We start from the raw sequence: 461,373 nt of genomic DNA on the forward strand, positions 1-461,373 counted from the left end.
TGTGTGGATTCGTACTGGTGTCATGCTGGGACGGATCGGGATGAGCATCGAAGGTCAGCAACGTGCTAACGGTGTTTATCTGGCGACTTACAGTGATGATGAGGGCAGTAAACAAGGTTTCTTCAGTAACCTGTTTAAGTCTGACAAGGCGGCGTTGAAAGAAGGTAGCAAGTATCAGGTGCAAATTTCTGATGCAGGCAATCGCAGCTTGATTACCGTTGGCGATGCGGAAGGTAACCCACTTAAGCCTGCTGCCGCTACAGCATTGTTGGGGCGTCTCAAGTCCGAATTTGAGCGCTAATGTTGCGGTTTGCTTCCCTCGGTAGTGGTAGCAAAGGCAACGGTGCGTTGATTGAGTCTGGCAAAACGCGTGTTTTGCTGGACTGCGGTTTCTCTCTCAGTGAAACCGAGCGGCGTTTGCAACGCTTAGGGTGTGCGCCGCAATCCCTCACTGCTATTCTGATTACCCACGAACACGGTGATCATGCCGCTGGGGTGGGGCGACTGTCACGTCGTTATAACCTTCCTGTGTGGTTGACGGTGGGCACGTATCACGCCATGCGTGATGTTAATTTCGCACAAACCCACTACATCAATGTCCATCAGGCATTGGATATTCAAGATTTACAGATCACGCCATTCCCTGTGCCGCACGATGCGCGTGAGCCATGTCAGTTTGTGTTTGGTAATGGCAATCACCAATTGGGTATCTTGACGGATGTGGGTAGTCATACGCCGCTGATCCTGCAAATGCTGCATCGTTTGGATGCGCTTATGTTGGAATGTAATTACGATGCAACGCTGTTGGCTAACGGTGTGTATCCACCTTCGTTGAAAGCACGCGTGGCGGGGCGTTACGGGCATTTAGACAATAAACAGTCGACACATTTACTGACGCAACTGGATGTAAGCAAATTACAGCATTTGATCGGGATGCATTTGAGTGAGAATAACAACCTGCCTGATTATGCGTATCAGGCATTGTGTGCCGGTCTTGGTTGCGAGAAAAATTGGATTCAATTGGCAAATCAAGAGGATGGGATTGAATGGCGTGAGGTGCGCTAAAAACATTCCCCAAAGTTGTAAAAAACAGGTTGACGGGCTTAACCCAGCCTGTATAATGCGCCGCTCACTCAGGGCAAAAACGCTCTGAAACAAAAGCAGAATCAAGGACTTAGGGAATTGAATTTTGCTTTTAGAGTCCGAAAGAATTTTGAGAAAGTGTTTGACACGAACCTCGAAAGCCTTTAAGATTCGCCCCTCGCTGCTTAGAGAGCAGTGCGTAGATTAACAAAAGAAGCCAGAAAACTTGTGTGGGGGCTTGTGATTGTGTTGAGAAGCACAAGAAGCAAGCAACCATTGAGTTCACGTTAATGTAATTAAAACGTAATTTCGATGGATTTGCTCTTCAATTTCAAAAGATAAAGATTGAACTGAAGAGTTTGATCCTGGCTCAGATTGAACGCTGGCGGTATGCTTAAGACATGCAAGTCGAACGGAATCTTCGGATTCAGTGGCGGACGGGTGAGTAACACGTGGGAATCTACTGAGTAGTGGGGGACAGCCCGGCGAAAGCCGGATTAATACCGCATACGCCCTACGGGGGAAAGGCGCAAGCCGCTATTTAATGAGCCCGCGTAAGATTAGCTAGTTGGTAAGGTAAAGGCTTACCAAGGCGACGATCTTTAGCTGGTCTGAGAGGATGGCCAGCCACATCGGGACTGAGACACGGCCCGGACTCCTACGGGAGGCAGCAGTCGGGAATATTGGACAATGGGCGGAAGCCTGATCCAGCAATACCGCGTGTGTGAAGAAGGCCTGCGGGTTGTAAAGCACTTTCAGTTGGGAAGATAATGACGTTACCAACAGAAGAAGCACCGGCTAACTCCGTGCCAGCAGCCGCGGTAATACGGAGGGTGCAAGCGTTAATCGGAATTACTGGGCGTAAAGCGTGCGTAGGCGGTTTATTAAGTCAGATGTGAAATCCCCGGGCTCAACCTGGGAACTGCATCTGATACTGGTAGACTAGAGTGTGGGAGAGGAGAGTGGAATTTCCGGTGTAGCGGTGAAATGCATAGAGATCGGAAGGAACATCAGTGGCGAAGGCGACTCTCTGGACCAACACTGACGCTGAGGCACGAAAGCGTGGGTAGCAAACAGGATTAGATACCCTGGTAGTCCACGCCGTAAACGATGTCAACTAGCCGTCAGGCTCGCTTTAGAGTTTGGTGGTGGAGCTAACGTATTAAGTTGACCGCCTGGGGAGTACGCTCGCAAGAGTAAAACTCAAAGGAATTGACGGGGGCCCGCACAAGCGGTGGAGCATGTGGTTTAATTCGATGCAACGCGAAGAACCTTACCTGGTCTTGACATGTAGTGAACTTAGCAGAAATGTTTTGGTGCCTTCGGGAACACTAACACAGGTGCTGCACGGCTGTCGTCAGCTCGTGTCGTGAGATGTTGGGTTAAGTCCCGCAACGAGCGCAACCCCTATCCCTAGTTGCCAGCACGTAATGGTGGGAACTCTAAGGAGACTGCCGGTGACAAACCGGAGGAAGGTGGGGATGACGTCAAGTCATCATGGCCCTTATGACCAGGGCTACACACGTGCTACAATGGGTGGTACAGAGGGAAGCGATACCGCGAGGTGGAGCAAATCCCAGAAAGCCATCCGTAGTCCGGATCGGAGTCTGCAACTCGACTCCGTGAAGTCGGAATCGCTAGTAATCGCGAATCAGCATGTCGCGGTGAATACGTTCCCGGGCCTTGTACACACCGCCCGTCACACCATGGGAGTTTGTTGCACCAGAAGCAGGTAGTCTAACCGCAAGGAGGGCGCTTGCCACGGTGTGGCCGATGACTGGGGTGAAGTCGTAACAAGGTAGCCGTAGGGGAACCTGCGGCTGGATCACCTCCTTTACGAGAAACGCCGATCAAGCGATCACAAGTTCCCACACAAGTAGTCTGGCAGACCACATTTATTGCAAGTGCTCTAGTACCGAACACGGGTCTATAGCTCAGTTGGTTAGAGCGCACCCCTGATAAGGGTGAGGCCGGTGGTTCGAGTCCACCTAGACCCACCACTCTTGCATTGCAAAGGTTCAAAGGGGCCATAGCTCAGCTGGGAGAGCGCCTGCCTTGCACGCAGGAGGTCGTCGGTTCGATCCCGTCTGGCTCCACCACTTTCTGGTCAACGTAGCAGTAACATTAGTTATAATGATACTAAGCACTTAACACCAAAAAGGCATTGCAATAAATGCACACAACCACGGTAACTTCAGAAGTCACCGCAAAGCAGCCCTGTGGGCTGCTTTGCACTGGCTTTTGTCGGTTCAACCTAAGTAGATAGGTCGTTCTTTAACAAAATGGAAAAATATCAAGGCGAAATATATAACTGAGAAGATTATATATCTCAAGATTGATCGTTACGAGATTATAGACACTCTGTAGCCCGAGTTTACCGCACAAAAGGTAGTAGACTGTTTCGGGTTATAGGATCAAGTGACTAAGCGTACACGGTGGATGCCTTGGCAGTCAGAGGCGATGAAGGACGTTATAGCATGCGATAAGCTACGGTTAGCCTGCAAATTGGCATTGACCCGTAGATTTCCGAATGGGGAAACCCACCACTTTTGTGGTATCCCGCAAGGGAAGCGAACGCAGGGAACTGAAACATCTAAGTACCTGTAGGAAAAGAAATCAACCGAGATTCCCCCAGTAGCGGCGAGCGAACGGGGAGCAGCCGAATCTTTTAGTGTTAGTGGAATGGTATGGAAAGGCCAGCGATACCGGGTGATAGCCCCGTACACGAAAATGCTTTAAGGACATATTAAGTAGGGCGGGACACGTGAAATCCTGTCTGAAGATGGGGGGACCATCCTCCAAGGCTAAATACTACTGACTGACCGATAGTGAACCAGTACCGTGAGGGAAAGGCGAAAAGAACCCTGGTGAAGGGAGTGAAATAGAACCTGAAACCGTGTACGTACAAGCAGTGGGAGCCCTATGGGGTGACTGCGTACCTTTTGTATAATGGGTCAGCGACTTACTTTCAGTGGCAAGCTTAACCGATAGGGGAGGCGTAGCGAAAGCGAGTCTGAACAGGGCGTTCAGTCGCTGGGAGTAGACCCGAAACCGAGCGATCTATCCATGGCCAGGTTGAAGGTGTAGTAACATACACTGGAGGACCGAACCCACTACCGTTGAAAAGTTAGGGGATGAGCTGTGGATAGGAGTGAAAGGCTAATCAAGCTCGGAGATAGCTGGTTCTCCTCGAAAGCTATTTAGGTAGCGCCTCGTGTATCACTCCTAGGGGTAGAGCACTGTTATGGCTAGGGGGCCCTGACCGGCTTACCAACCCATTGCAAACTCCGAATACTAGGAAGTGCGAGCACGGGAGACAGACAGCGGGTGCTAACGTCCGTTGTCAAAAGGGAAACAACCCAGACCGCCAGCTAAGGTCCCCAAGTTGTGGCTCAGTGGGAAACGATGTGGGAAGGCACAGACAGCCAGGAGGTTGGCTTAGAAGCAGCCATCCTTTAAAGAAAGCGTAATAGCTCACTGGTCGAGTCGGCCTGCGCGGAAGATTCAACGGGGCTTAAGCCACACACCGAAGCTGCGGACTTGAATTTATTCAAGTGGTAGAGGAGCGTTCTGTACGCCTGTGAAGGTGAACTGGAAAGTTTGCTGGAGGTATCAGAAGTGCGAATGCTGACATAAGTAACGACAAGACGGGTGAAAAACCCGTCCGCCGAAAGCCCAAGGTTTCCTGCGCAACGTTAATCGGCGCAGGGTTAGTCGGCCCCTAAGGCGAGGCAGAAATGCGTAGTCGATGGGAAACAGGTCAATATTCCTGTACCGGCACTAACTGCGATGGGAGGACGGAGAAGGCTAGGACAGCAACCTATTGGATGGTTGTTTAAGCGTTTAGGTGGGATTCTTAGGCAAATCCGGGAATCTATTAACACTGAGGCGTGATGACGAGGTACTACGGTACTGAAGTGTTTGATGCCCTGCTTCCAAGAAAAGTCCCTAAGCTTCAGGTTAGTGCTGACCGTACCCCAAACCGACACAGGTGGGCTGGATGAGAATTCCAAGGCGCTTGAGAGAACTCGGATGAAGGAACTAGGCAAAATGGTACCGTAACTTCGGGAGAAGGTACGCCCGCGAAAGCGGGCCGCAGAGACCAGGCCGCTGCGACTGTTTATCAAAAACACAGCACTCTGCAAACTCGAAAGAGGACGTATAGGGTGTGACGCCTGCCCGGTGCCGGAAGGTTAATTGATGGGGTTAGCGCAAGCGAAGCTCTTGATCGAAGCCCCGGTAAACGGCGGCCGTAACTATAACGGTCCTAAGGTAGCGAAATTCCTTGTCGGGTAAGTTCCGACCTGCACGAATGGCGTAACGATGGCGGCACTGTCTCCATCCGAGACTCAGTGAAATTGAAATCGCTGTGAAGATGCAGTGTACCCGCGGCTAGACGGAAAGACCCCGTGAACCTTTACTATAGCTTTGTATTGAACTTTGAACCTACTTGTGTAGGATAGGTGGGAGACTATGAAACTGGAACGCCAGTTCTGGTGGAGTCGTCCTTGAAATACCACCCTGGTATGTTCGGAGTTCTAACCCAGGCATCACAATGCCGGGGACAATACATGGTGGGTAGTTTGACTGGGGCGGTCTCCTCCTAAAGAGTAACGGAGGAGCGCGAAGGTGTGCTAATCACGGTCGGAAATCGTGAGGTTTGTGTAAAGGCATAAGCACGCTTGACTGCGAGACAGACAAGTCGAGCAGGTACGAAAGTAGGTCTTAGTGATCCGGTGGCTCTGAATGGAAGGGCCATCGCTCAACGGATAAAAGGTACTCCGGGGATAACAGGCTGATTCCTCCCAAGAGTCCATATCGACGGGGGAGTTTGGCACCTCGATGTCGGCTCATCACATCCTGGGGCTGAAGCAGGTCCCAAGGGTATGGCTGTTCGCCATTTAAAGTGGTACGCGAGCTGGGTTCAGAACGTCGTGAGACAGTTCGGTCCCTATCTGCCGTGGGCGTTGGAGATTTGAGGGAAGCTGACCTTAGTACGAGAGGACCGGGTTGGACGAACCTCTGGTGTTCCTGTTGTCACGCCAGTGGCATTGCAGGGTAGCTATGTTCGGACGGGATAACCGCTGAAAGCATCTAAGCGGGAAGCCCCTCCCAAGATGAGATCTCCCTGACCCCTTGAGGGTCCTAAAGGGCCGTTGGAGACTACGACGTTGATAGGCTGGGTGTGGAAGTGCAGTAATGTATGTAGCTAACCAGTACTAATTGCCCGTGAGGCTTGATCCTATAACCCAAAATGGTCTACTAGAGATGTATACATCGAAGACAGGCAACTGTCAGACCTCAGCATTACGTATCACTTGATATTTTTCCAGATTAGGTCGGGGAGACTAATAAACCTTCCCAACCTTGCCAGTTTGCTTGGTGTCCATAGAGCTGTGGAACCACCTGATCCCATCCCGAACTCAGAAGTGAAACGCAGCATCGCCGATGGTAGTGTGGGGTCTCCCCATGTGAGAGTAGGTCAACGCCAAGCACTATTCCTAAAAGCCCCGTTAACGGTTTCTGTTGCGGGGCTTTTTTTATGCCTATGATTTGTGAACTACAACGTCATAAAAATGCCTGCATCAGCGGGTAAAGTTCGTTAACCGTTTATCAACGTATTCCTCTTAGCATCCACAACCCACCTACTAGGAAGATCAATAAAGGCAACGTTGCTGAAAGTAGCGGTGGAACACCATACACAATCCCGATACTTCCCAAGGTACGATTGAATAAGAAGAAACCGATACCAATCAGGATGCCAATAAAGATACGTTGTCCCGCTCCACTATTGCGTTGAAAGCCAAACACAAAGGGAGCAGCCAATACTAGCATTACCAATGTTGACAGCGGTGTCGTGAAATGCTGCCAAAAAGCTTGTTCAAAGTGCGCACTGCTTAAAGCATTATCGTGCTGATGTTGAATGTAATCGGCTAACTGGCTAGCTGCCAGTTGATTCGGTTTCACCGCCGCAATACTCATTACTTGTTCGGGAATGAGGTCAGTTTGGTGAACTTGTTCCAGCACTTCTTGCGTCACCCCATCCGCACGAATCGTTTGACGCTTAAGGTCGTATAACATCCACCCGTCTGCATCGCGTTCCGCTCTCGCCGCATGAGTAATGCTTTCAATACGCCCTTCTTCTGGATTGATTGCGTAAATCGAAACACCCTCCATCTTGTTTGCTGACCAAAGTGTTGCAATATTGAGAATACGATTACCATCTTTGACCCAAACACCTTGATTACCGATGGCTAATTGCTTTTGCTGCATTCGTAATTTGAAGCTACTCGCGGCGAGTTCGGTGCGTGGTGCTATCCATTCACCCAACACAAATACCACTATTGCCAGCGCAAGCCCTAGTTTCAGCGTCATGACCACTATTTGACGAATCGACACACCTGCCGCCCGCATGGCGGTTAATTCGCTATTGGCTGCTAAATTGCCCAAGCCAAGTAAGCTGCCAATTAAGGTGACGGTTGGAAAATAGTCGTAGAGGATTTTCGGCGTACCCATCAGGGTGTAATACAGGGCTTGCAAGTTGCCGTATTGTGTTTCTGGGCTGACATCCCCCATTTCACTAAGGAAGGCAAAGAAGCGGTCGAGTAGAGCGAGAGATAACCAAGTGATTAGGATGCTAGTCAGGACGCTTTTCCAGAGGTAGCGTTCTAAAAAATTCATGAGGGTTTTCCATAATATTTGCGTAAGAGCCAGAAGGCTAAGCCAAGGATTAATAAATGCACCGACCATAAGCCCGGCAGAGCGGGGAAGTCACCGCGTTCGATCATGCCGCGCACGGTTGCCAAAATACTGGCGTAAACAGCATAAATGAGAATGGCAATGCCCACTTTTCCATAACGCCCTTGCCGTGGCGCGGTATAGCTGAGGGGAAAGGCTAAGAATGCCAATAGCGGAGCGGAAACAATGACCGCAATGCGCCATTGCATTTCGGCACGCGCGGCATTATCGGTTTTTTGCCACAATTCAAGGAAGGACATCGCCGCCAGGCTGTGGCTAGCGGTGTAATCTTTCAGCGGAATACGGATGCTGTGTTCGCCAAAACGAATCACCGTCATACCACCGTGGGCAGGGTCAGCTTCGTAACGATAGCCCTCGCTAATCTGCAAGACGCGCTCACCGCTGCCGGAGTCAATAAACAAGACCGCCGCTTTTGCCCAAATTAACACTTCATTGTCGCCGTCTTTCACGCGGATAAAGAAACGTTCCATGACCGTGCGGCTAGGGTCGATACTTTCGGCGAGTGCCGTGTAATTGCGTTCTGCTGTGCCAGAACTGACAAACTCACCGGGTGGAATACCAGCGGCTTCAGGGCGTTCATTGATTTCGCGGCGTAATTCAGCATTATTGGTTTCCAGCCACGGCGACACCACAATCACCAGCACCGCCAGCAACAGCGTCAGCGGCAACACAAAGCTGAAAATAGCGCGGTAAAAATGACGCGGTGCAAACCCCGCTGCCCGCAATGCCGCCATTTCTGAATCACGATACAATCGACTAAAGGCCAGCATCATGCCAATCAGCAGTGCGACTGGAATCAGGCGGATCAATTGTTTCAACGAGCTGAACCACAATAAGTTACCCACTAAATCGGCGGGCAAGTTGCCGGTACTCGCATCCGCCAACAAACGTACAAAAGTATTGCCCACAATGATCAGCGTTAAGACCAGCAGTGTCGCAGCAAAGCTGAGGGCAATTTCTTTAAACAGATAGCGGTTAATAATCATAAGGGTTTAGCGTCGGTTGCGGCGGATTTGCCAAAGCCTGATCACGCTGGTAATGGTAGCTAGGCTGGCGATCAGTTGTTGTAACCGGATGGCTTGTGGATAACCTGTATTGAGCCAAAACAGTAACAATGCGAGTCCCAGAAAGAGCAGGGCAAAGGTGCGTTGCCCGTTCGGTGAATGCGGCCATTGCCAGTGTTGCGCCACAGTCCAGCCCACCCACGCAGAAAACCAACCGATTGCAGCGCCTGCGAACACATCCATCGGCCAGTGTGCACCTACGCCGATACGACTGAAACCCGCCAACAGTGCCAGCGCAAAGAATGCGGCGGTCAGACGATTACGTTGCAATACCAGCGCATAGACACCCGCGACAACAAACGCAGCAGTGGTATGCCCTGATGGAAAGCTAAAGTTAAATAAGTCAGTGCCAATAAGATGAACTTGATCACCCAATACCGTCAAGGGGCGCTCTACGGCAAGTAACGGCTTCAAACTGCGCGTAAACAAGGTCGCGACTAATCCCGCTAACAATCCAACGGGCAACAAACTTGGGTAACGAAATGCGAACAAGCTCAACAATACCAGTGATACCAGTGCATCGCCTAAAATAGTCAGATTTGCCCAGACGGTATCGGGAAAGAATGCCGTGAATTGCTGCATTGCCAGAAACAAAGGCGTGTTTAAGTCACTTGCTCCCACGACACCTGCCAGCAGCAACATCAATAAAACCGGCACACCGCTAGTTTCTGCTTCATCCCTCATGGTGCTGTTACCTTTTTTGCTAGCACTAAACCGCCTTGTTTGAATACGACCACGTAAGCATCCGCTGGTTGCAAATGATCGGCTTTAGAAAATACGTATTCGCCTACTTCAGGGGCACGACGCGGCGTAATGGCTTCGCGGTAGGTGGTAAAACTGGGCATATTCACGCCATCCATCACGATGGTAGCACCGATCCGATCCGGGGTTGCGGTCAAATGTTGTTGTGCGAAATGTGCAGCGTTTTTCACAGCAGCTTGCTGGGTGAAAGCCACGACAGGAATCAATATGCTGCCCAAAAACAAGGTCTGGAGCACTGCTACCCCGATTAAGCGCAAGTAATTTTGCACATTAGCCCACAACAACAACGCCAGTAGTGCCAGCAAATAAATCCCCGTAGCAGCTCGGTAGAAAATCCCCATGCCTTGCTGTGCTTGTTCCAACAGCCCTTGGAAGTATGGTGTTGGGTTCTGTACCACTGCCTGCGCCAGTAATTCCGGTAAAAATAACAGCACTACTGCTACCAACACCGCAGGCACAACCGCCAGCCAGCGATTGGGATTCTCGCCACAATGCTTTGCCAGCAATAACAGCAAAGGCGTAATGCCATACAACAAATAATGCGGTAATTGCGTATTAGAGAACGAAAAAAACACAAACACAAACGCAAACCAAAACCACAAAAACCGATCAATACCTTCACCACCTGCCTTCCGCACCAATTGCACCAGCAAACCACCGAACGGCATGATGATAAACGGCAGCGCCACAAGGTAATACCAGACTTGCCCACCGTGTCCTTCCATCGTGTCGGAGAAGCGATCCACGTTGTGCTTGAAGAAGAAGCCCTCAATGAAGGCTTGCCCTTGCGCCTGATATTCAAGGATGTACCACGGTGCAGCCACCGCCAGAAACACCATCAAACCGTAGGGGTTGAACACGGTTTTCAACCACGTTTGCCATTGTTGATGGCTCAGGTACAGAAATGCACTGACCACAAATGGAATCGCAACGGCGACCGGGCCTTTACACAAAAAGCCCAAACCTAGCCACAAAAATACCCGAAATAACACCATGCGCGTGGGTTGTTCCCAATACCGCCACACATCAAATAGCGTTAATGCAATCAGCAGATTGAGCACTGCATCTGCCGTTGCTGCCCGCCCAATGACGATAATCATCGCAGACGTTGCCAGCATCACGGCGACGAGAATAGCGTTTTGCCGAGGCATTCGCGGTTTGGCGAAGTAATACGTCGCCATGACCCACGCACTCGCCGTTAATGCCGACGGCAAACGCAAGCTCCATTCACTGATTCCGAATGCTGACACACTCAGTGCTTGCAACCAGTAAATCAGAATGGGTTTATCAAAACGCGGCTCGCCGTTGAGGAAGGTGGTAATGAAATCGCCCCGATGGAGCATTTCCCACGTTGCCGCGCTGAATGCACCTTCATCGAGGTCAAACAGCGCAGGCGTACCCAACTGCCAGAAGAATGCCAGTATAACCAGCGGTAGCAGGAAACCATCCCCGCTGTGCAGCAGCCAGTGCCGCAAACCTGATGCTACTCTCATGTGCTAGGGGTGTGCCAAGTGTGTTCAGGTTCTACTTCGTCACGCAGCGGGCGAATCACGTAAGCATTGCGGCTGGATGATTCAAAGTAAATCCGCGATAACATTTCCGCGATAATGCCGGTGGTTAAAAATTGTATGGAGGTTATCACCAGCATTACCCCCGCCAACAACAAGGGGCGACCACCAATGTCATTTCCCAGAATGAATTTGTCGATGCCCAACCACGACAAAATCAGTGAACCGATCAAGCCAAACGCCAAGCCAATTGTGCCAAACAAATGCCCAGGACGCGCCCGATACCGCATAAAGAACCACATAAACAGTAAGTCGATAATCACCCGGAAGGTGCGTGAAATGCCGTATTTGGATTCACCGCTCAAGCGCTCATTGTGATTCACCACGGTTTCGCCAATGCGTGAAGGCGGTACAGCGGTGGCGACCCACGCCGGAATAAAGCGGTGCATTTCACCGTAAAGCCGCACCCGTTTCATCACCGATGCGCGGTAGACTTTGAGGCTGCAACCGTAGTCGTGCAAGTTCACGCCGGTGACTTTGCGGATCAGGCGATTGGCAATGCGCGAAGGAATCTTGCGCATAATCAGCGTGTCTTTGCGGTTTTTACGCCAGCCGACCAGCAAATCGAGGTCACGTTCCTGCAATTCTTTAATCATGGCGGGGATGTCGGCGGGGTCGTTTTGCAAATCGCCATCCAGTGTGACTAGCAGGCTGCCGCGTGATTGGTCGATGCCCGCTTGCATCGCGGCGGTTTGCCCGAAATTGCGTTGCAGCTCGACAACGTGGATATGATGACCAAATTGTGTGGAGGCTTCATGCAGGCGTTTTAGTGTCTGGTCGGAACTGCCATCGTCCACCAGCACCAGTTCCCACTGGCATTCAAAGTGCGCAAGCGCTTCACCAACGCGCTTAACCAGTGGCAGTACATTCCCTTCTTCGTTATAGAAGGGTACGATGATACTGACGGTATCAGGAGAATTTTTCATGTGTCAACGTCCGGTTCGGCTACAATACTGCACTGGATTATACGTTAAAGCGGGTGAATGATGACAGAACAGCACAATACATCGACCTCACGCTGGAAATTAGCACTTTCTTGGCTAATACTGATCTTGTTTGTGGCCGGTGTCGAGTACTGGGTGGGGTGGAAAACGGTGTTAGCACCGTGGGCAACCTTTGGCTGGGCGCAAGGTTTCATTGCCTTGGCGTTGCTGGTATTGAGCTATGCACTGCGGGCATGGCGCATGTATGATTATTTCCCGCAACAGTTGAACGGGCAATGGTTGCAAACGTGGCGGCTCATGCTGATTCACAATGCGTTGAATAATGTACTGCCTGCGCGGACGGGTGAAATCAGTTTTCCGGTGATGATGAAGCGTTATTTTGGGGTGACGTATGCACATTCAGTATCGGCACTAGTGTGGTTTCGCTTCTTGGATTTACACAGCATTTTGGCGTTTGCATTGTACCCGCTTTTGGTGGTGACACCGCTGAAACGTATTGCTATTCCGCTGATTGTGCTGTGGATGTTGTTGCCAATTGTAGTGTATATATTGCGCAATCGTATTGAAGTCGCCTTTGCAGGCAAAGACGGTAAGCTGAGTGAATTGGCGCAGCAAGCCATGTACGGTTTGCCGGACAACTGGGGTGAATTCTGGCGGAGCTGGGTGATGACATGGGCAAACTGGGTGGTGAAATTGGTGACACTGGCGTGGTTGCTGGGGCAATTCGTCCCGAGTGCTAGCTGGAATATGTTGCTAGCTGGTGTCGTCGGCGGTGAGTTGACCAGCGTATTGCCTATTCATGCGCCCGGTGGTTTTGGTACGTATGAGGCTGGGGTGATGGCAGCATTGTCACCCGCACCGAGTGTGAGTGTGCAAGCCGCCACGGTTGGCGCGGTGAATGTGCATTTATTTGTGCTGGGGTCTTCGTTAATCGGGGCGCTGGTGGGTTGGTTGATTCCGTTGAAAAAAGCTAAGATAGAATGATTGAACGTCGAGCGGGGCTAATACTGCTGTTATTGGTATTGGGAATAACAGCGTATCGCATATGGGTGGTGGCAACCAATGGTTTAACGCTTTATGTGGATGAGGCGCAATATTGGTATTGGGCGCAGCATCTGGATTGGGGCTATTATTCGAAACCGCCCGTGATTGCGGCGCTTATTGCAGGCACAACCAGCGTGTGCGGTGACAGCGAGCTGTGCGTGCGTTCGGGCAGTTTGTTGCTGTATCCATTGAGTACCGGGCTGCTATTTTTGGTGACGCGGAAACTGTTTGATACCAAGATTGCCTTGTTGGCAGCGGTTTTATTCTTGACACTGCCTGCGGTAAGCCTGTCATCTACGCTGATTTCCACCGATGTCGCCCTATTTTTCTGTTGGACGCTGGCGTTGTATGCGTTCGTGTTTGCGTTGGATAGCGATGCGTGGGATGACTGGATTTTGCTGGGTATCGCGCTCGGTTTGGGCATGTTGAGCAAATATACGATGGGCATTTTTCTGGTATCCGCCCTGATGTACGTGTTTGTGGCACGACGTTTTGATCTGCTGCGTAATCCCAAAGCGTGGGGCGCTGTGCTGGTCATGTTGCTGATCATTGCGCCGAATTTGTGGTGGAACTGGCAGCATGATTTCCCCACGTTCAAACATACCGCCGACATTGCTGCCGGTAGCGCCCAAGGCACGTTGCATTGGGATGAGTTTGGCGAATTCATTGGTGGGCAATTTGGTGTATTTGGATTGGTGTTATTCCCGTTGCTGGTGTGGGTAATCATCAAAGGACAGGTCGCACATAAGCCGCTCTTACTGAGCTTTGCCCTGCCGTTTTTGCTGATCATTACCGCGCAAGCGCTGTTGGGGCGTGCCAATGCCAATTGGGCTGCTCCTACCTATGTTGCTGCCACCTTGCTAGTCGCCGCATGGTTGTGGGGAAAGTGGAAAATGCTGGGTATTGCCCTGTTGTTAAATCTCCTCCTCGGTCTAGCGGTCTATCATCCTGCTCCCTTAAACCATCTGATGCACACCGATTTGCAGAAACGCCTGAAAGGCTGGGATGTGATTGGCGAGCAATACCTCGCGTTGCAACGGCAATACCCGGATGCGTTACTGCTCTCCGATGCTCGCGACGTATTAAGTGAATTGGTGTATTACGCTCGTCCGCAAGGCTTGCACGGGGTCAGTTGGAATCCGCAGCACTACTTGCGCCACCATTACGATCTGGTGACGACGCTACAGGATAAAGTGGGGCAGGATTTTTTGCTGGTTACGGTACAACCCTTGTCTGCTGACGTGTCGGGTTATTTTGCTGCCAGTTCTGCGCTCACGCCGCTGCATGTGGCGATTACGTCGAACTACAAGCTGGATTACAATGTTTTCTTGCTGCAAGGTTTTAAGGGGCTGGTGTCGCAATGAAGTTCTGGGAGAAATACCCACAACCATGGTTGTGGTTTAACCTCGTAGTCGTGTCTACGTTGGTGTTTTGGTTTTCCAATTTAGATTTAACCGTGGCAGGGTTATTTCATCAAGCTGACCATTGGTTATTGGATGAGTTTCCACTGTGGAAAGCGCTGTTTTATGACGGTGTGCCTTATTTGGCAGGCGCAGTATTGGGGCTGAGTACCCTGTTGATTGTGGGGAGCACCGTATTGCGGCGTTGGTATCGTGTACGGTTGTACGCTGCTTACGTCTTGTTGGTGTTTCTGGTGGGGCCGGGCTTGCTGGTGAATAGTCTGTTTAAAGATAACTGGGGTAGACCACGCCCCGTGCAAGTCGCACAACTTGGCGGGCAGGAGGCGTATGTGCCGCCGGGGTATTTTGTGCCGGATGGGCGTGGGCGTTCGTTCCCCAGTGGACACAGTTCGATTGGTTTTGCGTTTGTGGCTTTTTGGTTTTTATGGCGTAAGCGTAAACCACAATGGGCATGGTTCGCGTTATCTATGACCGTATTGCTGGGCTGTGCGATTGGTCTGACCCGCATGGCTGCGGGTGGACACTTTCTGTCAGATGTGCTGTGGTCGGGTTGGGTAGTGTTGTTTGCAGCGTGGGTGTTGTATTACCCCCTCATGCACATTCCAGAACGTGAGATAATTGTTGAGAATTAGGCTGACTAGATCAAGTAATCCATCATTTTACTCTTACATTTCATAAAAATATATTATAGTCTCTCCCCTAAGAACTTGTCGGTTTTATCGACATCTGTTTGATTAGGGGGAGTCATGATAAAGTGGAGTGTTGCTGTTATTGGCTGGCTGTTATGGTTGGTTAGTGCATCGGTGTTTGCGGGCAAACCATTAATCACTGGAAACCCTCCCAGTACGTTGAATGTGGGCGCAAGTTATGTGTTTACGCCTACAGCGAGCGATCCAGAGAGCGACAAACTAACCTTTAGCATCAAAAAGAAACCGGTTTGGGCGACGTTTGATACAACTACGGGTACATTGAGTGGTGTGCCGACCAGCAAGCAGGCGATTGCCTATAAGGGTATTAGCATCCAAGTCTCTGATGGTAAAGAAACAGCTTCGCTACCGGCATTTACTATCACGGTTATCAATCCCCCACCTATTATTAATGGTACACCGACGACGAGCCTCATCGTGGGTACGGCGTACCGTTTCAGTCCAGTAGCTTCTGATCCCAATCATGATGCACTAATTTTCTCCATTAAGGGTAAACCCGCGTGGGCAGCCTTTGATACTAAAACTGGGGTATTAAGTGGGACGCCTACGGCTAAACAGGCGACCGTCTACAAGAATATCAGTATTCAAGTGTCCGATGGCAAAACCAAAGTAATGCTCCCTACATTTAGCATTGCAGTGATTAATCCTCCTCCCGTCATCAGTGGGACGCCTGCAACCAGTATTATGGTGGGCAAGACCTACCGTTTTGCGCCTATTGCGTCTGACCCCAATAATGATCTACTGACTTTTTCTATTAAGGGAAAACCAACTTGGGCAGCGTTTGATGCCAAAACCGGGGTATTGAGCGGTACGCCTACCGTTAAGCAGATTAAAGTTTATAAAGGTATCAGCATTCAAGTATCGGATGGTAAGACCAAGGTGTTATTACCAACGTTTGATATTGCCGTCGTTAACAGTAGTAACTTGCCCCCGACGTTGACGGGTACGCCTAACACGCAAGTGATGGTGGGGAGTACTTACCGTTTTGTACCGAATGCTTCTGACCCTGAGAATGATCCCTTAACCTTCAGTGTGACAAACAAGCCTGCTTGGGCAAACTTTGATACCAAAACAGGCGAACTTAGCGGCACGCCCAGCGCTGCCAACGTTGGCACAACCGCCAATATCGTGATTCAAGTATCAGACGGTAAGCAACAGGTCAATCTTGCTGCGTTTTCTCTTCAGGTGCTTGCGCTTGCACCGACTACCGCGTGCCACGTCAGTTATCAAATTATCAAGCAGTGGAGCAACGGTTTTACGGCTGATGTTACCTTAACCAATCTTGGCACGGCATGGACAGGCTGGACAGCGACATGGGATATGCCTAATGCTCAAACTTTATCCGGTTTATGGGATGGTAATGCTAGTCAGTCGGGTAGTCTCGTTACGGTGACTAATATGAATTGGAACGGTGCTATCGCTAAAGAAGGTAAGGTCACATTTGGTTTCAATGGTGTGCATAGCGGCACAAATAATATACCCACCAATGTATCGGTCAATGGCGTGTTGTGTTCCGGTAATGCTGAACCACCCCTACCGCCCGTGGTTGCTTGCGATGTGACCTACACGCTGGTGTCAGAATGGGATGCTGGCTATACGGCTGATATTTACATCAAAAATACCGGTGATGAGGTTAGCGATTGGACGGTCGCGTGGGATATGCCAGATGGTCAGAAAATTACGGGTATGTGGAATGGCACGCCCAAACAAACGGCCAGCCATGTCGATGTTACCAATGCTGGTTGGAATCGTATTGTTGCTAAAGGTGGTAATCTGCAATTTGGTTTTAACGGTATTCATCAAGGTTTGAATCGTACTCCCGGTAATATTGCTCTCAATGGCGTGAAATGTGGCGGGCAAATCGATCCGCCGCCGCCGCCACCACCAGCGTGTGAGGTCAAATACCAGATCCAGAAAGATTGGGGACAAGGTTTTACGGGGACGGTTGACATTAAAAATACGGGCGCACCGTGGAATGGGTGGAAAACCACTTGGACGATGCCAACCGGACAAATCGTGACAGGCGGCTGGAATGCTCAAATCACTCAGGCGGCTGATAAAGTGACAGCAACGCACGTTGACAGCAATAAAATAGTACGACAGAACAATAGCCTGTCGTTTGGTTTCAATGCGTCGCTGTCTGGATTAAATGTTGCCCCGATTGATGTGGCGGTGAATGGCACGCGTTGTACGGGGCAATCTGATGTGTTGGTGTTGCCCCCCAAAGCGCCGACGGCATTAAAAGCACTGCTGGTGGATAATAATTACGTTACTCTGACATGGCAGGATAATAGTACCAACGAGAGCAATATGTTACTGGAACGTCGCGCCGACAGCGGTAGCTGGAGCGTATTCGCCACATTGGCGGCTGATACCGTGACTTATCAGGACAAAACCCTTGGCGTTGGTGTGACCTATGAGTATCGCTTGAAAGCCGTCAATGCTTCGGGGGCATCGGCCTACACCAGTACGGTGAGTACCAAGCGTCAAGATCGCACGGACATCCGCGCCGCGATGCTGGTGAACAACTGTGCGGCTTGCCATGGTACAGATGGTTATAGCGTCGGTCCCGGCACACCGTCTATTGCGGGTCTAAGCAAGAATTATCTGGTGCGTACCATGAAGGCATATCGTACAGGGGAACGTGCTTCCAGTGTCATGAATCGGATTGCCAAAGGTTACACTGATACGCAAATTGAACGTGTGGCGGATTACCTCGCTAAACTGCCTTACAAAGCTGCCAAACAAACCACAAATGCTACCTTGGTAGCACGCGGTAAAGTTGTTCATGAAAGTAATTGCCAGTTCTGCCATGCGGGATCAGGTAACGATATGGGCTTTACCGGTACATTGTTAGATGGGCAATGGTCAACCTACTTACACGCTACCCTGCAGGATTACTATGCTGGTCGTAACAGCAATGTACCCACAGAAATGGCGCACCAACTCAAAAATCTCAAAACCCAGTTTGGTGATGATGTGTTGCTCGCACTGGCGCAATATTACGCTTCAGATAAGACGATTGATGATAATGATCCGGGTGATGATGGTGATCCTACGGTATTGCCTCTTGTGCCGACAGGTCTAAACGCCACGGCGATTGATAGCAGCAAGGTTAATCTGAGTTGGAAAGACAACAGTGATAACGAAACAGGTTTCCGTGTACAACGTCGTGCTGCGGGGGCAGGTGATGCTGGCTGGGTAGTCGTCGCAGAATTGGGCAGCAATACCGTTACTTACACGGATACCAGCGCTGTGCTGGGGATAACCCATGATTATCGTGTGGTAGCTTTTAATACGGTAGGCAGTGTCTTCAGTACAGTGGTGAGTGTCACCTTACCCACCGCCTTACAGTATGGGAAAATGCAGTACCAGCGACAGGGATGTGCAAGCTGTCATGGTGTAGAGGGTACCGGTGGTTTCACTAAAGTGGTATTGACCACCTATACCGCCAGCCAGTTGAGCAACTTGACTACGATTATCCAAGATACCATGCCACCGGGGAATCCCGGTGCGTGTACAGGAAACTGTGCCTCTGCAATTGCAACTTATATTACGGATGTGTTGACACCGGCTGCGACGGATGGCGGTGATGATGATACCCAGGCTTGTTTAGGTGCTGCTCCTTCAGGAGTACGCAGTTTGCGCTTATTGACGCGGCTGGAATACCAGAACACCGTTAATGACCTGCTGGGTTTGAATTTGAATCTGGTTAATAGTTTACCGGATGAAAATCAGGTGGGAGGTTTCGACAATAACATTGAGCAGAATCAGATCTCCAGCTTGCGTATGGATGCGTACTTGAGCCAAGCGGAAAAAATTGCTGCGCAAGGTGTTCTGGAAAGCTGGAATAAAATCGTGTCTTGTACCCAGCAGGACACTGTTTGCGCACGGCAATTTATTCAGAGCTTTGGTAAACGTGCTTTCCGCCGCCCATTGACTACGACAGAAGTGAATACCTTCGCCGCCAACTTCAGCGCTGTTGCTTTCAAGGATGCGGTGGAAAAAACCGTGATGAGTATGTTGGTGTCGCCCAATTTCCTGTATCGCACTGAATTGGGCGAATTGCAGGCAAATGGTACGTACAAGCTCACCCCGTATGAAGTTGCCAGTAGCTTGTCGTATTTGTTCTGGGGGTCGATGCCAGATGATACGTTGTTTTTAGCGGCTGATCAGAATGCTTTAGAGACGCCAGCACAACGCATTAGTCAAGCGTCCCGTCTTTTAGCAGCTTCTCGTAGCCGTCAGCAAGTGGGTAATTTCGTTGGGCAATGGTTGCTGAAAGCCAGCCCGTTCAGTCTGCCATCCAAGGATGCCACGGTTTACCCTGCGTATACCGATGCGGTGAAAGCAGCACTGTCACAAGAATTGATCAACTTCTTCAACTACGTGACGTTCGATTCCACCCAGACCTTCCGCGAGTTGTATACCGCCGATTATGTAATTGCCAATAAGACGTTGGCTGACTTCTACCACCTGAATGGGCCGACGGGCAGCGCGTTTGAGAAAACGCCCGTTGCTGATGGTTCCCGCACGGGCTTGCTGACGCTGGGTTCCGTGCTGGCTCGCTATGCCAACAGTAACGAATCGCATCCGTTCAAGCGTGGGCGGTTCTTCTTTGAGCGCATTTTGTGCCACGATTTGCCAGAGCCTGCCAACTTTGGGTTGGTACAGCCGCCAGACCCTGATCCGAATATGACTACGCGGCAACGCTTTGACTTTCACAGCAAGTCGTTTCCAGCGTGCTACAGTTGCCACCAATACATGGATGGTCCCGGCTTTGGCTTTGAAAATTATGATGGGGCAGGGCAATACCGCAAGTTTGAAAACGGCAATCTAATCACTGCCAACGCTATCTTGCGGGGTATGGAAACCTATACGCCGACGGAGGAGTTGACCTTTAACGACCTCAATCACCTGAGTCAGTTTGTCGCGGATAGTCCGAGTGCTGCGCAATGCGTGGCACGGCAATATTACCGTTACACCACCGGGCATCAGGAAACCACGGCGGACAAGTGTGCGCTGGACAGTTACCTGCAAACTTATAAGGACAATGGCTACAACCTGCAAACCATGTTGCTCAGCATTGTTAATGCACCCAACTTCACTTTGCGTCGGGCGCAATAAGGGGATCGCCACATGAGTATCAGTCAAGACCGCCGTCAGTTTATGAAATGGATCGCTGCTGCCGGACTCGGCGCAGCCACACTGCCATTTGCGAGCATGGCGTATGCCGGTGAAGCGCCGCGTCGCGCCATTTTCGTGTTTTTCCCCGATGGGATGCGCCCGGAAAATTGGCACGCACAAGGCACGGGGACTAACTTTATTCTGCCAGCCATGACGGCTCCACTGGAGCGGGTTCGTCAGCACTGCGTCTTCCTCAGTGGGGTGGACATGAAAGGCCCCGGTTCCACCCATGAGGGCGGCACACTCAAACTGTTGACGGGCGCGGATGGTATGTCATCCGACAAGGCGGTTTCGCTGGATTATCATCTGGCGCAAGCGTTCAAAAGTCAGACCATACGCCCGCACCTTAACCTTGTTATCGTACCGACATGGGGCGTTACCGCTATTACCTATGATTACAATGGGGTGCAGGTGTTGCCAGAACCCAATCCACTGGCTGCGTTTGAATCCTTGTTTGGCACGAATGCGCAAAGTAACTTTATAGCTCAACGCCGCATCAGCGTGTTGGATCAATCCTTAGCAGAACTCAATGCTTTACGTACCAAACTAGGTGCTATTGAAAAAGCCAAGTTAGATATGCACGTTGAGTCTGTGCGCGAAATTGAGAAGAAATTGACAGCGAATGTCGGTGCGTGTGCGGCATGGAATTTCAATCCTACGGGGTTCAAGGTCGATCCCAACAAAGGCTATTGGCAAGGTGCGGAGTATCGTGATCCTTACAAAATGGGTGTCATCAGTGATTTGCACCGCGATATTGCCGTTCATGCATTAGCCTGCGATTTAACCCGCGTTGTTACCCTGAAATGGTCGCAAGGGGTCAATGAAAACCTTGTTCCTGAATCGGGCAGCAGTATGACGTGTCACGGTGCTTCTCATTCGGGCGGGGAAGAGTTCATCAAGATCAAAGCGTGGTATACCGAACATTTGGCGCGGTTGATTGAACAGTTAGCCAGCGTGCCGGAAGGCAGCGGTACGTTGCTGGATAATACCGTTATTTTCGTTGGTAGTGATCTGTCCAATGGTGGCTGGCACAACCATACTGATATGCCATTCATTATTGCAGGTGGCAAGAATGCCGGTATCACGGGGGGGCGCAGCCTGAAATTCAGTGGTACGCCGCACAATAAGATTCTGGTGTCTGTCGCCCAGTTCATGGGGTTAAACATCAACAGTTTCGGTAATCAAGACAGCAATCCAGGGCCACTGCCCGGTTTGATCGGTTAAGGAGGGGCAGATCATGATGGAAACGCATAATAGCCGTCGCAGAACATTCCTGAAAACGTTGGCAGCGAGTGCCGCTGTTAGTGCTTTGGGGTTTCCTGCCATTACGAGAGCAGCGGGGCAACGTGTAGTGGTGATCGGCGGGGGCACTGGTGGGGCAACGGTCGCCAAATACCTGCGCCGCTTGGATAACACGTTAGACGTAACCCTGATCGAAAAGAATGCGATTTACACCACCTGTTACATGAGTAACGAAGTCTTGAGCGGTGATCGTACCTTGGAATCGCTGCAATTTAACTACGATGGTCTGAAAGCCCACGGTGTCAAAATCGTCACGGATGAAGTGACGGGTATTAATTATGACGGCAAGCTAGTGCTGACTAAGGGCGGTATCAGCTACCCGTATGACCGTTGCGTGGTGTCGCCGGGGATTGATTTCCGTTACGACCAGATTGCGGGGTACAGCGAAGCGGCGATTGAAACCATTCCTCATGCATGGAAAGCGGGGGCGCAAACCGTGGTATTGCGTAACCAACTCCTCGCGATGCCTAACGGTGGAACGGTGGTGATTGCCGCGCCACCCAACCCTTACCGTTGCCCACCTGCGCCGTATGAACGTGCCAGCCAGATTGCCTATTACTTGAAGCAACACAAACCCAATTCCAAGGTCATTATTCTTGATCCGAAGACCAGCTTTACCAAACAGGCATTGTTTGAACAGGCATGGACAGAGCTGTACGGCTACAAAACCAGCAATGCCATGATCGAATGGTGGTCGGGTGATACCAAAGCGGCGGGTGTGGTGGGTGTCGATGTGGCTTCCAAAACGGCGATTACCCAGTTTGGTGATCGGGTACAAGGCGCAGTACTGAATGTGATTCCGCCGCAAAAAGCGGGCAAATTGGCGTTTGATGCGGATTTGGTGGATAGCACGGGTTGGTGTCCGGTTAATAAGCTGACGTTTGAATCGACTCGCCATGCCAATGTGCATGTGATTGGTGATGCCTGTATGGCGGATGCCTTACCTAAATCTGGTTTTGCGGCGAATTCGGAAGGGAAAGTCTGCGCTGCTGCCATTTACGCGCTGCTTAATGGGCAAGAAGTGGAAAGCCCGTCATTTTCCAACGGCTGTTATAGTCTGGTCGGCAAGGATTACGCGATTTCGGTGGTGGGGGTGTATCGGCTGTCGGATGATGGCAAATTGGTGGAAAGTATTCCGGGCAGTGGTGGCGTATCTTCCGCCACGGCAACTGCCCAAGATCGTTTGTTTGATGCTAGTTATGCGTATAGCTGGTACAACAACTTCACACAGGACGTGTTCAAGTAAGAATTTAACTGTTTCCTGGTTCTACGTCGATGCGGGTAATTTCGCCATCCGCATCAATTTCAATGCACAGTTGAATCGGGTTGCAACACACTTGGCAATCTTCGTAATAAGCTTGGCTGCCTGCTGTAATGTCAATTTCCGTTGCAAAATTGGAATAGCAATACGGGCAGGTGATATTGGTGTGTGTTAGCGCCTGAGACATGATTAATCCTCCAAAAACAGTTGCATAACCTCGTTCAGGAATTGCCAGCCGAGGGCGGTGGGGTGAATGTGTTCACCATCAACGTCGAGTAAACCACGTCGCAATGCCTGATCCAGCCCCGCCTTGAGGTGATCGGTTGCCAGACCAGTACGTTCCGTAAACAAGTGACTGGGGAAACCGTCCCGCAAGCGCAATGCATTCAGCATGAATTCAAAGCTCAGATCGGCAGCGCTGAGGATTTGCTCGCCGCTGCGTGCTGTGCCGTGCATAGCGTGTTGCATGTAATCAGCGGGTTGGCGGTGATTGTGGTAGCGAGTAATGCTGGCGTTGGCAGGATTGGTTATCTTCCCGTGTGCGCCTGCACCGATGGCGACGTAATCACCGAATTCCCAGTAGTTTCGGTTGTGCCTGCATTCAGCGTTTGGTCTGGCATAAGCGGAAACTTCGTATTGAGTGTAACACGAGTTACTGAGTAATTGTTGTCCAGCGAATTGCATTTCAGCCACCAGATCATCATCGGGCAGTGGTGGCGGTTGTTTGTAGAATAGCGTGTTGGGTTCGAGGGTGAGCTGATACCACGACAAGTGTGTGGGTTGCAGGTCGATGGCTTGTTGCAAGTCTTGCAGGGCTTGTGCTTGGGTTTGCTGGGGCAAGCCGAACATTAGATCCAGATTAAAGTTATCGAATCCGGCAGTGCGGGCAATATCGGCGGCGCGGAGCGCTTCGTCACGGTTGTGGACGCGTCCTAGTGCTTGCAAATGCTGGGTGTTGAAGCTTTGGATGCCGACCGATAAGCGGTTGATGCCAGCCTCCCGAAATCCACGGAATTTGTCTTGTTCAAACGTGCCGGGGTTGGCTTCCAGCGTGACTTCAATATTGGGGCGGAACGGTAATAGGGCGCGGATGCCGCACAGCAATTCGTCGATACTTTCCGCTGAAAACAAGCTGGGCGTGCCGCCGCCGATGAAGATGGATTCAAGCTTGCGTCCCCAAATGTGCGGGAGTTCGTTGCTTAGGTTGGTTAGTAGGGCTTGTACGTATTCTTTTTCCGGCAAACCGCTGGGGGCGGCGTGCGAGTTGAAGTCACAGTACGGGCATTTGCGGATGCACCACGGAATGTGGATGTAGAGGGAAAGGGGGATGTGGGTCATGGGTTATCTTGCTTGGGGCGTTGCATTATCACCTTGAACTGGTTGCCTGCGCGGTCGTCAATGAATTGGATAAAGGCGTAATGCTCTAATGCACGTGGGATGCCGCTGCCTAAACCACGATAAGGCATTTGCCGGGTAGCGTGCGAGGCAATGATCGGATTACGCATATTCGATAAGCCAAAACGGATTTGCTCGATAGTTAAATGGTTGGGCAAATGACCAGGGCTGATGATTTCCACGCGATCGGTAAACATCAGGATGCGGATGGGCGCGGAAATGAAGTAATCACGGTGAATCAGCGCATTGACCAGCACTTCTTGTAAGGCGATTTCGGGAATTTCGAGTTTACCGAGGCTATTTACACCTTGCCCTGCTTGCAAGCGGTGCAAGTTACGGGTGATGAAAGAAAGGGCGCGTTCGTATTGGTTGATGAGAGGGCCTTCGATGTCTTCGCTATCACGATAATGTTGCGAGGCGATGTTTGTGCCGTCGATGTAGACGGCTTTAACCATGAATACGGGGCGAAATTGCTGGGGATTTTGACCAAATAGCAGCAAGCCCGCCAGATTCAGTGCGCCATCTTTGCCCAGTTTTAGGCTACGGATGACTTGCTCCAGCGGCAAACTGAGTTCATCCAGTGTTTTGCCGTAGCGGTGCTGGATGTAGTTGCCCAATAACAGGCTGTGTAAATCTTTGCTGCTGCTGTCTAGTATCAACGTTTCTTCGGCATATACCAGACCACCTGCTTGAAACATACGCTGGATTTCTTCACGGGCAGTGACGTGGCGTTTGTCTGCGCCTGCTTTTACCCAGATGCGGGCTTGGTTATCCATGTAAGGTTTGTTCAAGCCTTCTGGTACGCTGACTACCATGATCATGCCTTGTTCGAGCGTCATGTTTTGCGTGGTGGGATGCAGCGGTGGGCGCACATGTTGTGATGCGGCGTTGGAGAGCAATTGGTTTAAGCGAGCAATGTCTTCACGGCTTAATCCGGTGACGTTGCCGCTGTCTTCTACGCCAATGATGAGGTGTCCACCGCCGGTATTGGCGAATGCCACGAGTTCAGCAGCGAAGGCATCGACGTTAGTGATGTTGCGCTTGAACTGGTGCTGGCTGTCTTCGCCTTGGGCTAGGATGGTTTCAATTTGTTGGATATTCATAGTCTAGCTATTGCTGTCTCTTGGGTATGTTTCGATTGTAGCGGATAGCCTGCACTTTTGACACGTCAACCCGAACCCCGCAGAATCTACCGCCAAGATTCATCACGAAAAGGTCGCCGTATGTGGAAAACCTTCCTTGCCATCGCCATTGGCGCAGCACTTGGCGCATGGTTGCGCTGGTTGCTGGGCTTGAAACTCAACACGTTGTTGCCGCATCTGGCGGTGGGTACGCTGACTGCCAATCTGTTGGGGGCGTACATCATTGGCTTGGCGATTGCGTTTTTCTCCAGCGCTAACCTGTCGCCCGAATGGAAGCTGCTGATCATCACCGGCTTTTGCGGCAGCTTGACCACGTTCTCGACGTTTTCGGCGGAAGTGATGCTGTTGTTCCAGAATGGGCGCATGGCTTGGGCAGCGGGGGTGATCAGTGTGCATGTGGTCGGTTCATTGCTCATGACGCTGGCAGGTATGGCAACATGGCAGTGGTTACGAACCCCTTAAGGTGAAACAATAGCGCTATGCAACGTGCCTACCACATTCTCAACAATACCTACGGCTACGCCGATTTTCGCCTGAATCAGCGCGATATTATCGGCTCATTGCTGCAAGATCATGATGTCCTCGCGCTGATGCCCACGGGCGGCGGCAAATCGCTGTGCTACCAGATTCCGGCGTTGGTGCGCGATGGTGTGGGCATTATCGTGTCGCCGCTGATTGCCTTGATGCAGGATCAGGTCGATGCCTTGCTGCAACTGGGGATTCGCGCTGCTTACCTCAATTCCACGCTGAACTTCGGTGCGGTGCAGCGGGTAGAACGCGAATTACTGGCGGGCGAAATCGACCTGCTCTACGTCGCGCCCGAACGTTTGCTCAGCGACAAAATGCTGCCCTTGTTGGAACGTTTACATTCCACCGTTGGTATCAGCTTGTTCGCTATCGACGAAGCGCATTGTGTGTCGCAATGGGGGCATGATTTCCGCCCGGAATACCAGCAATTGTCGATGCTGGCGGAACGTTTCCCCGGTGTGCCGCGCATTGCGCTGACGGCTACTGCTGACCAGCGTACCCGGCAAGAAATCATTGAGCAGTTGCGCCTGCAACACGCCGATATTTACGTCAACAGTTTTGACCGCCCTAATATCCACTACACCATCCAGCAGGGGCAAAACGCACGGCAACAATTGTGGCAGTTCATCGACGCGCATCATTCGCAGGATGCCGGGATTGTGTACTGCCTGTCGCGCAAAAAGGTCGAAGATACCGCTGCTTGGCTGGCGCAACAGGGGCGCACCGCGTTGCCGTATCACGCGGGGATGGATGCGGATACGCGCCGTAACCACCAGCAACGTTTCCTGCGCGAAGAGGGCGTGATCATCGTTGCCACCATCGCGTTCGGCATGGGCATCGACAAGCCGGATGTGCGTTTCGTGGCGCATTTGAGCTTGCCGAAAAGCATCGAAGCCTACTATCAGGAAACCGGGCGAGCAGGGCGTGACGGTTTGCCCGCGAATGCGTGGATGGCGTATGGCTTGCAAGATGTCATCACTTTGCGCCAAATGATGCTGGAATCCACCGCCAGCGAGCAGCAAAAGCGCATCGAACACCACAAGCTGCAAGCCATGTTGGGCTTGTGCGAAATGACCACCTGCCGCCGCCAAGCCTTGCTGAGCTACTTTGGTGAACCCACACCGCAACCGTGTGGCAATTGCGATAATTGCCGGAATCCGCCGGAGGTGTGGGAAGCAGCGGTGGCGGCGCAAAAAGCCTTATCGTGCGTGTACCGCACCGGGCAGCGTTTCGGGGTGAATTACATTATCGAGGTGTTGCTGGGCAAGGATGATGAGCGCATCCGCCAGTTTCGCCACGAACAGCTTTCCACCTTTGGGATTGGTAAGGAACATTCGGATGCGGAATGGCGCAATATTTTCCGCCAATTGATTGCGTTGGGGTATTTGACGGTGGATGTGGACGGGCATGGCGGCTTGCGTTTGACCGATAACGCCCGCCCGTTATTGCGTGGGGAAATCGAGCTGCATTTGCGCAAGGAACAGAAGCGCGAACGGGTACGGCGTGATCGTGTGCGGGGTGATCCTGTCGCCAAACCCCGGTTTAACCGCGATACCATGCCCATTGAGGTGGAAGCCTTGTGGGAAGCCTTGCGTGCGCTGCGACTACGCTTGGCACAGGAACAGGGTGTGCCGCCGTATGTCATTTTCCACGATTCCACCTTGCTGCAAATGGCGGATGAACGCCCGCAAACGCTGGATGCGATGCGGGGTATCGCGGGGATTGGGGAGCGTAAGTTGGCGCAGTATGGGCAGGCGTTTTTGGATGTGGTGTTGGGGGCGTGACTAACTATCTCACTCCGAACTTACCCCCCATCCCCAGCCCTTCCCCCGCAGGGGGTGAAGGGGGCAAGAGGAGAGAAGATTGTTGGTGTAGGGCTTGGCGGATTTTTTGGATGACGGTTTGCTGATGGTGCTGGATTTCGTGATTCCAGAAGCGGAGTACGCAGAAGTTTTGTTGCTGCATCCAGTTATCGCGTTCGCGGTCGTAGTCTTGCTGGTCGTGATGGTGATTGCCATCCAGCTCAATCACCAAGCGTGCTTCCAGACAAACAAAATCAGCGATGTAACGCCCCAGCGGGGTTTGGCGGCGAAAGCGGTAGCCGTCGAGTTGGCGTTTTCTCAGGGCTTCCCATAACTGCTGTTCTGGTGTGGTCATGTTCTTGCGCAGATTGCGGGCAAGATCACGATGAATCTTGTTGTTCTGTCTTTCCATCCCGCCAGTGTCAGCAACCTCGCCCTGCCACGCAACATTCACCGACAGACAGCACCTCTTGCTCCCTTTCTTCCCCCCATCCCCAGCCCTTCCCCCGCAAGGGGTGAAGGGAGCAAGCTGCACTATTTTCAAAGTTTGGCACTTGCCTGTCAGCCCTGTTCTTGGCCCCTGCCCCCCTTGCGGGGGAAGGGGTTGGGGATGGGGGGTTCTTACTCCAACCCCTCCAACAACAAAACCAACTCCGCAGCATACTGATAGTGCAACCCCTCATCCTCCGCCAAAGCCAAATCACGCTCCCCGGCGATAATCGCTTGCAACTTGTGCAGGAGGTTTTCAGAATAGCTGCCATCTTGCAGTAATTCTCTGATTACCTGCTCAACCTCGACGGTATTTTTCTGCTGAATGGCTTGCCCAATTGCTAAAGCCAAACGTCCCGCCCAATGATGATTCTCCCCACCATCCCGCCGATACGCCAGATACGCCGCCAGTGCCTGTTGCCGTGCCTCGCGGGCGGCTAGTGGATTGCCGCTGGCTCGTTCCAGATCGTGCAGGATGTCCCATGTTGTCCACGGTTCAGCCGCATGACCAAATGCCTGCTTGCACTCAATCGCCCGTAGCAGTTCCGGGCGGGCTTCGTCATAGCGTTGGAATTTGATTAGGGTAAACGTGAGATTACTACGCCAAATTCCTTCCTGAGCTTTATCGCCAATTGCAACAGCAATATCCGCTGCTTGCCGATAAAAACTCACTGCCTGTTCCGGGCGATTCCATTCAACATACAGTGTGCCTAGTTCACCCAAGCTACTCGCTTCACCCGCCTCATCACCTTGCTGGATGTTAATCGACAGGGACTGCCGATACGCCTGCTCAGCCTGTGCAAAGTCACCTGTGTCCCTGTGCGTCATCCCGATCTGATGCCAAGCCGTTGCCACTGCACCCGGTTCATCCAGTTGCTGGAACAGTGCCAGTGCTTGCTGATAGCCTTGCAGGGCATCGGCATAGCGTTTTTGATATAGGCGTGTGGTAGCAAGCTGGCCTTTGTTTACCACAACACTGCGTGTATCTTCCCGTTTTTCGTCTCGTGCAATCGCATCCTCATAAGCCGCTGCCGCCGCCTCCAGTTGCCCCAAGGCTCGCAGGCAATCGCCCTGTTCCGTCAAGGCTGCTGAAGCCATGCTTGCCCCGCTTTCCCCCAAGGATTCAAAACGCCGTTGTGCTTCTTGCAAATAAGGCAAGGCTTGCGCGGCTGCGCCGCCTCTGTTCAATACCCGCCCCAACAGGCTGTGCGCCATCGCCAGATCGTAATCTGCCCAGGCATACGCTTGTTCCCCTGCCTGCTGGCACTGCTGCAACAAGGCTTGTGCTGCCTGATAAGTGGTTTGAATATCACCCTGCTGCAACAGGCGTTCAATGTTCATGCGTTCATTTTTAAAGTGGGTATGACTCCACTCGCCCAATGCCTGTGCTGCCTGCTTGCGCCATGCCACCACCTGCGCCAGTGCCTGCGGTTGATGCAGGTTTGCCAGTAATTGTTCGACAGTGCCTGCTTTGCCAGCCACCACTTCCGCTGCCACGCTTCCGGCTTGCAAATCCGCCACCAGCGTTTGCAGATAAGCCATCAGGTTGGGCAGTTCCAGTTGGGTGAGTTGTGATTGCAGTTTGGTATCTTTGAAATGCTGCTGATAGAGAAAATCCACCAGTTGCCCCATCACTTCCCGCCAGCGTTGCTGATAGCCCTCGCGCTGTTGCGCTGTCAGCCCCAAATCCAGCGTCGCAGGCAAGGCGGGATCAAGGCGGATGTAGCCGTAGTCGCCGATGGGCTGTGCCAGACCAACTTCGATTAAATTCCAATAAACATGCCCCATTTTTTCATCATCCAAGCCCAATACTTTGCCCATGTTCTGCCAATACCCACCATCCTGAAACACCGCCAGCCCCGCAATCTGCTCGCGCACTTCCGGCGACAGCCGCCGCAGGGAGAGTTCCACGCTGGCGAACAGCGACAGTTCGCGCTGCCCCGGATGGCGTTGTTCCAGCTCCTGCATGATCGCCCGGACATTCGCGGTGGTCGCCTTCACCCCGCGCTGTGCCAGTTCCCGCGCCAGCAGCACCAACGCCCGCGCATGGCAACCGACCGAACGCACCAGATCGTCCACTTCCTGCGGCGTATTGCCCTGATCATCATGGCGCAGGTGCAAGCCTTCGTTGTTCATCACCTGCATCACCAACGCCTTGGCATCCGTCACGCTCAACGCCCCCAACACAATCTCGCGGGCTTTGTGATTGAACGGCGCAGGCAACGCTTCGCGGGTAGTAAACAGCACTCTTGCCCCCTGCCCCCCTTGCGGGGGAAGGGTCGGGGAAGGGGGGGTTAACAGCTTCGCCAGAAGCTGCGAAACTGCCCCCACATTCCCCTCATCCGCCAACAACGCCTCCACATTATCCACCACAATCAACACGCGCTCGTTTTCCAGCACCCGCCGGATTGCCTGCAAGGCTTTATCGGTATCGCTGGCGTATTCCGCAGCAAAATTGTGATTCGGGTTCACCAGTTGCTGGAGCAGTTGTTCCAGCACGTAGTCGGGGTGGGTGTACTGCTCGACGCTAACGAAAGCGCACCGCTCGAAGCGGCGGCTTTGCACCAGCCACCGCGCCAGTTCCACCGCCAGCGTGGTTTTGCCCACACCACCCTGACCGCGCAATACCGCATAGGGTTGCTGTTCCAACAACCGCTCGACTTGCAGCAATTCGCGGCTACGCCCAATGAAACGGTGCGGCGGCGGTTCGGGCAACCTGCCCAGCCGCGTCTGGCGTTGTTGCGCCGTCATCAATTGCGCGGTGGCGGAAGGCAGCCGTGCGAACAACTGCGGATCGTGCTGTTCCTGATACAGAATCGGCACAAACCAGTCCTGCAAGTGCAAATCGCCCGCGCCCGCAATCGGCAGGCGGAAGGTGTCGCGCATCAGTGCCGTTTGCCCCGCCAGCATCGCCTTGCCAATGCGTTGCCCCTCCGCCAATGTGCGGTAAAACTGCGTGACGAAACGCCGCGCCGTTACCACCAACACGCTGTGGGTCATGGCAACCACCGAGGCAATGCCTTCTTCCAGCAATTTGGCGGCAACCGATGCGCTGGGGTCGGTATCGGTCTGCGCGGTTTGGCAGGCTTCGAGGAACACCAGCGGAATGCGGTAATCGCGCAACAGTGCCGCCAGCTTGTCGGCATGTACCAATTGCATCCGCCGGTTTTTCAACTCATGGCTGTCCTGCGGGTCTTCAAAACACAACGCACCCAGCCCATGTTGCTGGTCGTAAATCCCGTGACCATCGAAGTGGACGACGTGATAGGGTTCGTCAGCCTCACTGGCGCGGCGCAATTCCTTTTCCAATGCGCCCAAGGTCGGCGGCGTCAACACGCTCACTTGCACCAACTCGCCAAGGGTTGCCACCCCCTCCACCAGCGGCAAGGCACTGGCACGGTGGTCGATATAACCCACGCCAGCCTGTTCCGGGCGCGGACTCAGCAGCAAAATGCGGATTGGTAACTGGGTAATGCTGGGCGGTTTCTGATCGTAATTGGGCAAACGGCGGCGGATGCGCACCGGGTATTTGCCGTCACTGACGTACCCTTTGCCATCGTGCAGCAATTCCCACGGCAGGCTTTGCAAGCGGCTGGCAGCGGTATTGGCATTGGCTTTTTCCGCATCGCTGGCATCTTCCAGCAAAGCCGTTTCCACCAGCACTGAAAACAGGCGTTCGGACTCGGTGCGGGTGTTATGCCAAGCCGCTTTCACTGCTTGACATTCGGGTTTGTCCAGCACAGCGGCGGATAGCTTCGCGCCCCATTGGGGTAATTGCGCTTCGGTGCGTTGCGCCCGGTCGCGGAATAAACCGACAGGCCAGTGGAGGTAATCTTCCAGATACCAGCGCAATTCGTCCTGCTCGATTTGTCCGATGGGGGCGGTGAAGCGGAACGGGCGGCTGGTGACTTCGCGTTCTTTGCTGAGATCAGCGGGGGTGTAGGTCAGGGTTGCCCGCGCACTCAATTGTTCGCTGCCATCGGCGTTGCGCGTCAAGGTGGGTTCGGTCAGTTCCAGTAGCAATTCGGCAAGGGGTTTGTTTTCGACTTGCTGCTCTGTTGGCAAATCGTCGGGCAGGCGTTCGCCGAGGGCGGCGAGGATGCGGGGCATCGCTTCCTGCAATTTGCCAACGTCCAGCTCAATCTTTTCGCCAGCGGGTTCTTCATCAAACCACATGCCTAACGCAGCAGGCAGAATGCCGGGTAACAATAATGGGATGACCGTTACGCCTGCTTGCTCGGCTAAACGAACTTCCTTGCGTACCCACGATGAATTGACGGTATGGGTGCTAATCACCATTAAGACATGGCGGGCGGTACGGATGGCTTCGGCAACTTCAGGCCAAAGTTTGTCGCCACCGCGCAGATTAAGCGAATCGACCCACACGTTAAGATGATGAAGTTCCAGCTTTTCACGCAATTGTTTGACGAAGGCATCGTCAGCGGTCGCGTGCGAAATGAAGATGTGTTTGCCCGAAGTAGAAGACGACATGGTAAGCCCCTGTTTGCCGTAGTTTACAGCAGTATAGCAAACAGGGGGCTTATGTCATGCAGTTAGCAAATTCGCCAAATTAACAAAATCCTCGACCGATAGCGTTTCCGCCCGACGCACCGGATCTATCCCCACACTTTCAATCTGCTCCACCGTCAGCAAGCCTTTCAGCGTATTGCGCAAGGTTTTGCGGCGTTGCGAAAACGCTTGCAGCACCAACTTGCCGAATTGCTCGGTGTCATTGGCAATATACGGGGGCGTTGCCCACGGTTTCAAATACACCACCGCCGAATCAACTTTGGGCGGCGGAGTAAATGCACCGGGGCCAATCTTCAGCAAATAATGCGGTTCGCAATAGTATTGCACCATCACCGAGAGCCGCCCGTAATCGGAACTATCCGGCTCGGCGGTGAGGCGATCCACGACTTCCTTTTGCAGCATGAACAGCATGTCGCGGATGTGCGCTCGATGTTCTAGAAAGTGGAAAATCAGCGGCGTGGAAATGTTGTAGGGCAAGTTACCGATAATCCGTAGTGTGTCACCGTCGCCACGCAACGCTGGAATGTCCAGCTTGAGCGCGTCTTGGGCGTGGATGTGCAATTTACCGATGCCTTGCGGTTGTTCTTGCCACCACGCAATCACGTCACGGTCGATTTCGACCACATCGAGACGCGGCAGTAATTCCAGCAGCGGGAAGGTGAGTGCGCCGGGGCCGGGGCCGATTTCGACCACATGATCCGTGGGTTGCAGGTTAACAGCACGGAGCATGTTGTCGATGACGTTGCGGTCATGCAAAAAATGCTGACCGAAACGTTTTTTGGCGTGTTGTTGGTATTGGCTCACTATTGTCCTAATATTTTCAGTTCGACGCGGCGATTTTGCGCTTTGCCGTCGGGCGTGGCGTTGTCAGCCAGCGGTACGTTGGGGCCGTAACCTTTGGCACTGAGCAACCCGGCTTTTGCGCCTTTTTCCACGAGGTATTTCATGACCGTTTCGGCACGGGCTTGGGAGAGCTTTTCATTGGCGATTTTGTTGCCGCTGCTATCGGTATGACCGCCTACCTCAATAGTGAGGTCGGGGTGTTTTTTCAGGGTATCGGCAGCTTCATCCAGAATGGGCGAGGATGCCGCCGTGAGGATAGCAGAACCCGTTTCAAACATGACGCCTTTGAGGTTGATGTTTTCGGTTTTGGAACAGCCGACCGGGTTTACGTCAGCAGCAGCGGCAGTATCGGGGCAAAGATCGGCATCGTCAGCAATACCGTCTTGGTCGGCGTCGGCGTCGGCGATGGCGTCACAGCCTTTGTCGTCAACTTTCACGCCTTCTTTGGTGTCAAGGCACTTGTCAGACTCGTCGATTACGCCGTCTTTATCGCCATCGGGAGGTGGTAAGTCGCAACCTTTGTCGTCAACTTTCACGCCTTCTTTGGTGTCAAGGCACTTGTCAGACTCGTCGATTACGCCGTCTTTGTCACCATCCGGTGGCGGTAAGTCGCAGCCTTTATCGTCCACTTTCGTGCCTTCTTTGGTGTCAAGGCACTTGTCGGTAGCGTCGATGATGCCGTCTTTATCATCATCAGGCGGTGGTAAGTCGCAACCTTTGTCGCCAACTTTCACGCCTTCCTTCGTATCGGGGCACTTATCGGCAGCGTCGATCACACCATCTTTGTCGCCGTCAGGTGGCGGCAAATCGCAACCCTTGTCGTCGACTTTGGTGTCATCCTTGGTGGTGGGGCATTGGTCAGCAGCGTCGACAATGCCGTCTTTATCGCCATCGGGAGGTGGCAAGTCGCAGCCATTTTCGTCAACTTTTACGCCCGCAGCCGTGGTTGGGCAGCGGTCTTTATCATCGGTAAGGCCGTCGCTGTCAGCGTCTTTCGGGAGTTCGCAACCTGCTGGATCAACGGTTATGCCCGCCGCCGTCGTAGGGCATTTGTCCAGTTTGTCGGGAATGCCGTCCGCATCGCTGTCCTTGGTCTCGTTTTCCAAGGTGCTGATCAATTGTTGCTTTTCGTTGGCTAATTGTTCTTTTTCAGCCGTTAATTGCTGCTGTACGCTGGTTAATTGTTCTTTTTCAGTCGTTAATTGCTGCTGTACGCTGGTTAATTGTTCCTTCTCAGCCGTTAATTGCTGTTTTTCGGTTTCGAGTGAGGCGAAATTTTGGCGCAATTGGGCAAATTGTTGGGAGACTTCGGCAACGGCGGAAACTTGTTGTCCCATATTGTTGACTTTGCTTTCTAGCTCGCCTTTTTCTGCTTTGCAGCTTTCCAGATCAGCTTTTTTGACGCTATCGGCTAATTCACCTTTTAGGGTGTTCAGTTGGTTTTCTAGCTCACCTTTGCCTTTGTCCGCGTCGTCTAATTGTTTGCGCAGGTCAGCAATGGTTTTTTCTTGTAATGACAGGGTTTCTTTGGTTTTACCTTCCAGCGTGGTTTGTTGTTCGCGCAGGCTTTTAAGCCCTTGATTCAGCGCATCCATTTGCTGGGTATTGGCGGTATTTTGGTTGGCTGTTTGTGCTGCTGTGGTTTGCTGGGTGGCGCTGGGGCTAGCCATAGCATAGTTACCAGTGCGATAGCCCAGATTCGGCCAGTTAAAATTGGGGATGGTGGGCATCATCATCGGGGGTGGCGCGGGCGGTGCCATCATCTGCCCGGGTAAGAAGTATTGTGCGGGGTTGTAATAATATTGTTGTATACCGCTGCCATAGGGTTGGGTGTAATAGGTCGTTTGCGGCTGGGCATAGCGGTAGGTGGTGGCTGCCGTTGGGTTAATGGCGGTGGTGGCGATGTTCGTGGTGGCAGTGGCGGTATCAGCTTGCGGATAAACGTAAATGCCTGCTGCACTATTGCCGGTGGTAGTGCTGGTGCTGGTTTGCGGGTAAACGTAAGTACCCGTACTGCTACCCGTGGTATGCGTCGTGGTCGTTTGTTGAGCCGTTGGGTTGATGGCATTGCTAGTTGTATTGCTGGTTTGGTTGTCGGGCGGTAGCATCATGGGGTCAGGAAATTGGGGTGTTTCCGCGTGAGCAGTCGCTGACAGTGCAGACAGCACGGTTAGGCTAGCAATCAATTTGTGCATGGAATGAGCCTCTCTCATGTTTATTTTCCACCAATGGATAGGTCACGGCGTGCTGCCGAAATAGTAATGGTGAAACCTGCAATGACATCCAGAAACGCCATGCCAGTTAAAATCAGGAACACAGAATTACCTGCCCAGCCATAAATTAGCCACGCAGTTAAGTAGAAAATTAGCACAAAAGTCGACAGCAAGTGGTCAATAATCGTGGTTTCGGAGGTGCGTGTGGATTTAAACAGCTCAACATACAAACAAGCAACGCCGAGTAAGACCATGAAATCCCCCCATGTGGGTTTCCATAGCGCTCCAGAAGGGAGAGACAGGTGGAATAAAACGTGGTTTAAGCCGCTGGGAAATAAGTTAACTTTGACCGCTAACCAGTAAATGACCAAGATGATGCCGAAGAACGGAACGATTTGTACGACTTTGAACATGATGGGGTTTACGCTCCATTTTATTAACCTTTATAGACACTGCTTATCCTTGCCTTGCTGGCCGCAGGGCTGAAACATTAGTACAGGATGCGGCATGGTATCAAGTATAAACGAAGGGCTTGATTGCGTCAGGCGTAAAACACAAAATCGCACTGTTTCAGCCTGTTGGCTAGGGATGTAGCACCGCGCTGCGTTCGTCGGAATAGTTTGTGGTGCATCTGCGACACAGAATATAGTGACTCTGATCATGTGACCCAATATCCAATAATAAAGGCACGCTGACAGCGAGACATAATGATGAATAACAAAAAAATATTTCCCCCCCAATGGGCTATCCTTCCTCTACTGTTTTGTTCAGCCGCTGTTCTCGCAGGAGACGGTGGTTTGGATGCGCCGTATGGTCAACTGCCTCCACCGCCTGCACACTCTTTGACCTTAGAAGACGAGGCGGCGATTAATGCTGTGCCTGCGCCCATGCCGATGGCAGCTACGCCGGATACAATGCGCCAAGCGCAAGATCTGGGGCAACAAGCAGATGGTTTTCTGGAGGATTCCAGCGAAACGTCCAGCGTGAATACTGGCTATGTGGGCGGCAATACCCGCATCGGCATCGGCGTTGATACCGAACTCAAGGGCAAAGCGGATGTAAGCCACGTTATCCGTGACACTGGCAGCAGTGCCACCATCGGGCAAGGCTATGTCGGCTTTAACCCCAGTGCGGACAAAGCCTTGGGCGAAGAAAGTCTGACGGGTGCAGGCGCTAAATTAAGCCATCACTGGGTATCGGGCGATCCGAATACTGCCACAAGCGTTAACAAAGTATTCGGCGCGTATGACCAAAATGAGTTGAAAGATAAAAAAGCCACGCTGGGGTATGGGCAAGAATCCGAAGCGATGTTCTGGTCAGGTCATATCAGCAAAGGGCTGTCGGAAGCACGCATAGTTGCGCCGGGCATCAACGCAAAAGCCTATGACTTAGGCGTGGGCGGGCGCGTCGGGACGTATTTACCAGACCAGCAAATGCGCGTGCAAGGCGGTTTGGATTATGAATGGGGCACTGATTTTGCGGATAGTGAAACACGCCCCGCGCAAACCACAGTGACGGGCGGCGTGGAAAAGTTTTTCCCTGATACCCCGCACAGTGTCGGTGCTGAAGTGGAAGTGTACAAAAAAGCAGGCGGTGCGGTGGTCGCGGGTAGCTCGGAAGATGCCGAAGCGCGTGGTGGGGTTTCCTACCGTTATGACATTGGCAGCGAAGCCGGTGTGTGGCAGCCAGAACAGCGTTACCGCCGGATTCGTACCGAAATTCCGGGCGAACAAATTAAACAGCCGCCGAAAATCGAGCGCAAGCTGGTTAAGAATACCATGGAGTTGGAATCCGATACCTTCTTCAAACTGGATCGTGCAGAGCTGACGCCTGAAGCCAAAGAGCGTATGAAAGCGGTGATTGGGCAAATTCGTGCGTCGGGTCATGATGGCAATATCCGCATTACGGGGAACACCTGTGACAAGGGTTCTGATGCGCATAATTTGAAATTGTCGGAACGTCGTGCCAATGCGGTGCGTGATTTCATGGTGAAAAATGGTTTTAACGGCAATGAATTGCTAGCACAAGGGTTGGGCGAATCGCAGCCTAAGTACCCGAATACCGATGCGGAAGGTCACAAAAACCGTCGCGTTGATATTGAATACGTCACCTATCAGAACGAATACAAGGATGAGGTGATTGAACAGGGTGGCACGAGCACCACTGACCCGAAAGTGGTGTGGCGTAAAGAATTGATCCCTGAACCACCTCTCTGGGTGCGTCAAGCCTTGCGCAATGTGGCTGACCACAAGCAAAGCGTGGATACCTACACCACCAGTGCAGGTACGGGCGGTAGTGTTTCTCCGAATGCACCAGTGGCAGTGAATGATACGGCAACCACCACCAGCGGTACGCCAGTGAGTATTGCCGTATTGGCAAATGATACTGACCCGAACGGCGATGTATTGAGCATTGTGAGCTTTAACCAAGGCGCAAACGGCTCAGTGACACAGGTCGGCAATGCACTGGTGTATACGTCTGTGGCTGGCTTTACGGGCACGGATACGTTTACCTATGTGATTAAAGATCCTGCTGGTAACCAAAGCACTGCAACGGTAACGGTGAACGTTGGTGCGACTGATCCGAATGCACCGCTTGCTCGCAATGATACGGCAACCACGACCAGCGGTACGCCTGTCAATATTGCGGTGTTGACCAATGATATTGACCCGAATGGCGATGTATTGAGCATTGTGAGTTTTAACCAAGGTTCAGATGGCGCAGTAACACAAGTCGCTAACAATCTGGTGTACACATCGGTGGCGGGTTTTACAGGGACGGATACTTTTACCTACGTGATTAAAGATCCTGCGGGGAATCGCAGTACGGCAACCGTCACGGTTACGGTGGCAAGTACGGGGACTAGCGCGAATCCCCCCATCGCAGCACCGGATCAGGTGGAAACGTTGCAAGATACGGCTGTTACCATCAAGGTACTGGATAATGACAGTGATCTGGATGGCAATACGTTGACGCTGACAGGGGTGGGTGCAGATGCCGCCCACGGCACGGCGATCCGTAGCGGTAATAACGTGATCTATACACCGAATGCTGGATTTGCGGGCGAAGATCAGTTTACCTACACCGTTGCTGACGGCACAGGTAATAGTACTGTTGGGCATGTTTTTGTGAAAATCAACACCCCCGGCGGCAATTTGAAGGCAACCAACGACCTGTACACGGTTAACATGAACAGTAGCGCGAATAGCTTTGATGTCATGTCTAACGATGAATTCCCCACAACGGGTGCAACCGTCACCATCGTGAGCAACGCCAGCAATGGTTCGGCGAGCGTGTCGGGCGGTAAGGTGCTGTATACGCCGAAAACGGGTTATTCCGGTACGGATAAATTGACTTACCGTTTGACGGATAGCCGTGGGTATACGGCGGATGCAGTGATTGACATCACTATCAGCAATACCACCACGCCGAGCAATCTTGCGCCGAAAGACGATTACCTGTTGATTGACTTAAACGATACCGTGACCCGCAAATTATCGGTATTAAGCAATGATACCGGTGATGGCATGGAAATCATTGCCGTCAGTACGCCGCGTTATGGCACGGCTGCGATCAGTGCCGATGGTCAATCCATCAACTTCACCTTGCGTAGCGGCTACTGTGCTGACCATTCCTTCACCTACATCGTGAAAGATAAGTACGGCAATCAGAAGCAAGCAACGGTGGTGATTGACGTGGTGCCTGCGAACCTGACAGACCCGAACGCACCGCCTGCGTAAGATCAAAAGCTCGCACGTTGAGAAAGCCGCTCTGGTAACAGGGCGGCTTTTTTGCGTGAACGTTAACGGTAAGCGTTGAAGACTTGCACCGCAACAAAGACCAGTATGGCGGTGATAATCAAGGTTTGATTAATGCGTTGCGAACGGCGCATTTCTTGGCGCAAGGCTTCGAGTTGCTGCGATTCCCACTGCATTTTGAGCTTTTGCTGGGTGGTTTGCTGCATGATGTCGTGCAACATCGTCGGCATGTACGGCAAGTTTTCGAGGAGTTTGGGCAGGTTGACTTTCACGCCGTTGAACAAGGCGCGGACACCCACTTGCTCATCCATCCAACGTTCAATGAACGGTTTGGCAGTCGACCACAAATCCAGATCAGGGTAAAGCTGCCGCCCTAAACCTTCGATATTCAGCAAGGTTTTTTGCAGCAATACCAATTGCGGCTGTACTTCCATATTAAAGCGCCGTGCTGTTTGGAACAGGCGTAGCAAGAATTGCCCGAAGGAAATGTCTTTAATCGGCAAGTTGAAAATCGGTTCACACACCGAACGAATCGCCGACTCAAATTCATCTACCCGCGTGGTGGGCGGAACCCAGCCGGATTCCACATGCAATTCTGCTACCCGCTTGTAATCGCGCTGGAAAAAGGCGTAGAAATTTTCCGCGAGGTAACGTTTGTCAGCAGGGGAGAGCGTGCCAACGATGCCGAAATCCACCGCGATGTATTGCGGCTCATTAGGATTGGCGGCGTTGACGAAAATATTGCCGGGGTGCATGTCCGCGTGGAAAAAGTTGTGGCGGAACACTTGGGTGAAAAACACTTCCACGCCCAATTCGCCCAGCCGCTTGAAATTGATATTGTGTGTTTTGAGTTGTTCGATGTCGCCGACGGGGATGCCGTAAATCCGCTCCATCACCATCACGTTGGGGTGGGTGTAGTCCCAATAGATTTCCGGTACGTACAGGGTGGTGCTGCCCTCGAAATTGCGGCGGATTTGGCTGGCGTTGGCGGCTTCGCGCATCAAATCGAGTTCGTCGAAAATGGTCTTTTCGTATTCAGCGACGACTTCGACGGGGCGCAAGCGGCGGGCTTCTTTCCAATAGCGTTGCAGCAAACCCGCCATCATGTACATCAGTTCCACGTCTTGGCTGATGGTTTTTTCAATGCCGGGGCGCAACACTTTGACCACCACTTCTTTGCCATCCCACAATTGTGCGGCGTGGACTTGGGCGATGGAGGCGGAGGCCATCGGGTCAGTTTCAAAGCGTTGGAACACTTCGGTGACGGATTTGCCGTAAGCCTTTTCGATCATTTTCCGTGCTTCGATGCTGGAAAACGGCGGCACGCGGTCTTGCAATCGGGTCAATTCGGCGGCGATGTCGTCTGGCAATAAGTCACGGCGTGTGGAGAGCATTTGCCCGAATTTGATGAAAATCGGCCCCAAATCTTCCAGTGCTCGGCGGATGCGCTCCCCGCGTGGGCGGGTTTCTTGCTTGCCCCAATTCCACGGCGATAAGTGGTAGATGAACGCAATCGGGCGCATGAAGGGGAGATTGAGGACGAGTTCATCCAGCCCGTGGCGGATAAAGACACGGTTGATTGTCCACAGGCGAAGGATGCGGGTGAAGGGTTTCATGCAATCAAGCCAAACAGGTGAAAGCGGGGCAGTTTACCACATCAAATCATCGGGGATTTTGTAGTCTGCGTATGGATCGTCTTCTGCCACTGCGGCTTGCTCGGTGCTACCGGTGTTTTGCACCAGAATGCAGGCGGCATCACGTTGGGCAATCTTTTCAGCTACTTGTTTGGGGACGAGTTCGTAGCCGTCGCCCAATTTGACCAGCACGATAATGCCGTAGGCGAGTTGGTCTTGCAGGGTTTTGGTCAGGTAAATCTTTTTGATCTTGCTGCCGTCGGCAAATTGGTAGGCAAGGTCGCCGCGTTTGTGGTCAATGCTGTTGAGGGTAATCAGTTGCTTGATTTGCGCCCTGATCGCTTTGTGTTCGGCTTGTTCGCGCTGGATGCGGTTGAGTTCCTTGGAGCGCTCTGCCTTTTCTTGCAAGACTTTTTCCGCCAGTAATTTGGCTTCATCAACCACGACTTCGCCGCTTTTCTTGGCTTGCTTTTGAGCTTTAGCAGTTTTTTGGTGGGCTTGCTTGCGCTGTTCTTGTTCGATTTTCGCGGCTTTTGCTTTGTCGATCAAGCCAGCATTGAGCAGTTGGTCTTTGAGTGATGCCATGTGGGGATCCATCGGGTAAACAATTATGGCGGAAGTATATCAGATGCGTCCCGTGGTTTCAGAATAGGCAACGGTTCCCACGTAATGAATGGTGTTATGCGCCGTTTGAACCTGCCCAAAGCGTCGTAGTGCATGACATCGAATACGTCCTGAGCTTTGCCGAAATGTTGGTTGGCACGGTGCAAAGAAGTGTAAGCCGGAACGATACCAATATTGTCTTGCGCCAGTAGCCGTTTGCGGATGCCTTCTGGATCGGCGATGGAGATAGGCAGGTTGGCAGCGTGAATCGCTAGCAACATGCGCATTGTTTCCACCATGCGGCTGATGGATTCGCCGCGCAATTCAATCTTGAAACCTTCGCGCTGGTACGGTGGACGTGTAACCGATAGGTTGATGTGGGTGGTATTGCCGCCGCGTTTGATCTCCCAAGGATGCCCGCCGACTTTTTTTAGCAGGTGTTTGCTGTCGATCCAGTCGGCAAATTCTTGTGCGGAATCTGGGTCTATGTCCAGCAGCCCTTCGTGGCGACCATCGGCGTAGCGGGCGTACATTTCCCGCCCAGATAATGATTCATCGACGCTTTCATCCTGACGTTTTCCGGCGATATAGGCGATTTTGCAATAATGGAAATAATCGGTGGCGGTCATGCTGGCAATTGGGGTGTTTGCCTGCCTGTGGAAAAAGCCGGTTTCGACCAGTTGTACCAGCTTTGCGGTGTTAATTTCACCCAGTTCTTGGTCGAGTCGGTAGACATCGGGGAGGGAGGCGCGGATGAGGGCATTGGGGGCGATGCCGTAGCGATAACGTAATGGGTATTCAAGCTGGATTTTTTTGTTGGCTTTTATCCAGTCTTTACGGATGACTTTTAGCCATTGGCGGGCGGCGGTGAGCAGGAATTCCCATGTTGTGTTTCCCGTGGGGCGCGTTGTCTGTTTTACATCCTTGCCCAGTTCGATTTCCAACCCGCCACTGTCGCCGCTGATATGGGTGATGTAGTAGGTTTGCTGATACTGGTTGATGTGCAGGTGATGCCATTTTTCTTGCGGGTCGGGAAACAGGATATTCCATACCCGATCTGTGCTGGAGAGGGTGTAGGCAAAGCTATCCAATTCCGTTACGAAGGTGGAGGTTAGGGTTGTTAGTTCCATCGTGTTGCATTCCTCTCACGTTCCCAGCATGGCAATGTCGGCAAGAAATGGGTTGATAATGGTCATGTTGCCGATTTGTTGTTCGTGCTGCATGTCTTCGCTCAAGACGATGGTGCAATCCTGAATTTGTGCAGCGGAGAGAATTAGCGAGTCCCACCATGAAAAGCGGTGGTGTTCTTGTATTAGCCAAGCGTTTTCCATCACTGTACTGTCCACTGGAATGGGATTCCACAGCAATAGGTTGCGGATGTCTGCTTGTGCTTCGGAGCGGGATAAACCCGGTTTTAGCCGTTGTGTTACCGTGACATAGAACTCATTTAAGGTTTGAAAGCTGATTCTGCCGGAGCGTTGTTGCCAAAGCACAGCGAGCCATTGCAAGGCGATAGCTTGTTTGGCTTCTTCGGATTTATCCCGTGAATAGACCAGAATATTGGTGTCAACGAATACTCTAGCGTTCATAGAGTGATTCCCTGCTAGGGTAACGTTCACCCTTGGGTTTCAATGCTTTAGGGGTACGGGCAAGGAATTGTTGCATGGCTGCTTGATAGCCATTTTCTTCGTGCATACGCCTACGCAGCAGATTGCCTAGCAGTTGCGAAATACTGGTGTTTTGTTTGGCAGCCCATACACGAACCCAGTGGGCGACTTCATCATCGAGGACAACAGTGACATTTTTCATTACACAAACTCCGTGTTACACGAACTCTGTGTTAATGATAACGTATGTACTTCAAGCAGTATAGTGGTTAATGCCTAGCTCGGTATGAGACTATAGTCAACTCAATCCATTGAAAAAAGGGGGGCATATGTCGTCTGGAGCATTACAGTGAATGTATTATTTGAACAAACTTCGATTGGCAATATCAGGGATTATGCTTATCTTTGCTGTTGTTCATACTGTTTGGCCTGATTTGGCAATAGATGCCATTACTTTGGCATTGTTGGGCATTGCAGTCACCCCTTGGCTGGCACCATTGTTCAAGACGATAGAGTTGCCGGGCGGGGTAAAGATTGAGTTTCAAGATACAGAAAAAGTGGCGGAGGCGACCGCTGCCTTAGCTGCCGCTAGTACTGCAAGGTTTGATGGTGCTGTTACACCAGAAATTCAGGCGAGGGAAGCTACCTCTGCCGCTGGGACAGTCATGAAAGCTGTCACAGCCACTAATTTACAACAGGCAAGTCAGTCTGTACTGCTGTGGGTTGACGACAAGCCCAGTAATAATGTGCTTGAACGGCGGGCATTAGAGGCTTTAGGGATAACGTTTGTGTTGGCGACTTCTACGCAAGAAGCATTAGAAAAACTCAAAAATAGCACATTTGGTGCTGTTATATCCGATATGGGGCGAGAAGGTGATGTCGATGCAGGTTACACCTTGCTTGATAGTATGCGGCAGAGAGGAATCAACACGTCCTACATTATTTATGCAGCTTCTCGCTCTCCTGAGCACGTAGTCGAAGCCAGAAAGCATGGTGCGTTAGGTTACACCAATAGACCCGATGAACTCTTTCAACTGGTTATGCAGACTTTGTAGTTTACACAAAGGTTGGTATTTTATGTCCACACTCGAACGCGCTATTGAAATCGCTGCTCGCGCCCACGCAGGTCAACTGGATAAAGCCGGACAGCCGTACATCCTGCATCCGCTACGCTTGATGTTTGGTGTCCAGTCGCCAGCCGAACGCATAACAGCGGTGCTGCATGATGTGGTGGAGGATACATCACTGACGTTCGATGACCTTGCGCGGGAAGGTTTTTCGCCAGACATTATCGAAGCGGTCAGAGCGCTGACAAAACTCGCGGGCGAATCCCGGATTGAAGCAGCCAAGCGTGCGGTTCAGAATCCGATTGCGCGGGCGGTAAAACTCGTGGATGTGGCTGATAATATGGCGCTCAACCGTATAGCAGAACCAACAGCGCGGGATTTGGCACGCTTGCAAGAATACGCGCAAGTGCGTGAAATACTGTTGGCTGGAAATGAGGAATAAGTGGCGGTGGCAGGTGTATACTTGCCAAACCACGCTGGTGTAGATGATCGCTTAGCGCCGTCCGCGACCTTTGGTCTTCGGTTTGTCGTCGGTTACTTTCAATAAATTATCCATGAAGGATTTGCCGCTCAAACCTGCCAGAACTGCCCGCGCTTCGTGACCTTCCATGTCGATTAGAGCGAAACCTTTGCATTTGCCGGTGAAAATATCGCGGGGCATTTCCAGTTTTCGGATAGTGCCGAAGGGTTCGACGAGGGCGCGTAGTTCTTTTTCCGTTGCTTGAGGCGCAATATTGCCGATGAAGACTGTTTTCATGGTGCTGTTCCCGTGAAGTGAGGAGGCGAATGGGCAGGAAGAGGCGTAGTAGCCGCCCAATGAGAAACGGGCTGGCATCCTGATGCCGCGATTAACGGCGGGAGGCCAGCCCGATTACTGAATAAGCGATAGGCTGAAAAGCTTATTGGGGAACGACGTTAGTAGCTTGTGGGCCTTTGTTGCCTTTTTCTACATTGAAGCTGACTGGCTGACCTTCTGCCAAAGTCTTGAAACCTTGGCTTTGGATAGCGCTGACGTGGACGAATACGTCTGGGCCGCCGTCATCTTGAGAAATAAAGCCGAAGCCTTTGGTGTCGTTAAACCATTTTACTTTGCCTGTAGCCATGATAAATTTTCCTTTAAAAACAGGTATATAGATGTTGTATGCTTACAGGTAACGGGGAAGGTGTTCTTGAAGTAACCGGAGGGAACTGTTGAAACTGCCAGGGTAATCTCTGTAGCTTGTGCGAGGGTAGGCTAATCGCAGGCTGAATGCCACTATTATTTTTGAATTCCTGCTAGACTAGTCGTCCATTACTGACTGGCAAGCGAGGCTATTATGCAGCAGGAAAAGATACGGTACGTCTTAATATGGTCGGGTTGGGTGCGCCTGATTCATGGGTTGATTACTGCTGGGGTGTTATTTTTGTTCGTGAGTGCTTGGGCACTTCAGCTTGGTGCAGTGGATTACGATTTCTGGCGCGATTGGCATACGATTGTGGGGCAATTGTTGATTATTACGGTAGTGGCACGGGTGATTCTGATGTTCCTATTGCCGGGGAGTGCGAGTTGGCGAGCGTTTTTGCCGGATAAGGCACAGTGGGAGGGTATGAAGCAAATGGCGTTGTTCTACCTGAGTTTTGCGCGGTTTCCCTTGCCGAATTGGTTTGCGCATAACCCGTTTTGGCGCTTGCTGTATCCGCTATTGTTGGTGGTGTTGGTCGCGTGTGGTATCACGGGATTGGTATATAACTCAGCGAATACCTTCCTCGGTATGTCGATGTTTGGGCTGCATGGCGGCTTGGCGCAAGTGATTTTGATTTTCACCGTGGCGCATCTGGTGGCGGTTGTCTTGCACGACTTGAAAGGCAAGGGGGCGGCAATTTCGGGCATGATCAATGGTTACCGCTATTTCCACATCGAAAAGTCGGAAGGTGAGCAGCAGGCAAATCCTACTGCGGCAGTTGGCAAGGCTTCTATCGTGCATGTGTCTATCGACAGTATCAAGCGACCACCCAAGCCTTAATCAGGCTTCCAGCCGTTTCAAGCGGGCTTCCAGCCGATCCACATCCATGCGCAGTGTATCGACTTCATCCAAATAGCGGTGGATTTCGGCATCGGCGGGGAGTAAGCGTGCTTCTTCTTGCAAATATTCGCGGGTATTCAAACGCATCGCATGGGCGGAACTGTCCAGCCAGCCTTTGGTGTCGCGTGCCAATTGCCCCATTTGATGTGCCAAGGTATCGCCGACAGCGCGTGAGGCTAATTCTTCCCAATCCACGTCGATTTCGCGCAAAATCTGGCTGAAACGGTTGCCCAAGCCCATATCACCGTCGATTTTAATGCCTTGTTCCAGCATAGCTCTGCCGGTGTCCTCGGCAGCGGATAAGCGCATCAATGCGAGTGCAGAACCTTGAATCGTGACATCCGGCGCAGCATCATAGGCGGTGGTCACGCGCACAGTATCAGCAGTCGGCAAGAAATACAGTTTCAGATCAGGGTTACTGATGTGCAAGCAAATGAGTTTACCCTGCATGGCTTGCAGGCGTTCCAGTGCATTGCCGTAGCTGGCTTTATCCAGCGTCAACCACGTATTGAAAGCGGTTTCGAGGGTGGCGGTTAGGGCGGCAAATAGCATGAGGTTAATTCCTTACGAGCGGTATTGCATGGTGGGTGATGATACTACAGGGCGGGTGATTTTTCGTGCGGATTGGTGTTTAATCTATGCCTATTTTTTCACCTACTTGCAGGGCTTGATACGCATGAAATACACACTGATCAAAGGTTCATTCCACGTTGTGGGGTGAAAAAAGCCGAATGGAAGTCATGGGGCAAAAATACGTGGATTGAGCGTGCCTGTTTTGAATGTGATGCGAAAGAAGTCTGGGTAAAAGACAAGTTGCAAGACGTGCTGCCCGGTTACATTGTCACCAGTGAAGTGGAAAAAAACGGTCGCCCCTTGTCATGGGTTTTCTCTGGCGATACAGATATTGCTGACGGTACGGATTTAACCAAAAGCCCATTAGCAGCGATTCTGAAACAAAGCGTCAACTATCAGTTGCTGAAAGAAGGCTTGGTTTATCCCTACTTTTTCATGACCTTAGCGGGTTGTTTGCGCGATATTCTGATGGCAGGCACAAAACTGGCGCAAACCAGTGCTGCTCGTAAACGCGCTGCTGTTGAGAAAAAGCCACTGAAAACGCCCGAAAAAGTTCCTAACCTCTGGTTTTATGACCGCACGGATGCAGGGGTGAAAATCAATGACCTGAAACAGGTCACGGATGAGATGGAAATCTATCCTTACTTATTCCGCAAACTCGCCAAAACGTGGTATCGCCAACAGATGCAGCAGTATTGGGAGGCGGTGCGTGCGGGTAAACCGTTTACCTTCGATCCGCTGGATAAGCGCGTCTCGGTAGAGCGTTTGCTGGAGGATGGTAATCCGTATGTATTTGTGATCAGCGAGCAGGATTTTGTTAAATTTAATGAAATCATTGAGTTGAAGGGTGATACTTTGAGGTTGCGCCATTCGCCGTTGGATTTGGTGTTTCTGTCCTGAGCGGCTAACGGGTTATTTGCATCCAAACCGCCTCCTGTTGCGTAATAGACAGCATACAGGAGGTATTTATGTTAATTAAACGCTCAGACGACCTTACCGACAATGACGTAACCGATTACGCGCTGTACCAGCGTCGCCGCGATTTCCTCAAAACCTTGGGAGGTATCGCTTTGCTGGGGGCAAGCGGTTTGCCACTGATGGCGCAAGCTAAATCGGCTTTTTCAACCGATGAAGAACAAACCCCCTTTGAAGACATTACCACGTACAACAATTTCTACGAATTCGGCACGGATAAAGGCGACCCCGCCCGCTACGCAAGCTCGCTAAAAACCACGCCGTGGAGTGTGACGGTGGATGGTGAATGCGAAAAACCCGGTAAGCTCAATTTGGAAGATTTGCTTAAGCCGCACAGCACCGAAGAGCGCATTTACCGCTTACGCTGCGTAGAAGGCTGGTCGATGGTGATTCCGTGGCAAGGTTTCCCGCTGGCAGATTTGCTGAAGCGCTTTAACCCTACCGCTAACGCCAAATACGTGCGCTTTGAAACCTTGGTTGACCCCGATCAACTGCCGGGGCAAAAACGCAGCGTATTGGATTGGCCTTACACCGAAGGTTTGCGCATGGATGAGGCGATGCACCCGTTAAGTTTCATGGCAACGGGCTTATACGGCAAGGATTTGCTGAACCAGAACGGCGCACCGTTACGGCTGGTGGTGCCGTGGAAGTATGGCTTCAAGAGCATTAAATCCATTGTCAGGATCAGTTTTGTGGCAGAACAACCCGATACCAGTTGGGGGCGTTCCGCGCCGGAAGAATACGGTTTTTATTCCAACGTGAACCCGGATGTCGATCATCCGCGTTGGAGTCAACGCAAGGAGCGCCGTATCGGTGAGTTCCGCAAGCGTGAAACCTTGCCCTTCAATGGTTATGCTGAGCAGGTCGCGAGCCTGTATAGCGGCATGGATTTACGGAAGAACTTTTAATGAACCTGCGAGTGAACATCCGCGAACCCTATTTCACCAAGGTATTCAAACCCGCTGTGTTTGTACTGGCATTGCTGCCGTTGGCGTTGCTGGGGTGGGGCGTGTGGCAAGACACGCTGGGGGCGAATCCGATTGAAACGATTACGCGCAGCTTGGGGGAATGGGGTTTACGCTTTTTACTGTTAACGCTGCTGATCTCCACACTGCGGCGAGCGACAGGCTGGGGGCAAGGGGTAAGGATGCGCCGTATGCTGGGCCTGTTCGCTTTTTTTTATGGCACGCTGCATTTGTTGAGTTATCTGTGGCTTGACCAGTTTTTTGATTGGGCGGAAATCTGGCACGATATTGTGAAACGTCCGTTTATTACCATGGGCATGTTGGCATTTGTGTTGATGATGCCGCTGGCATTGACTTCCTTCAAAGCGGCGATACGCAAGCTGGGGCGACAGTGGCAACGCCTACATACTTTGATTTACCCGCTGACCATGCTGGTCGTGCTGCATTTTTGGTGGTTGGCAGATAGCAAAGCGCGGACGGTTATGCCGCTGGTTTACATCGTATTGCTGGCACTGTTGTTAGGGGAACGGCTGTTTCACTGGCTGCGTAGTCTTAATAAGACACCAGCAAGTCGCCGATCTCGTTCACTTCCTGCCGGATACGCCGCATCACGGGTAATAGCCCAGAGAAGACCTTGAATAAGTCTGGATCAAGGTGCGAACCAGTCATGCTTGCCATTAAATCCAGCGCTTCTTGCTCGCACATGGCTTTTTTGTAGACGCGTTCGTGTACCAGCGCATCGTAAATATCCACAATTGCAGTGATACGGGCGGATTCGGGAATGTCTTCGCCGATTAGCCCGCGTGGATAGCCAGAGCCGTCCCATTTTTCGTGGTGGCAGAAGGCAATTTGTGCCGCCATATCGAGCACGGGAATATTGGAGTCATGCAACATCTTTGCGCCGATTTCGGTGTGACGTTTCATGATGTCGAATTCTACCTCGGTGAGTTTGCCCTTTTTCAGTAAAATACGGTCGGGAATGCCAATTTTGCCAATGTCATGCATAGGGGCAGCGATACGAATGTCGTCAATCTGTTGCGTGTTCCAACCCAAGGCTTTGCCCATTGCCGCCGCATATAAGCCGATACGCTTGACGTGTGCGCCTGTTTCTTCGTCGCGGTAACTGGTGAGACTGACCAGTTTAATGGCAATTTCTTCTTCACGCTGTTTGATTTTAAGGGTGCGTTTGTGAACTTCGTTTTCGAGCTTTTCTTGGGTGAGTAAGCCTTCGCGCAGTTGTTGCAAGTGGCTGACTTCTTGGCGGTATTTTTCACCGAGATTTTGCAGCAAAAGGATGGCTTTACCATTAGCACAAAACGCACTGGCTTCGAGGGCTAGTTCGTTGCCGAGTTCGTCGATTTCCACCCACACGCCAGAGGTTAGTGGAGTGGTTTGTTGGGTTTGCCAGTGGTGTTCGGCATCTTCCATGAAACAGGTGAGGTAGGGAAATGTATGTGTTAATACACTATCGTTAGCGACACTTTGCCCCAAAAAAAACACTAACCAGTCGGGTGTATTGGACAATAGGCGGAATTGTTCGGTGGTTTGGCGGGAAAATATCGCGAGATTTAATGAACTGCAGATGCTGGTGAGGAGTTTATCCATGTTGTTTACTCCATTGTTGAATCAATTGTAGGAACATGTTTTCAACACCTAAGTCTTGTTTGGCACTGGTTTCTACAATGGGGTGACCGAATTGATGCAAGTGTTGGTATTGCAGTGTATCAAGCTGCCATGAGGTTTTAATATCGGATTTATTGAGTGCAAACACGGCGGGTAGATGTCCGACCGTGGTTTTGACCATTTCGTGGATAGCGATGGCAGCGTCATAGGAGTGCGGACGGGTAGGGTCGATAACAATAATATAGCCGCCCATGCCGCGCAGGTACGCTGGGCGAATGCTGGTGAAATCATCTTCTCCGGCAATGTCCCACAGCATGAGTGAATAGTCTTGGTCGGCGACGCGCAGTTGTTTTTTGTCAATTTTAACACCTACCGTAGTGAGGTATTTGTCACCGAACAGGCTATCAACGTAGCGACGTATTAGGCTTGTTTTGCCTACGGAAAATGACCCTAGCAGGCATATTTTTTGTTGAATCATGTTTGTTCTCTAGTAAAGACTGACCTGATACTGAGTGCTGCGTTCATTTTTGTGCATGGTAGCCGGAATATCGGCTTGTTTTACGCCGTAAGCAACCAGCGTGAAGGCGGGTATTCCCGCTTTGATTAAGGTTGTACGCATCTTGTCTGCGCGTTGTTGGGCGAGGAGTTGATTGCTTGCTGCTGAACCGCTGTCATCGACATTACCAAAAATCATAATTTGCACAGTTTGATCGGTTTGTTGGGTTATTTGCAACAATTCACGGATGTGTTGCGTCAGCGTTTTAATGCTAGGGTGATGGGGATCAATGTCGGTCTTGGCTTTTTCAAAGGTGTAGCTGGCGGCTTCTATCTGGGTGCGAAGCGTGGTAATGCGAGCCGCGTTGCGTGCTTGTTGTTGGGTTTGTTGTAATTTTTCAGCGTCTTGAGCATCCAACAGTGTTTGTAAGGAAGCTTGTAGCGCTATTTGCTGGGTGTGTTGTTGTTGCAATTGTCGGGTTAGGTTTTGCAGTGCGTCTTGTTGATTTTTTTCAGTAATGGCTAGCTGCATTTGTTGTTGTACTTGAGATTGTTGGTATTGGTATATCCACCATACACCCGCGCCGACGCTGGTGAGAAGTAAGGTATACGCCAGCCACGGTGGGCGTTTTTCTTTGATTTTGTGCTTTTTAACGAGGCAATCGTGCAGTAGCGGTTCGAGGCTGGCAAAAGCACCCGCATCGCCTTGGTAATCTTGCAGTGCAAGGCGGTGTTGGTGGTGAATGGTTTCAGACGTTTCCACCAGTAAGGTGCGCAATTCGCTGGGAGGATTACCGCGTACCACGATGGCTAAGACCGCATGGGGGCCGTGTTCAATCAACACGGTCAGTTCGCCCAAGCGCAACGTTTCCAGATTGCTATTGCCTTCGCCTGCGAACGAGTCTTGGATGAAGTCTTGAATCGCGGTCAACATCGCCGAGACAATTTCGGGGTCTTTGCCTGCCACGTTTTCGGAGACAACGTGTTGCAACAGCAAGCCCGTGTTGTGGTGGATCAGGAAGGCTTGCTCAACTTGGTAAATCAGTGTGCGGAGTAGCACAATTTCGGCGTAACTTTTGCCCGTGCGCCAAGCGTCAAAACGCCACTTCCACGAGCGCACCGACAGGCTTTGTTCCAACAACTGATTGAAATTGGCAAGGGCTTCGTTAAGGGCTTGCTGGATGGATTTGCGGATGGCAGGGCCCATGACGGGGTAGAGCACATCTGCAAAACGTTGCGGGTCGCTACTGATGGAGTAGCTAATCGCTTGCTCCACCGTGGGAGCTAAGACGGCGGATACTGCTCCATCTTTGGCTTCGCGGTGCTGAAGCGCTTCGGCAATCACGCTGGCAACCCGCTCACTGTATTGCTCGGAATCTTCCCATTGCGCTTTTAAGGCTAAAAGCGCGTCGTAATCTTTGCCAAACAGTAAGTGGCGTAATTGTGAAATATCCGGCGTACCCTGCATGGCTTACGCCTTGTCACCCGCCAGTTGATGGCTAATGGTATCCAGCAATCCGGCGAGCATTTTGCGATCTACTTTGTCTTGGCGCAGTTGTTCCGCCGCTTGCTTGATTTGGTTGAGTAATTCGAGGCGCTGTTCTTCCATGACCTGACTGAGCAGTTTGGATTCTTGCTCAATGCGCTGGTTTAGAGTGGTTTCGCTGGTTTGTAACTGACGTTGCAGGCTTTCAATGCTTTTGCTGTTTTGTTCAAGGTGTTTGCGGGCAGCCGTGGTATCACCCATGCGGGCTTTGGCTTCTTGATCCAGCAAGTCTTGCAGCATGTGAATTTCGTGGTTGAGGCTGTCCATGTTTTTGCGCATTTCATCACGCACGGAATTCGTCCATACTTTGACGAAACGTTCCAGATTCGCTAGGCGTTTTTCGTTTTCACGCGTCGTATCACCGAATAGGATGTTACGCACCATGTCGAGATTTTTGTCTTGTGCGGGAGGTGCGAATTCGAGATCTGCTTCTGTTGTTATGGTCATGGGTATAGCCGCCACTGTTGTTATTATTTGGGAATGGGCGAGACGTTAGCATTGTGCTTGGTTGGCTGCCAGTTTTCCTGATGTGTGGTTATCGGCAATACCCGTACAATGCTTGTACCTGTTATGCTCAGATACATCTGATGTCACCAACCACAGGAGTCTGTCGAGTGGAGAATGCCGCTAATTCAACCCATACCGCCCTCATTCACGATCCGTCCACATATGTCATTGAAAAAGAACCTTACTACGTGCCAGTCGGCAATGAAATCACCTTGTTTGAGGCGGCTTACGCCAACCATTTGCCGTTATTGTTGAAAGGTCCTACGGGCTGCGGCAAAACGCGTTTCATGGAATACATGGCGTGGCGCTTACAACGCCCAATGATTACCGTGTCTTGCCATGATGATTTAACTACTTCCGATTTGGTGGGGCGTTATCTGGTTAAACAGGGTGAAACGGTGTGGGTGGATGGTCCGTTGACGCGTGCCGTGCGTGCGGGCGGCATTTGTTACCTTGATGAAATCGTTGAGGCGCGTAAGGATACGATGGTGGTGATTCATCCGCTTGCGGATGATCGGCGCATTATGCCCATCGACAAATTGGGGCAGTTGCTGGAAGCACCGGATAGTTTCTGTCTCGCTATTTCGTACAACCCCGGCTACCAAAGCGTATTGAAAGAACTCAAGCAATCCACTCGCCAGCGTTTTGTTGCCATCGAATTTGACTACCCGAAACCGTCGCTGGAACGCGAAATCATTATTCACGAAACGGGTTTGGATGCGGCGGTCACCGATAAGTTACTGAAACTGGCGGAGATGACTCGTAACCTCAAAGGCAATGGCTTGGAAGAAGGTGCATCCACGCGCTTGTTGGTGCACGCGGGCAAGCTCATTTCCAAAGGGATTGAGCCGCGTGTAGCGTGTCAGGGGGCGATTGCCTTGGCGTTGACTGATGATGGCGACATGATTGCTGCCATTAACGAGTTGATCGGCGCACTGTTCTAGGAGACGGCTTTGAAAGCATCGTTACAACCTTACTCCCACGAAACCTTGCTGGAAAGGCTCGAAGAGCTGTACGAGGTTGAATTCACTTGGTTGAAAGTCGAGCCTTTGGTGGCGGTGTTGGTCAACCTCGATCGGGATACACAAGACTTCATCCTCGGCTGGGCAATGCGCTTGCTGACCACCAATGTCTACATCAGCCACGAATTCATTATTCGCGTGGTGGAGGCGTTGGATCGGTTGGAGCGGCGCGTGATTGAGGCGTGGGCGGTACACGCGGCGGATATTTTCGACCAGCAAGGTTTGCGTCCGGCGTTGATGGTGATCCAGCAAGTCGATAGCTTTCTGGAGAATGCCCACGCCCACGCGGAAGGCATCACCTTTGCGGAAGTCGAGTCGATCTTATCCACCTTCGTGTGCGGTTTGTCGGGGCGGAGGCTAAAATTGGCGCAAGGCGATAGCGTGTACACCGATAGCGAAACGCTGTATTTGCCGAATATTACCGCGCAATTGATCAAGTCTAAGGATAATTTCCTGTTGTGTAAGGCACAGGTGGCGTTTATGTGGGCGCAAACGCGTTTTGGCAGTTTTCGGGTGGATTTTGCCCGCGCGTTTGCGGCTTATCCTGATCCGGCGCAGGCGTTGGCGGCGTTTCATGCGCTGGATACGCTGCGGTTGGAAGCGTACATGGAGCGCGAATTGCCGGGGTTGTGGCGTGATATGCAGCGCTTAGAAGCATTGGATGAAGCGGAAAAGCGTGAGGACTTTTGTGCCTTCCCGCGCCTGCAATCCCCCGATGCCACGGTCAACGATGTGTTGGAGTTAATCCCGCAAGTGCTGGGTTTGCCTTTACCCCAGCGTATTTATCAGCCGCGTCTTGACCCGCAAGCCGTTACTGCCTGCATGTTGGCGCGGATGGAGCGCGAGAAGATTTTGCTGCGGGTGAAGTTGGCGGAGTTGGTGAAGGAACACCAAGAAGAAACCCCTCCCGACCTCCCCTTGTCAGGGGAGGAGGAAGAGAAGAAGGCGGTTGAGCCGCCGGAGTTTGAGTTGTGGGAAATGCAGGAAGGTCAGGGCATGGAGTTGGTGCTGGATGATAAGCCGATTGCGCCGCCGGAAGATGTGAAGCAGTTGCTGACGTCGATTATGTTGGATTGGGGCGATGTGCCGCCGGAGTTTCTTGTGCCTGCGGGGGAGGGTGAATACGACCCGTCTTTGTACCAAAAAGAAGAAAAAGACATTGAGGATGTGTGGAAGGGCATCTACCACGAAGAAGGTGCATTTTTGTACCGTGAGTGGGATTTTGCCCGCCAGCATTACCGCAAGAATTGGTGTGTGGTGCGTGAGTTGGAACTTAGCCCCGGTGATCCGGTGTTTGTGGATAAGGTGCTGGATAAGTATCAGGGCATGATTAAACATTTGCGGCGTACTTTCGAGGCGATGCGCGATGAAAATCGTTTGCTGAAACGCCAATCGCAAGGCGATGACGTGGATATTGATGCGCTGGTGGAAGCGCTTGCCGATAGCCGTGATGGGCGCGAAATGAGCGATAAGCTGTTTCAGCACATGCACCGTGCGGATCGCAGCATGGCGGTGATGTTCATGGTGGACATGAGTGGCAGCACCAAAGGCTGGATCAATGAAGCCGAGCGCGAAGCACTGGTGATGTTGTGCGAAGTGTTGGAAAAGCTGGGTGATCAATACGCGATTTATGGTTTTTCGGGGATTGGGCGTAAGCGTTGCGAGATTTACCGCATTAAGCGCTTTGACGACCCGTATAACGCCGCAACTAAGGCGCGGATTGCGGGGATTATTCCGAAAGATTACACCCGTTTGGGCGTGGCAATTCGCCATTTAACCGAGAAGCTGAATGCGGTGGAGGCGAAAACGCGCTTGCTGATCACGCTCTCGGATGGCAAGCCGGAGGATTATTTCGACATCTACAATACGCAGTATGGGATTGAGGATACGCGCCAAGCCTTGTTTGAAGCGCGGCGCACCGGGATTCACCCGTTTTGCATCACCATCGACCAGCGCGGTAAGGATTATTTGCCGCACATGTACGGTCACGCCAATTGGGTGGAGATTGATGATGTGAAAAAGTTGCCGTTGAAGGTGGCGGATATTTACCGCAGGTTAACGACATAAAGCCATTTAACCAGACAAATCCAAGGGCGGCGTTAGGATTTGTCTGGTGTAAAGCCATCGCTCCCTTACAATTTCGACATCCAATGCTCGTGGAATTGCGTTTCTGGCAGTTGCCAGACTTGCGTATGCAATTGGGTGAGCATCTCGGCATCTTCCATAATGACCAAGCGTTCGCTGTTGGAAATCGAGCTGGGGCCTTTTTCCAGCAAACGTTTGACCAGTTCTTCGCGTTGCTGGCGCGTGCCTTCCGGGACGTTGGTACGTTGCGGGATGTAGGTCATATGCTGCTTGAACGCCAGCGGATCAACCAGTACGCGGATAAACAGGTCGCGAGTGGACATACACGGGTTCGCCAACATGGCTGCGTAATTCTGTTCAAACGCTTGTAGGATGTAGTCGGGTGCAACTTCGTCAGGGGTGCGGAACAAGTTGGTTTTCAAACTGGTTTGTACGCTGGTCAGCATTCCCAACGGCACAGAGAATACCAAGCCTGCAATCACGGGCGACATCCACAAAAACGTCATCGGGTTGGCAATCAACAGCAATACGCCCCACGCCAATCCTGTCCAGCTTATCCAGCCGTATTCACGCATGGCATCAGCCCACACCAAGCCGCCGCCCGTGCGTTGTTGCGTACCCCACACGGCGCGTTTGCCTTGCAAGATTTGCACGACGAATTTGCTGTAAAACATCATCCGCACAGGCGCGGTCAGCATGGACAGGAAGGTTTCCATGAGAATGCTACTGCTCAAGCCGAGGATGCCACCGAAGTGTTCTACGGTGCGTTTGCGAATCGCTTGCGCAATCCCGAAGGTCTTGTAGAAAAACAGCAGAAATAGGGTCATGACCAATAGCGCCGTATTCTCAGGTGTGAGTGGAATCAGCGTGAGCTTGGGGTAAAACACCGCAATCGCGGTGAGCACGACCAGCCAGCCTAACCAGATCAGTGAGCTGATGTAGGACATGATCCCACCTAACAGCAAGAAACGGTGCAGGTTGGGAATGCCATGCGCCCAGATAATCAACCAGTGTTGCAAGTTACCCTGACACCAGCGGCGATCCCGTTTGAGGGAATCCATTAGCGTTGGCGGAGGGCGCTCGAAACTGCCTTCCATGTCGTAGGCTAGCCAAGTTTCCCAGCCTGCACGGCTCAAGAGTGCCGCTTCGACGAAATCGTGGCTGAGGATTTCCCCACCCAATGCACCACCTTCGGGCAGCTTGGGTAAGTGGCAATGCCCCATAAAAGCTTGGGTGCGGATAATAACGTTATGCCCCCAATATTGGCTTTCGCCTAACCACCACCAATGCAGCCCCGCAAAGAAAATCGGGCCGTAGATGCGGTTCACGAATTGTTGCCCACGCGCATACAGCGTATCCAGCCCGATGGTGTAGAGCGGGGTTTGGATTAAGCCGACGCGCTCGTTGCGATCCATCGCATCTACCAAGCGTACCAGTGCGTCGCCAGTCATGAGGCTATCGGCATCCAACACCACCATGTAAGGGTGACGTTTACCCCAACGACGGCAGAAATCCATGACATTGCCGCTTTTCTTCTTGGTGCGGTGTTTGCGGCGGCGGTAGTGAATGCGATCAACTGAACCAACGGTGCGGCACAGTGCCGACCATGCTGCTTCTTCACGCAACCAATTGCTGGCATCGTCGGAATCCGAGAGGATGTAGAACTCGAAGTGTTGCAATTGCCCGGTCTTTTCGAGCGACTGGTAAATGCTTTGCAGCCCGGCGTACACGTAGGCAATGTCTTCGTTATAGATCGGCAGCAAGATGGCGGTGGTATCGCGGGTTTGCAGTTGCGGCAAGGGCGAGGTGGGCGCACTGGCAATGCGGTTTTGCCCACCGAAATTCAATACCCAGATGCCTGCCACCGCTGTCATGAACCCCAGTGCTAGCCATAAGAACAGCACAGCAAAGGGTACGACGACTAAGAGTTTCCATAGAAAACCCAGTTCGCTCGGCAGGTTAGCGCCTAGCCAAAAGGTCGCTAACCCGGTTAAGACGGCAATGGCTGAGAAAAATACCACCCGCCGCCGCAAGGCGGTCGCTTGCCAGGGTATTTGCCCGCTGTGTTCGCTCATTTCGTGATTAAGCGTTGGCGTGGGCGAGAAGATGGCAGCAGGGTAATGGCTTGCAAGGGTGCAACGCGGATACTGCTGCGTTCAAAGCGTGGCCCCGTTTGGGTGCGATTGTCCGCTTTGCCGTCTTGCTCGTCAGTGACGCTATGGGTTGGCTGTGCAGCTTTTTGGGGGGAGCTATCCGCCTTGGCTTGCGCTTGCAGCAAGGCAACTTCTGCTTGTGCTGTGCTAATGAACAGTTGGATGAGTTCTTGCTCACCAAATAATCCGGCACGCGCCAGTTTGCTGGTAATGCGGGTGAGCAATTGTTCGCGTTCTGTTTCCGGCAAACGGTGCAGTTTCAGGTAGGCATTGGCACGCTTTTTTGCCAGTTCCCACGTATTCATTGAAGTGCTCGAATCCAGTGTTGGGTGGCTGGATGCAGTTTGGGCTAGTTGTTCAGTCATGTGTATCAATCCATGCTAGGGTTGTTAAGGTCAATACGTTTGGTGTTGTTGTTATCGGACTGTTCTGCTCATGGTGCATTGCACAATGATTCAGGAATAGCATAAGACCACGTTTCGCTCAAGGAGTTTCCACCGTTGGTCAGGCGAATGGTCGCAGTCATGGGTTTGTCACAGGTTTCAGGGAAGACGGCAGCAATTACGCGCCAGCCTTTCACATAAGGGTTTTCCTGAACCACGACGGGTTTGGTTTGACCTACGCCATTAAAGATTAATTCGGCGGTAGGCGGTTTAGCCAGTTTTGGCAAATCGTTGAAATCGACAATAAAGCGGATACGCCCTTTGTGACCGGGTAAACCATCTACTGCTTTATTGGTTACACGGGTAGCGACGACTTTACCTAATGTGTGTGCGGGTGGCTCATCGGAAAGCCACGATAAACGGTAATGTAAGTGGCGGAAAGCTTGCCCTGCATCGCTTTTCCAGTAGGCTACAATGTTATCCACGATGTCAGATTCAGTATGTAGGCGTAGCAATTGCACGCTGCCTTTACCCCAATCTTCCAGCGGTTCGACCCATACGCTAGGACGAGCGTGATACCACGCCTCCAAGTCTTGATAGTGATCGAAATCGCGGTCACGCTGCATTAAACCAAAGCCTGACAATTGCTGGACGGGCGTTGATTGGAAATTGAAGTAAGGGACTTCCCATAATGGTTGCCATGTCCAATCCTTGCCTGTTTGGAGCATAAGACCATCGGAATCATGTACTTCAGGGCGGTAATCGCCGTAGTGCTGTTGGGAGTTTTCGCCATGAAAAAACATGCTGGTGAGTGGTGCAATGCCGATCTCGGTGATGTCTTTGCGTGGGTAAAGCTGTGTTTCGATTTCTATTTCGGTGGTTTTTCCGGGGGTTAGTATGAAACGGGTTGCACCTGTCGTTGAGGGAGAGTCTAGTAACGCACAAAACACTAATTTTTCTGCGTCTTTTGTCGGTTTTTCCAGCCAAAACTTGGTGTAGTCGGGAAATTCTTCTTGACCTTCCAGCGACGTATTGATGGCTAGACCCCGTGCGGATAATCCATATTTTTGATCCAATCCTAGTGCGCGGAAGTAGCTTGCACCTTGAAAGACCACGGCTTCCGTATAACTGGAGTTTTTACCCCCTAGTTTCGCTAGGATGCGAAAGCCAGTGAATCCCATATTGGCTTCATCTTGTTCAAGATTTAGCCCTTTCACTTCGGTATAATCGTAGTATTTCTTGGAAAACTTGATGGGGTTAGCCGCGCCGTTTTCCCACGCAAACAATTCGATCGGGTGAATGTAATGCATCCCAGGGTGCATGAACTCCAGTTGGAACGGCAGCAGTTCGTCACGCCAAAATGTCTGATTTCCTTTGAACTTGATGTGTTGATAATGGTCGTAAGTAATCCGCCCAGTATCAACCTTCATCATGGGGGTTTTGCTATAGGTCTGGCTAGACAGTTGTTCAGCGACTTGTTTGACGTGTGGGAAGCAACCTTCCTCAGCGTGAGTTGACAAGCTGAACAGGATCAGCCAGACAAATGATAGAAGCTGGATAGGCAAGTTGAATTTCATGATAGGGAAGATACCGAAGAACGCTTTGCTCAGTGGATTGCCAAGATTGACCAAGGGACATGAGTGCGAAATTCTAGAGCAGAATCTAAGGCGCGTCCAGCGGTATATTGTTGGCATATTTATCACTTGGTCGTATAGTTTGCGCCGCACCGCTTACCAACGCTTAGTTAAGCCGCAAGGCAAGGATATTGCATTACATGAACCGTGACATTTCGCTGGACATCCTCAGAGGCTTGATGCTGATTATCATGGCATCCGACCATTTTGGCGAGCCAATTTTCCAGCATCTCTATGAATTTGCTGGGTATGTTAGCGCGGCGGAAGGCTTTGTCTTTTTGTCGGGAATGCTGGTGGCGTTGGTTTACAGCCGCTACCACGTTGCGGGTGGAATGGTCTTGGAACAGCGTGTCTGGAAGCGTGCTGCCGTGATTTATCAGTATCATCTGATGGTGGTGTTAGGAGTCTTTGTGTTCACGGTGGCAACGCAATGGTCGGGGGCGTATTGGACGAGTTTTGCCAATGAGATGCAGGCAGAACCGGCACGCGGTTTGTTATCGGCTATGTTACTGGTGTATCAACCGCCGATGTTGGATGTATTGCCGCTGTATGTTGTGTTGATGTTACTCGCACCGTTTGGGTTGCGTTTGATGTTGCAGTATCAAGCTATTGGGGTAACGATGGTTTTGCTGGGCAGCGCCAGTTTTTGGCTGGCAGCACAGTATGGCTGGGGGCAGGATGTTTTGGCATTGTTGCCGCACGGTTTGTTATTGCGGGGTGGGGCATTTAATTTCATGGCGTGGCAATTGATTTTCGTGCTGGGTATGGTGTTGGGTTTCCTGCGTTTTAACAGCAAGGGTACATTGCCGCGTGTGAATGGCTGGCTATGGTCGGTCAGTGTGGTGGTGATTGTGGCGTTGTACTTGCAGCGGCACGGCTATATACATCGTGATTGGTCGCCGATTGCCGCTTGGTTTCAGGAATACCGCCACATTGGGCGGGATAACCTGTCATGGTTGCGTTTGACGAATTTCTTGGCGTTTGTGTATGTGATTGCAGGGGTGATTGTGTTGCATCGGCGCTATAACATGTTGAAGCTATTGGCTTTACCCGCGCGTTGGTTAGGTTTTCTGGGGCAGCATTCTTTGCAGGTCTTCGCTTACCATCTGGTGGTGTTGTATTGCTACATTCCGTTCCGTTGGGGGGATTGGGCACTGACGGATAATCAGAAGTGGGTGGCGTTGGTATTTTTCCTTGCCAGCTTGAGCTTACCTGCGCTGTGGCATCAAGCCTATTTACAGCGCAAGAAGCAAGCTGCGCAACCAGTTCAGAATTTGAAGCCTTTGTGTAACGCTACAATGCCACCCGTCATATTGGTGTAAGTGGTGCGCTCAAACCCGGCAGCGTCCATCATGCCTTTGAGGGTGGCTTGATCGGGGTGCATACGGATAGATTCCGCCAGATAACGGTAGCTTTCCGCATCATTCGCAATCAATTTGCCCATCATCGGTAGGAATTTGAACGAATATTGGTCGTAGATTGGCGCTAAACCGGGTACGGATGGTTTGGAAAATTCCAGCACCAACAAGCGTCCGCCCGGTTTCAACACGCGGTACATGGAGCGCAGCGCTTTATCCTTATCCGTCACATTCCGCAGCCCAAATGCGATGGTGATAATGTCAAAATGGTTGTCAGCAAACGGCAAGCATTCGGCATTTGCCTGCACATAGCGCACATTGCCACCAATCCCCCTATCCGTTAAGCGTTCCCGCCCGTTTTCCAGCATCGACGCATTAATGTCGGAAAGGATCACTTCGCCATCATCCCCCACGATCCGCGCAAACTTTGAGGCTAAGTCACCTGTGCCGCCTGCTAAGTCCAATACACGGTTGCCGCGTTTCGCGCCTGCTGCATCAATCGTGTAACGTTTCCACAAGCGATGCACGCCAAATGACATTACGTCGTTCATTACGTCGTATTTGTCGGCTACTGAATGAAATACGCTAGCAACCCGACTAGCTTTCTCAGTAACGGGTACTTGTTGAAAACCAAAGTGGGTTGTTTGTTCCTGTTCTGCCATGCGACATGCTTCCGTGTGGTTCAAGTTTCCGGGCATTGTAACAGGCAAACGCTATTTCTACATGGAGTCAGATCATGAAAAAGTTAATAGCAGGCGTTGGGCTAACGGTATTAGCCGTTCCCGCCGCACAAGCGTGGACAGGTAGCATGGATGAGATGCGTACCATGCAGGCGAATGAAAGCAGGCCGATTGTACGGATACAACGCTATCAGGTGGATACTGTGTCGTGTGGGCAATGCCACATTCGTCAGCATCGTACCCACGCCCCCCAGCACCGCCGTGCGCATCAAGCAACGGGTTGGCAGCGTTCGGCGCGTGTCATACCTTACGGCATGTCACAACGTCAGCACGCTACGCGCCAACCTATGCGGCAAGCGCACCCCGTCGTCCGCCCCGTGATGATGCACGCGTATTACGCGCCGTATCGCCAACCAGCGGCACAACATCCGCCGCGCATCCACCGGATTGTGGGGCAAGCACCGCCGATGTGCCGTTATATTCGCTAAGGCATGAAAATACTGGTCATCCATGCTTGGATGTCAGTACGCCAGACCACCGCGACAAAGCCTGCCATTGCCAGCCACGGACCAAACGGCATGGGCAGGCTTTCGCGATTGCGTTTTATCACCATCCACAGGATGCCAAAGAGTGCGCCAAAGGCTGATGAAGCGAAAATCACAAACGGTAGAATTTGCCAACCACCCCATGCACCGAGTGCCGCTAACAGTTTGAAATCACCGTAGCCCATGCCTTCCTTGCCGGTAATCAAGCGGAACAGGTGGAACACTGACCACAGTGCCAAATAACCAAACACTGCTCCGAGCACTGCATCGGGTAACACCACAAACATGCCATTGAGATTGAGCAGCAAGCCGATCCATAGCAAGGGCAAGGTCAGGTTATCGGGTAACAGCATGGTTTTCGCGTCGATCATAAACAACGCTACCAATACCCAAGTGAAGCCCAGTAACGCCAGTAATGTGCCGCTGTAACCGACTTGCCACGCCACCAACATTGACAGCAATGCGGTTGCGGCTTCCACCAGTGGGTATTGCATGGAAATTGGGGTTTTGCAACCCGCACACTTGCCGCGCAAAAACAGGTAACTGATGACCGGAATATTTTCCAACGCAGTAATCTTGTGACCACAAGTCGGGCATTGCGAACGCGGCACGACCAGATTGAAGTCACCCGTATCCAGTTCAGTCATCGGGGTGTCTAACCATTCGTGGCAGTCACGTTTCCATTCACGTTCCATAATAATCGGCAGGCGATAAATGACCACGTTCAAGAAACTGCCGACCAGCAGTGAAAATAAGCCCACGACGCTGACTAACCAGCCAGTGCTGGTGCTCAGTAAATAAATAAGTTCCATGGTGTTATTGGTTTCCTAAACAACAGCCCCAAGTTTAAAGATTGGCAGGTACATCGCAATCACTAAGCTACCCACAATGCCCCCCAGCACCGCCATAATGAGCGGTTCGATTTGTTTTGCCAGTGTGTCGACCAGTGCATCGACTTGTGCTTCGTAGTAGTCCGCCACTTTCGCCAACATTTCTTCGAGTCGCCCGGATTCTTCGCCGATACGCGTCATTTGCACCATCATATTGGGGAATAATTGGGTCGTTTGCATGGCAGTATTCAATTGTACCCCGCGAGCCGTGTCATCTTGAATCCGTCGCGAGGCTTCTTCGTAAAGTGCATTACCCGTAGCACCGGATACCGAATCCATTGCTTCTACCAGCGGTACACCTGCGGCAAACATAGTCGCGAGTGTACGCGCAAACCGCGCTACGGCTGATAAATTTAAGATATTTCCCATGATCGGTATTTTTAGTGAGACTTTATCCACGAAACGGTCAAACGCCGGAGAGCGTTGGCGTGCTTCGGTGAAGCTGACACCGACAGCCACAAAAATAATGATGGGCATCCACCAGTTGGCGACTAGCCAATCTGAGAAGGAAATTACCAGCAAAGTGAATGCCGGTAATTCCGCTCCAAAACTACTGAATACTTCCTTGAACTGTGGAATAACCCAGATCAGCAAAATAGCCGATACCACTACCGCAGCAACCACGACAATAATGGGATACATCATCGCACTTTTCACTTTAGCTTTCAGGGCTTCGCTTTTTTCTTTGTAAGTCGCCACCTTTTCCAGCATGGTTTCGAGCGTACCTGCTTGCTCACCTGCCTTGACCAGGTTGACGAACAGTTTGTCGAAATACTTGGGGTGACGTGATAACGCCGTACCAAGACTTGCACCGCCTTCGATGTCTGCACGTAACTTTTGCACCAATTCACGCACGGAGGCGTTGTCGCCACCGGAAGCCATCAGTTCGAGTGATTGCACCATCGGTACGCCGGAACGCATCATGGTGGTGAGCTGGCGAGCAAATTGGGCAATATCCCCCGGTTTAATCGCCGGTTTAAATAGTGGTTTGGGTTTTTTGTAAATGCGCCCCGGATTGATCCCTTTGCGGCGCAGTTCGGCGCGTAGCCAATTGGGGTTAACTGCTTGGGTTTCGCCGCGCATTTTTACGCCATTGCGATTCACACCTTCCCATTTGTAGGTGGCTTGCTGAGCACTTTTGGATGCTTTGGCGGGCATTGACTTATTGACGGTTTTACTCTGCATGTCGAGGACTCTGCGTTATTTTTATAATCTCCGGTCAGTGTAGCATAGCAGCACATCAGAAGGGTTGTGCTATGGACAATCGGTCATCAGCCGCTTAATCGGAGGTGACGCGCTCGAGTTCGGCGAGTGACGTAACGCCTTGGCGGACTTTATTCAAGGCGGAAAGGCGTAAGTCGAGAATGCCTTCTTTGAGGGCTTGTTCGGCAATTTCGAGGGAGTTGCTGCCATTCATGATCATGCGCCCCATGTCGCTGGAAATGGGCATGACTTGGTAGATACCAACGCGCCCTTTGTAGCCCCGCGAACATTCCGAACAGCCGACTGGCTCATACAATTTTAGGGAAGGAATTTCGTCTGGATGAAACCCCATTTTAAGCAAGACATCACGCGGCACATCCGCTGGTTGTTTGCACTTTTCGCACAAGCGCCGTGCCAGTCGTTGCGCAATAATCAGGTGCACGGATGAGGCAATATTAAACGGTGGCACACCCATGTTCATCAAACGTGTCAGGGTTTCGGGGGCGCTGTTAGTGTGCAGAGTGGATAAGACTAAGTGCCCTGTTTGGGCGGCTTTTATCGAAATTTCAGCCGTTTCCAAGTCACGAATTTCTCCGACCATGATGATGTCTGGGTCTTGGCGCAGGAAGGAGCGCAAGGCTTCGGCAAAGGTCAGCCCGACTTTGGCATTGACGTTGACCTGATTGACACCCGGCATATTGATTTCGGCGGGGTCTTCGGCGGTGGAAATGTTTTTTTCGGGGGTATTCAGAATACCTAACCCTGTGTACAGCGTGACCGTTTTACCGCTACCGGTAGGCCCTGTGACGAGAATCATGCCGTCAGGTTTTTCCAGCGCTTTCATGAAATCGCGTTGTTGCTTGGGTTCAAAACCGAGCTTTTCAACGCCGAGGGTGGCGTTGGAAGAGTCGAGTATCCGCATAACGACCTTTTCACCGAAGAGGGTGGGCAAGGTGTTTACCCGGAAGTCGATCTTTTTTTGGTCGCTGACCGTAAAGCGGATACGCCCGTCTTGCGGGACACGCCGTTCGGAAATGTTCATCCGCGCGAGGACTTTGATGCGTGAAATCAATTGTTGCGCGGAATCGTTCGGGGGGGTTGCCACGACTTGCAGGATGCCGTCGATCCGATAGCGGATGCGCATGTTTTTTTCAAACACTTCGATATGAATATCTGAGGCTTTGGATTTGATACCGTGCGCCAGCAGTTTGTCGACGAATTCGATAACAGCGGGGTCTTCGTCGTCTTTGCTTTTGAGGTCGCGCACATCTAGCAAAATTTCTTTGGCAGCGGCGGGCGCGGCTGCTGTGGGTGAGGAGGCACGACCAGAGGATGTCGGCGTGGCTGCTTGCCCAATAAAGCCATCGTCAGCGTGTAAAAAGCGTTGCAGTTTGTCGAATTCGACAAACACCGGTTCGGGAATGAGTCCGGTGGCAAATTTTACGTCATCAAGATTGGTCAGGTAGGTGGGGTCTGCTAACCCGATGACGAGGTTTTTGCCGCGCTGAAATAAGGGGATCAGGTTGAGTTTGCGCATCTGCTCTTGGTTGAGCAGGGTGGTAATCAGCGGCGGAATGGTAATCTGGTCAAGATCGACCATGCTTAAACCGTACTCTAGGCTGGCGGCGTAGGCGACATCTTTGGTGGATACGACCCGTGACCGAATCAGCCATTCCACCAGCGACACTTTTTCAGAGCGTGCTTTCTGTACCGCTTGGGTAGCCGTCTCCTTGTCGAGCAAATCTTGCACGACTAATTGTCTGGCTAGCCCCGGTAAGGGGATGGATGAGGTCAGAGGAATCATGTATCAGCTTTATTGTGTCGTTATTAAACCTGTATCCGTCATGATAGCGCGTCGAAAGCGACTATAAAATGAATTTATTTTTTAATCGCGGTTTTCCTACTATCTATCATCTTGCTTTTACTGCTGAAGTTGATGCCGAGTAAAATTTACTGGCATGTGTCGGTGTGGTCTTGTTGGACTCTTTATGTGTTAATTCTATCAGTAGGTTTCTCCCAATCCCGTTGATTTTCAATCCACAAACCTTTGAACAGGTCGCGTTTTCCGCTGAAAATGGCGTTGAGGAAAGTAGTCCTTGCCGATGATTGCTTCAAAGGTTTGGATGCCGACGGGGAGTTTTTGCAACATGGGAAGTCCACCGTGGAAAGTGCATGGGGGGAGCATAGCACAGTTCTTGCGGTGCGGTTTTGGGTGGTCTGCTACACTTGTTTTGTCGTCATCATTTAGGGTTGTTGCTATGCAGGACAGGTACGTTAATCCTTTTACCGATTTTGGCTTTAAGAAGCTGTTCGGGGAAGAACCACACAAGGAGCTGTTGATCAGTTTTCTTAATACTTTGTTGCCTGAAAAACACCAAATTCAGGATTTGCAGTACACCCGTAATGAACAGCAAGGGGCGAGCATTCTCGACCGTAAAGCTATTTTCGATTTGAGCTGTGTTAGCTTGACGGGTGAGCGCTTCATTGTCGAATTACAGAAAGCCAAACAGAATTATTTTAAAGACCGTAGCTTGTATTACGCCACGTTCCCGATTCAGGAGCAGGCGCAACGGGGGGATTGGGATTACAAGCTGGCGGCGGTGTATACGGTTGGTATTCTGGACTTTACGTTTGAGGAAGATCGGGAGGCAGCAGAAAAGCCAGTGATGCATTTTATTCAGCTAAAAAATCAGAATGGACATGTTTTTTACGATAAATTGACCTTCATTTATCTGACATTGCCGTATTTTCAGAAGACGCTGGCGGAGTTGCAAACGGATCAGGATAAGTGGTTTTACATTTTTAAGCATTTACACGAGTTGCAGGAAATTCCACCTGTATTGCAGGGTACGGTTTTTCTCAAATTGTTTGAAGCGGCGCAGATTGCTTGTTTCAATCCGGCGGAGCGCCAAGCCTACGAAGACAGCCTTAAATATTACCGTGATCTCAAAAATGTGACGGATACCGCTCGTGAAGAAGGCTGGGAGGAAGGACGAGGGGAGGGACGAGAGGAAGGTATCAGTATCGGGGTTGAGCGCGGTAAGCAAGAGGAACAACGCAAGGTTATTCTTGCTTTGTCCGCTAAGGGTTTGGATGTGGCCTTCATCGCTGATACTTTGAATCTATCGGTCGATTTTGTGCAACAAGTGATGGCGGTGTAGTGATTAGGGGACTATGGGCATCCGTACCAAGGTGATTCCGCAGATGCGAGCGTTTAATGGTACGGAGCCGGTATTTGAAGCGACGGAGGATTACTTGAAAATCACTTTACTGAGGCAACCGTTGCCTGTTGCCACGGGTTAATATCCAACGTCCCTACGGGTTTGCCTGTGGTGCGATCCCATGCCCATAGCACATCGTACTCTTTGCCCACCAGCGGTAGATAAGCGTAGTCAGCGGCTGTTTTGCCGTGTTCTGCTAAAAATTTAGCTAACTTTTGTTGGTGTTCTGGTTTAGCAGCTAAGGCTTCTGGCTTTATACCGTTGGCAAAAACTGTTTGGGTGAATTTGCTGAACGGCTCGTAATATTCGGGGCGGGCATCAATATCAGGTTTACCGGACAAAACTTCCATTGTAACCCGTGACATTTCTGCTGGGTCAGTGGGTTTTTGCACATAAACAATCGTTGGGCCGGTCAGCTTGGATTTTTTTAATTCAGCATATTTAGCAGCATTTGGCGATACTTCGTTGGTGTTAATCGGGGTGAAACGATCACCAGCATAAGCGACGTAAAGCGGGTGGGCTTCATAAATGGTGTGCATCCCATAAGCCAGTGCCGCTACTTGCACCATTGCAATGACTGCCAAGTCAAATTTAAGGGTGGATTTTAACGGCTTGAATACCACCAGCGTTAGCAAAGGGCCGAGAATAACATCGACTGTCACTAGAATCAGTAGAATGCTGGTTAGCCCAGAAATACTGAAAAAAGGTTCTGGATACCAGACGGTCAAAGCAAAAGCGAGAAAACACCCAACCACTAATGCGCTAATACTCAGGTGGATGAGTGCGGCTTTGAGTTTGTGCTTAATCATGTTTGTTCTCCGTTATTGTTGATCAAGGTTTTCAGTGGTGTTAACTATTGCTACGGCAGGAAGGGGGGCGGTACATATCAGGTAATGTTCCCCCTTTGCAATCCAGCGTAATCAGTTCTGAATTGGTTTGGAATAGGTAAATCATGGTCATACCATCAATAACTCCCATGTTTTGGAAGGTTACTTGTATGCGGGCGTTAGCCGTATCGAGTTTGCTATAGACGGCATCACTAATGACATCGGATGACATCATCATATTTTCAACGGCAGTAGCCGCGTTAGAGGTTGCATCGGGCATAGCGGCTTGCGTGAAGTATTCTTCCCAGATTTGAATTTTAGCAGCAGCAGAGAAGCGTGTGACTTCAACCATTTTGGCGCGGATGATATATAACTGATAAGCGGGCAGGGCAAGGGCTGCAAGAATGCCAATAATAGCAACGACGATCATCAGTTCAATGAGTGTAAAACCTTGTTGTTTTTGTTTATTGGTTTTCATACTTTACCCCCACGAAGAAAGAGCGCCTTGGCGCTCTTTCTTGTTGTTACCCTAAGCGAACCAACTTAACGGCAAGCAGCAGGAACGTACTTAGCTTGAACGTTGGTAGCAACGGTTGCTTGTGCTGGAGCCATTTTCGCAGCAAAAGAAGATTCATTTGTTGCAGACTCGCAAGACCAGTCAATAGAACCGCTCACGCCAGCAATTTGAGCATCTTTCAATTGTTTTGCGGCAGCAGTATTTACACCATCACGGATATACGGGGTCAGTGTAATGGCTGTACCGCCAGCGCCTAAACCTACAGAGTCTTTGTTATATTGAATGGTGATAACGCCTGTATCAACTGCCATCAAAACACTGTCTACAAATTTACTGGTTGCACCTTTATCAGATGCTTGTTTGTTCCAAGTAGCAACCACACGATTCAAGTCATCTTTGGCGGCGGAACCTTCAGTGGCAACAGCCATTTTTGCTGGTTCTGCCAGACCTAAACCTTCTGTTACTTTTGCGCGGATGGTGTAATCTTGATAAGCAGGCAGTGCAATCGCCGCCAAAATACCGATAATCGCCACCACGATCATTAATTCGATTAAAGTGAAACCCGCTTGTGCTTTAGATTTCATTGTTTTCATACTCATTTTCGTCATTTCCTTATTGTTAGGATTTGTTGGGATTTTATTGTCTTGAGACACCGTTAGTAATGCAGAAGCCGTGCCAACGTTGATATGAATACAATCGGTCATTTTATCGGGATAAGCGGTGATTTTTGTTGGTATTGTCGGCGAAAGTGACAGCTTGCCGACTGTCCGAAAGTGACAAAAACGGCAAGGTTGTCAAAACCGCACGTTACCCCTCATCCAACCCATACTTCTGAATCCGATAGCGCAACTGCCGGAACGACATCCCCAACACTTCAGCCGCCTTGGTACGATTCCAGCGCGTTTGCTCCAACGCCCGCAAAATCAGATCACGCTCCGCCTCTTCATCCACCGGATTCCAAGCAGGCAAAACCTCCACCTCTACTTTCCCTTTTTGCCCCTCACCCCTTGTGGGGGAGGGGTTGGGGAGGGGGGTAACAACGGCGTTAGCCGTTGCACTCTCCAGCATGGTCGGTAACTGCAAATCATCCGGCTGAATCGTATTGTTATCACACAATGTACTCGCCCGTTCCAGCACGTTTTCCAACTCGCGCACATTCCCCGGAAATTCATAGGCCGCCAGCTCATCCCGCGCCGCTGGCGACAATCGGATTGGCGGCATTTGCCAGCGTTCCGCAATCTTTTTCAGGAAAAAGTCCGCTAACAGCAAAATATCTTCCTGCCGTTCGCGCAATGGCGGTACTTTCAGCTTGATCACATTCAAACGGTAATACAAATCCTGCCGAAAATGCCCAGCCGCCACTTCATGTTCCAAACTCTTGTGGGTTGCACTGAGGATGCGCACATCCACCGCCATTTCTTCCAAGCCCCCCACAGGTTTGACCGCGCCTTCCTGAATCGCCCGCAGCAATTTAACCTGCATGGTCAGTGGCAAATCCGCGACTTCATCCAGAAACAGCGTTCCCTTGTGCGCGGCTTGGAACAGCCCTTGTTTGTCCACTACTGCGCCAGTAAAGCTGCCTTTTTTGTGCCCAAAGAATTCGCTTTCCATCAAGTTTTCAGGAATCGCGCCGCAGTTGACGGGTACAAACGGCGCTTTGGCGCGTGAACCTTGTAGGTGAATTTGATGCGCTACCAACTCTTTACCACTACCCGATTCGCCGTGGATATAGACGGGGGCTTGGCTGCGAGCTAGCTTGTGAATCGTGCCCTTGAGTAACTGCATCGCGGGGGAATTGCCCAAAATGCTGCTGCCGTGGGTAGCACTATTCTCGTCGTCGTTGCTGGTTTGTTGCCCCCGACCCTTGCCTGCCGACAGTTTCAGCGCGGTTTGGATCAGTTCGCGTAATTTCGGCAAATCCACGGGTTTGGATACAAAGTCATACGCGCCTGCTTTGAGGGCTTCGACGGCGGTATCCATGCTGCCAAACGCGGTAATCACTGCGACTGGTGTGTGCGGGTGATGCTTTTGCAAATAGCGCACGATGTCGATGCCATTGCCATCGGGCAATTTCATGTCAGTCAGGCACAGGTTGGGTTGGTATTGTTCGATTTTGTCGAGCGCAGTTTGCACATCGCCTGCCGTGACCGTATTCAGCCCCATGCGCAACAGGGTGATTTCCAGCAATTCACGGATGTCAGGTTCATCGTCGATGATGAGCACGGTTTGTTCAGTCATAATGATTATCTTATTGTTAATTATTGTCGATTAACGGTGATGCGCAAACACGAGGCGGAAACAGCTTCCACCCGTTGCAAGGGCAACATAGTCCAAGGTTGCGCCATTGGTCAAGCACAGTTCGCGTGACATAAATAAGCCCAACCCGGTGCCTTGGGTACTGGTGGTGAAAAATGGCTCAAACAGGCGTTGGCGTTGCGCTTCGGTCATGCCGCGCCCGTTGTCGATAATATTGAGCATAATGTCGCGGGTATGCGTCGGGTTGCCGCCGTGAATATCCAATTGCAAACGGGTGGGATCTTCATGCGCGTATTTGTAGGCGTTGCGGCACAAATTCCAAATAATCTGATGCAAATGTGCTGGGTCGAATTCGATCACCGTGTCAGCGGGTTCGATGTAGAGGTTAACTTGGTCGTCCCGCAATTTGTTTTGCTGAATAAAGTCTTTGCGGAATTCGTGCAGCCACAGCTTGAGGGCAAGGCGTTCGCGGTTCGGGGTCTTTTTGCGCGACAGATTGAGGACACTTTCAATGGTTAAATTCATGCGCCGCGCATTGGATTGGATGATTTGCAGCAAGCGCATATCGGCCGTGTCTAGGTTGGGTGATTCGCCCATGAGTTGCGCGGCGTGGCTGATTGCGCCGAGTGGATTGCGAATTTCATGCGCAATGCTGGCGGTTAACTGACCGAGTGAAGCCAGTTTGGCACTTTGTAATTTTTCACGCTGTTCGGTGGTGTCTTCCAAATTGATCATGGTGGCACGGCGTGATTGATTACCCAATTGTGAAAAACGCGCCCGCATTTCGGTGGTATTCTGGTGGCGCACGTCGAAACTGGCAATACGTGGGCAAATGGTGTGTAACCAGCGTTGCAGGTGATGATCCAATTCCGGCGCGAATTCTTGCAAGGGCTTGCTGCGCCAATTGCCGGGTTGACCGAGCATGTCCCACGCCGATTCATTCATGTGACGAATTGCACCAGAACCTTCCACCACTACAATGCCGGATTCGAGTTTGTCGAGGATGGATTGGTTAAGTTGTGACAAGTTAGCAATATCCACCCCGCGCCGTTGCGCAAGGTAGGCGACCGCGCTAGCTTTGCGAATCCAACGGTTACTCGCCAAGCTAATCAACAAAATGAACAACGCAATCAAGCCACTGTGCATGACATTGCCTTGATCCGAAATGCCTTGGTATTGAAGCCAAATTTCCATTGCCACTAACGCCATACCGGTGAGGGTGGCTAGCATGAGCGAGACATGACCAGGGTTGCCCAGATGTGGAATTAACACGGGAATGAGCAGTAAAACCCCAAAACCTGCCGTGATGCCGCTACTGGAATACAATAATCCTAAGATGAGAATAATATCTAATACCACAAACAACACGGTTTGCACGGCAAGATCCGGCCATTGGAAATAGGAGGCAAGGTTGCTGATCACCGCGAGAATCAAATACGCGCCTGTCAACCAGCGAAACAGCAATAAATCATGCTGCCCCAATTTCATTTCGCCGCCGTCAACACCATCGGACATGACTAATGCAATCAGCAATGCGCCCGCTAAGGTAAAGCGGTAGACGTGATAGAGGCGTAACAGATTCCACGGGTCTTCATGCAGGAAGACCGGTGTTAGCTTTTCGTCAAGTGTTGTGTCGCGTGTTCCAGACTGCAAAAGTGTTTCCCCCCTTGGGAAATCGCTTCGTGTTCCGGGACATGCAGGTTGCAGTGTAGGCAGCGAACCATGCGCGTATTGTTAGGTATTTTCCCGGACGTATTTTTATGTTGTTGGGTCAGGTCATGCCTGCGCTGCCATGATTTTAACAGAAGATAACCGACTACGAGCAAAACAAGGATAAAAATAATACGGGACATGATGTGTTACCGCCTTTTCAGGTATAGTCGTTAGCTGGTAACAATAACGTTTTATGACACCGTGCAAAAGAAAAATCAGACATTACGCATCGCGCTAGCGCAATTAAATGTATGCGTGGGGGATGTGCAAAACAACCTTCACCAAGTGGAAAATGCCCTCCGTCAAGCGCAAGCCCAACACGCTGATGTGCTCGTTTTCCCCGAATTAGTCTTAGCAGGCTACCCGCCGGAAGATCTGCTGTTCCGTCCCGATTTCCTTGCGCAAATGCAGGCGGGAGTGGATGCACTGGCGGCGCAAACCACCGCCATGACCGTGATTGTGGGTGTGCCGCTGCTGCGTGAGGGCATATTGCGCAATATGGCGTGCGTGCTGCGCGATGGCAAAATCGTGGCGGAATATGCTAAGCAATGCCTACCTAATTACCGTGTGTTCGATGAAAAGCGTTACTTCACCCCCGGCAATGCGTCGCTGGTGATTGAGGTGGCGGGCATCAAGCTCGGTATCTTGATTTGCGAGGATATTTGGGAGGATGCACCCGCACAAGCTGCCTTGCTGGCTGGGGCAGAAGCCTTGTGCGTGTTGAATGCGTCGCCGTTTAGTGCGGACAAGCAGGCACAACGCAGCGCATTATTGCAACGCCAAGCCGCTCACAACCAATGTCCGCTAGCGTATGTGAATCTGGTGGGCGGGCAGGATGAGTTGGTCTTCGATGGTGATTCCATGCTGGTGGATGCGGCGGGGCAGATTGCGTTTCGTGCAGAGGCGTTTTCCGAAGGCGTGTTTGTCGAAGAGTGGAATATCACCCCTTCCCTCGTAGGGGTGACCGGTCGGTCGCCTTTACTCTCATCACCTGACACCACGCCGATTATTTACCAAGCCATCACCACCGGCATTCGCGATTACGTCCGCAAAAACGGTTTTTCCCGTGTACTCCTCGGCTTGTCGGGCGGGATTGATTCGGCATTAGTACTGACCTTGGCGGTGGATGCGCTGGGCGCTGAAAATGTCGAGGCGGTGATGATGCCATTTCACTACACTTCCGAGATGAGTGTCGAAGACGCGTATCAGCAAGCGGCATGGTTAGGGGTGCGCTACCGCAACTTACCGATTGCGGGCATTTACGACGATTTCATGCAGGTACTAACGCCTGAATTTGGCGAGCGTGGCGTGGATGTGACCGAGCAGAATTTGCAAGCACGGATTCGTGGTGTGTTGCTGATGTCGCTCTCCAATAAGCTGGGCAGTTTACTGCTCTCAACCAGCAATAAGAGCGAAAGTGCCGTCGGTTATGCCACGCTATACGGCGATATGGCGGGTGGTTTTTCCCCACTGAAAGACGTGTACAAGATGCAGGTGTATCGCCTCGCCGAGTACCGCAACACATTGGGACAAGCGATTCCGCAACGCGTCATCGAGCGCCCACCTTCTGCTGAACTAGCACCGGGGCAGGTGGACCAGGATTCCTTGCCGCCGTATGAGGTGCTGGATGCGATTTTGCAGCGCTTCATCGAAGGCGACTGCGTGCTGGAAGACATTATTGCGGATGGATTTGATGCCGCAACGGTGCGCCGCGTGGTGAATCTGGTACTATTGAGCGAGTATAAACGTCGCCAAGCTGCCCCAGGAGTGCGTATCAGTGGGCGCGGCTTTGGCAAAGACTGGCGTTACCCGATTACGTCGGCGTGGCGTAAAAATTTACCCTTTAAAACCCCCTAGGAGTGTGTATGAAGCTGATTCAGGCCATTATTAAACCCTTCAAACTGGACGATGTGCGCGAAGCCTTGACCGAAATCGGCGTAACAGGGATGACCGCGAGTGAGGTAAAAGGCTTTGGGCGGCAAAAAGGTCACACTGAGTTGTACCGTGGTGCAGAATACGTGGTGGATTTTCTACCGAAAGTGAAGCTGGAAATCGTGGTCAAGGAAGAGGATGTGGATACTGCGATTGAGGCGATCCAAAAAGCCGCGCATACCGGCAAGATCGGCGATGGGAAGATTTTTGTGTTGCCTGTCGAGCAAGCGATTCGTATCCGTACCGGCGAAATGGGGCGGGATGCCGTATAAATACGTTACCCCGTCGGCTAGCGGTCATTGCGGGGGCGCAGGCGACGTGTTTGCAACAAGTGCAAGCCTTGCTCCCTGTTGGTAAACGCGTGGTGTGGATAACCTCGGCGGATGTGGCGGGGGCGTTACCTGCTAACAAAGCGCATACGTTGTTGGGGCAGGAATGTGATGTGCTGGTGTTTGATGCGCACAGCGGCTTTAACGTGAATGCGTTTGCGGCGGTGAGTGGTACGTTGTGTGGGGGGGGGATGCTGTATTTGCTGACACCGCCGCTGGATGAATGGGCGACATTTGCTGACCCTGATTATCGACGATTTATCCCGCATCCTTACCAACCGGCAGATGTGCAGGGGCGGTTTTTGCAGCGTTTTGTACGGATGTTGCGGGATGGCTGTAGGTCGGACTTTAGTCCGACTGTCGGGCTAAAGCCCGACCTACAATCTGTTGCTGTAACGACTATTGTGCAGGCGGTTGTGCCGCTGGTGTTGACTGCGGATCGAGGACGCGGCAAGTCGGCGGCGCTGGGGCTGGCGGCAAGCCAATTGCGGGCAAGCGGCAAGCGGGTGTTATTGACAGCGCCGTCCCGTGCCACGGTTGCGACGGTATTTAAACACGCGGAATTGCCCCCGCATTTTTTCGCGCCCGATGAGCTGCTGCAAACCTTGCCGGAAGGCGAGGTGTTGCTGGTGGATGAAGCGGCGGCAATCCCGATTCCCTTGCTGTTGAAGATGTTGGCGCATTATCCGCGTTGCGTGTTTTCGACGACGTTGCACGGTTATGAGGGCAGTGGACGTGGTTTTGCGTTGCGTTTCCAAAAGGCATTGGATGCGCGTGCTTCTGCTTGGCAAGCGGTACGTTTGCATCAGCCGATGCGCTGGGCAGAACATGACCCGCTTGAACATTTCATTAACCAATCATTGTTGTTAAATGCGGATCTTGCTCCCTTCACCCCTTGCGGGGGAAGGGTTGGGGATGGGGGGAATGGTACGAAGGATCGTCAATTAGATCGGGATGAGCTTGCCGAAAATGAACCACTTCTCCGCCAACTTTTCGGGCTGCTTATCACCGCTCATTACCAAACGCGTCCCTCTGACCTACGGCAAATGCTTGATGCACCGGATATTTCCATTCATGTTCTCGAACAGCACGGCGTCATCGTGGCGGTCGCCTTGCTCTCGCGTGAAGGGGGGCTGGATGAGGAACTGACGGCTGCGATTCATGCAGGCACGCGTCGCCCCCACGGGCATCCCGTTCCGCAAACCCTAACCTTTCACGCACAAATTCCCCGTGCGGCAGAGTTGGTGTGCGAACGTGTGATGCGAATTGCCGTAGATCCCACCGTGCAGAATCAGGGATTAGGTGCGCAATTGTTGCAACATCTGCTAGGCTTTGCTGCCCAGCAACAGGCGGATTATGTGGGCGTGAGTTACGCGCTGACCCCTGAATTGCAGCGCTTTTGGGAACGTGCCGGATTTGTGCTGGCACGCGTCGGGCATCGGCAAGATACCGCTAGCGGCAGCCGTTCGGTGGTGCAGGTCAAAGCATTGAGTGCAGCAGCACAGCAATTGTTCAAGGGATTGTGAGCGTGGAAAAGGTTTCAACTAGCGGGCAACGGTTTTTGGCGCTGGATGCGTTGCGTGGGCTAGCGGCGTTGTGGGTTGTGTACTTTCATCTCTATGGCGGTTTGGGCTATTTGGCGGTGGATTTCTTTTTGGTGTTGAGTGGGTTTATCCTGACGCACCGTTATTGGTATAGCAATAAACCGACCTCGGCAGCCGTGTTTGTGGCGCACCGCATTGCCCGTTTGTACCCGCTGCACTTGTATACCTTGTTGATGTTCGTGCTAGTGCATTGGCTGATGTATTGGTCGATGCCGACGTTTCCCGATGGCGCATTGTTTACTTTCATGCAGCATTTGACACTGACGCATAATATTGGGTTGAGTCCACATGGCTTGACGTGGAATTACCCCAGTTGGTCGGTGTCGGTGGAATTCTTCGTCAATATCCTGTTTATTTTTCTGCTGACCCGTGAGGTGCGCAGTGGGGTGTTGTTTTTGCTGGGTACATTCGGGATTCTGGTGCTGTTTATGCAGCATGGGCAGTTGAATACGCAGTCGGATAATTATTTCGGTATCCTCAATTCTGGGTTGTTGCGGGGGATGTCGTCGTTTTTGTTGGGGATTTTGTCGTATCGTGTCTACTTGTTTTACCGAGATGATGGGCGCGTTGCTCGTTATGCGGTGTGGTTGGAAATACTTTGCGTATTGGCGGTGCTGGGGATGATTGGGAGTCGCACAGGTGCATCAATGGGGATGGATGTGTTTGTGCCGTATCTGGCATTGCTGCTGGTGGCGATTTTTGCGTGGGAACAGGGTTGGCTATCGCGTGGTTTGCGGCGATTGGCGTATTTGGGGGAAATTTCCTATTCGGTTTACCTCAACCATTTGGTGGTAATTATGGTATTACGCCACCTTGCCAAGCCATACGGCTGGGATAAGCCGCTGATTTTGTGGCTAACCTTCGCTGTGGTATTGGTGTATTCGCATTTTACCCACCGTTATTTGGAAATTCCGTTGGGTAAATCCATGCGGCTGGGGCTGGAAGCGTTAGCTTCCAAATCCCCGCCACCGTCTGTTTAGTGGACTGTCCACTCCACCAGCCCCGTATAGGCGGTGATAATGACGACGATACCGAAGGCAATCCGATACCACGCAAACACGGTGAAATCGTTATTGCTGACGTAACGGATCAATGCGCGTACCGCAATCATTGCGCTGATAAACGCAAACACGAAACCGACTGCCCACGCGCCCATGTCATCCATGCTCAACAAAGCGCGTTCTTTGTACATGGAATAGACAGAGGCTATTCCCAAGGTTGGCACGGCAAGGAAAAACGAAAATTCCGCTGCTGCTTTGCGGGATAGCCCAAAGAATAGACCGCCGATAATGGTTGAGCCTGAGCGAGACATGCCCGGAATCAAGGCAACTGCTTGTGCCAGCCCCAGTTTCAACGCATCTTTGGGGTTAATATCATCGACGGTCGCAATGGTGACGGTGTGCTGGCGTTTTTCCGCCCAAAGAATAATAAAACCACCGACAATAAACGCAATCGCGACCGGCACAGGCTTAAACAAAAACGCTTTGATCATGTCACCAAACACCAAGCCCAATACCGCCAACGGCAGGAACGCAATCGCTAAGTTAATCAGTAAACGGTTGGCAATCGGGTCACGCCCAATCCCTGCGAAGGTGCTAATGAAACGCGTGCGGTATTCCCAAATGACTGCGAGAATCGCCCCCAATTGGATGGCAATTTCAAACACACCGCGTTTGGCGTGATCCATAAAATTCAGCAAGTCGCCCGCGAGAATCAAGTGTCCCGTGCTGGAGATAGGCAAAAACTCGGTTGCGCCTTCCACCAGACCCATGATGGCGGCTTTGAGTAGTAACAAAAAATCCATGAAAATCCTTTGGTGTATCGTTGGTGGATAAATAAATTCATTAAAGGCGATGCCGTTGGTCGCCGAGTGTAAAGCCCTGTAATTCTGACGTAAACCCCTTGCACAGGGCGATGACCTTGAAACGTTCGCCCATTTCCGATGGCAGGCTCAAGGTACGGACTTGTTGCGCGAGTTTATACTGATTTTCCGGTCGGGCTTGCAACGCGGCGATGAAAAGCGCTTCTAAGCCGCTATTCGCCAGAAATGCGGCTTGGGTGGTGTAGCCTGCTAGCATTAAACCTGCATCCAAACCCGCATTCGCGACGGCAGTGAAATCAACGCTGGCGGTAATGTCTTGCAAGCCCACGTAAATCAGTGGGTTGTCGTGGACGCGGTGCTGGTAATGGCAAATCAGTGTGCCGCTGCTGCGTTCAGGGCGGTAATAATCGTTTTCCTCGTAGCCGTAGTCGATCAGCAGTAATGCGCCTGCTGCTAGTGAATCCGCCATGCTTTGCAGCCATGCGGGCAGGGCGGGGTTGAATTCGGAGGTGTAAAAACCATCCACATTCACCCACGCAAAGTTATCATCTGCTGTCGCGACGTGGCGGATAACGCGTTCGTTGTTGACCAACGTAAAGACATCGACCGGCATGGCATCCAGCACTTCATTGCCGACAATCGCGCCGCGAATCGGCGTATCGGGCAAACGATCTAACCATGCCACCCGTTCCAGCAAATGCGGTACGTGTTTTTGTAGGGTTTGGTGTTGGCGTTCCCGTAATTCGGGGCTGAGGTCTAAAATCCAATAATGCGTGGGCAGGCAGCCGATATTTTCTAGATGCGCTAATATATCTGCTGCCATTAAGCCACTGCCAGCGCCCAATTCCAAGATGTCGCCACCACCGAGTGTGGTGAGTACTTGCGCACATTGGTTGGCGAGGCATTGTGAAAACAGTGGGGAAATTTCGGGTGCAGTGATGAAATCGCCTTCCTTGCCGATCTTGTGCGAACCGGCGACGTAATAGCCTAAACCCGGTTCGTACAGAGCCATTTGCATGAAGTCGCGGAAGGGAATGCTGCCTGCATTCGCAGTAATTGCTGTGCGGATACGACGAGCAAGCTGTTCACTGTGTGCTAATGCCTCGGCAGAGGGTGTGGGTAATGTGTCGGTAAAACGCATGGGTACGATTGTTTGAAGGAAAGCAGCCATTCAAGCGTGAATGGCTGCTACGGGTCAAGTGTTTAGCTGGAAGGGTTGGGCGTGGTGGTGATATTAATCCCAATATATCCCTCATTGGAAACAGCACCGTGAATGTCTTTCACTGTATAAGTGAAGGAGTCTGTACCTAATGCGCCGCGATTGGGTGTGTAAATAAATTTCCCACCGCTAATTTTCACTATCCCTTTAGTCGGTTTGCGCACCACACTGTTAGCCAGTATGGCATCACCATCCGTATCACTGGTGTGCTGATTCATCTTGTCCAGTGTTCTAGCTTTACCAAACGCGACATCGTAGCCGCGATATTTGGCAACGGGGGCAGTATTAGTCGCAACGTTAACAGTGACATTGGCTGTGGCGCTTAATCCAGCAGCATTCGTGACGGTGTATGTAAAAGTATCAGCACCGCTAGTGCCTTTTTTCGGTGTGTAAGTAACGTCACCTGTGGTTTTGTTAACCTTGACAGTACCCTTAGCAGGGATCGTGTTCTTAGTGATGGTTGGCTTAGGCGTGCCATCATTAGTTAACACGTTAAAGGTGACCGGTGTGCCGTATTTGGTGCTGGCGGTGTCGTCTACTGGTGTTGGTGCAACCCCCGGTTTGACAGTAATGTTCACGGTAGCGGTGTCGGTCGAGCCTTGGCTATGACGTAGCGTGTACGTGAAACTGGTAGTGCCACTGTAACCTTTTTTAGGGGTGAACTTGGCTTCACCGACAGTTGGTCCTGTTTTGCTTAAGGTAAGTGTGCCAGCCGTGCTGGGTGGGTTGGTGTAGGCGCTGATACTCAATGTACCGCTTGTTGGCTTGAGGTCATTGGTGACAACATTGAACGTCTTTACAGTATTAAATTCAGTGGTAACGCTATCATCAATAGCATCCACGGGGTTGGGAGCGGCGCCGACAGTAACGTTCACGGTGGCTGTGGCACTGCCACCTTTGCCATCGCTAATCGTGTAAGTGAAGCTGTCTGTACCACTGAAACCCGTTTTTGGCGTGTAGATGAACGTATTGCCTGAGCGAGTTACTGTGCCATTTGCTGGGGTGGTGTTCGCTGTGACAGAGAGAGTATCGCCGTTGGCATCAGTGTCATTAGCCAATACATTACTAATAGTCACTGCTGTTCCAGATGTGGTCGTGGCAGTGTCGTTATTCGCCACGGGGGCTGTGTTAGTAGTATTGGTAGAGGGTAGATCTTCGGTACGCAGAGTGACGTTGTAACCGCAGGCGGCTGCACTTGCATCGCTCACTGGGTCAAAGATATTCATAACTACCGCAACACCATAGCTATAAGGGTAAGGCGGAGTACCAAAAGGTGTATAGCCAGTTGAGCCTATTCGATGAAAGCCCAAAAAGCCTTCATGAGGTGCTGCGCCGTTGTTATTTTTAAATCCCCATGTACTTGTTGGATTGGAGAGCGGCGTGTCTTGCAACAATACTGCTTCACGATGCCCCCAACTTGAACTGGCATCATCGTAAATCCAAGCATAAATTGCTCGTTCTATTGGTAGAGGAACGCTCGTTGCGCCAATGGCAACGGTGCTGTAAGCCGCAAAATAGGCTAAGTTTTCCGAACGCGTGGTGAATTCTTTGCAACTCGCACCAACGGTTGCATCAATGCGTTTGGTTGGGTTATCAGTGGTTGAGTTACCTGATGGCTGGTAATGTCCTGTTGTATCACTGTTATGAAGCAATGTAGCGTAGTTTTGAGCGGTAGTATCTACGTGGTTTTCTATGCCCGCCAGAGGTAAACCGATAACGCCGAGCATCATGCCTGCCCGTGCTGTCCGCTCTGCATTCAGTAGGAAAAGTGCTTTTGCATCATCGCTCATACCATCCCATACGGATTGGCTTGGCAATACTAAATTACCCAAAGCATTGACGGTTAAGCCGAGTTGAACTTCTTCTTGCCGCCTCGCGTAATTGAATGCAGCCATTATATCTGCAACGCCTGTGTAACCAATGCCGTTTTCTCCGGCTTTAGTTCCCCATGATATGTCGTTATTGATATTAGGTGGTGATAGTGCAGATGCAGGATTAATCCCGAATAAGCCTCCTGTTGCAATAGCAGAAATGAGTACGGCAAGCAGTTTCTTGCTGTTATTGGATCTAAATGATTTCATCGCAAAGCCCTCGGATGATAGATAGAAATGATAAGCACTGCTAAGGGGGTGATTTTTATCAGCGCTATAAATAGTATCGTTTATTTTTTTAAATAGTTCAATAAGTAGGCAAGAAAAATTAATGTAGTATTAATTAAATGATTTAAATGAGATATTTTTGATCTATTCAAGTAATTCATGCACGGCTTTGCTGTACTGCACAGTGGCTAACGTCAAGGTATCTGTCTCATTAAAGGTTTGCGTTGAGCGTTGTTGATCTCCGTAATTTTCTGTGGAAACACTGACTTGTTTTTTATTGAGGTTAATGAAAATGTATTCGCGTTGTGTTCCGCAGGTAATAGTAAGATCGGGAGCGTGTTCGGTTGCACCTAGATGTAATTGGCATTGCCGCTGATGTAGTAAGGGGTAAAGATCAACGGACAGTTTTACTGCGGCTAATGTATGGCTCTTGCTTGCCCCACCCATCTCATAGGTTTTCGCATACTGGGAAGCGAAGGTGAGGCTGCCATCAGTCCAAAAACGTGTATGGGGGTTGAGTGTAAAGGGTGCATCCACAACACGCGGTAGTTGGTATACCGTGAAGCCTGCCAATGCAAGGCTTGGCATGAGTAAAATTAGGTTCGCCCAGACGGGTAAACGAATCCGATAAGTATCGGGTGTCCAAGTACGTTGCAAGCTAACCGCGATACCGAGCATGATTGTCATGTATGCCAAGCTGATGGGCATGACGATCAAACCATCCAGTAGCCCAGCCGTCGCGGCTGCCCCAATGCTAGCAACGGCGGGTAAAGCTAATAGCTGCCGTTCGGTTGCGTGGGTTTGCATGACCTGACACCAGCGCCACAGTTGATACCCCAAAAACAGACTGAGCAGTAAGGTGAACGGGATTCCCCATTCGCTTAACCATTGAATCAAATAATTGTGCGGGTGTGCTTCGGTTTTAAAGAAGCCCGTTTCTGCGGTCATCATCGGCCCTAGACCGAACCAAGGATGTTCCCCTGTTTGTTGGAGTGCATGTAACCAAATATCAAGGCGCCCGTTACTGTTAGTGAGTTCACGGTGTACGGAATAGCTTGCAAGCGTTTCTGGCTCAGGTGTATTGAGTATCTCAGGTAGCCATAATACGAGGAATGCGTAATACGCCATGCCTAAGAACGCCGTTATTAGTAGCCATTGCACGTAACGTTTCCATGCGGTCGGTGTCAGCCACCACGTCATAACAATACTGGCTAACATGGCAATGAAAAAACTGCGTGTACCGCTCAAATACGCCATGCTCCAACTTAGCGCCAAACTATTCATGGCTAGAAAGCGCCAACGTGTAGATTTGTAAGTGGTTAATACGGCTATACAGAAAGGGATTGTCCAAACTAGAAACTGACCGTAGAAGCGCAGATTGGAGAAGCCATCAATAATAGCCAGCGCATTTAATGGGTAACCATTCAAGGTGATTTCAGCATAATTCCATAAATGCCGTAGTACATAGCCTCCTTGAATCAAGAACATGGTGATAGCGATGTGTTGGATGAAAGCCGCATTCACGCTACGCAAGAGCACTTGTGTTAAGACAAATACCGTGAATAACAACGCAAATTCTACCCCTGACCATAAGGGCGCAGGCGAAAGACTGCTGGCGATTAAGCCGAGTGTCGCTAGTATGGCTAAAATAGTGAGCGTAAGCGGTGTCCATGTAGCCTCCCAAAGCTGTTTACCCAACAAGACAGTGGCAAGCAGGATGGTGAGAATACGTTGGGCATCATGAAATTCTAATGGCAGGAAAAACGGTAATAACGCTAAACCGGCTAAACAACCGAGTGCAATACGGTCAGTTACTGACCAAATACGATGACAGGTGTACATGCAGGTATTTCTCGATGTGTAGCGTCAGTAACTTTGCGGCTGTGATGTTAAAGTGATCGTACCCACGTCGGTGATGAGATGCTGGTTATCCGTTTCGACAAAAGCAAGGGTTTCGGGTGTACCTTCTTGGCTTAGGTAACATAAGGTCGTTGCACCAAAGCGAACCAATTGCCCGTATTGGGGGGGTGTCCACGTATAAAAACGCTGGGGTAGCAGCGTTGCGCATAAAATAGGGCGTCCTTCACTGATTTCAGGGGCAAATTCACTCGGTGCTGCCTGTGTATGAGGAACTAAGCAGAAGTAACCCAACATCAGTAGAAAACAATGGGAGCGGGGTAAATTGGGAGGCTGATGGAGCATGTGTTATAAACCGTGTAATGCAAAATTAAATTTTGGAATGATTAACTAACGATGTCTATGCTTAAAAATAAAGTAGCACTCCTCACTGGCGCAGCACGGCGCATTGGCGCAGCAACCGCACGCACCCTCCACACCGCAGGCGCAACCGTCGTCATTCACTACCGCCACTCCGCAGCGGAGGCCGAAATCTTACAAGCGGAACTCAATGCCGCTCGCCCTGCGTCGTGTTTTCTGGTGCAAGGTGACTTGCTGGATATTTCAGTCATGCCCACCCTAATCGCGCAAACGCTTGAGCAAGCAGGCAGGCTGGATATTCTGGTAAACAACGCCTCATCTTTCTACCCAACGCCATTGGCGACGGTGACGGAACAGCAATTCGATGACCTGATCGGCACCAATCTGAAAGCCCCGCTATTCATGGCGCAAGCTGCCGCGCCACACTTACAAGCCAGTAACGGCTGCATGATCAATATCGTCGATATTCACGGAATGCGCCCTTTGCAAGGCTACGCCGCCTATTGCATTGCCAAAGCCGGTTTGCTGATGCTGACGCAAGTATTAGCACGGGAATTGGGCCCTAATGTGCGCGTCAATGGCGTTGCGCCGGGGGCAATCCTCTGGCCAGAAATGACAGAAAATCACGCCATGCACACCGAGATTCTGGCAAAAACCGCCTTGAAACGCGAAGGCAATCCCGATGATATTGCCCGCACGGTGCTGTTTCTCGTGCGTGATGCCGACTACATCACGGGGCAAGTAATCCCCGTGGATGGTGGGCGTTTGCTAAACCACTAAGCCAATTTACGCAGCGTAGAGTTGCCCCGGTGTGAGCGCTAATTTGGTTTGTTTGTGGAGAATTTCCAGCAACACAATGACGCGCTCCTCACCATCGTATTTCTGGAAGATCGCTTCCAGACCTCGGAAAGGGCCGTCGGTAATCACCACTTTGTCGCCGTTATGGAAACGGTCAAGGTCAATGGCGCGTTCGCCGAGGTAAACTTCTTGTTGTTTCAACGTCGCGATTAATGCATCAGGAACGCGTGCGGCTTCTGTGCCAAAGCACACAAAACTGCTGATGCCCGTGGTGGAACGAATCGGTGCCCAGTTGTCGTTCACACCGTCATCCAAATGGATGAACATATAACGGGGAAACAACGATTCGACTTTGGTGACAACTTTACCGCGTTGCGTGCGTAAGCGTTTGGCGAGGGGACGGTATACGTCGTAGCCTTGATTACGCAGTTGGAATTCTGCAACTTCATCCTTGTGTGGTTTGCTGGTCAGCAGAAACCAGTTTCTATCCGTTTCGACACTCATGACGCTCATGATAAATACTCTTTAAGTAAGCCCAACCAAATACCTGCGAACGCTCAACTTACCAAGTCCCCAAACCTGAGAAGTATCGTAGCGTTACACAGCGTTACATTTTACTGAGTCTATTCGATATACTCGGAGGTTCAAGGCTTTTTATATAGAATATTTTTATGATTAATTCAATAATTATTAATGAATGCTGAATCGACAAGGGCAAGTTACATGATAAATCATCAGGATAGGCTGATTAATGCAATCGGATTATCACGTTACTACAGTGAGCATTGCGCCGTAAATAATGTCGACGTGGTGCTGCATAAAGGTGAAGTCTTGGGTCTGCTGGGGCCAAATGGCGCTGGGAAATCAACCACGATGCAAATGCTGACCGGCAACTTATCCCCCAGCGTTGGCGAAATCCAGATAAATGGCATTGACCTGCTGGATGAACCACGCAATGCCAAGCAACAAATGGGTTATTTACCCGAACAACCGCCGGTTTACCGTGACCTTACCGTGAGCGAATACCTGCATTACTGTGCGCGTTTGCGTAATGTGCCAGCAGTTCAGCGCAAGGGTGCAGTCGCTACCGCGAGCGAACGTTGCGGCTTGCAAGACGTGAGCAAACGCTTAATTGGTAATCTATCCAAGGGCTTTCGCCAGCGTGTGGGGATCGCGCAAGCCATCCTGCACAACCCTGCTGTGGTGATTTTGGATGAACCCACCGTGGGGCTTGACCCCATTCAAATCCGTGAAATTCGTAGCTTAATTCGTGAATTGGGCAAGGAGCACGGCATTATTCTCTCCACGCATATTTTACCGGAAGTGCAGGCGGTGTGTGATCGAGTGCAAATCCTCAATCACGGCAAAACCGTTTTCAACGACACCTTGGAGGGTGTGGAATCGCTGGAAAAAGTGTTCTTCGATCTAATTTTCCGCGAAGCGGATAGTACACACGCGGAGGTAGTCGTATGAATGCGATTTGGGCAATAGCCAGCACCGAATTCCGTCGGATGTTTTTATCACCGTTGGCGTGGAGCATTTTAGCGGTGGTGCAATTCATTTTGGCATGGATGTTTTTGTTGGGCTTGAATGAATACGCCACGCAAACCCAAGCCACGGCGGTGGGGGCGGAAAATATCGCGGGCATTAGTGAAGCGATGATTCCGTTCCTGTTTTCAACGGCAGCGTCGATTATGTTGGTGGTCATGCCTTTGATTACCATGCGTTTGTTTGCGGAAGAGCGTATGAACCAGACGTTAATCTTGCTGACTTCTTCGCCGTTATCAAGTACGCAAATTGTGTTGGGGAAATACTTCAGCGTGTTGGGGTTTGTGTTGCTGTTTGTGGGCTTGTTGGCGGCGATGCCGCTATCGTTGGCGTTGGCAACGCAACTGGATTGGGGGCAATTGGCGGCGGCGGTGTTGGGGCTAACGTTATTGTTGGCAGCTTTTGCGGCGGCAGGCTTGTTTCTATCATCGTTGGCGCGGCAGCCGGTGATTGCGGCGGTAACGACGTTTGGGTTCTTGCTGTTGCTGGATGTGTTATATCAGTCAGGGCATTCGCAAGGCGCATCGAGTGAATTGTTTGTGTACTTGTCGGCGTTTGGGCATTTCTTGTCGTTTGCAGGCGGCATGTTTGATAGCAGCGATGTGGCGTACTACGTATTGTTCATTGGCGGATTTTTGATTCTGACCATCCGTAAACTTGATAACGACCGCTTGCAAGGGTAATCAGCGATGAAAATGAGTAAAAATGCCCACCGTTTAGTTGGGCTACAAAATGCGATTTTCTATGCCTTATTCGTGGTAGTGATCGTGTTGCTGGGGTTCTTTTCCCGTACTTTCAAATTTGAGGCGGACTGGACGTATGCTAGCCGCAATAGCCTCAGCGCCCCCACGCAAACTTTGCTGGCAACGTTGGATAAACCGTTGGCGTTTATTGCCTACATCCCCGACAACCCTAGTTTGCAAGAGCAGATTAAGCAGTTGGTGGCGAAGTACCAGCGCATTAAGCCCGATACGACGTTGGAATTCGTGAACCCTGATCTTGATCCGGCGCGTGCTAAGCAAGATGCGATTGATCACGCGGGGCAATTGGTGATTCGTTACGCGGGACGCAGCGAGGTGATGGATTCCGCCAGTGAAGAAACCCTTGGCAATGCCATCCAACGCCTAAGCCGGGGCAGCGAACGGTTGGTGGCGTTTCTGGAAGGACATGGCGAACGCCAGCCCTTGGCGACACAATCCAACGGGATGTCGCAATTGGTGGTTAATTTGAAGCGCAGCGGGTTTCTGGTGCAACCGCATAATCTGGTGCGCACGCAGTCGATTCCACAGAATGCCAGCTTTGCGGTGATTGCAGCACCGCAGCAAGATTTCTTGCCCGGTGAAGTGGCGGTGCTGAAGCAATACGTGGAGCAGGGTGGCAATTTGCTGTGGTTGCAAGATCCCGGCGGTTTGCATGGCTTGCAGCCGTTGGAGGAATTGCTCGGTGTGCACATTTTCGATGGCACGGCGATTGATGCGAATGAACAATTGCAAGCGCTGTTGGGGATTAATCACCCTGCCGTTGTGCCCGTGGTCGATTACGGCAACAGCGAGATTGTGCAAAAACTGGCAGGAACGCAAACCGTGTTTCCGTTTGCAACCATGATTGCGCGTGCGCCGGATGCGGGCAAACAAGAGGGTGCATTGGTTTGGGAGGCAGAGGAGTTCCTCAATACCTTGCCAACCAGTTGGTTGGAAAGCAGCGGTGTTTTAGAGGGCGCGGTCAAATTTGATGAGGGCAGTAATGATCAGGAAGGGCCTATTCCCATCGGTGTCAGTTTGACGCGGACGTTGGCCGCAGCTACCGATAAACCGGACGCGAAACCGCGTGAGCAGCGCGTGGTGGTTATCGGCGACAGCGATTTCATGCTGAATAGCTTTATTGGTTTGGGGGCAAACCTTGATCTTGCTAGCAATACCTTCAACTGGTTGAGTGCAGATGACAGTTTGCTGCAAGTACCAGTGATTCGTTCCCCCGATACCAAGCTGGAATTGAGTGAAACGGCGGGGTATTTGCTGGGCACATTTTTCTTGTTCTTGTTGCCGATTGGTATGTTGCTAGCCGGTGGTTGGATCTGGTGGCTACGACGGAGACGTTAAGATGAGCAATTCCACACAGACACGGCGTTTAGGGTTGAATTTGGCACTTTTACTGCTCGTGGGTGGTTTGGGAGCAGTGGCATGGTGGCAAACCAACCAGCCGGAAACGTTGCCAGAAACCTTGCTGACCTTGACGCGTGCTGACATTACTCGCGTGACGATCACGCGTGAGCCGAGCAGTGCCAAACCTGACGTGATTCGTTTGGAACGGGAAGGCGAACGCTGGCGGATGCTTGAACCCAAGTCAGTTGCCGCCAATGCAACCCGCATCAGCCAGTTGTTCACTTTGCTGGATGAAACCGTGGCAGCCAGTTATGACGCTACGGGCAAAGATTTGGCGCAATACGGGCTTGCGCCTGCGAGCGTGAGTGTTGCCTTCAACGATGCTACGTTATGGTTTGGTGATGATAATCCCATTTCTCGCCAGCGTTATCTACTGCACGATGGCAAGGTGAAGCTGGTCTCAGAAACGGTATTTGGTTTGTTGACCGGTGACGTCATGGCATTGGTGGATAATAAACTCGTGCCGGAAGGGCGCACCGTGAAAGCAGTCGCGTTGCCGGAAGGCTTCAATGCGCAGGCGGCAGGCTTGCTGCAAAACTGGCAATCAGCGAGTGCCTTGCGGGTCGAAGCGTCCAGCACTGCGGTCAGCAAAGGTAAGGTAAACTTAACGTTTGATGATGGCAGTACGCTTGCGCTGGATGTATTGTCAAATGAAGGGGAACTTGTATTGGCGAATATTGTCTCAGGCTTACATTACGTGCTAGCCGAAATACAGCGCAAAGCATTACTACCCCGAAAATAGTTTGTGGTGAGAGTGCCCGAAATATGCCTGTGTAAAATTGCCAATAAGGATGTATAATGATGTCGGGATTAAAATTGATCAAAAATGCTCATGGCGCATTTGAGCAAACTCACGGGCAAGCAGTATGAAATACACAACCTCACTTTTTAGCGTTCTGGCGTTGGTCGGCACACTGACGCTAACATCGCCTAGCATTTTCGCAGATGAAGTTAAAACAGTTACTTCGAGTACTTCCGCTGCTGAAAACGCCGCGACACCGCGTGTTATCGGCAAAGTATCGTACTTGCTCGGTCAAGCCGACATGATTTTGTCGGATGGCGCTGTGATAGCTATCACAAAACAGACTGAAATTCTGGAAGGCAGTAAAATATCCGTAAAAGACCGCAGTAAATTGAATTTGCTGATGGTCGATGGTGCAACCGAAAAGCTGCCTGCGAATAGCACGTTGGCATTTACTCAGTATCGTTACGATCCGGCTGACCCTAAAGGGAGCGAAATTCGCAAAGAGTTAATCGAAGGTGAAGTGACCAGCAAAACCGGTGTGGGCGGCAAGGCAGCGAAAGAACGTTACCGTTTGAATTCACCCCTAGCGGCGATTGCGGTCTTGGGTACGGAATACACCGCTAGCGTGAGCGGCGGCGAAACGCGGGTGGTGGTGCTGGATGGCATTATCTCGATGGCTAAGTTGGGTGGCAGTTGCCAGCGTTCCGGCTTGGGGGCGTGTGCCGACGGCGAACAGCTCGCGGCTAGCCAGCGTGGCTTGGCGTTGGTGGTGCGTAAAGATCAGCCGCGTCCGGTGTTGATTCCTGCTTCGACACCGCCGCCCACCAAGAACACCACGCCCGTAGCCTCCGCTAAGGAACAAGCTGCCGAAGAAGAGGCGAACAAAAAGGCGGCTGAAGAAGCAGCGGCTGATAAAAAAGCGGAAGCGGATAAGCAGGCAAGTGCACAAGCTACTACCAGCAAGCCGGAGGAAAAATCCACGGAGTCTGCACCTGCCAAAGCCAGCGACAAAACCACGGACAAGGTAGCCGATAAAACCACTGACAAAGCCACGGTAAAAGAAGTCGTTGCGCCCGTGGCAGAAAAACCCACTGACAAAGTGACGCTTGAAGCCGCGAAAAAGGTCGATGAACGTGATCCTCTCGCGGAAGTCAAAGTAGAGACGAATCCCGCACCGATTACCGTTGCAGTGCAGCCTAAAACGCCAGCGGTGGTTGAACCGGTAGTGCCTGTTGCCAAGACACCAGAAGTGGTAGCGGTAGCACCCACAGTAGCGAGCAATCTAGAAAGCACACAACCCAGTGGTTTGAACGTCGCTGTGAACGAAACGACACCGCCCGTTACTGCATCTCCCACTACGTCTGTATTAACACCCATTGCCTCGTCATCCTCCACATCCAACCCGATGATTTTGGTGTCCGCAGGTTCTAGCGGTGGCACTACAGGGTTGTCAACAGAGACAGGTTTTGGGGGCGCAATACTGGAATCGTCCGGTACGGGGGGCAGTGTTTTGCTGGAATCGGCTACCGGTAGTGCCTTGACGGGCGGCGGATTAATCACCACGCCGTTAGGCTCGCCCTTGGTTGCGACGACTGATTTGGTGGAATCCTCCAGCAAAACGGAAAGCACCGTGACAACCGATGCGGGGCAAGTCATTGCTGCGGTGACTCCGCCTGTCGTGGTAACGCCAGTCGTCACACCTTCGCCAGCATTAGCACCGGTACGCTGGGGTAAGTTCGATCCCGCTGCGGTTGTGGATGGCGTGACGCTGGGTGATCAAGTTAGCAGCCAATACGCGCAAGTGATTGCTGCCACTGCTGCAAATGCCTACACGGTAGAGCGTCTGAAAACCGCGAGTGCCACGTTGCCAGAGCAACGCGATGTCGGCTTTGTGCTGGGCAGTTACGAAGCGAATGTGCGTAATGCCACCACCGGCACAGCCACTGCTGCCACGGTAACGGATGCAACGTTGAATGTCAGTTCCGTGCGTAATACGTTTGATACCGGCTTTACTTTGAATTCACCTGTTTATACAGGTGCAGTCAAAGCGACAGGGACTTATTCGGCAACGGATGGTATCTTAAAAGACGATGGCACGAACCCGCAAACAACCCTTAACGGTGCAGTGGGTGTGCTCGGTGATGCGATTGGTGCAGCTTATAGCTTTACCCATCAAATCGACACGGTGTTAAGTGCTGACGGTGTATTAGGTTGGACGGGCACTGCGGTCGCCGCGACGACACCGTTGCCTTCCGTAGGAACAACGCTTGGGAATTAATATTGGGAACTAAATTCGGTGGACGGCTGCTGGTACTGCTAGGCATCGCAGCCGTGTTATTGATGGCGCAACACTATGACCCGTTGCAGGTATACAGCAGTTGGCAAACCCGTGTGTGGAATGCTTACCAGCACTGGGGGGTGAAGGTTAAAGACCCTAAGCCCTTGGTGTTTGTGGTTAAGATTGATGGCGAAAGTATCAATTATGTGCGCAAACATTACGGTGAAGATTGGCCGTGGCCTCGGAAGCGTTACGCCGAATTGTTGAAAATTCTGTTTGAAAAGTATCAGGTCGATTTGGTCGGCGTGGATATGTTTATGCCTTATGCGCGTGATGCCGATGGCAACGATGAGCTGAATGCCTTGGCACAGCAACACCGCATTGCGTTTGCGCAAGTATTTGATTTAGGCGCAGCGGAAACAACCTTTACCACGGGGCGGCTGGTCGGGGGCATCACTCCGCCTGAGGCGCAAGCGGCTACATTTTCCCAGCTATTTCCGCAGGCGAATGGTTATGTCGGGTTGACCGCACAATTGACCGATGTGCCGTGTGTGGGGCATGTCACGCCCATTAAGGAAACGGCGAATGGTTTGATTACCAAAGTACCGCCGCTGATTGTTCACGCAGGCAAATTGTACCCGATGTTGGCGATTGAAATGCTGCGCTGTCAGTCAGGGCGTTTGTATGACTTTGCCGTGTCACCGCATCCGAATGGTTGGGAATTGTCGATAAAAGATTTAGTGAGCGAAGGTGAAACCGCGCACTTGATCTTGGATGAGACAGGTTTACTGCGCATACCCTACCAAATTCCGAGTGCGAATATTGATGCGATTCCGGCGATGGATGTGTTCCAGCAACGCGTGGATGAGGCACAAACCGCTAGTTTGCAGGGCGGCATGGTGTTGCTGGCAGGCACAGCCCCCGGTCTGGGAGATCAGCAGGCAACGCCGATAGATTCTAATGTGGCGGGTGTGTCAGTGCATTTGCAATTGCTGGAATGGTTGCTAGGTGGTGCGGATAATGCGCCCGCGTTTTCGTTGGATGTGTGGTCGTGGGTTATTGGTTTTTGTGGGTTGGCGGGGTTGTATTTTTTGCTGGTGTATGGTGTCGGCGTGGGTACGGTGGTGCTAGCGCCGCTCGTGTTGATGTTGGCATGGTTAGGGCTGGGTTTCTGGGCGTGGCTGGAAAAGCAGTGGTTTATCCCGATGCACCCTGCGATGTTGTTCCTTGCGTTTCTGGCGATTCAAGTGCCGTTGGAATGGTGGTTTTCGCAACGTACCACGGGGCGCTTACGCAAGCTGTTTCAGGATTATTTGCCTGAGCAATTGTGGGGCATATTGTCAACGATAACCGTCAGGATTTATTGCTGCCGAGTAAGCGTTGCTTAACCTTGTTGTTTGCGGATATTGCTAACTTTACCCAACGTGCTGAACGCGTTACACCGGAAGTGTTATCAGAGTTGACCCAACAAATTTTGGAAAGGCTCACTGCTGTTGCGCACCAGCACGGTGGCACAGTGGATAAATACATGGGGGATGCGGTCATGGTGTTTTGGAATGCACCGTTCGCACAAGTCGATCATGCCGACCGAGGTGTGGCAGCCGCGATGGATATGATGGCAGCGATTGAGCAATTCAACGCTGAAGGCAGCGCGTTGTTGGAAGGCGAACCGATTGCGGTGCGTATTGGCGTGCATACCGGCGAAGTGGTGGTCGGCGACTTGGGGACACGTTTCCGCCATGCGTACACCGCCATCGGCGATGCGGTCAACGTCACGGCGCGTTTGCAAACCCTTGCGCGGGAACTGCACGAATATTTGGTGGTCAGTAAACAGACAGTCGCATTATTAACGCGAACGTGGCCGTTGGTGAGTCGCGGCAATATTGCGCTGAAAGGACGACAGGAAACCGTCGGGGTATATACCCTGATCCACAAGCAGGATGATGATAGGAATGACGATGGTGCGCAACAGTAAACAAGGTGGTAGCGGTGCATGGGGTTTAGCGGTTTGCCTGACCTTAGGCGCAGGCAGTGTGGTGGCGGCACAACTACCCACGGAAATTAATCTCGAAGCTTTGCTGCAACAAGCGGAAACGGCTTGTTTGGAGGGGAATACGTTACGCCTTGCTGCCTTAAGCCAAGACATTCGACAAGTGGCAAAACAACCAGCATTGCAGGGGCAAGCGGTCTTCCTGAATCAATTGCTGGGCTTATTTGAGGTGGGCGTTTGTCAGCCGAATCAACCGCCAGCAGCGTTGACCAAGCGTTCTAAACCACCGGCAGCGGGTACGCTTGTGCCGACCACTACACGCACCTCGCACGTACAAATGGCGACGGGCTATCTGGATAATGTGAATCAAGGCAGTCGTCACGAACGCATTACCATCATTAATCCCTTTAACGGTTTGCTGGTGGAAGGACGTTTGGATGAGCGTAATTTGCCATTATCGTCGGGTTTTGTGAGCGTGCAAGGCACTTATCGGGTGGCAGATACGGCAGTTGGCAGCATTACCGCCGCCACCGTGGCACGCCAAGAATATACCGATGAGCCGGATTTCAGCACGACAGGTTTTGCAGTGAGTCGTCAGCAAACCTTGGTGGCGGGTAAGGAAGTTAGCGCTTACCTTAATATGATTCGTGACGATTCCGGCAATGTGGAACGGCGGTTCGGCGGGGTTTATTACCACCCTTTGGTCGCGACGGATCAGGAGAAAACCGGTGTGGTGGCAGGGGTTGAATACGTCACGTATCCCGAACAGAAGCTGTATAAAGCTATCGTCACCAATGTGGCGTTGGAACGGCGCAAAGCCTTGGCGAAAGGCGGCGAAGTGGCGCTACGCGGACGTGTGGAAGTAGATCATGCGTTAGAAGAGCGCCCCGGCGGTGATCGGCAAGAGGTGGAAGTGTCCGGTACGTGGAAGGGCAAGCCATTATTAGCCAGTTGGCAACCCAGCGCAGGCGCAAAAGTATCCTATAAGCGCGACAGCAAACCTTTTGACCCGAAGCTGTACGCTGATAGCACCCGTACTCAATTACACACGGGTGTTGATGTGGGTGTCAGTAAAAAAATCGGTAACAACAAGAAGCTGCAAGTCAGTTACCAATACGGGCAAACCGAAGATCGTGAAGTGCCGTTATTCGACCAACCCGCAGGCAGCGCGGTGGGGATGAGCTTTGAGATGAGTTTTTAATTACCCTCAGCTTTCCTTATGAAAAAATAGCCAATAAATAAATACGATTTTCGCTGTGCGCAAATATAACTAATACTCCATGCCGGAGTGTTCATTATTTAGAGGCATGGATGAAAATCAGTATAAGGAATTTGTGGTTGCTGGTATGTGCCTTCGCACTACTGGGAGCACAACTCTTACCTACCTATGCGTGGGCAGATGCCATTAGTTCGGCAGGTGCGCCACCAGCGCTGATGCAAGGCGTGATTGGCAAGGTGACTTATCTGTTGGGTCAAGCCGATATTACACAAGCAGACGGCAGTGTGTTGCCACTGACTGTGCAGATGACTATTCCTGAAGGTAGCCGTATCCAAGTCAAAGAACGCGGTTTGGTGCGCTTATTGATGATCGACGGGGGCATCGAAAAGCTAGGGGCGGGTACGGTTTTTACCTTTGATAAATACACGTATGACCCTAATGACATACAAGCCACCGAGATACGTAAAACCTTGCTAGAAGGTGAGGTGACGAGTATCACTGGGCAAGGTGGTCAAGGTATGAAAGAACGTTACCGCCTCAATTCACCGTTGGCAGCTATTGGCGTGTTGGGTACGGAATATACCGTCAATGTTAGCAAAGACGAAACGTGGGTAACGGTACATTCTGGTGAAATTTCCATTGCGAAACTCGGCGGTAGTTGCCAGCGTTTTGGTTTAGGGGCTTGTGTGGGCGGGGAGCGTCTGTCGGAAGGGCAGCGTGGTCTGGCACTCGTGGTACGGGCTAATGAACCCAAACCGATTTTGATGCCAGCCACGGCTATTCCGGCTACTGAAACGAAAGCAGAAACACCGCCTACCCCCGTAAAAGAAGCCGCAAAAGAAAAAGACGTGGAAAAGGCATCAACAAAAGAGTCAGAAACTGCGGAGAAAACCGCAACGACCGAAAAGCCTGCTGAGCCTGAAACACAAAAAAGCCCACAAGCGCCTACTGCTGCCACTGCATCGACTAGCCAGCCAGACAATACTAAGCAGCAAGATCATACCAGCAGCACGGCGATGCCCTCTGCTCCCGCGTTGTCAGCCAGCACTGCAACCGCCCCCCCCGCGTTGCCAGTCGCTGACACAGCTCCTAGTTTGCCTGAACCTAAAGCCGTTGAAAAAACTAGCGCTCCGCTTGCCAGCAGCCCAGCACCCATGACTGAAAAGTCTGCTGCGATGGTTGTCGCTAAGGATGAACGTAACCCGATAGATACCATTTTTACCGCGCCAGCGGTCAGCACGGTTGAATCTGCCGCTGTCAGTGCGTCGGAGTACATGCAAGCACCGCCAAGCGTTACCCTTGAAGCGGCGACTCCCTCTTTCGTCGCAAGTAAAGAAACGGTGAGTTCTACACCACAACAAGAAATACCAGTGGTCAGCAACTCCAGAGCCAAGCAAAGTTTAGTGCAGTCCAGCAATAGCACAACCGTCTCGTCAGTCCCCGATAAGGTGGCGGTAGCGCCAGTGGTGGCAACCCCAGTGGTGGCAACCACGCCAGCAGTTGAAACCATCCCTGTAAAACTACCTGTGGTGACAACGGTGGCAGTGACACCTAGTGTCGTGCCGCTCGTGACAGAAAAATTAACAGTGGAAACCGTTCCCAAAAAACCTAAGGAGACAACGGTTACGGCAGTCGTTGCACCTGTAATGCCTGTCGTAGAACCCGTTCCCGAAAAACCTAAGGAGACAACGGTTACGGCAGTCGTTGCACCTGTAATGCCTGTCGTAGAACCCGTTCCCGAAAAACCCTCAGTGAAGGTTGTGACACCAGCACCCACCGTTGTGTCGGAATTACCTAGCCCAACCGTTAACTGGGGTAAGTATGATCCAGCCGCTTCCGTCGATGGTAAAACCTCTTTCAGTGATCAAGTGAACAGCAGTTACACGCAACTGCTTCAGCCAGTGAGTGCAAGTACTACTCCCATCTTGCAACAGAATCCAAGCGTATCCCCTCCCGAATCCGATAAACGTGATGTTGGTGTTGCCGCCGCCGTAGATAGCGCTGTCGCTCCTGTTAGCGTTGCTACACCTGTTGCCGCAACAGTTAGCAATGCTGATACAGGCAAAACGACTCCATTACCATCCAGTAGTTCTAGTAGCACGACATTATTAAGTAATGATAGCGTCGTTGTTACGCCTCAAACACCGTCGGTTACGGCTGTGGCATCAGTGTCTGTTGTTCCGGTGTCTGTTGTTCCGGTGTCTGTTGTTCCGGTGTCTGTTGTTCCGGTGTCTGTTGCTACGCCTGTCACGGTTGTTCCGCTGCCTGTTGTTGCGCCCATAACGGCTGCTCCGCTGACACCCCTGACATTAACGCCTCCGTTAGCGAGTCCTTAAGAATACCTGCACAAAGCGCTCAGCGGATGCTGCATCCATATTGAAATACAGCGACGGTTCGATCAGCTCTAATTCCATCAGCGCAAAGCCGTTGTCGGTGCGTACCCAATCAACACGGGCGTAAAGCGTCGGTTCGGGAATGGCGGCAAGTGCAGCGCGGCTTAGTTCCAGCAGCAGTGCTTCCGGTTCAACGCTTTGCAATTGCCCACCGTGTTCTTCTTGCACCCGAAAATCGCCGAACTTGGGGGTTTTCAGAATCGTGTGGCTGTACTCATCCCCAAAAAAGAACAGCGAATACTCGCCTTCGGTGACGATAGCGGGGATGAACGGTTGAGCCATGCAATCACGTTCCTGAAACAGTATTGCCAGCGTTGCGGCTTGCTGGGTGAGAGTGGTAGGTGTGAGGCGAAAGGTATCATCGGCACAGGCACTGATGACAGGTTTGATAATGATTTCCGGCGTTTGCCAGTGAGCGAAGAGGAGGGATAATTTTGCTACGTCCAAGCCATAAGACCATTCAGTTGGCACAATCGGAATGCCCTTGGTTTTTAGGTCGCGTAGGTAGATTTTGCTGAGATTCCATCGTACCACTTCGAGCGAATTGGCTAGCTTAGCGCTAGACCGTTCAATAGTGGCGAGGACAGAGAGGAATTGTGCGGGATCATTCTGGTAATCCCAGCAGGAACGGATGATAACAGCATCGAACTGATTCCAGTCGATGCTGTTGTCGCGCCAGTCTACCGTTTCCGCGTGCCAGTCGTAGCGTTGCAGCGGAGCATAAAGAAGCTCGTCGTAGCAGACGAACTTCTCCAAACTTGCCATGCTCAGGAAGGCGCAGCGTTTCACGACAATGGCTTAAGCGGCAGGTGGTGGACGTTTGGGTTTACCCTTGTCTTTGTCTGGCGCGGCTTTTTTGACAGCAGGCTTGCGTGCGGGTGGTTTGTCCCCGCCAAACTTAGGCTTGTCGTCGGCAAAGCGCGGCTTGTCCGCACTGAACTTGGGTTTTTCGTCGGCAAAGCGCGGCTTGTCACCGCCTGCAAATGGGGCGCGTTCCTTTTCAGTGCGCGGACGGCGATCAGGGCGATCACCGCCACGACCTGCACCACCGTCACGGCGTGGTGGTGGGCCATCACGACGTTGCGGCGGGCGACGATCATCACCACCACGGTCGCGGCGTTGCCCGCCACCACTGGGTTTGTTGGGGGAATAATCGGCTGCCGCTTCACCGGCTGGCTCGATATTCAGCAATTGCCCAGCCACGCGTGCGGTACGCAATTCGTGCAGAATGTCTTTTGGCATTCCGGCGGGCAAATCCACCAAGCTGCAATCGTCTTGGATTTCGATGTAACCAATGTAACGGCTGTCTAAGCCTGCTTCATTGGCAATCGCGCCGACGATGTTGCCTGGTTTGACCCCGTGCGAGCGCCCAACCGCAATGCGGAAACGTTCCATGGGGATAGTGTCGTCATCGCTGCTGAAGGCGGAGTTGGCGGCGTTGGATTTGCGCTTGCCGGGGCGTTGTTCTTGCTCACGTTCACGCGCCGCATTCGGGTTGAAAGCCGGGTGATTTTTGCGTTCTTCCAGCAACAACGGCGAATCGCCTTGCAGCATTTTGGCAAGGGCGGCAGCAATTTCGAGTGCTGGAACATTGTGCTCGCGCTCGTAACCTTCCAGCAATTGCGAGAAGAAATCCAAGCCTTCTTCTGCCAGCGTGTCGGTGATGCGTTGGCTGAACTGGGCGATCCGCATAGTGTTGATGACATCAGTGGAGGGTAATTCCATCAGGTCAATCGGTTTGCGGGTAGCGCGTTCGATGTTACGCAGCAAGTGACGTTCACGCGGCGATACGAACAAAATGGCTTCGCCGCTACGACCCGCCCGCCCGGTGCGTCCGATGCGGTGGACGTAGGATTCGGTGTCGGTGGGGATGTCGTAGTTGATAACGTGGCTGATGCGTTCCACATCCAAGCCACGTGCGGCAACGTCGGTGGCGACAAGGATGTCGATTTTGCCTTTCTTCAACTGGTCGATGGTGCGTTCGCGCACGTTTTGCGCAATGTCACCGTTGAGGGCGACGGCGTTGTAACCGCGTGCTTGCAGTTTGTCTGCCAGTTCCACGGTTTCATTTTTGGTACGCACAAACAGAATGACAGCATCAAACGGTTCGGCTTCGAGGATGCGGGTGAGCGCGTCGAGCTTGTGCAAGCCGCTGACCAACCAGTAACGCTGCCGGATGGTGTCGGCGGTGGTGGTTTTGACCTTGATTTTGACTTCGGCAGGGTCAGTCAAATAGCTTTGTGCAATGCGGTGAATCGCGGGGGGCATGGTCGCGGAGAACAGCGCGATTTGGCGTTGTGGCGGGGTTTGCTCCATGATCCATTCGATGTCATCGACGAAGCCCATGCGTAACATTTCGTCCGCTTCATCCAGCACCAGTGCTTGTAAGCCGTCGAGCTTGAGTGAACCACGGCGCAGGTGATCCATGACACGCCCCGGTGTGCCGACCACGACTTGTACGCCGCGTTCCAGTTGACGGAATTGCGTGCGGTAATCCTGCCCACCGTAAATCGGCATAACATGAAAACCGGGGAGTTTGCCCGCGTATTTCTGAAACGCTTCGGCAACTTGAATCGCCAGCTCGCGGGTCGGCGCGAGGACGAGAATTTGTGGCCCGGTCTTGCTCATGTCCAATCGTGAGAGCAGGGGTAGGGCGAATGCAGCAGTTTTACCTGTGCCGGTTTGCGCTTGTCCGAGGACATCGCGGCCTGCCAGCAGGTAAGGGATGGTTTCAGCTTGAATGGCTGACGGGGTTTCATAGCCGAGATCTAGGACGGCTTGTAGCACGGGGGCGGCAAGACCGAATTCGGCAAACGTGGGAGGTGTGTTTGTTTCTGGGGACATGGGGCTTCAGAGTGAGGAGGAAACCGGGCATTATGCGCTAGTTATGAGGAAAGAGAAAGGTGTTGGGCATAAATTTTAATGCAATTGATCTGGTATATTATCTATCTGGACTTGACAATTATCTATATCCAGTATGGTGAACACACCATGTTGATACATCCATTGCATTAAATTGAACGCATTTCATGGCTTCTTTGTGAGTGATATATACATAATCTGCTTCGTTAATTAGCTCGCTACTATAGTAATTAAATTTATCTTTTCCATACAACCAATATTGTCCACTCCCTTCTGGGAAGTTTAATGGCTTAAAATCACAGAGCGACGATTCTTTGGGTATATAATAATCGTCTGGTCTCACACTAATTTTTGTGGATGCGAAATTGCTCAAGCATTGACCATAAAAATACAATAGTGCGATGAATCCAGAAAATAAGCAAAAATTAAAAATTTTATTTTTAGTGAAAAGTATTCCATAAATAAGAAACAACAAAACTATGCCAACAAAAACAAGATTGGAACTGGTCATCGAAATCATTGACACCGACTATCGTGCCAACTGTGTTAATAGTTAAGCCATTGAGCATGTGTTTCTGAAGTTGTTGAGGCGTGTTTATTTTGATCGTTGCTGCATTGAATGGTATCGGTGCTTGTTTATCGACCATCGTGGATGTTCTGGAATTGCCAGATGAGAAACTGGAATTAATACTTTTTGTCATCCTAAATTTATTCCCTGAACAATGATGCTTGAATAATTCTTTAGTAAAGTTTAGCCAGATGCAGGAAAAACCTGATAATAAAAGGGATGGGCGTGTGATTTGTCGGTATAAGCGGTAGAGTGAGTAATGATATAAGGAAAAAGTAAGCGATTATTAACACCAACAGGCTGTCATATTCGGCCGCCTGTTGGTTCGTTATTTGCTACAAGTCCCGCGCAAAGCCAGCAAAGTATTGCAACATGGTTTGTGCGTAAGGCTTGATGCAGTTGGTATGATCAGACGGGGCTGCGACACATTCCGCCAGATCAAGGTCGGGCGTACCTTTTGTCCGCATTCCTTCCAGAGCGCGGATGGCATTGCCAAACGGTACGGTGACATCATCGCGTCCGTGGGTAAAGCGGGTCGGTGTTTTGGCTTGCCATTCGTATAGGCTATTGTATTTCATGGTGGCATAGTCGTTTGCCATCCAATCCATTAGGAAGGTTTTGCTGAATTTGATGTCGCTTTCTTTGGGGATAAGGATGTACATCATCAGGTCTACGGTGGCTTCGTCGATTTTGCCGGGGTATTTAGCAGCAGGGGCAGGACGGCTTAAACCCAATGCACCGCCAGCGGCCGCTAGCAAGGCTTTGGTGTTCAGCAACTCATCGAGGGTATATTGCAAATCATACGGCCCAGCACCCGCGACGCTCGCGGTAATCGGCACGCCTGCGGCTTCAAGTGCTTGTTGCGCGGCGAGAGTGACGTAGCCGCCTTCGGAATAGCCAGTCAAAAACAGTTGGTCGTTGAGCAACAAGCGTTGTTCAGCAAGCCATTGTTTGGCAGCAACCAAAAAATCGGTGACGGATGCAGCAGACGGGTCTTTTTGCAAATAGGGGTGATCTTGACCGCGTGATGCGCCATAGCCAACATAATCCGCCGCAATCACGACAAAGCCGAGCGAGGCAATAATATTGACAGGGGAAGTCGCTACGGTGTCATTGCTGGGAGCTTCTTTGTCGAGGAAAACTGTACCGTGTTGGAAGCTCAGAAGTGGGCTTTTTGCGCCTGCTGGTTTTTGGGGGATGGCAATAATACCGGAAGCGGTGGTGAGCTTGCCGCCGCCATCCACCGTTTGATAGGTGACACGGTATTGCTTTACATCGTATACAGGAATGACGGCAGGTGCTTTGGCGGTAGGGTCACTGATCGCAGAAGTGCTGTCAGGTACAGTGTTGGTTTTGACTAATTGCCCGTCGAGCAATGCACCGCGTTGATTGACGATGCGGGTGGGAATCGCTGGTAATACAGCGACACTACTTGTATTTGTGCTATCCGTGAGGTTGGTTGTATTGGCGGACGTTGTGGTATCACTGCCCCCGCACGCGCTGAGTAATAAGCTGCTGGCAAGTAAAACATTGCGATAAAACGAAACGGGCATGGGGGAAATACTCCAAAACATTGGCGATCACTAAAAAATATAACGAATTGGTCGAATAAGCCAACACTCTGGTTCACGTATTCCCCCGCTGTGATTATTCCTCGCCTAAACCGGACATACCGAGGATATTCCAACCGCCATCCACGTAGGTAATTTCGCCGGTAATCCCTGATGCTAAATCAGAACACAGGAAAGCGGCGGCATTGCCTACTTCTTCAATGGTCACATTGCGGCGCAGTGGCGCGTATTTCTCAAAATGATCCAGCATTTTGCGGAAACCAGCAATACCAGATGCGGCTAATGTGCGGATAGGCCCTGCGGAAATCGCATTCACGCGAATACCTTGTGGTCCTAAATCAGCCGCCATAAAGCGGACTCCCGCTTCCAAACTGGCTTTCGCCATACCCATTACGTTGTAGTTAGGAATCGCAGCGACTGCCCCTAAATAACTCAACGCCAACATCGAGCCATTGCGCCCCGCCATCATGGGTTTGGCATAACGTGCCAGTGCTAAAAAGCTATATGCGCTGATGTCATGCGCAATTTGCGAACCTTCCCGCGTGGTGTTATCAACGATACTGCCAGACAGTTGTTCTTTCGGCGCGAAAGCAATGGAGTGCACCACAATATCCAGCCCATCCCAGTGTTCGCCGAGTTGTTGGAAGGCGGCAGCAATGCTCGCATCTTCCGCCACTTCGCAGGGGATCACGATATTTGAACCGAATTGCGCGGCGAATTTTTCCACACGCCCTTTCAGTTTGTCGTTCTGGTAGGTGAAAGCCAGTTCAGCCCCTTCGCGGTGCATGGCTGCGGCGATGCCGTAAGCGATGGAACGGTCGCTGGCGACCCCAGTAATGAGTGCGCGTTTGCCTGTCAGAAAACCCATGTGAACTCCTGTTGCGTTGATGTTATGCTGTAATCCCCTGAATTATGCAGTAAACAAACATACGTATGCAAAAACGATCGAGTGCCCCGGGCTGGTTTCTGACTCTATTGATCAGCTTGGTCATTGTGCTGATCGTTCTGACCATGTACCAGATTGACCGGCAGTGGAACAAATTGTCCGACGTACAAGCGGCAATGGCAGAACAAGCCAAAGACATCCGCGAGTTACGCACCGCTTTAGCCAGTGGCACTGTACGTCAGCAAGCCAGCGCAACAACCGAGGCAAGTCCTGCTGTTGCCACAGCCTTCAAACGCGCTCAAACCATGACGCAGCAAGCGAATTACGCACAAGGCGATTGGAGCGTGGATGCGTTCGGCACGAGTTTGAAAACGCTGACCCCGTTGGTTTCCACCGATGCGTATGCGTCCGAAGTGCAAAGCTATGTGCAGGAAAGCCTGATTACCCGCAACCCCGATACCTTGGAATGGGAAGGGCTGATTGCGAAAGGCTGGCAAGTTAGCCCCGATGGTTTAACGATTACCTTCCAGATGCGCGATGACGTAACGTTTTCAGACGGTGTGCCGCTGACCGCCGAGGATATTGTTTTCAGCTTTAATTTCATTATGACCGAGGCGATTCAAGCCCCGCGCCAACGTGCCTATCTGGAAAAGATCAAAGAAGTGAAAGCGAACGGCAAATACGAGGTGGTATTTGTTTACAAAGAGCCGTATTTCGAGGCATTCGATTTGGCGGGCACGTTGAGCATTATGCCCAAGCATTTTTATGAGCCGTATTTACAAACGCCGCAAGCCTTCAACGAATCCAAAGGGTTATTGTTGGGCAGTGGCCCTTACCGCTTGGCTGACCCGAAAAGCTGGCGACCGGATGCGGGCAGCGTGGAGTTGGTGCGGAATGAGCGTTATTGGGGCGATGTGCAGCCGTCGTTCAACCGCGTTCTATGGAAAATCATTCAAAATGACAGTGCGCGTTTGACCACGTATCGCAATGGTGAAATTGATGCTTATGGAGCACGTCCCAAAGAATACGCGGATTTAAAGAATGACCCGCAAATCATGGGCAAAAGCAGCAACTTTGAATACATGCCGCCCGTGGCAGGTTATAGTTATATTGGCTGGAATCAGGAACGTGGCGGTAAGCCCACCCGTTTTGCCGATAAGCGCGTGCGTCAAGCGATGTCGTATTTGACCGATGTGCAACGCATTATTAAGGATATTCAATTGGGTTACGCCGAGCCTGCACTCAGCCCGTTTAATAATGCCAGCAAGCAGCATGACCCTAGTTTGCAGTCCTACTTATTTAATCTGGAAAAAGCGCAAACCTTGCTGAAAGAAGCGGGTTATGAAGATCGCAATAAAGATGGTGTGTTGGAAGACAAAGAGGGTAAGGCCTTTGAATTCAAGCTGACTTATTTCGAGGCGAACGAAGATACTAAGCGTATGGTGCTGTTGCTGAAGGATTTGTATGCGCGAGCTGGGGTGAAACTAGAGCCGTTCCCGCAAGAGTGGCCGGTGATGCTGGAATACTTGAACAAAAAGGATTTCGATGCGATTACCTTGGGCTGGACGAGTGGGATTGAAACCGATATTTTCCAAATGTTCCACAGCTCGCAAGCGAAAACCGATGGCGATAACACCATCAGCTACAAAAATCCTGAACTGGATAAGCTGATTGATCAGGCGCGTGCCACAGTTGAGGAAGCGAAGCGGATGCCGTTATGGCAGCAGGCGGAGCGCATTATGGTCGAGGATCAGCCGTATACGTTCTTGTTCCGTAAGCAAGTGTTATCGTTTGTGGATAAGCGTATACAGAACTTGCAAATGACTAAGTTGGGGTTGAATCGCGGCAGTTTGCCGGTGGAAAATTACGTGCCTGCGGCAATGCAGAAATATAACCAATAAATAAGTGTTGGATGACACTTCAATGATAATCAAGGATGCTGATATAAATTATGCGTATTGCGATTGATGGTTTTAATCTGGGCTTGTTACAAGGCACAGGGTTGGCGACTTATGCTCGCGAGTTGTCGCACGTTTTAGCGGGTGCTGGACATGATGTGTTACCTATTTATGGGTTGAATCATGTCCAAAAACAAGAGGATTTGGTTTGGTCGAGCTTTGTCCAGTCGTTAAGCAATAATGGTGAAGGTGCTAAAACAGCTTACCGACGTTGGTTATGGACAGCGGTGAGGGGTTTGCCCCATTATTTGTTACCTACATCTGGTTTGACACTTAACCGCATTGATGTGAACGAGCAGATTCATGCGACTGCTATCAGCGCTCGGTTGCCTGCATTCACAACATTGTATAATAGTCCTGGCTTATTTCGAGCCTCTCAGTTTTATACATTTCTGGCGGAACGCACGTTCAATATTAAAATGCCCGAAGTGGGGGTCGATGCATTACATCTCACTTGTCCTTTACCTATTCATATGCCTGGGGCAAAAACTTTAGTGACGGCACATGATATTATTCCCTTAGTATTGCCACATAGTACGAAAATGAACTTGCGGCATTACCAGAAATTACTAAGGGCTTCGTTTGCACAAGCAGATATGATTTTTTGTATTTCAGAAACGACTAAGCGTGATATTTCCCGTTGGTTTGGTATCCCTGACTCGCGGTTACATTTAAGTTATCAAGCGGTCAATATTCCTGAACGTTACCGTAATTTAGCTGCTGATGATGTTGAATTGTTTCTGAAAAATAACTACGGACTTAATCGTGGCGAGTATTTCTTATATTTTGGGGCAATCGAACCTAAGAAAAATGTGGCTCGAATCATTGATGCTATGCGTATGGCAAAGACTGATTTGCCCTTAGTCATTGTGGGCAAGGATGGTTGGTTGTTTGATGATGTGACGAGTCGTTTAGAGTCTTCAAAATCACGGCAAGGGTCAGCAGCTAGTGAAAAAATTCTGCGGATTCAGTATGCACCATTTGAGCAGCTAATGTACTTGGTAAAGGGGGCAAAAGCATTAGTATTCCCGTCGTTGTATGAGGGTTTTGGTTTGCCTGTATTAGAGGCGATGCAAATGGGGTGTCCGGTGATTACGGCAAATACGACATCGTTGGTTGAAGTGGCTGGAGATGCTGCATTGACCGTGAATCCGCTGGATACACAAGCCATTAAGACGGCGATTGAACGCATGGATCAAGACGATGTGCTACGTCGTGAATTGATCGAGAAGGGCTACGCTCAAGCATTGAAGTTTTCACCAGAAAAACATGCAGAACGGCTGGCAGTTGGCTATGAAAAAGCTGGTTTAGTATGGGGATGATGGTGTGACTTTACGTCGTAGAGTGTTGATTACTGGAGCACAGGGGTTTACAGGGCGTTATCTATCGGCTTTGTTTCAGCGATTAGGCGATGATGTATTTGCGTTGCAAGCTGATATTCGTGATTTGACCGTGTTGATGGCTGAAGTGAAGGCTATTAACCCTACGCATATTGTTCATCTGGCAGGTATTAGCTTTACTTTGGATGGTAAGGATATCAATATTTACCATGTACATTTGATGGGTAGTGAGAATCTTCTAAAAGCGTGCTTGGTGATCAAACATAATTTGCAGAAAATTATTTTGGTGAGTACCTGTCATGTGTATGGGCTGGAGCATGGTGATCTGCCATTAGTGGAACAAGCTACACCTGCTCCGCGCACGCATTATGCCATCAGTAAGTTTGCAATGGAGTGTATTGCTGAGAGCTATCGGAATGATTTACCCTTGCTAATTACACGTCCCTTTAATTATTCAGGGCAGGCACAGGAAGGACGATTCTTGATTCCAAAATTAGTCAGGCATTTTCAGCAACGTTTACCAGAAATTGAGTTGGGTAATTTGGATATTGCCCGAGACTTTTCTGATGTGCGTTGGGTCGCGCAAATTTATCACGCCTTGTTAGATAGTGAGTATGAAGGGGTAGTAAATCTGTGTTCTGGGCGTGCTATCAGTATTCGTTATATTTTGGATTATTTACGAAAACGAAGTGGGCATCATCTTCAAGTGCGGCAAACGAATAATTTGATTCGTAAAGAATGCTTGTTACAGGTAGGAGATCGTAAGCGTTTGGATGATTGGGTAGGTATTACACCGTATCCATTTGAGTCTACGTTAGATTGGATGCTATTTGGGGCTAAAGTATGAAAGGTATGTTGATGGCAGTGTGGCGTTTTCGCCACTTTATTCTTTCCTCTATCCTGAATGATTTCAAATTGCGATTTATTCGGAGTGGTTTAGGTGCGCTATGGGGTGTTATTCATCCTTTAATGCAGGTGCTTATTTTTGCTTTTATTTTGTCCCATGTGATGGCTAATAAGTTACCAGGTATTGATAATCCTTACTCCTATGCGATTTACTTGATGGCAGGTACGTTGTGTTGGAGTTTGTTTGCGGAGGTAATGCAACGTTCTTTAACGTTATTTATTGATAATGGAAACTTGTTGAAGAAGATTGCTTTTCCACGCATTAGTTTGCCAGTGATTACAGCAGGTGGGGTGTTGTTAAATAATCTATTATTATTAGTTTCGGTACTGTTTATTTTTGTGGTCTTGGGGCATTTTCCAAGTATTCATTTGTTGTGGTTGCCGTTGCTGATTGCACTGACGTTGGCATTGGGGTTAGGGGCTGGATTGGTATTGGGGGTGCTGAATGTGTTTTTGCGTGATATTGGGCAATTCGTACCGATTTTGTTGCAGTTTGTGTATTGGTTTACGCCTGTGGTGTATATGGCAACGATTATCCCTGAGCATTATCGGCAGTGGTTGGCGTTAAACCCGATGTACACTATGGTAGAGGCTTACCATGATGTGCTGGTATTTGGACGAATGCCTGATTGGTGGGGATTGTTACCAGTAGCGTTGCTAGCGATGGTCTTGCTGGGATTGGCAATGATTTTATTTCGTAAGGCCAGCCCTGAAATGGTGGATATGTTATGAGTATTTTGGATGTCCGACAGCTTGGTAAAGCATACCGTCAATACCCGTCAGAACTGCATCGAATATTGGGTTGGTTTGGTTTAGGGCGTGCCCCAGTCAGTGAGCATTGGGTATTGCAGGATGTGAGTTTCAGTATTGCGCCTGGGGAGGCAGTGGGTATTGTTGGGCAAAACGGTGCGGGAAAAAGCACATTATTGAAACTGATTACTGGCACGCAGTTCCCTAGCACTGGCAGTGTGGCAATACATGGGCGTGTATCCGCTATTCTGGAATTGGGTATGGGCTTCAATCAGGATTTAACGGGGCGTGAAAATGCTTTTCACACCGCTGGTTTGATGGGATTTTCTCGTGACGTGGTACAGGAACATATGCCGGATATGGAGGCATTTGCAGAAATTGGGGAGTATTTCGATCAGCCTGTCCGCACGTATTCTAGTGGGATGCAGATGCGGGTGGCATTTGCGGTGGCGACCGCTTTTCGCCCTGAGATTCTGATTATTGATGAGGCGTTGTCCGTGGGTGATGCTTATTTTCAGCATAAGAGTTTCAACCGTATCCGTGAATTTCAAGAACAAGGTACGACGTTATTGTTGGTTTCTCATGATCATCAAGCGGTACGTTCCGTGTGTAATCGTGCGATTTTGCTGGAAAAAGGACGTTTGTTAAAAGAGGGAAATCCCAACGAAATCGTGGATTTCTATAATGCGCTAATTGCGGAAAAGGAAGGAGATGACAGTACGATTCGGCTAGAAACCTTGGGGGATGGCACGGTTCGTACAATCTCAGGAACGGGAGAGGCAACCGTTATCAGTATTCAGTTGTTGGATACTAAAGGGCGTTTGCTAGAGATAGTCGGTGTTGGCGATACGGTGACTTTGTACATTAAGGTCAAGGTTAATGCCTTTATTTCACGTTTGGTTTTGGGGTATATGCTACGAGACCGTTTAGGTAAGTCGATATTTGGAACAAATACCCATTTGTTAGGGCGTGAATTAGAGAATGTACAGGCAGGTAAGTTAATTGATTTTCGATTTACCTTCGTTGCTAATATGGGGCCGGGCAGTTATTCCCTGTCTACTGCCTTACACAGTACTCGGACACATTTGGAAAATAATTATGAATGGCGTGAGTTAGCACATGTGTTTGAAGTCGCTAATTTGCGACATGCTGAATTTGAGGGATGTAATTGGATGGAACCTAGTATTGAAATCCGTTAATACCGACTTTTCTTATACCTCTCAAGATAAAGAGGCTGGCTTATGGTCGTTTTTGAGAGACATACCGCATGGATTTTTTCTAACGGTTGAAACAGGGTATCCGCAGCAAGGTGCGGTCACACAGGATTTGTATGAACAGGGCTGGAGCGGCATTAATATCACCGCTGATGCTAACGGATACGAAATGGCGCAGGCTTTACGCCCAGATGACCGTAATATTTACGCGCATGTTGCCGAAAGTGAGACGATTTCTCCACAGAATGGCGTGGCTGTACTCAGTTTGGAGGCAATTTGCCGCTACTATGCTCCCGCTGTGTTTGAATTGCTGTATCTGGGTGAAACGGTGGATAAAGCAGCAGTGATCCGCAGCTTACAGTGGCAATTACACCGCCCGCGTGTGGTGTTAGTGCAGTTAGAGGCCGCCGATTCGTTGGCATGGGAGGCGCTGTTAACCCAGCATCATTACTGCTTTATGCAGCGTTTTGGGCATCAGCGTGTCTATTTAGCTGCCGAGCAGCTTAATGTATTAATGGCTGATTTAGCCCAATGCCGCTGTGATGCTGCTACCCTAGCGCAGCAGCATGAGATTTTGAAGGGCGAACAGGCGCGGATACTGAACGAATTACAGGATGTGTACGGCAGTAAAGCATGGCGCATTACCCTGCCGTTACGGTTGGCGAGTCACTATGGAAAAGCATTATGGCGACAATTTCGCAACAGACTAGCAACGTGAATACCCTGCATTATCGCTTTGAAGGCCCGTTTGAGAGCAGTTATAGCTTGGCGGTGGTGAATCGGGAAATGGCGCGAGCGCTAGAACGTTTACGCCCCGGTTCGGTGGCTTTATACGCGACCGAAGGTCCCGGTGATTACGAACCTGACTTAAGTGGTTTGCAGCATGACCCTGAGATTATCCAGTTGTGGGAACGTCATGTGACCGCAACATCCGCCACGCCAGAGGTTACATTGCGCAACCTCTATCCGCCACGCGTTAGCGATATGGCTGGTAAGCTGCATGTGATGAATAACTATGCGTGGGAGGAGAGTGTTTTCCCCCGTGCCTATGTCGACGCGTTTAATCAGCATTTGCAGATGCTGGCGGTAACTTCGCAGTTCGTGCGTAAAGTGATGGTGGATAGTGGCGTGACTGTGCCTATTGTGGTGACGGGTAATGGTGTTGACCATATTTTGCGTTACCCTGTTGAGTCTGTGCCGTTACCGACGGATAAAGCGTTTCGCTTTCTGCATGTTTCTTCCTGTTTTCCTCGCAAGGGTGTTGATGTCTTACTGGATGCGTATACACGCATGTTTAGTTGCCACGATGATGTGGTACTGATTATTAAAACTTTTCCGAATCCCCATAACACCATTGCAGAACAGATCCGTGTTTACCAAGCACGAAACCCTGATTGTCCGGCTATTCATGTGATCAGTGCTGAATTAAGCATGGGGCAACTGAATAGTTTGTACGCACAATCTCATGCCTTGGTTGCACCTTCGCGTGGGGAAGGTTTTGGAATGCCCATGGCTGAAGCGATGTTATGGGATGTGCCTGTGATCGTGACGGGTTATGGTGGGCATACGGATTTTTGTACACCGGATACCGCTTGGCTAATTGATTACACGTTTGCCAAAGCACAAACGCATATGCAGCAGTTTGATTCTTTGTGGGTTGAGCCGAGCGCGGTGCATTTAGCAACGTTGATGCGGGGCTTGTATGAACAATTCCAAACGCCCGCCGGTCAGGTGATGATTAAGGCGCGTACCCGCAAAGCGCGTCAAACCATCGAAGCTAATTGGGGTTGGCAGCCAGTTGCCGAACGTTTGTTGGGCGCATTGGATGACGTGCAAGCAGCTCCGCCTCTTGCGCCCGTTAAACCTAAGGTTGCCTGGTTGACGACTTGGAATACCCGCTGTGGGATTGCGAGTTACTCCGCCTTTTTGTTGCCGCATCTGAGTGGTGAGATTGAGGTGTTGGCGAATACCCATGCTACGTTGCTTGATGTGGAGGGGGATTCAGTGACACGTTGCTGGACAGCACTCGGCGTAAACCCGCAAGCGGATACCTTGGATACGCTGCAAGCGGTCTTGTTAGCGGGAAACTACCGCAGCGTGGTGATTCAGTTTAACTATGCTTTTTTTGATTTGGCAGCTTTGGGGGCAAAGTTGAGTGCGTGGCAGGCGGATGGTATAGCCGTTTACCTGTTTTTCCACGCGACGCGTGACTTGATTCAGCATGGGGTATTGCGTAAGTCGTTACGCGCATTGGGAAGTGCTTTGCAAGGATGTCGCCGTCTTTTTGTGCACGGTGCTGAAGACGTGAATCGCTTAAAACGTTTCGGGTGCGTGGATAATGTCACGTTGATTCCGCATGGTGTTATGTACGAACCGGATGTGTTGGCACGCCCCCGACGGGGTGATGGGGTATTTAAGATTGCCGCTTACGGGTTTTTATTGCCGGGGAAGGGGATTCCAGAACTGATTCGGGCGTTTGGGTTGTTATTGGAGAGGTTTCAAAGCGCCCGAGCGCATTATCCTTGCCAAACTATCCGGCTTGAGTTGTTCAATGCACTTTATCCGGGTGGGGTGTCAGAACAGGAGGCACAGCAATGTGCTGCTTTGATTGAAGCTATCGGAGGTCAATCCATAACCTTGCATACGACTTACCAAACCGATCAGCAAACGTTGGAAGCGTTAAGTGCTTGTGATGTGGTGGTGTTTCCGTATCAACAAACGGGGGAATCTTCTAGCGCAGCGGTGCGTATGGGATTGGCTTCTGGGCGTCCGGTGGTGTGTACGCCCTTGGCGATTTTTGATGACGTTGCCGAGGTTGTGCATTTCTTGCCTGATACTGGTCCAGAGGCTATTGCCACGGGGCTTGAGGTCTTGTTACGTGAGCCAGCGCAGTTACAGCGTTTACATGAGTCGCAACACGCTTGGTTACAGGCTCATGCGTGGTCAAGCGTTGCTAAGCGTTTAGATGCTATTTTGTCAACAGCATGAGATTTTTTATTGGAAATAAAAACGTGTTTTCTGATGATTGATGCTTTTAAATATCGAAGATTTATGAGATCTTTTTTTACCATTTTTGCCGTAATTGATCACATCCCCACCCCTTGCGGTAAAGCGGGCAGGGCAAAGCCAGCGCGGGCAGCGGTAATAACACTGGCAAGATAAGCCAAGGCAGACTGTCCACGTTTGCGGCAAGTACCGATGATGCTGGCCAGCATGGCAAACGCACGGCTCCCCGTAGCACTCTTTGTGCCATGGTTGGTTTTGCGCAGGATCACCCAATGGCGCAACGCCCGCTCAGCCTCATTATTGGTCAAGGGAAGCCACGGGTGGTCAAGGATTCGGAAAATGGCATCCCAATCATTGATGAACTCTTTCGCCAGTGCCGCCGTCTTGTCATGGGCAGATACGGCATGGATCAAGCATAATGCCCTGAATTCCAGGAGTTTTGCCTGATGGCGTTGACGGATCACGTCGGTTTGCGTCCCCACCGTGCCGCCTGCTGCCCGCCAAGCGTAAATGTCGTCCTGTAATACCCTCAGCCAAGCGAGGGTGAAGTTGCCAAACGTCCGCCCGTCTTTGTCCAGTGATTCTGCCAGCCCACGGGCTTTGCGGATCAGGTGCGCCCAGCAACGCAAGCGTTTGGGGTGGTGGCGGTAAGCGGCATAGCCATCACTCATCAGCCAGCCCCCAAAGTGGGGGCTAATCACGTTGTCGAGCATTTCAATGGTGCGCTGCCCTACGTAGAAACAAACGCTGAGGGTGGTGACGAATGTCCATAGCCACAGGGCTTCGCCACGCTCTTTCCAAGAGGTTTCATCAATATACAGCACCCCGCCGTCAGCGGTGGCTTCTGCCAACAGCCCTTCCACCAAGGCATCTTCCAATGGAGAAGCACTCGCGGCTGCTTCCTCAAAACATTGCTGCAACACCCCGACACTTAGGGGAATGCCCAACACCTCCCGCAACAGTTCTTGTGTGCCACGCAGTGACAAGCGTGAGCGCAGCCGTAGGTGGACAATAAGTGCCGCCAGATTGCCCCCAATCAGCCGCCACTCGCCCACATCAACCTCCGGGTATAACGGGTCGGGAGCTTGGCGATGCGGGATATGGCGGCTCACATGACCGCAGGTGCATACGCTATCGTGAAGGTGGTGGCGGGTGGTGATGACGGTCAGTCCGGGGTTCCCATCCGTGCCAAACTGGATGTCCACACTGTCATAGGCGGTATAAATACGGGAGACAGCCGCATCCAGGGACCTGCCACAGGCTTCACATCGGCTGGGGTAATGGTGTTCGTCTGCATTGATGGGCGGATGCCATACCCGACCATAACCCGGTGCGCCGGGTTGTTTACCCGCTTTGCGTTTGGCTGGTTGGGCTGGCTTTGTGCCCGCCACAGCTTCTGGTTCCGGGGTTGGCTTTCCTCTGGCTGCACCCACCCCTTCTGTTTCGGGCAAAGCCACCGTTTTGGGTGACGTTTCCCACGGGAAACCGCTGCTGGGTGGTTTGGAGGAGTTGTTGGAGTTTTGGTTGATCTGTTCCCGCGCTTCTTTCAGGTCATGCAACAACTTGGTCGACAGGTGCAGCAGTTCCTCCGGCGTGAGCTTGGCAAGGTACTGGCTGTTAAGCTGTTTGAGGCTGTGGTCTTTCAGTTGTTGGGTCATCGGGGGAGTGTCGCAAATTTAGTGCGTTTGGGTAAGGGGGGACTGTTCAGTTACTTTTTGCCAGTAAAGGAATCTTGCCCATGACAAATGCAACCGCGATTAATGTGAGCCTTGGCTGTTTAAAGAATGATGGTGATCTGAGTTTGTTACCAGGGTTTATACCGTTTAGAACGGAAACCTGTAGCAGCCATCATTACTTATACGGTTGTTATGCGTATTGGTGTGATGCCATCAGAGAACCACCGCGTTATCATCGTAAACAGTGGGAGTTTGTTTATATTGCGCAAGCATTATGGGAACGTGGTTTTCTTAAAGAGGGCATGAAAGGGTTGGGTTTTGGCGTGGGGCGTGAACCTTTGGTTGCCGTATTTGCATCATTGGGTTGTGCGATTACTGCCACTGATTTGCAAGCAGAACAGGCACATCAAGCTGGTTGGACACTCACTAATCAATATTCAAAAAGCTTATTGGATTTAAATGATCGAAATATTTGTGATAATGATGTTTTTGAAAAATTAGTATCTTTTGAGCCTGTGGATATGAATCATATTCCCGTGCATTTGGTTGGTTATGATTTTTGTTGGTCAGCCTGTTGTTTTGAACATCTGGGTGATATTAAAAAAGGCTTGGATTTCGTTAAAAATTCTTTAGGCACACTTAAGAGTGGTGGTATTGCGGTTCATACCACAGAATTTAATTTATCATCCAATACAGATACCGTCGAAAAGGGTAGTACGGTATTGTTTAGAGAGTGTGATATAAATGCCTTAATGAAGGAATTAACCGACCTTGGGCATTATGTTGAGCCATTCGTGATTCATAAAGGTTCTCAGCCTGTTGATGATTTTGTGGATATTCCACCTTATGGTGGGGATTTGCATTTGAAATGTCGTATTGAACAATATGCCGTTACATCGATTGGTTTGATTATTAGAAAAGACGGTGGTGTTGCTGCTCATGCTTTGGGGGATAGACCTGACCGCTTAGATGTCTTTGAAGCAGGGAAATTGCCACTCAAAATGAGTGAAAATAATTATGTGGTCAGCTCTGAGCATGTTGTATCAGCGGTGAGAGGCACGTCTCTGGCGGGGCATATGACGTTTGGCCCTTATAAAAAATACAGCCAAGGTATCCATGAAGTCACCTTTTTGGTTAGAGCGCCGTCTCCCATTGGAAGGGTGGCAACACTTGATGTGTATGATGCCAAAGGTAATCGAATTTTAGCTTCTAAAGATATAGTGGCAGCAGATATGGCATCGAATAATGCTTGGACTAATATCACCTTAACGATCCATGTGGTGAATGATGATAATAGTCTGGAGTTTCGGACATATTGGCATGGTGCAACGAATTTTGATATTGCGGCTATTCATGTTCGCTAGCACACATTAAAAATACCAAATTTTACAGCAATCAGTAAAAGGCGCATAGCGCCTTTTACATATCTCAAGTTGGCACTTGCTTTATTGTGTTATGTGCTTAGGTTGATAAAGCTGAATAGACATGGCATTTACTTGTATATTAGCTGTGCCATCCCAGTAAATTCTAAACTCGTATTTGTCTCGTGTTGCGCTGGATACCTTAAATAGATCATTCGTGGTTACGCTAGTGCCTGCTGTGCCTAGCAATGCGCCTGTTTTAATGACTTGCTGCCGGTCAATATTGTAAATATCCCAGTTGCCCCCTTGAATCGTGTTGGGAAGATTCAGTTGGTAGGTGATATTGAGCTGATACTGTCCTTCCGGTAAGCCGATACGGGGGGATGGACCAAAAATAAGATGGCTAGGCTGATCTTTATTGGCTTGTGCTACCCATGTGTTCTTTTCAAAATGCCCCGTTTTAGAGTTGAATTTACTAAGATTAAACTGCAATGCTGCCTTTTCTACAAAAGGTGTTGAGAACCCCCCTATCATTAATGCAAAAAACGCACTAGCGATAAATATCCTGTTTACTTTACGCGTATCGTGTGCTGGTTTAAAGGCGCTAAGGCAGCCAGCAGTGAAAACGACCAGTAGAATCCATATCCAACTGAGATTAGTAGGGTGTTGATACGCCCATGCGGGTTTAAATAAAATTGGCAACCATTGATACACGGGGGCATAGAACTCTGGGTAATCCAGAATAAAAGCAGGGCCGCGATTATATAATTGAATAAATCCACTGGTATAACCCCAATAAAAATACCCTTGTAATAGTAGGCTGCCAACCATCACTAACCAAAAAAGGCTGGGCTTCTGCTTGCCGAGCTGCACTAGCCCAAGGAGTGTTGGAATAATAAAAACGATGGTGGCAGACCATTGGAAACGCCCCATAAAAGAATACCCGCCGTACCACGCATTATGCAGACCATTCGGTACAATCAGCCCCAGAAAAACCAGCGTCCATACCCATGCTAATAGGCGATATTGTTTGAACAATAGCCCTAGCGCAAATACGCCAACCCACATGACCGGATGTTGTAATAAAAAGCCGTGATTTTGATCAATAAATAAGCCCGTTAGTACCACTAAAGCGTTGGCACTGAATTCCAAGCTTGCTCCTTGATAAGGGTAAGGGCCGGATAATTTCCCAAAGGCATAATAATAGTAAGCAAATAGGGCTAACAGACTAGCCAACATCAATAAGCTGAAGTAAAGGCTTTGCCGATAACGTTGCGTCTGGCGGTAAGTGGTGTACATCATTGTCCCACCCAGAATCAGCATAATCGGAATAAACTTTATTTGTAGCCATGGCAGGTATGCCACAGACAGCATCCACCCCCCTGTCAAGGGTAAGGTTTTGCCTTGTTGATGAGCGAATAGCCAATATAGCCCACCTAAGGCAATGCTACCCGCGAGTAAATCGGGGAAAACTTGCCCCGCAGCAGGCAATAAGGGAGCAGCCAAGCTGACTAATAACGTGGCAGCAAAGCGTATTTTGGGATCGGTTGTCAGTAAACCTGCGAACTGCCACGCTAGCATGACCACTACTGCATTTAGCATAACGAGGAAAATTTTTGCTCCCATCACCCCGCCGAGTAGCAGAGGAATGCCGAGTAATAGTGGTAAACCAAGGTTATGCACGTTGTACATGCCGCGTGGCCCGTTCACGCCATGCGTGTTGTCGGGAGTGGGTATGGCATCGGCAGCCGCTAATTCACCGGGGTAAATTGCGCGTTGTTGGAATTCTTCCTGATAGGCTAAGGTTTGTTCTAATTGTCCGTGCTGGAAGATGCTTTTTGCCATGATCAAGTAATGCGGTTCATCCCCCGTCACGGTGTTTTTATCTTGTATGTGCCAATACATTAACGTGACCAAGGATAGTATGAAATACAAACTGAGCAATAGTAGTAAAGGTTTGTACTGCAATAGAGTGCGTAAATTCATAATGATAGCCGCTTAAAGAGACGTTCTGGGATAGCGCGAATGATCAGTAAAATATAGCGCCACCAAAACGGTAAATACACGACATCACGCTGTTTTTCTATCGCCATGACAATACCGGCGGCAATCGTATCGGGTTCTGCCCACAAGATTCCTTTTTTGAAAGCGGCAGTCATGGGGGTATTCACAAACCCCGGTTTGATGGTTAATACGTGTACCCCGTGTTTATGCAAGCGATTGCGCAAGCCTTGCAGGAAAATGCTGACCGCCCCTTTGGCTGTCCCATAAATATAATTGGATTGACGCCCGCGATCGCCCGCAACGGAACTGATCACGGCGAGTGTGCCGTGTTGCTGTTGTTCGCAATAATTGGCTAAATGGGTTAATAGCGCGATGACACTCAGTGCATTGGTCGTGAATTCTTGCAAGGTGAGGTTAATATCTTGTTCACACGCGTTTTGATTGCTTAGTGTGCCGTGTGCGATCAGCACAATGTCGATGCCGCCTAATGTTTGAATAGCCGTGTTTAATACGCTCGGATATTCTGCAATGGCATTGGCATCAAGCGTGGCAACGTGGGCAGATGCCGCACCACGTACCGTCAAATCAGCGGCTAGGTCAGCCAGACGTGCCGCATCTCGCGCTAATAAGTAAATGTGTGCGCCTTGGCTTGCAAAGCGGCGTGCCGTTGCTTTCGCAATGGCAGACGTGGCACCGATAATTAACAATTTTTGCATTTAGTCTAGCCCTAAGCGACGTGATTGTAGGGAGGCAAATCGACCAAGACTGCCGTATTGCGCCCGTATAGCTTGAAACATTTCCCAGCGCGGGTAACTGCGTTTGAATACGCTTGCCTTCATACGAGCATCTTTAGCAAGGTAAATACGCCCGTGAAAATCCAAGACTCTGGCATCCAATTCATCTAAAAAAGGCAATAAATCAGGTGTAAGTTTGAAATCCAATGCCAAGGTATATCCCTTCAGCGGAAAAGAGAGCAGGTTATTATTTTCTGCACCCAAGGCTTTGAGGACAGCGAGAAATGACCCACGCCCTGAGGCAGCGATATGCCGCAAGATCGTGTGCAAACCTTCCTTACCCGCGTCTTGAGGGAGAACCAATTGGTATTGCACGAAACCATTGCGCCCATACAGGCGATTCCAATGCTGAATGCGATCCAAGGGGTAAAAAAATGGCTGATAATGCACCCGCTGTTGTACGGATTGTCCACGAATGCGGGCGTAGTACAGGGTGTTGAAGGCGCGTATTGAATAGCGATTCAATAATAGGTGCGGCATATCAAAGGGAACGCTAACGTTGGAGGACTTAACGGTATGCAATGTGCCGCCGGATTCATGCTCACCCAGCATGAGTAAGGAGCGTCCCAATGATTTACCTTGTGCTAAACAGTCGATCCATGCCACCGAATAAGTGGCTTGATCTTGGCTGGCGAATAAGTCTAGCGCTTCGGTTAGATGACGTGCTTTCAGCGTGGTTTGCATGATAGCCGTGCTCTGGATCGGCTTTAGGTGCAAGGTGGCAGTAAGAATGATGCCCGTTAGCCCCATACCACCACAGGTACTGTGAAACAGTTCTGCATGTTGTGAACGTGAACACGTCAGGGTGTCACCATCGGCGAGTAACACCTCAAGGGATGCTACGCATTCACTGAAACAACCGTCGTGATGATGATTTTTACCGTGTACGTCACTGGCAATCGCGCCGCCGACCGTGACAAATTGAGTGCCGGGGGTGATGGGTAAAAACCAGCCTTTGGGGACAAAGACCGAGAGCAGTTCAGCGAGTGTTACGCCAGCATTGCATCTCAGTTGACCTGTTGCTGGGTTAAATGCCAGCAGTGCATCCAGTTGCTGGGTATTGATGACATGTTCTGCTAAAGCGCTGTCGCCATAACTACGCCCCATCCCTTGGGTAATACAGGGCATGGTTAGGTTGGGCAGATGGTCTTGGCATTCGCGGGTGGATAATGGTGTGTAAATATACCCTTGCTGTTGAGGGTAACGTCCAAAGCCTTGTAGCGTGGTGAGGGGTGATAGATAGCTTTTCATCTAAATACATGGCGCTTATCTAATTGGTATTTAATCACATACCCAATGCTCAAACCCATAATGCCACCAAGGTAACGCATTGAGTTTGTTTGAAAAATGGCTTGAAATCCAAATTCAAACCCCCAGAAAATCAGGGTAGTGATAATACCTGTCGCCGTGTACAACAGAAAGGTTTTGCTGCTATGCACGGCATCACGTGTGGGGAAACGAAAAATGTAGTGTTTATCCAACGTATATTTGACTAACAAACCTGCGGCTGTACCGCTTAACACTGATAGTTCGAGAGCAAGCCCGCCCTCATAAATACGCATGACGGCTGCCTGTACCCCAATATTTGCTATGATAGCGATCAATGCAAACAGTGCGTAAGTAAAGACTAACGTCATATACACTTGCCCAAAAGGTAAATCTAGCCGTGAATAATATAGTATCAATGCTCTCCTTGCCACCAAAACTCCGGGCATTGCTCCGACTGATGCGCCCACGGCAGTGGATAAAAAATGCTTTCGTATTAGCCCCCTTGCTATTTGCGGGTGAATTTTTGCATATTGGGAGCGTGGTCAATGCATTAGGCGCAGTGGTATTGTTTTGCATGGCTTCTTCCGCTGTGTACATTGTGAATGACTGGCGAGATGTTGAACGTGATCGGCAGCACCCGCTCAAGTCCAAAACGCGTCCGTTAGCGTCAGGGGATGTTAGCCAACGTGCTGCGTTACGCTTATTGATCGTGTTAGGTGTATTGGTGTCCTTGGGGGGGCTAGTTATGCCCAAGGTGGGCTTGGTGATATTAACCTATGTTGTTATCAACCTTACGTATACGTTTTGGCTCAAACATGAGCCAGTGTTGGATATTTTCACCATTGCCAGTGGTTTTGTCTTGCGCGTTTATGCGGGTGGGATGGCTTTGGATGTTCCTGTTTCGGGGTGGATGTTTGTGACAACTTTATGTTTGGCATTGTATTTGGCATCCGTTAAACGCCGTCAAGAGTTGTTACAAAGTGGCATCGACGGGCGGAAGGTTTTAGAAAAGTATTCTGTTGTATTGGTGGAACGCTACGCCGAAATGTCTGCTACAGGTGCGTTGATCTTTTACAGTTTATTCATTATGTCGGAAAAACCAAGCATGATTATGACGATTCCAGTAGTGTTATTTGGTTTGTTTCGTTACTGGTATGTTGTTGATATGTTAGAGGGTGGGGAATCCCCTACCGATGCATTATTCAGTGATCGACAACTGCAACTGGTTGTTATTATTTGGGTGAGTATGTGTACTTGGTTGCTAATGGTGAACTGAGGGGAGGTTGAGATGGATATATCTTACATGGTGACTCCCTTCTTGGCTTGGTTGGTGGCAGGGGGGCTAAAGTTTTTGGTGAATAGTGTCCGTGCTGGACAGTGGGCCTTTCAGTTAGTTGGATACGGTGGGATGCCGAGCAACCACAGTGCGATCGTCAGTAGTATGACTACTTTGATTGCGTGGCGTGAGGGGATTGAGCATCCCGCTTTTGGCGTAGCATTAACGCTCGCGTTTATTGTCATGCTGGATGCGAACAGTTTACGGGGTGAAATGGGTAAGCACGCGATGATGTTAAATCGCTTAACGGCTGATGCAGCACACGGGGTGCTGAGAGAGCGGATGGGGCATAGCAAGACTGAAATAGCAGCAGGTGTGGCAGTGGGGGGAGTAGTCGCTACAATTGCCTATTATTTGCTAGTAAAGCAATGATTTGAACTGTTTTTGTTCAATGTGTTGCAGATTCAAAATGTGATGGCTATCACACTGTTGTGTGGGTAAGCAGCGTACTATAAGAAAAGCAATACTCTCATAAAAATAGGAGGTATCCAATGAAAGTGGTGCAATTGATATTATTGGTTGTCCTGTTCATGTTTGAGCCACAGGTTATGGCACAACCTAGTCAGACAGGGGCAGTCGGGGAAGTGGTCTTTTCCATAGGTCGCACCCAAGCGCGTATGGGAACAGCAGAAACCGTGGGGATCAAGCAGGGCGATCAGGTTTTCGTGAATCAAACATTATCGACTAGTCGGGGTGGGCATCTACATCTTCGGATGAGTGATGGCGCTTTTTTGAGTCTGCGTCCTGATTCCGTGGTGACTATTGCACAATACTTGGTGGATGTTGCTGTACCTAGTAATAACCAGATACGTCTGGATGTGCATAAGGGCAGTGTCCGCTCAGTAACGGGCGCGGCTGGGCAGGCGAATAAAGCTGGATTCCGCTTGAATACACCTGTCGCTGCTATTGGCATTCGGGGTACGGATTTTACAGTGTTTACCGATAACCAACTATCCAGCGTCAGTGTGCGTGAAGGTGGTGTGGTGGTTTCACCCTTTACCTCTGCGTGTAGTCGGACGGCTTTGGGCGCGTGTGCTGGCGTGCAGTCGGTGATGTTATCCGCCTACAACCAACAAATGGTTGCTGAAGTTGTGCAACAGCACGCGAGTATCATTGCCAAAGATGAAGCGCAAGTTGTGCCTGATACCATCAATCCTGCTCATCCAGCAGAAGACAAAAGTTTGAGTAATGTGCAGGAATCCTCTCAAAATACGGGTGGTGATGCCGCCGTTAAGCCATCTGATACAGCAGGCAAAAGTAATGGTTCGACTGTTGCTTCAGCCACTACTACCAAGGGAACTGGTACGATGGAAAGTGCATCCGGCGGTGTTCCTACTAGCACATCTACAAGCAAAGATGCTGCTGCGGCAAACACGGGAAGTGTGGCTAAAACAGTGACGACCACGAATGGTTCTACCTTCACGTTGGTGTCATCTGCCTCTACAAACAGCAATAGTGATGCTGCTGTTTCGGTGGCACCCTTGACACCGATTACGGCAAACGTAGGACCTAAAGCATCCGTAACATCGGAGCTTGCCAGCCGTATCATTGCTGAAAATGAAACTGGCTATACGCTGAAACAAATTGATACGATTGCAAATGCCACGGTCAATCCGCCAACTAACACACCCCCTGCGGTAGTGGATGTAAAACCGACAGTGCCTGTTGCTACGCCAGAGGCTCAAGTGTTCTATTGGGGACGCTGGAATGCTTATGCAGAAAATGCTGACCAAGCTATTTTGCGTGATCAGGTGAAAAATAAGCAAATTTTCACCAATAATAGTGTTCATGTTTTAGCAACGACGCAAAAAACGCAGGGCGTTATGCCTTCTCCTGTACTGCCTGCTACTGGCAATATGGAGTTTGTGATGGATAAAGGCGAAGCGGTGGTGATGGTAGCCGAGAAAGTGCGTGCTGCTGAAATCAGTAATCCTAAATTAGCGATTAATTTCGATACTAGCCGCTTTAATACCAGTCTGGATGTTAATTCCACCGCTTTGACCAATGGTACGGCGCATTTGAATGCAGAGGGTACATTGAGCCGTTCCAGTGGTTTGTTAGCAAGTTCTGTCGTAGGTTCTAACATGAATGTTTCTGGGGCACTCAGTAGCACTGGTTCTCAAGCTGGGTATGTATTTGAACAACCCGCCACTGGGATTTCGGGGGCAACCAGTTGGCAGGTCCAGCCGTAAGGAGTCTTTCTGGTTACGCGTAGTGTTGTCTTATTACTAATCATGTTGGTGCTGGGGGCATACGTTGTTGTGCCGCCAGCCTTGCGCCCCACTATGCTGACTCACCTTGAATACCTAGCGTATGATTGGCGAATGCAGCTTGCCTCCCCTTCTCTTACCACCAATCCGTTAATTGCTGTTATTGATATTGATAACGAAAGCCTTGAAAAAGTGGGGCGTTGGCCGTGGTCGCGAGAAAAATTTGCTGAATTAGTGACGAATTTAAAACAACACCATGAAGTGATCGGCATGGGGTTAGACGTACTGTTTGTGGACGAGGCATGTCAGGGGACTCAAGCAGATCAAACGTTGAGTGACGCGTTAAGTGAAAATTTACCTGTCATGGCGGTTTCTTTTCAGGTAGGCGATGATGAAGCATTATTGCGTAGTGGTGAGTTGGGCAAAGGTGTCACTTTAAGTTGGGCGAATGGTATTCCACCTCGATCGCCTTGGTGGGGTCAAGCTTATGGTTATGTTGGAAATTTAGGGGGATTTCTCTCGCCAAATGTAACCACCGGACATATTTCGCCGCAACGGGATCTTGATGGTAAAGTGCGTCGTCTCAAACCCATTTATCAATGGGGTCAGGCTTATTACGATACGTTAGCTTTGGCGGTGATGCGTCAGGCACAAGGCGTGAATGATGTTGAGTGGGATGGGCAGCTTGCACATTGGTTGGATTCACCGCATCTGCGTATTAAGGGAGCAGAAGGACAAGCGTTGCTCTCCATCCCAATTAGCAAGGATGGCGACGTGTTGATTCCTTATTCTAATGATAAAACCAATAGCGCCTATGAGCGTATTTCAGCGTACCGCATTTTGGAAAAAGATCCATCCGTAGACTTATGGGGCAAATTTGTCTTGATTGGTTCTTCAGCAACGGGTCAGGCAGATGTCGTTGCTAGCCCGTTGCGTTCTGGCTTGCCGGGTGTGGAAGTTCATGCAGCGATGTTGGCTGCTATGTTGGATCAACAGAATATAGCTTTCAAAGTTCAACCCGCTAATGAGCCATGGTTACAGCTTGCCTTGCTCTTCATTATCTTGGTTATCTTGTGGTTAGCACGTTGGTCGGGAGTTTGGTTAGTTCTCGTGGTCGGCCCTGTATTATTGGTTACGTGGGGGGTTAGTAATTACCTCTTGTGGACTCAGTTCCAGTTGGCTGTTGAAGTGTTGCCACCTGTGTTACTGATTATTATGGTGATGGCTTATTTGGTCATTGGTGATTTACTGGATATTAATGCGCGTCATCAGCATGTGCGTAAAATGTTTGGCTATTATTTGCCTGCCCCTGTCGTACAGCGTTTAGCGAATGATCGCAGTGGTGTGGATTGGTTGAAAGCTGAGCGTAAAGATATGACGGTATTATTTGCCGATATTCAAGGCTTTACGACCATGGCCGATACCATGAGCCCTGAGGCGGTTGCCTCGATTACGTGGGAGCTTTTTTCAGGTCTGACGGAAGTGATTCATCAACACGGCGGAACAGTGGACAAATACATGGGCGATGCAGTCATGGCATTTTGGGGAGCGCCTTTGCATGACAACGATCATGCCTTGCACGCTGTGGAGGCTGCTAAAATGATGCAGCTTGCCGTGCAGCGTATGAATCAGGCAATATTTGCCGAGAAAAATATCCAGATACGTTTAGGGATTGGTATCAACACGGGGTCGATGTTGGTGGGTAACTTGGGTTCTGCGCAGCGTCATGCTTATACCGTTATGGGGGCTGTGGTGAATACTGCGTCTGCCGTCCAACAGCTCACCCGTGCTTATGATTGTGATATATTAGTCGGCGAGGAAACTGCGCAGCGATTATTGCCAGAAATGGTGGTTGATTTAGGTGCAGCCGATAGTAAAAAACTTCTCCATAAAATCAATATTTATGCTGTGAGATAGCGTGTATCCCTCTAGACTCACGCTTGTTTTAGAGCCTGTAAAGGAAACCCCGAATGCCATGTCAGCGACCCCTTTTGCCTGTTGTTGGATGCTTGGCTTTGTTTTATCTCACGCCTACGTTTGCTTGCGATCCTGCTGTGGGTGAATATGGGCAAGCTGTGCAATTGTTTGATCAGGGGGATTTTCGCGCGGCATTGAGTATTTTTCAAGCTGTTTATCAGGCTAATCCCCAATGCCTTGGGGCAAAGCTGGATATGGCTGAAAGTTATTTTATGTTGCGTGAGTTTGACGAAGCGCATCGGTTGTTTACAGAGATAAATACGCTCCCCGATCTCCCCATCGGTATCCGGCAACGCTGCGAAGGCTTTTTGCGCATCATGGAGGAAGAGTCAGCTATTCAAGCAGAATCCGTAAACCTTAATGTGCCTGCTCGCCCATTGCCCCGCTTACAAGTATCAGTGGGTGCGGGGGCTAGTGATAATGTTAACAATGGTGTTGGGTTTGATGCGTTGACCTTTGATCAAGGTGTTTTAAAAGGGCAAACGCTTAAATTATCGGAAAACCGTCAAGCGCGGTCGGGGTCTTGGCATGATGTCGAAGTGGCGGCTCAACACGTTCTACCGGTTGTTTATGGTGCAGAAACGCGTGCTTATACGACCGCCACTTGGCGCGGTAATCACCAAGAAGATGACCCCAATCTAATCACCATGAAGGGAATGCTTGAGGTGAAGCCCGGTGAGTGGGCGAATCAGGTCGAACCGCGTGCCGTGTTGTCAGGCGGGGCGGTGTTATTGGGGGGGGATTACTATCGCGAAGATATTGCGGTAGGTGTGCAAGTTCAACCTAAATGGCTGGGTCGAAAGGTTGCGCTAGGCTATCAATTTACCGATAGTGATTACCAAACATCTACGGTTGAAGAAACTGATGCCCGCCATCATCGGGTTAGCTTGAGTGTGCCGTTGGCAGTCATCGGTGAACATGCCAAGGTGGGGATGGATGCCAGTTATCAATGGCCTGAATCAGCCGAGCGCTTAGCCGATTACCATGAAGTCTCGACGCGCTTACGTTTAAACATAGCTCCACCGGCTAAGCGTTATTCCGTCGCACTGAGTTATGGCGCAAGTCAGCAAGTGGATGCGGCTGCTTATAACTTGTTAGTTTTTGGTGAACAGCATCGCAATTTGCAGCAGCAAGTGGTGAATCTGGGGGTTGCTTGGCAAGCGGATAAGCGCATGACATATGAAGGTAAAGTGCAGGTGCGAGAGCAAGTGTCCGACATTCCCATATTCAATAGTACGGCTGTTGACGCGATGCTGGGTATCCGTTGGCAATTGGACTAGTCATCTTCGAGTAGCCCACGCAAACCGTCTATATTTTCAAGATACAGGCTTTTACCTTCTTTCTTGATAAACCCTTCTTCTGATAATTGCGAAAAGGCACGGGAGATGCTCTCGCGGGTTGTGCCAAGCAGTATCCCCAAGTCATATTGTGTAGGCATATTCTTGATGCAAACTTTCTGTGTTGGTGTCATGCCGACAGGCAATTGTCCCAATAGATACGATGCCAGACGGTTAGCAATATTCTGTTGTTGCAGAACTAGCCGGTGCAGATTGTTCTTGCGAATGACGGCGGCCATGTTTTGCATGACCCGTTTTGAGACTAAGGGTACTGAATAGATGAGTGTTTCCGCATCCTTAGGGGATATAGAGGCAATCTCACAGCGGGTGGTGGCTTGTACGGCCGCCGAACGTGGATAGCCATCAACAACCGCCAATTCGCCAAAGTGAGTGGGCGCATCAATAATGGCGAGCGCAATTTCTTGCCCTTGGCGGTTCATATCCAGCATCCGTACTTGACCGCTTAATAAAAAAAATAAGCGTCTAGAGGTATCATGCCGTTCAATAATGTAGTCGCCTCTGCTCACTTGTTCAACACGACAGGACTTACTGAGCGAGTCTATGAGTGCTTCTGGCAAATCAGTGAGCAGAGGGATTTGAGCTAATGACTTGAAACTTAACGCTTTCATGATTTTATTAGACCCGTGTGCCAATCAATTAATATGGTGTTAAGCCTAGCATAGCTTTGTTAGGCAATGAGTGCCTTTATTAGATAAATTTTACTCATGAGCATTAAATAATAAACCATTGTGATGATTGTCACATAAATTCGGTCTTTATCTTGTTAACTTATGCTCCATGGTGATCATACAAACAACTGATGACCAAAAAATGTTCTCAACCAAGTCAATACAAATGTTTTTTTAAGGAGTTTATCTCATGGCAACAACAGCACAACAAGCACAACTCGCTAAACTGTACGTCGGCTACTTCGGTCGTCTGATGGAAAATGAAGGTCTGAAATACTGGTCTGGCGAATTGGACAAGCGTGGTATTGATGCAGTCGCTAACGGTATCTACGCTGGTGCAAAAGGTGATGACGCTGCGATCAAGAGTTTGTCTAATCAAGCATACGTTGAAAATGTCTATAACAACGTCCTGAACCGCGCTGGTGATGCAGCCGGTGTTACTTACTGGACTAACGAACTGGCGAAAGGCGTAGGCCGTGACATTATCGTTCTGCGTATTTTGGACGCGGTTAACAACCCTGGCAACGAAGCTGACAAAGCGATTTTGGAAAACACTGCAACAGTTGCACTGGAATTTGCTAACAACTGGAAATTAGGCGTTTCTGCTGATCCAAAAGCTATCATGGACGCGATCACTTCTGATCCAAAATCCATTGAAACAGCACATACCTTGATCGTTGGTTCAACTAAGCCTGTTGACCCAGTTATCACTAACCAAACGTTCAATCTGAACGATAGCAAAGTAGATTACGCTGCTAACGTACAAGGTGGCGCTGGTAACGACACTTACAATGTGACTGACTTCAAAACGGCTGCTATCAACGGTGGCGAAGGCTCTGACACACTGAACATGGTTGACTACGCTGATGGCGTTACTGTTGACCTGCGTGCTGGTACTGGCCCAGATGGCATGACCATCACTTGGGTAGAAAACGTAATCGGTACTGAAGGCGATGACGTGATCACTGGTAGCCGTGACGCGAACGTTATCACCATGATGGGTGGTGCTGACACTATCGATGCTTACTTGGGTGATGACATTATCGTTGCTGCTGACATGGACAACGTTATTGATTCCACTATCAACGGTGCATCTGGTAACGATACCCTGAAAATTCTGGCTGCTGACATTGATTTGGATGCTGTTGCGCTGGCAACTTCAAGCGTTGAAATCTTGAAAGTCGGTTATGATGGTGTTGAAGAAGTTGCTGCTGCTGCTACTGTCTCCGTCGATGGTGATGCTTTCGATCCAACAGCAGAAGGTATCAAGGAAATTCACGCTAACACTACTAAAGTCTATGACCGTAAAGGTGTTGAGATTTTTGATGAAGTCGTTTCTTCCACTACAAATCTGGATTTGACTGGTGTTGCTCTGCATAACTTTGAACGCGTTGAAGTAACGGGCAATGGTGGTACTATCACCGTTGGTTCCAATACGTTGACTATGTTGAAAGAAGTAGTTGGCGGTCTTGATGCTGGTGAAACAGCGGATGATGCGGCTACTGTTTTAGAGCTGATTGGTAAAGACGGTGACGTATTTGATCTGAGCGCTCCTAAGCTGATCAATATCGCTACGTTGAATGCACCTGTTACAACAAAAGGTGATGCTGGTTTAGATTCAAATGTTAAAGCAACTCTGATCATGAGTCAGGCACAGCTTGATACTTTGGCTTTGGTTGGTGACTTTTCTAAAGATACCCTGCAACTGAAAGGTCAAAGTGTTGACATGACCGGTGTTGACTTAACTGGTCTGGCTGATGGTGCTGATACAGATACTTCTGGTACATTTAAAGAAATCGTTTTCGGTGCTAACAGCACTAAGTCTTTGTTGTTGAGCGACGAAGGGGTCACAATTTTGGCTGCTGGTGGTACTACCATCGTTGGTTCTGAATTTGAAGAAGACTCCTTGAGTATCCGTGCACCTGCTGACACGGCTAATGTTGATATGACTGGTTTAATCACCAAGAGCATCGAGTCTATGGACTTTGAAGGTGCTGAGTCTGTTACTTTGGATAACATTGTTCTGCACGGTGCAGAAGGTGTGAATACACCGAAAGAAGATGTACACAACATTGCAGGCGACTCAGGTGAAGCTACTGCTATCATCAACGGCAATGCTCTTGTCGATGCTGATGCTGACGGTGTTGAAGACGGCACAGTTGATACTGTTGTTGCATTGGACTTGGGTGGTGTTAAGTTGCGTGACATCGCTGCGTTGGGTGATGCTGCTGGTTCTGATCAAAACGTATTCAGTATCGACACTGGTACTATCCTGAGCACAGTGGGCGCCGCTTACGGTGAAATCCAATTGGCAGAAGCCGGTACTTATGACCTGTCTAGCATCAAAACGACCGAAGATGCTAATGGTGATTTCCTGACTGTCACTGGTTCTACAGGTGATGATGTTGTGAAAGGCACTACAGGTGGTGCAAATTACAATATGGATACTGGTAACGATACCGTGAACGGTGGTGATGGCATTGACAACATCAACGGCGGTGCAGGCAACGATACGCTGAACGGTGGCAAAGGTGATGACATCCTCGAAGGCGGTGCAGATAACGACACCATGGATGGTGGTGCAGGCGATGATACTCTGCACGGTAACTCCGGTGTTGATAGCCTGACTGGCGGTGCTGGTGATGACCTCTTTGACTTCACAACGGGTGATTCTGGTAAAACTCCAGAAACCGTTGATTGTGTCAATGACTTCACTTTCACTGCTACTGGCGATCAAGATAGCATTAACTTCACGTTCCAATCCGGTGACCAAGCGGCTGTTGATGCGATGACCGCTAGTCAAGATGCAGTGCATTTTGACAACGTAGGTGCGGATTACGCTGATGAAGCGTCATTGTTGGATGCTGCTGAAGCTGCCTTGACTGACTTCTTTGCAACTCTGCTTGATGATGATGCTGGTGTTGATACTCTGGGTTCAGATGCAATGGCAGTAGAGTTCACTTATGCGGGTAACAAGTACTTGGCAGTGGATGCTTACTTGGCACCGCTTGATGTTGCTACTGATGAACAAGTAATTAATCCAGATTACGTTCCAGCGGCTGACTTCATCGTTAAATTGGCAGGTGTTACTGATAGCCAATTGGCTGCGGCATTTGACAATGGTAACGTTGGTGTTGGTGGTGAGTACGTTGCAGCAGCGTAATATCCACTAAGTTGCTGTCATTGGCACTAAGAGGCCGGGTCTTTGACCCGGCCTTTTTTGTTTGTGCGTTTTGATAAAATTTTTCTATTGACTTGAGTGGTCAGGCGTGACTCCAGTCACATAAGCAGCATTGACGGCATGGTAATGTATGACTTTATAACAAACATTGTTAAACAGGGTCTTTCTCATGCAGCCAAAGCAAAAAGCCGATTCCAACCCGCATTCCGAACTCAAGGAATTGCTGTTGCTGTCGCGCCGTTCGTTCATATACGTCGGGGTGTTCAGTTTCTTCATCAATTTGCTGTTTTTGACACCTTCTATCTACATGTTACAGGTCTATGATCGTGTGGTGGGCGGGCGTAGTGAGAGCACCTTGTTGATGTTGACACTGATTGTAGCGGTTATCTTTGCGGTGATGGCATTCTTGGAATTCGCCCGCAGCCGCATCTTGGCGCGTATCAGTACACGGATGGATGTCGAGATGCAGGGGCGCATCGTCGATGTCATGTTCCGCAACGCCTTACAAAATCCGCGTCAGGCTTCCATTGAGCCATTGAATGACCTGAATACCATTCGTAATTTTGTTTCCAGCAATGGCGCGTTTGCCTTCTTCGATGCCCCGTGGTTTCCCGTTTACATCGGTGTGATGTTTATGTTCCATTCTTGGTATGGCTGGTTCGGTGTGGCAAGCGGCATATTGATCACTGGATTGGCGATTTGGATGGATCAGGCAACCTCACCTTTGATCAAAGCCTCGCACGGTAAAGGCGTGCAATCGCGTTTGTTATTGGAACGTAGCTTACGCAATGCCGAAGTCGCGGCAGCCTTGGGTGTTCAAAAAGGTATCTTTCAACGTTGGCAGGGGATGCACGCTGAGTCATTGCAATGGCAAGCCGAAGCCAGTGACCGTGCCGGTGCATTGTCCAATATGTCTAAAAGCGTGCGTATGTTTACCCAGTCCTTGATTTTAGGGGTGGGCGCTTATTTGGTGATTAATATGGAAATGTCCGGCGGGATGATGATTGCCGGTTCTATCCTGTTAGGTCGTGCGTTAGCACCTTTGGATTTATTGGTGAACGGTTGGAAAGGCTTTACGTCTGCCAAACAATCATGGGATAGACTGAATAAATTATTGGAAACGTTCCCAAAACAAGCACCGCGTATGGCACTGCCCGCGCCGAAGGGTAAGTTGGATGTGAGTCATTTAACCGTATTACCCCCCGGTTCACAAACACCTGTGTTGCGTGGTATTACCTTTGCCCTGAAACCGGGTGAATCATTGGCGATTATTGGGCCGAGTGGGTCGGGTAAATCGTCATTGGTGCGTTCGTTGTTGGGCTTATGGCCGCAAGTTAACGGTGAAGTACGCCTAGACGGTGCAGATATTCGCCATTGGGATTTATCACAATTGTCTAAGCACATCGGTTATTTGCCACAAGATGTTGAATTATTTGATGGCACGATTGCTGACAATATTGCACGGTTCAATGAAGTGGATGCGGGCAAGGTATTAGAAGCGGCACAAATAGCTGGCGTGCATGAGATGATTCTGCAAATGCCGAATGCTTACGACACGGTGATTGGTCCCTCCGGTGGTGCTTTATCCGGTGGTCAGCGCCAACGGATTGGTTTGGCGCGGGCTGTTTATGAAAATCCCCAATTGATTATCTTGGATGAGCCAAATTCCAATTTGGATGAGGTGGGTGAAGCGGCATTATTCCGTGCCTTAGAACAGGCAAAAGAGCGTGGCACAACGGTACTGACCATTTCGCATCGCCCCAGCATTTTAAGCAAAGTGGATAAAATCTTGGTGCTGGTCAATGGTACGGTCGCTATGTTTGGTGATCGTCAACAGGTCTTAGCAAAAATGGCCAGTAAAACCACACAATTACCTACTCGTGAGGCGACAGGAAAATGATGCACAAACTCGCAACCATACCAACTGCTCAAATACCTGCTGCAATGGTATCAGAAGCTAAGGTGGCTCCACTGAATAATGTGATTAATTTGGATACCGATGACCGTCGCTATCAGGTCTTAGGGACAACAATTATTATCGGTGTGTTTGGTGTTTTCGCCGCGTGGTCGGCACTTGCTCCATTAGGCAGTGCGGCAGTTGCACCGGGGCGTGTTGTTGTCGATATGAAAAAGCAAGTGGTACAGCACCGTGAAGGTGGGGTGATCCAAGATATTCTGGTCGAAGATGGCGATTATGTGCAAAAAGGGCAGAAATTGTTGGTGATTAATCCCACGGATGCGCAATCTGATCAAAGTAGTCTGTCAGACCAATTATTCGGTTACTTGGGGTTGGAAGCCCGTTTGAATGCCGAGCTAGAAGGGCAGAGTAAACCGATATTCCCACCTGAATTGCTCAAAGATGCCGAAACACAGGCGCGGGCGCGGGAAATCATGGCAGATGAATTGCAACAGTTTAAGGTGCGTCGTTCAGCGGCTGATTCTGAAAATCGCATCTTGCGGCAGAAGGTGACCCAACTCCGTGAACAAATTCAGGGTGTTGAGAGCCAAATTCAATCCGAACGTTCGTTAGAAGCGTCTTATGCGAAAGAGGCTCAACAATTACAGGATTTATTTAATCGTAAATTGATCAGTAATATGCAATTGAATGAGGCGGATCGTAACCGTTTGGCGACAGCCGCTAAGGTTGCGGGCTTAGAATCGTCTAAAGTTGATTTGAAAGTACAAAGTAGTCAAGCGGAAGAGCAATTACTACTCCAACAAAATCAGCGTAATAAAGAAATTGCGGCACAATTAGGTGACGTGCGTTTAAAAATTACGGATTTGCGGAATCGTTTAGGGGCGGTTGATGGTCGTTTAGAAAGAACCGTGGTGGTTGCGCCTGAAGCGGGTACAGTTGTCGATTTGGTTTACCATACGAAGGGTGGGGTGGTTGATCCCGGTGCGCGTATTTTGGATATTGTGCCAAAAATTGATAGCTTCCAGATTGAAGCCAGTGTAAGCATTAGTGATATTGATAAAGTTCATGCTGGTCAAGAAGCTGATATTCGTTTTCCTGCGTTTGCGTCTGCTTCGTTCTTAAAAGTAACACCAGGTGAGGTCAAATTGTAAGCGTTCACGCCGTCTGTAGCGGGTTAGAAGCTAACGGTTGAGCCAAAGGGAAGCGCACCGAGACAGACTTATGAGCCAAGCCTTGTGAGCAAATGTCCCGCATCAATATCGCCATATTCATCCCCAATTGACGTGCCGTCCCCAGCACGGTCATCACCGTTGGACGGAATCTGTCACCTTGTGCCGACTGGCTGGCAAAGCTGGTTTTCCGCCATTGCACATACGGCCTGATCACCCGCTCGGCACGGTTATTGGTGAGGGGAATGCGACTATCCTTGAGGAAAGTCCAACACATCGCCTCATCCTTGAGCAAATGCTTGCATTGGTTGGTGGTGCGTTTGCAATTCTCCAATGCCAAGCCTTTGTTGAGCGTGGCTTGGAAGCTGCGGCGCAAGCGGAGTATCCGCCGTTGGTAGCGAGCGGCTTCATCGGGTTGTTGTTGCCAGCGGTGATGGGTGCGGACGGTGGTATAGGCGAGTAACAACAGGCGTTTGCCCACGCTTCCCCCTTCGCCGCAACGCCCCGCCATTTTGCGGAAGTGGCGGATCAAATGCGCCCAACACAGTTGCCGCCGTTCGGGTGGGACGTTGCCGTAACCACTGAAGTGGTCGGTGACCAGATAGCCAGTAAAGCTGCCCAACAAGGCATCGGCGGCGGCCTTGCCGCGTGAGTAATGGGTCATGAAGTAACTCACGCTATGGTCAGCCAATGCCCATAACCAGTAAGTGTTCGTACCGCGATAATGGCGGGTTTCATCGGCGTGGCATACCGCTTGTCCGCGTACATACTGACCTACTTGACGGTATAGCGGCCCCATCCACGGAATGGCTTTGCCTTGCGCCTTGCTGATAGCCCCAGTGCTAAAACGCACGTGGCACATTTCCCACAACAGAACCTGGATCTGGCGCATGGATAGGCGGAACTGACCACTCAAAATCACCACCCAGGCGATCACGCCTGCACCCATTTGACCGCTCGGCACCCAATCCGGCCACTGGCTGTGGTGCTTGATGCCGCAGGATTGGCAAACACCCTGATAAAACTGGTGTTCCGTCACGTCCGGTGGCGGCGGTGGAGCAATATCCGTGACCTGATGGCGGTAAGGGTTTCCCCAATCAATCGCCACTGCCCCACCACAGGAACAGGTGCTTTCAGGGAAATACTGTTCGGTACGGGTCACTTGTTCGGGAGGATATAACGCCCGTTCGTGACGCGGATGCCCCGGTTGCCCACCGTGTGGGCGGCTACTCCCCTTGCGTTTGGGACGCAACGCCCGTTGTTCCGGGCTGTCGGAGGACGGCGCTTTGGAACTGTTACGCGAACTGCTGCCGAATTTGGCAACCAGTTCTTCCAGTTGTTTTTGCAGCATTTCGACTTGTTGCTCCAGCACCGCCACCCGTGCCACTTGCTTCTCCAACTCAGTTATCCGTTCCTGTTGGCGCACGATCACCTGATGCGCTTCATCCAGTGTCGTGGGTAAGGTAGGAACGGCGGCTAACAAGGGGTAAATGACTCGCTGTTGGGATGGGGTGAATTTACTACAAGTTCGCTGGAATGCCTAATAGAGGGCGTGAACGCTTACGGTCAAATTGGTGTCAGCAGATACGTTGACTGATCCCACCACGAAACAGGCTTATTATCAGGCACGCGTTGAAATTAAACCAGAAGGCGTGAAGGAATTGAGTAAGCATGATTTGGAGTTAGTGCAAGGTATGCCTGCTGAGGTGTCGATTAAAACGGGTGAACGCACTTTCCTACAATATCTATTACAGCCGATCACGAACATGTTTAACCATGCATTTAATGAAGATTAACTGAATCGATCAATAATTATTATTGATTAATATATATGCATAATCTATAATAGCCCGTGGTGTAATTAAGTTTACATTACGGGTTTTTTTTATAGGTATGCAAACAGGGAATATTAATTTATGTCTATTTCATTGGTAAAAGATAGTGGTAAGACTGGTGATAATCTTACCAATGACGCCCACATTAATCTGGGGTTTGATCTGGCTAACGGCGCTGTGACTTATACACTGAAGTCTATCGTGAAAGGTAAAGAGAAGGTCATTGGTAAAGCGGGTACCAGTTTCGATGCTAAATTATTAGATGACGCTGGTAATTTCTTATTACCGGCAACCAGCAAAGCAGGACAGTATGTTTTAGAAGTGAAACAAGGTGAGGTGGCTTCATCATTGAGTTTTACGGTGGATAATAAATTACCTAGTGCACTCAAAATTGCTATTGCTAATGATACAGGTAAGAAAAGCGATAAGATTACCAATGACGCGACCTTGAAACTGACAGGCTTGGAAACAGGTGCTACGGTTGAATGGTATAACAGCACGGCTAAACAATGGCAAACGGTTGCTACAGATTTATTAACCGTTGATGGTAAAACCACGTTACTTAAGACGGGTGATTTGCTCACAGGTGATTTCAAAGGGACATTAGAACTTCGTCAAGTGGATGCCGCCGGTAATGCCCAAAAAGCGGCGACAAAAGTTGTGTTGACTTATGATACGACAGCACCAGAAGTCTTGAATAGCTCTGTTCCGTCAGAGGCTGATAGTATTGCGAATGGCAAATCCAGCGTGGTACGCATCATCAGCAATGAAAAGTTGATTGGTTTGGATAAGAGTGACTTTGTGGTGAGCAATACTGCATTGGCATCTGTTGGTGCAATTAAAGAGGTTGTGCAAAAGGATGGAACAGTCGCTTATGATGTGACGCTGACGGCGAGTAAAACAGGCGGTGGGGATGTGTCCTTGAGTTTTGCGAAAAATGCAGCAGTGACGGATGTCGCGGGTAATGCTTTGAATGTTGCGGCGTTGGCTGAAGAAGCACTGGCAGGTTTTTGGATAGGCAATGGTAATCTGCAAGTTAGCCTTGTAGAAGATACTGGTAAAGCAGGTGATTATATTACAAATAATGGTGATATTAATATTTCAGCCATTCGATCTGATTCTGCGATTGAATTCCGCATCAAAGCCAATTCAGAAAGTTTACCAGAAGGGTCGATTGATTGGATCGATATTGAGGGCTTAGTTATTGATGGAACATCAGAAACTATTAGCATTGAGAGCTTATATGAGTTGGCTAATTTATCATTAGAAAATTCACCTGTCGATGGTTGGAAGGACACGATTGAATTCCGTCAAGTCAATGAGTTGACAGGGAAAACCTCCGGTTCGACTGCACTAACGTTTACCTATGACAATTATGCTGATATGTTTTTTGGAGAATCCCCAGAATCTGATGAAGTAGCTAATGGTCAATCCGTTGTATTGCAATTTACCAGTGATGAAAAACTGGCGGGTTTTGATAAAAGTGATTTGATGGTAACTAATGCTGCATTAGCTTCTATTACGGGTGTTAAAGAGCAGATGGTTACAGAAGATGATTGGGTTTATTGGAACTATAATGTCACTGTCAAGGCAGGGGCGACTGATGGGGAAGTAGGGGTACAGTTTGCTGATTCCGCATCCATTACGGATTTGGCTGGTAATGAAATTGATTTAGCGGCTATAGAACCTTATTTATTGTTTATTGTTTAATACATAAAAAGAAACCCTCCACTAGGGAGGGTTTCTTCACTCATGATAATAATTATCTGAACTTACAACTGAATGTTAAGCAGCACCCGATACTGGTGCTGGTTTCAGGTGGATAGTAACGCGTGCTGATTTTTTACGGGTTTTGCCTCTTGCATCTTTGTATGTGACAGTGTAAGTAAAGCTGTCGGTTTTCTTACCTTTGGCTTTGCTTGGGTTTGGCGTATAAGTGCAAGTACCACCATCACAAACAACAGAACCATACCGTGCTTTACCACCAGTGTAGCCATCTATAACGGCACTAGGGTCTTTGTCATTTGCTGCAACATCAATATCCACTGCTGTATCAGTAGTGGTTGTGCCAGTATCAGCACGTAATGTAGGCGCTTTAACCGCAGCAGCAAATGCTGCACTGCTCATGACAATGCCAGACAATAGCAAAGCAGTAGTGGATAATTTGAGAAATTTGTTCATGGGTTTTCTCCCTATGGATTAAAAATTGGAACGAATGACGTAATATCGCCACTCTCATTATAAATAATTTTGATTCATGTGCAAGCAAAATTATTTATTAGTTGATGCCTTTTCTGGTGGTTTTCCCAGAAATTATGTTAATAAGGCACGACATTATTTTATCCTAAGCATTAGGACTTTTCTGTAACAGCCATCACATCTACTATGATTGCGCTATTATTTTTTATGTGTTGTTAACGTTTTCAAGAAGATGCCAGCCAAACAGGCAAATATCAAAGGATGTGGAATGGTGTGGAAATTAAAATCAAAAAAAGCATGTATTAAGGAAAGTAATAACCCCATGCCTGCCCCCACCTGTAACATAAACAAGGGATGCCGTGCATGTTGCCAAAGTCTGTACCAGCCGTATAAGAATATACCTAGAAAAAATACCAATAGGCTGATGCCAATCGCGCCTGTTTCCAACAATAACTCAAGATAGTCATTATGGGCATGGGCAACAAAACCTGCCCCCACTTGTTCCATGGGTTGAAATGCCGTATAGACATTACCAAACGTACCGGGACCACTTCCTAACGGAAAAAATTGTTGGATGGCTTCGATTTGTTGGGTGAACATCACCCAGCGAGCATCGGCGAGTGGGTCTGCCGCAATAAAGCGATTAATGACCGGAACTAACCCTGTCAAATAGGCTAACGTCATAACCAATGCCAAAAATAACACAATAAATAAAGCAGCATGAGTTTTGCGTACCTTACGAGATAGCAGCAATGGTGTGAGCACGATGGCTAGAAACAAGTTGGGAATACCTGCCCGTGACATGGCAAACATACCACCTAGAAAAATGAGGGTGGCGGCTGCCAGATAAAAAGCCAGTAGGGTTTTATGCCGCCCTTCATCGTGTTCGCGGCGGTGCGCCATGTGATGTGCCGTTAGCGCAATCACCAACGGTAGCGTAAATTCCATTAAGGTGGAGTAATGGTCACGGTTGTAATAAGACCCGTGCGCTGAGCCACCTGCCCCGGAATATTGGATTAACCCCCAAGTAGCTTGTAATGCCGCGACCGTGATGAGCAGGCGCACGAGCACATACAGTCTATCCGTATCTAATGAGATAGTAGCGAGAAATAATACTAATGCAGGCAAGATGCTTAATAGTGTTTGCGCGGTAGCATAAGGGTCAACGGAGAGGCTGTGCCACCCCATTGGATTGCCTGTTTGTGCCAGCAATGTCGCGACATCCTGATAAAAGTCCCTGCCGGGTAGTGCTAGCCAGACATCGGGGGGAACGGGTATCAAATACAAAGCAAACGTTACACTCACATAGGCAATGAAGGCGACCACAATCCCCGGAATGGGCAGTGCTTCACGCCGATGCACGACTAACAGCATGATGCCCAGTAACAAGCCGATGACTTCTAATAGAAACCAATGCCAGTTAGTTTCTAGCCAAGGGGATGGCAGCAGCAAAATACCCGCACTGGCTAACAATAGCCCTTGCGCGAGTGTTAGCGGTGTATGTTCGGCATTGCTCATGGTGGCGTTGATCCTTTCACAATGCTGAGGTCATCAAACCAGATTTCCCCTTCAAAAACGTTGTGGTGGGCATAAGGGCTATCGGTTTCTAAGCGAAGCAATTGTGCTTGGCAACCGGTGGGTACACGTAGGTTGGCCGTAAATTTTTCCCAAACGCCGTTACCCTTGAAGGCAGCAGATTCGCCCAATACCGGTAGGTCAGGCTTATCCGCACAATGCATCCGCCAGCGCAGTCCTTTACTGGTACGGAGTTGTGCCAACCGATAACGTCCTTGTAACGTGTAATCGCCCGCTGGTAATAGCCGGGTTTGCGAGACATGCTGAAACACAACGCTTTTAGTACCTTTTTTGAAAGTGATGTGCAAGCCCAGTTTGCCGGTCACACCCATGCCACTGGTCTGTTGTACTTTGACCGTTGGGGCGGGTTGGCTGATTTTCCACGTAAAGGCTTGATTGATGTTTTTAGTATCTTCAAAGCCACCGTCATACAGTTGGGTTTCCGAACCAGCGGGTATGCTTAAGTTATCCGCCCAGACTTGGTAGGCTTTTGACCAATATTTGCTTTTAATGAGGTGATTAACATAGCTATCTCGCTCAGCCGGAATGGGGGGATGCGCGGAATTAGCGCGAGCCATGTAGTAGCGATGGATCTTATCCGCATCAGGTTCGTTTGCCAGCAAATAATTGAAGAAAGCAGGCCACCAGACCGGCGGCGAGGCTAAATGCTGAGCAAAGAATTCGGTGAAACGTGGGTCATCCAATGCTGTGTGAAACAGTGGAAACGTGACTTCGGCAGATTCTGGATTATTGACCAATAACGCTGATCTAGCACGGAAGGATTTGGCATCTTCTTTAGATGCCGACCAATAGTCAGCCACGGTTGCTAATGTCGTTAAATAAGTAGGTCGTAAACGGTAACTAATATCCGCTACTGTATCTGCGACGGCTTTATCGGCTGGGCTGATAGTGGGAAAAGCTTCAGTTGCATCGGTTTCATCTGTGGCTTGATCAGGTTCTGTCGTGCCAGTGTCTTCCGCATCGTATTCCGTCTCATCCAATACCACACGATACAGGGCTGGGCGGGCATACAGCTCTAACAACATAAGGGCTGCTTCGCCATTGGCGGGATTATGACGTACTGCATCAAACGCATGGCGGCGGGCATCATCAACTTTGCCATCCACGGCTGCTTGTTCTGCCAATGCTAAGTAAGCATTAGGTGGAAAGAGCAACGGAAAATGGGTGGGTGCATGGTAGTTGCCAGGGTCAAATAATGGGTTATAACCATCACTGTTGCCACCATCGACTGCGTTATACGTGCGTCCGTACCCATCGGCAATGCCTGTGACGGTTAATAAACCGCCATAGGCTAGGATTAGGCTACCGATGATCCATTTGGTGATCATGCTGCTATTTCCTATCAAGCTGCCGCTTTGCTGATGCGTTTCTTTTCACCCTTATCGCTCTTGCTGTCTCCACCATAGGTGTAGTGGTATTCATAGCTATAACCGTAACCAGCACCACCCGACTTAACTTTGGTTAAAATTGATCCAATGACATGTGAGCGTGCATGACGTAGGCGCTGGTAAGCATCCAGCAACGGTTTTTTGCGTGACTGCGCAAAAGTAGCCACTAACAGGGTAGCATTTGCCCAGTTAGACAAAATCAAGGCATCCGCCAAGCCCATAATCGGTGGGGAGTCGATGATGATCATGTCATAGTCAACGGGTACGAGCTTCAATAGTTCGCTCATGCGGTCACTGAGCAGCAATTCGGCTGGATTGGGGGATAGCGGCCCCGCCGTGATAATATCCACATTCGGAATATCGGTGTGACGGATGACTTGCTTGGCTTCTGATTGATAAGTCAAGAAGTTACTCATGCCCTCGTAGTTATCCAGCTTCAACTTTTGATGCAAAGATGGTTTGCGCAGGTCGCAATCAATCAATAAAACCCGTTTCCCGGATTGCGCAAAAGCAGTGGCGGTATTCACGCAAATACTGGATTTGCCTTCACCGGGCATAGAGCTAGTGACATGTAATACTTTCGGTGCCCCTTCACGGGTAGCAAACAACATACTGGTACGCAGTGAGCGGAACGCTTCACCAATTGCAGAGCGTGGGTCGAGATGTCCCATGAGTGCAGCTTGTTTCTCGTCTTTGGATTTGGCGCGGGGAATCATACCCAGTACTGGCATTGACAGCAGTTTTTCGAGTGCTTCCTTCGTTTTAATGCGGTCATCAAGGAATTCCAGCATAAAGGCAATCACCATGCCGATGAATAAGCCGCCGACCAAACCTAAAGCAAGATTTAGTGTAACGTTAGGTGAGAACTGATTATAGGGTAGAACGGCTTCATCAATCACGGTGATGTTGTTTTTGTCGATATTGCCTGCTACACCGACTTCCTTAATCCGCTGCAACAAACTTTCGTACATATTGCGGTTAGTTTCAACTTCACGTTCCAGCGTGTTGTAACCGATGCTTTTATCACGTACATCCAGTAAATCGCCTTTTTGCGTTTCTAACTTTTTGCGCAAAGAATCTTCTTGTTGTTTGGCCGCTAAGTATTTGGCCTTGAGTGTATCGCGTGCAGAGCCAATTTCTTTGTTGATTTGTTGATTGATAATGCCCATTTGTTGGCTGATTTCAACCATCAGCGGGTAATCTGCCTTGTAAACTTGCAGCTTTTCTTGGTAATCAGATTCCAGTTTGGAGTAACGTTCCTTCAAGCTTTGGATATTGGTGCTTTCTGCTATCGCAGCGGCGGTATCACCTAATTTAGCTTGTTCATAGACGCCTTCTGCAAGGATACGATCTTTCTCTGCCTCGGTGACTGCTTTATCCAAGGCTTCCATGCGCTGTGAAGATAGGCTGCGTTTATCATCAGTGTTAATGATTTGTTCACGCTTGGCGTAACCGACTAACTTGGATTCTGATTCTTCCAGCTTGCTTTTGGCTTGTGCTAATTGGTCGTCCAAGAAGGTTTTGGCGTAAGAGGTCGAGTCTACTCGACGTTCTAAATTCAAGCTGATGTATTGCGCAGCAATTTCGTTGGTAATGCGCTGAGCCAGTTCAGGATCTTTACTGCTGTAACTAACTTTGACTAAGCTGGAGTTTTTGACAGGTTCAACTGCCATGCCTTTCAAAAACTTTTCCTCAACGGGGTATGCGCCCAAACGTTCCCGTGATGCACCATCCTCTTCCCCACGCATCACCGTTTCGAGCTGTTCTAAAGCGTCGGCAAAGAACGGTTTGGCGAGTTGTGTTTCTGCTTCCGCATCATTCGGGTACAAATTAAGTTGATCAATGACGCGCCGCGCTAACGAGCGACTTTTGAGTAATTCGTATTGGGTTTGATAGAAATCTTTGTCATTAACCGGTCGAGTACTTTGGGCTTCAACGTCATAGTTCAGGACTTTGGCGCTGTTTTCCAAATCAATTTTCAAGGTCACGGTGGAGCGATATTGCGGCGGCATCATCAATGTCACAATGGTGACAATGATGAAGATCAGCAGGGCAATTCCCACAATCGTCCATTTATGACGGCGTACAGTGTCCCAGAGCTGCCGTAGGTCGATTTCATCATCGCCATCATCATCGCCCTTTGGGGGCAAAGTGAGGGCGTTAAATTCATCTTCGCGCAATGCCAGCTTATGGGGCTTTTGCGCCAGCGCAATCGGATAGGGTGGTTTCATGTTTGACATAGCAGTATTTCGTTAAAAAGGGCTTAAAATATTGGCGATGTTGCTCATGCTGGAAGAGACTTCCTTCAGCCAGTAACGGCTATCTGAGCGATGTGCCACAATAATATCGTTATTGCGCAGGTAAGGGTTTTTGGATTGTCCTTTCCTGATCGTATCAATATTGAGCTGATAGGCTTTTACTTGGTTGCCTACTTTGCGAAACAGCACGATTTTACTGGGGTCAGCCATGTCATCCAAACCGTTGCCCAATGCCAATGCTTGAATTAAGTTAACTTGCCCCGCTGTAATTGGGTAAACACCGGGGGTTTTAAATGAACCATCTAACGTAATGTGCTGGCTACTGTATTCTTTAACAAACACCGTGACTTGTGGATTTTGTAAGTATTTCTGGCGTAACCGTTCGGCAATGACTTGTTCTGTTTGTACGGGTGTTAAGCCTTCGACTTTAATATTCCCCAACAGTGGTAACGAGATGTTGCCATCACTGTCTACCCTTGCTTGACGGGAAAATTCTTCAGCACGGAATACGCTCGTTTCCAGTAAGTCAGCCACGCCAATGCGGTATTCTTCTGCTTTAGCGGTGTAGTCTAGTTCTGCCGTACTGGCAAACAGCGTTTGCGCATTCGGCATTGTGCCATCACTGCTGCCCATCGGTGAGGTGCTACAAGCCGGTAGTAATACTGCACATGTAACACTGAGTAATAGGGTAGGAAGGATCGTTGTTTTCATCATCATTTCAATCCGGTTAGCCAAATAAGCGCCGTAGCCACGGCTTTTTCGTTGTGGAGGTGGCAGCAAGCCTTCTCAAGTGAAAGGCAGGTGGCGCGTAAACGTCTTCAGGAGCCAGATCATCTAAAATAGCTTGTGGGCGGTCACGTACCATACGCCACGCTTCAGCTTCATCGCCGAGAATACGTGCCGTTTCTGCTACCGCATCGGTCAGCACAGGAATGCGTGACTTTGCCTCATGAGCATCTGAGGCAAGAATATGCACATACCCATCCATCAGGAAGCGTTCGCACCAGTTTTTGGCAGAACGACCAAAATGCCCGGTAACAGATCCTGCGGTCAGTTGGATCCACGCGCCTAACTTTGCTGCTTCCAGAAATGTTTCGTAATGCCCGTGCAACCAGTGCAACCGCTCTGGATGGGTAATGACTGGGACATAACCCGCATTAATAAAGTTCTCGATGTGTTCAAGAAAATTCGGCACGGGGACATGATGCGACGGTTCTAGCAGGAAATAGCGTGAGCCATGCAGCGTGGGGATTGTACCGTGACGCAGGCCAGAGAGCAGCGTCGGTGTGAATTGCACATCCGCCCCAATGACTAAGGTTAGTGGAATACCCGCCTCATTCAGTACCGTTTGTAAGGCTTCCATCGCCGGACGGATGGTGGCAGTGGTGTTTTCATATACGTTAGGGTATATGTGGGGTGTGCACGCTAAATGCGTTGTGCCGTCCGCAACTGCAATACGCGCCATCGCGAGCGATGTTTCCATATCTTGCGAGCCGTCACACAGAGCGGGGAGTATATGGCTATGTAAATCAATCATATGTCAGTCTGCCCGTTAACGCATGAGTAAAATAATGAATTGGCAACAAATGTTTATTGTTTATTCGCTAGTATAGTATACAGATTGTTTTCTGTACCCATCTCCCCTTTTCTAACAAATATTATCAACGTGCCTTAAGTATGCAGAATAACGTGGCACGCGGGACAGGGATGTGATGCCAATCACATCCCTGTCGCTTGATTGATAATTATGCACAGGCGGCGTAGTTGTTGGTTTGTTCCGTTGGGGTGGGAATGAAGTTATCCGGCATCATGCCACTGTGTTTGAAGCCTTGAACTTGCTGTTTCAATAAGCGGTGAATGCTGGCTAAGTCGTAGTGTTGGCAAGCCGTATCCAGCTTGTTTAATACGCGCTCAAACTCAGGCCAAGCGGCCGCTTGTTCATGGGCTTTGAAGATACGGCTGTGTTGCGTGGCTTTTGATACGCTGCCAATTAGCAATTCTTCATAGAGCTTTTCACCGGGGCGCAGACCGCTGAATTCAATACTGATGTCACCGTAAGGGGAGTGCTCATCGCGCACTTCTAACCCTGAGAGGCGGATCATGCGTTTTGCCATATCCAAGATACGTACCGGTTCACCCATATCCAACAGGAAGACATCCCCACCCGTTGCCATAGCCCCCGCTTGAATAACGAGTTGCGCCGCTTCCGGTATGGTCATGAAGTAACGAATAATATCAGGGTGCGTGACGGTGACTGGTCCACCTGCCTGAATTTGTTTGCGGAAGAGGGGGACGACCGAGCCAGAAGAGCCGAGTACATTGCCAAAGCGTACCATGCCAAACGTGGTTTTGCTGGGTAATTGAGCTAGCCCTTGCAATACCAGTTCTGCCATGCGCTTGCTAGCCCCCATGATATTGGTGGGGCGAACGGCTTTATCGGTTGAGATGAGGGTGAAGTGTTCAACGCCTGCCGCAATGGCTGCTTCAGCGGTGCGCCAAGTGCCAAACACATTGTTGCGGATGCCTTCCACTGGGTTGTGCTCGACCATCGGTACGTGCTTATACGCGGCTGCATGGTACAAGGTTTGGATATGGTATTGCTTGAGAATACTTTCAACGCGTTGCCGGTCTTGTACCGAGCCTAATACGGGTATCAACGGTATAGAGCACGGTTCATGACTGGCGAGTTGAATTAACTCTTGTTCAATTTGGTAGAGAGCAAATTCGGATAATTCAAACAGTACCAAACAGGTTGGTTGCAGGCGAATAATTTGGCGGCACAGTTCAGAGCCAATTGAGCCACCCGCACCTGTGACCATGACGGCTTTATGGGTGATACAAGCACTCAACAGCGTGGTATTAGGTAGTACGGGGGGGCGACCGAGTAGGTCATCAATTTCAATATCGCGTAATTCACTGATGGTCTGATTGCCGGAGACCAGATCCACGAGGCCGGGGATTGTGCGGACATGGACATCCAGCGGTTCTAAATAATGCAGGATTTCGTTACGTTGCGCCGCACTGGCAGATGGCATAGCCAGCAAGACTTGTTGAATGTCGTAGGTGTCGATCAGCTCTGGGAGTGCTTCCCGTGCGTGTACGTGGATGCCGTTGATAATGGCTTTTTGCAAGCGTGGGTTATCATCCACATAAGCGATGACGTGGTATTCGGGTAGGTTTTCCAGTGTGACTGCCAGTTGTGTGCCTGATTGCCCTGCACCGTAAATGGCGACTTTGATCTGTGAAGTGTTTTTCTGAAGGGCATAATAGTAGCGTCGCGCCACGTAGCGGCTGCCACCAATCAAGAGGAAGGCTACACCCCAATAAATGGGATAGACGGAACGGGGGATGTTGTCCCAATCGAATATAACGCCACAGATGCTGAGCATAATAGTCGATAGCGTCACGCCATAGAACACAGCCATCAGGGCGTGCCCGCTAATGAAACGGATGACGGCGCGGTATAAGCCGAGTGCCACGAATACGGGCAGTGTGACCAACGGGGCAGCGAGCAACATCCACACACCATCATGCAGGGTGGGTTGCCAGTCGCCTAAGCGTAGACAAAAACTGAGCCAAACCGCCAAAGGCAGTAACAGTATATCGGTGCTCAACATGAATAAACGTTTTTGCCAGCGAGGTAGCGAAAACGGCAAAGAAGCATAACGTTTGGTTGCGCCCATCATCTTTCTTCCTGAAAATTTTGTGCTATTGGATAGGATTTCAGACAAAGCGTAGACCGTGGCTCACGCTACCGCCCTACATCGTCGTGGATGTTATGGAGGGGGAACGAGCAAAGCTTATAATCTGACCCCTTAGATCGCTTCGTCTTCGAATCATAAGCCTAGTTTTGTCAGCGGCTCTCCAACAGTTGCTGGAGATAGGGTTATCTTATGGAAAACGCGGTGGATAGGATGTGATTAGGCTCACAGTATGGGTGTTAAAGTTGACGTGCCTAACTCTGCGGTAGATGTGGCGTACGGCTATTTCTAAATCAACGGATTCCAGTATCAAGGTATTGTCGGCGTAATAGGATTCTAATTGCCAGTTGGTACGGCGGCGGTAAACCCGCAAATAGGGCGTTTCCTGCGAAACCATGACGTATTCCAACAGTGAGGGAATTTGTATGTAATTATCGAATTTTTCTTTCAAGTCAATCCGCTTGGTTGAGCCAGACAGCACTTCGATAATGAGGATGGGAGTTGCTCTCATCCTCCCGTTTGCGGTGCTGGGTGGCATAATCCCGCAAATAGAGGTTAATGAGTGTCTGGTAGGGGATGCCCGTTTCTTCAGTCAGTATTCCACGGCATCGTTATCCAAGCGGATGGTGACAGGCTGTTTTAAGTGCTTGATGGATGGATTCCTTCACCTTTTTTCCCGCAGTTGTGCAACTTGTTCTAAGCTTAATCCCGTTTTTTGAGCGATGGTATGATCATCAAGGAGGTCGAGCAAGTTGGCTGCAATGCCAAGCGCCTTTTGGTGTTCGCCTTTTTCCATTCCTTTTTCCATTCCTTCCTGAAGTGCTTTTTCCCGCTCTTCTTTGCGTAATTCTTCTTCGCTGTATTCGTCTTTCATGCGGGCGTGGTCGCGGGGGGTGAGGGTGTCTTTGCGGATGGTTTGCAGCACTTTTTGTACATTGCCATTGTGGTAAGCCGATTCATCCACTTCCTCGTCGAGGCTATCGTTGATGGCTAACAGCCATTCGCGCCAAGTTTCAGGGGTTTCGTCGTTGAGGTATTTGGGGCAAATGTAGACGATTTTATGGGGTATTTCCCCTAAGCCTACGCCGTGGCGGTCTTTGGGGTCGAAGTCAATCATCACCATATCACGGGCGTATTTATCGCCTGAGGTGAGTACCACGATGGTATAAACCGCCAACGCAGGGCGGTAGTCCTTAGCGTGGACAGCTTGTTCCAGCAAGGCGGCGCAATGGTAGTGCAAAAAGCGCTGGTAATGGTCAGGGTAACGGCGGTGTTGGATGTCCACGATGATGCGGTTGACTTTATCTTCGGCGAACAGGTCAAAATAGTTATTGACTGAACCGATGGGGTTGCTAAACGACTTTTCAGTTTCTACGTGATCAATGACCAGTTCAATGCCCAGAATATCTTTGACAAATGCGGTGAATATATCAGGTTGAGAAAAGGCTTTTTTGAAGATCACGCCATAACGAAGGGAAGCAACGGCTTGCATGGTGAGTACCTTGATAATAACTGCATCGGCTTGGAGTATAGCACGCTTTAGCGATGATTTCGCAGGTAGGCTTGCTTGATGCTGTAATGCTCATCCATCATCAGTTTGGCGATTTCCAACTTGAAGGCGGGACTAAAGAGCTTGCGTTTGGTCATGTTGCCATCTGCATCACTTCAATTAGGGCGGTGCAGGTTTGATGGATGTGTTCAGCAGTGAGTGTAGGGTGAACGAGGAACATTAGGCTGGTTTCGCCGAGTTCTTGGGCGGTGGGGAGACGTTGGGCGGGTCGCCAGTCGGTGTTGTCGAAGGCTTTTTCTAGGTAAACCTCTGAACACGAGCCGGAGAAGCAGGGGATGCCGCGTTGGTTGATTTCCGCCATGATGCGGTCACGATTCCAGTCGGGTTTGAGGTGGGTGGGTTCGACGAAAACGTAGCATTTATAGGCGGCGTGACCGATGTGGTCAGGGATGGTGGGGACGCGCAAGCCGGGGAGTTGGCTGGCAGTGTTCCCGATGGCTTGGGCGTTGTGGCGGCGCTGGGCTGTCCAGTCGGTCATGCGTTGGAGTTGGATGCGTCCGATGACGGCTTGTATTTCGAGCATTCGCCAATTGGTGCCGAAGCTGTCGTGTAGCCAGCGGAAACCGGGTGGATGTTGGCGTTCGTAGACGGCTTCCCAGCTTTTGCCGTGGTCTTTGTAGCTCCACATGCTTGTCCAGAGTGCGCGGTCGTTGGTGGTGACGATGCCGCCTTCGCCGCCGGTGGTCATGATTTTGTCTTGGCAGAATGACCATGCGCCGATGTGACCGATGCTGCCGATCATGCGCCCGTTGTAGGTTGCGCCGTGGGCCTGGGCGCAGTCCTCGATGACGTAGAGTTGGTGTTGGGTGGCGAGTTGCATGATGGCATCCATTTCACACGGCCAGCCTGCGAGGTGGACACAGATGATGGCGCGGGTACGCTGGGTGATCATGGGGGCGATGGTGGCGGCGGTGATGTTTTGGCTGTCGCGGTCGATGTCGGCGAAGACAGGGGTTGCGCCAGCGGTGACGATGCAGGAGACGGAGGCTAGGAAGGTGCGCGAGGTGACGATGACTTCATCGCCTGTACCGATGTTGAGGGCTTTGAGGGCAAGGTCTAGTGCGACTGTGCCATTGGCGACCGCTATGGCGTGTTCTGTGCCACACCATGCGGCGAATTCTTTTTCAAATTCGCGGCATTCGTTGCCTGTCCAATAGTTGACTTTGTTGGAGAGGAGGGTGTGGGAGACGGCATCGGCTTCTTCTTGAGTGAAAGAAGGCCATGAGGGGAAGGGTGTGTTTAGCATGATTTTATTTCAAAGGTAGAGGACGTGCCGGACAGCCGACGACGGTGACATTATCAGGCAGGTTATGGGTAACAACCGCGCCTGCACCGACGGTGACATTATTACCCAGCGTGAGGTATGGCAGAATGGTTGCGCCCGCGCCGATCAGACATTGTGAGCCAATGGTAACGCCACCGCCGAGGGTTGCTGCGGGGGCGATGTGGCAGAATTCGCCAATATTGCAATCATGATCAACTGTGGCATGGTGGTTGATGATGCTACCTGTGCCGATGTGAGTGTCTGGGCCGATGATGCTGCCTGCGGTAATCAGGCTACCTGTGCCGATGGTTGCACCGGGGTAAATGAGTGCTTGTGGGTGAATGGCGGTTTCAGCTATGACACCAAGACGTAGCCATTCGGTTTGTAAGCGTTGGCGGATACGGTTGTTGCCAATGGCAAAGTGGATGGCGTATGGGTATAGGTCTTGAATTTCCGGCGGGGAAAGTATCGGCAGACCGCACAAACGCCCACGCGCATTGTCGTCGATGAAGGCTTCAACCCGTTTTTGCTGTTGGATCAGGGTGTGAAGGACGACTTTGCCGTGTCCGCCTGCGCCATAGAGGTAGATCACTTGCTTATCGCTTCCCTTGACGCAGTTCTACGATCTCTGCCACGGTTAAGCCTGTTTTTTTAGCAATGGTGGCATCGTCCAAAATATCCAACAAGTTGCGGGCGATTTCCAATCTGCCTTCCAGCTTCCCTTCCTCTCGTCCTTCTTCGCGTCCTTTCGCTATGCCTTTTTCCCATTCTTCACGGCGTAACAGGTCTTCACTGTATTCGTCTTTCATGCGGGCACGGTCTTCGGGGGTAAGGGTATTTTTTTGGATGGAAGCAAAAACTTTCTGGACACAAGCCTTGTGATAGTGCGTTTCATCCACTTGTTCGTCAAGGCTGTCGTTAATGGCAAGCAGCCATTCACGCCACGCCTCAGGGGTTTCATCGTTGAGGTACTTGGGGCAGATGTAGATGATTTTATGGGGAATTTCGCCCAAACCTTGCCCATGGCGGTCTTTGGGGTCGAAGTCAATCAGGCTCATGTCGCGCCCGTGTTTATCACCAGAGGTCAATACGACGATGGTGTAAACGGCGAGTGCGGGGCGGTAGTCTTGGGAACTGACGGCTTGTTCGAGGAGTGCGGCACAGTGGTAGTGCAAAAAGCGGTGATAATGGTCGGGGTAACGGCGGTGCTGGATGTCGACGATAATCCGGTTGATTTTATCCTCTGCGAACAGGTCAAAGTGGTTGTTGACATTACCCACTGGGCTGGGAAAAGACTTTTCCGTTTCGACGTGATCAATGATGATGTCGATGCCGAGGATGTCTTTGACAAAAGCGGTAAACACATCGGGTTGGGAAAAGGCTTTTTTGAAAATGACCCCATAGCGGAGCGAGGCGACGGCTTGCATGGTGGGTTTCCTTGTCATCGTTGAGTTCTGCCGAGTATAGCAGGAACTCAGCTCCCGGTGAATTTGGGCATGGTGGCTTCGCCTTCGGCGCTGATGCCTTCACGCACGAAGACTTTTTTCACGGTCAGTAATAGGATTTTCAGATCTAACCAGAAGGATTGGTTATCCACGTACCAAACATCGAGTTTGAATTTTTGATTCCAGCTAATGGCGTTGCGCCCGTTGACTTGTGCCCAGCCAGTAATGCCGGGTCGTACTGCGTGGCGACGCGCTTGCTGTGGAGTGTAACGTGGTAGATATTCCATTAATAAGGGGCGAGGGCCGACTAGACTCATATCGCCTTTGAGGACATTCCATAATCCGGGAAGTTCGTCGAGGCTGCTGGAGCGCAGGAATTTACCGAATGCAGTGAGGCGTATGGAGTCTGGTAGTAGCTCGCCGTTGGCATCGCGGGCATCAGTCATAGTGCGGAATTTGATCATACGAAAAGGTTTGCCGTATAAGCCGGGGCGCACTTGTGAAAACAAAACGGGTGAGCCAAGTTTGCGGCTGACTAAAAGAGCCACCACCAGCAAGATTGGGCTAAATAAGATGAGCAGGCATAACGCTGCTATGAAGTCAGTTGTACGTTTCATGTTGAGTGCCCCTTTCTATAACAATAAGCTAATTTTATGGTTTTTTGTTATAAATTGGTGTGATGGGTGTCACGTTTTATCTAACCCCATGATTTTTAGTATGTCAGCATTGACTTTGTGTACGTCGTATTTTTCTTCAGCTAACTGGCGGCTACGTTGTCCCATGCGTTGCCATTGGTTGCGGTGTTCGATGAACCAGATCATGCGTTCGGCGAGTGCTTGGGCGTTGGCTTTGGGGACTAGGTAGCCATTGTCACCATTGATTACTGTTTCACGGCAGCCGGGAACATCAGTTGTCAGGATCGGACGACCTGTTGCCATGGCTTCTAGTACTGTGCGTGGCATCCCTTCGTGGTAGGAGGGTAAGACGTAGATATGGCAGTTTTGTAAATAGGGGCGCACGTCATGGGTTGAGCCTAGGTATTCGAGCCAGCCTTGTTGATGCCAGTGTTGTACTTGGCTGAGGGGGATGCCATCGGGTGAGGGGTCTTCTGGTCCTAGTAGTTGGAAGGTGGCTTCTGGGTAGCAGACTTTGACAATTTGGGCAGCTTGGGCATATTCGCGGAAGCCTTTTTCGCCTAATAAACGCCCGATGGTGAGAAAAACAGGCGGGTTATTGGGCAAGGGTGTGTGTGTGTGGCGGCTAATGTCTACGCCCGAACCGTTAACTAACGCACATTTGGCGGCTGGTACAATGCTACGTTGAACAAATTCGTTGAGGTTGTCAGGGTTTTGAAAGATCACCCGTTCGGCTCGTTTTAAGGCCGTGCGGTAGAGGAATGTGACTAGCTTCACTAGCAGTTTGCGCTTGAACGTTTCCCCTTGGAAGGCAAAGCCAAGCCCGGTGATCAGGGCGTAAAAGCGTGTATTCGGGAGAATACGGCTTGCCAGCCCACCCCAAATTACCGGTTTAATGGTGTAGGCGAGAATGACATCGGGTTGCAGTTCTTGGAATGTTTGGCGTAGGGATTGCCATGTTTTGAAGTCTGCTAGTGGGTTTAGGCTATTGCGTTGTACAGGGTAAGCGCGGAAATTTGCGCCCCATGTGGCTAGTTGTTCAATGACTTTGGTTTGTGTTTCTGAAGCCATGCCAGTTACTTGGTAATTGGCTTTGCGTAGGGACTGGATGAGTGAGCCACGGAAGTTTATTAAAGACTCAGAAAGAGCACCAATCAGTAATACATGACTGGAATTGGAATATGATATTTTACTTGAAGAGTTCATTTTTAAAACTGAGTGTATAGTGACGATAGTCAAAGTTCTCTATGGCTGTTTTTCTTGCATTAAATCTCATGTTTTCATATTCATGTGCCTGAAGTGATAAGGCACGTTCTATAGCATTCGTAATATTTTCTTTGCTCGGTGATTGACATACAAAAGAATTAATGCCGTCTAACAAATAAATGCCAATATCTCCTGTAATGTTTGCAATTAATGGTGTGCCTACGGATAGGCTTTCTACTAGTTTCGTTGGAAAGCCAGCAGATGAAACTTTATTTTTCTCTCTAAATAAAATACTAAAGTCACTTGATCCAACTAATTTTATTGCTGCATCGTGGTTTATTTTCCCATAAGCTTTTATGTAACTTGGCGAGTCGGTTCTTTTTGTTTTTTTGAAAAAGTCATATGCAATTAGTTCTGGTTCAGTAATGCCAGCTAAGCACAAAGTAACAAATATGTCGTTTTCATTAATATAACAAATCGCTTCAAGTAATTCATTTAATAAATCTTTAGAGCCAGGTGTTCCAGTGTAAGCAATAGTTAGAGGTTTTTTTGAAACTTTAGTATAGGTTGGTATGATTGTTTTTGTATCTATGGTCGGTGGGATTTTAATTGTCTTTATGGATTTTTTCTCATAAATTTTTTGCAAGTATTCGCTGATTACAATTAATCCATTGAGTTTTGGTAGCAAAAATCTCATGGAGAACTCTATATTCCACTGATAGGGTGATAATATATTCTTAATTACGCTATTTTGGTCATACCATTCAACAGCATCGAAGAATAAGGGAATTTTATTTTTTTTGCAGTAATATTTCATCCATAAAATATACGGCGTGTAGCCGCTATATAATATTATGTAGTTCGGTTTGTTATTTTGAGACTTAAACCAGTTGTAGGTTTTTCGTCCCATAGTAAGGTAGATGATTCTCTTAAGAAACTGCGGTAGTTTTTCGGCAGTTCTTTCTTCTGTTGATATAACCTCAAGGAAATCAGGAATCTCTGTTTTTATTTCTTCTTTTGTTTGACCGGAAATAATTTTTACGTCATAACCAGCTTCATAAATACTTAGGGCATTGCCTAAGATTCTTCTGGCCGCTGCTCCGCCATCAGGAAATCTGAATGGTCCGACATAAGCAACCCACGGTTTATTAGGCTGATCTGTATTATTCATTGTTACGCTTTTTTCCATATAACATGATTCACATAATCCGTATAGCTATGAATAATCCGCACAACTTTCTCGGCAACGTTCGGCATACTGTAATCACCCACAGGGCGTAGTGTGCGTTCAGTATTGCCTCGTGCCTGCGATTCTAGTACGAACAAAGCTTGCATCACCCGTTCTGTCTCTAAACCCACCATCATAACCGAGGCTTCTTCCATCCCTTCAGGGCGTTCGTGGGCTTCGCGGATATTGAGGGCAGGGAAGTTTAAGATCGAGGATTCTTCCGTAATCGTGCCGCTGTCAGATAATACCGCTTTGGCGGTCATTTGCAGTTTGTTGTAATCCTTAAAGCCTAAAGGTTTCAGGAGGCGTACTAACGGGTGGAAGCTGATATTCATCGCATCAACACGCTTTTGGGTGCGTGGGTGAGTCGAGACAATCACCGGATAACCGTAATGTTCTGCCACGGTATTGAGGACGTTGACCAGTTTCAGGAAGTTTTTGTCAGAGTCGATGTTTTCTTCACGGTGCGCACTGACTACGAAAAACTGACCTTCGCTAAGTTCTAGGCGACTGAGTACTTCAGAGGCTTCAATGCCTGCTCGGTAGTGGTTCAGCACTTCAAACATCGGGCTGCCGGTTTTAATCACCATATCGGGTGGTAAGCCTTCGCGTAACAGGTATTCACGCGCAATGCTGCTGTAGGTGAGGTTGATGTCGGCGGTGTGATCGACGATACGGCGGTTGATTTCTTCGGGGACGCGTTGGTCAAAACAGCGGTTGCCTGCTTCCATGTGAAATACGGGGATTTTGCGGCGTTTAGCTGGAATCACTGCCATGCAGCTATTGGTGTCACCTAGTACCAGCATCGCGTCCGGTTTGACTTCAGCAAGTGCTTGATCTACGCCTATAATGACTTTACCGATGGTTTCCGCACCGGATGCGCCTGCGGCTTGCAGGAAATAATCCGGCTTGCGTACTTCCAGATCGTCAAAGAATATCTGGTTGAGTTCGTAATCGTAGTTCTGCCCGGTATGCACCAGCACGTGATCACAATATTGGTCGAGTTTTGCCATGACCCGTGACAGGCGGATGATTTCCGGGCGGGTGCCGACCACGGTCATTATTTTGAGCTTTTTCATATCAAACCTGATGTGCGTAAGTATCGGGGTGTTCGCGGTCAAACTGTTCGTTTGCCCAGAGCATGACGACCATTTCGTCCGTACCGATATTGGTAATATCGTGCGCCCAGCCGGGGATGGTTTCGACAATTTGTGGGTTGTCACCGTCGGTTTCTAGCGTGAAGGTTTCATCGGTGAGGATGTGCCGAAAACCAAACTGGGCTTTACCTTTAATCACTAGAAATTTTTCGGTTTTGGTGTGGTGATAGTGACCGCCACGGGTAATACCGGGGTGGGCGGTGAAAAAGGAGAATTGCCCTGAATCAGGGGTTTTGAGCATTTCCACGAAAACACCGCGTTGATCACCGTATTTCGGGACGTTGTAAGCAAAGTCTGTTGTCGGTAAATAGCTGACATAGGTGGAATATAACGCCCGAAGTAACCCTGTGCCGACTTTGGGGGTGATCAAGGTGTTGCGGCTGTTGCGGAAGCCTTCGATTTGTTGAGCTAGTTCGCCTACCGTGGTTTGGTATTCGGGGGTAACGGCGCGGAAGGTTTGCTGTGCTATGACTGGTTTATGTTGCAGCACTTGAAGGAAGTCGTGGATCACATCATCCACATGCACCAGTGTGATGGGTGCGTTGGGGTCATTAATGGTGATCGGCAAACCATTGGCGATGTTATGGCAGAAGGTCGCTACCGCTGAGTTGTAGTTGGGTTTGCACCATTTGCCGAATACATTGGGCAAGCGGTAGATGTAAACGTTTGCACCCGTTTGCTCGGCATAATGCCGTAAAGCATCTTCGGCTGCGCGTTTGCTGCTGCCATAGGGGTTGTCTAGGGCTGCTTGGGTGGATGATGCAAATAATACGGGAATCGTGTGCTGGGTGTCGGTGAGAATCCGACTTAGAGTGGTGGTTAACCCGGTGTTGCCTGTTACAAATTCTTCCGGTGACAGTGGGCGGTTGATACCAGCCAAATGGATAATGGCATCGACGGCGGCAATCAGCTCAGGAAGTTCCTGTTCGGTGTTTTGCCGTGAGAAACGCAGGGCTTCTATATCTGCCATTTCTGCGAAGCGGGCTAACAGGTTTTTGCCGATAAACCCGTCTGCGCCAGTGACTAGGACTTTCACGGTATTTATTCCTCTGGCTGGACGTATTCGCCGCGTTCTAAGGCTTTAACAAAGGTCAGTTTGCGTAGCAGGGTTTTCATGCCTTCCACATCGAGACGGGTGGTGTTGTGGGAGTTGTAGTCTTCGATGGTGGCAATGCGGGATTCGCCTTCTTCCACAAATTTGCTGTAGTTGAGGTCACGCAAGTCGGGGGGGATGCGGTAGTAGTCGCCCCTATCTTCGGCGGCGAGCATTTCTTCACGGCTGAGCAGGGCTTCGTACAGTTTTTCACCGTGACGTGTGCCGATCATGCGGACTTCATGGTTGGGTTTATCCATAATACCGAGTAGCGCTTGAGCGAGGACTTCAATGGTGGCTGCGGGGGCTTTTTGCACGAAAATATCGCCGTTTTGTCCGTGTTCAAAGGCATACAGCACCAAATCTACCGCATCTTCCAAGGTCATCATGAAGCGGGTCATGTTGGGATCGGTGATGGTGATGGGCTTGCCAGCGAGGATTTGATCGACGAACAGCGGGATGACTGAGCCACGGGAAGCCATGACGTTGCCGTAGCGGGTGCTACAGATTGTGGTTTGTGTGCCTTTCAGGTTACGTGATTTCGCCACGATGACTTTTTCCATCATGGCTTTGGAGATACCCATTGCGTTGATGGGGTAAACCGCTTTATCGGTGCTGAGACAGACTACCCGTTGTAAGCGTTCACGCCGTCTGTAGCGGGTTAGAAGCTAACGGTTGAGCCAAAGGGAAGCGCACCGAGACAGACTTATGAGCCAAGCCTTGTGAGCAAATGTCCCGCATCAATATCGCCATATTCATCCCCAATTGACGTGCCGTCCCCAGCACGGTCATCACCGTTGGACGGAATCTGTCACCTTGTGCCGACTGGCTGGCAAAGCTGGTTTTCCGCCATTGCACATACGGCCTGATCACCCGCTCGGCACGGTTATTGGTGAGGGGAATGCGACTATCCTTGAGGAAAGTCCAACACATCGCCTCATCCTTGAGCAAATGCTTGCATTGGTTGGTGGTGCGTTTGCAATTCTCCAATGCCAAGCCTTTGTTGAGCGTGGCTTGGAAGCTGCGGCGCAAGCGGAGTATCCGCCGTTGGTAGCGAGCGGCTTCATCGGGTTGTTGTTGCCAGCGGTGATGGGTGCGGACGGTGGTATAGGCGAGTAACAACAGGCGTTTGCCCACGCTTCCCCCTTCGCCGCAACGCCCCGCCATTTTGCGGAAGTGGCGGATCAAATGCGCCCAACACAGTTGCCGCCGTTCGGGTGGGACGTTGCCGTAACCACTGAAGTGGTCGGTGACCAGATAGCCAGTAAAGCTGCCCAACAAGGCATCGGCGGCGGCCTTGCCGCGTGAGTAATGGGTCATGAAGTAACTCACGCTATGGTCAGCCAATGCCCATAACCAGTAAGTGTTCGTACCGCGATAATGGCGGGTTTCATCGGCGTGGCATACCGCTTGTCCGCGTACATACTGACCTACTTGACGGTATAGCGGCCCCATCCACGGAATGGCTTTGCCTTGCGCCTTGCTGATAGCCCCAGTGCTAAAACGCACGTGGCACATTTCCCACAACAGAACCTGGATCTGGCGCATGGATAGGCGGAACTGACCACTCAAAATCACCACCCAGGCGATCACGCCTGCACCCATTTGACCGCTCGGCACCCAATCCGGCCACTGGCTGTGGTGCTTGATGCCGCAGGATTGGCAAACACCCTGATAAAACTGGTGTTCCGTCACGTCCGGTGGCGGCGGTGGAGCAATATCCGTGACCTGATGGCGGTAAGGGTTTCCCCAATCAATCGCCACTGCCCCACCACAGGAACAGGTGCTTTCAGGGAAATACTGTTCGGTACGGGTCACTTGTTCGGGAGGATATAACGCCCGTTCGTGACGCGGATGCCCCGGTTGCCCACCGTGTGGGCGGCTACTCCCCTTGCGTTTGGGACGCAACGCCCGTTGTTCCGGGCTGTCGGAGGACGGCGCTTTGGAACTGTTACGCGAACTGCTGCCGAATTTGGCAACCAGTTCTTCCAGTTGTTTTTGCAGCATTTCGACTTGTTGCTCCAGCACCGCCACCCGTGCCACTTGCTTCTCCAACTCAGTTATCCGTTCCTGTTGGCGCACGATCACCTGATGCGCTTCATCCAGTGTCGTGGGTAAGGTAGGAACGGCGGCTAACAAGGGGTAAATGACTCGCTGTTGGGATGGGGTGAATTTACTACAAGTTCGCTGGAATGCCTAATAGAGGGCGTGAACGCTTACCTACCCGTTTTACCTGATTTTGAATGGCGGCTTCCAAGACATTTTCAGTTCCCATTACGTTGGTTTTGACGGCTTCTATGGGGTGAAATTCACATGAGGGGACTTGTTTTAGTGCAGCGGCGTGGAAGATGTAGTCGACCCCACGACTGGCATTCAGGATGCTTTGGTAGTCGCGTACATCACCGATGTAGAATTTCAGTTTGGGATTAGAATACTTCTTCCGCATGTCATCCTGCTTTTTCTCGTCACGGCTGAAAATGCGGATTTCGGCGATGTCGGTTTGGAGGAAGCGGCGGAGGACGGCGTTGCCGAAAGAGCCTGTGCCCCCGCTAATTAGGAGTGTTTTTCCGTTAAACATTATTTAGCTTCCGTTAAAAAAGTAGTCAAATACATGATTGTTCTCAAATATAGAATAAAAAACTTCTTCACTGTAGTTGTAATAAACGTGCCATATAAATAATAGACTCACTAACGTAACTAGCATAGAGATGTAATAGGGTTTTAGCTTTATACTAAGTGTACTAAATGTCAGGGAAAATAAAATATAGTCTAGGATTAAACTTATTCTAAATGCCCGCTCAAAAGTCCCATTAATTACATAAAATGGGAACAAAATAAGTAAATAAATATTGATTATTAATATAAGCTCTACAAACTTGCTGCTTTTGTTTTTTTTTCTTAAAATATTTACAGAGTAAAACACTATGGCTAATGTGCATAGTTGAATAAAAAACTGAACAAAGAAACCAAAATTAGCCCTGTTTTCAAAATAGCTTTCAGTTCTGGTACTACCTGTTATTTTTATGGCTAAAGACTGCATGATATTAAGTTTGTCTAAAAATAATACCCCTAATGATGAGATGATTATAAAAATAATAAGAATTTTAATATTTATCTTTTTTATAAATGCTAAGGGTAGAAAAAACAGTGCTATGAAATGAATTGATGATGCAATTAATATCCCTGCAATATATTTGTATGTTGATGTTGTTCTATTTTCGATTAGAAATCTGACTGAGAATACAATGATCGACATTGCTAGAAAATGTTTGACTTGAATAATATCAAGAAAGAAAGGATGTATGAAGTAAAGAGCAAAAACAAAGTTTGGTTTTTCAGTATATTTGCTAATAGTTGAATATATTAGCAATATTCCCATGAATGATACAATTGTTAAGAAACCATTATAACTTAGTCCTAAAGTGCTAGATAAACTCATTAAATTAATGAATCCTATCTGACTGGTATCGAAAACTACTTCTTGCTCCTGTAATTCGTATGTGGCTAAATAATTGGCATAATCTGCGTTAGAGTAGTTAGCTCCAAACATAGCCCACATAACAGGAATTAATAAAAGTACGAATAGCCCTGAATTACGGAAAAAAGACGAAATTAATGTAAAAAAGAAGGCATTAAATACGATTATATATGACATGGTGATCTATAGATATTTCTTGTATATTTTATAAGATGCTTTGTTTATATCATATCTTTTTTTTGACTCAATGTTAACAACACTAGCACTTTCATGATGAGTGATCTTTATCGTTGGATCATATAATGTAATACCTGAGACGCTCTCTACTTGGTTTGAAAGTAATGCTTCTTCACCCCATAGAAATACACGATCATCCAACTTCTCGAAAAAGTCAAAGAAATGTGGAGTTAAAATATAACAAGCCCCAATTCCTCTCTTGATCGGCATTTGTCCGAAATCATTGGTTAGTATTTTTTCATTCTTATTAAGTGGATTTCTGAATAATCTGTTTATAAATCTGAGTGATTGACCTATATAGTAGTTAGAGTAGTAAATCTCACATTTTATTTTCTCTATTCTGGGTACTTCATTTATAACATGAGGATTTTGCTGTCTGCCTTCTAGGGTAATGATATTGGGTGCAATAACTAAAGTGTTTTTGTTATATGCTATTTTCTTGAGATTTTTTAAAAAATCCTTATCAAAAGTCAAATCGTTGTTGCCAGCTATGATCAGTGTATTACTATCTTTCTTTGCTATGGTTATACCTATGTTAAGACCCTTAAAGTATCCTAGATTGGTGTCATTTCTAATTAGCTCTACAGAATCAAATGTGCGGCAAAAGATTTCAAGATTTCGGTAGTCTTCATTGTTTGATTTGTTATCAACTATTATTACATTTACATGATCACCTTCATCTAGTGGTATTGAGTTTATGCTATATATATACTCTTTAGTAAAATTGCAGTTGTTATAATTAACAGTTATAAAGTGAAAAAACATGGTTTACCTAGATATTGATTGGTTGTGAAAATAAGTCGCTTTTTAAGTTTGTATCTGCCTCGTAGCAGGTATGAACACCACTAGTGTTCTCAGGCTATTTAGTTAAAAATTTTCTAAATTATTTAATGATGCTATGAATAATTTGGTATTATCAATATTTGTTTCTTCATTTTTTTTTAGTTTTTCTAAAACTAGGCTCTGTGTTTCTATTGCCCATTTTATATTTTCAGTACCATAAGATATTCCATATCTATCTTCGATAGAAGGATACCAATCTAATATAGAGACATTTTTATCTGGAACAACAATTGACACGCAACCACTTATTGCCGCTAATGAGGAATATGCAGTGTATAAGTCATAAGAGTAGAAGTATTGAACTTTACCTAGTATGGTTGCTATTTCATGATGAGATAATCCATCTATACAAATTGAATTAGGTGGGTGGATAAAATCTTTACCAACTCCTTTCCTAATCAAATGCGCTGAACCTAATCGATCTTTACTGATCTTTGACAAATAAAGATCGATTGGGTATTTTACTATTTTTAGTAGTTGATCTAGGAAAATAATACCGCTTAAATTTTGTTTTGGAATGTTGTCATTAAAACGAATAATAATTTCACCTTGACTCCAACATACTTGCTTATGGAAAAACATTGGGTAGTGAAGTAACCATCTCACTATTTTTTTTGCTTGATATGGATTCCCCAAAACTGTATCTGTATAGATAAAAATAGCCCCTTTTTGGGCTAACGACTTGGCATCTAAAACACTTATTATTTTAGCTTTATTCGCTGGAAATGATGTAACTTTTTTGAGTTTGTACAAATGAAGGTAAAAAGTATGCATTACAGCACTTTTAAATTTTTTTAATGAAAGAATATTAATCTCGGTTAGCAATGGAGCAATATATGTCGTATATCCTAAACTGGCTAATATATCTGCTAGGTGATGTACACATATAGAGCCACCCGAATTTTCTGAATAATCAGGGGCACATACAACAAAAACTTTATTATTAATCATGTGGTTTATCTAATTATGGATGGAAATTTATTTTTAAGTGTTGATGCGAATATTTCGTAATTATGAAAAATTTATTAGTCAGTTTTCAACGGTTAATACCATCGATTTTAGTCGTTCAGCTTTTATCTCCACTATTCTTAACTCAGTTATTTGATAATGGATCATTTTGGTCGATAAATTTTTAGAAAGAGCAGGGAGTATATCGAGTGGACTTTTGACTACCACTAAACCCAACTATACCATCGGTAAATGAAAATTCGGTTTTTTTAAAATTCATAACTCATTGATAAAAGAGTGATTGTGAAAAATATCGAAACCGAGAACTCAATTGCCGATGGTATACTTCAGTGAGTGATTGTTTGGTTTAGAAGTGGCATGTATTTTAATGATGAGTTTTTTACGTCTCTTTGGTTTAATTATCTGCTTGTGAATCTTTTTATTGTGCTAATGAGCAGTGACCTTGTATGTGAGCCAGATAATATAGAGGTTAAAAAAATAATAATAACAAAGAGAATTAGTGTTGGTAGTGAGTGAAAAAATACGCTATGTTCTTTAAAATTAATGGTTAAAAAAATTGTAAATAATAGTGGAAGTATTATTGGGGTTGTAACATCTTTCAAAAGCCATGACAAATGTAAACCTTTTAAATATTTTCTGTGTATAAATCCAATCCAAAATAGAAAATATATAAAATTTGTTATCATCCAAGCATAACCAGTACCTGCTATTCCAAATTTATAAGTTAATAAGAATAATAATGGTAATAAAAGTCCTAAGTAAAATAGACTCCCATAAATGTGTAGATCAAGTTTACCCTTTGCATACTGTAGATAATACGGAAGACTTGATATTGCTAGAAAGCCATAACCGATTGCATAGGATGTTAAAACTGTAGAACCAATATTTGCAATGTGTCTGTCATGAGTCCAAAGGTATAAAATAAAATTTGAGAAAGTGGCTAAGACGATTGCTGTTGATACACTAACTACAGTGATAATTTGCGTTGATTTCCGGTATAAATATATTAGTTCTTTTTGTTTGTTTTCAGTTTCTAGTCTTACTAAGTTAGGTAATAGAGCAGTACTAATTGGACTGTAAGTCATTACAATAGCGCTAGCTACTAAAACAGATAAAGTAAAATATCCATATTCTTCTAAAGATAGTAGTCTTGATACGATTAATTTATCTGTCTGTGTGACAACTGTCCAAATGCTACTAGTAAATGCAATACTAAGAGAAAATTTTAATGTATTTTTAATGGGTGCAATAGATAAACCTATTTTTTCTATTTGAGATTTTTCTAAAATAGGAAGAATTTTACTGGATTTTAACCATAAAATACAAAACTCTACTACGGCGATGAGTAGTTGATATTGAAAAAATATTTCAGGTTCTGTGCCATAATGCCAGAAAATTGGAAAAATCCCTAAAAATCGTAGAGTTGCGATAAATACATTAAATGATGATAGCCATATTATTTTTTCTGAGCCAGATATAGTGCCACGATACAAACCAGATATCCAACGTAAAGCGACAATTATAGCTACAATTTTTAAACAAAAAGCAACTTCATCAGTCGATAGTTTTGTTATATTAAGCCAGTTTTTGGCAAGATAATCAGATATTAAAAATAATCCGCTTCCTCCAATAATAGCTATAAATAAGAATATTAAGCTTAAAGCCCGAAATAGTTGACGATACTTAAGAGGGGAATGACCTCCTGCTTTGAAGCTTGCTGTTTCTCTAGCAATAGTTGGTGTTAAACCTAAATCTAAAAGATTAAACCATGCTTGTAACATAACAAAGAAACCGACTAAACCATAAGCTTCTGCTCCCATGTATTTTATGTACAGAGGAAGTATTAGGATGCCAATCGCAGTAATATAGATTTGGCTGGCATAGCTAGCAACTATGTTTCTTTTAAGACTCATTGTTTTTGTGGTTTTAATAATTGTTGTTCTAATGTTAATAAGTCTTTTTTTCTTTCTTTGATAAATTTAGCTGGATTTCCCGCATAAATCCCAAAAGCCTTACAGCTTTTCGTGACTAAAGATAAAGCCCCAATAGCCACTCCATCCTCTAATCTAACCCCCGGCAATATCACACTTCCACTACCCACAATGACATGCTTACCTAAATAAACATCAGCATGTTCGACATTAGTGAACTGTTTAGGGACAGCAGGATTAGTCATGAAAGCCCCAGAGTAATCATCACTGCTTGAGTAAATGGCAACTCTTGATGATAAGTTACAATAATCATCTAATGCTATCTTTCCCGCACCAATTAGAGACGTGTAAACTGCAATGTGAATATAATTGCCTAGCGTAATTCCACCTTCTCCAGCAGAAAGTACACAAAAATCATCTATACGACAGTTATTACCTATCTTGATCTTCGCACAATTGTGGAAAGAAGCCTTTTCTGAAATCGTGACATTGTTGCCAATTTCAGCAAAGCCCATTTGTTCGATAGCATCACGATTAAGTGCAGCCATCATTTTTCTCCGGCAATAACATTAATAATTCGCTGTTGCTCATGATGCGAAAGATTTGGATAGATAGGCAAACAAATCACTTGTTGTGCTGCTTTTGAGGCAATGGGTAAATTGTCTGATGTGGCAGAACGTAAGCCACGATACATTGGGAACTCTGAAATTAATGGATAAAAGTAACGACGTGCAAAAATATTATGTTCCCGCAATTTTAAATATAGCTCATCACGGTTTAAGGGGTAAGTATCTTCGACCATGATGGGGAAATAGGCATAATTAGCCGCTTGTTCGCCAGCATCATTAACGCAACGGATTCCCTTAACATTAGCTAAAGCTTCACGATAATGTGCATCAATTTCTTGGCGGTGTTTCAAAGCTTCATCAATATGTTGTAACTGTAATAAACCTATAGCCGCATTGAGTTCACTCATTTTGCCATTAATACCAGGGGCAACAACGGTGACTTCATCAACAAAGCCGAAGTTTTTTAAATGGTCAATACGTTGTTTTGTCTTTGCATCAGGACAAATAATTGCACCACCTTCAAAGGTGTTAAAAACCTTAGTGGCATGGAAGCTTAAAACCGATAAATCACCGTGATTCAGTACGCTACCACAATGACATTTCACCCCAAACGCATGGGCGGCATCATAGATCACGCGCAAATTATAGTTATCTGCAATTTTCTGAATGGCATCAACATCACAAGGATGTCCATAGACATGCACTGGCATAATCGCGGTAGTTTGTGGTGTGATAGCCGCTTCAATCTTGCTAGGGTCAAGATTCAGCGTATTAGGGTCAATATCAGCAAATACAGGCTTAATACCGTTCCACAGCAGTGAATGCGCTGTTGCCACAAACGAATACGGCGTAGTAATTACTTCACCCGTAATACGCAGGGCTTGCAAGGCAGTGACCAATGCAAGCGTACCGTTGGCAAATAAAGCAATGTGTTCAACACCTAAATACTCGCATAATGCCTTCTCTAATTGTTGATGAAAAGGACCACCATTAGTAAGTATTTTGTTATCCCAAATCTTTTCAAAATAGGGGATTAGTTCTTCTAGGGGCGGTAAATAGGGCTGCGTAACATAGATGGGTTTATCATTATTCATAATTGAATTCCGTTTATTGTTTAGTGAGATCCAAACAGTTCGACACCGCCACGCCAAAAAGCTGCACCATTCAGATACCAGTCTAAGGTTTTGTTTAAGCCGGATGTGAAGGTTTCTTGTGGCTGATACCCAAGATCATGACAAATCTTGCTGTTATCAATCGCATAACGCCGATCATGCCCCGGTCTATCCGTCACATAAGTAATATGCTGCTGATGCGGCACATTCGACGATTCAGGGAAACGTTCATCCAACAACTCACACAGGGCATGAATCAGGTTGATATTCGTCTGTTCATTATTTCCGCCAATATTATAGGTTTCACCAATCCGCCCTTTACGAATAATCAGATCAATTCCACGATTATGGTCATCCACATACAACCAGTCACGCACCTGCAAACCATCGCCATAAATCGGCACAGCCTGACCCTGCAATAAACGTGAAATCGCCAGTGGAATCAACTTTTCGGGGTATTGATAAGGCCCGTAATTATTAGAGCAGTTGCTAGTGGTCGTTTGTAACCCATAAGTATGCTGATACGCCCGCACAATATGATCCGAAGCCGCTTTACTTGCTGCATACGGCGAATTCGGTGCATACGGCGTGGTTTCCGTAAACGCAGGGTCAGTAGGGGAGAGCGTCCCATACACCTCATCCGTTGATACATGATGAAAACGGTGTGCAAACCCCGGCTTTTCATCCAACCACACCGTTTTAGCCGCTTTCAGCAAACTGTGTGTACCATCAATATTGGTTTTCAAGAAAGCATCCGGCCCGTAAATCGAACGGTCAACGTGTGACTCCGCCGCAAAATGCACGATGGTATCAATGATTTCCTCGCGCAACAGTGTTGTCACCAATGCCTGATCCAGAATATCACCCTGCACAAAACGGAAATTACTTTTCCCTTCATGCGCTTGCAGGTTTTCACGCCGCCCCGCATACGTCAGCATATCCAACACCACGATATGCGCATCAGGGTATTGTTCAAGCCAATAATGCACAAAGTTAGTGCCAATGAAGCCAGCCCCACCTGTGACGAGTAAGCGTTGAGGATTGTGTGTTGTTGTCATGCGTGAAGTAATCCTGTCAGATAATCGCCATAACCGCTTTTCTTCAGCGGCTCAGCCAATCTAAGTAACTGTTCTTGGTCAATAAAGCCCATCCGCCACGCGATTTCCTCCGGGCAAGCAATCTTCAACCCTTGCCGCTCTTCAATCACCCGAATGTAGTTAGAAGCATCCAGCAATGACGCATGTGTACCCGTATCCAGCCACGCAGTGCCACGTTTGAGCATTTCGACCTGCAATTGACCCGCTTCCAAATACATCTGATTCAGGGTGGTGATCTCTAACTCGCCACGCGGGGAAGGACGTACTTCACGCGCCATATCCACCACTTGGTTATCATAGAAATACAGCCCAGTCACCGCATAGTTTGAACGTGGTTTAACCGGCTTTTCTTCAATACTGAGGGCTTTGCCGTGCGCATCGAAATCGACGACACCGTAGCGTTCCGGGTCTTTAACATAATAGGCAAACACGGTTGCACCGTTTTGTTGCTGTGCAACGCTTTGCAGACGCTGTGACAGCCCTTCGCCGTAATAAATATTATCACCCAAAATCAAAGTGGCAGGTGAGTTACCTACAAAGTCAGCTCCGATCAAGAAAGCCTGCGCCAATCCTTCTGGCTTTGGCTGTACCGCATATTCAATATTCAAACCCCACTGCGAACCATCGGCTAACAATTGCTGGAACTGAGTGGAGTCTTCTGGCGTGGTGATGATCAAAATATCCCGAATGCCTGATAACATTAGTACCGTTAACGGATAGTAGATCATCGGTTTATCATAGATCGGCATCAACTGCTTGCTGACTGCTTTGGTAAGCGGATATAAACGCGAACCGCTGCCACCAGCGAGAATAATGCCCTTACGATGCTTGGGTTTCATCAGTGTTTCTGACCTAAATACCATTGCATAGCTACTGCTAAACCTTCACCAATACGATGACTGGGGGAGTAGCCCAACAGCCGTGCAGACTTACCGACATCTGCCAGTGAGTGTCTTACATCCCCCGCCCGAAAATCCCGATAGGTCGGCTCAAACTCCTGTAAATGTGCAAACCGTGGCAACAAATTCTCATGCAAATGCCAGAACAATTCATTCAGCGTGGTGCGATCACCCACTGCCACGTTATACACCTGATTCGTTGCATCAGTGTTTTCCGTAGTTGCCGCCAGTAAATTCGCCTGTACCGCATTGTCGATATAACAAAAATCGCGGCTGGTTTCGCCATCCCCATTAATATACACTGGCTCATCTTTGATTATGCTGGCAATCCACTTCGGAATCACCGCCGCATACGCCCCATTCGGGTCTTGGCGCTTGCCAAAGATATTGAAGTACCGCAACCCAATCGTATTAAATCCATACGCCCGCGCAAATACATCCGCATACAACTCATTCACATATTTGGTGACCGCATACGGCGATAACGGCTTACCAATGTTTTCCTCAATCTTAGGCAGGGCAGGGTGATCCCCATACGTAGAGCTAGAAGCCGCATACACAAACCGTTTCACCTGTGCATCCCGTGCCGCCACCAACATATTTAAAAAGCCATCAATATTAGTGCCATTCGTGGTAATCGGGTCTTCCAATGAACGCGGCACACTACCTAACGCCGCTTGGTGCAATACATAGTCCACACCCTCACACGCCGTTTGGCAATCATTCAATTGGCGAATATCCCCGCGTATAAACCGGAAGTTTGCCCACTGCTCACCACTGACAAGGCTTTGCACTTCATCCAAATTATGCTGATGCCCAGTCGCAAAGTTATCTAAGCCCACCACCCGCTGATTAAGCTTCAGCAAAGTCTCCAGCAAGTTAGAGCCAATAAACCCCGCAACACCCGTAACCAACCAAGTCTTAGGCTGTGAGGGCAGGGTAGCAAGTAAAGTTTCGTAAGCAGTCATAAGTTATAATCTCAAATCTGAAGCATCGGCAGGGAACACATATTTCAGGTCATATAGCACATGCATGTTTTTCCCTAAACCACGAATACCATCTATACCCATTTCCTTAAACTGCTGATGCCCAACTGCTAAAATAATCGCATCATAAGCTCCTTGTCGTGGCTCAAGTACTGGCGTGATCTGGTATTCATGTTGTGCCTCTTCCACCGATACCCATGGGTCATACACATCGGCTTCAATGCCGTACTCACACAATTCTTTCAGGATGTCGACCACACGGGTATTGCGTAAATCCGGGCAGTTCTCCTTAAAGGTCAAACCCATCACCAGCACTTTCGCGCCTTCCACCTGAATACGCTGCTTCAACATCGCCTTGATCAATTGCGACACCACATAAGCACCCATGCCGTCATTAATACGCCGCCCAGCCAGAATCACTTCCGGGTGATAACCCAATGATTGCGCCTTGTGGGTCAGGTAATACGGGTCAACCCCAATGCAATGCCCACCGACCAAACCGGGGCGGAAGGGCAAAAAGTTCCATTTTGTACCCGCCGCTAACAATACCGATTCCGTATCAATACCCATGCGGTTAAAAATCACTGCCAACTCATTGATCAAGGCAATATTCAAATCGCGCTGAGTGTTTTCAATGACTTTGGCAGCTTCTGCAACTTTGATGCTGGTGGCTTTATGCGTGCCTGCGGTGATAATGCGTTGATACAGCGCATCCACAAAATCAGCCACGTCAGGGGTAGAACCAGAAGTCACCTTCTTAATGGTAGGAAGGCGATGTTCTTTGTCACCGGGGTTAATCCGCTCCGGTGAATAGCCAGCAAAGAAATCCACGTTAAACGTCAGCCCAGAAACACGCTCAATCACTGGAATGCAATCTTCTTCGGTCGCACCGGGGTAAACCGTGGACTCATAGACCACGACATCACCACGCTTGATAATTTTACCAATACTCTCACTCGCTTTAATTAATGGGGTGAGATCAGGACGCTTATGGTCATCTATCGGGGTTGGCACAGTAACAATAAAAACATTTGCATCGCGCAGGTCTTCTAAATGGTCGGTGTAACTTAGGTGTTGTGCATCCTGCAATTCTTCCGATGTCGTTTCTAGTGTATGGTCATTACCACTTTTCAGTTCTTCAATGCGTGCTTTGTTAATATCAAAGCCGATGGTGGGAAGGTGTTTGCCAAATTCGACTGCTAATGGCAAACCGACATAGCCCAAGCCGATGATGGCTAGCGTTGATTGTTCAAGTGTTTTCATGAATGCCCCAGAGAAAGAGGTAATGGTTTATATATGATTTTAACTATGCATTTAAGTCAAAAAAGCTAGGTACGCTACCGCCCTACCTTGTATTGCCCGGTATGGCTTCGATGTGGTGTCCCCATTGATGAGCGCGAGCTTAACGGCAAAACCGATCAACGGTTGTGATGCCTATCACACTTTACAAAAAAACCTGATAAAACTTGGTTAAGATGTATGCGTTTTGGATACGCTACCGCCCTGCCTTGTATCTAATCAGCATCAGTTATCGTTAGTGTGTTATGACTTAAATCTAGTCTGTTAAGTGCAGTATATCGGAAAAACTATACCATTTGTCTGTTAACTGCCTAATGCAAAGCATGAATATTTTTATCCACGCTCAACTATCATTCGACTTATCCGCCCGACAGCCCAAAATTACTACAAAACTAGTCGCCTGTATGTGACGTATCTCACACCAAAAAATACATTTATGCCATAAAATAAATGAATAGTTTGTTTTGAGGCATCATGTCATGAAAATCAGGGGTTTGGGGATCATTATCCTAACGGGTGTTTGCGTTTTATGTTCGTCAGTGGTGCAAGCGGCTAACACCAAACCAACCGCCCTGCCGCAATCCGTCACCGTGACAGAAGATACGGCAACGTCCATTACCCTCGAAGGGTTAGACCCTGATGTCGGCAGCGTGCTGACCTACAAAATCAGCAGCAAACCCACCAAAGGCACAGTGGTGTTACCTGCGGGCAGTAACATAGCCACCTACACCCCCAAAGCCAACCTCAGCGGCAGCGATAAATTCACCTTCGCAGTGAACGACGGCAGCTTAACCTCAACCACGGCCACCGTGAGCATCATGATCAATGCGATCAATGACGCACCCGTAGCCGTCGGGCAAGCCATCAAGCTCACCGAAGACACCAGCAAAAGCATTACCCTGAAAGCCACTGATGTAGACAGTAAAACCTTGACCTATCAGGTTGTGACGCCACCCGCGAATGGCAGTGTCATCATCAGTGGTGCTAAAGCGACCTATAAACCCAATACCAATTACGCCGGTGCGGATAGTTTTACCTTTGCTGCGAGCGATGGCAGTTCAGTATCAGCCCCTGCCACTGTGAGCCTCGCGATTGCTGCTGTTAATGATAAACCTGTTGCCGATTCCAAAACTGTGGTGGTGTCAACACGCGGGACAAGCACTATTACGCTCAGCGGTTCAGATCCCGATGGCAATAGCTTAACCTACGCACTGATGAGCAGCCCCAAACCGAAAGGCACTGTCAGTGCTATCAAGAATGGCAATCAAGTCACCTACACCCCGAAGGCGGGTGTCACCAGCGATGCATTCAAGTTCACGGTAAAAGACGGCAAACTCACTTCAACCGCTGCCACGCTTACCATCGCTGTTAAAGATATTATCTCGATTACTGACCCTGCTTTGTTGCAATGCTTTGGCGATGTTGTGCCGAGCGCGACCACGGATACGTTGAGTTGTGTCGATATTGATTTATCTCAGGCTGATTTATCGCAATTATCACAATTACCTAGCTTACAAACCTTGGATTTGTCATACACCAACTTGACCAATATCAGCGCCCTGAGCACCTTGACCAGCTTGCAAGTCTTAGGGCTGGACGGTAACAACCTCACCCGCGTGACAGACATTGATGACTTACCCAATTTGCAAGAACTCTACCTGCGTGGCAATGCCTTAACCGACGTGAGCACCTTGTCGCGTCTGACCAAGCTACAAGCGCTAGAGTTAGGTTTCAACGCGATTACCACTATTCCATCCCTCACTAGCATGACCGCTTTAGAACGTTTAGGGTTGGAATACAATGCCATTACCGATGTTGCCCCACTGTCGGGGCGCACCAGTCTGAAAAGTTTGGATCTGGAATACAACGCCATTACCAGCTCAACGACGAATATCGCCAGTTTAAACTCCTTAACAGGGTTAAATGCGCATCTGCGCTTAGAAGGCAATCGGTTGCTAAGCGTGGATGATTTGAAATACATGGGGGGTAGCAAGAACTTGACGCTCACCCTCGAAGATAATTGCTTACCAGCGGTGATCGCCTTACCAAGCCGTATCAAAGTGGTAGGTAAGTCATGGCAGTTTGCGCCGAGTCGCTGTGGCAGCACCGCGCCAATAGCGTTAGCCAAAAATGTCGAAATTTTCCAAAACACGCCAACCACCATTAACTTGGATGTGGCGGATGCTAATGGCAATGCGCTAAACCCTAGCAATCCGAATATCACTTATCAGCTAGAAAGCACTAGTGTGGTGGGTGGCGTGTTAACCGTTTCTGCCAAAGGACAGGTATTATTGACACCAACGCATGGTTATTTAGGGACGGCGGGTACGTTCGCCTTCTCTGCGACGTATAGCGGACAAAAGTCACGGGTGGCAACCGTCAATTTACGGGTTATTCACCCCATGCTCTCGACGTGTTTTGGTTCAAGTTCGAGCATTCCCACGGAAGAGGCATTATTAGCCAGTACGCAGTTTGCGTGTCCTAACCAAAATTTGACCGATATTAGCGTGCTTGCACATTATTTTCCCAAAATTCAAGCACTAGACTTGAGCAACAATCAGATTACCGACATCAGCAGTTTGACTGCACAGCATTTTCCTGATCTGCGTGATTTGTATTTGAGTGGTAATGCCTTGGATGCCAGTGATCTGAGCGCGTTGGGTGTGAACTTGCCTAGCTTAAACACCTTATTCATTGATAATGCCCAATTGGACAATAACAATTTGGTGGATTTGTTTGGTACGCCTGATGTGCCCAAATTACGCTTGGTAAATTATTTAGTACTGCGTAACAATCAGATTACTGATCTACAACCGCTACTGCATCTGCGTAATATGGCAATCTTGAACCTAGACGGCAATTTATTGACCGATGTTGCCGCGTTGTCACCAGCGGATACGGCATCCCCACTGCCTATGCCGAGCTTGTCGCAACTGTCATTGGATCAGAATAGGCTGAAAGCCATTGCCTTGCCGCGTTTGACCAAGCTGAATTATTTACAGCCGTCCCATAACTGCATCACCGTGATGCCGACTGTGCCTGCATCGGTTGCTGATTTTGCGACCAATTGGAATACCTATTGGAAAGGCAATCAACGGGCGGTGGATAATACGGGTCAATGCCCAGTGTATCAGCCGTGACTGGACGGGGTAGGGCGGCTTGTGTAATCTGACTCTTTCGCCATCCAGTCAGGACATAACCATTTGCTAACCTACCTCCTGCGCCGTTTACTCTTGATGATCCCCACCCTGTTGGGGATCACTATTGTCGTATTTGCCGTCATGGCACTCGCCCCTGGTGGGATTACCGCACAATCCCTAGTCGGTGGCGCGAACATGAAACCCGCTGAAAAACAAGCATTAACCGCCTATTACAACAAACGCTACGGTCTTGACCAACCCGCGCCGCTGCAATACCTACGCTGGCTTAACAATGTTTCCCCCGTCGGCTTCACCCAAGATCAAGCAGGCAAATTCACCGGCTTTTCACTCACCAAAGGCATGGATTTGGGCGATAGCCTTATGTACGGGCGACCGGTCAGTGACATTCTCGCCGAACGCATTCCCATCACCGTTTTGCTGAATGTGGTCACGCTGCCGCTGATTTACGTGATTGCGATTGTGGTGGGGGTGAAAGCGGCGACTAAGCGCGGCGGGCGTTTCGATGTCGTGTCTGGCATGTCGATGCTGGCGTTGTGGTCGATTCCCACCATGCTCGCTGGTGTGCTATTGATCGGATTTCTGGCGAACAGCCAATATTTACAGTGGTTTCCGACGGCAGGTATTTCCAGTCGTGAAGCGCAAGACATGCCGTTCTTGCCGCATATACTCGGTGGACAGTTTGTCATGGGCTATTTGCTGGATCGTATCTGGCATTTGGTTTTGCCCGTGATTTGTTTATCGTATGCCGGTTTTGCGGGTCTAGCCAAACTTACCCGCACCTCAGTATTGGAGAACCTGCAAGCTGATTATGCGCGGACGGCGCGTGCCAAAGGGCTGTCAGAACACGATGTGCTGTGGAAACACGTTTTTCGCAATAGCCTATTACCGCTGATTACGGTGTCGGCAGGATTGCTTCCCAGCCTGTTAGCGGGTTCGCTGATCGTGGAAAACATCTTCAGTATCAATGGCATGGGGCAATTAGCGATTGAGGCGGTAAAAGGGCGTGACCGTGAATTGGTATTGTCGATTACGTGGATCAGCGGTTTCCTGACCCTAATTGGTTATCTGATTGCCGATGTTTGTTACACGCTGGTTGACCCAAGGGTGACGTATGACTGAGAGTATCTGGCGTAAAACATGGCAGGGTACGGGCGTAAAACTCGGCTTTGTGTGGATTGGCTTACTGGTGTTCATGGGCGTATTTGCGCCGTTTTTAGCCAATTCCATGCCGCTGCTAATGAGCAAAAACGGTGAAATTTCCGCACCCGTGCTGACGTATTTGACGGCTGAAGATGTCTTGGTGTTGGTCTTATTCGCGTTGGCATCGGTGTTAGCGTGGTTGCCGTTGGGTACTGGCAAACGCGTGCTGCTGTTTTTGGCGGGAACGTTGCTAACCGTTTTCGTCACGCAGGCATGGGTGAAACCGCCCGCCGTCAATCTGTACGATGATTTTCGTTCTACCGCGTATACGGCAGTCGATTGGCGCATGATGCCGCCTGTGCCGTATGCGCCGACCGATTACTTGCGTGATTACGCCGAACATGGCTTGGAAGCACCGTTGGAAGCCAGCGAGCGTTTCCACCTGATGGGTACGGAAGAAAATGGCGCGGATGTGTTCAGTCGCATGATTCACGCTTCGCGGATTGCTTTGAGCATTGGCTTGATTGCGACCAGCATTTCAATGGTGATCGGGGTGATGTTAGGCGGGTTAATGGGCTATTTTTCCGGCGTGGTCGATATGATTGGGATGCGGCTGGTGGAAATTTTCGAGGCGATTCCCACGCTGTTTTTGTTGCTGACCTTCGTGGCTTTTTTCGGGCGCAGTTTGTACATGATGATGATCATTATCGGCGTAACCAGTTGGTCGGGGTATGCGCGGTATATCCGTGCCGAATTCCTGAAATTGCGCAAGCAAGAATACGTGCAAGCGGCGGTCGCCAGCGGTTTGCCCTTGTCGTCGATTTTATTCCGCCACATGTTGCCGAATGGGGTTGCACCGTTATTGGTGGCGGCGAGTTTTGGGGTGGCATCCGCGATTTTGGCAGAGGCGACGTTGAGCTTTCTCGGTTTAGGTTTGATTGACGCGCCGTCGTGGGGGCAAATGTTGGATCAGGCGGTGAAATCGTCCACTTTTAACTGGTGGATGGCGGCATTCCCTGGTGGCGCAATTTTCTTCACGGTGTTTGCCTATAACTTGATTGGCGAAGCCTTCCGCGACGCGATTGACCCCAAATTATCGCGTAATGCGGGGGTAGGCTCATGAGTCAACCGTTGCTTGCAGTGAACAATTTGCGCACGTATTTGAACAGCAGTGGGCGTGTGGTGAAGGCGGTGGAGGATGTGAGTTTCAGCATCGCCAAGGGTGAAACCTTCTGTCTGGTCGGCGAATCGGGCAGCGGCAAGTCGATTACCGGGCTGTCAGTGATGCAGTTATTGCCACAGGACATCGCCTCGCATCCTGCTGGTGAAATTCTGTTTAATGGGCAGAACATGCTGACCTTGCCGGAAGCGGCGTTGCGGGGTATTCGTGGTTCGCAAATCGCGATGATTTTCCAAGAACCGATGACTTCGCTGAATCCCGTCTTCTCGATTGGTGAGCAGATTACGGAAGCCTTGCAGTTGCACAATCCCACCATGAGCGATGCGGAAGCGGTCGAACGCGCCATGTTAGCGTTAGAGCAGGTGCAAATGCCCAACGCCCGCGCTCGTTTCAGCGATTTCCCGCATCAATTATCCGGCGGGCAACGTCAGCGCGTGATGATCGCGATGGCATTGGCGTGTGAACCGGAATTGCTGATTGCCGACGAACCGACTACCGCTCTGGATGTGACGGTGCAGGCAGAGATTTTGCGGCTGCTGCGCCAACTGCAAGACGCTACCGGCATGAGCACCTTGTTCATTACCCACGATTTCGGCGTGGTGGCACAAATGGCGCAGCACGTCGGCGTGATGCAGCAAGGGCGGTTGGTGGAAGTGGGCAGTACAGCGCAAGTATTGCGTGCGCCACGTCACGCTTACACGCAGCAATTGCTCGCGGCAGTGCCGGAGAATTTAGCGCGTCATCGAACGGGTAGGTCGGACTTTAGTCCGACAATTTCCTCAATAAATCATGTAGAAGATGTCGGACTAAAGTCCGACCTACTGCTCTCCATTCGCCATCTCAACGTCTGGTTTCCGATCAAAAAAGGCTTGTTCCGCCAAACGGTGGATCATGTCCGCGCTGTCGATGATGTTTCGTTGGATATTCCGAAAGGGCAAATCGTGGCGCTGGTGGGCGAATCCGGTTGCGGCAAGACCACGTTAGGGCGGGCAGTATTGCAATTGGAAAAGCCCACTTCCGGCAGCATTCAATTACACGGACAAGAATTGACGGGGTTATCGGCACGCGCCTTACGCCCGTTACGCCCGAAAATGCAGATTGCGTTCCAAGACCCGCAGTCGTCGCTTAATCCGCGTTTGCTGATCGAAACGACGCTCACCGAGCCGCTCAAAGCCCACGGTATCGGCGCAAATGACGAGGAACGTTTGGAGCGTGCCGCCAACATTCTGGCGGATATGCAGCTTCCGCGAGAGGCGTTGTGGCGTTACCCGCACGAATTTTCTGGCGGACAACGCCAGCGCATCGGTTTGGCGCGGGCGCTGGTGTTGAATCCCGACTTCATTGTGTGCGATGAAATTACCAGTGCGTTAGACGTATCGGTGCAAGCAGAAATTCTGCAATTGCTGCTGAAAATCCGCGCCGAACACGATCTAACCTTACTGTTTATTACCCACAATATTGGGGTGGTGGAATACCTAAGCGATCAGACGGTGGTGATGTACAAAGGTAAAATCGTCGAACGCGGTGCTACGTCTGATGTGTGTGGTCATCCGCAAGATGCCTATACCCAGAAACTACTGTCAGCTGTGCCGCGCTTGCTTAAGATTTAGGGGGAAGCTCTGGCAGCCAAAGATTAGCACCACAGTCATGGCAGTGAAAATGTAACAAATGTCTACGCGTTAACATCTTTTCATACCATGAGCGTTTTGCGCGTAAGAGGAAGGTGCTTTGACATTCGGGGCAGGTACGAGAATAGTCATGGTCGTTGACACCATAGCTGAACGCTGGATGAGTTTTCTCTGGCATTACTTGCATCGTGGATAGCCTTATTTGTCATGAAATTTAAAATTTACTGAAACAGTCTAGGCTTAATTTTACACAGAGTCTCATTTTTATATTTTATTGTGAGTAAGGCCGCATAGAAACCGGAGGCATGTCAGTCATACCATTGTTTGCTGATCCCGGCGGTATGGCAATGCCTTTAGTCTTTCTTCCAGAATTTCTCACCGCAATCCTGACACCAGAATTTGTGTTGGCGGGTGAGGAGTTTTTCGTACCAAGTGCGGCGGACGGGCATGATATAAGCGCTGCGGCAGCATGGGCAGCCGATGCGACTCTTTTTCAGCCAATCAAATTGATGGACTTGTGAGAATGGACGGGGTGGAGAAAGCGACACCAACGCTTTGGATGTACTTAACATGGCAGCAACAGCCCTTGACACTCGAAAGACCCACAATCTAATACAGGTTCGGGTAAAAATCAATCTACTTTAGGCATTGCTATCTAATTGATTCGTATTCATTAATCAGTTGTTTCATTTTATAGCATCATCACTTTGCCAGAGGTAACGTCCCACGGCGAGCCATGAGCCGATGACGCCTAAAACGCTACTGGCGAGCAGAATTTGCAATGTCATCAAGACATCAATGCCGCTGAGGGTAAAGGTGCTGCCGTATAATTTGGCTAGTTGTGTTACTGGTTCAACCAAAAACAATAGGGCAACGTGCACAATAACCAAGCTAAGCACCCCACCAAATAGCCCCAACCAAATGCCGTTATAGATGAAGGGGCGGCGGATATAGGCATTGGTTGCGCCAATTAATTGGGTGACGCGGATTTCTTCCTTGCGGTTTTCGATGTCGAGCCGGATGGTATTGCCGACGACCAAGAGCACCGTCATGCCCAGCAAAATCGACACCACCAGCACAATCCGTTCAGCAATCCGCAAAATACCGCGCAAGCGTTGTACCCATTCCACGTCGATTTGCAAATCGTCGACTTCCGAATAGGCTTTGAGTTTTTTGGATAAGTCCTCCACATCCATGTCTTCTCCCCCCAATAAACTCAGGCGCGGGGTAAGAATCAGGACGTGGGGCAGGGGATTAGCATCCAGTGTTTCCAGCGTTTGCGCAAAGCCAGTGATTTTGCGGAAGTCCGCCAAGGCTTCCTCACGCGTCACTACGCGTACATTATCAATTTCGGGCAATTCCGAGAGTAATTCAGCGCGGTCTTTGGCTTGTTGCTCAGAAACCGACTGTTTCAGGAACAAGGTAATGGTGGGGACTTCGCGCTTATCTGCTGTCAATGTCTGCATGTTTTTCAGCAATAAGTGCAAACTGGTCGGCAAGGAAAGCGCAATCGCAATCGCGGCTAAGGTAATCCATGTCGATGCGGGGTTAAACCACAAGCGTTCCATGCTGAATTTAATGGCACTGGCTTGCTGATTCCACCACGCGCTGAAGGGATTGGCAGTAGTCGATGTATTGCGTTTCGGGGCAACTTTCTTATTGGTTGGCGTCGTCATTAGTCCACCTTTTGTAACACGATGGTACGTTTTTTCATGCGTTCGACCAGTGCGTGGTCGTGGCTAGCAATCATCACCGTTGCGCCGAGTTCGTTGAATTGCGCGAAGGTAAACATAATGTCTTGCGCGAGTTCGGGGTCGAGGTTGCCAGTGGGTTCGTCTGCCAGAATGATGGTGGGTTTGTTGACCATCGCACGGGCGATACCAACGCGCTGTTTTTCGCCAGCGGATAGCATGAGTGGGAAGGTGTTTTCGCGTCCGGTTAGCCCGACTTTATCCAATGCTGCTTGCACACGGCGGCGGGTTTCGCTTTGCCCCATGCCTGCAATGCGCAAGGGCAGGGCGATATTGTCGAACACGGTACGGTCGTACAGCAGGTGTGGGTCTTGGAAAATGAAACCGATGCGGCGGCGGTAGTTGGGAATCTGGCTGCGCCCCAGCTTGCTCAAGGAGCGCCCACCGATCAGCACCTCTCCTTTAGTGGGGCGTTCCAACATTGCCACTAATTTGAGCAAGGTGCTTTTGCCTGCGCCGGAATGCCCGGTAATGAACACCATTTCCCCAGCTTCCAGCGTGAGGTTAATATTGTAAAGGGCAAGTTGCCCTGTGGGGTACTTCTTACTAACTTGTTTGAATTCAATCATGTAGCTTAGCTGTCCCCAGCAAGCAAGGCGCTGGTGAATTCATAAGCATCGAATTCTTGGAGGTCGTCGATGCTTTCACCTACGCCAATAAAGCGCACGGGGATTTTAAGTTGTTGGGCAATCGCGAACAGGATACCGCCTTTAGCCGTCCCGTCCAGTTTAGTGACGGTGATTCCCGTCAGCCCTAATGCTTCGTTGAATTGTTTGGCTTGTACCAAAGCATTTTGACCAATACTGGCATCCACAATCAGCATGATTTCATGCGGTGCAGAGCCATCAAACTTTTGTATCACACGTTTAACTTTTTTCAGCTCATCCATTAGGTTGGTCTGCGTGTGCAGCCGACCAGCGGTATCCGCGAGCAATACGTCGATTTTACGCGCTTTGGCGGCTTGTACTGCATCAAAAATGACTGAAGCAGAATCCGCGCCACTGCCCTGGGCAATCACCGGAATATTATTGCGTTCACCCCAAATGGTGAGCTGTTCCACCGCCGCAGCACGGAACGTATCGCCTGCGGCAAGCATGACGGATTTGCCGTCTTGCTGGAATTTCTTGGCGAGTTTGCCAATCGTGGTGGTTTTACCCGCGCCATTAATACCGACCATGAGCAATACAAACGGTTGGTGCGCGGTGTCGATCACCAAGGGTTGTGCGGCAGGGCGCAAAATGCGGTGCATTTTATTGTAAAGTGCTTGCATTAACGCATCCATATCCGCCAATTCTGCGCGTTTAACGCGACTGGTGAGGTCGGCGATAATTTCGCGGGTGGCATCAACACCCACATCGGCGGTTAATAAGCGTGTTTCTAATTCTTCCAGCACATCATCGTCGATTTTCTTTTTGCCGACGACTAGCGTGCTCATCCCCTCAGTGATGGCATGACTGGTTTTAGAGAGACCCCGTTTTAACCGCGCAAATAAACCTTCCGCTGGGGCTTCCGGTGCGGTGGGGGCGATTGGTGTAGCAGCAGAAGTGTTTTCTGGTATTTCCTGCTTTTTTTTCTTTCCGAATCCAAACATCGTACAATGACCGTCCAGCTTTACTATCGTCAGGTGAAAGAATGCGAAGAATACTACCATTTGCCGGACAAAACCGTAATATCAAAACAATTCTAGCGGTTTCTGTCGTGTTTGCAGGTTTTTTTACAACACCATTGCACGCTATTGAGCGTGTGAAAGTGGCTGTACCCGTTTACGAATACAAGCTGGATAACGGTTTGAAGGTGTTGGTGAAACAAGATAAACGTGCGCCGATTGCAGTGGTGCAGTTGTGGTACAAAGTCGGTTCGAGCTACGAACACAACGGTTCTACGGGTCTGTCACACGTGGTTGAACACATGATGTTCAAGGGAACGACCAAGCACCCGACTGGCGAATTCAACCGTATTATTGCCGAAAATGGCGCGGAAGATAACGCGTTCACGGGGCAAGATTACACGGCATATTACCAAGTCATCGCGGCTGATCGGCTGGAAGTGGCGTTTGAATTGGAATCGGATCGGGTGCGCAACCTGACGTTACCGCCCGAAGAATTCAAGAAAGAAGTGGAAGTGGTCAAGGAAGAACGGCGTTGGCGTACCGAAGACAAACCGACGGCGTTGACCCGTGAGCAGTTTGAAGCGGTTGCTTTTATGAACAGTCCTTACCATAACCCCGTGATCGGCTGGATGGCGGATTTGGATGCGATGCAAGTCGAAGATTTGCGGGCATGGTACGAACGTTGGTACGCGCCTAACAATGCAACCTTGGTCGTGGTCGGCGATGTTGACCCTGATAAGGTGCACGAGCTGGCGAAAAAGTATTACGGCCCTCTCAAGCCCACGGCAGCTATTCCCCCGCCCAAACCGCAAACTGAAGTCGAGCAAAAAGGTTTGCGCACTATCAAAGTGAAAGCGCCCGCCGAATTGCCGTACATCATGATGGGTTACAAAGTCCCCGGTATGATTAATGCTAAGGAAAAATGGGAGCCGTATGCGCTGGAAGTACTTGCGGGGATTTTGGATGGCGGTAACAGTTCGCGCTTATCCAAGGAGCTGATTCGCGGTAAAGAAATCGCCTCCAGTGCCAGTGCGTGGTACAGCGGGTCGGGGCGTTTGCCGGATTTGTTCAGCTTAAGCGGGATGCCGACCAAAGGCGAAAAGCTCGAAACGGTCAAAGCCGCATTACTGGAACAGGTCGAAAAGCTGCGCAATGAACCCGTGACGGCTGATGAATTGGCGCGAGTCAAAGCGCAAGTGATTGCAGGCGAGATCTACGAACGCGATTCCCAACAAAATCAAGCAAATGTGCTGGGTTCGTTGGAAACTGTCGGTTTGGGGTACAAGCTGGCGGACGAGTACGTGGATAATATCTTGGCGATTACGCCCGAACAAATTCAAGCCGTTGCGAAGAAGTACCTGATTGAAGACACGTTGACGATTGCCGAGCTTGACCCGCAGCCGCTTGACCCGAATAAGCCCAAAAATGCCCCCAGTTTTGTGAGATAAACCGTATGTTAAAAAAAATCTTGTTAGCACCACTGCTGCTGTGGGTGGTGTTTGCACCTTGCGTACACGCTGCCCCGAAAATCGAAAACTGGACGACCAGCAATGGGTTGCGGGTGTATTACGTTCATGCACCGGATTTGCCAATGCTCGATTTGCGTCTCGCGTTTGATGCGGGCAGTGCGCGGGATGGCAATAAGCCCGGTCTTGCTGCTCTCACTAATAGTATGTTGGATAAAGGCGCGGCAGGCTTGAGTGAAGACCAATTGGCTGAGCAATTTGAGTCGATTGGGGCGGGTTTTGGTGCAGGTACGTCAATGGATTTGGCATCGGTCAGCTTGCGTACCATCACGTTGCCAAAGGAACAACAAGCGGCGTTGGAAACGTGGTTGAAAGTGCTATCCAAACCGGATTTTCCGCAGAAAGATTTTGAACGGGTGCAAAAATTAACGCTGGTCGGGCTGCAAGCTGAAAAGCAAGACCCCGCGAGTTTGGGCAGTAAGGCGTTTTACAAAGCCTTGTACGGTGATCATCCTTACGGACAACCGGAAAACGGCACAGAAGAGAGTATTCCAGCATTGACGGTTGCTGACCTGAAAGCGTTTTATCAGCAGTATTACGTGGCGAAAAATGGCTTGCTGGCGATTGTGGGTGCGGCAGATCGGCAACAAGCGGAAGCCTTGGCAGAGCAGGTGGCGGGTGTATTGCCGCCCGGTGGGGCGGCTGCCCCAATTCCTGAAGTGAAGCCGTTGACTGAGGCTAAAACGGTGAAGATTCCGTACCCTTCTAGCCAATCACACATTACGGTGGGGCAGATTGGGAATAAACGCGGCGATGCGGATTATTTTACGTTGTACATGGGCAACCAAGTGCTGGGCGGGAGTGGTTTTACGTCGCGATTGATGAAGGAGGTGCGTGATGCACGCGGTTTGAGTTATAGCGTGAGCAGTTATTTTTCACCGTTCGCACAATTAGGGGCGTTCACGGTCAGCTTGCAAACCAAGAAGGAACAAACCGATGCAGCCCTGACAGTGGTGCGTGATGTGTTGGGCAAGTTCCAGAAAGAAGGCCCGACAGCAGAGGAATTGGACGCTGCTAAAAAGGACATTACTGGCGGTTTCCCGTTGCGCACGGCGAGTAACAGCCAGATGGTGGAATACGTTGGCATTATTGGCTTCTACCAACTACCGTTGGATTACTTGGATACGTTTACCAGCACGATTAATGTGTTAACCCGTGAGCAGATTGCGGATGCGTTCACGCGGCGGGTGCAGCCGGATAAAATGGTGACAGTGATTGTGGGTGGCGATGAAAAATAATTTGTTACGCATTATTGGTGGGGAATGGCGTAGCCGTAAGCTACGCTTTGCCGATGTCGCGGGTTTGCGCCCCACGCCGGATCGGGTACGCGAAACCTTGTTTAATTGGCTGCAAACGCAAGTGCCGGGGGCGCGTTGCCTCGATTTGTTTGCAGGCAGTGGCGCGTTGGGGTTGGAAGCTTTGTCGCGAGGGGCGGGCGAGGTGGTGATGGTGGAAAAACATCCCGCCGCCGCGCGTTTGTTGCGTGAAAATATTACGTTGTTGGGGGCGCAAAATGCGCTATTGTTACACGATGATGCGTTCCGTTACCTGCAACGCGAAACGGTGGGATTTGATCTGATTTTTCTCGATCCACCGTTTCGGCAGAATTTGTTAGTGCCTGTGTTGGAAGCGATTGTTGACAAAGGCCTGCTGAAAACGGGTGGCATGATTTATCTGGAGCAGGAGGCGGATACCACCATAGACTTTGAGCGGTTCAATCTGACCATCCACCGTGCAACCAAAGCGGGGCAGGTGCAAAGTTTATTGCTAATTTGAGTATTTTTGTTCAGCAAAGATTCAGGTTGTGTTCTAGGCTTTATGGGTGAGTGTTTTGTTGACAATTATGCGGAGGATAACCCGATGTTCGGTGTCGTAGTGCGAGGATTAGTAGCGCTGTTGGCTTGTTCCTTGATCGGTTGCAGTGCAGTGTCAGAAGCCCCGAAATCCATCAGTGTGGCGCAAATTCCTGTGCAGGAAGTGCCAGCGTCGGTGACGTTGCTGGATAAGGTGGTGTGGAATGCGCAAAAGCAGCAGGGCAAGATGTACCGCTGGGGTGGCACTAGCCCCGTGACGGGATTTGATTGCAGCGGCTTGACGCAATACGCGTTCAAAAACGGCGCACAAGTGGCGATTCCGCGCACCGCCGCACAACAATACGACGCTGCCGTGAAAGTCTCACGCGAGCAAAGCCAGAAGGGCGATCTAGTGTTTTTCAATACCAGTGGCAAGCGCGTCAGCCATGTTGGGATTTATTTGGGAAATAATAAGTTTGTCCATGCGCCGCGCACGGGACGAGCGATTGCTACTGATCAACTGAAGGGCTATTGGGCGAATCGTTTGATTGGGTTTGGGCGAATTCCGGGGGCTTGCCGTCCTAGTTATTCGTGAGAAGTGCGGCGTTGCTTACTTCCAGAGAACGGCAACGTCGTAGATTCTAGGCTTTTAGGTGTTTCGTATTCCAGAAAGTCACCCAATGGTTCATCAGCGTTGGGCGTAATGCTTTTTACCAAACCTCGCAGTGAACCAAGTTTCCGTTTTGGTTTGTTGATGGAGTCTTGCGTACTTCTTTGCATGGCAAATAATCCGTTACTGATAGGCACATGATAATTGTAGCATTCACATCCTGCTATGAATCTGCTACTAATGCAGCATCTTTTTATCAGTCGATTCTTACCTCATGCCGAAAGCCTTTATCAGTTATGCCTGCGATGGTAGCCACGGTGAAAACCTTGCCGCCGAGATTCAGCAGCAGTTGTTGGCGGCTGGCTTTGCCGTGTTCCGCGATGTGATCGGTTTGAAACCGGGCGATGTGTGGTATCACAAACTGGAATTTGAACTCGAAACCAGCGATGTGATGGTGTTGGTGGTTTCTGAGAAAGTGCGCACGTCGAAGTGGGTGCATAACGAAGTGAGTATGGCGGAGGAAATCGGTATTCCGGTGATTCCAGTGCTCGCGGAAAAAGTGCGGTATCCGTTGTGGTTGCGGCATTTGCAGGTGCTGGATTTTTGTGGGGCGGTGGATTGGACGTTGTTGTTGGGGGCGCTTGGGCATCATGTGGGAAAAACCCTCACCCCCCAGCCCCCTCTCCCAGAGGTAGAGGGGGAGCAAGAAAAAGAGCCAGCGGCTGAACTTGTTGCAGACCGCTATATCATCCACAACAATGGAACGGTAACGGATACCGTAACTAATCTGATGTGGAAGCGGTGTAGTGAAGGGCAATATGGCGTAGATTGTAAAGTGGAAGTGCAACGTCATAACTGGAATGACACCATGTCGAAATTCGGCAAAGGGGTAAGTTTTGCAGGTTACAACGATTGGCGCGTGCCGACCATCGAAGAGTTGCGAACCCTCGTGGATAATAGTCAGCATCCGACCATTAACTTACAGGCATTTCCGAATACTTTAGCTGATCATTTTTGGTCTTCGTCTTTTAATGCCGAGAATAGTGCTAACGCATTGAATGTCGATTTCGCTAACGGCTACATCAGAGAGCTTTTTAAGGATTATTATTCCTTTCCGGTACGGTTAGTGCGTAGCGGACAATGATTCCGCTGTGACAGCAAATAGCAAAGTCTGTTACCACATTAGGCATTAGTTCCCGCTTCGTTGTACCATTCCCACATCAAGGCAAACTCAGCAAGAGGCAATAATTATGTATGCAGTTGAATTTGAAGCCAGTATCAACGATGGAATGTTCAAAATTCCCGAAACATTCCTCAAACTACAGTCTGTAGCAAAAGCCAAAATCATTATTATGGTGGAAGACGAGGTGACGATGCCCCAAGCGGTGAAGAAGATCGGATTTATCGAACGGCTTGCCAACAATCCTGTGCATGTAGACAAGTCGCTACAGTTCTTATCCCGTGAGGAAGCGAATGAGCGCTAAGGTATTCATTGATTCCAATGTGTTTTTGTACACATTCTCTGATAAAGAGCCACTTAAGCACACCATCGCAAAGGCATTGGTATTGGGCGGTAGGCATACGATTTCTGTGCAAGTTATCAATGAAGTCAGCAGTAATTTATTGAAGAAACTGCGGCAGAGTAATGCTGATGTCCAAGATTTTATCGATGATTGCTACAGCCGTTATCTGATTGAAAATCTCTCTCAAGCCGTTTTTAGTAAGGGTGTATCGCTCAGGGAGCGCTACAAGTTCTCTTATTACGATTCCATTATTGTGTCATCTGCGCTGCTAAGTGGCTGTCAGGTGCTTTACAGCGAAGACATGCAGCACAGTCTGCTTGTCGAAAACCAACTCACCATTATTGATCCATTTGTCCAATGCTAGTCTTCTCCGACCTAACCCTGCGGCGCGGCTCAAAAGCCCTGCTCGAATCCGCTTCCTTCAGCATCCATCCCGGTCAGAACGTCGGGGTTACGGGTGCGAACGGAGTCGGCAAATCCACCCTGTTCTCGCTGATTCGTGGGGAATTGCACCAAGACACGGGCAATTTTTCGATACCGCCCGCGTGGGTGATCGCGCACGTCCAGCAAGAAACGCCCGCTACTGACCAAACCGCACTGCATTACGCACTCGAAGGTGACACCGAATACGTCAGCCTACGCCAGCAACTTGAACACGCCGACGGCGCACACCTCGGCGAACTGCACGCCCGCCTCGATGCCATCGACGGTTACACCGCTGAAAGCCGCGCTGCCACCTTGCTGCACGGTCTCGGTTTCAAACCCGACCAAATTCACAACCCGGTCAGCAGTTTTTCCGGCGGCTGGCGGATGCGCCTCAATCTCGCGCAAGCCCTGATGTGCCGTTCAGACCTGCTCCTGCTCGACGAACCCACCAACCACCTTGATCTTGATGCGGTCATTTGGGTGCAAGAGTGGCTGAAAAATTATCGTGGCACGCTGCTGCTGATTTCGCATGACCGCGAATTCCTCGACGCGATTTGCACCAATATTGCGCACATCGAACACAGCCGTCTGACGCTCTACACCGGCAACTATTCGACCTTTGAAATCACCCGTGCGGAAAAACTTGCCCAACAGCAATCGGCTTACGAGAAGCAAAAGCGCGAACGCGAACACATGCAAAAGTATGTTGACCGTTTCCGCGCCCAAGCCACCAAAGCCCGCCAAGCACAAAGCCGCCTGAAAGCCTTGGAGCGGATGCAAGTCATCTCCGCCGCCCACGTCGATTCGCAATTCCACTTCAGCTTCCGCGACCCCGAAAAGTTGCCGGATCGCTTGCTGCATGTGCGCGAAGCGCGCCTTGGTTACGCTGACAAAACCATCATTGAAAAGGTGGAGTTGCAAATTTTCCCCAGCGACCGCATCGGGTTGATTGGCCCCAACGGTGCGGGTAAATCCACCCTGATCAAATTCCTTGCCGGACAACTGCCTGCACAAGCGGGTGAAAGCTGGCAAGCGCCCGACCTCAAAATCGGCTATTTCGCCCAGCACCAGCTCGAACAACTCAAGGTCGATCAATCGCCGCTGCAACATTTGCGCGACATGGATAAACAAGCCCGCGAACAAGATTTGCGCAACTTCCTCGGCGGTTTCGCTTTCCAAGGTACACGGGTGGAAGAGGCGATTGCACCCTTCTCCGGCGGCGAAAAAGCCCGCCTAGCGCTGGCTTTGCTGATCTACCAACGCCCTAATTTGCTGTTGCTGGATGAACCGACCAACCACCTTGACCTCGATATGCGCCTTGCCCTCAGCATGGCGTTACAGGAATTCAAGGGCGCAATGGTCATCGTCTCGCACGACCGCCACATGCTCAAAACCGTCACCGACAAGCTATTACTGGTCGATAGCGGCAAAGCGCTGGAATTCGATGGCGACCTTGACGATTACGCGGCGTGGCTGCAAAACCGTTTCCGTGCCGAGGAAGCCGCCAGCAAGCCAACCGATCAAGCCGCCGCCGCGCACACCTCCGCCGGACGCAAAGACCAGCGCCGCGAAGCCGCCGAAAAGCGCAAACAGTTACAGCCCTTAAAGAAAAAGATCGACAAGTTGGAGCAGGAAATGAACAAACTCCAACAACAACAAGCCGCGTTAGAAGCACAGCTTGCCGACCCCGACATTTACAGCGATGCCAACCGCCACAAGCTCAAGCAACTGGTGCTCGACAAAAGCAACCTCGATGCCAAATTGGAGGAGGTGGAAATGGAATGGATGGAGCGTAGCGAAGAATACGACACCGCGATGGCAGAGAATTAAATGGCAGACCATAGTAGGAATTGTTGTTCGCTCAATCCCAACCGTTCGCACAATGCCTGCAACTGCACCAAATCCTTAGCCTTACGCCGTAAATCCAGCGGTACATCGGGCACGTCGCAATAAATCTCGGTTAATTGCCGTGCCAGCCGCACCGTTGCCTGATGTTCCTCGACCAGTTCTTGCAGGCGTTTTGCCCCACGGGTTTTCATTAGCCCGATGTCGGGAATGCGCGATAGCAACACTTCCACGTTGCTGAATTTCTGTAACAGTTTGGCGGCGGTGGACATGCCTACGCCCGGAATGCCGGGGATGTTATCGGCTACATCGCCTGCTAGGGCTAGTTGATCGGGGATTTGCGCAGGCCAGACGCCGAATTCTTTTTTCACGCCACCAGGGGGTAATGGCGTGCGTTTGCCGTAATCCCACCAAATATCGCCTGCGCCGACTAATTGCGCTAAGTCTTTGTCGCCACTGATAATCATGCAGGCTTGTCCGTTATCACGCTGCTGTTTTGCCCATGTGCCGATTACGTCATCCGCTTCAAAGTGGGGGCTTGCGGCTTGCACAATGCCAAGTGCATCCAAAAAATCCCGGCACAGTTGAAACTGCATTTTGAGATCGGCTGGGGCAGGTGTGCGGTTGGCTTTGTAGGCGGGGTAAATAGCTTTGCGGGTAGAGGTTTGCAGGCTGATGTCGAAGGCAAATGCAATGCAGTTCGGTTGTTCGGTTTGCAGGAGGTTGTAGACAAAACGCAGGAAACCGAGTACCGCATTCGCGGGTTGTCCGTGGCTATCGAACGTGGTGGGCTGGCGAATGAACCACGGGCGGAACACGTAAATACTGGCATCGACGAGCCAGACGGGATTTTCAGGCATGGTATTTTTTCGGTAGGGGATAAGTTTTTGGACTATAACATGACGGTGATGCTATGGATAAAGGAGTGGACATGCGTAATCTGCGGGTAATGAGTGGGGTGGTGCTGGTAACTGCCGTGCTATTGAGTGGGTGCGATGAGCAGCCTAGTTCTGCCGCGTTGCCAGCGGTGAAGCCGTTGGAGATGTTGTCTGCCGATGGGGTGGGGCCGCTTAATGGTGCAACACCGTTTAACCTGCATGATATTACGATGGCGTTTCAGGGGTTGAATGTGGCGCAACGCACCAACTTTTCTGAGGGTGCAGAATATCCTGTCATTACGGTCAGCAAGGACTTGAAACCACTTTTGAGCATTAACCCCGATGCCAAGCAAGAAAAAGTCTTCTCGATCATGGTGCACGATAATTTGATCGGGAATCGTATCGGGCATCCGCTTGGCTCGAAATTTACCGATGTCTATAGCGCCAATTCGACGGAAGAATGTGGCGCAGGTTCGGAAGAACTCTCTGGTAAAGTGCTGTGTTACGCGCCGAAAACCGGCAATGTGCTGTATTTGTTTGGCGGAACGTGGACGGGGCCGGATGGCTCAGTGCCGCCGAAAGATGTACTGGCGAATTGGCGGATGGAAGCGATGATTTGGAAGCCACCGGTTCAGTGACGTTGGTTAGGGGCGGTTCACGAACCGCCCCTACGAGTTTCAAACGGGTTTGAAGTTATCAATTGCGCTCGCACCTTCGCCAAAGAAGAATTTTTCCATTTCTTCTTGCAGGAATTTGCGGTCTTTGGGGTTGATGGTGCTGAGGCGGTATTCGTTGATGAACATGGTTTGTTGCTTTAGCCACTTGCCCCATGCTTCTTTGGAAACGTGTTCGTAAATGCGTACACCCAGTACGCCGGGGTAGGTTGGGCGTTCCAGTCCTTCTGCTTCGCGTCCTAAATGGACGCAGTTCACCATACGTGTCATGTGATCTCCTCAGTCGTTGAGTCAATGTTTTGGAAAAATTGCCGGACAGCAGCCGATAGCCCGCCCGTAAAATGTGTGCCTGCTTTATACCAGAGCCAGCCGTTGCCTTCCATTATCCGTGCGGGTTGCACGTCTAAATCGACCTGTAAGGGTTGCAAATGCAGGCGGTAATGCGAAAAGGTGTGGGTTAAAATGGGTAAACGTGCGGATACCGTGCCGTTTTGCCCGATATGTTGCGCCAGCCAGTCGTGCATAGCCGTTTCATTGGCAAATTCGGGGAAACTCCATAAGCCGCCCCAAATGCCGGTGGGGGGGCGGTGTTGCAGGAGTAATTCGCCGTCATGATTGCGCAATAGCAAGGCGATGGCGCTTTTTTCGGGCAAGTTTTTTTTCGGGCGTTTGCCGGGGTAATCGTGCGGTCTGCCTTGTTGGAAGGCTTGGCAGCCGTCTTGTAACGGGCAGAGCAAGCACAGCGGCTTGCTGCGGGTACACAGGGTCGCGCCCATGTCCATCATGGCTTGGGTGTAGTCGGCATTGCGACTGGCGGGTAGGTGCTGTTCGGCATGTTCCCAGAGTTGTTTGAGGGTGCGCGGTTCACCGCTCCAACCTGCAATGGCGTGGTAACGTGCCAATACCCGTTTGACGTTGCCATCGAGGATGGCTTCGCGTTGCCCATGGCTAAGGGAGAGGATCGCGGCGGCAGTGGAACGCCCAATACCGGCTAAGGCTTCCATGCTGGGCAGGGTGGTGGGGAATGCGCCCGCGTATTCGTCACGCACTTGTTGCGCGGTTTTGTGTAGGTTACGGGCGCGGCTGTAATAGCCTAAGCCTTCCCAGTGTTTCAGTACATCGTCTTGCGGTGCATCGGCGAGGGTTTGCACATCGGGAAAGCGTTGCATAAAACGTTCATAGTACGGAATGACGGTGGCAACTTGAGTTTGTTGCAGCATGATTTCCGACACCCAGACGCGGTAAGGGGTAGGATTTTGCTGCCAAGGCAAGTCTTTGCGCCCGTGCTGATCGAACCATACCAGTACTTTATCTGCAAATGTCATCATCATCGTTGTTGTCTCGGCGAAAACGCACTACAATAGCGACCTGCTGACACTATCTCAATAAGCGGGTGTAGTTCAATGGTAGAACGGTAGCTTCCCAAGCTGCACACGTGGGTTCGATTCCCATCACCCGCTCCAAATCCCCTACTTTTCCCTTCACTCGTCCATATAATCGCCCATTTTTGGCGCGAATGGATCCATTACCACAATCTTGCCATCTGTCATGCGGTGCATTAAGTTATCGCCATGCAAATCCCAGTTCAAATATTTTTTATTTTCACGGTAATACAAGCACAGTTTGCGCATGTCTTCCGCCAGCGCTGCGCCGTAGCGTTCTGCCACGTAAGCCCACACTTTGAGGCGGTCGGCTTGTTCCATCCAATCAATGTCGTGGACGTGTTCGGTAAAGAAAGCGGCATCCGCTTCATCCAGATGTTCCAAGCGTTCCATCACGTAGATAATGCGGTAATCGGGTTCTTCAAACGTGAACAAGTGAATACAAGCGGGGTCGAGCGGTTGCCCTTCCTCATCCAGCACCCCGACACGGCGGGCAAACGGTACGTTGGTGAGCTTATGTTTTTGGATGGCATCCAGAAAATACTCCAGCCCTAGCGACTGCTTTTCTAGCACGACGTAGTTTTTCCACGCGGCATGGTCGGTATCGGCAGTGAATAGGCGTTTGCACTCGGCGCATTTCACGCTGAGTTTCTTGCCACTGTCAAAGCATTTCATTTCGTAAACTTTGGTGAGGAAGGTGTTTTCACACTGTGGGCAATCCATGCGTTTGAATTTGCCACTGAGGAAGCAATCCAGTATCTCTTTGCTAGAGTCGAGCGGGTTATTGTTTTCCATAATCAATACTCTATTCCGTTTCTGAGGAGGATGGGGGTCCCAAATTGGGTAATGCCGGGAAAGTAGTCATCTATCCACATACCTACGCTAATGCCCTCATGTAGCATGAAAGCGCGTTTTTTCTTGCCGTCTGTTGTGTAGACACGGATGCCAGCATCTTGCAACTTGTCATGAATTTCCACGAGGTTTTCATCATCATTATCCCGCAGCGTGCAGACAATGGGCTCCCAGTTATGGCAGCGGTAAGCGTCGATAAGGTCGAGATAAAAATCCACGTCAGCCGTAATGGTGTTGTCGAAGTCGATGGCGACAATCCTTGAGGTGGGAGAATCTGCTAAGACGTAAGCATCAATCGCAAATTCGTTGAATTCAGAGATGACACGGTGTTCACCATTCAGTTTGATAGCAGCGTCCAGAATCCTAAACGCAGCACACGGCAGGCGATTGTTGTAATAAAAAACGAGTCCAGACATGCAATATTCTCTCTAGCAGGTTGCGTATTTTTACTGGTAGGCATCTAGGATAGAAGCAGGGCATCCGCTAGGCAATGACATAAAGCAAAAAATCGTTGACAGCGTGTTTTTTCTAAATTGCAGTGCAGCATTTATTGTATTCTATGTCTTTTTCATTCGAGGTATTGAGCATATGGAGTCTTCTCATTCAATTGAGTTAGCCAAACACATCTTGTTGTCGTTTGGCTTAATTTTAGGGGTTGGGACATTTTTCAGTATTGTCGCCAATAAGTTGAAAGTGCCTGATGTAGTTATGTTTTTGTTGGTGGGGCTGTGTATGGGGCCTGCTGCATTAGGATTAATTGATATTCGCGCAGATTCAACGTTAAACCAACTGATTTTGATTTTTGGTTCGTGTTACATCTTGTTTGACGGTGGTGCGTCGATCAAGTTGAAAGTCTTGAAAGAAGTTTGGGTTTCATTGGTGGTGATGGCGACGATTGGGGTGTTGATCTCCACGGCGATTACCGGTGTTGCGGCTTACTACATTCTGGGGCTTGCGCCGATCGTGGCTTTGCTGTTGGGTGCAACGATTGCTTCGACTGACCCTGCTACGCTCGTGCCAGTGTTCCGTCAAGTGAAAATCAAAGAGCGCGTGGCACAAACCGTGATGAGTGAATCCGCATTCAATGATGCGATGGGCGCGATTGTGACGTTTGCGGTGTTGGGCGTTGCGATGGGGCAGGGGGAATTCTCGCTTAGCCACGCGGTGGGTGATCTGTTGTGGCAGTCTGCCTTAGGTGTTTTGGTCGGCGGTATCTTTGGCTATCTGGCGGCGATGTTCATCGCACATGAAAAAATGAGCTTCTTGGCAGAATACGCGCCTATTGTCAGTGTGATGGCGGTGATTGGGGCTTATATGGGCGCTGATGGTGCTCATGCGTCGGGTTTTATGGCGGTGTTTGTCTTCGGCATTATGCTGGGTAATAAAGAAATGTTTGGTTTCAAAATGGAACATGGCGAAGAGGCAAAACTGGAGGATTATGTGCTGACGACTGGTTTAATGATGCGCATGTTCATTTTTATCTTGCTAGGCGCACAGGTTGATTTTGCGTTAATTAACCAGTATCTCGTCGGTGGTGTTATCGTGGTGGTTTTATTTATGTTTGTCGCTCGCCCAGCCACCGTTTTCTTGTGTGCTGGTTTTGATCGTCGCGCTAAGTGGAGCTTTAAGGAATTGCTGTTTATGTGCTGGACACGGGAAACCGGCGTGATTCCGGGAGCATTGGCAGGTATGTTAGTGGGTATGAAAGCACCGGGAGCAGAGATTATTGCTTCTGTAACCTTCATTGCGATTCTGATGACTATCATTATTCAGGCAACGACAACGAAGTGGTTAGCTAGCAAATTAGGCTTATTAGAAGAAGCGTAAATAAAAAAAGGCTTCCCAATGGGAAGCCTTTTTCAATCAGTAGCGAGCTATTGATTAGTGTGCTTGCGCACCTTCAGCATTGATACCGGTGTTCTGACGAACATACAGCTCATCCCACATCTCATCTGAGCGGCGGTCACGCGTGAACAGTGAAATCAGAATCGTCACCAAGAAGCCTAATGGAATGGAGACCAAGCCTGGGTTTTTCAACATAAACCATGGCTTTTCCAGACCCATCATGCTGGTAGTTTGACCTTCAAACTTCTTCAGATCGCCTTCCGCAGCGGTGATGGATTTTTCCAGACCTTTGATTTCCTTTTCCTTAGCCGCTTTAGCAGCGTCATCCGTCAAGGTTGCCAGATCAGCTTGTGCTTTCGCCAACTTCTCTTTAGCGCCTGGAACGGCTGGCTTTTCAGGAGCAGCTTTCACTTCTTTCTTACAGGCTGGGTCAGCAAACAGTTCGCAAGAGAAGCCCCATTGTGCAGGTGCTGCTTCTTTCGCTACGACCGCTGGTGTACCTTCTAGAACTTTCTTCGCATCAGCGATTTTTGCCAGTGGGTAAGTCATGTTCGGCGACAGCATTACCAACAGGATGGCAGAACCTGCACCCGCCAACATACCCGCAACGATACCGTAGGTATTCGCCTTCTTCCAATACAAGGTCAGGAAGACCGCTGGCAAGTTAGAAGATGCCGCTACGGCAAACGCTAACGCTACCAAGTGGGCAACGTTTTGACCTTTTGCAGCAATACCTACGTAAATAGCCAATGCACCTACGATAACGGTTGCAACGCGTGCAGCGGTGATTTGCTCTTTCGCTGTGGCATGTTCGCCACGGATAACGCCAACGTACAAGTCATGTGACATTGCAGAAGCAGAAGCCAATACCAGACCTGCTACTACCGCTACGATAGTAGCGAAAGCAACGGCTGAAACGAATGCTAAGAACAAGTTACCCAGCATAGACTCAGGACCACCACCCACAAATTGTGCCAACAAAGGTGCAGCCATGTTGCCGCCTTTATCCAACGCCATAATGGAAGCAGGTGTTACGTTCATCGCAGCGCCCAGACCCAAGAACAGGGTCAGAACATAGAAGCCGCCGATAATCGCCATTGCCCAGATAACGGATGTACGTGCATCTTGTGCCGTTGGTACAGTGAAGAAGCGCATCAGGATGTGTGGCATACCTGCTGTACCCAGAACCAACGCCATACCCAGAGAGATTTGGTCAATAGGGCTTTTCAGGTACAAACCCGGTTCAAGGAAACGTTGACCCAATTCTTCAGGCGTCATGTTAGTGGCTGCATCGCCAATCAGCTTAGCGACTTGCTTTTGGATGTCAGGGTTATCAACCGCTGCTTGCAAGAAGCCCGGCAAAGAGAAGCCATATTGACCCCAAGTGAACAACACCAGCAGGATAGATGCTGTTACCAGCAATATCGCCTTGATGATCTGTACCCAAGTGGTGGCTTTCATGCCGCCGAATACCACGTAAGTCAGCATCAGGATGCCTACCGCGATAACGGATACTTCGTATTCGATACCAATCAGCGTTTTAACCAGAACACCACCGCCTACCATTTGAGCTGTCAGGTAGAAGGTGGAAACGGTTACGGTAGAAACCGCTGCGACTACTTTTGCGGCTTTCGGGTTGTTACGGAAGGCAAGGATGTCGCCTAACGTGTACTTACCGATGTTCCGGCAGGGTTCAGCAATCACTAACAATACGGTGATATACGCGACCAACCAGCCTACGGAGTACATGAAACCGTCATAACCGTACAAAGAGATCAGACCCGCGATACCCAAGAAGGAAGCGGCTGACAGGTAGTCACCTGCAATCGCCCAACCATTCTGCACACCAGTAACAGAACGACCTGCTGCATAAAAGTCAGCAGCAGATGCAGTTTGTTTCGCGGCACGGTATGTCACATACATGGTCATACCGATAATCAGACCAAAGACCAAGAAAGTTAGCCATTTGAATTTGTCAGCAACTGCACCACCTTCAGCGGCGAACGCAGTCTGGCTTGCTAACAAGCCTAGCAATAGGGCGATTGAGCCTGCCCAAAACGTTTTCTTCATGTGTGTCTCCCTTACTTGATCAGGCTAGAATCGCGGACAATTTCCGCAGCCATCGCATCGAAATCGCGGTTAGCACGACGCGCATAAATAGCCGCGATCGTCCAAGCGACAACGAACTCGGATAACGCAAACAGAATGCCCACGTTCATTGGCCCCCAAACCTTAATTTTAAACAGGTCGGGATAGTAAGCCGCCCCAATGGGCAGCAGGAAGTAGTAGATGGTTGAAATAGCCATCAGACTCCACAAAAAGGTCGTTTTCTTTTTGTGTAAAGCCTGAAAGCGCGGGTCGTTATCAATAGCGGCCCAGTTGATGTTTGATGACATATAAGACTCCTCCGTTTGTTCTGCAAACGCAACGAGTTTAGCTTGAATGTAAACAGAATGTAAATTGCCATCGGAGTGAATTTTATGGATTGCACGACATTTTGTAGATTCTTGAACGGCATTTCAGGGGGATAGCGCCTGATTTGGGGGAGGTTACGTTTTAAATTGTCGACAATTTAAGTTTTTAGCGTTTTCATCTTTCGTGCCAAGTTTGTTGTATTTATGCCAAAAAGCATATTAATTGATCAATATCCCGCGAATGAAGATTTGCACTATCATGGTGCATGATACGTGGGCACTGAGGTAAAATCACCAGATGCTTTAATTAGGTTGTTGATATGAATGAAAAAAAATCTATGGCACTAAATTTGCATTGTTCTTGCCATGAATAATGCAAGTTTCAATAAAAGTGATTTACTGGATACCCTGACCTGCTCCATTGTGGTGCTGGACACTGGTTTGCGGGTGGTTTACATGAATCCATCCGCAGAAATGTTGTTCGGGCAAAGCCAGCAACGGGCTGCGGGTGCACCTGTTGCACTACTTTTGCGCAGTCATGAAGTTCTGGAACATCTAGCGTTGGCGTTGAGTTTGAGCGACCCGCAATCCATCCGCGAATGTGTCATTGAAGTTGCACATGCTGAACAAATTACCATTGATTGCGTGATTACACCGATTTCATTACGCGATTGGGAAAACCATTTATTACTGGAAGTGCATCGAATTGACCGTAAATTGCGCATCGTGCGGGAAGAGCAAGTCATTTATCAGCAACAAGCGGTACATGAATTGGTACGTGGTATTGCGCACGAAATTAAAAATCCCTTGGGTGGCTTGCGCGGTGCAGCACAATTATTGGAAAGTGAGCTGGAAAATCCTGAGCTGAAAGAATACACCCAGATCATTATTTCTGAAGCGGATCGCCTCAAATATTTGGTGGATGGAATGCTCGGCCCTAGCCGCTTGCCGCATACTGAAAGCGTCAATATTCACGAAGTGTTGGAACATGTGCGGCATTTAGTCAGTGCCGAAATGCCTGCCAGCATTCAATTTATCCGTGATTACGATCCTAGCCTGCCAGAGTTCCAAGGCGATCGGAATCAATTGGTGCAGGTGGTGCTGAATATCGTGAATAACGCTACGCGTGCCTTGGGTGGTGCTGGTGTTATTGAATTGCGCACGCGCATTTTGCGGCAATTTACCATTCAACAAGTGCGTTATCGCCATGTATTGAAGGTTGATATTTGTGATGACGGCCCAGGTGTGCCGGGGCATTTGCAGGATAAATTGTTCCTGCCAATGGTCAGTGGGCATCCCGAAGGCAGCGGGCTAGGGCTGGCGATTGCACAGACCTTGATGCGTCGTCATCACGGTTTGATTCATTGTGAGTCCGTTCCGGGGCACACCTGTTTTTCTATTTTGATTCCGCTGGAGGAAGACCATGCCGCACACTGAACAGGTTTGGGTTGCTGATGATGACCGCTCGATCCGCTGGGTTTTGGAGCGCACCTTGCAAAAAGCAGGCATCGCTACCCGCAGTTTTGAGACAGCGGATCAGGTTATTATTGCCTTACGCAACGAACAACCGGACGCGCTAATCACCGATATTCGGATGCCCGGTACGGATGGGCTGATTTTGTTGGAACGGATGCAGCGCGAACACCCGATGATTCCCGTGATCATTATGACCGCGCATTCCGATCTTGAAAGCGCGGTCTCGGCGTATCAAGGCGGGGCATTTGAATATTTGCCCAAGCCGTTCGACGTGAATGATGCGCTAGAATTGGTGCGGCGTGCTTGCAAAATGCGCCGTGAGCGTGAAGGCGAAAAGGCGGCTGACCCCGTGCTGGAATTGCTGGGTGGGCGCGACATTATTGGTCATGCGCCCGCGATGCAGGAAGTGTTTCGAGCCATTGGGCGTTTGTCCAAATCCAGCATTACCGCATTGATTACGGGCGAATCCGGTACGGGTAAGGAATTGGTTGCCAAAGCCTTGCACACGCACAGCCCACGTTCCACCAAACCGTTTATTGCACTGAATACCGCCGCGATTCCACGCGAACTGTTAGAGTCCGAATTGTTCGGGCACGAAAAAGGTGCATTCACGGGTGCGTATGCACAACGCAAGGGACGTTTTGAGCAAGCCGACGGTGGCGCACTGTTTTTGGACGAGATCGGCGATATGCCCGCCGAATTGCAAACCCGTTTGCTGCGCGTGTTGGCAGAAGGCACGTTTTACCGCGTCGGTGGGCACACCCCTGTGAAAGTCGATGTGCGCATTATTGCAGCCACGCACCAGCATTTGGAAGAATTGGTGCATAAGGGGCAATTCCGCGAAGACTTGTTCCACCGTTTGAACGTGATCCGTATTCACAACCCACCCCTGCGCGAACGTCGTGAAGACATTCCCTTGCTGCTGAATCATTTCTTGCACCGTGCGGCAGAAGAGTTGCAGGTCGAAATGAAAGCGCTCTCAGGGCGCGTGACGGAACATCTGCAAACCTTGCCGTGGCCGGGGAATGTGCGCCAATTGGAAAATACTTGCCGTTGGTTGACGGTGATGGCATCCGGTCGCGAAATCGTTATGGATGATTTGCCTGCGGAGTTGCTGGAGGTTGACCCCGGCAAGACGGAAGTGCCGGATAATTGGGAAAAAGCGCTGGCACAATTCGCCGATTACAGGCTCAACAAGGGTTCGGTGAATTTGCTAACCGAACTTAACCCGATTTTCGAGCGCATTTTGCTGCAAGCGGCGTTAAAGAAAACCGGCGGGCGTAAGATCGAAGCGGCGGATTTGCTGGGGTGGGGGCGCAATACCCTCACGCGCAAACTCAAGGAGTTGGAGGTTGAAGACGTTTAAGCATTGCCTGATTCTTGGGTAACGCGTCTTCAAAACCACAGAATGCCCCCGAACAAGCTTGTAAATGTACCAGCTTGTCGGTGAGGTAACGGCTTTCAAAGCCCGCATAGCGCAGGGTAAGCGCATCCAACATCGCCACGTCAATGGTTTCATATTCCATCCCATCCAGCAGCTTGTGGGTGACGTAGCCTTGCGCCGAATCCCACACATTGAAATAGGTGCGGAAGCGGTCTTGCTTGTAAAAATCCGCTTCTTTGAAATGTGCCGCCACATCGCCGGGGATGTGATCGCCAAAGGTCACAACAATGGTGCGTTCCGGGAGCTTTTTGAGTTGCTTGAGCAGGCTTTCGTAGGCTTTGACCGATAATTTCAGGCGTTCGTTGTAATCCAACATAATCGAACATTGTTTGTCGGAAAGCACCGGTGCGCAGCGTTGTGCATCCGGTTTCATACCTTTTTCATGGGGTGAATGCTGGCGCATGGTCGCGACGAAAGTAAACAACGGCTGGTCGTTGAGTTTGACTTGCTTGACGGCTTCATCGAAAAAGATTTCATCGGGCAGTTTGTTCCAGCGGCGATTGTCGCATTCCGGCAAGGCTTTGCAGTCGATGAAGTCTTGAATCCCCAATTGTTCGTGAAACCGTTTGCCGCCGTAAAACCGCCCTGCAATCGGGTAAATAGTTTTGGTTTTGTAGCCTTGTTGCGCTAGTTGGTGCGCAATGCGTCCATCCAGCCGTCCGGGGGCGAACAGGTTAATGGATTTCCAGCCATTGCCATACAACGGCGGGGCTACCCCGTGTAGGAACGCGATTTCCTGTACCCACGTCGAGCCGCCAGCGGTGTAGACCTTGAGCGGGTACGCATCCTTGAAGAATTCACCTTGTGGCTTGAAACCGAGCACTTGTTCGGGGCGGAAAGTCGATTCTTCCAAAATCACGATGATATTGGGTTTTTTCTCTGGTGCGGTAGTGAAGGCTTCGGCTTGCTGATCCGCTTTGAAACAGCAATAGCTGGTGTCGTGCGGTTGGGTCGGTTCGGTCAGTTGGGTGCGCCAGATGCTTTGTACAAAAATCGGCAAGGTTTGTTTGTATTGTGTTGTCCATTGCAGATCGATGTAAAACGGCGGCAAATTCAGGGCAATTAACAACGCGGCACTGCTGGCAAAGCCGACGGCAAATGTTTTACGTTCCCAGCGCACCGTGGGCTGCTCTAGTGCGAAGCTTGCGATTAACAATACGGCATAGCCAAGGATAAGCAGGGTGGGGAGCAAGCCCATTTCAAAGAGCGTTTCGGCACTTAAAGCGGCAACGATCAAATCCGGCGCGACCAATTGCGAGCCAAGGAATTGGTATTTAATCGCTGCGCCAACCCACAAGCCGCCAATGACGACGGAAGCAACCCCAGCGGCTGACCACAGGCGGCGTGATAGCCACAGCGCCCCACTGAACAATATGACCCACGTGCTGAGGATGTATAAACGGTTATACGCAAAACCCCATGCGCCGTCGCTACCTTGGTCGGCAAACAGTACATACGCCATGCCCAGCGTCGCGGGTACAGCAATGATTGCAGGAATAAGGTTGTGCCTGAATGCCAAGGTGGTAATTCCAATCCATGAAACGGTGATACAGAATAACCAGTTTGTCATTAATTTGTAACATTAGTTGCATTCCACCTGTCTTATTTTTGCAACGCCTCTGCTACGGCTTGGCGAAGCGGGCGGCGTTGCCCAACAGGTTGTGAATCGCGCTGATCTAAGCCTAGTTCCCACACAATCACCCCGCCTAAGCCTTGATAGCGTGCAAAGTCTATTTTGGCAGCAATGGCGCGGGCATCGTTGAAGTTACAAAACATGTCTTGCGCGGGGTCGGCAGCATCGACACTGAACCATGCCATTTGCGCCAACTCATCCCATTGATAGTGATCGGGAATCAGGTGTTGCTGGTGCATATCGGCAAAGCTGCGTTTGAAATACTGGGGCGGTTTAATCCATGATTGGCGTGGCAGGGTGACACCTTGTCCGTTGCTGGTTTCACCGCCTTGCCAGCATGACACGTCAAAGCTGATGCCTATGCCTAATTTACGGCGTGGCACGCCCGCTTGCAGGAATTCATCGACCCAGTTGGCAATGGAGGGAACTTCGTGGCTAAAACCGGGAAAGCGCAACCCGCCATTGTGCAAGGCACTGTCAAACCACGGAATCCAACCGTCATAGGGTTGTGCCATGTCGTAACTCATGAGGTTGATCTGGTCAAACTTATCGGCAAGCTGAGCCATGATGTGCCGATCACGGAAACCGATGGCGGTGGTAAGCAGTGGAGCGCGTCCCAACAGAGCGCTGGTGCGGGTTTGCAAGGCTTTATGCAGTTCGGTAATAAAGGCGTTGAAGTTGGGATTCGCCTGCTTGTCATCCAACGTGACGGGTTCCATGTCGATGTCTACACCGTCGTAGCCGTCCGTATCCAGCAGGTACAAAATGTTTTTGAGGAAGGTTTGCTGGTTGCTTGGGCTAATCGCGGTATTGAAAGGTTCGTGTTGTCCGGTAATAACTAACAGAATGGGACGCTGGTGGGCGTGCGCCAGTTGCACCGCGCGTTGGCGGCTGGCGGGGTTATAGCTGTTGGTATCGGTATCCAGCGAACCATCCGCATTGGGCATGGCAGACGCGTGCGCAATATGGGTGAGCAAGCCATAGTCTGCCGCTTCCATGAAGGCAATGTCTTGCCCATTGTGGTGATAGGCAGGCAAATAACCCGTCACCCACGGCTGGGCGTTGTATTGTGGCATATCGGGCGGGCGGCGGTTGTTGGCATACCAGAGGCTTAAGATCAGTAATAAACCCAACAATACAGCCAGCACAATAAGTAGCTTGCGCTGCGGCAGGCGACCATGAAGACGATAGTTCAAAGGAGGTGTTTCCTTCCAAGTGCGATGTGATGATTATAAAGCACGCTGAAGAAACGCGTACTTTCTAGCAAGCGTTTTAGCCGGAATAAACGCGGTTCGGTCAGAAAACGCCACAGACCTTCCAAGCCGCTCTTTTGCACAAGACGTGGAGCACGTTTGGTTTGCCCTGAAACAAAATCAAATGTGCCGCCACACCCTACGACTAAACGCACTTGTTGCTGGCGCAGGAAATCGAGGTGGTCATTGATCCAATATTCCTGCTTGATTGCGCCGAAGCCGACGAAGAGGAAGTCCGGTTTGAACTGGTGAATTTTGTCGAGGATCACTTGATCGTGTGACACGGCAAACGGGTAGGTTTCATGCGGTGGCGAGTAGCCCCCGACCCGGATACCGTATTGTTGCTGGATTTTGTTAACCGCTAAGGCATTGCTACGGCTACTGCCACCCAGTAAAAACAGGCTCTTATTATGCTGCTGGGCATAGTCACAGGCATCGTAGATAAGGTCTGAGCCGCTGATTTTACTAAAGTGCTGCCGCAAGTTGAACAGTCGGGCAAACAAATAGGGTATTTGCCCATCAAAGGTGGCGCAGTTCGCGTTGATAATATTGAGAAACTTGAGGTTGTGGCTGGCTTTGACGATAAATTCGGCGTTAACCGTGACGACAAAGCGCGTGTCAGCCACTTCCTCAAAGAGCTGGGATTGTTCCAGACCGCAAAAATGAATCCCACAAAAATTAATGGATACCACATAGCCTCCCTCAAGTGAATCAATGAGTTAAATGGTGGTAATTTGTTGTCTTCATGAGTATAAGCAAGTAATTTACGGAACTAATGAACGTTATTTGCTCTTCTTCCCAGAATGTATTTATGGGGTATAGGTGTATTACACGACTTTCTGGATGTAAAACGACCCAGGGTCATTGGTATCGCTCAGGAAGGGGCATTTCTCCTTGAGTTTGCTGAAATGGTTGTGGTGCAGGTAGTTGACGGCTGCCAGCACTTTCCAGCTTTGATTGCAGGATAGGAACGCTTCCAGCAAGTATTGTTCGTTCCACAGACGTACTTCATCTGTCACCCACTGGCTGGGGTAGTCACGCGGTGAAAAAATATCATGGATATGCACCATGACACCTTTGTTTAAGGACGGTAACAAATCTAAGTATTCAAACAAGACATCCCCTTGTGGGCGGATGATGTGGGATGAGTCGATGAACAACAGATCGCCATCACCGAGTTGTGCGAACAGAGTTTTGTCGAGTTCCTCGACGCGTTGCCGGACGACGCTTACGCCGGTTTTTTCCAGCCACGGCATTTCGTAAGGCTCGACGCACAAGTGCTGGCACTGGTACGTGGGGTCTTCTGCCTGATTCTTTTTTATCGCTTGAATTGCCATGAGCGTGGAATTACCACTGCCGATTTCAAAAATGTTAGCCGGTTTTTTCAAACGGATTAAATTGTATAAAAATTCAGCGTCACCCGCTTTGAAATTAGCGTTGCCTAAGTAATAAGTCAGGTCATCGGTTTTGAGGGTTGGCGTATCCTCCAGCTCGTTGCCGTAATGGAAACTGTCCAGCAACGTGAGTTGTTCGGGGATGTTCCAATTGATGCCGGGCAGGCTGCGCGTATCTTCCAGCGAATGGTGCAAAGCGCGGCTATCGAACATGGGTTCGTAGTAATGTTTCATGATCGGAAACACACCCACCTGCATCAGGGCGCGGCGACATAACGGCATTCTGCCAACCCCTGCTTTTCTGATGGTTTTGAGAAAATAAGCTGCTGGGTAAACAGCAGAGAATACGGCAAAATCAATCCACGGCAATATGCTTTCTATCATCTTTCTCATTATTAATACTCCACGCCGAATTTGATTTTTAAATCAGGTCGTTAAATTCGCTGATTCAAGTATAAGCGGAAATCTTATTTTAAAATGTATATTATTTGATCTTGCAGTGAGGATTTTTGATATAAATCATATATTATATTTTCTTATAATTAATTTATTAATGGTCATACAAAAAATCATCAATCCTCATTTAAAATTTTGTGTTTAAAAAAGCACAATTGTTGCTTGAATATTACAGGATATGGCTTATGCTTATTTGGTCCCCTGCAAGGGGGCTAGTGTAGATGAGTGAAATATTAGGAGTATTAAAGTATGAAAAGGATTGCAGCACTTTCTGCCGCGTTGGTGTTTTCGAGTGCCTCCGCATTTGCGACTGAAGTTGATATTGAAATGTTAGTTCATGATGTTGAAATCTATCAGGCGCAAGATGGTACTGATTTATCACAGCGTGCGATCATTTCGCATGTGAATGATAGTTTTGATGGGCGGGCAAAGATTTATGTCCACAATTCAAAAATTTATCAAAAACAACAAGGGCAAAAAGGCTCTCAGTCGGCCACCATTGCGACTATTTATGAAGACACTACCCAGTCTAAATAAATGAAAATGTCCCCGCTCTTAAATTAAAGAGTGGGGGCTATTTGTTAGGGAGGTAATTGATGAAATACTTATTAATACATTATGTATTGTTCGCTGCTTTGGCTTTGAGTGCCACCTCGGTTTCCGCTTTGCCTGATGGCAGTGCGCCACCTTCCATGATGGATATGTCTGCTACGTTTGCGAAGACTCGCGCTCAGTTGCGGGCTTACGATATGGATGTTCGGAATACGGGTACTGATGTTGACCCCTTTGAAGTGGGTGCATTGGATACAGCAGGTTCGGCAGGTTGCGATATTAATGTCGGCAATGTGGTATTGGATGATACGGCGGGAATGCCTAATGATATTATCATATTTGTGCAAGGCGATATTATGCAAGCCAATAATTGCCGTTAATAAATCGGTGCTTTCTTGTTATTTCATCAATTAATACAAAAATAATAATTTTGGAGTGTAAGAGCCTGTTTATGAAAAATATAAAAAATCCATTAATAATGGCGTGTGTTGCAATAATGTGTGGTTGTGCTAGTGTCGACTCAAAGTTGGAAGATAAATTGGAGAGCGAATTCGCGGAAATAAAAAATGGGCCAAATGGTGCGCCTTATAAAAACGTTACCAGTTTTTCAGATTCGTTAGGTTGTATGGATCGTTTGATGCTGGCAAGAAATGTTCGCGATATTCCCGTGATGGTGGAGGACATTGATGATAAAACCGAAGCGGTTAAAACCGGCGTTCGGGATATGCTGGTTTCTGCTATTTCCGAAATGACCTATAAAAGCCACGGCATTAAACTCATTTTATATGGCAAGGATTCGGGTAATCTCATCTCTTTTTTAAAAGCAGCCAATAATAATAAAGTTTATGAGGCGATGCCATTATACGATATTCAAGGTTCTATCAGTCAGTTTGATAAAGGCGTGACCAGTGTTGACGCGAGTATTGGTTTATTTGCGCGGCGTGATGGTGGTTTAGGTGCGGCACGCGGATCTTCCTTGAGTGTGGTGGCGTTGGATTTGAATATGATTAGCACCAAAGACATGAGTATTGTTCCCGGCGTTTCCTCTAAGAATTCCGTGGCGATTTTCCAGCGCGGTGATTCCTTGGATGCGGATGCGAGTATCAATAAATTCGGTGTCTATTTCGATATAAACCTGAATCGCAATGAAGGGCAAGCGCAAGCGGTGCGTTCGCTGGTAGAGCTGGCTGCGGTGGAAATTGTAGGTAAGTTGACGCAAGTGCCGTATGAGCAATGCCTGAAAAACTGATGTGGCAGACAGAGAAACGCCCCATTCAAGGGGCGTTTCTTATGGCTTAAGCGCGTAACACGGCTTAGAGCGAGTAGTACATGTCAAACTCAACTGGATGAGTGGTCATGCGGAAGCGCGTGACTTCTTCCATCTTCAGGTCGATGTAAGCGTCGATCATGTCATTGCTGAATACGCCGCCTGCGGTCAAGAACTCACGGTCTTTGTCGAGTGCTTCCAGCGCCATATCCAAGGAATGGCAAACCCGTGGGATGAGTTTGTCTTCTTCTGGCGGCAGGTCGTACAGGTCTTTGTCCATCGCTTCGCCGGGGTGAATCTTGTTCTTGATACCATCCAAGCCTGCCATCATCAGCGCTGCGAATGCCAAGTAGGGGTTCGCGGATGGGTCAGGGAAGCGCACTTCGATACGGCGACCCTTCGGGCTTGCTACGAATGGGATGCGGATAGACGCGGAACGGTTACGCGCGGAATAAGCCAGCATAACGGGTGCTTCAAAACCGGGAACTAAACGCTTGTAAGAGTTTGTGCCGGGGTTGGTGATCGCGTTCAGGGCTTTGGCGTGCTTGATCACACCGCCGATGTAGTACAGCGCGGTTTCAGACAACCCCGCGTAGCCGTCGCCTGCAAAGGTGTTTACGCCGTCTTTTGCCAAAGACATGTGGACGTGCATCCCAGAACCGTTATCGCCTACGATAGGTTTAGGCATGAACGTAACGGTTTTACCGTACTGATGCGCCACGTTGTGGATGACGTATTTTTGACGTTGTACCCAATCTGCACGGGTCGTCAGGGTAGCAAAACGTGTGCCGATTTCGCACTGCCCGGCGGTCGCGACTTCATGGTGATGCACTTCAACTGGAACGCCCACTTCTTCCAAAATGTTACACATGGTAGAACGGATGTCTTGGAAAGAATCGACGGGCGGCACGGGGAAATAACCGCCTTTTGTGCCGGGACGATGACCCATATTGCCGTCTGGGTAAGCTTTTTCAGAGTTCCAGCCCGCTTCTTGGGAGTCGATTTTGACGAAAGAGCCGCTCATGTCCGAACCCCAACGTACATCATCAAAGATGAAGAATTCAGGTTCTGGGCCAAAGAAAGCGGTATCGGCAATACCAGTGGATTTCAGGTAAGCCTCAGCGCGTTGCGCGATGGAACGTGGGTCACGCTCGTAACCTTCCATCGTGGTTGGGTCAACGATGCCGCACGAAATATTCACGGTTACGTCTTGGAAGAACGGGTCAACGAAGGCAGTCGCGGGGTCTGGCATCAAAATCATGTCAGATTCATTGATACCTTTCCAGCCAGCAATGGATGAGCCATCAAACATTTTGCCTTCGGTGAAGGTGTCTTCTTCCACGGTGTAAGCAGGGACAGTGACGTGATGTTCTTTGCCACGGGTGTCAGTGAAACGGAAATCGACGTATTTCGCGTCGTTGTCTTTGATCATGTTAAGAACGTCTTGTGCAGACATGATGTGTCTCCTGATAAATGTAGAAGTTAAGGCTTTTTCAGATGATCAGTGATGTTACGCAGACTAAGGGGTGCTGTAAATAACAGGCAAAAAAAAGGGCGTGATAAATCACGCCCCTTTCAGCAGGTCTTAGACCTTATTTGATGAACAGCATTTCGCTGTATTTAGGCAGCGGCCACATCTCGTCAGCAATCAATGTTTCGAGCGTGTCAGCGTGAGCACGGACTTCGGTCATCAAGCCGCGCACGGTGTCAGCCAAGAAACGCATGTGGTCTTGCACGTTAGCAAAGTCGTGTTTCGCCCGCGCCGCACTCAGTTTGCCAACGGCTACCATCAGCGCATTAGCTTCGGTAGCAACGCTTTGGGCAACGCTGTTATCCAGCGTGATGCCCAGCTCTTGCAAGTTGCCCGATGTCGCGGACAGTTCTGACAGGTAAGTCACCGCCGCAGGGTAGATCATGGTGGTTGCCATATTGACCATCAGCTTGGCTTCGACGTCGATACTGTTGACGTATTGTTCAGCGTAAACTTCAAAGCGGCTGTGCAGTTCTGCTGGAGTCAATACGCCAGTGCGCTCGAACAAACCCGCTACTTCAGGGCTTAACAGCTCTGGCAGGGCATCTGCTGTGGTTGGCAGGTTTTTTAAACCGCGCTCGGCAACCGCTGCTTTGTGCCAGTCTGTGGAATAACCGTTGCCGCCAAAGACTGCGTTACCGTGTTGTTCCATCAGGACTTTCAGTACTGCCAAGGTGGCTGTAGCAACGTCTTTGCCTGCCTTGAGTTCAACTTCCAGTTTGTCAGCAATCCAGTTCAGGGAATCTGCCAACATGGTGTTCATGGCAACCAATGGACCGGATACTGACTGGGAAGAACCTACTGCACGGAATTCAAAACGGTTGCCAGTGAACGCAAACGGGGAAGTACGGTTACGGTCGCCGGGGTCACGCTCGAAGTGCAGGATTTGAGACAGACCCAAATCCATGTGACCGCCTTTGACGGTTTTGAGGATTTTGCCATCTTTGATGTCTTGGAATACTTTTTCGAGTTGGTCGCCCAAGTAAACGGACAAAATCGCTGGCGGGGCTTCGTTTGCACCCAAACGGTGGTCGTTAGACGCAGATGCGATAACCGCCCGCAGCAATGGGCCAAATTGGTGAACACCACGGATAACCGCGCCACAGAATGCCAAGAAGTGTAGGTTGTCTTCTGGGGTATGACCCGGATCAAGTAAGTTGCCTTGCGTGCTGTTACCGACTGACCAGTTGACGTGTTTACCTGAGCCATTCACGCCCGCGAACGGCTTTTCATGCAACATGCACAGGAAACCGTGGGCTTTCGCGGTGGTTTTCATCACGGTCATCAGCAGTTGCTGGTGATCAGCCGCGACGTTCGCTGCTTCAAAGTAAGGCGCGATTTCAAACTGACCCGGTGCAACTTCGTTGTGATGCGTTTTGGCAGGGATGCCGAGGCGGTAAAGCTTGTCTTCGATGTCTTGCATGTAAACTTGGACGCGCTCTGGGATTGCGCCGAAGTAATGGTCATCGAATTGTTGACCTTTCGCAGGTGCTGCACCAAACAGGCTGCGACCAGACAACAAGATGTCAGGGCGAGCTGTCGCGAAAGCTTCGTCGATCAGGAAGTATTCTTGTTCTGCACCACAGCTTGAGTTCAGAGTGGCAACGTCGGTTTCACCCATCAACTTCAACACGCGCTGGGCAGCGTTGTTCATGGCAGCGTTAGAGCGCAGCAAGGGGATTTTCTTGTCGAGTGCTTCGCCCGTCCAAGACAGGAATACGCACGGAATCATCAGCGTTGCGCCATTGGCGGTGTGCATGATGTACGCAGGGCTGGTTGGATCCCACGCAGTGTAACCACGCGCAGAGTTGGTGGCACGGATACTACCGTTCGGGAACGATGAGCCATCCGGTTCGCCTTTGATCAGCAGGCTGCCGCTGAAATCGGTGATGGCATTGCCTTCGGGGCTAGTGATAATGAAGCCGTCGTGCTTTTCAGCGGTGGCATTGGTCATAGGGTAGAAGATGTGTGAGAAGAATTTTGCGCCTTTGGACATCGCCCATTCTTTCATTGCCGCAGCCACCACGTCAGCCGTCGCAGGATCAAGCGTTGCGCCTGTCTGGAAGGTTTTCTTCATGGCTTTGAAGGCATTTTTGGAGAGGCATTCTTCCATGCGTGCCAGATTGAAAACGTCACAAGCCCAAATCTTGCTCAACGGATCGGTCTTGCCGAGATCCAGCGGAGAACGTTGGCTGATGGTTTGGATTGCTTGGGTACGCGCGAAATTACTGCTCATCTATTAACCTCGTCTGAATAACATTAAATCAGAAATGGTAAGGTTTGATGCAAGTTTTATGCCATTATCTAAGAAACCCCTCCCAGTCTCCCCTTCTCAGGGGAGGGGCGAAGAATTGCGGTATTTCTTGTCCCTCCCCTGAGAAGGGGAGGTTAGGAGGAGTTTCTTTGTCATCCCCAAAATAGTGCTTAAGATGTAGTTAATGCACTATTTTGGTGAAAAAGTGGATTTCTGCAATGATAGGGAGGCTGGCGCACGCTTGTTTGAAGGCATTGAGTGTCTCCGCCGCAGGCGTTTCTGTTAGCACGACTTCCAATTGGAGCTTGCCACCGTTGTAATGCAGGGTCATATCGTCAATGGTTGACCACAGTGCTGCTGTCTCAGGCAAAGCGTGCAGTTGTGCTAGCAGATCCGCCCGTAACGGCAGATTTTTGCAAGGGTGCGCAGTTTCATCGTCTTCGGGGTCGATGTGAATAATCACGTCGCTGATATTGGGGAATTGGCGGCGCAGGCGGTACATTACCGTTTCACCGATGTGATGCCCTTCGGAAACACTGATACGTCCGTCCACTTGCAAATGTACGTCTGCCAGCACGCGCCCACCCATGCGGCGAGTCCGTAACAGGTGAACATTTTCCACACCACTAATAGCGCAAATGAAGTCACGAATGTCTTGCACTTCTTGTGGATCTAAACCCGTGTCGACCAGCTCGCTCGTGCTTTCCAGAATCAGTTGGAATGCCATATAAAAAATCATCGCGGCAACGAGAATCGCGGCGACCGAGTCCAACCACGGGTAGCCGAGTTGTGCTCCGCCAATCGCTAATAGCACCAAAACGGACGAAATCGCATCAGAACGGTGATGCCATGCACTGGCTTTGAGCATCGGTGAACTGATGCGTTTCGCAACATGCACGGTGTAATGGTACAGCCCTTCCTTGCCGATAATCGCAAGGGCGGCAATCGCCATTGCCCATGGTTCAGGCGTGACTAAAGGGGTACTGCCGCTTAGGCGACCCCATGCTTGCAGAAAAATCACAGCAGCAACTGCGCCGAGCAATAAGCCGAGGATAACCGTTGCCAGCGTTTCGATACGCCCGTGCCCATACGGGTGGTTGGCATCGGCATCTTTGCCTGCATGGTGTGCTGCGATCAGAACCACAATGTCTCCGACCAGATCGGAGAGAGTGTGCATTGCATCCGCGACCAATGCTTGTGAATGCGTGAGAATTCCGCCGATGATTTGTGCAATGGTAAGGAAAATATTCACACCCATGCCCACGAAAGCGACGCGCTGGGTCACGGCTTTGCGGCTGTTATCGCCAGTCATTTCCGGCACAGGATGATGGTGAGGTCCGCTCATGTGCTTAGCCCTGTTTGTAACACAATGGTGTATTCACGTCCTGCGCTGCGTGTTTCCAGCACGGTATGCCCGTGGATACGCGCCCATGCGGGGATGTCGTGCAATGCGCCGGGGTCGGTGCAAAGTGCGGTCACGGTAACACCAGTGGGCAAGTGTTCGACGGCTTGCTGCACACGAATCACCGGCATCGGACAGAGTAGGCGACGTGCATCCACTGTGATAGCAGGGGGTGTGCTGTCAACGATGCGATGCAACAGTTTGTCGCGGAATTCGTTGGGGTCTTTTTGTAAAATCATGTCTCCCTCATACGGGTTGAGTTGGGCATCGAGGCGCGATAGCCAGAAACGCAATGCCGCCGCCCGTAGCAACGCTGACCAATAAGTGTGTTCCAGTGTATCCCACGGGCGCACGGCTTGGTAAGCGCTCAGGCAAGCGTGCGTGCGCGGCGTATCCAGCGAGCCGTCTGCGTTGCAGCACCAATCGTTCACCACAATGGCGAGATCGTACAAACAACTGTCGGTGCAAGCAAAGTACACATCCAAAATGCCACTGACCTGCCCACGATGAAACAGCACATTGTCACGGAATAAGTCGGCGTGGATCGTGCTAGTGGGCAGTTGGGTAAACGGGATGGTTTGCTGGAAAGCGATTTCTGCTTGCAACAAAGCAGCGTTGTTCGCGTCCAAACGTGGTAATAAGTTTGCCGCCGTGTGCATCCGCCATTCATGCCCGCGATCAGGGGGGCGTTGCTGAGGGAAATCACGCGCGGCAAGATGCAGTTGCGCCAAGATTGCCCCCATCGCTGCGCATTGTTCTGGCATGGGGTGCTCAAGGTGTTCACCGTCTAAACGCAGCATTAAGGCAGCGGGCTTGCCATTCAGCTCACTCAGCCATTGTCCGGTTTGCGTGGCAATTGGGCGAGCCACGGGAAGCCCTGCTTCTGCCCAGTGTTGCAGCAATGCGAGAAAATACGTTAATTCAGCAGGGGTGTGATGTTCAAACAGGGTGAGGACGTAAGCGCCGCCAGTGGTGGTGACAAAGAAATTACTGTTTTGCAGACCGGCACTGATACCTGCGTACTCCGTCAGTGTACCGACTGGGTATTCAAGCAAAAAGGTTTTCAGTTCGGTGGCACTGACGGGGGTATACACTGACATGTCGGGTTATTTACCAAGAAAACACATTCCAGCTCGGAATCATCATGTTTTGGTTTTGATGAGCGTTTTGGCTTTTGCCTTGGGACGTAGCAGAGTCGACCAAGTTATAGCCTTCGGTACTACCCGCAGGCACGTAGCGGATTTCGCTGCGCATCGCGGTAACGCGTTCTTCTTCCATCGCGCCGTAGCTGTCTTCGACGCGAATGCTTTCCACTTTGACTTTACTGGCGACAGGTGTATCGCTGATGGTTTCGTCAGCGTGAACGCTGCTGCTCAGGAAAGCGATTAGCCCTAAGGTTGGTAGTAGGTATTTTGTCATTGTTATAACTCCATGAATTTGGCGCGTTCTTCTGCGGATGGCCCCGATATTGCGCGTTCGTAATATTTGAAAATGTGATCGACAATGGCATCAGCATCATCCAATAGGACAAATAAATCCAAGTCTTGGGGCGCAATTGTACCTTGTTTTACCAGTGTTTGCCTGAACCATCCGACCAAGCCTTCCCAGAACGGCGTGTGTACCAAAATGATCGGAATGTTACGGGTTTTGCCGGTTTGCACGAGGGTGAGAATTTCCGCCAGTTCATCCAGCGTGCCAAAGCCACCCGGCATAACCACGTAAGCCGATGCGTGTTTCACAAACATGACTTTGCGTGAGAAAAAATGCCGGAAATACAGTGAAATGTCTTGGTATTCGTTGGAATGTTGTTCGTGTGGCAGTTGAATATTTAGACCAATGCTCGGCGATTTGCCTTGTTTTGCGCCTTTATTGGCGGCTTCCATCAAACCAGGGCCACCACCACTGACCACAGCAAAACCCGCATCGGAGAGTTTGTGCGCAATGGTTTCGGTCAGTTGGTAGAGCGGGTCATCTTTGGGGGTGCGTGCTGAACCAAAAATACTCACTGAGGGGCTTAAGTGTGCCAGACGCTCAAAACCGTCCACGAATTCACCCATGATTTGAAAGATTTTCCAGCTTTCACGCGCCAATTCTTTGTCACTAATGGGTTGCAACACCGGATGGTGAACGCGGGTTTGCGCATCCATTAGGCAACTTCCGCCGGGGTTTTGGCACGAATGGTCAGGGCATGAAGCTGACCAGCGGTAATGGCGGCATTGACTGCGGCGTAAACCAATTGGTGGCGTTTCAGGGTGCTTAGCCCCGCAAAGGCTTCACTGATGACATCGGTTTCGTATTTGTAGCCATCACCGGTGACGGTGACTTGGGCATCGGGCAAGTGATCTTGAATCATTTGGGTGACGGCTGCGTTGCTGATACTCATGGGGGACTCCGCTGTACATTAAAACGCGGCATTATACTCTGTGCTTGCCGACAACGCTTATTTCAGCGCGTATAATGGCGTTAATTTAATAAATCAATAGGGTAGATGGTATGGATAATGGAAATTCACAGGTATTACAACAAGTTAAAGATACCTGCCAAGAGTTTTGCGCCGCACTGACGGACAATGAAATTGCAAAATTTGTCGCCTTCACGCGTATCCGTGAATTGGGTTCACAGGAAATTGTGGCGGATATTGGCGAAATCAGTGATCGCTTTTATTTGGTGATTGGTGGTGCGGTGAAGTTACTGCATGTTGATGGCGAACGCGAATTTGAAGTAGGGAACGTTGATCCGGGCGGCTTGGTGGGTGAAATGTCCTTTTTTGACCGTCAGCCCCGCACGGTGCGGTTACGAGCGCGGCGTAGCGGGGTACGTTTATTGGAAATCAACCGTCAAATGTATAACCGTTTGCGTATTGCTGAGCCATACATTGCGACTAATCTGCTCGAATTTGTGGTACGCAGCTTGGATTACCTTGTCCGTCACCTGAGCGATGAAAATGCCAAGCTGCACAAGCAGGTGACGGGTTTGAAGTATTAAGCAATACAGCGCTATTTCAGGCTCACGGCAGCTTATTGACGGCTTCAATGTCCGCCGTCATCTGTTGGGTGAGGTGGACACCCCCGTTGAGTGTTCCCGCCCCGTTGGCATCACTAAAGCCGGTGGTATGCACACCAATCACCAGCGGCGGTTTGCCATTGCCCGCATCTAACCAGATGGGTGAGCCGCTCATGCCACCATTCGTGTCATTGTTATAGGTGAGAAAGTGGGTGTTGTAATCCAAGAGTTTACCTTGGCCTGCCCATTGGAATTCTGCTTTGTTTTTATCGGCGGGATAACCACTGATGGTTAGAGTGACGTTCCTGAAATCAATGCTATCTGGCAAATACGCGTAGCTTAACGGTTGTAGATCTTTGCGGGTACAGTCGAGTTTGATAATGCCAATGTCGAAAGCGCTGTCGTTGTTTGTTAACCATTCGGGGTACAAATAGGTTTTCTTGACCGTACATACGCCATTGACTGGGGTCAGCCGATTGCCGCCATAGCCGGGGTAGACCGCGTTGATGTTCAAGGTTTGCCCGGTCGTTTTGTCAAAGATACAGTGCCCCGCCGTGACTAATGTATTAGTACTGCTGAACCAACCTGAACACGCGCCCGCATCATTTTGATAGGTAATTCTGGCTACCGCTGTGTACGGGTAGCTATTCGCATCAACCGCATAGCGGCTATCAAAACCAATAACGCTTTCATAAGCATTATCCGTGAGCGTGTCGGGTTGGGCGTGCGCCTGCATTGCTAACGTGAGTGCTACAAGGCTGGCAAACAGAGCGAGATGGGGCGTGTTGTGACGGTAATGAGCTGGCATGGGGGTAGGTGTCCTCGCAGTTATGGCGGATATAATTTATTCATTGCTTTAATAAAACAACGTGTGATCTAAAAACAATCAAATATTTTGCAGATCAATAGACGGTTCTAATGTGCACTATATCGACATAATTTTCGGGTTGGTCTGAAATGGCTGATGTTTCGCTGGGTTACCGTGAATAATAGTCACAGGTTTACAGTAGGCGAATGAGTGTCAGATGCACAACCCCAGTTCCAATCATTTCGATATTAATAATGCGTTGTCGCAGGCGGTATGGCGGTTTAATTTCCGCCCAGATTCTTACCTGCATCCCAGTTGGTTAGCCACCATGCCGGATGGTCAAGTGATGCAAGCCTTGTTTGGACAAGTCCGTGGCGAAAGCCGCTTAGTGCAACACATGATGCAGCGGTTGGGTTTACATGACAGCGTATTTTTTGATTTCAGCAAGCCGATGTCACGGCTGGCACTGTGGCGCGGGCAGGAACTGGAGCAACTGATTCTCTACGTCGGTGCCGTGTTCCACTTTCAGGCATTACGGCGCATGGTGATCCGTGAAGAATTACTCAAAACCCAGCAAGTGTTGGGTGAGGATTTATACCGTTTCGTGCAACAGCGTGCGCCGTTGCTGACGCACAATGTGACGGCGGATATTACGTTTCCTGAAAACCTTGGTTTGCGTAAGCGCTTTGCTTTGGCGGGTATGTTGTGTTTGCGTGCGGCGTTTGCCGAATATCCCCCTGCTTTCTGGAAGCGCTTGGTCTACAAGCTGGAACGTGAGTTTTTCGTATTGTGGAAACGCTTCGCTAAAAGTGGGCAGGAAATGGATACCCAAGCGGCAGAATGCGCTGTGTTAGTACAAAAAGTAGCAATAGAAATTAAAATGGGGGTGAGTCGCGATGGCAAAATTCTTTTCAATTAAACCCGTGGATGCGCAATTGCGTGCGGGTCAAAAAGTGCTGAAAGCCGAGGATTACGAGCAATTGGTCGCTTATGACCACATGGCAACGGAGCTTCAGAACCGTCACCGCCAACGGGAAGAAATTGTCTCGGTGGCGTTAGGGCGTTCCATCAAACGTGGCTTGGAACAAGGGCGTGAACGAGCTAATCAAGAAGCGGCTGAAATGATGACGTTGTTTACGGGGCGCGTCAACGATACCTTGATGGTGTTAGAGGGCGAGTTGGTGGAATTGGTGATAACTGCCGTGCGTAAAGTGATCTACAGTTTTGATCAAGAAGAGCGGGTGCGCAATGCGGTTCAGGCAGGGTTGGAGTTGGTGCGTGGCAGTCACAAGCTGATGGTACGCGTACACCCCAATATGCAGGCGGCGATTGCTGCGCAATTGGATGCCATTCCGCACCGTTTCACCAGTCTGGAAGTGGTCGGTGATGATCAGGTGTTTGCGGATGGCTGCATTCTGGAATCCGATTTGGGGATCGTTAACGCAGGGTTGGATCAACAGCTTCAGGTTATTGAACAGGCTCTTCGCGGGACTTTTGTGCGTCCTGGACTTTAATGATTTCCTTGAGCTTTTCCAGTTTCAAATTGGCATCACTGGAGTTTTTTTGGGCTGCGTGAACTTGTGCTTCAGCAGCCTGCAAGCCTTTGTGCGCTTCCAGTAGTTCTGCCCGCAAGCGTTCTTCTTCCAGCCGTAATTCTTCTAGGTTTTTCTGGTAATCGAAGAGCATTTGCGGTGCAAACGGTTGATTTTTCAGGCTCGCAAACAGTGCTTCCTGATGTTCCAGCCGCCATTGACCAAACGCTAGCAGTTGTTGTTCCTTTTGCTGAATACCGCGTTGCTGTTCCTGAAATAGGCGGCGTTGTTCTTGTAATTCCACAAAACGTTGTTCCATGCGGCGGGTGCGGATGGTTTTTAATTGATCCAGACTCATGGTGTTAATCTCATTTCTATCCTGCCAGTTGCGTCAACCAGTGAATGGTGTCGTTGAAACTGGAATATTCGTGGGAAGGTTGTTTCAGAAAGCGCTGAATTTCATCCATTTTACGAATGGATTCGTCCGCTAACGGGTCAGAGCCGTGTTTGTATTCACCCACCCGCAGCAAAAATTCGATTTCTTTGTATTTGGCTAGTAGGCTACGCAGGTGTGCGGCGGCAGCGCGGTGTTGCGGGCTAACCAATTGCGGCATGATTCGGCTTAAACTGGCGAGTACGTCGATGGCGGGGTAGTGATTGGCGGAAGCTAAATCCCGCGACAGCATAATGTGCCCATCCAACAAGGAGCGCACTTCGTCCGCAATTGGGTCACTCATGTCATCGCCTTCCACCAGCACGGTGTAAAATGCGGTGATAGAGCCTTTATCAGAATTACCGGCGCGTTCTACCAGTTTCGGCAATTCTGAAAAAACCGAGGGCGGGAAGCCGCGTCGTGCCGGAGCTTCGCCAGCCGCCAGCCCGATTTCACGTTGCGCACGGGCAAAACGTGTCAATGAATCCATCAGCAGTAGCACACGATTGCCTTTGTCGCGGAAGTATTCGGCAACAGCGGTGGCGACATAAGCGGCTTTAAGACGTTCAATGGCGGGGCGGTCGGAAGTGGCAACGATCAGCACGGTTTTTTGCATTCCCGCTTCACCGAGGGCTTCTTCCATGAATTCCCGCACTTCGCGTCCACGCTCACCAATCAGCGCCACCACGTAGACATCGACTTCAGCGTGTTGCACCAACATGCTAAGCAGGGAACTTTTGCCGACACCTGCACCGGCAAACACGCCGATACGTTGCCCGATACCGCACGTAATGAGCGCATCCATTGAGCGAATCCCCAGCGACAAGGGGGTGCTAACGCGGTCGCGTGACAGCGGGTCGGGGGGCGTTGCGTAGATGGGGTAGTATTCAGTGAAAATGGGCATGGCGCGGTGTGGGTTTTCCTGTACGCGCCCGATGCCATCCAATACGCAGCCGCGCAGGTGCTCGCCTACGCCGACTTCCAGCATTTTGCCCGTGGTAATCACTTGGGTGTGCGCGGAGACACCCTGCATATCGCCAATGGGAGCGAGCAGGGCGATGTTTTGCTCAAAACCGATGACTTCGGCGGGAATTTCGCGGTCGTCGCCCGTATTTTTCAGCATACACAATTCGCCGAGTTTCACGCGCGGCACAATGGCACGCACGACTGTGCCCGTGACTTGTACAATACGCCCATGCAAAACCAGCGTAGAACACGCCTCTAAACTATTACGCATCCGGTTGGTGATGTGGCTTAAGGGGGTACGCGGTCTCATGTCAGGCGAATCTCCCCAATGGGGCTAAGGGATACACTGGAGGTTAGTTCTTGCACTGAAATCACGGGTAGATCGGGGTAGCTGTTTTCCAGATGCCGCCGGATGTGGCGACGTAATTCCAAATTGGTGAGAATCACGGGACGTACTTTGTTTTTGCTGTGCTCATTTTCTAATTCGCGCAAGGTATTGGCAAAGCGTTCGGTTGCGTCCGGCGCTAGCGCGAAGAACACGCCATTCGGCGTTTGGCGCAGGCTGTTTTGCAGCAGTTTTTCGGTTTCCGGTGCAAACATATACACAGGGAGTATGCCCGTGCCGTTGGTGGCGGTGTAAGAAAGCTGGCGTTTTAGGCTGATACGCACCCGTTCGGCTAACATGCTAGTGTCTTTTTCGGATTCGCCAAATTCTACCAATGTGCCCAAGATTTGGCGTAAATCGCGAATCGACACGCCTTCATTGAGTAAGCGCCGGAAGACATCTACGGTTTTTGGGGTGGTCACGGCACGTTGCACTTCGCGCACCAGTTCGGCGTAGCTGGATTGTTCCAACTTACTGTAAAGGGTGTGAATTTCTTGAATACCGATGAATTCGGCGGCATGTTTGCGCAGAATATAAGCCAGATGCAGGCTGATGGCTTGGATGTTATCGGTAGCAGGGCGTGTGCCGCCCGTGACCATTTCATTGCCCGCCTTATCAACGGGCAGTTTGAGGGCTTCTGCTCCGACGCTGATGGGGGAGGCTGCTTGCAAATGCCCTTGTGCAACCGGTACGCCTCGGATGGACACTTGGTAGTTGTCGTTACTGAGTTGCGCCGATAGTTTCAGGCTAATGCCGGGTAACGGCACGCCCATGTCTTGGTAAAATTCCTTACGGATACGCATAAAGTCTAGGTTTAATGCATCCAGCGAGAACAGGGTTTTGGCTTGCATCGGCAATTCCACCAAAGCGGGGGAGAGCGGCTGCATGTCCTCCAAGGCGGCTTTGATGTCGCCACCCCCGCTGCCCAATTGTGCTGCGTCATGTTGCCCGATGACTGTGGTGATTTCTGCGTCGGAAAATTCCATTTGGTTTTGCACTTTGCGCAATGCCATGCCAGTGATGCCCAGCATGACCCCCAGAAACAAGAACACCATCGTGGGGAAGCCCGGAATGAGTCCCATCCCGGTGACAATGGCGGCTGCGCCCAATAATGCGCTGGGTTGCGCTAACATTTGCCCGCCGATGTCACTACCTAAGTTGGCTTCTTCTTCGCCACGCACGCGGGTCACGATAATACCGGCGGTGATGGAGATGAACAGTGCAGGTATTTGTGATACCAAGCCGTCACCGATGGTGAGGATGGAATACAGTTGCACGGCATCGCCCATCGTCATGCCGCGCTGCATCGTACCTATTGCCATACCGCCGATGATATTGACCATAATAATGATCAAGCCTGCAATCGCATCGCCTTTAACAAATTTCATCGCGCCATCGAGTGCGCCGTAGAGTTGGCTTTCTTTTTCCAGATTGGAACGCCGATGCCGTGCATCTGCCAATGTGATTAAGCCCGCCCGCATGTCGCTGTCGATACTCATTTGTTTACCGGGCATGGCATCTAATGAGAAGCGTGCGCTGACTTCCGCAATTCGTTCCGAACCCTTGGTGATGACGATGAATTGCACAATCGTAATGATCAAAAATACGACCAAGCCGACGACTAAGTTGCCGCCGACTACGAATTCGCCGAAGGTTTGCACGATATGTCCCGCGTCACCTTCCAGCAAAATCAAGCGCGTGGTCGCAATGCCGAGGGATAAGCGAAACAGGGTGGTGAGCAGTAAGATGGATGGAAAAGATGAAATGGCCAAGGGATGTGAGATGTAAATTCCCAACATCATCAATAAGATAGCAATGCTCATATTGAGGGCAATCAGCATATCCATGACCAGTGTGGGCATGGGTAAAATCATCATAGCAATGATGGCAACTAACAATAATGCCAGCGCGACATCGCTGCGCCGTGTCAGCGACTGTAAGAGGTTTTGTGATTGGCTGGACTGCATGAACGTTGCTCCTGATCCTTATATGGGCTTATGTCGCTTGGCTTAGGGGCGTTATGTGTAAAGTCCGGTCATTGATGGCAACGACTTTGGCTTGCGTACCGGCAGGGCAATCGCTTCCCGCTAATTGCCACTCCAAATTATCTAAGCGAATTGTGCCGACACCATCCACTATCGGTTGTTCTAACGTAATGACTTGCCCGATAAGCTGTTTGCCGGGATATTCGGTAAAGACGCGTTTGATCGCCTTAAGCAGATCCGCAAGCAACGGTGCGAACAATACGCCGACAATCACCAGCAGAAATTGCCAGCGCCACACCCCATCGGGATTGAGCAGCATCAATAGACCCGTCAGACCTGTGCCGATGCCTAACCATGTTTCCCAGCCGGACTTAAAGCGTTGTTGGTATTGTTTGACCAACCCACTTTTGGTTTTGAGATTTTGCGTGGTGCGGAAGACGGCGTAATGGGTCTGCGCTCGTACATTGGTGCGCCTGAATTCTGCCCACCCGTGTTTGATGCGCTGCATCAGTGTCATTGCTTGTTTTTCTTGTTCCATGTGCTTCACTGTTTGACTTGACCCTGCGTTTGACGCAGCAGGGTGGCAACTTTATTGATGGTTTTTTCGGGTATGTATTGGTCTATTTTGCCTTCACTGAGTAAGTCATCAACCAGTATGGGGTCACTTACTACGGGGACAGTTTCCACGGTGGCAATATCCACCATTTTTCGTGCCATATTGCCCTTGCCAATTGCCACGATGATCGGGAGTGGGGTAACACCTGCTTCGTATTGCAACGCAATCGCTATACCCATGTCGAGGATAAGCAGCCGAGCGGTGCGGATACGCTTCTGGATGTCTTGTTCCGACATCTCACGGCGGATACCTTGGCGTGCGGCACGGACGTGGGGATCGCCGAAAATATCCTTCATTTCATTTTTGACCTCTTCCTTGGTCATGCGCTGATCTTTGGTGAATTGCTGGCGTTGGAATAAAAAGTCCATCACCGCCATTACGATTAAGATGGGTACAATAAAGAGCATGAGTTGCTTGGTGAGGTGCTCAATCACGGTTTTTTGGCAGACAACATCGCATTGTTGAATCGGATGCAGCAGTTCACGGATGCCGATGCGTATCACGATTAATAAAACAGCCGCCACGATCAATGTTTTGAGTAATGCCAGTAGGGTGGTGACGAATTGTTTGGCGGAAAAAATCCGTTTAAACCCACTGGAAAGGCTGATTTTTTCGGGGCGTGGAATGATGGGATCAAACGAAAAAATAAACCCGAATTGGACAATATTACCCAAAATACCTGCAATCACCGTGAGCATGGCGAAAGGGATGGCGATACCGTATAGAGCACCTTCCAGCATGGTTTTGAAACCGACTTCAATGGCTTGCGGGAATGGCATGGTGTATAGCTTGGGCACAATATCGAACATTTCCATGAATTGGGCGACAATCCAATCCCAAGCCAGAAAGAAATATAAAAGGGTAAATAGCAGGGTGAGCGCAGCAGCAAAGTCGTTACTGCGGGCAATTTGACCTTTTTCGCGGGCTTTTTTAAGTTTCCGCGCACTGGGTTCTTCAGTTTTTTCTTGGCTGCTATCCCCACTCATCGCAGTAGTGCATCCAATAATGGTAGGTTATTGCCCATCCTGAAAAAACCATCTTTCAGGTATTCTGCCAAGAACCCCACATAGAGGGTGAGCATAAAAAACACGATCCCACTTTTTACAGGCATGGCTGCCAGAAATACGTTTAACTGGGGCAGAAAACGCCCAACCATGCCGAGTCCGAAGTCCACCAAAAACATTACACCAATAAAGGGACCGGCGATGAGTAAGGCGGTGTACAACAAGAGATCCAGTTGGTGCAGAAAAAACGTGGTGACTTCTAACGTAATGTGCGGGTAGAACTGGTCAATTGGCCACGTTTGGTAACTGACGTACAAGGTTTGCAGCAACATCATGAAGCCACCCGACACGAGCAACAATGTTGTCAAAAATAAGCTAAATAACCCGCCTAACGGGGATACCATGCTGGCAGTAATCGGGGAAAAGGTCAGGGCGCTCATTACGCCGCGCTGCATGTCAATCAAAAAACCCGCTGCTTTCACTGCCCAAAACGGTACGCTGAGCACATAGCCTAAGAACAAACCCAGAAGCCCTTCTTTGACCAAAATGCCCAGCATTCCCATGACATTCAGCTCAATATTGAGGAATTGTTCATGCGTCAATGGCAAAATGAACAAGGTCATGATCATGACAATGCCGTTACGCAGCGTGCGCGGCACAATCGGGTCGGTCAGAATGGGGAGTACTGCAAACGCCACCAAGACACGCGGAGAAGTCAGCGCCCAAGCTAATAACCACGAATGGAGGGCATCGGTTTCCATTAACGGTGGCGTATCAACGCAATCTGATCGAAAGCGTTTTCGGTAAAGCTGAGGAGTTCCGGGCCTAACCAACGTACTGTGACCGCTAGCGCCACCATGGTGACGACCAGTTTGAAACCGTGCGGTAAGGTTTGTTCCTGAATCGAGGTGAGGGCTTGCAATAAACCGATCAATAGCCCCACCACTGTGGCAGCAATAATGGCAGGCAGCGATAAATACAAAATGAGTTGCATCGCGAGAGACGTATTGTGGATGATGTCGGTTTCATTCATAGCGTCAGTAACTCAAGATCAAGCCGTGGATTAAGCGCGACCAGCCATCCACCAGCACAAACAGCAACAGCTTGAAGGGCAGAGAAATAGTCATGGGGGAAAGCATCATCATACCCATTGACATCAATAGGTTAGAAATTACCAAGTCAATAACGACGAAGGGCAAAAAGATCAGGAAACCAACCTGAAATGCCGTCGTGAGTTCACTGACCATAAACGAGGGAATCAGCACCAGTAAGTGATCGTTGGTGATTTCTTGGGAATATTTTTCAGGCCAGAGCTTTTTGGTGGTTTGGGTGAAAAATTCGCGCTCGCTATCACTGGAATGCTTGCTCAAGAACTGTTTGAGCGGATCGGTACTGCCTTCTAACGCCTCCATCAGTAAGGGATTGCGAATATCCTCGATGGAAACCCCGTGGGTATTGAATTGTTCATAGGTTTGCATGGCAACCGGCGCCATGATGTAAATGGATAAAATAATCGCGATACCACTGATCGCAAGGTTGGGCGGTTCTTGCTGCAAGCCCAAGGCGCTGCGGATAATGTGCATCACAATCACGAGTTTGACAAATGAACTCACCATGATGGCAATGAACGGCGCTAACCCCAGAATCGTGAGGACAGCCAGCAGTATAATGGGATTAGGCATCGACTCCATGGTTAACTGCCTTTTGCTTTTTTATTGAATAAGTTAAGGATGCGCACACCCACGCGCCCATTGATTTCCACCAGTTCACCTGTACCGATCAGGCGCTGTTGGGAGCGTATTTGAATGATTTCTGGCAGCGATTTGCCCAGTTCGAGCACATAGCCGGGTCGTAATTGGCGCACTTCATTGAACGATAAGGTTTTTTCCCCTACATCAAATGAGAGTTGTACGGGGATTTGGCTAATATGGTCTATGTTTTGTTTTTGTTCATTATCGGTCATGGTCATCCACTCAGTGTTAATGGTGAGAGTTGTGGGCTGGGTTGGATTTAGGCTGGCTTCGCAGTAATAGCCGGAATTTAGGCGTAATTTGAGTAAGCCTTCTGTTTCAAAGCGGGTATCGTCTAGCAGGATCAAATCCGCAGGGTTTAATTGGTTGATTTCCTGCATGGTGAAAACGACGCGGCTGATTTCCAGCCAGAGTGGGGTGTGGTGTTCTTCCCAATCCGGGTTATTGTCCGACGGCCAATGGCGTAGGCGTTCTTGGATATGCAGGTAAAGATGCGGGTCTAGCATGAGCAAGGCGGTGATGGTCTGCTGGATACTTTCGTCTTCCCGATTGACGATCTGCAAATCAAAACCAAACGGCATATTATACACCGGACTGTGTGTTTCCGCCGCCGTCGCTTGCACGGTTACTTTTAGACCCAACGCCAGTTCGGCTTGCTGTAATAAGGGGGCGAGCGCACTTTCAATGATGCTGATCGCTAGGTTTTCTGGCAATTGCGCCAATAGACCATCCGGTACAAAGTGACGAATGTGCTCCGGCATTGGCCATTCTGAGAGCCATAATCCTGCCGTCGTATTGCCTAATTCTAACGTTAAGCTGATCGGGCAGTTTACCTGCATACTGCTATCGGTTGGCCGCATACGGAAGCGCACGAAGTGCTGTTCCCCTGCTGCGAAACTGAAGATGTCGGTTTTATTTAATAGAAGATTGTTCAGACGTACATTAATGGCTGCCTGAATGGGAAATTTGATCGGGGTAGACTCAATCTGCCGGTTTTCCATTATGGTTATTATCCTGATTGCTGCTTATTGCAACGGCAAGGCGTTATTTATGGCTGAAAACGTGCAATAGTGAACGCAAGTCTGCAAGCTCGGCAGAGAGAGTTCAACTCCCTTTGGGCTGTACGGTGTCAATCTTCAGACTGAACGGTGTGTGTCCCAGCTTTGCAGGCGATCAAGATTCGGGTTGGCATTGACTGCACCCAAGTAATAGCCTTGGAAGGTGTCTTGCGGCAGCCAGTTGTTTTCACCAAAATTGACATTGACGTCGCCAATATTGGTGCTCCAAAAGTGGTATGAGCCATCATCATTCCGCCCAAGGTAAATGGCATTCCAGCCTTGTGACGCGGAGGTATTGTCACCCGGTAAGTCGAAGTAATAGGCAGAACCGGGTTTTAAAGCATCTCCTTTAGTGGGATCAAACAAGGCGGTTTCACCTTTGAGATTGCTGACCCCATTGACGGCAAATTCACCGCTTTGTGTGGTTGTGCGTACTGTGGTGCTGAAGCCGCCATCAAAACCGGAGCTATCATCTTTGTCATACCACGATGACACTTGCAAACGTCCCGCGTGGCTATCGAAATCATCTATGCCGATGGTCTCGAGCGTGGCTTTTAAATTGAGCAAGCGCATGGGGCTGGCACAGTCAAACGCGTAATCTTGACGGTTATTGAAGACATCGTTGATGGCATCGGAGGGTTTGACGGGTTGACCGGCATTATCGGTTTCACGCATCAGCAAATAGCGGTTAGCGCCGCGTTGCACGACTTCCCAAAGATTATTGCGTTCCAAAACGGTTTCCGTAGCGGCTTGACCGTTAATGCTGGTGTAGCTGCGGGTTTTCGGTTGGGTGAGTTCGCCATTATTAATGTGCACCAAGTCTTCACTGAATGCCCAGCCTGCGCCCAAGTTGTTCGCCGTTTTTACCATGTTTTCACGGAAACGCAGGTCATAATCGTTAGGGGTAGCGGGTTGGATCAGTTGCTGCATTATTTTTTGGAGCAGGCTGGTCATACTGGGTTGCGCGGCAAATCCCGGCAAGCTCAAGGACTCTGTGCTGCTTGTTTTTGTCTGCGGTTGTGCTTGTGTTTGCGCACTGAGTTGTGCAGGTGAAACGGCAATAGTGGGCATCCTGAATCCTCCTGATGCACGACATGACAATACGTAGTAAATAATGTAAGCCTTTATCGACTAAAGCGCTGGGATGCGCTGGGATGAAAGGGGGCGTTTTGCAGATAATCCGTCCAGAGATTGACGGTGCTTTTCCATTGGGTAGGGTTTCTTCTACGTTTGTCCTTCAAATGATGAATGTCTTGGTGCATAAGCATAAATTAAGGTGGTTTATATCTGCCGGGGGATGACTTGGCTATGCACCACACATTATTTAGGTTTCGATGGGCAACGTTGCTAGCGCTGTTGTTCAGTTGCACGGTGACGGCAGCCCCGTTGTCTTGGAATGACGATAAGTATTCACATTTTTCTGACGAAGAGCCTCTGGCTGAGTTATTGAAAACATTGGCATCATTACAGGATTTGCCTGTGGTGGTAAGCCCTAAGGTCAAGGATGTGGTGAGCCTGCACGTGCAGGATAAAAAGCCACAGGAAATCTTCAATGAACTGGTGAAAAATTACGGTCTAATTTGGTATTACGATAAGGAATCCTTATTCGTTTACAAGGAAGAAGAAGTGCAAACCGCTTCCATTAGCATGAAAAAAATGTCGCCACAGGAGTTCACCAATGCACTGCAACGCCTTCAGGTGTTGGAAGAACGGTTTCAATGGCAAATTTCTGAAGTCGATAACATCATTTATTTGACTGGCCCTGAGCGGTTTGTCAGTGCGGTATTGGACATGGCGAAAGTGATGGATACCCAAGATTTGGCGCGGCGGCAGGTATACCGCTGGAAAGACAAAGAGGGGGTGGTGAACTTCAGCTCTGAAGATCCCGTGGGTGGCTTGGGTGCGCAGTGGGATGTCAAGACTGATGAAAAATTTCCGGGCTTCGATGTTGTCAATGTTGTTAAAAACAAAAAACAGGTCGAATAAATGACAATTCAACAAACCTCTTTTGTTCTTAAGGTTCTCAGTGGGATCAATGCTGGTGCAGCGGTTCGCTTAAGAACAGGTAGTTTAGTGATTGGTCGTTCGATGACCAGTGACATCATTTTGCACGACGATAATATTGCTGATCAGCACGTTCAGTTACTGATTACCCCCAGTAGTATTACCCTCCAGCCGTTGGCTCACCCCATTTTCGTAAATGGGATGGAGGTCACGGCGGAGAGTGTGGAATTAGCCCCTTATCAGGCGGTCAAGCTAGGTAACGTCGAGTTTTGGGTGGCGGATAGTCGAGTAGCAGCGCCGCAAGCCAAGGCAAAGCCAGCATCGACCAGTACGCCTAAACGCCCCGCATCCGCTGAAGCGCCCTCGGCAGTAGCCGCCAAAGCGCCACTCGCCGCTAGCAACAAGGTGACGGCGAAGCAACGTATGGGCAGTAAGACATGGCTAGCGTTGGGCTTAGGCTTATTGTTGCTTGCCAACGTGGTTTATTGGGCACCGCAGATGAATTTCTTGCTGCAACACTTGGGTGTGCAGGATTCCGCCGAGCAGCAGGCCGCGAACTTGATGCAAACCTTGGGTAAGCAAGATTTTAAACTTGTCAATGAACCCGATGGCTCTGTCAGTTTGAGCGGTTATACCAGTACGGTAGCGGAGCGCAATGATCTCATGAGCCGTATTCAGAGCGCGGGTCTTAAGGCGAATCTGCATATCTGGTCGCAGGATGAAATGGCAGAAAGCGCGGGTACGATTGCGCGGGCGATGGGACAGCCTAGCCTACGTTTCAAGTCAGGTGATACGCATGGTGTGTTGGTTGCACAAGGTTTCGTGAGCAAAACGGCTGATTGGGAGCGTGTCAAGGCGAGTATCCTCAACGATGTTGGTGGTATCCGTTCCATTGAGGAAAGCGATTTCCAGACGCTGGACGGTTATTTGGCGGCGTTTGTGCAGTTCATCGAGAAAAAAGGGCTTTCCAGCCGTATCAACGCTACGACTGACGGTAAGAGCGTTATAGTTAGCGGCGAGTTAACTCAGCCAGAGATCGAAAAATTAAAAGGTTTACGGCAAGCGTTCATCGACATTCAAGGGGATGGCCCTGCTATTGTGCTGAATGTGACGGATGTACGGGATCGTATCAAGCTGGCGATACGCAGCGTTAGCGTTGGCAAAGTACCGTTTTTGGTCGCGAAAGATGGCAAGAAATACATGGAAGGTTCTTCACTGGGTGAAAAATACTTTGTGAAGTCAATCAAGTCTGACCATGTGGTGTTAACCAATAATGGAATAGATATTCCTTTTTATTACGGTATAGACAAGGGGAGAAAAAATGATGCTGCAAATAGAGCAGAACCTCAGAAATGATGTATCTGGAATGTATAAAAATGAGCTTCTGGATAAATTTAACCAAGCAGCATCGGAAGTTCGTTCCGAGTTGAATCAAGGGGTCTCCCCTGATGAGTACGATAAGTTGAATCGGTTTTTACAGGCATTGGACGCCAGTTGCGAGGTAGTTGAAGAGTTTTGGTCGCAAACCCATCAATAGGTTAGTGCCAAAAGCAAGCATGGAACGCAATGTACAACAGGAAGTTAGGAATTCCCTGCGTTTGATGATGAATCATCGGGAATTTAATTTTATGGACGATTAATTTTAGGAGATTTTAAAATGGCAGATATTTCAGGCGCAGCCGCCACCGTTGCACAAACTATTACTGACAGTGCAAACGCCCAAGTCACCATTAACAGTGCAGCTACACAAGCTGAAGTTCTGACTATGAACTCTAAAGCTGACTTAGCTGCTGTCCAAGGTGTGAGTGGTGCGTTAGACGCAGCAGCGCAAGCAGTGCAGAGGTAATTAATTACTGAATAATCTATACGTTAGATTTGAAGGTAATGTCAATAAAAGTGGCATCGGATACTGTCTGATGCCACATATAAATATAAGGAGTGAATATGAACCCTGATGTCGAATTACTAAGAATAATGTCTCAAGTTGGGTATTTAACTTGCTTTAGAAGTGATGCAAAACGTTCTCAACTGATTATGGATGGTGTTAGTGCTATTGGTCGTGAACAGATTCCGATTAAGATTGGTGTTGCAGTGGCTGATCTCTATGCCGGACGATATGACCAAGCCATTAGCATATTACGTGATCAAATTTTGGTTGAAGACCCGAATCACATGAGTGCAAAGTGCTTTTTGGGTATTGCCCTGACACAAAAGGGCAAGAAAAGTGACGCCAAAGAATTATTTGAAGAAGTCGCTGTGCATGGCAATCAAGATGAAAAAATTATTGCTGTTGCCTACTTGAATAATTAGGAAGCCAAGATGATTGATGCAAGTGTTTTGGTCAACCCTGTGAGTGCAGGTGGTTTGGGGCAGCAGCAATTGCCAGCACCTCAAGCTCAAGATGTAAAGCGTTTTGAAGATGCCTTGACGCAAGTTGATACAGGTGCAAATGCCTCGCAATCGCCCGTTTTGAGCATCATTGAACCAAGAAGAGATGAGTCGCTTGGGGGATTCAAACAAGCGATTTTGGATAAGGTTCAAGTCATGGACGATTCTTACCATAAAGTCTTGTCTGAGTACCACGAGATGCCTAATTGGCGGGATAATGTAAAGCTAGACACTAGCAATAATACTGGTGATCAAATGAGAAGTTATCCTGAGGTACAAAATGCTAGGGGATCATCCGACCAGATGGATAATGCAGCACAAAGTGTTGCCGATAATATTTTGTCTGCGGCGGCACAGCAGAATAAAATCTACGAGTGGGGAACGAAGATGGAAATGTGGTTTAGCCACATGAAAATTATTTCCGCAGCGGTTGGGCAAGTATCTCAAGGCTTCAAAACACTCTTTCAAGCAGGTTAATGGCGCTCACCCCTTAACGCTTGCGACAAGATGAGAAAACAATGACAACGATAAGTAAGAAATTTCTCCCATTGACTGCCATAGCACTTCTGGTTTTACTGACCGGCTGTAAAACAGAGCTGTATAGTAATTTAGCTGAGAATGATGCGAATGCGATGTTGTCTATTTTGTTGAATAACAAAGTGACCGCAGAGAAAACGTTTGATAAAAAGGCAGCCACTTACTTCTTGCACGTTGAAGAGTCTCAAATTCCGCAAGCGGTGCAGCTTCTCAAAGAACAGGGTTATCCTAAAGAGAAAATCGCAACCGTCGGCGAGCTATTCAAGAAAGAAGGGTTGATCTCATCGCCCTTGGAAGAACGAGCGCGTTTCATTTTTGCACTCTCCCAAAGCGTGCAGGAAACCTTATCACAAATCGACGGGGTACTTGTCGCCCGCGTGCATGTGGTGTTGCCTGAAAATAACCCGATTGATACCGAAATAAAACCCTCTTCCGCATCGGTCTTTATCAAATACAACCCAGCTTTCCGTTTGGAAGACATGAAATCCGATATCAAGCTGATCGTGGAAAAAAGTATTGAAGGGTTAACTTACGATAAAGTGTCGGTTGTCATGGTGCCTGCACAATTCTCTGCCACGAATTAAGCGCTGTTCGGCAACGTTAATAAACCGTTGCCGTGTCAGTGGGGCGGGTGCGGAATAACTTTAATACCCACATATATTGTTCAGGGTGCTGTTGCAGTAACGTCTGCAAAGCATTGTTTAAAGCAATCGCATCCTGTGTTTCATCTTTGCTCGGATAGTTAGCTAAAGCCGCACCGATGACAATATCGTAGCCGCCGTGCTGTGGGTTGAAAAATGCCATAACGGGTAATGCTACGGCTTTTCCCAGTTTGGCAAGCCGTGCCGGTGTCGTTAGTGTGGCTTTGGAAACCCCACAAAATGGTGCAAACACGGAATGTTTGCTGCCATGATCTTCATCCGGTAGGAAAAACATGAGCCGTCCCGGTTCGAGTGCTCGTACCAGTTTCATCATGCCCTCTTCACGCGCCACCACGAATTCAACGTCTTGCAAACGGCTACGCGCAATCAGCCAATCGGCTACTGGATTGTGGAACGGTTTGTAAGAGCCATACGCACGGTAATGTGCGCCAATTGCCACGGGCGCGAATTCCAGCCACACCGAATGCCCTAGCATGAGGATGACGTTTTGTCCTGCTGCAATGGCTTGGTCAATATGTTCGCGCCCCATGAGGTGGGTGCGTTGCTGTAGCCAGCGGCGCGAACGAAAAAACAACACGCTGTAATCTAACAGGGCACTGGCATATTCCTGACAGTGGGCTTGCGCCATTGAGTCACGTTGCGTGTCATTCATCGTGGGGAAGCACAAGCGCAGGTTGGTTAACACCACCTGACGGCGTTTACGGTTATGGTTGAAAATCCAATTGCCCAAGTGCTTGCCAAGCCAGCGTCGCGTTTGCCAGGGCAACCACGCCAATAGGGCGAACAAGCCGATGCCTGCCCATGTCAGCCAGTATTGCGGCGCAAGTAAGGTGCGGGGGTAAGCGTTCACGCCGTCTGTAGCGGGTTAGAAGCTAACGGTTGAGCCAAAGGGAAGCGCACCGAGACAGACTTATGAGCCAAGCCTTGTGAGCAAATGTCCCGCATCAATATCGCCATATTCATCCCCAATTGACGTGCCGTCCCCAGCACGGTCATCACCGTTGGACGGAATCTGTCACCTTGTGCCGACTGGCTGGCAAAGCTGGTTTTCCGCCATTGCACATACGGCCTGATCACCCGCTCGGCACGGTTATTGGTGAGGGGAATGCGACTATCCTTGAGGAAAGTCCAACACATCGCCTCATCCTTGAGCAAATGCTTGCATTGGTTGGTGGTGCGTTTGCAATTCTCCAATGCCAAGCCTTTGTTGAGCGTGGCTTGGAAGCTGCGGCGCAAGCGGAGTATCCGCCGTTGGTAGCGAGCGGCTTCATCGGGTTGTTGTTGCCAGCGGTGATGGGTGCGGACGGTGGTATAGGCGAGTAACAACAGGCGTTTGCCCACGCTTCCCCCTTCGCCGCAACGCCCCGCCATTTTGCGGAAGTGGCGGATCAAATGCGCCCAACACAGTTGCCGCCGTTCGGGTGGGACGTTGCCGTAACCACTGAAGTGGTCGGTGACCAGATAGCCAGTAAAGCTGCCCAACAAGGCATCGGCGGCGGCCTTGCCGCGTGAGTAATGGGTCATGAAGTAACTCACGCTATGGTCAGCCAATGCCCATAACCAGTAAGTGTTCGTACCGCGATAATGGCGGGTTTCATCGGCGTGGCATACCGCTTGTCCGCGTACATACTGACCTACTTGACGGTATAGCGGCCCCATCCACGGAATGGCTTTGCCTTGCGCCTTGCTGATAGCCCCAGTGCTAAAACGCACGTGGCACATTTCCCACAACAGAACCTGGATCTGGCGCATGGATAGGCGGAACTGACCACTCAAAATCACCACCCAGGCGATCACGCCTGCACCCATTTGACCGCTCGGCACCCAATCCGGCCACTGGCTGTGGTGCTTGATGCCGCAGGATTGGCAAACACCCTGATAAAACTGGTGTTCCGTCACGTCCGGTGGCGGCGGTGGAGCAATATCCGTGACCTGATGGCGGTAAGGGTTTCCCCAATCAATCGCCACTGCCCCACCACAGGAACAGGTGCTTTCAGGGAAATACTGTTCGGTACGGGTCACTTGTTCGGGAGGATATAACGCCCGTTCGTGACGCGGATGCCCCGGTTGCCCACCGTGTGGGCGGCTACTCCCCTTGCGTTTGGGACGCAACGCCCGTTGTTCCGGGCTGTCGGAGGACGGCGCTTTGGAACTGTTACGCGAACTGCTGCCGAATTTGGCAACCAGTTCTTCCAGTTGTTTTTGCAGCATTTCGACTTGTTGCTCCAGCACCGCCACCCGTGCCACTTGCTTCTCCAACTCAGTTATCCGTTCCTGTTGGCGCACGATCACCTGATGCGCTTCATCCAGTGTCGTGGGTAAGGTAGGAACGGCGGCTAACAAGGGGTAAATGACTCGCTGTTGGGATGGGGTGAATTTACTACAAGTTCGCTGGAATGCCTAATAGAGGGCGTGAACGCTTACGGTGCGGGGCAAGGGCTGGGTCACGGCTGCGGTTCGCAATTTACGTTGTCCGCCGCCATGCGTGTGCTAAACCATGCCGCTGCTGCTTGCACGTCCGCCGCTTTACCTTTTAAGCCGAAGTCGATGGTGTGGCGTTCGGTGGTACTCGGCAGGCTGGAGAGGCGCACACTGGGAAAGGTGCGCAGTAATGCTTCCATCATCGGAATCAGTTCGCTTTCTTGCACATTTTGCAAGACCCAACGCTGTTCAACAGGTGGGGTAGTGTCGAAATGCGCTGAGTAATACGTATCTAATACCCATTCCACCATCGGCCACGCCATATTAGGGAAACCGGGTACGAAGTGGTGGTGTTGCACTTTGAAGCCGGGAATCTGATTGATGGGGTTAGGGATGAGGCGTGCGCCTGCTGGTAATTCGCTCATGCGAATGCGATTGGGATAAGCGTCTGCCCCAAAACGCCCTTCGAGCAATGCCACCGCTTCGGGGTGGCGGATCAATTCGACGCCCGTGGCTGCGGCGACAGCTTGGCGGGTGAGGTCATCAGGGGTTGCACCAATGCCACCGAAACTGAATACGATGTCGTTGCTTTGCAAGGTTTCATGCAAGGTTTGCAGCAATAAATCCCAATCGTCGCCAATCATGCGTACCCACGCGAGAGGCAGTCCGCGTGCTTTGAGGAAGCTCATGACTTGCGGTAAGTGTTTGTCTTGACGTAAACCGCTGAGCAGTTCGTCCCCGATGAGAATTAACCCGACTTTCATTTTTTTGCGCCTTTTTCGGTTGCATGTTGCACGGTGATTCCCGCCTGTTTTTGCTGGGTTGCTACTGACCAGTCGGCAGCCGTTTCTGCCCAACCTTGCGTATGTTGCTGAATAATGTCCGCCAGCGCTTGGATGTGTTCGGGGTTGTCGTTGAGTGCGGGGATGTAGTGGTAAGTTTCGCCGCCTGCGTGTTCAAAGTATTCACGGTTTTCCACGCGGATTTCTTCTAGCGTTTCGAGGCAATCGGCAGCAAAACCGGGGCAAATCACGTCAACGTTTTTAATGCCTTCAGCGGGTAAGGCTTGCAGGGTTTTATCGGTGTACGGCTGTAACCATTCGGCTTTGCCAAAGCGTGATTGGAAGGTGACGCGCCATGCGTTGGGGGACAGGTTGAGTGCTTCTGCCAGCAAGCGTGCGGTTTTGTGGCATTCGCAGTGGTACGGGTCGCCCAACATTAAGTTGCGTTTGGGGATGCCGTGGAACGACATGAGCAGCAATTGCCCGCGTGGGTGCGTTTCCCAATGTGTGCGCACGCTGTTGGCAAGGGCTTTGATATAACCGGGGTGATCGTGGTAATGATTGACCAGCCGTAGTTCTGGCAACCAGCGCCAGCGTTTGAGTTCGTCGAACACTTTGTCGAAGGTGGTGGCGTTGGTCGCGGCGCAATATTGGGGGTACAGCGGCAGCACGAGCACGCGCCTTGCACCAGCTTCCTTGAGCTGAAGCAGAGTGGATGGAATCGACGGATTGCCGTAACGCATCGCTAAGGCGATTTTCACCGGGCCGTTGAAGCGGATTTCCATTTCTTTTTGCAGCGCTTGTTGTTGCTGTAAAGAAATGTGCATTAACGGTGAGCCGTTTTCTGTCCACACACTTTTATATTTTGCAGCACTTTTGGCGGGGCGGGTATTGAGAATAATGCCGTGCAAAATAATAGCCCAGACGATGCGCGGGATTTCGACCACACGCGGGTCGGAGAGGAATTCTTTGAGATAACGGCGTAGTGACGGGGTATCGGGCGCATCCGGTGTGCCTAAATTAACCAGCAAAATCCCTGTGCATTCGGATTTGCCGTGGAAATAGTCTTTTTCATTGATAAATCGGCTCATGGTATCATCCCTTATTTTCGGCATGAAGGATAAACCATGTTGCCAGACCTGCAAACACTGACACAGAAGATACGTGATATTGCACGGGAAGAAATTTTGCCGCGCTTCGAGCATGTGGGGTTTGCGCTGAAGCAAGACGGCAGCTTATTGACCGAGGCAGATTTAGCCACCAATCGGCGCATCGCTGAATTTCTTGGCGAACAATGGGCTGACATTGCCTTTTTGAGCGAGGAAATGGAGAGCGCAGAGCAAGAACGTTTGCTGCGTGAAGCCGATGCGCTGTGGTGTCTTGATCCGCTGGATGGCACGAGCAATTTTGCGGCGGGGATTCCGTTGTTTGCGGTGTCCTTGGCGTTGTTTCAGCACGGTGAAGTGGTGTTGGCGCTGACGTATGACCCTGTGCGTGATGAAATGTTTACTGCGCAACGCGGGCAGGGGGCGTGGTTGAACGGTCAGCCGCTGCGTTGCCAGCCCAGTGCTTTCAAGCTGCGCAATGCGGTGGCGATTGTCGATTTTAAGCGCTTATCCTTGCCCTTGAAAAATGCGCTGCTGCACAACCCGCCTTACGGTTCGCAGCGTAATTTGGGCAGTTGCGTGCTGGAATGGGCGTGGATGGCAGCGAATCGCGGCAATGTGTATTTGCACGGTGGCATGAAGCTGTGGGATTTGGCGGCGGGTACGCTGATTTTGGCGGAAGCGGGTGGTTATGCGTGCACCTTGGCGGGAGAACCCGTGTTTGTGCCAGCACTCGCGCCGCGTTCGGTGGTGATTTCACCTGATGCGGTGCTGTTTGCGGCGTGGCTACAGTATTTACGGGAAAATCAGTAGCCTATGCCAAAGCACGAACAAGCCATCGGGGTGTTTGATTCCGGTTTGGGGGGGATTTCGGTATTACGCGAAATTCAGCGTTTGTTGCCTGCCGAACACCTGATTTACGTGGCGGATTCGGCGCACGCACCTTACGGGGCGAAAACCTCGGATTATATTCGGGCGCGTAGCAAGCAGGTCGCGGATTTCTTGCTGGAACAACAGGTGAAGGTGTTGGTAGTGGCGTGCAATACTGCCACGGTTCATGCGGTGCATTACTTGCGGGAAACGCTGCGTATTCCGGTGGTGGGGATAGAACCTGCGGTGAAGCCTGCGGCGCGATTGACGCAAACCGGCGTGATTGGCGTATTAGCCACGCAGCAAACGGTGAATAGCCCGCGTTTGCAGCATTTGATTCGTGATCATGCCAACCATGTGCGAGTGATTACCCAAGCCTGTCCCGGTTTGGTGGAGCATGTGGAAGCGGGGGATTTTCGCAGTGAGGCGGTACGCCAGTTATTGAAGCATTACACCTTGCCCTTGTTGGATGCGGGTGTGGATACGTTGGTGCTGGGGTGTACGCATTACCCGTTTCTAACGGAAGCGCTTCATGAGGTGACGCACGGCAGAATGACCGTGCTAGAAACCAGTACGCCTGTGACCCATCAGTTAATGCGAGTGTTGGATCAGCAGGACTTGCGGCGTACCGAAAACGGGCAGGGTAGCGTGCGGTTTTTTTCCAGCAAAGCCGATGCACAGCATCTGATCAGTATGCAAACCTTATGGCAGCATCCAATTGCTTTGGGCTTATTGCCGACACGCTACCGCTGACGCGCTTAGTGGTGGTGATGACCGCCTTGACCGTGCGCGTGACCGTGCGCGACTTCTTCTTCAGAAGCGGCACGAATGTCGAGGATGGTGACATCAAATGTCAGAGTAACACCCGCCAGCGGATGGTTGGCATCGATAGTGACAGTGTTTTCGTCAACAGCGGCAATGCGAATGGTTTGATGACCGTCGCCCGTTTGCGCGTGGAATTCTGCACCCGCGAAGATTTGTTCTGCTGGAATGCCTTCAAACATGCTGCGTGGGACTTGTTGCGTCATGCGTTCATCGTATTCGCCGTAAGCATCCACGGGTAGAACGGTCACGACTAAGCTGTCGTTAGCTTGTTTGCCTTCAAGCTGCTTTTCCAAACCGGGAATAATATTGCTTGCGCCATGCAGGTAAGCAAACGGTTGGGCGGCATCTGCCTGATCCAGCACTTGACCTTGGTCATCGGTGAGGGTGTAGGTCATGGTGACCACGGTGTGTTGTGCGATTTGCATCGGTTTTCCTTAGAGTAGAGGGCGTATCGGTTGCCGCCGTTTGGTTCATCCTTGTAGCGGCGATGTGTCCATAAATATTGGGCGGGGAACTCGCGTACCTGTTGCTCAATGATCGTGTTAATTAGGGTTGTGTCGCCAAGTATGGCTTCACTGGGAAAATTTTCAAGTATTGGCAGGAAACGTAACCGATAGCCGGTAGCAGTTCGCAGCGTAAAAAATGGTACAACCTGTGCTTTTCCCAATTTAGCGAGGCGGCTGGTGGCGGTATTGGTGGCGGCTGCTACCCCAAAAAACGGCGCGAAAATGCTGTTTTTGTGCCCGAAGTTTTGGTCTTGTGCGTACCACACCACATGCCCTTGTTGCAGGCTGCGCAGCATGTCGCGGATGCTGTCGCGCGGAATTGCTTTACCGTAACGTTTCGAGCGCAAGCGTGCTACGCGCCATTCGATTAATGGATTTTGGTGTGGGCGGTAAATAACGTGCAGCGGAATGTGTTGCGCGATTAAGCGTCCGCCGAGTTCGAGGCTGGTGAAATGGGCGCTAAGGAGTACCACGCCGCCGTGTTCCATGGCGGTTTGTAGGTGCTCCAACCCTTCGATTTCGGTTTGCTGTGCCAGTTGCGCATCGTTACCCCACCAACTCAAGGCTGTTTCCAGCAAGCCGCGCCCTAATGAAATAAAGTGTTCACGGTTGAGCTGAAAGCGTTCCGCTGGGGTGAGTTCGGGAAAGGCGAGTTCCAAATTGATGCAGCAAATTTGGCGGCGTTTGCCGAGCAGGTAAAACATTAGCAAGCCGAATTGCTTGCCCAGCCACATTTGTATACCCCACGGCAGTTGCACCAATAGCCACAAAAAACCAAGCCCTAGCCATGTGAGCCAGTAGCGCGGGTGTAAAAACTGTTTGCCGGAAATTCTTTCCACACGATGTCCAATACCTGAATAAGCGACGTATGGTAAACTTTTCAACCTGTTTTTTCTTGTTTTCCGTAAAGAATAATGGTGAATAATAACGATGAGCTTACAAATTCCTGCTTTTGAAAGGGCGCGTGTATTGGTGGTCGGCGATGTCATGTTGGATCGCTATTGGTCTGGGCAAACCTCGCGCATTTCCCCCGAAGCCCCCGTTCCGGTGGTGCATGTGAAGAGCAACGAAGAGCGCCCCGGCGGTGCGGCAAACGTGGCGTTGAACATTGCGAGTTTGGGCGGCACGGCGTTGCTGCTGGGCTATGTTGGCAATGACGAGGCGGGGCGTTCGCTAGCAAATACCTTGCAAGCGCGGGGTGTGGCAACGCGTTTTGTGACGTTGGAGAATGCGCCGACCATTACCAAATTACGCATCCTCAGCCGTCATCAGCAATTGATTCGGCTCGATTTTGAGGAGGGTTTTGCGGGGCAAGACCACACTGCGCTATTGCAGCATTTCAGCGAATTGCTGGACGCGGCTGATGTGGTGGTGCTCTCCGATTATCGCAAAGGTACGTTGGAACGGGCGCAGGAATTGATTGCGCTGGCACGAGCGGCGGGTAAGCCGGTGGTGGTTGACCCCAAAGCGCAGGATTTTGCAACCTATCAAGGGGCAACGGTGATTACCCCGAATCTGGCGGAATTCCGTGAGGCGGTCGGTGATTGGGCGGATGAAGCCGATTTGGTGCGACGTGGGCAGGCATTGCTGGCGCGTTGCGGTTTGGCGAATTTGCTGATTACGCGCAGCGAACAGGGCATGACCTTGTTGCGGGATGGGGTTGAGCCGTACAACTTGCCGACGCGAGCACGCGAAGTATTCGATGTGACGGGAGCGGGTGATACGGTCGTTGCGGTGTTGGCGGCGGCACTGGCGGCAGGTTTGGGCGTGGAACAAGCAATGGCATTGGCAAATCTGGCGGCAGGCATTGTGGTCGGCAAGGTCGGCACGGCAACCGTGAGCGTTCCCGAATTGCACAAAGCCTTGCAGCAACACCATGCGCAGGTCAAAGGCGTGGTCAGCGAGGCGCAAGTACTGGCATCGGTGCAAGAAGCACGTATGCACGGCGAACGCATTGTGATGACCAACGGGTGTTTCGATATTTTACACGTTGGGCATGTGACGTATTTAGAAGAGGCGCGTAAGTTGGGCGATCGACTAATTGTGGCGGTGAATACCGATGCGTCGGTACGGGCGCTCAAAGGCTCGACGCGCCCCGTGAATACGATGGCGAATCGGATGCGTATGTTGGCAGCGTTATCTTGCGTCGATTGGGTGGTGGATTTCAGCGAAGATACACCGGAACGCCTGATTTGCGCGGTCAAACCCGACTTGCTGGTAAAGGGCGGCGACAATGATCCGCAAAAAATCCCCGGTAATCGCTGCGTATGGGACAACGGCGGCGATGTGGTGGTATTGAGTTTCGTGGATGGCATTTCCACTACCAATACGATTGCACGGATTCAGAGTATGGAGAAAGAAGCCAAGTGAAAGTCGATGTGCTAATCCTCGGCGGCGGCATCGCCGGACTGTGGTTGCTGGCGGATTTGCGAGCGCAAGGCGTGAACGCGCTGCTGGCAACGGATGAACTCGGCAAGGGGCAAACCATTGCGTCCCAAGGCATTATCCACGGTGGTACGAAATATGCGCTGACGGGCAAGGTGACGGGGGCAACCTTGGCGATTGGTGATATGCCGCGTTTGTGGAAAGCGGCTTTGCACGGGACAGGCACGGTTGATTTGAGCAAGGTCAACGTGTTGACTGAATCGCAATTGCTGTGGACTTCTGGCGGGATTGGTTCGCGTATGACGGGCTTTTTTGCCAGCAAAGCGATGAAAAGCCGCATGGATGCTGTGCCGCATAATGAGTACCCCGCTTTGTTCCGCCATACCGCATTTCACGGTGGTTTGTACCGTTTGGACGAGCCGGTGTTGGATGTGCCGGATTTGCTGGCGATAATGCGCGAACAACTTAGTGATGCGCTGGTGCAGGTGGATATTGCCCAGTCGCGTTTGGCTTTGCGCGATGGCAACTACGCTTATGCAGCGGTATTGCCCGATGGCTCGTCGCTGGATGTGGTCGCGCAGCAGATTGTGCTGATGGCGGGGGCGGGTAATGAGGCATTGTTGGCGGCGTTCCCTGAGCGAAGTCGAAGGGAACTGCCCTCAATGCAGCGTCGCCCTTTGCAAATGGTGTTGGTGCGTGGCGATTTGCCGATGATTTATGCCCATGCCTTGGGGATGAGCGATAAACCGCGTGCCACGATTACTTCGCACCGTGACGCAGCGGGCAATACGGTTTGGTATATCGGCGGGCAACCAGCGGAGCAGGGTGTTGGCAAGCCAGCGGCAGAGGTGATTGCGGCGACGCAGCGCGAATTGGCGGATTTGTTGCCGTGGGTCGATTTCAGCGGCATGGCATGGGCAACTTGGAACGTGGATCGTGCCGAAGGCAGCCAGCCGGATGGCAGTCGCCCTGATCAGCCGACTTTGCAACGCTACGCCAATGTCACGGTGGCATGGCCGACCAAGCTGGCGTTTGCGCCGATGTTGGCGGCACGTTTGCAGCAGACGTGGGTGGTGCAAGCGTCTGGGACAACACTGCTGGCGGCGCATTTGCCTACGCCGCCGGTCGCTCGTTATATTTGGGATTCAGCAACGTTTACGTAAACTCAAGGATGCAACATGGATTATCTGGCGTTAGCACAGCAGGGAAAAAATCAATGGTGGCGTTATGTGCTGGGGTTTTTCCTCATTCTATTGGCGTGGCAGGGCATTGGTTTGATGCCGTTGTTTGCGATGGGGTATTGGGCAGAAGTCGATGGCGATGTGGCGACGCGCTTTAATTGGGATACGTTTATGCTGGAAGGCATTTCGCCTGCCTTGACGTTTGTGGACATGATGGCGATGTTCATTTTCCTGATGTTAGGGGTTTGGTTGGTGGTGCGGTTTCTGCATAAACGCCCGTTTTTGTCGTTGATTACGCCGTTGCAGCGCATTAGTTGGATGCGGGTGTTGCAGGGCGCGGTGGTGTTTGCAGCGATTTATTTGAGCGTGACGGTATTGGGTGAATGGTTGTTGCCGACTCCGGCGGGTGAGATGGAATATGTGTTTGATGCACAGGCATTTCTGCTGTTTTTGCCGCTGGCGTTATTGCTGATCCCGATTCAAACTTCGGCGGAGGAGTTGTTGTTTCGCGGCTATGTGTTGCAGGGCTTGGGTTTGGTGCTGCACCGTTGGGCGGCGGTACTGGTGAGTGCTTTGCTGTTTGCATTGCCGCATTTGTTGAACCCTGAAGTGTATGGCGCGAATTTGTGGATTGCGGTGTTGCCCTATTTGACGACGGGCTTATTGTTGGCGTTGCTTACGGTGCGGGATGGTACGTTGGAATTGGCGATGGGTGTCCATGCGATTAATAATCTCTTTGCGTTTTTGTTTGTGACAACGCCGCCTTACGATACTTTTCCAGCGTTATTTGTGTATCACGGTGAGCTGTTTACGTGGGAAACAGTGGCGAGTGAGGCGTTAATTGCAGTGTTGTTTTATTGGGTGATTTTCCGATTTTTTGCGCGTCCCGAAGCGCTGAAGGTTGCGCCATGATCAAAGTTACGCCGCAGGTGGATTATGCGTTTGCGCTGAAATTGTCGCGTAGCAATATGGCGGCGTATTACGACAAACACGGTTTCGTGTGGGATGACGCGTATTTCGCACGCTTTTGGGAAGCGTCGGAAAATTTCGGGCTGTATCAGGATGAGCGTTGTATCGGGGTGGTGCGAATCAGGGGTGAGGAGGATGCGCTGCATTTGGCTGATTTGCATATTGTGCCGGAGTGTCAGGGGGCGGGTCTGGGGGGGGAGGCGTTGCGCTATATGATGCAGCTTGCGAAGGTGCGCCGTAAGCCGTTGATGCGCTTGGCGGTGTTTGGGGATAATCCGGCGCGGCGTTTTTATGAGCGGCATGGGTTTGAGGTGGTCAAGCAGGAGGGGGCGTTGTGGAAGATGGCTTGTGTGTTGAGTTAAATATTGTAGCCATTAGCCACCTGCGCTATGCTGGCTCTATTATTACTAGGTGTTACCTTTTAACACTGGAGAAAGCAAGATGGCAACTACCTCTGTGAAGTTGAGCGATGACATGAGCACCCGGCTGCGGCACGTTGCCGAGAGCAAACGGCGTACCCCCCATTGGGTGATGGTGGAAGCCATCAACCGCTACATTGAGCAGGAAGAACGCAAAGCCTCCTTTTACGCGGATGCGCTGACTTCTTGGAATGAGTACCAGCAAGACGGCTTGCACGTCACTTGGAACGAGGCGAAAAGCTGGATCAGCACATGGGGAATCGCCGCCGAGAAGGAAGCGCCTAAGTGCCACAAATAAGCATCACTCGCCGCGCTTGGAACGACTTTATCCGGCTGCGGGCATTCATCGAAGAAAAGAATCCACGCGCTGCGCAACGTGCGGCGGAACGCATCACCATCGCTATTGACCAGCTTGCGGCATTTCCGCTGTTGGGTCGTCCTTGCCCAGAAGAACACTTACCCGCTGATTTTCGAGAGCTGCTTATCGGCTTTGGCAATGATGGCTATGTTGCTTTATATCGGGTAGAGGCGGCGGCGGATACCGTCACCATCGTGGCAATGAGGCATCAGCGCGAGGCGGGATTTGAGGGGCAGGGTGGGGAGGTTTAGCTGCGGAACAGGAGTCGGTAACATTAGCCGAAATTCAAGCGGTTTAACGTCAAATCGAAGACGATAACTGTCTCCGCGCCCGTCGTCGATGTCAGTTAGACTTTAATATCAAGCGCACTTTTTTATCATTACAGCTTTGCGAGGAGAAAAAGACACTTGTTTGCGCTTTGATTTTTCTTGTCTTTTTTTAATATCTTCAAATATCGCATCTAAATCGTGGTTAAACTGCGCTGCATACTGATTGCGCAACTCGCGTGTCTCTTTGATGATTGGGTCTTGCCACATAATTAACCCTCCATGAGTTCTTGTGGTGTGCAAATAATGGGTGGTTCATAGCCGTGAAGAGCCGTGAAGACGGCAAACCGCTTCTACTTTGGGGCGCATCACTGCATTGGCTATGTGTGCGCAGTTCCATGTTAGCAGGTAGTCCATTGCGTTCACGGTGGCTACGGCAATGTGATACGCATCAATCTCAGCTTTTTCAGGTAGTGAACCTTCTTTGATCAAAGCGCGTGCCAGTTCTCATGCTTCGATAGGTACATCAAGTGCATCAATGCCATCCAGTGCGGCAAGCCGACGGGCAGCAGCTTCTGGATGCCCTTGGGATGATTCAGCGATGACGAATTCTGAAATATAAAGCTCAAAGTCGGGCTTACGATTTTCCCACCACTCGATGGTCGTGTTTTGGTTCGCCATTGCCCGTATGTCATTGCTTGGTCTGGCGTAATTGATCACATCCCCACCCCTTGCGGTAAAGCGGGCAGGGCAAAGCCAGCGCGGGCAGCGGTAATAACACTGGCAAGATAAGCCAAGGCAGACTGTCCACGTTTGCGGCAAGTACCGATGATGCTGGCCAGCATGGCAAACGCACGGCTCCCCGTAGCACTCTTTGTGCCATGGTTGGTTTTGCGCAGGATCACCCAATGGCGCAACGCCCGCTCAGCCTCATTATTGGTCAAGGGAAGCCACGGGTGGTCAAGGATTCGGAAAATGGCATCCCAATCATTGATGAACTCTTTCGCCAGTGCCGCCGTCTTGTCATGGGCAGATACGGCATGGATCAAGCATAATGCCCTGAATTCCAGGAGTTTTGCCTGATGGCGTTGACGGATCACGTCGGTTTGCGTCCCCACCGTGCCGCCTGCTGCCCGCCAAGCGTAAATGTCGTCCTGTAATACCCTCAGCCAAGCGAGGGTGAAGTTGCCAAACGTCCGCCCGTCTTTGTCCAGTGATTCTGCCAGCCCACGGGCTTTGCGGATCAGGTGCGCCCAGCAACGCAAGCGTTTGGGGTGGTGGCGGTAAGCGGCATAGCCATCACTCATCAGCCAGCCCCCAAAGTGGGGGCTAATCACGTTGTCGAGCATTTCAATGGTGCGCTGCCCTACGTAGAAACAAACGCTGAGGGTGGTGACGAATGTCCATAGCCACAGGGCTTCGCCACGCTCTTTCCAAGAGGTTTCATCAATATACAGCACCCCGCCGTCAGCGGTGGCTTCTGCCAACAGCCCTTCCACCAAGGCATCTTCCAATGGAGAAGCACTCGCGGCTGCTTCCTCAAAACATTGCTGCAACACCCCGACACTTAGGGGAATGCCCAACACCTCCCGCAACAGTTCTTGTGTGCCACGCAGTGACAAGCGTGAGCGCAGCCGTAGGTGGACAATAAGTGCCGCCAGATTGCCCCCAATCAGCCGCCACTCGCCCACATCAACCTCCGGGTATAACGGGTCGGGAGCTTGGCGATGCGGGATATGGCGGCTCACATGACCGCAGGTGCATACGCTATCGTGAAGGTGGTGGCGGGTGGTGATGACGGTCAGTCCGGGGTTCCCATCCGTGCCAAACTGGATGTCCACACTGTCATAGGCGGTATAAATACGGGAGACAGCCGCATCCAGGGACCTGCCACAGGCTTCACATCGGCTGGGGTAATGGTGTTCGTCTGCATTGATGGGCGGATGCCATACCCGACCATAACCCGGTGCGCCGGGTTGTTTACCCGCTTTGCGTTTGGCTGGTTGGGCTGGCTTTGTGCCCGCCACAGCTTCTGGTTCCGGGGTTGGCTTTCCTCTGGCTGCACCCACCCCTTCTGTTTCGGGCAAAGCCACCGTTTTGGGTGACGTTTCCCACGGGAAACCGCTGCTGGGTGGTTTGGAGGAGTTGTTGGAGTTTTGGTTGATCTGTTCCCGCGCTTCTTTCAGGTCATGCAACAACTTGGTCGACAGGTGCAGCAGTTCCTCCGGCGTGAGCTTGGCAAGGTACTGGCTGTTAAGCTGTTTGAGGCTGTGGTCTTTCAGTTGTTGGGTCATCGGGGGAGTGTCGCAAATTTAGTGCGTTTGGGTAAGGGGGGACTGTTCAGTTACGGTCTGGCAGTGAGATAACTGGGGCGCTCGGCTTTATCAATTTATGCAACCCCTGCTATTTTAGCAATCGTCGTAACAAGACCACTAAGCGCCGTTGAGAACTTCACAACTTCGGTGAAATTATCCCATGAAAGTTTTTTATTCTCAAGATTTTGTTTATCTGATGGCTTTTGTGATTCAAAGGAAAAATCAGCTAAATTTGTAATTGCTTTGTTTTTTTGCTGATTGGTTAGCTCAAGGTCATTATCAATAATGACCTTGAGTTTATTAACCATTATTGCTATGGAATCTATCTCGTTAATTGAGTTGAACTCATTTACAATTTGCTTGTGTATTATTGAGTTATGATTGTTAATGGTCGCCATTATCTTATCTCCTGTATTTGCTGCTCATATATTTTTGATCCTATATTATTGACAGTGGCATCTCCGTTAACTTTAATCGCGTTTATATTAAACACAACCTGATCGGTTCTGGGTGTTATCATAGCTTGTTTTATTGCTTGTGCAGCCTCTGTTACTGATTGTTTGTCAAAAGAATGAAAGGTTGGGAAAGATGCTGAGTTTGTTTCTATTGTGAGTGAATAAGCTTTTGGTGGATCTCTCAATAAATCATTCCATATTGTAAGTTCTCTTATGTATTTTGTATTTTCTTTATTCCATTCATTCATTTTTGAAGAGTGAATTGCTAAAGGTATAAGTCCTCCTAATACAGAAAAAATTACAAGTAAAGCATTATTTGCAATTAATGATAATATAAAAGAAATAACCATTAAAAGCATAAACCAATAACTATTATTTTGCATTTCTGGTCTTTTTTTATCAAAGACTGGGGCTGATCCTGTTGGAGGAAATGTTTTTTCACCCACTGATATTCCGACAATATTTCTGATTTGCCAGACATAATCACCACTTTCAATTAAAACGGGTCCAACAGTAATGGTTTGTGCTTCAGACGGTATATATTGAGAGTAGTTCATGAATATATCCTTATCATAGAGGGAACTTAATAGTCTATTAAACAGTGTTAGTGTTTAGGAATATCGAGCCTACACCCTGCGATTAATTTGCGAGTGCATACAGTCTGTTTGGTCGCCAAATTTTGTAATTGATCACATCCCCACCCCTTGCGGTAAAGCGGGCAGGGCAAAGCCAGCGCGGGCAGCGGTAATAACACTGGCAAGATAAGCCAAGGCAGACTGTCCACGTTTGCGGCAAGTACCGATGATGCTGGCCAGCATGGCAAACGCACGGCTCCCCGTAGCACTCTTTGTGCCATGGTTGGTTTTGCGCAGGATCACCCAATGGCGCAACGCCCGCTCAGCCTCATTATTGGTCAAGGGAAGCCACGGGTGGTCAAGGATTCGGAAAATGGCATCCCAATCATTGATGAACTCTTTCGCCAGTGCCGCCGTCTTGTCATGGGCAGATACGGCATGGATCAAGCATAATGCCCTGAATTCCAGGAGTTTTGCCTGATGGCGTTGACGGATCACGTCGGTTTGCGTCCCCACCGTGCCGCCTGCTGCCCGCCAAGCGTAAATGTCGTCCTGTAATACCCTCAGCCAAGCGAGGGTGAAGTTGCCAAACGTCCGCCCGTCTTTGTCCAGTGATTCTGCCAGCCCACGGGCTTTGCGGATCAGGTGCGCCCAGCAACGCAAGCGTTTGGGGTGGTGGCGGTAAGCGGCATAGCCATCACTCATCAGCCAGCCCCCAAAGTGGGGGCTAATCACGTTGTCGAGCATTTCAATGGTGCGCTGCCCTACGTAGAAACAAACGCTGAGGGTGGTGACGAATGTCCATAGCCACAGGGCTTCGCCACGCTCTTTCCAAGAGGTTTCATCAATATACAGCACCCCGCCGTCAGCGGTGGCTTCTGCCAACAGCCCTTCCACCAAGGCATCTTCCAATGGAGAAGCACTCGCGGCTGCTTCCTCAAAACATTGCTGCAACACCCCGACACTTAGGGGAATGCCCAACACCTCCCGCAACAGTTCTTGTGTGCCACGCAGTGACAAGCGTGAGCGCAGCCGTAGGTGGACAATAAGTGCCGCCAGATTGCCCCCAATCAGCCGCCACTCGCCCACATCAACCTCCGGGTATAACGGGTCGGGAGCTTGGCGATGCGGGATATGGCGGCTCACATGACCGCAGGTGCATACGCTATCGTGAAGGTGGTGGCGGGTGGTGATGACGGTCAGTCCGGGGTTCCCATCCGTGCCAAACTGGATGTCCACACTGTCATAGGCGGTATAAATACGGGAGACAGCCGCATCCAGGGACCTGCCACAGGCTTCACATCGGCTGGGGTAATGGTGTTCGTCTGCATTGATGGGCGGATGCCATACCCGACCATAACCCGGTGCGCCGGGTTGTTTACCCGCTTTGCGTTTGGCTGGTTGGGCTGGCTTTGTGCCCGCCACAGCTTCTGGTTCCGGGGTTGGCTTTCCTCTGGCTGCACCCACCCCTTCTGTTTCGGGCAAAGCCACCGTTTTGGGTGACGTTTCCCACGGGAAACCGCTGCTGGGTGGTTTGGAGGAGTTGTTGGAGTTTTGGTTGATCTGTTCCCGCGCTTCTTTCAGGTCATGCAACAACTTGGTCGACAGGTGCAGCAGTTCCTCCGGCGTGAGCTTGGCAAGGTACTGGCTGTTAAGCTGTTTGAGGCTGTGGTCTTTCAGTTGTTGGGTCATCGGGGGAGTGTCGCAAATTTAGTGCGTTTGGGTAAGGGGGGACTGTTCAGTTACCAAATTTTTAGCATGGTCTGAAATTGTCATAGCCTTCACTCCTTTAAAAAAAGTCCCTAATGAACCCAATTTTAACAAACCTCGTGTAGCCAAAAAGTGATCACTATCACAAGAATCATTTTGAGTGCCTAAAAATCGTCAAAAGTATCAAACATCCACGTTTGTAGGTCGGACTTTAGTCCGACAATTAGGGAAGGCAGGCTATTGTGGGAATGTCGGACTAAAGTCCGACCTACGCCGAGCCGCAAATTGCAATTCCATCCCTCACGTTGCACACTGCGGCTTCCATAACCCACCATCAAGACCCCATGAAATTCGACATCCTCTCCCAACAAAATCTGTACCAAGGCTTTTTCCGCGTGGATGCCTACGAATTCCGCCACGAGCTGTTTGCAGGCGGTTGGTCGGGGACGGTCAGGCGGGAAATTTTCGAGCGCCGCAATGCCGTTGCCGTGCTACTACACGATCCCGTCGCTGATACGCTGTTGGTGATTGAACAATTCCGCCCCGGTGCTGCCTTGCGGGATGCACAAGGTGCGTGGATGGTCGAAATCGTCGCAGGCATCGTCGAAGATGGCGAAAGCAACGCCGACGTAGCACGCCGCGAAGCCCAAGAAGAAGCTGGTTGCACCCTCGACACGCTGGAACACATTATCGACTTCTACCCCAGTGCAGGCGGTTCTACCGAAATCGTCAGCCTGTATTACGCCCCGGTCGATTTATCCGCCGTACCCACCGGCATCCACGGCTTGCCCGAAGAACACGAAGACATTCGCGTATCCGTCATCCCGCGCCACACCGCGCTGGCATGGCTCAAAGCCGGTAAAATCCAAGCATCCTTAGCCATTATTGCCCTGCAATGGCTGGCGTTAGAAAAACCACCCCGTTAATGCGCTTGTTGGCGCGATTGATTCTATGCAAAAATGAAGTACTACTTCAGATTTGCAGGGTGCGTCATGATTCAACGCCACATACTTCCCATTTTATTGGCGCGTGCTGCCCAATGGCCCGTCGTGACGGTCACGGGGCCTCGGCAATCCGGCAAAACCACATTGTGTCGGGAAGCCTTTCCCAACAAGCCTTACACCAATCTGGAACGCCCCGATACCCGCGATTTTGCCCGCACTGATCCACGTGGTTTCCTCAGCCAATTTCCCGAAGGGGCGGTGATTGATGAAATTCAGCGCGTCCCCGACTTGCTGTCATGGATTCAAGTATTGGTGGATGAAAAGAATACAGCAGGGCAATTCATCCTCACAGGCAGCCACCAGTTTGAACTCAGCCGCCACATCTCGCAGTCATTGGCGGGGCGTACTGCTTTGCTAAAACTGTTGCCGCTGTCGATTGCCGAACTGTTACCAATTGTGGAAAAACCAACGCTGGATGATTTCTTGTACCAAGGTGGTTATCCGCGCATTCATGCCCAACAACTAGACCCCGCTGTGGCGTTGGGTGATTACTTTGAAACCTATGTGCAGCGCGATTTGCGTGAATTGGTACAATTGCGCAACCTCCATCTGTTTGAAAAATTTGTGCGCCTAGTCGCGGGGCGCGTCGGGCAATTGGTGAATATGCAAAGCCTTGCAGCGGATGTCGGCGTATCAGGCAATACCGTGCAAGAATGGCTCACCTTGTTGGAAGCCTCCTACATCGTGTTTCGCCTGCCGCCGTGGTTTAGCAATGGCAGCAAACGCCTGATCAAATCACCCAAGCTGTATTTTTACGACGTGGGGCTTGCCGCGTGGTTGATGGGGATTACCCAGCCCGCGTATTTGCCGACACACCCGCTGCGGGGCAATTTGTTTGAAAACCTCGTGGTGTTGGAAGTGCTGAAAACCCTGCATAACGCAGGCGCAAAACCCAATCTGTCTTTCTACCGTGATGCCAACCACAACGAAGCCGATTTGCTGCTGGAAACTGGCGACAAGCTGCAATTGCTGGAAATCAAGTCCGCGCAAACGGTTGCCAGCGATGCCATGCAAGCCGCCACACGGGTAAAAACCGCGTTGGGGGAACGGGTTGCCGGTATGACACTGGTATATGGCGGGGCGGAAGCGCAACGGCGTAGCGCGTTTGAGGTGCTACCGTATACGCAAGTCCGCGCATGGGTAGATGGTTTGTCATCTTTTTCCTGCTACAGTATCTCTATGTAAAACCGTGTGAGGAGATGTGCCATTTCTGCCCCAAACCCCTACAGCACCATTAAGGTCTACACCCTAAGCGCGGCGGCATTGTCAGCAGCGTTAGTGGCATTATTCGCGTGGTGGTTTCAGCCGCCGTGGTGGATGCTCGGTAGTTACGCACTGGCTGCTGCCTTCATTGCCCTGACCGTTCCCCGCATGTACCGCCTATTCGGCTACAAAACCGATGACGAAGCGGCATGGCTGCACGCCCGCAACCTGCGCGAACACAGCACTTTAATACAACGGTTAGAAACTGCCCGCGAAGCGCTCGTCGAATTGAAGATTCCCCAAGGCATTCAGCAAGCCAATATGCTCAACGCCATCCTCGACGATTATCGCTCGGTGGTGGAAACCCGTTTTGTGGGCAAAACCTTCACGCCGATCACCTACTTGAATGCAGCGCGGAGTGTGCAAGAACACGTCGTGCAAAACCTCACTGACATGGTAGCAGTCGGGCACAGCCTAGCAGGGATCAGCCGCCAGCAAGTGCAAACCGATTTGTACCAAGAGCAACAACAACGCCTCAGCGACCTTGCGGCAGAAAATGAACAATTCTTTACCGCCCTCACCGAAACAGCGGTAGAAGTCGCCAATATCCGTACCATTAGCCAGTTTGAGCGGTTAGACACGTTGACCCGTCTGGTCAGCCTTGCACAAACGGCGAACAACACAGGAAAACAGTAACCATGATGACTACAAAATCCTTCGGCTATTTGTTGAGTGCCTGCCTGCTCAGTGGCTGCGGCGACATCGTTAATACGGCGGATACCAAAGCGCAAGTCGAAACGAAAATCAGCGATTTGGTGCAAAACACGATTCGCCCCACCCAACACGAAAACCAGTACCGCGCCAATATCCAATTGACCCGCACCAATTTACTGGCAATGTTGCCGGATTTAGCGGAATACCCCCTCGCGATTGATGCGCAAGACAGTGCCAATACGGAAGCCGCTGAGATCTTCGCCTCATCCGACAAAGCAGGCACAGGCGTGGATGGCGTGTATCTGGAGTTGGCGGAAAAATTCAACCAACAACGCCGTACCCTCAGCAACGGTAAACAAGCGGCTATTGCCGTCCGCAAAATGGATTCGGGTTTGGGGGCGCAATTCATTATGACCGGGCAATACGTGCCGGATGGCTATTCCCCTTCCAATGCGGTGTGGGCGAATTTAGCGAATGCCAATGGGGCGAAACTTACTACCATTGCTGATGTGACCGCGCCCAGTGTGGCGGGCATTATTGTTAAAAAAGCCAAACTCGACCAAATTACTACCGATAGCAAACTCGATATTGCTAAGTTGCTCACCAATGTCAGCAACGGTTCGTTTGCGATGGGCTATACCAACCCGTATCAGTCGGCGACGGGCTTAAACTTTTTGCTGACTATCCTCGATGCGTTTGCAAAAGGTGATCAGACACAAATGCTGTCCCCCGATGTTGCCAGCGCGTTTGAAGCGTTCCAGTTGGGCATTCCATTTGTGGCACAAAACACCTTGCAAATGCGTGATGCGGCGATGGGCAGCGGTGTGCTAGATGGCTTTGTCAGTAGTGACCAAACGTGGTCAGGTATGACGGGAATGGAAGAATACCAGTTCGTACCATTTGGTGCTCGCCAAGACAATCCGTTGTATGCCACTAGCGCCGCTGACCCCAGCGAACAGGAAGTGTTGAAGTTGTTTGCGCACTTTATTGATACGCAAAAGCCTATTCTGGAAAAATACCATTTTGGTAAAGACTTGACGTATAAAAGTGCTTATCAGATACCTGATGGTGGTGTGATTGCCCAAGCGCAGAAGCTCTGGAAACAGAAAAAATCTGGCGGCAAACCCATCGCTGCGGTATTCGTTACCGACATTTCTGGTTCGATGGAAGGTGAGCGTATTAAAAACCTGAAAAAAGCCCTAATCGAATCGTCCGACTTGATCAGTGCCAATAATGCTATCGGGCTGGTATCGTATAGCGACATGGTAAACGTGGATTTGCCGATTAATCCCTTCAACGTGCAGCAAAAATCGCTGTTTAATGGTGCGGTGGAACAGCTTTCTGTGGGGGGCAAAACCGCGACCTACAGTGCGACACTGGTGGCAGCTAATTTGCTCAACGAATTCAAAAAGACCCACCCTGATTACAAAACGGTGATTTTCGTGCTGTCGGATGGCGAAACCAATATGGGCATTGATTTTCAGCAAACCAAAGCCTTGCTGGAAGTGCAGGGTACGCCGATTCACACCATTGCTTACGAACTCAGTTCAGCAGAACTCAAGGAAATGGCAAGTTTGGCGGAAGGGGCGTACACCGAATCCAGCACCGGTTCGGCATCGTTCCGCATCGGCAACTTGCTGAACTCGGAAATGTAAGCACGACAGAGGAGGTATTGCGTGAAACTGTTAAAAGTCTTTGGTCTGTTTCTCGTGCTGCACGTTGCGGCATGGGCAGGCGCACATACGTACTTGAGCCAGCATCAGCCGGATGTCTTGATCGTGGTCGATACGTCGTATGCGTTGAAACCACAATTTGCGGCGATGGAACGCTGGATTGCGCAGCGTGAAGCAACGACGCGTTACCAGCGCATCTTGGTGGGGACGGATAAAGCCTTGCTGGGTGAACTAGCCACCCTCAAATCCAAAGAGGCGATTTTCCGCACTGCGTTTGGGCGCATGAGTGCGGAAAATTTGCAACGTTACGAGGCGACCATCGCCCGTGAGAAAATCCTACTGTCGGATGGTAGTATTAAACCAGCAGGTTGGACGGTGGTCGCGTTTCCTTAGTCGCGGATGGCGTATCGTTTTGCTGCATCTTGCCGGAAAATAGGCTGGAAGCGAGGATCATGCCCGCGCCTAGCCATTCCTGCCAATCCATGCGTTCTTGGGTGAGCCAATACGCGGCGATGGCTGCCACCACCAATTCAAACAGGAAAATGACGTTGGATTGGCTGGCGGGAACGTGGGTGACACCAAATTGCACCGCATACGTCACGCTGCCAATCGCGACAGACAAGCCCAGTAACAACCAAACAGCCTCTCCCGTAAACACCACTAAGCCGCCCTGAAATGGCGCGAACACTAAGCCGACCGCCGTTAGCGTGGTGACACCTAGCCAGACGGCTAAGGTTTTCGCGCCATTACTCATGTCTGTGCCTAAATAACGCCCCGCCACAATGCTGAGTGCAAAGGTTACGCCTGCCGATAAACCGAACCATTCCGCCCGATTCGCAGGCAACGGTAGCTTGCCATCCGGTTGCCATAGCATCACCAATGCACCGCCCAGCGAGAGCGCAATCACTGCCCAGCCAAGGCGATTCAGGCGTTCCCCCAGCAAGAACCACGCGAACAACACCGTCCACAATGGTGACAGGTAAAACAGCAGCAAGACCCGCATGACTTCGCCTTCCAACGCGCCGAGCACGTAGCCAACATTGCTCCAGCCGGAGGTTATCCCCAAAATCAGTAGCCATAACCAATGCGCCCGCGCTTGCCACAAATCTTTGACATACCACCAACCGACCACGAGCGCGGGCAATAGGTAGGCAATGCACGTTGCCGTTAATCCGTCCACCCCCATGCTTTCTAACACGCGAAACGGATACCAAAACAAGCCCCACAGCGTCGAGGAATAAAACAGTGTGAGCAGCGCGAGCGTATGGTGTAAACGGGGTGATAGCATGAAACGTTTCCGGTGAATCGACAGACTATCCAGTTTACTGGAAAGCGGTGGCAGGTTTGACGTTATAATTGTTTTTGTGGCAAGCCACCCTCGAATTCATGAAAAACCCACCGGAAACCCTACGCTATGATGTTGTCCGCTGTCGTGCTGTTTGCGCAACTGCTGCAAGCTGAACCTGTGAGTACCGCGCCGCGTCCGCAATGGTGGGCGCAACCAGCGGCGGTGGTGGGCGTGCCCAATTTGCACAAGGTTAGCCACCACCTTTACCGTTCCGCCCAGCCCACGCCAGCGGGGTTTCAGGCATTGGATGCGCTAGGGGTGGAACAAGTGTTAAACCTGCGCCAATACCACAGCGACGCGGATGAAGCACGGGGTACGCCGCTGGCTTTACACCACATTCGCATCAATGCAGCGGATTTCGGGGAGCGTGAAATCCGTGATGCTTTGCAAGTGATTGCGGCGGCGCGTGAGCCAGTGCTGGTGCATTGTTTGCACGGTGCCGACCGCACGGGAACAGTGGTGGCGGTGTATCGGATGGTGTGCCAAGGCTGGAGCAAACCACAGGCGTTGGCTGAATTGATCGACGGCGGCTATGGTTATCATCGCCTGTTCGAGAATATCCCCGCGTTTTTGGAAACGTTGGATGTGGAAAAATTACGCGGGCAGGTGAGTGGCGTCGGCTGCCCTAAGGCTGAATATACACCAACGTATCCACACCCACCTGATCGAATAGCTCGATAATTTCGTCATTATTCATGCGGATGCAGCCGTGTGAGGCAGGCTTGCCTAAATTGCCTTCTTTATTCGTGCCGTGGAAATAAATGGCGCGATTAAACGTATCCACGTTGCCACCTTTATTTTTACCGCGCTCCAGACCATCCAAACGCAAGATGCGCGAGAGTACCAAGGCTTTGGTTTGGTACTGCGGTTTGGTGTAGATTTTAGCAACCGTGCCGGTTTGTTTTAAATGTTCGAAAATCATGCCGCGCTTGGCATTCCTACCGATTTTGGTGGCAATGCGGTGTGCACCTGCGGGTGTTTGGTTGCTTTCGGCGACTGCGCCCAAGCCTTTGGCAGCGGTGGAAATGGTGTAGCTGCGGATCAGTTTACCGTCGTAATACCAATACATTTGCTGCTCGCTGTTATCCACCAAAAACACGCCGTTGGCGTAATAGTCGGGGTATTGCGCCTGTAATTTCGCCAATGTAGCAGTGTGGTCTTGCGCCCACGCAGTTGGGGTTAGCAGTAATAGTGCCGAAGATAACAGCAGTCGGGTTAAGGTTTTCATGACAGTAATTTCTCCACAAAGGCGGGGACGATTTGGCTGGCTAAGCCGTTGATGGATCGGTGGAATATCTCGCTGTTGTTGCTGGGGTCGAGGTTTAGTTCCACGGTGTGTGCGCCGTTGTCGCGGGCGACTTCGACAAAGCCAGCGGCGGGGTAGACGTTGCCGGATGTGCCGATGGAGATGAATAAATCACAGTCGAGCAGGGCGGCTTCAATATCGCGCATGTATAAAGGCATTTCACCGAACCAAACGATATGGGGGCGCATTCCGCCGGTTTTGCCGCAGCTTTTGCAGGGCGTATGTGCGCCGATGTCTTCCTCACAACTATAACCCATGCCGCAATGGTTGCAGCGGATTTTGTTCAATTCGCCGTGCATGTGCAGCAAGTTGTCGCTGCCTGCGCGGTCGTGCAGGTCATCGACGTTTTGCGTGACGAGCAGCACTGAGCCGGAATGTTCGCGTTCTAGCCGTGCGAGGGCGTGGTGGGCGGCGTTGGGTTGTACGGTGGGGTCGAGCAATTGTCGCCGCCGTGTGTTGTAGAATTCGTGTACCAGCGCGGGGTTTTTGGCGAAACCTTGCGGGGTGGCGACTTCTTCGATGCGGTGGTTGTGCCACAAGCCGTCACTAGCGCGGAAGGTTTGGATACCGGATTCGGCGGAAATGCCCGCGCCGGTGAGGATGACGATGTTGGGGTAGTGGGTCATGGGGTGTACTCCGCATTCTTCAATGGATGTGCATGGGTTTCGGCGATGGCTATTTGCATAATGTCATCTTCTTGTTGCGCTGTCGTACCCGCTGATTCCTTGATCATATTGTCAAAGAAAGCATCGCGCCCAGCGGTGGTTGCCAGTGTTGGGTAGGCGGTTTGTAGTTGTGCCATTTTTCCTACGAAATCCTTCAATGCATCAGCAGGCAAGTTCAGTTTCGCGGCATTTTCGCGGCGAATTTTGTTGATGTCTTCAACAATGGGGTTTTGGATCATGCTGTACCTCCTAATTCTTCGGGTGAACAAGGCATATCTTAACATTTTATTGCATCACTCCGAATTTACCCCTCACCCTCCCCCCATAAACAGCACCCGATCCAGCAAGGTTTGCGCCCGTGACACCATGTTTTGACGGCTGAAACGCCCGTTTTCGCGTTTCATGCCATTGATCAGATCGACAATTTGCCAGCCCAAGGTCAAGTTTGCGGTTAAATTCCTGCTTCAACGGGGCTGGTTTCGTCTTTGGCTTGTGTCCAAGACCAGCGCCGTCCCCTCGACAGGCAGACACCGTGGAACTCACGGCGTAATTGGCTAAGTTAATAGCCGCATTCACTTCTCGGTCGTGTTCTGTGCCGCAATACGGGCAAGTCCACTTCCGCACGGATAAGGGTAATTTGTCTAACTTATGACCACAAGCGGGATGGGAACACGTCTTGCTGGAGGCAAAAAAACGGTCTGCCACCACCACTACACTGCCCCGCATGTCCGCCTTGTATTCCAGTTGCCGCCGGAACTCGAAAAAGCCCATGTCACTGATGGAACAGGATAAATGGCGGTTTTTCACCATGTCCGCTACATTCAAGTCTTCGATGCCGATCAGTGAAAAACGGCGCGTTAAATCGGTGGTGAGTGGGTGTAAACAATCTTTGCGAATGTTGGCTATCCGTGCATGAAGTTTTGCCAATTTCGCCTTGCGCGACAGGCTGTGCGAGAGCCGTTGTAGGCGCGAAAGTAAGGCTTTATGCGGCTTTGCCCCTGTTATCACCTCATGCCGAAGAACACCCAGCTTCTGTGCTACAATCTGGGCATGAAAACGAAACTTCCCTACGGTCTGAGCAACTTCAAAGATGTCATCCTCGGTGGCTACACCTACGTGGATAAAACCACGTATATTACCCAGTTTGAAGACAGCGGCAAATATAATATTCTGCTGCGCCCACGCCGTTTTGGAAAAAGTCTGCTGCTCTCGGCGATGGAATATTACTACGATAGCCATTACGCCGCAGACTTCGACAGCCTTTTCAGCAATCTCTACATTGGCAAATATCCCACGCCGATGAAAAGTGGCTACAGCGTACTGTTCATGGAATTCAGCGGCATTTCCACTGCAAGCTATGCCGATGTTTACCGTGCCTTCAATACCAAGGTTGAACTGGCACTGCAACGCTTTTTAGAGCGTTATGATTATCCTGCCAACGACTCAGCGAGTATTGCCGCGTACAGTTCGCCGCATGAAAAAATGGAAGCCTTTTTCAAGATTGCCGAAGGGCAAAAAATCCTCTTCTTGATCGACGAATACGACCATTTTGCCAACAGCATCCTTGCCGATGATTTGCAGCAATTTCAAGATATTGTGGGCAAAGGCGGATTTGTGCGTAGCTTCTATGAGACGATCAAAACCGCCACTCAGCGCGGTATTGTTGATCGGCTATTCATTACGGGTGTTACCCCGATCATGCTTGATAGCATGACCAGTGGCTTTAATATTGGTGAAAATGTTTCCCTGAGGGAAGAATTTAATGAGGCAATGGGTTTTACCCGTGCCGAAGTAATCCACCTGTTGCAACCTTTGGTGGAAAGCTGTGGCTTAGACTGTGATCAATTAATGGTAGATATCACCGATTGGTACAACGGCTATCGCTTCCACATTAATGCGGCTGAAACCGTCTACAACGCCAATATGGTGCTGTATTTCATCAAAAACTTTGACTACAAACGCTGCGCCTACCCACGCAAAATGCTGGATGCCAATATCGCTTCCGATTACGGTAAATTGCTGGGATTATTCAGTATCGGTAATCGTGATGAGAATTTCGCGGTGCTGGATGAGTTGCTCACCACGGGGCAGGTGGTGGCGCAACAAGCGGAAAAATTTGATTTCGACAAGGGTTTTGAGCGCGATGATTTCATTAGCCTGCTGGCGTACATGGGCTTCGCCTCGCTGCACGGCGAAACCTTGTCGGGCGAGGTGTTTGTCATTCCCAACCATGTGATGCGCGAATTGTATTTCCAATACTTTAAAGTGGAATTGGAACGCCGCAACCAGATTTCTATTCCCGACCGTGCGGTATTGCAAGCGGTGGAGGTGTTGGCGTTGCGCAATGACATCCAACCGCTGATCGCTGAATTGACGCGGGTATTGCAATTGCTATCTAACCGCGATTCCATGTGGCTGGATGAAGAACACATTAAGACGATTTTGCTGGCATTGCTGTATCAATCGTCGGCGTATTTCATTCAGAGCGAGCGGGAAATGAACCGTCGTTATCCTGACATTTTGCTGCTGGAACGCAGCCCCTTTAAGGTCAATTACCAGCATTTGATCGAGTTGAAATACAGCAAAAAAGGCGATAAGGACAAAGGTTGGGAAGCCAAGCGACTGGAGGGCATTGAGCAAGTGCAGGGATACTTGCAACTGCCCGCCATTGCCGCACTCCCCAAACTCAGCGCGTGGGTGGTGTTGACGGATGGGGAGCGCGTGGCGGTGGAGCGTATTACTGACTCACAGCCCGCCGGACATCACTAGCAATCCAAAAAACGGCGCAAGCACAATCCCACCGAGCACTGCCGTCACGCCATCCGCCGCCAATGTCAGCGGGGTCAGAGCGATTTTCGCCGCAGTATCCGCCACACCATCCGGCGCAACCACTGTCAATTCATACGGTTGGCGGAAGAATGCGGTTTGCGGCACTTTCACGCTGCCAGCCAGATAGCGCGTTCCCTGAATATTTGCGTTGTATGTCAAGGTATTTCCTTGCTGGCTGAAACCGCGTTGAGTGAGAAATTGATGTTCCGCTACGGTGAGTTTCCCGACATCGGCTGACAACGTGTAGCTACCGCTTACACCTTGCCCCGCATTCACGGTGAACTGGTTGAAGGTTGGGTTGAGTTTGGTGCGACCATTCCATTGCAACACCGATTTCAGCGGCTCATTCAGTGGGAATATGAAATGGTGTTCTTCGCCAGCCACCACTAGCGTGGACTTATCTTGTGTAATCAGGAAGCTGTTGATCTTTTCAGTGCTCACATTTTTGCTCGAATGCAAGGCGTGTGTGGCACAGCCGACGCTAGCAAAGCTCAGCACGGCAAGAAGCAGGTAACGGAATAAATGGCGCATGGTGTTCCCTCTGATGACTTGATTGATGATGGGAGCATCATGCACCATTCGCTACGCAGCAGAAAGCATCATGTAGTTAAGTAGCGAATTGCGATACTTAAAGGCGTATTATTCGCGCTGTTAAGAAATACACCTGAGACGTTTCCCAGATACTTTAGAAAGCTGATTAACCATTTGTCTGGAATTTTATAGCATTTGTCACATCTCAATCGTGTGCGACTCCATTAACTGTCGTTAGTCTACTAGTGTCTCTTGTAGACAAGCGGTCTATGTAATTTTAGCCAATGATGGAGTCATGAATATGGAGTATTCTACCAGCACACTACTTTCGAGATATGGACAAAGTAATAATGAAAGATCAGCAATAACAACGAACCAAACCAAGGTGGATACTCACCCTTTAGGTATCGATTTCCTTGGTTCTGATCAGAATTTACTGGGGAATTTGGCAAATGAATTCTTGGGGGATAATATCAGGTAGTTACGTCGTTATGGCAGATGATAGCGTACCTGAAAATAGTGACGTTTCGACTGATGCGAATGTTACTAGCCGTTATACTGGAAACTCCTGCAATTCAGAGGGCTGTAGCGGGTGCATTTGCAGGCTCATGCGGAGCACTAGCTGGGGCAGTGACAGGGGCGGCATATGGTATGATAGGCGGCGTAGTGAGTGGTGGTGTTGCCCACGAACTTGGGTGTAATTAATCCTAATTTATTGATGTTGGCAAATTCCACTAAGGATAACGATATTATGAAGACTATTTTATTACGTGCTACCCTTTTTGCTTTGTCTGCATCTATAGCTTGGTCGATTGGTATGCCCCTCGTTTGGGGGCATTATCCAGCTTTCGGTACATTGCTAAATTTTCAGTCGAGCCTGATGTGTGCGGTGATTACCTTTTTCCTCGTCGTTCTGTTCGAGTATGCGTTTCGTAATCGCAAACAGTAAGGTCATTCCGCCAACCGAATCAAATCCTTGCCCATCACAATCTTCTGCTGCTTGTACAGCAAGCCGATAGCGCGTTTGAAATGCGCCTTGCTCACCTGAAATTCGCGGTAAATGTCTTCGGGTGAGCTTTTATCGGTAAAGGTCGATGTGCCACCCCGCGCTTGCAAATGATCGAGAATCTTCTGCGCTACCGCATCCTGCACCACCGGGCTAGGCAATTGCAGGATCAAGTCGATTTTTTTGTCGGGGCGAATCGCTTTGATGTAACCCTGTACCCGTTGTCCGACTCGTAGCGGTTGGAACACTTCATTGGCATATAACAAGCCAAGGTGTGTTGCTTCAATTACCGCTTTGTAACCCAGTTCGGTGCGCTCATAAATCATCAATTCCACTGGCTGACGCGGGGTGAAGTCGCTGCTGAATTCGTTGAGGAATAAATCCAAGCGCGAGGAGGCGACGATGGTTTCGGTGAGATCATCGACGTACACACACACCACATACGACTGGCCTTCCTGCATCAGTGTTGCTTGTTCCTTGCGTGGCACGAGCAAATCTTTGGGTAAGCCCCAATCCAAAAACGCACCGAAACGGTTCACTGCGACCACTTTCAAGCAAGCCACTTCGCCGACTTGTGCCAGCGGGGTTTCGGTGGTCGCAATCAAACGGTCTTCCGAATCCAAATAGATGAACACGTTTATCCAGCTTTCGGGTTGGCAATCTTTCGGTACGTAGCGTTTGGGGAGCAAGATTTCGCCGTAATTTCCGCCGTCGACATACACCCCGAAACCAGTGGTTTTGGTGACACGCAGCAAGTTGAATTTGCCAATTTTTAACATGAGAGAGTCCTTTGGTTGCTGCCATTGATGGGGCGGGGCTAAAGCGGGATTCTAGCACCAAAATGTTTGATTCAACGTAGCAACACATCACCAATCTTGATCACCTGTTTTTCACCAATGGTTAGCGTGGCATTTTGCCCAAAGTACGCGCCGTTGAGGTGTGGGTAAGGGTTCATCGCAGTGAGGGTTTTTAGCGGTTCTTTCGGGTTGCTGATCACGCCGGTTTGCTGATCAACCGTGGTGGTTTTACAGCGTTGGCAAGGCTTGCGGATGGTAAAGCGGTAAGCTTTAGTCACAGCGCTGAGGGCTTCACAACGATCTTCGCCAAACGCTTCGATGCCGCTGATGACGATATTGGGGCGGAAACGTGTCATGGGGACGGGGCTTGCACCATGCGCTACGAGTTGTTCATTCAGGGCTTGCAGCGAGGCTTCCGACACGATCAAAAACGGGTAGCCGTCAGAAAAGGCGGTGTCGGCAGGGTCGCCGTGCATGTAATTGGGGTCAACGTGGCGGGTGAAATCGTCGGCAAACCGCACGAGGCGCAAGTCGCCGCTTTGCCATTGCCCCAGCACTTGCGTGAGCCATTGCGTGGCGGCATCACCTTCATCATCGGCGGGGCAGTGGTCGCGCCAGACGACGACTTCAATACGTTGGGCAGGTTTAGGCTGTAAGGCAATAGTCAGCGGTGGCAAGGTGTCGTGCGTCAGGATCAGCGCGTCCGCCGTCAACTGCACGCGAATTTGTGCCATCTTGGGCAGTTGGCGTTGGGTGAGAAAATGCCCGTTGGCATCGACGACCATCCATTGCCGATCAAACGCCAAGCCTTGTGTGGTCAGTGTTGCCTGTTGCAGCGGGATGCCTTGCAGGGATTTAACGGGGTAAATAGTCAGGCTGCTAATCGTGATCATGAATTTATCTCTCCTTAATGCGCGGGATTAATCACGCCGTATACTGCCATGTCGTGATATACGCCGTTCTTGAGGACTTCTTCACGCAAGATTGCTTCGTGCTGCATCCCTGCTTTTTGCATCACACGCCCTGAGGCGGGGTTGCTGACGAAATGCCGCGCGACGATCTTGTGCAAGTCGAGCACGTCAAAGCCGTAGCGGATCACGGCGCAGACAGCTTCTGTGCAATAACCGTTGCCCCAGTAGGGAACGCCGACCCAATAGCCGAGTTCGGCGCGTTTGTTGGTGCGGTGTGTGCTGAGGCTGATCGTGCCGACTAGATTGCCACTTGCCTGAGCAATGATGGCGAGGGTGACGTGTTGGTTGGTGTAAAACTGGTGGGCGTGGAGGGCAATCCAGCGTTCTGCCATGCCTTCTTCATATGGGTGAGGGATGTTGGAGGTGAAGCGGGCGATTTCGTAATCGCTGGCGAGGGCGTGAATTTGCGCCGCATCCGCGAGCACAAAGGGGCGTAACTGCAAGCGTGCGGTGGTGAGGGTGGGTAGGTGTAGCATTTTAATTACCATTGCGCATGAACATGGTCATCGTGTCGCGCTGCACGGCAACCTTGAAATTTGACATTGGCAGCTTGAACGCCTAGCCGCGTTTGTAAATGCGGTTCTAACAACACTTTCTGCGTATCCGCCGCCAGTAATTGTAGCAGGGTACGGGTACGCACCGCATCCATTTCATACGCTGCATAGCGTGGTTGCAACCAGTCGAAATCCCAACGTAAATGGCTGGGTTTGCCTAAACACGCTGCTTCTTTCGGGTGTTGTGGCTGTTCGTAGCACCAGTACCCCAGCCATGAGGGTGAGGCATTTAACGGTTCGTGGGTGTCTTTTCGCTGGTAAAAAAACGCCAAATCTACTTTGCGCCCATCGTTGTGGCTCAAATGCGGTAGCAAGGGAAAGCCGTTCAGAAACGGGAAGTTAGCATCCAAATAACGCACCGTGCTATCGGGGTGAACCTCCCGAACTTGCCGTGCTACCGTGAGTAAGCGGGTTTGAGTGGCGGGTGTTACGTAATTGCGCATCAGTAGGCAATAACCAACATTGGCAGCTTGCAACGGGGCGACATCGCTGGCAAAGCACGGCAGTGGCACTCTGCCATTCCATTGCGCCAGCGTGGGTACGAAGCTGAAGACCGACAGGGTATAAATCAGCAGGAATGCCGCGCCGCGTAGCCCTGTTTGCTGCCAGCGTGATGGGCGACGGATCAGGCGTAACACGGGCAAACTTAGCCACCCAATAATGCCGCCGAGCTGGGTGAGGGCGGTCAGGGCGAGAAAAATCAGTAGGTGGGTGAGGTGTTTCATGGCTTGCTCCATAGGCTTAATTTCCTCCATGAAGCATGGCGCGTTTTGCGCCGATAAATACACGATACGCAGGATGTTGCGCAATATTTTCCAGCCGCTCCATCACCGGGTAGCCGTTGTCTTTGGCAAGGTGGATAGCCTGCCCATCGCCGATATACACCCCAACGTGTGCCCCGTAAGGATCGGGTGTTTTGTTCCACAACAGCAAATCGCCCCACGTCAATTCCGTGACCCGGTAAGTATGGGTTGTGTCTTCCCACAATTCGCGGGAACGTAAATCTGGGACGCTGAAGCTGTTATGGCGTAGGAGTTCGTAGGCAAATTGCTGACAATTGGCTCCGCCTTCCAGCCCGTTGGTGTTCGGCGAACCGGGGTAGTGTGCGCCGTTGTAACGGATGGTCAGGAAATGGGGAGGGATAACAAATATCGAGGCAGTAGGCTGCGTCATATTATTCATTTGCGTATTCCGATTTTTCATAGCCGGTGGTTGCGCTGTCGAGCCAGATGGCGGCAATGCCGAGGAAATACAATAAAATTAACAATGAAATGATTTGAACCTATTGCCGCCAAAATCAGTACAAAAAGTAAAACCAGTAGTGTTTCCATAATCAGCGACTCGGCGGGCAAAAACCCAGAAAATCCGGTTTAGGGCAACTCGGCTCAACCCCTTTCCACTGCTGGCAATGCCCGAACGCATCTGCTTTTTCGCAATCCGGGTGCGGTGTGGCGCAGGCATTCAGCCCCAGCAGGCACAGCCAGAGCAGTAAGTGTTTTTCGTGGCGTTTCATCGTGATTCCTCCGTCACTGTTATAAGCATGGATTTTGGATTCGAGTCTGCAAAGCCGCTATCGGTTCAAGTGATCCATCCACCAGACCACGAAACACCCCGCCGCATACATCAGCACATCGGTAAAACTAAAACTTGTCCCCACCACCACCCGCGCCCAGCCGGTCAGTTGCAGCACATCAGCAATCCTAAAATATTGCACCACTTCCACGATCACCGAGAATGTAAAGATGCCGATTGCCAGCCGTTGCGAGTCAAAGTCGTACAGCGCTTTTGCCATGCAATACAGCAAAATCACCACCAAGAAATCGCCGAAATAAGCGCGGATAAAGTGATTGCCATTGAGTTTAGTGGCGATGATTACCTCGACGATGAATAAGGTGAGTGCCGCCAGTGCGTAATGTTTCTTAGTCATACTGCCTATTATTATCCGTGTGAAGACTCCGCCAGTGTAGGAGACTGATTTGCAAAACCCGTGCAGTCAATAAGGAAAATCGCTATCCTTTGTGCATGAAAAAACTCCTCATCCTCCTGCTGATTTCAGTACTGGGTAACGTCGGTTTGCTGTGGTTTGCCCAGCACCAATACCAAGACACGAATACTATGCGCCTTGACCCTTTGCAGTTAAGCCTTTACGCCGACCCTGTTCCTGGCAAAACGGCGGGGCAGCAGCGGGTGGTATTTTTCGGCGATTCACGCGCCTTAAGTTGGTCTGCGCCGGAGATGGCGAATGTCGAATTCATCAATCGCGGCATTGGCAACCAAACCTCCGAACAAATCCGCCTACGCTTTGCACAGCATGTTCAACCCTTGCAAGCGGATGTCGTGATTCTGCAACTCTGTGTGAATGATCTGAAAGCTATCGCGCTGTTTCCGCAGCGGCGTGATGCCATCGTCGCGCAATGCAAGCGCAACCTGCAAGACATTATCACGCAAGCGCGGCAAAGCGGCAGCAAGGTATTACTGACGACCGTATTTCCCTTGGGCAAAGTGCCACTCGAACGCGCTTTGTTCTGGTCGGATGCGATTGCACCTGCCATCCAAGAGGTGAACCAGTTTATAGCAGCACAGGCAGGCGATGGCGTGATGGTGTTGGATGTGTTTGCGGTACTGCAAGGTGAAAATGGCAAGATCAAACCGGAATACAGTCGCGATTTATTGCATCTGAATTCACAGGGCTATGCGGTGCTTAACCAACATCTGACGGCGGCGCTGGTTGGCTTTGCAACAAAAGACGTTCCCTGACTCTGGCCTTCACGCTATTCACCAGCGGAAGCAGCAGCAATAACACCCCACCCGGTAGCGCGATTGCCAGCAGGAACAGCAGGATTTTGGGAGAAAGTTGGATATTCATATTGGGTTCGCCTCCGTTACCAGCCGTAAGAATGCCATCAGGGCTTCACTCAGTGCTGCAAATTCCTTGCCAAAATCACCCTGTGTCCCCCTTTGTTTATTGAGGTACAGAATATGACAAATGTTTGCAGGAATGGTGCAGAGGATTAAGATTTGCTGTGTATTAAAAACTCACGAGGGCTTGCCATGATGACCACTAAACACGCTGTTTTCAGCCTACTATTGTGCGGCTGTACTGCCGCCGTTGCTAACGATTCCACTGCTACGCTGGGGGCGGGGGGGATTGAATTCACGAAAAATGCGTCGATTGCGATGGAGCAGGAAGACTTGTTTATCAGCACTGAGCAGATTCGGGTGAAATACATTTTCCGCAATAACAGTGCGCAAGACATCACCACGCGGGTCGCGTTCCCCGTGCCAGAATTCCCCGAAAATCCCGACGGCGATATTGCGATGGATACGCACTCGGATAACCCGCTGCTGTTTGCGGTGCAAGTCGATGACCAGCCGAAAACCTTTGCAACCGAAGTGAAAAAAAACGACGGGCAAGTCAAGCTGACGCACCATTGGATGCAAACCTTTCCCGCTGGCAAAGCCTTGGTCGTCAGTCACCAATACCGCCCCGTGGTGGGCGGCGAAGCCGGTTTTTGGTTTGAGGGGGAAGAACGCGCTACCCGCATCAAAAACTACTGTATCGAGCCGGATTTGCTGAAGTGGATTAAGCAAAACCACCAGCCCGATAAAGGCAAACACCTGTCGCCGCATTTTGTGGATTACATCCTCACCACGGGTGCGAATTGGCAAGGTGCAATCGGTAAGTTTCGCCTCACCCTGCAAAAGCAAACCGCCAACGAGCGCGTCACTTTTTGCGGCGAGGGTTTGCAGAAAGTGGATGCGAAAACGTTTGTGATGGAAAAGACTAACTTTGTGCCACAAACCGATTTACGCATCCTGTTTTTACAACCGAATTTACTTTGAGTTATAACGATGCCGTTATTGCCGCTGCGTCGGTTTTAAGCCGCTGGCGATTTTGAAATTCGATGCGCTCAGGGCGAGTTCTTCGTCTGCCATCATGCGTTCGTAGTCGATGCTGATATTGGTGGGGAAGCCGTATTGCGGGTCGTAGGTGACGCTCAAGCTGGCGGCGTTACGGTCGATGGCATCGTGGATTTTCAGGAACAGGTCGTCGATGGTTAATGCGCTGGCTTGGCGGTCAGCAGGTAGGGGTGTGCCGTCGGGCAAGACCGTGGCTTGCTGAACTTTGCCTCGGAAGACGCGGATTTCGATAGGTTTGCGAACTTCTGGTGTGCAGAAACACGAGCGTTGCAGGGTGTAGGCGTAGTGTATGGGTCTGATTTGTTGCCATTTGGCTTCAGCCGCTTGTAACTGGCGGGCGGCTTCGCTCAAGCCCGTGGCGGCGTTGATGCGGGTAACATCTGCAACGCCGAGGGTGCGGCGACTGGTTTCAGTATTGGCGATGCCGCCGTACATGATGGCGATGTCGCCGGGGGTGAGTTGGCGGTCGGCGTTCTGATCGAGGACGTTGACGGTAAACGCGCTGCTGGGGGTTAGCCCTAACAGAGTGCGTAAGTTGGTTTGCTGGTTGGCGTTCAGTGTTAGGCTTTGGGGTGTCACGGGTGGCGTGGCGACGCAGGCGCTGAGTGATAAAGCGGCAAACAGTGTGGCAGTGAGCAGTTTCAAGGGATTTTCCTCGCGTGACGGTGGGTTATATCTGTTTGACCTGTTTGTGGCGGGGTGGTTGCATGATTGCTTGAAATGAGTGGTGGCAACTCACGCTTCGAGTGGGGCGGGCAACCAGTGCTTTGTCTGCCATGTCCGCTTTTTTGGCGAGGGTGATGGCTGGGGTCATGGGTTAATGTCCTTCGCGATAGTGTCCATTGGCGGAATGGTACAGGCTATAAGGTTTATTCTACAATTAGCAAGAACGGATACTCTGCCCAGAATAATCAAGGAACACGCTATGCACCTCGCCATTCTCACTGCTATTGTGGTTGCCACTTTTACTTTCCTGATTGTCAGGTCGCTGCGTCGCTCCAAGCAGGCTGAGCTTTCTGATAACCGTAGCCAGCATGAAGCCTTCGTCAATGCCGACGAATTCGACGAAATGGTGTTGGAAACTTCCCACAAGACACCCGTGATGGTCGATTTCTATGCCGAATGGTGCGGCCCTTGCCGGAATCTGACCCCGTTATTGGCTAAATTTGCCGACGATTACCAAGGCGCGTTTCTGCTGGCGAAAGTGGACGTGGACAAGAATGAACAACTGAGCCACCGCTTCGGCATCCGCGCCATGCCAACGGTGCTGCTGTTCCGGGATGGGGAATGCGTGGAACGTTTTATGGGGGCAAAACTTCCGCATAGCATCCAGTACATCCTGACGAAACATCGGATTCATGAGCCGAAGGCGGCATCAAGCCAGAACGATGCGCAGGAATAGCAGCGCAAATACGCCCGTCAATGCCCACTTCAGTGCGGCGCATGTTGCCGCCAGCATGACCACGGTGGTGGGTAAATCGGCCAGTTGTTTCAGCAGGTACATTTCCAGCACATTTTCACCGACATCCAGTACGCCCGCTAGGGGCAATGCCCAGCGAGCCAGCGTAACCAGTGCCGCTGGCAAACTTGCGAATAGCCTTGACCCTGCCCACAGATAACCGGACAAGGCATACGCGGCAATGAAGAGGAAGTCGAGCGGGAAATGGTTGGCGAAGGCTTGTTGCTGATCCGCTGTCCATTGGCTGAGGATGCTGCGGAAAGCGTCCGGGGTGGATGCTAACTGCAAGCTCATGACTTCGCTGGTAGATGGCATGGGGGGCAACTTTATTAGCACCAGCAGCGTGAGTGCCAGCAACAGGGTCAACCAGCGTAGCCATGTGAGGGTTTTGGTGACGGGGTAGTTCATGTTTTCAGGAGCTTTTCAATTTTGGTGTGGATGCCACTTTGGACGCTGCCCCAAAATTTGTCGGCGGAAGACCAGTCTTCCAACGGATTGGCGTTTTCCTTGGTCGGTACGGTCAAATGCCCTAAACGTGCCTGCCAATGGGTGTGGCGGATAATGACGGGTGCAACGGGTATACCTTCTTTCTCATGGCGTTCCAACGCAATCGGCAATTCAACCCGGCAACTGTAGCGTTCGGGGTCAAGAAAATCGGGGCTGACCAGCAAGAGAATCAGGTCGGCACTGCGTAGTTCAGGCAGGATTTGGTCGTTCACGCCTTCGCCTGCATCCATCAGATGGTCGCTCCAGATGTCGAGTTTGACTTGGTGTTTGAGGGCTTCTTTGATTAAGCGTAGGTGTTTTTCCAGCGTGAGTTTGTGGTCGCGGTCTACGCGGGAGTAGGAGATGAACAGCTTGAGGGTTTTAGTGGGTTCAATTGGGTCGAGGCGTGAACTGAAGTTCTCCTCTGCTGCTTTGAATTCAGGCAAGGCTGCGCGGTTGGTTTTACCTTGTTGCAGGAATTCTTGATAGCGGCGGTGTGGGCTGATTTCGCTCACCAGTTTGCGTAAGGCGTATACCAAGGGAGCAAGCTGGTTGCCGCGCAAGTGGAAGTTGAGTTGTCCTTGGGTGGATTGTTGTTTGTCGCGGTAGGTGCATTCGAGCAATACCTGCCCGTATTCGGTGTTGCAGAAAATGCCAGTGCGCCACGGTTCGCCCTGATAGGTTTCACCTAGGCGCAGAATGATACGTTCGATAATGCTGCGGTGGAGGAAGGGGTATACGATGTCGAGTTTCCAGTCATCTGCACGGGTATTGCCCCACACGGTTTTGGCAGTACTGGATTCCGGTAACAGTGCTGGAATGATGAATATTCGGTCAGCAAATGGCGTGTCATGCTTGCGATTGGGTTCGTAGCAGATTCCGCAGTTACGCATGAAGTCGAGATAGATATTCCGCTCAATTTCATCCACCTCAGACCAAACTATTTTCGCATGTCTGCCTTTGAAATGTCCTTTTAGATCATCTTCAATAAAACTGCGTTGGTCATCAGGGTCAAATATACGGTATACGGCTTTAATCACCCAATCTTGGTTGAGGATAATTTGATCTTGGAATGCACCTTCCTGATAAAACAGTACGCCTGTTTTGTGTAGATAGCCGACGAACCATTCAGCGTGATCTATGCCTGCCTTGATGCAAAGCTGTTTGAAATGCGTGAAAGGGATGGTGTTCTGGTCGAGTTGCTTTAACTCGTGTTGTACCTGTAGCCATGAGGTTGGTAATTCCAAGCAAACTTTGTGTTTCAGTTCTTCAATCACCGATTCGATAGCACCACGCAAGGTAGGCATACCGCGATATTGCATCGCTGATATTTTCACTTCCTGACGAATTTGTTTAATACCGGGCATATCTTCTGTCAGTTCAGCGGGTCTTGTGGGTAAACGGTCAGAGCGGTCAATCTGGTTCTTGACGATAATGACTTGGCTATTGGGGGCTAAGTCATGAATCAACTCCAGCCAATAGCTGACTGGGTGACGGGTTTCGTCTGGATGTTCTTCGGTTTCTTCTGCCCACAGCAACAAGTAGAGGCAATCGTCAGATAGGAACAGGCGGTGGGTGGCGTGATAGATTTCTTGTCCGCCAAAATCCCATAGTTGTAAGGTGACAGGTTTCTCTTCACTATCCAATGCTTGCTGGATTTCTTTGATAATAATGCCGTGGGTGGATTTGAACGATTCGCTGGAGGCGCGTTTGCGTTCCAGTGCATAAGCCAGAGTGGTTTTGCCGACTCGACCATTGCCGACTAGCTGGACTTTGAGTTGCCGTTGTTTCTCTGAGCCGTTGGCTAAATCTAGCCAGTAGTTCCTAAGGTTTTCCTCGCAGGCTTCATGCTCATTACTTCCTAATAACGCTGAAGGAATCCCGCATACTGGATTGCGGTACAAACAAAGAGCCTCCATTTGTCCTGAGAGAATAAAATCTTGAATTGGTAACAAATGGCGAATTTGGTTGTAGCTACAGTAAAGCGATCGCAATCGCGGTAGGTCTCTGAGCGGCATGAGGTTGCCGATCTCATTGTTTTCACAAGAAAGTGATTGTAATCGTGACAAGCTACTGAGTGGTATGAGGTTGTTGATCTTGTTGCCGTCACAGGAAAGTGATTGCAATTGTGACAAGCTGCTGAGAGGAGAGAGGTCACTGATCTGATTATAACTACAGCCAAGTGTTTGTAGAGTTGTCAAACTTCTAAGAGGAGAGAGGTCGTTGACTTGTGTATGGCGGCAATAAAGCAATTGTAAGGCTGGTAAGCTGCTAAGGGGTGAGAGGTCGCTGATCTCATTAAAATGGCAGTCAATTGATCGCAAAGTTAACAAATTGCTGAGAGGTGACAAGTCACAGACTTGGTTGCCGCTACAGTTAAGTGATTGTAACTGTGACAAATTGTTGAGGGGTGAGAGGTCGCTGATCTGGTTAAGGCTACAGTCAAGGAATTGCAACCGCGTTAAGTCGCTGAGAGGAGAGAGATCGCCGATCTGGTTAAAGCTACAGTCAAGTGATTGTATCAGCCGTAAGTTGCCAAGGGGTTTAAGGCTGTCGATCTGGTTAGTGGGGCAATGAATAGATTGCAACTTTAGTAAGCTGTTTAGAGGAGAGAGGTCGCTGATTTTGTTGCTTCCACAATCAAGTGATTGCAATTGTAATAAGCCACTGAGAGAAGAGAGATCCTGGATCTGGTTAAGGGCACAGTCAAGCGAATGCAACTGTAACAAGCCGCACAGAGGCGCTAACTCACTGATCTGGTTAGCGCGGCAATCAAGCAATTGCAACCGTAGCAGGCCACGGATAGGTGAAATATCATCAATTTGGTTTAATTGGAAATAAAATTTAGTTAATGAGTCTAGGCGTAAAATGGTTTCAGGAATCTCCCGAATATTAGCTTTCGTCCAGTTTTCCGAATCTCCTGATACATCCAGCTTTTCCAGCCACGTCAGCTCAAACACAGCCTCCGGTATTTCTTCCAAACCAAGCCCGCTCAAATCGAGTTCGGTCGAGTGGGTACGGCGGCATTCTTCGATGCGTTCGAGGGCGATTTCCAGCGGGCTTGGGGTCATAGACATCATTAGTCAAGCATAAGGGATGATGACCGGATAGTAACCAGAATGCCGGAAGCGGGCAAACGCTACCCAAGCGGATGCACTAATGTTGTGATTTATCGCTGGTAATGACGGGTCTGGTAAGGCAGCAGTTCTTTGGCAAGCCGTTTCAAGTCCTGATCCAGCCCCCAATTTTTGGCCAGTAGTTCAACATTCGGCTTGGTGCTAGCTGCCGGTTTAAGGTGTATTTTGAGGGCAGTCACGTTCGCAAACAGGGCTTTTTTACGCTCATCCGACACACAGTTATAGCGCAATAGGCGGTCAACCAGATAGCCAGCACGGAGTTGGGATTGCAGGTTGGTTACGGGTAATTGTGTGAAGTCGGGAATAAAATCCTGATACCAAAGCCCTAACGCCACAGTTTTGACATCCTCCAGCGAGGCTTGGTCAAAGTCGTGGGTGACTAAACGCTCGAAAGCGGTGTGGACATCAGTCGGCATTTACAACTTCCGTAATTCGCGCAAAGCGTGCTTGATATTCAGTTCCAATGGCTTGGGTATTGCGTAATAGTCTAGTGCATCTTGGGCAACACTTTCAAATAGTTGCAGGTCAAATCCACCGACCTGATACAGGTTAATAATATCCAGCATGTCATCTGATGCAAGCCGTCCCAGCTTGGAAACCGCCACGTCTACTGCTGACACCAAGTAAATATGCAGCGGTTTTCCCCTGCCAAAGCCGCCTCAAAATTGCCAAAAAGCTCGAAAATGGCTTTGGCTAATGGTGTCTCAGTGTGGAGTTGATGCATGTTGTACCGTTCTTCCTGTCTGGATAAGGGCTATTCTTTCAGAAATTTCTCAACCTGTCCGCGTATACTTTATTCACGCTCCGACTTCGGGGAACGGCGCAAGCAACAAACTGATCGGCACAAAATCACCTACCCTTAACACGAGTTTCGGAAACCCTTAATACGAAAAATCGGAGTGCTTAATACGAATTTCCGAGAAATATATCCAATAAAATCAGTTTTCTAGAAAATTTCCTTGCAAAATCGATGTTCATTACTTCGCAATCTTACAACCCTTCCGTCAACCACCGATGCGGATCAACAAAAAACAACTTATTCCATGCCTGCCGCACGTTCGCGTTATACAACCACGGCTGCGGATACGGCGTGCGGATCGCGTAATGCAAATGCGGCGGCTTGCCTTTAGCATTGCCCGACACACCCACCGTGCCAATTTGCTCACCCGCTTTCACCCAGTGCCACGCCTGCGTATCAATGCTGTGCAAGTGCGCGTAATAATGAAAGCGCCACTTGCCGCCCAACACCAACACAATATTGCCACCCATGCTGTCCACCCCGGTATGCACCACCAAGCCTTGCGTCGCGGCAAGCACAGGCGTGTCTTCTTTCGCGAAAATGTCGATGCCCTTGTGTGTGCCGGAACGCCCCCACGGGTAATACCAAAACGATTGCGGATTCCAATCCTTCGTGGTGGCACCGCTGACGGGGATGCGCGGCGTTTCGGGTAGTAACGCTACCGCCGCGATGAGCGCTAGTAGCAACGCTAGCAAGGTCTTTTTCATCGGCAATTCCTGATCGGTTATGATATGCCCGTCAAGCATAGGCGAAACAGGCAGGCTATACTCGACGCTTATTCACACAAGGGAGTTTTTGATGCTTACCGTTAAGACTGTTGAACCAGCGCAAGCCATTCAGTGGATTAAGCAAGGTTGGTTCATGTTCCGAGCCAATCCGGTCATTTGGGCGCTGCTGGGCGTATTGTTTGGCAGTACTGTATTGCTATTAAGCATGTTGCCCTTTATAGGGGGATTATTGTTGAACGTGGCTATACCGGTATTGATCGGTGGCATGTTGCTGGCGGTAAAACAGGCGCATACCAGCAAAGCGGTTGAAGTCGCTGATGCACTCAAGGTGTTAAAGGATGTGCCTATCCGTAACCAATTAATGCTGGTGGGGGCGATTATGCTTGGTGCAAGTTTTGCCGCGACGCTGTTGGGCAAGCTGTTGGTTGGCGACCTGATTATGATGGATGACATCACCGGTTTGCCCAGTTTGAACCTCAACGTCAGCATGTTGGTTTTCCTGTTGATGATCAGTTTGGGCACGGGCATGTTGTTCACTTACGCGCCCGCTTTAGTGGTGTTTAAAGGCATGACGGCAATGGATGCGGTCAAAGCGAGTTTCCACGGCGCGTGGACGAATGCGCTGCCGTTTGTGGTTTTTGCGCTGATTTACGCGGGGTTGACGTTATTGGCGGCGATACCGCTCATGTTAGGGTTTGTGGTGCTGATTCCGGTGATGGTGGGTGCGGTTTACATGAGCTACAAGGATATTTTTGAATGATGAACAAGCGTCCGGTAGCGAATACCGGCATGAGCGTCAGCCCGTTGGGGCTAGGTACGGTGAAATTCGGGCGCAATCAAGGCGTGAAATACCCGCAAGGTTTTGCGCTGCCGTCGGATCGCGAAGTGCGTGAATTACTCGCGCTGGCGTTCGATCTGGGCATTAACTTGCTGGACACAGCACCCGCCTACGGTTTGAGCGAGGAACGCATCGGCAAATTGCTGCCCACTTCCCGCCATGAATGGGTGATCGAAACCAAGGTGGGCGAACGCTTTGTCGATGGCGAATCCAGCTTCGATTTCAGCGCCGCAGGCACGCGCCAGAGCGTGGAAAACAGCCTACGTTTGTTGAAAACCGATTACCTCGACATGGTGCTGATTCACTCGGACGGCGATGATGTGCGGATTCTGCGCGAAGAAGCGGTGCTGGATACCTTGTTGCAGATGCAGCAAGACGGTTGGGTACGCGCCGTCGGTATTTCCTCGAAAACTGTCGAGGGGGCGTTGCTGGCGTATGAACTGGGTTGCGATGTGGTGATGGCGGCGTATAACCCCATGTACACCGATGAATTGCCGGTGCTGGAAGCTGCCGCTGCGCAACGCAAAGCGGTATTGGTAAAAAAAGCCTTTGCCAGTGGGCATCTGGATAAGCTCGGCGGCGGTAAAAATCCGGTGGAACATGCGCTGAGTTTTATTTTGGAACAAGCGGGGGCAACCAGCGTGGTGTTGGGGACAATCAACCCCAAGCATTTGCGTGAGAATGTGGCGGTGGCCTTAGAGGTGTTGGGCAATGGAGGGTAGGTCGGACTTCAGTCCGACAAGTCGGGCTAAAGCCCGACCTACAGGGCGGCGCGTTATTTATACCGTGCTTATGTACGTGCTCACGCCGTTGTTTGTGTTGCGTTTGCTGTGGCGGAGTCGGGCGAATCCGGCGTACCGGCAGCGCATGGCGGAACGCTTTGGGTTTGCGCCAACGCTCCGCCCGTGCCTGTGGTTACACGCGGTGTCGGTTGGGGAAACGATTGCGGCGCGTCCGTTGGTGGAACGCTTGCTGCAAGCCTATCCGCACTACCCGCTGTTGGTAACGACCACCACGCCGACAGGTTCGGATACGGTGAAACGCTTGTTTGGAGCGCGGGTTGAACATTGCTATCTGCCGTATGATTTGCCGGATGCGTTGGGGCGTTTTTTGCGGCGTACTTCTCCCGTGTGTGCGATTGTGATGGAAACCGAAATCTGGCCGAATCTGTACGCCGCGTGCGCTCAACGCACTATCCCGCTGTTGGTGGCGAACGCACGTCTCTCCGAACGTTCAGTACGTGGTTATGCGCGAGTCGCTACGCTGGTGCAGGAAACCTTGGCAAACGTTAGTCTGATTGCGGCACGCGGCGAGCAAGACGCATGGCATTTTCAACAACTGGGCGCTTATGCCGAGCAAGTTAGTGTGTGCGGCAATATCAAGTTTGATTTGCAAATTCCTGCCGGTTTGGTGGAGCAGGGGCAGCAGTTACGCCAGCAGTGGGGCGCAAAACGTTTGGTGTGGGTGGCGGCGAGTACGCATTCGGGCGAAGATGAGATTATCCTACGCGTTTTTGCACAGTTGCGGGCGCACGTTCCTGAGCTGTTGCTGATTATCGTGCCGCGTCACCCGGAACGCTTCGATGCGGTGGCGCGGTTGTGTGCCGCCAGTGGTTTTGCCAGCGTGCGGCGCAGTGCGGGCGGCAGGGTTTTGCCGGAAACCGCGATCCTAGTGGGTGATAGCATGGGCGAAATGTTGCTGTGGTATGCTTGCGCCGATGTCGCTTGCATCGGTGGCAGTTGGGTGGCGCACGGCGGGCATAATCCGTTGGAAGCTGCGGCATTTGGTATCCCCGTGGTGAGCGGTGTGCATGTCCATAATTTTGCCGATATATTCCCGCCGTTATGTGCGGCTGGTGGAGCGGTTTTGGTGCAAGATGAGGCAGCGTTGTACGCACAATTACACGCTTGGTTGCACGATGTGGTGTTGCGGCAGCAAGCTGGTGTGGCGGCACAGATTTTTTTCCGACAGAATCAGGGGGCGCTGGATTGCCTGATTCGACATATCAATACATTGATGACAATAAGAGTAGGAGGTTAGTGATGAAAATTTTGACACCGATGATCATGGCGTTGGCTATGACGGCGTTAAGTTTGGTAGGTTGTGCTGAGAAACCGGATGCAGCAGCGAAACCGTTGGAACAAGCGTTTGCACCGAATTCACCCCCGCAAGCCACTGACGCGGTAGGTGGGCATCCCGGCAAAGCCGTTCACGATGCCAGTTGTATCAGTTGCCATGATTCCGGCGTGTATACGCGTGCTGATCGAAAAATGACCGATTTCACGATGCTTGCTGCGCAAGTGCGCCGTTGTGATGCCAACCTTGGCACGAAATTATTCGATGAAGACTTGAGCAACGTGACGGCTTACTTGAACGAAACTTACTACAAATTCCCGAAGCCATAAGCCGATGAGTTATACCGTCACCTTGTTGAATACCCCGTTTCGCTTTCAAGTAAACAGTGGGGAAACCGTCTTGCAAGCCGCTTTGCGTCAGGATATTCCCATGCCGTGGGGTTGTGGTGGCGGGGTGTGCGGCGTGTGCATGGGCAAAATCGTGTCGGGGGAAATGGTATACCCCGACGGCGAGCCACTGGCATTGTTTGAGGAAGACGCTGAGGCAGGTATGGGCTTGTTTTGCGTGGGTGAACCGACGTCCGATTTGGTGCTGGATATTCCTGAACTGGGGACGGATTGGGAGGCGTGAAAAAGCTAGTCCATCCCGCCCACCACGTTTTTCCACGGTTTGCCGTCTAGCAACAAGTCGCGAATAGCCGCATTGCCTTGGCTATCGACACCCAACACTAACTCACCCTTATGGTCGCGTACTTGTTGTTCCAGCGCGTAAGCATAAGCTTCGGGGATGTAAAAGCGTTCGATGCCCGCACTGAATACGCCGCCATCACATTGTCCGTGGATAAACAGTGTGCAATCCTCCGGCAGTGCTCCGGCGGGATATAGCCCTCGCGTTGGGCGCAGGCAAACACTGGCTTGACCTTGCTGTGCACCGCAACCTTCTGCCACGCCGTAATCCACTCGATAGATTAGGTAATGTCCCGAAAGCAAATCACGCGGGTCAAAGCCGCTGATGGGTAAGATGACTTCTGTGCCACGGTTGCGTTGCGCATTTTTCAGGTAGACGCTGCTTGCCAATGCCAGAATGGGTACAACCAAGGCGATGATCAGCCAACTACGTCGATTCATGCTTGTAACCTTTTTGTCCATTCGCGCAAACGGTCGCGCCCTTTGTACCACAGCCACGTTATACCAATGATCAAGCTGCCGGAAATAATCAGCCCTACGCCCGTTGCCGCCAAACCACCCATAGCTTGAAAATACAGAATGACAAAGCGCAGCCCGATCAGGAAAGTGATCAGGTTGAAAGTACGCTGATGTCCGCTATTCCCCGCGTGCAGTGCGTACAAAAACAGGATGGTGAGGGTCAAGAGGGGAGCACGGATGTCATCGGCTTGCCAAAAACCAACGCCTGCGTGCGCTTGCGACCCAAACAGGCTATAGCGGCTTTGCCCGTTAAACAGCAAATCAGGGTGGTAATACAGCAGTAACAAACCCAGCGCACCCAGCAAAAGCAGTTTGTTCAACCAGCGATACTCCTTGTGCAGCAGAATCCCCACGGCTAGCAGCACCGCAGCCACATACGCAGGCACAAACCACGCCACTTGATAATCTGTCATTTCCCCGCCGGAGCGCACAATGTCCGCAAACGCTAGGGCGATAATGGCGGCGATTTGAAACCAGAAAAACAAGCTACTGGTAAAACCCCGCAGCAGTTTGCTGTGCGTAGTGGCGTAATACAGTACCGCAATCAGCAGTGGCGCGAGTAATAAGACCGACGGCAAGGCTTCCCAATGTTCACTGATATTCGGGTTGGTCAGTGCCACTAAACTCCAAATCAGCCCTTGCAGCAACAGCGTTACCCAGAAAAAGCGCGTGAACAGATTGCGGGCAAACAGGCTGAGTAAAAACGTTATCGCCGCCCAAAACAGCAGAGCGTGATACCACTTGCCACCGAGGTGAAAGACTTGCGCAATCAGCCCAATACTGGCCAAACACAGCAGCATGAAACCGACCAGCAGCACTTCAAACCACACGCCGTTGTGACGTTTGGGGTATTGCCAGAACACGCCAAGAGCCAGCAGCGTTAGCAGCGCAAAATCCACCCCCAGCTTGACGGTTTCGGGAATAGTCGCCCAATTCGCAGCAATCAACGAAATCACGCCTAAGCCAATAATGGCAGCGCCGAGGATCATGAAGCTGTACAACCAGCCGTTGGAATGCTGGCGGTGCTCGGCTTCAAAGCTGAGGATATTGGCGTGTTGCGCGGGGGTGATTAGCCCGGCTTGCAGCCATTGGTTGAGTTTGGTGATAGATGTCACAGTTTTTAGATAAAATTGGTTTATGATATTGCGTGGTCAGTGTATGTTTTTTGGGGGTAATTGCTCCCTAGTTTACTGCCGGTTAGGGGTTATATGAAGTTTATTCTTTCGTGTCATAAAGGGGAGATGCCATGAAGCGTAGTGTGCAACTTGGGGTTTTGCTGGTGTGTTGGTTGTGGGTGTCGTTGGTATCAGCGGCGTCTGGGGTGGTTAATCTATCACCCGTTATCGAGGGGGTGCCAGCAACCAGTGTAACGGCAAATTCTACTTACAGTTTTATACCAACTGCTAGTGATCCAGAAGGGTCAGTACTGAAATTCAGCATCGCTAAAAAGCCGAAATGGGCAACGTTTGATGCCGCGACGGGGGCATTGACGGGTACACCCACTGGTGTGCAAGCAGCGACTTACAGCGGTATTGTGATTACGGTGTCCGATGGCAAACTCAAAAGCAGCTTGCCAGCGTTTAGTATTCAAGTGAATAACCCCGCGCCTACCATCAGTGGTACGCCTGCCACCAGCGTACAGGCTAATTCAGCCTACAGTTTTACACCGGATGCCAGTGATGCGAATGGCGACAAGCTTACTTTCAGTATTGCTAAGAAGCCTGCGTGGGCAGCCTTTAGCACAACGACAGGTGCATTGACAGGTACACCGCCCAGCGCCAAAGCGGGTCTTTACAGTGGGATTATTATCACGGTTTCGGATGGTAAAACGAAGGTGAGTCTGCCTGTGTTTAGTATTCAGGTGAATAATCCAGCGCCTACCATTAGTGGTACGCCTGCAACCAGCGTACAAGCTACTTCGCCCTACAGTTTCACACCAAGTGCCAGTGATACGAATGGTGACAAGCTTACCTTCAGTATTGCTAAAAAGCCTGCGTGGGCAACCTTTAGTACAACGACAGGTGCATTGACAGGTACACCGCTTGCTAAGCATGTTGGGGTAACCAAGGGAATTAGCATCGCGGTGACTGATGGTAAGAATAAAGTCAGTTTGCCTGCTTTTGATCTGCAAGTGTCTGCGGTTGCTCTTAATAAAGCGCCGGTGATTAGCGGTAGGTCTGCGACAACGGTCAATGTGGGAAGCGCTTACAGTTTTATACCAACCGCTAGTGATGCGGATACAAGTGACATCCTCACGTTCAGCATTACCAACAAACCCACATGGGCAACGTTTGATACAGCAACGGGGCAGTTGAGTGGTACGCCTGTGTTGGCAGATGTGGGGACGACCAGTGGTATTATCATCAGTGTTTCCGATGGCAAGCAAACAGTCAGTTTGCCCGCATTTGCGCTGCGCGTGATGGAGTCGATTAACCTCGCCCGCCAGTTTGGGGTGGCAACACAAGGGGCTGATTACGACAGCAGTTCTGCCGCTTCGTTGGCAATAGATGGCAATGCGAGCACTTTCAACCACACGACTTGTACTGCCCAAAAGAACTGGTGGCAAGTCCAATTACCGAATCCAACCTTGATTTCCAAGCTAGTGGTTACTAGCCGCAATTCATGGACATCGCGGATCAATGGGGCAGGTGTTTATGTTAGTAATGCTCCCTACAATGGCACGCTGAATGAAAGCGACAAAGTAGCCACGCTGAGTGGTGTTGCTACCGCGCAAATAACAACATTCAGTACACCAAAGTCAGGGGCGTATGTCATCGTCAAAGCAGCGGCGGACAATTGTTTGCACATGAGTGAGGTAGAGGTGTATGGAAGCGCACCAGCATCACCACACTTGGATCAATCAGCTTATACTTTCCAGTTGAGTAATAGTACTGCGATTGGCAAAACGGTGGGTACGGTCAAAGCGGTTGATTACCAGTTGGATAGTATTAGTTATGCGTTGGAGGGGAGTTCGATTCCCTTTGCGATTGATGCACAAGGTAAAATTACCGTGAAAGCGGCACTGCAAGCGGGTGTCACCTATACCTTTGATGTGGTCGTCAGTGATGGTGCGAATGTTAGCCGTGCGCCCATCACTGTTAACGTGACAGCCAGCTCGTCGGTGGAAGATGCCTTGCGTACTGGGGATGCCAGCGTTGCTACTAGTGAAGAATTGCTGGATGAGACCATTTCCGCGTTAGCTAATAAAAAAGCTACCTCGTCATTACTGACCGCGTTGTATGGCTCAGATCCCATTGCCTATGCCCCTGGTAATAGCACCCAATGGCTGAACTTAAAATCATGGGTTGATACGACTTATCCGATCTTGACAGGAACGCAAGGCAATACCTTGGCGATGGCAGGCGCAACTGCCAGTACCCGTTATGCTGCTTTTGGTGTACCACCGACTGATTTGTTTAAGGCTAACCAGAGTTTAGGTTTTGAAGCACCGTTTAGTCGTTTGCTGGCGTGGTTATTAGCGGGCGAACCTGTCAATACCGCTGTGTTGACGAATAGCCGTACTATTGCGTTGTCTATGAGTGCTTCGGGATCACGCAGCAATTTCAAAACGTGGATTACTCAGAAGTACCCTAACTGGACAGTTGTGGATTGCAATACAGTTTCTGCATTGGCAACTTGCTACAACGCTGCTGCAATGGTGGTGACTGATGGTGGTAGCAGCAGCAGTGCCGATGCGACCCCTGTTCGGCAAGCGTTGGCGAATGTGATGATGGCTGGTAAGCCCATTTTGTATTTACATACTGGAACATGGGGTTCTAATAGTGTATCGCTTGCTATTGCTGATTTGCTGAATTTCAGTCTGCCGTATGGCGGTAATTTTTGGGCAAATGATGCGGCTAATTGGACAAATGTCACGGCTATGCAAACGGCTACTTGGGAAAAGCAAGGCTTGGCAGGTGTTGAAACGATGCTAAAGCACTTTAAAGCCAATGATTACAGCATCGCTACGCGGAATACAGAGTTCTATCCGGGGGCAAATAAGGTACGTGCGGTGATGACATCGTTGGATGAGAGCAAGATCAACCTGTTCCAAAGCAATGAGTCACGTTTGTATCGTTTGTTAGCGCTATTGGGTGACAGTTATCGACAGGAAGTCGTTTTCCCGATGGATATGGACGCGACTAATCCCAATGTCTTCCTGAAGTCCTTGTTTACGGATCATGCGGTTTATAATTATCGGACTCTGAACCGGGTGCAAGCGGACATGGGGAATTTCAGTCGCAGTGATTTCAGCCATATTACCCCCGTTACCAAAACAGTCACACTGACTAGCCGCCAAAATTTCCGCGCGGCTGGGGTGTATGCTCTGCCGGGGAAAACTGTTCGTGTTACCCGTACTGATAACAGTAGTACGACAACTAAGGTGTTTATCAATAGTTTGCGGTCAGGTTCGACGCATGAGTTTGAGGCGTGGGGTTACAAACGTCCCAAATTTTTGCAGTCTGCCCACGTACCGATCAAATCGGGTGAAACCATCACCCTCACATCCCCTTATGGTGGTTCGCTACAGCTTGAGTTCAGTACCAATGACCAATCAGTCAGCTTTACCTTTGAACAAGTGGGTGAACATCCGTTCTGGGATGATACCAGCGACAATGCGACGTTTACCGCAAAGTTGGCGGCGGGTGAATATGATTGGGCGGAGTTTGTAACCCCTGCCTTTGAAATCCATTCCACACTGGAAAAAATGCGTGAATCTGCCGCTGATACCCGCTGGGGTGGAACGTTGGAAGGGTTTGCAGCGGCTACCATGCGCTATATTCATAATTTCCCGCACGTATTGGCTGGCTTCCAAGGGCCTAATATTGATGTTGTACCTGAGATTCATGATTTTGCTACCGCAAATGATTTCACCATTGAAAACTTGGATTTGGTCAAACACATGAATGCAGATCAGGCAACTTGCGGTTCTGGTTGTTCCGGCAACCCGTATGATGCGTATTGGGCATTCAGCCCTATCGGTCACGGGGATATTCATGAACTGGGGCATGGGTTGGAAAAGAGCCGCTTCCGCTTAGAGGGGTGGAATTATCATGCCTCTACCAACCCTTATTCGTATTACAGCAAAACGCAGTACTACAAAACCACGGGTGGCAATCCTGATTGTCAGTCATTGCCCTTTAAAGACGCGTTTGTTGCGTTGCAAGCCAGCATTGGACAAGCTAATCCAGCAGCTTATCTGAAAACCAATTACTGGGATGCGGAGAGTGATAACTGGTCGCGTGGTGCGAGTATGACGATTCAGATGATGATGATCGCAGAACACCAAGGTGCATTGCAGGATGGTTGGCATTTGTTGGCTCGCTTGCATATTCTCGAACGTGAATTCAATCGGGCAAGGAGTGATACAACGACATGGGATGCGAAGAAAACCAGCTTGGGTTTCGCTAGCTATTCCAAAGCGGAAGCCGATGCTATCAGTAGTAACGATTGGATGGTGATTGCCGTCTCGAAAGTGACAGGGATGGATTACCGCGACTATTTCAGTATGTGGGGTCAGGCTTTCAGTACAAAAGCCAATGACCAAGTAGCGGCGTTTAACCATGCTGCTGCTGAACGTCGTTTTTTCATCACCAGTCCCAATGGTTATTGTAAGGGCGAGGGTTTTGATGGGAACAACTTGCCCGTCAATGGCGGTCAGGTATGGCCGTTAGCAGGTGCTCAGCCACGCTTGATGGGGGATAGCTTCCGCTAATCCATTGCTGAAACAGAAGCCGTGCCGTTAATCGGTTACGGCTTCGGCGTTAGTTAAACGTTGTTATTATGCTGAACATATCAACATAATAACAACGACTTACACCATGAAACGATTTGGGTTGACGTTTGCTTTATCCTTCTTTTTTTCGCCCATCCTGCTTTTGCCGATGTCACCCTGCAAGCTAAAGCCTTGCTGCAAGGTGCATACGAGACTTCCAGCGGCTTCATGCGTGACGATTTGCGCAGCAAAGGCTATTTGCCGGATGCAGGGGATCCGCTGACTTATTCGGGTGAGGAAGTTGCCAGTGAGGGCGTTCTGGCGGTCACGGGCGAAAATGCTGTGGTGGATTGGGTGACGTTAGAGCTGCACGATGCTACTGATAGTACCTTGCTTTATGCAAAACGAGGTTTGCTGCTACAGCGTAACGGTCAGGTGATTGTCCCCAACGACGGGGCGAAAGATATTGTATTTGCAGGCGTTGCACCGGGCAATTACCGCGTCAGCATTCATCACCGTAACCACTTGGGGGTAATGTCTGAGGGTGCGCTGGCTTTAAGCGCGAATCCGCAACTGCTGGATTTCTCCGACCCAGCCTTGGCGGTACAGGGCGGCGCATTGTCACGTTATGTATCCGGTAACAAAGCCATGCTGTGGGCAGGTGATGCCGATGCCAATGCCCGTATTATTGCCAATGGTCCTAATACTGACCTTAATACCCTGTTGGGCTATGTGCTAACCGAACCCACGAATACCCACCAAGATACCAATTTCCGCTTGAATGGCTATTTCAATACTGACCTGAATCTGGATGGTGTGACAATCTACGCAGGCCCCGGTACGGATGCCAATTTGCTGATCGGCAATGTGTTGATGTACCCCAATAACCAAACGGTCAGCCTGAATTATGTGGTGGGTATACCAAAAGAGGAAATTGTTACCCCGCTGGTTAATGTTGCCCGCCAATACGGTGTGGCAACGCAAAGCACTACCCTTTCAGATAATGACTCCGCCGCTCAAGCGATTGACGGTGATTGGGGAACGATCAGCCATACCAATAATGTAGGCGGTGATTGGTGGCAACTGAAATTGCCCACCGCTGTCAATATCGCCAGTATCGTGATTTATAGTGACTCGCACCCCTTATTTTATAATTGGATGGCGGGGATTACAGTGTATGTAAGTGATTCACCTTACAGCGATGCTTTGAGTGATGCGGACAAGGTGGCAACCCTGAGTGGTGTTTTTATCAATACCATTACGCTCAATCCAGCACGTAGCGGTGCTTACGTGATTTTGAAGGCCAATAGCGCCAACTACCTGCGTATGGCAGAAGTGGATGTGTATGCGCAAGCGCCAGATGGGGGAATCATTCCTGTCGACAAGCTCTTCAATTTGAATGGTCAGCTACAACGCCGCCAACAGTTGCGATGATGCCAAGCTGGTAACGTTCTTTTATCGGTCGATGGCGGGCAAGTCTGGCCGTTGGCAACGCAAAAAGTCCGGTTGATGGGGAATAGCTTCCGATAGCACGAACAAGGCACAATAGGTCATGATCGAATTACGGCAAACCTCAAGAGATGGTGAGCTTCACCTGCATCTGCACGGTGAGTGGACGTTTGCGCAAGTGGTGGCGATTAAAGCGGCATTGCAGCAAGTTCAGCCTAGCGCGGGTACGTCGTTGGTGGTAGATGCGCAAGCGGTGGCGCGATTGGACGTAACGGCGACGTGGTTTGTTTATCAGCAGGTGCAACGCTGGATGCAGCAAGGCTATACCGTCCGTTTCGACCATTTCCCCGCCGAATATCTGGGATATTTCGCCGCCACAGCAGCCTCCGACTCTTCTCCCTCCCCCGATAAGGGGAGGCTAGGAGGGGTTTCTTTCTCTCACTCTCTCACCACGCTCCGTTCTTTCATCACCTTTTTCGGACACAGCCTAGCCGCGTTATTCACCAGCCTGTTTTCCCCACACCTGTTCCGCTTCCGCGCAGTATTTCACCACGTTTTCACCACTGGTATTAGCGCTGTGCCGATTGTGGCGCTGATTGCTTGCCTGATCAGTATCGTGATTACCTATCAAGGTGGCGGGCAATTGCGTGATTTGGGGGCGGAAATTTATACGGTGGATATGGTGACGATTTCGGTCTTGCGTGAACTTGGCGTATTGCTGACCGCGATCATGGTGGCGGGGCGTTCGGGCAGTGCGTTTGCGGCGGAAATTGGGCTGATGAAAACCAATCAGGAAGTGGATGCGTTGCAGGTGATGGGCAAAGACCCGTTTCTGATTTTGGTCGTGCCGCGTTTGGTGGCGTTGGTGATTGCCTTGCCGTTGTTGACGGTGCTGGCGGACATCGTAGCGTTGGCGGCGGCGGCACTGATTTCATCGACGATTCTGGATATTTCGTTTGTGCAGTTTTTTTCCCGTGTGGCGGCGAATATTGAGTTTCGCACCTTCGCCGCCGGTTTGATCAAATCGCCGTTTTTTGCGGTGGTCATTGCGCTGATTGGCTGTTGGCAGGGGATGCGGGTGACGGGTTCTTCTGCAAGCCTCGGCGAACACACCACTAAAGCGGTGGTCGATGCAATTTTTGTGGTACTACTACTGGATGCTTTGTTTTCCGTGTTGTTTTATCGGCTGGGGTTTTAGCGATGGAAATGCTGATCGCGATTCACGACCTTGTTAACCAATTTGGTACGCAGCGCATTCATGATGGGTTAAATCTGGATATTTACCGAGGTGAGGTGTTGGGAATTGTGGGCGGTTCGGGGTCGGGTAAATCGGTGTTATTGCGCACGATGTTGGGCTTGAATACGCCGTACAGTGGCACGATTCAGTTTCAAGAGTCTGCGCGGCTGAAACAGCATTGGGGGGTGATGTTCCAACGCGGTGCGCTGTTTTCTTCGCTGTCGGTGGCGGACAATATCCAGTTTCCGTTGCGTGAGTTTACGGCACTGACACCGGAGGAATGCCACGCCTTGATGCTGGTGCGCTTGGCAATGGTGGGGTTGGAGCGCAGTGTTGCCGCTAAATTTCCAGCGGAATTGTCGGGTGGGATGGTCAAGCGCGTGGCATTGGCGCGGGCGTTGGCACTCGACCCCGTGGTACTGTTTTTGGATGAGCCAACCTCTGGGCTTGACCCAGTATCCGCTGAGGAATTTGACCAGCTTATCGGCACTTTGCACCGCAATCTCAAGCTAACGGTTGTCATGGTGACGCATGACTTGGATAGTTTATTCTCAACGTGTGACCGCATTGCGATGCTGGTCGATAAGCACGTAATCGTGGGGACGTTGCAAGAAATTCTGGCTAACCCACACCCACAAATACAAGCCTATTTCAGTGGCGGACGTGCGCGTGCGCTGCTGCGGGGGAATTGATTGGAACGGGATGCCCACTATTTTTTGGTTGGTCTATTTGTTATCGCCATGGCGGTGGTAGGCTTTTTCTTTGCCAGTTTGTTTTATGACAAACCCTCGACGGCAACGCTGGGCTATGACATTCACTTTGATACGCCGGTCGACGGTTTGGAAAAAGGCGGTGAAGTCCGTTACATGGGTATCAAGATGGGCGAGGTGACGCAGGTTTTTTTATTGCCAGCGCAGCCTTCCCGCGTTGGGGTCAGGGTGATGCTGGAAACGGGAACGCCCGTGAATACGGCGACGGTTGCCACCTTGCGGCAGCAGGGGTTGACGGGTGTACCGTTTATCAATCTTGCGCAGGATGATGCGCTCAAACCTGCGCCACTGCTGGCTGCGGCAGGACAGACGTACCCCGTGATTCGTTCCAAACTGACGGAAATGGATGCGTTGATGCAGCAATTACCGGATTTGGAGAAGAATCTGTCGGTATTGCTCAGTGCCGCGAATGAGGTGTTGAATGCTGAAAATCGTGCTAATTTCGCGGGATTATTGCACAATATCAATGTCGCATCGGCGGATTTGCCTGAATTAATCGCTAATCTAGAGAAAACTAGCCTGCAATTGCGAACCTTAATGGCACATGTGGATACGGCTCTCCAGCGTTCCGAGCGCGGCTTGAGTAGCAATATGCAGGAACTAACGGCAACGTTACGTGCCATGCGCACCACGTCACAGCATCTTGATACGCTGGTGCGCGACATTGATCGGGTAGTGGTGGATAATGGCGGTAATATTCAGGGGGTGCTGGAGGAATCACGTAAAATGGCGGCGTCTATTCGTCAATTGAGTGAAAGCCTAGAGCGTAATCCTTCGCAACTTATTTATCAGCCTGCACCGCAAGGCGTGGAGTTACCACCGTGAAATTAGCAAAATACCCCAGTGGTTTTATATTACGCTATCTTATTTTGTCTTCAATTTTACTGTTTTTCATAACGGCGTGTGCATTTCCATTGAATAGCCATGTACCGACAGAACAAGTGTACCGCTTAGCACCACGGGTGGGGGTAATGCCGCAACGCGCACTGGCGCATTTGTACTTGCCCCGCATTCAGGTATCACCTGCTTTGGATACATCACGTATCACGCTAGTTAGACCGGGATTCCAGCAGGATTTCATTGCAAACAGCCGTTGGCCGGATAGTTTGGCGATTTACCTGCACTCGGTTATGTTGGATACGCTGTCACACAGTGAGGGTTTTCTCTCTGTTTCTGACCAATTGCTCAGTAATAACGAGGTTTACAAGCTGTTGTTGCGAGTATCCGCTTTTCATGTTGAATATCCTCCGTCAGGGCAGGGCAGAGCGGCAGTCGTGGTGGGGTTAGAGGCGATTCTCGTGCGAGAACAAGATCAACGTATGATAGGGCAATACCGCGCTGATATTCGCAAAGAGAATACTCAAGTGAGCACGAGCAAAATCGTGGAGGCTTTGAATCAAGCATTAGGCGAGGGTGTGACATCGTTGATGACTGATATGGCGAACGATCTGCCGATTTTGCGTTGAATACGGTAAGGTTTATGTCTCTCTACTCCTTGTCGGATGGCTATATTGTTGATGGCAGCCATCACGCACTGTTTTAGATAGTGTGGTGGCGGTTCATCACGGTTGATAGCATGAAGGTTTTCCAATAGTGTATTTAACATCCTCTCTGCATCAGCAGTTTTTTTCATCGGTGTCTCTCAGTTTCATCCAGCCTGCATTTGACTAAATCAATGAGCTTCTTGTTCCTGTATTTGACTTGTTCTAGTGTCAAGCCAAGGTTAGTCGCCATTTCCTGCATTGAATATCCATAACAATATAATTGATTAAATGTTTCTATAGCAAGGTTAGTGTCTTCCTCTACCTTTTTTTTGCGGTGAAGCGCCAGTTTCTTTTCTGCAATACCTGTAGACTTATGTACCAATTCTTTTGCTTTTGCTAAGGGTTTCATAATCATTCTGATTACATCATCTTGTTCGGCTATTTTGTCAGGGCAGGCATGATCACTGCCGATAATGCTGTCTTTATCATTATTTTCCTCATGATCAAGAGCTATATTGGTCTTGTCAGGGCAGCTACGCAGGTAATCAATGTAGGATGTCTCTAATATGGTGTAAAGATAACCTACTTGATACTTGCTAGGATCTTCACTGTCGATAACCCGTAAGTAGAGTTTGACAAATACCTCTTGTACCAGTTGCGCGGCTAGTTGAATATTTTGACATTTACTGAGTGCCTTATTGTATATTCTTTTTTCATGTCGATCATAAAAGTGTTCAAAGGCTAATTTGTCACCTTTGGCCACTAAGTAGAGCAATTCTCCATCAGATAGATGATATGTTTCACAATTGATGGTCTGACGGACTGTTTCTAGCTTTTTCCTACTGGGAAAAACAGCGATGTTATTATCTAGTATGGTCATATAAGCATCTTTATAAATAGGTATTGGTATGCCACGTTTCATACCTAATTATAAAGCCTGCTTGTTCACTACCTCTTAAAATACCCGATGAAGCGTTTCTCCGTTGGTCGCTTACTGGCGGAAATGTTGTTCCATCATGCGCCGTAGTTCAGCTTGATAGGCCGTTGTACCTGTATTGCCATGCTCAGTTTGATCTTCCGCAATTTGTATGCTTTTCGCTGCTATCGCACTCAAGTCCGTCCATGTGGTAGCGTCCGGTGGATTGTTGCCTGATTGCATGACTATTGTATTTTGTTGAGAGATGACGGTTGATCTACTGCTCGTTGCCTGCTTTTCTGCCATTTTTATCGCTTGATTGGCTATGTCGTGCAAATCATTGTCTGACGAGTGTTTATTGCTTGAAATGTTTGGTTTTTTAGGGACTGGCTTTACTGTGGATGTACCGTGAGCAGGCGTAAGCGACGGTTTGGGTATGTGTTTACTGTCTGAGACGGGGGCTTGCTCTGTTTTTATGAAATCTCCTGCAACTGAGGTATTGCCGAGCATTTGACACCCCCCTCCTAAAAGGGGAGTAATCAACAATACTGTGCGAATACTGACTGTAAAACTTGATTTAATATTCATATTCACGCTTCTATAATTTTCGTCACTCAAGGATAAGTCAGAAGAAAAAACACATCATTACAGGCTTTCACCAAAGGATACTTTAGAGGTGTATTGAATATCGGAAGTACTTTCTTCCTCTGCCTTCTTAGTATTAGCAGTAGGTGCTGTTTGTGTGAGTTTTGTAGTATCTACTTGTACAACTTTAGCATTAACACAAACTTGTTTCATACCATCGACATCATAACCGCAAAATGCCTGCTCATCTTCATAGGTGTCAACCGTATAAGTGACGACGGGTTTTGCGGGTGGAGGGGGAGGGCAATCTGTTTTACAGTGACCTTTTGCATGGGAAATACCTGAAAAACTCATCAGTAATACAGAAGAAAATAGCGCATTAATCATTTTTTTTGAGATCATCATGGTCATATCCTTGATGTTTTTCTATGGTTAAAACTAAAATCAGCGAGATCAAGTCTACCTGAGTATAAAACTTGATCTGATATGGGCTGTTTATTGTGCGTAACGTTCTTCAGTGACCGTTGCCTTACTCTGTTTGGTTGTATGCGTTTCCCATGTGCTACTGCCGCCTGTTGATGAGGTAATATCTACGCCAACCTTAACGGACTTACCAGCAACATCCAAACACCCTAAAACCTTACCGTTGGCATCCATTGGTAATAGTTGCTCATGAAATTCGCCGTATTGCGGTTCATGGTAAGTCACTGTGCTGGCTGTGGTACTGCTAGCGCATTTGCCGCAATCGCCTGCTATAACAGAACCTGCGCTACTGAACGCGATTACTGCGGTGATGCCCAATGTAACTAAGCGAATTTTGCTTGTCATATCATATTCTCCTTCAATCAGTGGATGTTAGGTTTGCTATGTGTCTTACTGATAGAACGGATGAGAGAGTATTTATGTGGAAAATAAGTTACTTTTCCGTGAAAAATTTGGATGTCACTGCCAATTATCGCATGATCGGGCATAATGTCTGCAATCTTGCAACACACTGAAAACAACATGGCAAACAATCACATCATTCCACGCCACCGCACTGTTCCTGTGAAGGTGGGCAATGTCACCGTCGGCGGCGAATTTCCTGTCGTCGTACAATCCATGACCAATACCGATACAGCGGATGCGGTGCGTACTGCGGCGCAATGTGCCGAATTGTTCCGTGCAGGTTCGGAGTTGGTACGCATCACCGTCAATTCCTTGGAAGCGGCGCAAGCTGTCCCCGAACTCCGCGAACGCCTCGACAAAATGGGCTGCGATGTACCGCTGATTGGCGATTTCCATTTCAACGGGCACAAGTTGCTGACTGCCGTTCCTGAATGTGCGCAAGCACTCGCCAAATACCGCATCAATCCCGGCAACGTCGGGCGTGGCAAAAAGCGTGATGAACAATTCGCGCAAATGATCGAATTTGCCTGCCGCTACGATAAGCCTGTGCGTATCGGTGTGAATTGGGGTTCGCTCGATCAGGAATTGCTGGCTCGCAATCTGGATGACAATTCCAAACTGGCGCAACCGCTGGAATTGTACGATGTGATGCACGCCGCGCTGATCGAATCCGCGCTGACCAGTGCCGCCAAAGCCGAAGAATACGGTTTGCCACACGATCACATTATTCTGTCGTGCAAACTCAGCGAAGTGCAGGGTTTGGTGCGTGCCTACCGCGATCTGGCGAGCCGTTGTGATTACCCGCTGCATCTCGGTTTGACCGAAGCAGGCATGGGTAGCAAAGGTATCGTGTATTCAACAGCGGCACTCGCGCTGTTATTGCAAGAAGGGATTGGCGATACTATCCGTATTTCCCTCACCCCTGAACCGCACGCCAAACGCGAAAAAGAAGTGATCGTTGGGCAAGAAATTTTGCAGGCACTGGGTTTGCGCTCGTTCACGCCGCAAGTGGTGGCTTGCCCCGGTTGTGGGCGTACCTCCAGCGACTATTTCCAACGACTTGCCGAGCAAATCCAAAACTGGCTGCGCGAGCAAATGCCGGTGTGGAAAGATCAATACGCAGGCGTGGAAAGCATGTCGGTCGCGGTCATGGGCTGTGTGGTTAATGGGCCGGGCGAAAGCAAACACGCTAATATTGGTATCAGTTTACCGGGCAGCGGCGAAGTTCCGGTTGCCCCCGTTTATGAAGACGGACACAAAACCGTTACGCTGAAAGGCGATAATATTGCACAAGAGTTTCAGGCACTGGTCGAAACTTACGTGCAAAAAACGTATGGATGACCCCAAAGGAGAACGTTACATGAAAAAAATATCCCTGCTGGCAATCGCTGGCTTATCCCTGCTGGCAAGCAACGTCATGGCAGCCGTCAAAAGCGAAGCCGTACCCTATGAACACGACGGTACAAAATTCGTCGGACAAATGTATTACGACGATGCCATCACCGAAAAACGCCCCGGCGTATTGGTCATCCACGAATGGTGGGGTTTGAACGACCACGCCAAAAACCGCGCCGAAGCATTGGCTAAACTGGGCTACGTGGCGTTTGCGGCGGATATGTACGGCGAAGGCAAATCCACCGACAAGCCAGAACAAGCCAAGGAATGGATGACGGAAGTGACCTCCGATGTTGACGCATGGCGTGCCACCGCCAATGCGGGTCTGGAACAGCTCAAGAAAAGCGACAAAGTAGACGCGGCAAAACTCGCGGCGATTGGCTATTGCTTCGGCGGCGGCACGATCTTGCAGATGGCTTACAGCGGTACGGATATTGACGGCGTGGTGAGCTTCCACGGTTCATTGCCGTCAGCACCGGATGGTACGGAAATCAAAACCAAAGTGCTGGCGTTCCACGGCAATGCGGATGCGATGGTGCCGCCTGCAACCGTGAATAAGTTTACGGAACAGATGGAAAAAACGGGTGCGGATTGGCAATTTGTCGCGTATGGCAGCGGCGTGCGTCACGGTTTCACCAATCCGAATGCGGGTAAGTACGGCATTGAAAACCTGAAATACGATGAACAAGCTGATCAGCGTTCTTGGGCAGGAATGCAGGCGTTTTTCAACGAAATCTTCAAGTAAGGTGCAGCGTTAACGCGCCACGCGGAAGCCACGGAAAATCTGGCGACCGCTCGGATAATCTTTGACTCGATAGGCGGCGCGTAAATAGCGCGGTCTGTCATTCCATGAACCGCCACGCAGCACGCGCTCGTGGTGGTTGCCTGCTTCTTCCCACGCTTGTGCGTTGACGGGTGCGCCGTGGTAGGAATCGTGCCAGCAATCTTGTACCCATTCCCACACATTACCGCATAAGTCGTGCAAGCCGAACGCATTCGCGGGGTATGTGCCGACGGGTGTGGTCATGCCGTGCTGCATCGCGTGGTTGGCGTGTTGCGCGGTTGCCTGCATTCCCCACGGGTACGCCGCGTTTATACCGCCACGGGTGGCGTATTCCCATTCCGCTTCGGAAGGTAGGCGGTAATGTACGCCGTTCAAGGCACTGAGCCAGCGGCAGTAGGCTTGCGCATCGTCCCAACTTACATTAATCACCGGATGCTTGCCGCGTCCCCAGCCTTGGTCGTCGGGCAGTGGAAAGCCCATTGCTTCGCAAAATGCATCGTATTCTTCAAAAGTAACGGGGTAGCGCCCTAGTGCAAAGGCGGCAATGTACACATAACGCGGCGGGCGTTCGTTGATGGTGCAACCGCCTTCCACAGCGTCGCGTTCATCTAGCCCGCCCATGAGAAAACGACCCGGTGGAATGTTGACCATGCGGGGCAAGGGGAGGGCAATGTTGTAGTCGGGTAATGTTGCATTCATGCACTTATCGTAAAGCAACGCCGTTGCGCTTTCCTGTTTGGCTGACAAGCTGTCTGTGATAACTTTGCGGCTTTTAGTCGCTAAGGAATCATGGCTATGCGCTGTCGGGTAAAAGTTTGCGGAATCACCTCTGGCACAGATGCGGCAATGGTCGGCACTGCGGGTGTGGATGCAGTGGGTTTGGTGTTTTATCCCAAGAGCAAACGCAACTTGAGCATCGCGCAAGCGGTGGAGATTTGCCGCGCTATACCACCCTTTGTGACGGTAGTCGGCTTGTTTTTGGATGCAGATGCGGACTTTGTGCGCAACGTGTTGGCAGCCGTACCGTTGGATGTTTTGCAATTTCATGGTTCGGAAACGCCAGAGTATTGCCGCCAATTTTCACGCCCGTACCTGAAAGCGGTGGGGATGAAAGGCTTGGCGGAATCGGGTGGTTTTGCGGCGTATGCGGATTGTTACCCTGATGCGCACGGCTTTTTGGTGGATAGCCATGCACCGGGTGCTGCGGGCGGCACGGGCGAAACCTTTGATTGGACACAAGTGCCGCAGGACTACCCTAAGCCGATTATTCTGGCGGGCGGGTTGACGGCGGAGAATGTGGCGGAAGCAATCCGCACCAGTCGTGTATATGCGGTGGATGTCAGCAGCGGGGTGGAATCCGCGCCCGGTGTAAAGGATGTGGCGAAGGTGCAAGCCTTTATGACAGGCGTGCGGCTGGCAAATTATTTGGCGATTCACCCCGCGATTACTGAGGCGGAAGTGTTGCAAGCGCAGCAAACGTGGGCAGACGGTTTGGTGGCGATTGGCAAACTCGCGGGTGATGCAACGGCGGCGAAAGCAGCAGCGCAAGTACTGGTGCGGCGTTTATACAATTACGGTGAGGGCAAGGTGTTGTTCAAACCGACCAAAGCGGCGCATGACCAGTTCCGCGAAACGTTTGAGCAGGCGCTTTCGTATTTTGTGGGCGGCGATCACCACGAAGATCATGGGTTTGCGTTGCATCCGTGGGCGGCGGTGCGCTTTGAGAATAACAGTCTGTTTTTGGATGTGGATTCGGCGGGGGCGATGGGGAATTATTATTTCACCGATGCAAAAACGGGCGCGGAGACCAAAGTGGAGTTTACCTTTGCGTATCGGCGGGCGAGTGATGGGCGGCTGGTGATTTTCTTGCACCATTCGTCGTTGCCGTATGAGGCGGAGCATTAAGCGCCCATGATTGAGGGATTTTTGGAAACGTTGCAGCAGTTTGGGCGCTGGTTGTTGGGCATTGTGGTGCTGGCAGGGGGTGTGTGGGCTTATCCTACGGTGAAGGATTATTGGGCGGGTGAGCCAAAAGTGGTCGCCACCACACCTGCTGCGCCAGCGTTCGGTTTGTTGCCAACCGTTATGTTGATCAAGGCAGCAGAACCGGCGGTGGCTGATCCACGTGGTTGGGCGAGTGATGTGTTGGAGGTGCTGCATTCGCACGGCCTGCCGCAGAACCGTGAAAACGTGTGTGCGATTATTGCGGTGGCTGACCAAGAATCGGGCTTTGTGGCGAACCCCACGATTCCGAATTTAGGTAAGATGTCTGAGAAGGCGGTGGTTGAGAAGCTCAGTAAACTGTCAATTTTACGCGGTGGGGCGCTTACCTTCCTTAACCGTTTTCCCAGTGCGAATGACAGCTTTATGCAGCGTATTCGTCGTGCCAAAACCGAGCGCGATTTGGATCTGGCTTACCGCGAGTTGGTGGCGGGTTTGGGCGATTATGCGCGGCAATACAAGTTGGGCTTGTTGGTAGATAACCGCTTTGCGCGTGATTTTATCGAGGGCAGCAACGAAATTGACACCATCGGCTCGATGCAGGTGGCGGTGGATTTTGCGGTACAGCAGGAAACCCAACGGCGCGGTGGTAAGGTGTTGTCGCTGCAAGAGATTTACCAAATCCGCGATAAACTTTACACCCGTAAAGGGGGCTTGTATTACGGGACGTTATTGTTGTTGGGGTACGAGTCGGGCTACGACAAAAAGCTGTACCGTTTTGCGGATTTTAATGCGGGGCGTTACAGCAGCCGCAACGCGGCGTTTCAGACGGTGATTGCGGCATTGAACAAGCAGCCGTTGGCAAGTGATGGCGATTTGTTGATATACAAAGCCGATGGCAGTGCTGCTATCACCGTGAGTGGTACGGAGCAGGCGTTACGCACGATTAACAAAACCTTTGCACTGAATTTGAAAGACTGGCAAATCCGGCGGGATTTGATGCAGGAAAAACGCTGGGTTTCAATGATACCCCGACTTATAAGCTGATTCGGGCAACGTATGCGAAGGCGACGGGCAAAATGCCGGTGTATGCGCAAGTGCCTAGTATTACGTTGCATAGCGAGAAAACGTCACGGATTTTGACGACGGGGAAGTTCGCGGATACGGTGTATGGGCGTTATCAGCGGTGTTTGGCGGTGAGAAATGGCGGCTAGACCAGTTCAAAATCCACGTCTTCGTAAATGTCTTGCATTGGGCAGTGAAAGTTGATGCTGGCAAATTCGACTTCGGCATCAGCACCTTCAAAATTGAACAGTTCCCAGCGGTTTTGTGGGGTGCGGCGGAATACGTCGACGCGGTAGGTGCGTGGGTCAATCAGTACGTATTCTTGCAAGCTGGTCAATTGGCGGTAACATGCCCGTCACTCGCGCCTGCCATTGCGTAGATTTCGCCTTGCACGTATTCGCTGCGGGTGGGCGCATCCATTTCTGTGGCGAGGTAGTCTTCTGGGGTGATTTTCAGTTGCTGGCATGGGAATGCTCCGTCGTGTGTCTTTGGGAATAGTAGACCGTTTCAGGGGGCTTGGCAAAATCAGGGTTGCCTTCGGCTATGCTCAGGCAACGAGAATGACGGGGGTCGGAAATAACAACTACTATTTTTGTGGCGCTGGCAGTGCCGCTAATTTTTTTAGATTAATAGCTGTGTCAATGTAGCTGTTTACTATAGGTAAAAAATGACTTGCCAACCGCAAGGTATCCCCGATGTCATTGCCTATCGTTTGTATAGATGGCTGGTCTAGTGAGTGCTCACTATTTATTTCTCTAGGTTCGCCAATAGGCAGGATACCTAACAGGCTATACTGCACACAGGTTGTTGTTTTATATTCTTTCTTTTTCCAGAATATTAGATGGCTATCTTCCCTGCTAGCTCTTTTCTCAAAAATATCAATCTTGATGATTAGTGGAAGGAAAGCAGCAATCGAGCCGATAATAATCAGGGTATGAGCACTATAAGAGTCAATGCTGAATAATTTGATCAAGGAATCAAGTACAAATCCGTATGCGACAATGCTGATCCCATTAACACTGAGCATTATCATGTTCCTAAAATGGCTACTTAAATAGTTCATTGCTCTACACTCTTATAGATGGCTATTGGGTAAAATAATGTATTTCACCCTTTCCGTCGGTAGTTGATGTGCTACAGAGTTGAATGATATCGGTGATAAAGACAGGCTATTTTGATCATCGTCATCATCAAAAGGGATGCTGCAATAGCAGTTTTCCCTGCTTCTACCGCAGTCCATACAAGTGCTGTCCCCTGCATCGTTGATGGTGTTTTGTTTAATCATTTTATCTCTCCAGTAAAAAATTTAAGAATGAACTTTTATTCGGAAAAACTATGTGAGCACTGTAAGCAGGTATAATTGTCTAAAACATGGTTATCTATTACTTCCCCTGCTTTTGCCCCAGCAGCGCCTCCCGTGAAAGCACCGAGAATAGCGCCACTAATTAACCCAAGAGTTGCTCCGGCAGCGGCTCCCACTGGGCCAGCAATGAGACCTACAGCAGCTCCTGCTTCAGCACCGGCTGCTGCTCCAGATGCTACACCTAAGTATCCACCTACCCCTCCAGCTACTCCTCCAATAGTAGCCCCAGTTCGCTTGCCATAATTTTTCTTGTCTATATTTGTAGAGCGGCATTTTGGACATGTTAAAGGCATTGTAGACTCCCCATTGTAAGTTTATGAATTTGGGGTTGAGGTGTTTTTGATAGATGCTGATTCTCAACCCAAGCTGGCACATTAATTCGATAAGATTATTTAATATGCTAGCATCTAGCATCTAGCATCTAGCATCTACAAGAAAATTTTGTTCAAAAAAGCAACTATTTTTAGATGAATAATGTGATTATTGTGATGAACGTCACGGATTAGTGGTGAACCTTATGCCTATCACAAACGGATTTGAAAGCAGACTTACACGCCGCAGGAAAACTCGCGCAACACACAAGCTATCAGGGTGAAACCCTCAATTTCTAAACCCCTGCGGCATTCTTTTCCCGCCTGACCGAACGCCGTTGGGACATCGTAAACGTTTTGCAATAAGAAGGCTCAATGGGCGTGCGCTAGCTTGCCTGTGAAACAAGCGGCGTAATTTCCTAATCCGCTAGCCCATCAAACGGGTCAACAATCCGTAACAAACCCTCAATGATTTGCCCATGCTGCATATCTTCGGAATACAAAACCGTACAGCCCTGTTCCAGCGCACTTGCCAACATCAGGCTATCAAAATAGCTATAGCGGTAACGTTCCCCCAGCAACAGGGCTTGCTCAATCGTCTTGGTTGTCACGGTGGTGATTTGGAAATTGCTTTGCAATTCGTGGATGACATTCAAAATATCCGCGTAAGCCTGCTTTTGTTTGCGGCGCAAGACATTGCTGACCTCGTTCAATACCTGCGTACTGATCCAAGCGTCCGGTTCTTGAGCGCATTGTAGGGCAAGTGTCGCCTTTTCTGATTCATCTTCCGAATACACATAAATCAGCACATTGGAATCAAGGAAAACCTTAGCGGGCATTGGCATCCTCGCGGTCAAAGCGATAGCCACGTGTTTTTAACCGCAGTGCGTTGAATTGTTTTTGCACAGGCTGGTTGGCATCCAGTTGTTGCAAGCGGTTTTCCCGCATCAATTTTTGCAGGTAATCAAACGTCAAACCGGGGTGCAATTCCGCAAGCCTGCCGATTTTTGCCCAATAATCCACTTGTCCGCCCAAGGTGCGCTGAAACACTTGCGCCTGTTGCCGTGCGGATGTAACGGTTTCGTCGGAAAGTTTTACGCTGACTGCCATATCGTCACCATTAGTTACCAATGGTTTCCATATTACACTCTGTTTGTTTGCCTCGACAAGTAGGTTGCATTCACCTTCTCCTTGCTCTAGCATAGGCTTGTGTATATGCCAGATCAGGAGGTCAACATGTTAGCCGAACGCCACGTCCGCCTGTTCCGCAACGGGCGCAACCAAGCCATCCGCATCCCCCGCGAATTTGAATTGGCAGGGAATGAAGCGATTATTCGCCGTGAAGGCAACCGTTTGATCATCGAGGCCCTGCAACGCCCCTCATTGCTTGCCTTTCTCGCTGCTTGCAAACCATCAGATATAGATTTCCCCGACATAGACAATCTACCACCGCTGGATGATGTGGTGTTTTGACGATGACAAATTACCGCTACTTGCTTGACACCAATATCATTTCCAATCTATTTCGCGAACCTCAAGGCAACGTCTACCAACATTTGCAGCGTGTCGGTGAGGGGGCTGTCTGCACGAGTATTATCGTTGCCGCTGAATTGCGTTTTGGCGCAAAGAAACGTAATTCCCCAGCCCTGACGGCGTGGGTGGAACAAATACTTACGATGATCGACGTACTGCCGTTTGATGCCTCAGCAGACCATGTCTATGCGGAAATCCGTGCCTATCTTGAAGCTGCTGGGCAGATTATCGGCCCGAATGATTTGCTGATTGCAGCCCACGCTTTGCATTTGGGTTTGGTGGCTGTTACCGATAATACTGACGAGTTTAAACGCGTGCCGGGGTTGGTCGTGGAAAACTGGCTATTGCCATAAGTTGGCTGTTTATCAGTCTTTCGCGTAAAACCTCGTCCTTACTTCGACAAGCTCAGCACAAGTCAGGGCGGGGATGCAGAGCGAGGGTGGCATCGCTGCCCCTCTTCCGTTTGTCGGCTGAAACTCGACGGCGAGCAACAGCGCAACTTGCGCCGTTACGCGGGGTTGTGTCGGTTTGTTTACAACAAGGCGTTAGCGTTGCAGCAAGCCAACCATGCAGCCGCTGGCAAGTTCATCAGTTATGTGACGATGGCGGCATGGCTTCCCGTTTGGAAACGAGAACAGGGTTCGGCATGGTTAAAGGATGCGCCCTCACAAGCCTTGCAACATGCCCTCAAAGATTTGGAAAAAGCCTACAAAAACTTCTTTGCCAAACGCGCCGACTTCCCGCGATTCAAGCGCAAAGGCAATGGCGACAGCTTCCGCTACCCTGACCCCAAGCAAATCAAGCTCGACCAAAGCAATAGCCGGATTTTCCTGCCCAAACTCGGCTGGATACGCTACCACAACAGCCGCGATGTGTTGGGTGAATTGCGCAATGTCACGGTTTCCAGCAAGGGCGGTAAATGGTTTGTGAGCATCCAAACCCTTCGACAGGCTCAGGGCATTGCCCAGCGGGAAGTGGCGATTGTTCCTTCAACAGCGACTACGGCTATCGGTGTCGACCTTGGCATAGCCCGCTTTGCCACGTTCTCGGATGGCACATACATCGAACCGCGAAACAGCTTCAAAACCAAAGCCGCTAAACTCGCCAAATACCAACGGCGCATGGCGCACAAGCAAAAATTCAGTAACAACTGGAAAAAAGCCAAAGCTAAAGTTCAAAAAATTCACATACAAATCGCCAACGCCCGCCGCGATTTCCTGCACAAGGCAACGACCACGCTCAGCCAAAACCACGCGCTCGTGTTCATCGAAGATTTGCAGGTAGGCAATATGTCCAAGTCAGCGGCAGGCACAGCAGAAAACCCCGGCAAGAACGTTGCCCAGAAATCCGACTTAAACAAAGCCATCCTCGATCAAGGTTGGGGCGAATTCCGGCGGCAGCTCGACTATAAGCTGGCATGGAAAGGCGGCATGTTGTTCGCTGTGCCACCACACTACACCAGCCAAGAATGCCCCGAATGTCACCATGTGGCGGCGGACAATCGTCAGACGCAAGCGCAGTTTGTGTGTGTGCAATGCCATTACGAAAATAACGCTGATCATGTCGGCGCAATCAATGTTTTAGAGCGGGGATACCGCTTGTTAGCTTGTGGAGATGCGGCACTAAGTCGCTCTGTGAAGCAAGAACCCACCGAAGTAAGTCAGTTATCTAGCTGAATGCAGTAGGAATCCTCTTCCTTTTGGGAGAGGAGGATGTCAATTGCGTAATGCCTGTAAAGCCTTCAGGTGTTGGCGAGCCTCTTTGGCGGCTTTGGAATCGGCTAGCGGCGCAAGAATGCTTTGCCATTCTTTCAACTCCACGTCAGTGTGTTCATCCGGCTGGTTTTTCCATTCCTTCCTGATGTATGCCAAGCTGTTGTTGGCATGTTGTAAGGCCGCTTCGACATGCTTGCCCTTGGGGTAACGCTTGAGGTATTCGCCTTCCATCATCAGGCTGCGCCCGGACATGCAACTGATGGAACCTTCACATTCACCACCGACAAAAGCATTGGCTGCTTGCCACGCAATGGCATCACCGATGGTGTCCTGTTTGTGGCGGTCGGCGAGTTTCCAGTAATTGTCCGGGTTGACGAGGTATTCAGCACTTGGCTCCGTATAAAACACTTTTTTGCCGAGCTGTTTTAGCCATGCGGCGTAGGGGGCTTTGGTCGCTTGTTCTGATTGAATTTTGAAGAGTGAAATTTGTATGGCTCGCCAGTAGGCTAGTTCCAGTTCACCTTGGGTTTCGGGGTTCTTGCTGCTGGCTGCGGCGCGGTTCGCAAACTGGCTGACTTCCACTGCATCGGCGAAACTGAGCGGCGACTGGTTTTCGTGGTCGCTACCATAGAGGCCGCCGTATACTTTGTCTGCCTCACCGAGTTTTTCACGTATCAGGGCGAGGTGGGCAGCATCGGCTTTCGCTGGGTCGAAACTGCGTAACAATCCGCCGAATACCCAGCCCTTGAGCGGCGCGTCCAGCCGATACCAATAATCAGACTGGCTGCCTATTTTTGCTTTGGTCGCAGTATGTTGGATGGAGGTGAAGTTTGTCCCCAGCGGGAGCTTGCCTGTTTCAACGGCGCTGGTGGCGGGCGTGGTGCGTACCCTGACACCTGTGCCAATCGTAATTTTATCAGCTTTTTCTGCCACGTAAGCATCAGCGGCGACGCCCGAGCCTGCCCATAACAGCATGGTAAGCGTGGTGAGCAATAGGGGGAGGGTTAGTTTGCGTAACATGGTGTGTTTCCCTCAGTCAGCTAAAAGTCAACGATAACATAATGCGCCTATCGCAAGGCAGATAACCCAACCGTAACATAGCTAGGTTTTGCCGCTTATGATAACTTACCCCGTTTTTACGATCTTCTACGTAGGAGCGCGGTAACGTGAAATTCAGCGAATTCAACTGGAATGCCATGCCGGACAAAGCCGGGCATTTTGGCGCATACGGCGGGCGTTTCGTCGCAGAAACGTTGATGGAACCCATCTACGAACTCGAACAAGCCTACGAAAAGCTCAAAAACGACCCAGCCTTTCAAGCCGAATTCGACCGTGACCTTAAATACTACGTCGGTCGCCCCAGCCCCCTGTATTTGGCGGAACGCTGGACACGTGAACTCGGCGGCGCAAAAATTTATCTCAAGCGTGAAGACCTGAACCATACCGGTGCACATAAGATCAACAACACCATCGGTCAAGCCTTGCTCGCCAAACACATGGGCAAGAAGCGCATTATCGCTGAAACGGGTGCAGGTCAGCACGGTGTCGCCTCCGCCACCATCGCCGCCCGCCTCGGTTTGGAATGCGTGGTGTACATGGGGGCAGAAGACGTGCAACGCCAAGCTCCCAACGTGTTCCGCATGAAATTGCTCGGTGCTACCGTTGTCCCCGTCACTTCCGGCTCAAAAACCCTCAAAGACGCTTTGAATGAAGCGATGCGCGACTGGGTAACAAACGTTGATGACACCTTTTATATTATCGGCACCGTCGCAGGTCCCCACCCATACCCCGCGATGGTGCGCGATTTCCAATCCGTGATCGGGCGTGAAGCGCGTGAGCAAATTCTGGAGCAGGAAGGGCGTTTGCCGGATGCGTTAGTCGCTTGCGTTGGCGGTGGCTCGAACGCCATCGGCTTGTTCCACCCCTTCCTCGCGGATGAATCCGTCGCGATTTACGGCGTGGAAGCAGGCGGCGATGGCATCGAAACCGGCAAACATGCCGCCCCATTGTGCGCAGGCAAACCGGGTGTATTGCACGGCAACCGCACTTACTTAATGGAAGACAGCAACGGGCAAATCATCGAAACCCATTCGATTTCCGCCGGATTGGACTACCCTGGTGTTGGCCCCGAACACGCTTGGTTAAAGGACATCGGGCGTGCCAATTACGTATCGGTGACGGATGTGGAAGCGATGCAAGGTTTCCACGCTTTAACCCGCATCGAAGGCATTATTCCCGCGCTGGAAAGCAGCCACGCGCTGGCTTACGCGATGAAACTTGCGCCTACCATGTCTAAAGACCAAAGCATTATCGTCAACCTCTCCGGGCGTGGCGATAAAGACATCAATACCATTGCACGGCTGGAGGGCATTACGCTATGAGTCGCATCGCCGCTTGTTTCGCCGCCCTCAAAGCACAGGGCAAAACCGCATTGATTCCTTACGTCACGGCGGGCGATCCGCACCCATCCATCACTGTGCCACTCATGCATCGTATGGTGGCAGCGGGTGCAAACATTATCGAACTCGGTGTGCCGTTTTCCGACCCGATGGCGGATGGCCCGACGATCCAGCAAGCGCACGAACGCGCCCTGAAACACAACACCAGCCTGCACGACATCCTCGGCATGGTCGCAGAATTTCGCCAAACCGACGCCACCACGCCCGTGGTGCTGATGGGCTATTTGAACCCGATTGAAATCATGGGTTACGTTGAATTCGCCAAAGCAGCGGAAGCAGCAGGCGTTGATGGCGCGTTGACGGTGGATTTACCGCCGGAAGAGGGCATGGGTGTATTGCCGTTGTTCCGTGAGCACGGCATTGACCCGATTTTCCTGTTGTCGCCGACTACGCCGGAGCGGCGTATTACAACGGTGGCGCAAGCAGGCGGTGGCTTCATTTACTACGTCTCACTGAAAGGTGTGACAGGCGCAAGCACCTTGGATGTTGGGCAAGTCGCTGCACATATTGCCAAAATTCGCCAACACACTGATTTGCCATTAGGCGTAGGTTTCGGCATTAAAGACGCGGCAACCGCCGCCGCTGTCGCGAAAACCGCCGATGCGGTGGTAGTCGGTAGTGCGGTGATCAAACAGATCGAAGCGACACCTGACGACCATACTGCTATCATGAATAACATCAGTGACTTGCTGGTCTCCATGCGTACTGCGCTGGATGCTTGAACCTAGGGGTAAACAGAATACATGAGCTGGTTTGAAAAACTGCGTCTACCATCACGCATCCGTACCGACGCGACCAATACCGAAAAGAAATCCATCCCAGAAGGTTTGTGGCATCAATGCCCATCCTGCCAAGCGGTGCTGTACCGTGCGGAATTGGAACGTAATCTGGACGTTTGCCCCAAGTGCAATCACCACATGCGCCTGTCTGGGCGGCGACGCTTGGAGGTGTTTTTGGATGCGGCAGGGCGTGAAGAAATCGGTGCGAATGTTGCGCCGACCGACATGCTGAAATTCCGCGACACCAAGAAATACAAAGACCGTTTAGCGGCGGCGCAAAAAGAGACGGGCGAAAAAGACGCGCTGATCGTGATGAAAGGCACAGTGTTGGGCGTGTCATTGGTTGCAGCGGCGTTCGATTTCCGTTTCATGGGCGGCTCGATGGGGTCTGTGGTCGGCGAACGTTTTGTGCGCGGCGCAGAAGCGGCGATGACGCAAAAGATTCCGTACATTTGCTTTGCGGCGAGTGGCGGGGCGCGGATGCAGGAAGCGTTGTTCTCGTTGATGCAAATGTCCAAAACCAGCGCGGTCTTGACGCGTTTGAGTGAAAAAGGTGTGCCGTTTATTTCGGTGCTGACTGACCCGACAATGGGCGGGGTGTCGGCAAGTTTTGCGATGTTGGGCGATATCCACATCGGTGAACCGAAAGCCTTGATTGGCTTTGCGGGGCCGCGTGTGATTGAACAGACAGTACGTGAAAAACTGCCAGAAGGTTTTCAGCGCAGCGAATTTCTGCAAGAAAAGGGCGCGATTGACATGATCGTGCATCGCAAAGATTTGCGTGAAACCATTGCGGATTTGGTGTCTATCATGCAGCACAAACCCAGCCCCCTCGGTGAGTCAGTGTTGGATGCGGCGTGAATACACTTGATGATTGGCTGCGCTGGCAGGAGCATCAGTTCCTGACAGCTATCAAGTTGGGGTTGGGGCGCATTCATGACGTTGCGGAACGCATGGATTTGCTGCAACTCCCTGTCCCTGTGATGACTGTCGGCGGGACGAATGGCAAGGGGTCGACTTGTGCGATGCTGACACGCATTCTGATGCTGCAAGGCTACCGTGTCGGCACATACACCTCCCCTCATTTGCTGCGTTATAACGAGCGCATTGCCGTCAATGCTGAACCTGTCAGCGATGCGGCGATTTGCCAAGCCTTTGCAGCGATTGATCATGCGCGTGATGATATTGATCTGACGTATTTTGAATTTGGCACATTGGCGGCGGTGTATTGTTTCTTGCAAGCCAACGTTGATGTGATTGTGTTGGAAGTGGGGTTGGGTGGGCGGCTGGATGCTTGCAATCTGTGGGATGCGGATGTGGCGGTTATTACCAGCATCGGCATTGATCATGTGGATTGGCTAGGTTCGACCCGTGAAGCGATTGGACGCGAAAAAGCGGGGATTATGCGAGCAGGCAAGCCAGTAGTGTGTGGCGACCCACAGCCGCCCGCGATTATTGCGGCAGAGGCAGCGCGTATCGGTGCGCCGTTGTTGCAATACGGTCAGGATTTTACCAGTGCAGGTATTCCGCAACCTGCGTTGCTGGGGGATGTGCAACGCCAAAACGCGGCGTGCGTGGTGACAGCGTTGCAACAATTGGCGGAGCGCTTGCCAGTTTCGGCGGAAAATATTCACCAAGGGTTGCAATCCGTTAGCCTCATGGGACGAATGCAGCGGGTGCATGAGCAGCCCGAAGTGATTGTGGATGTGGCGCATAATCCTCATGCCGCCAAAGAATTAGCGGCTTGGCTGAAAAAAAATCCGTTAAACGGTAAAACATTTGCAATTTTTTCTATACTTGCAGATAAGGATATTGCCGGAGTGGTTGAAATAATGTCAGCCGTGCTGGACGAATGGCATGTGGTGTCCTTGTCAGGGAATCGTGCACTTAGCAGTGATGCGCTTGCAGATAAAATAAAAGCAAGTGGGGTGCAAGTGCCCATTTATACCTACTCGGATTTTCAGTCAGCGTGGAATTCTGTGTACTTAAGTGCAGAAAAACAGGCTAGGGTAGTGGCTTTCGGCTCTTTTCTGGTAGTATCTGGTATGCTGGAAATTCTCGTTCCCCAACGAGGCTGAGCTTGCATCCGTCGCTAAACAGCGCGAATCAATAGTTTTCGAGTGTCAAATAGAGATTAAGGAGCAGTGAATTACATGGATAATAAAGCCACAACCAAACGTATGATTGGCGCGGTAGTGCTGGTGCTGGTTGCTGCGTTGCTGTTGGCATGGTTGCTGAAAGGCAAGAACCGTGAAGGTCAACAGGACATGGCAATGAATCAAACCGGTGAAACCAAACCGATTCTGGGTTTCCCCGGTATCGGCGATGCGCAAAAGCCTAGTATTGTCGGTGAAGACCCGAATGCCGCTCAACAAGCGGGTGCTGGTCAAGCAGCAGGCATTGATGTTACCCAGCAGCAAGGTGCTAACGCCCAACAAGCGGCGGCGGGCGCTGGTCAAGCCGCTGGCACAGGTGTGGCTAACTTGATTCCCGGTGTTGATGTGAAATTGCCTGAGACGGTGGCGAATACGACGGGCTTTGATGTACGTCCAGCCGGTACTAACGGTGAAGTACGTGATTTGGTTGATACTGACGGTAAAGTGAAAGACGGTACGGGCAGCATGGGTACAGGCAATGCGAAAGCGGGTTCTGTTGCACCAGCACAGGCTGCGCAAGGTCAAGGTTCTGCCGCGCCTGCCGCTATTCCGGCAGTACCACAACAAGCGGTTGCTGCTCCTGCGAAAGCTGCTGCCCCTGCGGCTCAGCAAGACAAGGCTGCCAGCAATAACGATGCTACTCCTGTTGAGAAAAAAGCCAGTTCCAAAGTGGTGTTGGTAAACGAAAAGCCAGTGCCTAGAGCCGCATCAGAAGCTGGTGCAAAAGCGGCGGCTGATAAAGCAGCAGCGGTTAAGAAGGAAGCAGAAGATAAAGCGATTGCTGCGGCTAAGCTTGCGGCTGAAAAAGAAGCGGCTGCTAAATCGTTAGCATTGGCGAATGCAAAACCGGGTGCGGCAGCAGGTGGTGCGGGTAGCTTCTCTATCCAAGTATTGGCAAGTGCCGACAAGGCTAAAGCCGATGCAGCAGCAGCGCCTCTGAAAGCGGACGGTTACAATGTGGCGGTCTCCACGGCGACCGTGAATGGCAAGCCTGTTTACCGTGTCAATGTGAGTGGCTTTGCTAACCGTGCGGATGCTGATGCCGCACAAGTTAAAATGAAGTCACGCTACAAGCAAAATGCGGCGATTCAAGGCAGCTTTGTGACTAGCAGCAAGTAATCCATGACAGCAGATATTCTGGATCTCAGTATCATTGTCCTGATCGTCTTGTCCGCTATTATTGGTTTGGTCAGGGGATTTGTCAGGGAAGCACTTTCCTTGGCAACATGGCTAGCGGCACTGGCATTTGCGTTTCTTTACTACAAAGAATTAGCGGTGCATGTGCCGTTTGCGGTGCAGGATAAGATCGGACAAGTCGTGATTGCCTTTGTGGTCATTTTCCTTGGGGTATTGATTGTTGGTTCTATCATCAATCACCTGCTCAGTGCTGCGGTGTCATCCGTAGGGCTTGGGGGCGTTGACTATTTGTTGGGCGGGGCGTTTGGCATCTTGCGGGGTGGCTTGATTGTGACGCTGCTGGTGTTATTGTTTGGTGCGGTGGGAAATTTCTCCAAAGAAGCGTGGTGGCAAGATTCGCGGTTAATGCCGTGGTTCGAGGAAACCGCTGGTGTTCTGAAAGAGATGATTCCCAACAAACTGCCAGAAGATCTGCCAGGTATTTTTTCCAGCAAACCCTAAGTGTAGGGAAATGCTCCGTGAATCCAGCAGCCATGTACGATCGTGCATGGCTGTTTTGTTTTGACGGGGTTAGAATATGACGTTTTCGTTTCACCGGAAGACTTGTTATGTGCGGAATTATCGGGATTATCGGTCATGAATCGGTTAATCAGGCCATTTATGATGGCCTGACGGTTTTACAACATCGTGGACAGGACGCTGCGGGGATTGTGACCAGCGACGGCAGAAAGTTGTATCTGCGCCGTGACAATGGCTTGGTGAAGGACGTTTTCAATGAACGTCACATGGCGATGTTGCAAGGCAATATGGGGATAGGACATGTGCGTTACCCAACGGCGGGGTCATCGTCTTCTGCTGAAGCACAGCCGTTTTACGTGAATAGCCCTTACGGTATTTCCTTGGCACACAATGGCAACCTCACTAATGCCCATGTGTTGAAGAAAGAGTTGTATCGACAGGATCGTCGCCAAATCAATACGGAATCCGATTCTGAAATTCTATTGAATATTTTTGCGCAAGAGTTGCTGCGGCAAGATGCGCTGCATGTACGCCCCGAAGATATTTTCTCAGCAGTCGAAGGGGTGCATCGGCGTTGCAAAGGTGCATATGCGGTTGTCGCCATGTTGACGCGTGATGGCTTGGTGGGTTTTCGTGACCCGCATGGCATTCGTCCCTTGGTTTATGGTGTGCGTGAAACGCCGCACGGTAAAGAATTCATGTTGGCTTCTGAAAGCGTGGCGTTGGATGTGCAAGGCTATCGTTTGGTGCGCGACATTGAACCGGGTGAGGCGATTTTTATTCGCCCCGATGGTCAAGTTTTCACGCGCCAATGTGCGCAGAACCCGCGTTACAGCACCTGCATTTTTGAATATGTGTATTTTGCTCGCCCCGATTCGATTATCGATAATGTATTCGTGCACAAAGCGCGGATGCGCATGGGGCGCAAAATGGCGGAAATGGTGATGCGCGATTGGCCGGATAATGACATCGACGTGGTGATTCCGATTCCTGACACCAGCCGTACTTCGGCATTGGAAATGGCGTATACCTTGGGCGTGCCTTACCGCGAAGGTTTTATCAAGAATCGTTATATCGGGCGCACATTTATTATGCCGGGACAGGCGAAGCGCAAGAAATCGGTGCGGCAGAAACTTAATCCGTTAGCCTTAGAATTCAAGGGTAAAAACGTGATGTTGGTGGATGATTCGATTGTGCGCGGTACGACTTCCGGCGAGATTGTGCAAATGGCACGCGACGCGGGTGCTCGAAAAGTGTATTTTGCCTCGGTTTCGCCGCCGATTAAGTTCCCAAACATTTATGGCATTGATATGCCTGCTGCTAAGGAACTTATTGCGCATGGGCGTACCGAAGAAGAGGTGGCAGAAGCGATTGGGGTTGATCGCTTGGTGTATTTGCCACTGGAGGACTTGATTGCAGCGGTGAGCAAGGGCAATCCGCGCTTGAAAGACTTTGACTGTTCCGTTTTCACCGGGCATTACGCGACGGGAGAAGATGAGAATTATTTTGCTGAACTAGAGGCTTTACGTAATGACGCAGAACAAACAAAACGCGAAAAAAACATGGCTGCCATTGATATTTGTAACAGTGATGAGTAGTGGGGCAGTTATGGCTGAACCGGATGCAGCGCCTTCGCTGAATTTACCACCGCCCATACAAGTACAACAAGCGCCGCTTGCTGCGGCAGCGGATGGGCGTTTTACGTCGATTATTGCTAAGTTGGCGCAAGATTTTCCGAGCCACTCGACAGCAAAAGTGTTGGTAATCGACGCTACCGCCCAAAAGCTATTTCTGCTGGAAAATGGCGTGGAAACGGGTGCTTGGGATATTTCTACGGCGACCAAGGGTTTAGGAAGCGCAAAAGGCAGCGACCAAACGCCTTTGGGTGTCCACCGTATTGCGCAAAAGATTGGTGATGGTGCGCCGTTGGGCACTATTTTCAAAGCCCGCCAAAATACGGGTGAGAAAGTACAAATTCTTACGACACCGGGAGCAGATAGCCCTGATGATTACGTGACTAGCCGAATTATGTGGCTGGATGGTTTAGAGCCGAGTAATCAAACCTCCAAAGAACGTTTCATTTATATCCACGGTACAGGGGAAGAGGGCAAAATTGGTACGCCTGCTTCTCACGGCTGCATTCGGATGCGTAACAAGGAAGTGATTGATTTATTTGAGCGCGTGGATGAAAACACGCTGGTGGTGATTACCCAAAAGCACGAGGGATAAGCATTGATCGACAACGAGTGGGATTTTGAAACACTGGCAATCCGTACCGGACATGTGCGCACGAATGAAGGCGAGCATTCGGAGGCAATTTTTCCGACGTCCAGCTTTGTATTCAGGAGTGCGGCTGAAGCGGCAGCCCGTTTTGGGGGGAGTGAGCCGGGTAATATTTACGCTCGTTTCACCAATCCGACGGTACGCTACTTCGAGGATCGCTTGGCTGCTTTAGAAGGTGGTGAGGCGTGTGTCGCTACCTCCACGGGCATGTCAGCGATTTTGGCGGTCATGCTAGGTTTGTTGAAAGCGGGGGATCACGTCGTGTGCTCCCGTGCGGTGTTTGGTACGACTACTTTATTGTTGCAAAACATTGTGGGTAAATTCGGCGTGGCATTTAGCTTCGTCGATTTGACCGATATGGCAGGGTGGGAAGCGGCTTTGCAGCCGAATACGCGTTTATTGTTTGTGGAAACCCCTGCGAATCCCTTGACAGAAATTGTTGATATTCGGGAATTAGCAGATTTAGCACACCGTAACGGTAGTCTGTTGGTGGTCGATAACTGCTTTTGTACGCCTGCGTTGCAACGCCCGCTGGAATTGGGCGCGGATATTGTGGTGCATTCTGCTACCAAGTATCTGGATGGGCAGGGACGTGCCTTAGGCGGTGCTGTTGTCGGCGATAAGCAACGGGTTGGCAAAGAGGTGTACGGCGTATTACGCAACGGTGGTGTGAGCATGAGTCCCTTCAATGCGTGGATTTTCCTGAAAGGTCTGGAAACCCTCTCCTTGCGGATGAGGGCGCATTGCGATAATGCCTTGCAACTTGCACAATGGTTGGAAGCACATCCCGCTATTGAGAGGGTACACTATCCGGGGTTGGCATCGCACCCCCAACATGCACTGGCGCGGCGACAGCAAAGTGGTTTCGGTGGCATTGTGTCGTTTATCGTTAACGGTGGGCAGGATGCGGCGTGGCAAGTGATTGATGCCACGCAGATGTTGTCGATTACGGCGAATTTAGGTGATACTAAAACTACGATTACCCACCCCGCTACCACTACCCACGGCAGGCTAACACCTGAGCAAAAAGTGCAGGCGGGTATCGCTGACGGTTTGGTGCGGGTGTCGGTCGGGCTGGAAAGTATTCGGGATATTCAGCGCGACCTTGCGCGTGGTTTGGTGGTCGCTTAATCAGGTAGGCGAAAGGCGGGGAGGTTAAATTCCCGCCTAATGTCATTCAATTCCAGAAATGTATTGCGCTCGGCAGGTATTAGCTGGAAACGGTAGCCGCCATCGCCGGGGTAAGGCTCGACGTGATCACACTTGCCATCCATAATGGCATTGGGGATTTCTTCGAATGCCTGACATTCTCTGTCGAGGTTATTCTCCAGAAAATGTTGGCAAAATACGCAAACGGGAGGCAGCATACAACTCATACTTTAATTTCCCAGAGAAATTAATGACTAGTGATATTGTCGCCCTAATTCGTGTACGGCGTCTACTAGTACAGCGACGTTTTCGGGGTTAATATGCTGATGAATGCCATGCCCCAGATTAAACACATGCCCAGACCCTTGCCCGTAACTTGCTAAAATGGCAGCGACTTGCTGACGAATCACCTCCGGTGACGCATACAGCACGCAAGGATCCATATTGCCTTGCAACGCAACTTTATCACCCACACGGGCGCGAGCATCGGCAATATTAATCGTCCAATCCAGCCCCAAGCCATCACAACCCGTATCTGCCATCGGTTCAAGCCATTGAGCCCCACCTTTGGTGAATAGGATGACAGGAACTTTGCGCCCATCGTTTTCGCGGGTCACGCCATCAACGATCTTTTGCATGTAACGCAGTGAAAATTCACGGTAAGTGGCGGGTGTTAACGAGCCACCCCACGTATCAAAGATCATCGCGGCTTGCGCACCGGCGGCAATTTGCGCATTTAGGTACAGGATAATGCTGTCGGCGAGCTTGTCCAGCAGCAAGTGCAGGGCTTTAGGGTTGTCATACAACATACCCTTCACTTTGGCGAATTCCTTGCTGGAACTGCCTTCCACCATGTACGTGGCCAGTGTCCACGGGCTGCCGGTGAATCCGATCAGCGGCACGCGTCCGTTAAGTTCGCGGCGGATGGTGCGGACTGCATTCATCACGTACTGCAATTCGCCTTCGGGGTCGGGAATGCCAATCTTTTCAATATCCGCCATGCTTTGCACGGGGTTAGTGAAGCGCGGGCCTTCGCCTTCCGAGAAATACAAGCCTAAGCCCATGGCATCGGGGACGGTGAGAATGTCGGAAAACAGGATTGCCGCATCCAGTGCGTAACGCTCTAGCGGTTGCAGGGTGACTTCGCAAGCAAGGTCGGCATTTTTGCACAAATCCATGAAGCTGCCAGCGCGGGCGCGGGTAGCACGGTATTCAGGCAAATAGCGCCCAGCTTGACGCATGATCCAAATGGGCGTGGTATCGACTGGCTGTTTCAGGAGTGCGCGTAAAAAACGGTCGTTTTTAAGATCGGTCATATCGACACCCCTGAACTAAATGCGTAGAAGATTGGCAGGTATTAGCCGCCGAGACGGGTCTTGATCAGTCCGCTCACTTGTCCCATGTCGGTACGGCCTTGCGCTTTGGGTTTTAGCCATGTCATGACTTTGCCCATGTCGCGTACAGAGGTTGCGCCCGTTTCAGCCATCGCTTGCTGGATGAGGTCATCCAATTCGGCGGCACTGAGGGGTTGTGGAAGGTAAGTCTGGATAATACCCAGTTCGTATTCTTCCTGAGCGACCAGATCAGTACGGCCTGCATCGCCGTATTGACGGATGGATTCGCGGCGCTGTTTGGTCATTTTGTCTAACACCACCAGTATGGCGGTATCATCCATTTCGACGCGCGTATCCACTTCTTGCTGCTTAATTGCCGCGAGAATCAGACGAATAACACCAAGCTGCGCCTTTTCATGCGCACGCATGGCGGTTTTCATGTCTTCGGTGATTTGTGCCTTGAGGCTCATATCAGAACAGACGCACGCGACGGTTTAGGTCACGAGAAATGCGCTTGAGGTTGCGCTTAACAGCTGCAGCACGCATACGCTTGCGTACAGAGGTGGGTTTTTCATAGAATTCACGAGCGCGAACATCAGCTACAACGCCAGCTTTTTCACAGGTGCGCTTGAAACGGCGCAGAGCAACTTCAAAAGGCTCGGTATCACGTACTTTTACACTAGGCATACAAATCTGTCTCAAATCCACAATTGAGTAAAGCGCGAGATTATACCCGCCTGCCAGCTAAATGCAAAACATTCAGGAGGTTTTGTCGTTTTCTCCGACAAACTCGCCGTAGAGGATCAAAGAATGATCGGTGATGCGGAAGTTATGCAGCTTTGCCAGTTCGAGTTGACGTTGCTCGATAATGGGGTCATGGAACTCGACCACTTTGCCGGTTTTCATGCACACCATGTGGTCGTGGTGATCTTCGGTTGCCAGCTCAAACACGGCTTGACCGCCTTCAAAATGGTGGCGATGCACCAAGCCTGCGGTTTCAAATTGGGTGAGGACGCGGTACACGGTAGCTAGACCAATTTCTTCGCCGTTGCCAATGAGTGACTTGTAAATATCTTCAGCACTCAGGTGATGTTCGCGAGAATTGCTTAATAAATCGAGGATTTTAACCCGTGGTTGGGTGATTTTTAATCCGACGCGTCTAATATCCTTCTCTTCCACTCTGCACTCTCCATCCTGAATAGTCTATTATGATGCCCATGTTTACTTTGGACGATACAAGACTAACATGATAAAGCCTATCATTTCACTCACCCTTTCTGCCGTCCTGTTATTGGGCGGTTGTAGCTCTTATAAAATGGAAATTCAGCAAGGTAATTACATCACCCGTGAAGAACTGGCATTGGTGAAACCCGGCATGAGTGCGAGTCAAGTACAAGCCACACTGGGGACGCCCTTGTTAGTCGATGATTTTCATAAAGACCGTTGGGATTATGTGTTCTACCTGAAAGCGCCTGAAGGCACGGTACAGCGTAGTAGCGTCACGGTGTTTTTCCAGAATGGTGTAGTCCGCGATATTCGTAACGATGTTGCGCCCGTGACGGTTAAGCCGAAATAACGGTAATCATAACCACTGACGTAAATAAAAAATGTACTGCCCTTCGGACGATTTTGAAGGGCCTTGTACGATAGCGGCGACCCGTTTGTCATCATCGCGTGCAGCGTCTAGGGCTTCTTGTGCGGTGGGGTAGGCGGTAATGCAGCTCGCTGGGAAACGGTTGCGGTTGGCTTTGCGTTTTGGCATGTAGACGGTAGCGTATGCTGCTTGTGAGACACCTTCACCCGATGGGTCAGGTGGCACCATGCCGTGCATTACGCGTCCTCCGGCGTGCTGGTGTCGTTACTATTGCCGCCTTTTTTCATGACCTTGCCCTCAGCCGCCCGTTGTTTGCGCACGGCTTTAGGATCAGCAAGCAAAGGGCGGTAAATTTCAATGCGGTCACGTTCACGTAACGGTGTATCGAGTTTGGCTAGCTTGCCGAAAATACCTGCTTCTAACGTATCCAGAGCCAGTTCAGGGTAACGCCCCAACACACCAGAGGCTTGGATACCATCGCGTATGCTAGCGCCTTCTGGCACTTGTGCAGTCAGGATCAACTGCTCGTGAGGTAAGGGGTAGACAACTTCAATGCGAAGCGTTTCAGGCGCTGCCATACACTTTTCTCGCTCGTTCGACAAAAGAATCCACTAGCGTATTGGCAACCTGATTAAACACAGGACCAACCACTAGGCTCATGATCTTGTTGGAAAATTCAAAATTCAAGTCCAGCGAAACTTTACACGCACCTGCCTTGAGTTCATCAAAGCGCCAAAAACCATGCAGGTGTTGAAAAGGCCCGTCAATCAGGCGCATTTCAATGGTTTTATTGTGTTGTAAGCGGTTTAGGGTGGTGAATCGTTTGTTCACTGCCCCTTTGGCGATTTCGATACTCGCTTTGACTTGATCGGCATCGCGTTGGTGTTCCACCGCCGTCCTGCACCACGGCAGGAACTGCGGGTAAAGACTAATGCCATCCACCAATTGATACATCTGTGCCGCGCTGTACGGTACTAATGCACTTCGATTAATCTGCGCCATGCAACGTTACTTAGCGGGTACAGGAGCAGCCGCTGGTGCTGGCGTTGCGGCGGCGGGTGCAGCAGCAGGGGCTGGGGCTGGGGCAGAGTTATTCGCTGGGGCGGCTGTCGGTGGTGCAGCGGCTGTCGGTTCAAAGACGGCAAAGCCGGTTGGAATCGCGAAGTCGGTATCGGCTAACGCGTCTTTTTTCAAGCTACTCAATTCGCTACGTGGGCCTTCTGGTAAGGCTTGAATACGTAACGCTAAACCTTCGCGGTGTAAACTGGCTGATCCTTCGCTCGGTGGGGTTGCGCCTTGTGCTTTCGCCGATTCTGCTGCAATGCTGTCCATGTATTCAAACATGCTAACGAGCATTTTGTGGTCAGCCTCGTCCATGCCGCTGGCAGCGATGCACACATCACGCACGGCTTTGTCATCCATTTTGACCGTGGAAATACTGCATTCCATGCCTTGAATGGTTTCTTTGCGTTCGGTTTTTTCCATTTTGATGGCGGGCGGCGGCGCTTTGAGTGCCGCTTCGCTTTGTTGGATTCGTGCTTCAACCTGCTTGCGTTGGTCTTCCGGCATGGAAGCCATTTGCTTTTTCATTTCTTCTTTGAACTGGTTTTGCATTTCGACCACTTTGGTCATGCGTTCACGGGTTTTATCCGGTGTGGTTTCAATGAATTGCTTGGTTTTGGTATTGATGGTGTACAGGGTCTTTTTGGTATTGTCGAACAGCGAGTAAATATCGCTACCGACTTCACCCATGCGCACTTTGTCGCCGTGAATCTGGATGATGGTTTGACGCTCTTGGGGAGCAAACCCGGTATCGGTATAGGTCAATTTAGTGTCTGCTTGAGCAGCACCGACTATGCCGACAGTCATTGCGGTCATCAGGCAACGTGACAAAAAGTTATGATGCATTTTCGACTCCATGTTTTTTTGAGTAGTCAAGCAGGGCTTGTACCCTTGCTAACGGTAAACCTTCATTAACGCGAACTGTTACATAAGGCTCGTTATCCTGCAATGGTTTGTAGTGGGTTAATTGTTGATGCAGCACGGCAATATCGGCATCTGAAGCATCATTGCCCGCTTGTTGACGCTGTAAAATATTGCGTTCCAGTTCAGCGGGAGTGCCATCGAAATGCAGGATGAGGAAGGCGACCTGCATCATACGCGCCAGTTGCTGGAAACGTTGACGTTGTGCGTATTGCAAAAAAGTAGCATCCACGACCACCGCATAGCCATTAGCCAGCGCAAGGCTTGTCAGCTCTGCCAGCCGGTCATAAGTGCGGGTGTTCATGTCCGTGCTGTACAAGTCTTGAGGTGTGCCGTGGTAGTTACGTTTGCGTTCGATGTCCGCCCGTAATTGGATGCAGCCAAGTTGTTCCACTAATGAGCGGCAACCCCACGATTTTCCTGAACCACTCAAGCCGTGCGTAATCAATAACACAGGGTGTTGGGGTTGGGTATACGACTCAGCCAGCGTCAGGTAGTGAGTGCACTGGCGCAGGCAAGCCTCTCGTTCGGTCGTTTCCTGAAGCTGACTGAGCCGCAAGGCTTGAACTTTGGCGCGTACCATGGCGCGGTACACTTTGTAAAACGTGAGCAATGGCAAGGCGGCGTAGTCGCCACTTGCCATTAGCCACTGATTCAGCAGCCGGTTCGCCCATGCGGGTTTGTCTCGGTCTTCTAAATCCATGATCAGGAAAGCGCCATCACTAGCCGTGTCAATCCAACGTAACGCTTCGCTGAACTCGATTCCGTCGAAAAAAGTGATTTCAGCGTCAATCAGGGCTATATTCCCCAAGTGCAAGTCGCCGTGGCAGGCGCGGATGTGTCCGTTCTGTTGGCGCAGCAAGAGTTGATCATGTAGGCAGGCGTAGGTTTGTTGCGTCCAGTTTTCCAGTGAACTCAGGCGTTCTAATAGTGTCTGCTCATGTAGATGCTGGCGTAATGCGAGGAAATTCTGCTGCATTGGGGCGAGCACATGAGTAGGTAGACCATAAGCACTGTCGCTAGGTGTCTGTTCTGCTTGTTGATGAAAGTCCGCAAGACGTGAGGCGAGTACGTCCATGTGTTCCAATGGCAACAGGTTGGCTGACAATAAGCAATCCAATTGCTGGGTGGGGTCGAATTGCCGCATTTTGACCGCATATTCGACAATGTTGGTTGTGTTAGCGGCGCTCGACCCTAAATGGTAATGCCCGTCATGGTATAAAATAGGCACAACTTCCAAGTACAAATTGGGGGCAAAACGGCGGTTAAGGCGCAGTTCCTCTTCGCAAAAGTATTGCCTATCAGCCAGTTGAGAAAAATTGAGAAAGCCAAAGTTGACCGGTTTTTTTATCTTGTAAGCGAATACGCCCGTCAGGAATACGGTCGATATGTGGGTGTGAATTACTTGTATATTGTGTGTTGTATGTGGGTAGAATGCGGGTTTGCGCATTGCCTCCCACAGCGTGTCAGATGTGTGTGAGGACATGCTCCGTCTCTCTTATATGACCCGAAAATATAAGCATAGCAGGAAAATAGTTTGAGTCAGGAAGTAATACAGGAATCCGCCACGCGGCGTTTCTTCAAAGGGTTATGGTTTACCTTGTCGTTATTTGGGCGAGTGTTCCGCATCCTGCTACTGGTGGCGCTGGTACTGGGTTTGCTGCTGGGTATTGTGTATACCTTGGAGCTGGATGAAAAAGTCCGTGATCAATTTGAAGGTAGGCGTTGGGAGTTACCCGCACGGGTTTTTGCCCGCCCTTTGGATATGTACGAAGGCCAGCAATTGTTCGCTGATCACTTGGAAGAAGAGCTAAAGCTGCTCAACTATCGCTCGATTGATAAGCCCATTGAAACAGGTCAGTACCACCGCGAAGGCAGTAAATTTGTCATTAATACCCGTGGTTTTCAATTTGCTGACGATAAAGAACCAGCGCGTAGCATTAAAGTGAATGTAGCGAATGGCAAAATTGCCGCATTAGCTTACGCCGATGGTAAAAATTCGCTCGATTTAATGCGCCTTGAACCGGTCTTGATTGGTAATTTTTACCCACGCAAAAACGAAGACCGCGTATTAGTACGCCAGAAAGATGTGCCGCCGCTGTTAGTGAGTGGTTTGGTGGCGGTCGAAGACAAAAAGTTTTACGAGCATCAAGGTGTGAATCCGCTCGCGATTGGTCGGGCGCTGGTCGCGAATGTGAAAGCCGGTCATACGGTACAAGGCGGCAGCACGCTGACCCAACAGTTGGTAAAAAACTTCTACCTGACCAATGAGCGCAGTTGGCATCGTAAGCTCAAGGAAGCCACGATGGCGTTTCTGCTGGAAATGCGTTACACCAAACAAGACATTATGGAAGCCTACCTCAATGAAATCCATTTAGGGCAGGATGGTGAACGTGCGATTCACGGGTTTGGTTTGGCAGCGCAGTTTTACTTCAACCGTCCGGTATGGGAATTGAAGCCTGACCAAATTGCCTTGCTGATTGGTCTTGCCAAAGGCGCGGGCTATTACGACCCGCGTTTGCACCCTGATCGCGCTTTGGAACGGCGTAATTTGGTGCTGCAAGTGATGCTCAACGAAAGAGCCATCACCCCGGCTATCTATCAAGAAGCTCTGGCGCAGCCGTTAGGTGTTAGCGAGAAAAAGCCTTCAGGGAATAGCCCTTTCCCAGCGTATTTGGATTTGGTGCGCCAACAATTGCAGCGTGATTACAAAGAAGAAGATGTGCGTAGCCAAGGTTTGATGATCTTTACCGCGATGGATCCTATCGTGCAATTGACGGCAGAAACGATTCTGCAAAACCGTGTCGGACGTTTGGAACGTGCTGAGCGCATTCCCAAAGGCAAGCTCAACGGGGCGTTGATTATCAGCAGCGTACAGGGCGGCGAAGTCATGGCATTGGTGGGGAGTCGCGACGTGCGTTACGCGGGGTATAATCGTGCGTTGACCGCGCAGCGGCAAATCGGCTCATTAGTCAAACCTGCCATTTACTTGGCTGCTTTGGAAAATCCGCGCAAATACAACCTCGCCACCCGCATCAATGATGGGCCGGTAACGGTGAAATTAGGGTCAAAGAAATATTGGCAGCCACAAAACTACGACCATTCCAATATGGGGGCGGTGACGTTACTGAAAGCGATTATGCTATCCCGTAATACCCCAGCGGTGCGGGTGGGTGTCGGCGTGGGTTTGGATAAGATTGTGCAAACCCTGCATGATCTTGGTATTGGCGGCGACATTCCTGCTTACCCCTCCATTCTATTGGGTGCGTTAGAAATGGCACCTATCGACGTGCAGCAAATGTACCAAAGCATTGCGGCGGGTGGCTCTTATTCACCGCTCAAAGCGATTCGCAGCGTCATGAATCCACACGGTCAAGTGCTGACGCGCTACCCGCTGACGGTCAAACAAGTGGCTAGCCCTGAAGCAGCGGATTTGCTGACCTATGCACTCCACCGTGTCACGATTGATGGTACGGCTAAAGAAATTGGTGCAACCTTGCCGAGTTGGAAAACCGTTGCGGGTAAAACGGGGACGACCAACGACAAAAAAGATAGCTGGTTCGCAGGTTTTTCGGGTCAGCATGTGGTGACCGTTTGGGTTGGGCGTGATGATAACAAACCCACCAATATGACCGGCGGTACTGGTGCGTTGAAAGTGTGGGCGGATTTGTTCAAGGTCTTGCCCACTAAGCCGCTGCAAGTCGCCAATTCGTCGCGGTTGGTCTGGGTTGACGTTGACCAGTCTACTGGACTGCGCTTTAATCCGGCGTGCGGTAAGGCAGTACGTACCCCGTTCATCAAAGGCACGCAGCCCCAGCAAACCAGCTATTGTGCGCCACCCGCGTCTGCCGGACCGACCGATCCCGTTGCTGCGCCTAGTGCTGCTGCGCCCGCCGCACCAGCACCCGCTGCCCCTGCAAACAAAAAGACTGATCCATCCGGTTGGATCGACAACTTAATGCAATGAGAGTAACCATGACGCTAACGCTTCGTCCTTCTATCGCACTCAGTTTCTTGCTAGTCAGTATTTTATCGGCTTGTTCACCTAATCCCACGGTGTTACAGGATCGGGTCTACGGTAGTCGTGCTGTGCCAGCCCCCGCACCAGCGCCTGTGCAGAAGAAACCGACGGCGGCGGCTAAGGTTATTGCGCCCCCAAAAGTGGTCGCTGCTCCCGCACCGCAACCCAGTAAGGTGATTACGCATCAACCCATGCAAACCCCGCCACCCGTACCAGTGGCGGTTGAAGAACCCACGGTTGCGCCGCCTGTCGTCGAACAGGTTGCGGTGACACCCAAAGCGTATGCGTCGTCACCCGCTGTACAGGCATTGATCAGAACCGCCGATGCTGAAGCCGCCAAGGGTAGTTTAGATAAAGCCGCTGACACGCTGGAGCGGGCGTTACGTATGGAGGGCGATAACCCCGATTTGTGGATGAAACTCGCCAAAATCAACGAGCAGCAAGGCAAGCATGACCAGGCCCTTGGCATGGTGAGCAAGGCGCAAGCCTATCGGGAGCAGCTCAATTAGTTCTTCTGCTGTTATTCAACCAGAGCTGGATCTACCCGATCTATTAGGTGAGTCGGGGCCTTTTGCCGATCTGATCGACGGTTTTCAAGCCCGCCCGCAACAGCAAGCCATGCTAAAAGCGGTGCAGACGGTGATGAAAACACAAGGCACAGCGGTGATCGAAGCGGGGACGGGCGTGGGGAAAACCTTTGCCTACCTCGCGCCTGCCTTGCTGTGCGATGAGCGTGTGATCATTTCTACGGGCAGCAAAACCCTGCAAGACCAGCTTTACCACAAAGATTTGCCCTTGGTTCGCAAGGCGTTGAAGAGTGCAGTCAAAACCGCTTTGCTCAAAGGGCGGGCGAATTACCTGTGCTTACATCGTCTGCAAGCGACGGTGGATGAAGGGCGTTTGCCGGATCGTAAAAGCGTGACGTGGTTGCACCGCATTCGTGATTGGTCGGAATTGACCAGCAAGGGCGATATTGCGGAGCTGTCCGCCGTGCCACACGATGCCGAAATCTGGGGGCGTGTCACCTCGAATACCGAGAATTGTCTAGGGGCGGATTGTGGCGATTACCAAGAATGTTATGTGGTGAAAGCGCGGCGTGCGGCGCAAGAAGCGGACATCGTGGTGGTCAACCATCACCTATTTTTCGCGGATATGGCGCTCAAGGAAGAGGGCTTCGGCGAATTGCTCCCGCTTGCGAATGTGGTGGTGTTGGACGAAGCGCATCAATTGCCTGAAATTGCTTCCACCTTTTTCAGCGATACGTTCAGCAGCCGTCAGTTGCACGATTGGAAACGCGATACCGTGGTGGAGGCGTTGGAAGGTGCTTCCGATATGCCGCAAATCCGTGAATTTCTGGATCGGCTCGAAAAAGCGGTGATGGATTTGCGGCTGGCAATGGATACACCGGGGCAACGTGCGCCGTGGGTACGGATTAGTTCACAACCCGCCATCGTCAAATACATGGAAGAACTTGAGACTTGCATGAAGGATTTGGCGGCTTTGTTAGAACATGCCGCTGAGCGTAGCAAGGGTTTGCAATCTTGCTATGAGCGTTTGCTGGAACAGCAGGCACGGCTAGGGCGTTTGCACAATCCGCCACCCGATACGGTGCAATGGTTTGAAACTTTTACCCGTGGGTTTGCGATTACTACCACGCCGTTGGATGTCGCTGTGCCGTTCAAAAAGTGCATGGATGAGTTGCCGTGTAGTTGGATAATGACCTCGGCAACGCTGGCGGTGGGGCAGTCGTTTGAGCATTTCAACCAGCGTATGGGGTTGGATACAGCGACGACCTTGCAACTCGATAGCCCGTTTGATTATTGGCATAACTCGTTGTTGTATCTGCCTGCGGGGTTGCCTGAACCACAGGATGCGGATTTTGTGTCTGCCTTGGTGGAGGCGGCGATTCCGGTGATTAAAGCGTGTGGCGGACGCACGTTTATGCTGTTTACCAGCTATCGGGCGCTTAATGAGGCGGCGGAATTGTTGCAAGACCGTTTTGAGTATCCGCTGCTGATTCAAGGGGAATCGCCGCAACGCGATATGATTGAACGCTTTCGTGAACTGGGCAATGCGGTCTTACTGGGGACGGCGAGTTTCTGGGAAGGCGTGGATGTGCGTGGTGAGGCGTTGAGTTGCGTGATTATCGACAAGCTGCCGTTTGCTGCCCCCAACGATCCGGTGATGGAGGCGCGGCTGGACAGTATTCGCAAACGTGGTGGCAATCCGTTTGGCGAATACCAGATTCCGCAGGCGGTGATTACCTTGAAGCAGGGCGTGGGGCGGCTGATTCGTGATCAACAGGATCGTGGCGTGCTGATGATTTGCGACGTGCGCTTGCGTACCCGCAGTTATGGCAAGACGTTTTTGGACAGTTTGCCGCGTATGCCACGTACCCAGAAGCTGGACATCGTGGAACGTTTTTTTGCTGGAAATTTGAATGAAACTACTAGCCCTTGATACCTCGACCGAAGCCTGTTCTGCTGCTGTGTATGCGGATGGCGCGACCTTTTGCGAATTTGCACTGACCCCACGGGCGCATACCCAACTGATTTTGCCGATGGTGGAAACTGTGTTGGCGGCGGCGGGGCTGCGGTTGGCGGATGTCGATGCGCTTGCCGTCGGGTGTGGCCCCGGTGCGTTTACCGGCATTCGTATTGGCGTGGGTGTGGCGCAAGGCTTGGCAATGGCGGCGGATAAGCCCGTGATTGCGCTGTCTACGTTGGCGGCATTGGCGCAGCAAGCATACATGCAGCACAGCGCAACACAGGTGTTGGTGGCGTTGGATGCGCGGATGAACGAGGTGTATTGGGGGCAATATGCGTTGCAGGATGGGCTGATGCAATTGCAGGGTGTTGAGCAAGTGTGTGCTCCGGCGGATGCACCATTGCCTGCAACGACGGGCTGGTTTGCGATTGGGCACGGTTGGTCGGCTTACGCAGAGGCTTTGCAAATGCGGTTTGGCGACAAACTCAGTGGGGTGGATGCGGAATCGTTGCCTGCCGCTGAATTTATGTTGCCGTTAGCCATTGCCGCGTGGCAAGCGGGTAGGGCAGCCGCGCCGGAAGAGGCGCAGCCGGTTTACTTGCGGAATAAGATTGCGTTGACGACGCAGGAACGCTTGGCTAGTCAACGCCAAGGTTTGGTGGCATAGTCAAACTGTCATCTGATAAATGCTAAGTGAGGAAAAGTCATGGAGTGGCAAGCTGTTATTGACAACCCGTTGTTGCACGATCTGCCTTTTAAGATTGAACTGAACAAATGGGGAAAGATCCTGATGAGTCCTGCGAGTAACAATCATGGGCGGTTGCAATATTTGATTGGTTCACGGCTGGAAAGAGGCAAAGGCGGTGGGACAGTCATCATGGAATGTTCCGTCCAGACTACCGATGGCGTGAAGGTTGCTGATGTGGCGTGGGCATCTGATGCCTTCATCGCTGAAAATGGTTTCCAGACACCCTACAAGGTTGCCCCTGAAATTTGTGTCGAAATCACCAGCCCTTCCAATTCCAAAGCGGAAATGGAGGAGAAAGTGCAGCTTTATCTGGCAAAGGGCGCAAAGGAAGTCTGGGTGTGTGATGACCGTGGGCAAACACGCTACTACGCCCATATTGGTGAGATAGAGCGTTCCTGTGAAATCTTAGACGGTTTTTAGAACAACTCTATCTTCGTATTACAATCCCAGTATACAAAAGCCTCCATGCGTATTGAGGAGCTTTTCGCAGGAACTAGCTAGTTCTAGCAGCATGTTAGCAATTCTCACTCTATTCTGTTCAAGCCACGGCTCTTTATCTTTTCTATATCGAGAACATTTATGATGAAGTATGTTAGATGCTTTACTGTCATCGTTGACAAGCAAGTATGCGGCAGTCCTCCACTCCATAATAAGCATTTGACCAACAGTTGTTGATATATCGGTTACTCCATAGGGGTTGTAGTTTGAAACACATTTATCAATAAGGCTCTCCGTTACATTAAAGTCATCTTCTGCGATGAATAAAGAGCTAGGTTGCCAGTGTTTGCCCAAATATGCTCTCGGCGCAATCTCGATGTAACATGTACCTTCAAAATCTCGTGTGTGATGTATAACGAATGCCATTTAATTTCTAGATAGTGTTTTGACCCATAGCGCCGTACCACCCGCTACGCCGACAGGCATGGCAAAGAAATTCAGCACCGGAATCGCAGTCATCAGCGACAGCAGCCACCCAAATCCCAACGCTTCGCCGCGATTTTTCTTCAACGTCACCAGCTCATCTTTGAAAAACAGGTTGTGGTTGCCCATCGGGTAATCTGCGTATTCAATTGCCAGCATCCACGCGCCAAACAGCGTCCACGCCACGGGCGCAATGATATTAACTACGGGAATCATGGTGATAATCAGCACTAAAATAAACCACTTACCCATGTACCACAGCTTGCCGAGTTCGCTGCGGAAGGTGCGCACGATCAGCGCGGGCAGGCTTTTGTAACCTTCAAATTCAGGGACGGGCTGCCCGTTCAGACGTGCTTCCACCCGTTCCGCGAGTACCGAATTGAAGGGTGCGGCAAGAATATTGGCGACGATGGAAAATACGTAAAACACCACGAAGAAAATCAGCACGGCGAAAATCGGCCACAGCAGCCATTCTAACCACGTCAACCAGTTGGGCAACAGGCGCGTCATCCAGTAGTCGAGTTGACTTTTTGCCAGCCAAATCCCACCAGAAAACAATACGATATTGATTAGCAGTGGCACGACCACAAACGGGCGAATACCTTTTTGTGTGATGAGTGATAGCCCGCTAAACACGTAGCCGAAGCCTTTGAACAATCCCGTTATCATTGTGTATTCCCTGTTCCCGATAGTGATGGTGTGGCTATACTGTAGCGCATTTAGCGAACCGATTTAAGTTAAGGAGTTTTAACCATGCAGCCATTCATGCAAGCGATGACGTTCCGCCATGCCTGTAAAAAGTTCGACCCAACTCGCCAGATTCCAGCGGATGATTTCCAGCAGATTTTGGAATTCGGACGTTTGTCGCCGTCGTCTTTTGGGATGGAGCATTGGCATTTTGTGGTGGTGCAAACGCCGGAATTGCGCGAACAGTTGCGGGAGGCTTGCTGGGGGCAGCCGCAAATTACCGAGAGCAGCCATGTGGTGGTGATTTTGGCGAAAACCGCAGCGGTCGAACCGTACAGTGCGTATGTGCAGCGTTTGTTCGGGCGACGTGGTTTGCCAACTGAGGCGGAACAGGCGTATTTGGCGCGGTATGCGGCGCACAATGACAGCGAAATCAAGCCGTATTTGAATACTTTCGCGTGGAGTTCCAAGCAGTGCTATATCGCACTGGCGAATATGATGACGGGTGCGGCGAGTATGGGGATTGATTCTTGCCCGATTGAAGGTTTCTCGAAGCCGGGGGTGGAAGAATTGTTGGCAGTGGATACCAGCCAATACGGCGCGGCAGTGGTGGTGACGTTTGGCTATCGTGCGGGCGAACAGCCAGCGAAATTGCGCCAGCCCTTGGCGGATTTGGTGGAATACCGTTGAACACATAGTTATGTGCTACACTCTATTCTGTGTTACTGACAAGCGAGCTTTCCCATGTCTACTACCGTCAATTTCACGGGTTCTGTTGACCGCGATTTGTTGCGCCGTGCTAAGGTGATTGCGGCGAAATCCGATACTTCCATTAACGCACTGTTCAATGCTGAATTACGTTATCTGGTGGAAACTTTTGAAGCGGCGGAAGTTGTCAGTAACCAGAATTTCCGCACGCTATTGAATTTTTCATTGGGCAGAATCGACGATCTGCAAGCAATGGAAGCTTTGGGAATTGAGAGTGCTGAAGATTTATTTCTGTTGATGGTGCAGGCACACCTTCCCATGCCGCGCTTGCCGGATAGCGTGACCCAGGGGATGGTCGAGGTTCTGAATGCGTTGCCTCTGGCGGCGGTCGCACATGGCTGATCGTTCCGTCATCCTGCTGGCAGATGCAGGCCCGTTGATCACTCTGGCTTACGCGAATGCGCTGGATGTACTGCTGTTACCCGGTTGGTCAGTGCAAATGGTCGATATGGTGCTGTATGAAGTGACTCGTCATGCAACGCCTACCAGTCAAAAAATTGCCCAGTGGGTGGCACAACAGCCTTTAGTTGTGCGGGAAACTCGTGTTTTCCAACGTTACACGCAAGCCTTAGCGACGGGTGCATTACCTCGTAAAGCCAATCTCGGCGAACTGGCTGTGCAGGAAGTGATGACTGATTTTGCCCTGATTCCTGAGCCGCCGACGGGTATTTTTCTGTTTGAAGATCACAAAATTGCTCGTGCCAGTTTTTTGTTGCCGGAACAGTGTCACAAGATCAGCACCCGTGCCTTTTTGCAATTTCTGGAACAAAAAGGCTTGGTGGAATCGGCGGCTGAGATTGAGCGTAGGGCAATACAGGCAGGTCGGGCGTTTTCGCAGCTACGGTTTCCGCCTGCGTAACACAATTGAGGAAGTCAAAATACATGAACCGACAAGGCAACGTCATTTTCTACACCACCTCTAAGCAACAAATCCGCGTTGAAGTGCATTTCGAGGATGAAACCTTCTGGCTCACTCAAAAGCGCATGGCGGAACTGTTTGGTGTTCAAGTACCAGCTATCACTAAACACCTGAAAAATATTTTTGCGGAAGGTGAATTGCTGGAAAATTCAGTTATTTCCATTTTGGAAACGACTGCCGCTGACGGAAAACGATACCAAACCCAATTCTACAATCTCAGAGTGGGATGAATACAATGATTGATTACCTCAAAGGTGCGTTTACTTATTTATTGGTGATGTTCCTGATAGTTACTTTGTATACCGAGTTATCCCATTATTGGAGTACCATCGGTGGCGTTAGGGGAGATCTGGTCAAGTTTGAAATCCCATTGGTGTTGCTCCTGTTATTTATTTTTTATTTTCCAACCATAAATAATAGAATTATTCGATATTTATTTCCGGTAGTGCCTGTTCTTGTTTTATATCTGTCGGTAGATATTTTCTATGGATTTTTGGGGCGTTCTCCCAGACCCTCTGATTTTCAAAATATTAATATGGTTTCTGATTTCTCAGTTGGATTGATGTTTTTGATTTTTTTCTTGGGTTTTCTGATCTGCTTTCCTGTTGTGATGCTTTTTTATAAGGCATATCAAAATCGTTCATTTAAAGATATAATATATTCTGTATTATTCAGGGTGCTGTCGGTTTCTCTTGTACTATTTGTATTTTTATCTGATACGTTTGCTGACTATCGTGCTTCTAGTTATCAATATACGGAATGGTCACAAGAAAAGTCTATAAAAGAAAATGGTAGATTTTCCAGCTTTATTTTTTATGGTTATCAAGAAAAGAAAAATTTTTCTCTTCTTAATGAGTATGGCAAGAAAAATATAGATATAAAAGAAATCTTGTTTCCTAATATAGTTCGGCATCCTCGTAATATTCATATTGTTGTCTTGGAAAGTTTTATTGATCCAAGACTCTTGCTCAATATTAACTTTAACCGTTCTCCTTTAGCGAATGAGTTGATATCTTATTTATTGCCAGCTAGTTATAACTTCTCTCATGTCATCTCCCCTGTGTATGGTGGTAATACTGCTCAGGCAGAGTTTGAATTGCTGACTGGCATGTAACTGAACAGTCCCCCCTTACCCAAACGCACTAAATTTGCGACACTCCCCCGATGACCCAACAACTGAAAGACCACAGCCTCAAACAGCTTAACAGCCAGTACCTTGCCAAGCTCACGCCGGAGGAACTGCTGCACCTGTCGACCAAGTTGTTGCATGACCTGAAAGAAGCGCGGGAACAGATCAACCAAAACTCCAACAACTCCTCCAAACCACCCAGCAGCGGTTTCCCGTGGGAAACGTCACCCAAAACGGTGGCTTTGCCCGAAACAGAAGGGGTGGGTGCAGCCAGAGGAAAGCCAACCCCGGAACCAGAAGCTGTGGCGGGCACAAAGCCAGCCCAACCAGCCAAACGCAAAGCGGGTAAACAACCCGGCGCACCGGGTTATGGTCGGGTATGGCATCCGCCCATCAATGCAGACGAACACCATTACCCCAGCCGATGTGAAGCCTGTGGCAGGTCCCTGGATGCGGCTGTCTCCCGTATTTATACCGCCTATGACAGTGTGGACATCCAGTTTGGCACGGATGGGAACCCCGGACTGACCGTCATCACCACCCGCCACCACCTTCACGATAGCGTATGCACCTGCGGTCATGTGAGCCGCCATATCCCGCATCGCCAAGCTCCCGACCCGTTATACCCGGAGGTTGATGTGGGCGAGTGGCGGCTGATTGGGGGCAATCTGGCGGCACTTATTGTCCACCTACGGCTGCGCTCACGCTTGTCACTGCGTGGCACACAAGAACTGTTGCGGGAGGTGTTGGGCATTCCCCTAAGTGTCGGGGTGTTGCAGCAATGTTTTGAGGAAGCAGCCGCGAGTGCTTCTCCATTGGAAGATGCCTTGGTGGAAGGGCTGTTGGCAGAAGCCACCGCTGACGGCGGGGTGCTGTATATTGATGAAACCTCTTGGAAAGAGCGTGGCGAAGCCCTGTGGCTATGGACATTCGTCACCACCCTCAGCGTTTGTTTCTACGTAGGGCAGCGCACCATTGAAATGCTCGACAACGTGATTAGCCCCCACTTTGGGGGCTGGCTGATGAGTGATGGCTATGCCGCTTACCGCCACCACCCCAAACGCTTGCGTTGCTGGGCGCACCTGATCCGCAAAGCCCGTGGGCTGGCAGAATCACTGGACAAAGACGGGCGGACGTTTGGCAACTTCACCCTCGCTTGGCTGAGGGTATTACAGGACGACATTTACGCTTGGCGGGCAGCAGGCGGCACGGTGGGGACGCAAACCGACGTGATCCGTCAACGCCATCAGGCAAAACTCCTGGAATTCAGGGCATTATGCTTGATCCATGCCGTATCTGCCCATGACAAGACGGCGGCACTGGCGAAAGAGTTCATCAATGATTGGGATGCCATTTTCCGAATCCTTGACCACCCGTGGCTTCCCTTGACCAATAATGAGGCTGAGCGGGCGTTGCGCCATTGGGTGATCCTGCGCAAAACCAACCATGGCACAAAGAGTGCTACGGGGAGCCGTGCGTTTGCCATGCTGGCCAGCATCATCGGTACTTGCCGCAAACGTGGACAGTCTGCCTTGGCTTATCTTGCCAGTGTTATTACCGCTGCCCGCGCTGGCTTTGCCCTGCCCGCTTTACCGCAAGGGGTGGGGATGTGATCAATTACACTGGCATCCATGCTTTTGCAAAGATAGGTAGTGCAGAATTTAATATTCTACAAGGTGGAAAAGCGAATGGATTTGTTGGCGTATTGAACCAGCATGGGTATAAAAGCATTGCTACATTAGCAACTGGTTCAGGATACTATAATTCAGTTTTGGCTTATAAGAGTCTGGGTTTTGATGATGTCTTGTTTCTGGCAGAAAGCGGTATAATTACTGATAAGGAGAAAGAGCGAGGAGTTTCAGATGCGGGAGTGCTGAAACATAGCCTTTCCAGAATCAAGAATGCTTTAAATACTGCTACGCAACCTATAGTCAGTTACACTTTAGGCATGTATGGGCACTTTCCATATGAGCGTGATTTGAGTGATGAACCAGACATTATTAATTCTGATCATCAGGATGAGCGAGTCAAGAGAATATCAAACCAGTTTTATTACCGGACAAAGGCAGTAGCTGATTTTATCAAGCAACTGACGGCAATTGATTCAAGCTCCATTATTTATATTACCAGTGATCATATACCTCCATTGCTGGATGACAATATCCACTATGGTTTGGATAGGTATGAGAATATTTCTCTTTTTATCAATGATGGACATGCAGTTGATGTTTCCGGGAAAAGGTATTATGAGATTCCTTGGCTAATATGGGACGAATTAACGGGTTTAAAGAATGCGAGAAGCTTGTCAGACAAGGATAGAGAAGAACTCTATTTCAAGCTTTTATTTGAAAGTATCCAGTCTAGGAATCATTGATTCTTGTAACAGGCTCTTCCTTTAGAATAACCCCTGAAAGGCTGATTCCAAAAAATCACCTCGAAACACTGGTAACTGATCGAAAAATTGCAGGAAGCCGGAGCCTTCAGTACCAGCGAACTGGCACGGCTGCTGAAGCGTGATTTTACGCTCAAGACCAAGGCTGCCTGATTTCCCCTGCCAAGCTGCGGACGCGCCCCGCCGCAGTTGGCACGGCAATCGCCTACAATCCCGCCCCACTTTCCGCTATCATACCCTCCTTGATGAACTGCCCATTGGTTTACCCCCATGCTGATCTTCCCCGGTAGCGTTGCCCTCTCTGATTTCCGCCGCAACAAGCTGTTGAGCGCCTTGCAAGCCATCGTGCCCACGATCACTGCTGTGCAAGCCGAATACGTCCATTTCGTGCGCAACAGCCGCGAATTGCACCCCGACGAACACGCCCAGTTGCAAGCGTTGCTGACCTACGAAGAAGTGCAAGGCAGCCACGCTTTCAGCGGCACATTGCTGCTCGTCACCCCGCGCAAAGGCACGATTTCGCCTTGGTCAAGCAAAGCCAGCGACATCGCCCACAACTGCGGCTTGACGATGGTGGAACGCATCGAACGCGGCATTGCCTACGACATCCAAACCACTGCCGCGCTGTCTGAAGCCGAGCGCCTCGCCATTGCCGCGCTGTTGCACGACCGCATGACTGAAATGGTGCTAACCGACCTGCAAGATGCCGTCGTCCTGTTCAGCGAAGCCGAACCCGCCGCCTTGCGCTACGTCGACATCAGCAATGACCCCAAAGCCGCACTCGCCAAAGCCAACACCGATTGGGGCTTGGCACTCTCTGCTGATGAAATCGACTACCTCGCGGAAAATTACGCCGAACTCCAGCGCAACCCCACCGACGTCGAATTGATGATGTTCGCACAAGCCAATTCCGAACATTGCCGCCACAAAATCTTCAACGCCGACTGGATTATCGACGGCAAAGAACAGCCCAAATCGCTGTTTGCCATGATCCGCAACACCCACGCGCACGCGCCCGAAGGCATCCTTTCCGCCTACCATGACAACGCCTCCGTCATCGAAGGCCCCTTGGCAACGCGCTTTCTGACCGACGTAAAAACCGGCGAATACCACTACACCAACGAACCCGTCCACATCCTCATGAAGGTGGAAACCCACAACCACCCCACCGCGATTTCCCCGTTTGCGGGTGCTGCGACCGGTTCGGGCGGCGAAATTCGTGACGAAGGCGCAACCGGCAACGGCTCGAAACCCAAGGCTGGCCTGAGCGGTTTCTCGGTATCCAACTTACGCATCCCCGGCTACGCCCAGCCGTGGGAACACGATTTCGGCAAACCCGACCGCATCGTTTCCGCCCTCGACATTATGCTCGAAGGCCCTATCGGTGCCGCCGCGTTCAATAACGAATTCGGACGCCCTAATATCACCGGCTATTTCCGCACCTTTGAAATGCAAGCCCCCGGTGCCAAAGGCATCGAACTGCGCGGCTACCACAAGCCGATCATGATTGCAGGCGGCATGGGCAATATCCGCGAAAACAACATCAACAAAAACCCACTGCCCGAAGGTACGCCAATCATCGTCCTCGGTGGCCCCGCCATGCTGATTGGTTTGGGCGGTGGCGCGGCTTCCTCAATGGCAAGCGGCACGAGTGCAGAAAACCTCGACTTTGCCTCCGTCCAACGCGGCAACCCTGAAATGCAACGCCGTTGCCAAGAAGTCATCGACCGCTGCGTAGCCTTGGGTTCAGAAAACCCGATCCTCTCGATCCACGACGTAGGCGCTGGCGGCATTTCCAACGCCATTCCCGAAATCGTCAACGATGCCGGACGCGGCGGACGCTTTGAACTCCGTGCCGTTCCCAACGCCGAACTCGGCATGGCTCCGATGGAAATCTGGAGCAATGAAGCGCAAGAACGCTACGTCCTCGCCATTGCCGAAGACCGCCTCGACACTTTCCGCGCCCTGTGCGAACGCGAACGCGCCGTCTACGCTGTGGTCGGTAGTGCCACGATCGAACAACAATTGCTGGTCGGTGACTCGCTGTTTGACAACAATCCGGTGAATTTGCCAATGAACGTGCTGCTCGGCAAACCGCCGAAAATGCTGCGCGATGTGCATCACCAGACTTTCCACAAACCAGAAATCGACCTCAGCGGCATTGAACTGGGTGAGGCGATTGAGCGGGTGTTGCGTTTGCCAACCGTTGCGTCCAAATCCTTCCTGATCACCATCGGCGACCGCACGGTAACGGGCATGGTCACCCGCGACCAAATGGTGGGCGCATGGCAAGTGCCGGTGGCGGATGTGGCAGTCACCTCCAGCGATTACACCACCAATTTCGGCGAAGCGATGGCGATGGGCGAACGCACCCCGATTGCGCTGGTGAATCCGGCAGCGTCTGGGCGTATGGCGATTGGCGAAGCCCTCACCAATATCGCGGCGGCAGACATTGCCAATATTCGCAACATCCGTTTGTCGGCGAACTGGATGGCGGCAGCGGGTTATCACGGCGAAGACGCGGCATTGTTTGACACCGTGAAAGCGGTCGGCGAAGAGCTTTGCCCACGTTTGGGCTTGGCGATTCCGGTTGGCAAAGACTCTTTGTCGATGAAAACGGTATGGCAGCAAGACGGCGAAAACCGAGAAATGATCGCGCCGTTGTCACTGATCGTCACCGCGTTTTCACCCGTGCAGGACATCCGCAAAACCCTGACTCCGGCATTGTGTAGCGACGTTGGTGATACCGATCTGATTCTGGTGGATCTGGGCAAAGGGCGTAACCGCTTGGCGGCTTCTGCACTGGCGCAAGTCTACGGACAAGTCGGGCATCACGCGCCGGACGTGGATAACCCTGCCGCCCTCAAAGCGTTCTTTGACACCGTGCAGGATTTGCGTGGCGAAGATCTGATTCTGGCGTACCACGACCGTGCTGATGGCGGCTTGCTGGCAACACTGGCAGAAATGAGTTTTGCCGGGCATGTGGGCGTGACCGCTTGCATCGGGCAAGTGAGTGAGCAATTGCTGCCTGCGCTGTTCAGCGAAGAACTCGGCGCGGTGCTGCAAATCCGCCATTGCGATACCGACGCGGTGTTGGAAGCGTTCCGCGAGGCAGGGCTGGCGCATTGCACCCACGTCATTGGCGAATTGAACGACAGCGATGAGCTGGTGCTGACCTTTGCCAACAAGGAAGTGTACCGTGCGCCGCGTGCCACGTTGCAGAAGATCTGGGCGGAAACCAGCTACCGGATGCAGGCGTTGCGTGACAATGCCGATTGTGCCGCGCAAGAGTTTGAGCGACTGGATGATGCGCAAGACCCCGGTTTGCCCTTCGCCCCAACCTTTGAGTTGGATGAAGATGTGGCAGCGCCGTATATCCGCACTGGAGTACGTCCCACAGTTGCGGTATTGCGTGAGCAAGGCGTGAACGGGCAGGTGGAAATGGCGGCGGCGTTCGACCGTGCTGGTTTCAAGGCGGTTGACGTACACATGACCGATATTATCAGCGGGCGGGTGAAGTTGAAAGATTTCAAAGGCTTGGTGGCGTGTGGCGGCTTTTCCTACGGTGACGTGTTGGGGGCAGGCGGTGGCTGGGCGAAAACGATTTTGATGAATCCGCGTGCTAGTGATGAATTTGCAGCGTTTTTTGCGCGGCAAGATTCCTTCGGGTTGGGCGTGTGCAATGGTTGCCAGATGTTCTCGCAATTGCGTGACATGATCCCCGGTGCTGCGCATTGGCCACGTTTCTACCGCAACCGTTCCGAACAGTTCGAGGCGCGTTATTCAGCGGTGGAAGTGTTGGAATCGCCGTCGCTGTTCCTGCAAGGCATGGCTGGCTCGACACTGCCGATTGCAGTGGCGCATGGCGAAGGGCGGGCGGTGTTCGACACGGCGACGGCTGAAGGTATGTTGGCGGAAGGGCTGGTCGGCTTGCGTTACGTGGATAATCGCGGCAATGCCACTGAGCATTACCCCGAAAACCCGAACGGTTCGCCGTTGGGGATTACGGGTGTGACCACGGTGGATGGGCGTTTCACTATCATGATGCCGCACCCCGAACGCTTGTTCCGCGCCGTGCAGCATTCGTGGAAGCCGGATGATACGGGTGACGATGGCGCGTGGTTGCGGATGTTCCGCAATGCGCGGGTTTGGGTAGGCTAACGCGTTTGTGCTATGCTGATGCCATGTAATTCTTACGAATAGGAGATGATGGTTATGTCAGCATCACCCGAAGTTATGCAATCCTTAATGGAAAAAATCCGCAACCTTCCTAGTGAACGTGTTGCGGAAATCGTCGATTTTGTTGAGCGTTTACGCGATAAGCTGGCAAAACAAGGCGATATTGGCGTTGTAAAACCCGCCTTCGAAATCCCCGTTTTGCCAGTTAAGAAACCCGTTTTGCCAGTTAAGAAAAATGTGACCAATCCTCTTCCTGTTGTAGGTGGAGTAGCCTTCGAAATAGCTTCGGTGGCGCTAACAGGGGTGGCATATGGTGTTTACAAGAGCTTCAATGAAACAGATTTAAGTTTTAGCCGTGAAGGAATGTATGACGATGATGGGCGGTAAGCTATTTGTTGATACCAATGTGTTGATTTATGCAAGCATTGCCGAGTCTCCTTTTCATCAGGCAGCGCGTCAAGCGTTAGCGGATGCTTATCAAACTTACGATAATCTGTGGATTAGTCCGCAGGTTATCCGTGAATTTTTGGTGGTATTGACCCGTCCACAGTCAGCGTTTGGTGAAGTATCGCGAGAGGCAGTGATGAGCCAGATTGCTTATTTTTATCAAAACTTTGCGATTGCTGAAGATTCTGTGTTGGTGAATCAGCATTTGTTACGACTAATCGAAGATTTTCAAGTATCGGGTAAACAAGTACACGATACCAATATTGTCGCTACTATGCAGGCTTATGGTATTAACACCTTGCTGACCCACAATACTAAAGATTTCAAACGATTTACGTCATTGATTCAGTTGCACGAATTGGTTTCGTGAATTACCTGATCGTTGCTACAGCAGGAGTTCGTCGTGAGTCAGCACTTCATTGAAAATATAAAAATCGAAAATTTCAAATGCTTCGAAAATCTCGAAATCAACGATTTCAAGCGCGTGAATGTTTTCGGCGGCAAAAACAACGTCGGCAAAACCGCACTGCTCGAAGCGATTGAGCTGTTGGTAAAGTCGGTTGAACCTAATTCATTGATTTATAATTCTTATTTGTTATTGAAAAATAGGCAGCAGCGTTCAAAGAATATAACGTTGGATTTCTATAAAGATTTTCCTCATCGTTTCGAGATAAAATCTAATATACGAACTATCAATATTGCAGTTGATAATCTTGTTGAGTTTCATACGACAAATACATCCATAGCGAACATTGAGTTTTCAGTAAATCACGGAAAAAGCAATTTTTCTACAGAGAACTTTTCCAATGGTAATCTTTATGGCGCATTGCATGATTATTTTAAAAATATTATATTTAACAGTTATTTTATTAAATCTTCAAAGATTGATGATAAATTTTTGAGTGTATTGTACGGTTTTGTTTCCGAGCTTAATAAAGAGGATTTTGTAAATAATTCCATAAATAATTTTGACTCATCAATAATGACATTCAAAATCATTCAAACAGAAGATGAAGCGATTCCAAAATTAAAAATTCAAGGACGAGATAAGTTAGTTCCGTTGTCTGAAATGGGTGATGGGATTAGTCGTTATGTGACGATTCTCTGTGCGATTTGGGCAAGTCAGAACGGTTTTTTGTTCATTGATGAAATTGAAAATGGTATCCACTATTCAAACTATAAGAAATTGTGGGAATTGATTTTCATGGCAAGTGAGCAAGCGAATTGCCAAGTGTTCGTTACGACACACTCTAAAGAGTGTATCGAGGCGTTCAACAATGTGCAGCAAGAGCGTAATGATGATACGGGTCGTTACTTTGAGTTGTACCGAAGTGAGAAAAAACAACGAATCGTGGCGGCTGTTCGTGATGCCGAACAACTTCATTATTCTCTGACTCATGGGGCAGCTATTCGTGGCGAATAAACATATCTTGGTCGTAGAAAGTCATAATGACAAACTGTTTATTGAGCAACTGATAGTTCATCTGAAAAATATCAATCTTGAGGTGTCGCCACCAATTTGTAATATTGACGAGTATGAGTGTCTGAGTGGTAACTGAACAGTCCCCCCTTACCCAAACGCACTAAATTTGCGACACTCCCCCGATGACCCAACAACTGAAAGACCACAGCCTCAAACAGCTTAACAGCCAGTACCTTGCCAAGCTCACGCCGGAGGAACTGCTGCACCTGTCGACCAAGTTGTTGCATGACCTGAAAGAAGCGCGGGAACAGATCAACCAAAACTCCAACAACTCCTCCAAACCACCCAGCAGCGGTTTCCCGTGGGAAACGTCACCCAAAACGGTGGCTTTGCCCGAAACAGAAGGGGTGGGTGCAGCCAGAGGAAAGCCAACCCCGGAACCAGAAGCTGTGGCGGGCACAAAGCCAGCCCAACCAGCCAAACGCAAAGCGGGTAAACAACCCGGCGCACCGGGTTATGGTCGGGTATGGCATCCGCCCATCAATGCAGACGAACACCATTACCCCAGCCGATGTGAAGCCTGTGGCAGGTCCCTGGATGCGGCTGTCTCCCGTATTTATACCGCCTATGACAGTGTGGACATCCAGTTTGGCACGGATGGGAACCCCGGACTGACCGTCATCACCACCCGCCACCACCTTCACGATAGCGTATGCACCTGCGGTCATGTGAGCCGCCATATCCCGCATCGCCAAGCTCCCGACCCGTTATACCCGGAGGTTGATGTGGGCGAGTGGCGGCTGATTGGGGGCAATCTGGCGGCACTTATTGTCCACCTACGGCTGCGCTCACGCTTGTCACTGCGTGGCACACAAGAACTGTTGCGGGAGGTGTTGGGCATTCCCCTAAGTGTCGGGGTGTTGCAGCAATGTTTTGAGGAAGCAGCCGCGAGTGCTTCTCCATTGGAAGATGCCTTGGTGGAAGGGCTGTTGGCAGAAGCCACCGCTGACGGCGGGGTGCTGTATATTGATGAAACCTCTTGGAAAGAGCGTGGCGAAGCCCTGTGGCTATGGACATTCGTCACCACCCTCAGCGTTTGTTTCTACGTAGGGCAGCGCACCATTGAAATGCTCGACAACGTGATTAGCCCCCACTTTGGGGGCTGGCTGATGAGTGATGGCTATGCCGCTTACCGCCACCACCCCAAACGCTTGCGTTGCTGGGCGCACCTGATCCGCAAAGCCCGTGGGCTGGCAGAATCACTGGACAAAGACGGGCGGACGTTTGGCAACTTCACCCTCGCTTGGCTGAGGGTATTACAGGACGACATTTACGCTTGGCGGGCAGCAGGCGGCACGGTGGGGACGCAAACCGACGTGATCCGTCAACGCCATCAGGCAAAACTCCTGGAATTCAGGGCATTATGCTTGATCCATGCCGTATCTGCCCATGACAAGACGGCGGCACTGGCGAAAGAGTTCATCAATGATTGGGATGCCATTTTCCGAATCCTTGACCACCCGTGGCTTCCCTTGACCAATAATGAGGCTGAGCGGGCGTTGCGCCATTGGGTGATCCTGCGCAAAACCAACCATGGCACAAAGAGTGCTACGGGGAGCCGTGCGTTTGCCATGCTGGCCAGCATCATCGGTACTTGCCGCAAACGTGGACAGTCTGCCTTGGCTTATCTTGCCAGTGTTATTACCGCTGCCCGCGCTGGCTTTGCCCTGCCCGCTTTACCGCAAGGGGTGGGGATGTGATCAATTACTCTGAGTGGACTTTCAGAGAAAAAACTGAGTGATAAATTGAACGATTTGCGTATAGCTAGCGATAAAGAAGGTATCAGTAAAATTGGCATTATGGTCGATGCCGATGCCAACGGAATTGATGCTCAACTAGCATTGGTCAATTCATCACTCAAAAAAGCAGGCTTCACTATCGCTATCCCATCAGTGAATACTTGGATTTATGATGAGAGTCATTCTTTGAATATTTCATGTCATGTGTTAAATGTTGGTGGATGTGGTGAATTAGAAACGATGTTGCGGGCTATAAAATCTAATGAATCAGTTGTAGCTGATTGTTTGGAGTCATGGCGCGAATGCCTTAATGATAAAAGTAAGACGATAAAGCAAAAAGATTTTGATAAATTTTGGGTGAGTGTTTATCAGCGTTTTGATTGTTGTTCAAGAAATGACAGAAAGCAAGCAGATCGAAAATGTTCTTTTGAAGCCAGCATGAAAAAGCCTATTTGGGACTTTGAGCACACTGCCTTGGCTGAACTCAAAGCCTATTTGGGGATGTTTACGTAAAAAGTGTGGATATTTTCCGCCTTACCCCTTCCCAAACGCTGCTATCAACATCTCCACCATCGCTTTGCGTGATTTGTAACGGTTGCAAAAATCCTTGACCAAATTATGCGCCATGTTTGCTCCATCGGGCATTTTGGCGAGCACGTTCAGCTCGTCAATGACTCGCTCGTAGGCCGTCCTTCCGGTGTTGTCACGCAGGTAATCACAAATCTGGCTGGCGTAGGTTGCTTTAACTTCGTGTGGAAACGCTGTCGCCAGCAAGGGAGCATAGCGTTTGAAAAGGGATGCGCTTTGACCGGGGATCGAGGGCTGTTTGATGAGTTCATAGAGCGCGGGAATATCATTTTCTTCCTGCAATAGCATGGCTCTGGCGGAGTCGTAGCCGCGTGGAACAGGAATCATCCCATACAGCCGTTGCTGTGCACTTGCCCATTCTTCCGCTGGATAAGTCGCTTTGAGTTTGCGGTAATGCTCCAGCGAATACTGAGTGATTTGATACAAATGTTCCAGTTCGGTGCGAATGGTGGGTATATCGTCCTGCAAATAGGCGATTTCTAATAAACGCTTGCGCCATCGGCTAATTGTTCCTGCATTTTTTTGTTGTTCTGCCAAGCGGATACCCGCTTGCAACAGGCTGCGGGCTTTGTCGTAGTCTTTAGCGTCGATGGCTTTCTGTATGAAGGTGTCGCGGAAGTCAGGAATTTCCATGTGTGTGGTCGCAACCGCTTCCATTTCGTCCAGCCTGTTCCACGTTTTGAGTAACGCCATTTTTTGACGCAACAAGGCATCACGTCGCCAATCATTGGGGCTGGACTGTACGTGTTTGTCTAACGCTTGCAGATAAATGTTCTGATCGGTTTCACTGTGTTGCGCCCATTCTTCCAGCAGTTTGGTAAAAGTATCTTCTAGCCCGTATTCGCTGTAGCGGGAGTCAAATTGGGTGGCGAGTACGCGTTTGAACAAGGCGGCTTGTTCAGAGGTGGGAAGTTGTGGATAGGCGGTGGCGAGTTCATCCTTGATGCTGTACATCAGGCTGTTGAGTTCGCCGTTGGAATCGTCAACGTCGTTTGCAATACCTGCGATGCCTTGGGCAATGGTGAAGCAGATTTCTACTTTGGCAGCAGAAGCAAGGTTAGAGGCTGATAAGGTGTCCAGCAGTTCCTGCACTTCATCCGCGAACGCGCTGGCAGCGTCTTCGTCGATGTAATCATAGCTGGAATATTGACGGGCGATTTTATCAAACAATTGCTGGTATTGTTTGGTGGGCGCTTCTGTAGTGGGGGTAACGACTTGGAAACGCAGCAAGAATTTATCCAGCAGCTTGCGGTCGTCGTGCAGCAGTTGGCGGATATAGGTGGCTAAGTCTTCCCGTTTGAGGGTGTTTAGTACCTGATCCAGTTGTTGGCGTTTGGTGGGTGGCGCTGGGAAAGTTGGTTTTACCCGCAACTGCTGGCGTATATTGAGCAAGCTGGCAGCGACGTGCTTGCAAATGTAGCCATCATAAGGGCAGGTGCATGACCAATCGCTGATTTCCTTGCCATCCAATTGGATTTCTACATCGTAAGTGCGCGTCCCCTGTACATCCGCTTGCCAGAATTCAGGTTCAGTTTCTTCCAAATTGTGGACGTATTGCGTGTAGCTTCTGCCGCGTTGCATGATGACCGCATTAATGTGTTGCTCAAAATTATCCAGATTCATGGTGTGTCAGTGTGGTGTCGATGCCTGAATTATAGTGAAGTTTACGGTGCTTTTGCGGTATCAATTCTGTCTGCGCATCACGTAAACCGGTTGTGCAGCCAGCCAGCTACGTAATACTACCAATGTCAATGCGCCGATAAAACACGCACCTTCGGTGAGCGTGCGGATGAGGTTGCCATTTGCCCAACCATCCCGCGTGCTTTGCCAGTCTGAGGGTAGTGCTGCTGGATTCCAGCCCAATATTTCTTGATGCAGCGGAATGTTGATGACGATGCTGACCCAATAGACCCCGATGAAATGCACCAGTGCCACGATCAGCCAATACAGCGCCACGCGGCGTTGGCTTTTCCACGCTGCCATGCCTGCCGAGACAAAGGGAAAGAGGGTTGCGCCGAAAAACAGTAAGGCAAAACCGAGGTTGCGCGGGGTTTGGTTGAGGTGTTGCTGCATTTGGGTGTACGTGGTGGCATCCACTTGTTGAAGGGCGGGGGCAACATCCAGCGTGAAGGCTGTAAATACGCCACAGAGGATGCCTAGCAAAATGGTGGCGAGGAGTTGCGGGATGAGGAGGATTTTTGGGTTCATGGTTTTGGGCTAAAAAGGGGTAGAGTATACGCGTCTGGATTTTTGGAGTCAGTCTAATGAAGCATCAACGTATTCCCATGACTGTCGAGGAGTACCATCTGATGGAGCAGCCGTTCGGTTACAAGGTGGAATATTGGGATGATCATGCGGTTATTACGCCGCGTGAAAATCATGTTGTTACCCAGTTAAGGGTGGTGGCACGGGTAGTGTCGCCTGTTTGCCGTTTGGTTGCGCTTGACCCTAGCCGACAGCAAGAAATGGCTGAAACCTTCTTTGACGCTTTTCATGACACGGTTGAATTCTGTGACTGGAACGAGAGCCATGTTCGGGAGTTCGCTGCCCATAGTATTAGCGGTTATTTTGCTGGGAAGCGCGGCGTACCATATCCTGCTTCTGTGATGGCATTGGCTGAGGATGGTAGCATTATTGGGCTGACGTTATTGCTGACAGACGAGGCGGGGGAGGTGTGCTTGGATTTGTTGTGTGTTGTGCCTGCTTATCAACGTCAGAAAATTGCCACCAGTATGGTTGCCTCGGTGGTTAATCATCTCGCTGTGATGGGTGTCGAGACATTGAGTAGTGCTTACCACATTTGTAACGACAGTAGTCGTCATTGGCATCATCTGTTTGGTTTTGTGGATGTTTATGACCAGATGTATATCCGCTTGAAATATGCTTGGTATCGGAATGAAGTTTGGCGGCGTGACAAGTTGGGGCTAGTCGATGGGTTGGATGCGCTGAAGGCGGAACGGGATTTTTGGTTGGCGCAACTTGATGAGTCTGCCCGATATTAGCTGAATATCGGAGGGCATCCACGATCTTTACTCAATTTTGCCTGTGTTTACACACCTAAAGCATCCAGTTCATCCAGCAGTTGTAATGCCCGCTTGGGGTTGCCGCGTAACTTTGCCGCTATAAAGCGTTGTTTGGCTTCTTCCTCAGCTAATACTTGCACCGATAATTCAAACATGAGCTTGTTCAGGCTGATGTCGCGGAATTTGGCGATACGCTTGAGCTTTTCCGCCATGTCTTCGGGTAAACGGATGGATAACGTTGTCATGCTCTTAATAACCTCAGTATCTGTTCCGGTGTGATGACTTCATAGCCCAAACGCTTGAGTTCCGCACGGGAAATTACAAGGAAATCGGGATATATTCCCCGATTTCCTATCTTGATCGTTATTCCATCAGTTGAACACTTAAACACGATGAGTTACTTAACTCTCCACTATAAGTATCACGAAGTGTTATTTGCTGACTAGCGGGGTCTAAACCTACAATAGTATAAGTGTGCAAGTTCGTGTTAGAAGCACTCATGCCAAAGAGGCTTATTGTGTTCCTAGTTCTACGCTCAACTTTTTTGTTGATGTATAGTCCTGAACAGCCTTTGGCGCTTGCTGCTGATCGTCGTTGGCTTTCAGCCTGTGCCTTTCTTGTTTCTTGCTCTCTAGATTCTGCTGCCTCGTGAGCTTCATCCACTTTTTTCTTGGCTTCCGCTTGTGCGTGGCGTGTTTTCAAGCTCCAAGGATCGCCAGCTTGCTCGCTCATGGATTTTTTTCTGGAATCGTAGGTTTTGTTGCAATTTTCGCTTTTCATGCTGACATTGCCATCTTCTACTTCAGCCGTGCCATTCACGAGCTTACTGGTTACGCTGTATTGCTTTGCTGGGGTGCAGCTTTCAACGTATTCGATGACAGGTGAAGTGTCGTTGCTGCCATTCGACCAAAGATAAGTGTACCCCGGTTTGAGTTCCAAGGTTTTGGTTGCCTGTTGCGTGGCGGTTTCTTCCGCTTTAATTGCTTGTTGTGTGGCGCTTTCTTCCGCTTTAGCAACGCTTTGGCTGTGCAGGCTCATGATTCCACCTAACAAGAGAAGTCCACCCACCACAGCGGCGGCTTGCCCATCTGACATTTCACTTGTACTAGAAGATGATGAGCCACCAGTAATAGTTTGGTCTGCGAAAACGTATGAACTGTTGGCAATAAGCGAGATTGCCAAGCATGTGCTGAGGATATGCTTTTGCATAGGATGATGCTCCTGATGATTATTAAGGAAGTAAATGCCCGGTACATCATCAATTCTACGAATTACGTAGAGAATGCTCAAGTAGAATTTACGAATATCGTAGGATGTCAAAGCATCCTCAATCATTATTCGGTTCTCGTTTGCGTACAGCGCGAATACGTGCCGGTTTACCGCAGGATCGTTTGGGTGTGTTGATTGGGTTGGATGAGGGATGCAGCAGCGCCCGAATCAGTCGTTACGAAACTGGGACGCATGAACCGCCTTTCGAGACAGCTAAAAGTTTGGCAGCAGCATTGGGTATTCCGGCAGCATATTTCTACTGCGTATCAGACGAACTGGCGGACATCATTCTGGAGAGTCACGACTTATCCGTTGATGAATTAATCAATGTTCTGGAATGGTTGCGTCATCTGAAGCAAGCACATGTAAGTCAATAAACATGATTTATATAAGATTTTTCATTGCGGTACAATCACTCGTGGCACTAACCCCAGTCGCTTGGCACGGCGGGCAAACTTCCGATCATCAAAAGAAGCCATCGCTTCACAATCCCGATAACTGGCATGATGCAGAGCATCGGCAAAATCCAACCCCTGTTCAAAACTGGCAATCGCTTGTTCAACCACATTTCGCTCTTCCAGTGTGATCTGCGGCAATGTGAGCAAATGTTTGAAGACGGTCACAATCTCAGCAGCTTCAAAATGGTAATAACCGCGCATTACCCATTCAAATTCCAGCATGACAGTTTTGGCTACCATCAACGGCTTGCCTGACTCGATGAGTCGTTGGGCGGCTAAACGCTGATGCGTGGCTTCCTTATCGTCCTCATCCTCAATGTAATAGCGGGCAAGAATATTGGTATCTAGTCCAATCATTTTTGCAACAAACTGGCAGGGTCAAAGTCAGCAGGCACAGCTTTACGCTTGCTTTTTAGCAAACCAAATCCGCTAGAGGGAACATCAACAGGCGTGCTTTTTACCTTGATTTCCAGATGATCACGCACCCACTCAAACACCACTTTGCTGCCTGCACGAATGCCCAGTTGCTGGCGGAGTTTCAAGGGGATAGTGACTTGTCCCTTACTGGTGACGGAGGTAACGATTGCCATGAGAATACCTTCAAAAGTAATACCCAGTAAGAATAGCATCGTGTTTTGATTTGGACAACAAACCTGACCTACATCAAACTTATCCACAACCTCACCTTGAATTCCCCCACTTCCCACCCCAGATTTGTCTCATCCGACGCACTCGCGTCCAACCCACATAAACAGGTAGCCCACATGAGAATGGACAAACTCACCAGCAAGTTCCAACTCGCCCTGCAAGACGCGCAATCGCTCGCGTTAGGGCGTGATCACCAATTCATCGAACCCATCCACCTGATGATTGCCCTGCTTGATCAGGAAGGCGGTTCTACTCGCGGTCTGCTGACCAAAGCTGATGTCAACGTCAACCAATTGCGCTCGAAACTCGGCGAAGCGGTTGAGCGTCTTGCCAGCGTTTCCGGCGGCGATGCGGGTAGCGTGCATGTGTCCAACGACCTCAGCAAGCTGCTGAACGTTACCGACAAAATCGCTCAGCAACGCAAAGACCAATACATTTCCTCCGAACTCTTTATCCTCGCCGGACTGGAAGACAAAGGCACGCTCGGCAATCTGTTGCGTGAAACTGGTGCAACCAAAGGCGCGGTGGAAAAAGCCATCGAAGGGATGCGCGGCGGACAAACGGTCAACGACCCCAATGCCGAAGACCAACGCCAAGCCTTGGATAAATACACCATCGACCTCACCGAACGCGCCGAACAGGGCAAGATCGACCCGATCATCGGGCGTGACGAAGAAATCCGCCGCATGGTGCAAATCCTGCAACGCCGCACCAAAAATAACCCCGTGCTGATCGGCGAACCGGGCGTGGGTAAAACCGCGCTGGTCGAAGGCTTGGCGCAACGCATCGTTAACGGCGAAGTGTCCGAAGGCATGAAAGGCAAACGCCTGCTCTCGCTCGACCTTGGCGCATTGCTGGCTGGCACAAAATACCGTGGCGACTTTGAAGAACGCCTCAAAGCCGTGCTCAACGACATCGCCAAAGCCGAAGGCAATATCATCCTGTTCATCGACGAATTGCACACCATGGTCGGCGCAGGCAAAGCCGACGGCGCAATGGACGCAGGCAATATGCTTAAGCCTGCCCTCGCACGCGGTGAATTGCATTGCTTGGGTGCTACCACGCTCGACGAATACCGCCAGTACATCGAAAAAGATGCCGCACTCGAACGCCGCTTCCAGAAAGTGCTGGTCGATGAACCGACGGTGGAAGACACCATCGCCATCCTGCGCGGCTTGCAGGAAAAATACGAAGTGCATCATGGCGTAGAAATCACCGACCCTGCGCTGGTTGCAGCAGCCACGTTATCGCACCGTTACATTACCGATCGCCAGTTGCCGGACAAAGCCATCGACCTGATCGACGAAGCTGCATCCCGCATCCGTGTCGAAATCGACTCCAAACCAGAAGTGATCGACAAGCTCGACCGCCGCCTGATCCAGCTCAAGATCGAACGCGAAGCCTTGAAAAAGGAATCCGACGACGCTTCCAAAAAACGTCTCGCCGACTTGCAGGCTGAAATCGACCGTCTGGAAATCGAATCTGCCGATCTGGAAGAAATCTGGAAAAGCGAAAAAGCCGACGTGCAAGGCACATCCCACATCAAGGAAGCCCTCGACCAAGCGCGGCTCGAATTTGAAACCGCCCGACGTGCGGGCAATTTGCAACGCATGGCGGAACTGCAATACGGGCGTATTCCTGAACTCGAAAGCCAGTTGGCGCAAGCCGACGATGCCGCCGCCCACACCGAATCCAAAGCGCCCAAATTGCTGAAAACCAAGGTGACGGAAGACGAAATTGCCGACATCGTGTCACGCTGGACAGGCATCCCCGTCAGCAAAATGCTCGAAGGCGAAAAGGACAAGCTGCTGAAAATGGAAGAAGTGCTTGCCAAGCGCGTGATCGGGCAAACCGAAGCGGTGGTCGCGGTATCCAACGCCATCCGCCGTGCGCGTGCTGGGCTTTCCGACCCTAATCGCCCCAGTGGTTCGTTCCTGTTCTTGGGGCCTACGGGCGTGGGTAAAACCGAACTCACCAAGGCGTTGGCGACTTTCCTGTTCGACACCGACGACGCGATGGTACGGATTGATATGTCCGAATTCATGGAAAAACATTCCGTTGCCCGCCTGATCGGTGCGCCTCCGGGTTACGTCGGCTATGAAGAAGGCGGCTATTTGACCGAAGCGGTGCGCCGCCGCCCGTACTCCGTGATCTTGCTGGACGAGGTGGAAAAAGCCCATCCCGACGTATTCAACGTGCTGCTGCAAGTGCTGGACGACGGGCGTTTGACCGACGGGCAAGGGCGCACCGTGGATTTCCGCAACACCGTGATCATCATGACCTCCAACCTTGGTTCGCACCTCATTCAAGAGATGTCGGGCGAAGCCAACTACGAGCGCATGAAAGCAGCGGTGATGGAGGTGGTCGGCACGCATTTCCGCCCTGAATTCATCAACCGCATTGACGAAACAGTGGTATTCCATCCGCTGGATCAGGCAGAAATCCGCAAGATTGCGGATATTCAGCTTAATAACCTTCGTAAGCGGTTGGCGGCGCGGGATTTGGGGATTCAGATTACCGATGCGGCGTTGGATTTGTTGGCGGAAGCGGGCTTTGATCCTGTGTATGGTGCTCGTCCGCTCAAACGCGCTATTCAGCAGCAAGTGGAAAATCCGCTGGCACAGCAAATCCTCAGCAGCAAGTTTATGCCGGGGGATACGATTGCGGTGAATGTGGCAGATGGCAGGCTGACGTTTACGGCGTTGGTGGAGCCTGACCAAGCCTAATCTTCTTGCGGCGGGTGGTGCTTGAAGAGCTTCACCCGCCGGATCGTGGTTTTAGGCAGGTTCTGCCGTTGTCAGTAGCGGATAGCATGGTGAAAGCTGATCATCAACATGTAGTAACTGAAACGCTGCGGGTATACCCCTCACAAAACTAAACCTGATTTCATCAGCGGATGACATTTCGCAGTACAACGCCACTTCACCCGGTGGAAGTTCCACTACTGCACTGTCCTCAATGCTGGCAATTTCCACTTGCCCGGACGCTGGTATACGAAAAGGAACTTGAATGCTACGGATACTGTTTGGTGACGGAGAAAATGTTGTGGCATCGGATACCACAATATTGCAGCGCATAACATCCCTGAGTGTTCTGAAAGATACGCTGCCATCCCGCCACGCAAAGCCTTGTGCTGTATGTGCTGGAGACCAGTTATTAAAAGGTTGAGACAACGCTGGGTCAAAAACAGCGATTTGTGCGTAACTGATATTCACAGTGATTTTCTTCATACTGGATTACTCAGCTGTTATTTTAATCTTAGAACCATCGACAAGTCCTCTGCACTGGTTGCCTATGCACGCTCCCGCGCCCATGTTATCACTAGGGTTAACAGCTTTTACACTAGCTCCTTGACCACCTTCCTTAAACATTGCGGGTGGATATTCATCCAATTGTTTGTTCGGTACTTTTTTATATCCTTCAAGTGCTGCTGCACGTCTTGCCGATGCTTGACTTCGATCAATGGTCAGCACATCGGGATGACCGGCTTGAATAGCCTCTCGGATATGTTGAGATGTTTCTGGATATTTTGAACTTGAAACAACAACATCCTTTGCAACAGTAAGGCTATCAGCTTTGCTTGCTATTTTTGCAACTTTTCCGGCCGGAATGTTCTCCACTGTTCCAGCCAAAACAGCCCCTGTCGCTGATAAATATTCTCCTTCATTCCACGACTGCTGGGCTTTAATCACATTTTCCCCGATGCCCTGAATGTCTGGAAAGAGCGCTTCCACTAAGGGGCGGATAAACTCCATTCGTGCTTTCGCAGATTCCAATGATTGCCCTTCAGACCACGACAAGGCTTCCTGATATTCTTCATGTGTTGGAGATCTGGGATTTGTACGTTCAGACAATGCTTGTTCAAAATTACCATTGCTTTGAGGGGATTGTAATGGCCAATGCTGTGTGTAATTAGTAGAGGGTGAAGGTGATGATGAGCCTGTTATTGTGTCTGCCATATTGCTTCCTGCAAAAAAAGTCTTTAATCACGGTGGGGCCTATGTCATAAAGTTACAAAATATTGGCGTCTATATGATTGGTGGTGTTTTTCTTATGATAAAAGGTTGTTTATCTATTATTGATGATTATTTCTTTCAAATAGTGTAATTGCGTAGAATGGGGTGAGGGACGACACCCATCCTACGTTTTATCCCCCCTCAAAATAATCCGTATCCACCTTCTTCACCTCGTAATGCTCAACCACCGATACGCCCACATTGTATTCCACCATCAACGCCGCGAGCTTTTCGCCGTCAATCAAAATAATCCGCGTCTCAATCGAGCGAGCATATTCCTTAGCCTCACGGGAAAAGTTGGAGGTCGTCATGAATATCCCTTTCTTGGCACGTTGCCCTTGCAACGCCCCTGCAAACTTCTGAATTTCAGGGCGACCCACCGTCGCTTCCCAGCGTTTGGCCTGCATGTACAGCACATCTACGCCCAAGCGGTCTTCGTTGATGATACCGTCAATGCCGCCGTCGCCGCTTTTGCCAATGGCGCGACCGGCATCCTGACGATTGCCGCCGTAACCCATTTTGATCAGCAAATCGACCACCAGTTTTTCAAAGAAAGTCGGCGAGGCTTCTTTTACGGTTTCCAGCACTTCTTGTTCAAGGTTGCGGCATAACAAACGGTGGGCGGAGGCGAGGATGTCTTCGGGGGTATCGTCGAAAATCACCTCGGAATCCATGTTCAGTGTTTGCCCGTGGTCGGTTTTACTGGAGTGGCGGCGGTTTTTGAAGTCCTGAAATTCGGGGAAGGCTGCTAGAGTGGCAATGCGGATGCTGACTGGGTTAGCGTTGAGTAATTGCTGCCCGCGTGTGGTAATCACGAAATAACCACGTCGGGGTGAACGTAATGCCCCCGCTTGTTTGAGATAGGAACGTGCCCAACCTACGCGATTGCCAAACACCGATTGCGTGCCACTGGGGAGAATTTCGGTGCGTTCGGCTTCCGTCAAGCGGTATTGGTTGGCAAGCGTGGCGACGGCATCGCGCAGTTTATGTTCTTGTCCATCTGCCGCGAGTTGCAACAGGGGGCGCATCAAGGTTTGGTAGTCAGGTATGGGCATATTTCTCTATCACACAAAAAGCGCGACCAAGGTCGCGCTTTTGTTGGTATGTGGGGAAGATCTAAGCGTTTAAGCGGCTCGCTTGACCAACCCAATAATGAACAATAGGATAACCGCACCTATTACAGCCCAGATCAGCGTGCCAAGCAATGGGCCAACGCCTAAATTAACCGACAAGATGCCACCCACGAATGTACCGATGACTGAGCCAACGATACCGACAACGATGTTACCAATCAGGCCAAAACCTGCGCCTTTCATGATGATCCCAGCTAACCAGCCAGCAACTGCGCCGATGCCCAACATGATTAGAATTTGAGTAATCTCCGCACTCATAAGTAGACTCCTTTGAACTGTGGTAAATTTATGTGTTTCGGCAACTGCCAACAAAGAGTATAGGCATTAATTTTGGCGATTTTATGTAATTGTATTTATTAGGACTATTAACGGTCGTGTTCAGGTGATGAATGACAGAAATAAATAAAAAAGGGTGGCGATTAATCTTGCTGTGGTTATTACCGTTCATGGGAATATCGGACAGCATGGCAGCCACGCGACCGCTGTTGGAAGTGCAGAGTAGCGTCACGATACCGCCTGAGACCATCAATGGCATCACCATTGCTGAATTGTCAGGGCTGGCATGGGATAGCGATGAACAGTTGCTCTACGCCATTTCCGACAAAGGGCGTGTGTTCCATTTCCGGCTGACGTTGGATGGCAATCGCATCAAGGCGGTTGACCCCGTGTATGCGGCTAATCTGAGCGATGCCGAGGGGGACCAGGTGAAAAAAGGGCGGCGCGATTCGGAAGGTTTAACCCTGTTAAATGCTGCCAATGGGAAGCGGGGTGATTCCCAATTGGTGATTGCGCTGGAAGGCGTGCCGCGCATTATTCGTTTCACCCCGCAAGGTCAGGCGCTTAATAATGTCGAATTACCGACAGCGTTGCGTGATAAACGGGCGTACCAGCACGGCAATGATTCGTTGGAGTCGGTTACTTTTCACCCGCGTTACGGCTTTATTACCTCGCCCGAACAGCCATTGCGTGGGCAAGCAGCGGATGTACACACGCTCTATTCCACCAAAGGGCAACGTTGGTCATTCAAAGCCTATCCGACCGACAATAGCGGGATTAGTGCGTTGGAAGCCTTGCCTGACGGCAATATGCTCATCATAGAACGGGCATGGTCGGGCATTCTTAGCCCATTGGTGGTGAGCTTGCGTTATTTGGATTTGCAGCACTGTGCTAAAGCGGGCATTTGCGCGGCACAGGATTTGAAGGTATTTTCCAACTATGTGCTGGTTGATAATTTTGAAGGGCTAACCCATATTCAGGGCAATCAATATTTGATGGTTAGCGATGACGGCGGCGAGGATTTCTTGTCAACAACCTTGACCTTGTTCACCCTTGATGTAGGTACTTAAGTGTATGCGTGATAACCGTTCCGTGTCAGTGTTTCTGTGGGTTTTGTTGGCGGTATTGCTGCTGTGGGTGGCGCAACCGGTGTGGGTGGCGTGGTTTAATGGCGATAGCAGGGGCACACCGCGTACTGTGACCGCACGGGGTGATTTGGCGGAAGCTGAGCAAGCGACCATTGAGATTTTTGAGCGTAATAGCCCTTCGGTGGTGTTTATTACCACGGTGGAGCGCGTCTTAAATCTGTGGAGTCGTGATGTACGCGAAATTCCACAAGGCACAGGGACGGGCTTTGTGTGGGATAAATCGGGGCATGTCGTGACCAATTACCACGTTGTGAAAGGGCAGGATACGGCGAAGATTCGCCTTGCTGATCAGCGTGTGTTTGATGCGGATGTGGTGGGTGCAAGCCCTGAACATGATTTGGCGGTATTGCGTTTGCGTTCATTAGCGGATATGCCACCACCCGTGCAAGTTGGCAGCAGCAGCGATTTGCGCGTTGGGCAGCATGTGTTGGCGATTGGCAATCCCTTCGGCTTGGATCACACCTTAACGGCGGGGGTGATTTCTGCCTTGCGGCGCAGTATTGATGCGGAAGAGGGTGGTAGCATGGAGGGTTTAATTCAAACCGATGCAGCTATTAATCCCGGCAATTCTGGGGGACCATTGTTGGACAGTGCAGGGCGCTTGATTGGGGTGAATGTGGCGATTTATAGCCCATCCGGTGCATCGGCGGGAATTGGATTTGCGATTCCGGTGGATGTGGTAAACCGTGTCGTGCCGCGTTTGGTGAAAGATGGGCGTTACACGCGCCCTGTGCTGGGTGTGGCGATGGATGACACGATCAGCGAAAAAATTAACGCCAAACTGAATACTCAAGGGGTGTTAGTGCTGCGCGTACAACCGAATTCACCTGCTGCACAAGTAGGGTTGCGCGGGACGCAGATTACCGCAAATGACGACTTAATACTGGGCGACATTATCCAAACGATTGACGGTAAGCCTGTGAGTAATACCAATGATTTAAATAGTCTTTTGGATAATTACACCCAGAACAGCACGGTGCGGGTAGGTTTGTTGCGCGAGGGTAAACAAGTGCTGGAAGTGGATGTGGTGCTGTCGTTATTGCGTTAGCCGCTGAGAACAGTTTATCACTTTTGTTCAGTTATCATTAAGATTAATGAGTTGTTTTATATAGAAATAAATCATGACCAATTTTTCTAATCAGCTTGTATAATCCAAGCCACTGAATCTCCTTATCTAGTGACTTGGTTGAGAAGCTTTCAGAACTTTACGCCCATCGATTCCCCCTGTTTCGATGGGCGTTTTCCGTTATGCCTCGTGGTAGAGTTTGCCACCCAATTTCACGAATTCCACCGCTTTTTCCTGCATACCCTTTTGCTGTGCGGCGTAATCGCGCACGTCTTGGGTGATTTTCATCGAGCAGAAATGTGGACCACACATCGAGCAGAAGTGTGCCACTTTGGCAGAATCTTTCGGCAAGGTTTCATCGTGGTATTCACGCGCCCGATCCGGATCTAGCCCCAGATTGAACTGGTCTTCCCAGCGGAACTCGAACCGCGCTTTCGACATGGCATTATCGCGTATCTGTGCGCCCGGCCAGCCTTTTGCCAGATCTGCCGCATGAGCGGAGATTTTATAGGTGATAATGCCGACGCGCACATCTTCCTTATTTGGCAAGCCCAAATGCTCTTTGGGGGTGACGTAGCACAGCATCGCGCAACCGTACCAGCCAATATTTGCCGCACCAATGCCAGACGTAATGTGATCGTAACCGGGTGCAATGTCCGTGACCAAAGGCCCCAAGGTGTAGAAGGGCGCTTCAAAGCAATCCTGCAATTCCTTGTCCATGTTTTCTTTGACCATGTGCAAGGGGACGTGACCGGGACCTTCGATCATCACTTGCACGTCGTGTTGCCATGCGATTTTGGTCAATTCACCCAAGGTTTCCAGTTCAGCAAATTGCGCTTGGTCATTGGCATCCGCAGCAGAGCCAGGGCGCAAACCGTCACCCAGCGAGAAGCTCACGTCGTAAGCTTTCATGATCTCGCAGATGTCTTCAAAATGGGTGTACAAGAAGTTTTCTTGGTGATGCGCCAAGCACCATTTCGCCATGATTGAGCCGCCGCGTGACACGATGCCCGTGAGGCGTTCTGCCGTCATGGGTACGTATGCCAAACGCACGCCTGCGTGGATGGTAAAATAATCCACGCCTTGTTCGGCTTGTTCGATCAGGGTGTCGCGGAAGATTTCCCACGTTAGATCTTCGGCTTTGCCATTCACTTTTTCCAGTGCTTGATAGATGGGCACTGTGCCGATAGGCATCGGGGCGTTGCGCAGAATCCATTCGCGGGTTTCGTGAATATTTTTGCCAGTGGATAAATCCATCAAGGTGTCGCCGCCCCAGCGGGCAGACCATGCCATTTTTTCGACTTCTTCTTCAATGGAAGAGGAAACGGCTGAATTGCCGATATTGGTGTTGATTTTGACGCGGAAATTGCGCCCGATAATCATCGGTTCGAGTTCGGGGTGGTTGATGTTGGCAGGGATAATCGCTCGACCCGCAGCCACTTCGGAACGCACGAATTCTGGGGTGACTTCCGCAGGCAAGTTTGCGCCCCATGCTTGTCCGCCGTGTTGACGCAGTAACTTGGTATAACGTGGGTCATTGCGCAATTCTTGCAAACGCAAGTTTTCGCGGATGGCGACGTATTCCATCTCCGGCGTAATCATGCCTTGGCGGGCATAGTGCATTTGCGAGACATTTCTGCCTGCTTTGGCGCGACGCGGCGCACGCAAATGTGCAAAACGTAGGTGCGCTAATTTCGGGTCATTCTGGCGAGCCGTGCCGAACTCGGAGGTGGGACCGCCGAGCTGTTCGGTGTCGTTGCGTTCCAGAATCCAGTTCAGGCGTACATCGGGAATGCCTTCCAGCAAATTGATGGTGACGTTGGGGTCAGTGAACGGACCAGAGGTGTCATATACCGGAATCGGTGGGTTTTCTTCCGCACCAAAACTGGCAGCGGTGGCGGATTGGTCAATTTCACGTATCCCAACGCGTAGGTCAGGGCGTGAACCTTGCACATACACCTTGCGCGAATTAGGGAACGGTTGGGTAACTTCGCTGGACAGTTCAGCGGTCTTTTTGAGGAAGGACTCGGGTATTGCACTCATTCGTGTTTATGCTCCATGACACATAGGTGGTGGACTGTAACAGATTCATCACCAATCAGGTATAACCCGCAGGTTGTCCTAGGAATCGGTAGCCTTAGTGCGAATCACCAGCACATCGCAGTGCGCTGATTTGACCACTGCATCTGCCGTTGAGCCAAGAAACCCCAAAAACCCTTTCTTGCCACTGTGCGCGAGCACAATCAGATCAACCTGCTTATGCTCAGCGAAGGCTAGAATACTGCTGGTGGTAAAGCCTTCTGTGACAGCCTGCTCCACATGCAGAGGTAAGTTAAATTGCAGGGCTAACAACTGCAAGTCATCTTTGGCGGCGGTGAGTTGTTGCTGATGCAGCTCTTCCGTCAGTAACAGGCTGGAGGTGTCGCCGAACGGTTCTGCGCCGAGGGGGATTTCCTCCACCACATGCAGTAGGCTGAGGCGGGCATCGTAATGTTCGGTCAATTCGCGGGCGCGTTGTACAACTGTGTGGCTGGTGTCAGCAAAGTCAATTGCGGCAAGGATGTGTTGATAGCGGTACATAGTCGTCTTCTCCTCAGTAGATTTTTGTCTGGGATCACAACAATTTTAGTGTAGCGCAAAGCAGATAGACTTGGTTTGAGCTATATCTGTACTTCTCATGATTCAACGGTAGAAGGAGTGTCTGTGTGTAAGTGGTTCGTTAGTCGCGTCACCGATGTGTTGATTGCTTTTGCGTTAGCAACTTTATTGCTGTTGTATGGTGCGTTTAGTCATCCTGACATTTTTCCGCAGCGTTTTTTCGATTATTGGACGGTTGCTGCCCCGAATGCAGTGCCAGCAGCCACTTCTCAGCAAGTTTCTGCGGTCATGCAGGTGCAACGTTGAGCATTATCTGGTATGTTGCGCCCCAGAGCTGATCGGGCAATCGCGGTTTCTTATGCAAGTGAGAAATGGAGGAAAGTCCGGGCTCCATAGGGTAGAACGCCAGATAACGTCTGGGCAGCGTGAGCTGACGGAAAGTGCAACAGAAAGTAAACCGCCTGTGAGCTTGCTCATCGGTAAGGGTGAAAGGGTGCGGTAAGAGCGCACCGCGTCGCTGGTAACAGTCGATGGCACGGCAAACCCCGTTCGGAGCAAGACCAAATAGGAATGCACTGGTGTGACCCGCACTGCATTCGGGTAGGTTGCTAGAGGTATACGGTGACGTATATCCCAGATGAATGATTGTCCAAGACAGAACCCGGCTTACAGATCAGCTCTATTTTTTCTCTACATCTTTTCTCTATTTGCCTTATCTATAATCTTTAAAAAGCGATAATGGCAATTCAGAGCTTAAACTAGTTTCTCATGATTTTTTTTTAACTTATTGATTTTTAATGGCCTTTATTAAAGCATTTCTAGGGTATTTGTTTTATTTTTGGCCTTCATTATTTTATTTAAAATGATTTTTCTCTGATTTTATTGACAGAGTGGGGATGTCTGCCTATATTTCCTCACAAGTGGAAAAAAGTGGAAGAAAGTGGGGGGATTTCCCATTTTGAGTGGAATTAAGCCGTATGTTTCGTGGTATTTCTAGTCTCTCGATTGATCCTAAAGGCAGGCTTGCCATGCCAGCGAAATACCGGGAAGCCATGATGGATAAGGCTGCTGGGCAGATCGTTATCACCGTTGATCACACCGATAAATGCTTGTTGGTGTACCCCTTGGATGAGTGGCTGGCGGTAGAAAAAACCCTCATGTCACTGCCTAATGTGAACAGACGGGTGCGTAATATGCAGCGTCTGATTTTGGGTCACGCCGCTGAATTAGAACTTGATGCACAAGGGCGGCTCTTATTGCCCGCGCCGTTGCGTGAGTATGCGGGGCTAGATAAAAAAGCAGTATTGGTGGGGCAGGCTAACAAATTGGAATTGTGGGATGCTGATAATTGGGAGGCAGCCCGTGCTGCTTGGTTGCAAGAAGCGCAGGACGATGCTGAAGTGAACGATATTTTGAATCAAGTTTCCATGTAAGGACGCTAAACAAGTGATTGATCCCAAGTGGAAACACGACACGGTATTATTGCAGGAAGCCGTGTCAGCCTTGGATGTGCTGGCCGAGGGCATTTATGTCGACGGCACGTATGGTCGTGGCGGTCATTCTGCGCTGATTTTGGAACAGCTCAGTGTAAACGGACGTTTAATCGTCATTGATAAAGATCCGGTTGCCATTGAACACGCTCGCGCCCGTCATGCGGATGATCCGCGTGTGTTTGTCTGGCATGGTTCGTTCCGTGATTTTCCCGAAGCACTCAGTGCAGCGGGGGTGACGGATAAAGTCGACGGTATTTTGCTTGATTTGGGGGTGTCTTCCCCACAGTTGGATGACGCAGAACGTGGTTTCAGTTTTATGCGTGAAGGACAATTGGATATGCGCATGGATACGTCACGCGGTGACAGCGCTGCACAGTGGTTAAATCGCGCCGATGAGGCGGAGATTACCGATGTGCTGTGGCGTTACGGTGAAGAGCGCTTCTCACGCCAAATTGCCAAAGAAATTGTGCGCTCGCGTGTACAGCACCCCTTGGAAACCACAACACAACTGGCGGAGCTAATCGCTAGTGTGATTCGCAAGCGTGAGCCGGGTAAAAATCCCGCTACCCGCAGCTTTCAGGCGATACGTATCAAGGTAAATCAGGAACTGGATGATGTTGAAGCGTGCTTGCAACAAACGGTTGATTCTCTTGCCCCCGGCGGACGCTTGGTGGTCATCAGTTTCCATTCGTTGGAAGACCGCATTGTTAAACACTTCCTGCGTGATGTTTCCTCCCCGCCTCGGCTACCAAAAGGGTTGCCAATAATGCCTGAATTTGCCCAACCCCCTATGAAAATCCTTGGCAAAGCCAGCCGCGCTTCAGATGCTGAAGTTGATGCTAACGTGCGTTCTCGCAGCGCGATTATGCGAGTAGGAGAGCGTACTGCATGAGTCGTGGCGGCTTGTTAGGCTTATTACTGCTGTATGTGCTAGTGATTGGCATGGCATTGCTGGTGGTGGTTAATCGCCATCATTCGCGGGAATTGTTCGCTGAGTTACAACGCCTCGAAAAAGAGCGCGATGAACTCAGTGCCGATTGGAGCCGTTTAAAATTGGAACAAAGTACCTTACTCAATCAAGTGCATGTGGAAACGCGTTCCAAAGAGGTGCTGAAGATGCAAAAACCGTCTGCTGGTAATATTAAGGTGATACGCGAGTGAAGCGTAAACAATTGAAATCACCCGTTTTTCAAGGCAGACGGCTGTTCTTGATGCTGGCATTATTAGTGGTCATTGGTGGCTTGATGTTGCGTGCGGCATGGTTGGAAATTTTCCAGCAGGAATGGTTGCAGCAGCAAGCGGATAAGCGGCAGATGCGCGTGGTTACTGTGCCTGCTTACCGTGGCATGATTACCGATCGTAACGGTGATCCGATGGCGATCAGCTCCCCTGTTTCTTCCTTGTGGTGCAATCCACAAGATTTTTTGCGGGCGCGTGAGGACTTGCGGCATCAAGCGGCGCAAGTGCTGGGTGAGCCGCCACCTGCGGCTGCCAAGCCCGCATTGCTTGATGCTTACAATGCTGCACGCGGCGGGCGCGAAGTCGCCGCTGAAAAGCTTGCTAAACTTGAGGCGGGTTTGCAGCATATTGAACAAGAACTAGAACTGAAGCCAGGTGAATTATCCACCAAATTAGCGCAAGCCAGCGACAAGCAGTTTTTTTATTTAGGGCGGCAATTGTCACTGGAAACCGCGCAGTCGATTCTCGATCTAGATTTACCCGGTGTGGCGGCGACGCGTGAATACCGGCGTTATTATCCGCTGGCAGAAACGGCGGGGCACGTCGTTGGCATGACTAACATTGATGGCACGGGGATTGAAGGCATTGAAAAAGCCCAGAATGACTTGCTGGCGGGTAAAAACGGCAAAACCCGTGTGGTGCGTGATGCCAAAGGCAAATTAGTTGAGAGCGTCATCAGCGTGGAAGAAATGCAGCCGGGGCAAAACCTCCAACTGAGCATTGACCGCCGTATCCAATACCTCGCCTATAAAGAGCTGAAAACGCAAGTATCCCTGCTGAATGCTAAAGCAGGCTCGCTGGTGGTGCTGGATGCGCATAACGGTGAAATTTTAGCGATGGCGAATGTACCATCGTTCAATCCGAATAATCGCAAAGAACTCGAACCTTATTTGTACCGTAACCGTGCGGTGACGGATAAATCTGAACCGGGCTCAACCATTAAACCGCTGACCATTGCTGCGGCATTGGAGGCGCGTGCTATTGGCGCTGAAGTCGAAATCAATACCTCACCGGGGCAAATTAATTTTGGGAAATACAGCGTCAAAGACCCGAAAGATTACGGTTCAATTACCCTGCCGACCTTGCTAGCGAAGTCGAGTAACGTGGGGGCGAGTCGTGTGGCGTTGCTCATGAATGCGCGAGATCAGTGGATGTTCCTGAGTCGTGTCGGATTTGGCAGTGTGCCTAATGCGGGTTTTTCCGGTGAAACGGCGGGGCTGCTGACCAACTATACACAGTGGGGCAAGGTGGATCGTGCCTCCCACGGTTACGGTTATGGGCTGTCGTCGAGCTTATTGCAAATTGCTCATGCTTATGCGCCGTTTGCGGCGAATGGCGTGTTTATGCCGACCTCTATTTATAAGCTGAATAAACTCGATGTCGGGCAACAAGTCATGAGTCCCGATACGGTGCGTGCCGTGTTACGCATGATGGAAGCGGTAGTGCAAGACGGCGGTACGGGTGAAAAAGCGATGGTTGATGGCTACCGTGTAGCGGGTAAAACGGGTACGGCGTACAAGTATATCGATGGTCAATACCGTAACGATCGTTACCTGACCAGCTTTATTGGGGTTGCCCCCGCGAGTCGTCCACGTTTAGTGGTGGCGGTACAAATCGACGAACCGAAGACTGATGACAGCGGTGGTCGTGCTGCTGCCCCTGTATTCTCAAAGGTGATGGCGGAAGCACTGCGCTTGCTGGATGTGCCACCGGATAATTTACCCAGTGTAGCGCAACAGCCTACTGCACCCGCGCCAGCACCTGCGCAACCACCCCTACCCGCAATACCGTCTACTACGCCTACGGCAGGAGGGGCAACATGAAACATTCGCTCTCCCTACGTACTTTACTGGCAGGTATCGTAACGGAGGCTCCCGATATTCAGATCACCGGTTTGACGCTGGATAATCGCCACATTCAAGCGGGTATGGCATTTGTGGCATTGCGTGGTACGCGCCAGCATGGCTTGGCGTATGCGGAAGCGGCAGTGCAAGCGGGTGCTGCCGTGGTGCTGTACGAGCCAGAAGACGGTTTACAACAGCCACCCTTGTCGGTTGAATCAGTGCCTGTGCCTGCTTTGCGGGAACAGTTAGGCATACTCGCCGACCGTTTTAATGCTAGCCCTAGCGCCGAACTGTTCATGGTGGGTGTGACGGGTACAGATGGTAAAACCTCGGTCAGCCATTTCGTTGCCGAAGCCTTGAACGCTGCGGGGGCGGATGCGTCACGCACGGCGGTCATTGGTACGTTGGGTATCGGTTTGCCAGGGGCGTTACAGCCTGCGACGCATACCACGCCGGATGCGCTAACCGTGCATACGTTGCTACGTGACTTGCAAGCAAGCGGCTTTGGCACGGTAGCGATGGAAGTATCATCGCACGCGCTGGATCAAGGGCGTGTCAACGGCATTCGCTTTGATGTCGCGGTATTGACGAATTTGACCCGTGACCATTTGGATTACCACGGCACGGTCGAAGCCTATGCGGAAGCCAAGCGCAAATTATTCCATTGGTCTGATCTAAAGGCGGTGGTGCTGAATGTGGACGATGCGTTCGGGCGGCGTTTGGCGGCGGAAGTAGCTACACAGTCGCTCGCGATCATCGGTTACGGTGTTGGTGCAGTTGAGGACTATCCTGCGGGTACATTAGTAGCAACCGATCCGATATTTGACCACAGCGGTATTTGCGCCACAGTGGTGTACGGTCAAGAGACGGGGCTTTTGCAAGCGCCGGTATTGGGGCAATTCAATCTGCATAATTTGCTGGCAGCACTCGGCGTATTGTTGGCGAAAGGTGTGCCGTTCCACGCCGCTTTGCAGCGATTACAGGCGGTGTGGGTTGTGCCGGGGCGTATGGAACGGGTCATTGTAACGCCGCTCAGTGACCGTTTGGTGGTGGTGGATTACGCGCATACCCCCGGTGCGTTGCAGCAAGTCTTGAAGGCAGTGCGGGTGCATACGCGTGGACGTTTGCTGTGTGTGTTTGGCTGTGGCGGCGACCGTGATCGCGGTAAACGCCCGTTAATGGCAAAAATAGCTGAATCGGATGCTGACGTGGTGGTCATAACCGACGATAATCCGCGCTCTGAAAATCCGCAGCAGATATTTGAGGACATTATGCAAGGCATTCACAACAAAGCGAGCGTGACCTTAGAACACGACCGCGCACAAGCCATTCGCCTCGCCATTCGGCAAGCACAACCCGGCGACACCGTGTTAATCGCAGGCAAGGGTCATGAAACCGTACAAATTTTAGCGCATGGCACCGTGCCGTTTGATGACCGCCTCCAAGCAGCGCAAGCGTTGCAGGCGTGTGGCGCATGACGTGGCTAACGCTGGCGGACATCGCGCAGATGACAGGTGGCACGTTGACTGTTCCCTTCGACTTCGCTCAGGAAACGCCGATTGAACGGGTTGAACGTGATTCTCGCACTGTACAGGCGGGCGATTTATTCCTTGCGTTGCAGGGTGAACGTTTTGATGCACACGATTTTGTACCGCAAGTGGTAGGCAAAGCCAGTGCTGCGTTGGTATCCCGCGTCGTCGATGCCGCCATTCCTCAAGTCGTGGTCGATGATGTGCGCTTAGCGTTAGGGCGTTTAGCCGCAGCCTGGCGCAAGCATTTCTACCAACCACTGGTCGGTCTGACGGGCAGCAATGGCAAAACCACCCTGAAAGAAATGCTGGCAGCGATTCTCGCCAAACAAGGGCAAACCTTGGCAACGCTTGGCAATCTGAACAATGACATCGGTATGCCGTTAACGTTGCTGCGCTTGCGTGACAGCGATGCGTTTGCGGTGATCGAAATGGGTTCAAACCATTTCGGTGAAATTGATTACTTAACCCGTATTGCATGTCCGGATGTGGCGATTATTAATAATGCGGGTGCATCGCATTTGGAAGGCTTTGGTGACATTGCGGGGGTGGCGCGTGAAAAGGGCGACATCTGCAACGGTCTGAGCGCGAAGGGCGTGGCTATTTTGAATGCCGATGATACTTACGCGGATTATTGGCGTGGCTTAAATCCGCAGCGTACCGTATTGAGTTTTGGCATGAAAAATGCGGCGGATGTGCAGGGTATCAGTACTGTCGAGATACCTTTTGCTGTACAGGTACAAGGGCAAACCGTGCCAGTGAATTTGAAATTGCTGGGGCATCACAATCAGATGAATGCCTTGGCGGCGAGTGCTGCCGCTTTAGCTCTGGGGGTGAACCTCGCTACCATTTGTCAGGGACTGGAATCCTTACAGCCGGTGAAAGGGCGTTTAAACCCCAAAACAGGTCAGCATGGCGGTACAGTGATTGATGATACTTATAATGCAAACCCCAGTTCGACCGCCGCAGCGGTGGATGTTTTGGCGCGTTTGCCGGGCAGAAAAATCTTGGTATTGGGTGATATGGGCGAATTAGGTGATAACGGCGAGCAACTTCATGCCGCGATTGGTCAACAAGCAGCCGCAGCAGGGATTGATGCACTGTTTACCTTGGGGCAATTGAGTGCGAATGCCAGTGCAGCATTTGGTCAGTCTGCCGTGGCGTGTACTGACTTGGAAAGTTTGTTGACTGCGTTGCAACCTACCTTGCAGCCCGGTGATACCGTGTTGGTGAAAGGTTCGCGTTCCGCACGGATGGAACGCGTAGTAGATGCACTGACAGCCGTGGCTGTGAAGGAGGCTGCGTAATGTTGGTGTGGCTATTTGATTACCTAAGCGATTTTTACCGTGGTTTCGGCGTCTTCCAATACCTGACATTGCGCTCTATTTTGGGCTTGTTAACCGCGCTGTTCATTGCGTTGTGGACGGGTCCTGGCATGATTCGCGCCTTAACCCGTTTGAAGATTGGGCAATACATCCGTGAAGATGGCCCGCAGCACCAAATGAAGGCGGGTACGCCGACGATGGGTGGGGTGATGATTATTCTGGCGATTGCCGTGGCAACGTTGTTGTGGGCAGATTTGGATAATCACTACGTGTGGGTGGTGCTGTTTGTCACTGTCGGGTTTGGTTTGGTCGGTGGCTTAGATGATTACATCAAGCTCAAAATGCGTCGTAATATGGGTCTGACGGCACGGCAAAAATACGTGGGGCTGAGTTTGATCGGCTTTGCGGCGGCGGTGTATCTGTTTATGGCGGCAGAAACCACCACCGAAACCACGTTTTTCTTGCCCGTTTTTAAAGATGCGCATTGGCAAATGGGTTGGTTGTTTATTCCGTGGGTGTATTTGGTCATCGTCGGTTCGAGCAATGCGGTGAATTTAACCGATGGCTTGGATGGTTTGGCGATTATGCCGACAATTTTGGTCGCGGGTGGTTTGGGTATTTTTGCTTACGTCAGTGGACACGCCACCATTTCCAGTTATTTGGGTGTGCCGCGTGTGGCGGGCGCAGGTGAGTTGTTGGTGTTCTGCACGGCTATTTTTGGCGCAGGCTTGGGATTCTTGTGGTTTAACACCTACCCTGCGCAAGTGTTCATGGGTGATGTCGGCGCATTGGCGTTGGGTGCAGCACTTGGCATTGTGGCAGTGATTGTCCGGCAAGAAATCGTCTTAGCAATCATGGGTGGGATTTTCGTATTGGAAACCCTTTCGGTGATCTTGCAAGTCGGGTATTTCAAAGCCACGGACGGCAAGCGCATTTTTCGCATGGCACCGCTGCACCATCACTACGAGAAAAAAGGTTGGCCTGAACCACGGGTCATTGTGCGCTTCTGGATCATTACCGTGATTTTGGTAATGGTCGGTTTGGCAACGTTGAAGATTCGGTAACGCATGGGTAACGCAAGTATGACAACGCAAGCGCATCACTGGCAAACGCTGGTCGTCGGTCTCGGTCAAACCGGGTTGTCAGTCGCACGGCATTTACAAGCGCGTGGCGTGGCGTTTGCGGTGGTGGATAGCCGTGCGAATCCACCGGGCAAGGACGAGTTGCTGGCAGAGTTTCCTAATACGCCGTATCACTTCGGGGCGTTTGCCGAAGCAGCCGACTGGTTTGCAAGTGCTGCCACGTTGGTGGTTAGCCCCGGTATTGCGATTGCGACCCCCGAAATTGCGTCAGCAGGCAAGCGCGGCGCGGCACTCATCGGCGACATCGAGTTGTTCGTGCGTGAAGCCAAAGCACCCGTGATTGCGATTACCGGCTCTAACGGCAAAAGCAGCGTGACCACTTTGGTCGATCTGATGGCGCAAAAAGCGGGGATGAAGTCTTACGCAGGCGGTAATCTAGGCTATGCCGCGCTGGATTTGCTAGCGCAACCAACCCCAGATTTGTACGTGATGGAGCTTTCCAGCTTCCAGTTGGAAACCACGCATTCCTTGAAAGCAGTGTCGGCGGTGGTTTTAAACGTTAGTGAAGACCACATGGATAGATACCCCAGCTTTGCAGATTATGCGGCCACCAAGCAAATTGCGTACCAACATTGCGGATGTGCGGTAGTAAACCGTGACGATGCGGTGGTCATAGCGATGCTTGATAGCGTGAAACCTAGCTGTAGCGTCAGTTTTGGCTTAAACATTCCGACGGACGGTCAATATGGTATTCGTGAATTTAATGGTAAACGCTGGCTAGCGCAAGGTGAAACCTTGTTACTGGCAGTGGATGAGATGAAATTGCCTGGTGAACATAACGACGCAAATGCACTGGCAGCATTGGCATTGGGTGCAGCGGCGGGGATTCCATTGGCAGGTATGTTAGCTGCTTTGCGCGAATTCACAGGATTGTCGCACCGTACTCAGTGGGTGCGCGAACGTGCGGGTGTGAACTGGTACAACGATTCCAAGGGTACGAATGTGGGGGCAACGCTGGCGGCATTGGCGGGTTTGCCTGGTAAAACCGTATTGATTGCGGGTGGGCAGGGCAAGGGTGCGGATTTTGCGCCGTTGCGTCCGGTGGCGGCGGAAAAAGCACGTGCACTGGTATTGATCGGCGAAGATCGCGCCAAGCTGGCGGCGGTGGTGGAAGGCTACGCACCGTATGTGTTTGCAAGCGATATGGCGGAAGCGGTGACAGTAGCGGCTGATTTGGCGCAAGCAGGGGACAATGTATTGCTGTCTCCGGCGTGTGCCAGCTTCGATATGTTTAAAGGCTATGCGCATCGCGGTGATGTGTTTAGCGCTGCGGTGAGGAGCTTACCATGAGCGCGATACCTGCTAGTCCGCTGGAAACGGTTGATACGAACCCTTGGGTGCGTTACGTGGATCGTGACTTGCTGATTGCGTTGCTCGCCATTATTGGTATTGGCATTGTTATGCTGGCTTCCGCGTCGATGTGGGTTGCACAAAAGCAATATGACGACCCGTATTTTTACCTGCAACGTCAGTTGTTTTACCTGATGCTGGGGTTGTGTATGGCGATTGCTATGTACCAGATTCGCGTGGATTTCTGGCAGCAACTCGGTGTGAAGCTGTTACCGCTGGTGCTGGCATTGTTGGTGCTGGTACTGATTCCGGGCATTGGTAAGGAAGTGAACGGCAGCCGTCGCTGGTTGAACTTTGGTTTTATGGCGGTGCAAGTGTCCGAAATGGCGAAACTGATTATGTTGCTGTATTTGTCAGGCTATTTGATTCGACATGGTAAAGATTTATCGACGTCACCCTCGCATCAGCCTTTGCTGATTCCGTTGTTGGTACTGGGTTTGACGGGCGGGTTGCTGTTGTTAGAACCGGATTTCGGTTCAACCATTGTTATCTTTGTGACGGGTTTGGCGTTGTTGTTTCTCGGTGGTGTGCCGTTGAAGCGTTTAGGCATTTTGCTCGGCGGGGCTATTCTGGTGATGATTCCGGTATCCATGATGGGGTATCGCGGTGATCGTTGGGATGCATTGATGAATCCGTGGGCGCATGAAGCCGACAAGGGTTATCAGACCGTACATTCCTTGATGGCGATTGGTGATGGCGGTTGGTTTGGCAATGGGCTGGGTGGCAGTATCCAGAAGTTGTTCTACCTGCCGGAAGCGCACAATGACTTTATTTTCTCGATTTTGGCGGAAGAATTCGGCTTTATCGGGATGCTAGTGGTGCTGTGTTTGTATGGCTGGCTGGTGATGCGTGCCTTTGTGATTGGTTTTCAAGCCGACAAGGTGGGCAAACATTTCGGCGCTTATGTCGCTTACGGCATCGGTTTTTGGATTGGTTTTCAAGTCATTCTGCACATTGGGGTCAACTTGGCAGTGTTGCCACCGAAAGGTTTGACCTTGCCGCTGATGAGTTACGGCGGCAGTAGTTTGATGATTACGTTGGCGGCATTGGCGTTGCTGATGCGCGTACACCGTGAAACCCAGCTTGCGCAGTTTGGTTTGCCGGAGCGCCGTGTGCTCAAGCCAACCAAAGTGCGTCCTGTAAAGAGGACAGCCCGTGGCGAATAAAATACAACGCCCTATTATGATTACCGCTGGTGGCACGGGTGGACACGTTTACCCCGGACTAGCGGTGGCGCGTGCATTAATTGCGCAAGGTATCCCCGTGGTGTGGATGGGAACGCGTAAAGGTTTGGAAGCACGCGTGATTCCTGAAGCAGGTATTGAAATGGCGTGGCTGGATGTGAACGGTTTGCGTGGCAAAGGCTGGCAAACCTTGCTGCTCGCACCCGTGAATCTAATGCGTGCGTTGTGGCAATCGGTACAGATCATGCGCACGTACAAGCCTGCGGCGGTATTGGGCATGGGCGGTTTTGTCGCGGGTCCTGGCGGTTTGATGGCGGCGTTGCTGGGTACACCAGTCGTGATCCATGAACAGAATGCGGTGGCAGGTTTAACCAATAAATTGCTGTCGCGCTTTTGCCGTCGCGTATTGGAAGGTTTTCCGGGGACGTTTGCCAGCAGCCAGAAAGTCATGGCAACGGGCAACCCCGTGCGTTTGGATATTGCCAGCTTGTCCGCTCCGCTGGAACGTTTGGCAGATCGCGACGACCAACCCGTCCACATTCTGGTCGTCGGCGGTAGCCTCGGCGCACAAGCCTTAAACCAAATTGTGCCGCAAGCCTTGGCGCAATTCGCTACCGCTAGCCGCCCTGTAGTGCGTCATCAAGCCGGTGTGAAAAACATTGATGCGGCACGTAGCGCATACGCCGCCGCTGCTGTGGATGCGGAGGTGATGCCGTTCATCGAAGACATGGCGGAAGCCTACGCGTGGGCAGATTTGGTGATTTGTCGCTCCGGTGCGCTGACGATTGCGGAATTAGCCGCAACGGGTGTTGCTGCGTTACTTGTGCCGTACCCTTATGCCGTGGATGATCACCAGACGGCTAATGCGAAATATCTGGCGGATAATGGCGCGGCGTTGCTGCTGCAACAACGTGATTTAACGGCCGATACATTGGCGGGTGTCTTGAAAGCTTTATGTGCTGACCGTGCACAGTTGCGGCAGATGAGCGTGGCGTCGCGTGCGCTAGCAAAGCCTCATGCGACTGCACAAGTTGCTGCCATTTGCGCGGCGTATGCCGGTTACGACTTCAATAACAATGCAGGAAAACAACAATGAAAATTGGGAATGACGATCTGGCTCGCAAACGCATCAACCGCTTACATTTCATCGGTATCGGTGGTGCGGGTATGGGCGGGATTGCCGAGGTCGTGGCTAATTTGGGCTACAACGTATCCGGTTCGGATGTGGCAGAAGGGGCAATGACGCGCCGCCTGCAATCGCTGGGTATCACTGTTTACAAAGGTCATGCGGCGGAAAACGTCGAGGGCGCGGACGTAATTGTGGTGTCTACCGCGATTGATAACGCTAACCCTGAAATCGTCGCAGCGCGTGAAAAACGTTTACCGATTGTGCGCCGTGCGGAAATGTTGGCAGAGCTGATGCGTTTTCGTCAGGGCATTGCGGTTGCTGGGACACACGGTAAAACCACCACGACTAGCTTAACCACGAGCTTGCTGGTAGAAGGTGGTATGGATCCGACTTACGTGATCGGTGGCAAACTAAATAGTTCCGCCAGCAATTCCAAGCTAGGCACAGGTGAATATCTGGTGGCGGAGGCGGATGAAAGCGATGCGTCATTCCTGCACCTGCAACCGATGATTGCGGTGGTCACGAATATCGACGAAGACCATATGTCAACCTATGGCAACGATTTCAATAAGTTGAAGCAAACCTTCGTGGAGTTTTTGCATCACTTGCCGTTCTACGGGTTGGCGGTATTGTGCGTGGATGACGAGTATGTGCGCGAAATTATGCCGGATGTGGGGCGTCCTATTGTCACTTACGGCATTGATCAGGAGGCGGATGTACGTGCCACGAATGTGCGTTTTGTGGGGACACAAAGTCATTTCAGCGTACAGTGTGTGAAAGGCAACCGCACGTTGGAGATCGTGCTGAACTTGCCGGGGCGTCATAACGTCTTGAATGCGTTGGCGGCGATTGCGATTGCGGCGGAATTGGATGTGTCTGACCAAGCGATTATGGACGGTTTACGCAAGTTTGATGGTGTCGGTCGTCGTTTCCAGCAATACGGTGATATTACCTTTGCGCTGGGCAAATCCGCGACGTTAGTGGATGACTACGGGCATCACCCGCGTGAAATGAAAGCGACTTTGGATGCAGTGCGTAACGCATGGCCGACGCGTCGTTTGGTGCAAGTCTTCCAACCGCACCGTTACACACGTACCCGTGACTTGTTTGAAGATTTTGCACAAGTCTTGTCAGAAACGGACGTGCTGGTGCTGATGGATGTGTATCCGGCTAGCGAACAGCCGATTCCGGGCGCTGACGGGCGTGCCTTGGCGCGTGCGATTCGTATCCGTGGCAAGGTAGACCCTATTTTTGTGACCGACGTGGAAGACGTACCGGGTGTGTTGAAGCATGTGTTGCAAGACGGTGACATTATTTTGACGCAAGGCGCAGGCAGCGTGGGCGCATTAGCCGCCGGTTTGCCTGAAAAATTGAGCCTGAAGGCAGGTGACGTATGAATGCAACGTTACACCAAAAATTCGGCAAGGTAGCAGTCCTGTACGGTGGTTGGGCGGCGGAACGCCCCGTTTCCTTGAAAAGTGGCGCGGCGGTGCTGGCGGCATTGCAAGCTAGCGGTGTGGATGCGCACGGTATTGATGTTGACCGTAACATTATTAAGATACTTCAAGAAGGGGGTTTTGATCGTGTATTTAACATCCTGCATGGCGCAGGCGGTGAAGATGGAGTATTGCAAGGCGCATTAGAAATCCTTGGTATTCCGTACACGGGCTGCGGCGTGATGGCATCGGCGATCAGCATGGATAAGCTTATGACCAAACGGGTCTGGGCGGGGGCAGGTTTGCCAACGCCTGCTTACCGTGTGCTGACAGCCACGACGGATTTTGATGCCGTGGTGGCGGAGTTGGGTTTGCCGCTGATGGTGAAGCCAGCGACCGAAGGTTCGAGCATTGGCATGAGTAAGGTAAAAGCGGCGGCTGAGCTGGCAGGTGCTTATCACAAAGCAGCGGAATGCAGCACGGTAGTCATTGCTGAGCAATGGATTAGCGGTGCGGAATACACTGCTGGTATCGTTGCAGGTGAATCATTGCCCCTGATTCGCTTGGAAGTGCCGGGTGAATTTTACGATTACCAAGCCAAATATATTTCGGATGATACCCGTTATTTCTGCCCGTGTGGCTTGGAGAGTGTCGAAGAACAAGCCATGCAAACACTGGCACAGCAAGCATTCGCTGCTGTAGGTGGACGTGGTTGGGGGCGCGTGGATTTGATGCGTGATGCCCAAGGTAAAGCATGGTTGATTGAGGTCAATACCAATCCTGGTATGACCGATCACAGTTTAGTGCCGATGGGTGCTCGTGCCATTGGAATGGATTTTAACGCGTTAGTCGTGCGCATCTTGGAGACAACCCTGTAATGGTAACCCCACGCCGTCAAACAATTAACAAACGTACCGTGCCTTCTTCAGGTTTTCATCTGACGGATGTACCGCCACGTTTGTTGAAATTGATTGCGGCGTTTGTGGTGTTATTGATGTTGCTGGCGGGCGTACTGGGAGTACGCGCTATGCTGAATAACCCAGAAAACCTACCTATTAGCAAGATTGATCTTCAAGGCGACCGTAAATTTATTAAAGATACTGATTTACGTGCGGTTATTGATAAATACAAGCAAACCAATTTGCACCTGCTGGATGCGGATGCGTTGAAAGCGGATTTGGAAACCTTGCCTTGGGTACGTTCGATTACATTGCGTAAGGCCTGGCCTGATCAGTTGATTGTCATGGTTGAAGAACAATCGCCGGTGGCTTTCTGGGGGCGTGAGCGGTTGATGAATAAATACGGTGAGTTGTTTGTTGCCGAATTACCCTCCATGCGCGGTGTATTTCCGACACTTTATAGCCCGGAAGATAATGGACGTAAAATGGGTGAACGTTATTTGAGCGTCAAGGAATGGCTGAAAGGGCTACCGTTGGAGTTATCCGAACTGACTGAGGATGAAGGTGGCTCGTGGCGGGTTAAAATAAAAGAAGGGCCAGAGGTGATGATCGGCAGTGAAAACCAAGCACTGCGGATGCAGCGGTTCAGGGTTGGTTTTCAGCAAGAACTAGCCAAAAAACTCAATAATATACGGCGGGTTGATTTGCGTTATACCAACGGTTTTGCAGTGGAATGGAAAAAATCCCCAGTCGGCTCGCGGGATTCAACGGACGGAGTCGCAGGAGTGAGTGATGTCAAAGAAAGAACATAACGTGATTGTAGCGCTGGATCTGGGTACATCGAAAGTGGTGGCGTTGGTCGGCGAAATCAATGACGCCGGACGCTTGGAAATCATTGGTCTGGGGTCATATCCGTCACGCGGCATGAAAAAAGGTGTGGTGGTGAATATTGAATCCACTATTCAGTCGATTCAACGCGCCGTAGAAGAAGCCGAATTGATGGCGGGCATCCAGATTCGCACCGTGTACGTGGGGATTGCAGGGAGTCATGTGCGTAGCCTCAATTCCAATGGGATCGTGGCGATTAAAGATAAAGAAGTGACTATTGGTGATGTGGAGCGGGTCATGGATGCGGCGCGTGCTGTGGCAGTGCCTGCTGATCAGCGTATTCTGCATGTCTTGCCGCAAGAGTATATCATTGATCAGCAAGAAGGTATTCGTGAACCAATTGGCATGTCGGGGGTACGTATGGAAGCCCGCGTGCATCTCGTCACTGCTGCGCACAGTGCCGCGCAAAATCTGGTTAAATGTGTAGAACGTTGCGGTCTACACGTTGAAGACATCATTCTGGAGCAAGTTGCGTCCAGTTACGCGGTGTTGGAAGAAGATGAGAAAGAGCTAGGCGTGTGCCTAGTCGATATTGGTGGTGGTACGAGTGACATTGCGGTGTTCATGAATGGTTCAATCCATCACACGGCGGTGATTCCGATTGCGGGTGATCAAGTCACCAATGATATTGCGATGGCGGTGCGTACACCGACACAGCACGCCGAAGAGATTAAGATTAAATACGGTCGGGCGTTACGTCAGCTTGTCGAGGAAGATGAGTTGATCGAAGTACCCGGTGTTGGGGAGCGTGAACCACGTAGCTTGTCAGTGCAAACACTGTCATCCGTGATCGAACCCCGCTACGAAGAATTGTTTTCACTCGTGCTTCAGGAACTGCGTCGCAGCGGTTACGAAGAACGCATTGGTGCTGGCATTGTGTTGACAGGCGGCTCTTCCAAAATGCGCGGTGTGCGTGAGTTGGCAGAAGAAGTCTTTCATATGCCCGTGCGGATCGGTATGCCCCGCAATATCGGCGGCTTACGCGGTGAAGTTGAAAACCCTATCCATTCCACTGGGGTAGGACTACTGCTGTACGGGATGGCGCAGCAGGCATATGGGACCAAGCGGAACGGCTCTACCACGGTGAGTGTCATGTCATCATCAACGGATGATGGTTGGTGGGATCGCTTGAAAAGCTGGTTTAACGGTAATTTTTAACAGTCGGAGATACGGGCATGTTTGAATTAATGGATAGTGCAGCCAAAGGTGCTGCAATCAAAGTTATTGGTGTCGGCGGTGGCGGTGGCAATGCTGTCAAGCACATGCTGGCATCCGGTATCGAAGGTGTCGAATATATCTGTGCCAATACCGATTCCCAAGCCCTGTCAGGCATTGGAGTCAAAAGCGTCCTGCAATTGGGCACATCGTTGACCAAAGGTCTGGGTGCGGGTGCAAACCCTGAAATCGGGCGGGAAGCCGCCATTGAAGACCGTGAGCGCATCAAAGAACTGGTTAGCGGCACGGATATGTTGTTCATTACTGCCGGTATGGGTGGTGGTACAGGTACGGGTGCTGCGCCAGTCATCGCTGAAATTGCGCGTGACATGGGTATTCTGACCGTGGCAGTAGTAACACGTCCGTTCCTGATGGAAGGTTCACGCCGCAAGAAGTCTGCCGATGCGGGGATTGCGGAGTTGCACAAGCATGTTGATTCCCTGATTACTATTCCGAACCAGAAGTTGCTGACTTCGTTGGGTAAGAATGTGTCGTTGATGTCAGCGTTTGAAGCGGCTAACGATGTATTACTCAAAGCGGTACAGGGCATTGCGGAATTGATCACCAACCCCGGTCTGATCAACGTGGACTTTGCTGACGTGCGTGCAGTCATGTGCAACGGTGGTGTGACCATGATGGGGTCTGGTGAAGCGCAAGGCGAAGACCGCGCTTCTAAAGCTGCCCAAATGGCAATTTCCAGCCCACTGTTGGAAGACATCCGTTTGGATGGTTCACACGGTATTCTGGTGAGCATCAGCGGTGGCATGGATATGACCATGCACGAGTTTGAGGAAGTTGGCTCTGTCGTAGGGCAGTTTGCTGCCGATGATGCGAATGTGATCATTGGTACAACCTTGAACCCTGAGCTGGGCGATAAAATCCGTGTCACGATTGTGGCGACAGGCTTGGAAGAAGCGGGTTTAACGACAGCGACACGTCCTGCGTTGTCCGTGGTGAGCCAGCAGCAACCCACCCGTGGGATGGATCGTCATGATCGCGGAATGGATCGTCATGCCCAGCAGCAAGCCGTGCTGAATGAGCAACGCAATCGGGTACGTGATTTACCGCCCGTTGAATTGGCGCGTGATATTCCCGGCGTGAAATCTTATGGACGCGATACGGCTTATAGCTCGCGTGGTATTGAAAGCAGCTTGGATATTCCCGCGTTCCTGCGTAAGCAGGCTGACTAAGGTTTAGTACTTGTTTCGTTGATAAATCGACATGCCCGTCGCGGCATTGGGGGAACGCCCCAATGCCAACGGAGTACCTGTCGGGCAGTTTTTTAGAAAATGTTGAAACTTGTTCAGACTGTAACAAGTCATATCGACTAGACTTCACCTATTCTAAAAAGTAACGCGCCAACAACGAAAGGGAGTATACCTTGTTAAGGCAACGGACATTAAAAGCAACGGTATCAACGCTTGGTATCGGTTTGCACTCTGGCAAAAAAGTCTCGATGACTTTACGCCCCGCACCGTCTAATACCGGCATTGTGTTTCGCCGGATTGATATGAATCCCCCCGCGTTGATCGAGCTTCACCCTGAACGGGTAGGCGAGACCATGCTTTGTACCGCTTTAATTGACAAAGACGCAAGGGTTTCGACCATTGAACACTTGCTGTCGGCATTAGCCGGTTTAGGTATCGACAATCTGTACGTGGATTTGGATGCCGCTGAAATTCCCATTATGGATGGCAGTGCCGCTCCCTTCCTTTACTTGTTATTGTCGACAGGTATTGAAGAATTGAAAGCACCTAAGCGCTTCATTCGTATCAAAAAAACGTTAGAAGTGAGTCGTGGTACGGGTTGGGCAAAGTTGTTGCCGTATGCTGGTTTCAAAGCCAGTTTCGAGATCGAATTTGATCATCCAGCGGTGAGTGCCACCGGACAATCTTTGGAAATCGACTTTTCGCGCCAAGCGTATGCGAGCGAAATTGCGCGGGCGCGGACGTTCGGTTTCATGCGTGATGTTGAAATGCTGCGTTCCCGTAATCTGGGCTTAGGCGGTAGTTTGGAAAACGCCATTGTGCTGGATGAATTTCGTGTATTAAATCAGGATGGTTTACGTTATAGCGACGAGTTTATTCGCCATAAAATTTTGGATGCGATTGGTGATTTATATACCTTAGGTCACGGTATTATTGGTGCTTATGTTGGTTATAAATCGGGTCATGCCATTAATAATTTGCTGGCGCGTGAATTGCTGCAACAACAAGATGCGTGGGAAATGGTCACGCTCGACAATAAACAAAAAGAACAAGCGATCTTTGCGGACAGTTACGTGTATGCGAGCATTTAAACGCGTGGTCGACTGAGTGTCTTGGCAAGTCGCGTTACGGCATCACTAAGTTCTTTATCTTCAATGCCTTGGGCGATACTTTGCATAATGTGTGCAGCATGGTTAGAGGTGCGGAAATCGCCCATTTTTTGCTCGGTACTTGCAAGATGTAAGCCGATGACCTTAATATCAATGCCGCGAATGTTAATGTTTAAGCATTTGCTTAAATATTTGCATAACAAGTGCTGCTGAAAGCGGGCTTGCGTAGCAAAATGAGGGTCGTCGGTGAGGAGTGTTATGCGTTGGTTTTTCAACAAAGGCCAAAAGCGATTTTCAACAGAAATGGAAAAGAAGTGAGCAATGATTTCTGCAAGTGTGTCCATTTGGTGAAGTTTTTGATCAACACTTCGGTTAATCAGTTGATTGATTTTTTTCATCGTATTTGTTTCTCCCCCGAAACCAGTAATCTTCTATTATAAACGCTATGGTCGCATTTTGTGAGTTAGTGAGAAATCCAAGAGATTTACTATCATGCAGGTAATCTGTCTTAGTGATGATGGCTCGCGCCGTTCATCGTTTATGCTCCACCCGTGGAAGCACCTTATTATCCCCGCTGGCATTGTCGCCTTGCTGTTGGTGGGGCTTTCTGTCAACCAAATGTTTGGGCTGTATCGACTCGATGCAACACCTCAACATAGCGCCCTTTCCGGTAATGATGCGGGAAAATTGTTGTCAGCGTTAGAGCAACAAATTTCCACGGTTGACCAAATTAAGAAAACCTATGCCAACTATACGGTTGATGTGGATACCTTGTCCGTGCGGCTGGGAAATTTGGAAGCGGAAATAGCGCGTTTGAATGCGTTGGCTAAACGCGTCGCCGACAAGGCTAAGCTCGACCCGCAAGAGTTTGCTTTGGATACCAAGCCGGGGCGCGGCGGTGTTGACCAAGAGGTATTATCGGGTCAACACAAAACGTCTTCCAATGAATTATTGTCTGCTTTTCAAGATGCTGAGAATAGCGTAGATCGCCAGAAAGGCATGTTGTCGACGCTAGAACAGATCCTTGAAGGTGTTACTTTGCAACAAGAGGTCTTGCCGTCTGGTCGTCCGGTACACAGTGGCTATATTTCTTCCGAATTTGGTTTCCGGCGTGACCCTTTCAATGGTCGTCAGAAAATGCACAAAGGGGTCGATTATGCAGGGCCACAGGGTACGGATATTTTCGCGGTTGGCGGTGGAGTTGTTTCCTTTGCAGGCAACCGTAATGACGGTTACGGCAATGTGGTGGAAGTTGACCACGGTGATGCCTTGATTAGCCGTTATGCGCACTTAAGTACGACGAAAGTGGTTGAAGGCGAAGTCGTGAAAAAAGGTGATAACGTGGCATGGATGGGGAGCACCGGGCGTTCGACCGGCTCGCACTTGCATCTGGAAGTGTTAAAGAATGGTGCACCCGTCAACCCGCGTGAATACTTGGGACACGAAGAATAATTCACCGTATAGCCAGTTAAACTGTATATAATACGGTGCAAACCGTCACACAAGAGAGAAAAACGTATGTTGGGTTCTGTAGCCAAAAAGATTTTTGGCAGCCGTAATGACCGTTTGGTCAAGTCTTATTCTAAAGCCGTTAAGAAAATCAATGCATTTGAAGAGCAGTACAAAGGCTTATCTGACGCGCAATTAGCGGCTAAAACCACCGAGTTCCGTCAGCGATTGCAGAAGGATGAAACCTTAGCAAGCCTGTTGCCCGAAGCGTTTGCGGTGGTGCGTGAAGCCAGTCATCGTGTCTTAGGGTTGCGTCATTACGACGTACAGATGATCGGTGGCATGGTGTTGGATGACGGCAAAATTGCTGAAATGAAAACGGGCGAAGGTAAAACCTTGGTCGCTACGGTGGCAGCTTACCTGAATGCTTTGCCCGGTAAGGGGATGCACGTTATCACGGTCAACGACTATCTGGCGCAACGCGACGCGGCGCAGATGGCGAAGTTGTACGGCTTTTTGGGCTTAACCACTGGCGTGATCATCAACGGGTTGAGTTCCGAAGAACGCCGTGCAGCGTATGGTTCGGACATCACTTACGGCACGAACAACGAATTCGGTTTCGACTATTTGCGTGACAATATGGCGTTCCGTAAGGAAGACCGTGTGCAGCGCGATTTGTACTACGCGATTGTGGATGAGGTCGACTCGATCTTAATCGACGAAGCGCGTACTCCGCTGATTATTTCGGGGCCTAGCCACGATGCGTCCCAGCTTTACATGGCTATCGACCAGCTCATCCCGATGTTGGTAAAGCAGCCGGAAGAAAATGCACCCGGCGATTATTTGGTCGATGAAAAAGCCCGTCAGGTCTACATGAGCGAAGCAGGGCAGGAACGTGCTGAGCAGTTGCTGTGGTCAGCGGGTGTGCTGCCGGAAGGTCAAGGCTTGTACGATACGGTCAGTATCAGCGTCTTGCATCACTTAGGCGCGGCACTGCGTGCTCATGCGCTGTTCCAACGTAACGTCGATTACATTGTGCGTGATGGAAAAATCGTCATTGTTGATGAGTTTACTGGGCGTACCATGCCGGGACGGCGCTGGTCAGAAGGTTTGCATCAAGCTATTGAAGCTAAAGAGCATGTTGAGATTCAAGCGGAAAACCAAACGCTGGCTTCGATCACCTTCCAGAACTATTTCCGTCTGTATGAAAAACTTTCTGGTATGACGGGGACGGCGGATACGGAAGCGTTTGAATTGCAACAAATTTACGGGCTGGAAGTCGTGGTTATTCCTACGCACCGTCCGATGAAGCGTATTGACTCTAACGACTTGATTTACCTGACAGCGGAAGAGAAATACGACGCTATCATCAAAGAAATCGAAGAGCAGGTGGCAAAAGGTCGCCCTGTGTTGGTCGGTACAGCGTCGATTGATACGTCGGAATTGGTTTCCAATAAGCTCAAAGAGTTACGGATTCCGCACGAAGTCCTCAACGCCAAACAACACGAACGTGAAGCGCACATTGTTGCTAATGCGGGTCGCCCTGCGGCGGTGACGATTGCGACTAACATGGCCGGTCGTGGTACGGACATCGTGCTCGGCGGTAGTATGGATGAAGAGCTGAAGCAACTCGGCGAAACCCCCAATCCTGAAGCCGTGAGCCAAATTAAAGCCCTGTGGCAGAAGCGTCACGATGCAGTGGTGGCTTCGGGTGGTCTGCATATCCTCGGTACAGAACGCCATGAATCGCGGCGTATTGACAACCAGTTGCGCGGTCGTGCAGGTCGTCAAGGCGACCCCGGTTCTTCCCGTTTCTTCCTGTCATTGGAAGATAATTTGATGCGTATTTTTGCCTCTGATCGGGTGAAAAGTATGATGCAGCGCTTGGGGATGGAAAAAGGTCAGGCGATTGAAGCCGGTCTGGTATCCAAATCCATTGAAAATGCGCAGCGCAAAGTTGAAGCGCACAACTACGACATCCGCAAACATTTGCTGGAATACGACGATGTTGCCAACGATCAGCGTAAGGTGATTTATTCCCAGCGTAACGATTTGCTGGAAGTGGATGACATTAAAGACACCATCGACGCGATTCGCGAAGACGTGGTAGATGTGATGTTTGCGTCGCACATTCCGCCCGGTAGCCTTGCTGAACAGTGGGATGTGGACGGTCTTTATAAGCAGCTTTACACTGAGTTTGGCGTGGATTTGCCGCTCAAAGAATGGTTGGCAACAGAGAAAAACTTGCCCGAAGAAAGTTTGCGTGACCGTGTGCAGGAACAAGTTGCTGCTGTCCTCCAAAATAAAGAAGAGATGATTGGCGACCCGAACATGCGCCGTTTGGAACGCGATGTGATGCTGCATGTGCTGGATGGCGAGTGGAAAGAGCATCTGGCGGCGATGGATTACTTGCGTCAAAGCGTTGGTTTGCGCGGTTATGCGCAGAAAAACCCGAAGCAGGAATACAAGCGCGAAGCCTTCGAGATGTTCGAGCAATTGCTGGAACGTATCAAGCATGACGTTGTGGCGTTTCTGATGCGCATCCAATTGCAAGAGCCGCAACAGGCAATGGCAGAGTTGGAAGAGCATGAGCCGCAAGCGATGGCGTTTACGCATCCCGATGCAGGTAACGCGTTTGAGGACGAGGAAGTCGTGGATGCCGTCGTTGGTGATAGCAGCAATCCTTACGAGCGTGATGGCGTAAAAGTTGGGCGTAATGACCCATGCCCGTGTGGCTCTGGCAAGAAATTTAAGAGTTGCCACGGTCAATTGGTCTGAGTTCGTTTGGTTTTATAAGGAAGTAGGTAACATGGCAGTCAACTTACACGCACCCGACACCTTATTGCCGATTGCTGGCGTGCGCTTGGCATCGGTAAACGCGGAAATTCGTTACAAGAATCGTAACGATTTACTGCTGATTGAGTTAGAGCAGGGCAGCCACACCGCTGCCGTGTTTACCCGCAATGCGTTTTGTGCCGCACCTGTGCATGTGTGCCGCGCTAACTTGCTGCATTCCAATACGCGTTACTTGCTGATCAATGCCGGTAACGCGAATGCGGGTACGGGTGAGCCGGGTATGGCGGCAGCACGGGAAAGCTGCGAACAGGTGGCAGAGCTGGGTGAGTGTTGGGCAGAGCAAGTGTTGCCCTTTTCAACCGGTGTGATTGGGCAGCAATTGCCTGTTGAAAAAATCACGGCTGCATTACCTGAAGTCTTTGCCAAGCTCGATGCTGATGCTTGGATGGAAGCCTCGCGCACGATTATGACGACGGATACGATTGCCAAAGCGATTAGCCGTCAGGTGGAAATCTTCGGCGAAACTGTGACGATCACGGGAATTGCCAAAGGTGCGGGCATGATTCACCCCAATATGGCAACCATGTTGGCGTATGTGGCCACCGATGCCTTGGTTGAAAAAGAGACGCTGCAAACCTTGTTGAATGAAGTGGTGGAAGAAACCTTCAACTGCATCACGGTGGATGGTGATACGTCTACCAACGACTCACTGATCGTGATGGCAACGGGCAGTTCAGGCGTTTACGTGGGCGGCGATGGTTTGCCTGCGTTCCGAGCCGCTTTGCTGGATGTGTGTTTGTATCTGGCGCAAGCGATTGTGCGGGATGGCGAAGGCGCAACCAAATTCATCAGCATTGATGTGCAAGGCGCGGCAACGCGTGCGGAAGCGCGTATTGTCGGCAACACGGTGGCACTGTCGCCGTTGGTAAAAACGGCTTTGTTTGCCAGTGACCCGAATTGGGGGCGCATCCTTGCCGCAGTCGGGCGCAGTCATGTGGATGCGTTGGACGTGAGTCGTATCAGTATTTGGTTGGGTGAAACTTTGCTGATCGAAAACGGTGAACCTGCGCCGACTTATCGCGAAGAATTAGGCGCGGCAGAAACCAAACGCGAAGAAATCGACATTCGCATCCATTTAGGGCGTGGCGAAGCCAGTGCGACGACGTGGACATGCGATTTTTCCTACGATTACGTCAAAATCAATGCCGAATACCGCAGTTGAGTATTTGCATGTCGTTGCGGCGGTTATCCGTGGCAACGATGGTCGGATACTGTTAGCGCAACGCCCTACCCACCAACATCAGGGTGGTAAATGGGAATTCCCCGGCGGTAAAGTCGAATCCGGTGAAACACCTTTGCAGGGTTTGAGCCGCGAACTTCACGAAGAACTCGGCATTAACGTGCAACAAGCGCACCCGCTTATCAAAGTTCGCTACGTGTATCCAGAACGGGCGGTGTTGCTGGATGTGTGGGAAGTCATCGCTTTCAGTGGTGTTGCACATGGGCGCGAAGGTCAGCTAGTGGCGTGGTATACCGCCGAACAATTGCCTACTCTCGAATTTCCTCCCGCGAATTACCCGATTATTACTGCTGCTCGCCTGCCTGAGCGTTGCCTGATTACACCTGAACCGCACAATACTGCTGAGTTTTTACACCAGTTGGAGCAGCGGTTGCACGCGGGAATTCGTTTGGTGGTGTTTAGGGCGAAGTCGCTCGCGGCTGATGATTACGTGGCGCTGGCGCGGGAAGTTATCGCGTTGGCACATGAATTTGAGGCGAAGGTTGTGTTGAATTCACCGCCTATCCCGATAGCGGAAGCGGATGGTTTGCATTTGACCAGTTCCCAACTATGGCATACGCCCCGACGGGCAGGGCAATGGTTGTCGGCTTCTTGCCATGATGGGCGGGAATTGCAGCGGGCGGCAGAGATTGGGGTGGATTTTGCTTTGCTGTCGCCGGTCTTGCCGACGCTATCGCATCCGGGGGCGGCGCATTTGGGGTGGGCGGCGTTTGCGGCAGCGGTGGAGGACGTGAATTTTCCGGTATATGCCCTCGGCGGTATGGAGAACAGCCACGTTGCAACGGCGCGGCTGAATGGTGGGCAAGGCATCGCCGCCATCCGCAGTGTGTGGGATGGCGTTTAGCGCACGGTGTTAAGCGTTTAAGTCGGGAATCAACTGGCTGTTGAGTCGTGCAATCATATCTTTCAACAATAATTTGCGTTTCTTTAAGCGCGATGCCTTGAGCTGATCGTAAGGAGGCTCTTGCGTGACTTGCGCAATCGCCTCATCCAGTTCCCGGTGTTCTTGGGTTAATTCCGCGAGTTTGCGGTGCAGTTCTTCCGTGTCTTGCAGCATATTGATGTATTTACTTGGTCACGATACGGCGTTTTTCCTTGTAACGGATAACGACTTGTTTATCTGTTTTAGGTTTTTCACCCTGTTGCGTATAGTCAGGTTTTTCCCAACTGCCAATTTCGTAAGAGCCGCCTTGGTCACGACGTGGTGCAGGATTGCTGCTGCCGGTGTAAGAGCCGCCTTCGCGTTTGCGTTGTGCGCCCCCGTTGAGACGACCGTAAGGACCTTTGCGCTGTTGGCGATCCGCAGGCATATTGGCGTTGGTTTGTGGTTGCTGGTCTTGCCCTTGCCCTTGCCCTTGTGCGGGGCGGTTGTCAGGACGGCTATCGCGGCGACCACCTTGACCTTGCTGTTGATTTGGATAGCTGCGTCCGCCGCCACCATTACCGCCTTGCCCTTGATGGGGTGGGCGTTGTTGGTTTGCACCGCCGCCGGAACGACCTTGTTGGGGGCGAGCACCACGGTCACGTTCGCCGCCTTGTCTGCCGCCATTGCCGTTGCTGAAGCGTTGTCCTTCGTGGTTGTTGCGAGGTGCTCGCGGTGAACGCACGGCGGGGGTGAAGCCGGAGGTATGTTCCAGTGGCGCAAGACCCGGTAGGGTGCATTGTTCGATGGAATCCCCCAGAAACGTTTCTATCAGTTTCAAGTTGTCACGTTCACGCGGCAAGACCACGGCGATAACCGCTTCTTCGCGGGAATCGGGGTTAATATCGTGCAAGCGTTTTTCGTAATCTTCAACTTTTTGGGGCAATTCAAAGTTGATAATGTGTTCATCACCGTGCAGATTCGGCGGCAAAGCGTCTTGGTCTGCGTAGATGAGAATCGGTGATGCGCTGCCGTTGCGTTCGGATTCGGGCAGGTCTGCCGCCACTTCAGCCATGTGTCCGTGGTTAGCGAGGCTTTCTGCCAACGCCTTGGCGACTTTGCTGGTAATGGTAAAAATGACGGTCGGTTCGCCGGAAAATTCATCCAGCAAGTGATCCATTAGCGCAATTTTGTGGGTGTAATCGTCGGCGAGGTGCACCACTTGCGGAATCAAGCGCAGTGGGTTGCGGTCATCGTCAACTTCGATTTCTTCAGCACCCGCCAATACTGCACGGGCGTAACCGGCAATGTCATTTTCGGGGCGTACAAACGCGATAACCGGACAAGCGGTGGTACGTTCAGCAAGAATTTTGTTGATCAGCCCATGCAAACCTTTGTGGTAGATAGCGCTTAGGTCGTCAATTACCAGCATTTCCAGCTTGGAAAAGTCGGCTTTGTTGTTGTCTACCAAGTCGTTTAATCGCCCGGGGGTGGCTATCATTAAGTCCAAGGGGCGGCGTAACAAGCGCATCTGTGGCTGATAAGGGCGACCGCTCACAATGAAGCCGGAGCGAATTTGCTGCTCATCTCCCATGAGACGTTTAATCGTGTAGTTGATCTGGTTCACGCGATCACGGCGTGAGGTCAAGATCAAGATACGGGTATGCCGTTGCTCTTCGATGGGATGCGCCAACACATGGTTGATGGCGGGTATCAAAAATGCCCCGGTTTTGCCGGAAGCCGATTGTGTCCAGATGATGACACTCTTGTTTTGCGCCACGAGCGGAATCAACTGTTTCTGTAAGTCAGTCGGATTCTCGTAACCAGCAGCCTCAATTTTCGCCGCAAAATCTGGATTTAAGCCTAATTCTGAAAAAGACAAGATGAGTACTCCCCGTCTGTGAATGTGGGTGAGAGTAATGAATAAGTACTATCAAACTGGAGAGAGAAAGTTAGCAACAAGATGCCCTCAACGACTGCCCGTACCTGTGTTTGTAACGTTTATGCGGCCCGAACCTAATAATAAAATTATTATATCTGTTGTTGAGAGTCAACAATTATGCACGTTATTGTTGCGAATTTACATCACAATTTCTATCGCTTTCTCCAATCTGGCAACGGCGACCACCTTCATTCCCTCAATGGGGTGACGTGGTTTGTTTCCTTTCGCTACGATAGCCTGTTTAAAACCGTGTTTGGCAGCCTCACGCAAACGCTCCTCACCGTTTGGAACTGGGCGAATTTCGCCAGCCAGCCCAACTTCTCCAAAAACCACTAGATCAGCAGGCAGAGGACGGTTGCGAAAACTCGAAAGTGCCGCTAACAACAATGATAAATCAGCAGCGGTTTCTGAAATCTTAACACCACCGACAACATTAATGAATACGTCTTGGTCAAACATTGAAATTCCGGCATGACGATGTAGCACTGCTAAGAGCATGGAAAGGCGATTTTGTTCCAAACCCAAGGTAACGCGACGTGGTGCTGCCCCGTGACTTTGGTCGACGAGAGCTTGTACTTCGACCATCAGTGGGCGTGTGCCTTCGCGTGTCACCATAATGACGCTGCCGGAAACGGGTTCTTCGTGGCGCGAGAGGAAAATGGCGGAAGGATTGCTGACCCCTTTCAAGCCTTGCTCGGTCATGGCAAATACGCCGAGTTCGTTGACTGCGCCGAAACGGTTTTTGACAGCGCGAATAATCCGATAACGTCCACCGGGGTCGCCTTCAAAATACAGCACGGTATCGACCATGTGTTCGAGGACGCGGGGGCCTGCGAGTGTGCCTTCTTTGGTGACGTGACCAACAAGAAACATAGCGGTATTGGTTTGCTTGGCGAAGCGTACTAGCTTGGCAGCGGCTTCACGGATTTGGCTGACTGAGCCAGGAGCGGCTTGCAAGCTGTCAGTGAACACGGTTTGAATCGAGTCGATCACCATCAGATGCGGCTTTTCCTGCGATACCAGCGAGAGGATGCTTTCCACGCAGGTTTCGGTGAGCAGGCGTAAGTTATCGGTCGGTAGCCCTAAACGGCGGGCGCGTAGACCGACTTGTTGCAAGGATTCTTCGCCGGTGACATACAAGCTTTTTAGTTCGGTCAACGTAGCGAGCGTTTGTAGCAAAATGGTGGATTTGCCGATGCCGGGGTCGCCACCGATCAACACTACTGAACCTGCGACTAATCCGCCACCCAAGACGCGATCCAGTTCGGGTTGGTGGGTGAGGATGCGGGGGGTTTCGGTCAGGCTGACTTCGTGTAGGGAGCGAATGACGGGTTGTTCGCCTGCGTAGCCCCCTGCACGGGTATTGACGGGGTTTTTGCTGGCGGGAAGGCTGAGGGCTTCTTCCAGCGTATTCCATGCGCCGCAATCGCCGCATTGTCCGCCCCATTTGGTGTGTACGCTGCCGCAGGCGGTGCAGTAATACTGGAGTTTGGCTTTACTCATTGTTGTTTATCCGTAAACGCTGGATTTTGGGGTGGATGATCAGGGTCTTGACCGCATTATTGCGCGTTTTGCGGATTTCCAGCGGGTAATCGTCAATGAGAACGGTCATGCCGGGGACGGGGATGGATTCGAGGTATTCTAAAATCAAGCCGTTGAGCGTGTTGGCTTCTTCGGCAGCAAAGCGGCTACCGAGTTCGCGGTTGATGTCGCGAATACTGGCAGCACCGTCTACCCAGTAACTGCCATCGTTGAGTGGGCGGATTTCATGGGTTTGGGTGGCGGGTGTTGTCGAAAATTCGCCAACAATTTCTTCGAGGATGTCTTCCAGTGTAATCAGACCGAGGATTTCACCGTATTCATCCACGACTAGCGCGATGCGGCGATTTTCTTGCTGAAAGTTTAACAATTGCTGGGTCAGTGAGGTGCTTTCTGGGATGAAATAGGCGGGGCGGATACTGGCTTCAAAGCGTGTTCGATCCAGATGTCCATCGCGAAACAGCGGTAGAAGTTTGCGCAAGTGGACAAAGCCAATCACATTGTCGAGGTTTTCACGGTAAACCAGTAGGCGGGTGAAATGGCTGTTAATGAGTTGTTCTTCCAGCTCATTCCAGTCATCGTCTAGGGCTAGGCCTACCAGTTGATTGCGCGGAATCATGATGTCGCTGACAGTCGTGGTTTCCAAATCCATGATACGTTGCAGCATCTCGACGTGGTTTGGGGCAATACGCGGCGGCTTGTTGCGGCAGCAATCTAACCAGCGTCGCAGCCATTGCAAGGAAGCAGCAACATTCACAAGGGCTTCACCAGAAATTCCAGCACAAATTTGCTGCCGAAGAACGCGAGCATTAGGATGAAAAAGCCGCTCAATGTCCAACGAATGGCGATACGTCCACGCCAGCCATACTGCCAATGCCCGACTAGCAAGACCGTAAAGACAATCCACGCGATAATCGACAAGATGGTTTTGTGGACGAGGTGTTGGGCAAAGAGGTTGTCGATGTACAGCACGCCGCTGAGTAACCCGAAGGACAGCAAAATAATGCCCAGCAATATTAGTTTGAATAGCAAGGCTTCCATATCCAGCAAGGGCGGCAGGGTGCGAATCAATCCCCCCGGATGGTGGTTATGTAAATGCCGATTTTGCAGCGCTAGTAACAAGGCTTGCAGCGCCGCTAAGGTCAACATGCTGTACGCCAGCAGTGAGGTGAAAATATGTACGCCTAAGCCGTTATTGAGATTAATGGTGGGCGTTTGCGCGGGACTCAGTAGCGGTAGCAGCATCGCGCTCAAGGTAATCGGTACGACAAAAATACCCAAGGTTTCTAACGGACGGCTCAACATGGTGATAAACAGCAAGAGATTGCATAGCCACATAACAATGGAGCTGGCTGCCGCAAAACTGATGGATATGCTGCCCGCTTGCCAAACCTGATGCAGGATAGTGCCACCGTGCAGCCCTAAGGCGACTACCCACAGGACGATGAGGGCATGACGGTGTTTGGGGGAACGGGTTTGTAGGCGGTCACGCAATCGCCCGCCAATCAGCAACCATGTTGCCAACCAAGCCAGTGTGGCGCACAAATTAAGTGTTATTGTCATTGTCAAACGGGTTTCACCGGTTAGCTACAAAATTCAGTTAAGTGTTATGATAGCAACTTGTGCCTGAATCGGACTAGCAAGAAGTCAAATCATGTTTGAGAATTTAAGTGAACGTCTTTCGCAGACGGTAAAAAAACTGCGCGGTCAGGCACGTCTGACCGACGATAATATTAAAGATGCCTTGCGTGATGTGCGGATGGCGTTATTGGAAGCGGACGTGGCGTTGCCGGTGGTGCGTGAGTTCACCAACAGGGTGCGTGAGCGTGCGATTGGTCAGGAGGTGTTGGAAAGCCTTAGCCCCGGTCAAGCTTTAATCAAAGTTGTGAACGACGAGTTAGTTGAGCTGATGGGCAAAGCCAACGAAAATTTGTCATTGAATGCCCAGCCGCCAGCGGTCATTTTGATGGCAGGTTTGCAAGGTGCAGGTAAAACCACCACGGTGGGCAAGCTAACCCGTTTTCTGAAAGAGCGCCAGAATAAGTCGGTGATGGTAGCGAGTTGCGACGTTTACCGTCCTGCGGCGATCAAGCAGCTTGAAACCATTGCGGGGCAAACGGGGGGAGTATTCTTCCCCAGTGATGCGGGGCAAAAGCCTGTAGACATTGCTAAAGCGGCTGTCGCGCAAGCCAAGCTCAAGTACATGGATGTGCTGATCATCGACACGGCAGGGCGTTTGCACGTCGATGCGGAGATGATGGCAGAAATTCAGGCTATCCATGCCGCTGCAAATCCCATCGAAACGCTATTCGTGGTGGATAGCATGACAGGGCAAGATGCAGCGAATACCGCGAAAGCCTTTGGGGATGCCTTGCCGCTGACGGGCGTGATCTTGACCAAGGCGGATGGTGATGCGCGGGGTGGTGCGGCACTGTCCGTGCGTTACATTACTGGTAAGCCGATCAAATTCATCGGGATGGGCGAAAAGCTGGATGCGCTTGAGCCATTCCACCCTGATCGGATGGCATCGCGCATTCTGGGTATGGGCGACGTATTGAGTCTGATTGAAGAGGCGCAGCGTCAAGTCGACCACAAAAAAGCCGCGCAACTGGCGAAAAAACTCAATAAGGGTAAATCGTTCGATTTCGAGGATTTGCGTGACCAGATGCAACAAATGCTGAAAATGGGCGGCATGGCGGGCTTGATGGATAAATTGCCGGGGATGGGTAATCTACCTGCCAATGTCAAAGATCAGGCAAATGACAAAGAAGTGCGTCGCATGATTGCCATTATCAACTCGATGACGTTGGAAGAGCGGCGCAACCCCGATTTGATTAAGTCCTCCCGCAAGCGCCGTATTGCCGCTGGATGTGGCTTGCAAGTGCAGGATGTGAACCGCTTGTTAAAACAGCAATTGCAGATGAGCCGGATGATGAAGCAGTTTTCCAAAGGTGGCTTACGCAAACTGATGAGCGGTATGACAGGAAAATTACCGACGGGCGGTGGATTTCCACCTATGGGTGGCTTTCCGGGGTAGCTATATTAGGCTTTTTCGATATTTCTAGCGACCATTAAGGAATTTTGCGCTAAGATGGGTTTGCCTAGTGGATTGTCTGGTTGTATGATGCGCATCATCCAGAAAATTCATGGTCTGGATTATAACTTATGTCCATGCCAATTCTGGTTAGACAAAGTTTTCCCTTTCCAAATCAATTGTTTAGAGAGTTTTACTATTATGAAAATCAAATCTCAAGTGGCTATCGCTGGTATTTTGTTCGCTGGTCTGTTGACAACAGGTTGCCAACAAATGGGTGCTCAACAGTCTACTGGTCAACAAGTAACTGAAACGCCAAAAGTTGATGTTCCAGCTGTTGTTACTCCTCCACCAGTTGCTCCTCCTGTTCGTCAAATTCAGCCACGCGTTCCGCAAGTGAAAGCGAAAGGCAACTACAAAGGCCCAGTCGCACAAGATGCAGCTTCTGCAGCAGCAATGAAGCAATACCAGAAGTAATCTGGTTTGCCTAAAAACACAGTTCTCGTTACGAGCGCTGTGTTTTGCAAAGCCTCTTGACTCGTCAAGAGGCTTTTTTTTGTCATAAGTTTTTATTTTGGTATAAATATATTTTTGTTTGAAGACTGGTGGTATTTGATGCAACCTATTTTCCGGTTTTGAATGGGGTATATCTGAATCTATAGGTGGGATAACTCACGTTTTTCATAGGTTTTTTGTGCGCATTCGTGCTAAATTTGCGCGGAGTAGTGCGCAAGAACATCCGAATTCTTTGCTACACTTCGTATGTTTTCCTTAAACAATGAAAGAGACTAAGACGATGAAAATCAAATCTCAATTGACACTCGCAACCCTGTTGGTTGCCGCTATGTTTGCTACTGGTTGCCAACAAATGGGTGGCATGAGCCAACAAACGGCTCAACAAGCAGCACCTGTTACTGATACAGCAAAACCTGCTGATAAAGCAGCAAAACCTGCTGGTCAGCATTGCCATGACGAAGCACCTGATTGCGCTCAAAAATGCCACAGCCACCCCGGTGATGTTGCTGGTCATAAGCACGTTTACGGTTGTGTTGCTGGTCAAGGCAATCGCCCAGTTGTACCTAAAGTGAAAGCCAAAGGTAACTACAAAGGCGCAGTTTCTATGGATCAGTCTTCTAAGTCGGTCATGCAGCAATATCAGAAGTAATTATTTCTGGTTAACGTTATCGGTGGTTGATGCGCAAGTTTTTACCACCAATCTCGCATAAAACTGCTCGGTTACGGCGTGACTGGGCAGTTTTTTATTGAAATTATCCATAAGTCAATCTACGCTAGCGGTCTTTGGGAACTTATGGGCTTTTCTCCGGTCATTTAGGCATGGGTGAGCCTGTTGGCGTCTGTTTATTTAATGTTCTTCTGATGAACCGTATCAAGTTGTAAACTTCATGAAAAAAATGTTTGCTTTGGCATTTTTGTTTGCCGTCATTTCGTCGATGTCTTCGATGGCATCCGCTGCCGTGTGGCCCAATGAGAACGAGTGGGATAGTTCGTGGGAAGATCGTTACCGCCAGTGGGTACGTACTGAGTGGAAAGACGATATTTTCATGGATCCTGCTAAGCCGATTTATTACAAATTCGAGAATGATTGCGCGGATGCGGTGTACGCCATGCGTCTCATCTTTGCCTTTGAACACCGCCTGCCTTTTGTGATCAATAATCGTGATAAAGCGGGTAAGTTGGTCAACAACAGCATGTCGACGTGGGATAATTTGTCCCCTGATCAGCGTGTCAGACAGTTCATGAATCACGTAGCTGATATGACCAGCAGTGAGTCCTTGCGAAATGATACTTATCCAGTTGCGTTGAATGATATTAAACCGGGTGACGTGTATGTTGCGCCGGGTGTGCATTCTTATCAAATTGCGGATGTAACGGAAGCGGGTATCGCCGAAGTGATGGCTTCTACGACACCTAAGCAAGCCCGTTATTTGTTACGTACCCCGTCTTTCCCGTTCTATGTGCCGGAAGATAAGCGTTTGGGGGATGGCTACCGTCGTTTCAAGCAGCCGCAAAACATTATGCGTGCAGCCATTGAGCAACCGGGTTACAGCGAAGAGCAGTTTCAACTGGCGGCAGAGCTTCAATACGACTATGTAAAATTCACGGATGTTATTTCCGGTAAGTTAGCGAAACGCCCTGAAACGGCAGATGAAAAGACGCAACGTTTGTTATTGGCGTTGTGCATGTATGCGAATGACCGCGCTGTTTATGTCTATGATGCGCAGTGGTATTTGCAGCAAATCCGTGGTCAAGGTCGTCAGTGCATGAATGCAAAAGAATACGATGATCATTCCACGCCGGGTCGTGATAAGCGTTTAACCATGTTCTTTGACTCTATTCGTCGTCATTTGGATCACGTTGGTCGGTTTGATCCACGTTCACAGCCTGCACGTTGGGCAAAAGCGGTCTTCTCTCAAGATCAACCACCACCACAAGAAATGAAAAGTCTGAATGATTTCTGTGAGGTACAAATGACCTTGGTGGGGGAAGGGGAGCAGGATTACAAGATGACTTTGCGTGAATTACGTCAGAACGTCGAAGCAGGTTCGTTGATTTCTGATCCACATGCGCCATTACCGTTCCGCTGGGGGATTGTAAAAGAACCGTACCGCGCTGAATGCCCTACCTATTAAGGTTAGGTGTGTTGTCACAGGGTTAAGCTGGCATTCTGCCGTGGGATATTATAAAAACCATTATAATGACTGATTGTTTTGGTGAGTCCGGTTTTATTGGGGATGTCAGGATTAGGAGTGGCATAACATGAGTGGTGTTTTTCAAGTGCTGCGTTTGTCGACGTGGCGCTTTTCAGCGGTGCTACTGGGTGGCTTAATGCTATCGGGTATGGCAGGGTGTTCCAATCAGCAGGTTGCTGAAAAGTCTGCTGACGTAAAACGTTCGCAAAGTGCTCGTGGGAATGTGGCAACGCCAGAGCGTTTGTCATATGCAGCATTGGATCGTTTGCGACATCGTGTGGTATACGATGGGCGTTATATGCCGATTGGCTATCCGAACGGTGACGTGCCTGCTAACGTGGGGGTGTGTACGGATACGGTGATTCGTTCCTATCGGAAACTGGGCGTTGATCTCCAGCGCTTGGTGTATGAGGATATATCACAGAATTTTTACTCTTATCCTAATCTTCCCAAATGGGGCTTAGATAAACCCGATCCGAATATCGACCATCGGCGTGTGCATAATCTAAAGGCATTTTTCACTCGTCATGGGGGAAGAGTGCCAGTGAGTGGCAACCCAACCGATTACCGTGCGGGTGATTTGGTGACATGGAGCTTAGGTGGCGATCAGGAACACATCGGGATTGTGGTGAACCGTAAATCCACGGCTGATCCAAACCGGCCCATGATTGTGCACAATATCGGGGAAGGTGAGAAGATTGAAGATGTGCTCTTCCAGATGCCCATTACCGGTCATTATCGCTATTTCCCCGGACGCAGTGGTGCGCAATACGCTGCTGCTCAATGAATTGACCTTCGTTAAAGCCGATTTATCAGGAAGCCTCCGCGAGTCGGGGGCTTTTTTGTGGGTAAGAAGCTAATGAAGACTTCACTTTTTCTGAAATTAACGTAGAATTGCGCGTTTACTTCGGGCAGCTCCGGTTGCTTCGTATTAACCGCATTTTGTAAGGTCTTCACATGGTCAATATTCGTCTGGCTAGAGGTGGTGCGAAAAAGCACCCGTTTTACCACATTGTCGTTAGCGACAAGCGCAAGCCGCGTGACAGTGGTTACATTGAACGCATTGGTTACTTCAACCCGGTCGCCCGTGGTCAAGAAGTACGTCTGCACATTGAACAAGATCGCGTTGCCCATTGGGTCGCTTGCGGCGCTCAACCAACCGAACGTGTTGCAAAGCTGCTGAAAGAATCCGCAGAAACAGTGGCGGCATAAAGCATTATGTCCCAGCCTGATATGGTAACACTCGGAAAAATTTCCGCTGTTTTTGGTATAAAAGGTTGGGTCAAAGTGTTTTCACACACGCACCAATTGGATGGGATTTTAGGGTATGCCCCTTGGTCTTTGAAGGTTGCAGGTGAATGGCAGCCTTGTAAGTTACTAAACGGACAAGTGCAGGGTAAGGGGATTGTTGCGCAACTAGAGGGTGTGACAGACCGAACCCAAGCTGAGAAGTTTATCGGTTGCGAAATTGGTGTGCCGCGTGATCGCTTACACAAGTTGGATGCAGATGAGTACTACTGGGCTGATTTGATCGGCATGGATGTGGTGACGGTTAATGGCGTGATGCTGGGCAAAGTCGACCACTTGTTTGAAACTGGTGCGAATGATGTATTGGTTGTGCAGGGTGAGCGGGAACGTTTGTTGCCGTGGGTTTTGCATGATTTCATCAAGTCGGTTTCACTGGATGACAAGCGTATTACGGTGGATTGGGATCCTGAATTCTAATGCCAATGCGGTTTGATGTTATCACGCTCTTTCCTGAATTGGTCGAGTCCGTCATCAGCAGTGGTGTTACGGGTCGGGCAGCAGAGCGCGGTATCATCTCCCTCACGCAATGGAATCCACGCGATTACGCCACCGACGTGCATCGCACGGTAGATGACCGCCCTTACGGCGGTGGTCCCGGCATGGTGATGAAGGGCGACTGTTTGTTGCAAGCTATCCGTGATGCTCGCCGAGAGAATCCGGGAAAAGTGGTTTACCTTAGCCCACAGGGAGCACCCCTGAATCAGGCTTTGGTGACTGAGCTAGCAGCAGCGCAACACCTGATTTTGCTGTGTGGTCGCTATGAAGGTATCGACGAACGCGTTATTGCCTTAGAAGTCGACATGGAATGTTCCATTGGCGACTATGTTCTCAGCGGCGGCGAGTTAGGCGCAATGGTATTGATTGACGCAGTGACCCGCTTATTGCCGGGGACGTTGGGGCATCAGGAGTCGGCAGCACAGGATTCGTTTTTTGATGGATTACTGGATTGCCCTCACTATACCCGCCCAGAAGAACTGGAAGGGATGCCATTACCAGCCATCTTAAAAAGCGGTAATCATGCCGCAATTGCCCGTTGGCGCAAAAAGCAAGCGCTGGGAAAAACATGGCGACGCAGGCCGGAATTGTTACAGGCACGACAGTTGACCGACAGTGAGCGTGTGTTGCTGAACGAGTATATAAACGAGTTTGAAAGCAGTGAAGAGCTGCATTAGAGGATTATCATGAACACGATTATTCAACAACTTGAACAAGAGCAAATGACCAAGGTAATCCCGGATTTTAACCCCGGTGATACCGTTATCGTTCAAGTGCGTGTCAAGGACGGCGATAAAGAACGCCAACAGGCTTATGAAGGTGTAGTGATTGCGAAGAAAAATCGTGGTCTGAACTCCGCTTTCACAGTACGCAAAATGTCTTACGGTGAAGGCGTTGAGCGTGTATTCCAGACATTCAGCAACAGCATCGCTAGCATTACCGTTAAGCGTAGTGGCGATGTGCGTCGCGCTAAGCTGTACTACCTGCGTGGGCGTACTGGTAAGTCTGCACGTATCAAAGAAAAGCTCTAAGCTTTTTCTGCTCGATATGCTCAAACCGACAGTGTTAAATCAATACTGTCGGTTTTATTGTGTCTGTCATTTTTAGGTCGAAATACTGGGCTGAAAAACGTTTCGTCGTGCAAAACTGTACAGGTTAGCTATTTGCGCCTACTATGCAAGTCATAGAATAGTTCATAAGATAATACGCTATGCTAGGTGGGGATTTGTGTGGGCACAATTGCTGATTTTTCATCTAATATCGTCCTGAGTGGGGGGATATTGGTGGTTGGGTCTGTGGCTGCCATGGTCTGGTGGTTTTGGTCTGCACGGCGTCAATTCAACATTCAATTACGCTTGGCTCAACAAAATATGCTGGTTTCCTCGCTGGCGGATGTTCAGGAAGCGGCTATTCTAGTAGATGCTAAGGGTGTCGTTGATTTTATCAATCCCGCCGCTGAAAAAATTCTAAAATATAAAATTCGTAGTGCGCGTGGGAAACACTACGGTGAATTATTTTCCTTAATTGATTTGTTAACGCGTAATCCGATTGCGTGGTTGGATACAGCAAAACGCAATGACCGTCCGTTGTTACGCAATGCCTTGCTGAATGCCGCCGGTTTAAATGATGTACAGGTCACTTACACTGTACAGCCAATTTTATTTGAAGCCGTTGATCATCCCTGTTATATGCTGATGGTGCGTGATCAAACCGAACTTCATGCCTTGCAAGTGCGTTTAGATCACGTACAAATGCATGATCCCCAAACCATGTTGCTGAATCGTAAGAGTTTTGAGTTACGCTTAAAGCTTGCGATTGATCAGGTACGCCAGCATGGCGTTAAACATTCCTTCTGTCTCATTTCGATGGACCAGTTCAAAGTGGTGAATGACACGATGGGGCATAATGGGGGTGATGCATTAATTGAGCGCATTGCACGAATGCTCAAGGATGAAATTGATTCTCGCCGTGATATTTTGGCACGTTTGGGTGGTGATGAATTTGGGATTCTGTTTCAAGAAATTGAACCAGCAGTTGCGATTCGGGCGGCGGAACAAATTCGTATTAAGTTGGAACAATACGCGTTTGACTGGAATAAGATGCGCCAGAACGTCACCGCGAGTATTGCGTTCGTCCCCTTGTATAAAGCCTTGAAAACACCGAATCGTTTGCTCTCAGAAGCGGATGCGGCGTGTCGCGTTGCTAAGGCGAAAGGCGGTAATCGCATTCATATTTACAAACCTGATGACCCCGAAGTACTCAAGCAACGTGGCAATATGGTTTGGTTGGATCGCCTGAAAAAAGCCTTTGAAGCCGGTAACTTTCGCCTAGTTGCGCAACCTATTCACGATTTGCGCCCCGCCGAATTTAAAAAGCCGTTTAGCCATTACGAAGTGCTGATTCGGTTGTATGATGAGAATAATCAGCCTGTACCACCGGATGAATTTATTCCGGCGGCTGAATATTATTCCATGATGCCACGCTTGGATCGTTGGGTAGTGCGTAAATTGCTCCAGACCTTGAAGGAAATTACCCAAAAAGTTCCCCGCCCGATCTTTGCAGTAAACTTATCAGGGCAAAGTTTGGATGAACCGACCTTTCTGAAGTTTGTCTTAGACGAAATTCAGGAAGCGGGTATTAGCCCTGCCATGCTTTGCTTTGAAATTACCGAACGGGTCGCGATTCATAACCTCGAATTAGCACAGCACTTTATCGAAACCTTGAAAAATTTGGGCTGTAGTTTCTCGCTGGATGACTTTGGTACGGGCGTTAGTTCTTTTGGGTATTTAAAATCCCTGTCGGTAGATTATTTGAAGATTGACGGCAGTTTTATTAAAGACATTGCCAACGATGATATTGCCCACGCAATGGTGCTATCGGTGACGCAGGTTGGGCATTTGATGGGCTTGAAAGTCATTGCGGAATACGTCGAAACGGATCGGGTCATACAAATTTTGCGCGAGATTGGTGTAGACTACGGGCAAGGTTACGGCATCTCCAAACCGATTCCCATCGAAGAAGCCGTGCGTAATCACACAAGTTAAGGTCTATAGATTCGGATGAAAATTCATATTCTGGGTATTTGCGGCACATTTATGGGCGGCATTGCCCTGTTGGCGCGTGAACAAGGGCATCACGTTACGGGTGCGGATAGCAACGTTTATCCGCCGATGAGTACCATGCTGGCAGAGCAAGGCGTGGATATTATGCAGGGTTTTCAGCCGCATGATATACCACCCGATACCGATACACTGGTCGTTGGTAATGTGATGCGCCGTGGTTTAGACATTGTGGAACACGTGCTTGACCGTAATCTGCCGTACACTTCAGGCCCACAATGGCTGGGCGAACATATTTTGCGGGATCGTTGGGTACTGGCGGTGGCGGGGACGCACGGTAAAACCACCACCGCGAGTATGTTGGCGTGGATTTTGGAATACGCAGGCTTGCAACCCGGTTTCTTGATTGGCGGTGTGCCGGAAAACTTTGGGATTTCGGCGCGTTTGGGCGCTTCACCGTTTTTTGTGGTGGAAGCTGATGAATACGACACCGCATTTTTCGACAAGCGCTCTAAGTTTGTGCATTACCACCCGCGTACCGTAATCCTCAATAACCTCGAATACGATCACGCGGATATTTTCCCTGATGTGCAGGCAATCAAAACCCAGTTCCATCACCTGATGCGTACCGTACCGAGCAGTGGCTTAGCGGTAGTCAATGCACAGGAGGCGAATCTTAAGGATACGCTGGCAATGGGTTGCTGGACTCCGGTGGAAACGTTTGCGGACGGCGATTGGCGGGCAGAATATTTGCAAGCCGATGGCAGCGCATTCCGCGTATTCTGCAAAGGTGTCGAACAAGGCATCGTCCGTTGGGATTTGCTGGGCGAACACAACGTTAATAATGCACTGGCAGCGATTGCTGCGGCACGTCATGCAGGCGTTCCGGCGGAACATGCGATTGCGGGTTTGGCAGAGTTCCAAGGGGTGAAGCGGCGGATGCAGGTGCGTGGTACGGTACGTGGCGTGACGGTTTACGATGATTTCGCGCATCACCCGACCGCGATTACCACGACGTTGGCAGGTTTGCGGGCAAAGGTGGGTAAGGCGCGAATTATTGCGTTGTTAGAACCACGTTCTAACACCATGCGAATGGGAACGCACGGGGCAGCAGTCGCGGCGGCTTTACAAGTGGCTGATTATGCTTTTATTTATCAGTTGCCAGAATGGGATGATATTGATGTGTTGGTCGCTACCGTGGCGCAACTCGCGCAAGCAGGAGACCATGTTTTAGTTATGAGTAATGGCGGCTTCGGTGGGGTTCATGACAAGCTGTTGGCGCAATTGGCTAACTGAGATGCTGAACACTTGAAAACCATTACTTTGATCATGACGGGCGCATCCGGTGCGCAATACGGCTTGCGTTTGCTGGAGTTTTTGCTGCAAAACGGGCATCGCGTGTATTTGCTGATGTCACGCCCTGCGCAAGTCGTGGTTAATATGGAAACGGAGCACCGTTTGCCGGGGCGTGCCAGCGAAATCCAAGCGTATTTCAGCGACCTCTACAGCGCACAGCCGGGGCAATTGCAGGTTTTTGAGCGCGAACAATGGGCAGCACCGATTGCTAGCGGCAGCGGGGTGGCGGATGCGACCGTGGTTTGCCCTTGCACCACCGGAACGCTCTCCGCGATTGCCTGTGGCAGTAGCCGCAACTTGATCGAACGTGCTGCCGATGTCTGCTTGAAAGAGCGCAAAAAACTGATTTTGGTGGTGCGTGAAACCCCGTTTTCCGAGATTCATTTGGAAAACATGCTGAAACTGGCACGGATGGGGGTTATTATCATGCCCGCCAATCCGGGCTTTTATCAACGCCCGACATCCGTGCAGGAATTGGTTGATTTCATGGTGGCGCGGGTACTGGATCATTTGAATATTCCGCATAGACTGCTACCCCGTTGGGGCGATGCACTACAGGTGGAATGACTGTATTTTTGATGTAATTTTATTGAGGAGTATGCCATGGCAGCCGAAGAAATGACCGTACAGAGTTTTGAAGACACCATCACGACCAATGACATCGTGATCATCGACTTTTGGGCTCCATGGTGTGGCCCTTGCCGTTCCTTTGCGCCGATTTTCGAGAAAGTGTCTGACAACCACACGGACATCGTGTTTGCAAAAGTGAACACCGAAGAAGAGCAGGAGTTGGCGGCGAATTTCCAAATCCGTTCCATCCCGACGCTGATGATTTTCCGTGAGCAGGTCATCCTGTATGCAGAAGCGGGTATGTTGAGCGAACCGCAATTAGAACAAGTGATTGCCAAGGTACGTGAGCTGGATATGGACAAAGTACGTGCTGACATTGCTGCACAAGAACAGCAAGCCTAATTTAGGTGAGGGCGTGATGCATCACGCCCTCTTTTTCAAATGCCCCACAGCGCGAAAAAGCTCACAAAGCCAATCGCGAGAATGCTGTAAAGCTCAATGGCGCGTCCTCTACCGACAGGCAATAATGCCGGACGCATCCCTGTCTTGGTTTCCACAAACCGTACATTATCCAAATCATCCAGCAGTAAATGCAGCAAATAGCTGACGCTTGACGCTAGAAATGCTGGTAGAGCAGCGGCACTACCGACGGTTAAATACCCTACCCAAGCCACTCCCAGTGATAAGCAAACCGCTGCAATCACCGAGTGCGTATGCCCCCCCCGTTTGACGATTTGACTCAAGACCTCCCAAAAGCGCGATACCATGAATAAGGCAATCGGGATAGCCAGCAACAAATCGGTAGGTCGGTAGAAAAACTGAATAGCAGGTACTAGCACGGCTGCTAAGCGGCTTAGTCGTTGCACGACATGGAAACTACTGGAGTTGGTATCGTCAATATCGGGTAGCAAGCCGCCGACATAGCCGCTCAGTGCGGTAATACCGATGACTTCCAAACCCAAGTTGGGTGCGATAATGGAGGTGACGGCGGCTGCACCGACCCCTGCCGCCACTGCTGCCAGATGGTACGTATGGTACTCTGCCATGATATGTTTGCCCCTGTTAATCGTATTGTGCTTATGTCTCTATGCTTAGAAAGATTCGGCCGGATAAGTTCCGGCCATCTTTATCCCCTTTATATTTAAATGTGCTGCTTGCGGGGAACAGGCGCACTCTCCTCTCCTAGCGATTGATTCTTGATGTGATTGCGTGAAGCCAGGTTAAAAAGAGGGGGACATGTGCTCCCCCATTCGGGCTTTTGCGTCGGTTTGACACTGTAATTTTTATGATGTGTGTGAGCAATCTTATAACAAGCAAGCTGAATGGGAGATAAATAAGCAGCATGAAAAGGACTGCAAGGGGCTTTAAATAGCTGCTACAATCACCCGCATGTCAGGAAATACCTTTGGAAAACTGTTTACCGTGACCTCCTTCGGTGAGAGTCATGGACCCGCAATCGGTTGCATCGTGGATGGCTGCCCGCCTGGACTCGCCCTCACGGAAGCCGATATTCAAATTGACCTTGATCGGCGCAAGCCGGGGCAAAGTCGTCACACCACCCAGCGGCGCGAAGCCGATGCGGTGCAAATCCTATCGGGCGTATTCGAGGGTAAAACCACGGGTACAACGATTGCGCTGCTCATCCAGAATACGGATCAGCGTTCTAAGGATTACGGCGACATTATGGATCGCTTCCGCCCCGGTCACGCCGATTACACGTATTACAAAAAATACGGCTTCCGCGATTACCGTGGGGGTGGGCGTTCCTCTGCACGGGAAACTGCGATGCGCGTGGCTGCCGGGGCGATTGCCAAGAAATGGTTGCTGGAACGTTACGGTGTGCTGATTCGCGGCTATTTGTCGCAATTGGGGCCAATCGTTGCAGAAACCTTGGATTGGAACGAAATTGCCAATAACCCGTTCTTCTGCCCCGATGCCAGCAAAGTGCAGCCGATGGAAGATTACATGGATGCATTGCGTAAGGAAGGCAATTCCGTCGGTGCGAAAATCACCACGGTCGCCTCCAACGTACCTCCCGGTTGGGGCGAGCCGATTTTTGATCGACTGGATGCGGATATTGCGCACGCGATGATGTCGATCAATGCGGCGAAGGGCGTGGAAGTCGGGGCAGGTTTCGATTGCGTGGCACAAAAAGGCACGGAGCACCGTGATGAAATCACCATGCAGGGCTTCCTTAGCAATCATGCTGGCGGGATTCTAGGTGGTATTTCGTCGGGGCAGGAAATCATTGTGCATACCGCGTTCAAGCCGACTTCCAGTATGCGTTTGCCGGGGCGTACCGTGAATCTGGATGGTGAAGCGGTGGAAGTGATCACCAAAGGGCGGCATGATCCGTGCGTGGGGATTCGCGCTACACCGATTTGCGAGGCAATGCTGGCGATTACGCTGATGGATCATGCCTTGCGGCATCGGGCGCAAAATGCGGACGTCACCACTAGCTTGCCGGATATTCCAGCTTCAGCGTGAACAACCCTTCACCCCCCAGCTCAAAGCCGCCTTATGGGCGGCTTTCGATTTTCTACTTCGTCTACTTTACGGCGTTGGGCGTATTTGTACCCTATTGGACAGTCTACCTGAAAAAAGTGGCTGGATTTTCACCTGCACAAATCGGTGAACTCATGGCAGTGTTCATGGGGACAAAGATTATTGCGCCTTTCATCTGGGGTTGGTTAGCCGATCATACGGGTGAACGGTTGCGCATTATTCGTGGTGCTAGCTTGCTGACGGCAGTGTGTTTTGCGGGAGTGTATTGGCAACACAGTTTTGGCTGGATGGTGGTGGTCATGGCAAGTTTTGGGTTTTTCTGGAATGCCTCCCTGCCACAATTCGAGGCGTTAACCTTGAACCATTTGGGCAGCGATATTGGGCGCTACAGCCGGATTCGGTTATGGGGTTCAATCGGTTTTATTGTGATGGTGGCAAGCCTGCCTACGGTATTGGAACGCTATGGTGTGGCGTTGGTGGTGGATGTCATCTTATTGCTGTTTGTGGGGATTTGGTTGACGACTTGGTTTGTCGAAGATAAGCCACACGCTATTCATACTGAACAGGTGGGGCGGTTGCGGGAAGTGTTACGTCAGCCGACGGTGTGGGTATTGTTGTTGGCGTGTGCGTTACAACAGGCGAGTCACGGTGCTTACTACACGTTTTTCAGTATTTATCTGGAAGATCACAGTTATTCGCGTAACTTCACGGGGTGGATGTGGGCGTTGGGTGTGCTGGCTGAAGTGGGCTTATTTTGGGTCATGCACCGTTTAATGGGGCATTTTGGTGCGGTACGGCTGTTTATCTTGGCGCTGTTTCTGACGGGGGTACGCTGGCTGATCTTGGGAACGTGGGTCGATAATGTGGCTGTGTTGATGCTGTCGCAGTTATTTCATGCGGCGACTTACGGTTTGTTTCATGCGGCAGCGATTCATCTGGTACATCATCAGTTTCCGGGGAAATTACAGGGTAGGGGGCAAGCATTGTATTCAGGTTTGAGTTACGGTTTGGGTGGTGCAATGGGCAGTTTGCTGAGTGGTTATGCGTGGCAATATTGGGGAGCAACCGATACGTTTTACGCGGCGGCTTTGCTGGCAGGGTTAAGTTGGGTGCTGGCATTATTGTATGTGCGGGAGGATGCGCATGTTGCCCGTGCATGATGCGTTACAGGTAGCGGACATTCGTGCGCACTTGGATGCGGCGACGTTACACACCTTGCGTGATATTCACGTTTTTTCCACACTCGACTCGACGAATCGTTGGGCATTGCAGGCTGGGCAATGCGGTGAGGCGTGTTTTGCGGAACAGCAAACCGCTGGACGTGGGCGACGTGGGCGGCAATGGCAATCGCCTGCGGGGGTGAATCTGTATTTGTCGGTGCGTTGGTGTTTTGCTGCTGTGCCGCCGCATTTGCCACTCTTGAGCCTAGTGGCGGGCTTGGCGGTGGCGGAAGCGCTCGAAGATTGCGCGATTCACGGGCATGGTCTGAAATGGCCCAACGATGTGTACTATGCTGGTAAGAAGCTCGGCGGTATTTTGTTGGAAGCGGTCGGTTCGTTGGAACAAGTGGTGATTGGTATTGGTTTAAACGTCAATATGTTGCCGGAAGCTGGAGCGGATATTGACCAGCCCTGGACGAGTTTGCAACATATCACGGGTGAGACACTGGTACGCAATACGCTGGCAGCGGCATTGTTACAGCGTTTGGTTAAACGGTTGCACGCCTTTCCGCAATTGGATATGGCACAATTCCAGCATGACTGGCAGCACTGGGATGTGCTGGCGGGGCAGCAGGTACAAGCCTTGATGGGAACGGAAACCTTGCAAGGGCTTGCATCCGGTGTCAATAATCAGGGACAATTACGAATAATTTTACGTGATGGATTCATAAAAAATCTATCGTCAGCGGATGTATCGGTACGAATGTAATGGTTTTGCTGGTAGATGCAGGCAACTCACGCCTGAAATGGTCGGAGCTGGATGCTGCGGGTAGACCTTCTATCCAGCAGGCTGCTGCCTATGGCGACCGCCCTGCTTTAGCAGCTTTCCTTGATCTATTAGATGCTTATCCCAATGTCGGGCATATTACCTTGGTGCATGTACTCACGCACTTGTTTGCCGAAAGTGTGCAAGCGGCTTGTGAGCAACGCGGCGTGCATTTACACAGTGTGCGTTCGGTGGCGCAGGCTTACGGCATTACCAATGGCTACCAAAACCCGATGGCATTGGGGGCGGATCGCTTTGTCGGGCTAGTGGCCGCGCACCGTTTAGCCAATGGGCAGGCAAGCATTGTGATCGACTGTGGCACGGCGATTACCGTGGATGCGGTGGAACGTCAGGGGCAACATTTGGGCGGGTTGATTTTGCCCGGTTTGCGCTTGTCGGCGGATGCGTTAATTGCCCGCGCCCAAGGCAAGCTGAGTTTTTCGCTGGAACAACCCACTATTTTCGCGGATAGCACCAGTAACGCCATTGGGGGTGGGTGCTTGTTTGGGTTGGTCGGCGCGATTGAGGGCATTTGCACGCGAATGCAGCAGAATATGTCCAGCCCTGTGGTGCGGGTGTTGACGGGGGGAGATGCGGAATACTTAAACGCATGGTTGCCGGGGGATTATTGTGTGCAGCCGGATTTGCTGATGCATGGTTTGGCGTATATTACCGAGCAAACCTTATGCACCAGTTGCTGATTGCCTTGCTGTTTTTAAATATTACCGCTTTCACTTGGAACGCCGTATTAGCCCCGAATCCGCAGGATATTCGTCCCGTTCTCGTCGAACCGTCGATTCCAGCGTTGGAATTGCGTCAAGATGTGGATGAGGTGGTGTATCGCAGTAGCACGGCGGGTACACAAAGCAGTTGTTATACCATTGGCCCGTATAACAGTGAAAAAGCGGCGCAATTGGTGGCAAACAAAGTGCGCGGTTTTGGGTTGTCGGTCGAGATTCGCCACATGCGCAGCATGGAAACGCTGAATTTTTTCGTCTATATCCCCCCGTCTGAAGATGCCGTGCAAGCCGAAAAGATTGTGCAAGACATCGCGAAAAATGATGTACAAGACGTGCAAATTATTCACGATGGTCCTTACCAAAATGCCATTTCGTTGGGATTTTTCAATAACTTGACCAAAGCGAAACGCCATGCGGAATACATTCGCTATTTAGGCTATGATGCGCAGTACACCGAACAGCAAGCACCGCGTGAAGTTTTTTGGGTCGATTACGACGAACCGTTCGGTAGTAATACGCCAGTACGGGAGTGGAGTACAGCCGCAGACCCTACCTCTGAAGTGCAGCGCATTCCGCGTGCTTGCCGATAATCAGAAAAATTTGACCGTGCAGGTGATCATTACCCAGCAATTTCGCTATTCATAATCTATATAAATACCTCAAATCGTGTTTTTATGTCGTTGGGGTGCTGTATGGTGAATGTCGAAACATCCGCTTATAAAACGTGGCAACAGGTGTTGTTTTGGATTGGCTGGTTGTCGTTGTTGATTCCAGGTTATTTCATCAGTTACGGGTTTACGTTGGTGGGTTCGCTGGTGTTGAGCGGCTACAACGAAACGGTGGATTTGGTACTGGTGCTGATTATGGGGACGGCGCTGATTGAATTATTACTGATCGGGATTTATACCTTAACGCGCTATTGGTTTCAGAAATCGAAGTTTGGGCGCTTGGTGTTGTGGTTAGTCTTGGGGGCGGCAGGTATTCCCTTGGCGGCGTTGTTGGGTTGTGTCTATGCTTACGCTAAACTCGCGTTGTATCAATAGCTGCTGTTTGGGAGGATTCGTTATGCGTCACATCACCTTGTTTGCCCTTGCCTTGTTGTTGGTGCTGCCGGTGCAGGCTAAAGAGACGGGAAATACCATCGACTTGACCACGGAAAGTTGCCTGAATAGCAACGAATCCACGGCGGGCATGTTGGAATGCTTCAGCCGTGCGGAAAAAGACTGGGATACAGAACTCAACCGCGTCTACAAAGTCTTGCAAAGCAAGCTCAAACCGGCGGGGCAGGATGCGCTTAAACAGGCACAAAAGGCGTGGATAGTGCAACGCGATAAGGAATTCGAGCTGATCAATGCGCTGCACACTCAATTGGATGGCACGATGTGGATTGCGGTGATGGCAGAGAAACGCGCCGATGTGGTCAAAACACGGGCGCTGGCGTTGCAGTCTTACGTGGATTTGCTGGTAGAAGGCGCGAAGTAAGCTACAGCCACTTCCGCCATTTGAAGGCGGCGAGCATTGCCACTGCCAGCGCAATCATAATGCCCCACACGCCGAAGTAGCCATTGTGCCATTTTAGTTCGGGCATGTGCTCGAAGTTCATCCCGTACACGCCCACGATAAAAGTGAGCGGGATGAAGATTGTGCCAACAATGGTGAGGACGCGCATAATGTCGTTCATGCGATTGCTGACGCTGGATAGGTAAATATCCAACATGCCACTGAGCATTTCGCGGTAGGTTTCAATCAAGTCAATGACTTGCACTGCGTGGTCGTAACAGTCGCCGAAATAGGGGCGCATTTCTGCATTGACCAGTTCGCCATCGTGTTGAATCAGGCGGCTGATGACTTCGCGTTGCGGCCACAAGGCGCGGCGTAGCAGCAATAGGTCACGCTTGAGTTGGTGTAAGGTGTTGAGCATGGCTTGATCGGGGTTTTCCAACACTTGTTCTTCCAGTGTTTCAATGCGTTCACCTAGCTCTTCCAAGACGGGGAAAGCGCAGTCAATCACCACGTCCATGAGCGTATACAGCAGGTAATTCACGCCACGGGTGCGGATGCGTCCAAACCCTTGCCGCAAGCGGGCGCGGATTGGCTCAAAGGCTGTGCCATCACCGCTGCAAAAGCTGAGTAAATGTCCATCGCCGACAAACAGGCTAACTTGTTCTAACGTGATTTCATCGTCGACTAAGTGCGGCAGGTTGAGGATCAGGAACGTATATTGCCCGTGGAAATCGACTTTAGGGCGTTGCCCGCTATTGAGGATGTCTTCAAGGGCGAGCGGATGCAGCCCGAAAGTTTCCCCCAAAGCGTTGATAGCGGTGGGATCATGCACACCCGTCACATCCAACCAATCCGCTTGCGTGTTGTGGGCAGCCTTTTGGCATTGTGCCGGTGTTGGGGCAGGGGTTTCGGTGAATTGCTTGTCGTCGTATTCAAACAAACGAATACGGGTAACACCGCCTGTGCCGTGACGGGAGAGTGTGCCGGGTGGCGTGCCGGGCGGGTGATAGCGTTTGCCGAAAGTTTCCATGTGATTCCGAGTGTGTAATGACTTAAGCTGTCACACATACATACCTTGATAGGGTTTCTGTCAGGTGTTTAAGGGGTGGGCAATCCTAGTCAGTCAATCACTGGACTCCCTAGTGGACTCCGAAACGGAAAAAAGTGATAGAAACAAAAAAGGGCTACAGCGAAAACACTGTAACCCTTTCATTTGTCTGGTGCCGGCACCACGAATCGAACGCGGGACCTACTGATTACAAGTCAGTTGCTCTACCAACTGAGCTACGCCGGCCTTAGAAGCTGCGCATTTTATAGAACCTTGAAAGGTCGCGCAACAATTTTTTTAGCTTTTTGTGATGATACCTATTAAGTGGTCTGTTAGAGCAGATAAACGGTAGAAACTTGCCATTTTGTTTAACACTACTGCACCTCCACCTTAATCAACTCCTCCCCATCCGGGTCAGTCACATGCACCGCACACGCAATGCACGGGTCGAAACTGTGGATAGTGCGCAAAATCTCCACCGGCTGTTTCGGGTCGTGCAACACATGGCCTTGCAACGACGCTTCATACGCCCCCGCCTGATTCTGCACGTCACGCGGCCCCGCATTCCAAGTACTCGGAACGACAGCCTGATAGTTGGCAATCTTCTGATCCTTAATCACAATCCAATGCGCCAGCGCACCACGCGGGGCTTCCATGTAGCCCACGCCTTGCGCTTTGGAAGGCCAGCTTGACGGCTCCCACAAAGTCTCGTTGAAGGTTTTGGTGTCGCCCGCCTTAATATTGGCAATCAGATGATCGAACCACGTTTGCATCTTGTCGGCGATGATCTTGGTTTCCAGCGTGCGGGCAGCCGTGCGCCCCAAGGTGGAATATAGCGCGTCCACCGGCACATCCAGATACTTCAGGGTGTAATCGACCAGCGATTTAGTCTGTTCGTGCCCAGTGGCATACAACATCAACACCCGCGCCAATGGTCCCACTTCCACCGCCTGCCCTTTCCAGCGCGGCGATTTCATCCACGAATACGACTGATCGACTTCCAGTTGCTTATACGGTGGTTTGGGTCCAGTGTAATTCAGCTCCGTTTCGCCCGCGTAAGGATGCAAACCTTTGTCCTTGCCCTCGCTGTAGTCGTACCAAGAGTGCGCGATGAACTCCTGAATCTGGTCTTCCGCATTCAAATCCACCGGATGTATTTTCGATAAATCGCGGTTAAGAATCACGCCGGAAGGAATCAGGAACGACGCAGGGTCATCCATGCCTTTTTCCGGGAAATCGCCGTAGGTCATGAAATTGCCCAAGCCTTCACCCTGCTTGAACCAATCCTTGTAAAAACTGGCAATCGCCAGCGTATCCGGCACGTAAACCTGATCGACGAACACCTGCATTTTCTTGATGATGTCCTGCACTTGCGACAGGCGTTTCATATTGAGGGCGGAATCGGAATTCAGGTCAATCGGGCAAGGCACACCGCCGACGAGGAAATTCGGGTGCGGGTTTTTACCACCGAAAATAGTGTGCAATTTCACCACATCGCGTTGCCATGCAAGGGCTTCGAGGTAATGCGACACCGCCATCAAATTGGCTTCAGGTGGCAATTTGTAGGCGGGATGTCCCCAATACGCCTTGGCGAAAATGCCCAACTGCCCCGCTTCGACGAACTTTTTCAGCTTGGCTTGCTGGTCGGCAAAATAACCAGCGGAAGAATTCGGCCAGCTTGGGGAAATCTTTTGCGCCAACTCAGAAGTCGCTTTGGGGTCGGCCTTGAGCGCGGATACCACATCCACCCAATCGAGCGCGTGCAAATGGTAGAAGTGCATTACGTGGTCGTGCACGTATTGCGCCGCAATCATCAGGTTGCGGATCAGTTGCGCATTGGGCGGAATGCTGTAATTCAGCGCATCTTCCACCGAGCGCACCGAAGCAATGCCATGCACCAGCGTACACACGCCGCAAATGCGTTGCGCATACGCCCAAGCGTCACGCGGGTCGCGTCCGCGCAGGATGATTTCGATACCGCGCACCATTGTCCCGGCGGAATACGCCTGTTCGATGGTGTTACCGTTCATTTGCGCTTCAATGCGTAAGTGACCTTCGATGCGGGTGATAGGGTCTACAACGACACGTTCAGTCATTTTAGTATCCTCAAATGTCGTTCAGGAATTGCTCAAGGAGGCGATACTGTGCTTCGCTTTCCTCGTGCATGGATTCGTCGGAGGCATCAATGTGCCCACAAGTACGCGCCATCCGCGCATTGACTGCGGCTTCCCACGCGGGTGCTTTGGCCTGCTTGTCGGGGGCAACCAAGGCAGTGGCAGCACGGGCAACGAAATAACCTGCTTGCGCTTGCCAATCGCTGTCCGAACCGCAGCGGGTATGGCTATCGAGCGCAGCGGCTTTGGCTTGCTTGAAAGCTACAGCGAATTCGTCGGCAGTAGTGTCTTCGTTGGCAGCAGCGTCTACCGCTTTGGTGACGGCGGGGTTGAGTGCCAACACATTGCGCACGAAAGCTGCACCAACACGGCGTTGTTGCGCCAATCCCAACTTATCGAGTGCCTGTTTGAAATCGGTATCTTGGGTGATCATGCTGCACCTCCCTTACGTTCGACCAAATGTTCAGCAATCATTTCGGTCAAGCCCAACACCGGGATGTCCATTTGGTTAACCTCCATGCCTTCTTCCAACTGGATGCGGCAGTTAGCGCACGCCGTTACCAGCGTATCCACATGCAATTCGTCCAATTGTTTTTTCTTGCGTTGAAAGGCTTTCAGTTTCACTTCTTCGGCATCTTCGTTGGCACTCACGCCACCGCCTGCGCCGCAACACCAGTTAAGCGTGCCGTGATCCGCCATTTCCACGAAGTTTTTCGCCACCATATTCAGCAAGTTGCGCGGCTGCTCGACCACACCGCCACGGCGCACCAATTGGCATGGGTCGTGGAAGGTGAGTTTAGATTCCTCGAAGCCTTCGGTTTGCAGCAAGCCTTCTGCCCGCAATTCGTCCAGCACTTCGACGATGTGTTTGGCAGCAAAGGTGTAAGGGCGACCAATCAGATTCGGCCCTTCCCAACGCAATGCGGTGTAAGCGTGCCCGCATTCGGGGCTGATCACGGTTTTGACTTTGAGCTTTTCGGCAGCAGCCACGACGCGGCTCACCAGTTCCCGCGCAATGTCGGATGAACCGATTTGGATGCCGGAATTGGTGGCTTCAAAGCATTCACTGCTCAGCGTCCAGGTTTTGCCTGCATTGGTGAGGATTTTGGCGACTGCCCCCAAGTATTCAGGGTAGTTCATGATCTCCATCGACGACAACATCAGCAAGTATTCCGCGCCTTCCTTGTCGAAGGGCACTTCTAGACCGCTGGATTTTTCCAGATGGCGGACTTGGGCTTGTAAGGCTGGGAGTTTGACCCCCATCGGGCTACCAATGTTTACCGCACGGGTGGATGCGCCGATCAAGCCTTCCGGCGCGTGACCCGAAGCTACCATGCCTTCGCGCATCCGGCGAATCATGTAGGTAATGTCGTTGCCGACCGGACAAATCAAGGTGCAACGCCCGCACAGCGAACAGTTGTTGTAAACCAGCTCCTGCCATTCGGCGAGTTCCGCATCGGTGACGGGTTTGCTCAACCCCAGCTTGGCTTTGAGCTTGCCGATCAGGGTGTATTCTTGCTCCCACACGCGCCGCAACGGTTCGAGTTTGTAAATCGGCGTGTGACGCGGATCGGGGTTTTCGGTGTAAAACAAGCAGGCTTCCGCACACATCCCGCACGATACGCAGGAGCTGAAGAAACTTGCCATTGGTGCATCAATTTGCGCTTTGAAGGCATTGATGCCGCGTTCGAGTGTTAACGTACTCATGATTTCACCCCCCGCAAGCCCATCGAAGCCCCGTTATACCAACGCGACAGGAACACCGTGAACGTGTGCATCAGCTTGGTGAACGGAAACACGATCAGCAGAACTTCCACACTCAAGATATGCAGCCCCAGCATCATCTGCGGCGACAGCAACAAATGGTGGTAGGCCATATAGCCCGTCAGTAACGGCACAAACGTCACCGCCCACGCCACGTAATCGCCAGGGCTGGAGAGGAAGCGTTTCACCGGATGTTGCAAGCGATGAATCAACACCACCACCAACGCAATCATGGTGACAACCGCAAACGCATCCACCACGGGCGTAGACAAGTTAGGCCAGCCGAAGCCAAGTACGCTTTTAAACACTTCCACATGCGCTGCCAGCAAAAAGATCACCACGAACAGCCCGATGTGAAACACATACCCAGCCACAATGGTAATCATCGAACGCTGGAAGGTTGCTTTGTCCGTCCCGAAGCGGCGGAAAATTTCACGCAACCCGCCTTGCATCGGGTCGCCTTTCGGCACGGCGTAATTCACTTTCCTGCCCAACGACAGGATTTCAAACAGGCGCAGCACTAGCCCCGCCACAAAGATAAATAGGGCAATGTTGAAGGCCGAGCCTTTGACCCATAGCAGGAAATCAACTTCGTTCATGATCCTGACTCCTGATTCAATTCCTCGACGGTGACAGTTTGGTGTGAACTTGCCGCCTCCGCCTTGGATTTTTTGTTCATCGCACCGATGGCAACCCCGGCAGCAATACCCGCTGCGGCGGCATACACCGCGTTCTTGCCCGATGCACCTGTAGGAATGGACAGCGCCTTATAAAAGCCACCGAAATCCCAGAAGTTGGGTTCGGAACAGCCGATACAACCATGCCCGGATTCAATCGGGAAGCTAGTCCCATCATTCCATTTAGTAGTGGCGCAAGCGTTGTAGGTCACAGGGCCTTTGCAGCCGAGTTTATACAAACACCAGCCCGCTTTTGCACCTTCGTCATCAAAGGTTTCGGCAAACAAGCCGCGCTCGTAAAACGGACGGCGGTAGCAACGGTCGTGGATGCTTTGCCCGTAAAAAGCCTTCGGACGACCCAAGCTATCCAATTCGGGCAGCCCGAAGGTTAGGAAATGGGCAATCACGCCGGTAATCACCACCGGAATCGGCGGACAACCGGGAACGTTGATAATCGGTTTGTCTTTGATAATGTCGGATACGGACACCGCCCCTGTCGGATTCGGATCAGCTTTTGGCAAACCACCGTAGGCAGCGCATGTGCCGACCGCAATAATGGCAGCAGCACCGGCAGCGGCTTCTTTGAGCATATCCAGATTGCTGATGCCTGCAATGGTGGAGTAGCCGGGGTTATCGAGTGGGATAGAGCCATCCACCACCAGCACGTATTTGCCGTAATGCTCTTTCATCGCCTCTTCACGCGCGTGTTCGGCAGCGTCGCCCGAAGCAGCTTGCAAGGTGTGATGGTAATCCAGCGAAATCGCGTCAAAGATCAGCCCTTCGAGACTGGGGCTGTGCGAGCGGGTTAAGGATTCGGTGCAGCCCGTGCATTCCTGAAAGGACAGCCAGATCACCGAGGGACGTTTGGCTTGTTCCAACGCCTCGGCGATTTTCGGGATCATGCTAGGGGCAAGCGCCATGCTGGAAGCCAGCAGGCCACAAAATTTCAGGAAACTCCGCCGCGAAATGCCCTGCGAGCGCAGGTGTTCGCCTAGGGTTTGCTCATAAGGACTAGGTGTTTGCATCCTCATTATTGTCTTCCTCCATCGCCAGAATTGTGGTCATTGCCGCCAAGCCTTCCTTAATGTCGTCGCATTGGGAACGCAAGATTTCCGGCACATGACCAATTTCGATGAAATAACCGATACGTTTGTCGTTGTCGTCAAAGTGTTCAATGCGCCAGACACCCGCGTAACCGCTTTCGCGCAAACGGGTTTTGCCCAGCACATTGAGAGTAAGGTCGATTTCGCCTTCACCCAGAAATTCATCCAGAGCAGCATATTCCTGTGAAGAAAAAGGTAAGCTGTGCAGATCAATCATGCCGTGTGTGCCGTGCGCCATTAACTCGCTGAGAGCGTGGCGGATTTCGTGCAGCACGGGGCGTAAATTGCCCGTAACAACGGTTGCAGGACGAACAGGAATATCGTTTAAGCTCATGCAGCTATCTCCAATTTAGGTACTTGACGCAGCGGATGACACGGCGGGTATGCTTCGAACTCCCATTGCAGCAAGACATTGGCAGCTAACCGACCCGCCAGCGGGATATTGTGTTTGACGGCGCGTGTCGGCTGCTCGCCCCAGCCGAACGTTTGGTATTGGATGCCGATCAACGCACGGTGCGTGGGTAAATGCCCAGTCAAACGCGCAATGTCCATCAAGTCCAATAAACCGACTTCGTGGGCGCTGCGCTTGGCTGTACCGAGGAAATGATCCATCGCTTCCCCTTGGTAATAGCACACTGTACCAGGTTCGGCTTGTAATTCGACGGCATCCAGCACTAAGAGATGATCGTGCTCTTCAATCTCACTGGCGAGGGTAAAGCTAAGTGTGCCACCATCCAGATAGGTGACATCAGGGAAAGTCGGAAAACACCTCTCCATGAAGTTGAGAAGATGAATACCAATCCCTTCGTCCTGTAACAGGATATTGCCAATGCCTAACACCAACATAACGCGATCCACTTATAAATTTAATTGCCACTGCGGACATTGTGGACACTTTCGTTAGTGGGTGCTTGACATTGGTCAACACAAATCCGTATCAAGCCTGCAAGATGGCAGAACCTTGATCTGGATTAGGAAATTAAGACTTTCGGTAACGGATAGCGTGACCAAACAAGTAAATACACACGGGCAACCCCAAGATCAGCCCCCAGATATTGAACAACTTGCCACCAACGGTGAGGATAATCAGCACAATCACCGGGTTCACCCGCAACCGCGCCCCGTAGATCAGCGGGTTCAGAATGTAGCCTTCCACCAAATGAATGAAAATAATCATCCCGATCCCCAGCAGCATCAAATGCGCACCGCCGGTATTCAAGGCAATCAAACAAATGGGCACGGAACTAATGAACACACCCGCCACGGGCACAAAGCTAAACAAAAACACCAAAACAGACAAAAATGCGACGTGTTCGCTCATCCCCAGTAACGACACCCCAAGCGCAGTCAGCACAGTATTCACGCAAGCAATGTAAAATTGCGCCTGCATCGAATGCCCTAACACCTTCCCAAATTGGTAAATATTGTCCGCCGCTTCCACGTAAATAAAGCGTAGTCGCGTGTTTTCCAAATCACGCACACTTGCCGTCAGGTGCGGTAAATCCAACACAATCAAAAACGCAAACAACAATGCCAATAAGAATGTCGTCAGAATACCCACTGCCTGACCGCTAAAATGCGTGAGTTTATCCAGCACCGCCTTGACACCTTCGCGCCCATCGACCGGCTTACCTGTGCCACCGTTCAATAAACCCAGCAATAAACTGGTCGGTGAATCGCGGAATGCTCGCGTGGGTGCTGTAACCGGAGCAACTGGCACCGGTAGTGCATTCGCAACAGGTGCTGCCGCCCAATCAGGCACAGCAGGTGTCGCTTGCACTGGCACGACCGGACGCCGTAATTCAGGAATAGCTTCTTGTAATACGGGGTAGCGTTCCGCCAATTTCAGCACCTCCATATCAATGCGCTCCGTGTACACGAAAAAGCCTTTCGCAAAACCCGTTGCTTGCTGGTAGACCTGTGGTGCAAGGAACAAACTAACGGTAATAATGGCCCCTAAAAACAACGTCCCCACCAATATCACCACGGGAACACGTAACCAGCGCATCCGCTGCGTTAACATATCCACAATGCTGGATTGCAGGTAGGCAAACACAAACGTCAGAAAAATCAGGGTAAAAAAAGAACTGAGCAAGGTCAATAAGCCAAAAATAATCCCCCAGACCAACACACGACTCAGCAGTGGTAACATCAATTCCCAGCGCACTCTCGATTGGGGCGGAGAGGCTGGAAGAAACAAACCCGAATTAGTATTGTCATTATCCGGCAGCATCAAACAATTCTCTGCAAAGGTGAATTGGTGCAGTATAGCATTTTAAACAGAGCGGACTACCATGCCAGAATCGCGCCTTCTGCCTATTGCTCAACAGGGCGAAATCATCCTGCAACAAGCTGCACACGCCGTGGTGGATGTCCACGCCCCCGCCATTCAAACACTCATTGATGACATGCTTGCCACCTTGCTAGCAGCTAACGGCGTAGGGATTGCTGCGCCACAAGTCTTTGTTCCCTTACGCATTATTATCGTGGCATCGCGCCCGAATCCACGTTACCCCGATGCACCGTTGATGCAACCGCTCGCCATGCTTAACCCGGAAATTTGCTGGCAATCGACAGACACTTACTCTGGCTGGGAAGGTTGTTTGAGTGTGCCGGATGCTCGCGCTCCGGTGAATCGCGCCAACCGTTTGCAGGTTCGCTACCTGACCCGTGAAGGGGAAAGAATGGAAGCAGACTACGCTGGCTTTGTGGCGCGGATCATTCAACACGAATGTGATCATTTGGATGGCATCCTGTTCCCTGAGCGGGTCGAGGATGCCAGTGAAATCGTCAGCGAGGCGATCTTTCAGCAGATCTTCGCTGTTACGCCCTAAGTTATCCCTTGCGTAATCTGCCGGACGGGGAACATTCGAAGTGTAGTCTTCGATACTTTTATCCACTTTAATCAAGGACAAGGTATCCGGCATAGCGTACCGTTATAAGCATCAAGGAATACATGGATGCCTGTATGGAACGCTACTTCCGAGAACCCCATTCATCTGCCACACCGCTGCCTGTCAATAGTGGCAACGTCATAGCAGTGCGGGGTAGCGTGATTGATGTGCATTTCCCGCAACGCCTTCCCCATATCCGTACCTTATTACGTACTGGTGAAAATCAGCAAATCGTTCTCGAAGTCCTCACCCAACTGGATAGCCAACGGGTGCGAGCCATTGCCCTCACCCCAACCGCAGGGCTGGCGCGGGGAATGCTGGTAGAGGATACCAATGCACCGCTAATGATACCGGTAGGTCACAATATCCTATCACGCATGTTTGACGTATTCGGTAAGCCCATCGACTTATTGCCTGCGCCTGAAAACGTCGAATGGCGTTCGGTACACCACGCGCCGCCCTCGCTCTCCTGCCGCTCCACCCACTCCGAAGTGTTTATCACCGGCATTAAGGTCATCGACGTACTGGTTCCGCTGGAACGTGGTGGCAAAGCCGGACTCTTCGGCGGCGCAGGCGTGGGCAAGACCGTGTTGCTAACCGAAATGATCCACAATATGGTCGGGCATCACCACGGTGTCAGCCTGTTCTGCGGCATCGGCGAACGTTGCCGCGAAGGCGAGGAACTCTACCGTGAAATGCGCGATGCAGGCGTATTGCCCGGCATGGTAATGCTGTTCGGGCAAATGAACGAACTGCCCGGCTGCCGCGCCCGTGTTGGTCATGCCGCACTAACCATGGCGGAATATTTCCGCGATGATGAAAAACGCGACGTGCTGCTGCTGATCGACAATATTTTCCGCTTCATTCAGGCCGGGTCGGAAATTTCCGGGCTGATGGGGCAAATGCCGTCACGCCTTGGCTACCAACCGACGATGGGGACAGAACTGGCGCAACTGGAAGAACGCATTGCCAACACCGCCGCCGGGGCGATTACCTCAATTCAGGCGGTGTATGTGCCTGCGGATGATTTCACCGACCCGGCGGCAGTGCATACGTTCTCGCACCTGTCGGCGTCGATTGTGCTGTCGCGCAAGCGGGCGAGCGAAGGCTTGTTCCCGGCAGTCGACCCGCTGCAATCATCCTCCAAAATGCTCACCCCCGGCATTGTCGGCGAACGCCATTACCATCTGGCGCAGGCGGTACGCCGTACCCTGACGCAATACGAAGACCTCAAGGACATTATCGCCATGCTGGGGCTGGAACAGCTCTCGCAGGAAGACCGCAAGGTGGTATTGCGGGCGCGGCGGCTGGAACGCTTCCTCACCCAGCCGTTTTACACCACCGGGCAATTCAGCGGCATGGCTGGCAAAACCGTCAGTCTGGAAGATGCCTTGACGGGTTGCGAACGCATCCTCAACGACGAATTCAAAGACTTCCCCGAAAGTGCGCTGTACATGATTGGTGCAATCGACGAAGCGAAACAGCCCACGCCGGAGGCAAGTCATGCCTGAACTGATGCACTTGCAAATCCTGCTGCCTTTTACGGTGTTTGCCGACAAGACCGGGGTGCAAAGCATGGTAGTGGGCACACCCGAAGGTTCTTTCGGCCTATTACCCCAGCGGCTGGACTGCGTGGCGGCACTGGAACCGGGCATCCTCGCCTACACCACCGAAGCGGACGGCGAAGTTTTCATCGCGGTGGATGAAGGTATTCTGGTCAAAGCCGGTCAGGAAGTGCGGGTATCAGTACGCAATGCGCAAGGCGGCGCTGATCTGGGGAAACTGTACGCAGCGGTGAAAGAGGAATTCCTCAATCTGGATGAGCGCGAACGCGAACTGCGGGCAACCTTGGCCAAACTGGAAAGCGGTTTCATCCGTCGGTTGAGCGGGATGCAGCAGACATGAGGCAAGCAACATGAAAATGAATGACGATGACAGCGCTTTCCTGCGCAAACTGGGCACGAAAGCCACACGCAAGCTGAAAGCCCAGCGGCAGGGTAAACCACGGGTGCTAAGCGGGTTGGGTTTGCTGGGCATCGTCGGCTGGTCAATCGCCGTACCGGTATTGTTAGGGCTGGTGCTGGGCTGGTGGCTGGATCAATGCTGTCCCGGTCGCTTCGTTTGGACGCTGAACCTGTTGATGGTGGGTCTGTTGCTGGGCTGTATCAACGTCGTTTTCTGGGTCAGGAAGGAATATCAGGCCATGCACGATGAACAGGATGACAAGGAGCAACCTCATGATTGAGAACCTGACATTACCGCTGTTGGCTGGTATGGCGCTGGGTGGCTTTTTCTTCGGCGGGCTGTGGTGGACGGTGCGCAAAGGCAGTACTGCCCCCAACCCTGCGCTGTGGTTCATCGGCAGTTTCATCCTGCGCACCGGCGTTACGCTGGCTGGGTTTTATGTGGTTGGGGCGAGTGACTGGCAGCGTTTGCTGGCGATGGTGGCAGGCTTTGTGTTTGCACGAATACTGTTGACCCGATTTGCGGCTTCGCCACAGGAGGTAAATCATGCACCTTAGTTCCGACGATCTGGTGCTCTGGGAATACGGCTGGGTAAAACTCAACCTGACCATCATTACCACCTGGATACTGATGGTGGCGCTGGGTGGCGGTTGCTTCCTGCTGACCCGCAGGCTGAGCAATGCCATCCACATTCCGCGCTGGCAACATGTGCTGGAAGTGGTGCTGCTGGGGATACAGGCGCAAATTGAAGAAGTCGGTCTTGCCCAGTCACGCCGCTATATCAGCTTCATTGGTACGCTGTTTCTGTTCGTGGTGGTGGCGAATCTGGCGGCAATCATTCCCGGTTACGAGCCGCCGACAGGTTCACTGTCTACCAGCACTGCGCTGGCGATTTGCGTGTTCATTGCTGTGCCACTATTTGGTATCCGTGAAATCGGTGTGCTGGGCTACCTCAAATCCTATTTGCACCCGACACCGGTGATGTTGCCGTTCAATATCATCAGCGAAATTTCCCGCACGCTGGCGCTGGCGATCCGCCTGTTCGGCAACATTATGAGCGGTGGCATGATCATCGCCATCCTGCTGACCATTACCCCGTTCTTTTTCCCGGTGGTGATGCACGCGCTGCACTTGCTGACTGGCTTGGTGCAAGCCTATATCTTCAGCATCCTTGCCACGGTGTACATCGCTGCCGCCACACGCGGGGAAGGCGCTTGACCTAATGTCTGACACTACAAGGAAATACTCATGGACATGATCACCCTCATTGCGATTGCCTCCATTGTTACCGCCGGGCTGACGATTGCCATTGGCGGCATCGCCCCGGCACTGGGCGAAGGCAAGGCCGTCGCTACTGCACTCAGCGCCTTGGCACAACAGCCAGACGCTGCTGCCACCATCACCCGCACCCTGTTCGTGGGGCTGGCGATGATTGAGTCGATTGCGATTTACTGTTTCGTGGTTGCCATGATCCTGCTATTTGCCAATCCGTTCTGGAACCACGCCATTGCTGCTGCCAGCGGAGGTTAAGCCATGTTGATTGACTGGTTCACCGTCGCCGCTCAGGTGGTCAATTTCCTGATCCTGATGTGGCTACTGAAACGCTTCCTGTACCAGCCGGTGCTGGATGCCATCGACGCCCGCGAGGAGCGCCTCACCCAGCAGATGCAAGCCGCACAGGATACGCAGGCTGCTGCCGCTGCGGAACGCAACAAATACGAGCGCCTGAATGCCGAACTCGCACAGCAACAAGCCGGTTTGCTGGCGCAAGCCACTGCCGAAGTAGAAGCTACCCGCCTGCAATTGCTGGAAGCTGCCCATAATGAAACCGCCAGCTTGCGTAGCCAATGGCAGGATGCCCTGCTCAAGGAACAGCAAAGCCTGACTCAGGGCATTGCCAACCGCACCCGTCAGGAAGTGTTCGCCATTACCCGCAAGACCTTGGCTGATCTGGCTGATACCGGGCTGGAAGCACGCATGGTGGCAGTCTTCATCAACCGCCTGCAAACGTTGGGTATGGCGGAAAAAATACAGATGTCCCCCCCTGCCGGGCAAACGGATTGTCAGGTGCTGATCCGCAGTGCCTTCCTGTTGCCACCCAATGAACAGAAAGCCCTTGGGCAGGCCGTGCGTAACCTGCTGCCGATTCAGCCGACCATCCGTTTTGAACTGGCATCTGATTTGCTCAGCGGTATCGAACTGATCAGCAACGGACACAAACTGGAATGGAGCATTGCCGAATACTTGGCAGCACTGGAAGCCAGCATCGGCGAACTGATCCACACTACTTTGGTGACTAATGCTTCCGTCGCGCCCCCGGAGCCTGCCCATGCATGACCCCAACCTGCACACTACCCTAGACGCCACCTTCCAAAGCATCCGCGAAGCACGCGAAGCCTTCACCCCCAGTTTACAGGCTCGCGAAGTCGGTCATGTCAGCAACGTTGCTACGGGCATTGCCCGCGTCACTGGCTTGCCGAATGTGGGCTTTGAGGAACTGGTGAAATTCCCCGGCGGGCTGTACGGCATTGCCTTTGACCTCGGCGAAACCGACATTGGCGTGGTACTGCTAGGCGATTACTGGCACCTGCAAGCCGGGGACGAAGTGGAACGTACCGGCAGGGTAATGGATGTGCCAGTGGGCACTGACGTGCTGGGGCGCGTCATCAATCCGCTGGGTGAGGCACTGGATGACCGGGGGACGCTGACCTGCGTCCAACGCTTGCCCATCGAGCGCCCGGCTGCCCCTATCATGGATCGCGCCCCGGTCAGCGTGCCCTTGCAAACCGGCATCAAGGTGATCGACGCACTGGTTCCCATCGGGCGCGGGCAACGCGAACTGATCCTCGGCGACCGCCAGACCGGCAAGACCACCATTGCGGTAGATACTATCCTCAACCAGCATGACCAGAACGTGGTGTGTATCTACTGCGCGATTGGTCAACGGGCTTCGGCAGTGGCTAAAGTGGTCGCCAGCCTGCGTGAGCACGGGGCGATGGCCTATACCACCGTCGTCGTCTCCAAAGGCAATGACCCTCCGGGGCTGACCTATATCGCGCCTTATGCCGCCACCAGCATTGCTGAACATTTCATGCAGCAAGGGTGGGATGTGCTGGTTGTGTACGACGACCTCACCAACCATGCCCGGGCTTACCGCGAACTCTCCTTGCTGTTGCGGCGTCCACCGGGGCGGGAAGCGTTTCCGGGCGATGTGTTCTACATCCATTCACGCCTGCTGGAACGTGCCACCCGGCTGCGCCCGGCGTTTGGCGGCGGTTCGCTGACTGCCTTGCCGATCATTGAAACCGAAGCGCAAAACATGTCGGCCTACATCCCCACCAATCTGATTTCAATCACCGACGGGCAGATTTACCTGTCGCCCAAACTGTTTGAACTGGGGATATTACCGGCGGTGGATGTGGGGCGCTCGGTGTCGCGGGTGGGCAGCAAGGCGCAACTGGCGGATTACCGCAAGGTCGCAGGCAGCCTCAAGCTGGCTTACGCGCAATTCGAGGAACTGGAAGGTTTCGCCCGCTTCGGCACGCGGCTGGACGACAATACCCGCAAGATTCTGGCACACGGGCAACGCATCCGCGCCTGCTTGCAACAAGCCGAACACGCGCCCGTGCCAGTTGCCGCCCAGATCAGCCTGCTGCGGGCGCTGAGCGAAGGCCAGTTTGATGATGTCCCGTTGGCACAGATGCGAGCTGCCGAACAGCAAGTGTATGCCGCCGCCGGATTCAGGCCACTGCCATGAGCGACGGTATTGAAGCCCTGCGCCACCGCATCGATAGCACCGCCGACCTCCAGTCCGTAGTGCGCACCATGAAGGCGCTATCCGCTTCCAACATCGGGCAATATGAACGCGCCGTCCACGCGCTGGAAGAATACAACCGCACGGTCGAACTGGGACTGATGGCCTGCTTGCGCCAGCCGGATGTGCCGCTGCTGGTGACAGAACCCCAGCCTGCCGCCCATGTGGCAACCGGGGTAATTGTGTTCGGCACCGATCAGGGGCTGGTGGGGCAATTCAACGACCTGCTGGCAGATTACGTTACCCATTCGCTGAGCGCCTTGCCGGGTGACAAGCAAGTGTGGGTAGTGGGTGAGCGGATGCGTGACCGACTGGAAGACAGCACCTTACCGCTGGTGGATTTGCTCCATGTACCCAATTCACTCAATGCAGTCACAGCGCTGGTCGGGCAATTGGTGGTAGCAGTAGAAACAGCACGTGAACGCGGCAAGATCAGCGGCCTGTACCTATACCACAACCGCCCCGGCGAAATTTCCGGGCATTATGAACCTGTCAACCAGCGCCTGTTGCCACTGGATGCGGCTTGGCAACAGCACTTGCGGGCACAGCCGTGGCTGACCAACAAACTGCCGGAAACGCTGGGTTCCAGCTTGCAGACCTTGGCAGCCTTGATTCGTGAATACCTGTTCGTGTCACTGTTCCGCGCCTGTGCCGAATCGCTTGCCAGTGAAAATGCCAGCCGTCTGGTCACCATGCAGCGGGCAGAGAAAAACATCGGTGAAATGTTGGAGGGGCTGACGCACAGCTACCACCAATTGCGGCAGGAAGGGATTGATGCGGAGTTGTTTGATATTGTGGCGGGGTTTGATAGTCCCTCGTGAAAAACACCTCTAAAATCAATGGCAAAGTTTGGCTGCAACACAATGGCACGGAAGGCGATATTGCTCAGGAGTTGATGGCTGGCGGTGTGGCACGGGAAGATATAAGAGGGTGATTCCACGTCAATCGCCGCCGCCGCGTTAGGCGATATTGCCCGCGCTCGTGGCATGGCACAAGTACAACTGCACGTAGCACCAAAAGCAGCATAGCGGCAATTTAGGATTTTCCGCTATAATCGCACCCTTTCCAACAGCCCAACCCCGTGGACACCATGACCGACCGCCTAACCGAAACCGCCCGCCGCCGCACCTTCGCCATCATTTCCCACCCGGATGCCGGTAAAACCACCATGACCGAAAAGGTGTTGCTGTTCGGGGGCGCAATCCAGCTTGCAGGCACGATCAAGGGGCGCAAAGCCGGTCGCCACGCCACCTCTGACTGGATGACGATGGAAAAAGAACGCGGCATTTCCGTCACCTCATCCGTGATGCAGTTCCCCTACAACGGGCGCATCGTCAACCTGCTCGACACACCGGGGCATGAAGACTTCTCGGAAGATACCTACCGCGTACTAACCGCCGTCGACTCCGCCCTCATGGTCATTGACGTGGCAAAAGGTGTCGAAGAACGCACCATCAAACTCATGGAAGTGTGCCGCCTGCGTGACACGCCGATCATGACCTTCATCAACAAGCTCGACCGCGAAGGCAAAGAGCCGATTGAATTGTTGGATGAGGTCGAAACCGTCCTCAATATCCAATGCGCCCCGATTACGTGGCCTATCGGTATGGGCAAGCGCCTCAAAGGGATTTACCACCTCTACGCCGACAAAGTAATCCTCTACAAACCCAGCACCGAACGCCGTCAGGATTACGATGAAATCCAAGGGCTAGACAACCCCGAACTCGACAAGTTACTCGGTACGCAAGCCGCCGAATTACGCGAAGAAATCGAACTGGTGAAAGGCGCAAGCCACGAATTCGACCTGCAAGCCTACCTCGACGGCAAGCTCACCCCTGTGTATTTCGGCACGGCGTTAAACAGCTTCGGCATCCGCGAATTGCTGGACGGTTTCGTGGAAAATGCCCCCGCCCCGCAAGCCCGCCCGACCACCACCCGCAAAGTCGAAGCAGCCGAAGAACCATTCACCGGCTTCGTCTTCAAGATCCAAGCGAATATGGATCCGCAACACCGCGACCGTATGGCATTCATGCGCATCTGTTCCGGCAAGTTTGAAAAGGGCATGAAGGTCAAACATGTGCGCATCGGCAAAGAGGTGAAAATCCCTGACGCGCTCACTTTCATGGCGTCCGACCGCGAACACGTCGAAGACGCTTACCCCGGCGACATTATCGGTTTGCACAACCACGGCAGTATCCGCATCGGTGACACCTTCACAATGGGCGAAAACCTGCAATTCACCGGCATTCCCAACTTCGCGCCGGAACTGTTCCGCCGTGCACAACTCCGCGACCCGCTGAAAATGAAGCAGCTGCAAAAAGGTTTGGAGCAGTTGTGCGAAGAGGGCGCAACCCAGCTTTTCAAACCGATCAACAACAACGATCTGATCCTCGGCGCAGTTGGGGTATTGCAGTTCGACGTGGTGGCGCAACGTCTGAAAGACGAATACAAGGTTGATGCCATGTTTGAAGGTGTGAACGTGCAAACCGCGCGTTGGGTTACGTCCACCAACGAGAAGAAGTTTGAGGAATTCAAGACTAAGGCGGCGCAGAACTTGGCTTATGATCATGCGGGGGAGTTGGTCTACATCGCGCCGACGCGCATCAACCTGCAAATGGCGCAGGAAAAATGGCCGGATATTAAGTTCCATTCCACCCGCGAGCATGGGGTGGCAACAGGCTGACTTCTTAGGTCAAAAAAAGCTACCCGCTCTCGTAAGTAACGCTTGGTTGTTACCACCACCCCAATAAAAAACGGTCTGACCTCAAACCAATGAAGCCAGACCATCGTTGTTACCCTTTTGGGGGATGGGGGGTTACTTCGGAATACCCCCGTTGATCACATAGTTAGCTGCAAAAGTAGCATTGCCCGGATGTAACAAGACGTTGCCCAGCAGTGGGTTAATATCGTTATTAGGGCCTGCATACAACGTGATGCCATCCAGATTCACGTCGGTATTGTAATACCCCGGCAAACTGTAGTTGACGTTAGAGTCACTATTGTTTGCCTGTGTCAGGATAGTCCCCAATATCAGGTTAGCATCGTTACCGTTGCCGTTGGCGACAATGCTGCTGCTGATATTGGTATCACCCGCCCACATCAGCGTGACGGTTGCCGCATCCATACGGTCATGGATACCAAACGTAGTGGTGGCTGACTTCGTGAAATCCACCACGGTTGGTGTATCGCTGGACAACAGTACCGGCAGTTTGGTGTTAACCCCCAGATGGTTACGGTGGCGTACCGTCACGTAGAAGAGACCTGTCTTAATGCCACTGAAGCCCAAGGTTGCCGCGCCGGTGTTGGCATCCACAATATCACCATCCCGTTGCAGTACTGCCGCCCGTGAAGCCACGATCTTGGTGGGCAACAGCGGGTTACGCAGTTCCACCAATACCCAGTCGGTCATGGCATCGTTGCCCGTCATGGCTTTGACCGCCACGCTCACCTTTTCAGAGCCAACGTAGTTCCACGGTGCTGCCGTATAAGGCTGGTTGTCAGGGATAAGCCCTTTACTACGCAACTTATCGTGCATCAGCGCATCGGTGCGGTTGTAAGCACCTTGCAAGAAGGCACGCGCTTGCACCTTGACATTGGCGATATTCCCGCAATCTTGTGGCGTACCGTAGTTGCCCAAGTAGTGGTTTTCAACCGCTGTTCCCCAACCGACGTTGTTGAACTGGTTGCCGGGATTGGTGGTGGCAGAATTGGGTAGCGTGTTGAACGCATCCGTATTCTCCATCACGCTCACGTCACCGCTGCACTCATTGTCATTGCTGAAGTTGAAAACTTCGATTTCCTTGCCTGCCTGCCAGCCGAAGGCATTGCTGCCGCCCGGTGCGAAGGTGAAGGACAGGTAATCAGCGCCTGCGGCTTCAGTAGGTGCATCGCTGCGTGAATCCAACGTCCAAGTTACATTGCTCACCGTACTCTTTAAGTCATTGACAGCAAACAGGCTTGTACTACCCGTACCGTGCGGCACTTTCAGGGTGATTTGCCCCGTCATGCTCAGGTTGGTGACAGGTGTAGCGGTTGGACGCATATACACGCGGTAACGGTTAGAACCCGCATCGCGACGGATACTGTATTCCAGTACCGCTTCACCCACACTGGTAATGCCCACGATGATGACTTGTGAGGTACAGACATTGCTGCTGTCACAGGCTTTCAACATGACGATGTAGGCGTTGTCCTTGTTGGTATCCTTGGGTGACTCATAATCGGGTGCTGCTTTGAAGGTCAGCACGCCGGTGGTCGGGTCAAGGTTGAACAGGGCATTGTCTGTCACCGCGCTGTTATCCAGCGTGTAAGTGACAGCACCTTCGTCGGTGGCTGTTACCGTCATGACTGCGCCCGTGCCATTTTCAGCAAAGGTTGCACTGTTACCGGAGGTGAACTGTGGTGCAGTGTTGGGTTTGCTGTTGGCATCCAGCGGGTCAGTGCCAGCGGTTTTTTCTGCAAGGTTGCTATAGCCGTCGCCGTCGGAGTCGTTGTTCGGGTTGGTGTTTTCAGCATCCAACTCGTTGACCACGCCGTCGTTGTCACTGTCTACCTTGTTGGATTCGATGGCATCAATTTTGTTGTCGCCGTCGGTATCCACTGGGGTATTCAGGTTGGCACCGACTTCGGTTTTGTCGTCTTTGCCGTCGCCATCGGTATCGGTTTGCAGCGGGTCAGTCCCTAAGGTCTTTTCGCTGATATTGCCGAGACCGTCACCGTCGTTGTCGTTGGTGGGGTCGAGGTTGTCTTTGTCTAACTCGTCCACTACGCCGTCGTTGTCGCTGTCTGCCTTGATGGATTCGATGGCATCGGCTTTGCCGTCACCGTCGGTGTCTACTGGGGCGTTTACGTTTGCGCCGACTTCGGTTTTGTCGTCCTTGCCGTCGCCATCGGTGTCAGCCAGCAGCGGGTTAGTCCCAGCGGTGGCTTCGTCGGTGTCAAGCAAGCCGTCGTTGTCATCGTCGGTGTCGGTCACGTCAGGTGTGCCGTCGCCGTCGGTGTCGGTCGGTTTGCTGGTCGGGTCAAGTGGGTTGCTGCCAGCAGCGGTTTCGACGCTGTTGTTGAAGCCGTCACCGTCATTGTCGTTATCAGCGGCGTTGTTCTTGTCCAGCTCGTCAACCACGCCATCGCTGTCGGTGTCGATGAGGATGGATTCGAGCGCGTCAATAATCGCGTCGCCGTCGGTGTTGGTCGGGGCGTTGAGGTTTGCACCGACTTCTGCCTTGTCGCTTTCGCCGTCTCCGTCGGTGTCAGCCTTGGTCGGATCAGTGCCGAGAAGGGCTTCTTCTGCATCGTTAAGACCGTCGCCGTCGGTGTCGGGAATGTCAGCATCAAGTTCGTCCATGGTGCCGTCGCTGTCGGTGTCGATGATGGCGGATTCTACCGCGTCGATCTTGCCGTCGTTGTCGGTATCAAGAGGCGTGCCGATGGTTGGGCCTACTTCGGCTGCGTCGGTTTTACCGTCGCCGTCGGAGTCTGTTTTCAGTGGGTTAGTGCCGAGCAGTTTCTCCTGAGCATTGGTTAAGCCATCGCCGTCAGTGTCGTTGCTGCCGTTGGCATCATCGCTGTCAAGTTCGTTGACGACGCCATCGCTGTCAGCGTCAAGGTCATCGGATTCGAGCGCGTCATTGCCGCCTGTACCGTCGGTGTTGATTGGGCTGAGAGGGTTTGCACCGACTTCCACGCTGTCACTTTCACTGTCGTTATCGGTGTCCGTTTTCAGCGGGTCAGTACCTGCGAGTTGTTCAGCCGCATTGCTCAGACCGTCGCCATCGGTGTCGTTTTCATTAGTGGTGTCGTCGCTGTCGAGTTCGTCCTCTACGCCGTCGCTATCAGCGTCGGTTTTGATGGATTCGAGCGCGTCAATTGCACCTGTGCCGTCGGTATTGAGCGGACTGGCAATATTGGCTCCCACTTCGGCAGCGTCGTTTTCACCGTCGTTGTCAGTGTCAGCCTTCAGCGGGTTAGTGCCGAGAGTTTTTTCCTGTGCGTTGGTGAGGCCGTCGTTATCGGAGTCGTTGTCAGGGCTGGCATCATCTGCGTCGAATTCATCCTTTACCCCGTCGTTGTCAGCGTCGAGGATGCTGGATTCTTTCGCGTCGATTTTGCCGTCCTTGTCAGTATCCAGCGGTGTGTTGACGTTCGCACCCACTTCGGCTTTGTCGTTTTCGCCGTCACCGTCGGTGTCCGCCAGATTTGGGTCAGTACCAAGGACTGCTTCTTCAACATCCGTTAGACCGTCACTGTCAGTATCCGTGGCAGCAGGTTTGCTGTTGGGGTCGAGTGGGTCAGTGCCTGCCAATTTTTCCGCAGCGTTGCCGCTACCGTCAGCGTCGGAGTCGTTGTTGGGGTCAACGTCGTCCGCGTCGAACTCGTTGGCTACGCCGTCATTGTCAGCGTCAAGGATGCTGGATTCAACCGCATCGTTTTTGCCGTCATTGTCGGTGTCAAGTGGGGTTGCCACGTTACCAATTTCTGCCATGTCCGCCTCACCGTCACCGTCGGTATCCGCCTTCAACGGATTGGTGCCAAGGGTTTTTTCCTGAGCATTGGTTAAGCCATCGTTGTCGGAATCATTGTTGGGGTCGGCATCGTTGGCATCGAACTCGTCCATTACACCGTCGCTGTCTGCATCCAGAATACTGGATTCGACCACATCGTTTTTGCTGTCGCCATCGGTGTTGAGCGGGTTGGTGACATTGCTGATTTCTGCCATGTCGTTTTCACCGTCGCCATCGGTATCCGCTTGCAACGGGTTGGTGCCAAGGGTTTTTTCCTGAGCATTGGTCAAGCCGTCGTTGTCGGAGTCGTTGTCGGTAGAAGCGTCGTCCGCGTCGAGTTCGTCTACTACGCCGTCGCTATCTGCGTCGAGGTCGTCGGATTCGAGTGCATCGTTTTTGCCCGTGCCATCAGTGTTCAGCGGGTTGGCAGGGGTTGTGCTTACTTCCACGCTGTCGCTTTCACCGTCATTGTCGGTGTCGGCTTTGAGCGGGTCAGTGCCGATGGCTTTTTCCTGCGCATTGCTGAGACCGTCGCTGTCGGAGTCGTTGTCAGCCGACGTGTCGTCCGCGTCGAGTTCATCCACTACGCCGTCAAGGTCACTGTCGAGGTCGTCGGATTCGAGCGCGTCGTTTTTGCCAGTCGTGTCAGTGTTCTTCGGGGCGTTGACATCCGTGCCGATTTCCACGCTGTCACTTTCACCGTCGTTGTCGGTGTCAGCTTTCATCGGGTCAGTGCCAAGGATTTTTTCTTGGGCATTGGTTAAACCGTCGTTGTCGGAGTCGTTGTCAGGGCTGGCATCATTGGCATCGAATTCGTCCATCACGCCGTCGCTGTCAGCGTCGAGGATGCTGGATTCTTTCGCGTCGATTTTACTGTCCTTGTCGGTATCGAGTGGCTTGGCTACGTCTGCGCCCACTTCCGCTGCGTCGTTTTCGCCGTCGCCGTCGGTATCCACTTGGTTTGGATCAGTGCCAAGGGTTGCCTCTTCTGCATCGTTGAGACCATCGCTATCGCTGTCACCGCTGACGATTGCCTTGACCGTTACCGCCGTATTGTTGGATTTCATTGGTTTGGGCAGGAACACCATCGGGTTTTCGTCAGGCGTGATTTCCGCTGCTACCGTCATTACCGTGTCAATTGCCACATCGTTGCTGTTGGCTTGGATGGTGATCGTGGACGTACCGACTGGCAGTACCATGCCGTCGATTTGCAGGTTGCTTTCGGTAGCGTAATCACCCATGACTGTGCCGCCATTGTTATTGGTCAGCGTGTTGGCAACGAAGCTAGAGCCTGCCCACGGTGCAGTACGGAAGTTCACTTTGACCGGACTAGTTTCAGTGTTATTGAAGGTAATGGTGTAGGTGAACGTGCCATTTTGTGACACGGTGGCTTTGTCGGCAGTCATGGATACCGCGACTTTAGCCGTCGGGTAAGGTTGCGCACTAATCACCACGGGTGTCGGGTTCGCCGCGCCTGCTTGTGACGGATCATCCGACAAGTAGTTGTTGCCGTTAACCGTAACACTGGCTTGGTTTTGGAACGTACCCACGGTGGCGGCACTCGCATCCAACATCAAGTAAGACTTACCGGGTGGCAAGGTAATGCTGGTGTTGAAGCTCTGGCTGCCTTTGTAGTCATTGGTGTTAGCCAGTGTCAACGCCGTTGCCAGTGAATCATCTGCCCATGTCAAACCCGCAGGCAAGGTGTCACTGAAGTCGATGGTTTTGTCGCCGCAGTTCAGGTTTTCCAACTCGAACTTGAAGGTGATGTCATCGCCAGCAAAGTGACTGCCGCCGGATACCAGCTTGCGCAGGTATACATTGTCCGGTGTGGGTGGTGGCGGGGCTGTTTGGCATTGCACGTCAATGCCTTTCACCTGAATGTCGTTGAACAGGTGCGGCAGGTTGTAGACGTTGTTGACGAGGGTGTAGTCGATTTGCACGGTATCAACCGGGCGATCAAAGTCGATTAGGACACGCCCTGGATTCAAGCAATCCCAGTACAGTTTGCCGCCTTGTGCTTCGTTAATCGCGGGTAAGGTTGCTGCCCACTGCGCGTAATACGGTGTTTTTGCCAGCGTGAGCTTCGGCATAACCGTAGTGCCACCCAATTTACCGACAATGTTCAGATGGTCTTGGTTGGCGTAGTTGTCTACGTCACACACTTCCATGCTGACACTCATCGCGGGTTTGCTCATTGCCATTTTGAAGGTGATGGGTTGTGCCGCTTGTGCAGGGGTTGACCAGCGCGGAATCCACAGGCTTTTCCAATAGCGTACTGGGTAATAGTCCTGTTGCAGCAAACCGAGGTTGCCCGCTTTGCCGTACCAGATGTCGTTACCTGCCGCATCCACGGTAATGGTAAAGGTTTGGTCGCCTTTGGTAATAGTCTTGCTGTTCGTGCCCCAATCCCAACCGTCATCCCACCAGTCGATGCTTTTGCTGCCGCCGGTACAGATATTGGTCGGCAGGGAGGTATTGCCCGCAAAAGTAATGTACTGGGTGCTGTTCGCGGGGAAGTTGTAGTGGGTCAAGAACTTGCCGTCAGTGGTCGCCGTCACCGGAATGGATGCATACGTGGTGAAGGCGGCACTGTCCGATACCAGCATGAAAATCTGGGCACTGGTGTTGAATGGCAGCGAATCCAGTTGCAACTGTACTGTGCCGACTGTGTTGGTTGCCTGCACTGTCCAGATACGTTCCACGCGCTTCTCGGTGACACCGGGGGCGGGGCAAGCACTGGTATCCAAGTTGACCAAGGTGGCAACGTTCTTGCCGTTATCACCCCACACCAAGTAGCTGGCATTGTTGGCAAACGTATTCGCATTTGTTGCATTGTCAGCCGCAATCGCCCCTAACCCAACGGTTAACTGTTCGCCACCGTTGACGGATTTGGATTGCTTTTGGTTCAGTGAGGAAACGTCATCACGGGCAATACCTGCTACATTGTTGTGGTATGCCGCATTGGCAGTTTTATCCCATACTTTGGTTGTGCTATCCGCTGCAATGTAATCGTCACTTAGGGTAATACCATACTTGATGGCGAGGTAGGTGTTCACCTGCATCATTTCGGTATTACTTAGATCGCGGTTGTAGACGATGCTTTCAGTCATCAGACCATCCAGAGCCTCATTAGCCACGTCAGTTTCACCGCCAATGGTTAACAAGTTGGATCCACTGGAAGCAGGGAACGAGCCATCTGCACCGGTGAAGCTTTTCTGGTTGACCAAACCGTTGTAGCCCAGACGGGTGTCTTGCGGGTTGGCGTTGTTGGTACGTGAGTGCATGATGGTGGGCGTGTTAACGGCAACATCGTCGTCATGCAGGTTGTGAACTGTGGATACACCGTCAATGTAAAGGTTCGGCTTCTGGTCAAACCAGTGTAGTGATGGGTAGTCGGCGGCACCAGAAAATGAAACCAGCGTTTTCCATGCGCCGCCTGTGGTACGGTTGGTGGAAACCGAGACGATACTCACTGGGTCGGTTTCATTCGGAATGGTTTTATTCCCGCTGTTAATGCCACTCAACACTTGCGCACCAGCAAAGTCTACTGCCGGGTTAAAGTTTATCCCATTGGCAAGGAAGTTAGGCTGACGGGTAACAACTGGTTGGCTCAGGTCGTTCTTGACTGGGCTGCTGTCTGCCCAAGTGCTGACATCGGCGTTATTGGTGGTAGTCGATGTACCTGCATCAGCTTTCAACCATAACCCTAAGCCATTGGCAACGCCACCCGGTGCGGTCAGTTCTGCTCCGAAGGTGAAGTATTGCCCGTTGCTGAAGTCAATCGTGGCAATGCCGTTGCTGGTAGCAATTTCGGTCACGCCTGTTGCAAAGGTAGGGTCAGTGCTGACCAACAGGTGTTTAGCGCCTGCTGCTTGCACTTTAACGTTGCCGACTGTGCCAGTTTCCTGCACTTTCCATACACGAGCCATGCGATAGTAACCCGTGGTTGGTGTGTAACTGTTTGGAGCATAAGCCGTACCAAATGTGGTAGCGTCATTATTATTACCCCACACAAGGAAAGATAGGTTATCTGCAAAGGTATTGACGTTGGTGGTATTAGAGATGGCAATCTCACCCAACCCTAGTGTTGGTTGGAAGCCTGCATTCACGGATTGTGACTGCTTCTGATTCAGAGCGGATGCGTCATCGCGCCCAATGCTGGCAATGTCATACGCATAATTGGCATTGGCGGTTGCATCCCAAATCACACTGCCAGTACTGGTTACATAGTTGTAATTATTGCCATTTTTACGTACATGCCCATTACCTTGTCCTAGTGTTGCGCCGTATTTAATCGCAAGGTAGCTATTCACTTGCGCCATTTCAGCATCGCTCAACTGACGGTTGTAAACCAAAAACTCTGGGATACGCCCTTTCCATAACTCCACATTAATGTCAGCGCCAAGAGAGGTTTGGGTGAAAAACTGGTTGCGGAAAACCAAACCATCTGTAATAGGACTCCAGTTAGGATCATCTTTAAAGCCGTCAGTCCAAGTGTAAAAACGATCTGTTGTCGCACTGTTTTCGGACATAAATCCGACAATTTGTGGTTGTGCGTGATTTGTTTTGCTATCACTGGTGAAGTTTGTACCGTTCCAATAGCCATTTGCCCCGCCTGCTGGTGAGTATTTTGTACCCTTACCCATGCTGCCACGGTCACCAATAAATGGAGCACTGTGAGATTGTCCGCCAACAGCGTAAGGAATCCAGCCATTGTCCCCCGTTGCCCCCCCTTGCTTGTACAGATTGAAGTAATCAACGATCGCTTCAGAACTGAACAGATTGCTGTAACCTAAGCCAGCATCTTCATCCATACCGACTGCCATGAACGTATAAGGTGAACTGCTTGCCATCAGCTCACTGGTGTTGCGTAAATATCACCTGTACCGTCAAAGTCAATAGATGGGTTGAAATTCAATAATTTGCTTGGATTGCTGCTGTAATAAGTCGGTTGTGCCGTCGCAGTTGCTTGGGAAAAGTCATAGGCGTTCTCCGATTGGTCAAGCCAAGATGCGACACTTGCACCATCTGTTGCTGCGATACCCGCATCGGCTTTCACCCATGTTTCAAGACCTCCGGCAACACCACCCGGTGCCGTGGCGATTTTGCCTCTGAGTGGTGCAATAGCGGGATTGTTGTCAGGGTCATTGCTGGTAATTTGTAAGGCGGCTGATTTTTCACCAAATACGGTGTCAGTGAATGTCATGTCCACGGTACAGGCTTGGTTAGCATTCAATGTGGTAGCATTGGCGCACGTACCGCCTGTCACTGAGAATGCCCCAGCATCTGTTCCGGTAATATTTACGGCCGATGAGCTGGCAAGGATCAGCGGGTCTACCGTAGTAGCAACCAACGCCTCGGAGGTTAAGCCGGATGCATCAACGGGTGAATTCTGGTTGGTGATGGTGTTGTCACCCAGTTGACCATAAAGGTTATAACCCCAGCATTTGATCCCACCTGCTGTCGTGGTTGCACAGGTGTGGGAAGCATCATTATTGTCATCCACATCAATGGCTTTAACACCGCTGCTCAAACCAGTAACACTGACAGGCGTGGTGCGCTGTGTGACAGAAGCATCACCCAGTTGGCCGTAACCATTGTCGCCCCAGCATTTTGCACCGCCATTGACAACAGCACAGGCATGATAGCGCCCCGCATCAATCGCAGTAACACCGCTGCTCAAACCCGAAACATCAACAGGCGTGTTTTTAGTGATGACAGTGCCATCGCCTAATTCACCATGACCATTATAGCCCCAGCATTTTGCCTTCCCCTCCAATGTGATGGCACAGGTTTGCAGTTGTCCTGCTGAAATGGCAGTAACATTGGATAGACCAACCACATCTACAGGTGTCGTGCTGTTGGTGGTAGTGCCATTGCCTAACTGACCATAAAGGTTATAACCCCAACATTTTGCTCCTCCTGTATCGGTGGTAATGGCACAGGCATAATCCCCACCAGCAGAGATGGCGATAGCTTTGGTAATGCCTGTAACCTTGATGGGGGTTGAGCTGTTGCTGGTCGTGCCATCACCCAACTTACCGTAGGTATTTTGTCCCCAGCACGTAATTGAGCCATCACTGATGAGAGCGCATGAATAGTTCTCACCACTGGAAATGGCGGTTGCGTTAGTCACGCCGGACACTGCGACCGGGGATGTTCGTTGGATTGTTGTACCATCACCTAACTGACCCTGGGCATTGTAACCCCAGCATTTGACGCTACCATCGTTGAGTAATGCACAGGCATGGAGGTTGCCTGCCGACACCTGAACGGCATTGTTGATACCTGTAACGGCGACAGGAATTTTACTGTCAGTGATTGCGCCATTACCTAGCTTCCCATTGGCTCCATTGCCCCAGCATTTGACCCCACCGGAGGATTCGACCGCACAAGAAAACCACGTGCCAGTTGTGACAGTGGCAGGCATTGGGTTGTAGTTGAGTACTGTAGCGATTCGTGTGCTACTGCCACCTTTTGCAACAGCGCCGAAGTCAATCGCGTTTTGCTCAATCAGGATATTGGGCGCTGTCGCAAACGCTAGCATAGGGAAGAGGAAGGTAGTGAGCAGTAACAACAGGGAATGCCACAGTGACAATCTCTTGTTGTCCATCCGTTGATAAGGGAGTGGGTTTTTCATTATGATCCCCGTGCTATTGGATTGTTTTTGACGAACAGCGCAAATTTTTATGTATGTTCTATTGTCCAATTAATAGAGTCAATCGGCAAGTTAAAGCCGATAAACGCGCTAATGCACGGCGATAACGGAAGCAGCGACTCGCCAGAATGCGTTCTAGCTCTGCTTGTATGTTGGTGTTATTAATATTTATAAGCATGAATAAGCATCATCGGGGCTTGCCAGTGGCAACAGAAATTGCTTTACAGTGTAGCAACGTGCACGGTTGATTAGCTAAAAAAAGCTGCTCAAAGAAACCTCTAAGCAGCCAGAACTTAACGTAAAGACGTTAGAGAGTGTAACATCAGCTCATGAACGCTAAGGATAACAATTTATCCATGATGCTAATAGTAACAGTGCTTTGTAACATTATTGAGGACATCCTATGAGTAATCCCATTAATCTCGTTTGCCCCGCGTGCGGCGTTACCAACCGTATTCCTGCCGAGCGTATCAGCGAACACCCCAAATGCGGCAAGTGCAGCAGCGACTTATTCAACGGGCATCCCACTGAACTCAGTGGTGCGAATTTTAGCAAGCACATCGCCCGTAACGACATTCCGGTACTCGTTGATTTCTGGGCACCGTGGTGTGGACCTTGCCGTCAGATGGCACCTGCTTTTGAGAAAGCCGCTGCGCAACTCGAACCTAACGTGCGCTTTGCTAAACTGAATACCGAAGACCACCAGATGGTGGGGGCGCATTACAATATTCGCAGCATTCCGACGATGGTATTGTTCCGTAATGGGCAGGAAGTGGCGCGGCAGTCCGGTGCAATGGGGGCGGCGGATATTGTGCGCTGGGTGGAGAGTCAGCGCTAAAAACTTAATGCTTCGCGATTTATGGTTATGATAATGTCATCGCTTATTTTTTATGAAACATCATGAGAGAGGCATTCGTCATGTTCGCAAAGCATAGGTTAGCGGTCGTCTTGTTGGCGGCAATCGGTTTCATGGGCGTGGCGGCGGCGGAACAACTGACCGCGCCCGTTGCCCCGACTGCCCCTCTTCCGCCGATGCCCCCCGTTGCCCCACAGGTGACCATCGCTACGGTTGCCCCTAGTGTTGCCGCACCTGTCACTGCGCCGATTACTGAGCAAGAAGTCGAGCAAGCCCAGCAAGCATGGGCAGCGAGTTTGGTAACGTTGGGGCAATTGCACCAAGCGGGTGGCGATGTGCAAAGCGCTGCGCTGCAATTGCTGAATCGCCTGTATGCCTATGACGAAGGCAAGGTGATATTCAAACCCACCAAAGCCGCTGTGGATGAATTCCGTGAAACCAAAGAGCAAGCCTTGTCGTATTTTGTAACGGGGCAAGTTGCCGAAGATCATGGTTTTGCGTTGCAACCGTGGTCAAAGGTACGCTTTGAAAATCACCAGATTGTGATCAATGCAGACACGGCGGAAGCGATGGGCGTGTATTTCTTTACCGATGCAAAAACGGGCGCGGAAACCAAAGTGGATTTCACGTTCGGTTATAAACGTGCCAAGGCAGACGGTCACTTAGTGATTTTCCTGCATCATTCCTCCTTGCCTTACGAGCCAAAGCACTAATCCTATGGAAATCTACTGGCAGCAATTGCTGGAGACAGTCGCACAAAACCCGTGGCTGGCGATTACGCTCGCCTTCGTGGTGTCGATGGGCGAAGCCTTGCTGGTGGTAGGGTTCTTTTTCCCCAGCACGATTACCTTGGTGGCGATTGGCGGCATGGTCGGTTTGGGTAAACTGGCGTTCTGGCCGGTATTCATCGCGACCGCCTTGGGGGCAATCGCGGGGGATGCGGTGTCGTATTGGATCGGTTTCACCTACCGCGAGCGGCTCTATAATATGTGGCCGTTTTCGCGCTACGCTAATTTACTGGCATCTGGTGAAGCCTATTTTGCGCAGCATGGCGGCAAAAGTGTGGTGCTGGGACGTTTTATCCCCGGTGTGAAATCGGTCGTACCGGGGGTGGCGGGGATGATGGGGATGAACCCGACCCGCTTTACCTTTTTGAACGTGGTATCGGGTTTTGCATGGTCGGCAGCACATTTGTTACCCGCGATGTCGGCAGGTTTGGCGATGCACGCCTTAGGGCAAATCAGCCAGCGTTTGGCGTTAATGCTGGGTGTCGTGCTGGTGTTAACCACGTTGCTGGTGTGGGGCGGTAAGCACGGTATTGCCTTGGGGTTGCGGTATTTGCCGCGTGGTTTGCTGGCGTTACTGCATTGGGCGCAAGTGCATGACACGCGCATCGGGCGCGGCATCCGTCGTTTGATGGCATCGGAACACGCGGATTACCGGCTGGTGTTCTTGCTGAATTTGACGGTGGTGGTCGTCGTGATTGGTTTTGTTTGGTTACTGGAAAGTGTCGCACATCAAGGCGGGATGATTGGGTTTGACCATGCCTTCAGCCAGTCAATTCAAACCTTGCGGATGAATTGGATTGACCCGCTGATGTTGAGTGCTACCTTGCTGGGCGATGGTATTGTGGTCATGGCGGTATTGACAGCCATGCTGTTGGTGTTGGCGTGGTGGCGGCAATGGTGGTTGCTGGCGGGGGTTGCGCTTGCCTTTGTCGTAGCTGTGCTGTTCGTGGATGGCATGGCGTGGTTTGTACACGTTGTCCGCCCGACGGATGATGGCGACATTGGCTTTTTAGCGTTTGTCGTGCCGAGTGGCCATGCCACGGTGAGTTTTACCTTATTGGGTGTGTTGACGTGGTTTGCGCTGCGTGGCTGTCGGGCGTGGTGGAGCAATGTGGTGCTGGCATCCCTGTTGACTGGCATGGCGGTCATGGTGGCGTTTGCGCGGATTTATTGGGGGGCGCATTGGCCTTCGGATGTATTGGCAGGTTGGTTGTTTGGGGTCGGTATTCTGGCGGTATTTGCACAAATGTTTCGGCAGGAAACGGTATCGCGAGGCTTGACGGCGAGTATCTTGCTGGCAAGTGGCTTGGCCTTGATGCTGGTTGGCGGTTGGCACCTGAAGCACGAATGGGCATCGGCAAAAACGCACTACACTCATCCGCTTGCGCCACCGCTAAACTTGGCACAGTTACCGCCTTGCCGTGCGGATGTGGCGGGGCAGTGCGAAGAACCGTTTGTATTGCGCTGGTATGGCAACCCCGCCGCCGTGTTGCCAGCGTTGCCGGATTGGGTGCAAGCACCGGATTGGTCATTGATGGTGTTAAACCGTTTCGCGTTTCCTAATAGCACGGCGACGCAATTGCCCGTATTGCCCAAGCTCAACGGTGGCAAAGCCGAAGCGTTTGCGTGGGTGAAACCGAGCGTGTTGGCGGGGATAGAAGGGCGTTACGTGTTGCGCCTTTACCCGCAGCCCGTGCAGGACGGCGCAGCCCCCGCTTTCACGCTTTGGCAAGGCACGCTGGTGTTTGAAGGTTTGCACCATCCGTTTGGGCAATTGAGTGGACTGTGGTCGCCGCCTGCGGGTGTGGCGTGCGTGGCTACGCCGTTGCTGTTAGGGTTGCCGCGTGCGCAAGCCATTGGTGATGTGTTGCCCAGTACGGAGGCGGGCGTGTGTGGCGGGCAACTGGTGGTCGCAGGGTAATGCTATACTGTGCCTATTTACCGTAACGTGTAGCACGCCATGCAACTGGAAACCTTCACCAAAGCCCTCGCCGATCAAACCCGCTTACGCATCCTGCTATTGTTGGTGGGTAAGGAAGAATTGTGCGTGTGTGAACTGACGCAAGCCTTGGAACTGGCGCAACCGAAGATTTCGCGCCATCTAGCGGTGTTGCGGGAAAGTGGTTTACTGCTGGATCGCAAAGCGGGGTTGTGGGTGTATTACCGCTTGCACCCTGAGTTGCCGTGTTTTTTGCTGGATGTTTTGGAGAACTTGCGGCTAGGCAGTGAAGGTGAAGCGCTGTTTCATGCCGACCGCCAACGGCTAGGGAGTGCGGAACGTCAAAGCGGTGTATGCCTGCCGTGTACATGAATCTTTTGTGACGAAACATAAAAAACGCCACTACATCTGATTTGACAGATATAATGAGCCACACTTTATTTATGTTAAGGATCAGCTCATGGCAAACATCGGCATCAACGGTTTCGGACGCATGGGGCGTTTAGGCATCCGCGCAGCATGGGTCAACCCCGCTTTCACCTTCACGCAAGTCAATGAAATTGCAGGCAATGCCACCACCTCTGCGCACTTGCTGAAATTCGATTCCATCCACGGCATCTGGTCGCCGGAATGCAGCGCCGATGATGACAATATGATCGTTGATGGGCAAACCATTGCCTACAGCTCCAACAAAGCCATCGAAGACACCGATTGGTCAGGCTGCGACATCGTGCTGGAATGCAGCGGTAAATTCCGCAAAATCGAGCAATTGCAGGCGTATTTTGATCAGGGTGTGAAAAAAGTCATCGTTGCTGCCCCCGTTGAAGGCGCGTTAAACATCGTTTACGGTGTGAATGACGATTGCTACAACCCCGAAGAACACCATTTGATTACCGCCGCTTCTTGCACCACCAACTGCCTTGCACCCGTGGTCAAAGTCATGCACGAAAAGGTCGGTATCAAGCACGGCTGCATGACCACACTGCACAATATTACCAACACCCAAACCATTATCGACAAGGGGCATAAGGATTTGCGCCGCGCCCGGGCGTGCGGCGAATCCATGATCCCCACCACCACGGGGTCTGCCAAAGCCATCACCAAAATCTTCCCCGAACTGGCAGGCAAGCTCAACGGTCATGCGGTGCGGATTCCCTTGCTGAATGCCTCCCTCACCGATTTTGTGTTTGAGGCGGCGCGTGAAGTGACGGCGGAAGAATTGAACGGCTATTTCAAGGAAGCCTCAGAAACTTACCTGCAAGGCATTTTGGGTTACGAAGAACGCCCGCTGGTGTCAGTGGATTACAAGCATGACCCGCGCTCATCCATTATCGACGCGCCCTCCACGATGGTGATCGACGGTACGCAGGTGAAAATCTATGCGTGGTATGACAATGAGTGGGGCTACATGAACCGTATGATGGAATTGACGGCGAAAGTCGTGGCGAGTTTGTAAGCATGACGCTCGATCTGCGCAATTACCTGACCGTCACTTTCGGCTACTGGGCATTCACCCTCACCGATGGTGCGTTGCGGATGCTGGTGGTGCTGTATTTCCACCAGCTCGGTTATTCGCCGTTTCAGGTGGCGATGCTGTTTTTGTTCTACGAATTTTTTGGCATTGTCACCAACTTGGTGGGCGGTTGGCTGGCAGCACGGCTGGGGTTGAATGTCACCATGCACGTCGGCATGGCGATGCAGGTCTTGGCGTTAGGGATGCTGATGCCGACCGCATGGTTATCCGTGCCGTATGTGATGTTCGCGCAGGCATTGTCCGGCATTGCCAAGGATTTAAACAAAATGTCGGCGAAAGCGAGTGTGAAAACGCTTGTACCTAAGGATGCGGATGCGAAGCTGTTCAAGTGGGTGGCGGTGCTGACGGGTTCAAAGAATGCGTTGAAGGGCGCGGGTTTTTTCCTTGGAGCGGCATTGTTGCAAGCGGTGGGTTTCCAGACAGCCTTGCTGATACTGGCGTTGAGCTTGTTTGTGATCACGATTTTGACCTTGCTGTTATTACCGAATGAGTTGGGCAAGTCGAAAGCCAAACCGAAATTTACCCAAGTGTTTTCCAATAATGCGGCAATCAATTGGCTGTCGGCGGCGCGGTTCTTTTTGTTCGGGGCGCGGGATGTGTGGTTTGTGGTCGCCGTGCCAGTGTTCATGGTGGGTGTGTTGGGCTGGAGTTTCATGCAGGTCGGCACATTCATGGCGGCGTGGGTGATCGGCTACGGGGTGGTGCAGGCGAGTGCGCCGGTCTTGTTGGGCTTGAAACACCATGCGCCGGGGGCAAAAGCGGCGCAGTTTTGGGCGTTGGTGTTGCTGCTGATTCCTGTGGGCATTGCGTTGGCGTTGGGTCAGGGTTGGGAGGCAACCACGGTATTGGTGGTGGGTTTGCTGATTTTCGGCGTGGTGTTTGCGATTAATTCCGCGCTGCATTCTTACCTGATTTTGGCTTACGCGGATCATGACAAGGTGGCGTTGAAAGTCGGGTTTTATTACATGGCGAATGCGGGCGGGCGCTTGGCGGGTACGGTGTTGTCGGGGTGGTCGTATCAGCACTACGGGCTGGAAGGCTGTTTGTGGTTGTCGGCGGGGTTTGTGTTGGCAGCGTTGTTGTTGTCGTTGCGCTTGCCGATGATAAGCAGTACGGCTTGAATAGTCTGTTTTTCTGTATATTCACTTAATCGAATATAGTATGCTTGGCTATCGCTAAGCTAACAGGAAAAACGTATGAACGCATCCTCACCTCCCTTGCATTCTTCCATCGTGGCCTTGGTGTCACTCGCGGCAGGTATTGCCGCCAAACACCCCAGCATGGGGCTGTGCCAAGTACAACGCCTGCGCTCCTTGGGTGTGTCGGAAGACCACATCAACACGGCGGTGGAAATTGCCCGTCATATTCGTGATGAAGCTGCGCAAAAGCTGGATGTGGCATTTGATGAGCAATTTGCCGGTGCGCCAGTGGTGGAGGCAGGCGGTGTTTGCTGTACGCCGACCGTATCCGGGCAAGCGTGCTGCTGATGACATTCCTAACAAAACCGTGGTTTTTACCAGTGATGGCGGCTGTTTGGTGGTTGCTCTACCAAGCTTTATTACCTGCCTCCGAGATAATGGTTGATTGGTTGCCCTTGACGCAAGGTAGCCATCTTGCTGGGGCATTACAGTTTTTCCTTTACGACACTCCGAAAGTATTGCTGCTGCTCACTGGCATTGTGTTTGTGATGGGCATTATCCACACCTTCATCTCACCGGAACGTACCCGTGCCATGTTGTCCGGTAAACGCTTGGGCGTAGGCAATGCAATGGCGGCAACGTTGGGAATTGTCACCCCGTTTTGCTCCTGTTCCGCTGTGCCATTGTTCATCGGCTTTTTACAAGCGGGTGTGCCGCTGGGGGTGACGTTTTCCTTCCTGATTTCTGCACCGATGGTCAATGAAGTCGCCTTGATCCTGCTATTCGGCTTGTTTGGCTGGCAGGTTGCCGTGCTGTATTTGGTGATGGGTTTGTTAATTGCGATTGTCGCCGGAATGCTGATTGGCAAGCTGAACATGGAGCAATACCTCGAAGACTGGGTACGCAAGATGCAGAACACCCAATCCGCTGGCAATGTCGGTGCAAGCGCGATGCCATGGGCGGAACGTATCCAGCACGGTTTCCAGCATGTGCGTGAAATTGTCGGCAAGGTCTGGCCTTACATTGTGATTGGCGTGGGCTTGGGTGCACTGATTCACGGCTTTGTGCCGGAAGATTTTATGGCATCTTTCATGGGTAAGGATGTGTGGTGGGCAGTGCCTGCGGCGGTGTTGCTGGGCGTGCCGATGTATACCAATGCCGCTGGGGTCATCCCCATCGTGCAGGCATTGCTGGCAAAAGGTGCGGCATTGGGTACGGTGCTGGCATTCATGATGAGCGTGATTGCGCTGTCTGCGCCGGAAATGATTATTTTACGCAAGGTATTGAAACCGCGTCTGATTGCCACCTTTATTGGCGTCGTGGCGACGGGTATCTTGCTGGTCGGGTATATTTTTAATCTCGTTTTGTAACGTTTACTGCATCAAGGAGCATTTTATGCAAATCAAAGTTCTCGGCACGGGTTGTGCCAACTGCAAAACCACCTTCAAGCTGATCGAAGACATGGCTAAAGAAAAAGGCGTGGCGGTGGAACTGGAAAAAGTCGAAGACCTGCCTTCCATCATGGGCTATGGCGTGATGTCCACCCCCGGCGTAGTCGTGGATGGGAAGGTGGTTCATGCAGGCGGCATTCCTTCCAAAGCGGCGGTGGAAGGTTGGTTGGGTGGCGCAACAGCCGCAGCACCAGCAGCGGGTGGCTGTTGCAGTGGCGGCAAGTGCTGCTAAGGAGGTGTCTCATGAAACGTTTTCACGCTCACATTGCCGTTGATGATCTTGCCAAAAGCATCGACTTTTACAGCAAGCTGTTTGGACAAGCACCGACGGTTGAACGTGGCGATTACGCCAAGTGGATGTTGGATGATCCACGCATCAATTTTGCCATTTCAACTCGTGGTCATGCGGTCGGCTTAAACCATTTTGGCTTTCAGGCAGAAGATGCCGCCGAATTGCAGGAACTACGGCAACGCGCTGACGCAGCCGCTGGGGAAGCCGTCCTAGATCAGGGGGAAACCCTCTGTTGCTATGCTGCCAGCACCAAACACTGGACAGTAGACCCGTCGGGTATCGCTTGGGAACATTATCAGACGATGGGGGAAGTGGAGGCATTTGGCTCTGACACGGTTAGCCAGTCGGGTGGATGTTGTGTGCCGGGCGTTGCCGCAGCGGATAAAACCTGCTGTGTGCCCGACACGCTTTAAGGTAATTGAGTGAATTGGCGGCGGAATTGCGGGAGCATTTTGACATTCATCATCCGACGGTGCAGATTGAAACGGTGGCTGGTGAATGTGGTTGCCCACAGGGATTTTAGCGAATGTAAACCGCCACAGGCTATCCGTGGTTCAGATTAGTCCACGGTGGGTAGGTTTACGCCATCATCTCGACTACACTTGGCAGGTAATCCCGAATGAGTAATCAGCATCATGCAAGCCCCCGAAATCCTCGAACGCATTCAGCGCGGTGAAAACAGCACCACCCAGTTTAAACAGGATATGACCGATGCCAACCGCTTAGCAGATGAGTTCGTCGCCTTCTGCGACAAACGCCGTATGTCACCAGAGGAACTCCGGCGTTTGTTTGCCGAATCACACCGGCTATTTGCTGACGAAGAAGCTTTGGACAATAGTGATATTACCGATTTGAATGCGGAGGCTTTTTATACGTTCCTTGACCGCGATAACCACGATGTTTACGAAGATCTCAAGCTCGGTAAATTAGAACTTGCTACCGTTCTGCAAAACCTCGGCTTGTTACGAGATACGCATCTGACACTCGCGGGCAACTTGATTTTCGGTAAAATTCCGTCACGTTTCAGTCCGTCTTTCTACGTCGATTGTGTCAATTTCGACGGCGATGACGTGGATGTGGATGGTTTTATTGCCAAATCGACTGTCAAAGGCAGTGTGCGCCAACAATATGAAGGCGGTATGCAATTCCTGCAAAACAACCTACGCCGTGTTCCACTTACGACAGGTTTCAATGCGCAAATGCGTCTGGAAATCGACGAAAGCGTGTTGGGTGAATTGCTGGTGAATGCCTTGGTGCATCGGGATTACTACATTCAATCCTCTGTCAAAGTGTTCGTTTTCAAAACGCGGTTAGAAATTATCAGTCCCGGTAAATTGCCGAATTCCTTGACCGTGGAAAAAATCAAAAGTGGCTTGTCAGTACACCGTAACCCCATTCTGAATTCAGTGTGTAAAAGCGTGTTACCCTACAGCGGGTATGGCAGTGGTATCAAGCGGGTGTTGCGACTGAATCCCGCCGTGACATTTTTCAATGATCTGGATAAGGAAGAATTCCGTTGTGTGATTCCTCGGGAAGCCGTGACGCATTAGTGATAACAGGATGGATAGCGCCGTGTCTGCAAATTTTTTGAATGGTATTACGCTATTATTGGCGTACCAATTAGTCGGTGAGGTGAGCGCTCGTTTGCTGAATTTGCCGATTCCGGGGCCGGTGATTGGCATGTTGTTGCTGTTTTTTAGTTTGCTGGTGCGCGATAGCTTGGCGCAGGTGGTTGAGCCTGCCGCCAGTGCATTGCTGAGTCATTTGTCCTTGCTGTTTGTGCCTGCCGGTGTGGGGGTCATGGTGCATTTTGGGCGGATTGGCGAGCAATGGTTGCCGATCACGGCGGCATTGTTGGTGGGAACGCTTATCACGTTAGCACTGACGGCGCTGGTGATGTTGGGTGTACAACGCTTGCAGCGGCGGAGTGCTCACCATGACGCATGAGTATGATTTGGCGCAAGTGTGGGTCTACCTGTCAGCTTCGCCGTTGTTTGGGCTGACCATGACCTTGCTGGCTTACGGGCTGGCGTATCGGGTATACGTATGGGGGAAATCCAATCCTTTATTAAATCCGGTAGTCACGGCGGTGGCGTTATTGATTGCGTTGCTATGGCTCACGCACACACCGTATCAGGCGTATTTTGAAGGCGGGCAATTCGTGCATTTCCTATTAGGGCCTGCCACGGTGGCGTTAGCTTTGCCCCTGTATCGGCAATTCGGTAAGTTGAAAACCTTGTGGCTTGCGGTGCTGATCGCATTACCCGTGGGTGTCGCGGTGGGCGGCGTGAGTGCGGTGGGCATTGCGTGGTTGCTGGGAGCGGATACGCAAACTTTGCTGTCGCTTGCGCCGAAATCCGTGACTGCCCCTGTAGCGATGGGGATTGCGGAACGCATCGGCGGCATTCCTTCCCTCACCGCTGTTTTGGTGGTGACAACAGGTATTATCGGCGCGGTATTTGGCACGAAATTGTTCGATGTGCTGCGTATTCGCGATGATAGCGTGCGCGGCATTGCGATGGGTGTCGCGGCACACGGCATTGGGACGGCGCGGGCGTTTCAAGTGAGTGCGGAAATGGGGGCGTTTGCGGGTTTGGCAATGGCATTATCCGCGTTCGTCGCCTCGGTGATGTTGCCGTGGTTAGTGAGTTGGTTGAGGTGAGCATGAAATTAAGCAAGGCGTTGGCAGCATGGGGTACAGCCGATTTTCCGGCAATATTTAAAGCGGAAGTGCAGGCATTAGGTACAGCAGCGTTACCGTTGCAAGCGGGCATGGCGTACAGCAGCCACGTTAGCGGGGATGCCATGACGGTGATGGTGTTGGATGCAGCGGAAACGCCAACCCTGTTACACGTCAGGGCTGGCATTTTTTATGCAGGCGTGATTGCTGGAAGTTGTTGTTCAGATGACCCCAGCCCGGTGTGTGAGCAGCCGGAGTATTGCGAGTTGCGTTTCGACATCGACACCGTAAGTGCAGCGGCAAGTGTTACCTTGCTGGGCTAAGGGAAGTTAACGCTGACTTGCGGTGCGGTATTCGCCTTGCTGAGTTGAATAGGGTGGGACGCGTTGGCGTCATCGTAATAACCACTGATACTGCCTGCGTCATTAACCATCAGGTAGAGGCGGTGTTGACGCTGCTTGTCGATAGCATCATCCGCTTGCAGATAGAGAAACGGGGCGGTGGCAAGCTGCCCGTTGAAGTATTCGGGCGTGGTGTCGGTATAGGTTTTGCCGTCAATGGTGAAGCTGGCAGCTTGCGGGGTGATTTTCAGGGAAATGTTGGGATCTGGGGTGCTCCATGCGCCATCATAAGCCGTTTTTTCCACGGCGAAAGCAGGGTTACCACCGATTGCTGCGGTCAATACGCAGGTATACGCCCACGCGGCGGGGTTGAACCGTTGTTCCAATTTCATGATGCTCTCCTAGCGTTTTGGGTATTATTGATTTTCTGCCATTTTAGTTTATTTACACCGATAAAGGAAAACAGGGCTTGATGAATCTTACCGCAACTACCCGCCAGCGTTGGGCGTGGGCGTTCTACGACTGGGCGAATTCGGCGTTTATCACTACGGTGGTGGTGGCGTTTTTTCCGATTTTTTTCCGCAAATATTGGGCGAATGGGCTGCCATCTGAGGACATTACGTGGCACTTGGGTACGGCGAATGCCTTGGCTAGCCTGTCTATCATGCTGCTTGCGCCGTTTTTGGGCACAGTGGCGGATCAGGGTGGCATCAAGAAGCCGTTAATGGCAGGTTTTGTGACTTTGGGTGTTTGTGCCACCTTAGGGTTAACCATAGTAGGTGAGGGGCAGTGGCAGTGGGCGATGTTTGCCTTCGTACTTGCCGTGGTGGGCTTTTTGGGGGCAAACATTTTTTACGATTCCCTGTTAGTCGATGTGGCGGAAGAAAAAACGTTTAACCGCGTGTCTGCCTTGGGGTATGGCTTGGGGTATTTAGGCGGCGGGTTATTGTTTGCCTTGTGTGTATTGTTGACCCAGCAGCCGGATTGGTTTGGATTAGCCGATACAACGGCAGCGGTGCGCTGGGCATTTGGGGTGACGGCAGTGTGGTGGGCGGTGTTTTCGATTCCGTTGTGGTGGTGGGTGCGGGAACGTGCACCTAAACAGGCGGTGCGTCCACCCTTCTTAACGTTATTGCGGCAGTCATTAACACAGTTGCGGGATACGTTTCGGCATATTCGCCAGTTGCGGGTGGTGTGGTTATTTTTGCTGGCGTATTGGTTTTACATCGACGGTTTGGACACGATTGTGGTGATGTCGGTGGATTACGGGAAGACGCTGGGGTTTCCCGATGACAGCTTGATTAAGGCATTGCTGATTACCCAATTTGTGGCGTTTCCAGCGGCATTGGCGTTTGGTTGGGTCGGTAATAAATTTGGCGCAAAACGCGGGATTTTGGTGGGGATTGCGTGGTATATGGTGCTAACGGTGTTGGCTGCACGCATGACGCAAGCCCACGAATTTTACTGGCTGGCAGCAGGGGTGGGCTTGGCGCAGGGTGGGGTACAGGCGTTGAGCCGTTCCTTGTATGCGAGTTTGATTCCACAGGAACAAGCGGGAGAATTCTTTGGCTTTTACAATATGTTGGGGAAGTCGGCAGCGATATTAGGGCCGTTATTGGTCGGTGGCGTGGGGGCATTGAGCGGCTCACCGCGTTTGGGCTTGCTGGCAGTATTAGTGTTGTTTGCGGTGGGTGGTTTCTTATTGTGGAAAGTGCCGCGTCGTTGAGTCATTGCGGTAGCCAATCGGGGGATCCCCCGATCTCAGCTAGATGTGCCGCCGTATTTAGGCGGATGCGAAATGCTTAGGGTTATGGGTGGTCGTCATTTGTTGGGCGGGGAAAGGTCTGCCCACCATGTGACCAGCGGCATCATAACGGTAAATCAGTGTACCTTTTTGGACGTTCACGGCGGTGGGGGTGTAACTTTTCAAGCCATCTTCAGGCCAACGTCCGGGGGCGGACACTGACATCACTTGTTTGCCTTGTTGGTCGTAAATATAAATTAACGATCCTTTTTGAACGGCATGTCCAATACTCATGAGTTTCTCCTCGTTTGGTGATGTTTTTTAATATTATGTGCGCTTCGGGATATATCCCTTATAGGGTATCATATCAGTGTGAGGCATAAGGTGGAATCCGATGAACGTAGGGTTTCCCCCTGTTGCTTTGTCGCTAAGGTGTTACACCTTCACCACTTTACGGTAAGAGATTGCTATGACGATTAAGCGTTTTGAAGACCATATTCCTGAGATTCACCCCACCGCCTATGTAGACGACATGGCTTACGTGAGTGGGCAAACCACACTGGCAGAAGGTGTTTCCGTGTGGCCTACCGCTGTCATACGCGGTGATGTTAACTACATCCATGTTGGGCGGCTTACCAATGTGCAAGACGGCGCGGTATTGCACGTTACTCACAGCGGTGAATTCACGCGCCCCGGTGGTTTACCGCTGCTTATCGGTGAAGAAGTGACTATCGGACACCGTGCGGTGTTACATGCTTGCACCATTGGTAATCGCTGCTTGATTGGGATGGGTGCAATCGTGCTGGATGGCGCAATCGTCGAAGATGAGGTGATTATCGGCGCAGGTAGCCTCGTTCCCCCGGGCAAGGTACTGGAAGGTGGGCATCTTTATGTTGGTAGCCCAGTCAAGCAAGCACGAGCATTGACTGCCAAAGAACAGGCATTTTTGCGCTATTCCGCTGAGAATTACCGCAAGCTAGCGCTACGCACGCAAGCATCTGATGCGCAGCGTGCGTGATGTGGGCTTACTTTTTGACGATGCGTCCACCAGCGGCTTTTAAGCCTTCAATACCGCCTTCGATGAAACGTGCTTTCACGCCGTCGGCTTGCAAACGGTCAACCACGCTATTGCTGATCCCACCACCGCGCACACAATAAATCACTACCTCATGTTTGCGCGGTATGGCATCTATCCATTGGTCAAGCTGGGTCGGGTCTTTCCAGATGGCAAACGGTACGGTTTCGTTGGAGGCGGCACGGTCTTCCAAACGGCGCACGTCCAGCACCATTGCAATATCGGCAATCGCGGCAAAATCTTCCGGTTTAATAGTACGCTCCATCTCACATTGCTCCTATAGTCAGTGTATAACCTAATCCTAACACGGCACATACGCCGATAACTTTCATTACGTCCACCTTGTATTTCCACAAGGCGACAAATGCACCGACTGCCACCACCACGGCGAACCATTCAAACGGCGTGGCAAATGGGGTTGTTCCGGTGGCTTGCGGGAAGAAAGTATGCCATGCGAAAAACACCGCCAGATTCATAATGACACCCACCACCGCTGCGGTCACGCCAGTCAAGGGCGCGGTAAATTTGAGATCATTACGTGAGCTTTCCACCACGGGTCCTGCCGCGAGAATGAACAAAAATGACGGTAAAAACGTGAAAAAGGTGGCAACCGCAGCCCCTGCAAAACCCGCTGCAATCGGGTTGGCTATGACTGTTTTTGCCACACCGCCCAGATAACCCACCCAAGTAACGACCATGATTAACGGCCCCGGCGTAGTTTCACCCAGCGCCAAACCATCCATCATTTGCGCACCCGTCAACCAGCTATACTGCTCCACCCCACCTTGGTACACATACGGTAGCACCGCATACGCCCCGCCAATGGTCAGGAATGCCGCTTTGGTGAAGAAGTTACCCATCTCGCTCAAGGCTTGATTGCCACTCAGCGCGAACATCGCGACTGCCCAAATGCCGATGAAAGCGATGATGGTGATGCTAAGTTTTGCCCACGAAAATTTGGCATGTGCTGGCGTTGGGGTATGGTCATCAATCACCGCCGCGCCATATTGCTTGTCAGATGCACCATGCCCACCGCCGCCTTTGAACTTGTCCGGCATGATCTTGCCACCAATCACACCCAACAAAGCGGCTGCCAACACAATCCAAGGGAAACCGATTCCAAACACAAAAATGGCAACAAAAGCCGCTGCTGCAATACCCCACAAGACGCTATTTTTCAGTGCCTTCGAGCCAATCCGCCACGCTGCAAACAGCACAATCGCCACCACCGCCGGTTTGATTCCATAGAATAAACCCTGCATCAGCGGCACATCGCCCCACGCCAGATACACCCCTGCCAATACCGACAGCAGCAAGAACGCAGGCATAAAGAACAACACCCCCGCCATTACCGCGCCCACTACACCGTGCATTAACCAACTAATGTAAATCGCCAACTGGATCGCTTCCGGCCCCGGCAAAATCATGCAGAAATTCAGCGCATGTAAAAAACGGTGTTCCGAAATCCAGCGTTTCTTTTCCACCAAATCAGTGTGCATCAGCGCAATCTGCCCCATCGGGCCACCAAAGCTGATGAAGCCCAGTTTTAGCCAGTATTTAAAGGCTTGTCCCAGCGTCGGGGCTTGGGGTGCAGTGTTATCGTGTGGTGCATCGCTCAAGATACATTCTCCTGTACAGCGTAAGCATTATAAAAATCGTCCAGTATCCGCCCACCTTCGAGCAGCAGCGTGTCATCGTTGGGGAGGCGGCGTTTCAAGCCTTTCAGCAATAAAGCAAAGCCCGCCGCTTCGGGATTCGTGCCGCCGACATCCAGCGTGTGTACCAATTTGCCGAGATGTTGCAGCCCACTATCTTGTTCCAGCCCAAAACTTGCCATGAGGGTTTCAAAGGTGACGCGATTGCCGATATGGGTGAAGGTCGCCCCGTCAAAGTCAAAACCGAACATATCGGCTGGGCAATCCGCAACGTTTTCCAACCAACAAAACTGCGCTTGTGGATCAATGAAGCGGCGGATTAGCCATGCCGAAGCGAGGCGGTCTACCCACAAATCACGGCGCGTTGCCCACGTTTTGCCTTGGAAATCGCTAGGTTGTAGCGGTGTCGGTTCGCCACTACGAAAGCTGGGTTCAGTGTTGAAGCGGGCTTGCCATGCGGATTCAGCGGCGGCAAGGCGTTCGCGTACCTGTATTTGCAAGGGTTGGGGGAAATAATCGGTGTCAGTGATAGCCGCCAAACGTTTGGCAAAACTTTTCAACAGCTTGCGGGTAGCGCTGGCATCGTCTGCCAGTGGGTCAAACTGTGCCACTTCATCCAGCAACGCGCTGTAATCAGGGCTGCGATCAAATAGGGTAGGGAAGTATGCAGCTTGTGCAGCATCCGCTTGCAGATTAAGTACCCACGCTTCGCCGCCGGATTTGCGGGTATCGTCCGCCAAAGCATCCAAGCTCGTGCGGGTATTATTTTGTGCAGGTAATAGCCACACGCCATCGCGCAAGCTGGCGCACCCCAGGGCTTTGGTGGCACGCCAGATACGCATTCGTGCCGTGGCATTTTCAGTGGGTAGAGAGAGGATCAGAAGTAACCAGTTCATATTAAGTAGTATATATTACAAATTTGTAAAAGTTACTACTTTATAATATGCGGATGACTTACCTCACAAGTCAGACGTTGGATGCCTGATAGCTCAACATTCCCACCACGGCTAATGACGCTAAAGCAATGAGGGTTTGCAGCCAGTTAATGCGCTGAATATCTTCCTTGCTGCGCACTTCGCATACCCCACCGGGGCAGAGGGTCGCAGGTGTTTGCCGGATCAGGTTGTGTAGCCAACAGCCAATGCAAATGCCAAAAGCGGTTTCGCTGAACAGTAATATCAAGCAGGTGATGCAAATGTAGATTTTGAGTGGTGTCATCATTTCCACCACCACGACCAACCAGAACATAACGATCGACAAGGCTAAGCCAATGCTCCACGCAAACCGCTTTTGTGCCGCCCCGACGTATTCGGGTTTTTGCCGTGACACAAAGAAACGCCCCACAATCAGGCTAGGTGCGTATTTGGGGTTTATTAATACGCGGATAAAAAAGTCCACCATAAAAAACGTGATGAAAATACTGGTATAGCGAAAATCCATCGTGCGGTACGCATACAAAAACGACAGGATCGCAAACACAAATAATAGCCCAGCGCCAGCACGGGCTTCGCGTTCATTCAATACACGGACGGCATAGCCATCCACCACTTCGCCAAAATAGAAATGCTTGTTCATAACAGCCTCTTGAATTCATTTTCAATAATGTAAATAAATGAGATGAAAACAAGACTAAGCGATGGGAGGGCGATACAGTACGTCGGTACGTTCAGGTAACGGTTGAAGTGACAAGGCAGGTGGGATAAACCGAGTGGTTGGTGCAGCGGCAAGCATTTCCGGCAGGCTCAAGATAAATTGGGCGTGTTGGAGTTGATCACAATGGCAGGTATCCGCTGTTGTTGAATCTTGAAGCTGTTTTTGCATTTCCAGACAACATTGATGCTCGCCATTCTGCATTTCTATCATCTGCGGCACGCTTTGCACATGATGACACACCATCGACGCTGACCAGACGGGCAACACAGCCATGAGCAAGATGAGGAAGGTGATGATGTGTTTACGCATAAGTCAGCACTCTAGCAGAAGCCTGTTGTTCATGCAAAAAGTGTGCTTTGTGCTAGTGCCGCGAAAAACGTACGGTTTCATGCTGACGGTTTGCCGTTCTTTTAAACTTATACAAACTTAACCAAGGTCAAGTTTGCGGTTAAATTCCTGCTTCATTGGGGCTGGTTTCGTCTTCGGCTTTCGCCCAAGACCAGCGCCATCCCCTCCACAGGCCGACACCGTGGAACTCACGGCGTGGTTGCTGAGCGTAGCCGAAGCGTATTCTTGCAAATTATTGGCGGCATTGATGTCACGGTCATGGACTACAGCACAAATGGGGCAAGTCCATTCACGTACCGACAGCGGCAGCTTGTCCACTTTATGCCCACAGCCAGCAGCAGAACAGGTTTTGCTGGAGGCAAAAAACCGATTAGCCACCACAACCACCGCACCCCGCATATCGGCTTTGTATTCCAGTTGACGACGAAACTCGAAAAAGCCCATGTCGCTGATAGCGCGGGATAAATGACGGTTTTTCACCATGCCTGACACGTTCAAATCTTCAATGCCGACGGTGTGGAAACGGCGGGTCAAATCCGTGGTGAGTTGGTGCAAACTGTTTTGGCGGATGTTGGCGATACGTGCGTGAAGTTTTGCCAACTTCTGTTTCGCCTTGTGGCGGTTGGCACTGCCTTTGACTTTGCGTGACAAGCTGCGGGATAGCCGTTGTAGGCGGGAAAGCAAGGCTTTATGCGGTTTCGCTCCGACCACTTTTTCCCCCGTTGACAGGGTTGCCAGTGCAGATACGCCCAAATCCACCCCCACCATGCCTTGGTTTTCGGCAGGCGGGAGGTGGTTTTGATCCGTATCCACGGTGATGCTGGCGAACCACTGGTCAGCGGTGCGGGAAATCGTGGCAGAGAGGATTTTACCGGAAAAACGTAACGTTTCCCGCATCCGCACTAACCCAAGGTTGGGAATGCGGATGCGGGATGCGTTAAGGCTGAACTGGTCATTGGTGAGGGTGAAACTGTCGCGGCTCTTGCCTTTCTTTTTGAACTGCGGGTACTTGGCACGTCCCGCAAAGAAGTTTTTGAAGGCTGCACCGAGTTGGATAATTGCCATTTGTGGGGCATTTTTGGTGACTTCCAGCATCCACGGAAATTGTTCGCGTTTGATAGCGTTCAATTGACGGCGCAACGACATTTGATTGGGTTTGGGTTGGCTGTTGTCTTCTTTCCATACGGTATATTGGGTTTGCCACTCTGCCAATGCCCAGTTGTAGGCAAACCGCGCTGTACCTGCGGCTTTCACCAAGTACGTGGCTTGCTTATTGTTCGGGTTTAGACGGATTTTGTGGCTGATAATCATGAGAAATAGGATGCAATGCGGCGGGATTTTTGTCTAGTAGCAGAAGTTTTTGATGGTGCTATCGACAGATGAACGGTAGCCTGTGCTTTATAACCTCTCCAAAATGACCAAGATTGGAGAGGTTTGGGTGGGTTTTATGGTAACTGCTTCAAACCCCCGAACCTATTCAAGTATTTGCTGGGCTGCCCGCAAACCAGACAAGTACGCCCCATGCACACTGCTGAAATGCTTGCGCTCGGTGGCTTCCCCGGCAAAAAGCACCATATTGCCCAGACTTTCCGCCAAATGGTCACGCATGGCTGGCGTTGAACCCACGCTGTTGAAGGAATATGCCCCCCGCGCATACGGGTCAGCGTTCCAACGGGTAAGCTGGTAATCCACAGGATCAGGGATGTTAGCCCCGAACAGTTTGCGTAAGGTTTGCATGGCATCGCTCACGACTTGCTGGTCTGTCCATTGCTCAATGCGCTTACCGCGTTCTGCCGCATTGAAACCCAGCAACACTGGCCAATCTGCTACCCGTGTTAGGCTGACCCATTCTGTCCATGCGCCTGCTTCGCTGGGAATGTATTCCAACCAGTCCTGATCATCCGGCCAGAAGACAGTAGGAAATTGCAGGTAGCACTTGTTTAACGTGCCCATCCCCAGCGTTGCAATGGCTTGTTGCTTGCGGGCAGGCAATGGCGGGGAAAAGGTCACTTGCTCGCTTTGCAGCACACCCAGCGGCAAGGTGATGATGGCGTGATCGGCTTGAAACGCGCCCCGGTCGGTCTGCACAGTCACTTGCTTATCTGACCAAGTGACCTGTTGTACGACGTGTTGCAAGCGCACATCCAGCCCCTTCGCCAGATGATCGACGATGACCTGATAGCCATCAGGAAACAGCGCATCATCGCCTTTGAATGCGGCTGCTGCATCATGCCAGTGGGCGGAAAGCTCATGGATGCCGCCTGCGTACTCCTGTTCCAACGTGCTGTTGAGGATAAAATGCACCAGTTGACGTTCGCTTGCCTTCAGGCTATTCCAGCCCAGTGCTTTTTCCACAGCAGCTTGTACGGATTGATCCGTGTCGGCGGTTTGTGCCGCTTCTAACGCTTTGTCGATACGCGCTTGCCATTGCTCCAACTGGCGGATTTCGGCGTTGTTCAAGGGTTTGCCAGCGGTGTTGTAGGTGGTGGTGTTTGCGTAACGGGTAATCAAACGCTTTGCGCCGATACGGTCAGCCAAAGCGGATAAGGGGTTATCTGTTGCACCGTGAATCCACGTTGCTCCGAGATCTACGGGCATGTGTTGCCAGCGTTTGCTCGTCCACAAACGCCCGCCCAAGCGGTCACGCGCTTCCACAACGGTCACGGAATGCCCTTGCTGGCGCAGGGTTTGTGCGGCAGTTAGACCGGCAATGCCTGCGCCGACTACCACAATGCGTTTGGCGGAAGCGGCAGACAGTGGTGTAACGCTAGTGCTTGCTAGCAGACCAGCGATTAGGTGTAAAAATTTCCGGCGACTCATCGGGCTTGTTACCTCGGCTCTTGTTGGGTGGTGCAATGAATCCCGCCGCCGCCAGCCGCTACGCCGTCGATGTTGATTTGCACAATGTCCCGGTCAGGGAACAACTTTTGCAGGGTATCGTGGGCGGCTTTGTCCGCTTTGGCATCGCCGAATTCGGGGGCAATCACTGCGCCGTTGCACACGTAGAAGTTGATGTATCCGGCGGCAAAATCGTTGTTGGCGTATTGCTCACGCACCTTGGAAGGAGCTGTCATTACCGCGACTTCCAGCTTGTTGCCCTGCGCATCCGTCGCGGTTTTGAGGATGTCCAGATGGCGTTTGGTCACGGCATGGTCGAACGATTGCGGGTCGGGGTCGTAGCCCGCGACCACCACACCGGGGCGGGCGAAACGGGCGTAAAAGTCGGTGTGTCCGTCGGTGATGTCTTTGCCTTTGATGCCAGGTAGCCAGATGATTTTCTGCAAACCCAGCAAGCGTTTGAGTTCGGCTTCGCATTCCGCTTTGCTCACGCCGGGGTTGCGGTTGGCGTTTAACACGCAGCTTTCGGTGATGATGGCTGTGCCGTGTCCGTCCACTTCGATGCCGCCGCCTTCCAGCACTAAATCGGTTTCCAGCAAGGTTACGCCTGCGGTTTCTGCCACCAAGGGGGCGACTTCAGCATCTTGGTCGAAGGCTTGCTTTTCGCCCCAGCCGTTGAAGTTGAAATTCACAGCGGCTTTTTTGCCGTTGGCGTTGGTGACGAAGACCGCACCGGTATCGCGCATCCACAAATCATCCAGCGGTGAGATGATCAGTTTGACGGCGGAATTCCCCAGTAGCTTTGCAGCGATGGCGTAATCTTCTTCGCGCACCAGCATGGACACAGGTTCGTAGCGGGCAATCGTGGTGGCGATGGTGGCAAGGTTGCGGCGCACTTCCGGCAATAGTTTTTTGCCCCAGATGGCTTTCGATGCGCCGAAAGCCATCCAGGTGCGGGCGTGTGGTTCGCTTTCGTCGGGCATTCGCCAGCCGTTGCCGGACGCTGCCCAGCCCATGCTTGGCGTGCCGAAAATGCTACCTGCGGATAGCAGCAGGCTGGTGCTGAGAAAATGGCGACGGTTCATTCTGCAATCTCCACGTTATTGATTAGTAAGCGGTTGGCTGTTGCTGGGTCACGCAATGTACCATGCCACCGTTGGCGTACAGGTTGCGCACGTCGATCCCCACTACGGTGCGGGTTGGGTAGAGCGACTGCAAGATGTTCCGCGCTACGGTGTCATTTGCATCCTGATAGGCTGGCATTAGCACCACGTTGTTGCCGACATAATAATTGACGTAAGAGCCTTTGTAACCGAGGTTTTTGCCGTAAGTTGTCACCACGTTTTTGGCGGTCAGCGGCAATTTCACGATATTGTAGGGTGTGCCGTTGGCATTTTTCGCGGTGTACAGGGTGTTGATGTCCTTACTGGAAATGCTCCAGTAGTTGAGGTCGGTGGCACTCATGGTGACGAGGGTGCGTTCGTCGCCGAAGCGGGCGAAACCGTCGATGTGGGTGTCGGTGATGTCTTCCTTGCCGCCGGGTGCGCCATCCAGCCAGATAAATTTGCTGATGCCGAGGTTGTTGGACAGGGCTTGTTCCACTTGCGCTTGGGTCAGGTTGGGGTTGCGCTTGTTTTGCAACACCGAGCTTTTGGTGGCGAGTAATGTGCCCTTGCCATCGACTTCGATCGCGCCGCCTTCCAGCACCACGTTGTTGAGGTTGACGGTGGGCATGGCAAGGCTTTTGCCGACGGCAGTGGGGATGAGGTTATCTTTGCTGTAAGGCGTATCCAGCCCCCAGCCGTTGAAACCCCAGTCGGTAATCTGCAATTGTCCGCTCTGATTGCGCACGAAGACCGGGCCATTGTCGCGTACCCACACGTCATCGGTCGGGCTGATCAGGAAGCTGACGCTGGCAAGGGGTACGCCTGCGTTCAGCAGCAGGTTCTGGATGCGGGTTTTCTCGGTGGCGTTGTAGGCGATGATGTGGACGTTTTCGCTTTGCACCAGTGCCTTGGTCATGGCTACCCATGTCGTGTCGAGGCGGTTGCGGTAGGTTGCGCCGTAGGTGTATTGGTGCGGCCATTGCAACCAAGTGCCTTCGTGGGTGGCGTTTTCTTCTGGCATGTAGCTTTGGCTGGCGGCGTAGGTGGCGGTGCTGGTCATCGTTCCCAAAACGCTCAGTGAGCAGATCAGGGTGGCAAGCAGGGTTTGGCGGATTGCGGTTTTCATGGTGTTGTCTCCATCGGTTGGTTGTCGATGGGGACAGATTACGGGGGAAAGCTGATATTTTGCTGACAGTGGGTCAGTGTTTTTTATCGCGGATCAAGCTGGTGTAACTCCTCTGCCGTGACCAGTCGGTAGCTGATTTCATGGAATTTTTGAGCTATTTGTGACGATAAACACCCGCATTATTACCGTTTATCAGTTAAACTTTACCGAATTTCGATCAAATGGGCTTCTGAATGACTCGCACAAACCACCGCGCTTACGGTAGCTGGATTTTCGGCGCAATCCTGTTGATTTTTGTCTTCGCTGTTTTCTGGCTTGCACCGGATACTTTGCCGTCTTTCAAACAACAGATTCTGGCATTTTCGATGGCATTGCTGGCGGGTTTGTTTGGCTTTTTCCTGACGGGGGATATGACGCTGGCGATGCAGCATAAGGAGTCCAGCACATCATTGAAAGCGGCGGGTGGGATTGCGTTGTTTGTGTTGGTGCTGGCGTGGTGGCAGTCGTCGGCTGCGCCAGTCATTGCAGCGGAAGCAGCACCGCAAGCGACGGTTAAACCGGTTGAAAAAGCGGTAGCTCCCAAACCAAGCCAATCCGTTCCGCCTACACAAATGCAAGCACCTACAGCGGCTGAAACCCAGCGTGATAGCAGTATTCATTCCAACAAAGATGCCAAAATCCGTGCTGCAAATGAGGGTGAGGTCAATGTCATCACGGGCAATGGGCAGGTGGTGCAAGGCAAGCAAACGGCTGGCGAATTCAAGAAACAACCCGCGACACCCAGCAATTCCAGTATTAGCAGCGACGGCAATCTGGTGATCGAAGCCACGGGCAACGGCAAGGTCAATGTCGTGACGGGTAAAGGACAAATCCAGCAAGCGGAGTAAGCTATGAAACATAAACTTCTGATTGGCATCTTCGCATTATTGCTCAACCAACATCTGGCATGGGCAGAAACTACCAGTGCTAACAGTAGTATGACTGTTGGCGGTAATTTCACAGCCAAAGTTGAAGATAACGGTTCAGTCATTATCATGACGGGCGGGCAGATTACTCAAATCATTGACAAAGAGTCCGTTGAAAAACTTGGTGTTGCCAAATCGGCGGTGGGTAATTTCCTAAAAACTCTGCAAGAGCAAAATATTCCACTAGAAGATTTAGATAAGAAACTGCGGGAAATCGCTGCTAATTATTTGCTTTTCAGGCAACAGGCCAGCCAGGTTTCGACCAATTCACTCAAAGGTGAGGAACTTAAAGCACAAGCCGAAAAAGCTATTGATGATGGGGAGTTCGATAAGGCTGAGGCGTTGTTCAGGGATATTCGCCAGTTGAATATGCAGGCAGCCGCACAAAACATCCTGTTTGCCGCACAAGCCGATGCCGCCAACGGTGCGTTGGCTAATACTCGCTTGCAGTACCAAAAAGCGGGCGAGTATTACGAGCGTGCCGCACAAGCCCTATCTACGCTGGGCAATGAATACCATGTGAAGTTGAGCGAATACCTAAATTGGGCAGGTGATGCTTTTAGTAGCGCTGGGCAATATAACTCCGCACAGCCGCTTTATGAAAAAGCACTCGCCCTGCGGGAGAAATCCCTACCTGCTAATCACCCAGATGTTGCACGATCGCTCAACAATCTGGCGGTCTTATACGATGTCAAGGGTCAGTACAAGAAGGCTCTGCCGTTACATGAACGAGCATTAGGCATTAGAGAAAAAGTCCTCGGCAAAGATCACCCAGATGTTGCCGATTCGCTCGGCAATCTGGCTGCGTTGTACCACGCCAAGGGTCAGTACGAGAAGGCTCTGCCACTGGCTGAACGAGCATTAGGCATTGGGGAAAACGTTCTCGGCAAGGGCCACCCAGATGTTGCAACCTCGCTCAACAATCTGGCTGCTTTGTACCAAGCCAAGGGTCAGTACGAGAAGGCTCTGCCGCTGTATGAACGAGCATTAGGCATTAGAGAAAAAGCTCTCGGCAAAGATCACCCAGATGTTGCCATCTCGCTCCGCAATCTGGCGAATTTGTACCATACCAAGGGTCAGTACGAAAAGGCTCTGCCGCTGCATGAACGTGCCTTAGGTATTCAGGAAAAAGTCCGTGGCAACGATCACCCGGATGTTGCCCTCTCGCTCAGCGGTCTTGCGAATTTGTACTATGCCAAGGGTCAGTACGAGAAGGCTCTGCCACTGGCTGAACGAGTCTTAGACATTAGGGAAAAAGCCTTCGGCAACGATCACCCATATGTCGCCGACTCGCTCAATAGTTTGGCTGCTGTGTACCACGCCAAGGGTCAGTACGAAAAGGCACTGCCGCTGTATGAACGTGCCTTAGGCATTAGGGAAAAAGCCCTTGGCAACGATCACCCGGATGTTGCCATCTCGCTCAGCGGCCTTGCGAATTTGTACTATGCCAAGGGTCAGTACGAGAAGGCATTGCCACTGGATGAACGAGTCTTAGGCATTTGGGAAAAAGCCCTCGGCAACGATCACTCACGTGTCGCCGACTCGCTCAATAGTTTGGCTGCTGTGTACCACGCCAAGGGTCAGTACGAAAGGGCACTGCCGCTGTATGAACGTGCCTTAGGCATTAGGGAAAAAGCTCTCGGCAACGACCACCCGAAAACTAAATATGTGCGGGCAAACTATGATGCGTTGTTGAAAGAGATGGAGCAGGCGCAGCGTTAACCACACGGGGTGAGGCTCAAACCACCTTCACCACTTCCACCCTCACCCCATCGCTCACCAGCAACCACGCCGACAGCTTCGGCAAACGTGCAATCTCCGGCAACTGCAAATAGCCTTGCACTCAAACGGCGTTTTGCATTGCAAGGTCACGAAGCCCACATACTTCTGCTAGTGAATTTTGTATTCGTATACACTATCATAAGTGCATGATAGTCACACTCGATACCAACGTACTACTGGCAGCATTGATCAGCGCGAACGGTGCGTCACATTTCATTTTGAATCTGATTCTAGAAGAAAAAATCAGGCTTGCACTGTCTACGTCAGTGGTGTTGGAATACGACGATGTACTCAAACGCCCCGACATCCAAGCATTGCACCGACTGAGTATTGCAGACGTTGATGACATCGTGGATACCTTGCTGTTATTGGCGCGAAAACATGCCATTTACTATCGGCTACGCCCCAATCTGGTGGATGAAGGCGACAACCTGATATTTGAATGCGCGTTTACCAGTAATAGCGATTACTTGATCACATCCAATATCAGAGACTTTACACATGCAGAATGGCGCGGTGCAGCCTTCGAGGTTGTTACCCCCAGTGATTTTTGCAAACGATGGAGAAGCACACATGAGTGAATCTTGCCTAATCAAAACACAAGTTGTCACCTTGCGCGTACCCAATGAGTTAAAAAGTCGCTTGGAACAACAGGCGAAATTTCAAGGGGTTTCGCTGAATAACTTGGCTAACTACTTGCTGACAACGCAATTAAGCCAGCTTGAAACTTTTGCGGGTATCGAGCAACGGTTGCGCACTAAAAACCTTGGCGACTTGAAACAGAAGATCGCGTCATTGTTGGATAAAGTGCCACACAATCCTAGCGTGCCAGAGTGGGATCGGTTGTGATGGTAAGAGTTTAAAAACTCACCGTCACCCGCGCACCACCCTCCACCCGATTTTCCAGCCGCAACGCCCCGCCATGCAGCCGCGCCACCATATTCACAATCGCCAGCCCCAAACCCGTACCACCTTGCGTCGGCGACAGTGCGAAATCGGTTTCCCGCCGTGCCAGCAATTCGGCAGCAAAGCCCTTGCCCTGATCTTCAACCGTGACTTGCGTCCCCGCCACGGTAACGTGGATGTGTGACTGAACGGAGGCAACACCGTGCTTGCGGGCATTTTCCAGCAGATTGCGCACCGCCACCGTTACCAGCCGGGGATCGAGATTGACCACCGTGGCAGCCGCATCCAGCGTTACCGAATCGTCGTCGGGCAGCAGGGTTTCGACCAGCAAATCCAGCCGCACGGGTTGGCGTTCCAGACTTGCCCCCGCATCCAGCCGCGCAAACAGCAGCAGGTCTTCCAGCGTGTGGGTGGCGCTGCGCAACAAGCCATCCATGCGCGTCAGGGCGAGTTGCGGGGCTTCGTCGCCACGCTGGGCGGATTCGCAAATGCTGCGCAAGGCGGCAACCGGAGTACGCAATTCGTGGGCAGTGGCGGCGAGGAAACGTTCGCGCTGGCGTAACGCAGCCAGTACCGGGCGCAAACTCCACGCTGTCAGCCCGACCCCGACCAGCAGACCGAGAATGCCCAGCAAGGCGCTTGCCCCGACAATCCGCTGCACGAATGCCTGATACGCCGCTTGCCCCGGTGTCGGGTCGGCAATGGTAATGATCATGGCTTTAGGGCATCTCCTTATACACAAATCAATCCATTCCCAACTCACTAGCCATCTGAATACCATAAATACAGTCCAGCACTCGTGAATAGCCCAACCAGATACTTTTAGCCCCCGGTTCGCCATCGGATTTTCTGCCCAAAAAGCCACCCAGTTCTGCCAGATTGCGGATCACTTGATTGAGGGTAGGTATGCCATCGGGTAGTGCTTTTTTGCCGAGCCGGAAGGATACTTTCCATTCCAGCGGGTCAAACACCAGATCAGCCGGAAGTTCTGGGCAGGTACGCCCCAACCGCATCAGAAACATAATCCGCCAAGCCACCATGATGTAGAGCGCGAGGGCTTTTTCGATGCGCTCTTTGGTCTCCAGTTGCAGTTTTTCGACGCGACAGCCAACTTTCAGGACATCAAAAAACATTTCGATTTCCCAACGCGCTCGATACCAGTCGATAAGTTCACAGGCAGCATCGGCTGTTTCCACACAACGGTTGGTGACTAAACGCCAAATGAGGGGCGATTTTCCGGCGGGTGGGTTAATTTCTTTGGCTTGAACCAAGGTCAATAGCATCGGATGCTGACTCTTGGGACGCAAGGTATAACGTAACACCTTGATTTCTTGTACCACTTTGCGGGGCTTTTCACCCTGCTTGCGCGGTTTGGTAAAGGTGATACGGGTCAACGCCTGTTGTTGCTCAATGGCATCCCACAGTTTGAGGTCATCTCCTAATGCACGGTTATGTTGCGCCCGTATCAGCAGGTCAGCCGGGTAATTCAAGGCTTGCGCCCGTTGGAGCAAGTCGTAAAAGTCGCTTTCACGGTCGCCAGCATAGATGAAGCGGTGTTCAGGGCAGCGTGCCGCCAGTTCGGCTACCCGTTCATACCCTTCAATCCAACGACGGCTTTCTTTGATGCTGGGGTTGGCTTGGTCGGCCGCTTTGCTCAATCCCCGTGACCACATCCACGTATCGGTGATGCCCAACGGCAAACGTTCTGGGGTAATACACAAGGTCGGATGCAGGTACATCCCGCGTTGCTTATCGTAGGATAACCGCCCCAAGCCCTCGGTTTCCTGTCCATTGAAGTCCAGTTCGGTCGTATCTTGAATACACAGGATAATCCGCGAGTCTTGTTGACGAATTCGGCACTCTGTCGCTTCAAAGTGGGATGCCATCAAAGCATCATGGCTCACCGCTTCATTCCAGAAGAAACGGTACGTCGCCAAGGTGCTTGACCAACTCTGGCAAGCCTTGGGGATACTGGATTGGGGCACTTTTAGCATGGCGTTGAGAATATGGGCTGCGCGTGTTTCGAGGCGCTTGTCTCCCAAATCAAGATCGGTGAGTTCGCTAGATGACCAGTTCATGGGTGTAAATTGCTTATCTTACATCAGCTTGGGAACTTGTGTATAAGGAGATGGCTTTAGGGGTGCTGGTGTCGCCCTGATCCATAAAAGTGGGGATGGCGTGCAGGCGGTACGGCTTGCCGTCGGTATCCTGTCCGTCAAGGTAAACATCCTGCCCTTGCCCCATCACGGTGGTTTGCAGTTGCGTGAAATCGGTGAGGTTGAAACGCGGGTGCGCCGGGGTGAAATGGCGGGTGGGCGGATTGCCCGGTTCGATTACCCAAATATCATACGGCGCATCCAGCAGATCGTGTTCCAGCCGCAATACTTCGTCGTGGAACTTGCCGTGCTGATCAAACCACGTCAGGCCGTACACCGAGGTGGCGTAGAGGGCAAGTTCGGTATCGAGGTCGGTTTCGCGCAGTTCCGCCCGCAAGTCGATGGCGACTTTGGCAAGGATGGCAATGCCCAGCAGCCATGCCACAGCCCACGCCAACAGCAGCGGAATGCCCAGCCGTAACAACCGCGCCCGCTGGCTGGAGTCAACTTTCATGGGCATCGTCCAGCTTGTAGCCGTGACCGCGCACGGTCTTGATCAGGGCAGGTTCGCCCAGCTTGCGCCGCAGCGAGGCAATGATGGTTTCTTCGACATTAGAGGCGGGGCTTTCCAGCGTATCCCAGCAATATTCGAGAATGTCGTTACGCGACACGGCGCGGCGGTTGCGTACTGCCAGCAGTTCCAGCACGGCGTATTCCTTGGGGCGCAAGGGAATCAGCACTCCGGCGCGGCGGACTTCATGCCGCCCGCTATCCACTTCCAGATCAGCGATTCGCAAGATGGTGTCGCGTAACGGTTCGCCACGTCGTGCCAGTACGTTGATGCGGGCCATCAGCTCATCCATTGCGAATGGTTTGACCAGATAATCGTCTGCACCGACTTGCAAGCCTTCCACCCGGTCTTCGATGCGGTCGCGTGCGGTCAGTAGCAGGATCGGGGTGCGGTTGGCGGCATTTCGCAATGCTTGTAACAGGGTGAGGGAATCGCCGTCGGGCAACATGCGGTCAAACACGCCTACGTCGTAGTGTGCACCGTTTAGGTAGGTGCGGATTTCGCGGATGCTGGATACTTCATCCACGCTGTTGCCGAGAGCGCGTAAGCGTCGGGCAATGGCTTCGCGGAGTTCGGTATGGTCTTCAGCAAGCAGAATACGCATGGGGAGCCTGGGCAGTGTCAGCGCTTAGCGTTTCAGCTTCGCCGCAAATGCAGCAAGTGCTTGCATTTGCACGCCGAGTTGTTGTTTGAGATTGGCGTCGATCAGATTGCCATCCGCATCAAACCCGCCCGCAAACGCATTGGCGAAGAATTCCGGCTTGTTGAGCACATGAATATCCACATACACGCACACTTGACGTAAATGATACTGTGAACGTGCTGTGCCCATGCCACCGCCTGCGCCCACAATCGCCGCCGTTTTGCCTGCTAATAAGACGTTATTGGGTTCACGCGATGCCCAGTCGATGATGTTTTTGAGGGCAGGTGCCAGCGAGTAGTTGTATTCGGGGCAAGCGAATACGAAGGCATCCGCTTCAGCCATTTGTGCCAACACCTTGCTAACGGCAGCCGGTTTTTCGGTGAGGTCTTGGGTATAGAAGGGTACTTCGCTCAAATCAGCGATTTCCAAACTCACGCCTTCCGGCAATACGCTGGATACAGCACGTAATAAGCCAGTATTGGTGGAAGCACGGCGTAAGCTGCCGGAAATGCCCAGTAATTTTAAGGTGGTCATGTGAGATTCCTTGCTTTAATGATGATCTATTCTCGATCACGAAGTATTTCATGGATGATCAACCCGCGCCGCTTTAATTGCGTTGAAGTAGTGTTAACCTGTCGTTAATTCAAATAATGAGTTGTTAGAAATTATCCACCTGCCTGTCGTCGCTGTATTGCCGTGCTACAGTCTGGCAACGTTACTCTATAAGGGATTCACTTGACTGCTTATTTAACGGGCTGGTTGAACACGGGATTATTGCTACTGGATGTGTTCATCATTGCCATTTTGCTGCCGACAGTGGTACAGCAACGCCGTGAATCGGGGGCAACGCTGGCGTGGGTGCTGGTGATTGTATTGCTGCCGTTTATTGGCTTGCTGAGTTTTTGGGTGTTTGGCACGACGCGCCTGTATTTCCGCCGCCGTAAGCGCCGTAAAGTGGAGGCTAAACTGGCGCTGGCGCTCGCCGATGTGCAGGTCAATCTGAATGGTGAGCAATACATTACGGGCGTTTCTCCCTCCTTATTAACGTTAGTGAATAAACTCGACGATGTTGGCCCGTTAGCCGGTAATGCAGTGGACATTATGCGCGAGGGTGAGCGGTTATTTGATGCGTTGGAAGCGGCATTTGATGCAGCGACGCACCACATCCACTTAATCTATTACATTTGGGAGGCGGATTACACGGGTGAGCGTTTGCGGAATGCCTTAGTGAGGGCCGCGCAACGTGGGGTGATCGTGCGTTTGTTGGTCGATGATGTGGGTTCGCGTCAAGCTAACGCTCGTTTCTTCCGGTCATTGTCAGCAGCGGGCGGGCAGGTATCGCGTTTCCTGAAAGTGAATGTGCTAAGCCGTCAGTTGAACCTCAATAACCGTAATCACCGCAAAATTGCTATTATTGACGGTGGACTTACCTTCACGGGCGGTATGAATGTGGGCGATGTGTACGCGGGCAGGGGTGAGCCGTGGCACGATTTACATGCGCGTATTCAAGGCCCTGTGGCGTATACCTTGCAGGAAGTGTTTTGTCAGGATTGGTATCACGCCACGGGTGAAGATTTGGTGAGCGATACGTATTTTCCGCTGATCCCTGATGCGGGGACTATTTATGCGCAGTTTCTTGCGAGTGGCCCGGCGGATGAGCGTTGGCAAGCGATTCATACCGTATTGTTTGCAGCGATGAATTTAGCGGCGTACCGGATTTGGATTGAAACCCCGTATTTTGTGCCGGATCGCCCTATCCTGATGGCGTT

General features: G+C 50.8%; 448 protein-coding genes, 4 tRNA genes, 3 rRNA genes, 1 other RNA gene and 3 pseudogenes (2 of these 459 cut by a window edge). 236 read left to right on the top strand and 223 right to left on the bottom strand.

The features are described from left to right. From bamC to rrf, 7 genes are all read left to right on the top strand, one after another. Positions 1–301, top strand: partial view of an NlpB/DapX family lipoprotein gene (gene bamC, locus J1836_RS15135; protein WP_207251977.1) — the end only. Its footprint begins 803 nt before the window's first position; only the last 301 of its 1,104 coding nucleotides appear in the window; its start codon lies off the left edge, out of view; it ends in the stop codon at positions 299–301. After that, the gene (locus J1836_RS15140) at positions 301–1,065 is read left to right on the top strand and encodes an MBL fold metallo-hydrolase (RefSeq protein WP_207251978.1); all 765 of its coding nucleotides are present in this window, start codon (positions 301–303) and stop codon (positions 1,063–1,065) included. Before bamC ends, J1836_RS15140 begins: the two co-directional genes overlap by 1 nt. A 365-nt stretch (positions 1,066–1,430) precedes the next feature. Then, a 16S ribosomal RNA gene (locus J1836_RS15145) occupies positions 1,431–2,919 on the top strand. Between the two features lie 87 nt (positions 2,920–3,006). Next, positions 3,007–3,083, top strand: a tRNA-Ile gene (locus tag J1836_RS15150). A gap of 23 nt (positions 3,084–3,106) precedes the next feature. Beyond that, positions 3,107–3,182 (top strand) — tRNA-Ala (locus tag J1836_RS15155). Positions 3,183–3,495: 313 nt separating this feature from the next. After that, positions 3,496–6,327 (top strand): 23S ribosomal RNA (locus J1836_RS15160). Positions 6,328–6,461: 134 nt separating this feature from the next. Beyond that, positions 6,462–6,577 (top strand): 5S ribosomal RNA (rrf, locus tag J1836_RS15165). The 16S, 23S and 5S rRNA genes sit together here with 2 tRNA genes alongside, the layout of an rRNA operon. 119 nt (positions 6,578–6,696) lie before the next feature. Here the strand turns inward: rrf and lptG are convergent. Genes lptG through J1836_RS15190 form a run of 5 tightly spaced genes read right to left on the bottom strand, consistent with a single transcriptional unit; the run spans position 6,697 to position 12,162 of the window. Continuing rightward, a complete protein-coding gene (gene lptG / locus J1836_RS15170; RefSeq protein ID WP_207251979.1) occupies positions 6,697–7,764 on the bottom strand; it encodes an LPS export ABC transporter permease LptG in 1,068 nt (355 codons plus the stop codon). Continuing rightward, positions 7,761–8,828: an LPS export ABC transporter permease LptF gene (gene lptF, locus J1836_RS15175; protein ID WP_207251980.1), complete on the bottom strand. Its 1,068-nt coding sequence runs from the start codon at positions 8,826–8,828 to the stop codon at positions 7,761–7,763. Before lptF ends, lptG begins: the two co-directional genes overlap by 4 nt. A 6-nt stretch (positions 8,829–8,834) precedes the next feature. Further along, on the bottom strand, positions 8,835–9,590 hold the full coding sequence (locus tag J1836_RS15180; RefSeq protein ID WP_207251981.1) for a phosphatase PAP2 family protein: 756 nt from the start codon (positions 9,588–9,590) through the stop codon (positions 8,835–8,837). Further along, positions 9,587–11,161, bottom strand: a complete 1,575-nt coding sequence (locus J1836_RS15185) for an ArnT family glycosyltransferase (RefSeq protein WP_207251982.1) — start codon at positions 11,159–11,161, stop codon at positions 9,587–9,589. The genes J1836_RS15180 and J1836_RS15185 overlap by 4 nt, the downstream gene beginning before the upstream one ends. Next, a complete protein-coding gene (locus J1836_RS15190) occupies positions 11,158–12,162 on the bottom strand; it encodes a glycosyltransferase family 2 protein (protein ID WP_207251983.1) in 1,005 nt (334 codons plus the stop codon). The genes J1836_RS15185 and J1836_RS15190 overlap by 4 nt, the downstream gene beginning before the upstream one ends. 57 nt (positions 12,163–12,219) lie before the next feature. Here J1836_RS15190 and J1836_RS15195 point away from each other — a divergent pair, with 57 nt between their 5' ends. From J1836_RS15195 to J1836_RS15220, 6 genes are all read left to right on the top strand, one after another. Continuing rightward, entirely contained in the window at positions 12,220–13,164 is a 945-nt protein-coding gene (locus tag J1836_RS15195; protein WP_207251984.1) for a lysylphosphatidylglycerol synthase domain-containing protein, read from the top strand. Then, positions 13,161–14,588 carry an ArnT family glycosyltransferase gene (locus tag J1836_RS15200; protein ID WP_207251985.1) on the top strand — a complete coding sequence of 476 codons (1,428 nt, stop codon included), beginning with the start codon at positions 13,161–13,163 and terminating at the stop codon, positions 14,586–14,588. The genes J1836_RS15195 and J1836_RS15200 overlap by 4 nt, the downstream gene beginning before the upstream one ends. Beyond that, a complete protein-coding gene (locus J1836_RS15205) occupies positions 14,585–15,277 on the top strand; it encodes a phosphatase PAP2 family protein (protein WP_207251986.1) in 693 nt (230 codons plus the stop codon). The genes J1836_RS15200 and J1836_RS15205 overlap by 4 nt, the downstream gene beginning before the upstream one ends. A 114-nt stretch (positions 15,278–15,391) precedes the next feature. Then, a complete protein-coding gene (locus tag J1836_RS15210; protein WP_242632872.1) occupies positions 15,392–20,479 on the top strand; it encodes a cellulose binding domain-containing protein in 5,088 nt (1,695 codons plus the stop codon). 12 nt (positions 20,480–20,491) lie between these two features. Next, positions 20,492–21,763 carry a DUF1552 domain-containing protein gene (locus J1836_RS15215; RefSeq protein WP_207251987.1) on the top strand — a complete coding sequence of 424 codons (1,272 nt, stop codon included), beginning with the start codon at positions 20,492–20,494 and terminating at the stop codon, positions 21,761–21,763. Positions 21,764–21,776: 13 nt separating this feature from the next. After that, positions 21,777–23,087, top strand: a complete 1,311-nt coding sequence (locus tag J1836_RS15220; protein ID WP_207251988.1) for an NAD(P)/FAD-dependent oxidoreductase — start codon at positions 21,777–21,779, stop codon at positions 23,085–23,087. Between the two features lie 4 nt (positions 23,088–23,091). Here the strand turns inward: J1836_RS15220 and J1836_RS15225 are convergent, their stop codons facing one another. From J1836_RS15225 to J1836_RS15235, 3 genes are read right to left on the bottom strand one after another with little or no spacing between them, the layout of a single operon-like run. After that, on the bottom strand, positions 23,092–23,289 hold the full coding sequence (locus J1836_RS15225; RefSeq protein WP_207251989.1) for a CPXCG motif-containing cysteine-rich protein: 198 nt from the start codon (positions 23,287–23,289) through the stop codon (positions 23,092–23,094). Positions 23,290–23,291: 2 nt separating this feature from the next. Continuing rightward, entirely contained in the window at positions 23,292–24,440 is a 1,149-nt protein-coding gene (gene hemW / locus J1836_RS15230) for a radical SAM family heme chaperone HemW (RefSeq protein ID WP_207251990.1), read from the bottom strand. Then, positions 24,437–25,600, bottom strand: a complete 1,164-nt coding sequence (locus J1836_RS15235) for an RNA-binding domain-containing protein (RefSeq protein WP_207251991.1) — start codon at positions 25,598–25,600, stop codon at positions 24,437–24,439. Before J1836_RS15235 ends, hemW begins: the two co-directional genes overlap by 4 nt. Positions 25,601–25,720: 120 nt before the next feature. On the opposite strand from J1836_RS15235, the gene crcB reads away from it, so the two are divergent. After that, a complete protein-coding gene (gene crcB, locus J1836_RS15240; RefSeq protein WP_207251992.1) occupies positions 25,721–26,101 on the top strand; it encodes a fluoride efflux transporter CrcB in 381 nt (126 codons plus the stop codon). 17 nt (positions 26,102–26,118) lie between these two features. After that, the gene (gene recQ / locus J1836_RS15245; protein WP_207251993.1) at positions 26,119–27,951 is read left to right on the top strand and encodes a DNA helicase RecQ; all 1,833 of its coding nucleotides are present in this window, start codon (positions 26,119–26,121) and stop codon (positions 27,949–27,951) included. Positions 27,952–27,955: 4 nt separating this feature from the next. Here the strand turns inward: recQ and J1836_RS15250 are convergent, their stop codons facing one another. The 5 genes from J1836_RS15250 to J1836_RS15270 all read right to left on the bottom strand — a co-directional run bounded on the left by J1836_RS15250 (position 27,956) and on the right by J1836_RS15270 (position 36,457). Further along, complete coding sequence (locus tag J1836_RS15250) at positions 27,956–28,423, bottom strand: endonuclease domain-containing protein (RefSeq protein WP_207251994.1); 468 nt, start codon at positions 28,421–28,423, stop codon at positions 27,956–27,958. Positions 28,424–28,590: 167 nt separating this feature from the next. Next, a complete protein-coding gene (locus J1836_RS15255; RefSeq protein WP_207251995.1) occupies positions 28,591–32,949 on the bottom strand; it encodes a tetratricopeptide repeat protein in 4,359 nt (1,452 codons plus the stop codon). Positions 32,950–33,003: 54 nt separating this feature from the next. Then, the gene (rsmA, locus tag J1836_RS15260; protein WP_242632873.1) at positions 33,004–33,792 is read right to left on the bottom strand and encodes a 16S rRNA (adenine(1518)-N(6)/adenine(1519)-N(6))-dimethyltransferase RsmA; all 789 of its coding nucleotides are present in this window, start codon (positions 33,790–33,792) and stop codon (positions 33,004–33,006) included. Further along, positions 33,792–36,026, bottom strand: coding sequence for an OmpA family protein (locus J1836_RS15265; protein ID WP_207251996.1), 2,235 nt, complete (start codon positions 36,024–36,026; stop codon positions 33,792–33,794). The genes rsmA and J1836_RS15265 overlap by 1 nt, the downstream gene beginning before the upstream one ends. A gap of 20 nt (positions 36,027–36,046) precedes the next feature. Beyond that, a complete protein-coding gene (locus J1836_RS15270) occupies positions 36,047–36,457 on the bottom strand; it encodes a hypothetical protein (RefSeq protein WP_207251997.1) in 411 nt (136 codons plus the stop codon). A gap of 294 nt (positions 36,458–36,751) precedes the next feature. Between J1836_RS15270 and J1836_RS15275 the strand changes: the two genes are divergently transcribed. Further along, the gene (locus J1836_RS15275; protein WP_207251998.1) at positions 36,752–39,784 is read left to right on the top strand and encodes an Ig-like domain-containing protein; all 3,033 of its coding nucleotides are present in this window, start codon (positions 36,752–36,754) and stop codon (positions 39,782–39,784) included. 62 nt (positions 39,785–39,846) lie between these two features. Here the strand turns inward: J1836_RS15275 and ubiB are convergent, their stop codons facing one another. From ubiB to J1836_RS15300, 5 genes are read right to left on the bottom strand one after another with little or no spacing between them, the layout of a single operon-like run. After that, positions 39,847–41,418, bottom strand: coding sequence for a ubiquinone biosynthesis regulatory protein kinase UbiB (gene ubiB, locus J1836_RS15280; protein WP_207251999.1), 1,572 nt, complete (start codon positions 41,416–41,418; stop codon positions 39,847–39,849). Positions 41,419–41,451: 33 nt separating this feature from the next. Further along, the gene (locus tag J1836_RS15285) at positions 41,452–42,021 is read right to left on the bottom strand and encodes a DUF2058 domain-containing protein (RefSeq protein WP_207252000.1); all 570 of its coding nucleotides are present in this window, start codon (positions 42,019–42,021) and stop codon (positions 41,452–41,454) included. Between the two features lie 23 nt (positions 42,022–42,044). Then, on the bottom strand, positions 42,045–43,169 hold the full coding sequence (locus J1836_RS15290) for an acylphosphatase (RefSeq protein ID WP_207252001.1): 1,125 nt from the start codon (positions 43,167–43,169) through the stop codon (positions 42,045–42,047). A gap of 15 nt (positions 43,170–43,184) precedes the next feature. Next, positions 43,185–43,628: a PIN domain-containing protein gene (locus tag J1836_RS15295; protein ID WP_207252002.1), complete on the bottom strand. Its 444-nt coding sequence runs from the start codon at positions 43,626–43,628 to the stop codon at positions 43,185–43,187. Next, the gene (locus J1836_RS15300; protein ID WP_207252003.1) at positions 43,618–43,848 is read right to left on the bottom strand and encodes a hypothetical protein; all 231 of its coding nucleotides are present in this window, start codon (positions 43,846–43,848) and stop codon (positions 43,618–43,620) included. Before J1836_RS15300 ends, J1836_RS15295 begins: the two co-directional genes overlap by 11 nt. Before the next feature lie 151 nt (positions 43,849–43,999). Here J1836_RS15300 and J1836_RS15305 point away from each other — a divergent pair, with 151 nt between their 5' ends. Then, positions 44,000–44,701, top strand: a complete 702-nt coding sequence (locus J1836_RS15305; protein WP_207252004.1) for a response regulator — start codon at positions 44,000–44,002, stop codon at positions 44,699–44,701. Positions 44,702–44,723: 22 nt separating this feature from the next. Then, positions 44,724–45,155 carry an HD domain-containing protein gene (locus J1836_RS15310; protein ID WP_207252005.1) on the top strand — a complete coding sequence of 144 codons (432 nt, stop codon included), beginning with the start codon at positions 44,724–44,726 and terminating at the stop codon, positions 45,153–45,155. Positions 45,156–45,206: 51 nt separating this feature from the next. Here the strand turns inward: J1836_RS15310 and J1836_RS15315 are convergent, their stop codons facing one another. Together J1836_RS15315 and J1836_RS15320 are read right to left on the bottom strand one after the other, a co-directional pair. Then, complete coding sequence (locus J1836_RS15315; RefSeq protein ID WP_207252006.1) at positions 45,207–45,470, bottom strand: RNA recognition motif domain-containing protein; 264 nt, start codon at positions 45,468–45,470, stop codon at positions 45,207–45,209. A 142-nt stretch (positions 45,471–45,612) separates the two neighbouring features. Next, positions 45,613–45,816 carry a cold-shock protein gene (locus J1836_RS15320; RefSeq protein ID WP_207252007.1) on the bottom strand — a complete coding sequence of 68 codons (204 nt, stop codon included), beginning with the start codon at positions 45,814–45,816 and terminating at the stop codon, positions 45,613–45,615. Positions 45,817–46,029: 213 nt separating this feature from the next. Here J1836_RS15320 and J1836_RS15325 point away from each other — a divergent pair, with 213 nt between their 5' ends. Continuing rightward, the gene (locus tag J1836_RS15325; protein ID WP_207252008.1) at positions 46,030–46,716 is read left to right on the top strand and encodes a cytochrome b/b6 domain-containing protein; all 687 of its coding nucleotides are present in this window, start codon (positions 46,030–46,032) and stop codon (positions 46,714–46,716) included. On the opposite strand, the gene J1836_RS15330 is transcribed toward J1836_RS15325, so the two are convergent. Continuing rightward, entirely contained in the window at positions 46,717–47,328 is a 612-nt protein-coding gene (locus tag J1836_RS15330) for a ubiquinone biosynthesis accessory factor UbiJ (RefSeq protein ID WP_207252009.1), read from the bottom strand. It lies immediately after the preceding gene. On the opposite strand from J1836_RS15330, the gene J1836_RS15335 reads away from it, so the two are divergent. The 4 genes from J1836_RS15335 to msrQ all read left to right on the top strand — a co-directional run bounded on the left by J1836_RS15335 (position 47,327) and on the right by msrQ (position 49,927). Then, positions 47,327–47,497, top strand: a complete 171-nt coding sequence (locus J1836_RS15335; RefSeq protein WP_207252010.1) for a hypothetical protein — start codon at positions 47,327–47,329, stop codon at positions 47,495–47,497. The two genes, J1836_RS15330 and J1836_RS15335, sit on opposite strands and share 2 nt — an antisense overlap. After that, positions 47,494–48,249, top strand: a complete 756-nt coding sequence (locus tag J1836_RS15340) for a hypothetical protein (protein WP_207252011.1) — start codon at positions 47,494–47,496, stop codon at positions 48,247–48,249. The genes J1836_RS15335 and J1836_RS15340 overlap by 4 nt, the downstream gene beginning before the upstream one ends. A 68-nt stretch (positions 48,250–48,317) precedes the next feature. After that, positions 48,318–49,232: a protein-methionine-sulfoxide reductase catalytic subunit MsrP gene (msrP, locus tag J1836_RS15345; protein ID WP_207252012.1), complete on the top strand. Its 915-nt coding sequence runs from the start codon at positions 48,318–48,320 to the stop codon at positions 49,230–49,232. Next, positions 49,232–49,927: a protein-methionine-sulfoxide reductase heme-binding subunit MsrQ gene (gene msrQ, locus J1836_RS15350; protein ID WP_207252013.1), complete on the top strand. Its 696-nt coding sequence runs from the start codon at positions 49,232–49,234 to the stop codon at positions 49,925–49,927. The genes msrP and msrQ overlap by 1 nt, the downstream gene beginning before the upstream one ends. Here the strand turns inward: msrQ and J1836_RS15355 are convergent. Genes J1836_RS15355 through J1836_RS15370 form a run of 4 tightly spaced genes read right to left on the bottom strand, consistent with a single transcriptional unit; the run spans position 49,842 to position 53,400 of the window. Next, on the bottom strand, positions 49,842–50,894 hold the full coding sequence (locus J1836_RS15355; RefSeq protein ID WP_207252014.1) for an HD-GYP domain-containing protein: 1,053 nt from the start codon (positions 50,892–50,894) through the stop codon (positions 49,842–49,844). The two genes, msrQ and J1836_RS15355, sit on opposite strands and share 86 nt — an antisense overlap. Next, positions 50,887–51,390 (bottom strand): Rab family GTPase, encoded by a 504-nt coding sequence (locus J1836_RS15360; RefSeq protein ID WP_207252015.1) that lies wholly within the window; start codon positions 51,388–51,390, stop codon positions 50,887–50,889. The genes J1836_RS15355 and J1836_RS15360 overlap by 8 nt, the downstream gene beginning before the upstream one ends. A 9-nt stretch (positions 51,391–51,399) precedes the next feature. After that, entirely contained in the window at positions 51,400–52,875 is a 1,476-nt protein-coding gene (locus tag J1836_RS15365; protein WP_207252016.1) for an OmpA family protein, read from the bottom strand. Between the two features lie 3 nt (positions 52,876–52,878). Further along, entirely contained in the window at positions 52,879–53,400 is a 522-nt protein-coding gene (locus J1836_RS15370; protein ID WP_207252017.1) for a kinetochore Spc7 family protein, read from the bottom strand. A gap of 167 nt (positions 53,401–53,567) precedes the next feature. Between J1836_RS15370 and J1836_RS15375 the strand changes: the two genes are divergently transcribed. Both J1836_RS15375 and J1836_RS15380 read left to right on the top strand, forming a co-directional pair. Continuing rightward, positions 53,568–54,404 (top strand): CbbQ/NirQ/NorQ/GpvN family protein, encoded by an 837-nt coding sequence (locus tag J1836_RS15375; RefSeq protein ID WP_242632874.1) that lies wholly within the window; start codon positions 53,568–53,570, stop codon positions 54,402–54,404. A gap of 9 nt (positions 54,405–54,413) precedes the next feature. Next, entirely contained in the window at positions 54,414–56,549 is a 2,136-nt protein-coding gene (locus tag J1836_RS15380; protein WP_207252019.1) for a nitric oxide reductase activation protein NorD, read from the top strand. A gap of 65 nt (positions 56,550–56,614) precedes the next feature. Here the strand turns inward: J1836_RS15380 and mdoH are convergent, their stop codons facing one another. From mdoH to J1836_RS15395, 3 genes are all read right to left on the bottom strand, one after another. After that, the gene (gene mdoH, locus J1836_RS15385; RefSeq protein WP_207252020.1) at positions 56,615–58,642 is read right to left on the bottom strand and encodes a glucans biosynthesis glucosyltransferase MdoH; all 2,028 of its coding nucleotides are present in this window, start codon (positions 58,640–58,642) and stop codon (positions 56,615–56,617) included. Continuing rightward, positions 58,639–59,085 (bottom strand): hypothetical protein, encoded by a 447-nt coding sequence (locus J1836_RS15390; RefSeq protein ID WP_207252021.1) that lies wholly within the window; start codon positions 59,083–59,085, stop codon positions 58,639–58,641. Before J1836_RS15390 ends, mdoH begins: the two co-directional genes overlap by 4 nt. A 68-nt stretch (positions 59,086–59,153) precedes the next feature. Continuing rightward, positions 59,154–60,680 carry an OpgD/OpgG family glucan biosynthesis protein gene (locus J1836_RS15395; protein ID WP_207252022.1) on the bottom strand — a complete coding sequence of 509 codons (1,527 nt, stop codon included), beginning with the start codon at positions 60,678–60,680 and terminating at the stop codon, positions 59,154–59,156. A 197-nt stretch (positions 60,681–60,877) separates the two neighbouring features. Here J1836_RS15395 and opgC point away from each other — a divergent pair, with 197 nt between their 5' ends. After that, positions 60,878–62,059 (top strand): OpgC domain-containing protein, encoded by a 1,182-nt coding sequence (opgC, locus tag J1836_RS15400; RefSeq protein WP_207252023.1) that lies wholly within the window; start codon positions 60,878–60,880, stop codon positions 62,057–62,059. On the opposite strand, the gene ubiE is transcribed toward opgC, so the two are convergent. After that, positions 62,005–62,757: a bifunctional demethylmenaquinone methyltransferase/2-methoxy-6-polyprenyl-1,4-benzoquinol methylase UbiE gene (gene ubiE / locus J1836_RS15405; protein WP_207252024.1), complete on the bottom strand. Its 753-nt coding sequence runs from the start codon at positions 62,755–62,757 to the stop codon at positions 62,005–62,007. The genes opgC and ubiE overlap by 55 nt on opposite strands. 74 nt (positions 62,758–62,831) lie before the next feature. Between ubiE and J1836_RS15410 the strand changes: the two genes are divergently transcribed. Further along, the gene (locus tag J1836_RS15410; RefSeq protein ID WP_207252025.1) at positions 62,832–63,263 is read left to right on the top strand and encodes a hypothetical protein; all 432 of its coding nucleotides are present in this window, start codon (positions 62,832–62,834) and stop codon (positions 63,261–63,263) included. Here the strand turns inward: J1836_RS15410 and J1836_RS15415 are convergent. From J1836_RS15415 to pilB, 3 genes are all read right to left on the bottom strand, one after another. Beyond that, the gene (locus J1836_RS15415; RefSeq protein WP_207252026.1) at positions 63,260–64,132 is read right to left on the bottom strand and encodes a prepilin peptidase; all 873 of its coding nucleotides are present in this window, start codon (positions 64,130–64,132) and stop codon (positions 63,260–63,262) included. The genes J1836_RS15410 and J1836_RS15415 overlap by 4 nt on opposite strands. A gap of 15 nt (positions 64,133–64,147) precedes the next feature. Beyond that, positions 64,148–65,395, bottom strand: a complete 1,248-nt coding sequence (locus J1836_RS15420) for a type II secretion system F family protein (RefSeq protein ID WP_207252027.1) — start codon at positions 65,393–65,395, stop codon at positions 64,148–64,150. Between the two features lie 94 nt (positions 65,396–65,489). Further along, positions 65,490–67,217: a type IV-A pilus assembly ATPase PilB gene (pilB, locus tag J1836_RS15425; protein WP_207252028.1), complete on the bottom strand. Its 1,728-nt coding sequence runs from the start codon at positions 67,215–67,217 to the stop codon at positions 65,490–65,492. 454 nt (positions 67,218–67,671) lie between these two features. Between pilB and J1836_RS15430 the strand changes: the two genes are divergently transcribed. After that, positions 67,672–68,574, top strand: a complete 903-nt coding sequence (locus tag J1836_RS15430; protein ID WP_207252029.1) for an Rpn family recombination-promoting nuclease/putative transposase — start codon at positions 67,672–67,674, stop codon at positions 68,572–68,574. A gap of 101 nt (positions 68,575–68,675) precedes the next feature. Here the strand turns inward: J1836_RS15430 and tfpZ are convergent, their stop codons facing one another. From tfpZ to J1836_RS22015, 6 genes are all read right to left on the bottom strand, one after another. Beyond that, positions 68,676–69,443, bottom strand: a complete 768-nt coding sequence (tfpZ, locus tag J1836_RS15435; RefSeq protein ID WP_207252030.1) for a TfpX/TfpZ family type IV pilin accessory protein — start codon at positions 69,441–69,443, stop codon at positions 68,676–68,678. Positions 69,444–69,483: 40 nt separating this feature from the next. Next, on the bottom strand, positions 69,484–69,939 hold the full coding sequence (locus J1836_RS15440) for a pilin (RefSeq protein ID WP_207252031.1): 456 nt from the start codon (positions 69,937–69,939) through the stop codon (positions 69,484–69,486). A gap of 65 nt (positions 69,940–70,004) precedes the next feature. Then, positions 70,005–70,562, bottom strand: a complete 558-nt coding sequence (locus J1836_RS15445) for a pilin (RefSeq protein ID WP_207253167.1) — start codon at positions 70,560–70,562, stop codon at positions 70,005–70,007. 223 nt (positions 70,563–70,785) lie between these two features. Beyond that, entirely contained in the window at positions 70,786–72,216 is a 1,431-nt protein-coding gene (locus J1836_RS15450) for a sigma-54-dependent transcriptional regulator (RefSeq protein ID WP_207252032.1), read from the bottom strand. Between the two features lie 30 nt (positions 72,217–72,246). Beyond that, positions 72,247–73,887, bottom strand: coding sequence for a two-component system sensor histidine kinase NtrB (locus J1836_RS15455; protein WP_207252033.1), 1,641 nt, complete (start codon positions 73,885–73,887; stop codon positions 72,247–72,249). Then, entirely contained in the window at positions 73,845–74,087 is a 243-nt protein-coding gene (locus tag J1836_RS22015; RefSeq protein WP_372447682.1) for a PP0621 family protein, read from the bottom strand. Before J1836_RS22015 ends, J1836_RS15455 begins: the two co-directional genes overlap by 43 nt. Before the next feature lie 61 nt (positions 74,088–74,148). On the opposite strand from J1836_RS22015, the gene J1836_RS15460 reads away from it, so the two are divergent. Genes J1836_RS15460 through J1836_RS15475 form a run of 4 tightly spaced genes read left to right on the top strand, consistent with a single transcriptional unit; the run spans position 74,149 to position 78,792 of the window. Then, positions 74,149–75,804 carry an NAD+ synthase gene (locus J1836_RS15460; RefSeq protein ID WP_207252034.1) on the top strand — a complete coding sequence of 552 codons (1,656 nt, stop codon included), beginning with the start codon at positions 74,149–74,151 and terminating at the stop codon, positions 75,802–75,804. Between the two features lie 8 nt (positions 75,805–75,812). Further along, positions 75,813–76,151: a P-II family nitrogen regulator gene (locus J1836_RS15465; RefSeq protein ID WP_207252035.1), complete on the top strand. Its 339-nt coding sequence runs from the start codon at positions 75,813–75,815 to the stop codon at positions 76,149–76,151. Then, positions 76,148–77,734: a tRNA(Met) cytidine acetyltransferase TmcA gene (locus J1836_RS15470; protein WP_207253168.1), complete on the top strand. Its 1,587-nt coding sequence runs from the start codon at positions 76,148–76,150 to the stop codon at positions 77,732–77,734. The genes J1836_RS15465 and J1836_RS15470 overlap by 4 nt, the downstream gene beginning before the upstream one ends. Before the next feature lie 2 nt (positions 77,735–77,736). Continuing rightward, positions 77,737–78,792 (top strand): acyltransferase family protein, encoded by a 1,056-nt coding sequence (locus J1836_RS15475; RefSeq protein ID WP_207252036.1) that lies wholly within the window; start codon positions 77,737–77,739, stop codon positions 78,790–78,792. Here J1836_RS15475 and J1836_RS15480 read toward each other — a convergent pair. The 4 genes from J1836_RS15480 to J1836_RS15495 all read right to left on the bottom strand — a co-directional run bounded on the left by J1836_RS15480 (position 78,789) and on the right by J1836_RS15495 (position 84,794). Further along, positions 78,789–79,616: an undecaprenyl-diphosphate phosphatase gene (locus tag J1836_RS15480; protein WP_207252037.1), complete on the bottom strand. Its 828-nt coding sequence runs from the start codon at positions 79,614–79,616 to the stop codon at positions 78,789–78,791. The genes J1836_RS15475 and J1836_RS15480 overlap by 4 nt on opposite strands. A 40-nt stretch (positions 79,617–79,656) precedes the next feature. Continuing rightward, positions 79,657–80,775, bottom strand: a complete 1,119-nt coding sequence (locus J1836_RS15485; protein WP_207252038.1) for a class I SAM-dependent methyltransferase — start codon at positions 80,773–80,775, stop codon at positions 79,657–79,659. A gap of 62 nt (positions 80,776–80,837) precedes the next feature. Then, on the bottom strand, positions 80,838–82,934 hold the full coding sequence (locus J1836_RS15490) for an Ig-like domain-containing protein (protein ID WP_207252039.1): 2,097 nt from the start codon (positions 82,932–82,934) through the stop codon (positions 80,838–80,840). Positions 82,935–83,096: 162 nt separating this feature from the next. Beyond that, a complete protein-coding gene (locus tag J1836_RS15495) occupies positions 83,097–84,794 on the bottom strand; it encodes an O-antigen ligase family protein (RefSeq protein ID WP_207252040.1) in 1,698 nt (565 codons plus the stop codon). A 417-nt stretch (positions 84,795–85,211) separates the two neighbouring features. On the opposite strand from J1836_RS15495, the gene J1836_RS15500 reads away from it, so the two are divergent. Further along, positions 85,212–85,949, top strand: coding sequence for a pteridine reductase (locus J1836_RS15500; RefSeq protein ID WP_242632875.1), 738 nt, complete (start codon positions 85,212–85,214; stop codon positions 85,947–85,949). Positions 85,950–85,955: 6 nt separating this feature from the next. On the opposite strand, the gene rfaH is transcribed toward J1836_RS15500, so the two are convergent. Then, the gene (rfaH, locus tag J1836_RS15505; protein ID WP_242632876.1) at positions 85,956–86,480 is read right to left on the bottom strand and encodes a transcription/translation regulatory transformer protein RfaH; all 525 of its coding nucleotides are present in this window, start codon (positions 86,478–86,480) and stop codon (positions 85,956–85,958) included. 210 nt (positions 86,481–86,690) lie between these two features. On the opposite strand from rfaH, the gene J1836_RS15510 reads away from it, so the two are divergent. From J1836_RS15510 to J1836_RS15550, 9 genes are all read left to right on the top strand, one after another. Then, positions 86,691–87,440, top strand: coding sequence for an ABC transporter ATP-binding protein (locus J1836_RS15510; protein ID WP_207252042.1), 750 nt, complete (start codon positions 86,691–86,693; stop codon positions 87,438–87,440). Further along, positions 87,437–88,198: an ABC transporter permease gene (locus J1836_RS15515; RefSeq protein WP_207252043.1), complete on the top strand. Its 762-nt coding sequence runs from the start codon at positions 87,437–87,439 to the stop codon at positions 88,196–88,198. Before J1836_RS15510 ends, J1836_RS15515 begins: the two co-directional genes overlap by 4 nt. A gap of 6 nt (positions 88,199–88,204) precedes the next feature. Then, on the top strand, positions 88,205–89,614 hold the full coding sequence (locus J1836_RS15520) for a GldG family protein (protein WP_207252044.1): 1,410 nt from the start codon (positions 88,205–88,207) through the stop codon (positions 89,612–89,614). 1 nt (position 89,615) lies between these two features. Further along, the gene (locus J1836_RS15525) at positions 89,616–90,419 is read left to right on the top strand and encodes a DUF4340 domain-containing protein (protein ID WP_207252045.1); all 804 of its coding nucleotides are present in this window, start codon (positions 89,616–89,618) and stop codon (positions 90,417–90,419) included. Between the two features lie 124 nt (positions 90,420–90,543). Beyond that, positions 90,544–92,700 carry a FecR family protein gene (locus J1836_RS15530; RefSeq protein WP_207252046.1) on the top strand — a complete coding sequence of 719 codons (2,157 nt, stop codon included), beginning with the start codon at positions 90,544–90,546 and terminating at the stop codon, positions 92,698–92,700. A gap of 2 nt (positions 92,701–92,702) precedes the next feature. Then, positions 92,703–94,088 (top strand): CHASE2 domain-containing protein, encoded by a 1,386-nt coding sequence (locus tag J1836_RS15535; RefSeq protein WP_207252047.1) that lies wholly within the window; start codon positions 92,703–92,705, stop codon positions 94,086–94,088. Beyond that, a complete protein-coding gene (locus tag J1836_RS15540) occupies positions 94,028–94,675 on the top strand; it encodes an adenylate/guanylate cyclase domain-containing protein (protein ID WP_207252048.1) in 648 nt (215 codons plus the stop codon). The genes J1836_RS15535 and J1836_RS15540 overlap by 61 nt, the downstream gene beginning before the upstream one ends. Next, the gene (locus J1836_RS15545; RefSeq protein WP_207252049.1) at positions 94,659–95,891 is read left to right on the top strand and encodes a hypothetical protein; all 1,233 of its coding nucleotides are present in this window, start codon (positions 94,659–94,661) and stop codon (positions 95,889–95,891) included. The genes J1836_RS15540 and J1836_RS15545 overlap by 17 nt, the downstream gene beginning before the upstream one ends. Before the next feature lie 110 nt (positions 95,892–96,001). Further along, positions 96,002–98,245 carry a FecR domain-containing protein gene (locus J1836_RS15550; protein WP_207252050.1) on the top strand — a complete coding sequence of 748 codons (2,244 nt, stop codon included), beginning with the start codon at positions 96,002–96,004 and terminating at the stop codon, positions 98,243–98,245. Here J1836_RS15550 and J1836_RS15555 read toward each other — a convergent pair. From J1836_RS15555 to J1836_RS15575, 5 genes are all read right to left on the bottom strand, one after another. Next, the gene (locus J1836_RS15555; RefSeq protein ID WP_207252051.1) at positions 98,231–99,091 is read right to left on the bottom strand and encodes an ATP-grasp domain-containing protein; all 861 of its coding nucleotides are present in this window, start codon (positions 99,089–99,091) and stop codon (positions 98,231–98,233) included. The genes J1836_RS15550 and J1836_RS15555 overlap by 15 nt on opposite strands. 9 nt (positions 99,092–99,100) lie before the next feature. After that, positions 99,101–101,146: a DEAD/DEAH box helicase gene (locus J1836_RS15560; RefSeq protein WP_207252052.1), complete on the bottom strand. Its 2,046-nt coding sequence runs from the start codon at positions 101,144–101,146 to the stop codon at positions 99,101–99,103. Between the two features lie 118 nt (positions 101,147–101,264). Next, entirely contained in the window at positions 101,265–101,684 is a 420-nt protein-coding gene (locus J1836_RS15565) for a hypothetical protein (protein WP_207252053.1), read from the bottom strand. 383 nt (positions 101,685–102,067) lie between these two features. After that, on the bottom strand, positions 102,068–103,285 hold the full coding sequence (locus tag J1836_RS15570) for an alpha/beta hydrolase family protein (protein ID WP_207252054.1): 1,218 nt from the start codon (positions 103,283–103,285) through the stop codon (positions 102,068–102,070). A gap of 94 nt (positions 103,286–103,379) precedes the next feature. Beyond that, positions 103,380–104,171 (bottom strand): enoyl-ACP reductase FabI, encoded by a 792-nt coding sequence (locus J1836_RS15575; RefSeq protein WP_207252055.1) that lies wholly within the window; start codon positions 104,169–104,171, stop codon positions 103,380–103,382. A 107-nt stretch (positions 104,172–104,278) separates the two neighbouring features. On the opposite strand from J1836_RS15575, the gene J1836_RS15580 reads away from it, so the two are divergent. Genes J1836_RS15580 through J1836_RS15610 form a run of 7 tightly spaced genes read left to right on the top strand, consistent with a single transcriptional unit; the run spans position 104,279 to position 113,345 of the window. Further along, complete coding sequence (locus tag J1836_RS15580) at positions 104,279–106,090, top strand: peptide-binding protein (protein WP_307792585.1); 1,812 nt, start codon at positions 104,279–104,281, stop codon at positions 106,088–106,090. A gap of 50 nt (positions 106,091–106,140) precedes the next feature. Beyond that, positions 106,141–107,469, top strand: coding sequence for a glycosyltransferase family 4 protein (locus J1836_RS15585; RefSeq protein ID WP_207252057.1), 1,329 nt, complete (start codon positions 106,141–106,143; stop codon positions 107,467–107,469). Between the two features lie 4 nt (positions 107,470–107,473). Further along, positions 107,474–108,334 (top strand): NAD-dependent epimerase/dehydratase family protein, encoded by an 861-nt coding sequence (locus tag J1836_RS15590; protein WP_207252058.1) that lies wholly within the window; start codon positions 107,474–107,476, stop codon positions 108,332–108,334. Next, the gene (locus J1836_RS15595) at positions 108,331–109,125 is read left to right on the top strand and encodes an ABC transporter permease (RefSeq protein ID WP_207252059.1); all 795 of its coding nucleotides are present in this window, start codon (positions 108,331–108,333) and stop codon (positions 109,123–109,125) included. Before J1836_RS15590 ends, J1836_RS15595 begins: the two co-directional genes overlap by 4 nt. After that, complete coding sequence (locus tag J1836_RS15600; RefSeq protein WP_207252060.1) at positions 109,122–110,342, top strand: ABC transporter ATP-binding protein; 1,221 nt, start codon at positions 109,122–109,124, stop codon at positions 110,340–110,342. The genes J1836_RS15595 and J1836_RS15600 overlap by 4 nt, the downstream gene beginning before the upstream one ends. Further along, positions 110,329–111,075: a hypothetical protein gene (locus J1836_RS15605; RefSeq protein ID WP_207252061.1), complete on the top strand. Its 747-nt coding sequence runs from the start codon at positions 110,329–110,331 to the stop codon at positions 111,073–111,075. The genes J1836_RS15600 and J1836_RS15605 overlap by 14 nt, the downstream gene beginning before the upstream one ends. After that, positions 111,042–113,345: a glycosyltransferase family 4 protein gene (locus J1836_RS15610; RefSeq protein ID WP_207252062.1), complete on the top strand. Its 2,304-nt coding sequence runs from the start codon at positions 111,042–111,044 to the stop codon at positions 113,343–113,345. Before J1836_RS15605 ends, J1836_RS15610 begins: the two co-directional genes overlap by 34 nt. Positions 113,346–113,443: 98 nt before the next feature. Here the strand turns inward: J1836_RS15610 and tnpC (J1836_RS15615) are convergent, their stop codons facing one another. Then, positions 113,444–115,021, bottom strand: coding sequence for an IS66 family transposase (gene tnpC / locus J1836_RS15615; RefSeq protein ID WP_242632653.1), 1,578 nt, complete (start codon positions 115,019–115,021; stop codon positions 113,444–113,446). A gap of 80 nt (positions 115,022–115,101) precedes the next feature. Between tnpC (J1836_RS15615) and J1836_RS15620 the strand changes: the two genes are divergently transcribed. Continuing rightward, complete coding sequence (locus J1836_RS15620) at positions 115,102–116,403, top strand: hypothetical protein (RefSeq protein ID WP_207252063.1); 1,302 nt, start codon at positions 115,102–115,104, stop codon at positions 116,401–116,403. Between the two features lie 81 nt (positions 116,404–116,484). Here the strand turns inward: J1836_RS15620 and J1836_RS15625 are convergent, their stop codons facing one another. From J1836_RS15625 to J1836_RS15640, 4 genes are all read right to left on the bottom strand, one after another. Beyond that, the gene (locus tag J1836_RS15625; protein WP_207252064.1) at positions 116,485–118,110 is read right to left on the bottom strand and encodes a hypothetical protein; all 1,626 of its coding nucleotides are present in this window, start codon (positions 118,108–118,110) and stop codon (positions 116,485–116,487) included. 272 nt (positions 118,111–118,382) lie between these two features. Beyond that, positions 118,383–119,120, bottom strand: coding sequence for an SDR family oxidoreductase (locus J1836_RS15630; protein ID WP_207252065.1), 738 nt, complete (start codon positions 119,118–119,120; stop codon positions 118,383–118,385). After that, on the bottom strand, positions 119,121–120,449 hold the full coding sequence (locus J1836_RS15635) for an FAD-binding oxidoreductase (protein WP_242632877.1): 1,329 nt from the start codon (positions 120,447–120,449) through the stop codon (positions 119,121–119,123). Further along, positions 120,446–120,835 carry a GtrA family protein gene (locus J1836_RS15640; protein WP_207252066.1) on the bottom strand — a complete coding sequence of 130 codons (390 nt, stop codon included), beginning with the start codon at positions 120,833–120,835 and terminating at the stop codon, positions 120,446–120,448. Before J1836_RS15640 ends, J1836_RS15635 begins: the two co-directional genes overlap by 4 nt. Before the next feature lie 29 nt (positions 120,836–120,864). Between J1836_RS15640 and J1836_RS15645 the strand changes: the two genes are divergently transcribed. The 5 genes from J1836_RS15645 to J1836_RS15665 all read left to right on the top strand — a co-directional run bounded on the left by J1836_RS15645 (position 120,865) and on the right by J1836_RS15665 (position 127,270). Beyond that, positions 120,865–121,743: a decaprenyl-phosphate phosphoribosyltransferase gene (locus tag J1836_RS15645; RefSeq protein ID WP_242632878.1), complete on the top strand. Its 879-nt coding sequence runs from the start codon at positions 120,865–120,867 to the stop codon at positions 121,741–121,743. Between the two features lie 27 nt (positions 121,744–121,770). After that, a complete protein-coding gene (locus J1836_RS15650) occupies positions 121,771–122,175 on the top strand; it encodes a divergent PAP2 family protein (protein WP_242632964.1) in 405 nt (134 codons plus the stop codon). Positions 122,176–122,294: 119 nt separating this feature from the next. Then, the gene (locus tag J1836_RS15655) at positions 122,295–123,995 is read left to right on the top strand and encodes a FecR family protein (RefSeq protein WP_207252068.1); all 1,701 of its coding nucleotides are present in this window, start codon (positions 122,295–122,297) and stop codon (positions 123,993–123,995) included. Between the two features lie 42 nt (positions 123,996–124,037). Next, on the top strand, positions 124,038–125,930 hold the full coding sequence (locus J1836_RS15660) for a CHASE2 domain-containing protein (protein ID WP_207252069.1): 1,893 nt from the start codon (positions 124,038–124,040) through the stop codon (positions 125,928–125,930). Between the two features lie 92 nt (positions 125,931–126,022). Continuing rightward, positions 126,023–127,270: a tetratricopeptide repeat protein gene (locus tag J1836_RS15665; protein WP_207252070.1), complete on the top strand. Its 1,248-nt coding sequence runs from the start codon at positions 126,023–126,025 to the stop codon at positions 127,268–127,270. Here the strand turns inward: J1836_RS15665 and J1836_RS15670 are convergent. Then, positions 127,267–127,956 carry a Crp/Fnr family transcriptional regulator gene (locus J1836_RS15670; RefSeq protein ID WP_207252071.1) on the bottom strand — a complete coding sequence of 230 codons (690 nt, stop codon included), beginning with the start codon at positions 127,954–127,956 and terminating at the stop codon, positions 127,267–127,269. The genes J1836_RS15665 and J1836_RS15670 overlap by 4 nt on opposite strands. Positions 127,957–128,206: 250 nt before the next feature. On the opposite strand from J1836_RS15670, the gene J1836_RS15675 reads away from it, so the two are divergent. From J1836_RS15675 to J1836_RS15685, 3 genes are all read left to right on the top strand, one after another. Then, entirely contained in the window at positions 128,207–131,179 is a 2,973-nt protein-coding gene (locus J1836_RS15675) for a calcium-binding protein (protein WP_207252072.1), read from the top strand. Positions 131,180–131,366: 187 nt separating this feature from the next. Next, positions 131,367–133,097, top strand: coding sequence for a type I secretion system permease/ATPase (locus tag J1836_RS15680; RefSeq protein ID WP_207252073.1), 1,731 nt, complete (start codon positions 131,367–131,369; stop codon positions 133,095–133,097). Continuing rightward, on the top strand, positions 133,094–134,266 hold the full coding sequence (locus tag J1836_RS15685; protein ID WP_207252074.1) for an HlyD family type I secretion periplasmic adaptor subunit: 1,173 nt from the start codon (positions 133,094–133,096) through the stop codon (positions 134,264–134,266). Before J1836_RS15680 ends, J1836_RS15685 begins: the two co-directional genes overlap by 4 nt. Positions 134,267–134,270: 4 nt before the next feature. Here the strand turns inward: J1836_RS15685 and tnpC (J1836_RS15690) are convergent, their stop codons facing one another. Beyond that, entirely contained in the window at positions 134,271–135,767 is a 1,497-nt protein-coding gene (tnpC, locus tag J1836_RS15690; RefSeq protein ID WP_207250294.1) for an IS66 family transposase, read from the bottom strand. 91 nt (positions 135,768–135,858) lie between these two features. Between tnpC (J1836_RS15690) and J1836_RS15695 the strand changes: the two genes are divergently transcribed. Both J1836_RS15695 and J1836_RS15700 read left to right on the top strand, forming a co-directional pair. After that, positions 135,859–136,080, top strand: coding sequence for a beta-barrel domain-containing protein (locus J1836_RS15695; protein WP_207252075.1), 222 nt, complete (start codon positions 135,859–135,861; stop codon positions 136,078–136,080). A 120-nt stretch (positions 136,081–136,200) separates the two neighbouring features. After that, on the top strand, positions 136,201–137,829 hold the full coding sequence (locus J1836_RS15700) for an Ig-like domain-containing protein (RefSeq protein ID WP_207252076.1): 1,629 nt from the start codon (positions 136,201–136,203) through the stop codon (positions 137,827–137,829). A 75-nt stretch (positions 137,830–137,904) separates the two neighbouring features. On the opposite strand, the gene J1836_RS15705 is transcribed toward J1836_RS15700, so the two are convergent. The 31 genes and pseudogenes from J1836_RS15705 to tviB form a co-directional block, all read right to left on the bottom strand. Further along, a complete protein-coding gene (locus J1836_RS15705; RefSeq protein ID WP_207252077.1) occupies positions 137,905–138,300 on the bottom strand; it encodes an Ig-like domain-containing protein in 396 nt (131 codons plus the stop codon). 216 nt (positions 138,301–138,516) lie between these two features. Continuing rightward, complete coding sequence (locus J1836_RS15710; RefSeq protein WP_207252078.1) at positions 138,517–139,836, bottom strand: O-antigen ligase family protein; 1,320 nt, start codon at positions 139,834–139,836, stop codon at positions 138,517–138,519. Further along, the gene (locus J1836_RS15715) at positions 139,833–141,242 is read right to left on the bottom strand and encodes a hypothetical protein (RefSeq protein WP_207252079.1); all 1,410 of its coding nucleotides are present in this window, start codon (positions 141,240–141,242) and stop codon (positions 139,833–139,835) included. Before J1836_RS15715 ends, J1836_RS15710 begins: the two co-directional genes overlap by 4 nt. A gap of 14 nt (positions 141,243–141,256) precedes the next feature. Next, entirely contained in the window at positions 141,257–143,533 is a 2,277-nt protein-coding gene (locus tag J1836_RS15720) for a GumC family protein (protein WP_207252080.1), read from the bottom strand. Between the two features lie 21 nt (positions 143,534–143,554). Next, positions 143,555–144,277, bottom strand: a complete 723-nt coding sequence (locus J1836_RS15725) for a polysaccharide biosynthesis/export family protein (protein ID WP_207252081.1) — start codon at positions 144,275–144,277, stop codon at positions 143,555–143,557. A gap of 10 nt (positions 144,278–144,287) precedes the next feature. Next, positions 144,288–145,097 carry a tyrosine-protein phosphatase gene (locus J1836_RS15730; RefSeq protein ID WP_207252082.1) on the bottom strand — a complete coding sequence of 270 codons (810 nt, stop codon included), beginning with the start codon at positions 145,095–145,097 and terminating at the stop codon, positions 144,288–144,290. Between the two features lie 208 nt (positions 145,098–145,305). Continuing rightward, positions 145,306–147,246 carry a nucleoside-diphosphate sugar epimerase/dehydratase gene (locus tag J1836_RS15735; RefSeq protein WP_207252083.1) on the bottom strand — a complete coding sequence of 647 codons (1,941 nt, stop codon included), beginning with the start codon at positions 147,244–147,246 and terminating at the stop codon, positions 145,306–145,308. Between the two features lie 205 nt (positions 147,247–147,451). Further along, positions 147,452–147,772: a Uma2 family endonuclease gene (locus J1836_RS15740; protein ID WP_242632880.1), complete on the bottom strand. Its 321-nt coding sequence runs from the start codon at positions 147,770–147,772 to the stop codon at positions 147,452–147,454. Between the two features lie 153 nt (positions 147,773–147,925). After that, positions 147,926–148,753: a hypothetical protein gene (locus tag J1836_RS15745; RefSeq protein ID WP_207252085.1), complete on the bottom strand. Its 828-nt coding sequence runs from the start codon at positions 148,751–148,753 to the stop codon at positions 147,926–147,928. Positions 148,754–148,904: 151 nt separating this feature from the next. Next, complete coding sequence (locus J1836_RS15750; protein WP_207252086.1) at positions 148,905–150,077, bottom strand: DegT/DnrJ/EryC1/StrS family aminotransferase; 1,173 nt, start codon at positions 150,075–150,077, stop codon at positions 148,905–148,907. Positions 150,078–150,081: 4 nt separating this feature from the next. Then, on the bottom strand, positions 150,082–150,687 hold the full coding sequence (locus tag J1836_RS15755) for an acetyltransferase (protein WP_207252087.1): 606 nt from the start codon (positions 150,685–150,687) through the stop codon (positions 150,082–150,084). A 4-nt stretch (positions 150,688–150,691) separates the two neighbouring features. After that, entirely contained in the window at positions 150,692–151,540 is an 849-nt protein-coding gene (locus tag J1836_RS15760; RefSeq protein WP_242632881.1) for a hypothetical protein, read from the bottom strand. A 29-nt stretch (positions 151,541–151,569) separates the two neighbouring features. Continuing rightward, the gene (locus J1836_RS15765; protein WP_207252088.1) at positions 151,570–152,157 is read right to left on the bottom strand and encodes a sugar transferase; all 588 of its coding nucleotides are present in this window, start codon (positions 152,155–152,157) and stop codon (positions 151,570–151,572) included. A 69-nt stretch (positions 152,158–152,226) separates the two neighbouring features. Then, a complete protein-coding gene (locus J1836_RS15770) occupies positions 152,227–153,381 on the bottom strand; it encodes a glycosyltransferase family 4 protein (RefSeq protein WP_207252089.1) in 1,155 nt (384 codons plus the stop codon). Next, a complete protein-coding gene (locus tag J1836_RS15775; protein WP_207252090.1) occupies positions 153,365–154,570 on the bottom strand; it encodes a glycosyltransferase in 1,206 nt (401 codons plus the stop codon). Before J1836_RS15775 ends, J1836_RS15770 begins: the two co-directional genes overlap by 17 nt. Continuing rightward, a complete protein-coding gene (wecB, locus tag J1836_RS15780) occupies positions 154,555–155,688 on the bottom strand; it encodes a non-hydrolyzing UDP-N-acetylglucosamine 2-epimerase (RefSeq protein ID WP_207252091.1) in 1,134 nt (377 codons plus the stop codon). The genes J1836_RS15775 and wecB overlap by 16 nt, the downstream gene beginning before the upstream one ends. 1 nt (position 155,689) lies before the next feature. Further along, complete coding sequence (wbjC, locus tag J1836_RS15785) at positions 155,690–156,802, bottom strand: UDP-2-acetamido-2,6-beta-L-arabino-hexul-4-ose reductase (protein ID WP_207252092.1); 1,113 nt, start codon at positions 156,800–156,802, stop codon at positions 155,690–155,692. A gap of 5 nt (positions 156,803–156,807) precedes the next feature. After that, positions 156,808–157,035: a hypothetical protein gene (locus tag J1836_RS21850; protein ID WP_278189513.1), complete on the bottom strand. Its 228-nt coding sequence runs from the start codon at positions 157,033–157,035 to the stop codon at positions 156,808–156,810. After that, positions 157,009–157,491 (bottom strand): annotated as a pseudogene (locus J1836_RS15790) (polysaccharide biosynthesis protein); the annotation flags it as partial. The gene J1836_RS21850 and the pseudogene J1836_RS15790, both read right to left, overlap by 27 nt. A 10-nt stretch (positions 157,492–157,501) precedes the next feature. Next, positions 157,502–158,998 (bottom strand): IS66 family transposase, encoded by a 1,497-nt coding sequence (gene tnpC, locus J1836_RS15795; protein WP_207250294.1) that lies wholly within the window; start codon positions 158,996–158,998, stop codon positions 157,502–157,504. A gap of 37 nt (positions 158,999–159,035) precedes the next feature. Beyond that, the gene (locus J1836_RS15800; protein WP_207252093.1) at positions 159,036–159,437 is read right to left on the bottom strand and encodes a polysaccharide biosynthesis protein; all 402 of its coding nucleotides are present in this window, start codon (positions 159,435–159,437) and stop codon (positions 159,036–159,038) included. A 3-nt stretch (positions 159,438–159,440) separates the two neighbouring features. Beyond that, positions 159,441–160,514, bottom strand: coding sequence for an EpsG family protein (locus J1836_RS15805; protein WP_207252094.1), 1,074 nt, complete (start codon positions 160,512–160,514; stop codon positions 159,441–159,443). A gap of 6 nt (positions 160,515–160,520) precedes the next feature. After that, positions 160,521–161,339: a glycosyltransferase gene (locus J1836_RS15810; RefSeq protein ID WP_207252095.1), complete on the bottom strand. Its 819-nt coding sequence runs from the start codon at positions 161,337–161,339 to the stop codon at positions 160,521–160,523. Positions 161,340–161,441: 102 nt separating this feature from the next. Beyond that, the gene (locus J1836_RS15815; protein WP_207252096.1) at positions 161,442–162,368 is read right to left on the bottom strand and encodes a hypothetical protein; all 927 of its coding nucleotides are present in this window, start codon (positions 162,366–162,368) and stop codon (positions 161,442–161,444) included. 416 nt (positions 162,369–162,784) lie between these two features. Then, positions 162,785–164,299, bottom strand: a complete 1,515-nt coding sequence (locus J1836_RS15820) for a lipopolysaccharide biosynthesis protein (protein ID WP_242632882.1) — start codon at positions 164,297–164,299, stop codon at positions 162,785–162,787. Continuing rightward, the gene (locus J1836_RS15825; protein ID WP_242632883.1) at positions 164,296–164,868 is read right to left on the bottom strand and encodes an acyltransferase; all 573 of its coding nucleotides are present in this window, start codon (positions 164,866–164,868) and stop codon (positions 164,296–164,298) included. Before J1836_RS15825 ends, J1836_RS15820 begins: the two co-directional genes overlap by 4 nt. Then, positions 164,865–165,980, bottom strand: coding sequence for a dTDP-4-amino-4,6-dideoxy-D-glucose aminotransferase VioA (gene vioA, locus J1836_RS15830; RefSeq protein WP_207252098.1), 1,116 nt, complete (start codon positions 165,978–165,980; stop codon positions 164,865–164,867). The genes J1836_RS15825 and vioA overlap by 4 nt, the downstream gene beginning before the upstream one ends. 20 nt (positions 165,981–166,000) lie before the next feature. Next, entirely contained in the window at positions 166,001–167,056 is a 1,056-nt protein-coding gene (gene rfbB / locus J1836_RS15835; protein ID WP_207252099.1) for a dTDP-glucose 4,6-dehydratase, read from the bottom strand. Continuing rightward, positions 167,053–167,934 (bottom strand): glucose-1-phosphate thymidylyltransferase RfbA, encoded by an 882-nt coding sequence (gene rfbA / locus J1836_RS15840; RefSeq protein WP_207252100.1) that lies wholly within the window; start codon positions 167,932–167,934, stop codon positions 167,053–167,055. The genes rfbB and rfbA overlap by 4 nt, the downstream gene beginning before the upstream one ends. Beyond that, positions 167,934–168,962, bottom strand: coding sequence for an NAD-dependent epimerase/dehydratase family protein (locus J1836_RS15845; protein ID WP_207252101.1), 1,029 nt, complete (start codon positions 168,960–168,962; stop codon positions 167,934–167,936). The genes rfbA and J1836_RS15845 overlap by 1 nt, the downstream gene beginning before the upstream one ends. 3 nt (positions 168,963–168,965) lie before the next feature. After that, positions 168,966–170,243, bottom strand: a complete 1,278-nt coding sequence (gene tviB / locus J1836_RS15850; RefSeq protein WP_207252102.1) for a Vi polysaccharide biosynthesis UDP-N-acetylglucosamine C-6 dehydrogenase TviB — start codon at positions 170,241–170,243, stop codon at positions 168,966–168,968. A gap of 515 nt (positions 170,244–170,758) precedes the next feature. Here tviB and J1836_RS15855 point away from each other — a divergent pair. The 5 genes from J1836_RS15855 (at position 170,759) to J1836_RS15875 (ending at position 177,909) form a co-directional block, all read left to right on the top strand. Further along, entirely contained in the window at positions 170,759–173,419 is a 2,661-nt protein-coding gene (locus tag J1836_RS15855) for a leucine-rich repeat domain-containing protein (protein WP_207252103.1), read from the top strand. A 63-nt stretch (positions 173,420–173,482) separates the two neighbouring features. Further along, positions 173,483–174,559, top strand: a complete 1,077-nt coding sequence (locus tag J1836_RS15860; protein ID WP_207252104.1) for an ABC transporter permease — start codon at positions 173,483–173,485, stop codon at positions 174,557–174,559. Next, the gene (locus tag J1836_RS15865; protein ID WP_207252105.1) at positions 174,552–175,703 is read left to right on the top strand and encodes an ABC transporter permease; all 1,152 of its coding nucleotides are present in this window, start codon (positions 174,552–174,554) and stop codon (positions 175,701–175,703) included. The genes J1836_RS15860 and J1836_RS15865 overlap by 8 nt, the downstream gene beginning before the upstream one ends. Beyond that, positions 175,700–177,370, top strand: a complete 1,671-nt coding sequence (locus tag J1836_RS15870; protein WP_207252106.1) for an ABC transporter ATP-binding protein — start codon at positions 175,700–175,702, stop codon at positions 177,368–177,370. The genes J1836_RS15865 and J1836_RS15870 overlap by 4 nt, the downstream gene beginning before the upstream one ends. A 323-nt stretch (positions 177,371–177,693) precedes the next feature. Next, positions 177,694–177,909 (top strand): hypothetical protein, encoded by a 216-nt coding sequence (locus J1836_RS15875; RefSeq protein ID WP_207252107.1) that lies wholly within the window; start codon positions 177,694–177,696, stop codon positions 177,907–177,909. 165 nt (positions 177,910–178,074) lie between these two features. Here the strand turns inward: J1836_RS15875 and ftsX are convergent, their stop codons facing one another. The 3 genes from ftsX to ftsY are packed head-to-tail and all read right to left on the bottom strand — an operon-like array spanning position 178,075 to position 180,730. Continuing rightward, complete coding sequence (ftsX, locus tag J1836_RS15880; RefSeq protein ID WP_207252108.1) at positions 178,075–179,064, bottom strand: permease-like cell division protein FtsX; 990 nt, start codon at positions 179,062–179,064, stop codon at positions 178,075–178,077. After that, complete coding sequence (ftsE, locus tag J1836_RS15885; protein ID WP_207252109.1) at positions 179,064–179,708, bottom strand: cell division ATP-binding protein FtsE; 645 nt, start codon at positions 179,706–179,708, stop codon at positions 179,064–179,066. The genes ftsX and ftsE overlap by 1 nt, the downstream gene beginning before the upstream one ends. A 5-nt stretch (positions 179,709–179,713) precedes the next feature. Then, positions 179,714–180,730: a signal recognition particle-docking protein FtsY gene (ftsY, locus tag J1836_RS15890; RefSeq protein ID WP_207252110.1), complete on the bottom strand. Its 1,017-nt coding sequence runs from the start codon at positions 180,728–180,730 to the stop codon at positions 179,714–179,716. A 41-nt stretch (positions 180,731–180,771) separates the two neighbouring features. Here ftsY and J1836_RS15895 point away from each other — a divergent pair, with 41 nt between their 5' ends. The 4 genes from J1836_RS15895 to J1836_RS15910 all read left to right on the top strand — a co-directional run bounded on the left by J1836_RS15895 (position 180,772) and on the right by J1836_RS15910 (position 184,662). Beyond that, positions 180,772–182,196, top strand: coding sequence for a M16 family metallopeptidase (locus J1836_RS15895; RefSeq protein WP_207252111.1), 1,425 nt, complete (start codon positions 180,772–180,774; stop codon positions 182,194–182,196). Positions 182,197–182,201: 5 nt separating this feature from the next. Then, positions 182,202–183,512 carry a M16 family metallopeptidase gene (locus J1836_RS15900; RefSeq protein ID WP_207252112.1) on the top strand — a complete coding sequence of 437 codons (1,311 nt, stop codon included), beginning with the start codon at positions 182,202–182,204 and terminating at the stop codon, positions 183,510–183,512. Further along, positions 183,502–184,050, top strand: coding sequence for a 16S rRNA (guanine(966)-N(2))-methyltransferase RsmD (gene rsmD, locus J1836_RS15905; protein WP_207252113.1), 549 nt, complete (start codon positions 183,502–183,504; stop codon positions 184,048–184,050). Before J1836_RS15900 ends, rsmD begins: the two co-directional genes overlap by 11 nt. An 84-nt stretch (positions 184,051–184,134) precedes the next feature. Then, positions 184,135–184,662, top strand: coding sequence for a C40 family peptidase (locus J1836_RS15910; protein ID WP_207252114.1), 528 nt, complete (start codon positions 184,135–184,137; stop codon positions 184,660–184,662). On the opposite strand, the gene J1836_RS15915 is transcribed toward J1836_RS15910, so the two are convergent. Then, positions 184,653–184,847 (bottom strand): hypothetical protein, encoded by a 195-nt coding sequence (locus J1836_RS15915; protein WP_207252115.1) that lies wholly within the window; start codon positions 184,845–184,847, stop codon positions 184,653–184,655. The two genes, J1836_RS15910 and J1836_RS15915, sit on opposite strands and share 10 nt — an antisense overlap. 104 nt (positions 184,848–184,951) lie before the next feature. Between J1836_RS15915 and J1836_RS15920 the strand changes: the two genes are divergently transcribed. From J1836_RS15920 to J1836_RS15935, 4 genes are all read left to right on the top strand, one after another. Then, positions 184,952–185,821 carry an Lcl domain-containing protein gene (locus tag J1836_RS15920; protein WP_207252116.1) on the top strand — a complete coding sequence of 290 codons (870 nt, stop codon included), beginning with the start codon at positions 184,952–184,954 and terminating at the stop codon, positions 185,819–185,821. 106 nt (positions 185,822–185,927) lie between these two features. Next, positions 185,928–186,161, top strand: coding sequence for a hypothetical protein (locus J1836_RS15925; RefSeq protein WP_207252117.1), 234 nt, complete (start codon positions 185,928–185,930; stop codon positions 186,159–186,161). Further along, on the top strand, positions 186,151–186,564 hold the full coding sequence (locus J1836_RS15930) for a PIN domain-containing protein (protein ID WP_207252118.1): 414 nt from the start codon (positions 186,151–186,153) through the stop codon (positions 186,562–186,564). The genes J1836_RS15925 and J1836_RS15930 overlap by 11 nt, the downstream gene beginning before the upstream one ends. Then, a complete protein-coding gene (locus J1836_RS15935; protein WP_207252119.1) occupies positions 186,558–188,456 on the top strand; it encodes an ATP-binding cassette domain-containing protein in 1,899 nt (632 codons plus the stop codon). The genes J1836_RS15930 and J1836_RS15935 overlap by 7 nt, the downstream gene beginning before the upstream one ends. Here J1836_RS15935 and J1836_RS15940 read toward each other — a convergent pair. After that, a complete protein-coding gene (locus tag J1836_RS15940) occupies positions 188,453–189,331 on the bottom strand; it encodes a 5'-3' exonuclease (RefSeq protein ID WP_207252120.1) in 879 nt (292 codons plus the stop codon). The genes J1836_RS15935 and J1836_RS15940 overlap by 4 nt on opposite strands. Before the next feature lie 71 nt (positions 189,332–189,402). Here J1836_RS15940 and J1836_RS15945 point away from each other — a divergent pair, with 71 nt between their 5' ends. Continuing rightward, the gene (locus tag J1836_RS15945) at positions 189,403–189,987 is read left to right on the top strand and encodes a DUF1131 family protein (RefSeq protein WP_207252121.1); all 585 of its coding nucleotides are present in this window, start codon (positions 189,403–189,405) and stop codon (positions 189,985–189,987) included. A 39-nt stretch (positions 189,988–190,026) separates the two neighbouring features. On the opposite strand, the gene J1836_RS15950 is transcribed toward J1836_RS15945, so the two are convergent. Both J1836_RS15950 and mutY read right to left on the bottom strand, forming a co-directional pair. Beyond that, a complete protein-coding gene (locus tag J1836_RS15950) occupies positions 190,027–190,293 on the bottom strand; it encodes an oxidative damage protection protein (protein ID WP_207252122.1) in 267 nt (88 codons plus the stop codon). Next, positions 190,290–191,354: an A/G-specific adenine glycosylase gene (mutY, locus tag J1836_RS15955; protein ID WP_207252123.1), complete on the bottom strand. Its 1,065-nt coding sequence runs from the start codon at positions 191,352–191,354 to the stop codon at positions 190,290–190,292. Before mutY ends, J1836_RS15950 begins: the two co-directional genes overlap by 4 nt. A 58-nt stretch (positions 191,355–191,412) precedes the next feature. Between mutY and J1836_RS15960 the strand changes: the two genes are divergently transcribed. Then, positions 191,413–191,486: transfer RNA gene (locus J1836_RS15960), tRNA-Gly, on the top strand. A gap of 18 nt (positions 191,487–191,504) precedes the next feature. Here the strand turns inward: J1836_RS15960 and J1836_RS15965 are convergent. Further along, positions 191,505–192,200 (bottom strand): hypothetical protein, encoded by a 696-nt coding sequence (locus J1836_RS15965; protein WP_207252124.1) that lies wholly within the window; start codon positions 192,198–192,200, stop codon positions 191,505–191,507. Between the two features lie 2 nt (positions 192,201–192,202). Next, positions 192,203–192,673, bottom strand: coding sequence for a hypothetical protein (locus J1836_RS15970; RefSeq protein WP_207252125.1), 471 nt, complete (start codon positions 192,671–192,673; stop codon positions 192,203–192,205). 172 nt (positions 192,674–192,845) lie between these two features. On the opposite strand from J1836_RS15970, the gene J1836_RS15975 reads away from it, so the two are divergent. Next, positions 192,846–194,084 carry a cation:proton antiporter gene (locus J1836_RS15975; protein WP_207252126.1) on the top strand — a complete coding sequence of 413 codons (1,239 nt, stop codon included), beginning with the start codon at positions 192,846–192,848 and terminating at the stop codon, positions 194,082–194,084. Positions 194,085–194,138: 54 nt separating this feature from the next. Here the strand turns inward: J1836_RS15975 and J1836_RS15980 are convergent, their stop codons facing one another. Both J1836_RS15980 and J1836_RS15985 read right to left on the bottom strand, forming a co-directional pair. Beyond that, on the bottom strand, positions 194,139–196,172 hold the full coding sequence (locus tag J1836_RS15980; protein ID WP_207252127.1) for a solute symporter family protein: 2,034 nt from the start codon (positions 196,170–196,172) through the stop codon (positions 194,139–194,141). Positions 196,173–196,183: 11 nt separating this feature from the next. Beyond that, positions 196,184–196,498: a DUF485 domain-containing protein gene (locus J1836_RS15985; protein WP_207252128.1), complete on the bottom strand. Its 315-nt coding sequence runs from the start codon at positions 196,496–196,498 to the stop codon at positions 196,184–196,186. 384 nt (positions 196,499–196,882) lie between these two features. Here J1836_RS15985 and glnL point away from each other — a divergent pair, with 384 nt between their 5' ends. Both glnL and ntrC read left to right on the top strand, forming a co-directional pair. Continuing rightward, positions 196,883–197,953, top strand: coding sequence for a nitrogen regulation protein NR(II) (gene glnL / locus J1836_RS15990; RefSeq protein ID WP_207252129.1), 1,071 nt, complete (start codon positions 196,883–196,885; stop codon positions 197,951–197,953). After that, complete coding sequence (gene ntrC / locus J1836_RS15995) at positions 197,940–199,358, top strand: nitrogen regulation protein NR(I) (RefSeq protein ID WP_207252130.1); 1,419 nt, start codon at positions 197,940–197,942, stop codon at positions 199,356–199,358. Before glnL ends, ntrC begins: the two co-directional genes overlap by 14 nt. Here ntrC and J1836_RS16000 read toward each other — a convergent pair. From J1836_RS16000 to J1836_RS16015, 4 genes are all read right to left on the bottom strand, one after another. Next, positions 199,330–201,006, bottom strand: a complete 1,677-nt coding sequence (locus J1836_RS16000) for an LTA synthase family protein (protein ID WP_207252131.1) — start codon at positions 201,004–201,006, stop codon at positions 199,330–199,332. The genes ntrC and J1836_RS16000 overlap by 29 nt on opposite strands. A 32-nt stretch (positions 201,007–201,038) precedes the next feature. Further along, on the bottom strand, positions 201,039–202,265 hold the full coding sequence (locus tag J1836_RS16005) for a glycoside hydrolase family 18 protein (RefSeq protein WP_207252132.1): 1,227 nt from the start codon (positions 202,263–202,265) through the stop codon (positions 201,039–201,041). Continuing rightward, positions 202,262–203,014 (bottom strand): WecB/TagA/CpsF family glycosyltransferase, encoded by a 753-nt coding sequence (locus J1836_RS16010; RefSeq protein ID WP_207252133.1) that lies wholly within the window; start codon positions 203,012–203,014, stop codon positions 202,262–202,264. The genes J1836_RS16005 and J1836_RS16010 overlap by 4 nt, the downstream gene beginning before the upstream one ends. 135 nt (positions 203,015–203,149) lie before the next feature. Then, a complete protein-coding gene (locus J1836_RS16015) occupies positions 203,150–204,109 on the bottom strand; it encodes a class I SAM-dependent methyltransferase (protein WP_207252134.1) in 960 nt (319 codons plus the stop codon). A 312-nt stretch (positions 204,110–204,421) separates the two neighbouring features. Here J1836_RS16015 and J1836_RS16020 point away from each other — a divergent pair, with 312 nt between their 5' ends. From J1836_RS16020 to J1836_RS16030, 3 genes are all read left to right on the top strand, one after another. Continuing rightward, positions 204,422–204,709: a hypothetical protein gene (locus tag J1836_RS16020; RefSeq protein ID WP_207252135.1), complete on the top strand. Its 288-nt coding sequence runs from the start codon at positions 204,422–204,424 to the stop codon at positions 204,707–204,709. Positions 204,710–204,768: 59 nt separating this feature from the next. Continuing rightward, positions 204,769–205,104 carry a hypothetical protein gene (locus J1836_RS16025; RefSeq protein ID WP_207252136.1) on the top strand — a complete coding sequence of 112 codons (336 nt, stop codon included), beginning with the start codon at positions 204,769–204,771 and terminating at the stop codon, positions 205,102–205,104. Positions 205,105–205,175: 71 nt separating this feature from the next. After that, complete coding sequence (locus J1836_RS16030; protein WP_207252137.1) at positions 205,176–205,973, top strand: hypothetical protein; 798 nt, start codon at positions 205,176–205,178, stop codon at positions 205,971–205,973. Between the two features lie 64 nt (positions 205,974–206,037). Here the strand turns inward: J1836_RS16030 and glnA are convergent, their stop codons facing one another. After that, positions 206,038–207,447, bottom strand: coding sequence for a glutamate--ammonia ligase (gene glnA, locus J1836_RS16035; protein ID WP_207252138.1), 1,410 nt, complete (start codon positions 207,445–207,447; stop codon positions 206,038–206,040). Positions 207,448–207,583: 136 nt separating this feature from the next. After that, positions 207,584–209,719 (bottom strand): glutamine synthetase III family protein, encoded by a 2,136-nt coding sequence (locus J1836_RS16040; RefSeq protein WP_372447692.1) that lies wholly within the window; start codon positions 209,717–209,719, stop codon positions 207,584–207,586. On the opposite strand from J1836_RS16040, the gene J1836_RS22020 reads away from it, so the two are divergent. After that, a complete protein-coding gene (locus J1836_RS22020) occupies positions 209,681–209,779 on the top strand; it encodes a hypothetical protein (RefSeq protein WP_372447693.1) in 99 nt (32 codons plus the stop codon). The genes J1836_RS16040 and J1836_RS22020 overlap by 39 nt on opposite strands. A gap of 178 nt (positions 209,780–209,957) precedes the next feature. Here the strand turns inward: J1836_RS22020 and J1836_RS16045 are convergent, their stop codons facing one another. Genes J1836_RS16045 through J1836_RS16065 form a run of 5 tightly spaced genes read right to left on the bottom strand, consistent with a single transcriptional unit; the run spans position 209,958 to position 213,561 of the window. Beyond that, entirely contained in the window at positions 209,958–211,121 is a 1,164-nt protein-coding gene (locus tag J1836_RS16045) for a cation diffusion facilitator family transporter (protein ID WP_207252140.1), read from the bottom strand. Next, entirely contained in the window at positions 211,118–212,278 is a 1,161-nt protein-coding gene (locus J1836_RS21635) for a homoserine kinase (protein ID WP_307792586.1), read from the bottom strand. The genes J1836_RS16045 and J1836_RS21635 overlap by 4 nt, the downstream gene beginning before the upstream one ends. A 10-nt stretch (positions 212,279–212,288) precedes the next feature. Continuing rightward, a complete protein-coding gene (locus J1836_RS16055; RefSeq protein ID WP_207252141.1) occupies positions 212,289–212,597 on the bottom strand; it encodes a hypothetical protein in 309 nt (102 codons plus the stop codon). Between the two features lie 2 nt (positions 212,598–212,599). Next, positions 212,600–213,325 (bottom strand): LOG family protein, encoded by a 726-nt coding sequence (locus J1836_RS16060; protein ID WP_207252142.1) that lies wholly within the window; start codon positions 213,323–213,325, stop codon positions 212,600–212,602. After that, positions 213,325–213,561 (bottom strand): BolA family protein, encoded by a 237-nt coding sequence (locus tag J1836_RS16065; protein WP_207252143.1) that lies wholly within the window; start codon positions 213,559–213,561, stop codon positions 213,325–213,327. Before J1836_RS16065 ends, J1836_RS16060 begins: the two co-directional genes overlap by 1 nt. Before the next feature lie 110 nt (positions 213,562–213,671). On the opposite strand from J1836_RS16065, the gene J1836_RS16070 reads away from it, so the two are divergent. Then, complete coding sequence (locus J1836_RS16070) at positions 213,672–214,163, top strand: Crp/Fnr family transcriptional regulator (protein ID WP_207252144.1); 492 nt, start codon at positions 213,672–213,674, stop codon at positions 214,161–214,163. 22 nt (positions 214,164–214,185) lie between these two features. Here J1836_RS16070 and J1836_RS16075 read toward each other — a convergent pair whose 3' ends face one another. Beyond that, positions 214,186–214,989 (bottom strand): trypsin-like serine peptidase, encoded by an 804-nt coding sequence (locus tag J1836_RS16075; protein WP_207252145.1) that lies wholly within the window; start codon positions 214,987–214,989, stop codon positions 214,186–214,188. Positions 214,990–215,206: 217 nt separating this feature from the next. Here J1836_RS16075 and J1836_RS16080 point away from each other — a divergent pair, with 217 nt between their 5' ends. Further along, a complete protein-coding gene (locus J1836_RS16080) occupies positions 215,207–215,908 on the top strand; it encodes a SctK family type III secretion system sorting platform protein (protein ID WP_207252146.1) in 702 nt (233 codons plus the stop codon). After that, positions 215,886–216,503, top strand: a complete 618-nt coding sequence (gene sctL, locus J1836_RS16085; protein WP_207252147.1) for a type III secretion system stator protein SctL — start codon at positions 215,886–215,888, stop codon at positions 216,501–216,503. The genes J1836_RS16080 and sctL overlap by 23 nt, the downstream gene beginning before the upstream one ends. On the opposite strand, the gene sctO is transcribed toward sctL, so the two are convergent. The 10 genes from sctO to J1836_RS16135 all read right to left on the bottom strand — a co-directional run bounded on the left by sctO (position 216,457) and on the right by J1836_RS16135 (position 225,790). After that, positions 216,457–216,879 carry a type III secretion system stalk subunit SctO gene (sctO, locus tag J1836_RS16090; RefSeq protein WP_207252148.1) on the bottom strand — a complete coding sequence of 141 codons (423 nt, stop codon included), beginning with the start codon at positions 216,877–216,879 and terminating at the stop codon, positions 216,457–216,459. The two genes, sctL and sctO, sit on opposite strands and share 47 nt — an antisense overlap. 16 nt (positions 216,880–216,895) lie before the next feature. Continuing rightward, a complete protein-coding gene (sctN, locus tag J1836_RS16095) occupies positions 216,896–218,230 on the bottom strand; it encodes a type III secretion system ATPase SctN (protein ID WP_207252149.1) in 1,335 nt (444 codons plus the stop codon). Beyond that, positions 218,227–220,272 (bottom strand): type III secretion system export apparatus subunit SctV, encoded by a 2,046-nt coding sequence (sctV, locus tag J1836_RS16100; protein WP_207252150.1) that lies wholly within the window; start codon positions 220,270–220,272, stop codon positions 218,227–218,229. Before sctV ends, sctN begins: the two co-directional genes overlap by 4 nt. 28 nt (positions 220,273–220,300) lie before the next feature. Further along, the gene (locus J1836_RS16105; protein ID WP_207252151.1) at positions 220,301–220,828 is read right to left on the bottom strand and encodes an NfeD family protein; all 528 of its coding nucleotides are present in this window, start codon (positions 220,826–220,828) and stop codon (positions 220,301–220,303) included. Positions 220,829–220,833: 5 nt separating this feature from the next. Next, the gene (locus tag J1836_RS16110; protein WP_207252152.1) at positions 220,834–221,892 is read right to left on the bottom strand and encodes an EscU/YscU/HrcU family type III secretion system export apparatus switch protein; all 1,059 of its coding nucleotides are present in this window, start codon (positions 221,890–221,892) and stop codon (positions 220,834–220,836) included. Then, positions 221,889–222,671: a type III secretion system export apparatus subunit SctT gene (gene sctT, locus J1836_RS16115; RefSeq protein WP_207252153.1), complete on the bottom strand. Its 783-nt coding sequence runs from the start codon at positions 222,669–222,671 to the stop codon at positions 221,889–221,891. Before sctT ends, J1836_RS16110 begins: the two co-directional genes overlap by 4 nt. Then, positions 222,671–222,943, bottom strand: a complete 273-nt coding sequence (gene sctS / locus J1836_RS16120; RefSeq protein WP_207252154.1) for a type III secretion system export apparatus subunit SctS — start codon at positions 222,941–222,943, stop codon at positions 222,671–222,673. The genes sctT and sctS overlap by 1 nt, the downstream gene beginning before the upstream one ends. A gap of 4 nt (positions 222,944–222,947) precedes the next feature. Continuing rightward, the gene (gene sctR, locus J1836_RS16125) at positions 222,948–223,592 is read right to left on the bottom strand and encodes a type III secretion system export apparatus subunit SctR (RefSeq protein ID WP_278189505.1); all 645 of its coding nucleotides are present in this window, start codon (positions 223,590–223,592) and stop codon (positions 222,948–222,950) included. An 11-nt stretch (positions 223,593–223,603) separates the two neighbouring features. Continuing rightward, positions 223,604–224,662: a type III secretion system cytoplasmic ring protein SctQ gene (sctQ, locus tag J1836_RS16130; RefSeq protein WP_207252156.1), complete on the bottom strand. Its 1,059-nt coding sequence runs from the start codon at positions 224,660–224,662 to the stop codon at positions 223,604–223,606. Positions 224,663–224,797: 135 nt separating this feature from the next. Then, positions 224,798–225,790: a TGL-type protein-glutamine gamma-glutamyltransferase gene (locus tag J1836_RS16135; RefSeq protein WP_207252157.1), complete on the bottom strand. Its 993-nt coding sequence runs from the start codon at positions 225,788–225,790 to the stop codon at positions 224,798–224,800. Positions 225,791–226,027: 237 nt separating this feature from the next. Here J1836_RS16135 and J1836_RS16140 point away from each other — a divergent pair, with 237 nt between their 5' ends. The 7 genes from J1836_RS16140 to sctJ all read left to right on the top strand — a co-directional run bounded on the left by J1836_RS16140 (position 226,028) and on the right by sctJ (position 230,232). Further along, positions 226,028–226,705 (top strand): hypothetical protein, encoded by a 678-nt coding sequence (locus J1836_RS16140; protein ID WP_242632884.1) that lies wholly within the window; start codon positions 226,028–226,030, stop codon positions 226,703–226,705. After that, entirely contained in the window at positions 226,706–228,079 is a 1,374-nt protein-coding gene (gene sctD / locus J1836_RS16145; RefSeq protein WP_207252158.1) for a type III secretion system inner membrane ring subunit SctD, read from the top strand. Then, a complete protein-coding gene (locus J1836_RS16150; protein WP_207252159.1) occupies positions 228,045–228,260 on the top strand; it encodes an EscE/YscE/SsaE family type III secretion system needle protein co-chaperone in 216 nt (71 codons plus the stop codon). Before sctD ends, J1836_RS16150 begins: the two co-directional genes overlap by 35 nt. A 120-nt stretch (positions 228,261–228,380) precedes the next feature. Then, positions 228,381–228,569 carry a hypothetical protein gene (locus J1836_RS16155; RefSeq protein ID WP_207252160.1) on the top strand — a complete coding sequence of 63 codons (189 nt, stop codon included), beginning with the start codon at positions 228,381–228,383 and terminating at the stop codon, positions 228,567–228,569. A 98-nt stretch (positions 228,570–228,667) separates the two neighbouring features. Continuing rightward, positions 228,668–229,033, top strand: coding sequence for a tetratricopeptide repeat protein (locus tag J1836_RS16160; protein ID WP_207252161.1), 366 nt, complete (start codon positions 228,668–228,670; stop codon positions 229,031–229,033). A 9-nt stretch (positions 229,034–229,042) separates the two neighbouring features. Continuing rightward, complete coding sequence (locus tag J1836_RS16165; protein ID WP_207252162.1) at positions 229,043–229,588, top strand: hypothetical protein; 546 nt, start codon at positions 229,043–229,045, stop codon at positions 229,586–229,588. A 41-nt stretch (positions 229,589–229,629) separates the two neighbouring features. Beyond that, positions 229,630–230,232 (top strand): type III secretion system inner membrane ring lipoprotein SctJ, encoded by a 603-nt coding sequence (sctJ, locus tag J1836_RS16170; RefSeq protein ID WP_207252163.1) that lies wholly within the window; start codon positions 229,630–229,632, stop codon positions 230,230–230,232. Between the two features lie 16 nt (positions 230,233–230,248). On the opposite strand, the gene J1836_RS16175 is transcribed toward sctJ, so the two are convergent. The 4 genes from J1836_RS16175 to hemH all read right to left on the bottom strand — a co-directional run bounded on the left by J1836_RS16175 (position 230,249) and on the right by hemH (position 234,604). After that, positions 230,249–231,160 (bottom strand): LpxL/LpxP family acyltransferase, encoded by a 912-nt coding sequence (locus J1836_RS16175; protein WP_207252164.1) that lies wholly within the window; start codon positions 231,158–231,160, stop codon positions 230,249–230,251. Beyond that, entirely contained in the window at positions 231,157–232,653 is a 1,497-nt protein-coding gene (gene tnpC / locus J1836_RS16180; protein WP_207250294.1) for an IS66 family transposase, read from the bottom strand. Before tnpC (J1836_RS16180) ends, J1836_RS16175 begins: the two co-directional genes overlap by 4 nt. 101 nt (positions 232,654–232,754) lie before the next feature. Next, a complete protein-coding gene (locus tag J1836_RS16185) occupies positions 232,755–233,495 on the bottom strand; it encodes a competence/damage-inducible protein A (protein WP_207252165.1) in 741 nt (246 codons plus the stop codon). Continuing rightward, complete coding sequence (gene hemH / locus J1836_RS16190) at positions 233,492–234,604, bottom strand: ferrochelatase (RefSeq protein ID WP_207252166.1); 1,113 nt, start codon at positions 234,602–234,604, stop codon at positions 233,492–233,494. The genes J1836_RS16185 and hemH overlap by 4 nt, the downstream gene beginning before the upstream one ends. A gap of 36 nt (positions 234,605–234,640) precedes the next feature. Between hemH and J1836_RS16195 the strand changes: the two genes are divergently transcribed. Next, positions 234,641–235,432 (top strand): inositol monophosphatase family protein, encoded by a 792-nt coding sequence (locus J1836_RS16195; RefSeq protein WP_207252167.1) that lies wholly within the window; start codon positions 234,641–234,643, stop codon positions 235,430–235,432. Positions 235,433–235,435: 3 nt separating this feature from the next. Beyond that, complete coding sequence (gene murI, locus J1836_RS16200; RefSeq protein ID WP_207252168.1) at positions 235,436–236,242, top strand: glutamate racemase; 807 nt, start codon at positions 235,436–235,438, stop codon at positions 236,240–236,242. Between the two features lie 5 nt (positions 236,243–236,247). Here murI and J1836_RS16205 read toward each other — a convergent pair whose 3' ends face one another. After that, positions 236,248–236,739, bottom strand: a complete 492-nt coding sequence (locus J1836_RS16205) for an FKBP-type peptidyl-prolyl cis-trans isomerase (protein ID WP_207252169.1) — start codon at positions 236,737–236,739, stop codon at positions 236,248–236,250. Continuing rightward, complete coding sequence (gene lpxL / locus J1836_RS16210) at positions 236,706–237,659, bottom strand: LpxL/LpxP family Kdo(2)-lipid IV(A) lauroyl/palmitoleoyl acyltransferase (protein ID WP_207252170.1); 954 nt, start codon at positions 237,657–237,659, stop codon at positions 236,706–236,708. The genes J1836_RS16205 and lpxL overlap by 34 nt, the downstream gene beginning before the upstream one ends. A 91-nt stretch (positions 237,660–237,750) precedes the next feature. On the opposite strand from lpxL, the gene hldE reads away from it, so the two are divergent. The 6 genes from hldE to J1836_RS16240 all read left to right on the top strand — a co-directional run bounded on the left by hldE (position 237,751) and on the right by J1836_RS16240 (position 242,383). Further along, positions 237,751–239,190, top strand: a complete 1,440-nt coding sequence (gene hldE, locus J1836_RS16215) for a bifunctional D-glycero-beta-D-manno-heptose-7-phosphate kinase/D-glycero-beta-D-manno-heptose 1-phosphate adenylyltransferase HldE (protein ID WP_207252171.1) — start codon at positions 237,751–237,753, stop codon at positions 239,188–239,190. Further along, positions 239,187–240,368 (top strand): FAD-dependent oxidoreductase, encoded by a 1,182-nt coding sequence (locus tag J1836_RS16220; RefSeq protein ID WP_207252172.1) that lies wholly within the window; start codon positions 239,187–239,189, stop codon positions 240,366–240,368. The genes hldE and J1836_RS16220 overlap by 4 nt, the downstream gene beginning before the upstream one ends. 15 nt (positions 240,369–240,383) lie before the next feature. Continuing rightward, positions 240,384–241,298: a CPBP family intramembrane glutamic endopeptidase gene (locus J1836_RS16225; RefSeq protein ID WP_207252173.1), complete on the top strand. Its 915-nt coding sequence runs from the start codon at positions 240,384–240,386 to the stop codon at positions 241,296–241,298. Beyond that, the gene (locus J1836_RS16230) at positions 241,295–241,717 is read left to right on the top strand and encodes a GNAT family N-acetyltransferase (RefSeq protein WP_207252174.1); all 423 of its coding nucleotides are present in this window, start codon (positions 241,295–241,297) and stop codon (positions 241,715–241,717) included. The genes J1836_RS16225 and J1836_RS16230 overlap by 4 nt, the downstream gene beginning before the upstream one ends. A 79-nt stretch (positions 241,718–241,796) precedes the next feature. Continuing rightward, positions 241,797–242,072, top strand: a complete 276-nt coding sequence (locus J1836_RS16235; RefSeq protein ID WP_207252175.1) for a CopG family ribbon-helix-helix protein — start codon at positions 241,797–241,799, stop codon at positions 242,070–242,072. After that, entirely contained in the window at positions 242,060–242,383 is a 324-nt protein-coding gene (locus J1836_RS16240; RefSeq protein WP_207252176.1) for a type II toxin-antitoxin system RelE/ParE family toxin, read from the top strand. Before J1836_RS16235 ends, J1836_RS16240 begins: the two co-directional genes overlap by 13 nt. Positions 242,384–242,491: 108 nt before the next feature. On the opposite strand, the gene J1836_RS16245 is transcribed toward J1836_RS16240, so the two are convergent. The 6 genes from J1836_RS16245 to tnpC (J1836_RS16270) all read right to left on the bottom strand — a co-directional run bounded on the left by J1836_RS16245 (position 242,492) and on the right by tnpC (J1836_RS16270) (position 247,435). Continuing rightward, positions 242,492–242,668, bottom strand: coding sequence for a hypothetical protein (locus tag J1836_RS16245; RefSeq protein WP_207252177.1), 177 nt, complete (start codon positions 242,666–242,668; stop codon positions 242,492–242,494). Positions 242,669–242,905: 237 nt separating this feature from the next. Further along, entirely contained in the window at positions 242,906–243,118 is a 213-nt protein-coding gene (locus tag J1836_RS16250) for a PIN domain-containing protein (protein ID WP_207252178.1), read from the bottom strand. Beyond that, complete coding sequence (gene tnpC, locus J1836_RS16255) at positions 243,115–244,692, bottom strand: IS66 family transposase (protein ID WP_242632653.1); 1,578 nt, start codon at positions 244,690–244,692, stop codon at positions 243,115–243,117. The genes J1836_RS16250 and tnpC (J1836_RS16255) overlap by 4 nt, the downstream gene beginning before the upstream one ends. A gap of 95 nt (positions 244,693–244,787) precedes the next feature. Next, positions 244,788–245,111 (bottom strand): hypothetical protein, encoded by a 324-nt coding sequence (locus J1836_RS16260; RefSeq protein ID WP_207252179.1) that lies wholly within the window; start codon positions 245,109–245,111, stop codon positions 244,788–244,790. Continuing rightward, positions 245,111–245,725: a hypothetical protein gene (locus tag J1836_RS16265; RefSeq protein WP_207252180.1), complete on the bottom strand. Its 615-nt coding sequence runs from the start codon at positions 245,723–245,725 to the stop codon at positions 245,111–245,113. Before J1836_RS16265 ends, J1836_RS16260 begins: the two co-directional genes overlap by 1 nt. A gap of 132 nt (positions 245,726–245,857) precedes the next feature. Then, positions 245,858–247,435 carry an IS66 family transposase gene (gene tnpC / locus J1836_RS16270; RefSeq protein WP_242632653.1) on the bottom strand — a complete coding sequence of 526 codons (1,578 nt, stop codon included), beginning with the start codon at positions 247,433–247,435 and terminating at the stop codon, positions 245,858–245,860. A 362-nt stretch (positions 247,436–247,797) separates the two neighbouring features. Here tnpC (J1836_RS16270) and J1836_RS16275 point away from each other — a divergent pair, with 362 nt between their 5' ends. From J1836_RS16275 to J1836_RS16295, 5 genes are all read left to right on the top strand, one after another. Beyond that, positions 247,798–248,379, top strand: a complete 582-nt coding sequence (locus J1836_RS16275; protein ID WP_207252181.1) for an NUDIX domain-containing protein — start codon at positions 247,798–247,800, stop codon at positions 248,377–248,379. 66 nt (positions 248,380–248,445) lie between these two features. Beyond that, positions 248,446–249,642 carry an ATP-binding protein gene (locus J1836_RS16280; RefSeq protein ID WP_242632885.1) on the top strand — a complete coding sequence of 399 codons (1,197 nt, stop codon included), beginning with the start codon at positions 248,446–248,448 and terminating at the stop codon, positions 249,640–249,642. A gap of 6 nt (positions 249,643–249,648) precedes the next feature. After that, positions 249,649–250,356 (top strand): hypothetical protein, encoded by a 708-nt coding sequence (locus J1836_RS16285; protein WP_242632886.1) that lies wholly within the window; start codon positions 249,649–249,651, stop codon positions 250,354–250,356. A gap of 2 nt (positions 250,357–250,358) precedes the next feature. Next, positions 250,359–252,029 (top strand): vWA domain-containing protein, encoded by a 1,671-nt coding sequence (locus J1836_RS16290; protein ID WP_207252183.1) that lies wholly within the window; start codon positions 250,359–250,361, stop codon positions 252,027–252,029. Positions 252,030–252,050: 21 nt separating this feature from the next. Continuing rightward, a complete protein-coding gene (locus tag J1836_RS16295; RefSeq protein ID WP_207252184.1) occupies positions 252,051–252,440 on the top strand; it encodes a hypothetical protein in 390 nt (129 codons plus the stop codon). On the opposite strand, the gene J1836_RS16300 is transcribed toward J1836_RS16295, so the two are convergent. After that, complete coding sequence (locus J1836_RS16300; protein ID WP_207252185.1) at positions 252,403–253,335, bottom strand: DMT family transporter; 933 nt, start codon at positions 253,333–253,335, stop codon at positions 252,403–252,405. The genes J1836_RS16295 and J1836_RS16300 overlap by 38 nt on opposite strands. A gap of 126 nt (positions 253,336–253,461) precedes the next feature. Between J1836_RS16300 and J1836_RS16305 the strand changes: the two genes are divergently transcribed. Continuing rightward, positions 253,462–254,076, top strand: coding sequence for a tyrosine-protein phosphatase (locus J1836_RS16305; protein WP_207252186.1), 615 nt, complete (start codon positions 253,462–253,464; stop codon positions 254,074–254,076). On the opposite strand, the gene J1836_RS16310 is transcribed toward J1836_RS16305, so the two are convergent. From J1836_RS16310 to J1836_RS16325, 4 genes are read right to left on the bottom strand one after another with little or no spacing between them, the layout of a single operon-like run. After that, positions 254,021–254,623, bottom strand: a complete 603-nt coding sequence (locus J1836_RS16310; RefSeq protein WP_207252187.1) for a L,D-transpeptidase — start codon at positions 254,621–254,623, stop codon at positions 254,021–254,023. The genes J1836_RS16305 and J1836_RS16310 overlap by 56 nt on opposite strands. Further along, positions 254,620–255,327: a Sir2 family NAD+-dependent deacetylase gene (cobB, locus tag J1836_RS16315; protein WP_207252188.1), complete on the bottom strand. Its 708-nt coding sequence runs from the start codon at positions 255,325–255,327 to the stop codon at positions 254,620–254,622. The genes J1836_RS16310 and cobB overlap by 4 nt, the downstream gene beginning before the upstream one ends. Next, positions 255,324–255,605 carry a hypothetical protein gene (locus tag J1836_RS16320; RefSeq protein ID WP_207252189.1) on the bottom strand — a complete coding sequence of 94 codons (282 nt, stop codon included), beginning with the start codon at positions 255,603–255,605 and terminating at the stop codon, positions 255,324–255,326. Before J1836_RS16320 ends, cobB begins: the two co-directional genes overlap by 4 nt. A 46-nt stretch (positions 255,606–255,651) precedes the next feature. After that, the gene (locus J1836_RS16325; RefSeq protein ID WP_242632887.1) at positions 255,652–256,374 is read right to left on the bottom strand and encodes an RNA-guided endonuclease InsQ/TnpB family protein; all 723 of its coding nucleotides are present in this window, start codon (positions 256,372–256,374) and stop codon (positions 255,652–255,654) included. Positions 256,375–256,416: 42 nt separating this feature from the next. Here J1836_RS16325 and J1836_RS16330 point away from each other — a divergent pair, with 42 nt between their 5' ends. Further along, the gene (locus J1836_RS16330; RefSeq protein ID WP_207252190.1) at positions 256,417–258,135 is read left to right on the top strand and encodes an AAA family ATPase; all 1,719 of its coding nucleotides are present in this window, start codon (positions 256,417–256,419) and stop codon (positions 258,133–258,135) included. On the opposite strand, the gene J1836_RS16335 is transcribed toward J1836_RS16330, so the two are convergent. The 8 genes from J1836_RS16335 to J1836_RS16370 all read right to left on the bottom strand — a co-directional run bounded on the left by J1836_RS16335 (position 258,112) and on the right by J1836_RS16370 (position 263,981). Further along, a complete protein-coding gene (locus J1836_RS16335; protein WP_207252191.1) occupies positions 258,112–258,726 on the bottom strand; it encodes a hypothetical protein in 615 nt (204 codons plus the stop codon). The two genes, J1836_RS16330 and J1836_RS16335, sit on opposite strands and share 24 nt — an antisense overlap. Before the next feature lie 951 nt (positions 258,727–259,677). Continuing rightward, positions 259,678–260,511 carry a CvfB family protein gene (locus J1836_RS16340; RefSeq protein WP_207252192.1) on the bottom strand — a complete coding sequence of 278 codons (834 nt, stop codon included), beginning with the start codon at positions 260,509–260,511 and terminating at the stop codon, positions 259,678–259,680. A gap of 71 nt (positions 260,512–260,582) precedes the next feature. Further along, the gene (locus J1836_RS16345; protein WP_207252193.1) at positions 260,583–261,422 is read right to left on the bottom strand and encodes an MOSC domain-containing protein; all 840 of its coding nucleotides are present in this window, start codon (positions 261,420–261,422) and stop codon (positions 260,583–260,585) included. Between the two features lie 14 nt (positions 261,423–261,436). Continuing rightward, positions 261,437–261,976, bottom strand: a complete 540-nt coding sequence (locus tag J1836_RS16350; RefSeq protein WP_207252194.1) for a GNAT family N-acetyltransferase — start codon at positions 261,974–261,976, stop codon at positions 261,437–261,439. Positions 261,977–261,981: 5 nt separating this feature from the next. Further along, complete coding sequence (locus J1836_RS16355; protein WP_207252195.1) at positions 261,982–262,779, bottom strand: hypothetical protein; 798 nt, start codon at positions 262,777–262,779, stop codon at positions 261,982–261,984. Between the two features lie 16 nt (positions 262,780–262,795). Next, positions 262,796–263,236: an NlpC/P60 family protein gene (locus tag J1836_RS16360; RefSeq protein ID WP_207252196.1), complete on the bottom strand. Its 441-nt coding sequence runs from the start codon at positions 263,234–263,236 to the stop codon at positions 262,796–262,798. Between the two features lie 151 nt (positions 263,237–263,387). Beyond that, positions 263,388–263,567 carry a hypothetical protein gene (locus J1836_RS16365; protein WP_207252197.1) on the bottom strand — a complete coding sequence of 60 codons (180 nt, stop codon included), beginning with the start codon at positions 263,565–263,567 and terminating at the stop codon, positions 263,388–263,390. 57 nt (positions 263,568–263,624) lie between these two features. After that, positions 263,625–263,981 (bottom strand): ribosomal maturation YjgA family protein, encoded by a 357-nt coding sequence (locus tag J1836_RS16370; RefSeq protein ID WP_207252198.1) that lies wholly within the window; start codon positions 263,979–263,981, stop codon positions 263,625–263,627. Positions 263,982–264,076: 95 nt separating this feature from the next. On the opposite strand from J1836_RS16370, the gene J1836_RS16375 reads away from it, so the two are divergent. Both J1836_RS16375 and J1836_RS16380 read left to right on the top strand, forming a co-directional pair. Then, the gene (locus J1836_RS16375; RefSeq protein ID WP_207252199.1) at positions 264,077–264,811 is read left to right on the top strand and encodes an SGNH/GDSL hydrolase family protein; all 735 of its coding nucleotides are present in this window, start codon (positions 264,077–264,079) and stop codon (positions 264,809–264,811) included. 294 nt (positions 264,812–265,105) lie between these two features. Continuing rightward, on the top strand, positions 265,106–265,897 hold the full coding sequence (locus J1836_RS16380; protein WP_207252200.1) for a DUF4424 family protein: 792 nt from the start codon (positions 265,106–265,108) through the stop codon (positions 265,895–265,897). A 15-nt stretch (positions 265,898–265,912) separates the two neighbouring features. Here J1836_RS16380 and J1836_RS16385 read toward each other — a convergent pair whose 3' ends face one another. Both J1836_RS16385 and J1836_RS16390 read right to left on the bottom strand, forming a co-directional pair. Beyond that, positions 265,913–266,620, bottom strand: coding sequence for a DUF6174 domain-containing protein (locus J1836_RS16385; RefSeq protein WP_207252201.1), 708 nt, complete (start codon positions 266,618–266,620; stop codon positions 265,913–265,915). Between the two features lie 25 nt (positions 266,621–266,645). Beyond that, on the bottom strand, positions 266,646–266,789 hold the full coding sequence (locus J1836_RS16390; RefSeq protein ID WP_207252202.1) for a hypothetical protein: 144 nt from the start codon (positions 266,787–266,789) through the stop codon (positions 266,646–266,648). Between the two features lie 111 nt (positions 266,790–266,900). Between J1836_RS16390 and trxA (J1836_RS16395) the strand changes: the two genes are divergently transcribed. Further along, positions 266,901–267,377, top strand: coding sequence for a thioredoxin (trxA, locus tag J1836_RS16395; protein WP_207252203.1), 477 nt, complete (start codon positions 266,901–266,903; stop codon positions 267,375–267,377). On the opposite strand, the gene J1836_RS16400 is transcribed toward trxA (J1836_RS16395), so the two are convergent. From J1836_RS16400 to J1836_RS16420, 6 genes and pseudogenes are all read right to left on the bottom strand, one after another. Further along, positions 267,351–267,842: a hypothetical protein gene (locus J1836_RS16400; protein WP_207252204.1), complete on the bottom strand. Its 492-nt coding sequence runs from the start codon at positions 267,840–267,842 to the stop codon at positions 267,351–267,353. The genes trxA (J1836_RS16395) and J1836_RS16400 overlap by 27 nt on opposite strands. Continuing rightward, on the bottom strand, positions 267,839–269,824 hold the full coding sequence (locus J1836_RS21640) for a COR domain-containing protein (protein ID WP_242632968.1): 1,986 nt from the start codon (positions 269,822–269,824) through the stop codon (positions 267,839–267,841). The genes J1836_RS16400 and J1836_RS21640 overlap by 4 nt, the downstream gene beginning before the upstream one ends. A 186-nt stretch (positions 269,825–270,010) precedes the next feature. Further along, positions 270,011–271,000 (bottom strand): annotated as a pseudogene (locus J1836_RS21645) (leucine-rich repeat domain-containing protein); the annotation flags it as partial. Between the two features lie 89 nt (positions 271,001–271,089). Continuing rightward, the gene (locus J1836_RS16410) at positions 271,090–271,473 is read right to left on the bottom strand and encodes a hypothetical protein (RefSeq protein ID WP_207252206.1); all 384 of its coding nucleotides are present in this window, start codon (positions 271,471–271,473) and stop codon (positions 271,090–271,092) included. Continuing rightward, positions 271,474–271,692, bottom strand: coding sequence for a DUF6036 family nucleotidyltransferase (locus J1836_RS16415; RefSeq protein ID WP_307792596.1), 219 nt, complete (start codon positions 271,690–271,692; stop codon positions 271,474–271,476). Between the two features lie 355 nt (positions 271,693–272,047). Next, on the bottom strand, positions 272,048–272,563 hold the full coding sequence (locus J1836_RS16420; protein WP_207252208.1) for a M23 family metallopeptidase: 516 nt from the start codon (positions 272,561–272,563) through the stop codon (positions 272,048–272,050). A gap of 91 nt (positions 272,564–272,654) precedes the next feature. Between J1836_RS16420 and J1836_RS16425 the strand changes: the two genes are divergently transcribed. From J1836_RS16425 to J1836_RS16445, 5 genes are read left to right on the top strand one after another with little or no spacing between them, the layout of a single operon-like run. Then, a complete protein-coding gene (locus tag J1836_RS16425) occupies positions 272,655–273,344 on the top strand; it encodes a BPSS1780 family membrane protein (protein ID WP_207252209.1) in 690 nt (229 codons plus the stop codon). Then, positions 273,341–274,144 carry an aldo/keto reductase gene (locus J1836_RS16430; RefSeq protein WP_242632888.1) on the top strand — a complete coding sequence of 268 codons (804 nt, stop codon included), beginning with the start codon at positions 273,341–273,343 and terminating at the stop codon, positions 274,142–274,144. The genes J1836_RS16425 and J1836_RS16430 overlap by 4 nt, the downstream gene beginning before the upstream one ends. Then, positions 274,134–275,462 carry a lipid IV(A) 3-deoxy-D-manno-octulosonic acid transferase gene (gene waaA, locus J1836_RS16435; protein WP_207252210.1) on the top strand — a complete coding sequence of 443 codons (1,329 nt, stop codon included), beginning with the start codon at positions 274,134–274,136 and terminating at the stop codon, positions 275,460–275,462. Before J1836_RS16430 ends, waaA begins: the two co-directional genes overlap by 11 nt. 2 nt (positions 275,463–275,464) lie before the next feature. Then, complete coding sequence (locus J1836_RS16440) at positions 275,465–275,827, top strand: hypothetical protein (protein WP_207252211.1); 363 nt, start codon at positions 275,465–275,467, stop codon at positions 275,825–275,827. Positions 275,828–275,831: 4 nt separating this feature from the next. Then, positions 275,832–276,128, top strand: a complete 297-nt coding sequence (locus J1836_RS16445) for a 2Fe-2S iron-sulfur cluster-binding protein (protein WP_207252212.1) — start codon at positions 275,832–275,834, stop codon at positions 276,126–276,128. A 5-nt stretch (positions 276,129–276,133) separates the two neighbouring features. Here J1836_RS16445 and J1836_RS16450 read toward each other — a convergent pair whose 3' ends face one another. Continuing rightward, the gene (locus J1836_RS16450; RefSeq protein WP_207252213.1) at positions 276,134–276,625 is read right to left on the bottom strand and encodes a GDYXXLXY domain-containing protein; all 492 of its coding nucleotides are present in this window, start codon (positions 276,623–276,625) and stop codon (positions 276,134–276,136) included. Further along, complete coding sequence (locus tag J1836_RS16455) at positions 276,622–277,818, bottom strand: DUF2157 domain-containing protein (RefSeq protein WP_207252214.1); 1,197 nt, start codon at positions 277,816–277,818, stop codon at positions 276,622–276,624. Before J1836_RS16455 ends, J1836_RS16450 begins: the two co-directional genes overlap by 4 nt. 131 nt (positions 277,819–277,949) lie before the next feature. Here J1836_RS16455 and J1836_RS16460 point away from each other — a divergent pair, with 131 nt between their 5' ends. The 6 genes from J1836_RS16460 (at position 277,950) to J1836_RS16485 (ending at position 287,341) form a co-directional block, all read left to right on the top strand. Then, the gene (locus tag J1836_RS16460; RefSeq protein WP_207252215.1) at positions 277,950–282,419 is read left to right on the top strand and encodes an ImpA family metalloprotease; all 4,470 of its coding nucleotides are present in this window, start codon (positions 277,950–277,952) and stop codon (positions 282,417–282,419) included. 192 nt (positions 282,420–282,611) lie between these two features. Next, positions 282,612–283,853 carry a galactose-binding domain-containing protein gene (locus tag J1836_RS16465; RefSeq protein ID WP_207252216.1) on the top strand — a complete coding sequence of 414 codons (1,242 nt, stop codon included), beginning with the start codon at positions 282,612–282,614 and terminating at the stop codon, positions 283,851–283,853. A 118-nt stretch (positions 283,854–283,971) separates the two neighbouring features. Continuing rightward, entirely contained in the window at positions 283,972–285,066 is a 1,095-nt protein-coding gene (locus J1836_RS16470; RefSeq protein ID WP_207252217.1) for an ABC transporter permease, read from the top strand. 2 nt (positions 285,067–285,068) lie between these two features. Beyond that, positions 285,069–285,797, top strand: a complete 729-nt coding sequence (locus J1836_RS16475) for an ABC transporter ATP-binding protein (RefSeq protein WP_207252218.1) — start codon at positions 285,069–285,071, stop codon at positions 285,795–285,797. Beyond that, positions 285,798–286,700: an MlaD family protein gene (locus J1836_RS16480; RefSeq protein ID WP_207252219.1), complete on the top strand. Its 903-nt coding sequence runs from the start codon at positions 285,798–285,800 to the stop codon at positions 286,698–286,700. An 89-nt stretch (positions 286,701–286,789) separates the two neighbouring features. Further along, on the top strand, positions 286,790–287,341 hold the full coding sequence (locus tag J1836_RS16485) for an ABC-type transport auxiliary lipoprotein family protein (protein WP_207252220.1): 552 nt from the start codon (positions 286,790–286,792) through the stop codon (positions 287,339–287,341). Positions 287,342–287,504: 163 nt separating this feature from the next. Here J1836_RS16485 and J1836_RS16490 read toward each other — a convergent pair whose 3' ends face one another. The 4 genes from J1836_RS16490 to J1836_RS16505 all read right to left on the bottom strand — a co-directional run bounded on the left by J1836_RS16490 (position 287,505) and on the right by J1836_RS16505 (position 289,688). Then, on the bottom strand, positions 287,505–288,281 hold the full coding sequence (locus J1836_RS16490) for an RNA polymerase sigma factor (RefSeq protein WP_207252221.1): 777 nt from the start codon (positions 288,279–288,281) through the stop codon (positions 287,505–287,507). A 69-nt stretch (positions 288,282–288,350) separates the two neighbouring features. Next, the gene (locus J1836_RS16495; RefSeq protein WP_207252222.1) at positions 288,351–288,869 is read right to left on the bottom strand and encodes a hypothetical protein; all 519 of its coding nucleotides are present in this window, start codon (positions 288,867–288,869) and stop codon (positions 288,351–288,353) included. Between the two features lie 51 nt (positions 288,870–288,920). Continuing rightward, complete coding sequence (locus tag J1836_RS16500; protein ID WP_207252223.1) at positions 288,921–289,265, bottom strand: hypothetical protein; 345 nt, start codon at positions 289,263–289,265, stop codon at positions 288,921–288,923. A 90-nt stretch (positions 289,266–289,355) separates the two neighbouring features. Next, a complete protein-coding gene (locus J1836_RS16505; RefSeq protein ID WP_207252224.1) occupies positions 289,356–289,688 on the bottom strand; it encodes a hypothetical protein in 333 nt (110 codons plus the stop codon). 177 nt (positions 289,689–289,865) lie between these two features. Between J1836_RS16505 and ispG the strand changes: the two genes are divergently transcribed. Both ispG and J1836_RS16515 read left to right on the top strand, forming a co-directional pair. Next, positions 289,866–291,089: a flavodoxin-dependent (E)-4-hydroxy-3-methylbut-2-enyl-diphosphate synthase gene (ispG, locus tag J1836_RS16510; RefSeq protein ID WP_207252225.1), complete on the top strand. Its 1,224-nt coding sequence runs from the start codon at positions 289,866–289,868 to the stop codon at positions 291,087–291,089. 19 nt (positions 291,090–291,108) lie between these two features. Continuing rightward, positions 291,109–291,888, top strand: coding sequence for a dienelactone hydrolase family protein (locus J1836_RS16515; protein WP_207252226.1), 780 nt, complete (start codon positions 291,109–291,111; stop codon positions 291,886–291,888). A 9-nt stretch (positions 291,889–291,897) separates the two neighbouring features. Here J1836_RS16515 and J1836_RS16520 read toward each other — a convergent pair whose 3' ends face one another. Continuing rightward, complete coding sequence (locus tag J1836_RS16520) at positions 291,898–292,626, bottom strand: formylglycine-generating enzyme family protein (protein WP_207252227.1); 729 nt, start codon at positions 292,624–292,626, stop codon at positions 291,898–291,900. A gap of 90 nt (positions 292,627–292,716) precedes the next feature. Here J1836_RS16520 and J1836_RS21915 point away from each other — a divergent pair, with 90 nt between their 5' ends. Both J1836_RS21915 and J1836_RS16535 read left to right on the top strand, forming a co-directional pair. Then, positions 292,717–293,832 carry a phosphoribosylanthranilate isomerase gene (locus tag J1836_RS21915; protein ID WP_307792587.1) on the top strand — a complete coding sequence of 372 codons (1,116 nt, stop codon included), beginning with the start codon at positions 292,717–292,719 and terminating at the stop codon, positions 293,830–293,832. 180 nt (positions 293,833–294,012) lie between these two features. After that, positions 294,013–295,082, top strand: a pseudogene (locus tag J1836_RS16535) (DUF1615 family protein). On the opposite strand, the gene J1836_RS16540 reads toward J1836_RS16535, so the two are convergent. From J1836_RS16540 to J1836_RS16560, 5 genes are all read right to left on the bottom strand, one after another. Further along, positions 295,079–295,270, bottom strand: a complete 192-nt coding sequence (locus J1836_RS16540; RefSeq protein WP_242632890.1) for a PDDEXK family nuclease — start codon at positions 295,268–295,270, stop codon at positions 295,079–295,081. The pseudogene J1836_RS16535 and the gene J1836_RS16540 sit on opposite strands and share 4 nt — an antisense overlap. 249 nt (positions 295,271–295,519) lie before the next feature. Beyond that, positions 295,520–295,960, bottom strand: coding sequence for a hypothetical protein (locus J1836_RS16545; RefSeq protein WP_207252228.1), 441 nt, complete (start codon positions 295,958–295,960; stop codon positions 295,520–295,522). Between the two features lie 293 nt (positions 295,961–296,253). Then, complete coding sequence (locus J1836_RS16550; RefSeq protein WP_207252229.1) at positions 296,254–296,589, bottom strand: hypothetical protein; 336 nt, start codon at positions 296,587–296,589, stop codon at positions 296,254–296,256. A 437-nt stretch (positions 296,590–297,026) separates the two neighbouring features. Then, positions 297,027–297,446 (bottom strand): PIN domain-containing protein, encoded by a 420-nt coding sequence (locus tag J1836_RS16555; protein WP_207252230.1) that lies wholly within the window; start codon positions 297,444–297,446, stop codon positions 297,027–297,029. Further along, the gene (locus tag J1836_RS16560) at positions 297,436–297,717 is read right to left on the bottom strand and encodes a TA system antitoxin ParD family protein (protein ID WP_207252231.1); all 282 of its coding nucleotides are present in this window, start codon (positions 297,715–297,717) and stop codon (positions 297,436–297,438) included. Before J1836_RS16560 ends, J1836_RS16555 begins: the two co-directional genes overlap by 11 nt. 126 nt (positions 297,718–297,843) lie before the next feature. Between J1836_RS16560 and J1836_RS16565 the strand changes: the two genes are divergently transcribed. The 3 genes from J1836_RS16565 (at position 297,844) to J1836_RS16575 (ending at position 299,816) form a co-directional block, all read left to right on the top strand. After that, complete coding sequence (locus J1836_RS16565; protein WP_207252232.1) at positions 297,844–298,080, top strand: antitoxin; 237 nt, start codon at positions 297,844–297,846, stop codon at positions 298,078–298,080. 2 nt (positions 298,081–298,082) lie between these two features. Beyond that, positions 298,083–298,493: a type II toxin-antitoxin system VapC family toxin gene (locus tag J1836_RS16570; RefSeq protein WP_207252233.1), complete on the top strand. Its 411-nt coding sequence runs from the start codon at positions 298,083–298,085 to the stop codon at positions 298,491–298,493. A 117-nt stretch (positions 298,494–298,610) separates the two neighbouring features. Then, complete coding sequence (locus tag J1836_RS16575) at positions 298,611–299,816, top strand: RNA-guided endonuclease InsQ/TnpB family protein (protein WP_207253188.1); 1,206 nt, start codon at positions 298,611–298,613, stop codon at positions 299,814–299,816. Positions 299,817–299,855: 39 nt separating this feature from the next. Here J1836_RS16575 and J1836_RS16580 read toward each other — a convergent pair whose 3' ends face one another. Beyond that, positions 299,856–300,875, bottom strand: coding sequence for an SH3 domain-containing protein (locus tag J1836_RS16580; RefSeq protein ID WP_207252234.1), 1,020 nt, complete (start codon positions 300,873–300,875; stop codon positions 299,856–299,858). A gap of 176 nt (positions 300,876–301,051) precedes the next feature. Here J1836_RS16580 and trpB point away from each other — a divergent pair, with 176 nt between their 5' ends. The 9 genes from trpB (at position 301,052) to J1836_RS16625 (ending at position 310,319) form a co-directional block, all read left to right on the top strand. Next, entirely contained in the window at positions 301,052–302,236 is a 1,185-nt protein-coding gene (trpB, locus tag J1836_RS16585) for a tryptophan synthase subunit beta (RefSeq protein ID WP_207253189.1), read from the top strand. Then, on the top strand, positions 302,233–303,036 hold the full coding sequence (gene trpA / locus J1836_RS16590) for a tryptophan synthase subunit alpha (RefSeq protein WP_207252235.1): 804 nt from the start codon (positions 302,233–302,235) through the stop codon (positions 303,034–303,036). Before trpB ends, trpA begins: the two co-directional genes overlap by 4 nt. Before the next feature lie 21 nt (positions 303,037–303,057). Beyond that, entirely contained in the window at positions 303,058–303,954 is an 897-nt protein-coding gene (gene accD, locus J1836_RS16595; RefSeq protein WP_207252236.1) for an acetyl-CoA carboxylase, carboxyltransferase subunit beta, read from the top strand. Continuing rightward, on the top strand, positions 303,951–305,171 hold the full coding sequence (gene folC, locus J1836_RS16600) for a bifunctional tetrahydrofolate synthase/dihydrofolate synthase (RefSeq protein ID WP_207252237.1): 1,221 nt from the start codon (positions 303,951–303,953) through the stop codon (positions 305,169–305,171). Before accD ends, folC begins: the two co-directional genes overlap by 4 nt. A 75-nt stretch (positions 305,172–305,246) precedes the next feature. Then, complete coding sequence (locus J1836_RS16605; RefSeq protein WP_207252238.1) at positions 305,247–306,368, top strand: SPOR domain-containing protein; 1,122 nt, start codon at positions 305,247–305,249, stop codon at positions 306,366–306,368. Positions 306,369–306,371: 3 nt separating this feature from the next. Next, positions 306,372–306,887: a CvpA family protein gene (locus J1836_RS16610; RefSeq protein ID WP_207252239.1), complete on the top strand. Its 516-nt coding sequence runs from the start codon at positions 306,372–306,374 to the stop codon at positions 306,885–306,887. A gap of 107 nt (positions 306,888–306,994) precedes the next feature. Further along, positions 306,995–308,503, top strand: a complete 1,509-nt coding sequence (gene purF, locus J1836_RS16615) for an amidophosphoribosyltransferase (RefSeq protein ID WP_207252240.1) — start codon at positions 306,995–306,997, stop codon at positions 308,501–308,503. A 10-nt stretch (positions 308,504–308,513) separates the two neighbouring features. Then, positions 308,514–309,134 (top strand): L,D-transpeptidase, encoded by a 621-nt coding sequence (locus tag J1836_RS16620; protein ID WP_207252241.1) that lies wholly within the window; start codon positions 308,514–308,516, stop codon positions 309,132–309,134. A gap of 3 nt (positions 309,135–309,137) precedes the next feature. Further along, positions 309,138–310,319 (top strand): O-succinylhomoserine sulfhydrylase, encoded by a 1,182-nt coding sequence (locus tag J1836_RS16625; protein WP_207252242.1) that lies wholly within the window; start codon positions 309,138–309,140, stop codon positions 310,317–310,319. On the opposite strand, the gene J1836_RS16630 is transcribed toward J1836_RS16625, so the two are convergent. From J1836_RS16630 to fur, 5 genes are all read right to left on the bottom strand, one after another. Further along, positions 310,316–310,564, bottom strand: coding sequence for a hypothetical protein (locus J1836_RS16630; RefSeq protein ID WP_207252243.1), 249 nt, complete (start codon positions 310,562–310,564; stop codon positions 310,316–310,318). The genes J1836_RS16625 and J1836_RS16630 overlap by 4 nt on opposite strands. 27 nt (positions 310,565–310,591) lie before the next feature. After that, complete coding sequence (hemE, locus tag J1836_RS16635) at positions 310,592–311,653, bottom strand: uroporphyrinogen decarboxylase (protein ID WP_207252244.1); 1,062 nt, start codon at positions 311,651–311,653, stop codon at positions 310,592–310,594. Between the two features lie 41 nt (positions 311,654–311,694). Further along, positions 311,695–312,141 (bottom strand): GatB/YqeY domain-containing protein, encoded by a 447-nt coding sequence (locus J1836_RS16640; protein ID WP_207252245.1) that lies wholly within the window; start codon positions 312,139–312,141, stop codon positions 311,695–311,697. A 1-nt stretch (position 312,142) separates the two neighbouring features. Then, positions 312,143–312,358 (bottom strand): 30S ribosomal protein S21, encoded by a 216-nt coding sequence (rpsU, locus tag J1836_RS16645; RefSeq protein ID WP_093068446.1) that lies wholly within the window; start codon positions 312,356–312,358, stop codon positions 312,143–312,145. A 72-nt stretch (positions 312,359–312,430) separates the two neighbouring features. Beyond that, positions 312,431–312,850 carry a ferric iron uptake transcriptional regulator gene (gene fur, locus J1836_RS16650; protein ID WP_207252246.1) on the bottom strand — a complete coding sequence of 140 codons (420 nt, stop codon included), beginning with the start codon at positions 312,848–312,850 and terminating at the stop codon, positions 312,431–312,433. A 67-nt stretch (positions 312,851–312,917) separates the two neighbouring features. Here fur and J1836_RS16655 point away from each other — a divergent pair, with 67 nt between their 5' ends. After that, positions 312,918–313,247, top strand: coding sequence for an outer membrane protein assembly factor BamE (locus tag J1836_RS16655; RefSeq protein ID WP_207252247.1), 330 nt, complete (start codon positions 312,918–312,920; stop codon positions 313,245–313,247). A 6-nt stretch (positions 313,248–313,253) separates the two neighbouring features. Here the strand turns inward: J1836_RS16655 and J1836_RS16660 are convergent, their stop codons facing one another. Genes J1836_RS16660 through J1836_RS16680 form a run of 5 tightly spaced genes read right to left on the bottom strand, consistent with a single transcriptional unit; the run spans position 313,254 to position 316,734 of the window. Next, positions 313,254–313,493, bottom strand: coding sequence for a hypothetical protein (locus J1836_RS16660; RefSeq protein ID WP_242632893.1), 240 nt, complete (start codon positions 313,491–313,493; stop codon positions 313,254–313,256). Positions 313,494–313,501: 8 nt separating this feature from the next. Beyond that, positions 313,502–313,843 (bottom strand): RnfH family protein, encoded by a 342-nt coding sequence (locus J1836_RS16665; protein ID WP_207252249.1) that lies wholly within the window; start codon positions 313,841–313,843, stop codon positions 313,502–313,504. After that, positions 313,830–314,267: a type II toxin-antitoxin system RatA family toxin gene (locus J1836_RS16670; protein ID WP_207252250.1), complete on the bottom strand. Its 438-nt coding sequence runs from the start codon at positions 314,265–314,267 to the stop codon at positions 313,830–313,832. The genes J1836_RS16665 and J1836_RS16670 overlap by 14 nt, the downstream gene beginning before the upstream one ends. 6 nt (positions 314,268–314,273) lie before the next feature. Beyond that, complete coding sequence (locus tag J1836_RS16675; protein ID WP_207252251.1) at positions 314,274–315,173, bottom strand: hypothetical protein; 900 nt, start codon at positions 315,171–315,173, stop codon at positions 314,274–314,276. Further along, positions 315,163–316,734 (bottom strand): bifunctional aminoglycoside phosphotransferase/ATP-binding protein, encoded by a 1,572-nt coding sequence (locus tag J1836_RS16680; protein WP_207252252.1) that lies wholly within the window; start codon positions 316,732–316,734, stop codon positions 315,163–315,165. The genes J1836_RS16675 and J1836_RS16680 overlap by 11 nt, the downstream gene beginning before the upstream one ends. 51 nt (positions 316,735–316,785) lie before the next feature. Between J1836_RS16680 and mrcB the strand changes: the two genes are divergently transcribed. From mrcB to J1836_RS16705, 5 genes are read left to right on the top strand one after another with little or no spacing between them, the layout of a single operon-like run. Further along, on the top strand, positions 316,786–319,215 hold the full coding sequence (mrcB, locus tag J1836_RS16685; protein WP_207252253.1) for a penicillin-binding protein 1B: 2,430 nt from the start codon (positions 316,786–316,788) through the stop codon (positions 319,213–319,215). Between the two features lie 8 nt (positions 319,216–319,223). Further along, on the top strand, positions 319,224–319,778 hold the full coding sequence (locus tag J1836_RS16690; protein WP_207252254.1) for a tetratricopeptide repeat protein: 555 nt from the start codon (positions 319,224–319,226) through the stop codon (positions 319,776–319,778). A 25-nt stretch (positions 319,779–319,803) separates the two neighbouring features. Further along, entirely contained in the window at positions 319,804–321,729 is a 1,926-nt protein-coding gene (gene yoaA / locus J1836_RS16695; protein WP_504970741.1) for a DNA repair helicase YoaA, read from the top strand. Next, positions 321,710–322,423: a tRNA (adenosine(37)-N6)-threonylcarbamoyltransferase complex dimerization subunit type 1 TsaB gene (tsaB, locus tag J1836_RS16700; protein WP_207252255.1), complete on the top strand. Its 714-nt coding sequence runs from the start codon at positions 321,710–321,712 to the stop codon at positions 322,421–322,423. Before yoaA ends, tsaB begins: the two co-directional genes overlap by 20 nt. 39 nt (positions 322,424–322,462) lie before the next feature. Continuing rightward, complete coding sequence (locus J1836_RS16705) at positions 322,463–322,924, top strand: Uma2 family endonuclease (RefSeq protein WP_207252256.1); 462 nt, start codon at positions 322,463–322,465, stop codon at positions 322,922–322,924. Positions 322,925–323,368: 444 nt separating this feature from the next. On the opposite strand, the gene cysZ is transcribed toward J1836_RS16705, so the two are convergent. Then, a complete protein-coding gene (gene cysZ / locus J1836_RS16710; RefSeq protein ID WP_207252257.1) occupies positions 323,369–324,094 on the bottom strand; it encodes a sulfate transporter CysZ in 726 nt (241 codons plus the stop codon). Between the two features lie 84 nt (positions 324,095–324,178). Between cysZ and J1836_RS16715 the strand changes: the two genes are divergently transcribed. The 13 genes from J1836_RS16715 (at position 324,179) to J1836_RS16775 (ending at position 337,681) form a co-directional block, all read left to right on the top strand. After that, the gene (locus J1836_RS16715) at positions 324,179–324,802 is read left to right on the top strand and encodes an NAD(P)H-dependent oxidoreductase (RefSeq protein ID WP_207252258.1); all 624 of its coding nucleotides are present in this window, start codon (positions 324,179–324,181) and stop codon (positions 324,800–324,802) included. 54 nt (positions 324,803–324,856) lie between these two features. Beyond that, complete coding sequence (locus J1836_RS16720; RefSeq protein ID WP_207252259.1) at positions 324,857–325,222, top strand: hypothetical protein; 366 nt, start codon at positions 324,857–324,859, stop codon at positions 325,220–325,222. Then, positions 325,215–325,739, top strand: a complete 525-nt coding sequence (locus tag J1836_RS16725) for a hypothetical protein (RefSeq protein ID WP_207252260.1) — start codon at positions 325,215–325,217, stop codon at positions 325,737–325,739. The genes J1836_RS16720 and J1836_RS16725 overlap by 8 nt, the downstream gene beginning before the upstream one ends. A 23-nt stretch (positions 325,740–325,762) precedes the next feature. Then, positions 325,763–326,029: a virulence RhuM family protein gene (locus J1836_RS16730; RefSeq protein ID WP_207252261.1), complete on the top strand. Its 267-nt coding sequence runs from the start codon at positions 325,763–325,765 to the stop codon at positions 326,027–326,029. Between the two features lie 5 nt (positions 326,030–326,034). Then, positions 326,035–326,913: an LTA synthase family protein gene (locus J1836_RS16735; RefSeq protein WP_207252262.1), complete on the top strand. Its 879-nt coding sequence runs from the start codon at positions 326,035–326,037 to the stop codon at positions 326,911–326,913. A gap of 50 nt (positions 326,914–326,963) precedes the next feature. Next, positions 326,964–328,541 carry an IS66 family transposase gene (gene tnpC / locus J1836_RS16740; protein WP_242632653.1) on the top strand — a complete coding sequence of 526 codons (1,578 nt, stop codon included), beginning with the start codon at positions 326,964–326,966 and terminating at the stop codon, positions 328,539–328,541. Next, positions 328,538–329,302, top strand: coding sequence for a sulfatase-like hydrolase/transferase (locus J1836_RS16745; protein WP_207252263.1), 765 nt, complete (start codon positions 328,538–328,540; stop codon positions 329,300–329,302). The genes tnpC (J1836_RS16740) and J1836_RS16745 overlap by 4 nt, the downstream gene beginning before the upstream one ends. A gap of 288 nt (positions 329,303–329,590) precedes the next feature. Beyond that, the gene (gene purL / locus J1836_RS16750; protein WP_207252264.1) at positions 329,591–333,481 is read left to right on the top strand and encodes a phosphoribosylformylglycinamidine synthase; all 3,891 of its coding nucleotides are present in this window, start codon (positions 329,591–329,593) and stop codon (positions 333,479–333,481) included. 54 nt (positions 333,482–333,535) lie between these two features. Further along, positions 333,536–333,886 (top strand): hypothetical protein, encoded by a 351-nt coding sequence (locus J1836_RS16755; RefSeq protein WP_207252265.1) that lies wholly within the window; start codon positions 333,536–333,538, stop codon positions 333,884–333,886. Next, positions 333,867–334,316, top strand: coding sequence for a type II toxin-antitoxin system VapC family toxin (locus J1836_RS16760; RefSeq protein ID WP_207252266.1), 450 nt, complete (start codon positions 333,867–333,869; stop codon positions 334,314–334,316). Before J1836_RS16755 ends, J1836_RS16760 begins: the two co-directional genes overlap by 20 nt. A 33-nt stretch (positions 334,317–334,349) precedes the next feature. Further along, on the top strand, positions 334,350–335,369 hold the full coding sequence (locus J1836_RS16765; protein WP_207252267.1) for an AAA family ATPase: 1,020 nt from the start codon (positions 334,350–334,352) through the stop codon (positions 335,367–335,369). 182 nt (positions 335,370–335,551) lie between these two features. Further along, positions 335,552–337,129 (top strand): IS66 family transposase, encoded by a 1,578-nt coding sequence (tnpC, locus tag J1836_RS16770; protein WP_242632653.1) that lies wholly within the window; start codon positions 335,552–335,554, stop codon positions 337,127–337,129. A 45-nt stretch (positions 337,130–337,174) separates the two neighbouring features. Continuing rightward, on the top strand, positions 337,175–337,681 hold the full coding sequence (locus tag J1836_RS16775) for a DUF3226 domain-containing protein (protein ID WP_207252268.1): 507 nt from the start codon (positions 337,175–337,177) through the stop codon (positions 337,679–337,681). Positions 337,682–337,702: 21 nt separating this feature from the next. Here J1836_RS16775 and J1836_RS16780 read toward each other — a convergent pair whose 3' ends face one another. Both J1836_RS16780 and J1836_RS16785 read right to left on the bottom strand, forming a co-directional pair. Continuing rightward, the gene (locus J1836_RS16780; RefSeq protein WP_207252269.1) at positions 337,703–339,379 is read right to left on the bottom strand and encodes an SWIM zinc finger family protein; all 1,677 of its coding nucleotides are present in this window, start codon (positions 339,377–339,379) and stop codon (positions 337,703–337,705) included. Positions 339,380–339,439: 60 nt separating this feature from the next. Beyond that, on the bottom strand, positions 339,440–339,964 hold the full coding sequence (locus J1836_RS16785; protein WP_207252270.1) for an anthrone oxygenase family protein: 525 nt from the start codon (positions 339,962–339,964) through the stop codon (positions 339,440–339,442). Positions 339,965–340,020: 56 nt separating this feature from the next. Between J1836_RS16785 and J1836_RS16790 the strand changes: the two genes are divergently transcribed. Next, entirely contained in the window at positions 340,021–340,758 is a 738-nt protein-coding gene (locus tag J1836_RS16790; RefSeq protein WP_207252271.1) for a GNAT family N-acetyltransferase, read from the top strand. A gap of 47 nt (positions 340,759–340,805) precedes the next feature. Here J1836_RS16790 and J1836_RS16795 read toward each other — a convergent pair whose 3' ends face one another. Together J1836_RS16795 and J1836_RS16800 are read right to left on the bottom strand one after the other, a co-directional pair. After that, positions 340,806–341,024, bottom strand: coding sequence for a ribbon-helix-helix domain-containing protein (locus J1836_RS16795; protein ID WP_207252272.1), 219 nt, complete (start codon positions 341,022–341,024; stop codon positions 340,806–340,808). 118 nt (positions 341,025–341,142) lie between these two features. Next, complete coding sequence (locus tag J1836_RS16800) at positions 341,143–342,114, bottom strand: hypothetical protein (RefSeq protein WP_207252273.1); 972 nt, start codon at positions 342,112–342,114, stop codon at positions 341,143–341,145. Between J1836_RS16800 and J1836_RS16805 the strand changes: the two genes are divergently transcribed. Beyond that, positions 342,093–342,425, top strand: coding sequence for a helix-turn-helix domain-containing protein (locus J1836_RS16805; RefSeq protein WP_207252274.1), 333 nt, complete (start codon positions 342,093–342,095; stop codon positions 342,423–342,425). The two genes, J1836_RS16800 and J1836_RS16805, sit on opposite strands and share 22 nt — an antisense overlap. 21 nt (positions 342,426–342,446) lie before the next feature. Here the strand turns inward: J1836_RS16805 and J1836_RS16810 are convergent, their stop codons facing one another. Together J1836_RS16810 and J1836_RS16815 are read right to left on the bottom strand one after the other, a co-directional pair. Further along, positions 342,447–342,863 carry a type II toxin-antitoxin system VapC family toxin gene (locus J1836_RS16810; RefSeq protein ID WP_207252275.1) on the bottom strand — a complete coding sequence of 139 codons (417 nt, stop codon included), beginning with the start codon at positions 342,861–342,863 and terminating at the stop codon, positions 342,447–342,449. Continuing rightward, positions 342,860–343,096 (bottom strand): AbrB/MazE/SpoVT family DNA-binding domain-containing protein, encoded by a 237-nt coding sequence (locus J1836_RS16815; protein ID WP_207252276.1) that lies wholly within the window; start codon positions 343,094–343,096, stop codon positions 342,860–342,862. Before J1836_RS16815 ends, J1836_RS16810 begins: the two co-directional genes overlap by 4 nt. A gap of 174 nt (positions 343,097–343,270) precedes the next feature. Here J1836_RS16815 and clpB point away from each other — a divergent pair, with 174 nt between their 5' ends. Next, positions 343,271–345,880, top strand: coding sequence for an ATP-dependent chaperone ClpB (gene clpB / locus J1836_RS16820; protein WP_207252277.1), 2,610 nt, complete (start codon positions 343,271–343,273; stop codon positions 345,878–345,880). A 51-nt stretch (positions 345,881–345,931) separates the two neighbouring features. Here the strand turns inward: clpB and comJ are convergent, their stop codons facing one another. The 4 genes from comJ to J1836_RS16840 form a co-directional block, all read right to left on the bottom strand. Then, on the bottom strand, positions 345,932–346,384 hold the full coding sequence (comJ, locus tag J1836_RS16825) for a competence protein ComJ (protein ID WP_207252278.1): 453 nt from the start codon (positions 346,382–346,384) through the stop codon (positions 345,932–345,934). 6 nt (positions 346,385–346,390) lie between these two features. Beyond that, positions 346,391–347,113, bottom strand: a complete 723-nt coding sequence (locus J1836_RS16830) for a NucA/NucB deoxyribonuclease domain-containing protein (protein ID WP_207252279.1) — start codon at positions 347,111–347,113, stop codon at positions 346,391–346,393. Between the two features lie 188 nt (positions 347,114–347,301). Beyond that, a complete protein-coding gene (locus tag J1836_RS16835) occupies positions 347,302–348,225 on the bottom strand; it encodes a restriction endonuclease (protein WP_207252280.1) in 924 nt (307 codons plus the stop codon). A 69-nt stretch (positions 348,226–348,294) separates the two neighbouring features. Beyond that, on the bottom strand, positions 348,295–348,561 hold the full coding sequence (locus tag J1836_RS16840; protein WP_207252281.1) for a GlsB/YeaQ/YmgE family stress response membrane protein: 267 nt from the start codon (positions 348,559–348,561) through the stop codon (positions 348,295–348,297). Positions 348,562–348,692: 131 nt separating this feature from the next. On the opposite strand from J1836_RS16840, the gene J1836_RS16845 reads away from it, so the two are divergent. After that, the gene (locus J1836_RS16845) at positions 348,693–349,649 is read left to right on the top strand and encodes an esterase-like activity of phytase family protein (RefSeq protein WP_242632895.1); all 957 of its coding nucleotides are present in this window, start codon (positions 348,693–348,695) and stop codon (positions 349,647–349,649) included. A gap of 4 nt (positions 349,650–349,653) precedes the next feature. Beyond that, entirely contained in the window at positions 349,654–350,775 is a 1,122-nt protein-coding gene (locus tag J1836_RS16850) for a S1C family serine protease (protein WP_207252282.1), read from the top strand. A 198-nt stretch (positions 350,776–350,973) separates the two neighbouring features. On the opposite strand, the gene thiC is transcribed toward J1836_RS16850, so the two are convergent. Next, positions 350,974–352,836: a phosphomethylpyrimidine synthase ThiC gene (gene thiC, locus J1836_RS16855; RefSeq protein WP_242632896.1), complete on the bottom strand. Its 1,863-nt coding sequence runs from the start codon at positions 352,834–352,836 to the stop codon at positions 350,974–350,976. Positions 352,837–352,914: 78 nt separating this feature from the next. Continuing rightward, on the bottom strand, positions 352,915–353,373 hold the full coding sequence (locus J1836_RS16860; RefSeq protein WP_207252283.1) for a universal stress protein: 459 nt from the start codon (positions 353,371–353,373) through the stop codon (positions 352,915–352,917). Between the two features lie 123 nt (positions 353,374–353,496). Between J1836_RS16860 and J1836_RS16865 the strand changes: the two genes are divergently transcribed. From J1836_RS16865 to lpxC, 18 genes are all read left to right on the top strand, one after another. Further along, positions 353,497–353,697 carry a hypothetical protein gene (locus J1836_RS16865; RefSeq protein WP_207252284.1) on the top strand — a complete coding sequence of 67 codons (201 nt, stop codon included), beginning with the start codon at positions 353,497–353,499 and terminating at the stop codon, positions 353,695–353,697. Positions 353,698–353,721: 24 nt separating this feature from the next. Then, positions 353,722–354,076: RNase P RNA component class A (gene rnpB / locus J1836_RS16870), an RNA gene on the top strand. 292 nt (positions 354,077–354,368) lie between these two features. Further along, positions 354,369–354,824: a division/cell wall cluster transcriptional repressor MraZ gene (gene mraZ / locus J1836_RS16875; protein WP_207252285.1), complete on the top strand. Its 456-nt coding sequence runs from the start codon at positions 354,369–354,371 to the stop codon at positions 354,822–354,824. A gap of 13 nt (positions 354,825–354,837) precedes the next feature. Beyond that, positions 354,838–355,776 carry a 16S rRNA (cytosine(1402)-N(4))-methyltransferase RsmH gene (gene rsmH, locus J1836_RS16880; protein ID WP_207252286.1) on the top strand — a complete coding sequence of 313 codons (939 nt, stop codon included), beginning with the start codon at positions 354,838–354,840 and terminating at the stop codon, positions 355,774–355,776. Beyond that, a complete protein-coding gene (gene ftsL, locus J1836_RS16885) occupies positions 355,773–356,045 on the top strand; it encodes a cell division protein FtsL (protein ID WP_207252287.1) in 273 nt (90 codons plus the stop codon). The genes rsmH and ftsL overlap by 4 nt, the downstream gene beginning before the upstream one ends. After that, entirely contained in the window at positions 356,042–357,946 is a 1,905-nt protein-coding gene (locus J1836_RS16890) for a peptidoglycan D,D-transpeptidase FtsI family protein (protein WP_242632897.1), read from the top strand. Before ftsL ends, J1836_RS16890 begins: the two co-directional genes overlap by 4 nt. Then, positions 357,943–359,445 (top strand): UDP-N-acetylmuramoyl-L-alanyl-D-glutamate--2,6-diaminopimelate ligase, encoded by a 1,503-nt coding sequence (locus tag J1836_RS16895; protein WP_207252288.1) that lies wholly within the window; start codon positions 357,943–357,945, stop codon positions 359,443–359,445. Before J1836_RS16890 ends, J1836_RS16895 begins: the two co-directional genes overlap by 4 nt. Beyond that, complete coding sequence (locus J1836_RS16900) at positions 359,442–360,803, top strand: UDP-N-acetylmuramoyl-tripeptide--D-alanyl-D-alanine ligase (RefSeq protein ID WP_207252289.1); 1,362 nt, start codon at positions 359,442–359,444, stop codon at positions 360,801–360,803. The genes J1836_RS16895 and J1836_RS16900 overlap by 4 nt, the downstream gene beginning before the upstream one ends. After that, entirely contained in the window at positions 360,803–361,885 is a 1,083-nt protein-coding gene (gene mraY / locus J1836_RS16905; RefSeq protein ID WP_207252290.1) for a phospho-N-acetylmuramoyl-pentapeptide-transferase, read from the top strand. Before J1836_RS16900 ends, mraY begins: the two co-directional genes overlap by 1 nt. An 18-nt stretch (positions 361,886–361,903) precedes the next feature. Then, positions 361,904–363,253, top strand: coding sequence for a UDP-N-acetylmuramoyl-L-alanine--D-glutamate ligase (gene murD, locus J1836_RS16910; protein ID WP_207252291.1), 1,350 nt, complete (start codon positions 361,904–361,906; stop codon positions 363,251–363,253). Further along, positions 363,250–364,479, top strand: coding sequence for a putative lipid II flippase FtsW (gene ftsW / locus J1836_RS16915; RefSeq protein WP_207252292.1), 1,230 nt, complete (start codon positions 363,250–363,252; stop codon positions 364,477–364,479). The genes murD and ftsW overlap by 4 nt, the downstream gene beginning before the upstream one ends. Continuing rightward, positions 364,469–365,593, top strand: coding sequence for an undecaprenyldiphospho-muramoylpentapeptide beta-N-acetylglucosaminyltransferase (murG, locus tag J1836_RS16920; protein ID WP_242632898.1), 1,125 nt, complete (start codon positions 364,469–364,471; stop codon positions 365,591–365,593). The genes ftsW and murG overlap by 11 nt, the downstream gene beginning before the upstream one ends. Next, on the top strand, positions 365,590–367,023 hold the full coding sequence (gene murC, locus J1836_RS16925; protein WP_207252293.1) for a UDP-N-acetylmuramate--L-alanine ligase: 1,434 nt from the start codon (positions 365,590–365,592) through the stop codon (positions 367,021–367,023). The genes murG and murC overlap by 4 nt, the downstream gene beginning before the upstream one ends. Then, a complete protein-coding gene (locus J1836_RS16930; protein ID WP_207252294.1) occupies positions 367,020–367,940 on the top strand; it encodes a D-alanine--D-alanine ligase in 921 nt (306 codons plus the stop codon). The genes murC and J1836_RS16930 overlap by 4 nt, the downstream gene beginning before the upstream one ends. Then, positions 367,940–368,773, top strand: coding sequence for a cell division protein FtsQ/DivIB (locus J1836_RS16935; protein ID WP_207252295.1), 834 nt, complete (start codon positions 367,940–367,942; stop codon positions 368,771–368,773). Before J1836_RS16930 ends, J1836_RS16935 begins: the two co-directional genes overlap by 1 nt. Further along, positions 368,754–370,007, top strand: coding sequence for a cell division protein FtsA (gene ftsA / locus J1836_RS16940; protein ID WP_207252296.1), 1,254 nt, complete (start codon positions 368,754–368,756; stop codon positions 370,005–370,007). The genes J1836_RS16935 and ftsA overlap by 20 nt, the downstream gene beginning before the upstream one ends. 17 nt (positions 370,008–370,024) lie before the next feature. Beyond that, positions 370,025–371,254 carry a cell division protein FtsZ gene (gene ftsZ / locus J1836_RS16945; RefSeq protein WP_207252297.1) on the top strand — a complete coding sequence of 410 codons (1,230 nt, stop codon included), beginning with the start codon at positions 370,025–370,027 and terminating at the stop codon, positions 371,252–371,254. A 191-nt stretch (positions 371,255–371,445) separates the two neighbouring features. Continuing rightward, positions 371,446–372,363, top strand: a complete 918-nt coding sequence (gene lpxC / locus J1836_RS16950; RefSeq protein ID WP_207252298.1) for a UDP-3-O-acyl-N-acetylglucosamine deacetylase — start codon at positions 371,446–371,448, stop codon at positions 372,361–372,363. On the opposite strand, the gene J1836_RS16955 is transcribed toward lpxC, so the two are convergent. After that, the gene (locus tag J1836_RS16955) at positions 372,360–372,779 is read right to left on the bottom strand and encodes a hypothetical protein (protein ID WP_207252299.1); all 420 of its coding nucleotides are present in this window, start codon (positions 372,777–372,779) and stop codon (positions 372,360–372,362) included. The two genes, lpxC and J1836_RS16955, sit on opposite strands and share 4 nt — an antisense overlap. A gap of 94 nt (positions 372,780–372,873) precedes the next feature. On the opposite strand from J1836_RS16955, the gene J1836_RS16960 reads away from it, so the two are divergent. The 4 genes from J1836_RS16960 to J1836_RS16975 all read left to right on the top strand — a co-directional run bounded on the left by J1836_RS16960 (position 372,874) and on the right by J1836_RS16975 (position 378,770). Further along, positions 372,874–373,833, top strand: coding sequence for a M23 family metallopeptidase (locus J1836_RS16960; RefSeq protein WP_207252300.1), 960 nt, complete (start codon positions 372,874–372,876; stop codon positions 373,831–373,833). A gap of 66 nt (positions 373,834–373,899) precedes the next feature. Beyond that, on the top strand, positions 373,900–376,608 hold the full coding sequence (secA, locus tag J1836_RS16965; protein ID WP_207252301.1) for a preprotein translocase subunit SecA: 2,709 nt from the start codon (positions 373,900–373,902) through the stop codon (positions 376,606–376,608). Between the two features lie 31 nt (positions 376,609–376,639). Continuing rightward, positions 376,640–377,848, top strand: a complete 1,209-nt coding sequence (argJ, locus tag J1836_RS16970; RefSeq protein WP_207252302.1) for a bifunctional glutamate N-acetyltransferase/amino-acid acetyltransferase ArgJ — start codon at positions 376,640–376,642, stop codon at positions 377,846–377,848. Beyond that, positions 377,829–378,770 (top strand): Nudix family hydrolase, encoded by a 942-nt coding sequence (locus J1836_RS16975; protein WP_207252303.1) that lies wholly within the window; start codon positions 377,829–377,831, stop codon positions 378,768–378,770. Before argJ ends, J1836_RS16975 begins: the two co-directional genes overlap by 20 nt. Before the next feature lie 9 nt (positions 378,771–378,779). Here J1836_RS16975 and J1836_RS16980 read toward each other — a convergent pair whose 3' ends face one another. The 5 genes from J1836_RS16980 to J1836_RS17000 form a co-directional block, all read right to left on the bottom strand. Beyond that, positions 378,780–378,983, bottom strand: a complete 204-nt coding sequence (locus J1836_RS16980; RefSeq protein WP_207252304.1) for a YdcH family protein — start codon at positions 378,981–378,983, stop codon at positions 378,780–378,782. Between the two features lie 10 nt (positions 378,984–378,993). Further along, a complete protein-coding gene (locus tag J1836_RS16985; protein ID WP_207252305.1) occupies positions 378,994–380,670 on the bottom strand; it encodes a DEAD/DEAH box helicase in 1,677 nt (558 codons plus the stop codon). Positions 380,671–380,868: 198 nt separating this feature from the next. Next, positions 380,869–382,233: a DNA repair protein RadA gene (radA, locus tag J1836_RS16990; protein ID WP_207252306.1), complete on the bottom strand. Its 1,365-nt coding sequence runs from the start codon at positions 382,231–382,233 to the stop codon at positions 380,869–380,871. Continuing rightward, entirely contained in the window at positions 382,226–383,026 is an 801-nt protein-coding gene (locus tag J1836_RS16995; RefSeq protein WP_242632899.1) for a transporter associated domain-containing protein, read from the bottom strand. Before J1836_RS16995 ends, radA begins: the two co-directional genes overlap by 8 nt. Then, positions 383,023–383,832, bottom strand: a complete 810-nt coding sequence (locus J1836_RS17000) for a cytochrome C assembly family protein (RefSeq protein WP_207252307.1) — start codon at positions 383,830–383,832, stop codon at positions 383,023–383,025. Before J1836_RS17000 ends, J1836_RS16995 begins: the two co-directional genes overlap by 4 nt. Positions 383,833–383,923: 91 nt before the next feature. Here J1836_RS17000 and ffh point away from each other — a divergent pair, with 91 nt between their 5' ends. The 13 genes from ffh to trxA (J1836_RS17065) all read left to right on the top strand — a co-directional run bounded on the left by ffh (position 383,924) and on the right by trxA (J1836_RS17065) (position 395,204). Further along, positions 383,924–385,306, top strand: coding sequence for a signal recognition particle protein (gene ffh, locus J1836_RS17005; RefSeq protein ID WP_207252308.1), 1,383 nt, complete (start codon positions 383,924–383,926; stop codon positions 385,304–385,306). 84 nt (positions 385,307–385,390) lie between these two features. Continuing rightward, positions 385,391–385,780 (top strand): hypothetical protein, encoded by a 390-nt coding sequence (locus J1836_RS17010; RefSeq protein WP_207252309.1) that lies wholly within the window; start codon positions 385,391–385,393, stop codon positions 385,778–385,780. A gap of 319 nt (positions 385,781–386,099) precedes the next feature. Next, positions 386,100–386,468: a hypothetical protein gene (locus J1836_RS17015; RefSeq protein WP_207252310.1), complete on the top strand. Its 369-nt coding sequence runs from the start codon at positions 386,100–386,102 to the stop codon at positions 386,466–386,468. Between the two features lie 238 nt (positions 386,469–386,706). Next, positions 386,707–387,954, top strand: a complete 1,248-nt coding sequence (locus J1836_RS17020) for a hypothetical protein (protein WP_207252311.1) — start codon at positions 386,707–386,709, stop codon at positions 387,952–387,954. A gap of 127 nt (positions 387,955–388,081) precedes the next feature. Beyond that, entirely contained in the window at positions 388,082–388,801 is a 720-nt protein-coding gene (locus J1836_RS17025) for a DUF1287 domain-containing protein (RefSeq protein ID WP_207252312.1), read from the top strand. A gap of 170 nt (positions 388,802–388,971) precedes the next feature. Further along, positions 388,972–389,226, top strand: a complete 255-nt coding sequence (gene rpsP, locus J1836_RS17030) for a 30S ribosomal protein S16 (RefSeq protein WP_028490312.1) — start codon at positions 388,972–388,974, stop codon at positions 389,224–389,226. Between the two features lie 6 nt (positions 389,227–389,232). After that, on the top strand, positions 389,233–389,739 hold the full coding sequence (gene rimM / locus J1836_RS17035) for a ribosome maturation factor RimM (protein ID WP_207252313.1): 507 nt from the start codon (positions 389,233–389,235) through the stop codon (positions 389,737–389,739). Positions 389,740–389,744: 5 nt separating this feature from the next. Beyond that, the gene (gene trmD / locus J1836_RS17040; protein ID WP_207253199.1) at positions 389,745–390,494 is read left to right on the top strand and encodes a tRNA (guanosine(37)-N1)-methyltransferase TrmD; all 750 of its coding nucleotides are present in this window, start codon (positions 389,745–389,747) and stop codon (positions 390,492–390,494) included. 9 nt (positions 390,495–390,503) lie between these two features. Further along, positions 390,504–390,848, top strand: a complete 345-nt coding sequence (gene rplS / locus J1836_RS17045; protein WP_242632900.1) for a 50S ribosomal protein L19 — start codon at positions 390,504–390,506, stop codon at positions 390,846–390,848. A 273-nt stretch (positions 390,849–391,121) separates the two neighbouring features. Beyond that, positions 391,122–392,861 carry a putative bifunctional diguanylate cyclase/phosphodiesterase gene (locus J1836_RS17050; protein ID WP_242632969.1) on the top strand — a complete coding sequence of 580 codons (1,740 nt, stop codon included), beginning with the start codon at positions 391,122–391,124 and terminating at the stop codon, positions 392,859–392,861. Positions 392,862–392,876: 15 nt separating this feature from the next. Further along, entirely contained in the window at positions 392,877–394,172 is a 1,296-nt protein-coding gene (gene mpl / locus J1836_RS17055) for a UDP-N-acetylmuramate:L-alanyl-gamma-D-glutamyl-meso-diaminopimelate ligase (protein ID WP_207252315.1), read from the top strand. 12 nt (positions 394,173–394,184) lie between these two features. Continuing rightward, on the top strand, positions 394,185–394,799 hold the full coding sequence (locus tag J1836_RS17060; RefSeq protein WP_207252316.1) for a UbiX family flavin prenyltransferase: 615 nt from the start codon (positions 394,185–394,187) through the stop codon (positions 394,797–394,799). A 36-nt stretch (positions 394,800–394,835) separates the two neighbouring features. Next, positions 394,836–395,204: a thioredoxin gene (gene trxA, locus J1836_RS17065; protein ID WP_207252317.1), complete on the top strand. Its 369-nt coding sequence runs from the start codon at positions 394,836–394,838 to the stop codon at positions 395,202–395,204. Positions 395,205–395,239: 35 nt separating this feature from the next. On the opposite strand, the gene J1836_RS17070 is transcribed toward trxA (J1836_RS17065), so the two are convergent. Beyond that, on the bottom strand, positions 395,240–395,848 hold the full coding sequence (locus tag J1836_RS17070) for a metal-dependent hydrolase (RefSeq protein WP_207252318.1): 609 nt from the start codon (positions 395,846–395,848) through the stop codon (positions 395,240–395,242). 343 nt (positions 395,849–396,191) lie between these two features. On the opposite strand from J1836_RS17070, the gene aroC reads away from it, so the two are divergent. The 7 genes from aroC to J1836_RS17105 all read left to right on the top strand — a co-directional run bounded on the left by aroC (position 396,192) and on the right by J1836_RS17105 (position 401,515). After that, positions 396,192–397,289, top strand: a complete 1,098-nt coding sequence (aroC, locus tag J1836_RS17075) for a chorismate synthase (RefSeq protein WP_207252319.1) — start codon at positions 396,192–396,194, stop codon at positions 397,287–397,289. Beyond that, entirely contained in the window at positions 397,286–398,467 is a 1,182-nt protein-coding gene (locus tag J1836_RS17080) for an MFS transporter (RefSeq protein ID WP_207252320.1), read from the top strand. The genes aroC and J1836_RS17080 overlap by 4 nt, the downstream gene beginning before the upstream one ends. Further along, positions 398,451–399,236 carry a biotin--[acetyl-CoA-carboxylase] ligase gene (locus tag J1836_RS17085; RefSeq protein ID WP_207252321.1) on the top strand — a complete coding sequence of 262 codons (786 nt, stop codon included), beginning with the start codon at positions 398,451–398,453 and terminating at the stop codon, positions 399,234–399,236. Before J1836_RS17080 ends, J1836_RS17085 begins: the two co-directional genes overlap by 17 nt. Further along, the gene (locus J1836_RS17090; protein WP_207252322.1) at positions 399,236–399,994 is read left to right on the top strand and encodes a type III pantothenate kinase; all 759 of its coding nucleotides are present in this window, start codon (positions 399,236–399,238) and stop codon (positions 399,992–399,994) included. Before J1836_RS17085 ends, J1836_RS17090 begins: the two co-directional genes overlap by 1 nt. After that, on the top strand, positions 399,979–400,623 hold the full coding sequence (locus tag J1836_RS17095; protein WP_207252323.1) for an SPOR domain-containing protein: 645 nt from the start codon (positions 399,979–399,981) through the stop codon (positions 400,621–400,623). Before J1836_RS17090 ends, J1836_RS17095 begins: the two co-directional genes overlap by 16 nt. 102 nt (positions 400,624–400,725) lie before the next feature. Then, a complete protein-coding gene (locus J1836_RS17100) occupies positions 400,726–401,076 on the top strand; it encodes a hypothetical protein (protein WP_207252324.1) in 351 nt (116 codons plus the stop codon). A 22-nt stretch (positions 401,077–401,098) separates the two neighbouring features. Continuing rightward, positions 401,099–401,515 (top strand): lysozyme inhibitor LprI family protein, encoded by a 417-nt coding sequence (locus J1836_RS17105; protein ID WP_207252325.1) that lies wholly within the window; start codon positions 401,099–401,101, stop codon positions 401,513–401,515. Position 401,516: 1 nt separating this feature from the next. Here J1836_RS17105 and corA read toward each other — a convergent pair whose 3' ends face one another. From corA to J1836_RS17155, 10 genes are all read right to left on the bottom strand, one after another. Continuing rightward, entirely contained in the window at positions 401,517–402,566 is a 1,050-nt protein-coding gene (gene corA / locus J1836_RS17110; RefSeq protein ID WP_207252326.1) for a magnesium/cobalt transporter CorA, read from the bottom strand. A gap of 188 nt (positions 402,567–402,754) precedes the next feature. Beyond that, positions 402,755–402,830: transfer RNA gene (locus tag J1836_RS17115), tRNA-Thr, on the bottom strand. Between the two features lie 128 nt (positions 402,831–402,958). Then, the gene (locus tag J1836_RS17120) at positions 402,959–404,680 is read right to left on the bottom strand and encodes a nickel-dependent hydrogenase large subunit (RefSeq protein ID WP_207252327.1); all 1,722 of its coding nucleotides are present in this window, start codon (positions 404,678–404,680) and stop codon (positions 402,959–402,961) included. A 10-nt stretch (positions 404,681–404,690) separates the two neighbouring features. After that, positions 404,691–405,131, bottom strand: coding sequence for a hypothetical protein (locus J1836_RS17125; RefSeq protein WP_207252328.1), 441 nt, complete (start codon positions 405,129–405,131; stop codon positions 404,691–404,693). After that, positions 405,128–406,405, bottom strand: a complete 1,278-nt coding sequence (locus J1836_RS17130; protein ID WP_207252329.1) for a (Fe-S)-binding protein — start codon at positions 406,403–406,405, stop codon at positions 405,128–405,130. The genes J1836_RS17125 and J1836_RS17130 overlap by 4 nt, the downstream gene beginning before the upstream one ends. After that, positions 406,402–407,061: a hypothetical protein gene (locus tag J1836_RS17135; protein ID WP_202718177.1), complete on the bottom strand. Its 660-nt coding sequence runs from the start codon at positions 407,059–407,061 to the stop codon at positions 406,402–406,404. The genes J1836_RS17130 and J1836_RS17135 overlap by 4 nt, the downstream gene beginning before the upstream one ends. After that, positions 407,058–408,164 carry a hydrogenase small subunit gene (locus J1836_RS17140; protein ID WP_242632901.1) on the bottom strand — a complete coding sequence of 369 codons (1,107 nt, stop codon included), beginning with the start codon at positions 408,162–408,164 and terminating at the stop codon, positions 407,058–407,060. Before J1836_RS17140 ends, J1836_RS17135 begins: the two co-directional genes overlap by 4 nt. Then, on the bottom strand, positions 408,151–408,576 hold the full coding sequence (locus J1836_RS17145) for a hydrogenase expression/formation C-terminal domain-containing protein (RefSeq protein WP_207252331.1): 426 nt from the start codon (positions 408,574–408,576) through the stop codon (positions 408,151–408,153). The genes J1836_RS17140 and J1836_RS17145 overlap by 14 nt, the downstream gene beginning before the upstream one ends. Then, positions 408,573–409,100: a HyaD/HybD family hydrogenase maturation endopeptidase gene (locus J1836_RS17150; RefSeq protein ID WP_207252332.1), complete on the bottom strand. Its 528-nt coding sequence runs from the start codon at positions 409,098–409,100 to the stop codon at positions 408,573–408,575. Before J1836_RS17150 ends, J1836_RS17145 begins: the two co-directional genes overlap by 4 nt. Positions 409,101–409,221: 121 nt before the next feature. Beyond that, a complete protein-coding gene (locus J1836_RS17155; RefSeq protein WP_207252333.1) occupies positions 409,222–410,394 on the bottom strand; it encodes an AI-2E family transporter in 1,173 nt (390 codons plus the stop codon). A 142-nt stretch (positions 410,395–410,536) separates the two neighbouring features. Between J1836_RS17155 and def the strand changes: the two genes are divergently transcribed. From def to J1836_RS17215, 12 genes are all read left to right on the top strand, one after another. Next, on the top strand, positions 410,537–411,076 hold the full coding sequence (def, locus tag J1836_RS17160; protein WP_207252334.1) for a peptide deformylase: 540 nt from the start codon (positions 410,537–410,539) through the stop codon (positions 411,074–411,076). A gap of 134 nt (positions 411,077–411,210) precedes the next feature. Then, on the top strand, positions 411,211–412,647 hold the full coding sequence (atpD, locus tag J1836_RS17165) for a F0F1 ATP synthase subunit beta (RefSeq protein WP_207252335.1): 1,437 nt from the start codon (positions 411,211–411,213) through the stop codon (positions 412,645–412,647). After that, positions 412,640–413,041 (top strand): F0F1 ATP synthase subunit epsilon, encoded by a 402-nt coding sequence (locus J1836_RS17170; RefSeq protein WP_207252336.1) that lies wholly within the window; start codon positions 412,640–412,642, stop codon positions 413,039–413,041. Before atpD ends, J1836_RS17170 begins: the two co-directional genes overlap by 8 nt. A gap of 10 nt (positions 413,042–413,051) precedes the next feature. Then, positions 413,052–413,381: an AtpZ/AtpI family protein gene (locus J1836_RS17175; RefSeq protein WP_207252337.1), complete on the top strand. Its 330-nt coding sequence runs from the start codon at positions 413,052–413,054 to the stop codon at positions 413,379–413,381. After that, the gene (locus J1836_RS17180) at positions 413,374–413,658 is read left to right on the top strand and encodes an ATP synthase subunit I (RefSeq protein WP_207252338.1); all 285 of its coding nucleotides are present in this window, start codon (positions 413,374–413,376) and stop codon (positions 413,656–413,658) included. Before J1836_RS17175 ends, J1836_RS17180 begins: the two co-directional genes overlap by 8 nt. Next, positions 413,648–414,319 (top strand): F0F1 ATP synthase subunit A, encoded by a 672-nt coding sequence (locus J1836_RS17185; protein WP_207252339.1) that lies wholly within the window; start codon positions 413,648–413,650, stop codon positions 414,317–414,319. The genes J1836_RS17180 and J1836_RS17185 overlap by 11 nt, the downstream gene beginning before the upstream one ends. Positions 414,320–414,349: 30 nt before the next feature. Continuing rightward, positions 414,350–414,631 (top strand): F0F1 ATP synthase subunit C, encoded by a 282-nt coding sequence (locus J1836_RS17190; protein WP_207252340.1) that lies wholly within the window; start codon positions 414,350–414,352, stop codon positions 414,629–414,631. A gap of 3 nt (positions 414,632–414,634) precedes the next feature. Continuing rightward, positions 414,635–415,438, top strand: a complete 804-nt coding sequence (locus J1836_RS17195) for a F0F1 ATP synthase subunit B family protein (protein WP_207252341.1) — start codon at positions 414,635–414,637, stop codon at positions 415,436–415,438. Continuing rightward, complete coding sequence (locus tag J1836_RS17200; RefSeq protein ID WP_207252342.1) at positions 415,431–416,858, top strand: alternate F1F0 ATPase, F1 subunit alpha; 1,428 nt, start codon at positions 415,431–415,433, stop codon at positions 416,856–416,858. The genes J1836_RS17195 and J1836_RS17200 overlap by 8 nt, the downstream gene beginning before the upstream one ends. Beyond that, entirely contained in the window at positions 416,855–417,736 is an 882-nt protein-coding gene (locus J1836_RS17205; RefSeq protein ID WP_207252343.1) for a F0F1 ATP synthase subunit gamma, read from the top strand. The genes J1836_RS17200 and J1836_RS17205 overlap by 4 nt, the downstream gene beginning before the upstream one ends. Then, a complete protein-coding gene (locus tag J1836_RS17210; protein ID WP_207252344.1) occupies positions 417,733–417,849 on the top strand; it encodes an element excision factor XisI family protein in 117 nt (38 codons plus the stop codon). The genes J1836_RS17205 and J1836_RS17210 overlap by 4 nt, the downstream gene beginning before the upstream one ends. Positions 417,850–418,005: 156 nt before the next feature. Further along, a complete protein-coding gene (locus J1836_RS17215; protein ID WP_207252345.1) occupies positions 418,006–419,598 on the top strand; it encodes a peptide chain release factor 3 in 1,593 nt (530 codons plus the stop codon). Between the two features lie 132 nt (positions 419,599–419,730). Here the strand turns inward: J1836_RS17215 and J1836_RS17220 are convergent, their stop codons facing one another. Both J1836_RS17220 and J1836_RS17225 read right to left on the bottom strand, forming a co-directional pair. Continuing rightward, the gene (locus tag J1836_RS17220; protein ID WP_207252346.1) at positions 419,731–428,271 is read right to left on the bottom strand and encodes a DUF8202 domain-containing protein; all 8,541 of its coding nucleotides are present in this window, start codon (positions 428,269–428,271) and stop codon (positions 419,731–419,733) included. Then, positions 428,271–430,058, bottom strand: a complete 1,788-nt coding sequence (locus J1836_RS17225; RefSeq protein ID WP_207252347.1) for an RCC1 domain-containing protein — start codon at positions 430,056–430,058, stop codon at positions 428,271–428,273. The genes J1836_RS17220 and J1836_RS17225 overlap by 1 nt, the downstream gene beginning before the upstream one ends. Before the next feature lie 421 nt (positions 430,059–430,479). On the opposite strand from J1836_RS17225, the gene trxC reads away from it, so the two are divergent. From trxC to J1836_RS17295, 14 genes are all read left to right on the top strand, one after another. Then, positions 430,480–430,914, top strand: a complete 435-nt coding sequence (gene trxC, locus J1836_RS17230; protein WP_207252348.1) for a thioredoxin TrxC — start codon at positions 430,480–430,482, stop codon at positions 430,912–430,914. A gap of 80 nt (positions 430,915–430,994) precedes the next feature. After that, a complete protein-coding gene (locus J1836_RS17235; protein ID WP_207252349.1) occupies positions 430,995–431,645 on the top strand; it encodes a metal-independent carbonic anhydrase family protein in 651 nt (216 codons plus the stop codon). 4 nt (positions 431,646–431,649) lie between these two features. Then, positions 431,650–433,641, top strand: a complete 1,992-nt coding sequence (locus J1836_RS17240; protein WP_207252350.1) for a bifunctional DedA family/phosphatase PAP2 family protein — start codon at positions 431,650–431,652, stop codon at positions 433,639–433,641. Between the two features lie 39 nt (positions 433,642–433,680). Beyond that, positions 433,681–434,031, top strand: coding sequence for a metalloregulator ArsR/SmtB family transcription factor (locus J1836_RS17245; RefSeq protein WP_207252351.1), 351 nt, complete (start codon positions 433,681–433,683; stop codon positions 434,029–434,031). Positions 434,032–434,119: 88 nt separating this feature from the next. Further along, positions 434,120–435,115 (top strand): ArsJ-associated glyceraldehyde-3-phosphate dehydrogenase, encoded by a 996-nt coding sequence (locus tag J1836_RS17250; protein WP_207252352.1) that lies wholly within the window; start codon positions 434,120–434,122, stop codon positions 435,113–435,115. Between the two features lie 2 nt (positions 435,116–435,117). Beyond that, entirely contained in the window at positions 435,118–436,314 is a 1,197-nt protein-coding gene (arsJ, locus tag J1836_RS17255) for an organoarsenical effux MFS transporter ArsJ (RefSeq protein WP_207252353.1), read from the top strand. Positions 436,315–436,389: 75 nt separating this feature from the next. Continuing rightward, positions 436,390–436,680 carry a hypothetical protein gene (locus J1836_RS17260; protein ID WP_207252354.1) on the top strand — a complete coding sequence of 97 codons (291 nt, stop codon included), beginning with the start codon at positions 436,390–436,392 and terminating at the stop codon, positions 436,678–436,680. Continuing rightward, on the top strand, positions 436,680–437,702 hold the full coding sequence (locus J1836_RS17265) for a permease (protein ID WP_207252355.1): 1,023 nt from the start codon (positions 436,680–436,682) through the stop codon (positions 437,700–437,702). The genes J1836_RS17260 and J1836_RS17265 overlap by 1 nt, the downstream gene beginning before the upstream one ends. A 25-nt stretch (positions 437,703–437,727) precedes the next feature. Beyond that, positions 437,728–438,015: a thioredoxin family protein gene (locus J1836_RS17270; RefSeq protein WP_207252356.1), complete on the top strand. Its 288-nt coding sequence runs from the start codon at positions 437,728–437,730 to the stop codon at positions 438,013–438,015. Positions 438,016–438,026: 11 nt separating this feature from the next. Continuing rightward, a complete protein-coding gene (locus J1836_RS17275; RefSeq protein WP_207252357.1) occupies positions 438,027–438,488 on the top strand; it encodes an ArsI/CadI family heavy metal resistance metalloenzyme in 462 nt (153 codons plus the stop codon). Between the two features lie 222 nt (positions 438,489–438,710). After that, entirely contained in the window at positions 438,711–439,625 is a 915-nt protein-coding gene (locus J1836_RS17280; protein ID WP_207252358.1) for an ATP-binding protein, read from the top strand. Between the two features lie 22 nt (positions 439,626–439,647). Beyond that, positions 439,648–440,022: a CidA/LrgA family protein gene (locus J1836_RS17285; RefSeq protein WP_242632902.1), complete on the top strand. Its 375-nt coding sequence runs from the start codon at positions 439,648–439,650 to the stop codon at positions 440,020–440,022. After that, a complete protein-coding gene (locus J1836_RS17290; RefSeq protein ID WP_207252360.1) occupies positions 440,012–440,737 on the top strand; it encodes an LrgB family protein in 726 nt (241 codons plus the stop codon). The genes J1836_RS17285 and J1836_RS17290 overlap by 11 nt, the downstream gene beginning before the upstream one ends. Before the next feature lie 2 nt (positions 440,738–440,739). After that, a complete protein-coding gene (locus J1836_RS17295) occupies positions 440,740–441,078 on the top strand; it encodes a hypothetical protein (RefSeq protein ID WP_207252361.1) in 339 nt (112 codons plus the stop codon). Here J1836_RS17295 and J1836_RS17300 read toward each other — a convergent pair. Continuing rightward, positions 441,075–441,488, bottom strand: a complete 414-nt coding sequence (locus tag J1836_RS17300; RefSeq protein ID WP_207252362.1) for a hypothetical protein — start codon at positions 441,486–441,488, stop codon at positions 441,075–441,077. The two genes, J1836_RS17295 and J1836_RS17300, sit on opposite strands and share 4 nt — an antisense overlap. 80 nt (positions 441,489–441,568) lie before the next feature. Between J1836_RS17300 and J1836_RS17305 the strand changes: the two genes are divergently transcribed. Beyond that, positions 441,569–442,822 carry an MFS transporter gene (locus J1836_RS17305; RefSeq protein WP_207253201.1) on the top strand — a complete coding sequence of 418 codons (1,254 nt, stop codon included), beginning with the start codon at positions 441,569–441,571 and terminating at the stop codon, positions 442,820–442,822. A gap of 57 nt (positions 442,823–442,879) precedes the next feature. On the opposite strand, the gene J1836_RS17310 is transcribed toward J1836_RS17305, so the two are convergent. Beyond that, on the bottom strand, positions 442,880–443,134 hold the full coding sequence (locus J1836_RS17310; protein WP_207252363.1) for a hypothetical protein: 255 nt from the start codon (positions 443,132–443,134) through the stop codon (positions 442,880–442,882). Positions 443,135–443,309: 175 nt separating this feature from the next. On the opposite strand from J1836_RS17310, the gene J1836_RS17315 reads away from it, so the two are divergent. Beyond that, the gene (locus J1836_RS17315; protein ID WP_207252364.1) at positions 443,310–443,858 is read left to right on the top strand and encodes a gamma carbonic anhydrase family protein; all 549 of its coding nucleotides are present in this window, start codon (positions 443,310–443,312) and stop codon (positions 443,856–443,858) included. A 7-nt stretch (positions 443,859–443,865) separates the two neighbouring features. Here the strand turns inward: J1836_RS17315 and J1836_RS17320 are convergent, their stop codons facing one another. From J1836_RS17320 to J1836_RS17360, 9 genes are all read right to left on the bottom strand, one after another. Beyond that, positions 443,866–444,180, bottom strand: coding sequence for a rhodanese-like domain-containing protein (locus J1836_RS17320; RefSeq protein ID WP_207252365.1), 315 nt, complete (start codon positions 444,178–444,180; stop codon positions 443,866–443,868). 1 nt (position 444,181) lies between these two features. Next, a complete protein-coding gene (gene chrA, locus J1836_RS17325) occupies positions 444,182–445,534 on the bottom strand; it encodes a chromate efflux transporter (protein WP_207252366.1) in 1,353 nt (450 codons plus the stop codon). Further along, complete coding sequence (locus J1836_RS17330; protein ID WP_207252367.1) at positions 445,531–446,466, bottom strand: chromate resistance protein ChrB domain-containing protein; 936 nt, start codon at positions 446,464–446,466, stop codon at positions 445,531–445,533. The genes chrA and J1836_RS17330 overlap by 4 nt, the downstream gene beginning before the upstream one ends. A gap of 70 nt (positions 446,467–446,536) precedes the next feature. Continuing rightward, positions 446,537–447,145 carry a DUF4395 domain-containing protein gene (locus J1836_RS17335; protein ID WP_207252368.1) on the bottom strand — a complete coding sequence of 203 codons (609 nt, stop codon included), beginning with the start codon at positions 447,143–447,145 and terminating at the stop codon, positions 446,537–446,539. Between the two features lie 54 nt (positions 447,146–447,199). Beyond that, positions 447,200–447,532, bottom strand: coding sequence for a hypothetical protein (locus tag J1836_RS17340; protein WP_207252369.1), 333 nt, complete (start codon positions 447,530–447,532; stop codon positions 447,200–447,202). Between the two features lie 117 nt (positions 447,533–447,649). After that, on the bottom strand, positions 447,650–448,882 hold the full coding sequence (locus tag J1836_RS17345; protein WP_207252370.1) for an RNA-guided endonuclease InsQ/TnpB family protein: 1,233 nt from the start codon (positions 448,880–448,882) through the stop codon (positions 447,650–447,652). A gap of 162 nt (positions 448,883–449,044) precedes the next feature. Continuing rightward, positions 449,045–450,391 (bottom strand): flavin monoamine oxidase family protein, encoded by a 1,347-nt coding sequence (locus J1836_RS17350; RefSeq protein WP_207252371.1) that lies wholly within the window; start codon positions 450,389–450,391, stop codon positions 449,045–449,047. A gap of 8 nt (positions 450,392–450,399) precedes the next feature. Then, positions 450,400–451,494, bottom strand: a complete 1,095-nt coding sequence (locus tag J1836_RS17355; protein WP_207252372.1) for an agmatine deiminase family protein — start codon at positions 451,492–451,494, stop codon at positions 450,400–450,402. Positions 451,495–451,516: 22 nt separating this feature from the next. Continuing rightward, positions 451,517–452,641: an agmatine deiminase family protein gene (locus J1836_RS17360; RefSeq protein ID WP_207252373.1), complete on the bottom strand. Its 1,125-nt coding sequence runs from the start codon at positions 452,639–452,641 to the stop codon at positions 451,517–451,519. A gap of 233 nt (positions 452,642–452,874) precedes the next feature. Here J1836_RS17360 and J1836_RS17365 point away from each other — a divergent pair, with 233 nt between their 5' ends. The 4 genes from J1836_RS17365 (at position 452,875) to J1836_RS17380 (ending at position 456,237) form a co-directional block, all read left to right on the top strand. Then, entirely contained in the window at positions 452,875–453,528 is a 654-nt protein-coding gene (locus tag J1836_RS17365) for a hypothetical protein (protein WP_207252374.1), read from the top strand. Positions 453,529–453,531: 3 nt separating this feature from the next. Next, the gene (locus tag J1836_RS17370) at positions 453,532–455,328 is read left to right on the top strand and encodes a tetratricopeptide repeat protein (protein WP_207252375.1); all 1,797 of its coding nucleotides are present in this window, start codon (positions 453,532–453,534) and stop codon (positions 455,326–455,328) included. Positions 455,329–455,534: 206 nt separating this feature from the next. After that, complete coding sequence (locus J1836_RS17375) at positions 455,535–455,969, top strand: putative toxin-antitoxin system toxin component, PIN family (RefSeq protein WP_207252376.1); 435 nt, start codon at positions 455,535–455,537, stop codon at positions 455,967–455,969. Further along, the gene (locus tag J1836_RS17380; protein ID WP_207252377.1) at positions 455,962–456,237 is read left to right on the top strand and encodes a toxin-antitoxin system HicB family antitoxin; all 276 of its coding nucleotides are present in this window, start codon (positions 455,962–455,964) and stop codon (positions 456,235–456,237) included. Before J1836_RS17375 ends, J1836_RS17380 begins: the two co-directional genes overlap by 8 nt. Before the next feature lie 10 nt (positions 456,238–456,247). Here J1836_RS17380 and J1836_RS17385 read toward each other — a convergent pair whose 3' ends face one another. From J1836_RS17385 to J1836_RS17405, 5 genes are read right to left on the bottom strand one after another with little or no spacing between them, the layout of a single operon-like run. After that, on the bottom strand, positions 456,248–457,009 hold the full coding sequence (locus tag J1836_RS17385; protein ID WP_207252378.1) for a sensor histidine kinase: 762 nt from the start codon (positions 457,007–457,009) through the stop codon (positions 456,248–456,250). A 28-nt stretch (positions 457,010–457,037) separates the two neighbouring features. Beyond that, positions 457,038–458,372 carry an IS4 family transposase gene (locus tag J1836_RS17390; protein ID WP_207249434.1) on the bottom strand — a complete coding sequence of 445 codons (1,335 nt, stop codon included), beginning with the start codon at positions 458,370–458,372 and terminating at the stop codon, positions 457,038–457,040. A 13-nt stretch (positions 458,373–458,385) separates the two neighbouring features. Next, positions 458,386–458,904 (bottom strand): hypothetical protein, encoded by a 519-nt coding sequence (locus J1836_RS17395; RefSeq protein ID WP_207252379.1) that lies wholly within the window; start codon positions 458,902–458,904, stop codon positions 458,386–458,388. Further along, entirely contained in the window at positions 458,894–459,565 is a 672-nt protein-coding gene (locus J1836_RS17400; RefSeq protein ID WP_207252380.1) for a response regulator, read from the bottom strand. The genes J1836_RS17395 and J1836_RS17400 overlap by 11 nt, the downstream gene beginning before the upstream one ends. Before the next feature lie 24 nt (positions 459,566–459,589). Next, a complete protein-coding gene (locus J1836_RS17405) occupies positions 459,590–460,138 on the bottom strand; it encodes an NADPH-dependent FMN reductase (RefSeq protein WP_207252381.1) in 549 nt (182 codons plus the stop codon). Positions 460,139–460,339: 201 nt separating this feature from the next. Here J1836_RS17405 and cls point away from each other — a divergent pair, with 201 nt between their 5' ends. Further along, a protein-coding gene (cls, locus tag J1836_RS17410) for a cardiolipin synthase (RefSeq protein WP_207252382.1) crosses the window boundary here: on the top strand, positions 460,340–461,373 show its 5' portion. 400 nt of this gene lie beyond the right edge of the window; the window shows 1,034 of its 1,434 coding nt (coding positions 1–1,034); it begins with the start codon at positions 460,340–460,342; its stop codon lies beyond the right edge, outside the window.

It is taken from the genome of Thiothrix fructosivorans (genome assembly GCF_017349355.1).
Lineage (GTDB): Bacteria > Pseudomonadota > Gammaproteobacteria > Thiotrichales > Thiotrichaceae > Thiothrix > Thiothrix fructosivorans.

Bases quoted from the DNA above. Each gene is read 5' to 3' on its own strand.
- J1836_RS15545 (WP_207252049.1), top strand. From the start codon at position 94,659: ATGGTGCGCAACAGTAAACAAGGTGGTAGCGGTGCATGGGGTTTAGCG.
- tviB (WP_207252102.1), bottom strand. From the start codon at position 170,243: ATGAAAACACTTGAACAATCAACGCTAGCCATCATCGGCTTGGGCTAT.
- J1836_RS15360 (WP_207252015.1), bottom strand. From the start codon at position 51,390: ATGATTCAACAAAAAATATGCCTGCTAGGGTCATTTTCCGTAGGCAAA.
- J1836_RS16275 (WP_207252181.1), top strand. From the start codon at position 247,798: ATGAAATTCGACATCCTCTCCCAACAAAATCTGTACCAAGGCTTTTTC.
- J1836_RS15620 (WP_207252063.1), top strand. From the start codon at position 115,102: ATGACAAATGCAACCGCGATTAATGTGAGCCTTGGCTGTTTAAAGAAT.
- J1836_RS16030 (WP_207252137.1), top strand. From the start codon at position 205,176: ATGAAAAATATAAAAAATCCATTAATAATGGCGTGTGTTGCAATAATG.
- J1836_RS15675 (WP_207252072.1), top strand. From the start codon at position 128,207: ATGGCAACAACAGCACAACAAGCACAACTCGCTAAACTGTACGTCGGC.
- J1836_RS15220 (WP_207251988.1), top strand. From the start codon at position 21,777: ATGATGGAAACGCATAATAGCCGTCGCAGAACATTCCTGAAAACGTTG.
- mpl (WP_207252315.1), top strand. From the start codon at position 392,877: ATGAAAATTCATATTCTGGGTATTTGCGGCACATTTATGGGCGGCATT.
- J1836_RS16460 (WP_207252215.1), top strand. From the start codon at position 277,950: ATGAAGCGTAGTGTGCAACTTGGGGTTTTGCTGGTGTGTTGGTTGTGG.
- cysZ (WP_207252257.1), bottom strand. From the start codon at position 324,094: ATGATAACGGGATTGTTCAAAGGCTTCGGCTACGTGTTTAGCGGGCTA.
- J1836_RS15515 (WP_207252043.1), top strand. From the start codon at position 87,437: ATGAATGCGATTTGGGCAATAGCCAGCACCGAATTCCGTCGGATGTTT.
- J1836_RS16475 (WP_207252218.1), top strand. From the start codon at position 285,069: ATGGAAATGCTGATCGCGATTCACGACCTTGTTAACCAATTTGGTACG.
- J1836_RS16310 (WP_207252187.1), bottom strand. From the start codon at position 254,623: ATGAAAACCTTAACCCGACTGCTGTTATCTTCGGCACTATTACTGCTA.
- J1836_RS16160 (WP_207252161.1), top strand. From the start codon at position 228,668: ATGAACCCTGATGTCGAATTACTAAGAATAATGTCTCAAGTTGGGTAT.
- J1836_RS15910 (WP_207252114.1), top strand. From the start codon at position 184,135: ATGTTCGGTGTCGTAGTGCGAGGATTAGTAGCGCTGTTGGCTTGTTCC.
- J1836_RS16705 (WP_207252256.1), top strand. From the start codon at position 322,463: ATGGAGTGGCAAGCTGTTATTGACAACCCGTTGTTGCACGATCTGCCT.
- J1836_RS17145 (WP_207252331.1), bottom strand. From the start codon at position 408,576: ATGAGCTTAAACGATATTCCTGTTCGTCCTGCAACCGTTGTTACGGGC.
- J1836_RS15805 (WP_207252094.1), bottom strand. From the start codon at position 160,514: ATGTCATATATAATCGTATTTAATGCCTTCTTTTTTACATTAATTTCG.
- J1836_RS15365 (WP_207252016.1), bottom strand. From the start codon at position 52,875: ATGCAGGGTACGCCGGATATTTCACAATTACGCCACTTACTGTTTGGC.
- J1836_RS17105 (WP_207252325.1), top strand. From the start codon at position 401,099: ATGCGTCACATCACCTTGTTTGCCCTTGCCTTGTTGTTGGTGCTGCCG.
- J1836_RS15595 (WP_207252059.1), top strand. From the start codon at position 108,331: ATGAAAGGTATGTTGATGGCAGTGTGGCGTTTTCGCCACTTTATTCTT.
- tnpC (WP_242632653.1), bottom strand. From the start codon at position 244,692: ATGACCCAACAACTGAAAGACCACAGCCTCAAACAGCTTAACAGCCAG.
- J1836_RS17360 (WP_207252373.1), bottom strand. From the start codon at position 452,641: ATGAAAACCGCAATCCGCCAAACCCTGCTTGCCACCCTGATCTGCTCA.
- J1836_RS16440 (WP_207252211.1), top strand. From the start codon at position 275,465: ATGAAAATTTTGACACCGATGATCATGGCGTTGGCTATGACGGCGTTA.
- J1836_RS15750 (WP_207252086.1), bottom strand. From the start codon at position 150,077: ATGCTAAACACACCCTTCCCCTCATGGCCTTCTTTCACTCAAGAAGAA.
- J1836_RS15180 (WP_207251981.1), bottom strand. From the start codon at position 9,590: ATGAGGGATGAAGCAGAAACTAGCGGTGTGCCGGTTTTATTGATGTTG.
- J1836_RS15255 (WP_207251995.1), bottom strand. From the start codon at position 32,949: ATGTCGTCTTCTACTTCGGGCAAACACATCTTCATTTCGCACGCGACC.
- vioA (WP_207252098.1), bottom strand. From the start codon at position 165,980: ATGAATAATGATAAACCCATCTATGTTACGCAGCCCTATTTACCGCCC.
- corA (WP_207252326.1), bottom strand. From the start codon at position 402,566: ATGGAAACTTTCGGCAAACGCTATCACCCGCCCGGCACGCCACCCGGC.
- J1836_RS16755 (WP_207252265.1), top strand. From the start codon at position 333,536: ATGTCAGCATCACCCGAAGTTATGCAATCCTTAATGGAAAAAATCCGC.
- J1836_RS16225 (WP_207252173.1), top strand. From the start codon at position 240,384: ATGGATTATCTGGCGTTAGCACAGCAGGGAAAAAATCAATGGTGGCGT.
- J1836_RS15740 (WP_242632880.1), bottom strand. From the start codon at position 147,772: ATGAGAGCAACTCCCATCCTCATTATCGAAGTGCTGTCTGGCTCAACC.
- J1836_RS15520 (WP_207252044.1), top strand. From the start codon at position 88,205: ATGAAAATGAGTAAAAATGCCCACCGTTTAGTTGGGCTACAAAATGCG.
- rpsU (WP_093068446.1), bottom strand. From the start codon at position 312,358: ATGCCTAGTGTAAAAGTACGTGATACCGAGCCTTTTGAAGTTGCTCTG.
- J1836_RS17185 (WP_207252339.1), top strand. From the start codon at position 413,648: ATGCACCTTAGTTCCGACGATCTGGTGCTCTGGGAATACGGCTGGGTA.
- J1836_RS16470 (WP_207252217.1), top strand. From the start codon at position 283,972: ATGATCGAATTACGGCAAACCTCAAGAGATGGTGAGCTTCACCTGCAT.
- comJ (WP_207252278.1), bottom strand. From the start codon at position 346,384: ATGAAGAAAATCACTGTGAATATCAGTTACGCACAAATCGCTGTTTTT.
- J1836_RS16640 (WP_207252245.1), bottom strand. From the start codon at position 312,141: ATGAGCCTCAAGGCACAAATCACCGAAGACATGAAAACCGCCATGCGT.
- J1836_RS16335 (WP_207252191.1), bottom strand. From the start codon at position 258,726: ATGCGCCATTTATTCCGTTACCTGCTTCTTGCCGTGCTGAGCTTTGCT.
- J1836_RS15630 (WP_207252065.1), bottom strand. From the start codon at position 119,120: ATGCAAAAATTGTTAATTATCGGTGCCACGTCTGCCATTGCGAAAGCA.
- J1836_RS16795 (WP_207252272.1), bottom strand. From the start codon at position 341,024: ATGACAACGTTATCCATCCGTTTACCCGAAGACATGGCGGAAAAGCTC.
- J1836_RS15420 (WP_207252027.1), bottom strand. From the start codon at position 65,395: ATGCAGAGTAAAACCGTCAATAAGTCAATGCCCGCCAAAGCATCCAAA.
- J1836_RS21850 (WP_278189513.1), bottom strand. From the start codon at position 157,035: ATGCTCGCCGCCGAAGATAGGGGCGACTACTACCGCATCCCCCCCGAC.
- J1836_RS17245 (WP_207252351.1), top strand. From the start codon at position 433,681: ATGCAACTGGAAACCTTCACCAAAGCCCTCGCCGATCAAACCCGCTTA.
- J1836_RS17400 (WP_207252380.1), bottom strand. From the start codon at position 459,565: ATGCGTATTCTGCTTGCTGAAGACCATACCGAACTCCGCGAAGCCATT.
- J1836_RS15370 (WP_207252017.1), bottom strand. From the start codon at position 53,400: ATGACCATAACAACAGAAGCAGATCTCGAATTCGCACCTCCCGCACAA.
- J1836_RS17295 (WP_207252361.1), top strand. From the start codon at position 440,740: ATGAAATTAAGCAAGGCGTTGGCAGCATGGGGTACAGCCGATTTTCCG.
- J1836_RS15530 (WP_207252046.1), top strand. From the start codon at position 90,544: ATGAAATACACAACCTCACTTTTTAGCGTTCTGGCGTTGGTCGGCACA.
- J1836_RS17175 (WP_207252337.1), top strand. From the start codon at position 413,052: ATGAAAATGAATGACGATGACAGCGCTTTCCTGCGCAAACTGGGCACG.
- J1836_RS16230 (WP_207252174.1), top strand. From the start codon at position 241,295: ATGATCAAAGTTACGCCGCAGGTGGATTATGCGTTTGCGCTGAAATTG.
- J1836_RS16330 (WP_207252190.1), top strand. From the start codon at position 256,417: ATGAAAACGAAACTTCCCTACGGTCTGAGCAACTTCAAAGATGTCATC.
- J1836_RS17225 (WP_207252347.1), bottom strand. From the start codon at position 430,058: ATGAAAAACCCACTCCCTTATCAACGGATGGACAACAAGAGATTGTCA.
- J1836_RS15935 (WP_207252119.1), top strand. From the start codon at position 186,558: ATGCTAGTCTTCTCCGACCTAACCCTGCGGCGCGGCTCAAAAGCCCTG.
- J1836_RS15215 (WP_207251987.1), top strand. From the start codon at position 20,492: ATGAGTATCAGTCAAGACCGCCGTCAGTTTATGAAATGGATCGCTGCT.
- J1836_RS16860 (WP_207252283.1), bottom strand. From the start codon at position 353,373: ATGTACCGCTATCAACACATCCTTGCCGCAATTGACTTTGCTGACACC.
- J1836_RS15650 (WP_242632964.1), top strand. From the start codon at position 121,771: ATGGTGACTCCCTTCTTGGCTTGGTTGGTGGCAGGGGGGCTAAAGTTT.
- J1836_RS15915 (WP_207252115.1), bottom strand. From the start codon at position 184,847: ATGCAAAGAAGTACGCAAGACTCCATCAACAAACCAAAACGGAAACTT.
- J1836_RS15270 (WP_207251997.1), bottom strand. From the start codon at position 36,457: ATGTTCAAAGTCGTACAAATCGTTCCGTTCTTCGGCATCATCTTGGTC.
- purF (WP_207252240.1), top strand. From the start codon at position 306,995: ATGTGCGGAATTATCGGGATTATCGGTCATGAATCGGTTAATCAGGCC.
- J1836_RS16135 (WP_207252157.1), bottom strand. From the start codon at position 225,790: ATGCCCACTATTGCCGTTTCACCTGCACAACTCAGTGCGCAAACACAA.
- J1836_RS16960 (WP_207252300.1), top strand. From the start codon at position 372,874: ATGCAGGTAATCTGTCTTAGTGATGATGGCTCGCGCCGTTCATCGTTT.
- J1836_RS15700 (WP_207252076.1), top strand. From the start codon at position 136,201: ATGTCTATTTCATTGGTAAAAGATAGTGGTAAGACTGGTGATAATCTT.
- J1836_RS15815 (WP_207252096.1), bottom strand. From the start codon at position 162,368: ATGATTAATAATAAAGTTTTTGTTGTATGTGCCCCTGATTATTCAGAA.
- mutY (WP_207252123.1), bottom strand. From the start codon at position 191,354: ATGATGATGACATTTGCAGATAAAGTACTGGTATGGTTCGATCAGCAC.
- J1836_RS16780 (WP_207252269.1), bottom strand. From the start codon at position 339,379: ATGAATCTGGATAATTTTGAGCAACACATTAATGCGGTCATCATGCAA.
- J1836_RS16445 (WP_207252212.1), top strand. From the start codon at position 275,832: ATGAGTTATACCGTCACCTTGTTGAATACCCCGTTTCGCTTTCAAGTA.
- wecB (WP_207252091.1), bottom strand. From the start codon at position 155,688: ATGAAAAAGCTCAAAATAATGACCGTGGTCGGCACCCGCCCGGAAATC.
- J1836_RS16420 (WP_207252208.1), bottom strand. From the start codon at position 272,563: ATGAAAAAGACCTTGCTAGCGTTGCTACTAGCGCTCATCGCGGCGGTA.
- J1836_RS16150 (WP_207252159.1), top strand. From the start codon at position 228,045: ATGATGCTGCAAATAGAGCAGAACCTCAGAAATGATGTATCTGGAATG.
- J1836_RS15395 (WP_207252022.1), bottom strand. From the start codon at position 60,680: ATGAAATTCAACTTGCCTATCCAGCTTCTATCATTTGTCTGGCTGATC.
- trmD (WP_207253199.1), top strand. From the start codon at position 389,745: ATGCGGTTTGATGTTATCACGCTCTTTCCTGAATTGGTCGAGTCCGTC.
- tnpC (WP_242632653.1), bottom strand. From the start codon at position 247,435: ATGACCCAACAACTGAAAGACCACAGCCTCAAACAGCTTAACAGCCAG.
- J1836_RS17025 (WP_207252312.1), top strand. From the start codon at position 388,082: ATGAGTGGTGTTTTTCAAGTGCTGCGTTTGTCGACGTGGCGCTTTTCA.
- J1836_RS17250 (WP_207252352.1), top strand. From the start codon at position 434,120: ATGGCAAACATCGGCATCAACGGTTTCGGACGCATGGGGCGTTTAGGC.
- J1836_RS15735 (WP_207252083.1), bottom strand. From the start codon at position 147,246: ATGATGGGCGCAACCAAACGTTATGCTTCTTTGCCGTTTTCGCTACCT.
- J1836_RS15185 (WP_207251982.1), bottom strand. From the start codon at position 11,161: ATGAGAGTAGCATCAGGTTTGCGGCACTGGCTGCTGCACAGCGGGGAT.
- J1836_RS17170 (WP_207252336.1), top strand. From the start codon at position 412,640: ATGCCTGAACTGATGCACTTGCAAATCCTGCTGCCTTTTACGGTGTTT.
- J1836_RS15430 (WP_207252029.1), top strand. From the start codon at position 67,672: ATGCAGGACAGGTACGTTAATCCTTTTACCGATTTTGGCTTTAAGAAG.
- murI (WP_207252168.1), top strand. From the start codon at position 235,436: ATGCCAAAGCACGAACAAGCCATCGGGGTGTTTGATTCCGGTTTGGGG.
- J1836_RS15745 (WP_207252085.1), bottom strand. From the start codon at position 148,753: ATGCAAGCCGTTGCTTCCCTTCGTTATGGCGTGATCTTCAAAAAAGCC.
- J1836_RS15195 (WP_207251984.1), top strand. From the start codon at position 12,220: ATGATGACAGAACAGCACAATACATCGACCTCACGCTGGAAATTAGCA.
- J1836_RS15300 (WP_207252003.1), bottom strand. From the start codon at position 43,848: ATGAAAAATGTCACTGTTGTCCTCGATGATGAAGTCGCCCACTGGGTT.
- J1836_RS15685 (WP_207252074.1), top strand. From the start codon at position 133,094: ATGATGCACAAACTCGCAACCATACCAACTGCTCAAATACCTGCTGCA.
- J1836_RS16515 (WP_207252226.1), top strand. From the start codon at position 291,109: ATGAAAAAAATATCCCTGCTGGCAATCGCTGGCTTATCCCTGCTGGCA.
- J1836_RS15680 (WP_207252073.1), top strand. From the start codon at position 131,367: ATGCAGCCAAAGCAAAAAGCCGATTCCAACCCGCATTCCGAACTCAAG.
- J1836_RS15485 (WP_207252038.1), bottom strand. From the start codon at position 80,775: ATGCGTTTTACCGACACATTACCCACACCCTCTGCCGAGGCATTAGCA.
- J1836_RS16655 (WP_207252247.1), top strand. From the start codon at position 312,918: ATGATAAAGCCTATCATTTCACTCACCCTTTCTGCCGTCCTGTTATTG.
- sctD (WP_207252158.1), top strand. From the start codon at position 226,706: ATGACAATTCAACAAACCTCTTTTGTTCTTAAGGTTCTCAGTGGGATC.
- J1836_RS17015 (WP_207252310.1), top strand. From the start codon at position 386,100: ATGAAAATCAAATCTCAATTGACACTCGCAACCCTGTTGGTTGCCGCT.
- J1836_RS15715 (WP_207252079.1), bottom strand. From the start codon at position 141,242: ATGATCACCAAATGGATCATCGGTAGCCTAATCCTAGCCTATGGCGGT.
- J1836_RS16895 (WP_207252288.1), top strand. From the start codon at position 357,943: ATGAAACATTCGCTCTCCCTACGTACTTTACTGGCAGGTATCGTAACG.
- J1836_RS17385 (WP_207252378.1), bottom strand. From the start codon at position 457,009: ATGATCATTACCATTGCCGACCCGACACCGGGGCAAGCGGCGTATCAG.
- J1836_RS15565 (WP_207252053.1), bottom strand. From the start codon at position 101,684: ATGATTTCGATGACCAGTTCCAATCTTGTTTTTGTTGGCATAGTTTTG.
- J1836_RS16900 (WP_207252289.1), top strand. From the start codon at position 359,442: ATGACGTGGCTAACGCTGGCGGACATCGCGCAGATGACAGGTGGCACG.
- J1836_RS16980 (WP_207252304.1), bottom strand. From the start codon at position 378,983: ATGCTGCAAGACACGGAAGAACTGCACCGCAAACTCGCGGAATTAACC.
- J1836_RS16580 (WP_207252234.1), bottom strand. From the start codon at position 300,875: ATGTTACGCAAACTAACCCTCCCCCTATTGCTCACCACGCTTACCATG.
- J1836_RS16815 (WP_207252276.1), bottom strand. From the start codon at position 343,096: ATGGCAATCGTTACCTCCGTCACCAGTAAGGGACAAGTCACTATCCCC.
- J1836_RS17200 (WP_207252342.1), top strand. From the start codon at position 415,431: ATGCATGACCCCAACCTGCACACTACCCTAGACGCCACCTTCCAAAGC.
- J1836_RS17330 (WP_207252367.1), bottom strand. From the start codon at position 446,466: ATGAACTGGTTACTTCTGATCCTCTCTCTACCCACTGAAAATGCCACG.
- J1836_RS15315 (WP_207252006.1), bottom strand. From the start codon at position 45,470: ATGAAAACAGTCTTCATCGGCAATATTGCGCCTCAAGCAACGGAAAAA.
- J1836_RS15845 (WP_207252101.1), bottom strand. From the start codon at position 168,962: ATGACTGCTTACGAAACTTTACTTGCTACCCTGCCCTCACAGCCTAAG.
- lptG (WP_207251979.1), bottom strand. From the start codon at position 7,764: ATGAATTTTTTAGAACGCTACCTCTGGAAAAGCGTCCTGACTAGCATC.
- trxA (WP_207252203.1), top strand. From the start codon at position 266,901: ATGCACCTCGCCATTCTCACTGCTATTGTGGTTGCCACTTTTACTTTC.
- J1836_RS16345 (WP_207252193.1), bottom strand. From the start codon at position 261,422: ATGATCACGATTAGCAGCCTGACTATTTACCCCGTTAAATCCCTGCAA.
- msrQ (WP_207252013.1), top strand. From the start codon at position 49,232: ATGAACCTGCGAGTGAACATCCGCGAACCCTATTTCACCAAGGTATTC.
- J1836_RS15800 (WP_207252093.1), bottom strand. From the start codon at position 159,437: ATGTTTAACGGAAAAACACTCCTAATTAGCGGGGGCACAGGCTCTTTC.
- J1836_RS17205 (WP_207252343.1), top strand. From the start codon at position 416,855: ATGAGCGACGGTATTGAAGCCCTGCGCCACCGCATCGATAGCACCGCC.
- ispG (WP_207252225.1), top strand. From the start codon at position 289,866: ATGGCAAACAATCACATCATTCCACGCCACCGCACTGTTCCTGTGAAG.
- J1836_RS16205 (WP_207252169.1), bottom strand. From the start codon at position 236,739: ATGCAAATCGCACAACACACCGTGGTCACCATGACCTACACCCTCACC.
- hemH (WP_207252166.1), bottom strand. From the start codon at position 234,604: ATGAGCCGATTTATCAATGAAAAAGACTATTTCCACGGCAAATCCGAA.
- J1836_RS15265 (WP_207251996.1), bottom strand. From the start codon at position 36,026: ATGCACAAATTGATTGCTAGCCTAACCGTGCTGTCTGCACTGTCAGCG.
- J1836_RS15390 (WP_207252021.1), bottom strand. From the start codon at position 59,085: ATGACTGAACAACTAGCCCAAACTGCATCCAGCCACCCAACACTGGAT.
- J1836_RS17290 (WP_207252360.1), top strand. From the start codon at position 440,012: ATGACGCATGAGTATGATTTGGCGCAAGTGTGGGTCTACCTGTCAGCT.
- J1836_RS16630 (WP_207252243.1), bottom strand. From the start codon at position 310,564: ATGAGTTGTATGCTGCCTCCCGTTTGCGTATTTTGCCAACATTTTCTG.
- sctL (WP_207252147.1), top strand. From the start codon at position 215,886: ATGGCAAAATTCTTTTCAATTAAACCCGTGGATGCGCAATTGCGTGCG.
- J1836_RS15285 (WP_207252000.1), bottom strand. From the start codon at position 42,021: ATGGCATCACTCAAAGACCAACTGCTCAATGCTGGCTTGATCGACAAA.
- J1836_RS15950 (WP_207252122.1), bottom strand. From the start codon at position 190,293: ATGACACGTATGGTGAACTGCGTCCATTTAGGACGCGAAGCAGAAGGA.
- J1836_RS15510 (WP_207252042.1), top strand. From the start codon at position 86,691: ATGATAAATCATCAGGATAGGCTGATTAATGCAATCGGATTATCACGT.
- J1836_RS15865 (WP_207252105.1), top strand. From the start codon at position 174,552: ATGACTGAGAGTATCTGGCGTAAAACATGGCAGGGTACGGGCGTAAAA.
- J1836_RS16785 (WP_207252270.1), bottom strand. From the start codon at position 339,964: ATGAACCCAAAAATCCTCCTCATCCCGCAACTCCTCGCCACCATTTTG.
- ftsA (WP_207252296.1), top strand. From the start codon at position 368,754: ATGTCAAAGAAAGAACATAACGTGATTGTAGCGCTGGATCTGGGTACA.
- J1836_RS15855 (WP_207252103.1), top strand. From the start codon at position 170,759: ATGAAAATCAGGGGTTTGGGGATCATTATCCTAACGGGTGTTTGCGTT.
- glnA (WP_207252138.1), bottom strand. From the start codon at position 207,447: ATGTCTGCACAAGACGTTCTTAACATGATCAAAGACAACGACGCGAAA.
- J1836_RS17070 (WP_207252318.1), bottom strand. From the start codon at position 395,848: ATGGCAGAGTACCATACGTACCATCTGGCAGCAGTGGCGGCAGGGGTC.
- rfbA (WP_207252100.1), bottom strand. From the start codon at position 167,934: ATGAAACCCAAGCATCGTAAGGGCATTATTCTCGCTGGTGGCAGCGGT.
- J1836_RS15965 (WP_207252124.1), bottom strand. From the start codon at position 192,200: ATGGAAAACAATAACCCGCTCGACTCTAGCAAAGAGATACTGGATTGC.
- J1836_RS17370 (WP_207252375.1), top strand. From the start codon at position 453,532: ATGAAACATAAACTTCTGATTGGCATCTTCGCATTATTGCTCAACCAA.
- J1836_RS15765 (WP_207252088.1), bottom strand. From the start codon at position 152,157: ATGAAACGTACAACTGACTTCATAGCAGCGTTATGCCTGCTCATCTTA.
- J1836_RS17130 (WP_207252329.1), bottom strand. From the start codon at position 406,405: ATGAGTACGTTAACACTCGAACGCGGCATCAATGCCTTCAAAGCGCAA.
- J1836_RS16380 (WP_207252200.1), top strand. From the start codon at position 265,106: ATGATGACCACTAAACACGCTGTTTTCAGCCTACTATTGTGCGGCTGT.
- J1836_RS16375 (WP_207252199.1), top strand. From the start codon at position 264,077: ATGAAAAAACTCCTCATCCTCCTGCTGATTTCAGTACTGGGTAACGTC.
- aroC (WP_207252319.1), top strand. From the start codon at position 396,192: ATGTCAGGAAATACCTTTGGAAAACTGTTTACCGTGACCTCCTTCGGT.
- trpA (WP_207252235.1), top strand. From the start codon at position 302,233: ATGAGTCGCATCGCCGCTTGTTTCGCCGCCCTCAAAGCACAGGGCAAA.
- J1836_RS16400 (WP_207252204.1), bottom strand. From the start codon at position 267,842: ATGAACTACCCCGTCACCAAAACCCTCACATGGCTACGCTGGTTGACC.
- J1836_RS15330 (WP_207252009.1), bottom strand. From the start codon at position 47,328: ATGCTATTTGCCGCCCTAACCGCCACCCTCGAAACCGCTTTCAATACG.
- trpB (WP_207253189.1), top strand. From the start codon at position 301,052: ATGCCGGACAAAGCCGGGCATTTTGGCGCATACGGCGGGCGTTTCGTC.
- J1836_RS17215 (WP_207252345.1), top strand. From the start codon at position 418,006: ATGACCGACCGCCTAACCGAAACCGCCCGCCGCCGCACCTTCGCCATC.
- trxA (WP_207252317.1), top strand. From the start codon at position 394,836: ATGGCAGCCGAAGAAATGACCGTACAGAGTTTTGAAGACACCATCACG.
- J1836_RS15325 (WP_207252008.1), top strand. From the start codon at position 46,030: ATGCAGCAGGAAAAGATACGGTACGTCTTAATATGGTCGGGTTGGGTG.
- J1836_RS15140 (WP_207251978.1), top strand. From the start codon at position 301: ATGTTGCGGTTTGCTTCCCTCGGTAGTGGTAGCAAAGGCAACGGTGCG.
- J1836_RS16800 (WP_207252273.1), bottom strand. From the start codon at position 342,114: ATGATTGAGGATGCTTTGACATCCTACGATATTCGTAAATTCTACTTG.
- J1836_RS15660 (WP_207252069.1), top strand. From the start codon at position 124,038: ATGTTGGTGCTGGGGGCATACGTTGTTGTGCCGCCAGCCTTGCGCCCC.
- J1836_RS16500 (WP_207252223.1), bottom strand. From the start codon at position 289,265: ATGATGATCTCAAAAAAAATGATTAATGCGCTATTTTCTTCTGTATTA.
- J1836_RS16015 (WP_207252134.1), bottom strand. From the start codon at position 204,109: ATGAGAAAGATGATAGAAAGCATATTGCCGTGGATTGATTTTGCCGTA.
- J1836_RS15570 (WP_207252054.1), bottom strand. From the start codon at position 103,285: ATGCCCGTTTCGTTTTATCGCAATGTTTTACTTGCCAGCAGCTTATTA.
- waaA (WP_207252210.1), top strand. From the start codon at position 274,134: ATGGAGGGTAGGTCGGACTTCAGTCCGACAAGTCGGGCTAAAGCCCGA.
- J1836_RS15920 (WP_207252116.1), top strand. From the start codon at position 184,952: ATGCCGAAAGCCTTTATCAGTTATGCCTGCGATGGTAGCCACGGTGAA.
- J1836_RS16555 (WP_207252230.1), bottom strand. From the start codon at position 297,446: ATGCCCGCTAAGGTTTTCCTTGATTCCAATGTGCTGATTTATGTGTAT.
- J1836_RS15900 (WP_207252112.1), top strand. From the start codon at position 182,202: ATGTTAAAAAAAATCTTGTTAGCACCACTGCTGCTGTGGGTGGTGTTT.
- J1836_RS15760 (WP_242632881.1), bottom strand. From the start codon at position 151,540: ATGACAAGGAAACCCACCATGCAAGCCGTCGCCTCGCTCCGCTATGGG.
- hldE (WP_207252171.1), top strand. From the start codon at position 237,751: ATGAGCTTACAAATTCCTGCTTTTGAAAGGGCGCGTGTATTGGTGGTC.
- J1836_RS15705 (WP_207252077.1), bottom strand. From the start codon at position 138,300: ATGAACAAATTTCTCAAATTATCCACTACTGCTTTGCTATTGTCTGGC.
- thiC (WP_242632896.1), bottom strand. From the start codon at position 352,836: ATGAGTGCAATACCCGAGTCCTTCCTCAAAAAGACCGCTGAACTGTCC.
- sctT (WP_207252153.1), bottom strand. From the start codon at position 222,671: ATGGAAACCGATGCCCTCCATTCGTGGTTATTAGCTTGGGCGCTGACT.
- J1836_RS17120 (WP_207252327.1), bottom strand. From the start codon at position 404,680: ATGACTGAACGTGTCGTTGTAGACCCTATCACCCGCATCGAAGGTCAC.
- J1836_RS15495 (WP_207252040.1), bottom strand. From the start codon at position 84,794: ATGTACACCTGTCATCGTATTTGGTCAGTAACTGACCGTATTGCACTC.
- J1836_RS17020 (WP_207252311.1), top strand. From the start codon at position 386,707: ATGAAAAAAATGTTTGCTTTGGCATTTTTGTTTGCCGTCATTTCGTCG.
- J1836_RS16810 (WP_207252275.1), bottom strand. From the start codon at position 342,863: ATGATTGGACTAGATACCAATATTCTTGCCCGCTATTACATTGAGGAT.
- J1836_RS15710 (WP_207252078.1), bottom strand. From the start codon at position 139,836: ATGAGCAATGCCGAACATACACCGCTAACACTCGCGCAAGGGCTATTG.
- atpD (WP_207252335.1), top strand. From the start codon at position 411,211: ATGGAACGCTACTTCCGAGAACCCCATTCATCTGCCACACCGCTGCCT.
- trxC (WP_207252348.1), top strand. From the start codon at position 430,480: ATGAGTAATCCCATTAATCTCGTTTGCCCCGCGTGCGGCGTTACCAAC.
- J1836_RS15275 (WP_207251998.1), top strand. From the start codon at position 36,752: ATGATGAATAACAAAAAAATATTTCCCCCCCAATGGGCTATCCTTCCT.
- J1836_RS15550 (WP_207252050.1), top strand. From the start codon at position 96,002: ATGAAAATCAGTATAAGGAATTTGTGGTTGCTGGTATGTGCCTTCGCA.
- J1836_RS17270 (WP_207252356.1), top strand. From the start codon at position 437,728: ATGCAAATCAAAGTTCTCGGCACGGGTTGTGCCAACTGCAAAACCACC.
- J1836_RS15775 (WP_207252090.1), bottom strand. From the start codon at position 154,570: ATGGAAAAAAGCGTAACAATGAATAATACAGATCAGCCTAATAAACCG.
- ftsX (WP_207252108.1), bottom strand. From the start codon at position 179,064: ATGACGACGCCAACCAATAAGAAAGTTGCCCCGAAACGCAATACATCG.
- J1836_RS15610 (WP_207252062.1), top strand. From the start codon at position 111,042: ATGGCGACAATTTCGCAACAGACTAGCAACGTGAATACCCTGCATTAT.
- J1836_RS15295 (WP_207252002.1), bottom strand. From the start codon at position 43,628: ATGAACGCTAGAGTATTCGTTGACACCAATATTCTGGTCTATTCACGG.
- J1836_RS17395 (WP_207252379.1), bottom strand. From the start codon at position 458,904: ATGAAAGTTGACTCCAGCCAGCGGGCGCGGTTGTTACGGCTGGGCATT.
- J1836_RS16340 (WP_207252192.1), bottom strand. From the start codon at position 260,511: ATGTTAAAAATTGGCAAATTCAACTTGCTGCGTGTCACCAAAACCACT.
- ftsZ (WP_207252297.1), top strand. From the start codon at position 370,025: ATGTTTGAATTAATGGATAGTGCAGCCAAAGGTGCTGCAATCAAAGTT.
- murC (WP_207252293.1), top strand. From the start codon at position 365,590: ATGAAAATTGGGAATGACGATCTGGCTCGCAAACGCATCAACCGCTTA.
- J1836_RS15875 (WP_207252107.1), top strand. From the start codon at position 177,694: ATGTCAGTCATACCATTGTTTGCTGATCCCGGCGGTATGGCAATGCCT.
- murD (WP_207252291.1), top strand. From the start codon at position 361,904: ATGACAACGCAAGCGCATCACTGGCAAACGCTGGTCGTCGGTCTCGGT.
- J1836_RS17335 (WP_207252368.1), bottom strand. From the start codon at position 447,145: ATGAACAAGCATTTCTATTTTGGCGAAGTGGTGGATGGCTATGCCGTC.
- J1836_RS16045 (WP_207252140.1), bottom strand. From the start codon at position 211,121: ATGAGCGGACCTCACCATCATCCTGTGCCGGAAATGACTGGCGATAAC.
- J1836_RS16935 (WP_207252295.1), top strand. From the start codon at position 367,940: ATGGTAACCCCACGCCGTCAAACAATTAACAAACGTACCGTGCCTTCT.
- J1836_RS16430 (WP_242632888.1), top strand. From the start codon at position 273,341: ATGATGAACAAGCGTCCGGTAGCGAATACCGGCATGAGCGTCAGCCCG.
- sctR (WP_278189505.1), bottom strand. From the start codon at position 223,592: ATGCCTAATCCCATTATACTGCTGGCTGTCCTCACGATTCTGGGGTTA.
- purL (WP_207252264.1), top strand. From the start codon at position 329,591: ATGCTGATCTTCCCCGGTAGCGTTGCCCTCTCTGATTTCCGCCGCAAC.
- J1836_RS16620 (WP_207252241.1), top strand. From the start codon at position 308,514: ATGGCTGAACCGGATGCAGCGCCTTCGCTGAATTTACCACCGCCCATA.
- rsmD (WP_207252113.1), top strand. From the start codon at position 183,502: ATGAAAAATAATTTGTTACGCATTATTGGTGGGGAATGGCGTAGCCGT.
- lptF (WP_207251980.1), bottom strand. From the start codon at position 8,828: ATGATTATTAACCGCTATCTGTTTAAAGAAATTGCCCTCAGCTTTGCT.
- J1836_RS15655 (WP_207252068.1), top strand. From the start codon at position 122,295: ATGAAAGTGGTGCAATTGATATTATTGGTTGTCCTGTTCATGTTTGAG.
- secA (WP_207252301.1), top strand. From the start codon at position 373,900: ATGTTGGGTTCTGTAGCCAAAAAGATTTTTGGCAGCCGTAATGACCGT.
- J1836_RS16955 (WP_207252299.1), bottom strand. From the start codon at position 372,779: ATGAAAAAAATCAATCAACTGATTAACCGAAGTGTTGATCAAAAACTT.
- ubiB (WP_207251999.1), bottom strand. From the start codon at position 41,418: ATGAAACCCTTCACCCGCATCCTTCGCCTGTGGACAATCAACCGTGTC.
- rplS (WP_242632900.1), top strand. From the start codon at position 390,504: ATGAACACGATTATTCAACAACTTGAACAAGAGCAAATGACCAAGGTA.
- sctO (WP_207252148.1), bottom strand. From the start codon at position 216,879: ATGAGTCTGGATCAATTAAAAACCATCCGCACCCGCCGCATGGAACAA.
- J1836_RS17085 (WP_207252321.1), top strand. From the start codon at position 398,451: ATGTTGCCCGTGCATGATGCGTTACAGGTAGCGGACATTCGTGCGCAC.
- J1836_RS15825 (WP_242632883.1), bottom strand. From the start codon at position 164,868: ATGATGGCTGCACTTAATCGTGATGCTATCGAACAAATGGGCTTTGCT.
- accD (WP_207252236.1), top strand. From the start codon at position 303,058: ATGAGCTGGTTTGAAAAACTGCGTCTACCATCACGCATCCGTACCGAC.
- J1836_RS17000 (WP_207252307.1), bottom strand. From the start codon at position 383,832: ATGACAATAACACTTAATTTGTGCGCCACACTGGCTTGGTTGGCAACA.
- J1836_RS16350 (WP_207252194.1), bottom strand. From the start codon at position 261,976: ATGCTACACCTACCCACCCTCACCACCGCACGCTTGCAGTTACGCCCC.
- J1836_RS15670 (WP_207252071.1), bottom strand. From the start codon at position 127,956: ATGAAAGCGTTAAGTTTCAAGTCATTAGCTCAAATCCCTCTGCTCACT.
- J1836_RS17125 (WP_207252328.1), bottom strand. From the start codon at position 405,131: ATGATCACCCAAGATACCGATTTCAAACAGGCACTCGATAAGTTGGGA.
- J1836_RS15290 (WP_207252001.1), bottom strand. From the start codon at position 43,169: ATGGAACTAACAACCCTAACCTCCACCTTCGTAACGGAATTGGATAGC.
- J1836_RS16975 (WP_207252303.1), top strand. From the start codon at position 377,829: ATGCCGAATACCGCAGTTGAGTATTTGCATGTCGTTGCGGCGGTTATC.
- J1836_RS15730 (WP_207252082.1), bottom strand. From the start codon at position 145,097: ATGATTGATTTACATAGCCATATACTCCCCGCTCTGTGTGACGGCTCG.
- J1836_RS15410 (WP_207252025.1), top strand. From the start codon at position 62,832: ATGAAAAAGTTAATAGCAGGCGTTGGGCTAACGGTATTAGCCGTTCCC.
- J1836_RS15930 (WP_207252118.1), top strand. From the start codon at position 186,151: ATGAGCGCTAAGGTATTCATTGATTCCAATGTGTTTTTGTACACATTC.
- J1836_RS16000 (WP_207252131.1), bottom strand. From the start codon at position 201,006: ATGACAAACTGGTTATTCTGTATCACCGTTTCATGGATTGGAATTACC.
- rpsP (WP_028490312.1), top strand. From the start codon at position 388,972: ATGGTCAATATTCGTCTGGCTAGAGGTGGTGCGAAAAAGCACCCGTTT.
- J1836_RS16805 (WP_207252274.1), top strand. From the start codon at position 342,093: ATGTCAAAGCATCCTCAATCATTATTCGGTTCTCGTTTGCGTACAGCG.
- J1836_RS16165 (WP_207252162.1), top strand. From the start codon at position 229,043: ATGATTGATGCAAGTGTTTTGGTCAACCCTGTGAGTGCAGGTGGTTTG.
- J1836_RS16060 (WP_207252142.1), bottom strand. From the start codon at position 213,325: ATGGATGCGCAAACCCGCGTTCACCATCCGGTGTTGCAACCCATTAGT.
- J1836_RS15525 (WP_207252045.1), top strand. From the start codon at position 89,616: ATGAGCAATTCCACACAGACACGGCGTTTAGGGTTGAATTTGGCACTT.
- J1836_RS16305 (WP_207252186.1), top strand. From the start codon at position 253,462: ATGATGTTGTCCGCTGTCGTGCTGTTTGCGCAACTGCTGCAAGCTGAA.
- J1836_RS15200 (WP_207251985.1), top strand. From the start codon at position 13,161: ATGATTGAACGTCGAGCGGGGCTAATACTGCTGTTATTGGTATTGGGA.
- ffh (WP_207252308.1), top strand. From the start codon at position 383,924: ATGTTTGAGAATTTAAGTGAACGTCTTTCGCAGACGGTAAAAAAACTG.
- J1836_RS15940 (WP_207252120.1), bottom strand. From the start codon at position 189,331: ATGCCTGAAAATCCCGTCTGGCTCGTCGATGCCAGTATTTACGTGTTC.
- J1836_RS17135 (WP_202718177.1), bottom strand. From the start codon at position 407,061: ATGAACGAAGTTGATTTCCTGCTATGGGTCAAAGGCTCGGCCTTCAAC.
- J1836_RS16365 (WP_207252197.1), bottom strand. From the start codon at position 263,567: ATGAAACGCCACGAAAAACACTTACTGCTCTGGCTGTGCCTGCTGGGG.
- J1836_RS15925 (WP_207252117.1), top strand. From the start codon at position 185,928: ATGTATGCAGTTGAATTTGAAGCCAGTATCAACGATGGAATGTTCAAA.
- J1836_RS15975 (WP_207252126.1), top strand. From the start codon at position 192,846: ATGGAGTCTTCTCATTCAATTGAGTTAGCCAAACACATCTTGTTGTCG.
- rimM (WP_207252313.1), top strand. From the start codon at position 389,233: ATGTCCCAGCCTGATATGGTAACACTCGGAAAAATTTCCGCTGTTTTT.
- ftsW (WP_207252292.1), top strand. From the start codon at position 363,250: ATGAGCGCGATACCTGCTAGTCCGCTGGAAACGGTTGATACGAACCCT.
- J1836_RS16370 (WP_207252198.1), bottom strand. From the start codon at position 263,981: ATGACTAAGAAACATTACGCACTGGCGGCACTCACCTTATTCATCGTC.
- crcB (WP_207251992.1), top strand. From the start codon at position 25,721: ATGTGGAAAACCTTCCTTGCCATCGCCATTGGCGCAGCACTTGGCGCA.
- J1836_RS15985 (WP_207252128.1), bottom strand. From the start codon at position 196,498: ATGTCATCAAACATCAACTGGGCCGCTATTGATAACGACCCGCGCTTT.
- J1836_RS15980 (WP_207252127.1), bottom strand. From the start codon at position 196,172: ATGAAGAAAACGTTTTGGGCAGGCTCAATCGCCCTATTGCTAGGCTTG.
- rfbB (WP_207252099.1), bottom strand. From the start codon at position 167,056: ATGACAACAACACACAATCCTCAACGCTTACTCGTCACAGGTGGGGCT.
- J1836_RS16680 (WP_207252252.1), bottom strand. From the start codon at position 316,734: ATGTCCTCACACACATCTGACACGCTGTGGGAGGCAATGCGCAAACCC.
- J1836_RS17235 (WP_207252349.1), top strand. From the start codon at position 430,995: ATGTTCGCAAAGCATAGGTTAGCGGTCGTCTTGTTGGCGGCAATCGGT.
- J1836_RS16670 (WP_207252250.1), bottom strand. From the start codon at position 314,267: ATGGCGCAGATTAATCGAAGTGCATTAGTACCGTACAGCGCGGCACAG.
- J1836_RS16110 (WP_207252152.1), bottom strand. From the start codon at position 221,892: ATGAGTGGGGATAGCAGCCAAGAAAAAACTGAAGAACCCAGTGCGCGG.
- J1836_RS17280 (WP_207252358.1), top strand. From the start codon at position 438,711: ATGCAAGCCCCCGAAATCCTCGAACGCATTCAGCGCGGTGAAAACAGC.
- J1836_RS16450 (WP_207252213.1), bottom strand. From the start codon at position 276,625: ATGAATCGACGTAGTTGGCTGATCATCGCCTTGGTTGTACCCATTCTG.
- J1836_RS15640 (WP_207252066.1), bottom strand. From the start codon at position 120,835: ATGACGTTAGTCTTTACTTACGCACTGTTTGCATTGATCGCTATCATA.
- J1836_RS15320 (WP_207252007.1), bottom strand. From the start codon at position 45,816: ATGGCTACAGGCAAAGTAAAATGGTTTAACGACACCAAAGGCTTCGGC.
- J1836_RS15205 (WP_207251986.1), top strand. From the start codon at position 14,585: ATGAAGTTCTGGGAGAAATACCCACAACCATGGTTGTGGTTTAACCTC.
- J1836_RS17340 (WP_207252369.1), bottom strand. From the start codon at position 447,532: ATGCGTAAACACATCATCACCTTCCTCATCTTGCTCATGGCTGTGTTG.
- J1836_RS16735 (WP_207252262.1), top strand. From the start codon at position 326,035: ATGATTGATTACCTCAAAGGTGCGTTTACTTATTTATTGGTGATGTTC.
- J1836_RS16265 (WP_207252180.1), bottom strand. From the start codon at position 245,725: ATGAACTACTCTCAATATATACCGTCTGAAGCACAAACCATTACTGTT.
- J1836_RS15210 (WP_242632872.1), top strand. From the start codon at position 15,392: ATGATAAAGTGGAGTGTTGCTGTTATTGGCTGGCTGTTATGGTTGGTT.
- J1836_RS16410 (WP_207252206.1), bottom strand. From the start codon at position 271,473: ATGCCGACTGATGTCCACACCGCTTTCGAGCGTTTAGTCACCCACGAC.
- J1836_RS16075 (WP_207252145.1), bottom strand. From the start codon at position 214,989: ATGCCAGCTCATTACCGTCACAACACGCCCCATCTCGCTCTGTTTGCC.
- J1836_RS16660 (WP_242632893.1), bottom strand. From the start codon at position 313,493: ATGGTGCCACCTGACCCATCGGGTGAAGGTGTCTCACAAGCAGCATAC.
- J1836_RS17095 (WP_207252323.1), top strand. From the start codon at position 399,979: ATGCACCAGTTGCTGATTGCCTTGCTGTTTTTAAATATTACCGCTTTC.
- sctQ (WP_207252156.1), bottom strand. From the start codon at position 224,662: ATGGAAAACCGGCAGATTGAGTCTACCCCGATCAAATTTCCCATTCAG.
- J1836_RS16055 (WP_207252141.1), bottom strand. From the start codon at position 212,597: ATGACAAAATACCTACTACCAACCTTAGGGCTAATCGCTTTCCTGAGC.
- J1836_RS16300 (WP_207252185.1), bottom strand. From the start codon at position 253,335: ATGCTATCACCCCGTTTACACCATACGCTCGCGCTGCTCACACTGTTT.
- radA (WP_207252306.1), bottom strand. From the start codon at position 382,233: ATGAGTAAAGCCAAACTCCAGTATTACTGCACCGCCTGCGGCAGCGTA.
- J1836_RS16195 (WP_207252167.1), top strand. From the start codon at position 234,641: ATGTTGCCAGACCTGCAAACACTGACACAGAAGATACGTGATATTGCA.
- J1836_RS15310 (WP_207252005.1), top strand. From the start codon at position 44,724: ATGTCCACACTCGAACGCGCTATTGAAATCGCTGCTCGCGCCCACGCA.
- J1836_RS17320 (WP_207252365.1), bottom strand. From the start codon at position 444,180: ATGGAGCGTACTATTAAACCGGAAGATTTTGCCGCGATTGCCGATATT.
- sctS (WP_207252154.1), bottom strand. From the start codon at position 222,943: ATGAATGAAACCGACATCATCCACAATACGTCTCTCGCGATGCAACTC.
- ubiE (WP_207252024.1), bottom strand. From the start codon at position 62,757: ATGGCAGAACAGGAACAAACAACCCACTTTGGTTTTCAACAAGTACCC.
- J1836_RS16565 (WP_207252232.1), top strand. From the start codon at position 297,844: ATGTTAGCCGAACGCCACGTCCGCCTGTTCCGCAACGGGCGCAACCAA.
- hemE (WP_207252244.1), bottom strand. From the start codon at position 311,653: ATGACCGATCTTAAAAACGACCGTTTTTTACGCGCACTCCTGAAACAG.
- J1836_RS16260 (WP_207252179.1), bottom strand. From the start codon at position 245,111: ATGGCGACCATTAACAATCATAACTCAATAATACACAAGCAAATTGTA.
- J1836_RS15575 (WP_207252055.1), bottom strand. From the start codon at position 104,171: ATGGGTTTTCTGACAGGCAAACGCGCACTCATTACTGGGGTCGCCAGC.
- J1836_RS15820 (WP_242632882.1), bottom strand. From the start codon at position 164,299: ATGAGTCTTAAAAGAAACATAGTTGCTAGCTATGCCAGCCAAATCTAT.
- J1836_RS16665 (WP_207252249.1), bottom strand. From the start codon at position 313,843: ATGGCAGCGCCTGAAACGCTTCGCATTGAAGTTGTCTACCCCTTACCT.
- J1836_RS16605 (WP_207252238.1), top strand. From the start codon at position 305,247: ATGGATAATAAAGCCACAACCAAACGTATGATTGGCGCGGTAGTGCTG.
- J1836_RS16730 (WP_207252261.1), top strand. From the start codon at position 325,763: ATGAACCGACAAGGCAACGTCATTTTCTACACCACCTCTAAGCAACAA.
- J1836_RS16140 (WP_242632884.1), top strand. From the start codon at position 226,028: ATGCACCACACATTATTTAGGTTTCGATGGGCAACGTTGCTAGCGCTG.
- J1836_RS17140 (WP_242632901.1), bottom strand. From the start codon at position 408,164: ATGCAAACACCTAGTCCTTATGAGCAAACCCTAGGCGAACACCTGCGC.
- J1836_RS16360 (WP_207252196.1), bottom strand. From the start codon at position 263,236: ATGAATAATATGACGCAGCCTACTGCCTCGATATTTGTTATCCCTCCC.
- J1836_RS17190 (WP_207252340.1), top strand. From the start codon at position 414,350: ATGGACATGATCACCCTCATTGCGATTGCCTCCATTGTTACCGCCGGG.
- mraZ (WP_207252285.1), top strand. From the start codon at position 354,369: ATGTTTCGTGGTATTTCTAGTCTCTCGATTGATCCTAAAGGCAGGCTT.
- J1836_RS15305 (WP_207252004.1), top strand. From the start codon at position 44,000: ATGTATTATTTGAACAAACTTCGATTGGCAATATCAGGGATTATGCTT.
- J1836_RS15725 (WP_207252081.1), bottom strand. From the start codon at position 144,277: ATGATGATGAAAACAACGATCCTTCCTACCCTATTACTCAGTGTTACA.
- J1836_RS17275 (WP_207252357.1), top strand. From the start codon at position 438,027: ATGAAACGTTTTCACGCTCACATTGCCGTTGATGATCTTGCCAAAAGC.
- J1836_RS15445 (WP_207253167.1), bottom strand. From the start codon at position 70,562: ATGAAATCTAAAGCACAAGCGGGTTTCACTTTAATCGAATTAATGATC.
- J1836_RS17315 (WP_207252364.1), top strand. From the start codon at position 443,310: ATGACGATTAAGCGTTTTGAAGACCATATTCCTGAGATTCACCCCACC.
- J1836_RS16725 (WP_207252260.1), top strand. From the start codon at position 325,215: ATGGCTGATCGTTCCGTCATCCTGCTGGCAGATGCAGGCCCGTTGATC.
- J1836_RS17090 (WP_207252322.1), top strand. From the start codon at position 399,236: ATGGTTTTGCTGGTAGATGCAGGCAACTCACGCCTGAAATGGTCGGAG.
- J1836_RS16020 (WP_207252135.1), top strand. From the start codon at position 204,422: ATGAAAAGGATTGCAGCACTTTCTGCCGCGTTGGTGTTTTCGAGTGCC.
- J1836_RS15720 (WP_207252080.1), bottom strand. From the start codon at position 143,533: ATGAAACCACCCTATCCGATTGCGCTGGCGCAAAAGCCCCATAAGCTG.
- J1836_RS17310 (WP_207252363.1), bottom strand. From the start codon at position 443,134: ATGAGTATTGGACATGCCGTTCAAAAAGGATCGTTAATTTATATTTAC.
- rfaH (WP_242632876.1), bottom strand. From the start codon at position 86,480: ATGAGCGTCATGAGTGTCGAAACGGATAGAAACTGGTTTCTGCTGACC.
- J1836_RS17240 (WP_207252350.1), top strand. From the start codon at position 431,650: ATGGAAATCTACTGGCAGCAATTGCTGGAGACAGTCGCACAAAACCCG.
- J1836_RS16790 (WP_207252271.1), top strand. From the start codon at position 340,021: ATGAAGCATCAACGTATTCCCATGACTGTCGAGGAGTACCATCTGATG.
- J1836_RS16070 (WP_207252144.1), top strand. From the start codon at position 213,672: ATGGATAATGGAAATTCACAGGTATTACAACAAGTTAAAGATACCTGC.
- J1836_RS16065 (WP_207252143.1), bottom strand. From the start codon at position 213,561: ATGAGTATCAGCAACGCAGCCGTCACCCAAATGATTCAAGATCACTTG.
- J1836_RS16830 (WP_207252279.1), bottom strand. From the start codon at position 347,113: ATGGCAGACACAATAACAGGCTCATCATCACCTTCACCCTCTACTAAT.
- J1836_RS21635 (WP_307792586.1), bottom strand. From the start codon at position 212,278: ATGTCAGTGTATACCCCCGTCAGTGCCACCGAACTGAAAACCTTTTTG.
- J1836_RS16850 (WP_207252282.1), top strand. From the start codon at position 349,654: ATGCGTGATAACCGTTCCGTGTCAGTGTTTCTGTGGGTTTTGTTGGCG.
- J1836_RS16550 (WP_207252229.1), bottom strand. From the start codon at position 296,589: ATGCCTTTAACATGTCCAAAATGCCGCTCTACAAATATAGACAAGAAA.
- J1836_RS16610 (WP_207252239.1), top strand. From the start codon at position 306,372: ATGACAGCAGATATTCTGGATCTCAGTATCATTGTCCTGATCGTCTTG.
- J1836_RS15490 (WP_207252039.1), bottom strand. From the start codon at position 82,934: ATGAAATCATTTAGATCCAATAACAGCAAGAAACTGCTTGCCGTACTC.
- pilB (WP_207252028.1), bottom strand. From the start codon at position 67,217: ATGATTCCTCTGACCTCATCCATCCCCTTACCGGGGCTAGCCAGACAA.
- J1836_RS15415 (WP_207252026.1), bottom strand. From the start codon at position 64,132: ATGGAACTTATTTATTTACTGAGCACCAGCACTGGCTGGTTAGTCAGC.
- J1836_RS16520 (WP_207252227.1), bottom strand. From the start codon at position 292,626: ATGAATGCAACATTACCCGACTACAACATTGCCCTCCCCTTGCCCCGC.
- J1836_RS15770 (WP_207252089.1), bottom strand. From the start codon at position 153,381: ATGAACTCTTCAAGTAAAATATCATATTCCAATTCCAGTCATGTATTA.
- glnL (WP_207252129.1), top strand. From the start codon at position 196,883: ATGAATAATGCAAGTTTCAATAAAAGTGATTTACTGGATACCCTGACC.
- J1836_RS17375 (WP_207252376.1), top strand. From the start codon at position 455,535: ATGATAGTCACACTCGATACCAACGTACTACTGGCAGCATTGATCAGC.
- J1836_RS15465 (WP_207252035.1), top strand. From the start codon at position 75,813: ATGAAGCTGATTCAGGCCATTATTAAACCCTTCAAACTGGACGATGTG.
- J1836_RS16105 (WP_207252151.1), bottom strand. From the start codon at position 220,828: ATGGAACAAGAAAAACAAGCAATGACACTGATGCAGCGCATCAAACAC.
- J1836_RS16490 (WP_207252221.1), bottom strand. From the start codon at position 288,281: ATGAAACGTGGCATACCAATACCTATTTATAAAGATGCTTATATGACC.
- J1836_RS15635 (WP_242632877.1), bottom strand. From the start codon at position 120,449: ATGAAAAGCTATCTATCACCCCTCACCACGCTACAAGGCTTTGGACGT.
- J1836_RS16715 (WP_207252258.1), top strand. From the start codon at position 324,179: ATGCAGCCATTCATGCAAGCGATGACGTTCCGCCATGCCTGTAAAAAG.
- ftsE (WP_207252109.1), bottom strand. From the start codon at position 179,708: ATGATTGAATTCAAACAAGTTAGTAAGAAGTACCCCACAGGGCAACTT.
- def (WP_207252334.1), top strand. From the start codon at position 410,537: ATGCCAGAATCGCGCCTTCTGCCTATTGCTCAACAGGGCGAAATCATC.
- J1836_RS16425 (WP_207252209.1), top strand. From the start codon at position 272,655: ATGCTTACCGTTAAGACTGTTGAACCAGCGCAAGCCATTCAGTGGATT.
- J1836_RS15870 (WP_207252106.1), top strand. From the start codon at position 175,700: ATGAGTCAACCGTTGCTTGCAGTGAACAATTTGCGCACGTATTTGAAC.
- J1836_RS17155 (WP_207252333.1), bottom strand. From the start codon at position 410,394: ATGTTACCACTGCTGAGTCGTGTGTTGGTCTGGGGGATTATTTTTGGC.
- argJ (WP_207252302.1), top strand. From the start codon at position 376,640: ATGGCAGTCAACTTACACGCACCCGACACCTTATTGCCGATTGCTGGC.
- J1836_RS16545 (WP_207252228.1), bottom strand. From the start codon at position 295,960: ATGCTCAGTGTTAATGGGATCAGCATTGTCGCATACGGATTTGTACTT.
- sctN (WP_207252149.1), bottom strand. From the start codon at position 218,230: ATGAGACCGCGTACCCCCTTAAGCCACATCACCAACCGGATGCGTAAT.
- J1836_RS17100 (WP_207252324.1), top strand. From the start codon at position 400,726: ATGGTGAATGTCGAAACATCCGCTTATAAAACGTGGCAACAGGTGTTG.
- msrP (WP_207252012.1), top strand. From the start codon at position 48,318: ATGTTAATTAAACGCTCAGACGACCTTACCGACAATGACGTAACCGAT.
- mdoH (WP_207252020.1), bottom strand. From the start codon at position 58,642: ATGAGCGAACACAGCGGGCAAATACCCTGGCAAGCGACCGCCTTGCGG.
- J1836_RS16760 (WP_207252266.1), top strand. From the start codon at position 333,867: ATGACGATGATGGGCGGTAAGCTATTTGTTGATACCAATGTGTTGATT.
- J1836_RS17345 (WP_207252370.1), bottom strand. From the start codon at position 448,882: ATGATTATCAGCCACAAAATCCGTCTAAACCCGAACAATAAGCAAGCC.
- J1836_RS16155 (WP_207252160.1), top strand. From the start codon at position 228,381: ATGGCAGATATTTCAGGCGCAGCCGCCACCGTTGCACAAACTATTACT.
- J1836_RS16505 (WP_207252224.1), bottom strand. From the start codon at position 289,688: ATGACAAGCAAAATTCGCTTAGTTACATTGGGCATCACCGCAGTAATC.
- sctV (WP_207252150.1), bottom strand. From the start codon at position 220,272: ATGCAGTCCAGCCAATCACAAAACCTCTTACAGTCGCTGACACGGCGC.
- J1836_RS17180 (WP_207252338.1), top strand. From the start codon at position 413,374: ATGATTGAGAACCTGACATTACCGCTGTTGGCTGGTATGGCGCTGGGT.
- J1836_RS15945 (WP_207252121.1), top strand. From the start codon at position 189,403: ATGCGTAATCTGCGGGTAATGAGTGGGGTGGTGCTGGTAACTGCCGTG.
- tnpC (WP_242632653.1), bottom strand. From the start codon at position 115,021: ATGACCCAACAACTGAAAGACCACAGCCTCAAACAGCTTAACAGCCAG.
- J1836_RS16675 (WP_207252251.1), bottom strand. From the start codon at position 315,173: ATGCATCATAACTTTTTGTCACGTTGCCTGATGACCGCAATGACTGTC.
- J1836_RS16080 (WP_207252146.1), top strand. From the start codon at position 215,207: ATGCACAACCCCAGTTCCAATCATTTCGATATTAATAATGCGTTGTCG.
- J1836_RS16930 (WP_207252294.1), top strand. From the start codon at position 367,020: ATGAATGCAACGTTACACCAAAAATTCGGCAAGGTAGCAGTCCTGTAC.
- J1836_RS21915 (WP_307792587.1), top strand. From the start codon at position 292,717: ATGGCTATGCGCTGTCGGGTAAAAGTTTGCGGAATCACCTCTGGCACA.
- J1836_RS16690 (WP_207252254.1), top strand. From the start codon at position 319,224: ATGACGCTAACGCTTCGTCCTTCTATCGCACTCAGTTTCTTGCTAGTC.
- J1836_RS16280 (WP_242632885.1), top strand. From the start codon at position 248,446: ATGATTCAACGCCACATACTTCCCATTTTATTGGCGCGTGCTGCCCAA.
- recQ (WP_207251993.1), top strand. From the start codon at position 26,119: ATGCAACGTGCCTACCACATTCTCAACAATACCTACGGCTACGCCGAT.
- ftsY (WP_207252110.1), bottom strand. From the start codon at position 180,730: ATGTTTGGATTCGGAAAGAAAAAAAAGCAGGAAATACCAGAAAACACT.
- J1836_RS17365 (WP_207252374.1), top strand. From the start codon at position 452,875: ATGACTCGCACAAACCACCGCGCTTACGGTAGCTGGATTTTCGGCGCA.
- J1836_RS16835 (WP_207252280.1), bottom strand. From the start codon at position 348,225: ATGCCCATACCTGACTACCAAACCTTGATGCGCCCCCTGTTGCAACTC.
- J1836_RS16025 (WP_207252136.1), top strand. From the start codon at position 204,769: ATGAAATACTTATTAATACATTATGTATTGTTCGCTGCTTTGGCTTTG.
- opgC (WP_207252023.1), top strand. From the start codon at position 60,878: ATGAACCGTGACATTTCGCTGGACATCCTCAGAGGCTTGATGCTGATT.
- J1836_RS22015 (WP_372447682.1), bottom strand. From the start codon at position 74,087: ATGTCCCGTATTATTTTTATCCTTGTTTTGCTCGTAGTCGGTTATCTT.
- J1836_RS16185 (WP_207252165.1), bottom strand. From the start codon at position 233,495: ATGAAAGTCGGGTTAATTCTCATCGGGGACGAACTGCTCAGCGGTTTA.
- J1836_RS17350 (WP_207252371.1), bottom strand. From the start codon at position 450,391: ATGAGTCGCCGGAAATTTTTACACCTAATCGCTGGTCTGCTAGCAAGC.
- J1836_RS16720 (WP_207252259.1), top strand. From the start codon at position 324,857: ATGTCTACTACCGTCAATTTCACGGGTTCTGTTGACCGCGATTTGTTG.
- J1836_RS15355 (WP_207252014.1), bottom strand. From the start codon at position 50,894: ATGGATAAACTCCTCACCAGCATCTGCAGTTCATTAAATCTCGCGATA.
- tfpZ (WP_207252030.1), bottom strand. From the start codon at position 69,443: ATGATTAAGCACAAACTCAAAGCCGCACTCATCCACCTGAGTATTAGC.
- J1836_RS17405 (WP_207252381.1), bottom strand. From the start codon at position 460,138: ATGACCACCTTAAAATTACTGGGCATTTCCGGCAGCTTACGCCGTGCT.
- tnpC (WP_242632653.1), top strand. From the start codon at position 335,552: ATGACCCAACAACTGAAAGACCACAGCCTCAAACAGCTTAACAGCCAG.
- J1836_RS16840 (WP_207252281.1), bottom strand. From the start codon at position 348,561: ATGAGTGCGGAGATTACTCAAATTCTAATCATGTTGGGCATCGGCGCA.
- sctJ (WP_207252163.1), top strand. From the start codon at position 229,630: ATGACAACGATAAGTAAGAAATTTCTCCCATTGACTGCCATAGCACTT.
- J1836_RS17265 (WP_207252355.1), top strand. From the start codon at position 436,680: ATGACATTCCTAACAAAACCGTGGTTTTTACCAGTGATGGCGGCTGTT.
- J1836_RS16320 (WP_207252189.1), bottom strand. From the start codon at position 255,605: ATGATCCAAAACCCCATTGTTGAAGACATCAACAAAATTCGCCGCGAA.
- J1836_RS15500 (WP_242632875.1), top strand. From the start codon at position 85,212: ATGCTTAAAAATAAAGTAGCACTCCTCACTGGCGCAGCACGGCGCATT.
- hemW (WP_207251990.1), bottom strand. From the start codon at position 24,440: ATGACCCACATCCCCCTTTCCCTCTACATCCACATTCCGTGGTGCATC.
- clpB (WP_207252277.1), top strand. From the start codon at position 343,271: ATGAGAATGGACAAACTCACCAGCAAGTTCCAACTCGCCCTGCAAGAC.
- tnpC (WP_242632653.1), top strand. From the start codon at position 326,964: ATGACCCAACAACTGAAAGACCACAGCCTCAAACAGCTTAACAGCCAG.
- J1836_RS16355 (WP_207252195.1), bottom strand. From the start codon at position 262,779: ATGAAACACCTCACCCACCTACTGATTTTTCTCGCCCTGACCGCCCTC.
- J1836_RS16390 (WP_207252202.1), bottom strand. From the start codon at position 266,789: ATGACCCCAGCCATCACCCTCGCCAAAAAAGCGGACATGGCAGACAAA.
- ftsL (WP_207252287.1), top strand. From the start codon at position 355,773: ATGAGTCGTGGCGGCTTGTTAGGCTTATTACTGCTGTATGTGCTAGTG.
- arsJ (WP_207252353.1), top strand. From the start codon at position 435,118: ATGACGCTCGATCTGCGCAATTACCTGACCGTCACTTTCGGCTACTGG.
- J1836_RS15335 (WP_207252010.1), top strand. From the start codon at position 47,327: ATGAGGTTAATTCCTTACGAGCGGTATTGCATGGTGGGTGATGATACT.
- J1836_RS16290 (WP_207252183.1), top strand. From the start codon at position 250,359: ATGATGACTACAAAATCCTTCGGCTATTTGTTGAGTGCCTGCCTGCTC.
- J1836_RS15970 (WP_207252125.1), bottom strand. From the start codon at position 192,673: ATGTCTGGACTCGTTTTTTATTACAACAATCGCCTGCCGTGTGCTGCG.
- J1836_RS16560 (WP_207252231.1), bottom strand. From the start codon at position 297,717: ATGGCAGTCAGCGTAAAACTTTCCGACGAAACCGTTACATCCGCACGG.
- tsaB (WP_207252255.1), top strand. From the start codon at position 321,710: ATGAAACTACTAGCCCTTGATACCTCGACCGAAGCCTGTTCTGCTGCT.
- J1836_RS17010 (WP_207252309.1), top strand. From the start codon at position 385,391: ATGATGCGCATCATCCAGAAAATTCATGGTCTGGATTATAACTTATGT.
- J1836_RS17305 (WP_207253201.1), top strand. From the start codon at position 441,569: ATGAATCTTACCGCAACTACCCGCCAGCGTTGGGCGTGGGCGTTCTAC.
- J1836_RS15480 (WP_207252037.1), bottom strand. From the start codon at position 79,616: ATGGATTTTTTGTTACTACTCAAAGCCGCCATCATGGGTCTGGTGGAA.
- J1836_RS17220 (WP_207252346.1), bottom strand. From the start codon at position 428,271: ATGGCAAGCAGTTCACCTTATACGTTCATGGCAGTCGGTATGGATGAA.
- J1836_RS17380 (WP_207252377.1), top strand. From the start codon at position 455,962: ATGAGTGAATCTTGCCTAATCAAAACACAAGTTGTCACCTTGCGCGTA.
- J1836_RS16845 (WP_242632895.1), top strand. From the start codon at position 348,693: ATGACAGAAATAAATAAAAAAGGGTGGCGATTAATCTTGCTGTGGTTA.
- J1836_RS15225 (WP_207251989.1), bottom strand. From the start codon at position 23,289: ATGTCTCAGGCGCTAACACACACCAATATCACCTGCCCGTATTGCTAT.
- J1836_RS15235 (WP_207251991.1), bottom strand. From the start codon at position 25,600: ATGAATATCCAACAAATTGAAACCATCCTAGCCCAAGGCGAAGACAGC.
- J1836_RS15440 (WP_207252031.1), bottom strand. From the start codon at position 69,939: ATGAAAACCAATAAACAAAAACAACAAGGTTTTACACTCATTGAACTG.
- J1836_RS16235 (WP_207252175.1), top strand. From the start codon at position 241,797: ATGGCAACTACCTCTGTGAAGTTGAGCGATGACATGAGCACCCGGCTG.
- J1836_RS15895 (WP_207252111.1), top strand. From the start codon at position 180,772: ATGCGAAGAATACTACCATTTGCCGGACAAAACCGTAATATCAAAACA.
- mraY (WP_207252290.1), top strand. From the start codon at position 360,803: ATGTTGGTGTGGCTATTTGATTACCTAAGCGATTTTTACCGTGGTTTC.
- J1836_RS15450 (WP_207252032.1), bottom strand. From the start codon at position 72,216: ATGACTGAACAAACCGTGCTCATCATCGACGATGAACCTGACATCCGT.
- J1836_RS17050 (WP_242632969.1), top strand. From the start codon at position 391,122: ATGGTCTGGTGGTTTTGGTCTGCACGGCGTCAATTCAACATTCAATTA.
- J1836_RS15600 (WP_207252060.1), top strand. From the start codon at position 109,122: ATGAGTATTTTGGATGTCCGACAGCTTGGTAAAGCATACCGTCAATAC.
- J1836_RS16570 (WP_207252233.1), top strand. From the start codon at position 298,083: ATGACAAATTACCGCTACTTGCTTGACACCAATATCATTTCCAATCTA.
- J1836_RS15810 (WP_207252095.1), bottom strand. From the start codon at position 161,339: ATGTTTTTTCACTTTATAACTGTTAATTATAACAACTGCAATTTTACT.
- J1836_RS15560 (WP_207252052.1), bottom strand. From the start codon at position 101,146: ATGTCCCCAGAAACAAACACACCTCCCACGTTTGCCGAATTCGGTCTT.
- J1836_RS15190 (WP_207251983.1), bottom strand. From the start codon at position 12,162: ATGAAAAATTCTCCTGATACCGTCAGTATCATCGTACCCTTCTATAAC.
- J1836_RS17300 (WP_207252362.1), bottom strand. From the start codon at position 441,488: ATGAAATTGGAACAACGGTTCAACCCCGCCGCGTGGGCGTATACCTGC.
- cobB (WP_207252188.1), bottom strand. From the start codon at position 255,327: ATGACCCACTACCCCAACATCGTCATCCTCACCGGCGCGGGCATTTCC.
- J1836_RS17260 (WP_207252354.1), top strand. From the start codon at position 436,390: ATGAACGCATCCTCACCTCCCTTGCATTCTTCCATCGTGGCCTTGGTG.
- J1836_RS17355 (WP_207252372.1), bottom strand. From the start codon at position 451,494: ATGAACCGTCGCCATTTTCTCAGCACCAGCCTGCTGCTATCCGCAGGT.
- J1836_RS17390 (WP_207249434.1), bottom strand. From the start codon at position 458,372: ATGAACTGGTCATCTAGCGAACTCACCGATCTTGATTTGGGAGACAAG.
- J1836_RS17195 (WP_207252341.1), top strand. From the start codon at position 414,635: ATGTTGATTGACTGGTTCACCGTCGCCGCTCAGGTGGTCAATTTCCTG.
- ntrC (WP_207252130.1), top strand. From the start codon at position 197,940: ATGCCGCACACTGAACAGGTTTGGGTTGCTGATGATGACCGCTCGATC.
- J1836_RS16245 (WP_207252177.1), bottom strand. From the start codon at position 242,668: ATGTGGCAAGACCCAATCATCAAAGAGACACGCGAGTTGCGCAATCAG.
- J1836_RS15585 (WP_207252057.1), top strand. From the start codon at position 106,141: ATGCGTATTGCGATTGATGGTTTTAATCTGGGCTTGTTACAAGGCACA.